This is a genomic window from Ruegeria sp. BG9, from assembly GCF_056538305.1.
The window spans coordinates 391,468-720,792 of record NZ_JBQFSY010000001.1 but is presented as its reverse complement, the minus strand read 5'-3'; the positions used below and the strand labels follow the sequence as shown (position 1 = coordinate 720,792).

The window sequence follows — 329,325 nt, the reverse complement described above, 5'->3', positions numbered from 1 at the left end:
GCTCGATCTCGTCGCGCTGACGGCCCAGCTCGGACGTGATCGAGCCAAATAGCTCAGGATCACGGTCCGACAAAGACTGGGTGAAAAAACCTGTGTCACGGAGATTGGCGTTCATGATAGCTCCACATGTCTGGGGTATTGCTTGCGGATTTCCTATCGGAAACCCTGCCGAGGCAACAGCTTTAAAGCGACGAATTGCGCCGCGTGGGCGTCAACTCTGGCCTATTGGGGAAAGGTATGTTTGTTTCGGAACCAAATGTGCAGCACCGGAAACCGGAAAAAATGAAAAAGAGAATCGCTTTTCTCGCAAGCGAGGCTGATGTCGCGCAATCAGCCCGCGAGGTCCTGGTTGCCAAATACGGAAACGCCGCGCCACGCGATGCGGATGTGGTGGTGGCGCTGGGTGGCGATGGGTTCATGCTGCGCACGCTCAAGAACATGCAGCACCTCGATGCGCCGGTATATGGGATGAACCGCGGAACCATCGGGTTCTTGATGAATACCTATTCTGATACCGACCTCTTAGAACGTCTCGATGACGCCGAGGTGGAGGTCATCAATCCTCTGGCCATGCGCGCCATGGATCAATCCGGGAAACTGCATGAGGCGCTGGCGATCAACGAGGTGTCTTTGCTGCGTGCAGGTCCGCAAGCGGCGCGTCTGAAGATCAGCGTCGATGGCCGCGAAAGGATGGGAGAGCTTGTCTGTGACGGCGCGCTTCTGTCTACGCCTGCGGGATCGACAGCGTATAACTATTCGGCCCATGGTCCGATTTTGCCGATCGGGGCGGATGTGTTGGCCCTGACCGCGATTGCTGCATTTCGACCCCGTCGGTGGCGCGGGGCCCTGCTGCCTAAAACCGCAACAGTTCGCATAGACGTGCTGGATGCCGACAAACGCCCGGTGATGGCCGATGCCGATTCTATTTCCTTTCCTGACATTGATTGGGTCGAAATCTGCTCGGAATCCGAAATCACCCATCGCATTCTTTTCGACCCCGGACATGGCCTTGAAGAGCGCCTGATTTCTGAACAATTCACTTAGAATTTCCTCAGTTTTGAAAAAAATTTTTTCCTTGTGTGAACAAGTTCACATGCCGGTGAGCGTGCAATAGGTAATGTGATCTTGCCTGGAGAACACGCTTAGGTGGGAGTGAGTGGCCACCAAACAGCGTTTTCGACATACTTGCGCATTTTTTGCGCTGGCGAGGGTGGGTGGTGCCACGCTCGTTATCTGAAATCCAGGCATATTTAAGCAAGCGGACCCCGGGCACAAAAACCCGGGGTCGATTTTTTTTGGGGGGGGTCAGTCGGAGCGGGTCATCCGCTCCCAAAGAGGTTTGCACATCTGCCCGACCCGCGCCTCGATCGCCGCCGCCGCATCGACTGCCAGATCTTCACGCCAACGACGCGCTGCGATCTGAACATTGATGGGCTGTAGGCCGTTGGGCAATTCTGCCAGTCTTGACGGAACGCAGGCGGCAGGCAGGCCAAGGAAGTTCATCGCATAGGAATAGACCGCGCAGCCCAGAACCTCATGCACGCCCTCAGCCCCTTCGGTGTCTCGGTCCGGCTTGAAAAAGGGTTGAGGCAGGAACGGCGACAGGACGAGGGGGTAGTCTTCAAGGAAGAGGGACCATTCACGGGCATAGTGGCTGCGTTTGGCGAGCATGCGCAGCAGTTCAGTCTCGACGATAGGCGGGAATTCCTGAAAATAAACCTCGAAGATATCTTGGATGGTTTGGGAACCGACCGCTTGGATATCGGATTTCAGGAGGGTCAGAACCTCGCCCATCAAAGTGCGGTATCCGATGCGACCGCATTCGAAGACATCAGGGGGATCGACCTCGTCGACCTGATAGCCCGCATCGACCAGCGCGTCGCGCGCAGTGTCCAGCGCCTTTTCGACCTCTGGGTGAAGGGCGTATCCGAACGTGTTTTTGGTAAAGGCCACTTTGATCGGGGCGTCCGCTGCCTCACCCCGCCAGGGCAAAGGGACATGAAACGGGTCGCGCGGGTCTGGGGCGATCAGGCTGGGCATCGACAGGGACAGGTCGGCTGCGGATCGCGTGATCAGGCCCTGAACGGACATGGATTGGGCGAGTATTCCGCGCTCGGCCGTTTGGCTGGGGTTCCAGGCGGGGACGCGACCAAGGCCGGGTTTGACTGTCACCGCCCCGTTGGCGGCAGCCGGAAACCTGAGGCTTCCGCCAATGTCGTTTCCATGCGCCAAAGCGCCAATCCCGGCCATGACGGCCGCCCCGGCACCGCCCGACGACCCTCCGGCTGAGATATGACGCCCCCAAGGGTTATGCGTGCGCCCATAAAGCGGATTATCGGTGTCGGCGCGGAAGGAAAACTCGGGCGTGTTGGTCCGGCCAATAACGATTGCCCCGGCATTCTGAAGGTTTGATACAACAGGCGCGTCATCAGGGGCGATAACATCTTTCAGCGCCACGACCCCGTTTGTCGTCGCGTGGCCCTTTTGATCGACATTGATCTTGATGGTTATCGGCACCCCGTGCAGCGGTCCGGTCGGTGCCCCTGCTGCCCGTGCTTGATCCAAGGCGCGCGCGCGTTGCAAGGCCTGCTGGCTCAGATCCTCGACCACAGCATTCAGATCGGGATTGACGGCATTCATGCGAGAGATGGAGGATGCAACGGCGTCCTCGGCACTCAGGTCACCGTTGCGGGTCAGGGTGGTCAGCTCAGTGGCGCTGAGTTGCCAGATTTTGCTTTGAGTCATGGGCCCTCACTGTCTTAGAAAGACAGTAAGGGGCCTATTTCAGGTTGCAAGAGGGGGGCCGCGCTACTGAGCGTAGCCAATTGTCTGCAACGCGTCCTTGATCTCGTCCAAGATGGCGGGATCGTCGATGGTCGCGGGCATCTTGTACTCTTTGCCATCGGCAATCGAAACCATGGTGCCCCGCAGGATCTTGCCCGAGCGGGTCTTGGGCAGGCGGTCCACCACCACGGCCAGTTTAAATGCAGCCACAGGGCCGATTTTGTCTCGGACCATCTTGACGACTTCGTTCGAAACCTCGGCATGGTCGCGGTCGGCACCGGTATTCAGGCACAGGAAACCCACCGGCATCTGGCCTTTCAACTGGTCGGAAACGCCGATCACGGCACATTCGGCGACGTCAGGATGGGCGGCCAAGACCTCCTCCATCCCGCCGGTCGACAGTCGGTGGCCCGCAACGTTGATCACGTCATCGGTGCGCGCCATGATATAGAGGTAACCATCCTCGTCGATCATGCCCGCATCGCCGGTTTCATAATAGCCGGGGAAATGGTTCAGGTACGAGCTTTTGAACCGCTCTTCTGCGTTCCACAGCGTTGGCAAAGTGCCCGGAGGCAGCGGCAGCTTGACCGCAATCGCGCCCAGCTCACCCGGTTTCAGCGGATGGCCGCCTTCGTCGAGGATCTGAACGTCATAACCCGGCATCGGCTTGGCCGGAGACCCCAGCTTGACCGGAAGTTCCTCGATTCCCAGCGGGTTGCCTGCAATGGCCCAACCGGTCTCGGTCTGCCACCAGTGGTCGATGATCGGAACGTTCAGCGCATTCTGCGCCCAGGTGATCGTATCGGGGTCGGCGCGTTCACCTGCGAGATACATGGCGCGCAGACCGGACAGGTCGTATTTCCCAATCAGCTCACCCTTGGGGTCTTCACGCTTGACGGCACGGATCGCGGTGGGGGCGGTGAAGAAACTGCGCACGTTGTGTTCGGAGATCACCCTCCAGAAGGTGCCCGCGTCGGGTGTGCCAACGGGTTTGCCCTCGAACACGATGGTGGTGTTGCCGTGGATCAGCGGGGCGTAGCAGATGTAGGAGTGCCCAACGACCCAACCCACATCCGATGCGGCCCAGAACACATCACCCGGATCGACATTGTAGATATTCTTCATCGACCAGTGCAGCGCCACCAGATGCCCGGCGGTCGGACGCACAACGCCTTTAGGCGCTCCCGTGGTGCCCGAGGTGTAAAGGATATAGGCTGGATCATTGCCCGCGACCGGCACGCATTCGGCAGGTTCGACGCCGTATTGGAAGCCATGCCAGTTGTAGTCGCGCCCTTCGATCAGTTGTGCCACTTCCTGTTCGCGCTGGAAGATGACGCAGAACTCGGGCTTGTGGCTGGCTAGGTCGATGGCGCCGTCCAGCAGAGGTTTATAGTGAACCACGCGACCAGGCTCCAACCCGCAGGAGGCGGCGATGATGGCCTTGGGTTTGGCATCGTCGATCCGCACAGCCAGTTCGTTGCTGGCAAAGCCGCCGAACACCACCGAATGCACCGCGCCCAGACGGGCACAGGCCAGCATCGCTTCGAGCGCTTCGGGGATCATCGGCATGTAGATGATGACACGGTCGCCTTTTTCAACGCCTTTGGCGCGCAGCGCACCAGCCAGCGTTGCTACTCGGTTCCGCAACTCGACATACGAGATTTCGCGCTTGGTATGGGTGATCGGGCTGTCATAAATTACGGCTGTCTGTTCTCCGCGCCCGTTTTCCACGTGGCGGTCGACTGCATTCCAGCAGGTATTGACCTGCGCGTCGCTGAACCATTCGTACAGAGGGGCGTTGTCGGCAAACAGGGCTTTGCTGGGGGCCGAGACCCAATCAATGCCTTTGGCGGCATCCATCCAGAACGCCTCGGGGTCGTTTTTCCAGCCATCGTAAACGTCTTGATATGCCATCAGGCCCTCCTCCCAAAATCACTGCAATTGTTGTTAGGCAGCGATAGGGCAGTGGGCAAGCGGCGCGAGTGACGGCGCGTCAGTTTATCGCAAAATATTTGCAGGATGGCCAAAAAAAGCCTGCAAATTTTTGCAAACCTCAAGATTTTATGGAATTTAGCAGGTTGAAAATATGATTTTGCAAACCTGCAAATTTATGAGTGCAAAGGGTATTGGTTGAGTCGGACAGCCAGACACCCACAGGATGTCTGGCGTTGATCCACCCGCTCTAGCCGTAGTGGGTTACGGGCGTGCCCGCGATTGCTGCCATGTTCAGCAGCCCCCTTGAGGTGATCGAAGGTGTCACGATATGTGCCTTGTTGCCCATGCCCATCAGGATCGGGCCTACTTCGATTCCGTCGGCTTTCATCTTCAAAACGTTGCGCACGCCGCTTGCGGCATCTGCATGCGCGAAGATCAGGACATTCGCGGCACCTTCAAGGCGTGAGGCGGGGAAAATACGTTCGCGCAGTTCTGGGTTGAGGGCCGTGTCCAGGTTCATCTCGCCTTCATAGGTGAAGTCGCGTGGTTCGCTGTCCAGAATGGCAATTGCCTCACGCAGTCGCTTGCCCGAGCCTTCGGCCTGGTTGCCGAATTGCGACTGCGAGCAAAAGGCAATCTTCGGCTCAAGCCCGAAACGCCGCACGTGGCGGGCTGCGCCCAGGGTGATTTCAGCAAGTTCTGCGGGATTTGGCAATTGCCTTACATGAGTGTCGGCAATGAATAGAGGGCCGTCTTCGAGAATCATCAACGACAATGCCCCGTGTGGGCGCAGGTCAGGGGTACCCAGAACCTGTTCGACGTAATTCAAATGCCAGCGGTATTCGCCGAACGTGCCGCAGATCATGCTGTCGGCTTCGCCGCGGTGAACCATGATTGCGCCAATCGCTGTGGAATTTGTGCGCATTATCGCTTTGGCCAGATCGGGTGTGACGCCACGGCGCTGCATGATCTGGTGGTACGAGTTCCAATAGTCGTAGTAGCGCGGATCGTTTTCCGGGTTCACGATCTGCAGATCCTTGCCGGGACGGACGACCAGGCCGAGACGCTCACAGCGGGCCTCGATCACTTCGGGGCGGCCAATCAGGATCGGAGTTTCGGTCGTTTCCTCAAGGATGGCTTGCGCGGCGCGCAATACGCGTTCGTCTTCGCCCTCGGCGAAGACAATCCGGCGGCTTGAGGCTGCGGCGGCCTCGAACACGGGACGCATCAACAGGGCGGACTTGAAGACGGTCTGGTTCAGCTTTTCCTTATAGGCCTCAAGGTCGTCGATCGGACGTTTGGCAACGCCGCTGTCCATTGCGGCCTTCGCAACCGCGGACGACACGATCCCCACGAGGCGCGGATCAAAGGGTTTAGGGATCAGGTAGTCCGGGCCAAACGTCAGTTGCTCACCCTTGTAGGCAGCGGCGGCCTCGGCGCTTGTGGTGGCGCGGGCCAATTCGGCAATGCCTTCGACGCAGGCAATCTGCATCTCGTCATTGATCTCGGTTGCGCCGACATCCAATGCGCCCCGGAAGATGAATGGAAAACATAGAACGTTATTGACTTGATTGGGAAAATCGCTGCGTCCGGTCGCGATTATCGCATCAGGCGCGACCTCACGCGCGGCTTCGGGCAGGATTTCGGGCGTCGGGTTGGCCAGAGCGAAGATGATCGGGCGGTCGGCCATTTTCTCGACCATCTCGGGCGTCAGAACATTTGGACCGCTTAGGCCCAGGAACAGATCGGCCCCACCAATCACGTCGTCCAAGGTGCGTAGGTCGGATTTCTGGGCGAACTGATCTTTGTGCGGATTCATATCCTCGGCGCGACCCTCATAGACCAGCCCGTGAATATCGCACAGCCAGATATTCTCGCGCTTGACGCCAAGTTTGACCAGCATGTTGAGGCAGGCGATCCCGGCCGCTCCGCCACCGGTCGAGACGATTTTAATGTCCTCGAACTTCTTGCCAGCGACGTGCAGCGCATTGCGGGCCGCGGCCCCGACAACAATGGCGGTTCCGTGCTGGTCGTCGTGAAAAACGGGGATGTTCATGCGCTCGCGACATAGCTTTTCGACGATGAAGCAATCGGGGGCTTTGATGTCTTCAAGGTTGATAGCGCCAAAGGTCGGCTCTAGCGCGCAGACGACATCGGCCAGTTTTTCAGGGTCGGGCTGGTCGACCTCGATGTCGAAGCAGTCGATCCCGGCGAATTTCTTGAACAGGACGGCCTTGCCCTCCATCACCGGTTTCGAAGCGAGGGCACCGATATTGCCCAGGCCCAGCACAGCCGTCCCGTTCGACACCACAGCCACAAGATTGCCGCGCGCCGTATAGTGTTCCGCATTCGAGGGGTCGGCCTTGATCTCAAGACTGGCCTCGGCCACGCCGGGCGAATAGGCGCGGGCCAGATCCCGACCGTTTGCCATCGGTTTAGTGGCCTTGATTTCAAGCTTTCCAGGCTTGGGATGGGCGTGATAGTCAAGCGCGGCCTGCCGCAAGCTGGGTGTGTCAGACATCGGCGGTAAAGCTCCCCTGCAAAATTTGATTTAGCCTTAAACTATTTTTTTCGACTTGGCTATGCCGCGTCTGACGCTTGGCAGAACCCGACCGTTTCCTTGATTAATTGTCGCAAAATTTTTACAAACCGCAAACTCCTGCGAATTGTTCTGAGACACCAAAATGCCCAACGATCTCAAAATGACACCTTCCGAGGTGTTTCCACCATCCCGTTTCCGCTTTGGGGTGGACCGGTTCTGGTTCTGGGCTGCGCTCGGCGTTGCGGCTCTGATCCTCGGGTGTATTGCCTTGTTCCCGTTGCAGGCTGAGGTATTCAACCAAGAAGGCGGATTGATCGAGACGATCTCGGCGGCTGGCTTGTTTACGGCTGGGGTAGTGGCCTTGGTCAAATATCGAGGGCTAGCGCGGCTTTACATCGGCGTGGGGTGCCTGCTTCTGGCGGAGCGTGAGCTTGAGGCGGATATTTACGCCGAAGGCTCTGTGCCATTCGGGGTGCTAAGCGGCTTGGACGGTCTGCTGGACATGACGCTGGTGCGTGTCGCCCTGGCGGTCGTCGTGCTGGGGGGTGTGCTTTGGCACGGCATTCCCAACGCGTGGCGGGCGGTCAGAGTTCAGGCGCCGTTCCTTGCGATCTTTGTGCTTGCCGGGGTGGCCGCAGTTGTGGCGCAGGGGCTCGAAGAAATCTCGGGCCTGTATGAGACCACGATGTCCTCGGTTATGAAGACGCGGCTATTTGTTCTGGAAGAAACGCTCGAGATGTATTTTTCGATTGGCATTCTGGCGTCGGTTCTGATCGGATGGCCGAAAGAACCGACTGACGAGAGCTTGCATGACCCAGACAGCGCACGCGGCGAACACCCGCGCTGAAATCCGTTTGCCGACGCAGGAGCTGCGCGACGATATTCCATTCTACACCAAGGTGTTGGGGATGCAGATGGATATGATCTATCCTGCTGACGATCCTCGAACTGCCGTGTTTTCCGGCCATGGCCTAAGGGTGCGGATCGAGAAGGACGCGCCCGAAACCCCCGGCACCTTGCGCATTCTGACCGAAAACCCCGAGGCGTTTGCCAACGGCGACCGGGTTCTGGTCGCTCCGAACGGCACACGTATCGAAATCGAGGACCTCGACCCCCCGCTAGTGATGCCCGAAACGGTGCATTCCTTTGTCGTGCGCAGGCTCAAGGATCAGGCGCCGTGGATCATCGGGCGGGCCGGGATGCATTATCGCGATCTGGTGCCGGATCGTTTGGGCGGGTCGATCATTGCCAGCCATATCCGCATTCCCGATGGTGGCCCCGTGCCGGATATGGTGCATTTCCATAAGGTCGGGTTCCAGCTGATCTTCTGTATCCATGGCTGGGTCGATGTCGTTTACGAAGATCAGGGCGACAAATTGCGTCTGACCGCCGGGGATTGCTTTATCCAACCGCCGGAAATCCGCCACCGCGTGCTTGAGGCCTCGGACAATGTGCAGGTGATCGAGATCGGCGTGCCAGCCGAACATGTCACCGAAATAGATCACGAGATGGAACTGCCGACGCCGCATCTGCGCCCCGACCGGGAATGGCAGGGGCAACGCTTTGTTTGCAACCAGGCGAAAGATGCGGATTGGGTGCCGTTCCGACTGCCGGGTTATATCTGCCGCGACACCACAATTGCTGAGAACACTAAGGGCGTTGCCGGTGTTCAGGTCGTCCGGCGCGGGCAGGGCGAGCCGGTCTGGGCCAGCCACGACACTGACATCCATTTCACCTTCGTCACGAACGGAGAAGTCACTCTGGAGGGCGAAGGCCGTGACCCCTATCAACTGGAGCAGGGGGATGCCTTTGTGATACCACCGGGGATGCGCACACGCTTGTCGCAGCCCTCTGACGATGTTGAACTGCTCGAGGTGACGTTGCCGGGGGTGTTCAAGACGGTTCTGGAATAAATGCGCGGTGGGGCTTCTATTCGCCCCTTGTTTTCCGGTAGGGTCTAAATTTCTGACCAACTGATCAAAAATGGGGAATCGCCATGTCGCTTAAAGATGCCGCCTTGAAGGTCCGCGAAAACGCCCATGCGCCTTATTCGAACTTCAAGGTAGGCGCGGCGATCCTCTCGGGATCGGGTACGCTCTATGTGGGATGCAACGTGGAGAACGTGGCCTATCCCGAAGGCACCTGTGCCGAGGCGGGCGCAATTGCCGCCATGGTCGCTTCGGGCGAGACCGAGCTGGCTGAGGTCTATGTCGTTGCTCAAAGCCCGCAACCAGTGCCGCCTTGTGGTGGCTGCCGTCAGAAACTGGCCGAGTTTGGCGCGTGGGATGTAAAGGTCACCTTGGCGACAACCGACGGCGCCGAGTTGGAAACCACGATCGGACAGCTTTTGCCCGGCGCATTTGACGCCTCGCATATGCAGGACAGCTGACCGCATGGATGCCCGTTCGATCATCGCCAAACTTCGCCGCAGCGAAGTACCCACCGGGCCAGAGCTTGCGTGGTTTGCCCAAGGTCTGGCCGATGGCAGCGTCAGTGACGCGCAGGCTGGGGCCTTTGCGATGGCCGTCTGCATGGGCGGGCTGGGTGCGCAGGGTCGTGCCGACCTGACCGTCGCGATGCGAGACAGTGGTGACGTGTTGCGCTGGGATCTGGATGGCCCGGTGATCGATAAACACTCTACGGGCGGTGTTGGCGATTGCGTCAGCCTGATCTTGGCTCCGGCTCTGGCTGAATGTGGGGCCTATGTGCCCATGATCTCGGGCCGTGGGCTGGGCCATACAGGAGGGACGCTGGACAAGCTTGAGGCGATTCCGGGCGTCACTACGCAGATCGGGCAAGAGCGTCTGGCGCAGGTATTGCGCGACACAGGGGCCGCTATTGTCGGCGCGACGGGGCAGATCGCGCCTGCGGACAAGCGTCTCTATGCGGTGCGGGATGTGACGGCGACGGTGGAAAGCCTCGATCTGATCACGGCCTCGATCCTGTCCAAGAAACTGGCGGCAAGTCCTGATGCGCTGGTGCTGGATGTTAAAACCGGCAGCGGTGCGTTCATGAAAACCATTGAAGACGCGCACGAGCTAGCTCAGGCGCTGACCGCAACTGCTAACGCTGCCGGCTGCCGAACCTCGGCCGTTATTACCGATATGAACCAACCACTCGCCTCGGCGTTGGGCAACGCGTTGGAGGTGGCAGAGGTCATGAAGGTCCTGACCGAAGGGGGAGCGTCTACTCTGGCCGAAATTTCTGCAGAATTGGGCGGTGTACTGCTGGCGGATGCGGGTATATCTGAAACGATGGATCAGGGCCGCGCCAAAATTGCGGAGATTATCCGGGATGGCCGCGCCGCAGAACGGTTTGGTCGGATGATGGCCGCCGTTGGAGGCCCAGTGCAATTTGTTGATACGTGGTCAAGGTTCCTGCCCGAAGCCAGCGTGATCACCGAGGTGGCAGCCTCGCGTGACGGATACGTCACGGCCATTGACGGCGAAGCTTTGGGGCTGGCAGTGGTGGCTCTTGGCGGTGGACGTCAGGTGGAAAGCGATGTGATCGACCCGGCGGTGGGTCTGTCAAACATGGTACGGCTGGGCGAGCGGATCACCAAAGGCGCGCCATTGGCCGCTGTTCACGCGGCGCGTGAGGACGCGGCGGCTCAGGCGACCCAGAGCGTATTGGCGGCGATCACGATCGGAGATACTCCGGTTGCCGTGCCCGATCTGGTGCATGAGAGGATCACGGCATGAGCCGCGCCTTTCTCGTCGTGATGGACTCGGTCGGTATCGGCGGAGCACCTGATGCAGGCGCGTTCTTCAACGGGGATGTGCCTGACACCGGGGCCAACACACTGGCCCATATCGCGCAAGCCTGTGCCGAGGGGCGGGCTGAGGACGGGCGCAGCGGCTTGCTTGCGCTGCCCCATCTGGATGCGCTGGGTTTGGGTGCTGCGACGCGTCTGGCCTCGGGCGACGCAACGCCGGGGCTGGCGGCTCAACCGACTGGCCTGTGGGGATGCGCGCGCGAGCTGTCGCCTGGCAAGGATACGCCCTCGGGCCACTGGGAATTGGCGGGGTTGCCGGTGCCGTGGGACTGGCACTATTTTCCCGACACACAGCCCGCATTTCCTCCCGATCTGAGTCGAGCAGCAGCGCAAGCTGCGGGGACCGAGGGTATTCTGGGCAATTGCCACGCATCTGGAACAGCCATCATTGCCGAGCTGGGGGCCGAGCATATGCGCACCGGCTGGCCGATCTGCTACACGTCCGCCGACAGCGTGTTCCAGATCGCCGCGCATGAGGAGCGCTTTGGCCTCGATAACCTGCTTGCGATGTGCCGAACACTCGCGCCCCGTTTGCATGAGATGAAGGTGGGCCGTGTCATCGCGCGCCCCTTCGTCGGCTCATCTGACACGGGGTTCACCCGCACAACGAACCGCAAGGACTTTGCCATCTTGCCGCCCGCGCCGGTGCTGACGAACTGGGTTCAGGACGCAGGCCGCCGCGTGCATGCCGTTGGCAAAATCGGAGACATCTTTTCGATGCAGGGCATCGACACGCTGCGCAAAGGCTCCGATGTCGAATTGATGGTGCACCTGTCCGACCTGGTGGATCAGGCCGAGGATGGCAGTCTAAGTTTTGCCAATTTCGTCGAGTTCGACAGCCTCTACGGTCATCGTCGCGATATCAGCGGCTATGCTCGTGCGCTGGAGTGGTTTGACCGGGAAATCGGAGCCATCCTACCCAAGTTGCGTCCGGATGACATGTTGGTATTGACCGCGGACCACGGCAATGACCCCAGTTGGATCGGCACCGACCACACACGTGAACAGGTGCCGGTCTTGGTGGCCGGGCAAGGCTTAGGCCAGCTCGGTCAAATCCATTTCGCCGATGTCGCTGCCAGCGTTGCCCATCACCTGAACGTACCGGCGCAAGGGCCGGGAAAGAGCTTTTTATGAGTGTCGCGGACCTTCCGAAGATCGAATTGCACCTACACCATGAGGGTGCCGCGCCGCCCGCATTTATCCGGCAACTGGCGCATGAAAAACGCATCGATCTGAGCGGCATCTTCAAGCCCGATGGCAGCTACGACTTCCGCGACTTCGCCCATTTCCTCAGCGTCTATGAGGCCGCGTGTGAGGTCCTCAAATCGCCCGAGGATTTCCGCCGTCTGACCCTGGCGATCCTTGAGGAAAGCGCAGCCAATGGGGTGGTGTATTCAGAGACCTTCCTTAGCCCCGATTTTTGCGGCGGTGGCGATCTGCACGCGTGGCGCGACTATCTGAACGCCATTCAGGACGCCGCCGATGAGGCCGAGCGCAAGTTCGACATCACTCTGCGCGGCGTGGTCACCTGTGTCCGCCATTTCGGCCCGGATCAGGCCAAGATCAGCGCCCGCTGCGCTGCGGAAACCGCAGGCGATTGGATCACCGGTTTCGGTATGGGCGGCAATGAATCCATCGGCACTCAGGGCGACTTCAAATGGGCCTTCGATTGCGCCCGCGAGGCCGGCTTGCGCCTGACCACCCATGCAGGTGAGTTTGGCGGTCCAGAAAGCGTGCGCGACGCGGTTCGTGACTTGGGTGTTGAGCGTCTTGGCCACGGCGTTCGCGCCATTGAAGACCCTGATCTGGTGCATGAACTGATCGACCGGGATGTCACGCTTGAGGTCTGTCCGGGATCAAACGTGGTTCTGGGGCTCTATCCCGATTTCGCCGCGCATCCGATTGCGCGGTTGCGCGACGCCGGGGCGAAAGTCACCGTTTCAACGGATGACCCGCCATTTTTCCATACCACAATGCGGCGTGAATATGAGATGTTGCAGGCAGCCTTTGATTGGGGCGCCGAAGACTTCGCAGCCCTAAATGAAACGGCCCTGAAGGCCGCCTTTTGCGATGAAGACACCCGCGCGCGGGTCAAGAAAAGACTGGAGAACATATGAGCGAACACCTGACCGTCGTTGACCACCCGCTGGTGCAGCACAAACTGACGCTCATGCGGGACAAGGGGACCTCGACCGCCGAATTCCGTCAGTTGCTGCGAGAAATCACGCTGTTGCTGGCCTATGAGGTGACCCGCGAGCTTAAGCTGACCACCCGCCATATCGAAACTCCTATGGAGGAGATGGACGCGCCCATTCTCGCCGGTAAGAAACTGGCGCTGGTCTCGATCCTGCGCGCCGGGAACGGGATGCTGGACGGGGTGCTGGAGCTGATCCCGTCGGCCCGTGTCGGGTTTGTGGGGCTGTACCGCGACGAAGAAACGCTGAAGCCGGTTCAGTATTACTTCAAAGCGCCAGAGGGCCTGAAAGACCGGCTGGTTATCGCCGTGGATCCGATGCTGGCCACCGGCAACAGCTCGGCTGCAGCCATTGATCTGCTGAAAGAAGCGGGCGCGACCGAGATCCTGTTCCTCTGCCTGCTGGCGGCACCAGAAGGGGTTGCCCGCATGAAAGAGGCCCACCCGGACGTGCATATCGTCACTGCCGCGCTGGATCGCGAGCTGAACTCGAAAGGTTACATCATGCCCGGTCTCGGCGATGCCGGCGACCGTATGTTTGGCACCAAATAAGCCTGATCACTCGCTGCAGATGTTTTGAAGCTGGACCCAATCGCGGTCCGGCAACACCTGTTCCAACGTGCGCCCGGCCATTGGGTCGGCCTCGATCAGGCCAAGAACCGTTTCCCCTGTCACATCCCGCGCATAGGCATATGGGGTCGAGGGCAGGGCGGCCTGTGCAAAAACCGCCAGCAGTGCCTCATCTGTCAGAGAAGGACGGGGTTCAGACAGGACTTGCTCGGTATAGCTGTCGACGATCTCGGGCGTCAGGCCCCCGGTCGTCAGCAGGCGAAAGGCCGAGGAGGCGCCGGTTCTGTCCAGAACATCATCCAACGGGTCTTGAGCATCGATACGGGCGCGCTCGGCGATGACATAGCCGGCGGCCACAGCTGGGTCTTCATGATCCTCGACCAAGGCCCGGTTCAACAAGACCGTCCCGCCCGGCAGGCTGAGGCTGTCCTGCACCCCGGCGGGCAGGATGATGATCTGCCGTACGCCCGTGCGCTTGGCCAGCCGGTCCAAAGAGGCCTGCGCATCGCGTGAGGCACAAGCGCGCCCCGAGACCCGCTCGATTCGTTTCAGAATCTCATCGCCGATGTCCTGCCGTTTGACCTCGGGCACGACCGAGACCACGTGGTTTTGCAGTGCCCCGGGCAACCAAAGCAGCAACACCGCCAGCACAGCGGCGACGACGCCTGCGACGCTGAACCAGCGCAACCGACCGGGATGCGGGCGCGAGCGGTCGATGGCGCGCTGCAGTCGGTCGATGGCCTCAAGCATGGTCTTTTCGCTTTCGGCCAGCTCCAGCGTTTCGTCCGGGTCGCCGTCAGGGTTGAAAATCGCGGGGAAACTGCCCGGATTTTGACGCTCCAATGCGGCCAGAGACCAGTGCGTCAGCGCCCGGTCATTGAAATCCGAGATCGTCAGGGTCGCCTTACCGATTGAGACCACAACCTCGCGCCGCTGTTCATCGGGCGAGGAGCGCCACAGACCGGTGGCTTCGATCCGCTGGTACTGTTTCAGGGCCGTCATCTGGATTGGGCTGCTCGTGTTTTTCTTATGCCAAAGCATAGCATGTGGAAATCGCGGGGCGCAAACCTGTTGCGCAGGCTTTCAGAAATATGCTGGATGGCACAAGCGCTGTTGCGCGCATCTAACCCGAGGCAGGACATGCAGCCAGGCAAAGAAACGCTCCCTTTTTTGGCCTCGGTGCTGATGGTCTCGGCAATGGCCATTCTTGGCGTGATCGATAACGTGGTGATCCTGCTGGCTGAAACCATAGGGCTGTGGCAGTTCCATCTCAGCCGTGCTGTTTTGATGTTGCCTCTCATCATCGGGCTGTCCCTGCTGGGTTTGGGAAGTCTGCGGCCAAATCGGCTGCGGTTTGTCTTGCTGCGTAGTGTTCTGATCGCGACGGGCATGTTGTTCTATTTCGCCTCGCTGGCGTTGATGCCGATTGCGCAGGCCTTGGCGGGTTTGTTCACCTCACCGATGTTCGTGCTGTTGATATCGGCGCTGGGGCTGAAACAAGTCATCGGACCATGGCGCATCGGCGCGGTTCTACTGGGGTTCGTGGGCATCCTGTGCGTGTTGCAACCCAACCCGACTGAGTTCGACTTCAGGACCTTTCTGCCTGTTGTCGGAGGATTCTTCTACGCGCTCAGCGTGATTGTCACGCGGACCTATTGCTCGGATGAAAGCACGGTCGCCCTTCTGGCAAACAACATGCTTGTTCTGGGTGTTGCAGGGGCCATCGGCTTGATCGTATTCACAGCCTTTCCCGCATCTGGCCCCGACGGTCCCGAAGGTTTTGTGACCCGTGGTCTGGTCTTCGATATGCGCGCCGCCTTGCCATGGGTCGCGGTTCAGGCCGTCGGGTCCACGGTGGCCGTCTTCATGATGATCAAGGCCTATCAGGTCGGAGAGCCTTCATTCGTTGCCGTGTTCGAATATTCGATCATGATCTTCGGGCCACTGTTCGCCTGGGTCGCCCTTGGACAGACGATCGGAGTGACGCAGATCTTTGGCATCGGTCTGATCGCAACAGCGGGCGCGGTTTTGGGCTGGAGAGCCAGGCGCGCGGCCCCCGAGCAGGAGGTCGCATGATCATTTCTCGCGGCCGCCGCTACGTGTTCGTGCACATGCCCAAGACGGGGGGAACCTCACTGGCCTTGGCGCTGGAGCAGCGGGCCATGAAGGATGACATCCTGTTAGGAGACACGCCCAAGGCCTTGAAACGGCGGCGGCGCGCCAAGGAACTGACCGCGCGGGGGAGGCTGCACAAACACGCGACGCTTGCGGATATCGACGGGGTGTTGCCAGAGGGCGAACTTGAGGCAATGTTTGCTTTCACGTTGGTCCGCAACCCATGGGATCGCATGGTCAGCTATTACCACTGGCTGCGATCTCAGAGCTTTGCGCATGAGGCCGTCACCCTGTCGCAGCAATTGGAGTTCGAGTCTTTTGTCCTGCACCCAACCATTCGTCGTTCGTTTCAGGACCATCCGGCGCGGCGCTACATGACCCGCGCGGATGGAAGCGAACAGTGCCAACTGTTCATACGGTTGGAACAGTTCGAACAGGACGCGCTGCCTCTGTTTCGCCATCTGGAGTTTGAGGTGGAATTGCCCCATATCAACCCCTCGAACCGGCAGGCAGACTATCGGGCGTACTATTCCGACAAGTCCGCCCAATCAGTGGCAGAAGCCTGCGCAGAAGACATCGAGAGATTCGGCTACTTTTTTGACGTTACGTCCGGCTCATAGTTTCCGATTGGTCGATAAACCCATTTTTGGAGGGCCTTCTGTTGCGGGAAACCCTTCTTTTTAACCCAAATTGGGCGTAAATACGGCCAAACTAAGACGGAAAGCCGCTGCGACTGCTATCTCTTGAGATGTGAGTATTTGTGCCAAAAGGGGGTTCGGCACGTGTTGGAAGTAGTGAGTTTTTCGGATGTTTCCGAGTATCAGGACGATGCGGATCTGCCAGTAGCGCTGGACGCAGTGTCATCGCGCAGAGGAGGGTTCCTGCACGGAACCAAAATCGCGACCACCAGTGGATGGAAGCTGATCGAACGTATCGCCGCTGGCGATCTGGTTCGAACGCTGGATCACGGTTTCAAAGAGGTTCGCAGGGTCTCAACCAGTTGGGTCAATATCCCGGCAGGTGAGAGGCGGTCGGCCCATCTACCGATCTTTGTGCCTGCGCGGGCGGCTTATAATGGGCGGGCGGTCTGGTTGATGCCGGAACAGGGTGTCGCGCTGGATCGCGGCAAACTGGACCTGACGGATCAAGGTGTATCGGTGGTGCCTGCGCGGCTTCTGGACGGGGCCTGTCGGTTGTCCTCGCAGTCGCCGGGATCGTCCTTCGAGGTCACGACACTGTTCTTCGATCAGGACGAGGTGATCTATATCGAGGGTGGCTTGCAAGCCTATTGCCCTTCTGGGCGCTTCAGCCGCACGTCTGGTCAGGCAAAAGAGTATGCGGTGGCTGACGAAGACGCTGCGACTGCGTTGGTCGGTGCGCTTGCTGCAAGTGGTGAGATTTCCGCACTTGCAAACCCTTTGGGCGCTTTGCCTGCTCCGATCCCGACGGATCCGATTTTCCCGATCCGCCCCGCGGCGGGTATTCGCAGGCCCGGACGGCCGGGTCGACCAAGTGCGCCGGTTCTGTTTCTCCGGCCTGAATGGCAAACCGCTCCGGCTGTTCAGTAAGGAAGACGCAGGCGCAAGGGGAGTTGCGCCTGCGTCGTTGTTTTAAGCGGCTTTGGCGTCCGGGTTGAACCGGCCGTAGAAGCTCTGACCTTTTTCAGCCATTTCACGCAGCAGGGGCGGGCAGGCGAAACGCTCGCCATAGGCCTCGGCCAGTTGATCGCAACGTTCGGCTGCGTAGGGCGTGCCGATGATGTCCAACCAGCTGAGCGGACCACCGGACCAAGGCGCAAAGCCCCAACCCAAAATCGCGCCCACGTCACCTTCTCGGATGTCTTCCAGAACACCTTCTTCCAGCGCACGGACGGCTTCCAGAACCTGTGCGAACATCAGACGTTCCTGCACTTCGATCAGTTCAGGTTGCTCGGCGACCAGCGGGTACTTGTCCTGCAGACCCTTCCAATATTCGACGCGCTTGCCCTTTTCGTCATAGTCGAAGAAACCAGCATTGGCCTTGCGACCCAGACGGCCCTGTTCCTCCATCCAAAAGATCAGATCGTCCGAGGGGCTTTCGGGATAGGCATTGCCCATCGCCGCCTTGGTCGCCCGTGCAATCTTGGCACCCAGATCAATCGAGGTTTCATCGGTCAGCTGGATCGGTCCCACCGGGAAGCCCAGCTGACGCGCCGCGTTGTCGATCAGGATCGGGCTGACGCCCTCGGTGATCATGCGCGCGCCTTCGTTGATGTAAGGGATGATGCAGCGGTTGGCGTAGAAGAAGCGCGCATCGTTGACCACGATTGGCGTCTTCCGGATCTGGCGCACATAGTCCAGAGCCTTGGCGACGGCGCGATCACCAGTTTCCTTGCCTTTGATGATCTCGACCAGGAACATCTTCTCAACGGGTGAGAAGAAGTGGATGCCAATGAACTGCTCGGGCCGGACGGAGGCTTTTGCCAGATCGGTGATCGGAAGGGTCGAGGTGTTCGAGGCAAAGATGCAATCCTCGGGGATGATCGCCTCGACCTTCTTGGTCATCTCGGCCTTGACGCCGGGGTCTTCGAACACGGCCTCGATGATCAGATCGCAGCCTTTCAGATGCTCCAGATCAGGGGTGGCTGTGATGCGGGCCAGCAGGGCCTCTTTTTTCTCAACCGTGGCTTTGCCGCGCTTGATGCCCTTGTCCATATAGCTTTCGGAATAGGCCTTGCCCTTGTCGGCGGCAGCCTGATCACGGTCGACCAGAACAACCTCCATCCCGGCCTGTGCCGAGACCAGAGCGATACCGGCACCCATCATGCCAGCGCCCAGAACACCGACCTTTTTAACGTGCTGATCGGCCACATCTTTGGGGCGGACCGCGCCTTTCTCCAAGGCTTCCTTGTTCAGGAACAGCGACCGGATCATGGCCGACGACGACGGGTTCATCAGGACGTTGGTGAACCAACGCGCCTCGATCTTCAGGGCGGTGTCGAAGTCGACCAGCGCCCCTTCATAGATCGAGCTCAGCAGAGCCTTGGCAGCCGGGAAGGCGCCTTGGGTCTTGCCGTTCACCATCGCGTTGGCACCAACGAAAGTCATGAAGCCAGCAGGGTGGTAGGGCGCACCGCCGGGCATTTTGTAGCCTTTCGCGTCCCAAGGCTTGACCAGATCGGCGTCCTTGGCGTTCAGAACCCATTCCTTGGCTGCTGCGACCGGATCGTCCGAAACATCGTCGACCAGCTGAGCGCCCTTGGCTTTCTTCGGATCCATCATCTTGCCTTCCAGCAGGACCGGAGCGGCCGCCATCGCACCAACCATACGGCTATAGCGCATGGTGCCACCACCACCGGGGAAGATGCCCAGCAGGATCTCAGGCAGGCCAATCTTGGCCTTGGCGTTCGAGGTCATGACGCGGTGATGGCAGGCCAGAGCGATCTCGGTCCCGATGCCAGCGCAGGTGCCGTTGATGGCACAGGCGATCGGCTTGCCGCCCTTCTTGGTCTTGGGGTCCATGCCCGCCAGTTCCATCTTGCGCAGGATGTGGTGGCCGCCCATGACGAAGTCGAACAGCGCTTGCGCCGGTTCATCACCGGCCTCCTGACGGATGGTGGCGAGGGTATTCAGGTCCATGCCGCCCGCGAAAGAGCCTTCTTTGCCCGAGGTGATAACGATCCCTTTGATCTCATCATCGCTCAGGGCCTGATCGATCAGCTGGCTGACCTCCTGAAAGGCCTCGCGGGTCAGAACGTTCATGGATTTGCCCTGGGCATCCCAGGTCACAAAGGCGACGCCGTCTGCGTCTTTGGTCAGAGTGAAATCAGTCATTGTCATCTCCAATCTGGTCAGCCGTCAGCGGGCTGCCGTCTTTTCGGGTGAAAGAGAATCCGTTCTCATCATCCTTCACCATCATGTCTATGTCGCTGTAGTAGCCGGTCTCGGTCGGGGTCCGAGTGCCCACCACCAAAAAGGTCGCGGGCGCATCGGTCTTGTTCACAAGGTGATGGCCGTTGGCCTCACCTGCAGGCCACGCGGCGCAGTCACCGGGCAGCATCTCATGCTCACCATCGTCGTCGATCAGCACGCATTTGCCGCTGAGCATGACGGCAAACTCGTCCTGCTCCATGTGGTAGTGGCGCAGCGAGGACAGAGCCTGCGGTTCAAGCCGTACGATGTTGACCCCGAACTGGGTCAGTCCGCCTGCATCTCCGACGCCTTGGTTGAAACGGCCAACGACCGCTTCTGCGAGTTTGCCGGGATAAGACGAGCCACCCTTGAACGGGATCTGAGAAAGATCCAGCTTGGGCATCAGACCCGCTCGATAATGGTTGCCGCACCCATGCCGGACGCAATGCAGAGCGTGGCGAGACCGGTCTCCTTGTCCTGACGCTCCAGCTCATCCAGCAGCGTGCCGATGATCATCGCACCGGTAGCACCCAGCGGGTGACCCATTGCGATCGAGCCGCCATTGACGTTTACCAGCGCAGGATCGACGTCGAACGCCTGCTGGAAGCGCAGCACGACCGAGGCGAAGGCTTCGTTCACTTCGAACAGATCCAGATCGCTGATTTTCATGCCGTTGTCGGCAAGGATCTTCTCGGTCACCGGAACCGGGCCGGTCAGCATGATGGTCGGGTCGGTGCCGATCTTCGCGGTTGCCTTGATGCGGGCGCGGGGTTTCAGGCCGTATTTCTCACCGAATTCCTTGTTGCCGATCAGAACAGCGGCTGAGCCGTCAACGATGCCCGAGCTGTTGCCCGCGTGGTGGATGTGGTTGATCCGCTCCAGATGCGGGTATTTCAGCATCGCGACTTTGTCGAAGCCGGGCATCTGCTCACCCATCATCTGGAACGACGGGTTCAACGCGCCAAGGCTCTGCATGTCGGTACCGGGGCGCATGTATTCATCGCGGTCCAGAATGGTCAGGCCGTTCTGGTCCTTGATGGTGATGACCGATTTCTCGAACCGGTTGTCTTCCCAAGCCTCTGCCGCGCGTTTCTGAGATTCTACGGCCAGTGCGTCGGCGTCGTCGCGGCTGAACCCATACTCAGTCGCGATGATGTCGGCCGAGATACCCTGCGGTACGAAATAGGTGTCCATTGCCAGCGTCGGGTCTACGGCAATCGCAGCACCGTCGCTGCCCATGGCCACGCGGCCCATCATCTCAACACCGCCCGCGATATAGGCCTCGCCTGCGCCGCCTTTGACTTGGTTCGCAGCCAGGTTCACGGCTTCCATGCCCGAGGCGCAGAAGCGGTTAATCGCAAGACCGGGGATCGACTGGTCGAGGTCAGAGGCCAGAACCGCCGAGCGCGCAAGACAGCCGCCTTGCTCCATCACCTGCGTAACGTTGCCCCAGATCACATCCTCAACGGCGTGGCCTTCGAGGTTGTTGCGTTCTTTGATCGCGTTCAAGGTCAAGGCGGACAGGCGCACCGAGGTTACCTCGTGCAGGCTGCCATCCTTACGGCCCTTGCCGCGCGGAGTGCGCAGGGCGTCATAAATGTAAGCTTCGGTCATGGGTCTTCTCCTTAAGCTCGATCCGACGGGTTGCCGGGCATCAGGTCATAGGGGTGTTTCCAGCCGGGCTGCTCGGACAGGCGAGTTAGCCAGGCGTCGATGTTGGGCCAGTCGGCACGGTCAAACCCGAATGGTTCGGGATAGTAGAGGTAGCCGCAGCAGCTAAGATCAGCGTTGGTCACGCCATCCCCAACAATCCAGTCGCGGCCATTAAGGTGGTTGTTCAGAACATCGTATGCCGCTTTCAGACGGCCTTGGTTGAAGGCAATCACATCGGCATTGCGGTGTTCCTCGGCCAGGAAGTTCATCAGGAAGCGCGTCATGCCGGCCATAGAGCTGAGTTTGTGGTTATCCCACAGCACCCAGCGAAGGATCTCGTAATTCTCTTCCCGCGTCTTGCCGCCGAACTTGCCGGATTTTTCGGTTACATAAGCCTGAATCGCACCAGATTGGGAGGTTTTGAAATCACCGTCGATCAGGAAAGGCGCTTCGCCCATTACGTTGACGTCCGAGCGGAACTCGGGGCTGCGGGTGACACCTTTGAAGAAATCGACAAAAACCGGCTCCCACTCGAGGCCGGACATTTCCAGCGCCAGAGCGGCTTTGTATGAATTTCCGCTTTCACCGAAGCAGTGCAGTTTTATGGTCATGCGGTCGCCCCTCCCGTGGCTTTTTTTTGCATCGTCCGCCCAAGCTTTTCGGCCTTGGTGCCTAGCGCTTGCGTGCCTCCAACTCGGAATTGAATAGACGCAACCGATGGGTCAGGTTGTCTTCGTCGATGACGCTGTTGAAGTTCTCGAACAGAAAAGACAGCGCTTCGCCTTCATCCAACCCGGCCTCGCGGGCGAAGCCGCGGAGTTTGCGATAGCCGTCCTCGGTCATGGCGACCGGGAAACGGCGGGTCAGGCGAAAGCGTTTGGGCATTCTGTCTCCTCCGAATAGTAGGGCCCGAGTTGTGATGCCCGAGCCCAGACTTTGATCAGAAGTTCGCTGCGTCCAGAACCATCACCGTGTCGGCGCCGGTCTGAATGCGGGAAAGATGCATCGCTGTCGCGGGCAGGCGGCGGGCCATGTAGAACCGACCGGTATTGATCTTGGTCTCGTAGAACTCTTTGTCCGAGGCCCCACCGTCCAGCGCGTCTTGAGCGGCCTTCGCCATCTGTGCCCACATCAGGCCCAGGCAGACGTGACCGAACATGTGCATGAAGTCATAAGACCCGGACAGAGCGTTGTTGGGGTTCTTCATGCCTTCTTGCATAAAGTACATGCCAGCGGCCTGCAGATCCTTGGATGCGGCTTTCAGCGGTTCGATGAAGGCTTTGTCATAGGCTTCGTTCTGGCCCGCGTTTTCCTTACAGAAGGTTTTGACCATTTCGAAGAACGCCATGACGTGCTTGCCGCCATCCTGCGCCAACTTGCGGCCGACAAGATCAAGCGCCTGAACGCCGTTCGCGCCTTCGTAGATCATGGCGATACGGGCATCGCGGGTGTATTGCGACATACCCCATTCTTCAATGTAGCCATGGCCGCCATAGACCTGCTGAGCCTGAACGGTCATGTCGTAACCTTCGTCCGTCAGGAAGCCCTTGATGACCGGTGTCAGCAGCGAGATCAGCCCATCGGCGTCCTTGTCACCCGAGCGGTGCGCCTTGTCGATCATAGTTGCGCCCCACAGGATGAATGCACGCGCGCCCTCGGTGAAGCTTTTCTGATCCATCAGGTTGCGGCGGATGTCGGGGTGAACGATCAGCGGATCGGCGGGGCCGTCCGGGTTCTTCACACCTGTAACGTCGCGGCCCTGCAAGCGGTCTTTGGCGTATTCAACAGCGTTCTGATACGCAGCTTCGGCCTGCGACAGGCCTTGCATGCCCACACCCAGACGCGCTTCGTTCATCATGGTGAACATGGCGCGCATGCCTTTGTGTTCGTCGCCCAGCAGCCAACCGGTGGCCTCGTCATAGTTCATGACGCAGGTCGAGTTGCCGTGGATGCCCATCTTTTCTTCGATCTTGCCGACCGAAACACCGTTACGCTCACCCACAGATCCGTCTTCGTTCACGATGAACTTGGGCACGATGAACAGCGAAACGCCCTTGATGCCCTCGGGGCCGTCGGGGATTTTGGCCAAAACCAGGTGGATGATGTTGTCGGCCATGTCGTGATCACCGGCGGAGATAAAGATCTTCTGGCCCGAGATTTTATAGCTGCCGTCGCCCTGAGGTTCTGCTTTGGTGCGCATCAGACCCAGATCGGTACCGCAATGCGGCTCGGTCAGGTTCATGGTGCCGGTCCATTCGCAACTGATCATGTTCGGCAGGTATTTGTTCTTCTGCTCGTCTGAGCCGTGCGCCAGAATGGCCGAGGCTGCACCGTGGGTCAGGCCCTGATACATCGTGAACGCCTGGTTCGCGCCAGAGAACATCTCTCCCACGGCCGTTCCAATCACGTAAGGCATGTTCTGGCCGCCATACTCTTGCGGCATGTCGAGGCCAGTCCAGCCGCCTTCTTTCATCTGCTCGAAGGCATCTTTGAAGCCTGTGGGTGTGTACACGATACCGTTTTCCAAACGGCACCCTTCAGTGTCGCCGACAACATTCAACGGGTGAAGAACATTGGTGGCGACCTTGCCAGCTTCTTCCAGAACGGCGCCGGTGAACTCGGCCTCTAGTTCGTTGTAACCCGGAATGTCAGATTCCGAGATTTTCAGGACATCATGCAGGATGAACTGAGTGTCTTTTGTTGGCGCGTTGTAGACGGGCATGTGAAGCTCCCTTAATTCATATGTCCGGGTGACTGGCTGACGAGGTTACTCGGCGGCCTTCTTTTCGGTCTTCATCGAGGCGATGACTTTCTCGCCCCAGCGCAACTGCTCTTTCAGATCATCGATGGCCTGTGTCAGCTCTTCACGGCGCGATTCCATATCGGCCAGACGTTCGCACGCGATTTCATAGGTACGCGACATCTGGGTCACCTGCTGGTCGCCCACGTGATACAGGTCCAGAAGCTGGCGAATTTCCTCAAGGCTGAAACCAAACCGCTTTCCGCGCAGGATCAGCTTCAGCCGCGCGCGGTCGCGTTTGGTGAACAGACGCTTCTGACCCTCGCGGATCGGAAACAGAAGTTCCTTCGCCTCGTAGAACCGCAAGGTGCGGGGCGTGACATCATAGGTCTCGCACATTTCACGGATGGTCATCAGATCTTCGGTCATTCGTCATACTCTCGTCACTGGCGTCGTCCGAATAGAGTTGCGCAGTTGCTGGACGCTTTACAACATGTAGGTGACGTTTACGTAATCCAGACGCTGCGTCATTTCTAAGTTGACGTAACTTCCAGTCGCGTAATGACGGGTTTTGCGAAATTTTCTTTCCCTAGGGGCAAGGGAAATTCGTCCTCAGACTGGTCCTAGGACGCGATTCCAAGGTGTATTGCTTGTTCTCACCAGAACCCTGAAGGGCCGGGGTGTTCTACTTGATGGACTTAGCCGTTTGGTCCCGAAGCTGTTTGAGGGCATCCATCGCCTCGTCAAGCTGCGCGCGCTGCTGGCGCAGCTCTTCCATCTGACGATCGGCCATTTCCACAAAAGTTGCCATCTGCGCTTCGTTGCCTTGATCTTCGTAGATCAACAGCCATTGGCGAATCTCTTCCAAAGGAAACCCGAATTTCCGGCCGCGCATGATCAGGGTCATGCGGGCGCATTCTCTGGGGCCATAGTACCGGGATCGCCCTTCACGATCGGGCTGCAAGAGCTCGATATATTCGTAGTAGCGCAGAGTGCGCGGAGTCACGTCGAACTCGGCACACATCTCTTTGAATGACAAACGGTTGTCGGACATTCGGGGTCTCCTCGGCAGCAACCTAGGACGTCATGCGAACAAGCGCAACAGGTGGGCTTGCCCTTTGATCGGATGGCGGCTCATAAAGGGGCAAGACAACAGGATATCACCATGGTCGACAAAGCAAAGCTAGCCCGCCAGTTTATCGAAGCCATTCCGCATGCGCGTGCGATGGGCCTTCATCTTAGCCAGATCGGGGAAGGTGAAGCCGAGATAACAATGCCTTACAACGAAGATCTGATCGGAGATCCGCGCACGGGCGTGATCCACGGTGGCGCGATTTCGACCATCCTGGATACCTGCTGCGGGGCCGCAGTCATGAGCCACCCGTCTTCACCGGGCGGAACAGCGACGATTGATTTGCGCATCGACTATATGCGCGCCGCCACGCCAGGGCAGAGCATCACCGCGCGGGCCAATTGCTATCACATCACCCGAAATGTGGCCTTCGTGCGGGCAACGGCGATGGATGACGATCTTGACCTGCCAGTGGCGACCGCCTCGGGGTCGTTCACGGTTGAGGGGAAGTAATATGGCCCGTTCCCGTCCCGAACCCATGCAAGTGGTCAAACAACGGCGCGACGCCGCCTTGCGCGCTTTGGTCGATGGCGTGCCCTATATCCGGTTTCTCAATATCAGCTTCGACCGGCGCGGGGATGAGCTGACCGGCGTGCTGAACTTTGACGAGAAACTGATCGGCAACCCGTTTCTTCCAGCACTTCATGGTGGCGTTACCGCGGCGTTTCTTGAGGTCACTGCCGTCATAACGCTGAGTTGGGAGCACATGTTCTCGGACATCGAAAGCGGCGAAATTGATGCCGAGGCCATTGTTACGGATGAATCGATCCGCTTTCCCAAAACCATCGACTTTACGGTCGACTACCTGCGCTCGGGCCTGCCGCGCGACGCCTATGCGCGCGCCTTTGTGAACCGGGCCGGACGGCGATATGCCTCGGTTCGGGTTGAAGCGTGGCAGGACAATCATGCCAAGCTATTTGCGCAGGCGACAGGGCATTTCCTGATGCCGCAACAGCCCCGCGACAAGGGCTGAGAATGCAGGATGCCTCGGCACCCATAACTCACAAACGGGTGCTGAAGATCGCGGTTCCCATTGTGTTGTCGAATGCGACTGTACCGATCCTTGGCGCGGTGGACACCGGCGTTGTCGGGCAGATGGGGGCGGCTGCTCCGATTGGCGCGGTGGGCATGGGCGCGGTGATCTTGTCCGCAATCTACTGGATTTTCGGCTTTCTTCGCATGGGCACAACGGGCCTTGCTGCGCAGGCACGCGGGGCCGGAGAGAGCGCCGAGATGCGCGCCTTGCTCATTCGCGGGTTGATGCTCGGGGGGGCTGCAGGCATTGTGTTTATCCTTGCCCAGGTCGCGATCTTCAGTGGCGCGTTCTGGTTATCCCCGGCCAGCCCCGAGGTTGAAACACTCGCTCGCTCGTACTTAGAGATTCGGATCTGGGGCGCACCCGCGACCATTGCCCTATATGCGATCACAGGCTGGCTAATCGCGGTCGAGCGGACACGGGGCGTGTTCCTGCTACAGATCTGGATGAACGGTCTGAACATCGTACTGGACCTGTGGTTCGTTCTGGGGTTGGGCTGGGGCGTCGAAGGCGTGGCGATTGCAACCCTGATCGCGGAGTGGACCGGTTTGGCACTGGGTCTGTGGCTGTGCCGGGACGGGTTTGCCGGGCAAATCTGGCGCGACTGGCCGCGCATTTTCGATGCCACGCGGCTGCGCCGAATGGTGCAGGTGAACGGAGATATCATGATCCGGTCGGTTCTGCTGACTGGCTCGTTCACCACCTTCCTTTTCGTCGGGTCCGATTTGGGAGACGTCAATCTGGCGGCCAATCAAGTGCTGCTTCAGTTCCTTGAAATCACCGCTTTTGCGCTAGACGGATTCGCCTTTTCCGCCGAGGCGCTGGTCGGAGGCGCGGTTGGTGCACGTGACCGATACCAAGTGCGGCGCGCCTCGCTCATGGCGTCTCAGTGGGGTGTCGGTGGCGCGGTGCTTCTCAGCGCCGTTTTCTTCTTTGTAGGTCCCTCGCTGATTGATCTGATGTCCACCTCTCCCGAAGTACGCGAGGCGGGACGCACGTTCCTGTTCTGGGCGGCTTTGGCCCCGATCATCGGTGTCGCAAGCTGGATGTTTGACGGTATCTATATCGGGGCCACATGGACCCGCGACATGCGCAATGCGATGTTGCAATCGGTGGCGATCTATGTGGTCGCTTTGTTCATTCTGGTGCCCGCGTTCGGCAACCATGGCCTGTGGGCCGCGCTGATGGTTCTGAACCTTGCGCGCGGCGTGACGATGGGCTGGCGCTATCCGAAGCTTGAAGCTCAGGTGGCTTAGAGCAGGGCGAGTAGATTTTCAGGCGGGCGGCCAATTGCTGCTTTACCGCCCGAGATGGCCAGAGGACGTTCGATCAGGATCGGGTTGTCCGCCATGGCTTGGATCAGCTCCGCATCCGGCGCGTCCTTTGACAGGCCCAGCTCCTTGAACCGTTTCTCGCCCGTGCGCATCATCTTGATGGCTGGCAGGTCCAGCAGAGATTGCGCAACGCGCAATTCGTCGACCGAGGGAGCGTTCTCAAGGTATTTCCGAACCTCGATCTCTGCACCGCGCTCCTCTAGCAAAGCCAATCCCATGCGGGATTTTGAACAACGCGGGTTGTGCCAATATTCGATCACAGCCAATCCTCTCGCTTGCTGCCCACAGCCTGAGCCACGGTGTCAAACCCATCGCGGGCCAAAAGGTCATCCAGACCCTGCGCAATATCGGCGGCCAAGGACAGGCCGCCATAGACCATCGCGGTGTAAAACTGCACTGCCGACGCGCCTGCGCAGATTTTGGCGTAGGCTTGTTCCGCTGAGCTGACACCGCCCACACCGATCAGAGGGATTTTGCCATCGGTCAGCTTACTCAATCGGGCCAGAACGCGGGTAGACTTCTCAAACAGAGGGGCACCGGACAGGCCGCCTTTTTCGTCCTTGTGCGGGCTGCGCAGCCCATCGCGCGACAGGGTCGTGTTGGTGGCGATGACCGCATCCACGCCCGTTTCCGAGGCCACTTCGGCGATGTCCTGCAATTCATCCTCGGTCAGGTCAGGCGCGATTTTCAGGAAAATGGGCAGAGGGCGCGGCAGTGCATCGCGCGTCTCGATCACACCACTCAACAAAGCGCCAAGGGCCGCCTTGCCCTGAAGATCGCGCAGTTTTTCGGTGTTTGGGGAGGAGACATTGACCGTCGCGAAATCTAGATGCGCGGCGCAATGGGCCAGCACTTTGGCAAAGTCGCCGGGCCTGTCATCGCTATCCTTGTTGGCACCGAGGTTCAGGCCGATCACCGCATCCTTAGGACGGTTGGCCAACCGTTCGGCCATCACTTCCATACCTTCATTGTTGAAGCCAAAGCGGTTGATGGCGGCTTTGTCCTCGGTCAGGCGGAACAGGCGGGGTTTCGGGTTGCCGGGTTGCGGGCGCGGGGTCACCGCTCCGACCTCGATGAACCCAAACCCTGCGCGGGAAAGAGGGGCCAGAACCTCTCCGTTCTTGTCGAACCCGGCGGCGAGGCCTACGGGGTTGGGCAGGCGCAGCCCTGCGAGTTCGGTCTGTAGACGCGATGACGTCACCGGTCCGGGCGTTGGGGCCAGGCCGGCCTGCAAGGCCTTGATCGACAGACCATGGGCCGCTTCAGGGTCCATACGGTGCAGGGCGGCGAGGCCCAGTTTCTCGGTCAGTTTCATCCGAAAGACGCGCCTCCTTGCGCGGTGCCGCAGCGGATCAGGCGGGAGGTTGCGACAGCGGCCTGACGGTGAACCACCGCAGACCGGTAAACCGGGTCTGTTACCATTTCAAGAAACGCATGGGCTGTAGGATATCGGGCGATGAACACTTCATCCCAAACCTCGTCCTGCGGTCCGATCAATGTGGTCTGAAACGCCCCACGCCACAGGATTGACGCACCGATTCTGGCGATGATTGGGGCGGTTTCAGTCCCGTAGTGGCGATAGGCTTCGGCGCCTGTCAAACCCTGATCCGCCAAGGCGTGGCCCACCGGATAGTTGGCCTTGGCGCGAAACCTGATAAAGTCTAGCATCTCGATAGGTTGATCCCGATCCAATGCCTTGAAGGCTTCGAACTGTTCACGATCGGGATCAATATAGGCGGTCATACCATCTCGCTCGGGAATTGGTGAGTTTGGCCATCGAAGGGCAGGGGGCGGGACCAAACCACATCGCTGAGCCGGATTTGGCGGTAGAGATGTGGAAACAAGGCCCCACCGCGCGAAACTTCCCATTTCAAGTCGTCGCCCATGGCGTCAACGTCGCAGCCAAGCAGTGTCAGACCTTCAACCCCAGCAAAGTGTTTGGCCGCGGTTTCCGCCGCCTGTTCGGCTGTCGAAAAATGGACGAACCCGTCAGCGATATCAATTGGCGCGCCATCAGTTGCGCCATTTGCCTGCAACGCGGCCCATTCCTCGGCCCGGAATATCTTGTAGATCAGCATGAGGGTCTGATGCCCCGCATAGCCCGTGGAATCAAGCCGGATTTCCCCCTTTGACTCTTCCGCCGCATCAGCGCACGATCCCGAAAAACAATGACAGGGAGTTTCAACATGGTAAGCCGCCTTTTGACGTCGGTCGCGATCCTCGGCCTGAGTGCAGGCATCGCTGCTGCCGACTACAAGCTGACCATTCTGCACACCAACGACATTCACAGCCGGATCGAGTCGATCAACAAATACGATTCCACTTGCGATGCTGAAGATGAAGCCGAAGGGAAGTGTTTTGGCGGTGTGGCGCGTCTGAAAACAGCCGTTGACGCCAAGCGCGCCGAACTGGCGGATGAGAATGTACTTTTGCTGGATGCGGGCGATCCGTTTCAGGGCTCGTTGTTCTATACGACCTACAAAGGTGCCGCCGAGGCCGAGTTCATGGAAGCGATCGGTTATGACGTGATGGCCGTCGGCAACCACGAATTCGATGACGGCCCCGAAGGTCTCGCGGCCTTTATCGATGCGGTCAGCTTTCCCGTGATCTCGGGCAATCTGGACCTGTCGTCTTCGGCTGAGCTGAAGGACAAGGTGCAAAACCACGTAGTGCTTGCGGTGGGTGGCCAGAAGATCGGCATCATCTCGGCCCTCGCCACGGATACGGTGGACACGTCCAGCCCGGGTAAGGACGTCGTTTTTCAGGACGAGGTCGAAAGCCTGAAGGCCGATGTGGCCGCTTTGGAAGCCGAAGGTGTGGACATCATCATCGCGCTGAACCACGTCGGTCTGGCTCAGGATATTAAGATCGCCGAACAGGTGCCCGGCCTTGATCTGGTTGTCGGTGGACACTCGCACACTCTGCTGTCCAACACGGATGAGGACGCGGCTGGCGCTTACCCGGTGATGGTGGGCGATGTTCCGGTGGTTCAGGCCTACGCCTATTCGAAATACCTCGGCGAGATCACCCTGACCTTTGATGATGACGGCAATCTGATTTCGGCAGAAGGTGAGCCGATTCTGTTGGATGCCTCCGTCACACCGGACGAGGGCATCGCGGCCCGTGTCGCAGAAATGGGCGCCCCGATTGAAGAGATGAAGGGCCGCGTTGTCGCCAGTTCAGCTGCTACAATTGAAGGCTCGCGTGATGTCTGCCGTGTGCAGGAGTGCGAGATGGGCAATCTGGTTGCAGATGCCATGCTGGCCCGCGTTGCGGATCAGGGCGCTCAGATCGCGATTGCGAATGCGGGTGGTCTGCGTGCCTCGATCGACGAAGGCGAGGTCACCATGGGCGAAGTGCTGACGGTCCTGCCGTTCCAGAACACCCTGTCGACCTTTGAGATCACCGGGCAGGGCGTGATCGACGCGCTGGAAAATGGCGTGAGCCAGGTTGAAGAGGTCAAAGGCCGGTTCCCGCAGGTGGCAGGCCTGACCTTTACATGGGACCCCTCAGCCGCCCCGAATGAAGGGCGCATCACCGAGGTGATGGTCGCCGATGGTGACGGTTTTGTTCCGATTGATCCCTCGGCCATGTATCTGGTGGTGACCAATAACTACGTGCGCAATGGCGGTGACGGCTACAGCGTCTTCGAAGGCGACGACAAGAATGCCTATGATTTCGGCCCGGATCTGGCGGATGTGACGGCGGAATACCTGGCCGAAAACGCGCCGTACCAGCCTTATCTGGATGGTCGCATCAAGCAGAAGTAAGACCTGAAAAGCCGTGCCCGTTTGGGTGCGGCTTTTTCTTTTGGCTGAAATCGCATCCCGCGATGATCCGGGATTGGACAACGGACTGATGTGCGGACGGTTTGCAATCACTTTGCCCAATGACGCGATGGCGCAGCTGTTTGCCGCGCGCCCTGCCAATGCCTTGCCCGACGTGCCCAACTATAACGTTTGCCCGACCAATCAGGTGCACGTCGTTCGTGCAGGAGATGCTGGCCGTCGCTTGGATGCGCTGCGCTGGGGCTTTCTGCCCCATTGGTACAAGGCCGAAAATGCAGGCCCCTTGTTGATCAACGCACGAGCCGAGACACTGGCTGAAAAACCCGCTTTTCGCGACGCCTGCCGATCGCGGCGCTGCCTGATCGTGGCAACAGGGTTCTATGAATGGACCAAGACCCAGCAGGGCACGCGCCTGCCGTGGTACATCCACCGCAAGGACGGTGCGCCCATCGCCTTTGCGGGAGTTTGGCAGGATTGGGGGCCGGAAGAGGCACGGCAATCCACCTGTGCCATCGTGACGACCCAGGCGAACCAGAACCTGTCGACCATTCACCATCGGATGCCATTAATCTTAGAATCCGACGATTGGCCGCTTTGGTTGGGAGAAGCAGGCAAAGGTGCCGCGCGTTTGATGCAACCCGGCGCTGAAGATGTGCTGGAGTTTCATCGTGTCGACCCCGCCGTTAACTCCAATCGGGCGTCTGGCCCGGACCTGATTGAAGTCATCGAGGACTAGCTGCAGATGCGTTCCATTTACTTGCGACTAAGAGATGTGCGCTTGGTATGGCACTGAAATTCACAGAATTACCGCAGCTCTACGCGCACGGGTTCGATACAGTTATCGACGTCCGCAGCCCGGCAGAGTTCGCCGAAGACCACCTGCCGGGGGCGATCAATCTGCCGGTTCTGGACAATGAAGAGCGCGCGCGGGTCGGCACGATTTACAAACAGAAAAGCCCTTTTCTGGCGCGAAAGCTAGGGGCGGCGCTGGTGTTTCGCAATGCAGCGAACCATATCGAACATCGCCTCAGCCATCATGAGGGGAACTGGCGGCCCTTGGTTTATTGCTGGCGCGGCGGGCAACGCTCGGGCTCGTTTACATGGACGTTGCAGCAGATTGGCTGGCAGGCGGATGTCGTCGATGGAGGTTATCGGACCTATCGCCGGCTAGTGAAGGCCTACCTGTACGACCAGCCGCTGCCCTTCCAACTGATCGCGCTGGATGGCTACACTGGCACCGCCAAGACTGAGTTGTTGCACCATCTGGATCAACGCGGCGTGCAAGTGGTTGATTTGGAGAGGCTAGCCAACCATCGCGGCTCGCTGCTTGGCGAAAGGCCAGGTGGGCAGCCCAGTCAGAAAGCCTTCGAATCTGCTCTGTCTGCCACCTTTTGCGCCCTAGACCCATCTCGCCCTGTGGTGGTCGAGGCGGAGTCGTCGAAAATAGGCGATCGTATCCTGCCGCCCAGCGTCTGGACAGCGATGTGCGCCGCGCCTCGTATTCATATCGACGCGCCTTTGTCCGCCCGGTCGGCTTACCTGACCCAGGCCTATGACGATATCCTGTCGGATACCGAGCGTCTTCGGGATCGTTTGTCTCCACTGCGATCTCATCGCGGGCATGAGGTCGTGGACGGGTGGTTGAGCCTCATCTCGTCGGGCGACAAACAGGCTTTGACGCGTGCGTTGATGGAGCAGCACTATGATCCGGCCTACGCCAAATCCCAGCGTCAACACCCGGCCAAGACTTTGGTGCGGATCAATATCGCACAGTTGGATGACAATGGCTTGAGGGGTGCGGCGGATCGCATCAAAAATACGCTGGATCAGCTTTGAAGCTTTAACCCCGGAGTGCCGGTCAAATGCCCGATCCGCGCGGCCGGGTAACCCGTCGCTCGCAGATCCTCTAGCAATTTGTCGGCGATCTCGGGTGCTACCGCAGCCAGCAGTCCGCCCGCTGTTTGTGGGTCGAACAACAGCGCCGCTTTGCCGTCCATGGGCAGCTCGGGCGCGATAGAACGGTTATCTGCAAAAAGGGTCGATTGGATGCCGGCGTCGCTCAGCTCGATGGCTCCGGGCATCACGGGGACGGCCTCAAGATCAAGCACCGCTCCGCAATCTGAAGCCTCGCACAACCCGTTCAAGTGCCCGGCCAAGCCGAACCCTGTGACGTCGGTCATCGCGTGGGCCTCTGCCAGAATGCGCGACGCTGCGCCTTGCGGTTGGGTCATCATCTCATAGGCTTGCGCGACCGTTGCGCCCTCGGCCCGTCCGGCCATTTCTGCAGCCATCATAACGCCACTGCCGATGGGTTTGGTCAGGATAAGCACATCGCCGGGCCTGCCGCCCGCCAGAGTGATTGGGTCTTTCGCGCATAGTCCGGTCACCGTGAAGCCAATCGTCATCTCATCGCCCATTGAGCTGTGGCCGCCGACGATCTCGGCTCCGGCGTCTCGCATGACGTCGCTGGCGGTTTGCATGATCTCGGAAAGCGTCCGTTCTTGCAGGTCAGAGGACATGCGCGGCAGGATGAGAGTGGCCGTTGCAGCCTGCGGCGCGGCCCCCATCACCCAAATGTCCCCCAACGCATGAACCGCAGCGATACGGGTCATCAGGACAGGGTCATCGGTGACACTGCGCAGATGGTCTGTGGTCAATACCTGCCGCGCATTCCCGGTTGTCAGCAGCGCCGCGTCGTCTCCGGGCAGCGCAGTCACGTCTTGACGCGATGGCTCAGGCAGCGCGGACAGCGCGCCGCGCAGCGCGCCGCGACCGAGTTTCGCCCCGCAGCCGCCGCACATGGGTTTCTCACCAAGCGCTTCGGTCATACCGGCGGCGTGGGCACGCGGGAGGGCCGGGGTTGCCATGGCCGGGAGATTGCGGAACTTGTTCATGAAGTTTTGGTCGATATGGTCCTTCCAACGCCACATTAGAGCGCCGCTGAAGGACGTGCCAAGGCGTTCGGCCAACGCGGACTTGCCGCCTAATGAGATAAGCTTCAGGTAATCCTTCTGCGGGGCATAGCGCTGCATGGTCCCGGTCCCCAGCGCAGCGCGCAGATTGTTGAAAAGCACTGGCGCCTCGCGCACCGCGTAGACGCCCGCCTTAGGGCGCGGATTCTCGGTCAGGTGGGCGCAGTCTCCGGCGGCAAAGATGGCGGGGTCGCTGGATTGCAGCTGGCCGTTAACGCGGATGAAACCCTCGTGCAGGTCCAGCCCGGTGTGCTGGATCCAGCCATAGGGTCTCGCCCCTGCAGCGCCGGTCACAAACTCGGCAGGGATCTGGCGGCCATCGACTAGTGCAACATGATCTGCAGCGATCTCTTTGATCGAAACTCCTTCGAGCACGTCGATGCCAAGACCGGCCATAGCCTTGCGGATCGTCGCCGCGGCCTTGGGGCTGGTTGCTGTCAGGGCCGAGGAATCGTCGATCAGCGTGATCCGCGCGGGTCTGCCTTTGGTTTTCAGCGCATGGGCCATGGCCATCGCCAGCTCGACCCCAGCGACGCCTCCGCCTATCACGGCCACCGAGGCTGGGCCGGTGCTGTCCAGATATGCAGACCAACGCGCGGCAAAGACGCCCAAGGGTTTGGCCGGAACGGCATGGTCTGCAAAACCTGGCAGGGCGGGCATGTCCGAGGTGATCCCGACGTTGACCGAGGCGACATCGAATGCCACCGGAGGCCGTCCCGGCACATGCACATGGCGCTGGTCGGTGTCGATCTCATCAACCGCGCCCAGAATGACCCGCGCGCCCGCGAAACGGGCCAGACGGACCAAATCAATGTCCAGATCAGAGCGGGAGTAGTGACCGGCGACAAAGCCGGGCAGCATCCCAGAATAGGGCGCAGTCGGGCCGGGGTTGATCACCGTTACGCGCGCGCCGGGCAGAGGGTTCATGCCCCATTTGCGCAGCAACAAAGCGTGGGTGTGACCTCCGCCAATCAAAACCAGATCACGGGTCAGGGGCAGCGGAGGGTTATGCATCAGGCTCAGTTCGTGCTGTGATCAGGGACGTCTTCAACCTGCTCGACCGCGTGAGTGGCCCAAAGCTCATCCTCACCTGCATCCGGCAGATCCTGCGGCTTTTCATGACGATGAATGTGCCATTTGGCAATGAACAGGGCCGTGATCGGGGCCGTCAGGAACAAAAACAGCGTGATCAGCAGCTCATGCATCGATAGCTTGCCCTCAAGCAACACGGAATGTGCAATCGAGGCCAGCAGCACGCCGCCTACACCCAGCGTTGTCGCTTTGGTCGGCGCGTGCAGGCGCGACATCGGGTCTTTCAGTTTGATCATCCCAAACGATCCAACGAAGCCGAAGATACCCGACATGATCAGGAAGGCGGCAATCAGCAATTCGACGAGAAATGTCATGTCGCCCTCACTCGATAATGTTGCCGCGCAGCATGAAGCGCGCATAGGCCACTGTTGAAACAAAACCCAGCATGGCGATGATCATGGCAGCCTCGAAGAAGATCTCGGTGCCTTGATCCAGCCCGTACAGGATCATCAGCGCGATGGTGTTGATCACCATCGTGTCCAGCGCCAGAACGCGGGTGCCGACACCATCGGCGGTGATGATCCGCCACAGGCACATCATGATTGCGGCTCCGAAGCAGGCGAAGGCGAAGTAGATCGCATAATCAATCATTCGAAAATCTCCTTCAGGCGGCGTTCGTAGCGCTGTTTGATCTGATCGCGCACGGCCTCGGGGTCAGGTGCATCGAGGCAATGGACCAGAAGGTTGTGCCCTTGCGCCGACAGATCACAGCTGACCGTTCCGGGCGTCATGGTGATTGTCCCGGCCAGTACGGTGATTGCCTCGGGTGTGCGCAGTTCAAGCGGGACGCAGATCCAGTTTGGTTGGCGAGCGTCGTCGCGTTTGAACAGGATGATCCGGGCGACGGTGATATTTGCGATAACGATGTCCCAGAGCACCACCAGGATGTATTCCGCTACCATGGGCCAGTTGCGCAGTTTGGGGCGATCTGGCCAATAGGGTTGGGTGATGAAGGGAATGATGATCCCGAGAATCAAACCAAAAACGAGCGAGTTTAACGACCCGTTATTGGCAAGGAGAACCCAGACCAGAGTCAGCAGAAAGCTCAGGTGAGGGTGTGGGAATATGCGGTGTAGCAGCTTGATCATTCTGCCTCTCCCAATACGGCCGAGATGTAGTCTTCGGGTGTGAACAGTTGCTCGGCGGTTTTGCTGGTGTATTCGAGCGCGGGGCCTGCAAACAAGGTCAGCAGGATCAGACCGCCGACCAGACCGAAGACCGCTGTAAATGCCAGTCCTGGGTGCGGTTCAGGAGCGGGTTGAGGCTCGGCGTCTTCCTCTTCGGGCTTAGGGTTATGGTCCGCGTCGTGGCTTTTCCAAAAGATCAACGTGCCGGCCCGTGCCAGACCAACGATAGTGACAAAGGATCCGATCAGGATGACCGCCCAGACCGAGGTCGCGTCAGGTGCATCCCGGGCCGCATCCAGAACCAGCAGCTTGCCGATAAAGCCGGACAGCGGAGGCATCCCGGCCATGGCAATCGCACCGACGAAGAACAGCGCTGAGATCAATCCAGTCTGCGCCATTGGCTTCGTGGGCGCGATGGCGCCTCCTCGGCGTTCCATCACCAGATCGGCGACAAGGAACAACAGGGCCGTCGCAAGCGTCGAGTGGAACACGTAGTACAGCGCGGCTGCACTGGCATCCGGCGTGAACAGCGAAATGGCAATCAGCAGCGTACCCATCGAGGCGATAGCACAAAAGGCGACCATTCGCGCGATATGTTGCGAGCCGAGGATGCCGATGGCCCCGACGGCAAGGGTAACCAGCGCAGCAGGTTGCAGCCAATTGCCGACCAGACCTTGCGTCGCTTCAACTTCGGGTCCGAAGGCCAGAGTGTACATCCGGATGATCGAATACGCCCCAACCTTGGTCATGATCGCGAACAAGGCCGCCACGGGTAGGGGAGCGTTGGCGTAGCTGGCCGGTAGCCAGAAATGCAACGGCAGAACGGCGGCCTTGATACAGAACACCAACAACAGCAACACGGCGCCAACCCGCAGCAGCGCGGTATCCTCAGGCGGTATCTCGGCAACGCGCAGAGCGATATCGGCCATGTTGAGAGTGCCAGTCACACCATAGAGTGTACCCAGGGCAAACAGAAACAGGGTCGACCCCAGAAGGTTATAGGCCACGTATTGCACGCCGGCCTTCAGCCTGACCGCACCGCCACCATGGGTCATCAGACCGTAGGAAGCGATCAGCAGGACCTCGAAGAACACGAACAGGTTGAAGGCGTCTCCGGTCAGGAAGGCCCCGCACACGCCCATAAGCTGGAAATGGAACAGGGCGTGGAAATGCTTGCCTCGTTCGTCCCAGCCCGAGCCGATGGCGTAGAGCACAATGGGCAGGGCCAGCAGGGCAGTTAGCAGAACCATCATAGCTGACAGCCGGTCCAGCACCATGACAATCCCGAAGGGGGCGGGCCAGTTGCCCAGTTCATAGACCTGAATGTCGCCTCCCGCCGCCTGCGCGGTGATGGTCAGGGCAATGCCCAGCAGGGCAACAACCCCCGCGACCGAGAAAATGCGCTGCAGGTCGAGGTGATAGCGCAGGACCATGATGATGAATGGGGCCAGGATCGCAGGAAGAACGATCGGCGCAACGATCCAATGGTTCATGCGTCTTCTCCCGGCGCGTCCACGCTGTCATGCGGGCTCATATCGATATGGTCGTCCTTCGAGGACAGATAGGCCGAGAGCGAGATCATCACGATCACCGCCGTCATCCCAAACGAGATCACGATGGCCGTCAGCACCAGCGCCTGCGGCAGCGGATCGGTATAAGGGACGTCTTCGTATTTGTTCAGAACGGCAGGCGAATTCAGCGCCAGACGTCCGGTTGCGAACAGGAATACGTTCACCGCATAGGTGATCAGCGACAGGCCAAGAATGACCGGGAATGTTCGGCGACGCAGGATCAGGAAAATCCCGGCGGCGGTCAGAATACCTACGGCAGAGGCAACGAGCGCTTCCATCAGGCCTGCTCCTTCTCTTGTTCTTCTTCCGGCGGAGCGTCCCGCAGCGGGTTGATATCCATCGGGAACTCCTGTGCCATGCCCGGCTGCCATGCAAAGCGGGACAGGCTATCCAGCGCCAGCATCACCGCGCCCAGAACCGCGAGGAAGACACCGGTGTCGAACAACATTGCGGTGGCCCATTCGAACTCTTCCAGCGGTGGCCAGTTGATGTAGCCGAAGTCGCTGGTGAGGAAGGGGCGTTCATTGAACCAGGCGCCGAGACCGGTAGCGGCGGCGATCAGCACACCCCAGCCGATGGTGCCGTGATAGTAGAACCTTTGCCGTTCGATCGCCCAGGTGTAGCCGCTGGCCATGTACTGCATCAGATAGGCGATGGCGACGATCAGGCCGGCGATAAAGCCGCCTCCGGGCTGGTTGTGGCCACGGAAGAAGATGTAGGCACCCACCATCAGGGCAATTGGCATCATCACGCGGGTCACGACCACCATCATCAACGGATGGGAGTCGCCCGATTGCGGCCAATGCGGCTTGCGATTCAGCAGGTAGCCCCGGACATTGCTGCTCAGGACCGCTTCGGTCAGGGCAAAGATGATCAGCGCCGCGATGCCCAGAACGATGATCTCGCCAAAGGTATCAAAGCCCCTGAAATCCACGAGGATGACGTTCACCACGTTGGTGCCGCCGCCGCCCTTGTACGAGTTGGCGAGGTGGAACTCGGAAATGGTCGGAAAGGCGAAATCGCGCAGCATAATCGCATAGACCAGCGCCCCGGTTCCAAGCCCGGCCACGACCGAGATCGCGGCATCCCGCCAACGCCGCGCGGCGGTACTGTCCCATGGGGTCTCGGTCGGCAGGAAATTCAGCGACAGCAGCAACAGGATCATCGTCACCACCTCGACTGAGATCTGCGTCAGTGCCAGATCCGGAGCCGAGAGGTAGTTGAACGCAACCGAAACGATCAGCCCGACAACACCAATCAGAACCAGCGACAACAGGCGGTTACGGTGGAACCACATGATGCCCAGCGTTGCGCCCACCAGACAGATCCAGCCAACGATCGGTATGATCTGCGCAGGCAGCGGCACGCGGGTTTCAACTCCGATCGTCCCGGTGGAATAGGCGTAGTAGCCAAGGCCGACGGTAAAGGCGACAAAGATGATCGCATACCGGCTGAGGACACCATTGTGCAGCTCATCTGTGATCCATTGGCTGAGCCGCGTAAACGCATTGATAATGGCCTCAAAGATCACTTTGGCCTCAGGCCGGGGCAGGGTGTTCCAAAGCTGCTGCGCGCGTTTGTGTTGCGACATCAGGAACAGACCGCCCAACGTCGCGACAACGGACATATACAGCGCAGGGGTAAAGCCGTGCCACAGTTTCAGCGAATAATAGGGCAGCTTCTCGCCACCGATCACGGCGCTGGATACGACGGCCACCAGCGGGCCGACGATGGCCGCTGAATAAAGGCCGATCAGCACGACCAGAACGACCATGAAGGCGGGTGCCAGCCAAAGCCCGACCGGAGGGTCATGCGGATGGGCCGGGTAATCCTCGCGCTTTGGTCCAAGGAAGACATGGCTGACAAAGCGGAAGGAGTAGGCCGCCGAGAACAGCGCTGCCAGCAGGGCCAGACCCGGCACCAGATAGTGAGAGTTCAGCCATGTGGTGTGGACGGTCTCCTCCAGCATCATCTCTTTTGACAAAAAACCGTTCAGCGGAGGCAGACCAGCCATGGACAAAGCTGCGATGGTGCCGATGGTGAAGGTGATCGGCATCAGACGACGCAAGCCGCCCAGCCGTTTGACATCGCGCGTTCCGGTTTCGTGATCCACGATCCCGGCGGTCATGAACAGCGCGGCTTTGAACGTCGCGTGGTTGATGATGTGGAACACCGCGGCCACGGCTGCAAACTTGGTGCCAAAGCCCAGCAGCATGGTGATCAGGCCCAGATGTGACACGGTTGAGAACGCCAGCAGCGCCTTCAGATCGTCCTTGAACAGCGCGATCACCGCGCCCAGCAGCATGGTCACCAAACCGGTTGTTGCGACGATATAGAACCACGCCTCCGTCCCCGCCAGAACCGGCCACATCCGCGCCATCAAGAACAACCCGGCCTTCACCATGGTGGCCGAGTGCAGATAGGCGGAAACCGGCGTCGGGGCAGCCATCGCGTGAGGCAGCCAGAAATGGAATGGGAACTGTGCTGATTTGGTAAAACAGCCCAACAGGATCAGGATCAGCGCGGGCAGATAGTAGGGCGAGGCCTGGATCAGCTCTTTGTTCTGCAAAATCACGCTGAGGTCATAGGACCCGACGATATTCCCCAAAATCAGCATCCCGGCAATCATCGCCAAGCCACCGCCTCCGGTAACGGCCAGTGCCATGCGGGCGCCTTGTCGGCCTTCGGGTAGGTGTTTCCAATAGCCGATCAGCAGGAATGAACTGAGTGAGGTCAGCTCCCAGAAAATGAGCAAAAGCAGGATGTTATCGGACAGAACAATCCCAACCATAGCGCCCTGGAACAGCAGCAGATAAGTGTAGAACTGCCCCATCGGGTCTTCGCGCGACAGGTAGAACCGCGCATACAGGATGATCAGCAGGCCGATGCCGAGGATCAGCAGGGCAAACAGAAAACCAAGCCCGTCCAGCATGAAATTCGCGTTCAGCCCCAGCCCCGGTATCCAGTCAAACCGCGCTGTCACGACATCGCCGCGCATCACGCTGGGGATATGGATCAGCAACCCCATCAAGGCGAGGAAAGTGGTCAACCCTGCGGCCGAGGCGGCTGCATTTCGTCCCGCCCGTATCAGGAGGGCTGGGAAAACAGCTCCGAGGAAGGGAAGGGCCGCGATGAGGAATAGGGACAAGTGCGATACTCCGGTCTGGGCGGTCAATATGACAGATTTTGTAGGATAATTTAATGATTGTCCAAAAATTGCAAGGTTTTGACAGATGTTAAAAGGTGTATATCGAACCTATCTTTCTGCGTGATAATGACGCGAACTTGATCCTGCTGCCGGAATTCCCCGGGGCGCGATTGCAACCCTTGTGATAGAACCAAGCCATGAGTGCAGGAGAACGCCATATGGCAGACGGGAAAAGCCGAACGCGACGGTGGGTTTTGATGGGCGGGGCAGGCGCAATTGCCGCAGGATTTGCCATTCGTGAGTACAGCCTGATCCCGCAGGATTACTCGGGTGGCCAGCTGGAGGTAACGCAGGCGCATAAGAAGGCCGTCGCTGGGGACGTGTTGCTGGTGGATATCCGCACACCTCGGGAATGGAGGGCCACAGGCGTCGGACAGGGGGCGCAGCCTCTGGACATGCGGCGCGAGGATTTTATTCCGGCCCTTGTGCAAATGGCTGGCGGTGACAAGTCCGCCCCTGTGGCTCTGATCTGCGCGCGTGGGGTCCGTTCGGCACGGTTGAGCAATCAACTGACCGCAGCCGGGTTTACCAATATCATTGACGTGCCTGAGGGTATGTTGGGCTCGGCCGCCGGACCAGGATGGGTGCGGGCCGGTCTGCCGGTTGAGACCTTTGTCGAGGGAGCGTGATGAAATACAAATACTGGCTATCTTTCTGTCTGGCCGCAGCGGCGCAACCAACCTTGGCCGATTGTGGCCCGGATGAAGGTACCTGCGAGATCGCCTCGGGTGCGTATCACATCGAGCTGCCCGAAGCCGAAAACCCGCCACTGGTCGTGTTTCTGCATGGCTACGGAGGCAGCGGCTCAGGAACGATGAACAATCGCAGCATGGTCGAGCCTCTGCTGGCGCGCGGCTATGCGGTGATGGCGCCGGAGGGGTTGGAGCGGCCGGACCGAGGCGGCATTCAAAGCTGGAACTTCTATCCCGGCTTTGGCGAGCGTGACGAAACGGCCTTTCTCAGCGAAGCGGTGGATGACGCCGCTGAGCGGTTTGGCATTGACGGTGAACGCGTTGTTCTAGGAGGGTTTTCCGCCGGCGGCTTCATGGTGAATTACCTCGCCTGCGACGCGCCCGAGACCTTCTCGGCCTATGTCCCCGTCTCGGGTGGCTTCTGGCGTCCGCATCCCGAATCCTGCGCCGGACCGATCCGCATGTTTCACACCCATGGCTGGATCGACAATGTCGTTCCGCTCGAGGGGCGTTTGCTGGGCGGTGGCCGTTTCCATCAAGGCGATATCTTTGCCGGTCTTGAGATCTGGCGCGAGGCTAATGGCTGTGTTGATACCAAGCCCAGCGGGTTCTCGACCACGGGCCAGTTCATGCGGCGCAACTGGATGGGATGTGCCGAGGGCAGCGCGCTGGAATTCGCGCTGTTCCCCGGCGGTCATACGGTGCCCACCGGGTGGGCGGATATGATCCTGGATTGGTACGAAGGATTGCCCGGCGGTTGATTATTCCGCCGGGGTCATGCTGCCCTTGCCCTCGATCAGGCGCTTCAACTCATTCCGATGACGACGGGCCGAACGGGTGATGGCGGGCTCAGCAAAATCCTCACGCATGCCGACCATACGGCGGGCGGTACCAGCCGACACACCGCTGAGCGCCGACAGCGGGATCGCCAACGCAAGGCTGATCGCAATTGGGGCCAGCCAGACCGAGACCAGCCCGGCCAGAATACCAACGCTAAGTGCTATGCCACTGACGGTTTCCAGCGCGTGGCACAGGACCAGCGTACGCAAGGAATAGCTACCTCCGTCACGCGCCTGCGGAGACCAGCCTTTCTGGATGCCCAATGCGGTGCGGAACACGGCGATCATCTGCTGCACCATCAGAATTGGTGCGTAGAGGATCGACAGGATGACCTCGAAAAGGAACGAGGTGAAGAACCGCCGCCAGCCGCCGAAATCGGAATAGCGCACACCGCTGAGGGGTAGGGCGGCAACGCCCAGAACCTTGGGGGCCAGCAGCATCGCATACATGACGAGAATGATCAGCACATGGCGCGTCTCAGACATCTCCGGCCATTGTGGGAACAGGGGGTTGTCGGGGCTGAAATAATGCAGGACCGAGGCGTCCTCACCCTGACCAATCAACGCCCACATCAGCAACAGCGCAAACCACAGAGGCGACATCAAATAGCCGACCGCCCCGTGGAACATGTGAAACCGCGAGACGGACCGAAACCCGCGCGAGCCCAGCAGTTTCAGATGTTGCAGGTTCCCCTGACACCAGCGGCGGTCCCGCATGGCGTGGTCGATAAGGGTGGGGGGCGTTTCCTCGTATGAACCCCGAATGCGCGGCAGAAACCGCACGGCCCACCCGGCACGGCGCAGCAGACCGGCCTCGACAAAGTCGTGGCTCATGATCAGCTTTTCCTGCCCGTTGAAGGCGCGAAGCTTGGGCAGCCCGGCACAGGTAGCAAAAGCCTTGGTGCGGATTATGGCGTTGTGGCCCCAATAGTTGCCCTCTTGCCCACACCAGCGGGCCAGACCTTCGGCAAAGGCGATGCCGTAGACGCCATTGGCGAATTGCTGCATCCGGGCAAAGACGGACTGTGCGCCAATGAGTTGCGGGTAGCTTTGAATCAAGCCTGCGCTGGGATCACGCGCCAAAGAATCAGTCAGCCGAGCAATCGCGCGGCCCGTCATCAGGCTGTCGGCATCCAGCACCAGCATAGCGTCCCAATCCGCACCCCAGCGGCTGACCCAATCGGCGATATTGCCAACTTTCCGGTCAGTATTCTGTTCGCGACGGCGGTAGTAGAGCTTCAGGTCGGGGGCCAGCGTGGTGCGCAAAGCCTCAATACTGGCTTGTTCTTGCGCGGCAATGTCCGGGTCGCGGGTGTCCGAGAGGATGAACATCGCGTATTCATGCTGCCCGCCCCGGGCGCGCAGTTCTTCCAGCATGGTGCGGGCATTGCCCAGCACGAACCACGGCACCTCATTGTAGGTCGGCATCAGCAGGGCAACGCGCAGTGGTTGCGCGCGGTCTTGTCGGATCGGGCGCTCCTGCCGGGACAGCGAGATCATGCCCAGCAGCACGGTGCAGACCGTGAACGAGATCCAGAAGAAGTTGAACGAGATCAACGTTAGAAGGATGGCTTCGACAAGGTTGATACCTTCGGATCCGAACCAGTCGCTCATGACCCATAGCAATCCCAGCGTTGCCGCCATTGCGGGCGAAAACGCTAGCGCGCGCCAGAACCCGGCTGAGGGGCGGGTACCCGCTGGGACCTGTGCATCACGGAAACCGCTGCGGAAATCCTGCGCGGGCATCGCCAGCGGTGCCTCGGGTGGCATGATATGCAGGTCGCGGCTCATGCGGTCCAACGGTAAAGCCAGACTTCGGAGGCGGGTTGCTTGCCGACCAGCAATTGCGCGCGCAGCTCGACATGGTCGCGGTCACCCGGCTGGAACGAGAACGCCAGACGCACACCGCCGGTATCGGGGTTGCGCTGCAACACACCGTCCGAGGTTTCCGCATGAGGCGAATTCGCGAAAATGCTGACTGCCTCCAGATCGTCGAACAGAGGGCTGGGCTCAAAGTCGATCACGGCCAGACGGCCTTCGCCAAAGGTGTTCTCACCCATCGCCGTGTTGATGACCCGTGGCATCGGCGTGCGCTGAGGTTCCTCGCCCCAGACAAGGCGATAGCTCAGGTCAACCTGGCTACCGGCGGCATAGGGCTCGGCGGGGCGCCAGTAGGCGACGATATTGTCGTAGATCTCCTGATCGGCGGGTATCTCGACCAGCGTCACCGTGCCCTTGCCCCAATCGGAGCCGGGCTCGACCCACAGGCTGGGACGCTTATGATAGTTCGCCTCAAGATCCGCGTAGTCCGAGAATTCGCGCTTGCGCTGCATCAGGCCAAAACCCTGAGGGTTCATGTCCACGAAAGACGAGATTTGCAAACGGGTTGGGTTCGCCAGCGGACGCCAGATCACCTCACCTGCGCCGTTGCGGATCAGCAGCCCGTCGCTGTCATGCACAGCGGGGCGGAAATCGTCGAACCGGCTGTGATTGGTCTGATCGAACAGGAACATCGAGGTGCCGGGCGCGATACCCACATGCGGCAGTTCTTCGCGGGGGAAGAGGGTGGCCTCAATATCCATGATGCAATCGGCGCCAGCGGTGACGTTAAAGCGGTATGCACCGGTCACGCTAGGGCTGTCCATCAGGGCGTGAACAACCATATTGCGCTGACCGGGTTCGGGACGTTCCAGCCAGAAGCGGATGAATTCGGGGAATTCCTCGCCATCCGGGTCGCCGGTTTTCAGGGCTAGGCCGCGGGCAGACAGGCCGTAGACTTCGTGCAGACCAATGGCGCGGAAATAGCTGGCCCCCTGCCAAACGCAGAATTCATCGGTCTTGCCGGTGCGGTGCATTTCCGTGCGCAGGCGCAGGCCCGAGAACCCAAGCGTTTCGTCGATTGGAAGGGTCGGGACCTCTTCGGCCTTGTCGAACATCTCAAGGTCGAAAGCGACCGGCTTGGCCATCCCGTTCTCGACAGTCGAGACCTTGACTGTGCGCGGGAAATACAGGCCGGGGGTGAAGAAATCGACGTTGAAGGGGGTCTCGGTCTCGTACCAAAGGGCGCGGTCCAGCCGGAACCGGATCGAGCGGTATTGCGTGTAGGTTAGGTCTTGCCATTCCTGCGGCACCATCTCGCGCTCGGCAAAGGGGCGGCTGGCCAGTTCTCGGGCCAGTTCGACCACGTCGTTGCGGTCGAACGGAACCTCTGACCCCGAGGCAAAGGTGGCCGGCGCCAGAAACAGCGCAGAGGTTGAGGCCAGAAATGCGCGGCGAGTCAGATTCATTTCTTTGATTTCCATGGCTGAGATTTGAACCAGGCGGCCAGATAGGCCACCCCGATGATCATGGCAAAGCCAATCATGTTGGCGACAAAGACACTGGCAACATCCCGCTCGGTCTGATCCAGCGCGACCCCGATCAGGCGCGCTGCGGCCATCGAGAAGACAAAGACCGCCAGCGATTGCTGCCCGACTTTGGTGATCAGTTTCAGAACCACCTGCCAGATGCGCGCGCCCAGAGAGTGCCCGGTGGCGATCAGACGGTGACCATGCTCACCTGCAACGACCCAGCCCAGATAGGCCAGCGACAGGAAGTGGATGTAGCGGAACAGGCCGAACTCGGTCTTGCCGCGCAGTTCTTTGGTCACAGGCCAAAGTTCGCGGATTTGTTCGGCCAGGCCGGGGGCCGCGGATTTAACCCACAGGAAAACCTTCCACGACCCAAAGGGCGCGGACAGAACCAGAAAGGCAATGGCCGCCCAGATCAGCGTTTTTGATACCGGAGGAGCTGGAATCCAGCCGCGCATAAAGGCGAACCCGGTGAAAAACAGCAGCTGCCAACCGAATGGGTTGAAGAACCATTGGCGGTCCGACCACGGCTCAGCCGGAAGGGCCAGCACTCCGGTCTGAGCGACAAGCCAGATCGCGACCGACACAGCCGCCATCAGCCAAAAGCTGACCCGGTAAAGGGCCATGTAGAGCGGCATCATCGCCAGAACGACCAGATACATCGGCAGGATGTCGAAGTAGTTGGGCACATAGGTCAGAGTGAAAATTCCGACCATTTGCGGCAGCGGGTCATTGAAGAAATGCTGCAGGTTCAGGGACGAGACATAGCTTTTGTCAAACAGGCCGGAATTGTCCAGAGCGGCCATGCTCATGGCGACAAAGAAGAACAGACAGATATGCGCCCAGTAGACCTGCCAGATGCGGAACGCCACGCGGGCCGTCCCCATCCACCAGCCTTTGCGCAGGAAGGCGCCGCCAAAGGCGATGGCCGAGGCCATGCCCGAGCAGAACACAAAGATCTCGGTCGCGTCCGAAAACCCGAAACGGGCCGGGATCCATTTGGCCCAAGGATCGTTCGGGATATGGGCGATCAGAATGATGAACATCGCGATGCCGCGATAGAAATCCAGTCGCGGATCGCGCACACGGGCAGTGGGCGCTGCGGCCGAGGCCGCAACAGGCGCAAAATCAGAAGCGGGCGAAACAGTCGCCATACGTTTTCTGTCCTTCTTGGTCTTTTTGTTATTCAGCCGGAACGCTTTGTGCGTCGCCGTTGTCGCGGGCCGCGCTGATCAGGGCGCGGCGCGCGAGTGCGTAATTGTCCTCGCCTCCGGCGCGTTTGGCGCGGCGGTCATCCAGAATACGCTCGACCGCATCCAGGCGCCCGGCGCGCAGGCCGGAATCAATTGTGATGCGCTCGAATACATCACGTTGGGCGTGACTGCCACCGGCCAACTGCATGCCCGAGCGGGCGGTCGACAGGAAATCAAACGCCGCGCCGTACAGACCATCACCAAAGGCCTCAAGCCCTTTTGCAGCAGCAATGCCAGGGTCAGACATGCGGATCGGTGTGTCGCCTTGATTGCGCTGCGCGTCTTTCTGGATGCGCTGCAGCATCTTGCCCGTCGCGTCCGAGCGGTTGTCGCCGGTCAGAGCCAGCAGATAATGCAGGTCGGCGAAAATCAGGCAGCCATCTTCGGTCCGGGCGGCGCTGAGATCGGCCAGCTCCTCCCAGCGGTCGCCGACATCAATGCCTTCAAGCTCCATCCGGGACAGCAGCGAGGTTGCGTTCGAGATATCGCGATAATCGTCCGTCTTGTCCTTGCGGATATGCTGATCATAGAGGTCAATGACCTGATCGACCTGACCCAGATCCAGATGCATCAGCGCCTTGTGCCACCAAACGTGATAGCGGAAGTTGTTGCAATGGGCCCAGGCGTCCTCACGCCCCGCCAGCCAATCCAGGCCAAGCTGAGCATTGCCCGTCATCTCGTGAACATGTGCGACCGCGTGCAGACCCCAGGCATCGTCGGACACCATCCACAGTGCCTGACGACCGGCAATCTCGGCCTTTTGGTAGGATCCGGTCTCTTCCAACGCGAAGGAATGACAGCCCAGTAGATAGCCACGGCCCGCATGATCCGGCTCATAGGCAGGCATGACGCGTTCGATCGAACGCCGCATGCCCTCTGCATCGCCAAGCACAAACCGGGTCGCATGGCTGAGCTTCATCGCCAGCGAATCCGTCGGATGGGCGCGCAGCACCTCTTCGAATTTCTGCACGGCTTGCGAGGGCAGGTCCGCCAGATAGAGGGACAGGGCCTCAACAAATAGCTGCTCTCGCTTCGAGATGGGCTGGCGTTTCATCGCTTCATTGGCGGCGCTCAGCGCGTCGACGGCTACGGGTAGCATCTCGCGCCGGCCCAGAAGAACCATGAACAGGCCCTTGACCGCGTGGCCCAAAGCGAAGTCGGGCTCGAGCTCCAATACCTTGCCCAAATGCTGGGGGGTAATCGCCGCATGCGCCATGAACCCAAGCAGAACACCGTCCCATGCCTCGACGGCCGCCGGGTGGGTCAGAGTGTTCATCTGTCCAAAAACGTCTTGTTTCATACTTGGGTCCAATCTGGTTGCGGTATTTGACACTGTTCGATTTACCAGAGTCTGCGACGGCCTCGTAACAGTATCGACCCTGCTCTCGAATTGGTGAAATCGCGTGTGTGAAAAAAGTGAAAAAAACCGCCGATTCAAGGGCATGTTTCAGCAAGTTGCTGCCGAAACATGCAAGTGTTTCAATCTTCGAACGGGTTTTCAGCGCTTAAAATATCATCAGTATCGGCCCCGAAGACCGGTGGCGCATGCCGATATGTTACAGGCGTGAGCGACAGGTTGAGCGGATTGCCGATCAAATTCACCTCTCCCGGTTGGGCCTGCATGGCGATCTTCATCTGCCGCGCGGCGACCTGATCGGTGTCAAACACCTGATCCACCGTTTGCACCGGGCCGACGGGTACCTTGCGGGCCTCAAGCTCGGAAATCACGGTCGTCGTCGGGTGCTGTTTCATCGCCGGGCGCAGGATCGCGTTCAGTACGTCACGGTGCTCCAGCCGGGCTGGGTTGGTGGCAAAGCGGTCGTCGTCGGCAAGATCGGCGTGTCCGATGAACACGCAGAACCTGCGGAACTGGCTGTCATTTCCAACAGCCAAAATTACGTGTCCATCTGCCGTCTCATACACCTCGTACGGGACAATATTCGGATGTCCGTTGCCGCGCCGCTGAGGCACCTGGCCCGAGGTCAGGTAGTTTGTGCCTTCATTGATCAACCATGAGATCTGTGCATCCACCAATGCAAGGTCGATCTGTTGCCCTTCACCGGTCAGGTCGCGGTGGCGCAGCGCCGCCAGAATGCCAACGGTTGCGTACATGCCGCACATCACATCGGCGATGCCAACGCCCACTTTCATCGGCGCGCCTTCGGGGTCGCCGGTCAGGGACATGATCCCACCATACCCTTGCGCCATCAGGTCATAGCCGGGCTTGCTGGAGTTGGGGCCCGTCTGCCCGTAGCCGGAAATCGAGCAATAGACGAGGCCGGGAAGATCCTGCGACAAGCTGTTGTAATCCAGCCCGTATTTCGCCAGCCCGCCGGGTTTGAAATTCTCGATCAGGATATCAGCATGCGAGGCCAGCCGCTTGATCTCGGCTTGTCCTTCGGGTGTTGCAATGTCGATGGCAACAGATTTCTTATTCCTGTTGGCCGACATGAAATACGCGCTCAGGTCGGAACGGTTGCCCGCTTCATCCTCAACATACGGAGGGCCCCATTGCCGCGTATCATCCCCACCGGTCGAGGGGTTTTCGATCTTGATAACACTTGCGCCCAGATCGCCCAGAAGTTGGGTGCAGGTCGGTCCGGCCAGAATGCGCGACAGGTCCAGAACCTTTACGCCTTTCAGCGGCCCATTAGATTCGGCCATCATATCCTCCACGCTTGATCTCGGCAGCGATGACGGTGAAGCGGTCGGCTTTGACCGCCTCATCAAGTGCTGCACGCAGTTCTGCGCGGTTGCGGACCGTGTGTCCATAGCCTCCGAACGCGCGGCCCAGGGCGGCGAAGTCATGGCGGTCAAAATCGACCCCGTTGTTACCCATCTGCCGTTGGCGTTGTTTCAACTCGATCAGGGCGAGGGAGGCGTCGACAAAGACGAGAAAGATCGGGTTGCCGCCCATTTCGGCGGCAGTCGAAAGCTCTCCGGCGACCATCAGGAATCCGGCATCACCCGAAAAGCTGATCACCGGACGGTTCGGTTCCGCCAGTTTCAGCCCGATTGCCATCGGAACAGCGCAGCCCATGGTGCAAAGCGCCGAGGACTGGATCAGCCCGCGCGGTTCCGAACACTCCCACATCTGGCTGAGGAGAATGCGGTGCGCGCCGCTATCTGCTGTTGCCAGAGTATTCGCGGGCAGGGCGGCGCGGGTCTCGGCGATCACACCAGCTGGGCCCCAATCGTCATCCTGTGGGAAGGCTTCTGCCAATGCGGCTTTGACCTTCGCGGGTTCTCCGCCTGGCCAAGTGGCGCGGGCGGGGTTGCCTTTGGCGATGGCTTCGAGGGTCTCGCCGGTATCGGCAACAAGGTTCAGCCCGGCCTGATGCATGTAGTGATCATTGACCACGGCCGAGATATCGATCACGCGCGTTTCTTCGGGGTCCCAGATCTCACGCCAGCCGGGGCGCATTTCGATCGGGTCATAGCCCAGGCAGAGAACCAGATCGGCCTGTTCCACCAGCGGGACAAGGTGTTTGTCGGCCAGAGGGGACAAACCGGCACCGCCGAGACACAAGGGATGATCTTCGGGCACCACGCCCTTCGCCTTGTAGGTGGTGACGAAGGGGATGCTGAAATGCTCCAGAAACGCCTGAACCACGCTGCGTGAATCGTCGTAAAGGACATCCAGCCCGATGATCGCAATCGGACGCTCGGCTTCAGCCACCCAGCGACGGGCCTTGGACAGGCAATCGCCTTCGGGCGCCACGGCGGCAACCTTGGCCAGACGGCGGCGTTTCGTCGATGAGACGCGGGTATCCGCGACCGAGATCGGCACGTCGATATGCACTGGGCCGGGGCGGGGTTGATTGGCAAGCGACACCGCTTTGTCGGCGATGATATCTGCGCCCTCGGAGGTCAGGGTAAAGGTCCCTTTGGTGATCGAGCGATAAACTTGGCTGTGGTCCATGACCTGATGCGTGTAGGTCAGCGCCTCATCAGCGTCGACACAGCCGGTCAGCACGACCATGGGCACCCGGTCTTGCAGCGCGTTGGCAACCACGTTGATCCCGTTCATCGCGCCGGGACCAAGGGTTGCAACTAGTATCGCGGGCGCGCCGTCGCGGTGATGGACGGCTTCGGCCATGAAACCGGCTGCGTTCTCGTGTTTGGTCAGATGAAAGGTTATGCCGGCCCGTTCGAGGGCGTCCACCAGCGTCAGAACCTCGCCGCCTGGCATACCGAACGCATGGCGGCACCCTGCCTCATACAATCGTTGAGCCAGTAGATCCGCCGCGCGGGGAGAGAGGTCCTGCATCAGTCATGCTCCGAGAAAAAGATATGTGACAGCAAATGTCTGACACACTGGCAAGAGGCAAGCGGGTTCACATCAGTGTGACTATTTGACGGCTGTTTCCGCAATTGATTGAAACTTTTGGTCCAGTTCTGCGGCAATATCGGACAGGGCCTGCCCACCTTGATCCGCGTAAGGCTCAAACACAAAGCTGGGGGTTTTGTATGACAAACTCGCAGTGCCGTCGTCATTTTCGGTGACATACAGGCGAATCGGCGCCTCGATCATCGCTGCGGTCGAGGTTTCGAGTACCCGCACCGCATAGTCGTTGTTGAATACGCCGATCACGCGATTGCCCGGAATGGTGATCCCTCGGGCCGCCGCCGCTTTGGTCGGCCCGGCTTGAGTGACAACGATCAGCCCGTGTTCCTTGACGGCGGCCTTGGTGTCAGCCACCAGCGCGTCATAGGATTTCCCTGTGTCATGAACGGCCCATCCCGGCAGGGCCTGATCCGCAAGGGCAGGCGAGGCTAGCAAGTAGAACGCAGCGCAGATTGCTCTCATCACAGGGTCTCCGTGTTGTTGGTGCCCAACTAGAGCAGGTTTCGCCTGCCTGTGCATTCACATTTGCGTATGCGTCTTCAGAGTGACCGCTTTTGCAGCAGGTAGATATCCATGATCCAACCATGATCGGCTCGGGCCTGCGCGCGGGTGGTCAAGATGGTTTCGGCTACCTCATCTAGTGGGCCGTGGATCAGGATCTCTTCCTTCATGCCGACATAGGCGCCCCACCAGATATCGAACGCCTTCATATCCAGCGCTTGGAATGAACACTCGCCGTCTAGCATCACGGCCACCTTGGTGGCGTCCGAGGGCCAGCCTTCATCGCGGATGCGGCGGCCAGTGGTAACAACATAAGGCGCGCCGATATCGTTGATGGGAATGGTATGGGCTGCTGTCAGCGCTTGTAGCGCGGTAATCCCCGGAATCACGCGTTTGCGCGGTTGCGGGTCCAGCCGAGAGGCAATCCGAAGCGAGCTGTCATAAAGCGAGGGATCCCCCCAGATCAATAGGGCGATCTTTGAGGCCTCAGGATGTTCCGCCATCGCTTCTTGCCAGCGCAGTGCAATAGCATCGTGCCACTCGTCGACGCCTTGCAGATATCCGTCGTCCGAGCGGCGCTTGGGGATATCGAAATACGCGATCTGCGGAGGCATCTCAGTGACCTTGGCGATGATCTCCTCCCGCAGTCCGGCCAGATCGGCTTTGTTCTCACCCTTGCGCGGGATCAGGATCAGATCCGCCTCGCGGATTGCCTGCGCGCCTTGCAGGGTTACGTGATCGGGATTTCCGGTGCCAATTCCGACCAGGGACAGCTCATACATCCTCGAACTCCGCCAAGGGCCCATAGAGGATAAGGGCAGGGGCCGTTCCGATCTCGGATTTCAGCGTGTCGGCCAGCGCGCCAATGGTCGAGCGGTGCAGCTTCTGATCCGGTGTGGAAACGGATTCCGCCATCAGTGCAGGCGTATCCAGTGGCAGGCCGTTGGAGTGCAGGGCCTCGACCAGCAGCGGAAAGGTCCGTTTGCCCATGAACACAACGGTGGTCGCCGCAGCGTCCGCCAAAGCGGTCAGGTTCAGATCGGGGGGCAGTTGCCCGCTGACATCGTGGCCGGTGACAAACTGTACACGCCGGGCCGTCAGCCTGCGGGTCAGCGGAATACCGGCAGCGGCTGCGGCTGCGATGGCCGAGGGGATGCCGGGGATGATCTCATAGTCGATCCCGGCTGTACGCAGGGCGACGATCTCTTCCTCAAGCCGTCCGAACATGCCGCCATCACCGGATTTCAACCGCACGATACGTTGTCCGGTCTGCGCGTATTCCACGAGCAGGCGGCTGACATGATCCTGTTTCGGCGAGGGCCGCCCGGCCCGTTTGCCGACGCCCACAAGATCCGCATCCGGTTGCGCGTGGCTCAGAATGGGCCCGCTGCTCAGATCGTCGAACAGAACGGCGTCGGCCTTCTGCATCCGGTCCACAGCCTTCAGGGTCAGCAATTCCGGGTCTCCCGGACCGGACCCGATGAATGACACAAACCCACTCATGCCGAGGCCTCGGCGATGAGGTGAAAGAACGTACCGGTGACATTGCCACGGCGTGATCCGGTCTGCGGGCCTTCATCTCCTTCGGCATCGAACACGCGCGCCAGCGGTGCATCAGGCTGTTCGATGATCGAGGAATAGTGGAACTCATGCCCGCGCAGCGATGCGCCTTGCGCAAACCCCGGCATCGGAGACAGCAGTTCGGCCCGGCGATACCCCAGGTTGAACTTGCGCTTCTGGTACGAGGTCTGCAGCCCCAGCAATCCAGCCATCTGGTGCGGCACGCCCTCTTTGTCGATCAGAACCTCACCAAGGGCCATATAGCCACCGCATTCCCCATGCACCGGCTTGGTTTCCGCGTGTTTCCGCAAACCGGTCAGGAACGTGCCCGCGGCAGCCAAAGTGCCCGCGTGCAGCTCCGGATACCCGCCCGGCAACCAAACCAGATCGGCATCATCGGCAGGGGCTTCATTGGCTAATGGAGAAAACGGCAGGATCTCGGCCCCCGTCGCGCGCCATCCCTCCAAAAGATGCGGATAGGTGAACGAAAACGCCGCATCCCGGGCCAATGCGATTCGTTGCGCCGGAGGCCGCGGCAGCGCGGCTGACGATGGCCCTTTGGGGCCTGAGGAAGCCGCCAGTTTGATCGCCTCAAGGTCCACATGTTCCCGCAGGAAGGAAGCATATCCGACAATGGCGCTTTCCAGATCAGGATGCTCAACCGCTTGGATCAGCCCTAGGTGACGTTCCGGCAGAGTCAGGTCTCCGCGACGGGGCAATACGCCCAGAACCGGCAGGCCTGCACGTTCCATTCCCAGCCGCGTCAAACGCTCATGCCGAGGGCTGGCGCAGCGGTTCAGGATAACTCCGGCGAAAGGCAGGTCGGGGTTGTACATCTTGAACCCAAGCGCGGTCGCCGCCGCCGATTGGGCCTGACCGCCCACGTCCAACACCAGCACAACAGGCCAGCCCATCCGCTGTGCTGTCTCGGCGCTGGACCCATGCCCCAGCTCTCCGGGTTTGGCGACGCCGTCAAACAAGCCCATCGAGCCTTCGGCCACCACGATATCCGCCCCTTCGGCCTGATCCGAGATCGCGCCAAGCAGCCCGTCGCCCATCGCCCAACTGTCGAGGTTGAACGACGCCCGCCCCGCAGCCGCGCGGTGGAAGGCCGGGTCAATATAGTCGGGGCCGCTCTTGAACGGCTGTACTGTGAGGCCATCCTCGGCCAGCGCCCGCAACAGGCCCAGCATCACGGTGGTTTTGCCGGTCCCCGAAGAGGGGGCCGATATCAGAATGCCCGGAGGGTTAGTCATCGAGTCATTCATCCTCGGGGCTCCAGCTAGACCATGGGCTGTCCGCACTTTGCGGGCGATAGCGACGGTCATAGTCTTTTGAGTACAGGCAGCTTTCGTCGAACCCTTCACCTGCCAACGCAGGCCCGACAATGATCAGCGCGGTGCGCGAAATACTTTCATCCAGTGCGTCTTCGAGGGTGGCCAATGTCGCGCGGATGATCCGCTCATCCGGCCAACTGGCTCGATAGACGACCGCTACTGGGCAGTCCGCGCCATAGGCAGGGCTCAGATCGGCAATCACCTTGTCCAAGTTGCCGATCGACAGATGAATGGCCAATGTCGCACCAGTGCGGGCAAAGTTTTCCAACGTTTCGCCTTCGGGCATCGAGGACGCACGGCCCGGGGTCCGCGTCAGGATCACAGATTGCGCCAGGCCGGGCAAGGTCAGCTCGGTGCCCAAAGACGCCGCAGCCGCAGCGAATGAAGGCACGCCCGGGGTAACGCTGACGGGGATGCCCATATCTTTAAGTCGGCGGATTTGTTCACCCATTGCCGACCAGACCGACAGATCGCCCGAATGCAGGCGTGCTACATCCTGGCCGGCCTTATGCGCCGCATCGATCTCGGCCATGATCTGATCCAGATCCATGGGCGCGGTGTTGATGATCTTAGCGCCTTCGGGGCAGTGGCTCAGAATTTCTTCGGGCACCAGAGATCCCGCATAGAGGCAAACGGGGCAGGAGGCGATGATATCGCGCCCACGCAGTGTGAGCAGATCGGCAGCGCCCGGTCCGGCGCCAATGAAATGAACGGTCATGAGTGTCCTCCGATGGCAATGGCGCATGTCGCCAGCCCGTCGTCCGAGATATGTCTGGGTGAAAGAAGCCGCGCGCCATTCCCGGCGGCGACCAATGCGGATGCTTCGGCCACGCTACCAGTGCCATAGGTGGCGCGGCTGCGGTTCGAGCATGTCAGGGTGCGCTGCCCGGCCAGATCGGCTGCGGCAACGAAATGCAAGGGCAGGGCAAGGCCTTCTGCGAAACTGGCCAGAGCCAGGTGGCCCTCTTTGTCGGCAACGGTTGCCAAGGCTTGAACGTCATGATCAGCGGCAGCGGCGTCATAGGCCGCGCGCAGGCTGTCCACTGTTGCGCTTGATGAAAAGCCAAGGCCTGCGACGATCATAGCGTCACACTCCATTGCACGACCGGATAGGCCGATTTCCATCCGCGCCGAGAGCCGAGCGGTGCCGAGTGCGCAAGTTCAATCCGCAAAAGATCTCCGCCCAATTCTTCGTGCCAGCGGGCCAGCAGCGCTTCGCTTTCCAAAGTAACGGCGTTGGCGACCAAGCGGGCGCCTGATGGAAGGGCATCGCGCAGCCACGCCAAGAGATCGGCGCTGAGACCGCCTCCAATGAACACAACATCGGGCAGAGGCAGACCTGACAGCGCATCCGGCGCCGTACCGTGAACGACATTCAACCGATCTTGCCCCAACGCATCGGCATTGCGCCGGATGCGTTCGGCGCGATCTACGCGGGGTTCGATGGTTGTGGCCGTCAAGGTCGGATCACACATCAGCCATTCAATGCTGATCGAGCCCGTGCCGCCACCGATATCCCACAGATGCTCACCGCGTTGCGGGGCCAACGCCGACAGGGTCAGCGCACGGATCGGGCGTTTGGTAATCTGGCCGTCGGTCTCGAAAATCTCGTCGGGTTTACCCGAGGCCTTGGGGAAAACGCGCCCTTCGCCCGCAACCTCCAGCCCGACGCAGACCGGGTGATCGAACGTGCCCAGAAGCGCTTCGGTCAACGAGACCGAGCGCGCGCGTTCACGCGGGCCGCCCAATGCCTCCATCACGTGCAACTGGGTATCGGCGAACCCGGTCTCAGTCAGATAGGTCGCAAGCTCTGCAACGGCGGCACCATTGCGCAACAGGATGATCGCCCTTAGCCTCGGAGACAGGTGCGGTCGCAAACGCGTCAGAGGAGCGGCGTGAAGGCCAAAGGTCTGGGTACCCTCCAACGGCCACCCCAAACGCGCGGCGGCCAGCGAAAAGGTGGATTGGCCAGGTCGGGCGGTCCACTCGGCGGCTTCGAAATTGCGTGCAATCATCGAACCCGCGCCGAACCAGAACGGATCGCCCGAGGCCAGAACCACCGTCGCACGACCCCGAAGCCCGGTCAGGATCGGCAGACCGTCTGAGAAAGGCACAGGCCATTCGATCCGCTCAGCCCCTGTTTCGGGCACCAGTGACAGGTGCCGAGGCGGGCCCATGATGACCTCGGCCCGATCCAGCACTTGACGGTTTGCGGGCGACAGGCCATCAAGCCCATCTTCACCCAGGCCCAGAACGGTTAGCCACGGAGTATCAGACATGACCAACCCCCTGATCCCCAATGTGCTTATTCTGGGCGGCACGACCGAGGCGAACGCTTTGGCCAAAGCCGTTTCCGAACAGGGGCTTGCGGCGATATACTCCTACGCGGGACGAGTCGAGAATCCGCGCCCGCAACCCTCGCCGGTTCGGGTCGGCGGGTTTGGCGGCGTGCAGGGTCTGGTTGCTTATATCCGCGACAACGGGATCAGCCATGTGATTGACGCGACTCATCCATTCGCCTCGCAAATGAGCCGAAACGCGATTGAGGCCTGCCGTGCAGCGCAAACGCCAATGGCCGCGCTGACGCGACCCGCTTGGCGCGTGCAGCCCGGTGATGACTGGCGACACGTTCCCGATATCCCCGCCGCAGTTGATGCGTTGAACGTCGAGGCGCAGCGCGTGTTCCTTGCAGTTGGTCGGGTGCATCTTGAGGAGTTCTCTGCCCAGCCCCAGCATCACTATCTGCTGCGTCTGGTCGATGCGCCCGAAGAGCTGCCCTTGCTGAATGCCGACGTGGTTGTCGCCCGCGGCCCGTTTGCCGAGGCTGACGACCGCGCGCTGATGCAAAGGCACGGGACGCAGTTGGTTGTGTCCAAGAACGCAGGCGGCACGGGCGCGCGGGCCAAGCTGGACGCGGCGCGGGCGCTGGGCCTGCCAGTACTGATGATCGACCGTCCGGTCCTGCCGGAGCGGACCGAGCTGTCGACGATTGCACAGGTTCTGGACTGGCTGGCTCATTCTGGGGTGAACCTCGGGGTGTAGACGATCGGCGCGCCGTCGCGTTCGATCACGCGGGTGCGCGATGATCCGACAATGACCACCGTCTGCATATCCGCCATCTCGGGCGTGGCCTCGGCCAGCGTGGAGATCCGGATCGCTTCGTCCTCGCGCGACACGGCGCGCGCGAACAGGATCAGGCGCTCAGGTTCACATTCATCGCGCAGGATTTCCAGCGTTTTTACAAACCCTTCTGGCCGCGACTTCGAGCGCGGATTGTAAAAGGCCATGGAGAAGTCCGCCTGCGCCGCCAGACGCAGCCGCTTTTCGATCAGGGACCAGGGCTTTAGATTATCGCTAAGGTTGATGGCGCAGAAATCATGCCCCATGGGCGCGCCAGCACGGGCAGACGCGGCCAGCATCGCAGTGATACCCGGCAGCACATCAATCTGAAGGTTGCGCCATTCTTCAGGGCCGTTCTCCAGCGCCTCGAACACTGCAGCGGCCATCGCAAAGACACCCGGGTCACCCGAGGACACAACGACCACGCGCTTCCCCTCGGTAGCCATCTGCAGCGCGTGTTGCGAACGATCGATCTCAACCCGGTTGTCACTGGCATGCAGAGTCAGGCCGGGGCGTTCGGCCACGCGCGCGACATAGGGGATGTAGCCCACCACATCGGTCGCCTCGGCCAGCGCAGCGGAGACTTCAGGCGTGACCAGGTCTTCATTGCCCGGCCCGAGGCCTGCGATCTTGACCCAGCCGCTCATGGCCGTCGCCCTTGACCGTGCACCAGGATGATCGAGAAATAGGGGGTAATCCCCTCGCAATTTTCGGACAATTTGCAGACGCGTTGGTTCGGCATTTGCGCGTATTCTACGATCCACGCGCGGTCATACATTCCGGCGGTCTTGAGCGCGCGCTTCACCTTGTCGATATTGCGTCCAATCTTCATCACGACCAGCGCGTCAGTCTTCGCCATGCGTTCGGCCAGAACCTCTTCGGGTAGGGTGGCGGCAAGAACGGTCAGGATGTCGTCGCCCCATGTGATCGGATCGCCGGTTGCTGTCCAAGCGCCGGACATGCCGGTAATGGCCGGTACGACCTCGACGGGGGCGATGTCGCGCAAGCGGGTATAGAGATGCATGAACGAGCCGTAGAAAAACGGGTCGCCCTCGCAGAGAACAACGACGTCTTCGCCCTTCTCAGCAAGGGTTTTCAGATGCTGCGCGCAGTCCTCGTAGAACGCCGCCAACAACTCATTGTAGCGCGGATCGTTCAGAGGGATCTCGGTTGTGACGGGGTATTCCATCGGGAACTCCACCGCGCCTTCCGGGATCATACCGTTGACGATCTGTCGGGCCTGACCACTGCGGCCCGGCTTTCGGAAAAACGCCACGTGGCGGGCATTGCGCAGCAGGCGGTCGGCCCGCACGCTCATCAGGTCGGGGTCACCGGGGCCGAGGCCAACGCCATATATCTTGCCGGCGCTCATTCGGCGCGGCTCGCGATGGCGTTGATGGCGGCGACGGTGATGGCGCTGCCGCCCAGACGGCCTTTGACGATGCAGGACGGCACCGGCTGCGCCTCCCATAGGGCGTCCTTGGATTCGACCGCGCCGACAAAGCCCACGGGGCAACCTATGACGGCGGCGGGGCGCGGGCAGTCAGGGTCTTCCAGCATGTTCAGCAGGTGAAACAGAGCCGTCGGCGCATTGCCGATAGCGACCACAGCGCCCTCAAGATGCGGGCGCCACAGCTCAAGCGCCGCCGCAGAGCGGGTGTTGCTCATCTCTGCAGCCAGAGGGCGCACGCGCTCGTCATGCAGGGTGCAGATCACCTCATTCTCGGCGGGCAGGCGGAACCGGGTCACGCCTTCGCTGACCATACGTGCGTCACACAGGATCGGTGCGCCGTTTTCCAGCGCGGTACGCGCGGAGGATACAAAACCGGGTGAGAAATGGACGAACTCTTCCAGCCCGACCATGCCAGCGGCGTGAATCATCCGAACGGCGACCTGCTCTTCATCGGCCTCGAACCGGGCCAGATCGGCCTCGGACCGGATGGTTGCAAAGCTTTCCTTGTAGATCGCCGCGCCGTCGGTTTCGTAAGTGTATGGCATCAGGTGAAGTCCATCGTCATCAGTGTTTCGGGGTTCAGCCCGCGCAGGATTGGCTCATCCCCCGCACGGCCCTGTTTGACAAGATCAAATCGTCCGTTCTGGCCGACTAAAGTCACATCCGCGGGGCCCATCCGAGCGCACCCTTTGGAACACCCAGAGACATGAAGGGTGCCGGGTACAAGTGGGGCCAATTCGCGCGCGATATCGCGGGTTTCCGCTTGCGCCTGCGGGCATAACGGAGCACCGGGGCAGGCGTCGGTGGTCGTCAGCGGGTCGGTGCCGTCCGTGACAAAACCCGGTGCAGGTATCGCCGCCCCGCCTTCCAGCAGGATCAGTCGCCAAGGGGTGACACGCAGGGCAGAGGCACCGCTGTTGCGGATCAGCGCGTGGAGCTCATTTGCGGGCAATTGCCCAAAGGCTGCACCGTAGAGGCTGCCCAGATCGCAAGCCCTCGGTTGCAACGACGCGCCAATTTGTCCGGGGTCGCGGCCCTGCCATTCCGCAGGCAGACCAAAAGCCGCCACGGCCCGGGCCATGCGGCGGGTGTCTGGTGTGAAGACCTCGGCAAACCATGTGGTCAGAGCAATCAGGTGACTAATAGCCTCTGCCTCCGAGACGACACGTCCTGTCTGAGCCCCATCTGCGCGCAGGATCAGCCCATCGGCGGAACGCTCCACCCGGATATCGGCCGAGTCCGCCGCCAGCAGGCGCTCTGGTCCCGTGTCGATGGCAAAGCCGAACTTGGCCGGTAGCGCGGGCAGCTCACTCAGACGGTCGATCAATTCCTGAGTCAGCCGCGCGGTCAAATCGCCCGGCAGGTAAAGCGGTGAGACCAGAATGTTGCGCCGGACCTCAATGCCCGGCTCCACATCCAGCAGTCCAAGCGCGGACAGTTCGGACAGCAATGCCTGGTGTTCACTTTCCTGCACGCCGCGCAACTGCAGGTTCGCACGGTTGGTCAGGTCGATTGTGCCGTTGCCGAATTGCTGGGCCAGTTCACACAAGCCAAGCGCTTGTGGCGCGGTCAGCCGAGCCAGCCGAGGGCGCACGCGCACCACCAGCCCATCCCCAGACATCATCGGTCGGTGGGCGCCGGGGCACCAACCTTGGACGACTGGTTTTGGGGTGGGCGCGCTCATCCCAGCCCCTCCAGATCCGCCCGGATCGAGTTGCGCCGCGTATTCCACAAACCGGCATCCAGCAAGGCGCGGAACCGGTCCTGCATGGCCTGATGGGCCTGCGGATTGGCCTGCTGCAGGAAGGCATCCACATCTTCATCGCCCAGTGTGGCATCGTGGTAGAGGTCGAACAGATGCGGCGCAACGGTGCCCGACAGATGCGCAAACGAGGCCATGTGATCCAACGTCGCCGCGATCTCGGCCGCGCCCCGGAAGCCATGCCGTTGCATCCCGGCGATCCAGTCCGGATTGGCAGCGCGGGCGTGGACGACGCGGCTGATCTCTTCCGGCAAGGTGCGGGCGCGAGGTTTTTCGGGATTGGTATTGTCCAGATGATACAGCTGCGCGGTCCCACCCGTGGCCTTCTTGGCGGCGGCAAAACCGGCCTCGTGCGTGGCGTAGTCATTGGCCAAAAGCAGGTCTGTCTCGGTCAGGTCCTGCAGGTGAACAAAACTGTCGGCATGCGCCACGCGTTGGGTGATGCCCGCCTTGTCCTGAACGATATTCTCACCCTCCAGCGCAAAAGAGCTGGCCTCAAGCCATGCCTCACCCGCCTGTGCGCGCGCCTCGTCGGTGTACACTTCGGACAGTTGGGTCATGTTAACGCCATAGCTTCCGGGAGCGGGGCCGAACACGCGGGCCGACGGTGCCTGACCGGCATAGGGGTTCCAGTCGGTCGCCTCATCCCGCGCGGTCAACGCGCGGATGGCCTGACCGTAAAGCGCCGAGAGGGTTGGGAAGACGTCCCGGAACAGGCCCGACACACGCAGCGTCACGTCCAAGCGCGGGCGGCTGAGATCGGTGATCGGCAGCACCTCGATCCCCGAGACTCGTTCCGAGCCTTTGTCCCAGACCGGTTTCACGCCCAGCAGGTGCAACGCCATGGCGAATTCCTCGCCTGCCGTGCGCATCGTGGCCGAGCCCCACAGGTCTACTATTAGCCCCTTGGGATAGTCGCCTTCTTCCTGAAGGTGACGGCGGACCAGTTCCTCGGCCAGTTTGACGCCTTGGGCGTAGGCCGCCCGCGTGGGAACCGAGCGGGGGTCGGTGGTATAGAGGTTCCGCCCGGTCGGCAGAACATCCGAGCGACCGCGATAGGGGGAACCGGACGGCCCGGCCTCGATCCGTTTCCCGGCCAGCGCGTCGATCAGAGCGTTGCGTTCCGCATGGGCCGAAGGCGCGGGGTCGAAAGTACCGGGAACCTCAGGCGCACGGCCATAGATATGCAGCCCGTCGCCGAACTGGCTTTCTTTGATATCGCAGACAAAGCGGTCGATGCGGGTAATCGCCTCGGCGGTGCAGGTGGCCTGATCGAGACCCAGATCGCTTTCCAACCCGATGGCTTGTGCCTCGTCGCGGATATTTTCTTGCAGGCGGTCACGGCGTTTGGGATCAAGCCCGTCTGCGTTCGAGAACTCATCAAGCAGAGACTCCAGACGTACCATACGATCTGGGGTGCCGCTTTCCTTCATAGGGGGCGGGATATGGCCCAGCGTCACGGCCCCGATCCGACGCTTGGCTTGCGCGGCCTCGCCTGGGTCGTTGACGATGAAGGGGTAGATCACTGGCAAGTCGCGGATCAGCGCCTCGGGCCAGCAATTCGCCGACAGAGCAACGGACTTGCCCGGAAGCCATTCCAGAGTGCCATGCGCGCCGATATGGATCAAAGCGTCTGCGCCCAGCCCCTTGCGCAGCCACAGATAGAAGGCGACGTAGCTGTGACGCGGGGTGCGAGACAGGTCGTGATAGTCGTCATTGCGCAGCTCGGGTGTGCCGCGTTCGGGCTGTAGAGCAACGAGCGCGTTGCCTCGGCGCAGGGCGGTGAAGTGGAACGCGCCTTCAGTAAAAACCGGGTCGTCTTCGGGCTTGCCCCAAACGGTTTGGAGATCGGCCCGCAGTTGCTCAGGCAGGTCAGCTAGGGCTGCCTGATAATTTTCCAAAGACCATGAAATGCGCGCGTCCAGCAGGGTTTTCGCAATCGGCTCAGCCGGTGCGGTGCTGTAGCCCTCGGCCTGAAGATCGGCCAGCATCGCCTCGGCCGAGGCCAGCGCGTCGAGGCCCACCGCATGCGCCATTTGCCAGTCCTTGCCGGGATAGGTCGACAGCACCAGCGCGGGCACTTGATCTACCTTGGGCTTGTCATGCAGATTCAACCAGCCGGCGACGCGGTCGATAATCGCTTCGATCCGCTCTTGCTCAGCCCGGTGGGCAAAGCGGGAATATTCCAGATGCGGATCGCGCTTGCCAGGCTCCTTGAACGAGGCAATGCCCGCCGAAATACGCCCGTCCACTTCGGGCAGCACCACATGCATGGCGAGATCGGCGGGGGAGAGGCCGCGTTCCGCCTCGGCCCAAGCCTTGCGGCGGGACGTGGCGAGGGCCATCTGAAATACCGGCACGCCCGCCGCGTCCAAAGGGGATGTACCCGACGAGCCTTTGCCTGAGAAGGAGGTGGCGTTGATGATCGCCGAAGGCTTCAGAGCGACGATGTTGTCACGCAGCCATTCAGCGGCGGCAGGTGCTTTGAGCGAGGGCGCGAATAGGCCCACCGCCTCGAACCCGCGACCCCGTAAGCTGCGGATCACGGCGGCAACAGGGGCGGTATCTGCCGAGGTTAGATAGGCGCGATAGAACGTGACGACGATACGTTTTGCGTCGTCCGAAAAGGCAGTTTCAACCGGAATCACGCCGCGATCAGGACACCACGCGCCAGATTCGGGCAGGGTTTTAGCCCCCATAACCGGGCCGGCATAGAGCCCCGCCGCCAATGCCATCTGCGCCAAGGCGGCCTGCGCTGCGACTTCACCGCCGGTGTCGCAGAGATGTGCCAGACGCCGCAGGGTCGAGACGGGCAGGGTGGAATACTCATCCAGCCGCGTATCCTCACGCCCGTCGGCGGGCAGGACGGCCAGCGCGATCCCCTTGGCCTGCGCAAGTGACAGAACTTGCTGCAGCCCGTAGGCCCAGTAAGGCACGCCGCCAATCAGACGGATCAGAATGCCCTTGGCGCCCTCCAGCGTCTGTTCCACATAGGTGTCGACTGACAAAGGGTGCTTCAACGCCGTCAGGTTCGCCAACCGCATCGTGGGCATACGCCCATCCGGCCCGCCACCGCGATGCCAGCCCGCCGCGAAAGCGCCAAGGTCGCTGTCCGAGAAGGACAGCACCACCAAATCCGCCGGGCTCTGGCCCAGATCGGTTGGGGTTTCTGTTTCTTCTAACCCGTGGCTTTCGCGGAAGACGACGTGCATTGGTCTTACTCAGCGGCCTCGGTGACACCAGCGAGGATATCGCGGATTTCTGCTTCTCTGATGTCGTCATGTTCGGCGATCACCACCATACGCGAGCGGCGGTCTTCACCGGGCTCCCACGGACGGTCATACTGGTGACGCACACGAGCACCCACGGCCTGAACCAGCAGGCGCATAGGCTTGCCTTGAACGGCGGCGTAGCCTTTGACGCGCAGGATGTTCAGCTCAGTCGCCAGACGTGCGATCTTGGCGACCAGTTCGGCAGGGTCGGACTGTTCCGGCAGATCAACGATGATACTTTCGAAATCGTCATGCTCGTGATCGTGGTGACCGTCGTGATGCGATGGACGGGCGTCCATGTCATCTTCAGCAGCCGCTTCCAGACCAAGAACAACGCGGACGTCCACGGCGCCTTCGGCCACTTCGACAACGGGTAGCGGGCGAGGGGCCTCGGCGGCGATGATCTTTTTCGCTTCGGCCACGCCTTCGGGACCGGCCAGATCAGGCTTGGTCAGCAGGATGATGTCGGCGCAGGAAATCTGATCCTCGAACACCTCGGACAAGGGCGTTTCATGGTCGATCGAGTCATCGGCCAGGCGCTGAGCGTCCACGGCTTCGACATTCGGCGCAAAGCGACCAGCGGCGACAGCCTCGGCATCGGCCAGCGCGATCACGCCATCGACGGTGATTTTCGATCGGATATCGGGCCAGTCGAACGCCTTCAGCAGCGGCTTAGGCAGGGCGAGGCCGGAAGTTTCGATCAGTATGTGATCAGGGCGCGGCTCCAGCGCCATCAGGGCTTCGATAGTCGGGATGAAGTCGTCGGCCACGGTGCAGCAGATACAACCGTTCGCCAGTTCCATGATGTTTTCCGCCGGGCAATCGGGGATGGCGCAGGATTTCAGGATGTCGCCATCGACGCCAACATCTCCAAATTCGTTGACCACAACGGCCAGACGCTTGCCCTGCGGGTTCTGCATCAGGTGTTTAACCAGAGTCGTCTTGCCCGAGCCCAAGAAGCCAGTGATCACGGTGACGGGGAGTTTTTCCAAGTTGCTCATTTCAGGGCTCCAATCGGGGGAATGCGGGCTGCGCAGTTTTTGCGGAAATGTTCAGGGCGCTCACGCCATTTGACCAAGCCGTCCTCGGTCGCGAGGTACTTGGTGGCGCCGTCAACGATCACGTCGACATGGTCGGTTTCGTTCAGGTGCTCATAGACGAAGGTCCAGCGATCCGGGCCGCCGCGCAGCACGATGGAACAGCCCTCGTTGCAGTTCGACAAGCATTCCACGGCTTTAAGGGTAATCCCTTCCGGCAGCTCCGCCTGTTCAAGCGCCTTGTGCAACAGGGTGCCGGGGCGTTTCGCGTCGTCTTCAACGGGCAGCCCGCGACGACAGGTGGTGCAAACCAGCAATTCGACCGGAGCGGTCTCGGTCATGTCTCTCATCCCCCCAAATCCTCATCGTGGGGGACGGGGTTTCATGCGGGTCCCTTGACCCGACACCGGAACACCCCGTCCGGTTTCATCTTCGGGCGCTGGCAGGTCTCCCGGCTTGCGGATGTCAGAGGCGTCCTCTGTCGGATGTCCCGCCTTCCCGGCTTTGCGCCAGTGGCTTGGGCACCCTCTCCGGTCACGGTCGCGGGGGCGGCTGCGTTTGGCGGAAAACCCGTTGACGCATTCCCTTTTCATCTGTTCTCACAGACACCAACATGAGGCTCATGCGGCACGCACCCGCAGCTTGTCAAGCGCGATGCAGCTCAGACCGCTGCGGCACGTTGAAAAGCGACCTGCCAGCGTCGCTAGGCGGCATGAACAGGGCGCTGATGCATGGTCGCATGGCCTCAAATCGCAAACGGAGGCGAAATCCATGAAAGTAGGTTTTATCGGGCTTGGGAATGTGGGCGGCAAGCTGTCAGGGTCATTGCTGCGCAATGGAATCGACCTGACGGTTCATGACCTGAGTTCCGATCTGGTTGAGGGTTTTGTCGCGCAGGGGGCCAAAGCGGCTAAAAACCCGGCCCAGATGATGCGCGATTGCGATGCCGTGATAACCTGCCTGCCGTCGCCAGCGGCCTCGGACGCGGTGATGCAAGAGATGTTGCCAGAGGTTGGTCCAGGTAAGATTTGGATGGAGATGTCCACCACCGACGAGGCTGAGGTCAAGCGATTGGGGGCATTGGTTCTGGAGCGCGGAGGGGCCGCAGTCGATTGCCCTGTTTCGGGTGGCTGTCACCGCGCGGCGACGGGCAATATCTCGATCTTCGCTGGCTGCGATCGCGATACGTTCGAGCGTATTTTGCCTTTCCTGACCACCATGGGGCGGCGCGTTCTGCACACCGGAGAGCTCGGCTCGGCCTCGGTTCTGAAGGTACTGACCAATTATCTAGCCACGGCCAACCTAATCACTTGTGCTGAAGCGTTGGTCACCGCCAAGGCCGCCGGGATGGATTTGAACACCACCTATGAGGCCATCAAAATCTCGTCGGGGACATCGTTCGTGCACGAAACCGAAAGCCAGGTGATCCTGAACGGTTCGCGCGATATTTCGTTTACGATGGATTTGGTGAAAAAGGATATCGGCCTGTTTCAGGACGTCGCCGACCGCGCCGGTGTTCCGCTGGAAATCAATCCGGTGATGATCAAGATATTTGAGGATGGCATCGCCCGGTTTGGCGAGCGTGAGCTGTCGCCAAACATCATCAAACGCCTTGAAGAGGCCACGGGTTTGGACATCCGCGCACCGGGTTTTCCTACGGAAATGCAAGACGATGAGCCGGAAGAACCAGGGTACGAGGTTGTGCCTCAGGGGCGTTCCTCCTGAAACTGATTTCCGGAGGCGGTATTTAGAGGAAGGGGATGTGGAGGCGAGTACCGGAATCGAACCGGTGTACACGGATTTGCAATCCGCTGCGTCACCACTCCGCCAACTCGCCTTTTCAAGTAAAATCAAATACTTGCCGTGGTGTGGTGGGCGTTTTAACAGCTTTCATCGGGGGCGTCCAGAGGATTGGCGCCGATTTTGGGCAGCAAATCAATATTTGTGGGCGGCCGGTTTAAACGGATCGTGAACAAGGCTTGCGGCATCTGGGCCGTTGTCGAGACAGGTCGAGTGTGGCACAAGCCAATTATCCAAGGGATTGAAAAGAGAGATCAGATGTCAGATTTCGCAGCCCGGCGCCGCACCATGGTTGATACGCAGGTACGACCCTCGGATGTGACCAAGTTTCCAATCATTGACGCGATGCTGTCCGTTCCGCGTGAAAGCTTTGTACCGACCGCACAGCGCGAAGCGGCCTATGTCGAAGGGTTGATCGATCTGGGCAACAGCCGCTGCATTCTTGAGCCGCGCACTCTAGCCAAGATGTTGGATGCGCTGAATATCTCGAATGACGAAATCGTCCTCGATATCGCGTCGGCCTACGGGTATTCGACCGCCATCGCCGCTCGAATGGCGCAGCTGGTGGTGGGTGTCGAATCCGACGAACATCTTGCGTCCGAGGCGCAAAGTGTGTTGACCGAAGAAAACGTCGACAATGCCGTCATTCATGTCGGACCTCTGGAGGACGGGGCGGCAGAGCATGGCCCTTATGACGTGATTATGATACAAGGCGGTGTCGAACAGGTGCCCGACGCGGTGCTGGACCAATTGAAGGATCAGGGCCGGATCGCCTGTCTGTTTGTGGATGGACAACTGGGTACAGTTCGCATCGGTCACAAGGCCGGTGGTGTGGTCAGTTGGCGGGATGCCTTCAACGCCAGTGCGCTGGTTTTGGACGGTTTTTCCCAAGAGTGTGCATTTTCGCTATAGTCCGCTGACTGTTGTTTCCACCACCTTGATTAGTTGAACATAAAGACGCAAACTGCCGGAGAGGCAGCGTAATTTCGATTTGAGAGGATTTGGTATGCGTGGAAAGACAGCGGGAAAGCTGGTCAAAGCGCTTGCAGTGACTGCGGCCATTGCCCTGAGTAATGTTCCCGGACGGGCCGTCTGGGCTGACAATCTGACAGATGCGTTCATCGGAGCGTATAACACCAGCGGTCTGCTGGAACAGAACCGAGCCCTGTTGCGGGCAGCGGACGAAGACGTGGCAATTGCGCTTTCCGCGCTGCGCCCGATCATCAACTGGACGGTTCAGGTCAGTCAGGATTACACGAGAACAAGAACTGACTCCGTCAGAACAAGCACCGACCCGTCGCGATTCTTCTCGGGCTTGACGCTCAGCCAGCTTTTGTATGATGGCGGGGCATCGGTGCTGGGCAAGCAGTCCGCACAGGAAACGGTTCTGTCGACGCGCCAGTCGCTGATCGATATCGAGCAGCAAGTTCTTTTCCGGGCCGCAACCGCGTATCTGAGCGTCCTGCTGCAAGAAGAAACGGTCCAGATTCGGCAAAACAACGTCGATCTGTCGAGCGAGGAACTTCGGGCCTCGAACGACCGCTTCGAAGTGGGTGAAGTCACGCGGACTGACGTGGCTCTTTCTGAGGCGCAGCTGGCCAGTTCGCGCGCGGATCTTGCGGATGCCAGAGGGGATCTCAGCACCGCTCAGGCCGAGTATGTTAATGCGGTCGGCAAGTTGCCGGGGCGTACGGCTGGGCAGCCGGGGCTTCCGAACCTCCCACGCTCGCAATCCGAGGCAATCAGCCTCGCGCAACGCAATCACCCGGCGATTCTATCGGCTCAGCACCAGGTGCGGGCGCTGGATTTGATCGTGCAGCAACAACGCGCCAACCTAGGGCCCAATGTCAGCCTGAACGCGGATGCGGGTGTGACGCAGCGATATGACAATGATGATTACATCAACGACGCGACTGTTTCGCTGAACTTCAACCAGCCGATCTATGCGGGTGGTCGTCTTGCGGCCAACGTGCGTCGCGCGATGGCAACCCGGGACTCTTCGCGGGCCAATCTGCTGAATGTGCAGAAGAACATCACTCAGGGCGTGACAGACGCCTTTGTGCGGTTTCAGACGGCCACGGCCAGCCTGACGGCCTCGACCGAGCGGGTTCGCGCCTCGCAAGTGGCCTTTGACGGGATTCGCGAAGAGGCAACGCTGGGCGCGCGGACCACGCTGGACGTGCTGACCGCTCAGCAGGATCTTCTGGATGCGCAATTGGCCGAGGTCGCCTCGCGCACCGAACGGTCTTTGGCAGCATACCAGCTGCTGCAGGCGCAAGGTCTTCTAACGGCTGAACGTCTGGGGCTTGCGGTGCAGATTTATGACCCGACGCTGTATTACAACCTGGTCAAAAAGGCTCCGGCGCAGGTCAGCAAGCAAAGCAAGGATCTAGATCGCGTTCTCAAAGCGTTGCGGCGGGACTGATCTATACTACTGGTTGTGACGCCCGACGTGTTTGGCTACACTTGGTCTCAAGAATAGAGCGGTAGAGAACAATGTCGGATAGCGTCATGACCTCAGGTATCGAGGATGTACTGTCGTCGGTAAAACGACTGGTGAGCGAAGACGGTCGCAAAGTGTCGGATGACGATACTGCGACCGCTCCACGCAAGCCGGGCAGATTGGTCTTGACGGACGCGCTGCGCGTTGGTGACGCGCCAAAATCCGAACCCCTGAAACTGGAACCCAAATACAGTCCCGAGGATTCGGCCAAGCCGATGCTCCTGCGGGCCTGTGATATTGTTCAGCCGGGCGACGCAGCCAATCACGATGGTGCTGAGGAGGTCGGCGACGAGACCCCGTCGGAAAACCTGTCCGGTAGTCTGAGTGCTAAGATCGAAGCCCTTGAGGCCGCCATCGCGCGAACCGAGGACCAATGGGAGCCGGACGGAGACAGCGACGACGCCTATTCCGGCACGCCCTCGAAGGCGCTGCATTGGATACCTGCGCCCACCTTTGAAGACGAGGATGCCGAGGATGTGGATGCGCCCTCAGGCGAGGCGGATGCTGCGACAGAAGAACCGGCGACATTCGTTCGGCATGGGGACACTCCTAAAGCAGACCCAGTGGAAGACGACGCGCTTGGGGAAACGATCGAGGACGAGATCGGGTTGTCTGCGTCCGAGGAGGAGGCCTTGCGTGAGATGATCGCCGAAGTTGTCCGGTCCGAGCTTCAGGGCGCGTTGGGGGAACGTATCACCCGCAATGTCCGCAAGATGGTCCGGCGCGAGATTCACCGTGCGCTGACTGCCAAAGAGCTGGAATAGAAGCTCAGGCCCGTTGCGGCGTCTGAGCAAGCTCCAGCAGCAGATCCAGATCCATATGCTGTTCAAGATGGTCTGCCAGATCATCCAGCGCCTGTTCGACTCCGTCTTCATAGGCGTTCTCGGATGTGACACCCAAACGCGATAGGTATTGCGCGCGGAAGGCATCGGATGAGAAAATCCCATGCAGATAGCTGCCCAGAATGCGCCCATTGGCACTGGCTGCTCCTTCAGGGCGTCCTTGCACCTCAAGCCAGGCACGGGCGCAATCGGGCCCTTCGGTCCGGCCCATGTGGATTTCGTAACCGCTGACGGGTTCGCGATTGGGTAGGGCGCAAGCCTCGGTCAGGGTCACGTGTTTCTTACCGGCCATGACCGTGTCAACGTCCAGCAGCCCAAGGCCCTCAACCGTGCCGGGGCGGCCATCCACGCCTTCGGGGTCTGAAATCGTCTTTCCCAGCATCTGATACCCACCGCAAAGGCCGAGCACGTGACCACCACGGCGCACATGCGCGAATAGGTCGATATCCCAGCCCTGCTTCCGGAAATAGGCTAGATCACCGATGGTCGATTTGCTGCCGGGCAATAGCACCAGATCGGCATCGCCGGGCAGGGGGCGGCCTGCAGGAATGATCTCGACACTGACGCCGGGCTCAGCCGACAGAGGGTCCAGATCGTCGAAATTGGCCATGCGCTCCAGCTGAGGCACCACAACCTTGCACGCCCCGCCGGTATGAGAGCGGATGTCCATCATATCTTCGGCGGGTAGTTTCCAGGCGTCGTGGAACCAGGGCACAACACCCAGGCAAGGCCAGCCGGTCCGCGCGGCGATATCAACGCGCCCTTCATCAAACAGAGATACATCGCCTTTGAAGCGGTTGACGGCAAAGCCACGGATCATCGCCAGATCGCCCTCGTCCAGCACGGCCTGAGTGCCCACGATTTGCGCAATCACACCGCCCCGGTGGATATCGCCAACCAGCACTACTGGAACCCCGGCGGCGCAGGCGAAACCCATATTGGCGATATCACCTTTGCGCAGGTTGGTCTCAGCCGGGCTACCCGCGCCCTCGATCAGGACCAGATCAGCGTCGCCGCACAGCCGGTCAAAGCTTTCGAGCGCGGCCCCCAGCAGTTTGGATTTGTCCTTGCGATAGTCGCCCGCCTTCATGGTTCCGGCACGCTGCCCCTGCACGATGATCTGCGCGCCGGTGTCCGTTTCGGGCTTGAGCAGGACCGGGTTCATATCCGTATGGGTCGGGCGTTTGGCTGCGCGCGCTTGCAAGGCCTGTGCGCGTCCGATTTCACCTCCGTTTTCTGTCACAGCCGCGTTGTTCGACATGTTCTGCGGCTTGAACGGGGCGACCCTCAGACCGCGCCGCGTGAACGCTCGCGCCAACCCGGCAACCAGAACCGATTTGCCGACATTGCTGCCGGTGCCTTGAATCATGATGGCGCGAACCATTGGCGTCTCCTATATGTTGGGGGCAAATGACCTGATTTGACACCAAAGGGAAAGCCCCAGATGAACACGCCTGCGCATCTTTTGATCGGCGCAGCCGCCTTTGCGCGGCCTGCACGCGGGCGCATCCTTTGGGCGGCTGTGCTGGGGTCGCTGTTGCCGGACCTGTCGCTGTACCTGATGGCGGGGGTGTCTTTGCATATTCTCAACATCCCGCCACATGTGGTGTTCGACGAACTGTATTTTTCACCGCAATGGCAGACGGTTTTCGCCATCGATAACTCGTTCATCCTGTGGGGGCTGGCACTGGCGCTGGGGCTTTGGCGGGGGTGGCAAGTCCTAACGGTCGCGGCATCGGCAGGGCTATTGCATATAATGATGGATTTCGGGCTGCATGCGGGGGACGGGCGCCCTCACTTCTGGCCGCTGAGCGATTGGGTCTTTCACAGCCCGGTCAGCTATTGGGACACGTCGCATCACTCGATTTGGGTTATGCCGGTGTCAATCGCGCTATGCGTCGGCTCTTATGTTGTGCTTTGGAGCAGGGGGCTTTCGTTGTCCGCAAAGCTCTTCTTCGCGCTGCTGCTGGCGGCCGAGATCTGGGTCGCACGGCAATGGGTTCTGTTCTTCTAGGCAGAGCCAAAGAAAAACGCGCCCCAAAGTCTGGAGGCGCGTTTTTTCGTAGTGAAATCGCCTTGGGTCAGGCGGCTTCGGCTTGTTGAGCGGCGTTGCGACGCTCGCTTTCTTCGCGTGACAGGGCGACGGAAGTCCGCACACCACGGCCAACGAAGTCCATCAGTCCGCTAACAACCCGCTCGTTCGGGTCAATACCCGCGCAGGACAGCACCTCGCGACCATCGCGCGAGCGGGCCCAGCGGGCGATTTGTTCGGGGCCATTGCCGTATTTCTTGTCATCGGCGATGGCATCATCCAGTGCGGCCAGCACAACAGCCGCGAAAAGTTTACGCGCACGATTGCCTTGCTCATTGTTAAAGGCAGTGCCGTCAACGAAATCTCTCATCTCGTCTTCCTTGTTGTTCTTGCTCTTGCATTTTCGGCGTGACGGTCCTTATGACCTATTAGCTCCGATTCGGATACAGCTAAAATGCATAGTTGCGTTGCGTCATTTGCATGGCTTGCTGCATGTGCAGCACTAGGTGTCGTTGTCTTGTCAGGGATGGTCCTGCCAGATATAGGGACGACAACTGACGCATCAACCGTTTGTGAAGGAATTATGTCATGCCCAAGATCAATGGGAACGAAATTCGCCCCGGCAACGTGCTTGAGCATAATGACGGGCTGTGGGCGGCTGTAAAAGTAGATCACGTAAAGCCCGGTAAAGGTGGTGCTTTTGCGCAGGTCGAACTGCGCAACCTGCGCAACGGGTCAAAACTGAACGAACGGTTCCGGTCGGCGGACAAGGTCGAGCGTGTTCGGCTGGAGCAGAAAGATCAGCAGTTCCTGTACGAATCTGATGGCATGCTGGTGTTCATGGATGCAGAGACCTATGAGCAGATCGAACTGCCTGCCGACCTGCTGGGCGAGCGTCGCCCGTTTCTGCAGGACGGCATGACCATCGTGGTCGAGTTCTACGAATCCGAGGCGCTGAACGCCTCGCTGCCACAAAAGGTCACCTGCCAGATCGTTGAGACCGAACCGGTGGTCAAAGGTCAGACGGCTGCGAACTCGTTCAAACCGGCGGTTCTGGACAATGGCGTGAAGGTCATGGTGCCTCCGTTCATCGGTCAGGACGAGATGATCGTGGTGAACACCGAAACCATGGAATATTCCGAGCGCGCCTGATAGCCGCACATTTGTACTCCGAATAGGCCGCGCCAGCCTGCCGCTGCGCGGTCTATTCATGCGCGGTGGCGATAGCGTGTCGGATCAGGGCCAAACAGCTCTAGCATCAACTCATACTTGATCCGGTTGGCGCTGACTTGCCGGTAAAAGGCGATCAAGAAGGCCGTGGGTCCCTGAATGCGGCCCAGGCCACTGGTGGCGGCCACAACGGTCCCCACATCGGTTTTTCCTTCAAGCACCAGCCAGCCGCCTAGCATCAAAATGCCGACCGTTCCCGCGCCGTTGATCACGCTCAGCAGGAATTTGGCTGAGAGCTTCCACAGGAACATTCGTTTGCGGGTTTCATAGATGTCGTCGAACAGGGCATTGATATCCTGCTCGACCGCGTCAAGATCCTCGGTCGTCAGTTGATCTGTCGCACTGCGCAGGATGCGGACACGTTCAGCCACGAAGACATTCACTTTGCGCTGCGAGACCAGAACGATGATGATCTGCGGCACGATCATCGAAAAGGCGATCAGGCCCAGCCCCGGCTGCGTGGATGAGATATAGCCGATGACACTGATCAACGTGCCGATCTGGACCACCGGGTCCGAGAATGCGCCGCCTGCGAATTTGCCCAGCTCCTCCGCCTCGGCCGAGATTGCCGTGGTCATGGTGCCCTTGCGCACGCTCTCGCCGGTTTCGTTGATGTCTGAGGACCGCCAAAGCAGGCGTTGACGGATCAAGCGGATCATGTCCTCGCCCAAAGTACCCGCGCGGTAGCCCAGAACCCATTTCAACGCGAGGCTCAGCAAGATCACCCCCATCATGCCAAGCCCCAGATAGACCAGGCGTTCCGCCCCAACATCGAGCGAGGTCAGATGGTTGACGATTGCGCGTTGAAACTCCAGCGGAACAGCGGCCAGAGCGGCCAAGGCCACCGAGAGTAGGATCAGTAGGATCTGACGCCCGGCGCTTGCGCGCCAGATTGCGGAATAAAGTCTGAGCATGCGGGTATCCGGTTCATTCGAATAGCCGCACTGTGGCAGGGCAGGGACCGGGGTTCAAAGGGTCAGCGCCCAGACCGCTTTGGCCACGTGCCGATTGGGCAACAAGTATCAGTCGATCAGACGGACCGTAGCCGCGTCGGCCTGCATGTCACCGGTTGCCCTATCAAAGCGCAGATAGGCGATGGCGTGGCCGCCCGATTGTGTGAACAGGGTGCCCACCGGCTTGCCATTGGCCTCAATTGCGCTGCCTACAGGGGCTGCCCCGTCGATGGCGACGCGACACAGTCCTTTGCGCAGCTCGGTCTTGTGTTTCATGCGCGCGGTCACTTCCTGACCAACATAGCAGCCCTTTTTGAAGTCGACGCCTCGCAGCGGCTCAAATCGGGATTCGAGGATATAGCTGTCCGGATGCAATTCGATTCCGGTTTCAGGGATGCAATGGAGCACGCGGATTGCGTCCCAATCGGTACCATCATCGCTTTCGGTTGACGCGACATAGTCTCGCCAGCCCAAGTCAGGATGACGCGGGTCAGGTAATGCGCCTTCTGGCGTAGGCCCCGTTCCGCGATGCAGATTCAGGTCCGAGACCTCGATCGCCACGTCCGCCCGCAGCTTGTACATGCTCAACCGTTTGATCAGGCCATCCGCCAACGACTCAGCCACGTCCAGCAACACGGCGTCGCCGTCGCGTTTTAGGAAGAAATCGGCCAGATATTTGCCCTGCGGCGTCAATAGGGCGGAATAGACCAGCCCTGCATCCAGCCCGCTGATGTCATTGGTGATCAGGTCCTGCAAAAAGCTCTCAGTATCCGAGCCGGTCAGGCGCAGTATGCGACGGGTTGCCATGGCGTGGTCCTTATCATCTGCCTCGGCCCCGAGATATAGGGAGTTTTGCGGTCAAGACCAGTGGGTTTCGGCGCCTTGCAACGCCCGAACTAGCTGTCTGTCTGCGGATTTCTTGGGCTGTCAGGCGCTGTTTCGGCCACCTCCTGCGGCGCGTCAGGATGCAACGTTGTCCGCAGCTCGACAATGGATTTCCCCAATCGGAAGGGAGCGGCAAAGCTGACAAGACACAGCGCCACGATCTGCAAAACAAGAATGTGGGCGTTGGCCTGCAGATACTCCCATTCATCTTTCAGCTTGCTGACCTGCTCGATCAGTTCATCATAGCTTTGGGCGAGGATCAGATAGTCTCCGGCAATTGCGGGGACCTTGCGGCGCATATTGTCGATGGCGGTTTGGGTTTCGTCATCCAGCGAGGTGAATACCAGAAACTGTTCAATATCGAAGGCATCGGCTTTGGCAGCCATCTCCTCCATCTCATCCTTCTCTTGTCGTCCGAACAGGAAGTGCAAACCCTGCAGGGGGGCGACCTCATTCGTTACGGCGATGAACAAGGGCAGGTCGGTATTGCTGGCGGTTGAGGCCGACAGAAACTCGACCTTTTCGCACAAGACGCCGGTGTCGGGGTCATAGGCCGGGTCGCAAAACCGCAACCGGAACCGCGCCGCATCGCGGTCAAAGGCCGAGGACGCCGCGTATGCCACATCTATCTGCCGATCCAGCCGCGAGCTGTCGGATGTATAAAGCCCTGCCAGGACGGCCACCAAGGCACCGATCCCCCCGAGGACGACCCAAACCAGATCGGCCAGCTTCCACGCCCTGTGCCCGGCCGGTTTGCGAAACAGAAAGCCCGTTCCAACCGATCCGATCAGGAAGAACATGATCAGCAGAGGCAATTGGTTTTCGGTCACAAATGTCATGAGGCAAGTTTAAGTGGTCCGCCCTCTCACGCAACAGCGATCACGCGCAGTTGTTTCGTCTTTCAGGATGATCATACTGGGCGGAAATAGGTGGGAGGTTTTGATGACGAAGCATATTGTCCTGATCCACGGCGCGTTTGCCGGCCCTTGGTGCATGGAGGACTACGCCGGTTTCTTCCGTGACCGCGGTTGGTCGGTCCACACCCCAGCGCTGCGGTATCACGATGCCGACCCTAAGGCTGAGCCAGACCCGGGCCTGACCGATACCAGCATCATGGACTATGCGGATGATATAGCTGCGTTGGTTGAAGGGCTCGACAGCAAACCCGTGCTACTGGGCCATGCCGTTGCGGGGGTCGTGGCGCAACAGGTCGCCGCGCGCGGCCTGGCCAGCGCCATTGTTCTGATTAACCCTAACGCGGCCTGGGGCACTCTGCCCGAGACCGACGACGAACGCGCCGTTCCACGTGCGTTGATGGAGGGTGGGGCCTTCTGGAAGCAGCCGATGCGGGTTGATTTCGATCTCATGGCCCCGTTCGCGCTGAATAAGCTGCCCGAGGCGCAACAACACGCGGTCTTCGATCGGCTCGGCCCGGAAAGCGGGCGCGTGATGTTCGAGATGTTCTTCTGGATGTTCGACGACCACCACGCGATGAAAGTGGAAATCAACAAGGTCGAATGCCCCGTGCTGATCGTTTCCGGCACTGAGGACCGAGCCGTGAACCCCAATACCTGTCGCGCCTTGGCGGACCTCTACGGAGACCGCGCCACCTTCTTGCCCGTCGCAAACCACGCACATTTTCTGTTCATGGAACCGGGGTGGGAGGGACCAGCCGCGCGGATCGCGGACTGGCTGGACCAGAAGCTGGGGTAGGCGCTGGAGGCTTGGCTCCATCAAACCTTGGTGGGCTCCAACTATGTGGGTCGGTCTGACTTTGGCGCCCGTCTAGGTCTCCTGAATGCGCGGACCTGAGGGTGATGTACCCGTCGGCCTCACTGCATGTCGGACTGCAATTCGCGGAAGTACTGGATTGTCGCGCCCAACCCTTCCTGGAGCTGCACTTTGGGTTCCCAATCCAGCAGCTTACGCGCCTGCGAGATGTCAGGTTGACGTTGCTTGGGATCGTCCTGCAGCAGGTCCTTGAAGATGATCTGTGTGTCCGACCCCACCTGCGCACGGACTTCAGTGGCCAGCTCATTCATCGAGAACTCGTTGGGGTTTCCAAGATTTACGGGGCCAGTGACGTCCTTGTCCGTGTTCATCAGGCGCAAGAAACCTTCGATCAGATCGTCGACATAGCAAAACGACCGCGTTTGTGTGCCATCTCCAAACACCGTGATTGGCGCACCGGTCAACGCTTGCATGACAAAATTCGACACGACGCGTCCGTCAGCGGGGTGCATCCTGGGCCCATAGGTATTGAAGATCCGGGCTACTTTGATCTCAAGACCCATCTGGCGATGGTAGTCGAAAAACAATGTTTCGGCACAGCGCTTACCTTCGTCATAGCAAGACCGTGGGCCGATCGGGTTGACATTGCCCCAGTAGTCTTCGGTTTGGGGATGGACCGAGGGGTCTCCGTACACTTCGGACGTGGAGGATTGAAAGACTTTGCACTTTAGTCGTTTCGCCAGTCCCAGCATGTTGATAGCGCCATGTGCGCTGGTCTTCGTCGTCTGCACCGGATCGTGCTGGTAGTGAACGGGCGAGGCCAGGCAGGCCAGATTTTAGATTTCGTCCACTTGGACAAAGAGAGTAATTGTCACGTCGCGGCGCAAAAACTCGAAACGCGGATTGCCGTGCCTATGATCAATGCCGCGTTTGTGCCGGCAAACAGGTTATCGAAGCACGGTGCCTCATGCCCCTGATCCAAAAGCCGGCGGTAAGGAAGCGATCCCAGAGGACCCGCGCCCGCCCGTTACCAGAACACGTTTTCTACTGTCATGTATGCGTGCTCAGATCGGATGGGTCCAAGTCATAGTGGGTCCAAGCACGCCGCCAAGTTGCCCAGCCCCAGACAACCCAGAGGGTCAGAAAAAATAGCTGGCCTTCTAGCGCAGGCCATTGCTCAAAATATTGAAGGCGGCTGTTGAGGTCATAAGTGTGTCTTCTCGGCAGCGTTCCAGCATTTCGGCGGCAAAGTCGTAGACGTCAGGGTCAACCGGAATGTTATCTTCCCGAACGACCCTTCGGGATCGTGTACAAAAAACCATGTGATGGCGCCTGAAATGACGCGCCTGCAGCCGATATTCTATTCTCGAAACAGGTTCTGCACCTTTCAGGGCCAATCTCCTTCGTTCAGAATGGAGCGTGTTTTGTTGCAGATTGGGACCTCACTGTCAGACCGACGTCCATCGGCTGCAATGTAAAGTCGTGCCGGTTTGTCTCAAACACGGTCCTATTTTGTCTGTGTTCTTGAAGATCAGAATGAGAATCGGGGGCATTGATAGGTGTTTGCGTTCGTTGCTATGCGCTCGGGTTCGATCCTTACTTTCATACACAGTTCAAACCGGTCTTTCCAAGGCACTTTGGGGTGTATCAAATACGACTTGTAGACCCCGCACCTGTCTCAAGCAATCGATCCTACATGAGGCATGTCACACAGGTGTCCTTAAGCGAGTATTCCGATCGTGCGAGCAGGGCAGGCTCTCTGCGCCGCCGCAACAGAGAAAAATGAAGGGCGGTGTGGGGCAGGAATACCGCGAGCAAATATGTCGCCAATAACGGGACTCTGTGCTGCGAAAACCCGTTTAGTTGTTGGTCGAAAATGTGCTCTGTGGTCTCCACTTAAGCGTGCCGTCACTGTCTCGATGACAACGCAGCAGGCGCTCTTGTACGGTCGTGATCGTGTTGGTGACGGTGTTGTCGCCGACCATCAGAACGAAAGCGTCCTCGGAATAGGCCAAGCCTTCGTAATAGCAGAACCGGATCTCGGCCCCGTCCGGCATAGGTGATGCAAGGCTAAGCGTTTGCTGCGCGCTAGTCGTTGAGGCCAGCAGGGTTAGCGCCAGCCAGAGGGTGAATGCTTTCATATCGTCCTCCCTTATTGGAAATCAGTTGGTCAAATGGGTCGTGGACGCTCGGAACCTCAGATGTCGTTCTTGGATAACGGACTGCATGTAAGTGTGAACGAGATCAACGGGTTAGGCAAGCGGATTGCGCGCGCCAGCAGAAATGTAGCTTTTCAAGTGCGGGAGCGGCCTAGCAGCGCGAGTGACTTTGGACCCGCACGCCATTCTATCAGATCGCCGAGAATCTCGCCGAAATTCACCGGTGGCGAAAGCGGCGCTCGGTCAATAGTTCTTGATCAGCCCTTCAATCTGCATCAAATCATAAAGGCATAATCTACGAGCAGCTCTACCGCGCTGTCGCAACAAGGGAAGTCAGCATGAAAACAGGCGCAAAGGGTGATACCTACTACGGCAAAACCGCCCGGAACTACGAAAAACGCCGGACCAAGCAAGAATGGTGGGGCGTTGAGCAGCGTGAAATGGCCAGCCTGCTTGATTTACTTCCGGACGGTTTGCGCGTGCTGGATGTGCCCTTTGGCACGGGTCGCTTTGTTCCCTACTACCTGAAAAAGAGCTTCACCGTTCAGGGCCTCGATGCCTCCCACGAGATGCTGGCGACAGCCAAGGACATTCTGGGTGACGATTTCGCCAAATGCACGACCTCAACCGGCACTGCAATGTCGCTGGAGTTCGATGACGGCGCCTTTGACCTCGTCGTCAGCACTCGTTTCATTCGGGACATCATTGTAGCAAGTGACGCGAAAAAAGCGCTAGAAGAGTTTGCGCGGGTGACCCGGAAATATGCGATCATCCAACTGGGCGAAAACACGCGCGATCAAAGTGATCCAGTGGACCCAAATGTGGTGCTTGGCAGCCGGTTATCAGCTGCGGATAACGCCGAAATGTTGGCCTCTGTTGGCTTGAAGGTCGTCGACAAACGTCTGGTGAAAAGCGACGAGAATGAAAACTCTCACATCTATCACTTGCTGTGTGAAAAAGCCGCCTGATGATCGTTGAGATGGTAGGTCTTCCTGGCTCTGGGAAGACAACTCTGGCAAAGGCGGTGCGCGAGGCGGGTAAGCGTGAAGGGGTGGAAATCCTGCTGCCTTATGGCTCGGAGCTCGAGACGCAGCTGATCCCACGTTCACCGCGCTATGTGAAGCGCCACGGCCATCGCAGGCTTTTGTACAGCAGCATCCTGTTTGCCAATGACAACCCTGAGCTGATCGCCTTTTGCAGGCAGATGCGGCCTGAGGGGGCCGAAGCGGATGAGTTCCTGTTTTCCCTCAACGGTGCGCTCTACCAGAACGCTAGGGACATGGGCGAGGGCGTGTGCCTGTTTGACGAAAGCTTCCTTCAGCGTGGGGTGAACCTGTTGATGGACCAATCCCGGCTTGAGACCTACCTGCCGCTTGTCCCTATGCCGGATTTGGTCGTGCTTCTGCATGTCGAGGCGCAAGTCGCCTTTGACCGCTGCATCGTCCGCCGCGGCAGCGGTGATGGCATCCGTGAAAAAGTGACCTCCAAATTCGGGGATGCAGACCAATTCGAGCATCGCGCGGCGTTGAACCAGTTCAGCGTTGATGCGGTCGAAGAGAGAGGGGCCGAGGTCCTGCAACTGGACGGCACAGAGGCCGTTGACCATCTGGCGCAAACCGTTGTTGAGGCGTGTTTGGCGAAATCAAACAGTTGATCCGATTGGATTTGATGTCAGCAGACACCAGTTTTAGGCTGCTTTTCTTATTGCTGCACGCTATTCGACCAAGGCTTGATACATAGCATCAAGAACACGCCCGACTCACCCCTCAAAGCGGGCGCGACAAGTGTCGCTCTGTTGAATAGGTGTTTCCACCCACCTGGAGTCACCCAAACGATAGGCGCGAGTACCGTGCCTTCGTCGGCGATTGAGTGGATTTTAGTTAGTTGAGTTTAGTTGGGGTGCTGACACCCACTCCAGAAACTCTGAAGTTTTGGTCAAAGCTTAAAATCAACCGGTATTCGAATATCAATTCATAGCGAGGCAGCGAAGAGAGCCAAGATGGACTAACTTCTCTATGCTGCTCGATCGTCCAGCGGGCGGTTACTTGGTAAATCGGCTGAGTGTCAAAGCGCGGTTGGAAATTCTGGGACCATTGCCTATTCAAGCCACTAAATCGAAACTTTTGATACTGTAGCCATGTCAAGGTGCGGTGAGCGCTCCCTAGACTACTTGCAACACGAAAAACGCAAACCTCTGCACCTGATCCCGTTCCCACCCGCTCCCAATCCAATTCAAGTAAGTTTGGCTCTTCTTTTTCGCGCTCACTTTTTTCCAAACAACTTACAACGTCTGGATAGCGCCACAGAGCTAGTCTGTATCTCATCCATTGTGGATGTAGGTTATCTACAACTTTTCCCAAAAAAAGGAAGGGATCGGTTTCTTGATTGGCTAAGTGATCATATTCAATAGTGCAGCTATCGTCGGTGCGGCAACTTTCCCAGAAACCGAGGGGGTTTTCTTCTGCAAGAACAATAAAACAGCTACAAACCCACACGAGTGACGATGCAACGGCCAAGACCTGAGTACACTTATCTAACATTGACCTTACCGAAACATAGCAAAGAGTATTTGGAAGCTCTGCTACCAACTTAAAAGTCCCAAAAATTGAAGCTAGTCAGAAATACCCTGCCAGCGGTAAGTGCTATCTATCTTGTTAAAAACGCGGGTAATTGTTCAACGAACAATCACGCCCGTTGGTCAAACATCCAACTCCTCCACAAACCGCGCATTCTCCTGAATATACTGGAACCGCAGTTCGGGTTTCTTGCCCATCAGACGCTCGACCAGATCGCCGGTCTCGCCGGGTTCGTCCTCGTCGATGGTGACGCGGATCAGTTTGCGGGATGCCGGGTCCATCGTGGTCTCTTTCAGGTCCTTGGCATCCATTTCACCCAGCCCCTTGAAGCGTGAGACGTCGATCTTGCCTTTGCCGCCCAGACCTTTCTCCAGCCATTCGTCACGCTCGGCCTCGTCCAGACAGTAGACGCGTTTCGCGCCTTGGGTCAGACGGTAAAGGGGCGGGCAGGCGAGATACAGGTGACCCGCGTCGATCATGGGGCGCATCTGGGTGAAGAAGAACGTCATCAACAGCGAGGCGATATGCGCCCCGTCCACATCCGCGTCGGTCATGATGATGATCTTGTCATAGCGCAGGTCGTCGACGTTGAACTTGGTTCCAAGACCCACACCTAACGCTTGGGTCAGGTCGTTGATCTCGGCATTCGTGCCCAGTTTCGAACTGGCCGCGCCCAGCACGTTCAGGATCTTACCACGCAGGGGCAAAAGGGCCTGCGTTTTGCGGTCTCGGCCCATTTTGGCCGATCCGCCCGCCGAGTCGCCCTCGACGATGAATAACTCGGTGCCGTCGCGTGTTGAACTTGAGCAGTCCACCAGCTTGCCGGGGAGACGAAGTTTCTTAGTGGCGGATTTGCGTTGTGTTTCCTTCTCGGCCCGTCGGCGCAGGCGTTCCTCAGCCCTCAGGATGAGGAAGTCCAAGATCGCGCCGGCGGATTTCGTGTCAGCCGCCAGCCAGTTGTCGAAATGGTCGCGGACGGAGTTTTCTACCAGCCGCTGTGCTTCGACCGTGGCAAGGCGGTCTTTGGTCTGGCCGACGAATTCGGGCTCGCTGATAAAGCACGACACCAGCGCGCAGCCGCCGGTGATCAGGTCATCGCGGGTGATCTGACCGGCCTTCTTGTTGTTGATCAGTTCCCCGTAGGCCTTGATTCCCTTAAGAACCGCCGCCCAGAAACCGGCGACATGGGTGCCGCCTTCGGGCGTGGGGACGGTGTTACAGTAGGACTGGATGAACCCGTCGCGCGAGGGCGTCCAATTGATCGCCCATTCGACCTTGCCCGGCGTTCCGAATTTCTCGTTGAAGTCCACGGTGCCCGCGAAGGGCTGCTCGGCATAGGTGGAGGAGCCGTTCATCGTCTCCTTCAGATAGTCCGACAGGCCGCCGGGGAAGTGGAACGTGGCCTCGGTTGGTGTTTCACCGTCATCAATGGCAGATTTCCAGCGGATTTCGACGCCCGAGAACAGGTAGGCCTTGGAGCGGATGGATTTGAACAGCCGCGCCGGTTTGAACTTATGGTGACCGAAGATCTCAGCATCCGCGTGGAAGGTTACGGTCGTACCGCGCCGGTTCGGCGCCGCGCCGACCTTTTCGACTGGACCCAGGGGGATCCCGCGCGAGAATCGCTGCTCGAACAGCGTTTTGTCCCGCGCTACCTGTACGACCATCGAATCCGACAGCGCGTTCACGACCGACGCACCCACACCGTGCAGACCGCCAGAGGTCTGATAAGCCTTGCCCGAGAATTTGCCGCCCGCGTGCAGGGTACATAGGATGACCTCAAGCGCGGATTTGTCGGGGAATTTGGGGTGCGGGTCGATAGGAATACCGCGCCCGTTGTCGCGCACCGTCAGGGCGTAGTCTGCGTGCAGCTCGACCTCGATCCGGTTGGCGTGACCAGCGACCGCCTCGTCCATCGAGTTGTCGAGGATCTCGGCGACCATATGGTGCAAAGCGCGCTCATCCGTGCCGCCGATATACATACCGGGGCGTTTTCGGACCGGCTCCAACCCTTCAAGCACCTCGATCGAGGAGGCGTCGTAGGTGGCGGTCGCGCTGGGCGTCAACAGATCGTCGGGCATCGGTGCTGCTCTTGTTTTTGAGTTTCCCCCATTATGGCAGGTGATGTGGGTCGGGGGAAGAGGGACCCGAGGTCTTGTGGGTGGATTGCCCAAATGTCGGCGATTGACATCCTACAAAGACAGCCAAAGCGCCCCATCCCTGTACCCGCCACGCACGGAGTATTCCGGTTGCAAAACCGCGCCAAACTCCTCGGCCCAGTCGCGGAAGCGGTCGTTTGATACGACGATTGCTCCATAGTCTTTAGCAACTTGCAGCACCAAGGGGTCAGCGGGCGTGCCGCTTGGGGCCACCATGACGCGATCATCGGGCAGGTTTAGCAGATCGGCAAGGGCGTTGTGGTGCAGGTAGCGGCCCTTGATCTTGTAGCCCACGTTAGCGTCGAAGACTACGCCGGGCGTTAGACCGGCGCCGGTCAGTTTCTCGACTACTTCTCGCACCGTTTCTATGCGAGGCTCGCCATTCTTCCAATGCATGACATTCGATCCATCGACAACAGCCCAGCTGCGAGGCTTGCGTTTAAGCCATCGTGCCAGGATCAAAAGCGCACTGGCTATGGCGCAAGGGGCAGCTAGCAAAAGCCAATCGGTAGAAATCAGAGAAAGGACGGCAAAGGCAGTAGCGGCGGAGGATAGAAGAAAAGTAAAAATGAGAATACGCACAGTGGCCTCTGGAAATGAATCGCGTCTAAGGTGAGGAATCTGGACGGAGTTCAATCCTTTTGGCATCTGTTTTCAATACCGATTGATTGTTCGCCTCAAATGTAGCCAAGCTGTGTGTGACCTAAAACGTTCAAGGAAAAAGGGGCCTCGTTTCAATGAGCTGGATCAAGACCGTGCCATTTCAGGAAGCGACCGGTAAGCTAAAAAAGTTGTATGATCGGGTAACTGGGCCCGACAATAACGTGGACAACATCATGATGGCGCATTCCTTGCGTCCGCATTCGATGGAAGGCCACATGACGCTGTACAAGAATGTGCTGCACCATTCGGCCAACACGATCCCCAAATGGTTTCTAGAGACGCTGGGCGTTTGGGTCAGTGCGTTGAACACCTGTTCCTATTGCGTAGAGCATCACTTCAACGGTCTGCAACGGCTACTGGCCGATCCGCCAAGGGGTGATGCGATCCGCGCGGCGATTAAGGCGGGCGATCCGGAGGTCGCGCCTTTGAACGCGGCGCAGATCGCAGCTATGCACTATGCGCGCAAGTTGACCGAAGCACCTGGCGACATGGTCGAGGCGGATGTCACAGCCCTGCGCGACGCTGGGTGGGACGACGGAGAAATCCTCGAGATCAATCAGGTCTGCGCCTATTTCAACTATGCCAACCGGACGGTCTTGGGGCTTGGCTGTTCGACCAAGGGGGACGTTCTGGGGCTGTCGCCTAGCAACTCGGACAATCCCGATGATTGGGGGCATCGCTAGGCTGCTCGTCTCGGAAACACTGGTTTTTTCGTCGAAATTCGTTCCAATTTGATCCCAATCAACGCGGGATCTTGCGCTTTCTGCTACCTCGTTCTCAAGACAAGAACAACGAGAGGACAGCTGAATGGAAACGACCGCCCAGAAGAAACCCGAAGCCGTTAACATCAAGGTAGTGCCCACACCTTCACCCGAACCGGTCGTGCCCAGCGCCGAGAAGATTCGACATGCGTTCGAAAGCGGGAAGTACCCCTATGGCCGTAAGATGGCGCGCAAGGACTACGAGGCGCAGAAGGCCAAGTTGCAGGCCGAATTGCTGAAGGTTCAGCATTGGGCTCAGGATACGGGTCAGCGGTTCGTGTTGTTGTTCGAGGGTCGCGACGCTGCGGGCAAGGGCGGTACTATCAAGCGCTTCATGGAACACCTCAACCCGCGTCAGGCACGTGTTGTTGCGCTGAACAAGCCAACGTGGGAGGAGAAAGGCCAGTGGTACTACCAGCGCTACATTCAGGAGCTGCCCACCGTTGGCGAAATGGTGTTCTACGACCGCTCCTGGTACAACCGTGCCGGCGTTGAGCGGGTGATGGGCTTTTGCGATCCCAACGAATATCTGGAATTCATGCGTCAAACCCCGGATTTGGAACGGATGCTGGTACGCTCGGGCATCAATCTCTACAAATACTGGTTCTCGGTCACGCAGGAAGAGCAACAGCGCCGCTTCAAGAGCCGCGAGACCGATCCGCTGAAACAGTGGAAGCTGTCGCCCATCGACAAGGCCAGCTTGGACAAGTGGGACGACTACACTGAGGCGAAAGAGGCGATGTTCTTCTACACCGACACCGCCGATGCGCCGTGGACCGTGGTCAAGTCCAACGACAAGAAACGCGCGCGCCTAAACTGCATGCGCCATTTCCTGTCGACCCTGGATTATCCGGACAAAGATATGTCAGTAGTTGAGCAGCCTGATCCGCTGATCGTCGGTCAGGCGCATCATGTGATTCACCGCTCGGATCATATTCTGGGAACAGCGCTGCACCCGGACGCCAAATCCAACTAAAACGCAAAGTGGAAAGAAGCCGTTGAGTGCCAATTTTCAACGGCTTCTTTCTTTCGGCGGGCATCCATCCAAAGTCTCACACTGAGTTTTTCTTTTCTGCCTTGATTTTGGGCAGGGCGCGGGCCTATGGCTGGCGAGATGACGAAAGTGATGACATATCCCGCCCATTTCCGGGCGATTGCTGTGCTTGGCTTGCCGCTGGTTGGCGGGCATTTGGCGCAGTTCGCAATCGGCCTGACCGATACGGTGATGCTCGGCTGGTACGGGGTTGAGGCCCTGGCCGCAGTGACGCTGGCGAGCAGCTACTACTTTGTGTTGTTTCTGTTTGGGGCCGGATTTGGCTGGGCCGTTATGCCAATGGTTGCGACGGCCGCGGCGGAAGAGGACGAGACTAGCATCCGACGCTCGACTCGCATGGGTTTGTGGCTGTCACTGCTCTACGCCGCGTTGATGATGCCGCTGCTGTGGTGGTCCTATCCAATCCTGATTGCCCTGAAACAGGAGCCGCAGGTGGCGCAGACCGCCTCGGAATATCTTCGCGTTGCAGGATGGGGGCTGTTTCCTGCGCTGCTGGTGATGGTGCTGAAGTCCTATCTGGCCGCGTTGGAGCGTACTCAAATCGTGCTTTGGATCACCGTGATGGCCGCGGTCGTGAATGGCGTCACCAATTATGCCCTGATCTTCGGCAATTGGGGGGCGCCCGAGCTTGGGGTCATGGGGGCAGCAATTGCGTCCGTGGTGACTCAGATCGTGTCTCTGGTTGCAGTTATCATCTATGCGGTTCGGGTTCTGCCAGAGCACAGTCTGTTTCGACGCTTCTGGCGCCCGGATTGGGATATGTTTGGTCGGGTTCTGCGGCTGGGCGTTCCGATTGGCCTGACCACACTGGCTGAAGTCACATTGTTCGCAACCTCGGCGATCATGATGGGGTGGCTGGGGCAGGTGCCGCTGGCGGCGCATGGGATTGCCCTCAACCTCGCTTCGGCGACTTTCATGGTGCATCTGGGCCTGTCCAACGCGGCGACCATTCGCGCGGGCAATGCGCTGGGCCGCCGCGACCGCGCTCATCTCGAGCGTGGCGCGATTGCGGTTACCGGCATGTCTCTGGTCGTGTCTGTCCTGACGATCATACTCTTCCTGACCTGTGCCGAGCCTCTGATCTCATTGTTTATGGAGGCCGACAACGCGCAGCGCGGCGAGATTTTGGCGATTGGCACGGGCCTTCTGGCCATGGCGGCCCTATTTCAGCTGGTCGATGGCGCGCAGGTAATCGCGCTGGGCCTGCTGCGCGGTTTGCAGGATGCACAAGTGCCGATGATCATGGCAGCCCTCAGCTATTGGGCGATCGGAATCCCGGCCTCTTATTACTTCGGCTTTGTGCAGGGCATGGACGGAATCGGCGTCTGGATGGGCCTTGTGCTTGGGCTGGCCTTTGCAGCCGTCCTGCTGATGGCACGGTTCTGGATGCGATCTGTCCGCGAGGTGGGCGTACCGGCCGAGTAGCCCTCAGCCGCTTTTTAGCCGGTCCGCTTTCTTACGCACCAGAACTGAGCGCAGATCGTGCATCGCCATCAACAGCCGGTCGGTCACTTCTTCAAGCTGTTCTTCCGAGGCTTTGGACTGCGCCCATTGCGTGGTCAGGTTCAGGTAGTCGACGGCCCGGTGAATATCGTCGATATCACGCTGGGCCAGCAGGGCCTTGCGCGCATCCATCCATCGGGCGATCTCGGCCTTATCGGCCTCGGTCAGGCTGCGTTGGCCATGCGGCTTGACCTCTCCGTTGCGGATGTTGATGACCGCGATCTGATCCATCTCGATCCGCTGCTGCCGATTCTCGGTGTCGATCCTGAAAACCACGGCCCCGTTTTCTCGGACGCGGAAATAATACTCTGGCAGCTCTGCGGTCATGCGTGGCTCCGGCTTAGGTCAACGAGGCACAGAAACGCTGGATACGCGTGCAGGCTTCGGTCAATGCCTCGTCCGAGGTTGCGTAGCTGACCCGGAAGTTAGGCGACAGGCCAAAGGCTGCACCAAAGACGACGGCAACGTCGTGTTCTTCCAGCAGAGCGGTGGCAAACGCCTCATCCGAGTCGATCACCGTGCCTTGCGGTGTGGTCTTGCCAATCAGCCCCGCGATTGAGGGGTAGACGTAAAACGCGCCCTCGGGCGTCGGGCAGGTGATTCCGTCGATGGCGTTCAACATGCCGACGACCAGATCGCGACGCCGTTTGAACGTCTCATTGTTGGGGACCAGAAAGTCCTGCGTGCCGTTCAACGCCTCTACCGCCGCCCATTGACTGACCGAGCAAGGGTTCGACGTGGACTGGGACTGGATCTTGCGCATGGCGGCAATGATCTCTACCGGACCGGCGGCATAGCCGATCCGCCAGCCGGTCATCGCATAGGCTTTGGAGACGCCGTTGCAGGTCAGCGTGCGATCAAAGAGGCCGGGCTCAACTTCGGCCGGGGTGCAGAACTCAAACCCGTCATAGGCGAGGTGTTCATACATATCGTCCGACATGATCCAGACATGCGGGTGGCGCATCAGAACGTCGGTTAATGCTTTCAATTCATCCCGGCTGTAGCCCGCGCCTGTGGGATTCGACGGCGAGTTGAAGATGAACCATTTGGTCTTGGGCGTGATCGCGGCTTCAAGCTGTTCGGCCGTCAGCTTGAAGCTGTTTTCCAACGTGGTCTCGACCACAACAGGCGTTCCGCCGGCCAGCAGGACCATATCGGGATAGCTCACCCAGTAAGGCGCGGGGATCAGAACCTCATCGCCTTCGTTCATCGTCGCCATCAACGCGTTGTAGAGCGTCTGCTTACCGCCCGTTCCGACCGAGATCTGCGCGGGTGTGTAGTCCAACCCGTGATCTCGTTTCATCTTGGCACAAGCCGCCTGTTTCAACTCGGCAATGCCATCGGGTGCTGTATATTTCGTCTTGCCCGCAGCAATGGCCGCAACGGCTGCATCCTTAATGTTCTGCGGCGTATCGAAATCCGGCTCACCTGCGCTGAGGGCGATGATATCGCGCCCGGCGGCTTTCAACTCGGCCGCTTTCGCTGTCATCGCGACGGTCGGAGAGGGTTTTACGCGTGACAATGTCGCAGACAGGAAACTCATGAGCGGCCTCGGTTTGTATGTTCAACCTGTCTGTCATAGGGTGCGCCCGATTGACGATCAAGCTGTATGACACACCAGAATTGGAGACCCCGATGAACGACGAAACCGACTGGTACGGACCGGATGCTGCAACGTTCGGAGACAGACTGGCCGGGGCGCGCGAAGCGGCGGGGATGACACAAGCACAATTGGCGCGTCGTCTGGGTGTCAAGAAGGCAACGATCGCGGCCTGGGAAAACGACCTGTCCGAACCGCGCGCCAATCGCTTGTCGATGATGGCGGGCATGATCAACGTCTCGATCATGTGGCTGTTGACCGGTGAAGGCGAAGGCATGGAGGCCCCCGTAGAAGAGGGCGAAGCCAGTCTGGAACTGGCAGGCGCGGTTGCCGAATTGCGTGCCATTCGTGGCGAGATGCGGGCCAGCGCCGAGCGGGCCGCCCGTTTGGAAAAGAAACTGCGTTTGATGCTGGAGCAGGACAAGAATGACTGAAACACGCGAGGTCCGGATCAAACGCCTGCAGATGCGTTCCATGCGGCGGGGGATCAAAGAGATGGATCTGATCCTGTCGGCTTATGCAGAACGCAACCTGAACACGATGGATGCGGCCGGGCTGGACTTGTATGACGCGCTTCTGAAGGAAAACGATCAGGACCTGTATCAATGGGTCACTGGGCAGATGAATACGCCTGATCCTTTTGCTGAACTGATCTCGGATATCGCGCAAACATTTCAAAAATAACGAAAATCAGACTTAACCGATTTTTCGGAAATTCAGGTCATCGTGTCTGCAACGACACGGCTGAATCGGAGGGTCGGATGAGTATGGAAATGCAGGTCTCTGCGTCGGGGGCCAAAGGTTTCATGACCAGCTATCTTGAGGCGCTCGCGCTGGTCGAGCGTCTGCATCGTCTGTTGCTGGATGTCATCAAGGATGAGTTCGAACGGGTGGGCGTGCTGGAAATCAACGCGGTTCAGGCGCTTTTGCTGTTTAACATCGGCGACCATGAGGTGACCGCAGGCGAGTTGAAAAGCCGCGGCTACTATCAGGGCAGCAATGTAAGCTACAACCTCAAGAAGCTTGTCGAGATGGGGTATATGCACCACCAACGCTGCGAGATTGACCGTCGCTCGGTCCGGGTCCGTCTGACACCTCAAGGCCGCGAGATTCGTGATATCGTGTCCGAGTTGTTCCTGCGCCATGCCGAAGGGTTGCAGAACCGCGGCGTTCTGGGGGCGGAAGGGATCGAGGATATCACCACTTCGCTGCGTCGGGTCGAACGCTACTGGACGGACCAGATTCGTTATATCTACTGATCAGAGGCTTGGGATAGGATGATCCCCTGCAGCTCTCGGATCAGTTTGCGGGTCATGGCGTCCTCATAGGCCTCAAAACCCAGTGCGACCTCGACAAACGCATCAGCGCCAAAGATGACCCAAGCGTTGTAATAGGCTGACAGCTCTCCAATCTGGACATCCCGTTGGTCGCCGTAGTTGGAGTCGTCGACACCGATCACCAAACCGTTGATGGTGATGTCGGTATCCTGCAATAGCGCTTTGGCGGCACGTGGATGGAGGCCGAGATTGTGTTTCCCATCTCCGGACAAATCCAGAGTGCGCTTCCAACACTCCGGTTGTTGGTTCAAAAGGTCCGCGCCAAACAGCATCGCATCGCCAACGGCTGTGCCTTGCGGGGCGGCGCTGCGGGTCACGTCTCCCAGTCTCGCCGCGATCCTGCCTAGATCAGATTCGGTGCGGATTTCGGTCCATTTTACAAGCACGCGCTGATGGTCGGGTTCGCTCCATTCGAACACCGCAAGGCGAACGGGAAATGCGGGATTTGCCAATATGATCTTGCGGATTTCAGGGCGCCGCAGTGCAGCGGCCAAACCGTCGATCTGCAACCTGTACTCGTGAACGTCGACAGAGCCAGACACATCCAGCCCAAGCGCCAGAGCTTGACGGCATTGCGCCGAAACGGATCCTGCTAAAAGGCAAACAACAAGCGCGAGCAACCGTGTCATCTATGGCCTGTTTCTTGCAGAGATCCCAATTGCAGGCCGCTCAATTCTCGTTCCAGCTTGCGGCGCATGGCACGCTCAAAGTCTTCAAACCCCTGTGCGATTTCAAGAAAAGCACCCGGTCCGTGCAGGACGTTTTCCTGGAAGAATGGAACCAGAAACAACTCACCCTCGAAATCGGCGGCATTAATCACCAACCCGTTCACCGTGACGGCGTCGAAGGGAAAATGCTTGTAGGCGATTTTGGGGCCATAACCATCATTGTTCGCCCCGTCTCCGGACAGATCAATGGTTTGAAACAGGCAATCCGGACCATCCTTTAGCATGGTGGCCCCGTATGCCAGCGCGTGCCCCATGGCGGTGGCAGACCCAGAATCTGACCGCTCGGACTGGCTGATCCGGGTTGCCGCGGCCAGCAGGTCGCCTTCGTTTTCGATCAACTTCCAGGGCAAGACAACGTGCTGGGTGGATCGGCCGCTCCATTCATAAACTGCCAGCGCAACAGGAGCGGGAGACGAGAAAAAAGCGGCCTGAACCTCGGGCGCGAGCATCGCGGCGGCAAGGCCCTGACGTTGCAGCGCATCCTCGGCCTGATCTACGGAGACCGAGATATCCAGCGCCAGCAAAAGGGCCAACCGGCAGTCTTCGGCCTGCGCGGGGCTGGCCAACGCGGCCAACCCCAGTGCTGTCAGAGTGCGGATCACCAGTGCCCGGTACTCTCCATGCTGCTCCATGGCTCGGCGGGCTCCAGTGCGTCACCGTTCTGCAGCAGCTCGACCGAGATGTTGTCGGGCGAGCGAATGAACGCCATCCGCCCGTCGCGAGGCGGGCGGTTGATCACGACGCCATTGTCCTGCAGGTGCTGGCAGGTCTCGTAGATGTTGTCGACGCCATAGGCGAGATGACCGAAATGGCGGCTGTCACTCGGCAGCGCATCGTCACCGTCCCAGTTATAGGTGAGCTCGAGCGGGCGATCCTCCTGCCCGGGAGGGGCCATGAAGATCAGCGTGAACCGGCCTTGTTCACTTTCGTGGCGGCGCGTTTCCTTCAGGCCCAGCAGCTCGTAGAACGCCATTGATTTCTCAAGATCCTTCACGCGGACCATGGTGTGCAAATATCTCAGCCCCATCTTGGCCTTCCTCCTTTTCTTCGCTTGGTGCGCAGCTTAGCGCGGTTGCGCGAGGTGTCGAGAGGGGCCGGGAACATGATTTCGAACTTCGCGGCGCTTACGGCAGATATCGCGGTTCCAGTGGTGGAGTTGACGATATATAGTGGGCATCGACTCATTCTTGGAAAGGATAATTTCATGCCTCTGTCTGCCGACCAACTGGCCGAGATCGAAGCGCAGCGCGCGCAATCGCATCCAACTCGCCGCGTTGTTGCACCAGGCATGGAAGACCATCTGTACACGGCTCATCAGGTGTTGGACCACGGTTTTGTCCGGGTCATCGACTATATGGGCGACGATGCAGCCATTTGTCAGGCGGCGCGCGTGTCCTACGGCAAGGGCACCAAATCCGTGCAAAATGATGAGGGCCTGATCCGCTATCTGATGCGTCACTGGCATTCGACCCCGTTTGAGATGTGCGAGATCAAGCTGCACGTAAAACTGCCGGTTTTCGTCGCGCGCCAGTGGATTCGCCACCGGACCGCCAATGTGAACGAATACTCGGCGCGCTACTCAATCCTTGACCGTGAGTTCTATATTCCTGCCCCCGACAACGTGGCCGCGCAGTCCGAGGTCAACAATCAAGGACGCGGGTCCGCCTTGGAAGGGGAAGAGGCCGCGCGCGTGCTGGAAATCCTAAAGGCCGACAGCGCCCGCTGTTATGACAATTATGAGGCGATGATCAATCAGGACGGGCAACAAGGTTTGGCGCGCGAACTGGCGCGGATGAACCTGCCTGCAAACATCTATACGCAGTGGTATTGGAAGGTGGACCTGCACAATCTGTTCCACTTCCTGCGTCTGCGCGCTGACCCGCATGCCCAATACGAGATCCGGGTTTATGCCGATATGATGTGCAAGATCGTCGCCGATTGGGTGCCGTTCGCCTACAGAGCGTTCGAGGACTACCGATTAGGTGCCGTTAACCTCTCGGCCCAAATGGTCGACAGCCTGCGCCGGATGTTGGCAGGTGAGACAGTGACACAGGAAAACTCGGGCATGACGGCGCGGGAATGGCGTGAGTTCGAGGACGTAATCCGCAAGGATTGAGGCTCAGAAGCATATCTTTTGTATATACGTTTTGTCATGAAGCTGTTACATTGGCTTCATGACTTATCTGTTTCGCCTGATCCCATTGTGTCTTGTGCTGGCGTCACCGACGCAGGCCAAATCGCCCATAGCCGAAATCCTGTGTGAAGCGACCCCTCGGCTGCAAGAGAAACTGACCCACCAATTCGGCGCCGAGCGCGTCGCGACCGGCATTCGCGGGCCCGAACAGATCATGGAGGTCTGGAGCAGCGACCGCGGCGACTGGACCATGGTCGTTACCTACGCGACAGGAACGTCCTGCATCGTGGCAATGGGCGAGGACTGGCATGCCCGCACCAACGAAAAATCGACACGTGGGTAACGCCGATTGCTAGGGAACATTTGGCTGACGGCCTGAAATTGGCCGTCAGCCTTGATTGGAAACACCCCACATCTGGCGGGGTGGAGGTTACAACGGCTTCAAATCAGCTGCCATCTGGCGGCCGTCACGCCCGTCCTGCAACTCGTACGAGACTTTCTGATTGTCTGCGAGTCCGGTGAGGCCGGATCGTTCTACGGCCGAGATATGAACAAACACATCTTTGCCCCCCTCATCAGGGGCAATAAACCCATAGCCTTTGGTAGTGTTAAACCATTTCACGGTGCCGGTTGGCATGTCCCGTGTCTCCTTCTACTTGCGCATTGTCCCACAAATTGGTGGGGGCTTTGGTCGACTAAATGGCGTATCGGGCTGATTTCTGGGTCAGATACAGTCCTAAACGCACGTTTCGTCTTTTTCAACATTGCACGGTGAAGTAAAAAATCAAGAATTACCGCTGGGAACCAACCAGTTTGCATAAAAAAGTTACAAATGCAGGAGCAGCCCAAAAATGCGCCTTTATGGTTTGAAAAACTGCGATACGTGCCGTAAGGCGCTGAAATCGCTGCCAGAAGCGGCCCTTGTGGATGTCAGGGCGGACGGAGTTCCGGCCGAGACCCTTTCGCAAGCTTTTGCCACGTTCGGCGAGGCTTTGCTCAATACACGGTCAACAACCTGGCGTGGATTGGACGATACCGAGCGCGCGCGGCCACCGTTGGAGTTGCTGGCCGATCACCCGACGCTGATGAAACGCCCTCTGATCGAAAAGGACGGAGAGTTGTTTCTGGGCTGGACCGCTGAAACGCGGGCCTCTCTTGGTGTTGCGTAGCCGCGTACCTATCTGCTGATACGAACTGTAAAGGAAGATACATGCGAAACGCTGCCATGATTTTGGGCGTCATCGCCGGTTTGATCGGTATGATTGTCGGGTTTTTCGGATATGGCTATGTCGAAGCCATCAAGCATTTTGGCGATATCGAAGGGATTGCCGAGCAGGTGGATAACCCTGACCTGATACAAGCGGCCTCGATCCTTGCGCCTTTATTGGCAATTGCGGGCGGGGCCATGGCCCATGCGCGGGCGTTGATTGCTGGGATCTTACTCTTGGCCTCGGCTGCAGGGATGTACTACGCGTTTGGCTTCGGCGTTTTCACCATGTTCCCAATCGCTTTTGCCGCAGTGGCCGGGGTGCTCGGGCTCGCCGCGGGAAAACCGGACGAACCCAAGGCTCATTTCTGATTTATTTCAGGCGCAGGATGCGGTCCAGAGACAGCGGGCCTGCGCCATTGATGACCATCACCAGGAACAGGAAGGTCCACATGGTGCGCTGATCGACCAGATCGGGCGCCGCATTGAACAGGCTACCGAGTTTCACGCCATGGCCGGTCACGTCGACAATAGTTTGCACCCAGACAAACCCGATCATTGCGACCGCCGCCAGACGCGTGAACAGACCAACCAGCAGCAGCGCGGGCAGGACGAACTCGGCCACGGTGCCAAGGAAGATCACGATCCGCTGGAAGAACGTCATTTGCGTGACGTCCCAAAGCACGGCTTCGGCGGCTTTCGGAAAAATCTGTCCAAAGGCACCACTGGATGGCGAGAAGATCGACCCATCAATCTTCAGCATCGCCGAATTCCAGTAGTAGACGAGCAATACAGCGATAAACACGAGCCGGGCGAGGGTTGGCGTCAGCCAACCGGACGCATGGTCCACCTTTCCCAAAACGGAGTTGTGGATTGAGATGAGCGCAGTCATGACTCCAGCCTTTCGATAGTCACAGAGGTTATTGCACCGCCTTGCAAAAGCAGTGCCAGAGTGGTTCCAAGATCAAAGTCGGGCGTGTCAGCAGCGGTTTTTTCGAACGCGCTGCCGATGGTGTCGCCCGCTTGCATATGTGCGATCCAGTCTGCGCCGCCTTTTGGCAATAGATGCGGGGCGGGATCATATTCGGGGCGGGTGACCAGAACGTCCTCGGCCTGAGCCACCGGTTTTGGGGCGTCCGCTTCCGAATTGTAGCGCCAGATCGCGTGGATCGGCCAATCCGACCGGATCACCCGCATCGCCGGGGCAAAACTCAGCCGCGCGCGCATCACGTCTTCGGGGGGAACGGCCAGCGCATCGGCGGGCGCAGGTGTGCTGTCTGCCGCGTGGTAGGAGTGGCGCAGGGCAAGTTCCAGCCGCGCCATGTCGGCAAGGTAACCCAGATGGGACAGTTGAGGCATTCCGGCGACAAAGGCGGGAAACGCCTCACCATAGAACATCATCAACGGGGATGTGGGCGGGTGCTGGCGCAGGAAAATGCCCGAAAGGCCGTCCATGTTCTGCGATCCCAGCAGTTTGGTGATCACGGGAAAGGCCTGCTGCATGGCCTCGGTCAGTGAGACAGCGACATTATTGCGATAGACGCTGAACCGCCGACCGGCGGGTTGGTTTTCAGAATCCAGCAAACCCTCCGGGACCGGGGTAGTGGCGTCCAGAAGCGCGGCGCGGAACTGGGTTTGCGACACGCTCATGCCGGAATCCGCTCCAGAGCCGCCTGGGCGCGCACGGCCTCGTCCCGCAGGACCGGCCAGTCAGGAACATCCGTGTCCCACTCGACCAAGAGAGGCTTCGGCCCCGACCGATCCAGAACATAGTCCAAAAGCGCCCAGACCGGATCAACGACCTCGCGCCCGTGGCTGTCGATCAGCAGAGGTTTACCGTGGTCGTCTTCGTCTTCATCGTGACCGCCGAGGTGAATCTCACCAACCTTTTCAAGCGGGTAGGCATCGATATAGCCCTGGGGCGAGAAGTCCAGATTGGTGGCCGAGACAAAGACGTTATTCACGTCCAGCAACAGCCCGCATCCGGTTCGGTTCGAAACTTCGCGCAGGAAGTCAGGCTCGGACCAGTTGCTTTCCTCAAACGCCAGATAGCTCGAGGGGTTTTCGAGCAGCATTTGCCGTCCAACCACCTCTTGTACCTGGTCGATATGATCGCAGATGCGGGTCAAAGTGGCATCGGTATAGGGCAGGGGCAGAAGGTCGTTCAGGAAGTGGCTGTCATGAGTCGACCAGGCCAAATGCTCGGAGAAGCTGGCCGGGTTCAGCCAGCCGACCAGATGTTTCAATCGCGCCAGATGGTCGGCATCCAGCGGGCCTTCGCCGCCGATCGACAGGCCAACGCCATGGACTGAGATTGGGAATTGTTCTGACAGATGGCGCAGTTGCGCCAGCGGACGACCGCCGTCTCCCATGTAATTCTCGGCATGGATTTCCAGCCATGCGACGGGCTGTGCGTTTTCAAGGATCTGTGCAAAGTGCTGCGGTTTATACCCAACACCCGGCGCTGCGGGCAGTCGGTTCGACCTGAGTGCGTCGTCCAGCATGAGGCAGTTCCCTATGATCACGTGAAAAGGGGCGGGCGAATTGGCCCGCCCCTTGGATCTCGTATGGCAGATATTATGCCGGCAGGTCGCGGTTCAGCTCTTCCAGCGAACCTTTGCGCGGGGTGCCGTCTGCCTGTGCGGGCAGTTCGATATTGGCGCAGGTGCCTGCATCAACCAGAGTCCAGGCGTTGCCCTGATAGTCAACGGTCGAGGTGCCCGCGCATGTGGTGCCGGGACCCGCGGCGCAATCGTTCTGACCGGCCAGCGAAACGCCATAGCATTTCTCTTTCGCTTGTGCGGAGGCGGTGGTTGCTGCACCCGAAACGGCGGCTGCGACTGCTGTTGCGATAACCAGGGATTTGGCTGTGTTCGACATCTCGGTAATCCTTTTGATGACTGCGTATGTCTGCTTGTGACAATGACAAAGGTAACGACTAGTGAGCCACAGTTAAATTCACGAGGCCGTGTCTCACAAGCGCGTCAGGCATTGTCATGCCCTCTTGCAGGTTAACAAATTGTTTTTGAATTGAAAAATGGAAAATGTTTCAATCCGGCCCCGATTTCAGGGCCGGATGAGGGGTCAGAAACTGACTTATGTTACAGCAGGTCCGGAGGAGTGGCTGCCTTGGACAGCTCATTTGTTACAGTCTCAAGAGATTGAACCTGCGTTTGTTTTTCGCCCAGTCGGCGGACACTTACAGTGCGCTCATCCACCTCGCGGTGACCCACGGCCAGAATGACCGGAACCTTGCCGACCGAGTGCTCGCGGACCTTGTAGTTGATCTTTTCGTTGCGGATATCCGCCTCGGCCCGGACACCAGCGGAGCGGAGCGTTTCAACAACCTCGGCCACATAGTAATCTGCATCGGACGTGATCGAGGCCACAACGACCTGCCGCGGCGCCAGCCAGAACGGCAACTTGCCCGCGTGTTCTTCGATCAGAATGCCGATGAACCGTTCGAACGACCCAAGGCAGGCCCTGTGCAGCATGTAGGGGCGATGCTTGGACCCGTCAGCGCCGATGAAATTCGCATCCAGACGCTCGGGCAGGTTAGGGTCGACCTGAAGCGTGCCGCATTGCCAATTCCGGCCGATGGCATCTGTCAAAGTGAACTCCAGCTTCGGACCGTAGAATGCGCCCTCGCCTTCCAAGACCTCGTACTCATACCCAGCGGCCTTGCAGGCATCGCCCAAAGCTTTCTCGACGAAATCCCAGCTTTCATCGCTGCCGATCCGCTTTTCCGGGCGGGTGGACAGTTTGATGGTCCAGTCGTGGAAGCCAAGGTCGGCGTAGACCTTCGACAGGAAAGCAATGAACTTTGCGGTCTCGGATTCGATCTGATCCTCGGCGCAGAAGATGTGACCGTCGTCCTGAGTAAAGCCGCGCACCCGCATGATCCCGTGCAGCGCGCCCGAGGGCTCATACCGCGCGCAGGAGCCGAACTCTGCCATGCGCAGCGGCAGATCACGATAGGATTTCAGGCCCTGATTGAACACCTGCACGTGGCAAGGGCAGTTCATTGGCTTCAGCGCGTTGATCGCCTTTTCGCGGGCATGCTCTTCGTCGACTTCGACGATGAACATGTTCTCCTGGTACTTGTCCCAGTGACCCGAGGCTTCCCAAAGTTTGCGGTCGACGACCTGTGGGGTGTTGACCTCGACATAGCCGTCACGGTCCTGCATCCGGCGCATGTAGTCCTGCAGGGTGGTGTAGATTTTCCAGCCGTTGGGATGCCAGAACACCTGACCCGGAGCCTCTTCCTGCATGTGATACAGGTTCATCTCGCGGCCCAGCTTGCGGTGGTCGCGCTTGGCGGCCTCCTCCAGCATGTTCAGGTGCGCTTTGAGCTTTTCCTTGCCCGTGAACGCTACGCCATAGATGCGCTGCAACATCGCGCGGTCGCTGTCGCCACGCCAATAGGCGCCCGCAATGCTCATCAGCTTGAAGGCGTCGCCCGGCAGTTGACCGGTGTGCTGCAGGTGCGGGCCGCGGCACAGATCCTGCCAGTGGCCGTGCCAGTACATGCGCAGTGGCTCATCACCCGGAATGGCTTCGATCAGCTCGACCTTATAGGGCTCATTGTTGGCCTTGTAGAATTCGATCGCGCGGTCACGATCCCAGACCTCGGTGGTGACGGGGTCGCGCTTGTTGATGATCTCTTTCATCTTTTTCTCGATGAGGCCGAGATCTTCGGGCGTGAATGGCTCTTCGCGGTCAAAGTCATAGTACCAGCCGTTTTCGACAACGGGGCCGATGGTGACTTTGGTCGCGGGCCAGATTTCCTGCACGGCGCGGGCCATGACATGCGCCAGATCGTGGCGGATCAGCTCATTGGCCTGATCTTCATCCTTCATGGTGTGGATGGCGATTTGGGCATCTGCTTCGATGGGCCATTGCAAATCCCAATGCTTGCCGTCGACCGTGGCCGATATCGCCCTTTTCGCCAGCGAAGTTGAGATGTCGGCAGCCACCTGCGCAGGCGTTATGCCTGCGTCATAGGAACGTGCATTGCCATCGGGAAAAGTGAGAGAGACGGATTTTGAATCCAGGGCCATATCGGCTCTCCTCGTCGGTTCGGCGCCCACTGAACGCCCGGTTGCGGGTTATTTGCGTCTGGCTGCTTTGGCAGGTGGTTGTACTTGTGTCAAGTGGCTGGAGCGAGGGGCCAGCCCCTCGCGCTCCCCGAGGTATTTTTAGCCAGATGAAGGAGGATCACGGAATTGCACTTGGGCGGGGGGCGTGCATGATGTCAGGAAAGCAAAGAGGGCTTCATGGCAGCAACAGATTTTTTGGAAACGGCGCAGGGGCGGCGGTTGGCGTATCACAAGAGCGAAGGGGCCGGTCCGACCATTGTTTTTCTGGGCGGTTTGAAATCGGATATGGAGGGCACCAAGGCCGTTCATCTTGAGGCTTGGTCGAAGGCACGGGGGCAGGCGTTCTTGCGGTTTGACTATTCCGGGCATGGAGAAAGCTCTGAGGCGTTCACAGACGGCTGCATTGGAGATTGGCACGAAGACACGCTGGCAGCGGTGGGTGCCTTGACCGAGGGGCCTTTGGTGGTCGTTGGGTCCTCGATGGGCGGTTGGCAGGCGCTGCTGCTGGCAAAGGCGTTGCCGGAGCGAATTGTTGGCATGGTGACCATCGCGGCAGCCCCGGATTTTACCGAGGACGGCTATTGGGCGTCCTTCTCAGATGCGCAGAAGGCAGCGCTGGAGGAGGTTGGGCATGTGGAATTGCCCTCGGACTATATGGAGCCTTACATCATCACAAAGCGTATGATCGAGGATGGTCGGCAGCGTCTGGTTCTGCGGGACGCGTTGGATCTGCCGTTTCCCGTTCGTTTTTTGCAGGGGACGGCTGATACGGCGGTGTCGACTGAAACAGCCGTACGCCTATTGGAGCATGCGACCGGACCGGATATGCGATTGTTGCTGGTCAAGGATGCGGATCATCGGTTCTCGGACGGGCCGTGCCTTGGCTTGATCGAGAAAGCCGTTCTCGACGTTTTGGGGGATGGGTGATGCGCTGGTTCGGATGGGTGCTGGGGCGAATTATACTGGCGCTGATTATAGTCGGGGGCCTGATTTATTGGTTCGGGCCGCGGGAAGAAGTGAACTTGGATCCCGAATTCGACCCCCGCAAGTTTGGCGAAGGTGTTCAGGTCTATTTTGAAAGCACGGAGTCCGCGTTTGACGATATCGTTCCCGGTGTCGAAAAACGTGTGATCTGGCAGGACGGATTCAAAGAGCAGCGGACACCCTATTCGGTGCTATATGTCCATGGTTTCTCGGCCAGTTCTGAAGAGATCCGCCCCGTGCCAGATAGGGTCGCTGATGCTCTGGGGGCCAATCTGGTATATACGCGCTTGCAAGGACATGGGCGCAGTGGGGCCGCGATGGGCGACGCGACTGCCTCGGGCTGGATGCAGGACATGGCCGAAGGGCTGGCGGCGGCCAAGGCCGTTGGGGAAAAGGTCGTAGTCATTTCGACATCGACCGGGGGCACGCTGGCAGCGGCGGCCGCTTTGAACCCGGACCTCAGCGAGGATGTCGCGGCAATGGTGTTTGTGTCGCCGAATTTCGGAGTGAATGCGACAGGGGCGTTCATACCCGGTCTGCCTTGGGCTCGGGATTGGTTGCCACTGCTGATGGGGCCGGAACGAGGTGTATCCGGGCCAGATCCAGAAAAGAACAAGTACTGGACTTCGGTTTACCCGTGGGAGGCCGTGGTGCCGATGACAGTTCTGGTCGAAACGGTCTACGGTCTTGATTTCTCACAAGCTTTGGTGCCAGCGCTGTTCTGGTTCTCGGATGATGATCAGGTCGTGCGCCCGGACAAGACCCATAAGGTGGCCGAGGCCTGGGGTGCGCCAGCAACGGTTGAGCTTGTCACGATGGGGCCTGAAGATGATCCGATGTCGCATGTGATTGCCGGCCGCCTGATGTCTCCGGACCAGACAGAGCCGACAGTGAATGGGGTATTGGCGTGGTTGAAAACGCAGGGGATCGAATGACGCCTCGTTCAAGGGCATAGCGATGCGCAAGCCGGGCAGTATGTGGAGCCTTGAGACGCTGGGTCGTGTGCGTCTGTCCCGGCATTTCTTCATGCGCGATTTCCTGTACTCCGAGATCGGGAATTTCCACCAAAAGCAGAACCTGCCTGAGAACCCGGATCTGGCCATCGAAACCGGAAGCGCCTTTTGCCAAACCTTGCTAGACCCGCTGGAGGAGACCTTTGGCCGGGTCGCAGTGCGCTCGGGCTATCGGTCACCGTCCTTGAATGCCTTTGGCAACGAAAACCGGCTGAACTGCGCGCGCAATGACAATCCGTTGGAGTGCCATGTCTGGGACTGGGGGCAGGGTGAGGCGCGAGTCGCTGGCGCGTCTGTCGTGATCCCCTGGTTTGCGGATCGCTACGCGCAGGGGCGGGACTGGCGCGATCTGGCGTGGTGGATGCATGATCATCTTGACTACTCCGAGATCTGGTTTTTCCCGAAACTCTGCGCGTTCAATCTGGTTTGGCGCCCCAGGCCTCAGCGTCGGATCGACAGTTACATCGCGCCCAAAGGCTGCCTTTTGCGACCGGGTGCCGAGCCAGCCGAAACCCTTGCTGCCCGTCAGAAACGCTATGCTGATTTCCCGCAGTTCCGTGGAATCGCCTATCCTTAAAGATTCACTTGCTGGGCTGATCCAAACCTTCCATCCTGATGAGAAGGAACGACTCGGATAACCGAGCAGAAGGAGGCCCCACGTGATTGAGCCGCTGGTGTTGTTGCCGGGTTTGATGTGCGATGCTCGGCTGTTTCATCCCCAAATTGATGCGTTTTCGCGCCGCCGCGCCGTGGTCGTCTCGGCGATCAGCCGGGGGGAACGGATCGAAGAGATCGCTTCGGATCTTCTGGATCAGCTGCCTCATCGGTTCGCGCTGGCTGGGCATGGGCTGGGCGGCGTGGTGGCGTTGGACCTTATTCGCCGCGCCCCGGATCGGGTGTCGCGCCTGTGCCTGATCTCGACCGATGCGCAGGCCGACACACCGCAGATCGCGGCCGCACGGGAGGATCTGATCATCGGCGCGCAGGCCGGTCGGCTTGAAGAGGTGATGCGGCAGGTTGTGGGGTCGGACACTCTGGCGCCGGGAACGCAGCGCATCCCTGTGTTGAATGACCTACTGGCGATGGCGCTGGATTTAGGCCCGGAGGTGTTTGTGACCCAGATGCGTGCGCTACAGAGGCGCGCGGATCAGCAGGGCACGCTGCGCCGGATCAAAGCGCCCAGCCTGATCCTGTGTGGAAAGCATGACCGGCTGACGCCCGAGCGCAAGCATGCCTTTATGGCGGACATGATCCCAAATGCGGTGATGCACACAATTGATGCGGCCGGATATCTGCCAACTCTGGAAGCGCCCGAGCAGGTGATCGACCTGATGCAGGCGTGGCTGGATGAACCCTTGCGCATGGCCTAGGGGTAAAGCGCTGCGCGTTCCTCTTTGCTGATCACCGTCGGTGTCACGACGGGTTCAAAACTCTCAGGATCAAAGAACGGCGTGTTTTTCCACCCACCGGATAGTCTTGATTTGATCACGCGACGCAGCAACCCAATTGCCGCCGGAGACAGATTTTCGTGCTTTTGCTTGCCATTGGGCCGAGGCACGAACCCACGAGTCGCAATCGGGCCAAGCCGCGCGTGATCGGCGATACGCAAAGCGATGAACCCCGCAAAAGGAAATCTGGCGGTGCGTGGCGTGGTTGCCAAGGGTGCATTGCAGCATTTGGCATACCATCGCAGCATGCCCTTCGGGCTCAGAGACATCGCCGCCAAATGTTCGGCGCCGCTGTCAATCGTGACCTCGTCGGGGGCGATTTGAAACACCTCAACCGGTCCGGGGGCCGGGTCGGGTTGGCCGAAGTAAAGCTGGGCCGCACGGCAGTCGCGGCAAAAACACTCGGCATGGGTCCCCAGACGCGCACCATCGGATGTGATGCGGCCTGTCAGTGTCCCGCAGGCGCACGAAAAGGTGAGGTCAGTCTCTGACGCCAAAGCCCTTACGCGACTTTGTTGCTGTTGGCCGCCCGACGACGAGGTTTGCGGCTGTTCTCGTTCATGAAGTCGATGACCAGCGGGCGGATATTGTCGCGCCAGCTGCGGCCAGCGAAGATGCCGTAGTGCCCCGCACCGGGTTCCACATGACTGGCTTTCTTGCTGTCAGGCAGGCCGGTACACAGATCAAGCGCGGCGATACACTGCCCAGGCGCTGAAATGTCGTCATTCGCGCCTTCCACGGTTTTCACAGCCACGTCGGTGATCTTGCCCATATCCACCTTGTGCCCGGCGACGACAAATTCGTTCCGCCCAATCTCGCGGTTTTTGAAAATGCGTTCGACCGTGGAGAGGTAAAACTCGGCCGGCATATCCATGACAGCGAGATATTCATCGTAGAAGCGGTTGTGGGCGTCATGGTCCGAAGCTTCCCCCCGCATCACGCGCTGTATCTGATCCGTGAAGGCTGTGGAGTGGCGTTCGGCATTCATCGACATGAACGAAGCCAGCTGCAACAGGCCGGGATAAACCATCCGACCCACGCCTTTGTATTTGAAACCAACGCGCTGGATCATGGTCTCTTCCAACTGGCCCATCGTCACGCGACGGCCAAAGTCGGTCACGTCGGTCGGGGTGGCATCGGGATCGACCGGGCCACCAATCAGTGTCAGGGTGCTGGGCTGGGCCTTTGGTTCGACCTCGGCCAGATAGGCGGTCGCGGCCAGTGTCAGCGGTGCGGGCTGGCACACGGCGACCACATGGGTGTCCGGGCCAAGCTCTTTCATAAAATCGACAAGGTAGAGGGTGTAATCCTCGACATCGAACTTGCCAGCGGACACGGGGATATCGCGCGCGTTATGCCAATCGGTGATGTAAACTTCGCAATTGACCAGCAGGCTTTTGACGGTCGAACGCAGCAATGTCGCGTAGTGACCGGACATTGGAGCCACCAAAAGCACCTTGCGAGGTTGCGTTTCGCGCCCGTTTACCTTGAAATGGAGAAGGTCCCCAAAGGGACGCTCCAGAACCGAGGTGACTTCGACCAGATGATCTTTGCCATCTTCACACGTGAAAGTCCGGATGCCCCAATCGGGTTTCGCGACCATGCGTTGAAAGGTGCGCTCGGTCACTTCACCCCAAGCGGCCATCCAACTGAACGCCGGGTTGGGAACCATCGAAAACAGCGGGTAGGAGGCCATCGCATTTGCCGTCGAACCAAGCCATTGGTTCGTATTGCGCATGGTTTCCATCAGATCGTAGGTCATCATGTAGCGCATCGAAGGATCCTCCGGAGTATCAACCTAAGAGTTCGGACCATTCGTCGCTTTGTCGACCAACGTCCGCGACGTTATTCTGCATAGCAGCGAGAGTAGGGGTGAATTGTTAAAATGACAACAAGTGAAGACAATACGGGCCAAGTTACCGAAGAACATATTGAACGCATTAAAGAAAATATGGAGAAGGTTGAGGCTCTCTCCAAGCGCCTGATCGAAGTCATGGCTTCGAAGAAGTCTCATGTCCCCGCGTTGGACGGCCCGAATCAAGAGCTTTATGCACGTGCGGCAACGGCCTATTGGGCCGACGCATTGCAGAATCCCGCCAAACTGCTGCAACAGCAGATCGAATATTGGGGCAAGTCCGTTCTGAACTTTGCCGAGGCGCAGCAGGCACTGACCACAGGCGCAGTGGATGAAGACAAACCCAAATCCAAGGACAAACGCTTTTCCAACCCGCTTTGGGACACCAACCCCTATTTTCGCTTGATCCGCCAGCAGTACCAGACCAATGCCGAAGCGATCGCACAAGCAGTGTCAGCAGTTGAGGACCTTGAAGAGAAGGACAAGCAGCGCCTTCAGTATTTCTCGCAGCAGATCATCGACCTGATGGCTCCCACCAATTTTCTAGCAACCAACCCTGATGCCTTGGAGAAAGCTGTCGAAACCGAGGGGCAATCCCTGATCCAAGGGCTTGAGAACCTCGTCTCGGACCTAGAGGCCAATGATGGTGAGCTTGTGGTCAAGCTTGCCGATGACAGTGCATTCGAGGTTGGGGTCAATATCGCGACCAGCCCTGGCGATGTCGTGTATCGCAACCGTATGATGGAGCTGATCCAATACAAACCGGCAACCGAGACGGTGCATGAAACCCCCATCGTCCTGTTCCCGCCGTGGATCAACAAATTCTACATTCTCGACCTCAAAACCCAGAACAGCCTGATCAAATGGGTGACCGAGCAGGGATACACGCTGTTTGTCGTCAGCTGGATAAATCCCGATTCCACCTACGCCGATGTGGGGATGGAGGACTATATTCAGGACGGGTTCCTGACTGCGATCGAGACGGTCAAGAAGATCTGCAAAGTAAAACAGGTCAACGCCGTCGGGTATTGCATTGCGGGCACCACGCTCAGCCTGACGCTGTCATTGCTGAAACAGCGCGGGGACAAGTCGGTCAAATCGGCGACCTTCTTTACGGCTCTGACCGATTTTGGCGATCAGGGAGAATTCACGCCGTTTTTGCAAAACGACTTTGTGGATGGGATCGAGGATCAGGTCGCCAAGGATGGCCTTCTGCGCGCATGGATTCTTGGGCGCACCATGTCATTCCTGCGTTCGCGCGACCTGATCTACACGCCAGCGATCCGCAGCTATATGATGGGAGAGACCCCTCCAGCTTTTGACCTGCTGTATTGGAACGGCGACGGCTCGAACCTGCCGGGCAAGATGGCGGTGCAGTATCTGCGCGGCCTGTGCCAGCACAACGAATTCGTGGGCGACGGCTTCGCGATGCTGGGCCACAAGCTGCATGTCAGAGATGTGGACGTCCCCCTGATGGCTATCACCTGCGAGACGGACCATATCGCCCGCTGGAAAGACTGCTATCGCGGTGTTCAGCAGATGGGGTCCAAGTCCAAGACTTTTGTTGTGTCAGAGTCCGGTCACATTGCAGGGATCGTGAACCCGCCCAGCAAGAAGAAATACGGACACTACACCAACCCTGATCTGAAGTTGGATGCAGAGGCCTGGTTGAAAGACGCTGACTTTCACGAAGGATCATGGTGGCCGATGTGGGGCGCTTGGCTGAAGAAACGGTCTGGCAAGCAGGTTCCGGCGCGCGAAACGGGTGATTCGGAGCATCCGAGCCTGTGTCCGGCGCCTGGCAGCTATGTTTTGCTCAAGGCAAATCGCTGATTTCAAAATGAAACTTGATTTTTTCTGCATTGCAGCAAGAAAAAACTTGAAATGCTGCGATGCAGAAATCATATTGTCCTCAAGCCGATGGAAACCGGGGTGGGCCCGGTTCGGTGAAAAGGATTAGGACAATGGCAAAGACCCAAGACTTCACCGCGATCATGAAAGACGTCATGGGCGCGTTTCCGGTAGACACCACCGCAATGGAAGGTGCCTTCAAATCGACCGCAGCGTTGAACGAAAAGCTGTCGGGCGTTGCTCTGGACGCGGCTGAGAAATCGGCTGAAATCTCGAACAAATGGACCAAGGACACCCTGGCCAAGCTGACCGAGATGTCGAAAGCAAAGGCCGAGCCTGCTGACTACGCAAAAGCCGCAACCGACTTCGCAAGCGCGTCGGCTGAAGTTGCTGCTGAAAACCTGGCTGCATTCGCGGAAATCGCGAAAAAAGTTCAGTCGGAAACCGTTGAGCTGCTGATGGCCGCTGGCAAAGACGCTGCTGAAGAAGCAACCGCAGCTGTCAAGAAAGCGACTTCTGAGGTGACGACTGCCGCTAAGAAAGCCGCAGCTGCCAAGTAAGAACGTCCGCGACGGGCGTCTTATCCTCCCTATAGGTGCCATCGCGTTGGGCAGGTCGATTGACCTGCCCTTTCTTTTTGTGCTGCAGTCGCATAACCTCTGCTGCAACGCATCATCCTTGGGGAGGGTACAAGGTGTCGGACAAAGAAAAACCGCTGTTGATCAAGCGCTATGCCAGCCGCCGGCTGTATAACACCGAGACCAGCGATTACGTGACGCTCGAAGATATTGCGGGGTTCATCCGCGACGGGCGCGAAGTTCAGATCATTGATCTGAAGACGGGCGATGACCTGACCCGCCAGTACCTTTTGCAAATCATTGCCGAACACGAAAGCCGGGGCGAGAACGTCCTGCCGGTCAATGTTCTGAACGATCTGGTGCGCAGCTATATGGTGCCGGGCGGGGGTATGATGCCGCAATTCCTGCAAAGCTCATTCGACATGCTGCGCGAAAGCCAAAGCAAGATGATGGAGAACATGAACGCCATGAACCCGATGTCTCAGATGCCGGGGTTTGAGGCGATGCAGGCGCAGCAACAGGCGTTCCTCAAGGCGATGACGGGCGGGTTGTCCGGCAACTGGTCTGGCCCTGACAAAGAGGACGAGTCCGAGCCGAAAGAGGATCTGGACGACATTAAAAAGCAATTGGCCGAGTTGCAGCGGAAGCTTTCGAAACTGAACTAGGGCGCAGGCGATGCGCTGGCTGGTCCTGTGTGTCGCTATTTTGTGGTCGCAAGCCGTTTGGGCCGAGGGGCAGTTCTCTGAAAACTGGTCCGCAGTCTGTCGGCTGGGGACCGATACATCTGCGGGGTGTCAGGATATTCGGGCGCGTGAGATTCTCGATGCGTCCGAGGCCCCTTGGCGCGCGATTGGTCGCGTGAACTATGCAGGGCGGGACCAACGATCTCATTGTACGGGCGTTCTGATCTCGGAAAACCATGTACTGACGGCGGCACATTGTCTCTACAATCGATCACGCAAACGCTGGATACCACCCGAGAGTATTCGATTTGCTGCCGGGTACCAGCGGGGAGAGGCGGTCTCGGTTGCGCGAGCCGATGACTATATCTTGCCTGCAGGTCAGGATGTATCATCCGGATTTTCCGATCAACCCGAATTGGACTGGGCCATTCTGGTGCTGGACGCTCCGATTGGGGCCGAGGTCGGTTTCGTGAAACCGGCAGATCAAGAGGTCGAGGCAGGCTTCGTCGCGGGCTATCCGGGGCTGAGGCCTCATGTCTTGAGCCGGACAGAGACTTGCCCAATGCGCATATATGCAGGCCAAATGCTGCGTGGAATTTGCCCGGTGATGATGGGGGATTCCGGTGCGCCACTGTTGATGAAGACCTCGGACGGGCTGCGGGTGGCTGGTGTCCTGTCCCGCATCGCAGCGGCCCCCGAAGGGATCGACGCGTTGTTCGTCTCAGTGCTAGGCGTTCAGGTGCCGTAAGCAGGAACCGGGCCAATCACCTCACCGACCGAGGCCAGCAGGATGTCGGCGATCACGTCCAGTTCCTCGCGCGTCAGGCGTACGGGCAGGCGCACGTCACAGGCTGTCATCAGCATGGCACGGGTTTGCGGCAGTTCGAATTGCTCAGGCAGGAACTGCCAGTTCCAGAAGGCGCGGGCATTGTCTTCGCTCATGCCAAAGACCTGAACTTTGACGCCACGCGCCTCGGATGCGGCGGCAAAGGCGCGGATTTCACCCTCATCCATGCCGACCAGATTGAACTGAATCGAATCCGGTGCACGACGTTCGGGCGCAAGCGGGGCGGGGACGTCGATATAGTCCGACCTGTTCAGCCGTTCCGCTACATAGTCGTGGTTTGCCAGCCCATCGCGCACGCGGCGCGCCAGTTCTGGGATCTGAGGGCGGATCACTGCGGCGCTGAGATTGCTCATCCGCAAATTATAAAGCGGGAGTTTGTTCTGCCAGCGCGCAAAGGCCTGCTCCAACTCGGGCGAGTTGTCGCCATGCGGGGTTTTGTGCTTCTTCCAGTTATGCTCGTAGGCGCCTGACATGATCACGGTGCGCGCCACCAGATCGGCGTCGTCGGTGATCAGAATGCCACCTTCGCCCGCGTTGATCATCTTGTAGGACTGGAACGAGAAGCAGCCAATTTTGCCGATGGTGCCAATGTTGCGCCCATGCCAGGTGGTGCCCAGCGAATGGGCGGCATCTTCGATCACCGGGATATCGCGCGCGTCGCACAGTGCCATGATTGCATCCATATCCGAAGTATGACCGCGCATATGGCTAATGATGACCGCTTGTACATCGTCCAGCTTGGCCTCGAAATCAGCCATGCCGATGCGGTAGTTCGGACCAACTTCGCACAGAACCGGAACGCAATCTGCATGCACGACCGACGATGGCACGGCAGCGAAGGTAAAGCCGGGGATCAGAACCCGTGCGTCCCGCGGCAAGCCCAGTGCCTTCAGCGACAGAAACAGAGCAGCCGAGCAGGACGAAACGGCCAAAGCGTATTTCGTGCCCAGCAGGGCGGCGAACTCGGATTCCAGCAAAGAGACCGGCGCGTCCTGCGGCGCGGTGTAGCGAAACAGGTCGCCTGACTGCATCAGGGCGTCGATTGCGTCTCGTGCGGCGGCGGGGATGGGTTCGGCGTCATGAACGTTGGGTGGCAGCGTCATATTTGGTTTTCCCGAATTCTAACTTTCACTTTATTAAATCAAGCATCCCGCCCGTGCCAAGCCCCCAATCGCAAGATCGGCAAAATTTCACCAAATTGTCGTATGGAAACGGGGGCTAGATCCCCAGCCGATCCCGCATCGCGTACCATGTCATCGCCAGCACCAGCAGAGGGCTGCGCAGGGCCGGACCACCGGGAAAGGGCAGGGCCGGGACGCGGGCCATGGTATCGAACCCTTCGGCCTGTCCTTGAATGGCCAATGCCATCAGCTGACCGGCATGTGTTGCCGTGCCGACGCCATGGCCGGAATAGCCCGAGGCGGACAGGATATTCGGCGCGACACGCGTTAGATAAGGCATCCGACGCATTGTAATCGCCAGAGTGCCGCCCCACGCGTAGTCGAGTTTGATCTCCCGCAGATGCGGAAAGATCTCGGTCATTGGTTTGCGCACGGTAGCGGAGATATCCGAAGGGAACCGGTAGCCATAGCTTTCGCCTCCGCCAAACAGCAGGCGTCCGTCAGCGCTGAGGCGGAAGTAGTTCACCACGAATTTTGTATCTGCAACGGCGACATCCTGCGTCAGCACGCGCGCGGCCTCAGCCCCAAGCGGTTCTGTCGCGGCGATGAAGTTGTTGATCGGCATCACCCGCGCCGCGACCTGCCGATTCAGCGTCCCAAGGTATCCGTTGCAGGCCAGAATGACGTGTTGGGCGCGGAGCTTCCCGCCTTCGATTAGAACCGTGGCCGGGTCGCCTTGTTCGATCCCTGTCACCTCGGTGCCTTCGAAAATACGCACGCCCGCGGCCTCAGCAGCACGGGCCAGACCGAGCGCATAGTTCAACGGGTGCAGATGCGCCGCCCCCATATCCAGATACCCACCCTTGTAAGCGGGTGAAGGGCAGAGGGCGTGGCCCGCCTCTTCATCCAGCAGCTCGATCTGATCGTAGCCGTAACGGTCCGACAAATGCGCGGCATGAGCGTGCAGCACGCTCCGCTCGGACGCTGAGAGACCCAGGTTAGCGATGCCGGGCTTCAGGTCGCAGTCAATTTTGTGCTTTTCAATCAGCGATTTGACCAAGGATTTCGCATCCTCGGCCAGTTCCCAAAGTTTGGTAGCGTCGTCCTGCCCAACGAGCCGCTCCAGATCCTCCTGGTCCATGCGCTGGGCGCTGCCCAACTGGCCGCCATTGCGGCCTGATGCGCCAAACCCAACACGGTGCGCCTCAAGCAGGACAACGTCCATCCCGGCCTCGGCCAGATGCAGCGCAGCCGACAAACCCGTATAACCGCCGCCGACGATGCACACATTGGCGCGCGTTTCGCCTTTGAACTCAGTGAATCGCGCGAGCGGATTTGCTGTCGCGGCATACCAGCTTGCCGGATACTCGGCTTTGCTATCGTTGGAATAGAGAAGGTTCATCTCTGGCGTCCCCAAAAGGCTCAGACGTTCAGCAAGAGATGTTCCCGCTCCCACGGAGAGATCACCTGCAGGAACTCTTCATACTCAGCCCGTTTCACGATGCCATAGACGCGGGCGAACTCGGGGCCCAGGATCTCATGCAGTTCCGTGGCTCCGTCAAACAGGTCCAGAGCATTCCCCATCACTTGCGGGATATCCCCTTCGCCCTCATAAGCGTCACCATAGAACTGGCGGCGCGGACGTTCCTGTTGGACCAGACCCAGATAGCCACAGGCCAGTGACAGCGCGATCCCGAGATACGGGTTGCAATCCATCCCAGCGATACGGTTTTCCACGCGTCGCGCCTCAGGGCCGGACAGCGGCACCCGGATGCCTGTCGTGCGGTTGTCCCGCGCCCATTCCAGATTGATCGGCGCGGCATGGTCTTTCACATAGCGACGGTACGAGTTCACATACGGCGCCATCACGGCAAGACCGGCGGGCAGGTGGGTCTGCAGGCCTGCGATGAAGTGGTAAAACGCGTCCGTCTCACCGCCTTGCGGACCGGAGAAGATGTTCTGGCCGGTCTCTATGTCGATGATCGAATGGTGGATATGCATCGCCGATCCCGGCTCATCCTCGATCGGTTTCGCCATGAAGGTCGCAAAGCAATTGTGACGCAGCGCGGCCTCGCGGATCAGGCGTTTGAAGTAGAAAACCTCGTCCGCCAGCTTCACTGGATTGCCGTGGCGCAGGTTGATCTCAAGCTGGCCTGCGCCGCCTTCCTGAGTGATCCCGTCGATCTCAAACCCCTGATGTTCGGCGAAGTCATAGATGTCGTCGATCACCGGGCCGAATTCGTCCACGGCCGTCATGGAATAGGCCTGACGCGCGGCGGCAGGACGGCCCGAGCGGCCCATCATCGGCTCAATCGACTGCGCCGGGTCAACGTTGCGGGCGACCAGAAAGAACTCCATCTCCGGGGCGACCACCGGCTTCCAGCCCTTGTCGTGATAGAGCTGCACAACACGCTTCAGCACGTTGCGCGGGCTGTAGGGGATCGGGTTGTCGTCGCGGTCATAGGCGTCGTGGATCACCTGCAGCGTCCAGTCGCCAGTCCAAGGCGCCGCCGATGTGGTCGAGAAATCCGGTTTCAGGATCATGTCGCGTTCAATGAATCCGTCCTCACCCGCGGCTTCACCCCAGCCGCCCGTGATCGTCTGGTAGAAGATACTGTCAGGCAGGTGGAAATAGGATTGCCGCGCGAATTTCGATGCGGGAACGGCCTTGCCGCGGGCAATGCCCGGCAGGTCCGAGATGATGCACTCGACCTCATCCAGCCGATGTCCGGCGATATAGTCTTGTGCGGCCTGCGGTGCTGCGTCTGTCCAATCGGCCATCAGGCCCTCGCTTTCTTCAGAAAATCCGCCATGATCTGCGCGATCCGGGCATTGTGATCCGGTGCTGTTTGTCTGTTCGCTGCGGCTTGCATGAGGTCATCAGGCACTAACCCTTTGCCCCGCGTGCGCATCAGGCCCGAGACGAAATCGTTGGTAAATTCAGGGTGGGCTTGCACGGTCCAGATCTGGTCACCATAGCGCAGCATGGCGTTTTGGCAGAAGTCGTTGCCGCCGATCACCTCGGCCCCGTCCGGCACGGCCACGACCTGATCCTGATGCCAGGCGTTCAGCCAGACGCTATCGCCATCGAAGTCATATTCGGTCCGCCCAACCGACCAACCACCTTGGTATTTTTCGACCTTGCCGCCCAGCGCCTGCGCGATGATCTGATGGCCAAAGCACACGCCCACCAGCGGCTTACCGCTTTGGTGAATCTGGTGGATCAGATCCTCAAGCGGGGGAATCCATGGTAGATTCTCATAGGCCCCGTAGCGAGAGCCTGTGATCAGCCAGCCATCCGCGTCTTCTGCGCTGTCGGGGAAGATCCCGTCAACGACTGCGAAGGTTCTGAATTCAAACCCATGTCCGTCCAGCAACGCCGGAAACAAAGAGTCATAGTCCCCGAAGTCCTGCATGAGCGCATCAGGGGTGTGGCCAGTTTGTAGAATGCCGATTTTCATAAGTCACCGAATTTGATCAAATTCAGAAATACCCGAGAGCGGGCCTTCGGGCAAGGGGGTCACACGGCCTCGAGATAGCTTAGCCAGTGTTCGTCCTCGGGGCGGTCCGCAAAACGTGCGATTTCCTGCCGTTTGGTCATCGACAGATTGCGGATCAATTCCGATGGGAAAAGCCGGGCAATGATCGGGTCGCTCTCGAACAGGGCGATGGCGGCGGACCAATCGCCAGCCAGCTGAGGCAGGCCGTCAATTTCATAAGCATTGCCCGAGATCGGGGCGGGGGGCACCATGCCGTCCTCGATACCGACCAGCGCCGCGCCAAGAACGGCACTCAGCATCAGGTAAGGGTTGATGTCGCCACCAGCCACGCGGTGCTCGATACGTCGGGCCACCGGGGCACCACCCGGAATACGGATGGCAGCGGTTCTGTTCTCATAGGCCCAGCTTGCACCGGTGGGCGCATGCGCGCTGGGCACTAGCCGTGCGTATGAATTCCCATGAGGGGCAAAGATCAGAGTGCTGGCGGGCATGGCAGCAAGGCACCCGGCCACGGCCGAGCGCAGCAGGTCGGTGCCCTTGGGCCCTCCATCGTCGAAGATGTTCCGCTCATCTTGATCCAGGACCGAGAAATGCACATGCATCCCGTTTCCCGCGTCCTCGACATATGGTTTCGACATGAAGGTCGCAGCGAAGCCGTGTTTACGGGCCAAACCGCGTGTCAAAGCCTTGAAAAGCCAAGTATCATCAGCGCAGCGCATGGCGTCCTGATGATTGAGGTTGATCTCGAATTGACCGATACCGCTTTCAGAAATTGCGGTTTGCGCGGGGATGCCCATTGCAGCGCACCCGTCATAGAGGTCGGTGAAGAACGCCTCGAACGCGTCCATTTCGGCGACGGACAGAACCGCCTCGTCCGTGAGGCGGCGACCGGTGATCGGGTTGAGCGGCGCCAAGGGTTGGGGGCCGGACGCGTCGATAAGGGTGAATTCCAACTCGGTCGCCGCAACGACTGACCAGCCGCGCTGCGCGTAGCGCGACAGCACGGAGGCAAGCGCATGGCGCGGGTCACCTTCAAAGGGAACGCCGTCATCGTTATAGAGGCTCATGGGAACCAGGGCGGTCGATGTTTCAAGCCATGGCACTGGCACAGGCCCGCGCTCGGTCGGGAGCAGGATGCCATCGGCGTCACCGGTTTCGAACACGAGGGGGCTTCCGTCGATATCCGCGCCCCATAGATCGACGTTCAGGGCCGAGAATGGCATGCGCACAGCACCCTTGCTCAGCTTGTCGGCATAGGAAGGCGGGACACGTTTGCCACGCATCTGACCGTTCAGGTCGCAGGCGGCAACGCGGAAATTGTGCAAGGCGATCAGTTCCATTGGGGCGGTAGCTCCTCTCGGTTATCCGAGATGTAGCGAAGCCAAACGGCCTTGTCACGAAATTTGATCAAATTTTAGAGGTGGAAAAAGGCGTCGGCACAAATTGCGCCGACGCCACGTGTTTTAGGATCAGACGAAGGTTACGCCGTTTTCCGCCATGGGCAGGGTCGTGACCTTCACGCCCGAGAGCGCGCGGATGGCATTCGCCAGGGCCGGGGCGGACGGAGGTGTGCCCGGCTCGCCGACGCCCGTGGGCGCTTCGGCTGACGGGACGATATGAACGTCAATCGCCTGGATATCACCGATCCGCAGAGGCTCGTAATCCGGGAAGTTGAACTGGTCCACTGCACCGCTGGTCAGCGTGATCTGGTCCCGCATGACGTGACCGATGCCATAGCCGACACCGCCTTCGATCTGCGCTTTGACCACATCGGGGTTCACCGCAATGCCGCAATCCACGGCGCAAGTGACTTTTTCGATGCGAACACCGCTATCCAGATCGCCAGAAACCTCGACCACCTCAGCCACGTAAGAGCCAAAGGACTTGTGAACCGCGATCCCCTGCGCGCGCCCGGCCGGAGCGTTGCCCCATCCGGCCTTCTCAATCGCCAGCTTCAGAACTCCAGCCTTGCGGGCCTGATCGGCGTTGCTGTCATCACTCAGATGCGCCAGGCGGAACTCGACCGGGTCGCGACCGGCGGCCTCGGCGGCCAGGTCCATCATGGCCTCCATCGCATAGCCCGTGTGGGTGTGCCCGACCGAACGCCACCACAATACAGTCGTCGCTTTCGGTGTGTCCGTCAGACCCACGGCCATACCGGGGATGGCGTAGGGACTGTCAGAAACCCCTTCGACCGAGCTGTGGTCGATGCCGTCATGCACCAGAACGGCTTCAAACGGCGTACCTTTGATAACCGATTGACCAGCGATCTGATGGTGCCATCCGACGATGTTTCCTTCACCGTCCAGACCGACGCGCACTTTGTGACCAAAGGCAGGTCGGTAGTAACCGCTGCGAATGTCATCTTCACGTGTCCAGACCAGTTTGACTGGGCGAGAGCGGTCGGTGACCACGAAGGCCAGTGCGGCTTCGACCTGATAATCCGCATCAGGTGTTGCGCGGCGGCCAAAGGACCCGCCGGCCAGCATCGTATTGATATGGATCTTTTCGGCCGGAAGCTCGAAGATCTGCTGGTAGGCCATGTGAGGGCCAGTTGGCATCTGCGCGCCATCATGCAGGACAATGTCGCCCTCTGCAGTCTGTTCGATGGTGCAGTTCAGCGGCTCCATCGGCGCATGGGCCAGAAGCGGGAAGTAGAAGGTCCGCTCAACCACCGTGTCGGCGCCGTCGATGGCGGCAGAGACGGCTGTAAAATCAGCCTTGTTGACGTTGTAGGTCGGCTCGGCATCGAGCGCGTCCATGATCTCGGCCTTGATCTGATCCGAGTCGCGGGTTTCAGCGCCCGACATATCCCATTCGACCTCAAGCGCATCACGCGCCTGAATCGCGGCCCAGGTATTTTCCGCGTAGACGGCGACACCCGCTTGATTGGGCAGAACCGCAGCACTGATGTAGCCTTTGACCTCTTCCGAGGCGCTATCGTCAAACCCTAGCGCAATTCCGCCTTTGGATTCGGGGCGTTTGATCATGGCGATCATCTGGTTGGGCAGGTGAACGTCCATGGCATACATGGCCTGACCATTACCCTTGATCGCCGAATCCTTACGCCGAACGGCTTCATTGCCGATCAGGCGGAACTCGGACGGGTCCTTCAGGCGCGGCTCGGCCGGAGCGTCCAGCTGAGCAGCTGCGGCCACGAATTCGGCAATCGGAGCGGACGTGTCGCCGGATTTGACAATGCCTTCTTCGATTGTGATGCCCGATGCATCGACACCCCAGCTTTGGGCGGCGGCGTTGATCAGCATCTCGCGTGCGGCAGCACCGGCCTGACGGTATTGCAGCCACGAATTCGCCATAGCGGTCGACCCGCCTGTGCCTTGGAAGGGGCCGAATAGAAGGTTGTTGTAGACGTTGGGATCAGAGGGCGCGAATTCATATTCGATCTGGTCCATTGTCAGGCCGATTTCTTCAGCGATCAGCGTGGGCAGACCGGTCGCAGGGCCCTGACCCTTCTCAAAATGTTTGACGATGGCGGTTACGGTGCCATCCGCATCAATTTTCACGAAGGGGTTGAACTGAGCGGTCTCGGATGAAGCCGCCGCGAGTGCGCCATCCGGACGCGCGCCAACCAGTAGGACGGCACCAGCAGCAGCTGCGCCTTTCAGAAATCCACGGCGAGAGGTGTTGATGGTCATGGATCAGGCCTCCAGAATTTCAGATGCGCGCTGGATGCCGGCGCGGATACGTTGATAGGTGGCACAGCGGCAGGCGTTGCCGTACATGTACGCGTCGATTTCCTCTGCGCTGGGCTTGGGGTTCTCAGCTAGCAGGCCAACGGCCGACATCACCTGACCCGACTGGCAGTAGCCGCACTGAACCACATCCAGCTCGACCCAGGCCTGTTGGACAGCTGCGCCGATCTTGTCCTCACCGACGGCTTCGATTGTGGTGATCTCGGCGTCTTCGACGTCTTCTATATAAGTCTGGCACGAGCGGACAGGCTCGCCATTCAGATGCACGGTGCAGGCGCCGCAAGACGCGACACCGCAGCCGAATTTGGTTCCGGTGAGCTTCAGCTCATCCCGGATCACCCAGAGCAGGGGCGTGCCGGGTTCGGCGTCGACAGTATGCGTCTCGCCGTTCAGTTTCAGATTGATGGCCATGAGGGGATACTCCGTGTTGGCTTGCTACCTGAGTCGGTAAACTGGCGGGTTTACATGTGGCACAGAAAGTCGCGCCTGTAAACTCCCGCGTTTACCTAGTGTTTGACCCGATGCTGTCAATGGGTCTATAGCAATGATATGAATGAGATCAGCGCGCCCAATGCGTCCAAATATGCACAGATCATCGAAGCTGCTGTGGCCGAATTCCAGGAAAAGGGGTTCGCGGCGGCCAGCATGGATCGTATTTCACGTCAGGCCGAGGTGTCCAAGCGGACGCTCTATAAGTATTTCGAAAGCAAGGAAAATCTGTTCCGATCAATCGTGGCGGAACTGTCCAGCCGCTTTGCGGAAGTGTTGGAGATCAGGTACGAAAAAGGGCGCGATGTTCGCGAGCAACTGACTGAGCTGGCCTGGGCCGAGGGGCGAATTCTGATGCTGCCGGATGTGATGGCCATGTCCCGCATGGTGATCAGCGAAATCCTGCGCAACCCGACCTTGGCCGAGCAAGCGCAGGGCAAGCTGGACAAGACGGCCTCATTCATCGACATGCTGCGCGAGGCCGCTGCGGACGGGCAATTGAAGATCGACGACCCCGAACAGGCCGGTCGTGAATTCATCGGCCTGATCAAGGCGCGGGCGTTCTGGCCGCTGTTGTTCTCGGGCACGGTTCTCAGCCATCAGGAAATGGCGGATACGATCAACAACAGCGTCGAGATGATGATGCGCAGATACGGCCCGGATACCGCGCAGCGTTCAGCGCCATAGGGCGGACAAACCCGCCCCTACATGCCGTTGCGCGGGATCACGTGATTCCATTCCGTTTTGAAGAACAGCGTGTCTCCGTCCCAGCATTCGACCGTGGCGTTCAGCACGAAATCGGTTACCGTGGCCGTCTGCTGAGACCAGGTCTTGATACGTGCATCCCAATCGCCACGCTCAAACCGGGTTTCCTGCCGCATGGTCGCGATCGCGGATAGGGGATCATCGGGCAGAATGGAGTAGATCCGCTCGGACGTATCGGAAACCTCGGTCCCTGTTTCGAGCACCTTCTTTGATGACGGTCCCATGACGCCGCCACCAATGAAGACGCGCTCCGTCAGTCTGCCGGTGTGGGTGTCCCGTGTCAGCGTCGTCTCGGATCCGCCCTGACCTCTGGTCGAGGTCTCGGGTACCGAACCCGGGGTCGGAACCGGAAGGTCTCGAGGCACCGGCGCATCCGGCGCATTGGTGCGAACGGGCAACGACAAGGCCGAGGAGCCGGGCACGACAGTCGCGGTAACAGGCGTCGGAGCGGGCCACAAGATGGGCCAATAGGCGGTCGCAAGCTGCACCATGATCCGGTGACCGACAGGAACGTTGTAGCCGATGGCGTGCAATTGGATCGAGATCTCCATCTCTTCTCCGGGCACGACCGTGGTTGGTTCTGTGTCACTGTCACGGTGCATCAGGTTGAAGAACCCGCGCGAGATCAGGGTCTGCGCGCCGTCGGGGGCCTCATCAATCAGCAGGGCTGCGATAAAGGCCTGAGGCTGGTCGACACTGACCCGCAGCGCGATTTCAGGTTGGCCCAGAATGTCCAGCGATGCCTCCAGCGTGTCACTGCGGAACACCATCGCCCCAGCGGCGTCGATCCGACAATCCAAAGGCAAATCGCCCGGAATACCGAAAGAACACATAACCCCACCGGCCGAGCCGAATGTCTGCGGCGAGGTGATCTGCATCGGCGCGCCTGTTTGCGCCTGAGCGTCCAGCGACCCCGCGTTCAGCCAATAGGTCTCGTTCGAGACATTGGGTGAGGGCCAACTGGGCTCCTCGACCCAGCGCCCGGGGCGGTGTGTTTGCGTTCCAGCGGGGCGCGCGCTGTCCATCAAATACAGGTGCAGCGGCGGGTCGTCCGCGATCCCGGTGTCGATCCCCTTCAGCCAATAGTCCCAGAATCGCAGGACCTCGGCGATGAAATCGACCTGAGGGGTGGGCTTACCCTCATGCGGGTAGAGATGCGACCACGGGCCCATCATCACCTTGACTGGCACATTCAGGTGTTCCGAAATACGGAACGGCGTGTCGCGATACAGATCTGCCCAGCCGCCGAAATAGTAGACGGGCACGTTGATGGCGTCATAGTCCTCGCAGATCGAGCCGCGCCGCCACATCTCGTCATGAGTCTGGTGTTCCAGCCACATGGCAGGCCAGAACCCCATCGCCTCAAGCCGTTCACGCCAGAGGATGCGCCACTTGTCCTCGCCCACGATTTCAGGGTCGGGCGGGAAGGCGTTCAGCAATTGCATGATCGAGCCCCACCAGAAATTGTCGCCAGCCAGCACGCCTCCGTAGAAATGGATGTCTTCGCGCCAGCGGTCGTCGCAACCCATCACCGGCGCGATGGCTTTCAGCGCAGGGGGGCGTTTGGCTGCAACCTGAAATGAGTTGTAGGCCCCCCAACTTTTGCCAAACATGCCGACATTGCCGTCGCACCACGGCTGGTCTGCCAGCCACGCGATGACATCAACGCCGTCCTGCGTTTCCTGGTGCGAGTATTCATCCTCGGCCAGCCCACCGCTATCGCCGTTGCCGCGAATATCCACCCGAATTGAGGCATAGCCAGCCTCGGCAAAGCGCGGATGCATGGTTTCATCGCGCAGGCGCGTACGATCTCGGCGACGATAGGGGATGTATTCCAACAGGCAGGGCACCGGAGTCTCGCGCGCATTGGGTGGCAACCAGAGACGCGCGGCCAATTGCGTGCCATCGGGCATCGGAATCCAGACGGTTTCGATCACCTCTACGCTATTCATGGCCGGGTCCTTCCTGTTGTTTTGGCTTGTGTTTCTCTCAAGCACCTGTGTCGCGTCGCCGCGTTTGGTCGTATGAAACGCACAACCCGTTCAGCGCGCAAGCGAATAGGAGGCTTCGGGCCGCAAAATGTGACTCAAGTTTGCCGTCCCGCTGTGATAGCCACACGCAGGCACAGACCGGGATTTGTCAGTTGACAGAGAAAAACGTGAAAAACTTGGACCGAGCAGCGCGTTTAAGCGTGGCACCCATGATGGATTGGACCGACCGCCATTGCCGGTTTCTGCATCGGCTTCTGAGTGAGCACGCGCTGCTTTACACCGAGATGGTCACTGCGCCCGCGTTGGTGCGTGGTGGGGCGCTGCATCTGTTGGACTATAGCCCGCAGGAACATCTCGTTGCATTGCAGCTTGGCGGCTCGGACCCAGAGGAACTGGCGCAGGCCGCGCGGCTTGGGGCCGAAGCTGGGTACGATGAGATCAACCTGAATTGCGGCTGCCCCTCGGATCGGGTGCAATCGGGCACGTTTGGGGCTGTGTTGATGAAAGACCCCGCGCGTGTCGCCGACTGCGTGGCCGCCATGCGTGCGGCCGTCTCGGTCGATGTGACCGTCAAATGCCGGATTGGCGTGGATGATCAGGAACCGCGCGACGTGCTGCCGGACTTTCTGGACAAGATACAGCAGGCCGGGTGCCGACGGGTGACGATCCACGCGCGCAAGGCGTGGCTACAGGGGCTCAGCCCGAAAGAGAACCGCGATATCCCTCCGCTCGACTATGACCTCGTTCATCAGATGAAGGCTGATTTCGCGGATCTTCACATTTCGATCAATGGCGGCATCACCTCGTTGGACGAGGCGCAGACGCATCTGGAGGCCGGGCTGGACGGGGTGATGATTGGACGGGCGGCCTATCATCAGCCTTCTGACATCCTCTCCGAAGCGGATATGCGAATTTACCAGAGCGGCAACGCTCGGGACCCGATCGAAGTGGCCCGGCAAATGGTGCCCTATATCGAGCAGCACCTTGTCAACGGAGGGCGTTTGCACCAGATCACGCGGCATATGCTTGGCCTCTTTGCCGGTCGCCCCGGCGCACGGGCTTGGCGGCGCGCGCTGTCAGAAGGGGCGGTGCGGGATGGGGCAGGGCCCGAAGTGATGCTGAAGGCGCTCGATCACGTGGCGCCTCTGGCCGAGGTTTGAACGAATGAAGCCCGGTCTCTGACCGGTTTGGGGGGAAGATGCCCGAGACGATGTTGCTGGCCCAGATGCTGGGCCTTTTGCTTGTAATTGGCGCACTTGCGGGCGTTTTGGCAGGGCTGCTCGGCGTTGGCGGAGGCATCGTGCTTGTGCCCGCGTTTTTCTATGCGTTCCAAACGCTTGGATATGGTGGGCCGCAGTTGATGCAGCTATGTCTGGCGACCTCGCTGGCGACGATAATCGTAACCTCGATCCGGTCGGTGCTGGCCCATAACAAGAAAGGCGCAGTCGATTGGCAGATCCTGCGAGGCTGGGGGCCCGGCATCGTCGTAGGGGCGGTTGTTGGCGTGCTGGTCGCCTCGGCCCTGCGGACTGAAGCCTTGCAGGCGCTGTTCGGCGTTCTGGGCATGGTGATTGGTGCGTATCTGGGTTTTGGCCGTTCGGAGTGGCGCTTGGGGGATGCGATGCCCAAGGGGATCAAGCGCGCGGTTCTTTCCCCATCCGTAGGCTTCCTGTCGGTACTTATGGGAATCGGTGGTGGCAGTTTCGGCGTCCCCCTCATGAGCCTCTACAACACGCCCATCCACCGGGCCGTGGCAACGGCTGCAGGGTTCGGAGTGACCATCGCCGTGCCGTCGGTGCTGGGCTTTCTGTTTCTGGAGATCGCCCCTGAACACAGGCCTCCGCTGACGATCGGGGCCGTGAACCTTGTGGCCTTCGGGATAGTAGTCGCGATGACGATGATCACCGCCCCGTGGGGCGTCAAACTCGCTCATGCGATGGACCCGAAGCCGCTCAAGAGGGTCTTTGCACTATTCCTGACACTGGTCGCTTTGAACATGCTGCGGAAGGCGTTGGGATGGTAGAGGATTTCTGGGCGAAGGGGTGGGCCAAATTCCCGTTCGACCCCGCCCTAGCAGAATGGGTTGGGCAGGTTCTGCCCGCCGCTCAGCGGTCCGCGACGGCACCTGAACATGCCGAGTGGCTGGATTGTGAGGGCACTTGGTTCATTGGCGTCGATGCCTTGCCCAATGATGAATTTGGGCAGGTTGGGTCGTCAAAACCGCTGTCCGGGATGGCCATGGATTTCATCTCCGCGCATCTGGGCGCATTGCCGCTGCATCTCGGGCAGGTGTCGATCATCTATCCGGGCTATCCTCGCCCTCGGAAGGGTGAAAGCGAGGCCGCCGGGCGCTACAGGCGCAATCGCGACGCGGCCCATGTGGACGGGTTACGACCTATGGGGCCGGAGCGTCGTCGTCGCGTGGATGAACCGCATGCGTGGATTTTGGGCATTCCCCTGTCGGAAGCCAGCCCCGATGCCTCGCCCATGGTGTTGTGGGAAGGTAGTCATATCCCATTGGGCGAGGCCTTTAGAGCGGCTTTTGCGGATCAGTCCCAGACCGATCTGAGCAAGGTCGACATCACCGACATCTATCAAGCGACCCGCCGCGAGGTGTTCGAGACCTGCCCAAGGATCGAATTGCCTGCCAAACCTGGCGAGGCCTATCTGCTGCACCGCCATTGCCTTCACGGAGTCGCGCCATGGCCAGATGGGGCGACCGCCGGGCCGGATGGACGGATGATTGCCTATTTCCGCCCCGAATGCGCCAACGGCGTCGCGGAATGGATTGAAACACGCTGATGTCTCGTGAGGGAAACGGTTCCCCCGAATTACCCCAGCGGACCACGCCCACATCTGCCCGTTTCACAACTTGTGGGCTTCAAAACCCGACCTGTCACGAAAAATGACGTAGGGTCACTTTGCGATAAGTTTATTGATTGCTGAGTCAATGAATATACAACGGAAGGCGTTTTCTTCGTCGTTCCGGCTGAAAACTCTTTAGCCAGACCGTGCCGCTGCGGGTCGCCACTCACTCACGGAACCGGCTTTCGCCTCGCATTTTTCGAGGCGTGCGTCCGGCCCGCAGCAGGCACACTTAATTGATTGGTTCTTAATGTCTTTCAAAAGCTTTCTACGACGCTTTTCCAAGCTGCAAGATCACGCGCAACCCGTGACTGTCGATACCAAGATGGAACGGCCTGCAAAACATCCAAGAACCAGCCGGTCCGAATACTCAGACCTGTTCAAGGATGAACTCGCGACCCGACAACAGGGCAGGTGTGACAAATCAAAGGATGAAACCAGCCCGGTGGACTGAGCGGTCAGCTTTTCAGGCGGGCCGAACGCCCGCCGCGCCGTTTGGCAAGGCGTGGTTTGCGGGCGGGCAGAGCCTCCATGATTTCGGCGCGTTCGCTGCTGTCCATGCGGGACCAACGCGCGATCTCATCAAGGGTGCGGTAACAGCCGGTGCAAATCTGTTCTGTCGGGTGGACAACACAGATTCGTACACAGGGGCTTTCGACCTCATCGCGCTGCCAAACCATGTTCGTCATTCGTGGTCTCCGACCCGTTACAAAAAGCGCAGCCTGTCCAGCGCTCCCTGCAAGATATACCCTGCTGCAACGTGATCAATAACCTGTCCGCGACGTTTTCGTGTCGTATCCGCCTCTAAAAGTGCCTTTTCTGCCGCAACTGTGCTCAGACGCTCGTCCCAAAAGCCGATGGGGCAGTCGGTCAGACGGGTTAAGTTGCGGGCAAAGGCACGGGTAGATTGGCAACGGGGGCCTTCGGAACCGTCCATGTTTTTTGGTAGCCCGAGGATGACGCCGCCTATCTCGCGATCCTTGATCAACTCAAGCAAGCGCGCGGAATCGACGGTGAATTTCTTGCGGCGCACGGTCTCCAGAGGGCTGGCCACCCCGCGCATCCGGTCCGAGACCGCCACGCCGATGGTCTTTTCACCCAGATCCAGCCCCATAAGCGCCGTCATCGGCGACAGGGAAGCGGCGAAACCCTCAAAATCGTCGTGGATCATTGGGCAATACCGGCTTGCAGGGCGGCTGCGTCGATCATCTCAAGCGCCTCGGGGTTGTCGGCAAAGAGGATCTCGGCTTCGTCGCGAATATCTATTGCACGCTGGGCCTGACCCAAAACGCCAAGCGCCGCGATCAGGCGCGCCCAGTCCTGAGGAGGACCGCCCTCAGTCGCCAGGCGATCAGACAGACGGTCAACCATGCCTTGGATCATCTCTTGCCGTTCTTCCGGGGTTATCTCGGCTGCGGCGGCGACATCGTCCTGACTTGGGCCGGGCTGCCCCAATGAGCTGGGGTCTGGGCCGTTGAAAACCCCCGCGCGAAAGGCAAGCTCATCCAATTGGGCGCGAATGGCATCACCCCAAGGAGCGCCCGCTGGCGCATCCCGCGCGGTGTCGACCCAGACACGATAGGCGAGGTCTGGACGCCCGGTCTGGGCCAGCATTTGCCCCCAGTAGTAGCGCGCCGGGCCGTGTCGGGGATCACGTTCAAGCGCGGCGGCCAGAACTTGCTCAGCCTCGGGCGAGATGTAGCCGCCTGCTGCAAGGATCATCTTTTCGGCCAGATCCGAGTAGTCATCGGCTGTTGCAGCCTGACCCGAAAGCTCTATGACGCGTTGCTGCGCGGCATAAGCGGCCTTGAAGTTGCCCGCATTGGCTTCGTGCTGTGTCAGCAGGATATGCCCTTGCAGGTCATTCGGCCGGGCCGCCACGGTGTCGCGCAGTTGCTGGAGCAGCGTTGCGTAGCTTTCTTCCAGTTGTCGCGGCTGCGGCGGGGTGGCAAGGGCTTCGGCCGCTTCTTGCGCTGGGCGGTTTGTCCGGACCTCCTCGGCCAGTGCCAGCCGTGCTGTCAGGGGTTGATCGGGCAAGCCGACAGCACCGGTTCGGTAATACACCGCCAGCGCGCCGCCGATCACGATCAGCATTACGATCGCGATGGTGACGACGGAAACCCCACGCGACGGGCCTGAGGTTGCCCGGTCGCCCTGCATCTGGGCGTCTGCTGCCAGAATGCGGCGTGAGATCTCGGTGCGGACCCTTTCGGCATCGGCTTCGCCAATGACACCACGGGCCAGATCACGGTCCACACCGGCCAGTTGTTCGCGGTAGACGCGCAGATCGTAGGCTGCGGTTGGCTCGTCCGCGCGGCGGCCGCGCAAAAGCGTGTAGCCGAGGAACCCTGCGACCAGCAGCGCGATCAGACATGAAATGACCCAGAACGTCATGCTCTCTCCTGAAATTCTGCCCTGACTTAGACCTGCGGGCCGCCTAAAAAAAGGGACAAATGGCCGCGAATGTGCCACATGTCGCAATAGTGCTATATTGCGGCGTTGACCGGCGTGGATATACCCGGTCGACGCGGCATACCTGCGCCAATCACCGAACCGGATGGATTCGCTTATGAAACACTATTCAGCCTTTGCTGTCGCGCGCGAAGCGTTGCGCTATCACACCGGATGGGAGCGCGCATGGCGCTCGCCCGAGCCAAAGAAAAAATACGACGTCATCATCGTCGGTGCCGGGGGGCATGGTCTGGCGACCGCCTACTACCTTGGTAAAAACTACGGCATCCAGAACGTCGCCATCATCGAAAAAGGATGGCTGGGCGGCGGGAACACGGGCCGGAACACGACCATCATCCGGTCGAACTACCTGCAGGATCCTTCAGCGGCGCTCTATGAAAAGGCGCGGGGCCTCTATGAGGACCTGAGTCAGGACCTGAACTATAACATCATGTTCAGCCCGCGCGGCGTGATCATGCTGGCGCAGACCCAGCACGAAATTCGCGGCTACCAGCGCACGGCGCATGCCAACGCGCTGCAGGGCGTGAAGACCGAGTGGATCGGACCCGAACGCGTGAAAGAGCTGGTGCCGATCATCAATCTGGACGGTCCGCGCTATCCGGTTCTGGGTGGCCTTTGGCAGGAACGCGGCGGCACTGCGCGTCACGATGCAGTGGCTTGGGGCTATGCACGCGCCTGTTCGGCCATGGGCATGGACATCATTCAGAAATGCGAAGTCACCGGCGTACGCTCGGACAATGGTCGCGTTGTTGGCGTTGATACAACCAAGGGCGCGATCGACTGCGACAAGCTGGGGATCGTGGTTGCGGGCCATTCCGGACAGCTGGCCGAGATGGCAGGCTTCCGCTTGCCGCTGGAAGCCGTTGCGCTGCAGGCCCTGGTGTCCGAGCCGATCAAGCCCTGCATGGACGTGGTCGTGATGGCCAACACTGTTCACGGCTACATGTCGCAGTCCGACAAGGGCGAGATGGTGATCGGCGGCGGTACCGACGGGTTCAACAACTTCACCCAGCGTGGCAGCTTCCATCACATCGAGGAAACCGTCCGCGCACTGGTCGAGACCTTCCCAATGATCTCGCGCCTGAAAATGCTGCGTCAGTGGGGCGGGATTGTGGATATGACCGGCGACCGGTCTCCGATCCTGTCGAAAACGCCGCTTCAGGGCTGTTTCATCAACGCAGGTTGGGGAACCGGTGGCTTCAAGGCCATTCCGGGCTCGGGCTGGGGTATGGCACAGCTGATGGCGACAGGTCATTCACCACTGACCGAGGCCTTCTCGATGGACCGCTTCAAAGAGGGTCGCTTCATCGACGAAAGCGTCGCCGCCGGGGTGGCGCACTGATGGTTAAACCGGAAACATGCTTTCGGTTGGGGTTAACGATCATGCCCGTTGTCACCCATTACACCGTTTCGGATTGCCTCCGCTCGGTCGTACCCGCTGCCGGGCGAATGCGGCGTATGAGTTTGTTCCAATGGCTTTTTGTGAGTTTGTCTTCTCAAAAAAAGCCAGCAGCCTGCGACGAAAACAAAGATCGCAATGGTGAGCGTAAGAATTGGTCCAATATCCATACTGAGCACTTGGGCCTGTGGTTGCAAAATTTCAAGCGAGGAGTGGCACGATGCTGATCCTGAATTGCCCCTATTGCGGCGTCGATGCCGAAGAAACTGAACTGGCCGCTGGCGGCGAAGCGCATCTGAAGCGCTTTGGTCCAGGCTCGTCGGATGATGAATTCCACGACTACCTGTTCATGCGTGAGAACCCAAAAGGCGTTCATTTCGAACGTTGGCGCCACGCAAATGGTTGTGGCAAGTGGTTCCACGCGGCGCGCTGCACCAACACGCTTGAGGTGTTCGGCACATATCCGGCCCAGACCACCGAGCCACCGCAAGAGATCAAGGACGCGATCACAGCCAAGCGTCCCGGCTGGACGTGGAGAGAGTTTAAATGATCCGCCCAGCCATCCGTAATTCCGCCTGCGAAAGGTCCGCAACATGAGCACCCGTCTCGCAAATCAAGGCCGGCTGATTGACCGGTCGAAACAGGTTACTTTTACCTTCAACGGCACCTCGATGCAGGGCTACGAAGGCGATACCCTTGCATCCGCCCTGTTGGCCAACGACCAGATGATGATGGGCCGGTCGTTCAAGTATCACCGTCCGCGTGGCGTCGTTGCCAGTGGCGCGGAAGAGCCGAACGCTCTGGTCGGTTTGGGCGAAGGCAACCGGTTTGAACCGAACCAGCGCGCCACCACGACCGAGTTGTTCAACGGTCTGACGTCTGTGTCGCAGAACCACTGGCCGAACCTCGAGTTCGACATCGGGTCGATCAACACCCATCTGTCGCGCTTCCTGCCGGCGGGCTTCTACTACAAGATGTTCATCCACCCGAAACCGTTCTGGAAACACGTCTACGAGCCTTTCATCCGTCAGTCCGCTGGTCTGGGCAAAGCGCCCGACAAGGACAACCGTGACGCAGACACCTACGAGCATTTCTACCACTTCACCGATGTACTGGTGATCGGTGGTGGTGTTGCCGGTCTGCAGGCGGCCAAAACGGCAGCTCAATCCGGTGCCAGGGTCATGCTGATCGAGCAGACTGCGCATTGGGGTGGTCGTGCTCCGGTTGATGGCGGCACGATCGACGGTGAGCCTGTGGATAAGTTCGTGGAACAATTAGTTTCTGAACTCGAAACAATGGACAACGTCATCCTGCGCAATCGCTGCATGGGGGCAGGGGTTTATGACCACGGTTACGTACTCGGCTACGAACGCCTGACGGACCACACTCCCGGCGTGCAAGGCCCCCGTCATCGCCTGTGGCGCATCCGTACCAAACAGGTCGTGACAGCAACCGGCGCGATTGAGCGTCCGCTGTCTTTCGCGGGTAACGATGTTCCGGGCGTGATGTTGGCCTCGGCTATGCGGGATTATGTGGTGAACTGGGGCGTGACCCCCGGCGACCGCGTGATCGTTGCGACCAACAACGACGACGCCTATCGCACTGCAATTGCCCTCAAGAAAGCCGGTGTGGATGTTCTACGCGTGGTCGATGCGCGCGCAAGCGCCGGACCTCTGGCGGAAGAGGCGCGCCAACTGGGCATCCGTGTCGATCCCGGCAAGGCCATCGCCAAGGTCAAGGGCGGCAAGCGCGTCAAAAAAGTTGCGCTGTGCAACCAGGAAGGCATCGGTGGTGCGCGGGAAGAGGTCGAATGCGATGCAGTCGCCATGTCGGGCGGCTGGTCTCCGGTTGTTCACATGTGGTCGCATTGCGGCGGCAAGCTGATCTGGGATGAGGCGAACGCCCATTTCCGTCCTGACCCTGAACGTCCTCCGCTGGGTGCAGACGGTGAAGGCTTCGTGATCGCCGCGGGTTCGTCCAACGGTCCGCTGGCTCTCGGTGACGTTCTGACCGACGCGGACGCTGCAGGTAAAACAGCGGCGAAGGCGGCCGGCTACAAGGCAAAACGCACCAAGGCTCCTACAGGCGAAACGACGACCGAGGCTCCGATGGCGGCTGTTTGGCTGATGCCTGCGAATGCGGACATCCAGCTGCGCATGAAATCGTGGTTGGACTTCCAGAACGACGTGAAGGTCTCGGACGTTCAGCTGGCTGCACTCGAAGGTTATGAAAGCGTCGAACACACCAAGCGTTACACCACGCTGGGTATGGCGACCGATCAGGGTAAGTTGAGCAATATCAACGGCTTGGCGATCCTTGCTGATGCGCTGGATTCCGAGATTCCGAAGGTCGGTACCACGACGTTCCGCCCGCCCTATACGCCTATCTCGCTGGCGTCGATTGGTGGTGAAGCACGTGGTGAGGTGTTCCAACCGATCCGCCAGACCCCGATGCACAACTGGCACGACCAGAATGGCGCAGACTGGGAGCCGGTCGGCCATTGGCGCCGGACCTATGCCTATGTCCGTCCTGGTGAGTCCGTGCATGACGCGGTGAATCGTGAGGTGAAGAACACCCGTGAGAACCTTGGCCTGCTGGACGCCTCGACACTGGGTAAACTGATCGTCAAAGGCCCCGATGCGGGCAAGTTCCTGGACATGATGTACACCAACATGATGTCCACGCTGAAGGTTGGCAAATGTCGCTATGGCCTGATGTGTTCAGAGAACGGCTTCCTGATCGACGACGGTGTTGTTGCCCGCATCGACGAGGACACATGGCTATGCCACACCACCACCGGGGGTGCCGAGCGCATCCATGGTCACATGGAAGAATGGCTACAAACCGAATGGTGGGACTGGAAAGTCTATGTCGCGAACGTGACCGAGCAATACGCCCAGGTCGCCGTGGTTGGCCCCAACGCCCGCAAGGTACTGGAGAAGCTGAATGCTCAAGCCGGTGGCGGCATGGACGTTTCGAAGGAGGCGCTGCCCTTCATGGAATGGCGTGACGGTAAGATTGGCGCGTTCGACGCGCGGGCCTACCGCATCTCGTTCTCGGGTGAGCTGTCCTATGAGATCGCGGTCCCTGCAAGCCAGGGCCAGGCGTTCTGGGACGCTCTGATTGACGCGGGCAAAGAGTTCGGCGTGATGCCTTACGGCACCGAATGCCTGCACATCCTGCGGGCCGAGAAGGGCTTCATCATGATCGGCGACGAGACCGACGGCACCGTGATCCCGCAGGATCTGGGGCTGCACTGGGCGCTGTCCAAGAAGAAAGAGGATTACCTCGGGAAACGCGCCCATTCGCGGACCCATATGGCCGATCCAGAGCGTTGGAAACTGGTCGGTCTGGAGACTGTGGATGGATCGGTTCTGCCGGACGGTGCCTATGCGGTGGGCGAGGGCGTCAATGCCAACGGTCAGCGCAACATGATCGGGCGTGTGACATCGACCTATTACTCGTCCAATCTGGACAAAGGCATCGCCATGGGTCTGATAAAGCATGGTCCTGACCGCATGGGCGAGATTGTCGAGTTCCCGGGAACCGATGGCAAAACCTACAAAGCCAAGATCGTCGATCCGATCTTCTACGACAAGGACGGGGAGAAGCAGAATGTCTGAACCCATCAGCGCACTGAACCACGCCAGCTATGACGGCATCGCGAAGGTGGCCGAGGTCGGCCTGCAGGGCATGATCACCCTGCGCGGCGATCTGTCCGACAAGGTGCTGGCCAAGGCGGTCAAGGATGCAACCGGGCAGAAAATGCCCGGCCAGCGCGAGGCTCTGGTCGATGGCGATACCGGCGTGTGCTGGATGTCCACCGACGAGCTGCTGGTGCTTGTGCCCTATGCCGAGGTCGAGGCAAAACTGGCCGAGATGACCAACGCACTTGGCGGTACGCATGCGCTGGCCGTCAATGTCTCGGACGCCCGTGCGGTGTTCACAGTCTCGGGCAGCAACGCGCGCGAAGTTCTGGGCAAGGTTGCTCCGGTCGATCTGTCGCCTGCGGCTTTCCAACCCGGCCAAATTCGCCGTTCGCGTCTGGCTCAGGTGGCTGGTGCCTTCTGGATGGACGACGCCGAGACCCTGCGCATTGTCTGCTTCCGTTCGGCGGCTGACTATGTTTTCAAACTGCTCAAGGTTGCGGCGCAGCCGGGCAGTGAGGTCGAGGTTTACTAAAGACCCGACGACTGATGTAAAAAAAGGCTCCGGTATAGGCCGGAGCCTTTTGCGTTCTGACTTTGCAATTACCAGCTAAGAGTGATCGGAGGCCCGAACGGCGCCCACTTCAATCATGCAAAAGGATCGTTTGATAGTGATTGAGCGCCGTGGGTTCCAATAGCGCCTGCACCGTCACCGGCTGCCTGTTTTCGTCGCACAGATGGCTATAGAAGCGAAGGCTGTCCAGCAGGCCTTCCATACGGGAACGTCGGTCTGCCTCTTCCAGAAGCGGCGCATGCAAGGACAGAAACAGGGCGGGGCGTTTCTGTTTCAGCCAGTCCAGAAGCGTAGGCAGCACAAAGAACTCGGCCCCTTCGATATCCATTTTCACCAGCGAGACCCGGCTTAAATCCTGGACAGCCTGGAACTGCTCCCATGCGATTGTCAAAGCATCCGTTCCATGCGCCGCGTCATGTAAAAGTGAACTGGTGGAATCGCCTGGCTCTCCTCGGGTTGAGGCCATGCGGGCCACTCCGAACTGATCTGACAACGCCACTCCGAAGGCCGAGACATTGTGGATATCGTTCAGGTCCAGGTTCCAGGCCAGATGGCGAAACGCGGTCGGATCGGGCTCAAAGCAAAACACATGGCGGGCTTTGCGCGCTCCATAGAGGACTGTCGGCCCTATCCATGCGCCAATATCCAGATAGTCGTCTTCCGGGGACAGGAACTGATCGAGAACGGCGAAGGTCTCAGGCTCCCAATCTCCAGCCGAGGCTTTGCGCCAGAATTTCGAATGGTAGGGATCCAGCCGGAACGCCTGACCATTGAGGTTCCCTGCATAGTATCCGCGGGCGCGGAAAAACATCTTGCGCGCCTGTGTCAGCATCGCGGACCTCCGGGTTTTATTGTCTCGCCCCTTGACCTGCGGCGGTTGCCAAAGCATTTAACCCTTGGGAACCGCAACTTTTATTTTACAGGGGGCCGACATGGCTTTTGAACTTCCTGATCTTCCTTATGCACATGACGCGCTGGCAGCCAAGGGCATGTCCGCCGAAACGCTGGAATATCACCACGACCTGCACCACAAAGCCTATGTCGACAACGGCAACAAGCTGATCGCCGGCACCGAGTGGGACGGCAAGTCGCTGGAAGAGATCATCGTAGGTACCTACGACGCAAACGCCGTCGCGCAGAACGGTATCTTCAACAACATCAGCCAGCTGTGGAACCACAACCAGTTCTGGGAAATGATGGGACCCGGCGAAAGCGCGATGCCTGGAGAGCTTGAAAAAGCTCTGACCGAAAGCTTCGGCTCGGTTGACGAGTTCAAGTCGCAGTTCAGCGCGGCTGGCGCGGGTCAGTTCGGCTCGGGCTGGGCATGGCTGGTCAAAAACGCTGACGGCTCGCTGGCCGTGACCAAAACCGAAAACGGCGTGAACCCGCTGTGCTTTGGTCAGACGGCTCTGCTGGGTTGCGACGTGTGGGAGCATTCCTACTACATCGACTTCCGCAACAAGCGTCCGGCTTACCTGTCGAACTTCCTCGATAACCTGGTGAACTGGGAAAACGTCGCATCGCGCATGTGATCTGAGTGTCCCTTTCGGGAACAGGGGCCTGCTGGCGGAGACGCTGGCAGGCCCTTTTCATTGGTATAGTTTTCATGCCGCGCGGATGGTCAATCCGCACAGCAAACCTTGCGAGACCGCCTCAACCGTGACAGTCCTGCTGTAACCAACTGGCAAACCGCCATTTTGACGATTGGACCTCAAGCTTGCGTGGAAACCATCTCCTCGATCACGCGATTCTTCTGGCGGGCGTTGCCTTGATGTGCGGGCCGGTCTGCCTGCTGCTTTGGCAGTTGCTCACGGCCCTTGATCTGCCCGAGCTTTGGGCCTTGGTTCAGCGGGTCTGGCGTGGTGGCCTCAGCAGCGCTGGGATTGGGGCAGGGGCGATGATGTGGAATTCGCTGGTACTGGCCCTTGGCGTTGCCATCTTGAAAAGCGTGATGTCGATGATGGCCGCCTATGCGCTGGTGTTCTTTCGATTGCCCTGCAGCGGGTTGATCTACGGCGTGATCCTGATCGCGATGTTCTTTCCGATCGAGACCCGGATCTTGCCGACCTTCGCCGTTGCCAGTGATCTTGGGCTACTCAATTCCTACGCGGGGATGATCCTGCCGATCACGGCCAGTGGGCTGGGCGTGCTGGTGTTCCGCCAATACATGCGCCAGATCCCTACTGAGGTGATGGAGGCTGCCCAGATGGATGGCGCCGGACCGCTGCGTGTGCTGGTTGATATCGTTATCCCTCTGTCTTTGCCGATGATCGCGGCTGTGTTTGCGATCCTGTTTGTGCTGGGGTGGAACCAGTATGTCTGGCCGATCATGATCACCACCACCAGTCAGGACCATGACACCTTAGTGCGCGGCATGGCCTATTCGGGCTTTGGCGGCACGGCAGGCATGGTTCTGGCGCTTTTGGCGCTGCTGCCACCAGCTATTGTCGTGATCGGGCTGCAACGATGGCTGATGCGGGGTCTGACCGCAGGCATCCACTAGGTCCGCGATCTGCTCAAACATGAAGCGCAGGTGAAAACTTGCCGATACGTCAAGTTTCGGTGTGAGACGGGATTGTACCCGGTCCGCCAGTGCTTAAGTAAATACAGCGGAGGGAGAGAACCGCACCCATTTGGAAGCACAAGCAAACACCGCGCCAGAACGCTCTGGCCGCGAAGCAAAGAACTTGTGGCCAATTCATGAGGGATAGCCATGAAAACCACTACGGGAGAGCATAATGGCTGCACTTGAACAGGGAACCTGGGTTGTTATCGCGGATGGGGAAAAGGCGCTGTTTGTCGAGAACATCACCGATGCCGAAGACCCCAATCTGGTTGTTGTTTCGGTTGAGGAGCAAGAGGCGCAAGACCGCCCTACTGATCGGGCTGGGCGACGGTCTGATCCGGGGCCGAACCAGAAATCGGCGGTTGAGGAGCCGGACTGGAAATCCCATGCGAAATCGCTGTTCGTGCAGGACCTTGCCAATCTTTTGAACCGCAAAGGGCTGAAAGGCAAATTCCAAAGGCTTGTTCTAGTGGCCAGCCCCCATGTCCTGGGCCTGCTGCGTCGCAGGCTACATAGCGAGGTGCTGGCCAAAGTCGTGGCCGAGGTGGATAAAACCCTGACCAACCACCCGCTTCACAAGGTCGAACAGGTGCTGAAACAGCGCCTTCGCCCTGCGCCACGTCTGGCTTGAATGAAAACGGGCGGCCGCGGCCGCCCACATTTTTGCCTACCGCAAAGCGGCGATGACCGCGTCGGCATCCTCGACCCAAGTCACGAAACTTGAAAGAGATTGATCGGCAAATCCCTGTTCGATCACCTGTTCCAGCAGGTCGCGGAGCTTATCCCAGTAGCCCCCCACATTCACCACCAAAATCGGCTTATCATGCAGGCCCAACTGCCGCCATGTCAGCGCCTCGAACAGCTCGTCCAGTGATCCCGGCCCTCCGGGCAGCACCACGACGGCATCCGCATTCATGATCATGACTTTCTTGCGCTCGTGCATCGTCTCAGTGATCACGTAATGCGTCAGGTCGCTTTTGCCGACTTCACGCTGGACCAGATGCACCGGGATAACGCCGAAGGTTTCGCCCCCAGCAGATTGCGTGGCGCGCGCAACTTCCCCCATCAGACCCACATCTCCGGCCCCGTAAACCAACCGCCAGCCTTCCTGCGCCAGCGCGGCTCCCAACTTCTTGGCGGCGTCAGAATAGGCGGGATTGGTGCCATTGCGTGACCCGCAATACACACAGACGGATTTCTGGGACATGACAGGTGCGCTCCGGGCTTGTTTCAGACGTTTTGACCCCTGATAGCGAGATTGATAGGTTGGCTCAACTGTCCGCCGGAACACGAGTCACTCACATCAGTTTCGCGGCGGAATGAAAGGGAAAGAATGAACGGCACATCGGGAAGCGGAAGCTCGGGCAGCTTCATCTGGGGGCTGCTTGTCGGCCTTGTGGCAATTCTTGCGGCCGGTGGTCTGTATTTGTCGGGTGTGTTTTCAAGCAGCCCCGAACCCGTACAGGAACAGGTTGAGGTTGCAGAGGAAACTCCTGCGCCGGAGGTTGCACCCGAAGAAGAGGCCTCGCAGGAGCCCGCACCCGAGCCAGAGGTGGCTATCGCCGAAGCCGAAGTTGAGGCTGAGGAACCCGCGGCCGAAGACCCCGAAGCGCAGCCCGAAGAGGTAACGGTTGACGCCGCACCCACGACACCTCCGGCTTTGGACCAGATATTCGTGTCGCCAGACGGCAGCGCGTTGCTGTCAGGCGAAGCCGAGCCGGGCAGCGACGTTGACGTGGTGCTGAACGGCGAGGTTGTACATCAGTTTTCGGTCGATGCGACGGGCCAGTTCGCCGAATTTGTTGCGGTCCCGTTCAGTGATGATCCACGCGGCCTTGTTCTGCAGTCGACCGATGGGGATGAAACTGTCCGATCCGACGACTATCTGATCGCAGCCCTGCCAGAACCCGCCCTCGAGGAGACAGCGCCAACGGTTGAGGAAACGCCATCGGAACCGGAAGTTGCTGAAGATCCTGAGCCTGAGGCGGAAGATACGACTGTGGCAAATGATGAGCCCGAGCAGTCGACGGAAACCGCAGACGCCGGTACGGAAACCGCAGACGCGGGTACGGAAGCCGAGGACGCCGGTACGGAAACTGCAGACGCGGGCACAGAAGCCGAGGACACCGTTACAGAAACTGCAGATGCCGGTGCCGAAACCCAGAACACCGGTGCGGATACAGAAGAGACCGTCGTTGAGGCTCAGTCAGCCCCAGAAGAAGCAATGGAAACCCCTGCTGAAAACCAACAGGTTGCCATCCTGCGTTCAGGCGAGGATGGGGTTGAGCTTGTTCAATCCCCGTCTGAAGAGAACGCCGCGCCTCAGCAGGTTGAGCTGGACACAATCGGCTATTCAGACACTGGAGATGTGCAACTGACAGGCCGTCTCAACGAAGGGTCGGCTGTACGGATTTATCTGAACAACCGTCTGGTGGCAGATGTGACCCCGCAAGAGAATGGCAATTGGAGGGGCGACCTCGAGGGAATCGACCCCGGCGTTTACACCCTGCGAGTGGACGAGGTGCATTCCGACGGCACAGTCCTCAGCCGCGTTGAAACGCCTTTCAAACGTGAACCCGTCGAGGTGCTGCAGGCGGCCGAGGCTCAGACTTCGGAGCAACCGCAGGAAACCCCTGCACCGATCCGGTCGGTCACGGTTCAGGCGGGCGACACCCTGTGGGCCATCTCGCGTGAGAGGTTCGGAGACGGCGTGCTATATGTCCGCCTGTTCGACGCTAACCGCGAGCTGATCCGTGACCCGGACCTGATTTTCCCGGGGCAGGTGTTCACCATTCCTGAATAAGCCCAGGCTCTGGCCTTTCTCGGGCCGGGGCCCATATTGCACTTCACACTAGGCAGGTAATGCGACGTATGCCCCCCATGACATCGGACGAATTGGCCGGAATTGACGAGCGCCGCTCTGGCTGGCGGACGATCCGCAAGGTTGCGCCCTATATGTGGCCTGATGATGAACCATGGGTGAAGCGACGCGTTGTGATTGCCATGGCGATGCTGGTTTTGGCTAAGCTGATCGCCGTCTATACGCCGATCCTTTACAAGGGCGCAGTGGACGGTCTGGCGGGCGAGGGCGTGCCTCCTTTGGCCCTTGGCGCGGTGGGGCTGACGGTGGCCTATGGTATCGCCCGGATGATGACTGTGGGCTTTCAGCAATTGCGCGATGCAGCCTTTGCCCCCGTTGGCCAACGGGCCTTGCGTGCGCTCGCGTTGGAGACCTTTCAGCACATCCACCAACTGTCCATGCGCTATCACGTTGGACGCCGGACAGGCGGCCTCAGCCGGATCATCGAGCGTGGGGTAAAAGGGGTCGAGTTCCTTTTGCGGTTCCTGCTGTTCTCGATCGGGCCGCTTATCCTGGAGCTGCTGCTGGTCGCCATCATCCTGATGTGGCTGTTCGATGTCTGGTATCTGGTCGTCGTGGCCGTCACTATTGCGCTTTACATCTGGTTTACTTTTGCCGTCACCGAATGGCGCGTGAAGCTGCGCCGCGAGATGAATGATCAGGATACCGAGGCGAACCAGCGCGCCATCGACAGCCTGCTGAATTTTGAAACCGTCAAGTATTTCAATGCCGAACAGCGTGAAGCGAACCGGTATGACGTGTCGATGAAGGCCTATGCCGGGGCGGCCTTGAAGACCGCCTATTCGCTGGCCTTCCTGAATTTTGGGCAGTCCTTCCTGATCACCTGTGGCCTGATCGGAGTGATGGTCTTGGCCGCGATTGGGGTTCAGAACGGCACGCTCACGGTTGGCGATTTCGTCATGGTGAATGCCTACATGATCCAGATCACCGTGCCTTTGAACTTTCTGGGCACGGTGTATCGCGAGATCCGGCAGGCGCTTGTCGATATGGGCCAGATGTTCGACCTGTTGGAACAACCTGCGGAGGTGAAAGACAAGCCCGACGCCCCGGACCTGAAGGTCAATGGTGGCGAGGTGACCCTCCATGATGTGCGCTTTGGCTATGACCCGGAGCGGGAGATCCTTAAAGGAGTGTCGCTGTCGGTGCCTGCGGGGCAGACCGTAGCCATTGTGGGCGCGACGGGGTCCGGGAAATCCACCATCGGGCGCTTGTTGTTCCGGTTCTACGATGTGACCGGAGGTGCGTTGAAGATTGATGGTCAGGACGTGCGGGATGTGCGTCAGACCAGCCTGCACGCGGCCATCGGCGTCGTGCCGCAGGATACGGTGCTGTTCAACGACACCATCCGCTACAACATTGCCTATGGCCGCGACGGCGCAACGCAAGCCGATGTGGAAGAGGCCGCGCGTGCGGCACAAATCCACGATTTCATCGCTTCTCTGCCCGAAGGCTATGACACCAAGGTGGGTGAGCGTGGGCTCAAGCTGTCAGGCGGAGAAAAGCAGCGTGTCGGCATCGCGCGGACGCTGCTCAAGAACCCGCCTATCCTACTGCTGGACGAGGCGACTTCGGCCCTCGACACCGATACTGAGCAGGAGATCAAGGATGCTCTGGCCCGAGCTGGCGAAGGGCGGACCGTGATCACCATCGCGCACCGTCTGAGCACGATTGCCGAGGCCGACCAGATTGTGGTTCTGGAAAGCGGTGAGATCATCGAGCAGGGCACTCATGATGCGCTATTGGCGCGCGAAGGTCGTTATGCTCAATTGTGGAGCCGCCAGCAGGCCGACACACAGGCTGCCTGAGATTTTCTGTTTGACGCGACTCGTCCGCTGGTTGAAACCCCAACTAGCGCAGTATCGCGTCAGGTTTGGCTTTGTCATCGAACAAGAAAGAGCAAAGAATGAAGAAAATTGTCACATCCATGACACTCGGTTTGACACTCGCGGCATCTGCCGCATCAGCCGAAGATCTGGAATTTCTGCTGGTCAATGAAACCAGCGCGGATCTGGTCGAATTCAATGTCTCCCCGGCGTCATCCGGCAGTTGGGAGGGTAACCTTTTGCAGGGGGGATACCTCGCACCAGACTATGAGATCGATGTGTTGATCGCGGATGGGCTTGTGACCTGCGTCTACGACATTCGCGGCGTGTTCGATGACGGCAGCGCGGTTGAGGACTTCGACCTCGACCTGTGTGACTTGGGCGAATACGCGTTCTCGGAATAGATAAACGTTTGAAAAAACGAAAAATGGCGGGCCATCGGCTCGCCATTTTTTTTGTTTATTCAGCTGCTTTTAGCGGTGACCCGGGCGGGATGGTCGGGTGATCCTCTTCCGTCCCTGTAGCCTGCTCGGGCCGAGGCGCAGGCTGTTCGTCCCAGACGATCTCGGTCGCTTGAGCGGCCCGAGCGCTTTGGCCGATAGCCATGTCCTTCGCGATCTGGCTGGACCGGCCTGCTGTGACCCTCGCCAGAAGTTTGCCCAGCCAGATGGCATAGGTTGTCACCCAGACCCGCAGGGCCAGCATCGATGGCGTCACGATCAGGGTCAGCACGGTGGCGATGCCGAGGCCAAAGACCACAGCGGTTGCCAGCTGTTTCCACCACAGTGCTGTGGGGCTGTCGATCGTGTAGCCACCATTGATGAAGTCCAGCGACAGGCCAAACATCATCGGCGTCAGACCGGCCATAGTGGTCAGCGTTGTCAGCAGAACGGGGCGAATCCGAGCCTCAGCCGTACGCACGATCGCGTCGATCCGCGGCATGTAGCGGCTGTACTCCTGATAGGTGTCAATGAGAACGATATTGTTGTTCACAACAATCCCTGCCAGAGCGACGATCCCCGTACCGGTCATGATGATCGAGAAGGGTTGCTCCATCACCAGCATCCCGATCAGAACGCCGGTCGTCGACAGTACTACCGCCAGCAAAACCAGAACCGAGTTGTAAAAGCTGTTGAATTGCGCCAGCAGGATCACGAACATCAGCCCTAGGGCCGCCAGAAACGCGCTGGACAGAAAGGCCTGGCTTTCGGCCTGTTCTTCCTGATCACCGGTCCATTCCCATGTGATCGAAGGGTCGAACGGGTTAGTGTTCAGCCATTCGGTCAGAACGGCGATACGTTCGTTGGGATTGATCGGCGCGATGCTGGCCTCGCCATTCTCAATGGCGGTCCGCAGCTCTTCAGTTGTCTCAGCCCCGGTCAATTGCACCAGATCGTACTGCTTGCCATTGGGCGCAGTGATCGCGGCTGAGGAGGGCTCAGCCTCATCCGCAACCGCGCGCAGAACGGCCAAACGTTTTTCACCACCGTCTGGTCCAGCGACTACTGCTTTGCTGAGGCCAGTTTCGACATCGGCTTTGACGTCATAATAGCGTTCCTGATCAACACGGTTGATTTCAGCAAGTTTGGCGACCGGCTGACGGGTGACGAAGTTGGAAAGAGGCACGAGGCCGTCCGCCGTGCGCACCTTCAACGTGTCCAGCGTTGACAGGACGCGATCTTCTTCGGGTAGGCGGACGCGGATCTCGATCTCTTCATCCGTGGTGTCGGGGCGCATCTCGCCCAGAAGAATACCGCGCGTGACCAGCTGCACCATGGCCCCAACAGTGGCCACATCGGCGCCAAATCGGCCTGCTTTGGCGACGTCAACGTCGATCTGCCAGTCGATGCCGGGCAGGGGCAGAGTGTCTTCTATCTTGATCAGGCCGGGGGTCGTGTCGAAAACCTCTCGGGCGGCGACAGTAGCAGCAGTCAGCGGCTCCCACCCGTCGCCCTTGATCCGCAGATGCACGGGCTTGGCCGAGGCGGGGCCTTGTTCCAGCGCCAGAATCTCAACCTCGAAACCGGGCAGCTCGGCCAGTTGGGTGTTGAGTTCTTCCAGAACATAGTCGCCATCATATTCGGGGGCGATGAAGTGCCGGTCGAACAGCCCGCCCAAAATGGGCTCCGAGACGTTGGGGCGGTCTTCCCATGGGATAATTTCGAACTGGACGCGTCCAACCGTGTCTGCCGGGTCTTGCGCGCCGCCATTGTTCTGCGTCAGGCCACCTTCGCCCGCAAACGAAAACACGTTGATCACCGCCGGGTGTGCGGCAATTACCTGTTCGGCGGCCAGCACCATCGCGTCTTTTTCCATCAACGAAAGGTTGCCCCGCGCGCGAACGTAAGCCGTGGCCTGTTCCGGTTCGCTTTCGACGAAGAACTCGACGCCTCGGTTGTTTTCGCCGAACACCGAGATCACCGTCATCACAGCAATGATAACGGCAGCGATCGAGACAATCGGCATCACCGGATTGCCCACGAGGAATTTGATGACATAGCCGAAGGGCGTGTGTTCCTTTGCCGTGTGAACCTTGGTGTCGGGTTTGCGCTCGATCCGGGCCGCGCCTAGCGTGACCGATCCGGCGAAAGCTCCGAGGATCATCAGAACGGCCCCAAGGAGCGAACCACCGCCCTCGACCAGATAGGAGGGGTTCAGCACCTGCATCGCGCCGAGGAAGACCAGATAGAAGGACGGTGGCACCAGTACGGCGCGCAGCCACCACGGCGTACGACCGCGCAACCAGTCAGAGGCACGGTCGAAGATGCGGCTCAAACGGCCCGAGACACCGCCCATAACCGGCAGGTAGATCAGCGCCACGATCAGCGAGGCCGAGAGAACAAAAATCAGCGTGACCGGAAGCATGCCCATGAACTCACCCGGAATACCGGGCCAGAACAGCATCGGCAGGAAGGCGCAGAGGGTCGTGGCCGTGGACGAGACAATGGGCCAGAACATGCGCTGCGCCGCCTCGACATAGGCATGCATCGGGCCGACGCCCTCTTTGATGCGCTTGTCGGCATACTCGACCACAACGATCGCGCCATCCACCAGCATACCGACGGCAAGGATCAGACCGAACATCACGATGTTCGAAATGCTGACCCCCATGACCGCAAGAAACGCAAAGCACAGTAGGAACGAGGTCGGAATCGCAAAACCCACCAACAGCGCTGCCCGCGACCCAAGCGAGGCAAGGACGACGATCATCACCAGTGCGATCGCCGTCAGGACCGAGCCCTCCAACTGGCTGACCATGGATCCAACGATCCGGCTTTGGTCGTTCGAGGTGCCCACGTCCACCGCAGCCTGCAATTCGGCGGGCCACTTGGTTTGCGCTTCGGCGATAGTCGCTTTGACCTGCTCGACCGTGTCGATCAGGTTGAAGCCTTTGCGCTTGACAACCTGCAAAGCGACGGTCGGCACGTTGTCGAACCGGGCCGTGCCTTCGCGGTCCTCAAACGTGTAGTTGATTTCGGCCAATTCACCCAGAGTGACGACCCGGTCGCCGTTGACCTTGATGGGCAAGCCATACACGTCCTGCGCGGTTTTGAAGGACGAGGGGATTTTGACCGAAAAGGCCCCTTGCGCGCTGTCCACTTCGCCCGCCGCAATCAACTGGTTGTTGTTTTGCACAACCGTAATCAGCTCATTGGCAGTGACGTTGTACGCCTCAAGGCGCAGAGGGTCGATGATGACCTCAAGCAGCTCATCCCGGTTGCCAGCGATTCCGGCCTCAAGCACGGAATCAAGCGCTTCGATGTCGTCCTGCAGGTCCTTGGCGATACGCGCCATGGTTCGTTCGGGCACCGCGCCGGTCAGGTTCACGATGACGATGGGGAATTCGGAGAAGTTTAGCTCGCTCAGCGAGTATTGCTCGGCGCCGTCCGGGAACTCGGCCTGTGCGCTGTTCATCGCGTCGCGGACATCGGCAGTGATCGCGGTTTTGTCCCAGCCGAATTCGAACTCAAGAAACAGGCCTGCATAGCCCTCGGCGGCGGTGGCGGTCATCTCTTTGAGGCCGTCCAAATCTGCCAGCTCGGTCTCCATCGGTTTGACCAGCAGGTTTTCGGAATCCTCGGCCGAGATTCCGGGGAAGACGACCGATACGAACAGGGCAGGGACTTCGATATCCGGCTCGCCCTCTTTCGGCAGATTGACATAGGCGAACCCGCCGATGACCAGCGAAATTAGGATGAAGGCCAGAACCATGCGGGCCCGATCGGCGGCCCAGCTGACGATACCCGTCATTGCGTGACCTCCTGATAGGTCGGGTTCACGGTGACGCCTTTGACAACGAACTCCTGCCCCACCACGATGATGTCCGTAGTTTCAGGCAGACCGTCGATCCAGACGCCCTCTGCCGTATCGCGCAACACGCGAACCGGCATGAAATCGACCACATCCCCCGCGCCGACGGTGCGCACGCCTAGCTGCCCTTCATTGCTAAGGGTCAGGGCCGATTGCGGCAGCAGATGCGCCTTGGCCCCTTCAGCCGAGATACGGATTGTCGCCGTCTGGCCATCGCGAATGGTCAGATCTTCATTCGGTACGGTGATCTCGACCTCAAAGGTGCGGGTTGTCTCATCTGCCGAGCGGCTGAGGAAGGTCACGCGGCCTTCGACCTGACGACCGGTGACCAACTGAGCCGAAGCCAGCGCCCCGACCTGAACGCGGTTAACTTCGGTCTCGGGCACGAATCCAACAAGCTTGATCGGGTCCAGCTGGATGATCGTGGCGCAGAGCGTCCCAGGCTGCATTAAGCTGCCCAATTCGGCGGTGTCGCTTTCCAGCAGGCCTTGAAACGGGGCCTCAATCGTCAGCCGATCCATTTCACGTTGGGCGGCTTCAACCTCGGCCGCAGCGGATTCGATTCCAGCGCGGGTTGCTTCCAGCCCGGCTTCAGCCGATTTGATGCCTGCCTCGGCGCTGCTCATCGCGGCCTCGGAGGAGACGCGGCGGGTTTCCGAACCAAAGCCCGTCTCGGACAGTTTGCGGGCCGCTTTCAGGTTGATATCGGCCTCGGCCACCAAAGCATGTGCTTCTTCCAGACGCGCCTCAGCCTCGGGGATGCGGCTTTCGGCCTCAAGCTTGCCTGCCTTCGCTTCAGCTAGGCTGGCGGGGCGGGTGCCGGGATCAAGCTCACACAGCAGATCGCCCGCCTCAACAAAAGCACCGCGGCGCATAGGTTCTGAGATTACGGTCGAGGTCGTCTCGGCCAGCACTTCGACCTGACGGTTGGCTTTTGTTTGGCCGCGCAGCAGGACGGCGCTGTCAATCTCGCGCGCGACCGAGCGCAGGGCGACCACGCGCACAGCATTTTCATTGGCCAGCGAAACCACCGCCTCTTCGGTCTCTGATGGCATGCTTTCCTCTACGTCACCTTTGCCTGCAAAGGCGAACAGCGCGTCACGCTCAAAAACAAGGAAATACAGCGCGACAATCACCAAGGCGGCATTGATGAATGAAATCAGACGCATAAAGCTGGTCTCCTTAAAAAAATTCGCCGGCTTAGACCGGGGTAGTATAGTGAAAGATGGGCGTAGGCTTGTGTATTTTCTACGCTAAACTGATTAGTTCGGTTTATTTTTTTTCGCAAGGGCGCATGCAGTCAGCGGAATTGTGCAAAATCCGGCCCTTGGCTTGGCCGTGGTGCCGGGGTATGACATGGCCCACCAAGACAGGAACCACAGCCCGGGGGCAGGTATGAGCGATACCGACAGTTTCATTGATGAGGTCACAGAAGAGGTGCGCCGCGACCGGCTGTATCTGCTTTTGCGGCGTTGGGGCTGGGTCGGTGTTGTTGCCGTCGTGCTGATCGTCGGTGGAGCCGCCTTCAACGAATTCCGCAAGGCGCGGGACACGTCGCAGGCTCAGAAGTTGGGCGATGACATTCTGGCCGCGCTGGCGGAAAACGATACTGCCGCGCGTGTCGCTGGCCTAGAGCAGGTGGACGTACTGACGCCGGGTGGTGAGGCTGTGCGCAACATGCTTCTGTCCGCCTCACAGCTCGATGCTGATTCCCGGCAGGACGCGGTCGACAGTCTGAATGCTGTGGCCGTTCAGGGCGATCTGCCCGAGATTTACCGCGCCATTGCCAGCTTCAAGGCACTGCTGCTTCAATCCGACACAATGCCCGCTGCAGATCGTCGGCAACAGTTCGAGGCTTTGGCCGCCCCCGGCGCCCCGCTGCGCCTTCTGGCCCAAGAGCAACTGGCCCTGATCGACATCGCCGAGGGTGATACAGATGCCGCGTTGGAGCGGTTGCAGGCGCTGCGTCAGGACGCAGAGGTCAGCGTGGATCTGCAACAACGCGCGGCGCAATTGATTGTTGCACTGGGCGCTGAGCCCGAGCCATTGGTCGCTCAGCAGGGCTGATCGGGCGGAACACAGGTTAATGACAGGCGAGTTCGGATTAAAATGGTAACAAGACTTTTCTCTCGCGTGGGACTGCCGATTGCGGCACTGGCCCTGACCGCTCTGGCCGCTTGTGAAGAACCCGAACAGATCTTGCCCGGCGAGCGTGAGGATATCCGACCCGCCTCAGACCTTGAAACGGTCGCCAAAAGCGGCTCGCAACCGATTAGCCTGCCATCGCAGAGTGCAAATGCAAGCTGGCCCCAAAGCCCTGGCACGCCAGCCTTCCGGACGTCCAATGCTTCGCTGCGTGCGACACCCCAACGTATTTGGTCGGCCTCAATTGGGGATGGCGATTCCCGCAAACAACGAATTACGGCAGACCCGGTTGTTGCGGGGGGGCTGGTCTATACGCTTGACGCAGGGGCGACGGCTTCGGCGGTGACACCGCAGGGACAGGTCGCGTGGAGCACCAATCTGATCCCAGCAACCGACGGAGACGCGGATGCCACGGGCGGTGGCATGGCCTATTCCGGGGGCGTTCTCTATGTCTCCTCGGGTTTTGGCCGTCTGACGGCGTTGGATGCAAAGACCGGAGCAATCCGGTGGCAGAAACGCCTGAATGCAACCGGCAGCGGCGCGCCTTTGGTGAGTAACGGACTGCTGTATCTCGTCGCTGGGGATGAAACCGGTTGGACCGTTGACACCAAGGATGGCCGCATCCAATGGCAGATTGAGGGTACCCCTAGCGTCGGCAACGTTCTGGGCGCACCTGCGCCGGTCGTGACCTCGGATCTGGCTGTCTTTGCCTTTGGTTCGGGCGATATCGCCGCGACATTCAAGCGGGGCGGGATCAGCCGATGGAATGCCTCGGTGGCCGGTGGCCGCCGCGGACGCGCCACAGCTCGGATTGTCGATGTGACTGGTAGCCCGATGGTGGTGGGCGACACCATCTTCATCGGTAACCACTCTGGCCGTACCGTTGCGTTTGACGCGGGAACAGGTGAGCGCCGCTGGACTGCAGATGAAGGCGCGGTCGATACTGTCTGGCCCGCAGGCAACAGTATTTTCCTGATCAGCGATCGCAGCCAGTTGGTCCGCTTGAACAGCGCCGATGGTTCGGTGATCTGGGCGCAGGACCTACCGGGCTTTGTCAAAGACAAACCAAACCGTCGCGGTCCGATCGTGGCCCACTATGGCCCGATCCTGGCCGGAGGGCGCATTGTGATCGCCTCGAATGACGGGTTCCTGCGGTTCTTCAACCCGGTGAACGGGGCGCTTGTGCATCAGGTCGAAGTCCCCGGAGGCGCGACCACCGCGCCCGTAGTCGCCGGACAAACACTGTATGTCGTGTCGACCAAAGGTGATCTACACGCTTTCCGTTGACCAAAAGATGCGCTAAACGGCGCGTCTGAGTCTTGAAAGTTGAGTATCATGTCGCTGACCCTCGCCATCGTGGGCCGCCCGAACGTGGGCAAATCCACACTGTTCAACCGCCTTGTGGGCAAACGTTTGGCCTTGGTCGACGACCAGCCCGGCGTGACGCGCGACCTGCGCGAGGGTGAAGGGCGGCTTGGCGATCTGCGGTTCACCGTGATCGACACCGCGGGTCTTGAGGACGCTACCGACGACAGCCTTCAGGGTCGCATGCGCCGCCTGACTGAGCGCGCGGTGGATATGGCCGATGTCTGCCTGTTCATGATCGACGCGCGTACCGGCCTCACTCCGACCGATGAGATGTTTGCCGAGATTCTGCGCAAACGCTCCAAACACGTAATTTTGGCTGCCAACAAAGCCGAAGGGTCGGCTGCTGATGCTGGTGTTCTGGAGGCCTATAACCTCGGCCTCGGCGAACCTGTCCGCTTGTCGGGCGAGCATGGCGAGGGGATGACCGACCTTTACGCTCAGCTGATGCCACTGGCAGATGCGGCTGAGGAAGAGGCCGAAGACGACGCTCCCGTGGTCGAGATTGAGCTGGATGAGGATGGAGAGGGCGAAACCCCTCTGATCACCGCAGCCAAACCGTTGCAGGTAGCCGTCGTAGGTCGACCGAATGCAGGTAAATCCACCCTGATCAATAAAATCATGGGTGAAGACCGCCTTCTGACCGGCCCCGAGGCCGGGATTACCCGTGACGCGATCAGTCTTCGGGTCGATTGGGCCGATCCGGATGGCGAAAGCACTCCGATGCGGATTTTCGACACTGCCGGCATGCGCAAAAAGGCCAAGGTCCAAGAGAAGCTGGAGAAGCTCTCAGTCTCGGACGGTCTGCGCGCGGTGAAATTCGCCGAAGTGGTTGTCGTCCTACTGGATGCGGCCATTCCGTTCGAGCAACAAGACCTGCGCATCGCCGATCTGGCCGAGCGGGAAGGCCGTGCGGTCGTCGTAGCCGTCAACAAATGGGACGTTGAGGAAAACAAGCAGGAGAAGCTGCGCGAACTCAAAGAGTCCTTCGACCGGCTGCTGCCGCAACTGCGGGGCGCGCCGCTGATCACCGTGTCGGCCAAAACGGGTAGGGGGCTGGAGCGTTTGCGCGCCGCCATTCTGCGTGCGCATGACATCTGGAACCGCCGAGTGCCCACCGCCGCGCTGAACCGCTGGCTAACCGCCATGCTTGAGCAGCACCCGCCGCCAGCCCCGCAAGGCCGCCGCATCAAGCTGCGCTATATGACCCAGGCAAAAACACGGCCGCCGGGCTTTGTCGTGATGTGCTCGCATCCCGACAAGATGCCGGCCAGCTATACCCGCTACCTGGTCAACGGTCTGCGTGAGGATTTTGACATGCCCGGTACGCCGATCCGTCTTACGCTGCGCGGGCAAGGTGACAAGAACCCTTATAAAGGGCGGCGCAAGAAAAACGCCGGTGCCTTAGCCAAACACCTCAAGGGACGCGCGTAACTGCGCCAATTTCCAGCATTTTCAGCGCAAGGGCGTGACAGCGCCCTTTCTGCACGCTAGCATTCAGGAGCGTGCATTTGTTTCCTGTGCGCGGCTCGTCTTGCGGCGGGTCTGAATTCCTTTTGCTTCTCATTTAACCGGGCCATCGTGGGAGAGGGCTTGATGAATCTCAGAGACTACACGCGGCAATACGCGGTTCAGGACAACAGGCTTGCAGCCCTGAGCTATTTCGGAACCTTCGCCGTCTATTTTGCCTCGCTGGCCCTGGCGATCGTGAACGTGGACCATTGGTATGTCATGGTTCCAGCTGGGATTGTTTTTGCGTTTTCCGCTGTGCGACTTTACGTGCTGCAACATGACTGCGGCCATCATTCCCTGTTCGAAACGCGCCAGCAGAATGAATGGGCAGGGCACGGCCTGTCGCCTTTCACCTTTGCCCCTTTTGAGGTGATGAAGCAGAACCACAATCTGCACCATGCGGGGATCGGCAACCTTGAGCATCGGGAGACCGGTGAAATCCACACAATGACCCTGCGGGAATGGAACGAGGCGGACTGGCTCAAACGTCTTGTCTATCGCCTGTACCGCAACCCGTTCATTCTCGTGCCTGTGGGCGCTCTGTTCACCTATTTCATACGCTACCGTTGGCCCAAAAACACTGTACGGTTTGGCGTGAAGGGCGTTGCTCTGCACAACCTCTCGATCGCCGTTTTTCTCGGGCTGCTCTACCTGATCGCCGGGACGACCGGTATTCTGGTCTGGCTAGTGTTTTCCTTGCTGGGTGGGATGCTGGGCGTATTCCTCGTCTACCTGCAGCACAATTTCGAGGACACATATTGGGATCGTCGACCGGATCTGGATCCGCAGATCGCGGCGCTTCAAGGCTCGTCAGCGCTGGATTTCGGTTGGTGGTTCGACAACGCGGTGGCCTGTATCACCTTGCACGATATTCACCATTTCAACGCCCGTATCCCGTCCTATCGGTTGCGTGAGTGTCACTATAACCTGCCGCCCGAATATACCCCGCGTCGGATCAAGTTTCCCGAAGCGGTGGCCGCTTTGAACCTGAAACTATGGGACGAAGACGCCAAGCGGCTGGTGCCTTTTCCAAAAAAAGGGCAGACTGCTGACTTGGCCCATGGATCGTCATAGGCGCAGCTCTGCTTGAAGAACGTATATCCTGTGTATATACAGGGGGCCAGGGAGACAGAGAAAGGACCCAGAATGACCGCATTGACCGAGATAAAAGGCGTTGGCGATACGCTCGCCAAAGGTTTGGCCGATAACGGTTTCAAGACCGCCGAAGCCGTTGCGAAAGCGAAACCGAACGATCTGGTCAAGGTCCCCCGCGTCGGTGCGGCGCGCGCAGCGGTCCTGATTGCCGCTGCAAAAGAGGCGACCGCTGCGAAACCGGCCGCTGCGAAACCAGCCCCGCGTCGCGCAGCCGCCCGGAAACCTGCTGCCCGCAAGCCCGCTACGCGTAAACCGGCGGCCCGACGCCCCGCTGCGCGCAAGACAGTTGTCGCCGCTGCTGCGGAGAAGCGCGCCGCCGAAGCCGCGCGCAAAGCGGCCGAGGAAAAAGCCGCTGCAGAAGCCGCAGAGGCGAAGGCCAAGAAGAAAGCCAAGGCAAAAGCCAAGGCTGAGAAAGCTGCGAAAAAGCGGGCCGAGATGGAGGCTGCGTTCTCCAAGGCCAAGGACAAGGTGAAGGCCAAGTCCAAAAAGGGGAAGAAATCCAAGAAGGACGACAAGTCCAAAAAGGCCGACAAGAAGAAAGACGCTGGCAAAAAGGATGCCAAGAAGTCGGACAAAAAATCTGACAAGAAGAAGGATAAGAAAAAGGCGAAGAAGTAGCTCTTCCTCGCCCTTTCAAGTGTTTTTAACCGGCGCCGCGCAACGCGGATGCCGGTTTTTTATGCCAGTGTACCGTCCAGCTGCAGCGTCAGCTTGCCACCCAGATAGGGGGCAAGGACGTCGGGCAGGCTGACGGTACCGTCTGCGTTCTGACCATTTTCCAGCACGGCGATCAGGCAGCGACCCACCGCAAGGCCAGAGCCGTTCAGCGTGTGGACATATTCTGGCTTGCCGCCACCTTCGGGCCGGAAACGCGCATTCATGCGGCGGGCCTGAAAATCACCGCAGGTTGAGACCGAGCTGATCTCGCGATAGGTGTCCTGACCGGGAAGCCATGCCTCGATGTCAAAGGTACGGCGGGCACCAAAGCCCATGTCTCCGGTACACAAGATCACGGTGCGGTAGGGCACGCCCAGTTTTTCCAGAATGCCCTCGGCGCAGCGCACCATGCGTTTTTGTTCGTCATCCGAGGTCCCGGGATGGGTGATCGAGACCATTTCGACCTTTTCGAACTGGTGCTGACGCAGCATTCCGCGGGTGTCTTTGCCCGCCGAACCGGCCTCGGACCGGAAGCAGAGCGAATGCGCGGTATAACGGCGGGGCAGGTAGCTTTCCTCGATCAGCGTGTCATTGACGATGTTGGTCAGCGAAACCTCGGAGGTCGGGATCAACCACCAGCCTTCGCGGGTCTGATAGCTGTCCTCGCCGAATTTCGGCAGCTGGCCGGTGCCCTGCATCATCTCGGACAGAACCAGAACCGGGCCGTTGACCTCGGTCAGACCGTTTTCGTTGATATGCGTGTCCAGCATGAACTGGGCCAGTGCACGGTGGATACGCGCAACGCCGCCAGACAACAACACAAAGCGCGAGCCAGAGAGTTTCGCAGCGGTTTCGAAATCCATACCGTTTTGAACGGCCTCAATCTCAAAATGCTCTTTTGGGGCAAAGTCCATTTCGCGCGGGGTACCCCAACGGCTCACCTCGACATTGTCGTTCTCGTCGGCGCCCTCTGGCACATCGTCGGCGGGTAGGTTGGCAATACGGATCAGTTGGTCTGTCAGCAGAGCGTCCAGATCCTTGGCCTCGGTCTGCATCCGGGCGATTTCGGCCTTCTTTTCAGCTACTAGCGCGCGCAGGCGTTCAAATTCGGCCTCATCACCGCGGGCTTTGGCTGCGCCGACCTCTTTGCTGGCCTTGTTCTGTTCGGCCTGCGCCGTTTCAGCAGCCAAAATCTTGGCGCGGCGGCTTTCGTCCAGCCGCAGCAGGTCTGACGACACCGGCGCGTCCCCACGGCGCGCAAGAGCGGCGTCGAAAGCGGCTGGATTTTCGCGAATGGCGCGGATGTCGTGCATAGTTCAGATCCTTGAATGCAGTGAATCACTGCGACTGCTTATGCACCATATATCGCGGAGGGTGTAGCGCTGGTTAACCAAACTGCGCCTAACTGTCCGGCTCCTCATCGTGATGAGCCAGATGGCCGTCCCATTCCCCGGGCGGGATCTTTGGTTCGGGCGGATCAGCGATGTATGAGGGGGTCATGATCTGCACGTTATTCTCGTTGAATACGGCCACAATGTTGCGATGCAGGTCTGACCGGATCTTGGGAATGATGCTGCCCCGCGTAGTGTATCCGTTGATCTGATAGTTGATCGCGTAGTCGGCCAGCGCGGTCCACAGGACAAAGGGTTCGGGCTTGGACTTGATCCCCTTGGTGCGATTGGCGGCCTCGATCAGCATTGCCTCGATCTTTTCGGGTGGCTCTTCATAGCCGATGCCAACGGTTGTGTGCAGCAACAGCCCGCTGCCATCTGTTTTCTTCGAAAAATTCACCACGTCCGAATTCATCAACTGCGCGTTGGGGATTGAGATCAGCTCGTTCTTGATGGATTTCAGATGGGTCTCCATCAGCTTGATCTGCACCACGTCGCCGATGTGGTCTCCGATCTGAATCCGGTCCCCGATCGAGGTCGAGCGGCGATAGATCACGAATAGCCCGGCCAGCATGTTCGACACGACCGAGTTCGCGCCCAATGACAGCATCGCACCGACCAGAATGGTCAGGCCTTGAAACGCCGCCGAATCCGAGCCTGGAATGTAGGGCACGGCAAAGACCAGTGCGATCAGGATCACGACAACTCGGGCGATGTTGAAGGTGGGGTTAACCCAATGCTTCTCAAAATCCCCCATATCGAACGATCCGGCTTCGACTGCGTCGAAGAAGACCCGCATGCCCTTGATAATATACATAGTTACCCATGCGATCAGGCCAAGCATGATCATGTTCGGGATATAGCTGAGGATGCCTTGGAAGATCAGAAGGACGGGCTCGGTTAGATAGGTCAGCAGCAATTGCGCGAAATACCGGGTTTCGGCAAAGGCCAGTAGGACAAAAGACAGGTAGTAGTAGAAACCCAGGAAGAAAATCACCAAAAGGACGAAATTAAGCCCGTAGCGCACCAAGGCTGCAATGGCCTCTGCTTGAACGCTCTTGGCCGTGGCGGTTTCCACGTCCTTCAGGTAGCGCTTCACGAATCTCAGTGTCCGCCGCCGGATTCTGCGGTGCAGCCAAAAGATCACAACCACAAAGACAACAAAGCCCAAGGTCCAAGCTGCGGCTTCGATAGCGCCTGAAACCCGCGCCTGTTCAGTTCGGTTCAAACGGTAGGCCTCAATAGCCTGTTTGATTGCATTGCCGTGCAGAACACTGACAACGCTGAGTTCCATCTGGTCCAATTCTGCATCGGCTTCGGTGACGATCGAAACCCGTTCACCATCAACCAGAACCCAGGTGCCGAACTCGGTTTCCTCAAAGCTGATAGTCACCTCGGACGCGTCCGACGCTTCGGCGATTTCTATGATCTTGTCTTGAACTTCTTCGGCACGCTCGCGGGCGGGTAGTGCGCTTGAGCCTCGAACCTGAAACAGAACGTCCCCGTCTATTATAACTGGGGCCATAAAAGTTTCCGATTCTGCAGCTTCTGGCGCAGGCGCATCGGTCGGTGACTCTTGTGCCTGGACAGGTTGGCTAAGCCAAAGGGCTGCCGCCATTGCAGTGAGAAAATAACGTAGCAAATGGAAGGGTTTGAATTGCCGTGCCATGTGTCCCCCTTGTTTGGAACTATACCCGGTTTAAACAGTGTTCCTAGGACATATCTGCAACGTTTTGACGGTTCTTATGGTGGCAGGTGTGCGTTCAGGTGGGTCACGCTGCCGCCATTGCTTGCAAACACGCATATCAGCGCATAGGTTCCCGCCAAATTTGCGGAACGGTGCCGCAGGTCAAAGAAAAAGGAATATCCCATGGAAGGTGGCGCAATCGCCCAGTTTCTCCCGCTGATCCTGATCTTCGCGATCATGTATTTCCTGCTGATCCGTCCGCAGCAAAAGAAGATGAAAGAACACCAGGCCATGGTCGAAGCCGTGCGCCGTGGCGATCAGGTCGTCACACAGGGTGGTCTGATCGGCAAGGTGTCGAAGGTCAAGGAAGGCGACAACGAGATCGAGGTCGAGATCGCCGAGGGCGTTAAGGTTCGTGTGGTCAAATCGACCATCGCTCAGGTTCTGAATAAGACCGAACCTGCGAAGTAACTTCGCCTTACAATTCCTTGAAAAGGCAGGGTTATGCTGCAAATTGATACCTGGAAGCGGGTTCTGATCTGGCTGGTCTGTGTGACCGGCCTGCTCTTGGCTCTGCCGAATGCGTTCTACACGCGGGTCGAACAATCCAACGACGCTAAAGCTGCGATAGAGCTTGGCGCGGATACGCCCGAAAATCAGGCCGAGGCGGCGCAGTGGCCGAACTGGCTGCCGTCCTCCTTGGTCAATCTTGGCCTCGATCTGCGGGGCGGTGCGCATCTGTTGGCCGAGGTCAAGGTCGAGGATGTCTACGAATCCCGCATGGAAGCGATGTGGCCCGAAATCCGCGACGCCCTGCGGGATGAGCGTTCCACCGTTGGCACGATCCGCCGTCAGGACTCGAACCCCGATCAGATTCGCGTCCGCATCAGCCAGCCCGAGGGGATGTCTCGTGCATTGGAAACCGTTCGCGGCCTGGCCCGTCAGGTTCAGACGCTGACAGGTGTCGGTGCGACCGATATCGAAGCCTTTGCCGATGGCGACACAATCGTTGTGCAGCTCTCCGAAGCGGAGAAGCTGGCCTCGGACGATCGCACCGTGCGTCAATCGCTTGAGATCGTGCGCCGCCGGATCGATGAGGTCGGTACGCGTGAACCCACCATTCAACGTCAAGGTGCAGACCGCATCCTGATTCAGGTTCCCGGAATCGGAAGTGCAGGCGAGCTGAAAGAGATCATCGGCACCACGGCGCAACTGACCTTCAACCCCGTTGTTGGTCGTGGCACGGACCCGGATGCCGCTGTAGGTATCGGTGAAGAAGTGGTGCCGTCGATTGACGAAACCGGTGTATACTACACGCTTGAATCCTCTCCGGTTGTGACCGGGGAAGAACTGGTGGATGCCCAGCCTTCGTTCGATCAGAACGGCCGTCCCGCGGTCAGCTTCCGCTTCAACACGTCGGGCGCGCGGAAATTCGGTGACTATACGCTGGAAAACATCGGCGCGCCGTTCGCGATCGTGCTGGATGATGAGGTGATCTCGGCCCCTGTGATCCAAAGCCACATTCCCGGCGGCTCAGGCATTATCACCGGTAATTTCACGGTTGAGGAGAGCACCAACCTTGCCATCTTGCTACGGGCAGGGGCTTTGCCTGCTGAGCTGGAGTTCCTGGAAGAACGCACCATCGGCCCCGAATTGGGTCAGGACAGCATCGACGCCGGTAAAGTCGCCACTATGGTAGCCTTTGCCGCGGTGCTGGTGTTCATGGCGCTCAGCTACGGTTTGTTTGGCCTCTTCGCCAACATTGCCTTGATCATCAACGTTGGCCTCTTGTTCGGCCTGCTGTCGCTGATCGGCGCGACGCTGACCCTGCCGGGCATTGCGGGTATCGTTCTGACCGTCGGTATGGCCGTGGACGCCAACGTGCTGATTTTCGAACGTATCCGAGAGGAACTGAAATCCGCCAAAGGCCCTGCACGTGCGATTGAGTTGGGCTATGAAAAGGCCTTGTCGGCCATCGCGGATGCCAACGTGACCACTTTCATAACGGCGGTGATCCTGTTTGCCATGGGCAGCGGACCTGTGCGTGGGTTCGCCATCACTCTGGGCCTGGGTATCCTGACCTCGGTCTTCACCGCGATCTTCGTGACGCGCCTGATGGTCGTCATGTGGTTCGAACGCCGCCGTCCGAAAACGATCGAGGTTTGATCATGAGACTGAAACTCGTACCCCAAAGCACCTCGTTCGATTTCTTCAGCCGCTGGAAGCTCTGGCTGGGCATCTCGGCCCTGATGATGGTTGTGGCCTTTGCCTCATTCATGTTGCAGGGTTTGAATTTCGGCATCGACTTCCGGGGCGGCACAACGATCCGTACCGAAAGCACCCAGCCGATTGACGTGGGTGTCTATCGCGACGCAATTGCACCTCTCGAACTGGGCGACGTCTCAATCACTGAGATTTTTGACCCGACCTTCGGACCGGAAGACAACGTTGCAATGATCCGCATTCAGGCACAGGCAGATGCAGAAGCTGTCGAAGCCTCGACCATCACAGCTGTTGAGGGCGCGTTGCAGGCCGTGATCCCCGATATCCAATTCGTATCGGTGGAGTCGGTTGGCCCCAAAGTCTCGGGCGAGTTGATCCAGACAGCCGTGATCGCCATCGTTTTGGCCATCGGAGCGGTGCTCGTCTATATCTGGCTGCGGTTCGAATGGCAGTTCGCTCTTGGCGCGGTCGCGGCACTTGTGCATGACGTGATCCTGACCATCGGCATCTTCTCCGAGCTTCAAATCCGCTTCGATCTGGCCATCATCGCGGCGCTTCTGACCATCGTGGGTTACTCACTGAACGACACCGTGGTCGTGTTCGACCGCGTGCGCGAAAATCTGCGGAAGTACAAGAAGAAAGACCTCAAAGAGGTGCTCAATATTTCGATCAACGAAACCCTCAGCCGGACGGTGATGACCTCGGTCACAACCCTGCTGGCGCTGATATCGCTCTATGTGCTGGGCGGCGATGTGATCCGGGGCTTTGTCTTCGCGATGATCTGGGGTGTGATCGTGGGGACCTATTCGTCGGTCTTCGTTGCCTCGACCATCTTGCTGTGGCTGGGCGTCAAGCGTGATTGGTCCAAGCCTTCCAACAACGCGGGCAACCAGTTTGCCAACGTAGATGCCTGAGCTCTTCGGCCAGTCCCCACAGGGTCTGGCCGTAGTTTTATTTGCAGCCTTTCTTGGGGGCGTCGTTCGCGGCTTCTCGGGGTTTGGCACCGCTTTGGTTTTCCTGCCCATCGCGACCCCTTATCTCGGCCCGTTCGGAGCGCTGATCGGCCTGACGATCATGGATATCTTCGGACCCCTGCCAAATCTGCGCCGGGCATGGAGTGCCGTGAACAAGGGCGATCTGACACGCCTCCTGCTCGGCTGCGCACTGGTCCTGCCGCTTGGGCTATGGGTGTTGACGCAGGTCGCGCCTGAGGTTTTCCGCTATGCAGTCAGCGGTCTGGCCCTTGCGATGCTGGCCATTCTGATCCTCGGCCTGCGCTATCACGGTCATGTCAGCCGCGTGATGGTCACGGGCATCGGCGGAGCCGCCGGGTTTCTTGGCGGTGTCGCCGGGCTCCCTGGTCCGGCCGTCATCCTGTTCTACATGTCGCGCCCACTACCGGTGGACGTCATTCGCGCGACGATCCTGCTGTTTCTGTTCGGGTTCGATTTCCTGCTACTCGGCTACCTGACCGGTATGGCGCAGGTCACCCTTGCCGCTGCTGGGCTGGGTCTTCTTCTGGCGCTACCCAACTTGCTGGGCAATTGGCTGGGCGGGTGGCTTTTCCGACCAGACCGAGAACGCTTGTATCGCGCGGCCGCCTATCTGGCGATTGCGCTGGCGGCCTTGTCCGGCCTGCCGCTTTGGGGGTAAACACGGCGCATGCGATTGAATGAGATCAACTACACCAATGCTGAACCCGTCGACGGGTACGGCCCCGGTTTTTTCCGGATCGGAGGGCGCGTGCATCAAGGCGCAGTGCTGACTGGCCCGACGGGAACGCAGGCGTGGGGCGGATACTCAGACGCCGGCCCACTTCGCGAACTGTCCGAGGTGGTCGACGTTCTGTTCATCGGAACCGGAGCAGAGCTGGTCAACATCCCGCCCGAGCTGCGCCAAACTCTCGAATCCGCCGGGATCGGCGTCGAGATCATGAACTCACCCGCCGCCTGCCGTACCTACAACGTCCTGCTATCCGAAGGTCGCCGCATCGCGCTCGCTCTTATCCCCGTCTGACGGGATCCCTTTCATCTGGCCAAAAATATCTCGGGGAGCGCGAGGGGCTGGCCCCTCGCATCCGAACACATCCAAGCGCACTGCCCTAGCTCCCTGCGTCAAATCCAACCTTTTGCCTGCGTCCCCAATCGGATAAGCGAGTCTCATGACTCTAACCGTTTTCGATCTGACCATCACCCGTGGTGGCGTGCCCGTGCTCAAGGGGGTGAGCTTCAAACTCACCCCCGGTCAGGCGCTCATTTTGCGTGGGCCGAACGGAATAGGAAAAACAACGCTGCTCCGCACTCTGGCAGGGCTACAGCCTGCTTTGGCGGGAAAGATCGAAGGTGCCGAGGACCAGATCGCCTACGCCTCGCATTCCGATGGTTTGAAGCCAACCCTGACGGTTGTCGAAAATCTTGCCTTCTGGGCGTCCGTCTTTGGGACCCATGACATCCAGCCAGCACTAGACGCCTTTGCGCTGAATGACCTGTCCGACCGCCATGCGGGCAACTTGTCGGCCGGGCAAAAGCGCAGGCTGGGCCTTGCACGGATGCTGGTCACGGGGCGGCCGATCTGGATGCTGGACGAACCAACCGTCTCACTCGACAAAAACGCCGTTCAGATGTTCGCTGACGCTGTGCGCGGGCATTTGGGGCAGGGTGGCTCGGCCCTGATTGCAACCCATATCGACCTCGGCCTCGACGGAGAGGTTCTGGACGTCGGTCCCTACAAGGCCAAACCGCAACCCATCGATGACTTTGATGGAGGTTTCCTGTGATTGCCCTGTTGCTGCGGGACCTGAAGCTGGCCTTCCGCGCAGGCGGAGGCTTTGGTCTCGGTCTGGCCTTCTTCTTGATCGTCACGGTTCTGGTGCCCTTTGCGGTCGGCCCGCAATCGTCGCTACTCTCGACCATCGCGCCGGGAATTCTATGGTTGGGCGCTTTGCTTGCCTGCCTGTTATCTCTCGACCGTCTTCTGGCCCTGGATTGGGAGGATGGCTCTCTGGACCTTTTGGCGACCGCGCCTCTCCCGCTAGAGGCTGTGGTCTCGATCAAAGCATTGGCGCATTGGATCACGACCGGTTTGCCTTTGGTTCTGGCAGCACCGTTTCTGGGCGTCTTGCTGAACCTTCCCGCGCCAGGGTTCTTCTGGCTGGTGATCTCGCTCCTGCTCGGGACGCCTGCCATGAGCGTCATCGGCACCTTCGGCGCAGCCCTGACTGTCGGTTTGAAGCGCGGTGGCCTGCTGTTGTCGCTTCTGGTTCTACCGCTCTACGTCCCAACCCTGATCTTCGGCGCAGAAGTCGCCCGCCGAGGTGCCGCCGGGATGGAGACCCAAACCCCACTTTTGATGCTGGCGGGGATCACGATGGCCACGATCGCTCTGCTTCCATTCGCCAGCGCAGCGGTCCTGCGCATCAATCTGCGGTGAAGCGCCACAACTTTGAGCAAGGTCAATTGAGAATGAACCCGAGTCAGACTAAATAACGGCCATGTCTATCGCAGCCAAAGCCAACGCCCTCTGGGAATATGCCAACCCGCGCAAGTTTCTTGCCACCAGCGAGCGTGTCTTGCCCTTTTTCTGGATCACCTCCGCGGTTTGCATCGTGGTAGGGCTGGTCTGGGGCTTCTTCTTCACGCCCGATGACTTCCGGCAGGGATCGACGGTTAAGATCATCTACTTGCACGTCCCATCGGCCCTTATGGCGATCAATTGCTGGCTGATGATGCTGGTAACGTCGTTGATCTGGCTGGTCCGCCGCCATCACGTCAGCGCTCTGGCCGCGCGTGCCGCCGCACCTGTGGGCATCGTGATGACCTTGATCGCACTTGCGACTGGTGCGATTTGGGGCCAGCCGATGTGGGGCACATGGTGGGCCTGGGATCCACGCCTGACCTCGTTCCTGATCCTGTTCCTATTTTATCTCGGCTACGTCGCCCTGTGGGAAGCGATCGAGGACCCGGACACCGCCGCAGACCTGACTTCGGTCCTGTGTCTTGTGGGGTCGGTCTTCGCGATTCTCAGCCGTTATGCGGTAAACTTCTGGAACCAGGGGCTGCACCAGGGCGCCTCGGTCATGCGGGCCGGAGCGGTCACGGGAACGGACACCGAAGAGAAGGTTAGCAACGTGTTCTTCTATCCATTGCTGGTCTGCATCATTGGCTTCGTTCTGCTGTTCATCGCATTGGTTCTGTATCGCACCGGCACCGAAATCCGCGCGCGTCGGGTCAAAGCGCTGCTGGCACGGGAAAGGGTGGGCGCATGATGCCTGATCTTGGAAAATACGCGGACGCTGTCTTGTCGTCCTACGCTGCTTCGATCCTGCTGCTCGTGGCGCTGGTCGTCTTTAGCGTGATCCGGGGACGCAAAGTGCGGGCCGAGATGGAGAAAATCGAACAAAGGATGTCGCGCAATGGCTAAGATTTCGCCTTTGATGGTCGCCCCGCCTTTGATTTTTGGTGCTTTTGCCGTTCTGGCCGGGATCGGTATGTTCCGAGACGACCCCAACGCTCTTCCATCTGCCCGCGAAGGGCAACCCGCCCCTCCGGTCGTCCTGACCGAGTTTCCGGGCAAAACGCCTTTCGACGACGCGACCCTGCGGGACGGGCAGGTCAAGCTGGTCAACTACTGGGCCAGCTGGTGTGCCCCCTGTCGCGCAGAGCATCCAAACCTTGAGGCGCTGTCGAACGAAGGCATCCCGGTCTACGGCGTCAACTACAAAGACAAGTTGGACAATGCGCAAAGCTTTCTGACTGAATTGGGCGATCCCTATACCGGCATCGGTCGCGACGAGCAGGGCCGCATGGCTTTGGATTGGGGGCTTTACGGCGTTCCCGAAACCTATGTGATCGACGGGGAAGGCACCGTGGTCCTGCGTTTCGCCGGTCCGATCACCCAACGTGTGATCGAAAGCACGATCCGCCCGGCGCTTGAAAAAGCGGCTGGCGGTTAGAGCCTGTAGCCACCGGTTACAGCCAAGGTCTCACCCGTGATGAACGCGGCGTCGTCTGACGCCAAGAACCTTACGGCCTTCGCGATATCCTCGGGCCTCCCGATCCGCCCTATGGCCGTGTTCTCGACGAACAAAGCGGTCAAGTCTTCGGTGCGTGGGTCTTCGGGGATGTTAATCGCCCCCGGTGCCACAGCATTAACCCGGATACCCTGAGGCCCAAGTTCCTTTGCCATCCCGCGTGTCCACAGGTTGAGGGCCGCCTTGCTTGCCCCATAAATCACCGCGTCTTTCGGTGGCAAAACGGCGTTCATCGAGGAAATGCTGACAATCGCCGAGTCCGGTTTCAAATGAGGTAGAGCAGCCGCCAACAAAGCAGCGGGGACCAGCAGATTTAAATCCAAAATGGAGCGATGGTCTTCCCGGTCAAAATCCTCTTTCGGAGTGGATCTGACCAAACCCGAATTGTTCACGATCACGTCCAGCCGCCCGAAACGTTCGACAACGTCGCGTATAACCCCTTCAGGCTGTCCGTCCTGCGTCAGATCGGACCGTATCGGTTGCAAACTTTCCCCTTCCAACTTCGGATCGGGTTCGGTGGACAGCCATGTGAAAGCAACACGATGATCGCGCCGTAGGTCTTCCACGATGGCGCGCCCGATCCCCCGCGCGCCGCCGGTTACCAAAGCCACTTTCTCCATACCAACCTCCTGCGCACGGTTGATAGTCCACTCAGGACACAATCAACTTCTTCTGTTCAAAAATACCTCGGAGCGCGAGGCAGAGCCTCGCATAAAAAAAGGACGCCGGTCGGCGTCCTTTTCAGTCTGTGGATCAACACCACGTCAACCCGCCTTCGCGAGATTTCGCAGCACATAGTGCAGAACACCGCCGTTCTCGATGTATTCGATCTCAGGGGCTGTATCTATGCGGCATTTCAGGGTGATGGTCTTCTCGGTGCCATCCCCGTAGGTAATGTCGCAAGACACCTCCTGCAGTGGCTCAATCGTGTCCAGACCGTGGATCGAGACCGTCTCATCACCCTTCAGCCCAAGTGTTTTGCGCGTGTCTCCACCGGTGAATTCAAACGGAATCACGCCCATGCCCACGAGGTTTGAACGGTGGATGCGCTCAAAACTCTCTGCAATCACGGCTTTGATACCCAGCAGAGCGGTCCCCTTCGCGGCCCAATCGCGGGACGAGCCCGCGCCATATTGCTCACCTCCGAAAACGACCAGAGGGGTGCCATTCGCCTGATACGCCATCGACGCGTCGTAGATCGAGGTCTGCGCGCCATCCGGCCCCTTGGTGTAGCCACCTTCGACCCCGTCCAACATCTCGTTCTTGATGCGGATATTGGCGAAGGTGCCGCGCATCATGACCTCATGGTTGCCCCGGCGCGAGCCGTAGGAGTTGAACTCACGCGGCTGCACCTGACGTTCCATCAGGTACTGACCGGCGGGCGAGGTCGTGGCAAACGATCCAGCGGGTGAGATATGGTCGGTCGTGACCATATCGCCGAGGATCGCCAGCACCTTGGCCCCCTCGATGTTCGAGATCGTGCCCGGCTCAGCCCCCATGCCCTGAAAATAGGGCGGGTTCTGGATATAGGTCGAGGTCGGCGGCCAGTCATAGGTTTCCTGCTGCGGAACCTCGACCTCACGCCATTTCTCATCCCCTTTGAAAACGTCGGCATATTTCGACTGGAACGCCTCGCGGGTGACGGTTGCTTCGACCAACTCCGCGATTTCGCTCTGGCTGGGCCAGATGTCCTTCATAAAGACGTCATTGCCGTCCCGATCCTGACCGATGGGTTCGGAGGTCAGGTCAATATCCATGGTGCCTGCCAGCGCATAGACAACGACCAGAGGCGGCGAGGCCAGATAGTTGGCGCGCACATCCGGCGAGATCCGCCCTTCGAAGTTACGGTTGCCCGAGAGAACCGAGGTGGCGACAAGATCGCCTTCGGAAATAGCTTCGCTGATTTCTCGCTGGATCGGACCCGAGTTACCGATACAGGTGGTGCAGCCATAGCCCACAAGGTTGAACCCGATCTTGTCCAGATCGTCTTGCAGACCCGCCGCCTCAAGATAGGCGGAAACCACCTGCGATCCCGGCGCAAGCGAGGTCTTCACCCATGGCTTTCGGTCCAGACCCAGCGCGGCGGCCTTGCGGGCTACAAGACCCGCTCCGATCATCACATAGGGGTTCGAGGTGTTGGTGCAGGAGGTGATCGAGGCGATCACGACCTTGCCTGATTCCATACCGTAGTTCTCGCCTTTGACTTCGACCTGCTTGCCCATCGGGCGTTTGAAGGTCTTCTCCATCTCGTTCAGGAACGCAGCCTTCGCTTCCGTCAGCGCCACATAGTCCTGCGGACGTTTCGGCCCCGAGATCGCAGGCACAATGGTGCCCATATCTAGTGACAGGGTGTCGGTATAGATCGGCGCGTAGTTCTCATCACGCCACAGCCCGTTTTCCTTGGCATAGGCTTCGACCAGCGCAAGTCGCTCTTCGTCGCGCCCGGTATTGCGCATGTAGCGCAGGGTTTCGCCGTCGATTGGGAAGAAGCCGCAGGTTGCGCCATATTCGGGGGCCATGTTGGCGATCGTGGCACGGTCGGCCAGCGGAAGGCGATCCAGACCATCGCCGTAGAATTCGACGAATTTTCCAACCACGCCCTTTTCACGCAGCATCTCGACGACTTTCAGCACAAGGTCAGTGCCGGTAGTGCCCTCGACCATCGCGCCGGTCAGTTCAAAGCCCACGACCTCGGGGATCAACATCGAGATCGGCTGGCCGAGCATCGCTGCCTCTGCCTCAATCCCGCCGACGCCCCATCCCAGAACGGCCATGCCGTTGACCATAGTGGTGTGGCTGTCGGTGCCCACGAGGGTGTCGGGATAGGCGACCTCTTCGCCATTCTGATCAGTATCCGTCCAGACGGTTTGGGCCAAATATTCAAGGTTCACCTGATGGCAGATGCCGGTGCCAGGCGGTACGACGCGGAAATTGTTGAACGCGTTCTGACCCCATTTCAGGAATTGGTAGCGTTCCATATTGCGTTCGTATTCGCGGTCCACATTCATCTGGAACGCACGCGGGTTGCCGAACTCGTCAATCATGACCGAGTGGTCGATGACCAGATCCACCGGGTTTAGCGGATTGATTTTTTGCGCATCTCCGCCCAAAGCTTTGATCCCATCGCGCATGGCAGCCAGATCAACCACGGCAGGCACACCGGTGAAATCCTGCATCAGCACGCGGGCAGGGCGATAGGCGATCTCGCGCGGGTTCTTGCCTCCGTTCTCACCCCATTCCGCAAAGGCCTTGATGTCGTCGACAGAGACAGAGAATCCGTCATCCTCAAACCGCAGCATGTTTTCCAGCACCACTTTCAGCGCGGCGGGCAGCTTGGAGAAATCCCCCAGACCGGCCTCTTGGGCGGCGGGGATGGAGTAGTAGGAAATGGTTTTGCCATTCACGCTCAGGCTGCGGCGTGTTTTGGCGGTATCCTGTCCGGTTTTGATAGGCATCCTGTGGCCTCCCTCTCAAATAACTTGGAAAATGGGATTCGCTGCGGTTTATCTTGATCACGTTTGTCCGGGGTTCAAGCGTCAGTTAGTGACAAATCGAAAGTGTATACTGTGGTATGCAAATTCAAGGGCAGGAGGTCGCCTCGTCTCAAGAAACCTTGATTGGAGCTTGAAGAGCAAAACGTTTATCCGTTTTGCATAATTTTCAAGCCGAGGGAACTCATGTTCAAATCCGCCCTAGCAGCCACCATTCTATCCGCCTGTGCCGCCTTTTCAGTATCGGCGCAAGAGGATCCGGTTGTGATCGAGCTGTTCACCTCGCAAGGGTGTTCGTCCTGCCCGCCGGCGGATCGGCTTTTGCACGAGCTAATCAAGCGCGATGACGTGATCGGGCTGGCGCTGCATGTGGACTACTGGGACTACATCGGCTGGAAGGACGAATACGCCATTGCGGATCATACGTCGCGGCAACGGGCCTATGCCCGCAATGGTGGCCGGTCGATGATCTACACACCTCAGATGGTGATCAACGGGCAGCACGACGTGGTTGGCGCGAAGGCGCAGGAATTGGATCGGCTGATCAAGGCACATCTCATCGCTGCGCCGACCGCCGAAGTCGAAGCCGAACGTTCGGGGCAAGAGGTGACGGTGCGCGTAACGCCGATCGACTTGCCAGCTGGGGATACCTACGACGTGCGGATCGTTCAGTACACGCCGCTGCGCCATGCCTCTATCCGGCGTGGAGAGCTCGCGGGCCATGACCTCGATTATGCCAATGTGGTGGAAAGCTGGCAGATGGCCGGGCGCTGGGACGGCGTCAATGAGCAGGCGTTTGCAGCACAGTTGGATTCGGACCTGCCAGCGGTTGTTCTGGTGCAGCGGGCAGGTCACGGGCCAATTATTGCGGCCGCACATGTGAAGTGATCAGGGCATATCCTCGGGCTGAACACCCAGCCCGTTCCATGCCTTCCAGCGGCGGTGAATCCAGAACCATTGACCCATATGCTGGCGCACCATTTGTTCCAGATCGTCGTTGATAAGCTGCGTCATGGTTCTGGGGTCGGAATGTGGCACCGGGTCGTGTAACACAATCTCGAAATCCAGACCATTAGGTTGGCGTACTGCATAGCAGGGGATCATGACCGCATTGAACTTCATCGCAAGTTCGGCATTCAGCAGGGATGTGACGGCGGGTTTGCCAAAGAACATTAACTCCTCCCCGCCATGAACGTGCAGGTCCGAGACGATTGCGATCATTTCACCGCCTTTGAGGGAGCGCACCATCTCAACCATCCCACGCCGGCCTTGTTCGAACATGGGTGAGCCGGTTTTGTAGAAGGCTTTGACATAGGCCTCGTTGAAATACGGGTTGGCCATGCGACGGAATAGGCAACCTATTGGGCGCCCGCTGCGGGCCTGCAGCGCGATTCGCGCTGCCAAGTAGTGCCCAAAATGCGCTGCGATGATCATGACCGGTCGCCCCTCGGCGGCAGCGGCATCAAAAGCAGCCACACCGGGGCCTGATGTCTTGGCGTTGCGTTGGCGCGCCGTGAACCCTTCGGGCGAGAAGTGTTCCATCATGGCCCGGCCTGCATTGTCCGAGACCTCAGCCGAGATACGGTTAATGTCACGATCTGAAAGCTCAGGGCAGGTGAGTTTCAGGTTGCCTCGGACCCGTTTTCGGAACCCCACCAGCGGGGCCAATCCGCGCACCAAAGTCCCCATTGCCGCGATGCGGGTTCCATAGGGCAGCAACCGCATGCCACCGATTACGCCTTTCAGGAACAGACTGGCGACATAGTATTTCCCAAGCTCAAACCGGCTGAGCTCTGACTTTTCGACAGGCATGGAGGTGTCTCACGGCGTGTTGCGTTTTGCTGGGCCAGACATACAGGCCCGGCCCGGCAAGCTCAAGCACTCTGCCGGTTGAGGTCAGTCTTCGTCTTCTTCCGGCTCGACCAATGTCAGCGTGCCATCGTCTACCAAGGCGCGAATTGCGCCTACGATCTCGGTCATGGCCTCTTCGGCCTCGGACTGTTTGACGCGCCCGCGTTCAGCCATTTCGTCGCGCAGATTGTCGGCCATACGGGAAGAGATGCTGGACAGGATGAACTCGACTGACGCCTTGTCTTTATCGGCAGCGGCCCCCGCCAACGCGGTGACAAGGCTGGCTTGTTCGACCCCGCGCAGAATGGCGGGCACATCGCGCGCGGCGATACGGGCCGGGATATGCGCGAAAGTGAAGATGGATTGACGCACGATATCCGCGAATTCGGCATCTTCTTCGTTCAGGGCCGTCAGCAGCCCATTGCGGGTCGAGGCCGCCGATTGGTTCAGGATCGCCCCTACGCGCGCACCGGGGCCATCGGAAAACGCCTGCGACGGGCGTTGATCCAGTTGAGCAGCCAGCGACCAGCCGATCCGTTCCACCGCTTCAGGGGTCACATTGGCCGTTTTGGAGATAGCATAGGTGATGCGTCGCGCAATGGGGCCGGGCAGGTGCCCCAGCAATTGCGCGGCTTTGGCCGTGTCGAGCTTGGACAGCATCACGGCGGCCACCTCAGTGCTTTCTGCCTGCGCCATCTGGGCCAGATCCTCGGCCGAAATTTCTCGCAGTCTTTGCCACGGATCACCAATCTGACGCACGCCGGCGATCTTGCGCAATCTCGCTGCGGTGGCGGGGGCAATCTTGCCGTTTACCGCATCCAGCGCACCGGCGAGGCCATGGGGGAAGGACAGGCCCACGCTATCCAGCGCGTCGCCAAACTCCTGCGCCACTGCATCCAGCGTCACACGGTCTACAAGACCCATCTGACCCAGTTGATGCGTGAGTGTTTCCTGCAATTCGTCGGGCAGTTCCTCTAGTGGAATGTCCGCTCCTTCATTCAGCAACAGACGCACCACGATAGCGGCCTTTTGGCGATTGCTAAGTGTGCGTGGGACGACGCGGGGCGCTTCGCCCGCCTGACCTGCGCCCGAGTGCTGAGCCCCCGGTGCCACCTGAACCAAAGTATTCATGTCCTGCATCTGCCTGCGGTGCCATAGTTGCGTTCCACAGGCAGGTTAGCGGGAATCAGGTAAAGAAAGGTTGAACCTCAGTAGTTATAGGTCAGCCCGGTCTTGATGGCCTCGCGCAGAGACGCCTCTGCCCAGGTGCCTTCGCCGCCACGGGCCTTGATTTCGCGCCATTGGGCAATGGCTAGATCGGTTTTCCCTTCGGCCACAAAGCCCTGAGCCATATAGCTGCGCGCCAGAAGGTTATCGGGGTTTGTGGCGATGGCTTGCTCGTAGTAGGCATTCGCCAGCTCAATGTTGCCCATCTTGCGGTGCGTGAAGCCCCAGTAGGTCAGAACGCGGTCATCGCTTTGATCGCTCATGACGCGCAGGATGTTCTGGGCGTTTTCCAACTGACCATCATAGGCCAGCTCACGAACGGCCTCATAGAGGTCCTCATCGGTGAAATTCGTAGCACTTGGTTTGACGCAGCGCCCGCGGTCTTCGCTCCAGACCCGACCGAACAGGCATTTCTTGGTCGTGTTGGTGGGCTTGGGGGGATTGGCACCGCCGCCACCGGCCGCGTGGGCTACTATGGGGGAAAAGGCGAAAGAGGTCAGTGCAATCGCGGATGCAAGAAGAATGCGCATAGTTTTAACTCCGTGGTCAGGTCTGCTCATTGAAATCATAGTGTGATCTTCAAAAAAGCTAACACCGGAGCTTTTCGATTTATTCACAAAGCAGACAGAATTTTTGTTCACGAAGTGCGTGATGATGCGAAAAGCGCCCGGTCGATGAGGGGCCGAGCGCTTTTCTGGGATGGTTTATTCGCCGAAGACACGCTCGAAAATCGTGTCGACATGCTTGGTGTGGTAGCCCAGATCGAATTTCTCTTCGATCTCTTCCACGCTGAGGGCAGCGGTCACCTCGGCATCGCCCAGAAGTTCGGTTTTGAAGTCCTTGCCTTCTTCCCAAACCTTCATCGCGTTACGCTGCACCAGACGGTAGGCATCTTCGCGGCTGACACCGGCTTGGGTAAGGGCCAGCAGCACGCGCTGGCTCATGACCAAACCACGGAATTTGTTCATGTTGGCCAGCATGTTTTCCGGGTAAACGACCAGCTTGTCGACCACGCTGGTCAGACGCGACAGCGCGAAGTCTAGCGTCACGGTGGTATCAGGGCCAATATTCCGCTCGACCGACGAGTGCGAGATGTCACGCTCATGCCACAGGGCCACGTTCTCCATCGCGGGCACGACGGCCATCCGGACCAGACGGGCCAGACCGGTCAGGTTTTCAGTCAGAACCGGGTTGCGCTTGTGCGGCATCGCCGAGGAGCCCTTTTGGCCTTTCGAGAAGAACTCTTCGGCTTCAAGAACCTCGGTCCGCTGCATGTGGCGGATTTCGATGGCGATGTTCTCGATGCTGCTGGCGATGACGCCCAGAGTGGCAAAGAAGGCCGCGTGGCGGTCGCGTGGGATGACCTGAGTGCTGATCGGTTCGGGCACCAGGCCCAACTGGTCGCAGACATGCTCTTCAACGCGGGGGTCGATATTGGCGAAGGTGCCGACCGCGCCGCTGATCGCGCCGGTGGCGATTTCTGCGCGCGCGTCACGCATACGAGACAGGTTGCGATCCATCTCGGCGTAGAAGCGGGCAAAGGTCAGGCCCATCGTTGTGGGCTCGGCGTGGATGCCGTGGCTGCGGCCGATGCGAACCGTGTCTTTGTGTTCGATGGCGCGGCGTTTCAGAGCGGCCAGCAACCCTTCGAGGTCTGCGATCAGAATATCGGCGGCGCGGGTCAGCTGCACGTTGAAGCACGTGTCCAGAACGTCTGAGCTGGTCATGCCCTGATGCACAAAGCGGGCTTCTTCGCTGCCCACATGCTCGGCCAGGTGAGTCAGGAAGGCGATGACGTCGTGCTTGGTGACGGCCTCGATTTCATCAATGCGGGCCACGTCGAATTCCACGTCCTTAGCTTTCCACACCGCGTCGGCGTTTTCACGCGGGATCACGCCCAGATCAGCCATGGCTTCGCAGGCATGCGCCTCGATCTCGTACCAGATGCGGAACTTGGTTTCGGGCGACCAGATGGCAACCATCTCGGGGCGGGAATAACGAGGAATCATTGGCAGCAGGACCTTATTGTGATTTGGCAGAGAGCGTTGCGGCGGGGTTTAACGCCGCAGGCGTATGGGAACAAGGCATGAGTGCCCGATTGCGGCGATCTGGCCGGGATATTGAAAATGACGACTGCACCGACAACATTGTCCGATTTCGAAGGGCGCTGGCGCCTGACGCGCACGATCCACGATGCGCGGGCCGGGCAGGTCGTGCAGGCAGAGGGAGAGGCCCAGCTGCTGCGATCCGAGGACGGGCTGATCTACACCGAAGAGGTGACGCTCAGCATCCCCGGCCAGCCTCCGATGAAAGGAACCCGCAAGTATTTATGGCGCGACGGTGGACATCGCGTGTTGATCCATTTCGACGACGGGCGGTTTTTCCATGCCTTGACGCTGGGCGAGCAAAACGCGTCGGACCACCATGATTGTGCGCCTGACAGTTACGATGCGGTCTATGATTTCCACGACTGGCCCCGCTGGTCGGTGCAATGGACGGTGAATGGGCCGCGAAAATCCTACGAAATGACCACAGACTATGCTGCGATAGCGTAATCATGTTGCAGTTTGAGCGCTGACAAGGCATTGCTGGTGCAGAAATCTTGGTCCGAATTGGGAGAAGTTAAGATGAATGTAAACGTTCTGGCCAATGCGTTTGGCCCGCGTGAAGGGACGGCGCTGCTTGTAAAGCAGGTTGTACTGGTCGCTCTGGGCATCGTGGCCCTGGCGGTTGCCGCGAAAATCAAAGTGCCGATGTGGCCTGTTCCGATCACCATGGGCACCTTTGCCGTTCTGACCATCGGCACCGCCTATGGCGCACGTCTGGGTCTGATCACCATGCTGGGCTACCTGCTGGTCGGCGCGCTGGGCTTTGACGTGTTCGCAGGTTCCACGGCCGAGAAATTCGGTCTGACCTACATGATGGGCGGCACCGGCGGCTATCTGGTCGGCTACCTGATGGCGACCGTTTTGCTGGGCGCTCTGGCCGCCCGCGGCTGGGACCGCTCGATTGCCAAACTGGCACTGGCGCTGTTGCTGGCCAACGTTCTGATCTACGTACCGGGCCTGCTGTGGCTGGGTCAGCTCTACGGTTGGGACAAGCCGATCCTGGAATGGGGCCTGACACCGTTCCTGCTGGGCGACGCCATCAAGCTGGGTCTGGCGGCCCTGCTGATCCCCGCCGTTTGGAAACTGGTCGGAGACGCGCGCAGCTAAGCGCCTGAGCCTGCTGAAATCCTAGCCCGCGCCCCGAGATCCGAGGCGCGGGTTTTTCTTTTCTAGGCAAGGCGGTGCTGGACAAGACCAGCCGCGACGGGCCAATCTGCGTTCAGTGAAATAATTAGGCAATTGAGATATGCGTATTCGTTTAAAGACGGCTCTGGCGGCCTGCGCGGCCCTTTGGGTCGGGGCGGCTGTGCCAGCTGCCGCAGATACCCCGGTGACTTATACCGACGCCGGGCGTGCGCTCTTCAGCTTTGCGGTGCCGGATTTCTGGGTGCTGCGCACAGGCGGTCCACGCGACATTGAAGACACCGAGCTGGGCGACCCCCGCGCTGTGGCGCGTGTGATGGGGTTCAAGCCGGTCACGGATGACACGGTCTGGATGGGCTTTGTCTCGCCGGCCGGAGTGACCAGTATTCAGGATGGGCTGCGTTATCTGGATGATATCGACAAGTTTCTGGTGAATGATCCTACGGTGACCAGCACCAGCGACACTCGGATTGCAGGGCTACCCGCCAAGGTGATCCGGGGCACAGGCACGCGAAATGGAGGCGTGAGTTTCACCGCCACCATCATTGATCTGCCCCGTGGGCGCGTTGCGATCGCCGTTACGATCCTGCGGAATGGGGCCGATCCTGCCTATGTGGATGATCTGAACGCCGTGTTCGCGTCGTTCCGGTCGTTGCAATAGGAGGCTCAGATGACACGTAAACTGATGAAGCGATCCGTTGTTGTGTTGGGTCTGGGGATTTCAAGCCTGACGTTGGCGGCCTGTGATGGCGTCAGCGTCGGGGTAGGGGTCGGATATGGGTATGATCCCTTCTACGACTCGATGCTGTGGAACGACTACTACCACGACGTGGATGTGGATATCGATATCGACCGTCCGGACAGGCCGGATCGACCGCCGGTCAACAGACCTCCGGCACGTCCGACGCCGCCGATCGCAAAGCCTCCGGCGCGGCCACGGCCTCCGGTTGCGCGACCGCCAGCAGCGCGGCCTCCGATCCATCGGCCCGCGCCTCGCAGGGGCTGAGAAACGCAACGCTCAGGGGAGGAGTTCGGTCGTGATATGCGCCGAACCCTCCAACGTGCGATGCACCGGGCATTTGTCGGCGATTTCCAAAAGGCGGTCGCGCTGGGCCTGATCCAGTGGCCCTTCAAGCCGAATCTTGCGGCGGAACAGATCGACTTTGGCGTCCCCGTTCAGCCCTGCATCCTGCGCGTGGACCTTATTGTGACACACATCGACCGAAACACTGGTCAGCGGCCACTTCTTGCGCCGAGCATACATGCGGATCGTCATTGACGTGCAAGCCCCAAGCCCCGACGAGACAAAGCCGTAGGGCGACATACCGCGATCCGTGCCGCCGTATGATACGGGCTCATCCGCGACGACGTGATGGCGCGGTCCGGCTTGGATATCCTGCAGGAAGCCATTGGGATCGGCCTCGGTCACTCGGACAACACCTTCGGGCGCGCCTGGTGGCGGGGCAGGTGGGCGGAGTTCGATATAGCGCGAAACCCATGCTGAAATGACGTCAGCGGCATATTCGGCGTCTTTGGCCCGCGTGATCAGGTGATCGGCATCGTCGAGTGTCACGAAGCTCTTGGGGTGTTTGGCGGCCAAAAAGAGCGTGCTGGCGTTGTCGATGCTTACCGTTTCATCCCGCGGCGCGTGCAGGATCAAAAGCGCGGCCTTGAGGTCGGCAACCGAGGGGGTCAGCGCAGCCTCCGAAATATCATCGACAAAGGCCTTGCCGATGCGGAAGGGGCGACCGCCCAGAGAAACCTCGGCGCTGCCTTCTTGTTCGATCTCGGGCAGAGCCTGTTCGAAATGGTGCGAGACGTGTCCCGGATCGGCTGGTGCCCCAAGCGTTACCACCGCCTTGACCGAAGGAATGCCCGCCCGCGCGCGTAGAACCGCAGCGCCCCCCAGCGAATGCCCGATCAGCAATGCAGGGGCCATGTCTCGGTCCACAAGGTAGTGCGCGGCCGCGATCAGGTCTTCGACATTCGAGGTGAAGGTTGTATTTGCGAACTCGCCCTCGGAATGGCCCAGCCCTGTGAAATCAAAACGCAAAACGGCAATGCCCATTGCCGCCAAACGGGCCGAGATCCGACGCGCGGCAGGAATGTCCTTTGAGCAGGTGAAGCAATGCGCAAACAGAGCGGTCGCCAGGACGGGTCCTTCCGGCAGGTCGAGTCGCGCGGCCAGACGGCCGCCGTCGTGACCGGCAAAAGTGATGCGTTCGGTGGGCATGGCAGTTCCTTGGATTTCGGTATGGGATCAATAGTGTGCAGTTGTGCCGGATGTCTCAACCCCATTGTAGGAAGCGTCACGGGAAGGTGAGCAAAAACCAGTGAATATTTCGGTATTCACAAAATGTGATGATACACACATCAAATATTCGTTTTAATAATTGATCTCTTCCCCCCATCTTGCAGCCGTCACACCAAGCAAGACAAGGAGACCGAGATGACACATACGGCATGCACGCCGCGCCAGCCTAACCTCCGCGCTGATCTGCTGATCCTCATCGCGCTCAGCGCTGTATTGGGCTTTTCACTGGGCCAGAATTGGGAAAGGGCGACCCCGACCAGTGTCGAAGCCGCCCTTCCATCCGAGGATTGGCACGGGAATGTCCGGCGCTCGACCTGGCCGGACTGAGTGCTTACTCCAGCCCCATCAAGCGGGCGTCAAACGGGTATCTGGTCAGGTTCTCATAGCCGTCTTCGGTGATCAGAACCTGATCCTCCAGCTTGATCGAAAAGTCCCCACCGACCTCACCAACAGCGGCCTCGACGCACAGGACCATGCCGGGTTCGAGCGGGTAGTCATAAGCGCCCTCGACCGCTTTGTCCGGGTACGCGACCAGAGGCCATTCATCGCACAAGCCGACTCCATGCATCAGGCAGCCGTATTTCTGGGCCTGGAACTTGTCATCCAGCTTGTGTGCTTTGGCGGTAAGCTCAGGGATCATGACGCCGGGTTTCAGCATTTCCATGTTGGTCATGATATGCTCATGCGCGTGCTGCATGGCATAGACCATGTCCGGGCGCGGCTTCTGGTCACCGATCCACCATGTGCGAGAGATATCGATGCAGATCCCGTAGGATCCGACCAGATCGGTATCAAAGGCGATGATCTCGTTCTGTTGCGTGATACGCGGGCCGCACTCCTGGAACCACGGATTGGTGCGCTGACCCGAAGCCAGCAGGCGGGTTTCAATCCACTCGCCACCGCGACGGATGTTCTCGGCGTGCAAAACCGCCCAGATGTCATCTTCCGAGGTCTTGCCATCTCCAACATTGGCGCGGGCGAATTTCTCCATTTCGGCCACGGCGGTTTCGCAGGCGTGGCTGGCGCAGCGCATGGCCAGAATCTCATCCGGGCCTTTGATGGCGCGGGTCTTCTCGGTTAGCTCTTCGCCTTCCATTACCGCGAAACCCTGCGCCTCAAGTGCGCGCAGACCGTGCAGCATAATCTTGTCTACGGCCAGACGCTTGTTGCCGCCGCTATGTTCCTCGATCAGGATCCGCACCTCGTTCGAGAACACATCGGCTGCGACATCCACCTTGTCGCCTCGGTCGAAATAGAACAGGTCCGCTCCCGAGCGCTGCTCGCGCACAAGCGGGTTGAATTCGGACAGGAAGGGTGAGTTCTTGTAGTCCCAGATCACCATATACCCGTCAGCGCAAAGCAAAACGGCCCGGAATGGGTTGTGGGTGTTCCACAGCTGCATGTTCGTACTGTCGGTTGCATAGCGGATATTGAGCGGGTCAAAAATCAGCAACCCGCCATATCCACGATCCACAATGGCTTGGGTCAGACGCTTCCAGCGATGCTCACGCATACGCTCCAGGTTGGGCAGGGCCAGCCCGGTCGCGGCCCATTCCTCAAAGGCAAGCTGGGTGGGCCCGATTTCGATTCGGTCATTGTCATTCGGCGTACCATCGCCGAGCGTTGCGCCTCGGGTCGGGTCAATTTTACGCGTGTCGCGGTAATGCTGGTTCATGACTGGCCTCTGCTGGTTCACCCGAGAGGTATCAAACTTCGGTCTGGGGTGTCCCAGAAGAATACGACGGATTCTTGGTCGCTTTTTTGCCGACAGTCGGTCAGGCCAATGATAAGCGGATGGCATGGTTGCCATTTTACAGTCCAGTATCCCATACGATCCTAGCCAAACCCGTGCCTTGCCAGGCATTCAGCCCACCGATATGTCGGAATGGTTGCACCAGGACGATGCATTCGCTGCGCAGATGGCGCACCGTGCCGCCCTGTTGAAAAACCGGCGGGACGATGTTCTGACCCTGTCCCCCGAGGCGGAGCCAGCCGCGCAGGAGTTGATGCAGCTTGTTCTACGTCAAACCTACCCAGAGGCGACTGACTGCGCATTGCGCCCGGATGGCGTGCGTGTGCCGATTGATTTTGCAAACCCGTTGGATACGCTGTGCAATCTGGTGCAAGAGGATTTCTGCATCCTCCAGAAACACGGGGATGAGCATGTTCTGACCGGTGCGATCCTGTGCTTTCCGGCCAGTTGGCTCTTGCGTGAAAAGTTCATGCGGCCGTTGGTTGGAATTCATGTGCCCGTGGACAGCTATGATGACAATATCGCTCGTCGCGTGCAGCGTCTGTTTGACGGGATACAACCGGGGCGACCACTCTGGCGGTTCAATGCCCTATGGTACGACGACCCCGAGCTGCACCAGCCCCGTAGCGCCAGCGATCGGCGTGAAATCCGCGATCATGGTCGCGCCCCATATTTGCGTAGCGAACGTCAGACCCTTCTGCGCTTGCCGGAAACGCGCGCAGTGGTGTTTTCGATCCATACCTATGTTTTGGCAGCAAACCAGATGCCAGAAATGGAAAACCCCGCCTGATGGCGGGGCCTCCAAGGAGGGTCTTCGGTAGTTGGGTTACATGCCAAGCACGGTGGCGACATCGGCAAATGCATTGCTGGTGTTCAGCGCTACGATCGCAATGGTAAAGACCAGAACTTGCGTGTTCAGGCGGAAATCCTCACCTCGGATCAGGTTGACCGCAGCCATCGACACAGCAATCGGAGCGGACATGCTGGCGACGACACCCGTCAGGCACCAGCTGCTCAGACGCAGGGCGTCGCTGGGGCGGTCGGACGTGTCCTCTTGCGGATCAGGCGTTGCCTGCGCCACCGGGTCATCTTCAGTGCGAAAGGCGATGCTAAGCAATTGCTCATCGGTCAGTTGGATGGGGCGGGGGGCAGGTTTGGCAATCTCGGACTCTTCAGGTTCCGGATAGTTCAACCCTGCAAACTGTCCGCTGACCGACTGAAAGATCTGTTTGCGATTTCTGGGTTTGGTCGGTGCGAGCGTGTCAAAGGCGCTCATGAACTGCTCGACTGTCAGAACCGTATGAGGCGACAGCCATTCCACCCGCTGGGATGAGCAGATGTCGACCATGCGATACAGGATAACCACCAACATCAACTCCGAGATTTCGGAATCATCCAGCAAAGGGGACACTGGGGAGATATTGATAACCAAACGGTTGCGAGGACGCGACGCAGACGGCCTAACCAAGGTCTTCAGGCCGGCGGCACGATCCAGGCGCTCATGCCGGTCGTCGGGCTGCAGCTCCTCGGTCTCGAGCGTCAAACGAACGAGATACTGGCTGCAGACGATGCTGGCCTCTGTGTTGCTTAGCAGGGCCTTGCGCTCAACGAGGTGGCCGTAGTCTTCTAAGGTCGCAGCGACAATTGTTCCGAAACGCTCGACCGCGCCGTCGGTGTCGCCTGCAAACTGCAAGCCGCCATGATAGCTGTGCTTTTTGGTCACTGCGCATTCCTTTGCCGCAAGTCGTCTCGGGCATCATTCTAAAGCGCGATGTGGGGCAGAATTTGACGAAATTACAAAAAAATCGAAATTCAGATGGATTGACTACGCTTTGGAAACCAAGCGATTGAGGCTTTTTCCGTGCAACTATGGCGATATTGTGGCTGAACTGTGAGGGGCGCGCGGCGGGATCGCGGCCGGGCTATCCATCGATTCGGGCAGCCATTATCGCGATAGATTGCTGGTAGACCGAGGCGGCGTTCCACTGTTGGATAACCTTGAAATTTGGCTGCCCCGGCTGGTAGCCGCGACCGGGTTTCCAGCCTTTCTTGCGCAGGAAATTGGCGGTTGAGGCCAGCGCATCCGTCATGTTGTAGAAGTCCACACGCCGGTCCCCAGTGGCATCGACACCGTAGGTCAGCGCGTTGCCGGGCAGAAACTGGGTGTGGCCCAACTCGCCATGTTTTGCCCCCTTTGTCGCCATGGTGATACTACCCTGATCAACCAGCTTCAGTGCCCCAATTGCATGGGGAATAAAGAACTCGGATCGGCGACAATCATAGGCCAGAGTGGTTATTGCTGACACAACCTGACTGTCGCCCATAAAACCCCCAAAGCCGGTTTCCATACCGTGGATGGCGATCAGAACCCCGGCGGGAACTCCATATTGACGTTCCAACGCGGCGTAGAACTCCGGGTTTCTGGCCTTCCGTTTGCGTCCCTGCGCAACAATGGTGTCGGCCCCGCGCACACGCATGAATTTATCCAGCGAGTATTTGAAGCTTTTCTGGTTTCGATCCGCGGCAATGGTTCCGGTCGCATATTGCGTCTGTGCAAGGGCTTGCAGACCCTTCTTCTTCACCCCGGATTTCTTGGCCTGCTTGGCGAAATCGGCTTTCCAGGCCTCGAACCCGGCACTGGTGTTCCCACAGGGGGCCGCGAGACCAAGCGTCGGTGCAGACAGGGCGAGCGTCAGGGTTAGAATGCGCAACATCAGGTCAATTCCCTCATACAATCTGCATCAAGGCTAAACGCCAGTTCCTGCTTCGCAAAGGGTTTAATACAGGTCCAACTCGCCTGCTTGCTTGAGGTCTTCGAACCATTCATCGGGGGTTTTATCGATCTTGGCGTGTTTGACCATCATCGCGTTCATATTCGGCAGGTCTGAGGAGTCAGGCCAGTTCTCCGGCTGCCAGAGGTTGGAGCGGATGACGCATTTGGGGCAGTGGGCAAAGGCGGTTTCGACATGGACCAGCAGCGCCAGCTTGGGCGCTTTGCCTTTGATAGCCATGGTCCCCAAAAGCGTTTCATCGGCACAGATACGCGCCATACCGCGAAGGCGCAGCGTCTCCATCTTGCCGGGGACGAAGAAGATCACACTGACGCGTGGGTCCTTCAGAACGTTGTGAAAAGTGTCGACGCGTTTGTTGCCGGGTCGGTCTGGAATGGCGAGCATCTGGTCCGAGATGACATGCACGAACCCTTCGGGGTCGCCACGCGGAGAGATATCGAGATACCCGTCCGGGTTGGCTGATGCTATCAGGCAGAATGTGGACCTGTCGATGAAGTCCCGGCACATCTGATCCAGAGCCGACAGTTCCTTTGCGATGATCTGAGGCAATGGCGCGCCGGTGATGCGTTCCAGCTGTTCCGCCGAGGTCACATATTCGGTGAATTGCGCGAACGGGTCATCGGGTGACATGCGCTCTCTCCCAACCTGTTTTGACTGTCAGTTTGAAAGATCACGCCAAACGAAACAAGGGCGCCCGAATGGACGCCCTTGGAATGGTAGGTCTGCAACCGGCTTAGCAGCTGTAGTACATGCCGTATTCTACCGGGTGCGGTGTGTGCTCGTAGGTTTCGACCTCTTCCATCTTCAGTGCGATGTAGCCGTCGATCTGGTCTTTGGTGAACACGTCGCCCTGCAGCAGGAAGTCGTGATCGGATGCCAGAGCTTCCAGAGCCTCACGCAGCGAGCCGCAAACGGTCGGGATGTCGGCCAGTTCTTCAGCAGGCAGATCGTACAGGTTCTTGTCCATGGCTTCGCCCGGATCGATCTTGTTCTTGATGCCGTCCAGACCAGCCATCAGCAGTGCGGCAAACGCCAAGTAAGGGTTCGCAGCTGGATCCGGGAAGCGAGCCTCAACGCGCTTAGCTTTCGGGCTCTCGGTCCACGGAATACGGACACAACCCGAACGGTTACGGGCCGAGTAGGCGCGCAGAACAGGTGCTTCGAAGCCCGGGATCAGACGCTTGTAGCTGTTGGTCGACGGGTTGGTGAAGGCGTTCAGAGTTTTCGCGTGCTTCAGAACACCGCCGATGAAGTAAAGCGCTTCGTCCGACAGGTCGGCGTATTTGTCGCCAGCGAACAGGGGCTTGCCGTCTTTCCAGATCGACATGTTCACGTGCATACCGGTGCCGTTGTCACCTGCGATCGGCTTCGGCATGAAGGTGGCCGATTTGCCATAGGCGTGCGCAACGTTGTGGATGACGTATTTATACTTCTGCAGCTCGTCGGCTTGCTTGGTCAGGCTGTCAAAGATCAGGCCCAGCTCGTGCTGACAGGACGCAACCTCGTGGTGGTGCTTGTCCACTTTCATGCCCAGACGCTTCATGGTCGACAACATTTCCGAACGCAGGTCTTGTGCTTCGTCAACCGGGTTCACGGGGAAGTAGCCGCCCTTTACGCCCGGACGATGGCCCATGTTACCCATCTCGTACTCGGTGTCGGTGTTCCACGACGCGTCGGTTGCATCAACTTCGTAGGATACCTTGTTGATACTGTTCGAGAAACGGACGTCGTCGAACAGGAAGAATTCGGCTTCTGGGCCCATGTATGCTACATCACCGATGCCCGAGGATTTCAGGTAAGCTTCAGCTTTCTGAGCGGTGCCGCGCGGGTCACGCTCATAGGCTTCGCCGGTGTCGGGCTCAACAATCGAGCAGTGCAAGCAGATGGTCTTTTCCGCATAGAACGGGTCGACATAGGCGCTTTCGGTGTCGGGCATCAGTTTCATGTCCGACGCTTCGATCGACTTCCAGCCCGCAATGGACGAACCGTCGAACATGAAGCCTTCTTCCAGGAAGTCTTCATCTACCTGGTCGGCCATGATGGTCACGTGCTGAAGCTTGCCGCGCGGGTCGGTGAACCGGATGTCGACGTACTCTGCGCCTTCTTCCTTGATCAGCTGAAGAACTGCGTCCTTGCTCATTCTCTTGATTCCTCTGAGTTGAAGATGGGTGTGTTAAAGGGCTTCCGAACCGGTCTCGCCGGTACGGATGCGAATGGCTTGCTCGACAGGCGAGACAAAGATCTTGCCGTCACCGATCTTGTCGGTTTTTGCGGCCGAGACGATGGCTTCGATCGCGGCGTCAACCTGATCGTCGTCCAATACGACCTCAACTTTTACTTTGGGCAGAAAGTCGACGACATATTCCGCGCCGCGATACAGCTCGGTGTGACCCTTCTGGCGGCCAAAGCCTTTGACTTCGATCACGCTGAGACCTTGGACACCAACGTCCTGCAGTGCCTCTTTCACTTCGTCCAGTTTGAACGGCTTGATGATCGCTTCGATCTTTTTCATTCCGGCTCACCTTGCATGGTTGTCTGAGGTGCAGTGATCACGTCTAAAGGGATGCAGCAATCCGATTGCGCGCTTCGGCGTGATCTGGTGCATTGAAAAAAGGCGCATGGTCAAATTTTGATCGGTTTGCACAAAAAGTAATCGAAATTGAATCGCGTGAGGATTTGAGATGGTTGATTTGCTGACGGCTGCGCAGATGGGTGCGCTGGAACGGGCGGCCATCGACTCGGGCGAGGTGACCGGGCTGGAGCTGATGGAGCGCGCGGGTCAGGGCGTTGTGGACGCGATCTTCAAGGAATGGCCAGAGCTGAGGGATCGAGGGGCCAGCCCCTCGAGCTCCCCGGGATATTTTAGGCCAGATGAAGGGGATCCCTTGCGAGCCATGGTGCTGTGCGGGCCTGGGAACAATGGGGGCGACGGGTTTGTGGTCGCGCGGCTGCTTCGACAACGGGGGTGGGCGGTTGAGGTGGTCTTGTTTGGCGACCCGTCAAAACTGCCTGAGGACGCGCGGACGAACTATGAGCGGTGGGGTGGACCAACACGCGCGGCGGCGGATTTGGGGGGCGAGGATTTGCACCACCCGGATGTGTCGATTGATGCGCTGTTTGGGACAGGGTTGGCGCGGCCAATCGACGATGCTGCGCTTCGGGAACGCCTTTGGTCGCATGATGATGCAGCAGATGCCTGGGCTTTGCGGCGACAGGGGCGCGGTACAGAAATCGTGCCGCCGCGGACGGTTGCGATTGATCTGCCCTCGGGGCTTTGTTCAGACTCAGGAATGGTTTTGGGGGGTGCGTTTCCGGCACATGGCCGGCGCTGTGCCCGCTCGGCCCTGACGGTCACGTTTCATTCGCGCAAACTTGGGCATGTGCTGGAGGATGGGGCGTCCTATTGCGGGAAGCTGGTCGTCAAGGATATCGGGCTTAAGGGTGAGCCGAGAGCGCCCGAGGTGGTGACGGCGGTTCAGCAGCCGTCTGGCGAGGAGTTAGGGAAGGGAGCGCCAGGCCACAAATACGCGCATGGGCATGCTTTGATTCTGACGGGTGGGTTTGGAAAAACCGGAGCCGCGCGACTTTCGGGACGGGGGGCGTTACGGATTGGGGCAGGTTTGGTGACACTGGGTGTGCCGCCCTCAGCGCAGGTGGAGGTGGCCTCTCAGATCACGGCCCTTATGATGAAGCGGGTCGAAGTGGGCGACGACCTGCGCGACATTCTAAAGGATCATCGACTTAACGCTTTGTGTCTTGGCCCTGGACTGGGCGTTGAGCGGGCGGTGGATCTAGTACCTGTTGCCCTCGCGGCGAAGCGCGCGACGGTGTTGGACGCGGACTCGCTGACGGCATTTGCCGAAGACCCCTCGGCCTTGTTCGCTCAGCTGCGTGAGGCGTGTGTTCTGACGCCTCACGGCGGCGAGTTTGCGCGGCTGTTTCCTGATATTGCCGAGAAGCTCTCGGCCCGATCGACCCGAGGTCCTGCCTTTTCTAAGGTGGATGCAACGCGTGAGGCTGCAAGGCGTGCGGGCTGTGTGGTGCTGTTCAAAGGGCCAGATACAGTGATCGCCGCCCCGGACGGGCGGTGTTCGGTTCATTCGGCGCAGTATGAGCGCGCGGCCCCTTGGCTGGCGACAGCTGGGTCCGGGGATGTGTTAGCCGGTTTCATCACCGGATTATTGGCTCGGGGGTTCGACGCGATGGGCGCGGCGGAGACGGCGGCGTGGCTTCATGTGGAATGCGCGCGCCAGTTCGGTCCCGGATTAATCGCTGAAGATCTGCCTGAGGTCTTGCCTGATGTTTTTAAGTGTATGAATATGTAAGTGCGTCTTGCGGGATCGGGATGCGAAAATCACATCTGATCGCGCGTTCGTTACAGGAATTTCCCTGTGCGCATAGCGGCTATTTGCTGCGCTCATGAGAAGCCGTCAGATTTTTCTTGAGGGCAGCCCGTTCTTTTTGCGGGAAGGCAGTTAGATGATTGAATTAAAACAACTTATCTTGATTGCGCCAAGGTATTCTGTTGCAGATTCGTCACCTTCTTTCGGTGTAAGGCGCGCCCCATTGGAACGGCTCGGTGTGGTGAGCATGTGAGCAAGACCTAATAACAAACCCTTTCAAGGTGAGTGACATGACCCTTAACCTGAAAACCTCGTCTGTTGCGGCGCTTTTGGCGGCGACCACGGCCATTCCAGCAGCGGCTGAGCTGAAATACGAAAACAATAGCGGCGGATATGTAGAGCTCTATGGGCAGTTCAACCCCGCGCTGATCTCAGTTGACGACGGACAAGACACCGAGACACGTTTGCTGGACAACGACCTGTCCAACAGCCGTGTTGGCTTGCGCCTTATGCAGCCCTACGGCGACAACGAGTTTACGTTTCGGCTCGAAACCGGACTAGGACTGCCAAACTCGAGCGAATGGAACCAGCTGGGTACGGATTTCAGCGGCTGGACGCGGGAAGACATCCGTCACGTGGATTTTGCGCTGAAGGGCGGCTACGGCAAGTTCTCAGCGGGGCAGGGCAGCATGGCTTCGGACGGGGCGGCTGAGACGGACCTGTCTTATGTTGGAACGGCCCTCTATTCCTTCACCAACGATGAAAACTCGGGCTTCTTCTATCGCGGAACCGATGGGGTACTCAGCGACATTACGGTCGGTGACTCCAGCAGCAACTTTGACGGTGGCCGCCGGACGCGCGTGAGGTACGATACGCCTGACTTCAACGGGTTCAGTGCAGCTGTCGCCTATGGTGAAAACGCGCTCTCCAGCAGTGACGATGACACGTATTACGACTTTGCGATCGCGTATAACAACACCTTTGCCGGTGGCGTCGAGTTTGCTGCCAGCGTGGCCTATGCAGTGCGAGACTTCGACAATGTATCGGGAGAGCGCAAGGATACCATAGGATCTGCATCGGTTCTGCTGCCCAGCGGGTTCAGCTTCACAGCTGCTGCAGGGTCGCGGGACGACACCGCAAGTGGCGCATCGGATCCAAGCTTCTGGTACGCAAAAATTGCCTACGAGGGCGACTGGGTGGCCTGGGGTAAAACCGGTGTGGGCATCGACTACTACGATGGGTCAGACTTCAACAATGATGGGTCGGACACCAAAGCATGGGGTATCGCTGTTGTGCAGCGGATCGACTCGATCAACACGGATGCCTACCTGAAATACCGCAACCACGATTTCGAAGATGGGACGTCGTTCGACAAGAACGAAGCCTGGGTCTTGGGCGCGCGCTGGCAGTTCTGATCAGCGATAGATGTTTCACAAAACGCTCCGGTTCCAGCTGGGGCGTTTTTTTTGCTGTTGAAGATGGTAAAACCGGGGTGATCCGGGCATTGCCCCCTTGCACGTGGGCGGCTGGGCAAATAGAAGGCGTCAAATTTGCCCGGCGCGCCGTTTTGCGCGCCCCGAATCCTATGGGGACTACCATAATGCAGGTTACCGAGACGCTGAACGAAGGTCTGAAACGCGGCTACAACATCGTTGTGACCGCAGCCGAGCTGGACGACAAGGTCAACGAGAAACTGACCGAAGCGCAGCCCGAGGTCGAAATGAAGGGTTTCCGCAAAGGCAAGGTGCCGATGGCGCTGCTGAAAAAGCAGTTCGGCCAGCGTCTGCTGGGCGAAGCCATGCAGGAAACCATCGACGGTGCGATGAACAAGCACTTCGAAGACAGCGGCGACCGCCCTGCGCTGCAGCCTGAAGTCAAGATGACCAACGAGGACTGGAAAGAAGGCGACGATGTCGAGGTCGCAATGTCCTATGAGGCGCTGCCTGAAATCCCCGAGGTCGACCTGAAATCGGTTGAGCTGGAAAAGCTGGTCGTCAAAGCGGACGACGCAGCCGTTGAAGAAGCGCTGAACAACTTGGCCGAAACCGCGCAGGACTTCAAAGCGCGCCGCAAGGGTTCGAAAGCCAAAGACGGCGACCAGATCGTGTTCGACTTTGTCGGCAAGGTTGATGGCGAAGAATTCGAAGGTGGCTCGGCCGAAGACTACCCGCTGGTTTTGGGCTCCAACAGCTTCATCCCTGGTTTCGAAGAGCAACTGGTTGGTGTGAAAGCCGAGGAAGAAAAAGACGTCAACGTTACCTTCCCCGAGGAATACGGTGCCGAGCATCTGGCCGGTAAAGACGCTGTCTTCACCTGTACCATCAAAGAAGTGAAAGAGCCGGTTGCAGCCGAGATCAACGACGAGCTGGCAACCAAATTCGGTGCCGAGGATCTGGAAGCTTTGAAGGGCCAGATCTCCGAGCGTCTGGAAGCCGAATATGCCGGTGCCGCACGCGCTGTCATGAAGCGTGGTCTGCTCGACGCGCTGGACACCAAAGTGTCGTTCGATCTGCCTCCGTCGCTGGTTGAAGCCGAAGCCAAGCAAATCGCACACCAGCTGTTCCACGAGGAAAACCCGGATGTGGAAGGTCACGACCACGGCGAGATCGAGCCTTCGGATGAGCACAACAAACTGGCCGAACGCCGCGTGCGTCTGGGCCTGCTGCTGGCAGAGCTGGGTCAGAAGGCCGAGGTAGAAGTTACCGATGCTGAGATGACTCAGGCGATCATGAACCAGGCGCGTCAGTACCCGGGGCAAGAGCGTCAGTTCTTTGAGTTCGTTCAGCAGAACGCACAGATGCAGCAGCAGCTGCGCGCGCCGATCTTCGAAGACAAGGTCGTCGACTACGTGTTCGAACTGGCTCAGGTATCTGACAAAGAAGTCAGCAAGGACGACCTGCAAAAAGCCGTTGAGGCATTGGAAGAGGAATAATCCTCTTCCCCCCTTTCGGGGCGCCAAAAAAGAAGCGGAGCCGCCTGATCAGGGCGACTCCGCTAGGGTGGCTTTGTACTATGAGGTGAGGGGGTCAGGCCTCATGAGCAAAAGCACGGGGGGTATGTAGCAGAGCAGTCTTCTGCTCTGGCGTGAAGGTGTTGGAGAGCGTCTCGATGAGCCTCAGAACATCTTGCCGTTCGGCCTCATTCCGCGCTGCGTTCATCTGCTCCACAAAGTACTTCTCAAGCTCTGCGAGCGGCTTGTGGTCGCGATTTGCAGGGTTCTGTTCAACCTGCTTCTTTCTGTTGAACAGCTCGAGCGCCTTGTCTTCTTCCAGGAAAACGTCGGTTTTGATGCCTGCAAAGTCCCGAATGGCGTCGATGCGCTCATCGGTGCAATCCAGAAGGGCGGCGAGGGCCGAGACTTTGCCCATCGGTACGGTTTTACCCACATAGTCGTACGGCGCACAGTTCGACCGTTTCAGCACCCGATCCATGATCGGATCAATCACGGTGATGATGTCCTGAATACCAGCGTTCTTCGCATATTCCAGCGAGCCGATCATCAGTTCACAGGTTGCGTAAGAGACCGAGTTCTTGTCTTTGCCGCGGTTCAGGCGTTGGGTGTCGACGCAGAAGCGGGTGGATTCCCACATTGTCGCGCTGCGGATCGGAGGTTCGCCGTCAAGGATGGCCGAGAATACGTCCGACAACATGTGCGGTCCGGTGGTCTGCAGGGCACGCACGGCTGCGACGACATTCCCCCCGTCGTCGAGTCCGATTACGTATGCAGGATCAAGATGATCGAAGTCATCGATTTCTTTGCCGTCTTCGATTTTGACGTCCCAGCCCAAGCGCTCGCCGAATACGCGCGCGCGCAGTTCAAACATTTCGTCAAGGACGTCGCTGAATTGGTGTCTGTTCAGCCCATCTACTACGATGATCATGGTTTCCCCCTTCGAGTGGTTGTTCGGTAAACCGATCGTTACTCGTTTGAAGGGAGATTTCTATTGGGGGTTTCCCGTATTTTGACCGAATTGTGTGATTTTTGTGTTTATCCCGGGGTGATAAGCCCGATCGCGATCGCCCGCCCAACGGCCTGAGGCGTCGTCAAAGCGCTCAGTTTTTCGCGGCTGGAGCGCAGATGAACCTCAACCGTGCGGTGCGAGATCGACAGTATGTCGCCGATATCCTGCTGAGATTTCCCTGCCGCGACCCATTGCAGTATCTCGGCCTCGCGGGTCGAGAGGTTCGGGTGATAAAGCGCACCTGTCAGCTCATCCGAGGTCACCACGTTGTCATGGATATGCACGGCCATGGACTGCAGATCGCTGATCACATGGGTATACAGCTTGCGCCATTCTTCTTTGGAACAATCCCGCGTTGCGCTCAGGAACCCGATATCCCCGTAAGGGCCGCGAACCGGTATCGTAACACCTTGATTAGAAAGGCCAAAATCATGTGCATCGCGGAATACGCGTTGGAAGTCGGGGCTGCGTTCCAAGCGGCTCCAATCAACGGGGGCGATGCTGCGTTTTGCCATGTGAAGTGTCGGGTCAATCATGACCAGACCCTGTTTCTGGTAATGCTCGTTCCAAGCATCATCATAGGTAACGAAGCCAGCAACTTTGCCCGCAGCGGGGTTCATCCCAGCGTAGGCGGCGTGATCCATATCGTGTTTTTCGCACACCTGCTTCAGAAACTCGGTGTACCGAGTTTCTGAGTCCGGCAGAGTGCTCAGATCAACGATCTCCATCTTTCGCCTACGACCTGCGGCTTATCTTGAAATCCGGTGGTGTGGCCGGACTTGCAATTTACCTAGAGTGGAACCCAACTTACCTCACGGCAATCAGGACATCACATAATTCAAAACATGACAAGTCAATGCAGGAAATGTCTAAGCTTTTGGCGTGTTGTTTCAAGCTATAGAGCATTTTTGTCACTATTTTGCCCAAACTGCTAACAGCGCACAGGGCCTAGGGCGCGGGTCGTAGCCCTGTTTCTACGAGCATTCCGCGCGCCTTTGCTTCGGGGTAAAACCCTTTGGCGTAAAGGAAAATCGCGCGTTGTTGATCTCCGTCCGCCAGCATCCAAGCACCTTTCAGGTACTTGCCTGCGTATTCAAGATTTGTGTCTGCGTCCAGCAAACCTTGGGCATTTCCCTTGTATCCCATCGAACGTGCGGTAGCGGGCAGGATTTGCAAAAGCCCGTAATACGGCCGGTTTACAGCCCATGGCCGGTGCGTGCTTTCACGGATCGCAAGTTTGTGGACCAGCTCTCTGGGGAGTTCGTAGTGATCGGCCCATTTGTTGATCGAGACCCTCAGCTCGGGCGTTTCGTTGGGGTAGAGCGGCGGATCGAAGGGATCGGGGTCACCGCGTGAAACCTCGGCTCCGCTGCACGCGGCGAGGGCAGACAGGGCAAGGAAAGCGATGATGCTGCGACGAGAGAATAGGGCCATCAAACTACTCCGAACTTCAGGCGGCGATCATATGGATCACGGGTCTTGTCGCAACCTTAGCTTTAAAATTTGGCTGAATTTTGCTGGTTCCGATACGAAAAAAGGGCCGCGCGAGTGGCGCAGCCCTTCAATCTTGTTGCGTCAGCCAGATCAGGCTTTGGCTTCGTCTTCGTCCGCCGGAGCGGCCTCGGGCGCCAGATCTTCGTCTTCCGACGCGGCCGAGCCGATGTCGTCAAACAGTTCGGCGATTTCGAATTCAGCAGCAGCTTCTTCTTCAGCAGCCAGTTCCTGAATCGATTTGCCCGATGCCTGCAGTTCGGCTTCTTCTTCCGAACGAGCAACGTTCATCTTGATCTCGACTTCAACCTCGGGGTGGAGGCGAACTGCAACCGCGTGCAGGCCCAGTTCTTTGATCGGAGCGACCAGAACGACTTGCTTTTTGTCGACGGTGAAGCCCGCTTCGGTCGCTGCGTCTGCGGCGTCACGCGGAGTGACCGAGCCGTACAGGGCGCCAGCATCCGATGCCGAGCGAATCACGATGAACTGCTGACCGTCCAGCTTTTCAGCCAGGGCTTCAGCTTCTTTCTTGGTTTCCAGGTTGCGAGCCTCAAGCTGCGCTTTCTGGGCTTCGAACGACGCGATGTTGGCGTTCGATGCGCTCAGGGCTTTGCCTTGGGGCAGCAGGAAATTGCGGGCGTAGCCGGGCTTGACGTCAACGACGTCGCCCATCTGACCCAGTTTCGCAACGCGTTCCAGAAGGATAACTTGCATGTCAGTCTCTCCTTACTTCACAGCGTAGGGCAGCAGGGCGAGGAAGCGGGCGCGCTTGATAGCACGGGCCAGTTCACGCTGCTTTTTCGCCGAAACGGCGGTGATGCGCGAAGGTACGATCTTGCCGCGCTCAGAGATGTAGCGCTGCAGCAGACGGGTGTCTTTGTAGTCGATTTTCGGCGCGTTCTCACCCGAGAACGGGCAGACCTTGCGGCGGCGGAAAAATGGTTTTGCGGCCATGGTTTATGTCCTTTCGTCAGGCGTTGATCAGCGGCGCTCGCGGCGGCCTTCGCGCTCATCGCGCTTCTGCATCTGGACCGAGGGGCCCTCGGCATGCTCGTCGACCTTGATGGTCAGAACGCGCATAACGTCATCATGCAGGCGCATCAGGCGTTCCATTTCCTGAACCGCACCCGAAGGGGCATCGGTTTTCAGGAAGGCGTAGTGGCCTTTGCGGTTCTTGTTGATCTTGTAAGCCATCGTCTTGACGCCCCAGTACTCGCTTTCGACGACGTTGCCGCCGTTGTCAGCCAGAACGGTGCCGAAGTGTTCGACAAGGCTTTCTGCCTGCGCGTTGGACAGATCCTGACGCGCGATCATTACATGCTCATACAGTGGCATGTGCACTCCTGTTTATATCAAGGCGCATTTCAAAGGCGGGGCCATCTGGTCCTTCGCGACCCTGCCACGAGAGGCTGCGCGATTCATATCTCCTGCGAAGGATGGCCCCGTATACACGTTTGAGCGGGCGGGGCAAGCCCTGCCACATATGCCTCTGTGAAGTCGCCCAATTTCCACCGCTGCGCCCAATTCCTGACGCTTTTCGCCCCGAAGTTGATAAGCAACCCGGAAATAACCGGATAGCACAGACTTACGACGGTAACCTTAATAAGGGTATGGATGTTATGACCGCGATTCAGACAAATACGCTCGACAATAAAGCGACGGGTACGAGCTTTGAGCATTCCGTTCCGGTCATGATCACGTTCAAAGCGAACTGGCAAGCACGGCTGGTTCTGGCGCGCGCCGTCGGAGCCTTCCTGATCGTTTCCGCCTTTTCGATGTGGCTGATGCCCGGTTCGATGTTGGGAGCCGAGGTTTGGCCGATCAAAATGGTGGCCTCGATGGTGTTTTTGATCGTTGGCGTGAGCCTGTTGACGATCGAAGTGATGGACAGCCGCCCAGATGCCTATTTTGATCCGATCCGCCGCGAGGTACGCGTGCTGCAGAAGAATGAAAACGGACGCCCTCAGACCGTTCTGCGTCGCAGCTATGACAGCCTGGGTGGTGCAAAGTTCGAGGATGACGAGGTGCAGTTGTTCGATGTTGACGGCAGCCTGCTGATGAAACTGCCACTGCAATCGGCGGATGTCAGCCGAGCGCTGAAAGGGCAACTCAGCCAAAGTGTAACAATTTTCGCCTGAGATTTATTCTGTTCAACCAAGCACAGAAATTGTGAATCAAAAAGACTTGTGTGCTGCCGTTTGGCAGCACATTTTTGTTTCCGAGCAAACGCACTATGTTTGCGTATAGTCCACAAACCCGGAGACAGTCATGAAATCCACCCTCCTTGCTGCCGCGCTTGCCCTTACGGCAACCACTGCTTTCGCCAGCGCCGAAAAATACGTTCTGGACTCTAGCCATAGCCAGGTGCTTTTCAGCTACGATCACCTTGGTTTCTCGACCACTTACGGCATGTTCTCGGGCTTTGAAGGCGAGATCATGTTCGATCAGGAAGACCCCGCCGCGTCGAGCGTTTCGGTCTCCATGCCGGTTTTGGAGATGTTCACAGGCTGGAAGCCGCGTGAAGATCACTTCATGACCGAGGATTTCTTTGGCGCCGCCGAAGGGGACCTTATCACGTTCACCTCGACCTCGATCGAAGTGACAGGCGAAAACACCGCAAACATCACCGGTGACCTGACCATGAACGGCGTTACTAAATCGGTCGTTCTGGATGCCAAGTTGAACAAGGCTGACAACCACCCGATGGCAAACAAGCCTTGGGCCGGCTTCGACGCAACAACGACACTGGTGCGCAGCGAGTTCGACTTGGGTCAGTTCGCGCCCTTCGTCAGCGATGAAGTTCAGGTACAGATCTCTGTCGAGGCTCAGAAAGCCGAGTAAATCTGCGCTGATCCCTTGGATCACAACCGCCGGGGGCCAAAACCCCCGGCGGTTTCTTTTTATTCTGAACGTTTCGCCGTCAGGTCAACGGAGACCGTAACGTTGAAGCCCAGCGAGTCCTCGGTCGGTTGGGATGTGCCGACATCGAACGCCATGCGGTTCAGCTCCAATGTGCCGGACATGGTTGCGGTGTCGTCCTCGAGCTGCAGGGAGAAGGGCAGTATGACGTCCACCGATTTGTCTCTGATGGTCAGGGGGCCTCGGGCCTCGTAGCCTGTATCTGTTTTGAACAGGTCGGCTTTGAACTGGGCCGTTGGGAATTGCGCGCTGTCGAAGAAATCAGCGCCCATGGCTTGGTCCGTGACTGTCCCGAGGCTGAGCGACGCGATGGCGATGGTCACATCCACCGATCCCGCAGGGCCCGGTTGGGCGGGTTCTTCAAACGCGATTGCCGCCGTCCATTCGTTGAAACTGCCGGTGACGGGGTTGCCCAACTGCGAGATAGTGATCGACAGGGTGCCTTCCTCCACGTTCCAGTCGGATTGCACATCGCCAAGCTCGGCCGCATCCACGGCGCCTTTTGCGTGATCCTCGAACACTCCGATGGACCAGCCACCGACCAGAACGGCGCCCCAAATGGCCAGGGCTGCAAATGCAGGTACGGGTGAGTGGTGTTGCGTTGGAGGCTCGGGCGCGTCAGCTCGTCCCGGCAGCATCCGTCGCAGGGTGCTGTCCTTGTCCACGACGTGATGTTTCAGCGCACCCGCGATGTGCAGCGCCAGCGACCCGGCAAGAACCCAGATGAACAGCCAATGCAGGTTTGCCGTCACCTCGGACAAATAGAGGGATTTGGGCACGAAGGGCAGGTTTTGGCCGAAGGGCCACCAAATGGGTGCAAAGCCTTCGGTCGCGGCGTGGTGTATCCAGCCGGTCAAGGGCACCAGAACAAGCGAAGCGTAGAGCATCCAGTGAACGGTCTCAGCGGCGAAAGCCTCGGGCTTGTTGTCGGCATTCAGCAGGCCGGGCTTGGTTTGAGACAGCGCCCAAAGGATACGCGCCAGCGCCACGAAGAACACGGTGACCCCGATCGTTTTATGCAGGGAAAACAGCGTTGCGGCCCGTGCGATATCGGATTCGCTGGTCGGGATGTTCGGGTCATAAATGGCATGCGCCAAATCATTGGCAAACCAGCCCAAGGGCAGGGCGGTCAGGATCAGCAGGGCGGTCAACCAGTGGAAAGTCTTGGTCACGCTGCCATAGGTGGAAAAGGTATTGGTCGAGGGCATCTCTTGCACGCTCCGGATTCGATTGTCTGACTTGAACCTAAAGCCAGACGGATTCGGCACAAGCCCGACCCGCGCACAGATATGGTGCCCGAATGCAGACCGCAGGCCCTACTTGTGCCGCGTCCTCACACGGTTTACACCCCGCCGCAACCTAACGTCATCCAAGAGGTTGCAATGACACGCGCGTTCGTTTTCCCAGGGCAGGGTGCCCAGACCATCGGCATGGGCAAGGCTCTGGCCGAGGCATACCCGGCAGCTCAGGCCATCTTTGACGAGGTGGACGACGCGCTTGGCGAGAAGCTGAGCCAGCTGATCTGGGAAGGCGATATTGCCGATCTGACCCTCACGCAGAACGCGCAACCGGCGCTGATGGCGACCTCGATGGCGGCGATGCGCGCGTTGGAGGCCGAGGGCGTCTCGGTCACCGATGCTGCCTTTGTGGCCGGGCATTCATTGGGTGAGTATTCCGCGCTGGCTGCGGCAGGGGCGTTGACGGTAGCTGATACCGCTCGCCTGTTGCGGACCCGTGGGCAAGCCATGCAAAGCGCCGTGCCGGTGGGAGTGGGCGCGATGGCGGCCATCCTTGGGCTGGACCTTGAGGCCGTGCGCGAAGTTGCCGAAGAGGCCGCGCAGGGTGAGGTTTGCCAGGCGGCCAATGACAACGACCCGACTCAGGTTGTGGTGTCCGGCGCAAAAGCTGCCGTGGAACGCGCGGCTGAGATTGCCAAAGAAAAGGGCGCAAAGCGTGCGGTTATGCTGCCAGTCAGCGCTCCGTTCCATTGCGCGCTGATGCAACCCGCTGCGGATGTGATGGCCGAGGCACTGGCCGCCGTTGAGATCAAGGCACCTGCCGTTCCTCTGATCGCCAATGTGCGGGCCGAGGCGGTCACAGACCCCGATTTGATCCGCCAATTGCTGGTCGAGCAGGTCACAGGATCGGTCCGCTGGCGGGAAAGCGTGCAATACATGGCGGCGCAGGGTGTCACCGAGACATGGGAAATTGGCGCAGGTAAGGCTCTGTCGGGTATGATCCGCAAAATTGACCGGGCAATTGCAGGCAAGGCCGTTGGTACGCCCGAGGATGTTCAAAAGGCCGTTCAGGCCGAATCGTAAGCATAGAACGCGGCCTTCGGGGCGCCTCACGAGGGAAATAGAATGTTTGATTTGACAGGTAAGAACGCGCTGATCACTGGTGCTTCGGGTGGTATCGGAGGCGATATCGCACGGGCTCTGCACGGCGCGGGTGCCTCGGTCGGTCTGTCCGGCACGCGGGTTGAACCGCTGCAGAAACTGGCCGACGAACTGGGCGAACGCGCCCACGTGCTGCCGTGCAACCTGAGCGACTCCGAAGCCGTCGAGGCCCTGCCGAAACAGGCAGCCGAGGCGATGGGCTCGGTCGATATCCTGGTCAACAACGCGGGTATCACACGTGACAACTTGTTCATGCGCATGTCCGACGAGGAATGGCAGAGCGTGATTGACGTCAACATGACCTCGACCATGAAGCTGTGCAAAGGCGTTATCCGGGGCATGATGAAGGCGCGCTGGGGCCGGATCGTGAATGTTTCGTCCGTTGTGGCTGCGATCGGCAATCCGGGGCAGGCGAACTATGCGGCCTCAAAGGCGGGGATGATCGGGTTCTCGAAAGCGTTGGCGCATGAGGTCGCAACGCGTGGGATTACGGTGAACGCAGTGGCCCCTGGCTTTATCACGACGGCGATGACGGAAAAGCTGACGGACGAGCAGAAAAAAGGTTTGTTGCTGAAAGTTCCAGCCGGTCGCATGGGTGATCCTGAGGAAATCGCGGCCGCTGTTCTGTACCTGTCCAGCCCCGAGGCCGGATACGTGACCGGAACAACCTTGCATGTGAACGGCGGCATGGCCATGTTGTGACCGCAACCAAGGCGGTGCGAAAGCGTTTGCCTTGCGCGTCGACTATGCTATAGGCGGCGCATCTATGCTGGGGCCGGTCGTTTTGGTCGGCCCTCGACTTTCCCGGACAGCCGGGAGCCAAACCGCCCGGAACGGGCAAAACAAGTCCATCCCGAGCGGGCAAGGGCAGAACCGGGCGGACCGCCCTGAAGATAGAATGAGGAATAGACATGAGCGACGTCGCAGATCGCGTGAAGAAGATCGTTGTTGAACACCTAGGTGTTGAAGAAGACAAAGTAGCGGAAAACGCTTCGTTCATCGACGACCTGGGCGCAGACAGCCTGGACACCGTTGAACTGGTCATGGCCTTCGAAGAAGAGTTCGGCATCGAGATTCCCGATGACGCAGCCGAGACCATCCAGACCTTTGGCGACGCCGTCAAATTCATCAGCGAAGCGTCCTAAGCGTATCGTACTGATAGAAAAGCGGCGCTTCCGGGCAACGGAGGCGCCGCTTTTTTGTGCCTGCGTTAAATTCAGGGTTGCACGAGGCGATTTCGATTCGCACTGTTTCCACTGAGGCACAATTCAAGGTGGGCAGGACATGATAAGATCCACCCCGATGATAAACACGGCGCGTCTGACACTCTGTGCGATGCGCCCCGAGGATTTTGAACGGTTCGCCGAGATCTGGCGAGACCCGTGTGTAACGCGCCATATCGGTGGCACCCCGCGGTCGCGCGGTGAGGCCTGGGACTCGTTTCTACGCAATGCAGGGCATTGGCAGATGGCCGGGTTCGGGCAATGGGGTGTGCTGCAGCAATCGAATCGCAAGCTGATCGGTCAGGCCGGTTTTTTCTACGGAAACCGTGCAATGGGCGAGGATTTCGACACTTATCCCGAAGCCGGTTGGGTTCTGGCCCCTGAAGCACAGGGGCTGGGTCTGGGATATGAGGCCGCGCAGGCCGCGCATGATTGGTTCGACCGGATCATGCCGGGCCGATTGGTGGCGATGGTGAACGCAGCCAACGCTTCGTCGCAGAAGCTGGCGAAAAAGCTGGGCTATGTCGTGATGCGGGAGGCCGAGTATAACGGCACCCCTGTCCATCTACTTCGTCGCAACGGTCCTCCGGCGCGGGCGTAATACCGCCAACACACAGCAATGCCGCAAACAGCGCAAACAATGCCGATCCTGGTCGCAGCAGGTTCTTATGTGAGCGTGTATGTTACTATGAGACTTTAGGGCGCTTGGGCGGAGGAGAAAGCTCATGAGAATCTACCCCACAATGGAACTTCAGAACGGTCGCTGTGTCACCTTGGACAAAGGGCGTCTGGAGGATGCGATGATCTGGCATGTGAACCCGGTCGAAACCGCGCGGGGTTGGGCAGAGGCCGGGGCCGAGTGGATGCATCTTACAGACTTCGATGCTGTAGAGGGCCGTGATACCAACTCGGAACTGGTGGAAGAGATCATTCGGTCGGCCGAGATCCCCGTGCAATTGGCTGGGGGTATGCGCACCCGTGAGCAGGTCGAATACTGGATCGACAAGGGCGCGGGCCGCGTTGTGATCGGGACGCTTGCGGCGCGGGACCCCCATCTGGTGAAGGAACTGGCGAAACTCTACCCGGATCAGATCGTTCTTGCAGTCGATGTCTGGCAGGGGTTTGTCATGACCGACGGTTGGCGCAGCCAAAGTGCGTTCACTCCCGAGGCGTTTATTGATGCCTTCGACGGCACGCCTTTCGCAGCCATCGTTGTGACCGACATTGACAGCGACATGGAAGATGTCGAGGCGCAACTGGGCCTGATCTCCGGCCTGGCGCAGCATTCTCGGACACCGGTCATTGCCAGCGGCGTGGTGCGTACTGCGGACGATATCTCTCGTCTGTCCTACATCCCGAACATTGCGGGCGCGATTGTCGGCAGAGCTTTGTTCCGGAAAACAGTCGATCTTTCCGACGCTCTGGGCGTAGCAGCTGGCGCGCATGAGCCAGTAGCGCAGTTCCAGTAACGGAACCGAAAATGAAACTCTCTCGCCCTGCGATGTCAGCAGGGCGAGGGGGATTGGCAGGCGCAGGATCGCCCAAAATCAAGCTGAAACCGCAAGATGCAGAGGGGAATGGAGCGTGGCCCTTGCCCCCGCACCCCGGGCCGGGGTATGAGCGGTTCGCATAACAGTAAGCAGGCAAGAGGCACTTCATGCGCAGAGTCGTCGTAACCGGTCTGGGGTTGGTCACTCCTTTGGCCAGCGGAGTCGAGGAAACCTGGTCGCGTCTGCTGGACGGAGAGTCCGGCGCAGGGCCAATCACACATTTCGATGCCGAGGCAAGCGGGGTCACCACGACCTATGCCTGCGAGGTGCCGCGTGGGGACGGAACAAACGGAACGTTCAACCCCGATGACTGGATGGCTCCGAAAGAACAGCGCAAGATCGAAGACTTCATCCTGTACTCGATCGCCGCAGCGGAGATGGCGTGCAAGGATGCGGGCTGGACCCCTGAGGGTGAGGAAGATCGCCTGCGCACTGGCGTTTTGATCGGCTCGGGCATTGGTGGGCTGGGCTCGATTGCGGATACGGCCAATCTGATCCGTGACAAGGGTCCGCGCCGCGTGTCGCCCTTCTTTATTCCCGGCGCACTGATCAACCTGGCGTCCGGTCAGGTGTCGATCCGGTTTGGGTTCAAGGGACCGAACCACTCGGTCGTGACTGCGTGTTCGACTGGTGCCCATGCGATTGGGGACGCCAGCCGCATCATCCGCGCAGGCGACGCCGATGTCATGGTGGCCGGTGGCGGTGAGGGCTGCATCTGCGAGATCGGCATCGCGGGTTTCAACGCCTGTAAGGCGTTGTCGACTAAGTATGCAGACGATCCGAAGAAAGCCAGCCGCCCCTACGACGTTGACCGCGATGGTTTTGTCATGGGTGAAGGCGCAGGCATCGTCATTCTGGAAGAATACGAACACGCCAAAGCACGTGGCGCGAAGATCTATGCCGAGGTTCTGGGCTACGGAATGTCGGGCGACGCGTATCACATCACCGCACCGTCGGAAGATGGCGACGGGGCTGAGCGTTCGATGAAAGCCGCTCTGCGCAGCGCTGGGCTGGAGCCGAAAGATCTGGATTACATCAACGCGCATGGCACCTCGACCATGGCGGATACAATCGAATTGGGTGCTGTTGAGCGTCTGTTGGGTGACCATGCAGCGAATGCCACCATGACTTCGACCAAGTCTGCCACCGGCCACTTGCTGGGGGCTGCGGGCGCGATTGAGGCGATCTTTTCGATCCTTGCGATCCGCGATCAGGTGGCTCCTCCAACTATCAACCTCGACAATCCGGCGGTTGAAACGCCGATTGATCTGGCTCCGAACGAAAAACGAGAGCGAGAGATCAACGTGGCCCTGTCGAACTCGTTCGGGTTCGGCGGCACCAATGCCAGCGTGATCTTCGGAAAGGCCAGTTAAATGTGGCGGGCCATTGCATCGAACGCGCTGACCATCCTGGTGGTCGGCCTGTTTCTGGTGGGCGGTCTGATCCTTTGGGGCCAGACCCAGTATCAGTCAGAAGGCCCGCTGAAAACCGCGATCTGCCTGCGGGTGGAAAGCGGTTCGAACATGACGCGGGTCAGCCGCGAGCTTGAGGATCAGGGCGCGATCACCAACGCCACGATCTTTCGCATGGCCGCCGACTACACCGACCGGGCGCAGCAGTTGAAAGCAGGCAGCTTTTTGGTGCGTGAAGGCGCGTCGATGGAGCAGATCATCTACGAGATCACCAGCAGTGGCGCGAGCACCTGCGGCTCGGAGATCGAATATCGCATCGGCGTGACCCGCGCCCAGACACGCGTGCGCGAATTAAACCCAGCCACGCTGGAATTCGACGAAATCGCCGAGTTTGACATGGCCGAGGAAGAAACCCCGGCGGCCTATCAGGAGAAGCGCCAAGAGGCAGACACACGCTATCGTGTTTCACTCGCAGAAGGCGTGACCTCATGGCAGGTGGTTGAGGCATTGAAGAGTTTTGAAGCGCTGAGCGGTGAGATTTCCGAAATCCCCGCAGAAGGCTCGCTGGCGCCAGACAGCTACGATGTCGCTGCCGGTCAGGACCGTAACGACATCCTGAAAGCGATGCAGGACAAACAACAGCTTCGGGTCAATGCTGCCTGGGAAAACCGCCAAGAGGGTTTGCCGCTGGAAAGCCCTGAGGAAATGCTGATCCTTGCCTCGATCATCGAAAAAGAAACGGGCGTTCCCGGAGAGCGGGGCCAGGTCGCCAGCGTCTTTGTGAACCGTCTGAATCAAGGCATGCGCCTGCAGACCGACCCGACGGTTATCTACGGCGTTACCAAAGGCCAGGGCACCTTGGGACGTGGCCTACGGCGCAGCGAGCTGAACCGGCCAACACCTTGGAATACCTATCAGATCGACGGGCTTCCACCGACGCCGATCGCGAACCCGGGTCTGGCGAGCCTCGAAGCCGCGGTTGCGCCCGACAACACGAACTATGTGTTCTTTGTTGCGGATGGCACTGGAGGTCATGCCTTTGCCGAGACGTTGCAGGAACATAACCGCAATGTCGCGAAATGGCGCGAGATTGAGGCCGAACGAAACTCGGGCAACTAAGTTAAAACGAAAAACAGCGCCGCTTTCGGCGCTGTTTTTTTGATCAGGCTGCGGGTTTGCGACGGGGGCGCCGGCGCTTGTTTTGCCCGGGCTTCGCACCTCCGTTCGCCGGTCTCGGCTTGAAACGCCGGTTGTTCTGGCGGCGCCCGCCACGTTCCGCCTCAACAGGTTCGGGCTGTGTGCCGCTGGCAACCGGGATGTCGATCTTCATCAGTCTTTGGATTTGACGCAGCAGATCGACCTCTTCCGCCGAGCAGAACGCAATCGCCTCGCCTTCGCGACCGGCGCGGGCCGTACGGCCAATGCGGTGGACATAGTTGTCGGGCACCTCGGGCAGGTCGTAGTTGATCACATAGGCCACACCGGGAATGTCGATCCCACGCGCGGCTACGTCGGTCGCGACTAGCACGTTGATCTCTCCGGCGCGGAAGGCCTTAATGGCGCGGTCACGCTGTCCCTGGCTTTTGTTGCCGTGGATCGAGGCGGCGTTGTAGCCATCGGCGACAAGCCCCTTCATCAGCTTTTCAGCCCCGTGTTTGGTGCGCGAGAAGACAAGGGTCAGTGCGCCGGTGTCCTGCGACAGAATCTCACGCAGTTTGCCGGGCTTCTCGGGTTTGGTCACGAAGTGAACTGATTGCGTGATCTTGTCTGCCGCTTTACCCGGAGGCGAGACCTGCACCCGCTGGGGATTGGTCAGATAGGCGCGGCTGATCTCCTCCATCTGTTTTGGCATTGTGGCCGAGAACAGCATGGTCTGACGCGGTGTGCCCAAGGCAGGCGCGATTTTGCGCAAAGCGTGGATGAAGCCCAGATCCAGCATCTGGTCGGCTTCGTCCAAAACAAGGTGGCGAACCGACCCTAGGTCGACGGCCTTTCGCTCCATCAGGTCGATCAGACGCCCAGGTGTGGCCACCAGAATGTCTGTGCCGCGGCCCAGAAAGGCGATCTGTTTGTTGATGGACTGGCCACCCACAACTGTTGCCACGCGCAGTTTGGTCTTGCCGGTCAGAACCCGCAGGCTGTCGGCAATCTGGTTCACAAGCTCGCGCGTGGGCGCAAGGATCAATGCCTTGGCCGTTTTAGGTGCAGGTTTGCCGGGTTGGTTCAGCAGGTGATCAATCAAAGGCAGGCCAAAGGCCAGCGTTTTGCCGGTACCGGTCTGCGCCAGCCCCAAAATGTCATGCCCGTTCAGAGCCAGCGGGATCGCTTGGTTCTGGATCGGAGTGGGCTGTGAGAAATTTGCACTTTTCAGCGCATCGTTGAGCGCTGGTGCAAGGCCCAGCATATCGAAGTCGAACAATATTTATCCTTTGCCGCCCGCAGCATTCACCAACGGGCAAGTCGTGATGGGCCGCATTCGCGACCGGTAGGGTCAAGCGGGACCTCGGGACAGGCAGGCGGATCCTGCTCTATCTGGTCGTCGCGTTAAGAACCCTGCGTGATGGGGAACTGGAGAAATCTGTGGCGCTGTGGGGCAGATGGTGCCCGCCGAGGCTCACGCGTCAGCGCTGGTCAGAGGCACATGATGCGTGGCGAATGAAATGTCAAGGCTTGTGAGTGATGGTCCCTTGGTCGCGCGAAAACCCTGATCCGACTTACCGGATCAGGGCATGGTAGGTTTAGGTGCGAAGATCCCCCGCATGGGCGATGCTATCGCGATTGGCTTCAACGAATTTCAGCATATGCCCCATCGAATACGTTCCGTCGTCATCTGCGCCAAGTTCTTTCCACGGCTTAAAGTCGTGGGTCGAGCAGACCAGGCTTTCCGGGTCAAGATACAGAAGCCTCAGCAGCACCGCTGCGACGATTGTGCCGCCCACCGGCCCAAGTCGACCTCCATGACCTTCAGCCTCTTGCAGACAGTAGTACCACAGCGGTGTTTTGGTGACGCCGTGGTCTGATAGCTCAGGCGGAGCGGCAAGTTCGGGCACATGCATCTTACGCGCCATTTGTTGACCTGAGGCAAGTTCCAACGTGAGGCGGTCGCGCAGCAAGTTGCGCAAGGGAAGCTTGCGGTTCTGATCTTCGGTCATTGTCGCGCCGCCGATATCGGCTGTACCGCTGATGAATGGGAGCGCGAAAATGGATTGCGCCATTTTGCGCCCAATAGGTCGCGCACGCGTGCCTGCAGTTTGACCGGGATAGTCGAACAGTTTCTCGAAGTGAATGTTCAGGTCTGACGGTCGGAAGGAGAACTCGGGCCGTCCTAGCTTGAACAGGTCGAAATCCAGATTGCCATGATTGAGCTGGTATTTGGACTGCACTGTAGCGTGCCCGAAGCGGTAAGCAGCGCCGGAGAACTCTATCGGCATAACAGGAGAGTCATCTTTGAAAGGCTTCGGAAGTGTCCCACCTTCGAGATGATCGCGCACATGTTTCAGAATGTCGGCGTCGACGAACGCCTGAAGCAAATCATGGGCCACGAGATACTGATAGTGCAGCCGACAAATTCGCCGCGCAACCTGGAAAGGCTCCTCGCTTTTCTTGAAGGTATGCATGGCTGCCGCTGAAATGCCGGACAAGGCTTTGCGTGCCATGCCATTGTCTGCCTCCAACGCTGTCATGACGATGTTGTGCAAGCAAATGAAAGCGCCCTGCAATTGCGAAACGATCTGGTTTTCGTCGTTACGAGGGTCGCCAATCAGCGCCGTGCCTTGCTTGGTTCGGGCAAGGTCGAGATGATTGTCAGCGTTTCCAAAAAGAAGGAAGCCGTGATGGTCCGGGTGATAGAGGTGCGGCGATGCTTCGGGGCCATCGCCGTAGACGCAATCGAGGTCCAGTGTCGGGGTGCGGATATTACGAATGGTAGCTGGATCAATAACTGTCCCAATGGCCGAGGTCGCGTCCAGCGTTACATCGTGGTCGACGAATTGACCGAAGAAGGTCATACCGGCGGCGACGTCATGCCCCTGTGGGTCATTGGCATCTTTCATAGAGTCAACCGCTGCATCAAACGCGGCGAGGACATCGGCGGTATCAAAAGGCTCACCGCCTGGGGCGATACCTGAGAGAGGGTTGCGATGCCCGATTCGTCCAAACGTATCCGGCAGCGGCGGGCGTGGGGTATCCGCGCATTCTTTTACCAGCGTTTCATATCGGCTAAGCCCATGGGGTTGGCGTGACATAACTACTCCAAAAAATAAACAACTTCGTTCTAGGTTGAATCATGCTCACAAAATGATGAGCATAATGGTCAAAATAGCACAAATGAGGCCCAATTTCCTTCTTTTTCTCAAAAAAGGAAACGTAATTGGGAAATAAGTCTGTGTTTAATTTGCATATGCGAGCTGTATTGGTGGGGTTTTTCTGTCGATAGGGTGGTTCGCGCAGGAGGGCGCTCGCAAAAGGTTGTGAAAAATTTAATTTAAAGAACGGCTTAGGCGTTGCAGTCCGTTGCTGCCTAACTTGACACTACGCACTTAGTCTCGTATAAGTTGTGCCATGCTAGAAGAAGTGGGTAACGGTCCCGGGGCAACCCGGTGGCCGTTTTTTCGTTTCTCTCGTGCGGAGAAAACTCACGCATGAGGTCACAGGCAAACATGACTTTGATTACCCCGGAAGAGCGGATTTCCCAAACGGCTGACTTGTTGCAGTCGCTCGAGAGGTCCATTCGCGATCTGCGCCATGCAGCGGAAGAACTGCGCCACAAGATCGGAGCCGGGGAGGATGCAGACCTTGCCGGAACAGGCAAGCAACTCGGCCAGATAGAGGGGCTGATCCGCAGTTGCCAGAAAGTGGAGACAAGCTTTGTCGAACAACATCACAGACAAGCCGGAATTGCCCAAGGGGGCTATGCGCTCGACCTTGATCGGGCACGATCTGAGATCGGGTGCAGGCTGGCTCGCCTCCGCGCCTGCTGCGGTGCAGGACAGATTTCTGAGTGAGATCGGGGAGGGGGGGCTGTGTGCCCTCCCTTTCCTTTTCGAGTTCTGGGCGCTGCCGCATCAGTTGCCGCCTGAAGGGGATTGGCGGTCCTGGGTGATCATGGGCGGGCGCGGGGCTGGCAAGACGCGGGCGGGGTCCGAATGGGTGCGGTCGATGGTCGAAGGGCCCAAGCCTTTGGACAAGGGCGCTGCGTCTCGTGTGGCTCTGGTGGGTGAGACCTTTGATCAGGTGCGTGATGTGATGATTTTTGGCGATAGCGGTATTTTGCAATGTTCGCCGTCCGATCGACGGCCCTTGTGGAAAGCCTCGGAACGCAAGCTGATCTGGCCCAACAGGGCCGAGGCGCAGGCGTTTTCAGCGCATGATCCCGAGGGGTTGCGCGGCCCTCAGTTCGATGCGGCCTGGGTGGATGAGTTGGCCAAATGGAAGAAGGCCGGTGAGACCTGGGATATGCTGCAATTTGCTTTGCGTTTGGGGGATCAGCCTCGGGTTTGCGTGACGACCACGCCGCGCAATGTGAAGGTTCTGAAAGAGTTGCTGGCGTCTCCTTCCACCGTTCAAACCCACGCGCCAACCGAGGCGAACCGGGCCAATCTGGCTGCGTCCTTCCTCGAGGAGGTGCGCGCACGCTACGCAGGCACACGGCTGGGGCGGCAGGAGTTAGATGGGGTGCTGCTGTCGGATGCCGAGGGGGCGTTTTGGACTGGCTCGATGCTGGAGACGGCGCGTTGCGCGCATCTGCCCGAACTGGACCGGGTGGTCGTAGCACTGGATCCCGCAGTGACGGCGGGCTCAGATGCGGATGCTTGCGGGATCGTGGTCGCGGGCGCTCAGTTGCAAGGATCGCCCGAGGACTGGCGCGCCTATGTGCTGGCCGACCGGACGGTGCAGGGCGTCGGCCCGGCGGGCTGGGCGCAGGCGGCGATTGACGCGATGGATGAATTTGGGGCCGAGCGGTTGGTGGCTGAGGTCAATCAGGGCGGGCAACTGGTGGAGGAAGTCGTGCGGCAGGTGGACGCTCTGGTCCCGTTCCGCGCGGTACGGGCTTCACGCGGCAAGGTCGCGCGGGCCGAGCCTGTAGCGGCGTTGTACGAGCAGGGGCGAGTGGCCCATGTGGCTGGTTTGGACGCGCTCGAGGAGCAGATGTGCCAGATGACCGCGCGCGGGTTCGACGGGCAGGGCTCGCCCGACCGGGTCGACGCTTTGGTATGGGCGCTGCATGAGTTGATTGTGGGGCCTGCGGGAACATATCAGCGGCCAAGGGTGCGGAGTTTGTGAGCTCCAAGAGTTGTGCTTGCCATCAATCACATTTTGCATAGCGGACTGATCGCTTGTTGGAAGCACTTAGGTTCAGGACATCGGCTTCCCTTGGCTCCAACTATCCTCATATTCACCGAGCAATCGGGACAACGCCAACAGCGAAGAAAACAGCCTTGCATAGACATCCGGTGACATCATTGTTTTGTAGTCATCAAGCACCTGCACGAGATTGACTACACTTGACGCAAACGCCTCGTAGACGTGTTTGTCAGCAGCGGTAGGTTCGTTTGTCCAGATATCGTGCGCATCGTAGTAGATGGGCGGGACAGGGTCATTTTCATTCATCGTGTGGCCTCTTGCATTCGAAGCGCACGTGGGGGGCAAATGAGACGCAAACAACATCTCTGGCATGAATTCAAAAGACTTTGGCTGCGACCGAAAAGGAATTTGGTTCAAACTTCAACGAGCGGCTAACTCTTAAAGTTGGCCATGTTGGACTCAGGCAAGGTTCGCCCGACCTAGTCGACGCGCCGGACAGGGCGCTGCACGAGTTGATGGTTGGGCCCGTGGGGGCGTATCGGCGGCCTCGGGCGCGAGGCCTTCAGTTATTGCTCACCAGTTTTCTCGAATTTGGCAAACGCTTCCGCGTAGTCGGGGTGCCAGCGAGAGAGTGGAGGGCGGTTTTCGGTAATGTCTTGAATAGCCCATTGTGCTCGACGTCGGTCGCGTGTCTCGTCGACATCGTTGTCCGGGCAAAGGATATAAAAATCACCATTGGCCATTCGACTGAACAAGTGATCAACTGTTTGTTCACTAGTCCAAGCCGCGGGCGGTTTTTCCGGGAGGAAAGACGCAATCATACCAGTGTATGTAAAACCTGGCACAAACAAGTGAACAGAAATTGGCGCTCCGGCTTCACGCAACTCATGAGCCAATTGTTCGCTGAGCACTTTGACCGCGGCCTTGGTGACATTATAGCCCGGGTTGCCCGGTGGTGTTGTAATACCCTGTTTTGAGCCGGTATTTATGACTACAGCAGGGCGGTTAGCTTCGATCATGCGAGGCATAAAGGCCTGCACGCCTCGCAGAACGCCGAAAAAGTTTACTTGCAAAAGCCGCTGCCAGTTTTCCATTTCCGACCAAGCGGTTGTCGGCAGACTAATCCCCGCGTTGTTCATCAAAGCAGCAATTGGACCGATCTCAAATGCGAGATCGGCAAGTCTGTTTACCTCTTCATTTGATGTCACATCAGTCGGTATGCCTTCAACAGGCGCGTTAGCGGACGCCAATTGGCGTGCTTCTTGAACCGTTGCGTCAAGTTGTGCGCCGGGTAGGTCTGCTAGAACGACACCCAGACCCGCCTGCGCAAACCGTAGTGCCGCAGCACGCCCGACCCCACTTGCCGCCCCGGTAACAACCGCAACGCCACCATGTTTCACTGCGTCGTTGAACATTTTGCTTTCCTTCCCGATCCATAAAGCTGCGCAAATTTGAAATGGTCATCCAAAAGTAACAAAGGTTGCCTCAATAGAGTATCAGGCTCGTCACCAATTCTGTCTACTACTCAGGCCACAGATGATTTTGGGTGCTTGTGTTGCTCTCCCTCCGCGCGCTGCATTCCCAAGCTTTAAACTTCTTTCCGCAATAACTCCTTTCAACAAGCCGGACACAACGGCGGCAGAAAGGAGCACAGATGGTATTCGATTTCTTGCGTCGTGGAGCGCCCGAGGCGAAGGCGAGCGCGGCTGGCCCCGTCGTGGCTTGGCAGACGGGCGGGCGCGTGGCGTGGAGCCCTCGGGACGCAGTGTCGCTGACGCGGACAGGGTTTTCGGGGAACCCGGTGGGGTTCCGCTCGGTCAAGCTGATTGCCGAGGCGGCGGCGGCGTTGCCTTTGGTGCTGCAGGATCAGGCGCAGCGCTATGATGCGCATCCGATCCTGTCCCTCATGCGCCGTCCGAATGCGGCGCAGGGGCGAGCGGAGTTGATGGAGGCTTTGTTCGGACAGTTACTGCTGTCGGGAAACGCCTATGTTGAGGCCGTTCAGACAGACGAGAGCTTGCCGGTTGAACTGCATGTTTTGCGCTCGGACCGGATGAGCGTGGTGCCGGGTGCGGATGGGTGGCCCAAGGCTTATGATTATAAGGCGGGCGGCAAGACACACCGGTTTCCGGCGGATGCGATCTGTCACATCAAGTCCTTCCACCCCCAGGACGACCATTACGGGTTCTCGCCGATGCAGGCGGCGGCGATGGCGATTGATGTGCATAATAGCGCGTCTCGCTGGTCGAAATCTCTGCTGGACAATGCGGCGCGGCCTTCGGGGGCGCTGGTGTGGAAGGGCGATGGCCATGGGGTGATGGCCGAGGATCAGTTCCGGCGTTTGTCCGATGAGATCGAGCAGAACTATCGCGGGGCACACAATGCGGGCCGCCCGATGGTTCTGGAAGGCGGGTTGGATTGGAAGCCGATGGGCTTTTCACCGTCCGATATGGAGTTTCAAAAGACCAAGGAAGCCGCCGCCCGCGAGATCGCGCTGGCCTTCGGTGTCCCGCCGATGCTGCTGGGAATCCAGGGAGACGCGACTTATTCGAACTATCAGGAGGCTAACCGGGCGTTTTATCGCCTGACCGTGCTGCCCCTGGTGACGCGGGTGGCGGCGGCGGTGTCGGAGTGGCTGGTTGGCTTTACCGGCGAATATCTGATGCTGAAACCCGATCTGGATCAGGTGCCCGCGCTGTCGGCGGAACGCGATGCGCAATGGGCGCGGGTCAACGGGGCCGATTTCCTGAGCGATGCCGAAAAGCGGGCCTTGCTGGGCCTGCCGGAGCGCGCGGATGTCTGACGGGTATCCTCCGTTCGAATGCGCGCCGGGCCTGCGTCTGGCCGCGCATGAACGGGTGGCCGAGATCCAGCATGCGCATCTGTGCAGGCGGTTGGATCAGATCGAAGAGATGATGGAGCGGTTGGAGCGCCGGTTGTGGCTGACGGTCTATGGTGTGGTCGCGGTGATCCTGGCGCAGGCGTTTCAATCCATCTTGGTGGTAACGCCATGAGTTCAGTAAGTTACATGGAGAAGTTCATGGATTTAGAGCATAAATTCGCCCGGTTCGGAGACGGGTTGTCCGTCACCGATGACGCCGTGATCGAAGGCTATGCCAGCCTGTTCGGACAGGTCGATCAGGGCAGCGATGTGGTGCAGCGCGGGGCGTATCGCGGCTCGCTCGACGGGCTGGCAAAGGCTGGGCAGCGGGTCAAGATGCTATGGCAGCACGATCCGGCGCAGCCCATCGGTGTCTGGGACGAGGTCCGCGAGGACGACCGTGGCCTTTGGGTCAAAGGGCGTCTGCTGGAGGCCACGCAAAAGGGCCGTGAGGCGGCGGAACTGATCCGAGCGGGCGCGATGGATGGTCTCTCGATTGGTTACCGCACCAAGCGGGCCGTGAAGAATGACAAGGGCCAGCGGGTCCTGACGGAACTGGAGCTTTGGGAAGTGTCCTTGGTGACGTTCCCGATGCTGCCCAGTGCGCGGGTGGCGGCAAAGGGCGTGGAGCCTGAGGCCGAGAACACCTGGCGCAGTATTGCCGAGGTGTTCGACGACGCCCGGCAGGAGCTGGCGCGGACCTAGCGCGCCTCAATCCCACCCAAAAAGGAAGTGCTGATGAGCAAGACCGAAACCCCGGCCTTGACCGGAGAGGGTGCGCCCCTGGTTCAGGAGGTGAAGCAGGCGATGGCTGGCTTCGTGAATGAATTCAAGGGCCTCAAGGCTGAAGTTAAAACCCAACTGCAACAGACAGAAGAGCGACTGACCATGCTGGATCGTAAATCAACCATCGCGGCGCGCCCGCATCTTGCGGCCTCGATCGAGGACGGCGCACCACATCAGAAGGCTTTCGACGCCTATGTGCGTTCGGGCGAGGATGATGGACTGCGCGGGCTCGAGATGGAGTCGAAATCTCTGTCGAGCGCGGTGAACAGCGATGGCGGCTATCTGGTTGATCCGCAGACTGCAGAGACGATCAAATCGGTCCTGAATTCGACCGCGTCGATCCGGTCGATTGCCTCGGTGGTGAATGTCGAAGCGAATTCGTTCGATGTGCTGATCGACCACACCGATGTAGGCGCGGGCTGGGCGGATGAGAATTCGGCCGCTGCGGAAACCGGAACCCCGGCGATTGACCGCATCTCGATCCCGCTGCACGAGCTGAGCGCGTTGCCCAAAGCCTCGCAGCGTTTGCTGGATGACAGCGCGTTCGATGTCGAGAGCTGGCTGGCTGGTCGTATTGCCGACAAGTTCGCCCGCGCCGAGGCCGCGGCGTTCATCAATGGCGATGGTGTCGACAAGCCGAAGGGTATTCTGACCCATGGCACCATGGCGGATGACAGCTGGGCTTGGGGTCGTCTGGGCTATGTGCCCACCGGCATTGATGGTGGCGTCGATGCGGATGCGATTGTCGATGTGGTTTATGCGCTGGGTGCGCAGTACCGGGTCAACGGTACTTTCGTGATGAACTCGAAGACCGCTGGTCTGATCCGCAAACTGAAGGACAGCGATGGCCGCTTCCTGTGGTCCGACGGTCTGGCGGCGGGTGAGCCTGCGCGTCTGATGGGCTATCCGGTGCTGATCGCCGAAGATATGCCGGATGCGGCGACCGACAGCTTCTCGATTGCCTTCGGTGATTTCCAAGCGGGCTACACTATTGCCGAGCGTCCCGATCTGCGCGTCCTGCGCGATCCGTTCAGCGCCAAGCCTCACGTCCTGTTCTACGCGACCAAGCGCGTCGGCGGCGACGTAAGCGACTTTGCTGCGATCAAGTTGGTGAAATTCGGCACCGCCTAAGCGGGCTGAATCCGGGGGGCGCAAGCCCGTCGGGCGGCGGGCGCGGGCCGGGGTGAGATCCCCCGCGTTGTCTAGCTGCTCCCCTCCGTCCGAGCAACGTGGGGCGGCGCGTGCCCGTCATTTTCCAAGGATGCGGCCCCTGAGGGGTCCGAGATTGCGGAGTGAATGGATGATGTTGATCGAAGAAACCGCCATCGCGGATGCGGCGCTGCCGGTGGATCAGTTCAAGGCGCATCTGCGGCTGGGCACGGGGTTCGCCGAGGGTGATACGCAGGATGAGGTTCTGACCGGTTTTCTGCGTGCAGCGATTGCAGCGATCGAGGCGCGCACCGGCAAGGTGCTGATCGAGCGCGAGTTTTCGTGGAGCCTGAACGGCTGGCGCGATCCGGAAAGCGAAACTCTGCCGGTGGCCCCGGTGGTTTCAGTTGGTGCTGTGACGCTGACGGATGCGCTGGGCGCTGAAACCGTGGCAGACAGCGCGACGTACCGGTTGGAGCGGGATGCGCAGCGCCCTCGGGTGCGGGCGGCGGGGTCTTGTTTGCCGAGGATCCAGACCGGCGGATCGGTAAAGATCGCCTTCACAGCTGGCATGGCCGCAGATTGGGGCGGATTGCCCGCCGATCTGGGACAGGCGGTGCTGCTGTTGGCGGCGCATTACTACGAATATCGCGACGAAACAGCCTTGGGCGCTGGGTGCATGCCCTTCGGTGTGACCAGCCTGATTCAACGCTATCGCACGGTGCGCTTCGGCGCTGGGGTGATGCAATGAACGCGCCGCGACTGAACCGCAAACTGGAGCTGGAAGCGCCGGTTCGCACCGCTGACGGCGCTGGGGGCTATACGGAAACCTGGGCCACTTTGGGCTCGCTCTGGGCCAAAGTGACGGCGCGCAGCGGGGCGGAGCGGGCGGTTGGTGGGGCTTCGGTCTCGCGCGTTGGCTACCGGATCGTTGTGCGTGGCGCGCCTGAGGGGTCGAGCATGCGGCCTGCTCCGGACCAGCGGTTCCGAGAAGGTGCCCGACGGTTCGTGATCCGCGCGGTGGCCGAGCGGGACCCGCGCGGCCAGTACCTGACCTGTTTTGCAGATGAAGAGGTGGCGGCATGAGCTATGGCGTTTCAGCCGCTTTGCAGGCGGCGGTGTTTCAACAGCTATCGGGCGATGCGCAGGTCAGCACGCTGTCGGGCGGGGCGATCTATGACGCGGTGCCTGCGGGGACCATGCCGCAGACTTACGTGACTTTAGGCCCGGAAGAGGTGCGAGAGGCCTCTGACCGCGCGAATGCAGGGGCTGTGCATCGCTTCACGGTCTCGGTGGTGTCCGAGGCAGCAGGTTTTGGCGCGGCCAAAACGCTGGCCGGCGCGGTTTGCGACGCGCTGGAAGGCGCGGCGCTGAGTTTGGACCGGGGCCATCTGGTGGGGCTGTGGTTCGAACGGGCCAGCGCCCGACGCACGGGAACGGGCGGCGCGATCCGCCAGATCGATCTGAGATTCCGCGCCCGCGTGGAAGACGACTAAGCAATCAACGGAGAGAGCACATGGCTGCCCAGAACGGAAAAGACCTGTTGGTCAAAGTGGATATGAACGGCACGGGCCTGTTCGAAACCATCGCGGGCCTGCGCGCCACGCGGATCAGTTTCAACGCGGAAAGCGTCGATGTCACCAGCCTGGAAAGCCAGGGCGGGTGGCGCGAGCTATTGTCAGGAGCGGGGGTCAAGTCGGCCTCGATCTCAGGCTCGGGCGTGTTTAAGGATGAAGGCACGGATGAACGGGCGCGTCAGTTGTTTTTTGACGGCGAGACGCCCGGTTTTCAGGTGATCATCCCCGATTTCGGCATTGTCGAAGGGCCGTTTCAGGTCAGCAGCATCGAATATGCGGGCTCGCATAACGGTGAGGCGACCTATGAGATGAGCATGGCAAGCGCCGGTGCGCTGAGCTTCACGGCGCTCTGATGGCCAATCCGTGGACGGGCGAGGTGGCTTTGACCATCGATGGGGAGCAGCGGGTGCTCAAGCTGACATTGGGTGCCTTGGCGGAATTGGAACAGGAACTGGGGGCCGGATCTCTGGTCGAATTGGTGCAGCGGTTCGAAGGCGGTGCGTATTCCAGCCGCGACGTGCTGGCGCTGTTGGTCGCCGGTTTGCGCGGCGGCGGCGCGCCGGTCACACGCGATGACCTGCTGCATGCCGAAATCGCAGGTGGGCCGATGGCGGGTGCCAAAGCGGCGGCCGAATTGCTGGCCCGCGCCTTCATGGTGCCGGAGCAGTGAGCGGGTTCGACTGGCCCGCGCTGATGCGGGCCGGGATCCTCCGCCTGCGTCTGACGCCGGATCAGTTCTGGCGTCTGACCCCGGCCGAGTTGCGGCTGATGTTGGGGCAGGGCGCGGGGATGCCTGCGATGAACCGGAAGGGCCTCGACGCTTTGCTGGCGGCCTATCCGGACAAGGAACAAGGAGAGCGTGATGACGGATCGTGAAGGTTTTGACGACCTGCAGGAACGGGGCGAGTCGCTGGGCGACGCGCTGGGTGACGCGGCGAGGATGGCGGCGGCGTTTGATGGTCACTTGCAGCGGGTCAGGGCCGCCTTTGAAGAGACCGGTAAGGATGTGGCGACGCTGGAGCGTGGTATGTCCGGCGGGTTGCGCAAGGCGTTTGACGGCGTGGTGTTGGACGGGATGAACCTGTCTGACGCGCTGGATGTGTTGAAGAACTCGATGATCCGCACGGCCTATTCGGCGGCGATCAAGCCCGTGACGGATCATTTCGGGGGGATGCTGGCCAATGGGGTTGGCCGTCTGGTGCAGGGCATTCTGCCCTTTGCGGATGGTGGCAGCTTCAGCCAGGGCCGGGTGATGCCTTTTGCCAATGGCGGCGTGGTCAGTAGCCCGACGATGTTTCCGATGCGGGGCGGCACTGGGCTGATGGGTGAGGCTGGGCCCGAGGCGATCATGCCTCTGGCGCGCGGCGCGGACGGCAAGCTGGGCGTTCGGACACAGGGCGGCGGGCGTGCTGTGAATGTGGTGATGAATATCTCCACGCCCGATGTGCAGGGGTTCCGCCGGTCGCAAGGCCAGATCGCGGCGCAGATGAGCCGCGCCTTGGGCCGTGGCAGTCGCAACAGATAAGGGGAGCAGAAGATGAATTTCCACGAGGTGAGATTTCCCGCCAGTCTGAGTTTCGGCTCGGTCGGCGGTCCGGAACGGCGAACGGATATCGTAACACTGGCCAACGGGTTCGAGGAACGCAACACGCCCTGGGCGCATTCGCGCAGGCGCTATGATGCCGGGCTGGGGATGCGCTCGCTGGATGACATCGAAACGATGATCTCATTCTTCGAGGCACGTCAGGGCCAGATGTACGGGTTCCGCTGGAAGGATTGGTCGGACTACAAGTCGGGATCAGCTACGGCTGACGTCGATCACGGCGATCAGGTCATCGCGCGTGGCGACGGAGAGTGTACCGAGTTTCAACTGGTGAAAACCTATAGCTCGGGCGGGGTCAGCTATGTGCGACCGATCACCAAGCCCGTCCTCGGTACGGTGCGTTTGGGTCTGGATCAGGATGCCATGCGCGAAGGCGTCGACTATGAGGTTGATCTGGCCCGTGGGGTGGTCTCATTCGTGGCCCCTCCGCCCGAACAGGTCGAGATCACGGCGGGGTTCGAGTTTGACGTGCCGGTGCGGTTCGACACCGACAAGATTCAGACCAGCGTGGCCAGCTTTCAGGCCGGGGATGTGCCGAATGTTCCCGTGGTCGAGGTGCGCGTCTGATGAGCGGGGATACACAGGCACTTCAGGCCCATCTGCAAAGCGGTCTGACCACTGTGTGCCGCTGCTGGGCGATCACCCGCAAGGATGGTCAGGTCTTTGGATTCACCGATCATGACATGGAGCTGCGGTTCGACGCGCTGACCTTTCGCGCCAGCACCGGCCTGACCGCAGCCGCCATCGAGCAGGCCACCGGGCTGTCAATTGACAATTCCGAGGCGATGGGCGCGCTGTCCGATGCCTCGGTCCGAGAGGATGATATCGAGGCCGGTCGTTTCGACGGGGCCGAGGTGCGCGCCTGGCTGGTCAATTGGGCCGCGCCAGAGCAGCGTGTGCTGCAGTTTCGCGGCTCGATTGGTGAGTTGCGCCGGGCAGGTGGAGCCTTTCACGCAGAGCTGCGCGGGCTGACCGATCTGCTAAACCGCCCTCTGGGACGGATCTATCAAAAGCCCTGCACAGCCGTCTTGGGGGATTCCGCGTGCCGATTTGCCGTAGGCCAGCCCGGCTATCAGGTCGAGGCTGAAGTCTCCGGTTTTGACGGAGGCACGTCGCTTCGGCTGCTCGGTGGGGCCTCCTCTGATGAAGCCTGGTTCGAACGGGGACGTTTGGATGTGACCTCGGGCACAGCAAATGGGCTATGGGGGTCGATCAAGCAGGACCGTCGGACGGAAGACGGGCGCGAGATCACCCTGTGGGCCAGCATCGGGGGTGGATTGGCCGTTGGAGACCGGGTGCGCCTGACCGCTGGCTGCGACAAGCGGATGGAGACCTGCCGGTTGAAATTCAACAATTTTCTGAACTTTCAGGGCTTTCCGGATCTTCCGGGCGAAGACTGGGTGATGGCTGTGCCCAAGAAAGGCAACGCGAATACAGGCGGTAGCAGACGATGACGAAACGCAAGCAAAAGATCGTGGACTCCGCGCGCGCGTGGCTGGGCACGCCTTATGTGCATCAGGCTTCGGTTCGCGGGGCGGGGACGGATTGTCTGGGCCTGCTGCGCGGTGTCTGGCGCGAGGTGATTGGGCACGAACCCGAGGCGGTTCCCGTCTACAGCATGGACTGGTCCGAACCGCAGGGTGAAGAACGCATGTGGGCAGCTGCGCGCAGGCACCTGAGCGAAAAGCCCTCAGCCGAAATGGCCGCCGGAGATGTGCTGCTGTTCCGGATGCGGGATAGCGGTGTCGCAAAGCATCTGGGCATTGTCAGCAGCATCGGCGAGGTGCCGCGTTTCATCCATGCCTATTCCGGACATGGCGTTGTCGAAAACGCCCTGAGCGACCCCTGGCGCCGCCGGGTGGTCGCCTGTTTTGAATTCCCGTTGGAGGGTCGCTGATGGCTACTATTCTTCTTTCCGCAGCAGGGGCTGCGCTGGGCGGCTCGATCGGCGGCACGGTGGCCGGTCTGTCCACCGCCATCGTCGGCCGGGCAGTTGGGGCCACGCTGGGCCGCGTGATTGACCAACGCATGATGAGCCAATCGGTCATGGGCAGCGGCAGCGAAGTGGTCGAGACCGGCCGCATGGACCGATTCCGTCTGACCGAAACAGCCGAGGGCGCCCCCGTGGCCACGGTCTTTGGCCGTATGCGCGTGGGTGGTCAGGTGATCTGGGCCTCGGACTTTCTGGAGACCCGAACCACAAGTACGCAATCCTCAGGCGGAGGCGGCAAGGGCTCACCGAAACCGCCCAAAGTGACGACAACGACCTACAGCTATTCGATCTCTCTGGCGATTGCGGTCGGTGCGGGCGAGATCGCCGATGTCACGCGCGTCTGGGCCGACGGTGAGGAGCAAGAGCGCGCGAGCCTGAATATCCGTGTGTATTACGGGACGCAGGATCAACTCCCCGATCCCCTGATCGAGGCCGTCGAGGGCACCGGCAATGTCCCGGCCTTTCGCGGTACGGCCTATGTGGTGATCGAGGATTTCCAGCTGGCGTCCTTTGGCAACCGGGTGCCTCAGTTCTCGTTCGAAGTGGTGCGCCCCACACAGCCCGAAATGCCGGATCACGTGTCCGCGCTGGGCCAGATCGTCAAGGGCGTGGCCCTGATGCCGGGCACTGGCGAATATGCACTGGCCAGCACTCAGGTGAACTATTCCCAAGGACGCGGACGCAGTTGGGCGGCCAATGTCAACTCGGCCTCGGGCGAGCCGGATCTGGTCACCTCGACAAAAGCGCTTTCACGAGAGCTACCGGGCTGTAAAGCGGCATCTCTGATCGTGTCGTGGTTCGGGAATGATTTGCGCTGTAGCGATTGTCAGATCACGCCCAAGGTGGTGCGCGATGACATAGATGGTGTGAACATGCCCTGGGTCGTGTCGGGCCTGCGGCGCAATACGGCCGAGGGGGTCCAGCATCAGGATGACCGGCCTGTTTATGGTGGCACTCCGGCGGATGGCGCGGTTGTGCAGGCGATCCAACATCTGAAGGACAGCGGCAAGGATGTGATGTTCTACCCGTTCATCCTGATGGACCAATTGCAGCAGAACGGTTTGCCCGATCCATGGTCGGACGGAGAGCAGCCGCATTTGCCCTGGCGCGGACGGATCACGCTGGACGTGGCTCCGGGGCGCGACGGGTCGCCGGACCAGACAGCCGCCGCCGACGCGCAGGTGGCCGCGTTTTTCGGGGCGGCTCAGGTCAGCGATTTTGGCATCAACGCGGGGCAGGTGACTTATTCCGGCCCGCAGGAATGGGGGCTGCGTCGCTTTATCCTGCACTACGCCACGCTCTGCCAGATTGCAGGCGGCGTAAGTTCCTTCTGCATCAGTTCCGAAATGCGGGGCCTGACGCAAATTCGCGGACAAAACGGCTTTCCCGCCGTCGAGCAGCTGCGCCAACTGGCTGCGGATGTGCGCCAAATTCTGGGCCCGGAGACCAAGATCGGTTACGCAGCGGATTGGAGCGAATACTTCGGCTATCAGCCCTCGGGGACAGGAGACAGGTTCTTTCACCTCGATCCCCTTTGGGCGGATGACAATATCGATTTTGTCGGGATCGATAACTACATGCCTCTATCAGATTGGCGCGATGGCGAAGACCATCAGGATGCCGATGCCGGGTCGATCTACAATCTGGAATACCTGCGCGCCAATGTCGAAGGTGGCGAAGGTTATGACTGGTACTACGCCTCGCCAGAAGAAGCCGAGGCGCAGATTCGGACTCCGATCGAAGACAGCACCCATGATGAGCCGTGGATCTGGCGCTACAAGGACCTGCGCAACTGGTGGTCGAACTGGCATCACGAACGGATTGGCGGCGTGCGCCAGAACGATCCGACCGATTGGCTGCCGGGGTCTAAGCCGATCTGGTTCACCGAACTGGGTTGCGCAGCAGTGGACAAAAGTACCAACCAGCCGAACAAGTTTCTCGATCCCAAATCCTCTGAATCGAGGCTGCCGCCGCATTCCAACGGCCTCAGGGATGACTTCATCCAAGTGCAGTATCTGACGGCAACGCTGGGCTACTGGTCCGAGCCGCAGAACAACCCGGTGTCCGAGATCTATGACGGCCTGATGCTGGACCTCTCCAACGCCTATGTCTGGGCGTGGGACGCGCGGCCCTATCCCACCTTTCCAAACCTGCGAAGCCAATGGGACGACGGCGAAAACTACGCCCGAGGGCATTGGCTGAACGGTCGATCCGGTGCGCGCACGCTGGCCTCGGTTGTGACCGAGATCTGCCATGGGGCAGGGGTCACGGATATTGATGTCTCGCAGCTCTATGGTGTGGTCCGAGGCTACGCAGTCGAGGATGTCTCGGACGCGCGTTCGGCATTGCAGCCGTTGATGCTGCGTTATGGGTTTGACGCAATTGAACGGGACGGTGTCCTGCGGTTTCAGACACGTGACGGCTTTGGTGCTGTGACGCTGGACCTGGAACATCTGGCTGTCAGCTCCGATCTCGATGGTACCGTGGAATACCGTCGTGAGGCCGAGGCCGAGATGACCGGACGTGTCCGTCTGCGCTTTGTTCAATCGGATGCCGATCACGATCTGGTGGCGGAAGAGGCCGTGCTGCCCGACGCGCAGACCCATGCGGTTGCGGTCAATGAGATGCCCCTGTCCATGACCCGTGCCGAGGGTCGCCAGACCGCCGAACGCTGGCTCAGCGAGGCGCGTGTGTCCCGCGACACCGCCCGGTTTGCCTTGCCCCCGTCCATGCTGCATCTGGGGGCTGGAGACGTGGTTCGCCTGTCTGAACAGGAGGGCAGTGCGCTCTATCGTATCGACCGGTTGGAAAAAGCGGATCTGCAACTGGCCGAGGCGGTGCGAATCGAACGCGGTGTCTACACGGCCAATGGGTTGCAGGATGACCCGGTTGCGATCCGGCCCTTCGTCGCCCCTGTGCCGGTGGTGCCGGTGTTCATGGACCTGCCGCTGTTGACGGGGACAGAGGCCCCGCACGCGCCGTATCTCGCCGTCTCGGCCGATCCATGGCCTGGCAGCGTCGCCGTTCACGCTTCGGCCAGGGATGAGGATTATGCGCTGCGTGATGTCATATCGGACCAGGCGGTGATGGGCTTTACGGAAACGCCGCTGCATCGCGCCTCAGCCGGGATCTGGGATGAGGGCGCGCCTCTGCGGGTCAAGCTGATTGACGGCATTCTGGAATCCCGTCCGCGGACATCCTTGCTGAACGGGGCCAATTTGGCGGCCATCGGTGACGGAACACCGGGCAATTGGGAGGTGTTCCAGTTCTCTGACGCCGCCCTGCAAGAGCCGGGCGTCTATGCCTTGTCCGGACGTCTACGCGGCCAGCTGGGAACGGACGCCCTGATGCCAGACGTCTGGCCCGAGGGGTCAACTTTTGTCCTGCTGGATGAACGCGTTGCGCAAACCAGCCTGTTGCCGAGCGAACGGCGTGTGGCCCGACACTTTCGGATCGGTCCGGCCTCGCGCGGGTATGACGACCCATCCTACGAGTATCTGGTCGAGGCTTTCGACGGGAACGGCTTGCGCCCCTATGCGCCGGTGCATGTGTCTGTGCAGACCAAGTCGGATGAGGATGCGTTTGATTGGATCAGGCGAACGCGGATCGAAGGGGACGACTGGGCGGGGCTGGACGTCCCACTGGGTGAGGAAAGCGAATCCTACCTCATCCGTGTGCGGGCAAATGGGGCTTTGATCCGCGAAGAGATCGTGCCTGAACCGCGCTGGGCCTATACCGCAGCCGTGAAGTCCGCTGATGGCCTGACAGGTGGATATGCGGTCGAGATCGCGCAAATCTCGGCCACATATGGTGCTGGTCCGGCCGCGCGCATTCAGGTCGCGTAAGACCTTTGCGCCCCGTCCTCCACGGAGATGTCAGTGCTGCGGCACGCGCCTTGTTGGCCGTGCCGCAGCGCAGCCGCCGATCGCTTTGTATCAAGATGGTGGCCGAGGCCGAACTGGCCGACCGCCATGTCCAGCGCACCGGGCGGCTGCACCCGGCCTATGGCAACGGATCCCTAATGACAGCCGCCCGCACGCGGGTACTGGCGGATGAACCGAGCTTTGATGATCCGAACTATTGCCAGTGTTTTGAGATGGTTTTGCGCCAGCTGATACGATTTCAGACCCGGCGGGCGTTGGGCTGACTTCTTAAAGCACCGAGAGGCGCAAGCCCCCTCTTAGAACACATTCATTTTGGTTAAGTTACAGATCACGGGTTTGCGTTTGGCGTTTTTACCACTAAATGGCATGCTAGGCGCAGCAAAGGATCAAAGCCATGTTTGAAAAGCGCAGCCACGTGACCCCCGTCGACCCGGTCTGGAACCGGATCACGACCGAGGCCCATACCGCCGTTGAGCAAGAGCCGCTGATGGGCGGGCTGGTGCATGCCTGTATTCTGCATCACCGCAGCCTTGAGCGGGCATTGTCGTACCGAGTGGCGGCCAAGCTGTGTTCGAACGAGATGTCGATGATGGTCCTGCGTGAGATCGTGGACGAGGCCTATGCCGACGACCCTAGCTTGATTGAGGCTGCGCGCGCGGACCTGATGGCCGTGTACGAACGCGACCCGGCCTGCCACCGACTACTGCAGCCGATCCTCTATTTTAAAGGCTATCAGGCGATGCAGGCCTATCGTGTGGCCCACTGGTTGTGGCGCAAGGGACGGCATGATTTGGCCTATTTCTTCCAGATGCGGTCGTCTGAGATTTTCGGCATCGACATTCACCCCGCCGCCAGGATCGGCAAAGGGATCATGATCGACCACGCCCATTCCATCGTGATTGGTGAGACTGCTGTGGTTGGTGACAATGTCTCGATGCTGCATTCTGTGACTTTGGGCGGAACCGGCAAGGAAGAAGAGCAGCGCCACCCAAAGATCGGTGATGGAGTTCTGATTGGTGCCGGGGCCAAGGTTCTTGGCAACATTGAGGTCGGCCACTGCAGCCGGATCGCCGCCGGATCGGTGGTGCTACAAGAGGTTCCCGCTTGCAAGACAGTTGCCGGCATCCCGGCCAAAATCGTGGGCGAGGCGGGGTGCGATCAGCCCTCGATCTCGATGGACCACATGCTGGGCAAGGACCAGTAAAAATCAGTTTGAGCGGTTGTTCTTTCTGTTCAACCGCTCCTGCCGTCTTCGTTCCCTGCGTTCCTTACGCTTGTCGATGCGTTGCTGGCGCTCAGCCTTTTGCTGGGCGATGACGGCTGGATCACTGGATTTGAACCTGGAGTTTTCGCCCGGATAGCTGTTGGGTTTTGCGAATGCCATGTCTGCCGCAGTTGCGGACGCGGCAACGACAAGCAATATCTTGGTCAAATCAAAAAAGCGCATGGACCACCTTTGGCTTTCAAAACCGTCTGTTTTTAAGGTGGGAGAGCGCGATTGCTGAGGCAACCTTTGGAGTGATCACGCGTGCTCACAGCGTGGCCGCGATCGTGAGAGCACCCGCCGAGGTCGGACCCCGGCGGGTAGAGTTCTATCAGGCCAGCATGACCATCGGATTCTCCAGGTTTTCGACGATGGCTTGCAGCAGCTGAGCCCCAAGCGCGCCGTCGATGACCCGGTGATCCACAGACATCGTGACGGACATCACGGTGGCGACCGTCAGCTCCCCGTCTTCGCCGACAACGGGCTTTTTCAGGCCTGTGCCGACCGCAAGAATGCCTGCATGCGGCGGGTTCACGATGGCGTCGAAATTGTCGATCCCGAACATGCCGAGGTTCGAGACCGCGAATGTGCCGCCCTGGTACTCATGCGGGGCCAGCTTGCGTTCGCGGGCGCGACCGGCAAGGTCCTTCATCTCGGTCGACAGGGCAGACAGAGACTTGGTGTCGGCATCCTGCAGGACCGGAGTGAACAGACCGCCTTCGATCGCAACCGCAACTGCCACGTCCGAAGGTTTCAGCTGCAGCACCCGGTCGCCCGCCCAAACGGCGTTGCATTCGGGGACCTGCTGCAGCGCGTTGGCGACGGCTTTGATGATGAAGTCATTGACGCTCAGCTTCACGCCACGAGCCTCTAGCTGCTTGTTCAACTGGCTGCGGAACTTGAGAAGCGCGTCCAGTTTGATATCGCGGCGCAGGTAGAAATGTGGGATGGTCTGCTTGGCCTCGGACAGGCGCGCGGCGATGGTCTTGCGCATGCCGTCGAGCTTGATTTCCTCGTAGTCGCGACCCTCGTACATCTTGGCCACGGCATCTGCCGATGGGCCAGCCGGTGCCGCCGCTGCGGGCGTGGCTGCTGCGGCAGGGGCCGGGGCTGCTGCTGGCGCTGCAGTTGCGCTTTCCACATCGGCTTTGACGATGCGACCATGTGGGCCGGAGCCGGTGATCTGTGCCAGATCAAGGCCCTTTTGCGCCGCGATGCGACGGGCCAGCGGTGAGGCGAAGATGCGACCACCGTCGGCTTTGGCCGGTGCTGCCGGAGCAGGGGCGGGCGCCTCGGATGCCGCTGGCGCGGCGACCTCGTTGCTCGCGGCGGCGGCAGGTGCAGCCGCTGGGGCCGCGGCCGGTGCGGCGCCGATGTCATCGACGCTTTCGCCATCTTCCAGCAGGACTGCGATGGCAGTGTTGACCTTGACCCCTTCGGAGCCTTCCGGGATCAGGATCTTGCCGATGGTGCCTTCGTCAACGGCCTCGAACTCCATTGTGGCTTTGTCGGTTTCGATCTCGGCCAGCAGGTCGCCGGAGGAGACGGTGTCGCCCTCTTTGACCAGCCATTTGGCAAGGGTGCCTTCCTCCATGGTCGGAGACAGGGCGGGCATTAGGATTTCGGTGGGCATTTCAGCGCTCCTCAATCAGAGTAATTTGGTCAAAGGGCGCCTTGGGGCGCCCAGTGCCGCGTGCGAGCGTCGCAATCGCAGCCTCGATTTTTTCTTTGTTCTCCGCCATCCAGACATAAGCGGTCTGGTGCGATGGGCGCGCGCCTATCAACCGCATATCCGCCGCCAATCGCTCGGGCACAAGCGCCCGTACGATGCGGTTGTCGATGTCAATCTCGACACGGTAGCATTCGGTTGCTGGATCGCGGCCCCTGATCTCCATTACCGGTAGGTCACCTGTTTGACGGCAGCGATCACCTCATCCGTGGTGATCAGGGCCAGCTTTTCGAGGTTCGCGGCATAGGGCATCGGAACATCCTTGCCGGTGCAGTTGATGACCGGCGCGTCGAGATAGTCGAACGCCTCTTGCATCACGACCGAGCTGATGTAGCTGCCGACCGAGCCTTGGGGCCAGCCTTCTTCGACTGTCACGAGACGGTTGGTCTTCATCACCGAGTTGATGATCGCGCCCGTGTCCATCGGGCGGATGGTGCGCAGGTCGATGACCTCCGCGCTGATGCCCTCTTCGGCCAGTTTATCGGCGGCTTCGAGGGCATATTGCATGCCGATGCCGAAGCTGACGATGGTCACATCCGAGCCTTCGCGCCAAATGCGGGCCTTGCCCAGAGGAATGGACAGGTCATCCACTTGCGGCACGTCGAATGTGCGTCCGTAGAGGATTTCGTTTTCCAGGAAGATCACCGGGTTGGGGTCGCGGATCGCCGATTTCAGCAAGCCTTTTGCGTCGGCGGCCGAGTATGGCATCACGACTTTCAAACCAGGGATCTGCATGTACCATGCGGCGTAATCCTGAGAGTGCTGCGCGGCCACGCGGGCGGCGGCACCGTTGGGGCCACGGAACACGATGGGGCAGCCCATCTGACCGCCGGACATATAGAGCGTTTTGGCGGCGGAGTTGATGATCTGGTCGATCGCCTGCATGGCGAAATTGAAGGTCATGAACTCGACGATGGGTTTCAAGCCACCGAAGGCTGAACCAACCGCTATACCAGCAAAGCCATGCTCGGTGATAGGGGTGTCGATCACGCGTTTGGGGCCAAACTCGTCCAGCAAACCTTGGCTGATTTTGTAGGCGCCCTGATACTCGGCGACTTCTTCGCCCATCAGATAGACGTCTTCGTCGCCGCGCATCTCTTCGGCCATCGCGTCGCGGAGGGCTTCGCGGACGGTCTCGGTTTTCATTTCCGCGTCGGCCGGCCAATCGGGCGACAGGTCCACAACCGGAGCGGCCGGGGCGGCAGCTGCCGGAGCGGGGGCCTCAACCGCCGCAGGGGCGGCCTCGGTCACCGCTGCGGCTGCGGGGGCAGCCGCGGGTAGGGCGGAGGCATCTTCGCCTTCTTCAACAAGGATCGCGATGGGGGTGTTGACTTTGACCCCCTCGGTGCCCTCGCTGATCAGGATTTTGCCGACGATACCTTCGTCAACGGCCTCGAACTCCATCGTGGCCTTGTCGGTTTCGATCTCGGCCATGATGTCGCCGGAAGATACGGTGTCGCCTTCCTTGACCAGCCATTTGGCCAGCGTGCCCTCTTCCATTGTGGGCGAAAGGGCGGGCATGAGAATTTCGGTTGCCATGTCTTATTCGTCCTCTCAGGCGTAAATATCTGTCCAGAGCTCATCCACCGACGGCTCAGGGCTTTCTTTCGAGAATTCGGCGGCCTGGTTGACGACATCTTTGATCTCTTTGTCGATCGCCTTGAGGTCATCCTCGGTCGCGTGTTTGCCAGTCAGCAGCAGCTCGCGCACATGTTCGATCGGGTCGCTTTGCTCGCGGACCTTCTGAACTTCTTCGCGGGTGCGGTACTTGGCCGGGTCAGACATCGAGTGACCACGGTAGCGGTAGGTTTTGACCTCAAGGATGTAGGGGCCTTTGCCTGCGCGGCAGTGGGCGACGGCTTTCTCGCCTGCGGCTTTGACGGCCAGAACATCCATGCCGTTGACCATTTCGCCTGGGATCCCGAAGGCCTGACCACGGTGATAGATATCCGCCGAAGAGGTCGAGCGTGCCTGAGCGGTGCCCATCGCATATTGGTTGTTTTCGATCACGAAGACGACCGGCAGATCCCAGAGGGCGGCCATGTTGAATGTCTCATAGACCTGACCTTGGTTGGCCGCGCCGTCACCAAAATAGGTGAAGGTCACCCCACCGTTTTCCTTATACTTGTCTGCAAAGGCCAGACCCGCGCCCAGCGGGACCTGAGCGCCAACGATACCGTGGCCGCCGTAGAAATGCTTCTCTTTCGAAAACATGTGCATCGAGCCGCCTTTGCCCTTGGACAGGCCGCCCTCACGCCCGGTCAGCTCGGCCATCACGCCGCCCGGATCCATGCCGCAGGCCAGCATGTGGCCGTGGTCGCGATAAGATGTGATGCGTTTGTCGCCTTCTTTTGCTGCAGCCTCAAGGCCGACAACAACCGCTTCCTGTCCGATGTAGAGGTGGCAGAAACCACCAATCAGACCCATACCGTAAAGTTGCCCCGCCTTTTCTTCGAATCGACGGATCAACAGCATTTCGCGGTAGTAGGTTTTCAGCTCTTCCGCAGAAACGTTTGGTTTCTTTGTGGTTTTTCGCGCAGCCATTGTGGCGATCTCCCCCTTTCGGACAGATAGTTTAGCGTTAAACTATCTTTTAGAGCATTTCTTGCGATCTGGCGAGCGTAAATATGACGCAGCGTAGCTTTGCGCAATTCATGCAGTGGGAGAAGGGGTTAGCGGATGACGATTTCATCCGCGCGGATCATGCCCAGTACGGATCGGGCCTGTTGATCCAGTAGGTCGAGATCAAGGTAATTGTCCGAAAGCCTGCGGGTAAGGTTTTCCATCTCGGCAATCTCAGCTTTGAGCGCCGCGAGGTCGCGTGACAGGGCGTCCCGTTCCGCCGAAATCTCAACCCGTCGAAACAGGCCATAGTCTCCTTGAACGGCGGCAAAGGTGAAATATACACCCAGCATAAAAGCCACCGAAAAGAAAAAAACTGCACCCAAACCGGGCCGATGGGAACGGGACACTCTGTTGACCGCCGTATGAAGTCTGCCTCAATAACGGGCCCTTTGTTGGCCTCTGATTGCACTATGTCACAGGTGATTCGGGATGTGAATCCCCTGATTCGCAAAAATTGCGCGGTTGAGTCTGATTGTCTAGCGGCCCGGATTTGAGCGCCGCGATGATCATTGCTCCAACGCTGCGACGCCGGGCAGGGTCTTGCCTTCCATCCATTCCAGGAAGGCTCCGCCTGCAGTCGAGATATACGAGAAGTCCTTGGCCGCGCCAGAAGCATTCAGGGCAGCAACGGTATCCCCGCCACCTGCGACCGAGATCAACTGACCCGCGCGTGTCAGCGCAGCGGCTTTTAGGGCGGCGGCGTTGGTGGCGGCGTCAAACGGCTCCAACTCGAACGCGCCGAGCGGGCCGTTCCAGATTAGGGTCTGGCTTTTGCCGAAGATCTCGGTGATGGCGGCGACACTTTCGGGGCCTGCGTCCAGGATCATGCTGCCTGCGGGGCACTGATCAGCGGGCAACACCTGATGCGGCGCGTTTGCTTCGAATTTCTCGGCGACCACCACATCAACAGGCAGCACGATGGTGCAGCCGGACGTTTCGGCCTTGGCCAGAATCTCTGCGGCAGTGTCTTTCATCGCGGTTTCTGCCAGCGATTTGCCGACATCAACGCCCTTGGCGACAAGGAACGTGTTTGCCATGCCGCCGCCGATGACCAGATAGTCGACCTTGTCGATCAGGTTGCCCAACAGCTCCAGCTTGGTCGACACTTTCGCGCCACCCACAACGGCTGTCACAGGGCGTTTAGGTGCGCCCAGAGCGCCCTCCAGCGCTTCAAGCTCGGCCTGCATCAGGCGACCAGCGCAGGCGGGCAGCAAACGGGCCAGCGCCTCGGTCGAGCTGTGGGCGCGGTGCGCGGCCGAGAACGCGTCATTGCAGTAGATATCGCCCAGACGCGCCATGCCAGCGGCCAGATCGGGATCGTTCTTGGTTTCTGCTGCGTGAAAGCGGGTGTTTTCCAGCAGCAGAACCTCACCGGGCTGCAGGGCGTCGGCGGCCAGTTCAGCCTCAGTTCCCACGCAATCGGCGGCGAACAGGACCTTCGCGCCAAAAGCAGTCTCCAGGGTCGGGACAAGTTGGTTCAGCGACAGGCTTTCACGTCGCTCACCGCCGGGACGGCCGAAATGGGCCAGCAGGATGGGTTTGCCGCCAGATGCCAGGATGTGCTGCACCGTGGGAACAATACGCTGAATACGGGTGGCGTCGGTCACAACATCGTCAACGACCGGCACGTTGATATCCACGCGCACCAGCACGCGTTTGCCGTTCAGGTCCATATCGTCCAGTGTTTTCCAGCCCATCGCGCAATCCTCGTGTTTTGATACCCTTTGGGCGGTTCTTTTCCTGCATTTTGCCCTCAGGTCAATGCGTCACTTGGCATTCAGGCGCTTGGCGCATAGGTATTTGCGCAAGACAAACGACAGGAGGGCCAGATGGCCGAGATCAAGGATCCCGAAAACACAATCATCATCGAGCTGAAAGACGGCAATGTCGTCATCGAGCTGCTGCCTGACGTGGCGCCTCTGCACAGCGCCCGGATGAAGGAACTGGCCCGTGGGGGCGAGTATGACAACGTGGCCTTCCACCGTGTGATTGACGGCTTCATGGCCCAGACCGGCGACGTCCAGCACGGCGACATGGAAGACGGATTCAACATCCGCATGGCGGGCACAGGCGGGTCGTCTCTGCCGAACGTTCCGGCGGAATTCTCGAAACTGCCGCATGACCGTGGAACTCTGGGCGCTGCGCGCTCGCAGAACCCGGATTCGGCTAACTCGCAGTTTTTCATCAACTTCAAAGATAACCACTTCCTGAACGGTCAGTACACGGTCTATGGCCGCGTGATCGACGGGATGGAGCATGTAGACGCTATTGTACGGGGCGAGCCGCCTGCGAGCCCGGACCGCATGATCAGCGTCAAGGTAGCGGCAGATGCATAAGCTTGCCGCCGCTTTTGTCCTGTTGGCCAGCCCCGCGCTGGCCACCGGGCTGCAGATCGAGGTTGAGGGTGAGGCCAATGGCACCATCACCGTTGACCTGTTTGAAGATGTCGCACCCAAGCACGTGGAACAGATCACCGCGCTCGCCAACGCAGGTGAGTATGACGGCGTCGTCTTCCACCGCGTGATCGAAGGGTTCATGGCCCAGACCGGAGACGTTCAGTTTGGCAACCAGACCAAGGGCAGCTTCAACGCTGCCAATGCAGGTCGTGGTGGCTCGGACCGTCCTGACCTGCCTGCCGAGTTCTCGGACATCACCTTTGATCGCGGTGTGGTCGGCATGGCGCGGTCTCAGAACCCCAACAGCGCGAACTCGCAATTCTTCATCATGTTCGAGCCGGGACCGTTTCTGGATGGCCAGTACACCGTTGTCGGTCAGGTCACGGACGGGATGGACGTAGTTGATGCGATCAAACGCGGTGCGGGTCAGAACGGCGCCGTTGTCGGCCAGCCTGACGCGATGAAAAAGGTTACTGTGACCGAGTAACGAAAAAAACCCCGGCGCAAGTCATGCGCCGGGGTTTTCTTTTGGGCTAGGGACTGAGATCAGTCGTCGCCCATTGCTTTCCAGATCAACGCACCGATTGCCCCCCCGATCAGCGGGGCAACCCAGAACAGCCAGAGCTGTGCAAGGGCAGGGCCATCGGCAAACAGGGCCACGCCTGTGGACCGTGCCGGGTTGACCGACGTGTTGGTAACAGGGATTGAGATCAGGTGGATCAGGGTCAGCGCCAAACCGATGGCAATCGGTGCAAAGCCCGCAGGTGCTCCGCTGGAGGTGGCCCCCAGAATGATCACGATGAAGAACGCGGTCAGCACGATCTCGATCACCAGGGCTGACATCATGGAATACCCTTCGGGCGATGCTTCACCGTACCCGTTCGAGGCAAATCCACCGACACCTTCAAAACCGGGCGCGCCGCTGACAATCACATATAGCACCACCGCTGCCGCAATTGCACCCAGCACTTGAGCGACCCAATAAGGCAGTAGGTCTTTGGCGGGGAAGCGCCCTCCGATCATCAGGCCGAGGCTTACCGCGGGGTTGAAATGCCCGCCCGAGATATGGCCCACCGTATAGGCCATGGTCAAAACGGTCAGGCCGAAGGCGAAGGATACACCAAGCCATCCAATGCCGACATCAGCGACCCCTGCAGCCAGAACTGCGCTGCCGCAGCCGCCCAGAACCAGCCAGAACGTGCCGAAGAATTCGGCCATGAGTTTTGATGACATGAATAGTCCTCCGTTAATCAATGAGGACCAGAGTAATTCAAAAACCGTGATTTGTGAAACTTGTGTTTGGGGGAATTTTCACGGCCTGCGCGTCAGTTAGGCACGCCACCCCATGTCGCGGGATCGAGATTGAACAGCGCGGCAAGCTGTTCATAGACATGAGGTGCCGCCTTTTGTAGGGCGTGAGGGCGCTCAAAAAACACCTCGACCGAGACGGCAAAAAACTCCTCATGGCCTTCGGCGCCGTAAGGGTCGATGACGGTGCGTTGCCCGGCCTCTACTGCCAAGACATGGTCGGAATAGGCCGTTAGGAAGACCTTTTCCCACTCGGCATAGCTCTGTCCTTTTGCAAGAACCGGAACCCCGTTGGTACCGCCCGAGAGGTCGTCTATCTGGTGCGCAAACTCGTGGAACACCACGTTGTGCCCGTCATGGTCATTCATCGCGCCCTGTTTGCTATGCGCCCATGACAGGATCACTGGCCCACGGTCCCAGCTTTCGCCGGTTCGGATGATCTCTTTCTCGGTAATCACATAGCCGCTGCGTCTTTGCTGCCGAGACTTGAAGGCGTTGGGGTATATCAGGACGGTCGTCAGATTGTCGTACCAAGTGTCGGTGTTCACCACGAGCAGGCAGGCTTGCGCGGCGATGGACAATTGCATCTCATCGGTGACTTCCAGCCCGTCGCAGCCGTAAAAGCTCACCTGCTCGAGAAACAAGTTGATCTTGCCATCCAATTTCTCACGTAGGTCGGATGGGACGCGTTGGAGGATGGGGACCTGCGCTGCAATGATGCGCCGGTCGTCTTCGCTCAATGGTTCGGCCAGAAGCGCAGCGCGCGCCTTTTTCTTGGACCAGGACCAATACAGAAACGCGCCTGCGACGGCAGCGACAAGAGCGAAAAACATCCACATGGGCATAGTTTAGCCGTATCAGTTCAAGCTTGGAACTGGATTCAGAGGAATGCCTGCAGTTGAATCGAAAACGCCGTAGGATGACCTGCGGCGTTTCGAAAATCCGGGTTGGATTTGCTTTACTGTTTGACTTCCGCAGCCGGGTTGGCACCCGGTTTTGCGCCGCGGCCAGGGTTCAGGGGGTCGTCCTGACGCTGAACCGAACCTTCGAAATGCGCGCCGCTTTCGATGGCGATTGTCTTGTGGATGATGTCGCCTTCGACCCGTGCTGTCGAGGTCAGTCGGACTTTCAGGCCACGCACGCGACCCACGATGCGGCCGTTGACCACGACGTCGTCTGCAGTGACTTCGCCTTTGATGGTCGCGGTTTCGCCGATGGTCAGCAAATGCGCGCGGATATCGCCTTCGACAGTGCCTTCAACCTGAATGTCACCGGTTGTCTTGATGTTGCCGGTGATATGCAGGTCCGAAGACAGGACCGATGCGGGCGGCTTGGGCTTGGGCGCCGTGCTGGCCTTGGGTTCGGAAGGGGCAGGGGCCGCCGGAGTCGCCGGAGCAGCAGGTTTTGCCGCCTCAGAATCCTTGGATGCGGGCTCGTTGATTTTGCTCTTAGAAAACATTTCTCGCAGCCTTGATGTAAGTCATTGGGTTTACAGGTTTTCCGTTCACGCGCACCTCATAGTGCAAATGCGTGCCGGTGGACCGTCCGGTGCTACCCATATCAGCAATATGATCCCCGCGCGAGACCCTTTGGCCGACCTTGACGTTGATCTTGGTGTTATGAGCGTAAAGTGTCTCAATCCCGAAGGCGTGTTTGATCCTCACAAGGCGTCCAAAGCCGGATTGCCAACCGGCATGGGTGACCACGCCATCTGCGGTTGCAAAGATATCGGTGCCCTGGGGCCCTGCAAAATCGACGCCGTTATGCATCCGACGTCCGCCCGTTTTGGGGTCGCGGCGAGAGCCGTAGCCGCTGGTAAACCGCACAGCGGAATGAACCGGGTTCGCAAAGGGCGCTTTTTCGGCCGCCAGACGATACAGGTTCAACTGATCCATTTGTTGTAGAAGCTGGTTTGCGCGCACCTCGTCGGCGGAGATGTCACTCTCCTCGCCGCGGGTGCTCAGGGATAAAGGGGTCAGCGGACCGCCCATACCGCTATATCCGCGTCGCACCTCTTCGATGATGCGGTCTGTGGGCATACCCGCCTGGCGGAACATCTTGTCCAGAGGCTCGACCGAGATCACCATTGCCTCTTCCAACTGGCGGAAAATCTCGTCACTGCGTTCCTGCATCAGCCGGATTTCCAGCTCCAGGTCATCGCGCTGGTCCAGAGCATCACGCGCGTCGGCTGCGATCTGATCCCGCTCTTCCGCGGTGCGAGCCAGCGCGTCGGTCATGAATTCCATCTGCGCCGGGGCCGATGCTGCCACGACATAGGCGTCCGTTGTATCCGCATCCTGTTGCAGTTTCGCCAGTTCGCCACGGGCCTCTTCGCGTTGCTTCATCGTTGCGCGCAGCGTGGTCTGGATCACCTCAATCCCAGTTTCCAACTCGCGCCGACGGTTTTCCGAGGCCAAAAGCTCGGACTGCATCGCCGAGACCTGCGCCAGAGCAGCGTTGAACCGGTCTTGCGCGGCCAAGGCTTCCTGCGCGCGGGCGTCACGCTCGGCGGACAGGATGTTGAGACGTTCTTGATAGGTGGCCTGATCTCGTTTGGCTTGTTCGCGGAAGTTGCCAGATCCGATGCTGTCCATCAGCAGAATCGCAGTGGCGACGGCGGTCCAGCCAACCATGACGGCCACACCGGCCACCGCAGCGATCTGCGTTTCCGAGCTGAGACGGATGTACCGCGTGTCTTTGTCAGATTTCAGAAAAACCCGGCGTTCCGGGAAGTGCCGTTCGAGCAGCGAGTGAAATTTAATTGCCAGACGTGTTCTCACGCGTCTTACCTCTCATCCCCAAGATCGGGACCGGTCGTGGTGCAATAGCCGTCCCTTGGACGGGATGCTTAATAGGGTCTCAGCATTCGGGCAAGTTTGTTGACCAATTTGTCGTCGAAGCTGCAGATTTCCCCCTACGGATCGGCGAAAACCTGCCGAAATTAACCTTTAGCCTCAGTCTGAGACCTGACCCCGCGCGGGCATATCCTCGGTTAGCGGCCAGTAGAAGTCCGGCGGCAATCCTGCCTCGGCGCGCTTCTCTTCGTTAAAGGGCGGTTTCAAGGCACCGTGGAAATAGCGCCGAACCAATTGGTGGAAGACGTCCTTGGGGTCGGCGTTTTCGCGTCCGCATAGAAAATGGAACCACTTGGAGCCATAGGCGACGTGGCCGACCTCTTCTGCATAGATCACCTCGAGCGCGGCAATGGCCTGTTCGGCCTTTGCCTTGCGAAAGATATCGATCATGCCGGGTGTGACGTCCAGCCCGCGTGCCTCTAGCACCATGGGAACCACAGCAAGGCGGCCCATCAAATCCTCGGCGGTGTCTTCGGCGGCGCGCCACATGCCCGCATGGGCGGGCAGGGCGCCGTAAAAGCTGCCCATCTGTTCAAGACAATCACAGACCATCTCGAAATGGCGCGATTCTTCTTCTGCGCATTTGACCCAGTCATCATAAAAACCGATCGGCATGGGCACGTGACCGAAGCGGGCAATGATGTCCCAATGCAGATCCACGGCATTCAGTTCAATATGTGCAACAGCGTGCAGGAGCGCGATCCGTCCGGCCTCGGACCCCGGTTTGCGCTTTGGCACTTCGCGCGGTGAGAGCAGCTCGGGCTTATCAGGGCGTGCAGGGGTCAAAGGCGGGGTGGCGGTGCCGATTTCAATCGCGTCACCTTCGCCCTTGCGCGACGCGAACCAAGCGGCGACATGGCGTTTGGACAGGGCGGTTTTCTCCCGCCCGTCCGCTGTTGTCAGAACTTCGGTTGCCATCTGGGTCAGTGTTTGGGGCACTGGTACGCTCCGCCTTGTCGTGTCGAGGCCGGGGATAGACCGGATGGTGCGCGGGGTCGAGGGGGGCTACATCGCCTTTACGGCCTCAAGCACCGCATCCACGTGGCCCGGCACTTTGACCTTGCGCCAGACCTGCGCGATGCGGCCCTCGGCGTCGATCAGGAAGGTCGAGCGTTCGATGCCCATGGATTTGCGGCCATACATGTTCTTCTCGACCCAGACGCCGTAGTCCTCGCAGACGGTCGAGTTTTCATCCGAAAGCAAAGGCGTAGTCAGGTCGTGTTTGGCGACGAACTTGTCATGTTTGGCCACGCTATCGCGCGAGATGCCAAAGACCTGAGCGCCAGCGTCGGCAAAGGCCTGAAGCTGTTCCGAAAAACCGATGGATTCCTTGGTGCAGCCCGGCGTATCATCGCGGGGATAAAAGAATAAAACGACGGCATTGCCGCGCAGATCCGCGAGGGATACCTCACCGCCGCCGTCTCGAGGAAGGGTGAAGTCAGGGGCCATGTCTGAAACGTCGGGCATTGGAAACTCCGCTAAAGGTTTTTAAACGCTGCTCGATATCATAGGGCAACGCGGACGGGTTGAAAGGCGTGGAACGCAAATTGGTGCAGCAGGATCAGGACAATAGCGAAGCGGTCGGCCAGCCGAAACGTCGCCGCTCGCGCCGTCGGACGGCGGGCATCTGGACGTTGCGCGGCGTTGTTTTGCTGGTCGTTCTGGCTGTGGTCACGGGGTTCATGGTGTTGGGCCAGCGCATGCACGCCCCGGCCTGGCTTCGCAGTCACGTTGAGACGCGGTTGGAGGAAAATCTGGGCGGCCTCCAGATCCGCTTTGGCGATGTCAGCTTTATCATTCACGAAGGCTGGCGGCCCCGTTTGCGTCTGACGGATGTGTCCATTAGTGATCAGGCCGGACAACAGATCGCCCAAGTGTCGGATATGCGGGCCAGTCTGGCGATGCGGCCCTTGCTGCGCGGTCATGTGCGGCCCAAGCGGATCATACTCAGCGGGGCGCAGATCGCCCTGACCCGAGGTGAGGATGGCGCGCTGACCCTGACAGTGGGCACCGGCAGCGCTCCCGTGCAAAGCGCATCTAACCTGGCCGAATTGATCGAGGCCGGGGATGAGGTGTTCCTTTCTCCGGTCCTGTCTGCGCTGACCTCGGTGCAGTTGGATGCGATCACGCTGGACTATCGCGATCTGCGGTTGGGGAGGTCCTGGATACTAGACGGCGGCCATATTCAGCTGACCCGCAATGACGATGACATGCGGCTGGCGACCGGGTTCTCGGTCTTGTCCGGGCGCGATTTTGTCAGCCAGATCGAGGCCAACTATACCAGCATCCTGGGAACGCCCGAGGCGCGTTTTGGCGTCACGATCACCGACCTTCCGGCCGAGGATATCTACGGCCAAAGCCCGGCGTTGGCGTGGTTGCAGGTTCTGAAAACGCCGATCTCGGGCGCGGTGCGGGGCAGTGTGGATGGTTCAGGGGCTTTCGGCCCTGTTTTCGCGACGCTCAATCTGGGGGCCGGGGCGGTGCAGCCGAATCCAGAGACACGTGCCATCCCGTTCGACTCCGCGCGCACCTACTTCACCTATGATCCCAACCGGCAGGAGCTGGACTTCAACGAGGTCTCGATCGATTCCGCCTGGGGATCGGTGCAGGCCGCGGGCAAAGCCTATCTGCAAGGGGTGGAAAACGGGACGCTCGACAGTCTGGATGGGCAGTGGAGCCTGACGGGGATCAACGTCAACCCGGCCAACCTGTTCCCCGAGCCGCTGAACCTGAAAAGGGCGGATCTGGACGTTCAGATGAAATTTGCCCCGTTCCGGCTGCGCGTAGGTCAGATGACGATCGAGGATGGCGGCCATCGCGTGCGGGCCTCGGGTCTGCTGGTCGGTTTGGCGGATGGCTGGTCGGCAGATCTGGACGCGCATCTTAACCAGATGGACTCTGAAGAAGTCCTAAATTATTGGCCCGAGCGTCTTGCGCCAAAGCCGCGCGAATGGGTGACTAAGAACCTCTCCAAAGGCGCCTTGTCGGATATGGATTTCGCGCTGCGTCTGCGGCCCGACAACAAACCCGACATCTATCTGGATTTCGGGTTCGAGGATGCCACCATCCGTTTTGCCAAGACCCTGCCTCCGGTCGAAGGCGCGCAGGGGCAGGCCAGTCTGATTGACGACCGCTTTACCGCAACCGCGCAGCGGGGTGTGGTGATGGCCGATCAAGGCGGGGCCGTGGATGCATCGGGAACGTCCTTCATCATTCCCGATACCGAAATAAAAAAAAATACGCCGGGTATTGCACGGATAAGTGCGACGGGGGGTGTCACTGCCGCGCTATCCCTACTGGATCGCCCGCCCCTCAGCCTGCTCAGCAAGGCAGGACTGCCGGTCGATATGGCCGAAGGAAACGTGGCGCTCAAGGGCACGTTGTCCTTGCCGCTGATCAAGGGCCTCAAGTTTCAGGACACGCAATTTCACTTTGCAGGCACCCTCGGCGACCTGCGGAGCGACCGTCTGGTGCCGGGATTTTCCGTCAGCGCACCGATTCTGGAGTTGTCCGGAGATCAAACCGGCGTGCAGATCGCAGGGCAGGGCCTGTTCGGCGATGTGCCCGTGCAGGCCAAATGGCAACAGCCGATTGATGGCGAGACGGCGCAGCGCAGCACCGTGACGGGGCAAATCGAACTGTCCCAGCGTCTGATGGCGGAATTAAAGGCCGGATTGCCGCAAAGCTTCCTAAGCGGGTCTGGCACGGCTGATTTTACGCTCGGTATCGGTGCAGGCGCACCGCCGCAACTATCAGCCTCATCCGATCTGGTGGGCGTCACGCTGGCCATTCCCGAGCTGGGATGGCGCAAACCCGCGTCGACCAGCGGCACGCTGACTGCTGATGCAACGCTGGGCGATGGGCTGAAGGTTGATGCATTGAACCTGCAGGCGGCGGGGTTGCGGACCGCGGCGTCGATCACCTTCCGGCAGGGAGAGTTTGACCGTGTTTCCTTCAGTTCCTTCGATCTGGGCAACTGGCTGGCTGTTCCGGCCGAGCTGATCGGGCGGGGCAACGCCGCACCCGACATTCGCGTTCTTGGCGGGGTGCTGAACCTGGGCCGCGCCACATTTGGCGGGTCCGAGGGTGGCGGCAGCGGGTCGGGCGCTGGCCCAAATCTCGACGTAACGCTTGACCGCCTCCAAGTCACTGAGGGCGTGGCGCTGACCGGCTTCAAGGGCACGTTTCAAACGACCGGAGGGGTCAACGGTACCTTCAACGCCCGTGTCAACGGTGGGGCTGCCATGCAAGGCCGCCTCACCCCGCGGGGCGCGCGGAGCGCGGTAGAGCTGACCTCAAACGATGCCGGCGCCGTCTTGCGCTCGGCGGGTTTGCTGACACAAGCAAGGGGCGGAACGTTGGACGTGCAGTTGGAACCGGTCGCAGCCGCAGGCAGCTATGATGTGATCCTTAGTATCGTCAGCACCCGTATTCAGGATGCGCCTGCGATGGCTGCGCTGCTGAACGCAATCAGTCTGGTCGGGTTGCTGGATGAGATGGCTGGCCAGGGCATTTTCTTCTCGTCCATCGACAGCCGGATGCGGATCACCCCGACCGTGGTAAAGATTCTCAGCGGCAGTGCGGTCGGCCCGTCCATGGGCCTGTCTTTTGATGGAACGGTGAATACGGTGGCCGGGACGCTGAACCTGCGGGGTGCCATTTCCCCGATCTACCTTCTAAATGCGGTCGGCAGCGTCTTTACCAAAAAGGGCGAGGGGGTCATCGGGTTCAACTATTCTCTTACGGGGCCATTGGCGGACCCGAAGGTCTCGGTGAACCCGCTATCGGGCCTTGCGCCGCTGTTCCTGCGCAACCTTCTGCGTCCCCCGGCCCCTACGGTTTCAGATGGGCCGAATGCCCAACCGCGCAAACCTGACGAACCCAAGCGTACTTACGGCGCCCCGAAAAGCGATCGCTAGGGGATATGGCCGAATCTCTTGCGGCCTTGTATGGCGCGGCCATGAGACTCAGCGATTTTGATTTCCACCTGCCCGAAGACCTGATTGCCACCCGGCCCGCCAACCCGCGCTCGTCCGCGCGTTTGCTGGTGGCCGAGCGAGAGGCGATCTCGGACAGCCATGTGTTCGATCTGCCCAACTGGCTGCGCCCCGGCGATCGGCTTGTGTTGAACGATACGCGCGTGATCCCGGCGAGGCTCAGCGGGCGGCGGCACCGCGACAGCGCGCAGGGGCTGGTTTCCGCTGCGATCGAGGCGACGTTGCTGGAGCCTCAGGCGAATGGATCCTGGACCGCGCTGATCAAGCCGTTGAAAAAGGTCAAGCCGGGCGAAGAGATCGTATTCTCGGACGATCTCAGTGCGACGCTGGACCGGGTAGAGGACGGGCAGGCCTATCTGCAGTTCAACCTCAGTGGTGAGGATTTTGACGCCGCCCTTGAACAGGCCGGTGCAATGCCCTTGCCACCCTACATCGCCGCCAAACGTCCAGCGGACGAGCAGGACAAGACGGATTACCAAACCATCTGGGCGCGCAACTCGGGCGCTGTGGCCGCACCAACCGCGTCGCTGCATTTCGATGATGCGTTGATGGCTGCGCTGGCAGAGCGTGGGGTGGAATTCAGCCACGTGACCCTGCATGTGGGCGCGGGAACCTTTCTGCCGGTCAAGGTGGAGGACGTGACAACCCACAAGATGCATGCCGAGTGGGGCCGGGTCAGCCAGCAGGCTGCTGATGAGATCCGCGCCACCAAGGCGGCAGGGGGCCGGGTGATCCCGGTCGGTACCACCGCACTGCGCCTGATCGAAAGCGCCGCGCGCAGTGGGCAGATCGCGCCTTGGGAAGGGGAAACCGACATCTTCATCTATCCGGGCTTTCAGTTCCACGTGACGGACGCACTGATGACCAATTTCCACCTGCCCAAGTCGACCCTGCTGATGCTGGTTTCGGCTCTGATGGGGCAGGAGCGTATGCGGTCCGTCTATGCCCATGCGATTGAACAGAAATATCGCTTCTTCTCATATGGGGATTCATCCCTTCTGATCCCCTGAAACCCTCTGCCGCGACACTGTCAGACAGGGAATGTCGTAGACAGGCGCGATCTGCATTTGTTTTGATCACATAACGACTCGCAATTCAGCTTGGCACATCCCGGAGGCCCAAATGATTCAGGTTCTGTCCACCGCTTGGGCGCTTCTTCTCGGCATGGGTCTGCTGATGGTCGGCAACGGCCTGCAAGGCACGATTCTGGGTGTTCGCGGTGAAATCGAAGGTTTCTCGACCCTCGAGATGTCCTTTGTGATGTCGGCCTATTTCATGGGGTTTCTAGGCGGATCGCGCCTCGCGCCCGAGATGATCCGTAGGGTCGGCCATGTGCGTGTCTTCGCAGCCCTGGCCTCGTTCATTTCCGCGGTCATGATCATGTATCCGATGCTGACCGACCCGATCGCGTGGTTCCTGGGGCGTGCCGTGATCGGCTTCTGTTTCTCGGGCGTGTACGTGACCGCTGAAAGCTGGCTCAACAACGCGGCCAGTAATGAGAACCGGGGGCAGGCACTGTCGCTCTATATGATTGTGCAGATGCTGGGGATCATTTCGGCTCAGGGATTGGTCTTGCTGGGCGATCCCGCAGGGTATGAGACGTTTGTGATCGCGTCGATCCTCGTTTCCGTCTCGTTCGCGCCGATCCTTTTGTCGATTTCTCCGACCCCTGCATTCGACACCACCAAACCCATGACCCTGCGCGAGCTGATGGGCAAATCCCCCTTGGGCTGTGTCGGTATGTTTCTGTTGGGCGGGGTGTTCTCGGCGCAGTTCGGCATGGCGGCAGTCTATGGCGCGCGTGCTGGGCTGAGCCTGATCGAGATTTCGACCTTCGTGGCCGCCTTCTACATCGGCGCTATCGTGCTGCAATACCCGCTGGGATGGTTCTCGGATCGGATGGATCGGCGTTTTCTGATCCTGCTGGCGGCAGCCATGGGGGGGGCCAGTGCCGTAGCTGGCATGCTATTCGGGGTGAATTTCCCGATCCTTCTGGTTACCGCTTTCTTTATTGGTGGTATGTCAAACCCGCTCTATTCCCTGCTAATCGCCCATACGAACGATTTTCTGGATCGTGAGGACATGGCCGCTGCATCTGGTGGTTTGCTTTTCATCAACGGTTTGGGCGCGATTGCTGGCCCGCTGATTACAGGTTGGTTGATGGGGGACGGGATCTTTGGACCTCCTGGCTTTTTCCTGTTCATCGCGGCGTTGCTGTTCGCGATGGCCGGCTACGCAATGTATCGCATGACGCAGCGCGCGGCGATCCCAGTCGACGAAACCGGCACCATGTCGCCTCTGTACCCGTCCGCATCCCCCGTTGCGCTTGAGGTGGCCCAGGAAGTGGCCATCGAAGCCGCCGAGGCCGAGGAGGACGCACAAGATGTTTCCGCTAACGCCTAAATATGTCCGAAATGTAGTAATATTTTACTGTTACAAATCTGTAAAACAGCCTTAAATGACCTTACGTCCCTGGGGAGGACAACACACGGAGTTAAGGGCAATGGTTGGTCCTGAAGACGTATTGAGTTTTTGGTTGGATGAGGTCGGCCCCAAGGGGTGGTACATGCAGGACGACGCGCTGGATCAGCAGATCCGCGACCGTTTCCTGACCACTTGGGAAGCCGCGGCAGAGGGCAAGTTTTCGCTCTGGCTGACATATCCTAGCGGGTCGCTGGCCTATATCATCCTAACAGACCAATTCCCGCGTAACATGTTCCGGGGTGAGGCACGGGCCTTTTCGTCGGATCGGGCGGCTCTGGCCGCAGCGAAATGTGCGGTGGACAAGGGCTGGGATATGAAAATCGACGAACCCGCGCGGCAGTTCTTTTATCTGCCGATGATGCATTCCGAGAACCTGTGTGATCAGGAACGCTGTGTGCGTCTGATTTGCCAGAACCTCAGCAGCGAAGATTCCAGCAACCTGCTGCACGCGCGCGCGCATCGTGAGGTAATCCGAAAATTCGGACGCTTCCCCTATCGGAATGAGGCCCTGTCACGTACCCCAACCGTGCATGAGACCGCCTATGTCGACATGGGCGGCTATGGCGCCACTGTGCGCGAGTTGCAAGCAGCCGGTTAACTTTCGGGCCCGCATCCGCGGATAGCAATGATCCGGTCGGCTACCACGTCGGCCGAGGTCTCAATTGCATGGTCAATTAATTGGTCAGGTGATTCCGCCAACTCTGCAAACCGGGTCTGAACGGTCTGCAGCTTGGTTTCTATCGTTTCCAGCTTGTCCAGCGTATTGGACATTCGCAGAGAAACGACGGTGTTGCTCACCAGACCGTCCTCTTGAATGCGGGCCAAATCACTGCGCAGTCCGGAAAGCTGCTCGCGAATACCCTGCGCCTCGTCCCGCAACGGGGTGACAACTTGCAGTTTTTCCGACAGGCCCGAGGTGACATCCTCGACGGTCGAGGCCAGTTTCCACCCTAAAAACAGGCAAAGCGCGACAAGGATCAGCGTTGCATTCAGAAGTGCAAGGAGAAGGTCTTTGAGGGTCTTGGCCATGATAAGTCTTTCGAATGCTTTGTGAATATAAGACGGGCGGAGGCCCTGGCTGTTCTTTTCTAGCCTTTGAAAAAGCTTGGGTATAGGCTGAAAACTGCACGTATCGACCATAACATACCGACGTCGCTTTTGTCGCGGTATGTCTATATTGATGCGCTGTGAAAAATAGTTTAATGCTAAACTAAATTTCAAACCGACCTGGGCCGAGAGGGACACATGGCTGAAAAATCTTTTGATCTGATCGTAATCGGTGCTGGTCCGGGCGGCTATGTGGCCGCAATCCGCGCGGCGCAGTTGGGCCTCAAGACCGTCGTGGTCGAGCGTGAGCATCTGGGCGGCATCTGCCTGAATTGGGGCTGCATCCCAACCAAGGCAATGCTGCGCTCTTCGGAAGTCTTCCACCTGATGGAGCGCGCGAAGGACTTTGGTCTGACGGCGGATAAGTTCGGTTACGATCTGGACGCGGTGGTCAAACGCTCACGTGGCGTTGCCGGCCAGTTGTCGGGTGGGATCGGCCACTTGCTGAAGAAGAACAAAGTCAGTGTCGTGATGGGCGAGGCGACGATTACCGCAAAAGGCAAAGTCTCAGTCAAAACCGAGAAGGGCACTGAAGAGCTGTCCGCCAACAACATCGTCCTCGCCACCGGCGCACGTGCGCGTGAGCTTCCAGGGCTGGAAGCGGATGGCGATCTGGTCTGGACCTATAAACACGCGCTGCAGCCGCCACGGATGCCGAAGAAACTGCTCGTCATCGGTTCGGGCGCCATCGGGATCGAATTCGCCAGCTTCTACAACACGCTGGGCGCGGATACGACCGTGGTTGAAGTGATGGACCGCGTCCTTCCGGTTGAAGATGCTGAGATCAGCGCCTTCGCGAAGAAAGCTTTCACCAAGCAGGGCATGACCATCATGGAAAAGGCGATGGTCAAGCAGCTTGATCGCGGTAAGGGCAAGGTCACTGCGCATATTGAGGCCAAAGGCAAGGTGGAGAAGCACGAGTTCGACACTGTGATCTCAGCCGTTGGCATTGTAGGTAATGTCGAGAATTTGGGGCTGGAAGCACTGGGCGTGAAAATCGACCGTACGCATGTTGTGACGGATGAGTTCTGCCGCACAAGCGTTGACGGTCTCTATGCAATTGGCGATATCGCCGGCGCGCCCTGGTTGGCTCACAAAGCCAGCCACGAAGGCGTCATGGTGGCCGACCTGATCGCAGGCAAACACGCGCATCCGGTCAAACCCGAAAGCATTGCAGGTTGCACCTATTGTCATCCACAGGTGGCCTCGGTTGGCTATACCGAAGCCAAAGCCAAAGAGCTTGGTTACGACATCAAGGTGGGCCGCTTCCCGTTCATAGGGAACGGTAAGGCGATTGCGCTTGGAGAGCCTGAGGGCATGATCAAGACGATCTTCGACGCCAAGACCGGTGAGCTGCTGGGCGCGCATATGATCGGCGCGGAAGTGACCGAGATGATTCAGGGCTACGTTGTAGGTCGTCAGTTGGAGACGACGGAAGAAGACCTGATGAACACCGTCTTCCCGCATCCGACACTGTCAGAAATGATGCATGAAAGTGTTCTGGATGCGTATGATCGCGTGATCCATATGTAAGGGGTTGGGGGGCTCTGCCCCCGCCGCGGCAAGCCGCGACTCCCCCGGGATATTTACAGCCAGATGAAGCATGGGATCCGTCCTTCATCTGGCCGAAAATACCTCGAAGCGCGAGGCAGAGCCTCGCAAAAGTCTCCTATGAATTCAAAGCATCCAGAATGCGGGCCCAAGAGCGAATGCCCTTGTGGAAGCTTTTGACATCGTATTTCTCGTTCGGAGAGTGGATGGCATCGTCGTCATTGGCGTAACCCACCAGCATCGAATCCAAGCCCAGAACGGTGTCGAAGTAACCAACGACCGGGATTGAGCCGCCCATTCCGGTGAACACAGCCTCGCGGCCCCATTCGTCAGATAGCGCAGCGCGGGCTGCTTCGAACTCAGGGCGATCCAGATTCATGACCGAGGCTGGGGACCCTTCGAGGTCATTGTCCCAGACAACTTTGGCATCCGGGGACAGGTGCTCCTCTACATGTTTACGAATCTTGTCGCGCAAGGCGTCGGGGTCCATGTCACCGACAAGGCGGCAGGTGATTTTGCAGTGAGCTTCCGATGGGATCACAGTTTTTGATCCGGCACCGTTATAGCCTCCCCAAAGACCGTTGACCTCAAGGGTGGGGCGTGCCCATTGCTGTTCCAGCGTGGAATAGCCTTTCTCGCCATGCGGTTGGCTATATCCCACCGAGTTCAAGTATTCGGCTTCGTGGAAGCCGCAGTTCTCCCACTGGCGCAGCTGATCTGCCGGGACCTCGTGAACGCCTTCATAGAAACCTTCAACAGCGACGCGCCCGGTCTCGTCGTCATAGAAGGAAGCCACGATCTTGGACAATTCGCGCAGCGGGTTCAGACCGGGGCCGCCGTAGTGGCCGGAATGCAGGTCGATGCGGGGGCCGACGATGGTGAACTCATCTTTCAGCATGCCGCGCAGTTGCGACGCGATAGAAGGCACTCCGCGTGACACCATCGAGGTGTCGCAAACCAGGGCCAGATCGGCCTGCAATTCGTCTTTGTTCGCTTCTAGGAACGGCACCAGCGAGGGCGAGCCTGATTCCTCTTCACCTTCGAAGAAAAAGGTGATGCGGCAGGGCAGGGTGCCGTGGACGTCTTTCCAGGCGCGGCAGGCTTCGACAAAGGTCATCAGCTGGCCCTTGTCGTCGGACGATCCACGGCCGCGGATGACGGGTCCGTTTTCGGTCTCCTCGATGGCGGGGTCGAACGGATCGCGGTTCCACAGGTTCAGAGGGTCGACGGGTTGCACATCATAATGCCCGTAGAACAGCACATGCGGGACTTCGCTGCCCTCACCCACATGACCCACGACCATAGGGTGACCGGGTGTTTCGCGTTTTTCTGCTGCAATACCAATGCTCTGCAGGTCCGAGACTAGCCATTCGGCGGCCTTGTCGACCTCCGCTTTGTAGGCGGGATCGGTTGAGATCGATTGGATGCGCAACAGCTCCATCAGGCGGTCGATCGAGGTTTGCAGATCAGAGTCGATCCGGCTCAGCACGGCGTCTAGCGACATAACAGGGCTCCTGCTTGAGAATGATTTGCGCGAACCCTATCAGTGTTGGCGCTGCCGTCCAGAGCAGAGTGCGCAGTACCGCCCCGTAGTGAACGGCCGAAGTTAAGCTTCTGTACCTGCGTCGTTTCCCCGCGTCTTTTAGACGTAAGTTTACTTGCTGCGCGGCTATGAAGCTTATATTTGATGCAAATCAAAGTTGGGTTCTAACGGGCGGCTTTAATAAGGTAGAACGTGCGAACACAAAGCTGCTTCAGGGGCGATGTCCTGTAAGGTAGCGGAATACAGGCTTTGGGTGAGGGGTTTGCCCGAGGCGATCAAGGAGGGTCCGTTGGACTATACTGCTCAGCTCGATTCAGCGATTGCCAGGCTGCATGACGAAGGACGTTACCGGACCTTTATCGATATCGAACGCCTCAACGGGCACTTCCCGCATGCTGTTCGGACCCGTCCCGATGGAACACAGCAGAACATTACCGTGTGGTGCGGCAATGACTATCTTGGCATGGGCCAGCACCCGGTTGTCCTGAACGCAATGCACGAAGCCGTCGATGCGGCCGGCGCCGGTTCGGGCGGGACGCGCAACATCTCGGGCACGACTGTATATCACAAGCGTCTTGAGGCTGAGCTGGCCGATCTGCACGGCAAAGAGTCCGCCCTGCTGTTCACCAGCGCTTACATCGCCAATGACGCGACGCTTTCGACCTTGCCGAAACTGTTCCCCGGTCTGATCATCTATTCGGACGCGCTGAACCATGCCTCGATGATCGAAGGCGTGCGGCGTAATGGCGGCGCCAAGCGAATCTTCCGCCACAACGATGTCGCGCACCTGCGTGAGCTGCTTGAAGCAGACGACCCTAAAGCCCCCAAGCTTATCGCCTTTGAGTCGGTCTACTCCATGGATGGTGACTTCGGCCCAATCGAAGAGATTTGCGATCTGGCGGATGAATTCGGTGCGCTTACTTATATTGACGAGGTCCACGCGGTTGGAATGTACGGCCCGCGCGGTGGTGGTGTGACGGAACGTGATCGCCTGGCGCATCGCATCGACATCATCAATGGCACTCTGGCCAAAGCCTATGGTGTGATGGGGGGCTATATCGCCGCCAGCGAAAAGATGTGTGACGCCGTGCGTTCCTACGCTCCGGGGTTCATCTTTACCACCTCTCTGCCGCCGGCTGTTGCGGCTGGTGCGGCGGCCTCGGTCGCGCATCTGAAAGTGACGCCGGAACTGCGTGAGCAGCATCAGACCCAGGCAAAGATTCTGAAGCTGCGCCTGAAAGGCTTGGGCCTGCCGCTGATCGACCATGGCAGCCATATCGTGCCTGTTATCGTCGGAAACCCGGTCCATACCAAAATCCTGAGTGATCGCTTGCTGGACGATCACGGTATCTATGTGCAACCGATCAATTTCCCTACCGTTCCACGTGGTACAGAGCGCCTGCGCTTCACCCCATCTCCGGTCCATGGACCCGGTGAGATGAACCGTCTGGTTCAGGCGATGGACGAACTTTGGTCACATTGTGCGCTAAATCGCGCCGAACTTGCCGGTTAACCTCACGCTAAAGTGTGCAACGTGTTTGCCGCGTGTTAAGCTTACGCTAACAAAATAAATGGACGAATCGTTATGGGGACGATTCGCCATTAGCGTGAAACACGCGACAGGCAAAATGGGGCGGCAGGAATGATTGGGCGCAGATCACAGCGCGATTCCGAAGAAGGTGTGGAAGTCAGACCAAAGGGGTTTGACGACTACGAAGTACGGCTTGGTGATCAGATGCGCGGCGAGCGCGCCACCATGGGCAAATCCCTTCTGGATGTTCAGCGCGAGCTTCGGATCAAAGCCAACTACATCGCTGCCATTGAAAACGCCGATCCTGATGCGTTCGATACACCCGGCTTCATCGCCGGGTATGTGCGTTCTTACGCCCGTTATCTGGGCATGAACCCGGATGAAACCTTTGCCGCCTTCTGCAAGGAAAGCGGCTTTGAGGTCGCGCATGGCATGTCCGCCGAGGCATCGGTCGTGCGCAAACCGACCGGAGATCTTCCGGCCCGTGGCCCGATGGGGCGGGATCCTTTTGTGTCTCCGAACACGCCATATATCCCCGGCAAAGAATCCTTCGTCAGTCAGGTTGAACCGCGCGCTATTGGCTCGTCCCTAGTCTTGCTGGCCGTCATCGGCGGCATTGGCTATGGCGGCTGGGCCGTGCTGAACAAGATCCAGCAGGTGCAGGTCAGCCCGGTTGAGCAAGCCCCCGTGGTTCTGTCGGATCTCGACCCCCTTGATGCGGCGCGTAGCACTGAGACCGCTTCGACCGAAGCGCTGGATCGCCTCTATCGCCCGCAAGCGCTGGATGTTCCGGTGATGGTCGCGCGGGATGCTCCGATTTCCACGCTTGACCCACGGACCGTCGGCACGTTCCTTCCGCCGGAACTGCCCGAGGTTCAGGTGGCCGAATTGCACACGGTTGAACGCCCGGCCTTGCCGCAGGTGGTCGAGCAGCTGGATACGACGTTGAAAATTGTCGCCGTGAACCCAGCATGGATGCGCGTCACGGCCGCCGATGGCAGCGTGATCTTCGAAGGTACGCTGGGCACGGTTGAACAGGGCAGCGTGTTCGAAGTGCCACTGACCGAAGAACCTCCGCTGTTGCGGGCAGGGGCGTCGGGTTCTGTGTTCTTTTCAATGAATGGCGAACATTTCGGACCGGTTGGTGCGCCGGGCACTGTCGCGAAGGGCGTCGTCCTGTCCAAGGACGCAGTGGCTGAGACTTATGCCGTCGCCGATCTCGAGGCCGAGCAAAACAGCGCCCTCAAGCAATTGGTGGCCGAGCTTCAGACGCAAGCAGCGGACGAGCCTGCCGAATAGTCTTGCCATTGCTCAACTGCGGTTGCCGAACTATCTATGAGGCAACCTAGGCAGATGCGGACCTCTCTTCATGTCGCTCAACCACGTACGTCCCTGGCGCGATATTTACCGCCGCAAATCCCGCCAGATCATGGTCGGCAACGTGCCGGTCGGAGGCGATGCTCCGATTGCTGTTCAAACCATGACCAACACCCTAACCACTGATGTGGCGGCAACAGTCGCGCAGGTTCAGGCGGCGGTTGAGGCTGGCGCCGATATCGTGCGGGTTTCCGTCCCGGATGAAGACTCAGCCAAGGCACTGAAAGAGATCGTGCGCGAAAGCCCGGTTCCCATCGTGGCTGACATTCACTTTCACTACCGCCGAGGCATCGAGGCGGCCGAGGCCGGCGCGGCTTGCCTGCGGATCAACCCGGGCAATATCGGCAACGAACAGCGCGTGAAAGAGGTCATCAAGGCCGCAAGAGACCACAATTGTTCGATCCGGATCGGGGTAAATGCGGGCTCGTTAGAGCGGCACCTACTTGAGAAATACGGCGAGCCCTGTCCCGAGGCGATGGTCGAGAGCGGGTTGGAACATATCCGCATTCTGCAGGACAATGATTTCCACGAATTCAAGATCAGCGTGAAGGCCAGCGACGTCTTCCTATCGGCGGCGGCCTACCAAGGCATTGCCGAGGCCACCGATGCCCCCATTCACCTTGGCATCACCGAGGCCGGAGGGCTGGTCAGCGGCACCATCAAATCGGCTATCGGGCTGGGCAACCTGCTGTGGATGGGGATCGGAGATACGATCCGCGTCAGCTTGTCCGCCGACCCGGTCGAAGAGGTCAAGGTTGGTTTTGAAATCCTGAAATCCCTGGGCCTACGCCATCGCGGCGTCAACATCATCTCATGCCCGTCCTGCGCGCGTCAGGGATTCGACGTGATCAAAACCGTCGAGGCGCTGGAGCACCGCCTGGAACACATCAAAACGCCGATGTCCCTGTCGATCATCGGTTGCGTCGTCAACGGACCGGGCGAGGCATTGATGACCGATGTCGGTTTCACCGGCGGCGGAGCAGGGTCGGGCATGGTCTATCTGGCGGGTAAAGCCAGCCATAAGATGTCGAACGATCAGATGATCGATCATATCGTGGAAGAGGTCGAGAAAAAGGCCTCTGAACTGGATGCGGCGGAGTAGCGTCAGCAGAATACAAACGTGACGCGCTGAGTTCGCTTGGGCCGCTCTGCGGACAAAGCAAATGATACAGAGCTTTACCCCGGAAAACCTGACAATGCGGGCAAACGCCTTGAGCTAAGCGATTTACATTCTTGCAATTTCGCCTCTTGCCTGCTCCTCACCAACGATTGCGACGCTTGCGCGTCCAGCGGGCCAGCCCCAAAGGGTTTCACCCTTAATGAACACGGTTTGCCCTGCAGCCACGTTTGTGTTGATTTGAGAAGTGCCTGATACGGAAGGCGCCGTGGCCACGATTGTGTATTGCCCAGGGGATACGTTCTGCGTGATCACCGATCCGTTCGCTAGGTTTCCAACAGAATTCCCGTTCAATGTGAGTGGCAGCCTGAGCGCACTACCTGCCGCACTACTCGGTCGGAAAAAGACGATCAGACCTTGACCCGCTTGCGGTTGCGGAATGGTTCGTCCGGGCGCGCCTGCGGCAGTATTCGTGGACGGCGGTGTAGTTCCGCAAGCCGAGACTAGCAAAACCGAGGCAAGCGTCGTTAGTACGTTTCTGCGTAGCATTGTGTTCCCCTTCACACGCCCAATTTGACAAACTGTTCAGCATTACGAAGCTGTTGAGACTATTAATTCACAAGTCTGTTCGAAACGTCCAGCGAAATGCATCTTTAATTTTGAATGTATGAAGGCTTAGGTAAAAATGCTCCAGCTGCCGAAGCAGATGTACTGTCGGACACGAACGGGACACACCGTTCTGACGCCAAAATGACGTTTTTTCTGCTTTGGGCTCAAAGCCGACTTTTGCGGCAGTAATGCTTTGAGATCTTTTGTGTTTCCCGAAACATCGCGCCCGTGCGTATGGGGCGGCAGGGCCGCCCCAAAGACTTACCCTTGTTCAGCTCGCACGCCGTCTGCGATCTGCTGCATCTGATCCGCTGGTAGGAAGCCGCGCAGCATTTCGGTGCCTAGAACGAAAGAGGGCGTGCCGGTGATCTGCATGCGTTGTGCCAGCTCTCGGGTGCGGGTGATCTCTTCGGTGACCTGGTTGCTGTCCATCGCTGCGATGATGGCGTCACTGTCCAGACCAAGCCCGTCCGAGATGCGGCGCAGGGTCACTTCGCTGGGTTCTCCGCTGAATTCCATCAGGGCGTCGTGGACCTGTTTATAGGCGTCATCCCCGGCGACATGTTTGGTTGCCACGGCGAAGCGCGAGGACAGAACCGAGGCATCGCCCAGGATCGGGAACTCTTTGATCACAAGACGGATATTGCCGTCCTCGGCCAAAAGGCTGGCCACCTCGGGCACGGCACGGCGGCAATAGCCGCAGCGGTAGTCCATGAACTCGACCAGGGTGATGTCGCCATCCGGATTGCCGCCCACCCAGCTATAGCCGTCATTGAACAGCTCATCCGCGTTCGAGGCGACCAGATCGCGATCTGCCTGTTCCTGAGTCGCAGCGTTGCGCTCCTCTAGGATTGTGATCGCTTCGATGATCACTTCGGGATTTTCCAGCAGATACTCGCGCACCTGCGCTCCGAACTCGGCCTTTTCGGCGTCGCTGAGCGCGTTGAGGTCTAGCGCCTGCGCCGAAGTCGATATCAGGGAAAGCCCCAAAAGGGCGGGGGCTGCATGTTTCAGGATCATTTGCGTTTCCTTTTCGCTTTCTCTGCGCGTTTCGAGGCAATCAACACATCTTGTGCCCTTTGCCAACCCGGTGAGCCTTCGGGAAGTTGCCCGATGGCCCGTCTTGCGTGTATGCCTGCATCGGCCAGTCGGCCCTGCAAGGCGTATCGTTCTGCGGTGACGGTCGAGGCCATCCCGTTATTGCCCACTTTGGAATAAGCCACTCCCAAATCTCGCATCAGCCGCGCGTTGCGGTAGTCGCGGGCGCGGGCTTTCTCAAGCGCTTCTAACGCCGTGTCGGTCTGGCCTTGTAGCAGCAGCGCTCGTCCGTATCCGGCAAGGATCAGCGCGTCGTGCGGCGCCATTTCAACCGCTTGGGCATATGAATTAACAGCCTCGGATAATTGCCTGTTTTCCAGAAGGATTTGCCCTTTCAGTTCATAGTAGAAGGGATCTTCGGGTCGAATTTTCAAGGCTTCATCTATCGCTGCGCGCGCACGGGCCAGATCGCGATTCTGGTGATGGGCCGACGCCTCGCGCATCATTCTGATGTCGTAAGCCGTTTCCTCTTTCGCGCGGCGCATTGTCCAACTCGGAGAGCGCAGAAAGGCCGAGAGCTTGCCCTTCACCCGTGCAAACCAATAGTCGGCGGTTTCATTGGGTTGGGTCTGATCGCCGAACTCGTCCAGAAACGCCTCAGCCGCGCGCAAGCGGTCCCGGCTGGTGGGGTGCGAGCGCATATAGGGGTCTTGATTGGCCGTGCTCAGCAACTCCTGACCTGCGAATTTGCGGTGGATCGCGACCATCCCCTTGGGTGAGATTCCGGCCCACCGCAGATAGCTGGCCGCGCTGCGATCGGCTGAGGCTTCCTCGGCCCGTGTGTGCCCCAAAAAGCCGCGAATGGCCGCGCCTTGCGTCCCGGCTGCAATCCCGGCAGCGGCTTCCCCTCCGCCCGCCGCGGCTGCGATCAGAGCAAGCGCCGTGCCAAGGCTCGCCTTACGCTGTGCGTCTTGTAGGTTTTGGTGACGGCGGGCCAGATGACCGTTGGCGATATGGGCGGCCTCGTGGGCGATGACGGCTTGCAGCATTTCGGGGCTGTCGACCGACAGGATCAGGCCGTAGTTCAGGTAGATCGCGTTGTAGTCGATCACGAAGGCGTTGAAGGTGTTGTCGTTGACTACAAGAATACGCACCTGATTGGTGCTTAGCCCGGCTGCGCGCAGCACCGGAAAGGCCAGTTCGCGCAGGCCGAACTCGATATCGGGGTCGCGGATCAGGCTTTGGGCGTGGCTCTGCGCTGCCGCCGTCAGCCAGAGGACAGCCGCAAGTATCAGGGCCGGGATTGACGCCAGCCGGGATACGCGTTCAAAAGCCATGGCTGCAACATGGGAGATGGGCATGAGAAACTCAACCCGGTCCGGGGTCGATCCGTTTATTGTGATGGACGTGATGGAGGCCGCGCGCAAAGCCGAAGAGGCCGGACGCCACATCATTCATATGGAGGTCGGCCAGCCCGGAACCGGCGCCCCGAAAGGAGCGACCGAAGCCCTCGCCAAGGCAATGGAGCAAGGCCCGTTAGGTTATACCGTCGCGCTTGGGCTGCCCGCTCTGCGCCAGCGGATCGCGCAGATGTATGGCGAGTGGTACAATGTCGATCTGAACCCCGAACGGGTGGTGGTGACACCGGGGTCTTCCGGCGGGTTTTTGCTGGCCTTTACCGCGCTGTTCGACAGCGGGGATCGCGTGGGGATCGGCGCGCCGGGCTATCCGTCCTACCGTCAGATCCTCAAGGCGCTTGGGCTGGTGCCCGTCGACCTGCCGACCTTGCCCGAGAATCGGCTGCAACCGGTGCCTTCGGATTTTGCCGGGCTTGATCTTCAGGGCCTGATGGTCGCGTCCCCCGCCAATCCGACCGGCACTATGTTGGATCACGCGTCGATGGGCGCGTTGATCGACGCCGCGCAGCGGCAGGGTGCCTCGTTCATCAGTGATGAGATCTACCACGGGCTGGAATATGAGGCCAAAGCCGTCACTGCGCTGGAGCTGACGGATGAGTGCTATGTGATCAACTCGTTCTCGAAGTATTTCTCGATGACCGGTTGGCGGGTCGGTTGGATGGTCGTGCCCGAGGATCAGGTTCGCGTGGTTGAACGGATTGCCCAGAACATGTTTATCTGCGCGCCCCATGCCAGCCAGGTGGCCGCCCTGGCCGCGATGGATTGCGACGAGGAGCTGCAGGCCAATCTCGACGTCTACCGCCGCAACCGCGAGCTGATGCTCGTAGGGCTGCCAAAAGCCGGTTTCACGAATATCGCGCCACCTGACGGGGCATTCTACGTCTATGCCGATGTCTCTGACCTGACAGATGACAGCCGCGCCTTTGCAGCCGAGATTCTGGAAAAGGCCGGTGTCGCCGTCACGCCAGGTTTGGACTTCGATCCTGAGCGCGGACATACGACCCTGCGATTCTCCTACGCAAGGGCCACTGCCGATATTCAGGACGGGTTAGAGCGTCTGCGCAGCTTCATGGCCGAACGCGGCGCGTTGCAGCCGGTGTAAAGCGTTCACAAGAGGGGGCGGATGCGCTAGGGTCACGCTCAAACGATCTCGGGAAAACTTGAGGCCATGAGCAGGATTTTCTATTGCATCGCGCTGATCTGGGCGCTGTCCGGTGCCGCATTGGCGCAGGACTACATTGCGCTGGCGCGCGTGCAGCCGGACCAAAGCCGCATCATTGATTCCGGGCGCACGGCGGTTCAGGTCGATCTTGGCGTCAGTCAGGGTGTGCCTTACCGTATCTTCACGCTGCGCGATCCCTACCGCATGGTTCTTGATTTTCAGGAGGTCGACTGGACCGGCCTCAACGCCGAAGAATTTCTGCAAACCGACCGGATCAGCGGCGTACAGTTCGGGGCCTATGTCCCCGGCTGGTCCCGCATGGTGCTGGAGCTTGGCGCACCGATGGCGGTGGACACGGCCGAGCTGAAGATAGATCAGACCACGGGCGCGGCGCTGTTGATCCTTCAATTGGTCGGTACCGATTTTGACACGTTCAACGCGTCCGCGGGCGTGCCGCAGAACCACGGCTGGGATCTTCCCGAACCCGCCGTCACCACGTCCGAGGTCGCGCGCAATGTGGCGCAGGTCATGCGGGTGATGCTGGACCCCGGCCATGGCGGTATCGATCCGGGCGCCGAGTTTGGCGGCATTGACGAGAAAACCATGATGCTGACCTTCGCGCGCGAACTACGTGAATTACTATTAAGGTCAGGTGGTTACGAGGTGGTGCTGACGCGGGTCGAGGATCAGTTCGTCTCACTAGAGCGTCGTATCGCTCTGGCACACAGGGCGGGTGCAGATGTGTTTATCTCGCTGCATGCCGATTCCCTCTCTGACGGGCAGGCCCACGGCGCGGCGGTCTATACCTTGTCAGAGGATGCCTCGGACGTGGCCAGCGTCAAACTGGCCGAGCGCCACGATCGGGGCGATCTTTTGTCTGGGGTCGATCTGAACGGGGCAGATGATCAGGTCACCGATGTGCTGCTGGATATGGCGCGGCAGGAGACCAAACCCCGCACAACATCGCTTGCAGGCGCGATTGCCAATGGGATGGCGCAACAGGGCGGGCCGATGAATCGCAAACCGCTGCGCACCGCATCGTTTTCGGTGCTTAAGGCGGCAGACATACCGTCCGTTCTGGTCGAACTTGGGTTTCTTTCCAGCCCCAGAGATTTGAAAAACATCAAAAATCCCGACTGGCGCGCCAAAATGGCGCTGGGGATTTATCAGGGGCTCGAGGACTGGCGGCAGCAAGATGTGATCAGGCGGTCCCTGATTGGACAGTGACCTGACGACGCAAAACGGCTAGAATGCGCTTGTGGTTTTGACCCTCGGGCTTGGCATCCCTATATAGGCGGCAGCGCGAAAAAAAGGCAGTGACGTGATCCGGTTCATTCTATCGATTTTCGGGGCAGTTTTCAGCCTCGTGACTTTGGGTATCTTCATGGTTGCGCTGGTTATCGGCGCGGTCTTTTGGATGTATGGTCGCGACCTGCCCAGCCACGAGTCGCTTGCACAGTACAAGCCTCCCACGATCAGCCGGATCTATTCCGGCGAAGGTCAGCTGATTGACGAATTTGCCCAGGAACGCCGTCTGTTCACCCCGTCCGAGGAAATCCCCGATCTGGTGAAACAGGCCTTCATCTCGGCGGAAGACAAGAATTTCTATACCCACCAGGGCTATGACCCGCGCGGCATCATCGCCGCGGGTGTCGAGGCAGTGCGCACCAAGGGTGAAACCGTACGTGGTGCCTCGACCATCACGCAGCAGGTGATGAAGAACTTCCTGCTGTCAGGCGACCGTCGGGCCGAGCGCAAGATCAAGGAAATCATCCTTGCCACCCGGCTTGAGGACACGCTCGACAAGGAACAGATCCTAGAGCTTTACATGAACGAGATCTTTCTGGGTCAGAACTCATATGGTGTGACCGCTGCGGCGCAGACTTATTTCAACAAGACCCTGCAGGAACTGGCCCCGCATGAGGCCGCGATGCTGGCCGCGATGCCCAAGGCACCGTCGGACTATCACCCGGTCCGTCAAAAGGAACGCCTGCTGGCCCGCCGCAACTATGTTCTGCGCGAGATGAACCAGAACGGCTACATTGATCAGGCGACTTATGAGACCGAGGTCGAGATGCCTCTGCGTTCGGTTCAGAACGGGGATTTCGAAAGCTTCCGCACTGCCTTGCCGCCGCGCGATTACTTCACCGATGAAATCCGCCGTCAGCTGAGCGAAGACTTTGGCGAGGGTGAGTTCTTTACGGGCGGCTTCACCGTACGAGCCTCGGTCGACGAAGAAATGCAAGTAGAGGCCGCGCGTGCGCTGCGCGAGGCATTACAGAAATACGACCTGTCACGTGGCAGATGGCGTGGCACGGGCGAGGTGATCGCCGAAGAACAGCTGGCGGATGAGGGTCAATGGCGCGATGCGCTGGCGCAGATGGAGATCCCCCGTGACGTCGTTTTGCCGACCCAATGGTACCCGGCTGTTGTGCTGGATGTGGCCGAGCAACAATTGACCGTCGGTATTGAGGATGGCCCCGCCGACGGTACCATCCCACGCTCTGACATCAAATGGATGCAGGGCAACTTCTTCGATAATTTCAAACGCGGCGATGTGATCCTAGTCATGGCCGGGGAAGAGGGCCAATGGTCCGCCCGTCAGGTGCCCGAAGTGCAGGGCGGCTTTGTCGCGATGGATGTGAACTCGGGCCGCGTTCTGGCGATGCAGGGCGGGTTCTCGTATCAGGATACCGTGTTCAACCGCGCCACGCAGGCGCAGCGTCAGCCGGGCTCCTCGTTCAAGCCGTTCGTTTACGCGGCCGCGCTCGACAGTGGCTACAGCCCTGCGACGATCGTTGTTGACGCTCCGATTGAGGTGAATACCCCTCAGGGCCTGTGGCGCCCCAAGAACTCGTCGAACAAATTCTACGGACCGACCCCGTTGCGCACCGGGATCGAACAGTCTCGGAACCTAATGACCATCCGTCTGGCGCAAGAGGTCACGATGCCCGTCGTCGCGGGCTATGCGGAACGGTTTGGGGTGTATGACCGAATGGGTGCGTTTCTAGCCAACTCGCTCGGGTCCGAAGAAACCACGCTGTATAAAATGGTTGCGGCCTACGCGATGTTCGCAAATGGCGGTGAGCGGGTCGAACCTACTCTGGTCGATCGGATTCAGGACCGCTTTGGCAAGACAATCTATCGCCATGACGATCGCCAGTGCCTCGATTGCAACTCGACCTGGTTGGAGCCAAACGAGTCGCCGACCATCGAGACCAACCGCTCGCAGGTCATGGATGCGATTACCGCCTATCAGCTGACCTCGATGATGAAGGGTGTTGTGGATCGTGGGACAGCGTCGCGCTATGTCAACCTGCCGGTGCCGACGGCGGGCAAGACCGGAACGACCAACGAATCCAAGGATGCTTGGTTCATCGGCTTCACCTCGAACATCGTGGCCGGTTGCTATATCGGTTATGACCGTCCGCGTCCGATGGGCCGGGGGGCTTATGGTGGCACCATGTGCGGGCCGGTCTTCCAGAGCTTCATGGAAAAAGCCGTTGAGAAATACGGCGGTGGTCCGTTCGAGGTGCCCGAGGGCGGTCACTTCATCAAGATCGACCGTTTCAGCGGCGCGCGCCTGCCTGATGACGCATCCGGAGAATATGTCGTGGCCGAGTTCTTCCGTGATGGTGTGGATGGGTTTATCGACCGCGTTTATGACGGCGGCTTTGCCATCGGATCGGACCTTCCGCTGTTCGAAGAAGCGCAACGCGCAGGCGTTCAAGTCCAAACCTCGACCGGTAGCACCGTCACTGTTGGCCCCAAAGCTTCGCAAGGGGATTTGAGTACCGGCGGCCTTTACTGATCGCTTTGCAAAATCTCTGACGGCCAGACGTGCAATCCCGTCTGGCCCGTCTTGTGGTGGCCTTCTGCTCTTGCTATCACGCAGTCCTGTTTGACCAAGTTGGGGCAAGACCATGCGCGCCGAAACCCAGAATATCGTGGCGGAAATCGAAAAGTCGCTAGAGCTGCTGGCGCAGCGTATGGACTATGAAACCGCGCCCCATCGGCTTGAGGAATTCAATGCGCGGGTCGAGGATCCGAACCTGTGGGACAGCCCCGAGAACGCGCAGAAACTGATGCGCGAACGGCAGATGCTGGTCGATGCGATTGAGACTTACGAGTCCATCAAAACCGATCTCAGCGACAATATCGAGCTGATCGAGCTGGGCGAGATGGAAGAGGATGAAGAGGTTGTTCAGGACGCCGAAGCCTCGATCAAGTCTCTGAAGGACAAAGCCGCGAAGAAAGAGCTGGAGGCACTGCTGGACGGCGAGGCTGACAGCAACGATACCTTCCTCGAGATCAACTCGGGCGCCGGCGGGACCGAGAGCTGTGACTGGGCCTCGATGCTGGCGCGGATGTATGTGCGTTGGGCGGAGAAGAAGGGCTATACGGTCGAGCTGCAATCCGAGACCGCGGGCGAGGAAGCCGGGATCAAGTCGGCGGCCTACAAGATTTCCGGTCACAATGCCTATGGTTGGCTGAAATCGGAAAGCGGCGTGCATCGTCTGGTACGAATCTCGCCTTATGACTCGGCGGCCAAGCGGCATACCTCGTTCAGCTCGGTCTGGGTTTACCCCGTGGTCGATGACAATATCGAGATTGAGGTGAACCCGGCCGATATTCGGATTGATACCTATCGGTCCTCGGGTGCAGGTGGTCAGCACGTGAACACCACGGACTCGGCAGTGCGGATCACGCATATCCCGACCGGGATCGTTGTGACCTCATCCGAAAAGTCGCAGCACCAGAACCGCGATATCGCCATGAAGGCGCTGAAATCACGCCTTTACCAGCAAGAGCTGGATCGTCGGAACGCCGATATCAACGCGGCGCATGAGGCAAAGGGGGATGCGGGCTGGGGCAACCAGATCCGGTCTTACGTCTTGCAGCCTTATCAGATGGTGAAGGATCTGCGGACCAATCATGAGACTTCGGATACCAAAGGTGTTTTGGACGGAGATCTGGATGGGTTCATGGCGGCGACGCTGGCATTGAACGTGGCGGGCAAAAGTCGGTCCGAGGCGCAGGGCGACTAAGTCTGGGCAGGGGGCGCTGCCCCCGCCGCGGCAAGCCGCGACTCCCCCGAGATATTTTTGGCCAGATGAAGGGGATCCGGGTGGTGCTTGGCCATTCGGGAAAAGATGTATTTAAACAATGGGTTTTATTGGTCGGGGTGCGCGGCTAGGCTGGATTTGAACCAAACAGATCGAGGTGATTGAAACCCGGATGGATATCACTCAGCTTTCCGCAAAGGCGCTGGTCGATCAGCTGTCATCTGGTGCTGTTTCATCGGTCGAGGTGATGGCTGCGACGCTGGAGCGTATTGGGGCCGTAAATGGAGCGGTCAATGCGATTGTGGCCCTGCGCGACGCGGATGATCTGATGGCCGAGGCGGTGGCACTGGATGCGGGCACCAATCGGGGGCCACTGTATGGGTTGCCGATTGCAGTGAAGGATCTGGTCAATGTCGCTGGGATAGTGTCGTCGCAGGGATCGCCGCTGTTTTGCGATTTTGTGCCCGAACAGGACGATCTGATTGCAGCGCGGATGCGCGCGGCGGGGGCAATCTTGATTGGTAAGACCAACACGCCCGAGTTCGGACTTGGCTCGCACACGTTCAACCCGGTCTATGGCGCGACCCGGAATCCCTATGACGGCGCGCGTACATGTGGCGGGTCGTCTGGTGGCGCGGCGGTTGCTTTGGCGACCGGGATGGTCGCGTTGGCCGACGGCTCTGACATGATGGGAAGTCTGCGCAACCCGGCCGCGTGGAACAACGTCTACGGATTTCGCCCTAGTTGGGGGCGGGTGCCGTCGGAGCCTATTGGGGACGTGTTTCTGCATCAGTTATCGACCCTGGGGCCGATGGCGCGAAGCCCTGAGGATCTGGGGCTGTTGCTCGACGTGATCTCGGGCGCTGATCCCCGGTCACCTTTGGTTGCGGACGCCGGGCACGTGAGTCCCGTTCAAGCCGCTGATCTGCGCGGGGCGCGGATTGGTTGGTTGGGAAATTGGGGCGGCGCATTTCCGTTTGAGGACGGCATTATGGACCTTTGCCGCGATGCCCTAGGTGTTTTCGAAGAACAAGGCGCAATGGTCGAAGATGTGTCTCCGCCCTTCGATGCCGAAAAGATGTGGGACAGTTGGGTTACCCTGCGGTCCTGGGCGGTGGCAGCGGGACTGCAGCCGTTGCGGGGCAATTCAGAGGCCTTGAAGGACAGCGCACAGTGGGAGTTAGAGCGGGGCTTGGCGTTATCCGCGATGCAGGTGCATGAGGCCAGCGTTACCCGGTCGGAGTGGTTCCGGCGGGCGGCTGAGCTGTTTCAGAACTATGATGCTTTGGTTTTGCCGGCCGCACAGGTCTGGCCGTTCGATGTCGAGCCGCCGTATCCGCGTAAGATTATGGGGCAGGCGATGGATACCTATCATCGCTGGATGCAGGTGACGGTGCCGGTCAGCCTGATTGGTTTGCCCTGTCTGGCTGCGCCTGCCGGGTTCGGAGCGGAAGGCCTGCCAATGGGCTTTCAGCTATTTGGGCCCAAGGGGTCGGATGCGCGGCTACTGTCCATGGGTGCCGTGTATCACGACGCAACGACATGGCCGCAGAAAAGACCCGCGATGAGATAGGGCCAGACGGGGAGGAGAAACAGATGGAAAGACCTTTCGGAGCGCCTCAGATGCGCCCTGTTGACAGTGGGATGCTGAAACAGGCGATGCGGCGGGCGTGGGTTGACCTCCGCAGGGCGCCGCTGTTCGGCTTGATATTTGCGGGGTTTTATGTGCTGGCGGGCTGGGCGATCGCCTGGGTGACCCTTCGGACGGGAACAAGCTATTGGCTGGTCCTCGCCGCGATCGGGTTCCCTCTGATCGGACCGTTTGCGGCGGTCGGGCTTTATGAGGTCTCACGTCGCTTGGAGGCGGGGGAGGAGCTTGATTTCAAGGCGATATTCGGAGTCGTTTTACAACAGAGCCGCCGCCAGTTGCCCTCAATCTCCGCGATCATCGTGGTGATGTTTCTGTTCTGGTTCTTTCTGGGTCATATGATCTTTGCCCTGTTCATGGGGCTGTCGACGCTGACGAACGTGTCTTCGTCGCTCGAGGTATATCTGACGTCGAACGGGTTGATGATGCTGGCCGTAGGGTCGGCCGTCGGGGCGGTCTTTGCCACCATCCTCTACATGATCACCGTGCTGTCCATCCCGATGCTGCTGGACCGCGAGCTGGATTTCGTGACGGCAATGATCGAGAGCTTCTCTTACGTGAAGGCCAACTTTCCGGTCATGATCGGGTGGGGCATTTTCATCGCCGTGCTGACGTTTGTCGCGATGGTGCCGTGGTTCCTGGGATTGCTGCTGGTGCTGCCGCTTTTAGGTCACGCAAGCTGGCACCTGTATCGCCTGATCTGCGAGGATGACCCGAGCTAGCGCTAGTCGGGCCTGTGGGCCTTTATCAGCTTGCGCGCGGCGCCGAGCGCATCTGTTGCATCCTGCCCCAGCCGGGTCAGGGTCACGGGGCGCGCGTCGTCTTTGTCCGGGCGCGTGTAGCTTGTACCTTGCCAGAGGGTCTCTTTCTTGCTGACCACATAGACCCGGCTGTTTTGGCCGTTACGACCGGAAATCAGCATGTAGACATAATCGCCGGAACAGCTCGCTATACCGCGCACCTCTCGTGCCATGGATGGGCTGCCGGGCATCACGCTGCGCGGTGTGAAGCCACGGATCAACGTGCATTGTGGCAGCCGTTTGGCGTGCAAAACAATGGACGTCCGGGTGTCCGTCGCCGCATAAAACCCCGGCGGAAAGGTGCAGTCGTGGGTGGCCTGAGCGCCCGAGCCGAGGAATTGCGTCAGAGTGGCGTTCACATGATGCGTATTGGCATCCGGGATGTCGTCAAGCGGGGTCAGAACGATACGGGCATCCACATCAAAGAAGCGGCATATCCGGTCCAGAACATCCGCGCGCGGAAAGCTCTCGCCCGCAAGATACCTGTTGAACTGCGTTCGGTTGATGCCTAGTTCGCGGCACAATGCAGAAATCGAAGGGTAGTTTCGCGCCAAGCGTCTGAGGTTCGCGCCGAACATGGCGCGAAGTTCGTCCGGGCTGCGCGTATCCTCTGGCATCGGTTCCCCCTGCATCGGCGGTTTCAGTCGTGAAAACAGCGGTGCAGATCGGCAGACCGGATGTGTGACCGAAATCGTAAAGATGACCCCAAAGCAACGTTTCCCCACGCCGCGTTGCACCAGAGATGCTAATCCGACGTTGGGTAAAGGCAATAGGTATTTGTCTACTGGGGGTGACCTTTACAGTTTATTTGCAGGCTTTTTTGCGCGAAGTATCAAATAGACATTTGCCGAAAAAAGCGAAGGGTCCCGGCGATGCCCTGCCGGGACCTTGCAGTTGTCAGTCGCCGCGCAAAAGGGCAGCAACGCCAGTTCTGGCGATTTCGACGAGCCCCAACGGGCGCATGAGGTCAGCAAAAGCATCGATCTTGTCGGGAGCGCCCGTGATCTCAAATATGAACGAGTTCAACGTGCTGTCGACCACATTGGCGCGGAAGATATCGGCCAGACGCAGCGCCTCGACCCGCTTGTCGCCTTCGCCAACGACCTTGATGATCGCCAGTTCCCGCTCGACCGAGGGGCCTTCGACAGTCAGGTCATGGACCTCGTGAACCGGCACGATACGGCCCAGCTGTGTTTTGATCTGTTCGATCACCTGCGGGGTGCCGGTGGTCACGATGGTGATGCGGCTAAGGTGCCCAGTGTGGTCGACCTCGGCCACGGTCAGGCTTTCGATGTTGTAGCCACGGCCCGAGAACAGGCCGATCACGCGGGCTAGAACGCCCGGCTCGTTCTCAACCAGAACCGCAATCGTATGGCGCTCCTGCACGTCCGAAAAGGTCGGGCGTAGGTTATAGGCCGAATGGCGGGTAGAGCCTTTTTTGATATGTAGGGCAGACATTTACGTCCCTTTCATCATCTTGCGAAAACCGGGCGTCGGGCGCCCGGTCAATTCCGACGAATGTTGCTAAACCAGAACCGAACCTTTGGAGTCGATCACGCCCTGCGTTTCGGCCTCGCCCAGCAGCATCTCGTTATGGGCTTTGCCCGACGGGATCATGGGGAAGCAGTTCTCGTGCTTTTCAACAAGGCAATCAAAGATTACCGGACCGTCGTAGTTGATCATCTCCATGATCGCGTCGTCCAGATCGGCTGGGTTTGAGCACAGGATGCCCTTGGCCCCGAAGGCCTCGGCGAGCTTGACGAAATCGGGCAGGGCCTCGGACCACGAATGCGAGTACCGCTCACCATGCAGCAGCTCCTGCCACTGGCGGACCATGCCGAGGCGTTCGTTGTTCAGAATGAACTGTTTCACCGGCAGACGGTACTGAACGGCGGTGCCCATTTCCTGCATGTTCATCAGCCACGAGGCCTCGCCCGCCACGTTAATCACCAGCGCATCCGGATGGGCCATCTGCACACCGATTGAGGCCGGAGTGCCATAACCCATCGTGCCCAGACCGCCTGAGGTCATCCAGCGGTTGGGGTCCTCGAACCCAAGGTACTGCGCGGCCCACATCTGGTGTTGACCAACCTCGGTCGTGATATAGCGGTCGTGGTTTTTCGTCAGCTCTTCAAGGCGTTGCAGCGCGTATTGCGGTTTGATCGTCTTCTCGCTGTTGGTGTAGGCGAGGCAGTTGACCTTGCGCCAGTCGGCAATCTGCTCCTGCCACTTGGCGACGGAGGCCGCATCGGTCTTACGTCCGCGCGATTTCCAGACCTTCAGGATATCTTCCAGCACATGGGCGACGTCGCCGACGATCGGGATGTCGACGCGGATCACCTTATTGATCGACGAAGGATCGATGTCGATATGCGCTTTCTTTGAGTTCGGCGAGAACGCGTCGATCCGCCCGGTGATCCGGTCGTCGAACCGCGCGCCGATGTTGATCATCAGGTCGCAATCATGCATCGCCAGGTTGGCCTCGTAGAGACCATGCATACCCAGCATGCCCAACCAGTTCTCACCTGACGCCGGATAAGCGCCAAGGCCCATCAGGGTCGAAGTGATCGGGAAACCAGTGGCATCCACCAGTTCACGCAGCAATTGGCTGGCCGCGGGGCCCGAGTTGATAACGCCGCCTCCGGTGTAGAAAACGGGTTTTTTGGCGGTTTCTATCGCGGCGACCAGTTCGGTGATTTCTTCCAGATCGCCCTTCAGAACAGGCTGATAGCGAGAGGTCGAGGTCTTGGGGCCGGTATAGTCACCCGATGCAAACTGCACGTCCTTGGGAATGTCGATCAGCACCGGACCCGGACGACCCGAAGTGGCAACGTGGAACGCCTCGTGCATGGTTTCCGCCAGAGAATCCGTGTCCTTCACCAGCCAGTTATGCTTGGTGCAGGGGCGGGTGATGCCGACGGTGTCGGCCTCTTGGAACGCGTCCGAGCCGATCATGAAGGTCGGGACCTGACCGGTCAGAACAACAATCGGGATCGAGTCGAGCAGCGCATCCGTCAAACCGGTGACCGCGTTGGTCGCGCCGGGGCCGGATGTCACCAGCGCAACGCCGGGTTTGCCAGTCGACCGGGCATAGCCTTCGGCCGCGTGGACCGCGCCTTGCTCATGCCGCACCAGGACGTGACGAATGTCGTTTTGCAGAAAGATCTCGTCATAGATCGGTAGGACGGCGCCACCGGGGTATCCGAATACTGTGTCCACGCCCTGATCCTTGAGGGCCTGAACCACCATCTTTGCGCCGGTCATCTCACGTGTCATCTGCTTTGCTCCGTTCGCGACATGTGTCTTGCGTTTGCCAAAAAAAAGCCCCCGAGGTTTTCGGAGGCGCATGGGTTCGATTGTGGTTTTCCGTTACCGGCCCATACGCATGTTTCCTACGATTACGACTAGCGTGTTCATCGCCAGAGGCTCCTTATCAGCTTGCAGGGGACATTATGTTCGGCACGACGGAGCGTCAACAGGCAATCGTATGAATTTCATGACCGGATTGATGAATTTTGCGACATTTTGTTGCGCAAAATGCCTCATGTCGGGAATTTCCGGTAAAACAGAAGGGGTCGCGTGGTGTTTTGACGGATTTCCGACTTGTCTAAATCCGCCAACACGATGTCTGAAATGAACCAGAAGCGCGCCAGGTGCTGCGGCAGGCTACTTTGTATGAGGGGCAAATAGGGAGGTCGGCCTTGCTGCAGGAACTCGTGGATTTGGGGCGCTATCCGATTGATCGTCCGGACTCGACCGCGTACCGCCAGTTGATCGGTGATTTGCGCCGGGAACTTGAGTATGACGGTTGCGCGGTTCTGCCGGGCTTTGTGCATGAGGGCGGGTTGGAGCAGTTGCTGGTAGAGGCAGATACCGTCGCGCCCAAGGCTCATCGGTCCTTCAACCGTACGAATGTTTATTTCACCAAAGATGACCCCAGCTATGGGATCGGGCATCCGGTGCGTCGGTTCTATGACCGGTCGAATGCATTTGTACCTGCGGACAATTTCCCCGGATCAGGGCCTTTGCGGCGCATCTACGAGTTTGACGGTTTTCTGCCCTTCATTCGCGATGCGCTGGATGAGCCTGAGGATCGGTTCTTTCGCTATGATGATCCGTTGGCGGATGTCATCATCAATGTCGTGGAAGAGGGGCAGGGGTTTCCCTGGCATTTCGACACCAACAACTACACCGTGACTCTGGCCATTCAGAATGCCGAAACAGGTGGTGCGTTTGAATATGCCCCGGATCTGCGCAGTTCAGAAGATGAGAATTTTTCAGCGGTAAGGGCTGTTCTGGATGGCAATATGCAGGCCGTTCGCCGGATCGACTTGCAGCCCGGTGATCTGCAAATTTTTAAGGGTCGCTATGCCCTGCACCGAGTTGCGCCGGTTGAAGGCGCGCGCACGCGCTACGTTGGCATCTTCTCGTTTGTGGACACCGAAGGCATGTGTGGCGGGGTTGAGAGGACGCGGCAGCTCTATGGCCGGGTTCTGCCGCATCACTACGCACGTGAGGGTCGCCGGGCTGATGAATTGTTGGACTGAGTTGCCGACACAGGTAGATTAGGGCCCATTCAGGGAGGGCTTTGGCATGGCGCGTATATTGCAACTCACTCCATTTGTTTTGTGTTCGTCGTTGCAGAACCAGATTGATTTCTATTGTGAGCGCTTGGGATTCAGCTGCGGGTTTCAGCAGGACAACTATGCGTTTCTGTCACGCGGGCCGGTGGCTATTCGGCTGCTGGAATGCCCGCCGCGAGAGGATGGCAAGCTGCTGGGGGAAGAGCAGTCTTTTTACATAGATGTCGAGGGAGTTGATGCGCTGTATGACAGCCTCAAACCGGGGTTGGAGGATTTGCCCGAAGGACGTGTGCGCCCTCCGTTTGATCAGCCGTATCAGCAGCGCGAATTTCACGTCATTGACGAGGATGGGACGTTGATCTTTTTCGGTGAGGATATCAGGCCGCGCGGGTAACCCTCCCGCCCATCGTCAACGCGCCTGCGGCGCGCCTCCTCTGGTTGGGCCGGGCAGCGTGTGCCGCGCTGCGGGTGGCTCAGAAGCCGACGCCGGTGCCCTGTAAAACACCATGTTCCAGCGCATAGCGCGTCAGGCCTGCTGTTGAGGAGATGCCCAGTTTGCGTTTGATGTTTTTGCGGTGGGTCTCGACCGTCCGGACCGAGATATCGAGTGCCAGGGCGACTTCCTTATTGGATTTGCCCTGCGCCAGTTCCAGAAGGATGGTCTGTTCGCGCCCGGTAAGGGCTTCGCGGGCGCTGTCGCCTTTGGGCTTCAAGGACCCGCTGGCGCCGGTGCATAGATATTGCTCGCCCTTCATCACCGCATCAATCGCCTGTTTGATCTCATCCGTGGGGACGTCTTTCAGCACATAGCCTTTGGCGCCGTGGCTGAGCGCGGTTGAGATGTATTCGGGGCTGTCATGCATTGAGAGGATCAGGATGCGGGTTTCGGGCAGGCGTTCGAGGATCAGTTCGGTCGCGCTCAGGCCGCCGAGGCCGGGCATGTTCAGGTCCATCAGGATCACGTCAGGGGTCAACTCGGCCGCATGATCAACCGCGGCCTGACCGCTGCCCAGAGTGCCGACGACCTCGATCTCTTCATAGCTTTCGAGGATCGACTGGATACCCTCGGCTACCATGGGGTGATCGTCGACGATGAGGACTCGGATGGTCATGTCCCGGCCTTTCGGTTCGGTGTTGCGTCTTCCTGCGGCGGCAGCAGGTGGCTGAGGGGCAGGCTGACTTCGATCACCGTACCCCCGTGCGGGCCGCGTGATGACAGAATACGCAGCGTGCCGTCAAGCTGTTCGATCCGTTCCTGCATGTTCCGCAACCCGATGCCGGTGCCGCTCTGATCTGGTTCAGAGCGCAGCCCGCGCCCGTCATCGGTGATCCGCATGGTCGCGCCTTTTTTGTGCCCGCGCAGGTCGATTGTAACATGCGAGGCGTCTGCGTGGCGCTCAATATTGGTCAAAGCTTCTTGAGCGATGCGGTAGAGTGCGATCTTGCTGTCCTGATCCAGCCGGTTGCGGAAGACGACGGTCGAAAACTCGGTTTCGATCCCTGTGCGTTCGCGGAAGTCATCGGTCAGCGCCTTGAGGGCGGGGCCGAGGCCCAGATCATCTAGAACACCAGGTCGCAAGTCGCGGCTGATGCGGCGCACTTCGGTGATTGCCGTGCCAAGGTGATCAATGCCCTTGTCCAATGGGGCCTGCGCGCCGGCGTCGTCGCCACGCGACAAGCGCCTTCGCGCATTGTCCAGCGCATAGCGGACACCGACAAGAATCTGGCTGATCCCGTCATGCAGCTCGCGCGCGACGCGGCCGCGTTCTTCTTCTTGGGCGTCGAAGACCCGCTGGGTTAGCTCTTTCAGCTTGGCATCTGCAAGCCGACGCTCGCGTATGTTCAGCAACATGCCCGAGGCAAAAACGATCAGAACCGAGGCGACAACGATGGCGCCGATATACATGAAGGTGCGTTGGACCCGGTCCTCGACCTCGGCGCGGGCATTGGCGACGGTGGCCAATATGTCGTCGATGAAGACACCGGTGCCCACGGCCCAACGCCAATCCTGCAGGCCCACAACATAGGCGATCATCTGCGCCTCTTCCCCGGTCGAGGGCTTTTCCCACATGAAACTGTGCCAGCCTGCACCTTGGCGTGCGAGACGGATGAACTCATCCACGACCGGAGTACCGTCGCTGTCGGTCAGACCGTCCCAATTGCGGTTGATGAACTGGGTCTGGCGGGGGCTGACCAAGTTCGTGCCGTCATAGTCATAGACAAAGAAGAACCCGTCCTGCCCGTAGATCATCGCCGACAGAATCTGAGTTACCAGCGTTTTGGCGACGTCATCGTCAGGTTCAGCGCGCCCGTAGATATAGGCAAACCCGTTGCGCGCCTGTGTGACGTAGTTCTTCAGTTCTTCCTTCTTGGCCTCGATCAGGCGTAGCTCCAGCGCCTGTATTTCGCGCTCGGATGTCGCTCGGGCCTGATAGGCGACCAGAAAGGCAATGGCCGCGACGGCAACGACCAGAGGGATGGCCGCAACCAAAGACAGTTTCTGCGCATAGGTCAGCGAAACCAGATGTCGGAGTCTTTGCATGGTCGAATCGATACGCAAGCGGCGGCGAAAATGCAAAAAGATTGAGCGTTTCTGGGGGTAAATGCCCTCGGGAACGTGGGATGGCTGGCTTTTTTGCCGATTTTATCTGCGAAAAACGGGCAGAAATTCGGGTTTCTACGCAGTAGTAGGTATTCCCTTTCATATCCCTGCCTCTAGGCTCCGATCCATTGAAAGCGACAGGCCCGGACACCTCCGGGTGATGACTTATGAAGGGGAGGAACACTCATATGGATCGTCGTTCATTTCTGAAGAAATCTGCTCTGGGCGGCTCGGCTGCTGCGGCTACCGCACTGGCGGCACCGGCTTATGCGCAGGGTCAGCGGACCCTGACCATGGTGACCTCGTGGGGTCGTGGTCTGGCCGGGGTGTTCGACAGCGCACAGCGCTGCGCCGACAGCATCAACGCGATGTCCGACGGCAGCCTGAATGTTGAAATCAAAGCAGCAGGCGAGCTGGTTGGCGCGTTCGAAGTGTTCGACGCCGTTTCTTCCGGTCAGGCCGACATGTACCACGCTGCTGACTACTACTTTGTGGGGCAGCACCCAGGCTATGCCTTCTTCACCGCTGTTCCGTTCGGCATGACCGCGCAGGAACTGGTGAACTGGTACTACCACGACGGCGGTATGGAGCTGCATGACGAGCTGGGCTCGATCTTCGGCCTGAAGTCCTTCCTGGCGGGTAACACCGGCGCGCAGGCAGGCGGCTGGTACTCGAAAGAGATCAACGGCCCCGAGGATTTCCAGGGTCTGAAGTTCCGTATGCCAGGTCTGGGTGGCCAGGCGCTGGGCAAACTGGGCGCATCGGTTCAGAACATTCCGGGTTCGGAAGTGTATCAGGCGCTGTCCTCTGGCGCGATTGACGGCACCGAGTGGATCGGCCCCTGGGCGGACGAAAAAGCGGGCTTCCAGGAAATCACCAAGACCTACTACACCGCGGGCTTCCACGAGCCGGGCGCAGGTCTGTCGCTGGCGACCAACCGCGACGTGTTCGACGAACTGACACCGGCCCAGCAGAAGATCATCGAGATCGCAGCGGCCGAAGCGCACCAGTGGAACCTGGCGCAATTCCTGGCGAACAACGGTGCAGCCCTGCAGCGTCTGCAGTCGGGTGGCGTGAAGGTCATGGAATTCCCAGACAGCGTTTGGGATGCGTTCGGTCAGGCTTCGCAAGAGGTTCTGGACGAGAACATGGGCGACGAGCTGTTCAAGAAGATCCACGACAGCGCAATGGCGTCGATGGCATCGTCCTCGGGCTGGCTGAACCTGTCGTCGGGTGCCTACACCGCTCAGCGCGACCGCGTTCGCGGCTAATCCCAAGTGAACTGACCAAACGGTTTCCCCGCAATCGCGGGGGAGCCTTTCTTGTTGCATATGCGCGGACCCATCATGCCGCTATAATTTGCAGTGCAACTGACGTGACCCGGGGACAACATGCAGGACGATAACGGTATCTCGTTTTTCGGCGCCCTGTGGAATGGACTGATCTGGTTCATTCAGAACATTGCCGAAGCCTTCTATAATTTCGGATATGCGATCACGCATCCGCAGCTGTGGCTGGATTGGTCCGACAAAGAATCCATCATGCGCTTTGTCTACTACGGAGGCTCGGTCGAGTTCTTCTTCGTGGTTTTCACGCTGTTTCTGGTGCTGACAGCCATCGGCCTCTACTACCGAAACGTGATGTGGGGCATGGTGCGCGGGCTCGAGGCATTCGCCAACACAACCGGGCGGTTCTTTGCCTGGGCGGGTTTGCTGATGGTGATCCAGCAGATCGTTATCGTGTTCATGCAGCGTGTCTTTGCCCGGCCTGATATGTCCTTTGGTCTGGGTATTCCCTTCAATCAGGACATCAGCTGGTTTGCCGAAGAACTGAAGCTTTATAACGCGATGGTCGTCTGCCTGTGCTGCACTTACACCTTCGTGCAGGGCGGGCATGTGCGGGTTGACCTGATCTATGCCGGTATTAGCCACCGTGCCAAGCGCGTCGTTGATATGTGTGGCGCCGTTCTGTTCATGATGCCAATGGCCGTGCTGACCTGGATGTATGGCTGGTATTTCATGTGGCGGCACCTGATCGTGCCAAAACCCTCGGCCAGTGACACGCTGGACAGGCTGGTGGCCAAGTCGCGCGCCCTGCGCTGGAACGTGGAAACCATCGGCTTCAGCCCGAACGGTTTCAACGCGTATTTCCTGTTCAAAATCCTGCTCGTGATCTTTGCGGGCATGGTGTTCTTGCACGCGGTTGCCTTCCTATGGCGGTCGTATCTGGAATACGTGGAAGGGCCGGAAAGCGCCGGAAAATACCTCGACAAGGATAGCCTTGGTGAGGGTGAAGAAGCCTACGAAGGCGCACATTAAGGACGGAGACCAAGACAATGCTATTCGGACTTGATGGCGTCGAGATAGGCCTCATTATCGTATTCTTTTGCCTTTTCGGAGGCATTCTCTCAGGCTTCCCGGTGGCCTTTGCCATCGGTGGGGCGGGTGTGATCTCCTTCGGGATCATCGCCGCGCTGGACAGCGCTGGATTGCTGATCCATCAGGCGATTGACACTGGCTCACAAGCCTATCGAGACCTGGTGAATTCCGGGGTCAAACCCGATACGGTCTCGGTCTTCCGATACCCGGACTTACCAAGGATAGGCGAGCCGGTTTTCCCCTCGGGTTGGGAAACCGCGCTGGACCGGAACGTTTCCTTCATCGTCAACCGCATGAACGAACGGGTTCTGGCCGGTCAGTCGATTGAAACCCTTCTGGCCGTGTTGATGTTCGTTCTGATGGGCATCACGCTGGAGCGTTCCAAGATCGCCAATGACCTGCTGACAACGATGGCGCGTGTCTTTGGACCGCTGCCCGGTGGTCTGGCCGTGTCGATTGTTGTCGTGGGTGCGTTTCTGGCCGCCTCGACCGGGATTGTTGGTGCGACCGTGGTGACCATGGGCCTTTTGGCGCTGCCGACGATGTTGCGAAACAACTACTCGCCCGAGTTGGCGACAGGTGTGATCGCGGCCTCGGGGACACTTGGGCAAATCATCCCACCCTCGATCGTGATTGTTCTTCTGGGTACGCTGGCGGGTGACCTTTATTCGACGGCACAGGAAGAGCGTGCGGTCGAGGCGGGCTGTACCGATGCGCTGACCTTTTTGGGGGAACCTGCGGTGGTCTCGGTTGGAACCTTGTTCCAAGCGGCTTTGTTGCCGGGGATCATGCTGGCGTTGCTCTACGCGCTCTATGCCTTTGGCTATGCGCTGCTGAATCCGGACAAGGCTCCGGCCGTTGAGCTGTCGGGTGGCTCTGGTGAGACGATCACCCGCTCTGAGGGTCTGACCTGGCTGCTGGGTGCGCCGGTTGCGATCATCGTCGGTGCGGTGCTTCTGGGCAGCGCGGGTGTGATCGGCAGCCAGAACATCTCGGTCTCGGCCTTCTCGGATGTGGGGCAGGGTGCGTCTTTGCGCACGAATGTCTCGGCTGAGTGTCAGGCCTCGATGATCGAGCTGCATGGCCAATCCGCCTGGGATCAGGCCGTGGCCGAGCAAGAGGCAATCGACGCCGCCGGTGGTGTTGCCAGCGCCGAGCGCCTGAGCGAGGAGGAACTCGCTGCAGCCCGTGACGCCAAGATCGCCAATGCGGCTCCGATCGGAACGGGCGTTTCGATTGTGGTGGTGCTGCTGGCGCTGACCTTGGTTCTGGGTCGTGGCATCGCGCCTTCGCGCTCGCCGCAACCTCTGATCGTTGGGGCGATTGGCCTGTTGTTGATGCTGTTGGTGGATATTCTCTTCATCCAGCCGACGACCTCATCCGGGGCGACATTCGTTTTGCTGGCAATCCCCTTCGCCATCGCGATCTACGGCTGTAAAGAGGCCGCCGCCCGCTGTGCCACCAACGATCTGATCCGAGTAGTGTTCCCGCCGCTGGTTCTGATCATCGCGGTGCTGGGTTCGATCCTTGGCGGTGTCACTAATCCGACACCCGCTGCGGCACTGGGTGCCGGTGGTGCGATCATGCTGGCTGCTTACCGTAAGCTGCAGGATCAGGGCCGGTCCGGTAGTGTGATCATCTGGTCGACCTTTGCAGTCATCATCTGTTTGCTGATGGGTGTGAATTTCGATCTGCGTATCAATCAGGGCAATGTCCCGGTTGAGACCTGGGTCGCCTTCATTCTGGCTTATGCGACGTATCTCTACGCGCTGTTCGGTCTGCTGTTCGGCTGCTGGGTCCTTTTCTCCAGCGGGGTTCTGACGCCCGTGGTGCGCGAGACGGCGAAGGTGACCTCGATGGTGTTTACCATCCTGATCGGGTCGCAGTTGCTGAACCTTGTTGTGATCTCCTTCGGGGGTGAGCATTACATCCAGCAGTTCCTGCGCAGCTTCGACAACGAGTTCACGGTCTTCCTGATCGTGATGCTGGTGCTGTTCATTCTGGGCTTTGTGCTGGACTTCCTCGAGATCATCTACATCGTGATCCCGATTGTTGGGCCGGTGATCTATGGCGGGTCGTTCGATCCGAAATGGGTGACTATCATGGTGGCGGTGAACCTGCAGACCTCGTTCCTAACGCCACCCTTCGGGTTCGCCTTGTTCTACCTGCGTGGGGTCGCACCAAAAGAGGTGACGACAGGCCATATCTATCGCGGTGTCGTACCGTTCGTGATCATTCAGGTCGTCGGTATTGCGATCCTATGGTTCTTCCCGACCATTGTGACCATCGTGCCGGATCTGATCCCGAACTGATCACTGAGTTTAGTCCAAATGAAAAAGGGGGCCTGGAAGGCCCCCTTTTTGCTTTCTTGGTTGAGTTTTTATGCGAAGCGCTTTCGCGGACTTTAAAAGAGTTATCTTCGGCCGGATGAACGGGATCAGGCGAATTGGATAAGGTCCCAACGATTGCCGAAAGGGTCCTGCCATACCGCGACTGTGCCGTAGGGTTCGACACGGGGCTTTTCTTCGAAATGGACACCCTTTGCGTGCATCGCTGCGTGATCGCGTTGGAAGTCATCGGTTTCCAAAAAGAACCCAACACGACCTCCGGTTTGGTTGCCGATAGCGGCCTCTTGTTCGGCCCCGTCGGCTTTGGCGAGCAATAGAGAGGCCTCGCCCGAACCCGGCGGCGTGACGAGGACCCAGCGTTTCCCGCCTCCCAAATCAATGTCTTTGGAAAGGATGAAGTCCAGCGTTGCAGTGTAGAAATTGATCGCAGCATCGTAATCAGGCACCACAAGGGTGACAGCGTGCAGGCTCTGTTTCATGAAAGGATCAGCCTTTGGTGGGGTGGCGGTCAGGCAGTTGGATGTTTGCCACTTGCTCAGCTATCGGGGCCGAGGCGAGAGGGTGGTGCGAGGCATCTGCGAAAGCCTCGGGGTTGGAGATTTTCTCCCAGCGCCCCTGAACATAGGCCTCCAGCCCTGAAAACTTGGCTTTGTAGCCCATTTTCGGACTGCCGGGGACCCAATAGCCCAGGTAGATATAGGGCAGGCCGGCCTCACGCGCGATCTCGATATGGTCAAGGATCATGTAGGTGCCCAAGGAATTCTGCGGCTGGTATGGATCGTAGAAGGAATAAACCATGCTGAGGCCGTCATCCAGAACATCGGTCAGGCTGACGGCGATCAGGTTTCCGGTTTCAGGGTCGGCATACTCCACGACACGGCTGCGGATCGGAGTTTCCTCGATCATCGCGGCGAATTCGAAAACGTCCATATCGGCCATGCCGCCATCGGCGTGGCGGGTATCGAGGTAGCGACGGAACAGCTCGTACTGATCATCGGTGGCCCAGGGCGAGGTTGCGCGGCGCTCTAGGTATCCATTGCGTTTGGCGGCGCGCTTCTGGCTTTTGGTCGGGCGGAAGGCCGAGACGTCGATCCGGGCGGAGAGGCACGCAGCGCAATCAGTGCAGGATGGGCGATAGAGGACGTTCTGCGACCGGCGAAACCCTTGTTGGGACAGTGAATTGTTCAACTGATCCGCGCCTGCGCCTTGCAGAGCGGTAAAGAGTTTGCGCTCCATCCTGCCCTCAAGGTAAGGGCAGGGCTGGGGGGCCGTCACATAGAATTGTGGCGCAATTGGCAGCGTGTGTCGCATGAAGGTCCCATGTAGCCTCGGACCGGATGATAGCAACGGATTTTCAAGCCGCCAAGTGATTCAAGTGTGTTGCGTTCAGGCCCGCTGGTTGATCATGACTGTGCCAAGGAAGGCATCCGTCAGACCCTGGCAGCGTGCGCTGGTCAGCATCATGATGACAGACACGACCTGAACCACGAAAAACGCCATGCTGAGGAAGTATCCGGCCGTGTGGGCCACTGCTTTGCCCATATCCATACGTTCACCGAACGCGTCGCGCAGCTCGATCCCCATGAACCGCATGCCAAGCGTGGCAGACCCGTTCGAGATCGTGATGACCCGATATACAAAACTGATCACGGCGTAGATCAGCGGCAGGAAGAACAGACCTACACCGATGGTCAGGAAGACGGGGACTATGCACAGAAGTGAGATAAAGGCGATGTCGAACAACCATGCGACAAAGCGCTTGGTTGCGACGGATTGGTAGAACTCGGGTTGAGTATCGGGATCGGGCAGGTGGTTCATGGTCTGGTTTCCGAAAGGGTAGGTCGTGTTACCCTGTCCCGAATGGTCGGGACAGGGCAAGTCAATTCAGGCCGGTTCGCCTTTGGCGTCGTCTTCGTGGTTTTCACGGGCGCGTTCATCCATGAACTGGTCGAACTCGGCTTTGTCCTTGGCTTCGCGTAGGCGGCGCAAGAAGTCTTCGAAATCCTGCTGTTCACGCTCCAGACGGGCCAAGGTGTCGGCCTTGTAGGCGTCGAAGGCGCTGTTGCCTGATGGCTTCATTGCACTCATGTGAGTGTGCCAGGATTTGCGGCGGCTGCAGGACTTGCTGAACATGCGTTTGCTCCAGATCATATAGGCCAGAAGGGCGAGGCCCAAGGGCCAGAAGAAGATGAACCCAAGAACCATGGCGGCGATCCAGGCGCCTTTGCCTTTGTCGTCCATCCAAGCCTCGGCACGATAGAGCCACCCCGGATTTGCGGGTGCGGCGGGTTCGGACAATGCGGTCATGTGGTCTCTCCTGGGGTTGATGTAAATTCCTTTCACATGATCTAGATGGGGAGCGCTTGCGGGGTTGCAAGGGGTCGATGTGAAAAAGATTTACATTTTCGGATTGGTTGACGACACAGGTCTCGGGCAGCAGGGTGCGGACATGATGAATGAGAACACAAATGGGCCAACGCTTGCAGAGATCTTGGAGCTGGAAAAACAGGTATGGTCTGCTTTGGTGACAGGCGATGCCCACGCTGACAGGGCGCTTCTGAGCGCTGATTTCCTGGGTGTCTACCCCTCGGGCTTTGCCAATCGGGACGACCATGTCGGGCAGTTCGCTGAAGCTCCGACAATGGCGGAGTTCAAGTTGAGCGAAGAGCGCTTGCGGATTTTGACCCCGGATATCGTATTGCTGTCCTATCGGGCTGACTATGTGCGACCAGGCGCGGAGGAGTGGGAGGCGATGCTCATATCTTCCCTTTGGGAGCGTCGGGCAGGCGCTTGGATCAACAGTTTCAGTCAGGACACTCCGGTCGAACAGGAATAATGCGTTTGCCGCATTGACCTTGCCGCCCAGCGGTGCGCACGGTCCGGGTATGACTGAGAGTTTGACCATCAACCGTCTGCCGCGCGCGTTCGACCAATCCTTGGGCGACGAAACCCGCGCTTTGCTTGCCGACCTGACGACTGAGCAAGGCGATCTGATCGCCGGAACCGCCGGGTCCAGCCCGTATCTGAAGGGGCTGATCGAGCAAGAGAAAGTGTGGCTGCCGCAGGCCATGCACCAGCCAGACAACGCCTTGGCAGAGGTGATGGAGGCCGCGCGTACCCTCGCGCCTGATCAGCTCAAGCCGGGGTTAAGGCTGGCCAAGCGGCGGATGGCTGTTCTGACCGCTTTGGCGGATATCGCGGGTGCTTGGCCATTGGAAAAGGTAACGGCAGCGCTGACTGATTTTGGCGCACTGGCGGCGGATGTGGCTGCAAAGGCCGAGATTGCTGCCTTGATCCGCCGCAAGAAGCTGCCTGGAAAGACCGAGGATGATGTCGAAACCGCTGCCGGGATGGTCATTCTCGCGATGGGCAAGATGGGCGCGCATGAGCTGAACTACAGCTCGGACATCGACCTGATCGTTCTGTTTGATGAAACGCGCTTTGACCCGGATGATTTCTACGAAGCCCGTCACGGAATGGTGCGAGCCACGCGCAATTTCTGCGCCACGCTCAGCGACAAAACCGCCGACGGGTATGTATTCCGTACCGATCTGCGCCTGCGACCGGACCCCGCAGTGACCCCGGTCTGCATGGCGACGGAGGCGGCAGAGCGCTACTATGAAAGCCTCGGCCGCACATGGGAGCGGGCCGCCTATATCAAAGCGCGCGCCTGCGCGGGGGATCTTGCGGCCGGAGAGCGGTTTCTGGACACCCTGAAACCCTTTGTCTGGCGCAGGCATCTGGACTTTGCCGCCATTCAGGACGCCCATGACATGCGCCTGCGTATCCGCGAGAACAAAGGAACGGGCGGCAGCCTCTCCATCCCCGGTCATGACATGAAACTGGGGCAGGGCGGCATCCGAGAGATCGAGTTTTTCACCCAGACCCGGCAGTTGATTGCAGGGGGGCGCGACCCCGATCTGCGCGTGCGCGGCACGGTGCCTGGGCTGGCGGCTCTGGCGCAGAAGGGCTGGGTGCCGGAAGAGGTTGCGGAAAAGCTGACCGATCACTATCGCGCGCATCGCGAGGTCGAACATCGCATTCAGATGATCCATGACGCTCAGACCCACAAGGTCCCTCAATCTGAAGACGGGATCGAACGGGTCGCCTGTCTGATGGGTCTCAGTAGTAGCGATCTGACCAAGGACCTGATGCGCCGCCTGACCGAAGTGCATGAGCTGACCGAAGGCTTCTTTGCACCGGGCGCAGGGCCTACGCCGACGCCCGCGCCTGAGGTGACGTTCGACCAAAATATCCTCGCCCGCTGGGCCACATATCCGGCCCTGAGGTCTCAGCGCGGGCGACGTATCTTCGACCGGTTGAAGCCCGAGCTCCTCTCGCGCCTTGCCAAATCCGCGCAACCCGATGAGGCCCTGTTGGCGCTGGATGGGTTTCTGGCGGGCCTGCCAGCGGGTGTTCAGCTGTTCTCGCTCTTTGAGGCTAACCCACATCTGATCGACCTGTTGATCGACATCGTCGGCACCTCGCATGCGCTGGCGTCTCATCTGTCGCGCAACGCCTCGGTGTTTGACGCGGTGATCGGAGGCAGTTTCTTCAGCGATTGGCCCGGTTTGGAGGTTTTGCAGGCCGAGTTGGTGGAAGCACTGGCGCAGGAAACCGACTACGAAACGCAACTCGATCTGGCGCGGCGCTGGTGCAAGGAATGGCATTTCCGCATTGGCGTTCACCACCTGCGCGGCCTGATCGACGGGGCGCGGGCCGGCCGGCAATATGCCGAGCTGGCGCAAGCCGTGATCGCCGCGATCCTACCCTATGTGACAGACGTCTTCGCACGCAAACACGGCCCGGCACCGGGGCGCGGAGCGGCCATTCTGGGCATGGGGTCGCTGGGGGCATGGCGGATCAACTCGCAATCTGATCTGGATATGATCGTGATCTACGATCCGCTCGATCAAGACATGTCTGACGGTCCACGTCCGCTCGCCACGCGCACTTATTACGCACGGTTCACGCAGGCGCTGATCACAGCGCTGTCGGCTCCGATGTCTCAGGGGCGGCTCTATGAAGTCGACATGCGCTTGCGCCCCTCGGGCAATCAGGGGCCGGTGGCCACCAGTTGGGCCAGCTTCACGCACTACCAGCAGGAAGAGGCCTGGGTGTGGGAACATCTCGCCCTGACCCGCGCGCATGTCGTCGCCGGAGACGCGGGCTTGGCTCAGGACATCGAAACCTTCCGCACCGAGCTGTTGTCGCGCCCTTGGGAAGCAGACAAAGTTCTGCGCGAAGTGGCCGAAATGCGGACACGTCTGGCGGCGGCCAAGGCCCCGGCGGGCGTTTGGGATGCCAAGAACGGCCCGGGCCGGATGATGGATATCGAGTTGATGGCCGAGACCGGAGCGCTGATGGCAGGCCTCGCAAACCGGGATGTGATGTCTGGCCTCGACGGGGCGGTCGCTGCCGGTTTGTTGGATGTCGCGCAGGCACAAACATTGAAGGACAGCTACGATCTATGCTGGTCGGTACAATGCGCGGCGCGGCTGCTTTCGGGCAAGGTGATTGAGGCGGACAAAATCGGCGAGGGCGGAGCGGCCTTCCTGTGCCGTGCCACCGGGTTCGAACAGGTCGAAGCGCTGCAATCCGCATTGCAGGACAGCTATTCCACCGCCGCCGAAATCATCGGCAGCGTAATCAAAGAGGATGAAGATGGCGCGCAGCACTGATCCAAACGACCCCAAGGGCCTGATCCGCGAGGCGTATAACATCGAAGGCATCACCATGCCCGAATGCCGCAGCATCTTTCTGGACTGGGCGCTCAGCCTGCCCGATGGCGTGGACCAGAAACAGGCTCTGGCCGATCTGCACGCTTCCTATTCCGCTCAGGAGGCCGATCACCCTATGACGCAGGTGATGACCGAAGGGCTGCAGGCCGCACAAGCGCCCAAGCGGCGCGGCGGCTGGCGCTCTCGCCCCCGCTAGGGGGTTTTCCTTCGGGCTGTTCGCGACTATGAGGCGGTCATGACCCAAGCCGCTGACCGCCCCCGTATCCGCCTGAAACCCAAAGCCAATGCGCGCGGGCTGCGCCATGGGTTCCCATGGGTCTATGCCAATGACATCGTCACCGACCGGCGCACGCGCAAAATCCCCGCCGGGGCGCTGGCCGTTCTTGAGGATGACAAACGCGCGCCGATCGCTCTGGTCGCGGTCAACCCGGAGTCGAAAATCATGTGTCGCGTTCTAGATCGCGATATTGAGGCCGATCTGAACGCGGACTGGTTCGAGACCGGCCTGCGCCGCGCGCTTGAAATGCGCGAATGCCTGTTTGACGCGCCATACTACCGTCTGATCCACGCCGAGGCCGATGGTTTTCCCGGTGTGATCATTGACCGTTTTGGCGATGCCTGCGCAATCCAGCCCAACGCCGCCTGGGCCGAGGCGCATCTGGAGGTGCTAACCGACGCGCTGGTCAAGGTGACCGGCGTGAAAACCGTTCTGAAAAACGCCTCGGGCCGGACCCGCGGGTTGGAGGGGTTGGACGACGTCAACCAAACCCTGCGCGGAACGGCTCCTGACGCGCCTCTGCGCGTTCCCATGAACGGCGCGACCTACATGGCCGACCTGACAGGCGGCCAGAAAACCGGTCTGTTCTACGACCAGCGCCCTAACCACGCTTTTGCGGCGCGTTTGATGCATCCCAAAGCTCAGGTGCTGGATGTGTTCAGCCATGTGGGCGGCTTCGGCCTTGCCATGCTGGCTGGAGGGGCGGAACAGGCGCTATCTGTCGATGGCTCTGCCGCCGCGTTGGATCTTGCCACAAAAGGGGCCGAAGCAAGCGGATGTGCTGACCGGTTCCAGACCCGCCAAGGCGACGCTTTCGATGTGCTGACACAACTGGGTGAAGAGGGCGCACAGTTCGACGTCGTCATCTGCGACCCGCCCGCCTTTGCGCCTTCGAAACAAGCCCTCGACGCCGGCCTGCGCGCCTATGAACGCATCGCTCGCCTCGCCGCCCCACTTGTGAAACAAGGCGGCTATTTGGGCCTCTGCTCCTGCTCTCATGCCGCAGATCTGGGCCGCTTCCGCGATGCCTCATCTCGCGGGATCGGACGGGCCGGACGGCAGGCGCAATTGATCCACACAGGCTTTGCCGGACCCGATCATCCACAATTGCCGCAATTGGCTGAAAGCGGTTACCTCAAAGCCGTATTCTACCGGCTGTGAAGGCGGTTCTGGATACCTGCGTCATCTACCCCACGGTGATGCGTGAGATGCTGCTGGGCGCGGCAAAACTGGGCCATTTCACCCCCATCTGGTCCGCGCGCATCCTCGAAGAATGGGCCCGCGCCGCCCGTAAACTCGGCCCCGAAGGCGAAGCACAGGCCCGCGCCGAGATCGCACTAGCCCAAGCGCACTGGCCCAAAGCCGAACGCAAGGTAGCAATGGGTATCGAACAACGTCTCTGGCTGCCCGACAAGGCCGATATCCACGTTCTGGCCACGGCCATCGAGGCCTCGGCGGATGTCATCGTCACCGTCAACGCCAAGGACTTCCCCAGAAACATCCTGTCCGAAGAGGGCCTTGAGCGCCGTGACCCAGACAATCTGCTCCACAGCTTCTGGCAAACCGACCCTACGGGCATGACGAACGCGGCCAAGGCGGTCCTGTCCGAAGCCAACCGCCTATCGGGCGATCAATGGACCCTACGCGCGCTCATGAAAAAAGCCCGCCTGCCGCGCCTGGGCAAAGCCCTGACCACCTAAACGGGATCCCCCTTCATCTGGCTAAAAATATCCCGGAGAGCGCGAGAGGCTGGCCTCTCGCTGTACACCCTCAGCCACGCGCCCAACGCTGCTCCAAAGCCTCCAACGCCGCAATCCGCTCATCCGTCTTTGGATGGCTCATCAGCCACGCAGGCACAATTCCGGCACGCTGCTGCGTCAGGTCTTCCAACTTGTGGAACAGAGATTTCTGCGGCGCGATCCCAATCCCGGCCTTGGTCAGCAAGGCGGCGGCATATTCGTCGGCCTCATACTCATCCTGCCGAGACAAACGCGACGCCAACAGGGAGGTCAGCGCATTCGCAATCATGGCCCCGATGAAGGGAATGAACCGGTTCAACACCATGATCAACGCGGTCCGCATTGCGTTCTGGCCTGAGAAATCAATCATCCTCCGCTTCGCATGCCCCAAGGCCACATGACCCAACTCATGGGCAATCACGCTCGCCATCTCCTCGGCCGAGACCTCACCGTTGCGAAACTTGCGATAAAACCCGCGTGTGATGAATATCCGCCCGTCCGGAGCCGCCAAGCCGTTCACCGGGTCAATCTCGTAGATATAGACCGGCACCCGCGCGATCTCTAACGCGGCGGCCAGCCGGTCCGTCATCCGTTTGAGGGCAGGGTCAGCCAGTTCGGTCGACTTCTGATCCAACTCGCGATGGGTGCGCCAGATGGAAATCCGGTACATCACAAGGCCATAGGCAATCGCCAGAAGGATCGGAGTTAAGCGAAGCATGACATAGATATGGGCGGCTCACCCAGTCTAGGCAAGCCGCAATTGCAATTAAGTCCTAGGTCAAAACATGCCCCGAATGCTGAACCTACCTACCCGGCAGAGGAAGCTGCAAGTTCGAATGGAATTCAGAGAGAGACTGTTTCGTTAACGTGGTACCTTTTGAAGCCTCGAAAAAGGCATGTTCTGCCTCTTTCTCAGCGACCAATGCATCCACTCTCAAATCCCTGACATCTGCGCGCAAGTCGTCACGCGCCTCTTCATAGGTTTCCGCGTCACGCAGTTCATCCTCAAGCGCGTTCAGGTTATCCTCGTAGTTGGGGTCTGAGGGATCAAGCGCGGCAATATCGTCCGCAATGTCGTCGCTGCTACGGCCGTCATAGCTTTCATTCAGGTCCCGTAGCTCGCGCCGCGCGTCATAGAGATCTCCGCGCAGGTCATAGTAGGTTTCCGCAGCGGCCTGATAGGTCGCGATCTTGCCGACATTGCTGTTGGGAGACGCGTTGCGAAACGCCGGAGCCGCCGCTTTCGATGCGTTCAGGTTGCGCAGCTTGTCCGAGCCATAGGGGTCGGTAATCGCAGCCACAAGCGGATCGCGGTAGTAGCGATACCGATCCTTCTTTTGATGCGAATAGGTGTCATATACATCTCGCCGATCATCCCACTGTTCGTACGTCGCATCGTCTTTGGTGTATCTGTAGCGATCAGGATCGTAGGGCACGGGCTGGATTGTTACTCCATCCTTGTAGCGATGCCGCGGCTGCGGAAGATCCAGGTAGCCGTGGAACTGAGACAAAGTGCCTTTGGTCACTGTCCTGCCTTTGGACGCGTCGAAGAAGGCGGTTTCTGCGTCTTGCAGGGCGTCGCGCGTTTCGTGGCGCAAATCCCTTACATCTGCGCGCAGGTCGTCACGTGCCTCTTCATAGGTTTCGGCGTCACGCAGTTCATCCTCAAGCGCGTTCAGGTCGTCTTGGTAGTTGGGGTCTGAAGGATCAAGCGCGGCAATGTCGTCCGCAATGTCGTCGCTGCTGCGGCCGTCATAGCTTTCGTTCAGTTCCCGCAGCTCGCGCCGCGCGTCATAGAGATCCCCGCGCAGGTCGTAGTAGGCTTCCGCAGCGGCCTGATAGGTCGCGATCTTGCCGACATTGCTGTTGGGAGACGCGTTGCGAAACGCCGGAGCCGCCGCTTTTGATGCGTTCAAATTGCGCAACTTGTCCGAGCCATACGGGTCGGTAATCGCAGCCACAAGCGGATCGCGATATCTACGCTTGTCCAGGTTTTGTTCGTCGTATCGCTTGGTGCGATAGTCCGAGCGGGCAACCGGTCGCGGGGAGTATTCGACCGGAGCAATGGACGCTTTGCGGTAGGCCTTATTTACGCGTTTTCCGCTGGCCTTGGGTTGCACGCGTGAGCGTTTGCCGAACAGCTGTTCCACGTCGCGTTTGAACTCGCGCCCAACGTTCGCCAGTGTTGTTTTCTGAACTTTGCCGCTTCGTGACTTGTTGTTGGAAGGTTTTTGGGACTTCGCTTTCTGCTTGTTGCCAGTTCCGAATATGTTGCGAGAGCGTTGAGTTGTGGATTTGGCTTTTTGCTTTTTGCCATTTCCAATTAGGTTGCCAGAGCGTTGGGTTTTGGACTTCGCTTTCTGCTTGTTGCTACTTCCGAATAGGTTTCGAGAACTCTGGGTTTTGGATTTGGCTTTTCCATGATCCTTACCGGCACTTTTTGCACCGTTGCTTTTACCAGATTTTCCCTTTTCGCCGCTCTTGCCTCCGTCTTTTCCTCCCTTGCCGGAATTCCCCTTGCCACCTCCGTTACCCCTTCCGTTCCCTTTGCCGTTGCCTTTGTCGTTTTTTGCGTAAGCCGCATCCGGCGCAAAGGCAAAAGTCGCAACGGCACCGGACGCCAGCACCAATGCAGAAATGGTCAAAAAAGATGTCAGGTAGTTGCGAAGTTTAGATTTGGTCATCTCAGCCCCCCAGCATCGATCCGTTTGGTTTATACCACGAATCTCAAAAATGCGGGGAATATTGCTTCGATTGTTTCCTCTGAAGCTATTTCGAGGGCAAAATCTAAGACTTTGTCTTGTTTTTGGCAGCGTTGATCTACTTCAACGCGCAGCGACGTCTAGCGAGTCAACTCTCGCATGCCCTGTTCCAACCCGGCCAGCGTCATTGGCACCATGCGGTTTTCGAAAATCTCTTGAATCATGCCGATGGAGTGGGTGTAGCCCCAGTATTTCTCGGGCACCGGGTTGATCCACAGGTTTGACGTCCACTGCTCGCGCGCGCGCTGTAGCCAGACTTGGCCTGCTTCTTGGTTCCAGTGCTCGTTGGCGCCGCCGGGGTAGGCGATCTCGTAGGGACTCATCGAGGCGTCTCCGACGAAGATGCATTTGTAGTCGCCGCCATAGGTGCGCAGCACCTCGTGGGTTGGGATCTGTTGGTCCCAACGGCGGCGATTGTCGCGCCAGACGCCTTCATAGAGGCAATTGTGGAAGTAGTAGTATTCCAGATGCTTGAACTCGGTGCGCGCGGCCGAGAACAGCTCTTCAACCACCTTGATATGCGGGTCCATGGAACCACCGACATCCAGAAACAGCAGGACCTTGACCGCGTTATGCCGCTCGGGGCGGGTTTTGACGTCGAGATAGCCATGTTCGGCAGTGGCGCGGATGGTGCCGTCCAGGTCCAGCTCCTCTGCCGCGCCCTCGCGGGCCCAGCGGCGCAGACGCTTCAAGGCGACCTTGATGTTGCGCGTTCCCAGTTCAACAGTGTCGTCTAAGTTCTTGAATTCGCGCTTGTCCCAGACTTTCACCGCGCGCTGGTGACGGCTTTCCTTCTGGCCGATCCGCACGCCTTCGGGGTTGTAGCCATAGGCCCCGAACGGAGAGGTCCCTGCCGTGCCGATCCACTTGTTCCCCCCCTGGTGACGGCCTTGCTGCTCTTTCAGGCGTTCGCGCAAAGTGTCCATCAGTTTGTCAAAGCCGCCAAGGGCTTCGATCTCGGCCTTTTCCTCGTCTGATAGGTGTTTTTCTGCCATCTTGGCCAGCCAGTCCGCGGGGATGTCTACCGCCTCCAGCACCTGATCGAAACTGATCTCACCCAGCCCCTCAAAACTGGCAGCAAAAGCGCGGTCGAACTTGTCGATATTGCGCTCATCCTTCACCATCGAGACACGGGCGAGGTAGTAGAACGCCTCGACATCATAGGTTGCCAGGCCCTTTTTCATCCCCTCCAGAAAGGTCAGATATTCCCGAAGAGAGACCGGAATGCCTGCTTTTCTGAGGTTTTCGAAAAAGGGCAGGAACATGGGCTACACCAAGAACCGCACAAGGATCAGAGACAGGATCAGGCCCAAAAGCGCAAAGGCTATGCCGTAACCGGCCGCGTATTGCGCCATGTCGGCCCGGTTGCCGTTGCGCTTGCGCGCGGCCATTACGCCCAGGATCGCACCCAAAACAGCCATTCCAACTACTACGAGCATTCGTCTGTCATCCGCCTGTATTCTTTCTCGACGTTCCAGCGTCGCCCTCTGCCAGAGACCGGGCCACCAGATCCGAGCCAAACCCGTATCGCGCCCATCCGATACTGTCCAGCCTGACCGCACGTGCCTGCTGCTCCTGTCCGGCTTGTTTCAGAGCCTCGGATTTCAAAAGCAGCAACGTCGCCAGAAGTGATGCATTCTCGGCCCGTGTTATCACGTCAATTGCGGAGTTCAGATCGGGCAGGATTTCGGGTCCTCTGTCCTGCGCCAGTGCAAAAGAGGCGGTTTGGGCCGTGACATGCGCGCGGTGAACCTCGGTTCCGGGGGTGGCGTTCAGGAATTGCAGGGCGATCTGGTAGTTCTGCAAGGCGGCGGCTGGGTCGCGAAACTGGATCATGCGGCCCATCAGGTAGTGCGGATAGGCGCGGCGGTGGTCGGTCCAGCCCTGTCGCCGTCCGATCTCGGCCGCGCGCTTTGCGGCGCGCAGCTGTCGGGGGGATCCGGGACCTGGACCAAGGGCTTTATTGATCGCGTCGACCCATTCGCGCGGAGTTTCGGTCAACGGCTGCACCGGCAGCCGGTCGCCGCGCGGGTTGAGGCGGCTGAGCAGGCCGGGGATCACGGTCTCGACCTGTTCGCGGGTCATACCCGAGCGCAGTTCAGGAGAATAGGCCGCCCGCAGGATCAGCATGTCGAACCCGGTCAGAACGGTGTGGATATTGTCATCGTTGAACACGGAATCGGGCAGATGATACAGGTCGTTAAGCGGCCCCAGCGCCTGCGCCAGTTCCTCATGCAAGCAATCGCGGATTTCCTGCGGGCTGACATCTGCAGGGATGAAAATGCCCAGACGCTCACGCCGTTGCAACTCGGTCCAGCTGCTTTTTGGCTTGCGGCGGTCGCGGCGGTATTCCTCTAGGCTCGACGAATTGGGGACCACGAAGCAGGCAGCATTGGGAAGGATGCGTTGGATGTCGCGCTGGGTGACGGCCTCAATGGTGATGTTGGCCTGACCTTCGGGAATTTGCCGGATGTCGATCCTGCCCTCGCGCCGAATGCGGTTCAACAGGCTGTTCAGGTCGCGCTGCATACTGGCCGTGGGTGCGCCGGTCAGGCGCACGGTGATGGGTGTTTCGAACCGAGTGAAAACCGGTAGTTCCACACCGCTTTCCAGCGCAAAATGCAGGTCCAGGAAATCGGCGGCAATGTTCGTATTGGACCGCGCAGGGGGCGTTGGCCGCGACGCCGAGAACGACTTGGTGGGGGGCAGGGATTGCTCAACAACCTTGACGTTGTCCGGCAGTTCGATCCGTTCGACCGTGGTACAGGCTGACACCGCCAACACTGCAACGAAGGCGACAAACCGCTTCATGCGCGGTTGTACTTTATGAAGGGCGTTTGGGTGCCAATCCGATCATAGAGCTGGCGTGCGGTGTGATTGAACTCCTGCGTGAGCCAATAGACTGATGGAGCACCCTGACGATCGGCCTCATCATAGACTGCCTGTATCAAGGCGCGCCCGACTCCGGTTCCACGCGCCTCAGGGCGGGCGAACAGGTCCTGCAGATAGCAGACATTCTCCACCTTCCAGCCATGACGGTGAAACAGGAAATGCGTCAATCCGACCAGCTTGCCGTCCTGTTCGGCAACAAAGCCCGAGAAATCCTGCGGGTCATCGCCCAGCAGACGTTCGAATGTCGTCTCGTAGATCTTGTCGGGCAGGGTGGTTTCGTAGAACGCAAGATAATCACGCCACATCTCGGCCCATTGGGCCTTGTCCTCGGCGGTCAGTGGGCGGATTTTTAGGTCTTTGGCCAAGCGATGCGTCCTGCTTATTTGGTTTCTGGGATGCTGACACCCGGACCGCCAAGAAGCAAGCCGCGCTCACATCCTGTTCAACGTCGACTGCGTGCCATGAAGGCCAATCGCTCAAACAAATGCACGTCCTGTTCATTTTTCAGCAGCGCGCCGTGCAGTTTGGGCAGCGCATTGGCCCCGTCGCGTTTGAGGTCTTCGGCGCTCAGATCCTCGGCCAGTAGCAGTTTCAGCCAGTCCAGAACCTCGGAGGTTGAGGGTTTCTTCTTCAAGCCTTGCGTGTCGCGAATTTCGTAGAATTGCGTGAGCGCGGTGGTCAGCAGCGCGTCCTTGATACCAGGATGATGGACTTCGACAATGCGGCGCATCGTGGCCTCATCCGGGAAGCGGATATAGTGAAAGAAGCAGCGGCGCAGGAAAGCGTCGGGCAGCTCTTTTTCGTTGTTCGAAGTGATGATCACGATCGGGCGGTTCTTGGCCTTGATCGTCTCGCCTGTCTCGTAGACATGGAACTCCATCTTGTCGAGTTCCTGCAGCAGATCATTGGGAAACTCGATATCGGCCTTGTCGATTTCATCAATCAGCAGCACGACCTTTTCGTCGGCCTCAAACGCCTGCCAGAGCTTGCCCTTGCGGATGTAGTTCGAGACGTCATGCACACGCTCTTCGCCCAGCTGGCTGTCCCGCAACCGGCTGACGGCGTCGTATTCGTAAAGGCCCTGCTGCGCGCGCGTGGTGGATTTCACATTCCACTCGATCATGCGCAGACCCAACGCGCCGGCGACTTGTTTTGCCAATTCGGTCTTGCCAGTGCCGGGCTCCCCTTTGACCAGCAAGGGGCGCTCCAGCGTAACGGCGGCGTTCACGGCGATGGTCAGATCATCGGTGGCGACATATTCGGCTGTGCCTTGAAAACGTGCGGTCATCAGGTCCTCTTGCTGTTTCCGGCGAAACTGTGGTGTCCGGGTTACAGAGCGATGGGGAATTTGACAAGCCGGGTCGCTGCGTCGGTGATTCAAATTTACCAGCGAGTCCAACCGCTTTTGCATGATTCGCAGGCAGGTGTCTTTCTCGAGGGTTGAACAATGCCCTGAAATTGCCTGTCGATTTTCACAGAAAAACAAGGATTTGTTGTTTTAAGTCTCATATTTAGATGAAGGCTTGCGACGGGGCGTCCGTTCTACGTTTGTGTAGTGACATTCCAGTGCCCGTCGGCTAAACGCTGCGCAGAAGGGAGAGCCAAATGTCTGGTGAAGCAACCGTGACCGACGTTACAGGCCATACCGAGGGAGCAAATATGAAGCAGGAAGTTTTTCTGCCGGAGGACTACCGTCCGGCCGAAGATGAGCCTTTCATGAATGATCTGCAGCTTGAGTATTTTCGCCGCAAGCTGCTGGACTGGAAGACAGAACTACTCGCAGGCAGCCGCGACACGATCGAAGGGCTGCAGGACAACACCCGCAACATTCCGGACGTCGCCGACCGCGCCAGCGAGGAAACCGACCGCGCGCTTGAACTGCGCACTCGGGATCGTCAGCGCAAACTGGTGGCGAAGATCGACTCGGCCCTGCGCCGGATCGACGAAGGCGAATACGGGTATTGCGAAAAAACAGGCGACCCGATCTCGCTTAAGCGTCTGGATGCGCGCCCGATCGCGACAATGACGCTCGAGGCACAGGAACGGCATGAGCGTCGCGAAAAGGTCCACCGCGACGATTGATCGTCCTGAAAAAGTGAATAATTCAAACGCCGGGGCCTGTTGCTCCGGCGTTTTTGCGTTAAGGCAAGGCCATGAAGATCAACGGTCTGAAGTTTTGTGTGGTTGGCGGCGGCATTGGCGGTCTTGCGTCGGCGTTGGCCCTGCGCCAGCGCGGGGCGCAGGTGACCGTGTTAGAGCAGGCCCCAGCGCTGATCGAGGTCGGAGCAGGCCTTCAAATCAGCGCCAACGGAATGTCCGTTCTGCGCGCCTTGGGGGTTGCGGGGGATCAGCCTGAAGTCGCGCAACTTTCTTACGGAACTATTCTGCGCGACTATCGCAAGGGCCGGGTGATCAGTCGTATTCCAGCCCCGGCGGCGGGCCCGACATTCTACTATCACCGCGCCGATTTACTGGAGGTGCTGCGAAAGGCTTCCGAGGATGCAGGTGTCGACATACGCCTTGGCGCGCGAGTGCAGACGGTTCGCAAACATCCGTCCGAGGCCGAGATTGTACTGGATGATGGACTGCACCTTCGCGCCGAATGTGTCATTGCAGCAGATGGCGGACGCAGCGCCCTTCGTCCGATCCTGAATGGCCCGGAGGCTCCTGCCTTTACCCACCAGATCGCCTGGCGCGCCACGGTGCCTTGGGAGAACCGTCTTGAGAGACCGCAAGCCTCACTGACAATGGGGCCGAGGCGGCACGTCGTCACCTATCCGCTACGCGACCAACGCCTGATGAACGTCGTCGCAATTGAAGAACGCTCGGACTGGCAGCAGGAAGGCTGGCGCGTTAAGGGCGATCCCGACGACTTGCGCGCGCGGTTTGCCGATTTTGGCGGGCCGGTGAGGGATATTCTGACAAAGGTCGAAGAAACGCATCTGTGGGCGCTGTTCCTGCGCCCGGTGGCCGAGAGATGGCAGAACGGTCGCTTGGCCCTGTTGGGCGATGCGGCACATCCGACGTTGCCCTTCATGGCGCAAGGGGCCTGTCTGGCTCTTGAGGATGCCTGGGTTCTGGCACGCTCTTTCGACAGCCAATCGGGTGTGAGACAGGCTCTCGCAGCCTACGAAGCCGCGCGCCAGCGTCGCGCGCAACATGTGGTCGCTGCGGCATCTGCTAACGCGCGCAACTTCCATCTGCGGGGTCCTATGCGTCTGGCCGCGCAAGCGGTTCTGGCAGTAATAGGTCCGCGCCTGACGCGGAAATATGACTGGATCTACAACTACGACCCGACCGTCTGATCTCAGATGTCCAGATCGACCCAAACCGGCACGTGGTCCGAGGGTTTTTCGTGCCCGCGCACCTCTTTGTCGATTTGACAGTCTTGCATCAGATCCGCGGCCTGAGGGGTCAGTAGAAAATGGTCGATGCGAATGCCGTCATCCTTGTTCCATGCTCCGGCCTGATAGTCCCAGAAGGAATAGTGGCCCGCACCTTGCACGCGGGCACGGAACGCTTCGGTGAACCCAAGGTTCAGGATCATGCGGAACGCAGCCCGGCTTTCGGGGCGGAACAAGGCGTCCTCGCGCCATGCATCGGGGCGTTTTGCATCTTCTGCTTGGGGAATGATGTTGTAGTCGCCCGCCATTAACGCAGGCTCTTCGTTAGCCAACAGGGCACGGGCGCGATCGTACAGACGCTCCATCCACGCCAGTTTGTAGTCGTATTTTGGCCCGGGCGTTGGGTTTCCGTTCGGTAGATAAAGGCCACAGACCCGCAGCGCCTGCTTGCCGACAACAGTTGCTTCGATCCAACGCGCTTGTTCATCTTCATCGTCACCGGGCAAACCGCGCGTCACATCCTCCAAAGGTAGCTTCGAGAGGATTGCGACTCCGTTGAAGCTCTTCTGACCATGTGTTTCGACATTGTACCCGCGTTCTTCGAAGATTTCTCGGGGGAAGTTCTCGTCGACGGACTTGATTTCCTGCAATAGAACCACGTCCGGCTGGGCTTCATCCAACCAACGCGGCAAGGCTTCGGCCCGCGCTTTTATGCCATTGATGTTGAACGTGGCGATTTTCATGCGCGATCCTCCAAAGCTGTTGGCAACCTATCGCCCAGAATGATCCCATCGGCAAGGTGGTGGATGGGGTTGCGAGGCTCTGCCTCGCGCTCCGAGGTATTCTTGGCCAGATGAAGAAACGGATCCTTAACCAATTTTGTTGTTGCAATGAGATGCGGTACATGCGGAGGCGCCGACGACCGCGCCAGGTGAATCTCTCCGGCGTTCAGGTCGGAGAGTGGATCCCTGCTTCATCTGGCTGAAAATACCTTGGGGGTGTGGGGGCAATCCCCCACGTGGTTTACATGGAAAACGACGTGCCGCATCCGCAGGAGGACGTCGCGTTGGGGTTTTCGATCACGAACCGCGCGCCGATAAGTTCCTGGGTAAAATCAATGACTGCATTTTCCAGAAAGGGCAGGGAGATCGAGTCGACAATCACCTTTTGGCCTTTGCCTTCCAGCACAAGGTCGTCCTCTTTTGGTTCGTCCAACGCGATTTCGTATTGAAAACCGGAACATCCGCCGCCTTCAACGGCGACACGCAAGGCCTGCCCCTGATTGGCGGCACCGATTTCAGCAAGGCGCTCAAACGCTCGTTCTGTGACTGTCGGAGGCAGATTCATGCCGGACTCCAAAGGTTTATTTCCCAACCAACGTACAATATATGAAACCTATCGACAGGCGACAAGGACCAGACTTTTGGATAGAGCGGGTTTTGCCTCGGATCCAAGCCGCGCACGGGGGCGGTTGGTGCCTGAGGAGGAAAGCAGTTTCCGTTCATGCTTTCAGCGTGATCGGGATCGCATCATTCATGCCAGCGCGTTCCGGCGACTTAAACACAAGACGCAGGTTTTTGTGGAACATGAGGGCGATAGCTACCGCACCCGCCTGACGCATTCGATCGAGGTCGCTCAGGTCGCGCGCACAATTGCTGGGGCTTTGAACCTGAACCCAGAGTTGACGGAGGCCATCGCGCTTGCGCATGACTTGGGTCACACGCCTTTTGGTCATACGGGTGAGGATGCGCTGCATGCGTTGATGGTGCCCTATGGTGGTTTTGACCACAACGCGCAGGCCATCCGCATCGTCACCAAGCTGGAGCGCCACTATGCCGAATTCGACGGTTGCAATCTGACGTGGGAATGTCTTGAGGGGATTGCAAAGCATAACGGACCGGTGACCGGAGAGCTGCCTTGGGCTCTGGCTGAATGCAATGGCGGTTTCGATTTGGAACTGCATACTCATGCCAGTGCCGAGGCGCAGGTGGCGGCCCTATCCGACGATATTGCCTACAACAACCACGATCTTCTGGATGGGCTTCGGGCCGACCTGTTCTCTGACGATGAAATCCAGCAACTCCCGATTGTTGTAGAGTGTTATGCGGCGGTTGATCGGGCCTATCCCGAGCTTGATCCGTATCGTCGCCGGCATGAGGCGTTGCGGCGGGTCTTTGGTGTTATGGTCTCGGACGTGATTGATACATCGCGAGAGCTTATTGTCAGATCGGGGGCGCAGTCGGTTGAGGATATCAGGCACTATGGCGCTCCGGTCATTCAGTTTTCTGACGGGCTTTGGGCGCAACTCAAGGAGATACGCGCTTTCCTGTTCGCGCGGATGTATCGCGCCCCCAGTGTGATGGAGGTTCGGGAAAAAGTGGCTCGTGTGGTTGAAGACCTGTTCCCGATCTATCTGAATGATCCCAAGCAGATGCCGAACCGCTGGCACGATGATATCGAAGCGGCGCAGGATGAAACCGCGCTGGCGCGGATCGTTTCAGATTACATTGCGGGCATGACCGATCGGTTTGCGCTGCAGGATCACAAGCGCCTGACAGGCAAGTAGCTATTCGATCCCTATATAGGCCAGCGCCCAAACCTGTTGACCGGCCTGTTCCGCCGCCAGATCAGCGTCGTCGTTTGGAGGGAAGACGATCATGGTGGGACCGTAACCGCCGATGCCCATTGGGCTGCCGTCTGCATGGGTCGCGACGATCGGGTTGTGGGCCTCGATACTGCTCCAGGGAATTTCGGCCTGATAGCCGTCCAGCGCCATGGGTTTGGCGGTTTTCCCTTCGGCTCCGGCCATGGTCATCACCGCCGACAGAAGAGGGCCAGAGAACGTGATCTCGCGTTTGTTGCCTTCGGGGCCGTAGGGGATCGTGATTTCGGTCTGATCAAGCGCATCCAGCATCGCGGTGTCGAAACCGGCGGCTCCACTATGAGTGACCTCCAGATACCCAAGCAGACCGCCGTCATTCTCGCCGCGCGCTGGCAGGTTGGTCTCAGAGACGGCGCCGCCCAATGTCAGCAGAACGTGCCCCTTGGGCGTGGGCATCTCGGCCCATACGGGCGTCGCTAGGGCAAGGACAAGGGGCAGGACTAGGCGCATGGGTCGTCTCCGGTTTTGCAATCCTGCACAAATTAGCTGTGTTCGTGGACAATCCAAGCCCAAACCGATGCCTTCCATTGACCTTGACGCCTTGCGTGGTAAACCGCCGGGCAAGCAAAAGGACATCCGAAATGAACCTGTTTTCCGAGATCCGCGGTCTTGTACTGGACGCGTTGGCGCAGATGCAGTCCGAAGGCGCTCTGCCCGAAGGGTTGAGCTTTGACAACGTGGCGGTCGAGCCGCCGCGCGATGCCGCGCATGGCGATATGGCGACCAATGCGGCGATGGTGCTGGCAAAGCTCGCGAAGATGAAGCCGCGCGACATTGCGGACGCTTTGGCGGTCAAGCTGGCCGCCGATGACCGGATCACAAGCGCCGAGGTTGCGGGGCCGGGGTTTCTAAATCTGCGTCTGGCCGCGACGGTCTGGCAGGGTGTTCTTGCGCGCGTGTTGGAGATGGGCGCGGATTATGGCCGCTCGACTATGGGGCAGGGGCAGAAGGTCAACGTGGAATATGTCTCGGCCAATCCGACCGGGCCGCTGCATGTGGGCCATACGCGGGGCGCGGTGTTCGGGGACGCTCTGGCGAGTTTGCTGGCCTATTCCGGCCATGACGTGACTCGTGAGTACTACATCAACGACGGTGGCGCGCAGGTGGATGTGTTGGCGCGCTCGGCTTACGAACGCTATCGCGAGGCCAATGGTCTGAGCCCCGAGATTGCTGAAGGTCTCTATCCTGGCGACTACCTGATCCCGATCGGCGAGGCGCTGAAAGAGAAATACGGCGACAGCCTGATCGACAAGCCCGAGAGCGAATGGCTGGAAGACCTGCGCAACTTCGCCACCGACGCGATGATGGACCTGATCCGCGCGGACCTGAAGGCACTGGGCGTCGAGATGGACGTGTTCTTCTCGGAAAAATCCCTCTATGGCACGGGCCGGATTGAAGCCGCGCTGCAGTCGCTGACGGACAAGGGCCTGATCTATGAGGGCGTGCTGGAGCCGCCCAAAGGCAAAAAGCCCGAGGATTGGGAGCCGCGCGAGCAGACTCTGTTCAAATCGACAGAACATGGCGATGACGTCGACCGCCCGGTTAAGAAATCGGATGGTGCCTGGACCTATTTCGCCCCGGATATTGCCTATCACTACGACAAGGTGAGCCGTGGTTTTGACGCTCTGATCGACGTGTTTGGCGCGGATCACGGTGGCTATGTCAAACGAATGAAGGCCGCTGTTTCGGCTCTGTCCGACGGCAAGGTGCCGCTGGATATTAAGCTGACCCAGCTGGTGAAGCTGTGGAAGAATGGCGAGCCGTTCAAGATGTCCAAGCGGGCCGGGAACTTTGTCACCCTGCGCGATGTGGTCGATCAGGTTGGGCCGGATGTGACCCGTTTCGTGATGCTAACCCGCAAGAACGACGCGCCTCTGGATTTTGATTTCGACAAGGTGCTGGAGCAGAGCCGTGAGAACCCCGTGTTCTACGTGCAATATGCCCATGCCCGCGTCATGAGCGTGCTGCGCCGCGCCGCTGAGGCCGAAATTGCCGCCGACGATGCGACCCTTGTGGGCGCGGATCTGGGCAAGATTGACCATACCTCAGAGCTGGCTGTGGCCAAGAAACTGGCTGAATGGCCACGACTTGTGGAAATTGCCGCGCGCACTAACGAACCGCACCGCGTTGCGTTCTATCTGTATGAATTGGCAGGGGATTTTCATGCTCTGTGGAACAAGGGCAATGAAGAAACTCAACTGCGCTTCATCCAGGATGGCGATGTTGCCACAAGCCAGTCGAAAATCGCATTGGCCCGTGCCGTTTCTGTTGTGATTTCAGCAGGCTTGGGTATTCTTGGCGTTACTCCGGCGCAGGAGATGCGGTAACCAATACCGCCCGAACCGCCGGTCTGAGGCAGACAAGAAATGACCCGCGCGCCTTAATTTCAGGTGCAATCGGGCGGTGAGGCGGACATGACGAGTTACGATTACTCGGGGCATCAAAGCCCCGGGCAGATGCATTACCCGAATCAATCCTATGCCGATGATGGGTATGACTACCCTGACGAGATGGCCGACCATGCCGCGCCGCGCAGCGGTTTTGGCGTTGGCAAGGCGATGAACGTGCTGGGGGCGGTTGCCTCTCTGGCGCTGGTCGCCGGGATCGGAATCTGGAGCTACAAGCTGGTGATGCGCGATGTCAGCGGTGTGCCTGTTGTCCGCGCCGCCGAAGGTCCGATGCGCATTCAACCCGAAAACCCGGGCGGACGCCCCGCAGATCATCAGGGTCTGGCCGTGAATGCCGTTGCTGCCGAAGGCTCGGCAGCCGCCCCTGCGGATCGTCTGATCCTAGCCCCGCGTCCGGTCTCGCTGACGGATGAGGACCTGCCCGCTGGGGAACTGAAGCCGACCAAAGCTGTTCATGTCGTCGAAGCGCCGATTTCGAACGAAGAGGCCGCGGCGCTGCGGCAGAACGCAGTGGACGCACTGGTCGCCGAGCTCGCGGGCGAGGCGGCTCGTGCCAATGATCAGCAAACCGAGGATGGCGTGCAGCTAGCGTCACTGGTGACGCCCGAGGAAGAGCCTGCGATTGACCCTGCGGATTTCGCCGCAGCTCTGCCAGACCCGACCATTGCCGAGCTTCCGGGTGTGCGCCGCTCGTTGCGCCCGCAAACCCGCCCGGCCCGCCGTGCGGTGGTCACCGATACGTCTGAGGCAGCGATCAACGCGGCCGTCAAATCCGCCGTTGGGTTGGATGTAGACCCTGACACACTGAGCAAAGGCACTCGTCTGGCGCAGCTTGGCGCTTTTGAGAGCGCGGATGTCGCCAAATCCGAATGGGCGCGTCTAAACGGTCAGTTCGGTGAGTATATGGACGGAAAACAGCGTGTTATCCAGAAAACCTCAAGCGGTGGCCGCACCTTCTACCGGTTGCGCGTGCTTGGTTTTGATGACCTGAGCGACTCGCGCCAGTTCTGTGCGGCGTTGGTAGCGCAAGGGGCGGACTGTATCCCGGTGGCCGTCAGGTGACGTTTGGGGCCGCGATTTCTGACGCAGAAGCGCTGCGGTTGACCGATGACGAAAGGGCCTTGTTCCGTGATATGAACCCGTTTGGGTTCATCCTGTTCGCGCGCAACATCGAAAGTGCCGATCAGGTCCGGGCCCTGTGCGATGACTTTCGCGAGGCCGTTGGGCGGAATTGTCCCATAACGATTGATCAGGAGGGAGGCCGTGTTCAACGTCTGCGCGCCCCTCTGGCGCGCGAATGGATGCCGCCGCTCGATCATGCTGAACGGGCCGGAGAGCATGCGGAACGCGCCATGTACCTGCGCTATCGCCTGATTGCGCATGAGCTATTTGAGCTGGGGATCGACAGCAACTGCGCCCCGATGGTGGATGTCGCGCGCCCGGAAACCCACGCCTTTCTACGCAACCGTTGCTACGGCAGTGATGCAAAAAGCATCGCTCAACTGGGGCGGGCCGTTGCGCAGGGGCATCTGGATGGGGGCGTTTTGCCCGTCGTCAAGCACATGCCCGGTCACGGTCGGGCCACGCTGGACACACATTTCGACCTGCCGCGCGTCGACCTGCCGCTCGAAGAGCTGACGCAGACCGATTTCGCCCCGTTCAAGGCTCTGAACGACCTGCCAATGGCGATGACCGCTCATCTGGTGTTCGAACAGATCGATCCGACACCGGCCACGATCTCGGCCCCGATGATGAAGGTCATCCGCGAGGTGATTGGCTTTGACGGGTTAGTCATGACCGATGACATCACCATGAAGGCGCTCAGCGGGTCGGTGCCCGAACGTGCGGCACGGGCCTTGCAGGCGGGCTGTGATGTTGTTTTGCACTGCAACGGCAGCTTTGACGAACGTCGTGATGTGCTTGAAGCCGCAGGCCAGATGACCGAGGCGGCGCAGGCCCGCGCAGATCGGGCCTTGGCCATGCGCAAAAAGCCCGCCGAACTTGACATCGAGGCCACTGAGGCTGAACTATCTGCCCTAATGGGCGGGCAGGTATATGAACGATAGTCTTTTCAGCGAAGATCCGGTTTCGGTCGCCGACCGGCTGGCAGCCGAAGCGCTGATCGTTGACGTTGACGGTTTTGAGGGCCCGTTAGATGTGCTCCTGACCCTGTCACGGACGCAAAAGGTCGACCTGCGCAAGATTTCGGTCCTGGCACTGGCGCAGCAATATCTGGCTTTTGTCGAAAAGGCGCGCGCGCTGCGGATCGAACTGGCCGCAGACTACCTGGTGATGGCCGCTTGGCTGGCCTTTCTCAAATCCCGCCTCCTGCTGCCGCCTGACCCGGATGATGAGGGGCCCTCGGGTGAGGAACTTGCAGCCCACTTGGCGTTTCAGCTCGAACGCCTGCAGGCCATGCGTGATGCCGCCGCCCGGCTCATGGCGCGGGACCAGCTGGGGCGCGATTTCTTCAAGCGCGGGCAGGCCGAAGACGTCACTCGCATTCGCACAGTGACCTATTCCGCCACGCTGTTGGACTTGATGCAGGGCTATGCGCGTATCCGCACCCGCGATGAATTCCGCCCCTTTGTGATGGACCGCGACTCGGTGTTCACGATGGAGCAGGCGCTGGAACGTATGCGCCCTCTGATCGGGTTTGCCGGTGCCTGGACCGATATGGAGACCTATTTGCCCGACGGATGGGACGGTGATCCGGTGCGGCGACGCTCGGCTACGGCGGCGACTTTCGCGGCCTCGCTGGAGCTGGTGAAAGAAGGACATATGGAGATCAAGCAAAGCGATACCTTTGCCCCGATCCATCTGCGCAAGAGGACCGAGACCCGTGACTGACGCCCCCGAAGAAACCGGCACCCTGTTCGAAGCGCCCCCGCTGGCCGAGCAGGAGCGGATGGTCGAAGCGGTGTTGTTTGCCAGCGCCGCACCGGTGACGATTGCCGATCTTGAGGCGCGGATGCCGCATGGCAGTAATGCCGCGCAAGCGGTTGAATTGCTTCAGAAACGCTATGAGGGGCGAGGCGTGCGCGTGGTCAAGGTAGGTGAGGCCTGGGCAATCCGAACCGCGCCTGATCTGGGCTTTCTGATGCAGAAAGAAACGGTCGAGACCCGCAAGCTAAGCCGCGCGGCGATCGAAACGCTGGCCATCGTGGCCTATCACCAGCCCTGCACGCGGGCCGAGATCGAAGAGATACGCGGTGTCTCTGTCTCGCGCGGGACAATCGACCAACTGCTCGAGATGGAGTGGATCCGTCTGGGCCGCCGCCGCATGACGCCGGGCCGCCCGGTGACCTTTGTCGTCACACCCGAGTTTCTGGATCATTTCGGGTTGGAAAACGCTCGCGATCTACCGGGCCTCAAGGAATTGCGCGCCGCTGGCTTGTTGGAAAATCGCCCGCCGCCGGGTGCTATCCCACTGGGCGAGGGGCGCGAAGACGAAGTTGACGAAGATCAGACCGAACTCTTCGAGGAAGAGTGATCAGATAGCCCTTTTGCCGCCGTATAGATACCCTATCTCTAGGCGCAGGAAACGGAGTTGAGCAATGAATGCAAATCGGATCATCGACATGATCGTCCGCCAGGTCACGCGCCGTCTTGTCAACAAGGGGATCGACAAGGGATTTGATATGGCCAGCCGTATGGGCGGTTCGTCGGATGCGGACAGTAGCCAACCAAAAGGGAAACCGGGGCCGGCCCAGTCGCAGAGTATCAAACAGGCCAAGCAGATGACCCGTCAGATGCGGCGGTTCATGCGGTTTTAGGTAGCCGCCTTGAAGTGTTTGGACAGTTTCAGTCCCTGTCCTTGATAGTTCGAGGCAATGCCCGCGCCATATAGCTGTGTGGGCATTTCGGACATCTTCTCATAGACCAAGCGCCCTACGACCTGACCGTGTTCTAGCACGAACGGGGCTTCGTGGCAGCGAACCTCAAGCACACCGCGCGATCCGGCACCACCTGCGGCCGCGTGGCCAAAGCCGGGGTCAAAAAAGCCCGCATAGTGAACACGGAACTCACCGACCATGGCCAGATAGGGGGCCATTTCTGCCGCGTACATGGGTGGGATATGCACCGCCTCCCGGCTGACCAGGATATAGAACGCGCCGGGATCGAGAATGATGCAGCCATCGCTCGTGCGCACCTCTTCCCAATAATCCTGCGGATCGTATGCGCCGATCCGGTCCAGATCAATCACGCCGGTATGCGGCTTTGCGCGATAGCCAACCAGATCGGTGTCAGGCAATTGCAGGTCAACCGAAAAGCCCAGACCGTCCTGAATAACTGCAGGCCCATCGACCAGCGGGGATTCGGTGTGCAGGGCGGTCAATTCCGCGTCGGTCAGAACGGCCTGACCCTGACGGAAGCGAATCTGGTTCAGCCGCATGCCGGGCCGTACAAGAACCGAGAAGGAGCGCGGGCAGATTTCAGCGTAAAGCGGGCCGGTGTAGCCTGCGGGCATCCGGTCGAACTCGGTGCCGCCATCGGTGATTGTTCGCGTCAGCAGGTCCAGCCGCCCGGTTGAGCTTTTGGCATTCGCCACCGCGCTGGTCTCAACGGGCAGGGCGAGCGATTCCATCAACGGCACGAGATAGACGCAGCCTTTCTCGAGCACGGCTCCGTCGGTGATATCGATCCGGTGCATCTCAAACTCGGCCAAACGGTCGGCGACCGATCGCCCTTCGCCCGCAAGAAATGAAGCGCGGACGCGGTAAGCCACTGTTCCCAAACGAAGATCAAGGCTGGCGGGTTGCACCTGTGCCGGGATCACGTCCGGGCTGGCACTGATCTCACCGCGTGTGATCATCGCTTCGATCTGCTGGTTTGGGCATACACCTGTCATTTCGATCCCCCCTGATGCCAGAGCGGGATCTGGCCTGTCTGCCATAAACGTCGGTGTGATTTGGTCGGGCTAGCAGGACTCGAACCTGCGACCTTCCGTCCCCCAGACGGACGCGCTACCAGGCTGCGCCATAGCCCGACGTTGGAGTGTTCATAACGGTTTTCCCGGCAGGGGCAAGAGGAAAACATTGCCTTTTTTCTATCCTGCCGCCCGTGTTTCCACCCGGTTCAACCATGCGCGCAAATCCTTGGCCAAGGGCGCGATACGGCTGAGTAGTTCATCGTCGAATTCGGACCGATTCCATGCCAGTGAAGCGATGCCTCCAACCAAAGGCGCGGCATCCAGATCGGCTGGTTCGGCGCTTTCCTCTGGTGCCTCAGCCTCTCGCGGTGCGTCGAGGTCCATCGGGATTTGTTCGGTCTGAGGTGCAGGTTTGGCGGAAAAGGGAACAACGGTGCTGTCCGTTTCCTCGACTGCAGGCTCATCCAGAGACGGCGAGAGCGCTGCGACATGGGCGACACCCTGTTCGCGCAAAATCCGCTGTACGCCCTTGATGGTGATCCCATCCTCGTGCAGCAGCTTTTTGATACCGCCCAGCAGACGCATGTCATTAGGGCGATAGTACCGGCGCCCTCCGGCCCGTTTCACGGGTTTGACCTGGGTAAACCGGCTTTCCCAAAAGCGCAGGACATGGGCCTGTACTCCGAGCCAATCCGCAACTTCACTTATGGTGCGAAATGCGTCGGGGGATTTGCTCATGTCCGCGAGTTCCTAGGATTACTTGCGATTCCCGGCGGCGACGCGATCCTTCATCAGGTGCGACGGACGGAAAGTCAGCACGCGGCGGGGTTGAATGGGAACCTCTTCGCCGGTCTTGGGGTTGCGACCGATACGAGCGGTTTTGTCCCGAACGCTGAACGTGCCGAATGAGGAAATCTTAACCTGTTCACCGCGAACCAGCGCGTCGGACATGTGGTTCAGAACGCTTTCCACCAGCTGCGCGCTTTCGTTGCGTGATAGGCCAACTTCACGAAAGACGGCTTCGCTTAGATCCATTCGGGTCAGTGTTTTGTCGCTCATACCTTTTCCCCTGTTGCTGTCAAAGCATAGGGCGGGGGCAAATTCACTGTCAATATCAATGAATTGCAGGTGGGGACGTAAGCTGAATTGCGCCGGTTACCAGCGCAGAACAACAGCGCCCCAAGCCAGCCCGCCGCCGATGGCTTCGGTCACGATCAGATCGCCTTGCTTGATTTGCCCACGCTGTTTGCCAACCGACAGGGCCAGAGGGATCGACGCGGCCGAGGTGTTGCCGTGATCCTGTACGGTGACCACGACATTCTCCATCGGCAAGCCCATCTTCTTGGCCGTGCCCTGAATGATGCGGATATTGGCTTGATGCGGCACAATCCAATCCACGTCCGAGGCCGTCAGCCCGGCGCGATCGAGTGCGGTGTTAGCGGTTTTGGCAAGCTTTTCAACGGCATGACGGAAGACCTGGTTGCCTTGCATCCGCAAGTGACCGGTCGATTGCGTTGACACGCCACCATCCACATAGAGCAGGTCCTGATACCGCCCGTCCGAGTTTAGATCGGTTGCCAAAACGCCCCGGTCGTCCGACGTGCCGGTGCTGTCTTGTTCCTCAAGGATCAGGGCACCTGCGCCGTCGCCGAACAACACGCAGGTCGAGCGATCGGTCCAGTCCATGATTCGGGAAAACGTTTCGGCCCCGATCACCAGAACGCGTTTAGCCTGACCCGAGAGGATCAGCGCGTTCGCATTGCTCAGCGCGAAAACGAATCCGGCGCAGACGGCCTGCACATCAAAGGCAAAGCCGCGCGTCATGCCAAGGCGGGCCTGAACCATCGTCGCTGCAGACGGAAAGGTCAGATCAGCGGTTGAGGTCGCAAGGACGATGGCGTCAATGTCGTCGGCTTCCAGCCCCGCATCTGCAAGGGCGGCTTGTGCGGCATTGGTCGCCAGATCTGAGGTGGTTTCACCTTCGGCAGCAAAGTGGCGGCGTTCGATCCCCGACCGGGTTCGGATCCATTCATCCGTCGTATCCAAAGTCTGTTCAAACTCGGAATTCGGGACAACACGTTCGGGCAAATAATGTCCGACACCTACAACGACTGAACGGCCTGCCATGTTTGAGGTACTGCCTTCTTTGTTATTTTTCCGCCTGCGGCGCGGCATGCGCGGCATCTTGTGCAAGCTGGGCCGTTGATGCAACCCGTGCTGCCAATTTTTCGGCAAAACCTGATTGGGCCAGCGTGAAGGCCAGCTTGACTGCGGCTGACACTCCGGTCGCGTCCGCGCCGCCGTGGGATTTCACCACAGTTCCGTTCAGCCCCAGGAAAACGCCTCCGTTCACCCGACGCGGATCGATGCGTTTTTTCAGGCGATTCAGCGAGGTGATCGCCAACACCGACGCAAGCCGCGAGAGGGGTGTGTATTTGAATGCTTCGCGCAGAAGATCGCCGATCAGGCTGGCCGTGCCTTCGCCGGTTTTGATCGCGACATTGCCGGTAAACCCATCGGTCACAATGACATCTGCCTTGTCGCCGGGAATATCGCTGCCTTCGACAAAGCCCACGAAATCAAAATTCGCGGATTCGGCGAAGTCAGTAATCATGGCATGCGCTTCTTTCAGCTCTGCCCGACCTTTGTGTTCCTCGGTTCCGACATTCAGAAGCCCGATCCGAGGGCGTTGCAGCGCCATGCCGTTGCGGGCGTAGGAGGCGCCCATCAGCGCATATTGCAGCAGATCCTTGGCGTCGGCGCGCACATCGGCGCCTACATCCAACATCACGTTGAACCCCTGAGGGTTGCGTGAGGGCCACAGAATCGCAATCGCCGGGCGGCTAACTCCAGGCAGTTTGCGCAGACGCATCATCGACAGCGCCATCAGGGCGCCGGTGTTGCCACAGGAAACCGCGCCATGGGCATCACCCTGACGTACGGCCTCAAGCGTGGACCACATCGAGGTTTGCTTGCCGTTGCGCACAACCTGGCTGGGCTTGTCCTCCATCGTGACGACGTCTGGACAATCACGAAAATCGACGCGCCCATCAAGGACGCGCCGTTTCGCTACGAGCTTGCGCAGCTTGTCTTCTGGACCGTGCAGCAGAAACCCGATATCGGGGTTCTTCTTCGCCGATTGCGCCAGACCTGCAACAACAGCTACGGGACCATCGTCCCCCCCCATGGCATCAACGGAAATGATGATCCGTCCGGCGTGCGTGGGTTGTTCCGTCATGCGAAGGCTTGCGCTCGATCAGGCTTAGGCTGCGTCTTCGTCCAGGTCGATTTCGTCGGCCTGAGCGACGACTTCACGGTCGTCATAGTGGCCGCAGGATGCGCAAACGTGGTGCGGGCGCTTCAGCTCGCCGCAGTTCGGGCATTCGTTCGGGTTTGCAGCAACCAGAGCGTCGTGTGCGCGGCGGTTGTTGCGACGCGACTTGGAAACTTTGTTCTGTTGGACGGCCATGGTCTCAACCTTTGTCTACTGAGGGTCAGCAGAATCGCCGCCGACCGGGTTTCATATTTCGTTTATCGTGGTTTGACGCGCGTTTAGGGTACATGCCCCACGTTGTCCAACCCTAAATCCGATGAGCGCGCGAAAATACTGCGATTCTCGACATGTTCAAGCGATTTTTCTGACCGCTTGCTATGACAGGAAATCTCTGCCCTGTCACTCGTCTTTTTTCAGCGCATCGCGCAAACCTGCCAGTCCGGCGAAGGGTTTGGCATCTTCGTCCGTCATCGCCTGTTTACCCGGCTCTGTATAGTCGGCCTGCTCCAGTTCCGCACCCTCTTTGCGTGGATAGAGGGGGAGGGCCAGTGACAGCGCCTCGATCATCACCTGGGCCGGGTCAATTTCGGCGCCCAGGGCCTCGGTTTCGTCACCTTCGGGGATTTCGAACTCTTCATCCTCGGGGTCTGCCCATTCGGCCAGAAAGGTACGAGTGACGGGGACGTCGATACGTGTGGTCACCGGTTCCAGTGTCACGACGCAGGGTTGTACGACTGTTGCGCCCAGTTTGGCGGTGAGGACCCAGTCCCTCTTTCCTTCGGCTTCAACTCTGCCGACAAAGCTGAGCTTGCGCAGACCCAGCAGGTCAAGCTCAGCTTTGATGTCGTCCAGTTCCGTCGCGTTTGGGCGCAATTCGAATGATGTTGGCGTGTTTTGGGGCAGGTCGGCCACCCGCAGAGATGTCGTGTTGCTCATTCGTGACCCTTTCCTGTGTTGAACCGGGGCATCGGTTTCTGTAAGCGGATAGGGGCCGTTACGGATCAAGGCAAGAGGGTGTATATGGTGATGGGTGTGAACAAGGTGAAACGAGCAGCGAAATCGCTCGTCTTTATTACCTGTCTGGCTGCGATTGCGGCCTGTACGCCAACCTTCAAGAATCACGGCTATATTCCGCCGGCCGAAGATCTGGCCGAGATCAAAGTGGGCGTCGATACCCGCGACACCGTGGCCGAAGCCATCGGCGCGCCCGGTATTTCCGGCGTTGTGCAAGATTCGGGCTATTACTACGTCGCCTCTCGCGTGCGCTTCTATGGCCCCAAACGGCCCGAGGTCGTCTCGCGCGAATTAGTTGCCATCAGCTTTGACCAGCGCGGCGTTGTCCGCAATATCGAAAGGTTCGGTCTGGAAGACGGAGTCGTCGTGACCCTTGAACGGCGCGTGACGGAATCCAGTATCCAGAACAACGGCTTCCTGCGTCAGCTGCTTGGTAACATCGGCAACTTCAACCCAGCTAACATTCCGGGCGCCACCAACTAAGTCACAGGACTGTCGTGTCGTCTTCACAAGGCGGTCACATCTGCCGTGATAGCAGAGCCTTAAGGTTGAAATCCGGTCGGCAAGGGCGGAGGATGCGGTCATGGCTGTGTTGTTGAGCAAAGGGCGCTTTCGGGCGCGTCTGGCGCAGAGTGACGAAGATCTGGCGGCGGCGCAGGCGCTCCGAACGCGGGCGTTTGGCACCGGCGCATTGGATGCTGACGCGTTCGATCCGGTTTGCACCCATGTTCTGGTCGAAGACCTGCAGGACGAGGGCGCTCTGGTCTGTTGTTTCCGTATGCTGACCATGGATAGCGGGGCTGAGATCGGGCGCAGCTACTCGGCGCAGTTTTACGATCTATCCAGCCTCAACGGGTTCTCGGGCCGTATGGTCGAGATGGGGCGGTTTTGTATCCACCCCGACCGGACAGACCCGGACATCCTACGTGTCGCGTGGGGCGCGATGACGGCCTATGTGGACCGGAACAGGATCGAGATGCTATTTGGATGTTCCTCATTCGCAGGGACCGAGACGGTCGAGTATCTGGACGCGTTTGCGATGCTCAAGCACCGTCATCTGGCCCCGAAACGATGGTTGCCGCGGGTGAAGGCTCCGGATGTGTTTCGGTTTGCGTCCAAGCTGCGGCGCAGGCCGGACGTCAAAAAGGCGATGCTGCGAATGCCGCCATTGCTGCGCACCTATCTGATGATGGGCGGCTGGGTCAGCGATCATGCGGTGGTGGATCGGCATATGAACACGTTGCACGTGTTCACCGGGTTAGAGATAGGGGCGATTCCTCCAGCCCGCAAACGGTTGTTGCGGGCAGTGGCCGGGTGAATTGAGTATTTTTGAAAAGGTGAAGCCGGGGCGTTGACGCATCAGGCTGGCCGGTTTAGCTGGCGGGCATGGCGAGAATTCCTTTGTTGCAGATGTCCGGCATTTCCCTGACCTTCGGGGGTGATCCGGTGTTTTCCGGTTTGGATCTGGTGGTCCAGCCGGGTGATCGCGTTGCGCTTGTGGGGCGCAACGGCTCGGGCAAATCCACCCTGATGAAGGTGATGGCGGGGCTGGTTGAGGCCGATCAGGGCGAGATCGTTGTGCCTCCCGGAAAGTCCGTTGGGTATATGGAGCAGGACCCAGGGATGGAGGGGTTCCCGACGCTGGGCGACTATGCCTCAAGCGGGTTGGAGCCGGGCGAGCTGTACAAGGTCGAACGCGCCGGTGAGGGGCTGAAATTCGATCCGTCACGCCCTGTTGAGACCGCCTCGGGCGGGGAACGGCGGCGGGCGGCCTTGGCCAAACTGATGGCCGAAGCGCCGGACCTGATGTTGCTGGACGAGCCGACCAACCATCTGGACATCGAAGCCATCGCTTGGCTGGAGCGCGAATTGGGCGCGACGCGGGCCGCCTATGTGCTGATCTCGCACGACCGCGCGTTCCTGCGGACATTGACCCGTGCAACCTTGTGGATTGATCGCGGAATGGTGCGGCGGCAGGAGCAGGGGTTTGAGGCATTCGAGACTTGGCGCGACAAGGTTTGGGAAGAGGAAGATCAGCAGCGGCACAAATTGAACCGTCTGATCCAGTCCGAGGCGAAATGGGCGGTCGAAGGGATCAGCGCGCGACGTAAGCGCAACCAAGGGCGGGTGCGCGCGTTGCAGGCCTTGAGGGCCGAGAAGGCGGCGCAGATCAAACGTCAGGGCTCGGCGGCGATGTCACTCGAAGCGGGCCCGAAGTCCGGTCGAAAGGTGATCGAGGCCAAGGCCTTGTCCAAAGCCTATGGCGACAAGCAGATCGTGCGCAGCTTTGATCTATTGGCGCAGCGCGGTGATCGGGTTGCCTTTGTTGGGCCGAACGGGGTGGGCAAAACCACTCTGTTGAAGATGCTGCTGGGGCAGGAAACTCCGGATGAAGGCACCGTGACCCTGGGCACCAATCTGGAGATCGCGGTGTTTGACCAGACCCGCGCGCAGTTGGACCCTGAAATGAGCCTCTGGGACAGCCTGACCGGCGACCCAGAGATGCGCGTGTCGGGCAAGGCCGATCAGGTCATGGTTGGCGGGCAGCCCAAGCATGTTGTGGGTTACCTCAAAGAGTTCCTGTTCGATGAACGCCAGGCAAGAGCGGCTGTTAAGTCCCTTTCCGGCGGGGAAAAAGCGCGTTTGCTGCTGGCGAAGTTAATGGCGAAACCGTCGAATCTACTGGTGCTGGACGAACCGACCAACGATCTGGATGTGGAAACTCTGGACCTGCTGCAAGAGCTGTTGGACGACTATGACGGCACGGTTCTGCTGGTCAGCCACGACCGGGACTTTCTGGACCGTGTGGCCACCACAACCATCGCGATGGAGGGCAATGGCCGTGCTACCGTTTATGCGGGCGGGTGGTCGGACTATATCGCTCAGCGGGGTGATCTTGCCCCTAAGAAAGAAGAGAAAACAAAAGCTTCCAAGCCAAAGGTGAAGCAAGAGGCCAAGCCGAAACTAGGCCTGTCCTTCTCGGAAAAGCACCGGTTAGAGAAGCTCCCGGCCGAGATTGCGCGGCTGGAGGCCGAGATTGCCAAACTGGAAGAGCTGATGGCGGACCCGGATTTGTTCACGCGTGAGCCGGTCAAGTTCCAAAAAGCCACCGAGGCGTTGGTCGAACGGCAGGAAAAACTGTCGGCCTCCGAGGAAGAGTGGCTGATGCTTGAGGAAAAGGCCGAAGGCGGGTAGCAAAAGACCCGAAACTCAGTTTCCTCAGGTTTTCAAGGTCGTCTTATGCGCTTCCCCGGATCGGGCGTGCTGGGTTGCCAACGACCGTTTCATCGGGTGCGACAGATTTGGTCACGACACTGCCCGCGCCTACAATGGCCCGGTCGCCGATTGAGACACCAGGCAGGATTATAGCGCCGCCGCCAATCCAAACATTCTCTCCAATCGTGACCGGATGCGCGACTTCAAGACCGTCTGCGCGCAGGGCGGGGTCCTTGGCGTGTTCTGCGCAGTAGATCTGGACGTTAGGGCCCAGCATTGTGTCGCTGCCGATCCTGACAGGCGCGGTATCCAATATGGTACAGCCCGCGTTAAAATAGACACGATCGCCCAGAGAGAGGTTGAATCCATAGGCGCAATGAAACGGGGCTTCGATGAAGCACATATGCCCGATTTCGGCGAAAAGCGCACGCAGCTCAGGCGCGATCGGGCCGCGATCATCGGGCTGGCATGAGTTGTGGGCGTAAACGGCGCGACGGGCGGTCTGGCGCAAGTCTTCCAGTTCCGGATCGAGGCAGGTGTACCACGCACCCGCCGCCATTTTCTGCCGTTCGCTCATGTCCTTAGGGTTAGCGCATCCTTAGGGCGCCGTCGATGCGGATGACCTCTCCGTTCAGATATCCCATCTCGACGATGAAGGCGGCGAGGCGTCCGTATTCCTTCGGGTCCCCCAAGCGGGGTGGGTTCGGGACGTCGGCGGCCAATTGGGCTTGCACCTCTTCCGGCAGACCGGCCAGCATGGGCGTCATGAAGATTCCGGGCGCGATGGTCATCACCCGGATACCGGTTGAGGCCAGATCGCGTGCCATAGGTAGGGTCATACCAACCACGCCGCCTTTTGAAGCCGCGTAGGCTGCCTGACCTTTTTGCCCGTCGAATGCCGCGATTGAAGCGGTGTTGATGATGACTCCACGGGCCCCGTCTGCGTCCGGCTCATTCAGGGCCATTTGGGCTGCGGCAAGACGGGCGACATTGAAACTGCCCACCAGATTGATGTCGATTGTGCGCTGGAATGCGTCCAGAGGATGCGGGCCGTCGCGCCCAACGGTTTTGATACCATCCGCAATACCGGCGCAATTCACGGCAGCGGTGATCTTGCCCATTTTATCCGTGGCCAGCCCGACCGCTGCTGCGACCGAGGCTTCTTGGGTTACATCGGTCTCATTGAAATGCCCTCCGATCTCGGCGGCGACCTTCGCGCCTCGGTCGGCATCGCGATCCAGCAGCGTGACCTGAGCGCCTTGCGAGGCAAAGTACCGGGCGGTGGCTTCGCCCAAACCGGACGCGCCGCCGGTGATGATGGCTGCGGTGTCGGACAGGTTCATGATGGGCCTCCTCGCGGGTTAATGAACATATGTTCAATAAACAGTTTAGCCGCGTCCTGTCTATAGGTTTGGCTTTGGACCCCGCGTTGGGTTCTGAAGAAATCCTCAGAAACCTTTCAGATCGGCTTCACGGAAGATCGCCAACTCGTGAATGAACAACCTGACGCGGTCGGGTGTTTTTTCGTCAGGAGGTGCTGAAATGTTAAAGAGTACAAAGCAAAAACTTGGCGCGCTTGCGATTGCGCCGTTTGTCGGGGTGTTCATGGTCGGAAGCGCAGCAGCCGCGCCGGAAACCTGCAACTGGAAAACAGCGCGTGATCTCGCCAATGCCGGAGACTACGCAGGTTTGTGCGATTGCGCGCAGGTTACGCCCAGCTTTCTGGAGCGTCTGCAGAGGCGGGCCGATTTCGAAACCACTCTAAGCGTTACAGGTGCGCAATGCCCGGGATTGGCAACTTTGCTGACCGATTTGCCCACGGCAAGTGTGCAGGCCGCTTCGAACCAAGGCGAGGACAGGTCTTCTAGTGGTCCGGGCAACGGCGACGGAGTAGGTCCGGCAGGTGACGGTGGTCCAGGCGGCGATGACGGCCCCGGTGATGGGGGCGATGGACCCGGAGATGGCGGCGGCGATGGACCGGGTAACGGCGGCGATGGCCCCGGCAACGGTGGCGGCGGTGACGGCCCCGGTAACGGTGGCAATGGCGGCAACAACGGCGGTCCCGGCAACGGCAATGGAAATGGTGGAAACCCCGGAAACGGTGGCGGCAACAACGGTGGTTCAGGGCCGGGCACCGGTAACGGTGGTGGTAATAATGGTCAGGGCGGCGGCTCCGGAAACGGCGGCGGAGGCAACGGAAATGGTGGAAACAGCGGAGGCGGCAAAGGCGGTGATGGCAAAGGCGGCGGTACAGGCGGCGACGGCAAAGGCGGCGGCAAGAACGGCGGAGGAAAGGGCAAGAAATAGCCCATGGCGACGCAGTCCCTGAACTTTTTGTAGGTCGCCACATCCGGCGACCTACACCAGCGTGTCAAACCCCGGATACAGCCAGCGCTAACTTGGCAATTTACAGCGCCAGCGGGTAGGTCATCGGTTGAGCGCCAGTCGCTTTGGGCATCTTCTTTGCCGCCGATGCCGGTAATTTCGACTTTGCGATCCGCTCGCCTGGTTTGCCGTCTTTGAAAAAACTGTCGACCCGCCAGCTTGCTTTCAGGGTTCTCGGCAGTTTGCTCAACACTCGCGAGGTTTCCTTTGACGCACTGCTCCACCAGGGTTTCATGCCGCCGCTGCACTTCGCATGAAACCGGACGCGGACCCGATAACCCGAGGCTTTCTCTTCTTTTTTGAAGTCCTGCAAGCTCTTGATCAGCTTGGATTCAAAGGCACTGTAGTAGGTCGAGTTCGAGCTGGCCGACATGGGCGTTAGATTGTCATTAGTGCCGGGCCCGCCAAGTTTTTCGCTCAGGATGTGGCCTTTGATGTATGTCTGTGCCTGCAGTTCCGAGTAATCGGACAGCATCTGAATTTCTGTCAGCGCCAGAAGCTCCAAAATCTTGTCGACCGAATTTGCCTTGGCAAGCTTTTGGAGCGTCGACTTACTGGACAGAGCCTTTTGCACCGCAGCCAGATCAATCAGGTCCTTTACATCCCAGCGCGAGTTGAACCGCTCGACAATCGCGCAATGGCCGGTAGCCGGAGAGCTTCCCTTTTGCTTCAAGCTGTCGGTTGTCAGGATGCAGGTGACTTCATCCGCGCCGGTCGAGAATTTTTCGCCCTCAAAGACAACGTCGGCGCGGCGGGAAGATGTGAATTTGTTCGCAACTACCATGTTCAAATCATACTAAAACGCTTCAATAGTCAGCAGTTTAGCATAGATTTCGGCATCAACGAAATAAGGCGCTCCGGGCGCAGGTGTTTGCGCCCGGAAACGAGAAAGATCAGCCCAGCTGAACCAGAGCGTGGCGTTTCTTGCCTGCGCTCAGTTTGATCGGAGAGGACAACGCGCCTGCGTCAATCATCAGGCCTGCATCCGTCAACGGCGCGTCGTCCAGCTTGGCGCCGTTTTCCGATATCAGGCGCTTGGCCTCTTTCCCGGACTTGGCCAGACCGGATTTCACGATCAACTGCACGATCGACATGCCATCGCCCAGCTCATCCGCGCTGAGCGTGAGGGTCGGAAGGTCTCCGCCAACTCCGCCTTTTTCGAACACCTCGCGCGCGGTGGCCTCGGCTGTGGTAGCGGCTTCGGCACCATGCAGAAGGGTCGTGACCTCATTGGCGAGGCGGATTTTGGCTTCGTTGATCTCGGACCCCTGCAACGCGCCCATGCGGTCGCACTCATCGACTGAAAGCTCGGTGAAGATCTTCAGGAAGCGGCCTACATCGACGTCAGTCGTGTTGCGCCAGAACTGCCAGAACTCATAGGGCGAAAGCATATCGCCGTTCAACCAGATCGCGCCGCCCTGCGATTTGCCCATCTTGCGGCCGTCGCTGGTGGTCAGCAGAGGCGTCGTCAGGCCGTAGATTTCCTGATCCAAGACGCGGCGGGTCAGGTCGATACCGTTGACGATATTGCCCCACTGATCCGAGCCACCCATTTGCAGAACGCAGCCATAGCGGCGGTTCAGCTCAAGGAAGTCGTAGGCCTGCAGGATCATGTAGTTGAATTCGAGGAAGCTCAGCGATTGCTCGCGGTCCAGCCGGGATTTCACGGACTCGAAGGACAGCATTCGGTTGACCGAGAAATGCCGCCCGATATCGCGCAGGAAATCGAGGTAGTTCAGGCTGTCCAGCCATTCGGCATTGTTCAGCATCAGTGCGCCGGTCTCGCTGTCATCGTAGGACAGGTATTTCGAGAATACCTGCTTCATGCCTGCGATATTGGCGTCGATCTGTTCAGGGCCCAGCAGGGGGCGTTCGTCCGAGCGGAATGAGGGGTCGCCCACCTTGGTGGTGCCTCCGCCCATCAGGGTGATCGGCTTGTGGCCGGTCTTTTGCAGCCAACGCAGCACCATGATGTTCATCAGGTGACCCACATGTAGCGACTGTGCGGTGGCGTCATAGCCGATATAAGCCGTCTGCACCCCGTCGATCAGCGCGTCGTCAAGGCCTTGATAATCGGTGCAGTCGGCGAGAAAGCCGCGCTCGATCATCGTGGCGATGAAATCCGATTTGGGGTGGTAGGTCATATCGTGCCCTCGGGGTTACTGTTGCGGGGCACTGTATAGGCGGCAGCGTGGGGAAGGGGAAGGTGCCTTTTGCGTTGAAAAACACCCCGGGCCAGCGTCGCATACAGGGCGCTCGGAGCAGAATTCTTTGCAGCTTTGGCGCAAGGCGCTTGCCTTGTCTGCCATAGGCGGGGCAGGTTGGCGCTGTTGCACGCTCTGATTGTTCAGAAGGCAGGTGCAACGTCTGATACAGGCAGGAGGCAGCCGTGCGGCAGTCCAACAAAATACAAGGGCCGATCCGTGCGCTTGGGGCGATGTCCGGAACGTCGATGGATGGCGTGGATGCAGCCGTGGTCGAAACCGATGGTCACCGGATCTTTAGCTTTGGTGAAACCGGCTATCGCGCCTATTCCGAGGCTGAACGCGCGGTGATCCGCGCCGCCTTGGGGCAATGGCAAGGCGCGGATGTTGAGGTCGCGGGCGAGTTGGTGACGGTGGCCCATGCTGAGGCCCTGTCTGAATTCGAAGAGGTGGATTTGATCGGCTTTCACGGCCAGACCCTTGCGCATGAGCCGCGTGGGCGCGGCACCTTGCAAGTGGGCGATGGCGTCGGGCTGGCGCAGGCGCTGGGTTTGCCGGTTGTCTGGGACTTCCGCAGTGACGATGTGGCTTTAGGCGGCGAGGGCGCGCCTCTGGCCCCGTTCTTCCATTTCGCTTGTGCCAAATGGATCGATGCGCGGGAGCCGCTGTGTTTCCTGAACCTCGGCGGTGTCGGCAACCTGACCTATGTAGACCCGTCCTTTGATGGCCCTGAGGCACCGGGGGCGTTGCTGGCGTTTGACACCGGTCCGGCAAATGCGCCTGTGGATGATCTGATGCAAGCTCGCCTGGGCCTACCGATGGATCGCGATGGCGCAGTAGCCCGCGGCGGCTCCGTGGAAACCGGTGCGCTGGAGCTGTTTTTGGCCGAGCCATTCTTTGCGCGCATGCCGCCCAAATCCTTGGACCGAAACGACTTTGCCGAGATGGTGCGTCTGGTGCAGGAGTTGTGCGACGCAGATGCGGTTGCCACTCTGACCGCGATGTGCGCGGCGGGTGTGGCGCAGGGTATGCAGCATTGCCCGAAACCTCCGGCGCGCGTGTTGGTGACCGGCGGCGGGCGGCACAACCCCGTTCTGATGGAGATGCTGCGCGTCTCGTTGGATTGCCCGATTGAGCCGGTCGAGGCCGTGGGGCTGGACGGCGATATGCTGGAAGCGCAGGCCTTCGCCTATCTGGCGGTCCGCGTGGCGCGAGGTTTGCCGACCTCATGCCCTGGAACGACGGGGGTGCAGGCCCTGGTGGGCGGTGGCATTGTCAGCCGTGTCTCGGTGGACCAGGCCAGCTAAGCTGGAAACTCGGACCAAGTGGTTCAAAAGCGGACACAAATGTGCAACGCTTGTGTAAACTTGTTTCAACAAAGGTCTTGTTTCATGGCGACGAAAGCGGAACTGGAAGCCGAACTTGAGGCGTTGCGGGCTCGTAACGCGAAGTTGGAGGAGAGCGCTGAGGCGGGCGCCGAAGAAAAGACCTCGACCAAAACGAGCGATGAGATTCGGCGATTACTGAAAGAGCATGGCGTTGATCTATCCGGGGCCGAGGCCATGGGTGAGGAGGTCGTTGCCGAGTTTGGTCGATTGCAGAAGGATTATCCGATTACAGTTCTGCTGATTGCGTTCTCGCTTGGGTATGTGGTCGGTCGGGCCAGCAGATAGAGGGGGTGAGATGAGCAGACTTAGCAGAAATCTTGTAACGATCTATCGCACGGAGCGCCTGATCGCGCGTCGTCGTCTTGCGGTCATGCAGCAACAGACGATCCTGATGGTGCTGGCAGGTATCGCGGCACTGGCCGGTTTGGTTGCCCTGAATGTTGCCATCTTTTTTGCGTTGGACGCGTTGATGTCTTCCGCCGGTGCAGCAGGGGTGCTGGCGGCGGGGAACCTAGTTTTGGCGGCGCTACTGGTTCTGTTTGCGCGGCGGACCAGTGTCGAGGATGAAATCGCCCCGGCGGTGGAAGTGCGCGACATGGCAATCGCGGACGTTGAAGGCGAGATGGAGGAGATGGCCACTGAGGCGCGTGAGGTGGTTCAGGCGGTCAAGAGCATTGGCGCAAATCCGCTGGGATCTTTGCCGGCGTTGCTGGTGCCCTTGTTGACCGCGCTTTTGAAGAACCGGGCCGAGAAATAGGTGGGTGCGGGGTTGGGGGCTCTCCCACGCCGCGCTTTGCGCGACTCCCCCCGAGGTATTTTTAGCCAGATGAAGTTTGGATCCGCAATTGCTATCGGTTGCGAGGGATGTCGAAACCGGGGACGGCGAGGTCGAAACCTTCGAATTCGAAACCGGGAGAGACGGTGCAGCTGACCAGAGTATAGTCTCCGGTCGTTCGGGCGGCTTGCCAGTGGTTTTCAGGAACAATCAGTTGCGGTGCGCCTTGGGACAGGTTGGGGGTGAGAAGGTGATCGGTGGCGGGGCCTTGGTCGGTTTCACTGATCGATAGCACCAGAGGCGCGCCTGCATGGTAAAGCCAGATCTCGGTCGCATCGACGCGGTGCCAGTGGCTGGATTCCTCGGCCTCTAGCAGGAAATAGATGCAAGTGCCCGTGGCACGGCCTTCGTTTTGCGCGCGCCATGTCTCGCGGTACCAGCCGCCTTCGGGGTGTTTTTGCAGGTTCAGGTGGTCGATGATCTCTTGCGCGGTCATGTTTGGCCTTTTGGGTTTTTGCGCGATTATGCATGGGTTCGCGCGATCCGCTATGGCAATCATCGCCTAAGGTCATATGTTTGCGCCATGACCCTTAAGATCCCCTTTGATAACTCCTACGCCCGTTTGCCGGATGCCTTTTACACGCGGCAGTCTCCGGTCCCTGTGAAAGAGCCTCAGTTGATTGCGTTCAACGAGGGGTTGGCGCGGATTTTGCGCATCTCCCACGGAGATGTCACGGAGATGGCGCAAGCCTTTGCGGGCAATACGGTGCCCGACGGGGCAGAGCCTTTGGCGCAGCTTTATTCGGGGCACCAGTTCGGGACTTATAATCCTCAGCTTGGCGACGGTCGTGCGGTTTTGCTGGGAGAGACTGTGGGCGAAGACGGGATACGCCGCGACATTCAGCTGAAGGGCTCGGGCCGGACACCTTATTCGCGGCAAGGCGATGGGCGGGCATGGCTGGGGCCGGTTTTGCGGGAATACGTGGTCTCAGAAGCGATGCATGCGCTGGGCATTCCGACCACACGGGCTCTGGCGGCCGTTGAAACGGGGGAAGCCGTTTATCGCGAAGGGCCGATGCCTGGGGCGGTTCTGACCCGTGTGGCGCAGAGCCATTTGCGCGTTGGAACATTTCAGGTCTTTGCTGGGCGCAGGCAGGTCGATAGCCTCAAGCAACTGACCGACTACGCCATCCAGCGCCACTACCCCGAGGCTGAAGGGCCAATGGGTCTTTTGCGGGCCGTTCGCGATGCGCAGGCAAAGCTGATCGCGGCGTGGATGAGCGTTGGGTTCATTCACGGGGTGATGAATACGGACAATTCCTCGATCGCGGGGGAGACCATCGACTATGGTCCTTGCGCCTTCATGGACAGCTACCATCCGAATACGGTCTACAGCTCAATCGACCGGATGGGGCGCTATGCCTATTCCAACCAGCCCGAAATTGCAGTGTGGAATCTGGCGCAACTGGCGACGGCCTTGATCCAGCAATACGATGATCCTCAGGACAGTGTCGAAGAGGCGACCGAGATCGTACACGCCATGCCCGATTTGCTCCAGCAGGAGTGGTTGCGCCGCTTCCGTGCCAAGCTGGGTTTGACGCGCGCAGAGGAGGGGGATCTTGGGCTGATCACCGACCTGTTGAAGCGTATGGCGGAGGAGCATGCGGATTTCACCAATACGTTCAGGGCGCTGGGCGGTGAGCGCGCGCGGGACCAATTCACGAACCCTGAGGCGTTTGATAGCTGGGCTGAGGGTTGGCAGGCCCGCATGTCACGCGAGGCGGACCCGCACGGGGTGATGTCAGCGACAAACCCGGCCTTCATCCCGCGCAACCACCGTGTTGAGCAGATGATCGAAGCTGCGGTGACGGGGGACTATGCCCCGTTCCATCGTTTGAACGATGTGTTGTCACGCCCCTTTGTGGATCAGCCCGAGAATCCCGACCTAACACGGCCCCCCAGTGCAAATGAGGTAGTTCACGCCACGTTTTGCGGAACCTGATTGCGGCCCAGCAGCTCGAATTGCAGGCAGGTCTCGGACATGTCGATGGGCAGGGTCGGTGAGATCAGGCCACTATCGGCCAGCATGACCGATTCCCGTTTCAGTTGGATTTCGCGTCCGGATTCTGATTTCACGTAGGTCCCCGAGGTGCTGCGGTCTGTCAGGATCAGCTTACCCGCTTTCATGGCAAGGACCGCATGCAGGCGCGAGATCCAGGGCTGCGGTAGCACCACATCGCAGTCAGGCGCGCGGCCAATCTTGAACTCTCCGTTTCCGAGACAGCGCCAGACGCGGTCCTCGTGGCGCAGGATCAGGGTCAGGCCTTCGCGGGGCTGCCAGTTCTCCTCGGTGCGGCCGAAATTCTGCGGCAGCCTGGTCTGCATGATCGAGTCAGACTCGGGGTGGATTAGCGAATAGGCTGTCTGAGCCTCGGTAAGCCCCTTGAGGCTAAGCTGGCCCAGCGGTGTAAGCGTGGTTCGTAGTTCGGCGGGCAGCAAGACAGCGATCCCTTGGCTGAAACAAGCCTCGCCCGGATTGGCTGCGGTTGCAAAACGGGCGGTCACGTTGACGGCCTCGCCATAGATGCCGCGCTTGCCGATCACGATGGGGCCGCAATGTACGCCGACGTGGACGGATAGCGGCGTATGGGTTGAAGGCTCGATCAGCTTCAGGGCTGCATTGTAGGCCGAGCTTGGGTTCTCGAAATAGCTGAGAACATCGTCGCCCTTTTGCCCGACCGGAATGCCGCCAAACTCCTGCAGGACCGAGCGTAGCCGGTCGATCTCAAGTTGGATCAGGCGCTGGGCTTCGTCATCGCCCACCGCCTTGTAGAGCGGCGTACTGCCCACGATATCGGCAATGATCATCGTGGCGAATGTGGATTCAACGTCCAAGGGCGAGTTTCCTTTTTGCGGCAGTTTAACCCCGCTTGATTTCGTGTAAACTTATTTAATGTAATACTCATAAACCTTTGAGGGAACGCGCTGAGAATTGCAACAGCGCGCCCATTCCAAAGGTCCCAAATCGGTGCCGTTGACTCTGAAAAGCGATATGAAAATACCCTCGGTTCTGCGGCTTGCCAGCTACAATATCCAGAAATGTGTCGGCCTTGATCTCCGGCGTCAGCCACAGCGCATCCTTCAGGTTCTCGAGGGAATGCGGGCCGATATCGTGGTGTTGCAGGAGGCTGACAAACGCTTGCCGCCACGGCCTGCCGCGCTGCCTCAGTTCATGTTGGATGAGGCCGGATGGCAGATCGTCGATCTGGGCGGGGCGGGCAGTTTGGGATGGCACGGAAATGCAGTGATCTGGAGGGGTGATGCGATCTCGGTCCGCGAGACAGGGCATCACGAATTGCCGGGGTTCGAGCCGCGCGGCGCGGTACGGGTTGAGTTCGATACCCCCATTGGGCCGCTTAGGGTGATGGGCATGCATCTTGGGTTGCTGTCCGCCTCGCGTCGACGGCAGATCACTCACATCCGCCAGTTCGGTGCGGATCTGGAGGATATGCCCACGGTCTGGGCCGGGGATTTCAACGAATGGTCGCGCTCACCTGTGTTGGACAACCTCGTGCCCGAGATGCGGTTTTTGCCTCCAATCCCCAGCTTTCCCGCTGCCCAGCCCTTGGGCGCTTTGGACCGAATTGCCCTTGGGCAGGGGGTCGAGGTGCATGCGCATGGCGTGCACGAGGATCGCCCGGCCCATATCGCCTCGGACCATTTGCCGATCTGGGCCGATCTGCGCCTTGAACGATGATCTGCAGGGGGATGTCGAATTCTTGTGGCGCGGCGCGTGCGGACATACTAAGACAGACACCCGAATAGTTTCTGAGGGGCATCATGCCGGATACGATCATTTCGCGTTGTGAAGCCAAGGGCCTTCGCATGACCGGCCAGCGGCGCACCATTGCGCAGGTTCTCGAGGAGAGCGCGGACCACCCGGATGTCGAAGAACTCTATGCCCGTGCCTCGGCTTTGGATTCGGGTATCTCGATCGCAACGGTCTACCGCACGGTGAAACTGTTCGAAGAGGCTGGCATTCTAGAGCGTCTGGAGTTTGGCGATGGTCGCGCCCGATATGAAGATGCCGAGAGGGATCACCATGATCACCTGATCGACATGCAATCGGGGGAAGTGATCGAATTCGTCGACCCCGAGATCGAAGCGCTGCAGGAAAAGATCGCGGAAAAACTGGGCTACCGTCTCAAAGGACATCGGCTGGAGCTGTATGGCGTTCCCATCAAGCCTGAGTGATCCATCACCAAACGCGATGGGTGGCAACAAGACAATTCATCGCCCGCGATGTGATAGGTCTTGATTTAGCGCAGTACATACGGTTTTGCTGAAGCGAGAAGGCGGCAATTGGTGCCGCCCATTTCTTTACGGACAGACCCATGAACAACGTCAACGGCATTTTGCTGGTCATTGCGTCTATGGCGGCTTTCACGCTTGAGGATGTGTTCATCAAGCAACTGACGTCATCCATCATGCCGGGCCAGATTCTGGTCATGCTGGGGCTGGTCTGTTCTGTCGTATTTCTGGTTATGGCCATCGCGACCCGCAAACGGATTTTTGTGCCCGAGGCGTGGCAGCTTTTGCCGATGATCCGCGCTATGTTCGAAGCCGTCGCTGCGGTGGCCTTTGTGACGGCGCTGGCCCGTGTGGACCTTTCGACCGTTGCGGCCGTGTTTCAGGCAATGCCTCTAGCGGTCACCATGGGGGCAGCGCTGTTTCTGGGTGAACAGGTCGGTTGGCGACGCTGGAGCGCGATTGGCATTGGCTTTATCGGCGTACTGATGATCATCCGACCCGGGCTTGAAGGGTTCCGCCCGGAATCCCTTTATGTGGTGGCTGCGGTCATCGGCGTGGCGGCGCGCGATCTGATAACACGGCGGCTGGACAGCAAAGTCTCGTCAGCGGTGGTGTCCTTGCAGGCCTATCTGGCCTTGGCCGTGGGCGGTGCAGCCTTGATGATCATGAGCGGCCATCCACTGGAAGCCATGCAAAGCGCTGAGGTCTGGCCTTTTGCCGGAGCGGCCTTTTTCGGTGTTCTGGGCTACTATGCGATCGTGATCGCGATGCGCGTCGGCGAAGCCTCAGCCGTTACGCCGTTTCGCTACACGCGGCTTCTGTTTTCGATCCTTGCGGGTGTCCTGGTCTTCGGCGAACGTCCAGACCTGATGACACTGGCCGGGGCGTCCCTGATCATCGGCTCGGGCCTGTATACTTTTCTGCGCGAACGCAAATTGGCGCGCGAAATGGCCTTGGCCGCGGCGTAACCGTGTTGGCGCAAACATGACGCTGTTAGCCCTAAAGGGCCGGGAATATACGTGTTAGCGATAACGGAAATGGTTTACTTTTAGTTCCGTGCTGCTATGACGCGTGCAACGGAATGCAGCCACAGGGACCGCCCTCATGAGTACCATCATCGACATTCACGCACGCGAAATCCTGGACAGCCGGGGCAACCCGACGGTCGAGGTCGACGTGATTCTGGAAGACGGCACAATGGGCCGCGCGGCTGTGCCCTCGGGTGCTTCCACCGGCGCCTACGAGGCGGTCGAAAAGCGCGACGGTGACATGTCGCGCTACATGGGCAAGGGCGTGCTCGAGGCCGTTGCCGCCGTCAACGGCGAGATCGCCGAGGAGCTGGTAGGCTTTGACGCCACCGAACAGGTCGCCATCGACCAGGCGATGATCGAACTGGACGGGACCGAGAACAAGGGTCGTTTGGGCGCAAACGCTATTCTGGGTGTTTCGCTTGCGACGGCCAAGGCGGCGGCGGATTTCACCACGCAACCCTTATATCGCTATGTCGGTGGTACCTCGGCCCGCGTCCTGCCGGTTCCGATGATGAACATCATCAACGGGGGCGAGCACGCCGACAACCCGATCGACATTCAGGAATTCATGATCATGCCGACCTCGGCCGCGAATATCCGCGAGGCGGTCCGCATGGGCTCCGAGGTGTTCCACACGCTTAAGCGTGAGTTGTCGGCTGCCGGTCTGGCCACCGGAGTGGGGGACGAAGGAGGCTTTGCCCCCAACATCGCGTCGACGCGCGAGGCATTGGATTTCATCCTGCAGGCGGTCGAAAAAGCGGGCTACAAGCCGGGTGAGGAAATTCACCTCGCGCTGGATTGCGCCGCGACCGAATACTTCAAGGACGGCAAATATGTGCTGGCGGGTGAGAATATCTCGCTGACCTCAGAGGAAAACGCCGAGTATCTGGCGACCTTGGTCAAAGACTATCCGATCATCTCGATCGAAGACGGCATGTCCGAAGACGACTGGGATGGCTGGAAAGCACTGACCGACGCGATCGGTGACAAGGTTCAGCTGGTCGGCGACGACCTTTTCGTTACCAACCCGGAACGTCTGGCCGAAGGGATCGAGCGCGGCTGCGCTAACTCGATGCTGGTCAAGGTGAACCAGATCGGCTCGCTGACCGAGACCCTACGCGCCGTCGATATGGCCCACCGCGCGCGCTATACCAACGTGATGTCGCACCGCTCGGGCGAGACCGAAGATGCCACCATCGCCGACCTAGCCGTGGCGACCAATTGCGGACAGATCAAAACCGGATCGCTGGCGCGTTCGGACCGGTTGGCCAAGTATAACCAACTGATCCGTATTGAAGAATCTCTGGGTGAAATTGCGGAATACGCGGGAGCATCGATCCTGAAACGGTGATTTCAAACCCTGTTCTGAGCACTGCTGGAGGCCCTCTTTCCCCGGAAAGAGGGCCTTTTTGATAGCAAAAGGACGGCTGCGACTGTTAATTCCTCTCGCTAGGAGAATTCGCCTTATTTGCAAGTATTTAGCGGGTTAACGGATGTTATGTGTGAACTTAATCACACAGCGCTCACGGTTTCGTGTTCTATACTGAAGTCATTACAGAAAGGAGCACACCATGACTGGTTCGAAATTCCTTCTCGTAGCGACAGTTCTCAGCACTGTATTTCTGGCGGCCTGTGCAGGGCCCGGGACCTATCCGATCACAGGGCAAAAGGTCTCCTCCGACGATCCGGTGCAGGAGATGTACTATAACCCGAATGTGGTTTTCCGGGGCGAGTCGCGCTAGAGCGCTTTGCTCATCAGCATATAGCGCTCGCGTGGTTTGAAGCCGGTGCGCAGATAAAGCTTCTGCGTTGCCTCATGCGTGCGGTCGACTTCAAGGTGCAGGGCGGTCAATCCGGCCTCAGCCAGGGCCTTGGGCAGTTCCAGCAAAACTTCGGTCGCGATGCCCCGTCCACGAACGGCGGGGCGGATGTAGATTTCGTCCACGAACCCATCCATGCCGCCGAATTCAACCGACCAGCCGAAGGTCAGGATGATATAGCCCAAAGGCGCGCGACCCGGGCCAATCAGGTAGATGCAGCCATGGGGGATGCCCTCAAGCAGAGGCATCAGCGCCTCGCGCCGTTGATCGGCGTCCTGTGCGATCCCCTGTTCGGCGTGGAACGCAGAGACAAGCCCCATCAGGCGATCCAGATCTTCAGGGTGAGCCAGTCTTAAAGCGGCGGTCATAGGCGGGCCAGCCTTTCCGTGAGAAGGGTGAAGAAACCTTGGGCGTCTACGTCACCCATGAACATAGCATTCGGTTTTCGGTCTGTTACACTCCACCAGTCAGCGACTGTCATTCCCAGCGTCAATTCTGACTTGGTTTCGATCTCAACATTAATGTGGCGACCCGAGAACAGTTCTGGCTGAATCAAATAGGCGGTAACGCAGGGATCGTGCAATGGTGCGCCTTCCGAGCCGTACTTTTCCTTGTCAAAGCGCTCGAAGAAATCGGTCATTTCAGCAACTGCATGACCGACCTTACTATCCAGCGATCTGAATGCGTCATTGCGATGCGATGTAACTAAAGCGTCATGGGTCACATCAAGAGGCATGACGACAATATTAGCGCCAGATTTAAACACGATTTCAGCAGCTTCCGGGTCGACATAAATGTTGAACTCCGCGGCTGGCGTGATGTTCCCGACCTCGAAATAGGCACCGCCCATCAGCACGATTTCCTGCACCCGGTCGACGATATCCGGGGCCTTCTGGAAGGCGGTCGCGATGTTCGTCAGCGGCCCCAGCGGGCAGAGCGTGACTGTCCCGGGTTCCTGCGTGCGCAGGGTTTCGATGATGAAATCAACCGCGTGGCCCTCGGTCAAAGGCATCTGTGGATCCGGTAGAACGGGACCGTCCAGCCCGGTTTTGCCGTGCACATGTTCAGCCGTGATAAGAGGGCGTTTAAGCGGCCGGTCGCATCCGGCATAGACCGGCACCTCGGTATGGCCAGCCAACTCACAGACAATACGCGCGTTCTTGGCGGTCAGTTCAAGCGGCACATTCCCGGCGACGGCAGTAATGCCCAGCACCTCGATCTCTTCGGGGCTGGCGAGCGCTAAAAGAATGGCGACGGCGTCGTCCTGGCCGGGGTCGGTGTCGATGATGATCTTGCGGGGCATTGGAGTCTCCGGGGGGCGTGAAGGTCGGACAGTCGCAAGTGTCTCGCGACTTGTCCACCTGATTCAGGCTCCAACTGGCGGGAGTTTGCCATTGGCGCGATGTTCCTCGGTCTTCACCTCATCCCATAGCGCGTCCATTTCGGCCAGATCGCTTTGCGCAGGGGTTTTGCCCCGCGCGGCCAGACGAGCCTCGACCTGCTCAAAGCGACGCGTAAACTTGGCGTTAGTGCGGCGCAGGGCAGCCTCGGGCTCGATCCCCAGATGGCGCCCGAGATTGACCATCACGAACAGCAGATCGCCGAATTCATCTTCGAGCGCGTCGGCGTCCTTGGCGTTGCGGGCCTCTTCCAACTCGGCGGCTTCCTCGGTGATCTTGGCGAGGACATGGCTGGCATCAGGCCAGTCAAAGCCCACACGCGCGGCTCGTTTCTGCAGCTTGTGCGCCCGCAGCAGGGCGGGCAGGTTGGCGGCCACACCGTCCAGCGCACCTTTCTGTTCTTTGCCCGCGCGTTCGGCAGCCTTGATGGCTTCCCAATCCTTGGTTTGCTGGTCGGCGGACTTGTCACGAGATTCGTCGCCGAACACATGCGGGTGCCGGCTTACCATCTTGTCAGACATGGTGCGGACCACGTCCTGAAAGGTGAAATGCCCCGCTTCCTCAGCCATTTGCGCGTGGAATACGGATTGGAAGAGAAGGTCGCCAAGTTCTCCCTTTAGCTCATCATAGGCCTGCCGTTCGATGGCGTCGGCGACCTCATAGGCTTCCTCGATTGTATAGGGGGCGATGGTGGCGAAATCCTGTTCGATGTCCCACGGACACCCGCTTTGCGGGTCGCGCAAACGGCGCATGATTTCCAGCAGGCGCTCGATACCCGCATCGCTGTCATGGATCAGAGGATTTTCAGCCATTGCGAACCCTTTCGTTCCGGTGTCAGATGCATCCATTCCGCAGTCCCGATCAGGAGTCCACCCCAGATGCCCGTCGTCAACCGAATTGCCGATTTTGCCGCCGACATGGCCAAGTGGCGCCAGCACTTGCACACGATCCCTGAACTGGAGTTCGAATGCTACGAGACAGCCGCTTTCGTGGCCGAGCGTCTGCGCGAGTTCGGGGTGGATGAGCTGCACGAAGGCATCGCCAAAACCGGGATGGTGGCGATCATCAACGGACAGGGTGAGGGCCCAACCATCGGGTTGCGGGCCGATATGGACGCATTGCCGATCCCCGAAGAGACGGGCGTCGAATACGCCTCGAAGAACCCCGGTAAAATGCATGCCTGCGGGCATGACGGGCACACCACGATGCTTTTAGGGGCTGCGCGCTATCTGGCCGAGACGCGGAATTTCGCGGGCCGTGTGGCGCTGATCTTTCAACCGGCCGAAGAAGAAGGCGGCGGCGCGGATGTTATGGTGCAGGAAGGCATCATGGACCGGTTCGATATCTCTCAGGTCTATGGCATTCACAATGATCCGGGAAACCCCGAGGGCGCCTTCTACACGACCGCCGGGCCTCTGATGGCCGCTGTGGATACGTTCGAGATCCACGTGCAAGGGCAGGGCGGCCACGGAGCGTTGCCGCACCAGACAAAGGATCCAGTGATGGCAGCCTGCGGGATTGCGCAGGCGATCCAGACGATTGTCAGCCGGAACCATTATGCCGTGCAGGATCTGGTGATCTCCGTCACGCAGATTCACGCCGGGACGGTGAACAATGTAATCCCGGATACCGCCTATCTTAACGGCACTGTTCGCACGTTTGACCCTACGGTTCAGAAGATGGTGATGGAGAGGATGGAGCAGATCGTGGCGGGGCAGGCGGCCTCATACGGGGTTGAGGCGACGCTGGACTATCAGATCGGTTATCCGGCGACGATCAATGACGCCGAGAAAACGGCCTTTGCCGCGGATGTGGCGCGCGAGGTCTCAGGTGAGGACCGCGTTGTCGACAATATGGGCCGCGACATGGGGGCCGAGGATTTCTCATACATGTTGCAGGCGCGTCCGGGGGCGTATCTGTTTCTGGGTCAGGGTGAGGGCGCCGGGCTGCACCACCCAAAATACAACTTCAACGATGATATCGCACCGGTCGGGGCCTCGTTCTTTGCCCGGATCGTGGAAAAGGCGCAGCCGCTGGGCTGAGGGGACAAGACATGGCACTGGAAGACGCAAAGCATCAGGTCGATGAGGCCTTTACCAACCCCGACCTCAAGGGTCTGTCCTATGAGAACACGTTCGGCGGCGCGACCTCGTTCCTACGGCGGCTTTACACCAAGGACCTGAAGGGCGTGGATATCGCCGTCACCGGCGTGCCCTTTGATCAGGCGGTGACGAACCGCCCCGGCACAAGGCTGGGCCCCCGCGCGATCCGCGAGGCGAGTGCGCTGCAATCGCCCGACGCCCCCTATGGTTGGCCCTTTGACGCGCTGAGCGAGCTGGCGATCGTCGACTATGGCGATATGGCCTATGACTACGCCAATATCCCGGCCTTTCCGGACACGCTGACCGATCATATCCGCACGATTCTGGCGGCTGACGTGGCCTCGGTCACCTTGGGCGGAGATCACTATATCAGCTTTCCGATCCTGAAAGCTTATGCCGAGAAATACGGCCCGATATCCTTGCTGCAGTTCGATGCGCATACGGATACCTGGGCGGACGATGACATGTCCCGCGTCGATCACGGGACCATGTTTTACAAGGCCGTGAAATCGGGGATCGTGGACCCGAAACGCTCGGTTCAGGTTGGTATCCGTACCAGCAACGAGGACACGCTGGGCGTCAACATTATCGACGCGCGTGAAGTTTACGAATCCGGCCCCGCTGCCGTGGCGCAGAAGATCAAATCCATACTCGGCGACCGCCCCGTCTATCTGAGCTTCGATATCGACGGCCTGGATCCCGCCTTTGCGCCAGGGACCGGGACGCCAGTTTGGGGCGGTTTGTCCTCGATTCAGGCGCAAATCATTCTGCGCGACATCGCCGGGATCAACATCAAAGGCGGGGATGTGGTCGAGGTCTCTCCGCCCTATGACACCTCCGGGGCGACTGCCATTGCGGGCGCTCATGTGGCCACGCAGATCATCTGTCTGCTGGGGTGGAACCTGCTGATGGCCGAGAAAAAGTAAACAGGGATCAAAGCGCGTTAACCAATGCTTAGCCAAGTTTCCGGTATGTGCTGAGAAACGTGATCTGATGGGATGGGAACCAACCGCACATGACTGAATTTAATCAACCGATCAGCGGCAATGATCTGGCGCGGTTCTCCGGGCCGAACACGTTCATGCGGCTGCCGCAGGCGACCTCGCTGGCGGCGCTGGATGTGGCGCTGTTGGGGATACCGATGGATATCGGCACCTCGTGGCGGTCGGGAACGCGGTTTGGGCCCAAGCAAATCCGCAGCGAAAGCGCGATGATCCGGCCCTACAACATGGCTACATCGGCAGCCCCGTTCGATACGTTGCAGATTGCCGATATCGGCGATCTGGCGATCAATACGTTTTCGCTGTCGGAAAGCCTCAAGATCATCAAAGACAGCTATGACGGTATCCTTGCGCAGAATGTGATCCCGGTGGCGATGGGCGGTGATCACTCCATCACCCTGCCAATCCTGCGTGCGATTGCGGCGAAACACGGGCCGGTCGCCCTGGTGCATGTGGATGCCCATGCGGACGTAAACGACGAGATGTTTGGCGAACGTGAGACCCATGGCACCGTCTTCCGCCGCGCCTATGAGGAAAAGCTTATCGTCCCCGACAAGACCTTTCAGATCGGCATTCGGGGTTCGGGCTATGCCTCGACCGACTTTACCGAGGCGCAGGGCTGGGGCTTCCAGCAATTCCCCGCGTGGGAGTTGTGGCAGCAGAACCTCACGCAGATCGGCTCGCAAATCCGCAAGACGGTCGGCGATCACCCGGTCTATATCACCTATGACATCGACAGTCTGGATCCGGCCTACGCCCCCGGCACCGGCACGCCCGAGATCGGAGGGCTGACAACCCCACAAGCGCTGCAATTGATCCACGCGCTGCAAGGGGTGAATGTGGTGGGCTGCGATCTGGTCGAGGTCTCTCCGCCCTACGACCCGTCGGGGAACACGGCCCTTACGGCCGCCAATCTTCTGTTCGAAATTCTTTGCATCCTGCCCGGTGTGACGTCACGGTAGCTGACCGGGTTCGCCTTGAAACGGCACCTGTTCCGCATAGGGTTCAGGAAAAGGACAGAGACGGAATGAAACGCATGCTGATTTTGGGTGTTGTTGGTGTGGTGATCGCATTGGGAGCCTACATCCGGCTTGCGCCCTCCGATCCGGCGGACTGGCACATTGCCCCTCGGGCCGAGACCAACCAGGATCTGCAAGGTGGTGTACTGCGCGTGGTCGAAACAGGGCCAGAGGGGCTTGCGAGGCTGGATGCCATTGCTCGCAACGCGCCGCGCACAATCGTTTTGGCTGGATCGGTGAGTGAGGGGCAGATCACCTATATCACCCGCACCAAGATCATCGGCTTTCCCGACTACACCACGGTCCAGCAGGACGGAGACGTGCTGCGTATCCATGGCCGCTTGCGTTTTGGCCGCAAGGATTTCGGGGTGAACAAGGCCCGTGTTGATGGGTGGCTGGCACAGATGTAGGCAGCGTTTAGGACGCGGATGTCTTGAGGGTCTGATCCAGATCGGGCCAGTCCAAATCTGACGACAAACACCCTTCCTGCACCTCACGCCACATTGGCACGTTCAACGACATCTGGCATTGCGCGGTGAAAATCCGGCCATCAACTTGCAGGCAGATCATTTGCCCTAACTCGATCCGCGAGCCTGACTTGTCGGTGCAATAGCAATCGCGAACCTTGCCATCTGGCCCAACATAGTCGGCCATGGCAGGCAGTGCGAACAGCGATAAAATGAAAACCAACCCCTTCATGCCGGGAACCTTAGCACAAGGCTGGCCCTTGACCAAAGCCCCAGATTAAGAGACACCCGCCGGATGATCCCCGAAGAACGCCTTGAGCAGATAACCCAGCGATTCCAATACCTCGAAGCCGCCATGGCCGATGGCGCCTCGGGCGGGGATATTGCGACCCTGGCAAAAGAGTATTCCGACCTCAAACCGGTGGTCGATCAAATCCTGTCCTGGCGTCAGCTGGTCTCGGATTTGGCTGAGGCCGAGGCGATGCTGGCGGACCCGGATATGAAGGAACTTGCTGAAGAGGAAATCCCCCAGCTTCAGTCCCGTATCCCCGAGGCCGAACATGCGCTGCAACTGGCGCTGCTGCCCAAGGACGCAGCGGATGCGCGACCGGCCATGCTGGAAATCCGTCCCGGCACCGGCGGGGATGAAGCGGCGTTGTTCGCTGGGGACCTGCTGCGCATGTACCAACGCTATGCCGAAGCACGGGGATGGCGGTTCGATATCATCGAAGAACAGGCCTCGGACCTTGGCGGCATCAAAGAGGTCGTCGCCCATATCAAAGGCGACAACGTGTTTGCGCGGATGAAATACGAATCCGGCGTGCATCGGGTGCAACGCGTGCCCGAAACCGAAAGCGGCGGACGGATTCACACCTCGGCTGCAACGGTCGCGGTTCTGCCCGAGGCTGAGGATGTTGACATCCAAATTGACGCCAATGACATTCGCATTGATACGATGCGGTCGTCCGGCGCCGGAGGGCAGCATGTGAACACTACCGACTCGGCCGTGCGGATTACCCACTTGCCGACCGGTCTTGTGGTGACCAGCTCCGAGAAGTCGCAACACCGCAACCGCGAGATCGCGATGCAGGTGCTGAAAACACGCCTCTATGATCTGGAACGTCAGCGGATCGACAGCGAACGCTCGGCGGATCGGGCCAGTCAGGTGGGCTCGGGCGATCGGTCTGAGCGGATACGGACCTACAACTTCCCGCAAGGCCGGATGACTGATCACCGCATCAACCTGACGCTCTACAAACTGGATCAGGTTATGCAGGGCGATCTGGATGAGGTGATCGATGCCCTGACTGCGGATGATCAGGCCCGGTTACTGGCCGAGATGGCGCAATGATAGCGGCCCTGACCGCCGCCAAGGCGATGGCTGCCGCAACAGCCCGCCTGCGCGCTGCTGGTGTCGATGACCCGGCCCGCGACGCGCGTGTCCTGTTGGCGCATGCGGCCCGAATTGAGGCTAGCCGCGTCACTCTGATCGCGCCCGAGGAATTGTCGCCTGACATCGCCGAACGCTATGAGCAACTGGTGTCGCTTCGCGCGATCCGGGTGCCTGTGTCGCATCTGCTGGGAGAACGGGAGTTCTACGGTCGCAATTTCCGCGTCAGCCGCGATGTGCTGGACCCGCGCCCGGAAACCGAAACGCTGATCGAAGCCGCGCTGAGCGAACCGTTTGACCATGTTTTGGACCTTGGGGTTGGCTCGGGCTGCATCCTGGTGACGCTGCTGGCCGAACGCGCCAGTGCTACGGGCCTGGGTGCAGATCTGAGCGAAGCGGCCTGTTTACAGGCCAGCGCCAACGCGGTTCAGCATAACGTACAGGACCGGGCCGAGATTTTGCGCTCGGATTGGTTCGAGCGGATTGAAGGGCAGTTTGATCTCATCGTCTCGAACCCGCCCTATATCGCGCTGTCAGAAATGCAGGACCTGTCGCCCGAAGTGCGCGAGCATGAACCTCGCATGGCTTTGACCGATGAAGGGGACGGGCTGGACGCCTATCGCAGGATCGCGGCGGGTGCACCTGATTTCTTGATGGCAGGCGGGCGCTTGCTGGTAGAAATCGGGCCGACACAGGCCAAGGACGTGTCGGCTTTGTTCGATGCCGCTGGCTTGTCGGATATCCGCGTCATCCCCGATCTGGACGGGCGAGACCGTGTTGTTTTGGGCAGAATCCCGGGTTGAACGCAGCGTTAGAGGCCGAAAAGCGCCGGTCTTTGTAAAAAAGCTGCGAAATATCCCAGAAACCTCTTGTCTGAGGCGGCAGGACATGTTTACTCAGGAATGGTCGGAGAGGTTGACGCTGCTTCAGCGCGCCCCTGACGCCAAGCCCAAAAAAGCCGATGACACGTTACGGGACAGGCCTCTGAGCAGCGTAAGGTACGGGTTGATCGGCAGCGAATTGATAAGGCTGACGTAAAGTAAGATGAGATCTTCCAAATCCCGCTCGCGGGCCAAAAATAACCGCAATCGTCCTTCTGGCGGCAACGTCGTCAACCGGGTGTTCGACAGCTCGGGCCCCGAGGGCAAGGTGCGTGGCACGCCGCAGCAGATCATTGACAAATACAACCAGCTTGCGCGCGACGCACAGCTGTCCAACGACCGTGTCGCGGCTGAGAACTTTCAGCAACACGCCGAACACTATCTGCGGATGCTGAGCGAAGCACAGCGCGAGATTGAAGCGCGCCGCGAAGAGCAGGAGCGCCAGAACCGCGAACGTCAGGCCGAACGCGATCGTGAACGCGCCGAGCGTCAGGAGCGTGAAGCCGCCCGTCAGGCCGACCCGGCCGAGGCGCCGCAGCCTGATGTGATGGATTTCAGCGCGCCCGAGCCTGCGCCGGAAAGCGGGTTGGTCGAAACCCCTGAGAGCAAAGACAAAGGTACTCAGGCCCCTGAGAAGAAGGAAAAGCCCGCGCGCAAACCGCGTGCGCCGCGCAAGCCCAAAGCTGCACCCGCGGCTGAGGACGCGCCAAAAACCGACGGGGACGCGCCCGAAGCGGCCGAGTAAGCCCTGCACGGATAAAAAGAAAGCCCCGGTTTTATCCGGGGCTTTTTTGTTGCGCCTAGATCGCTTTGCGTTTGATTGGAATCGAAATACGCTGCCTCTCCCTGCGGTCGTACGCGCATTTCGGTGGCTTTGCCTCAGCTAAAACGCAAAACGCTTTAGGTTTTTTTGACTTCGCGCGCGAGGGCACAAAAGGCCTCAAGCGGGACCTGTTCGGCCCGCTCGGTAGGCTTTATGCCGGCTGCGATCAGGCGGTCCTCGATATCAGGCGCCACACCTTTCAATGAGGCACGCAGCATTTTGCGGCGTTGATTGAATGCCGCGGCAACGACGCGGGAAAGGGTGCTGGCATCGGCTGGATAGCGCGGCTCCGGCAGGGCGGTCAGGTGAACCACCGCGCTGGAGACTTTGGGCGGCGGGGTGAACGCACCGGGGGGCAGAGACATGGCGATACGTGCTTCGGCGCGCCATTGAGCCAGAATCGCAAGGCGACCATAGGCTTTGCTTCCGGGTTGAGCGACGATGCGTTCGGCCACTTCGCGCTGAAACATGAGCGTCAGGCTTTGCCAGAAGGGCGGCCATTCCGGCGGGGTCAGCCAACGCACCAGCAGCTCGGTGCCGACATTGTAGGGTAGATTGGCCGCGACGCGGATGGGCGGGGTCAGGTGTTCCAGCGGGTTAATTTCCAGCGCGTCGCCGTTGATCACCTCCAACTGGCCGGGATAGGCGGCGGCGATGTCATTTAGGGCGGCGATGCAGCGGGTGTCTTTTTCCACCGCCACGACCTTGCGCGCGCCCTCAGAGAGCAACCCACGGGTCAGCCCTCCGGGGCCGGGGCCGATTTCCAGAACGTCACAAGTGCTGAGGTCTCCGGCCTGGCGCGCGATCTTGGCGGTCAGGTTCAGGTCGAGCAGAAAGTTCTGGCCCAGCGATTTGCGGGCGGATAGCTGGTGGGTCGCGATGACCTCACGCAGGGGGGGGAGGGTGTCGATAGCGCTCATGATCCGGTTACCGTGACGCGTTTGGGGTGGTCAGCGCCAGTAATTTTTTGCCTCCGGCGTGGATATTTCCAGCCAGGTGAAGGATCAAGCGCTTTGTGCCATCTTCTGCGCGAGTTTCAGCGCTTCGATCAGGCTGGTTGGGTTGGCGATGCTTTGCCCTGCGATATCCAATGCGGTGCCGTGATCGGGTGAGGTGCGGATGAAGGGCAGGCCGAGGGTAACATTCACGCCCCGGTCGAAATCCAGCGTTTTGATCGGGATCAGGGCTTGATCGTGATACATCGCGATGGCCGCGTCATAACGGCTGCGCGCGGCTGCGTGGAACATCGTGTCGGCGGGGTGAGGGCCGGTCACGCTGTAGCCCTCGGGCTGTAGGTTCGCCAGCATCGGGTCGATCCAGTCCAGTTCTTCGGTTCCCATTTTGCCGCCTTCGCCCGCATGGGGGTTCAAGCCTGCCACGGCGATGCGCGGGGCCTCAATGCCGAATTGGGAGCGTAGGCCGGTAGCGGTGATCTCGATCGTGTCGTGCAGCAGGGCCGGGGTCAGTTCTTGCGGGACACGGGAGAGGGGGATGTGAATGGTCGCGGGCACGACGCGCAGTTGATCGCTGGCCAGCATCATCACCACCCGTTCACGGCCCGCTAGCGCTGCCAGAAATTCGGTATGGCCGGGGTAAGAAAAACCTGCTCCGTCGATGAGCGCCTTTTTGTGGATCGGGGCCGTACACAGGGCCGACGCCGCGCCGGATTGCACAAGGGAAACGCCCTGTTCGATGGCATCAATGACCGATGGCGCATTGGCCGAGTCGGGTTGGCCGGGCGTGTTGGGGGCTGGGAAGTTCAGCTGCAAAACCGGTAGCGCGGTTTGGGAAACCGAGATGGCCTCGACCGGATCGCTGATCAGCTGGGCCTGTGTGTCTGATGGCAGGTGCGCGACGTCGCCGATGTAGAAAAAGGGGCAGGTGTCGCGCAATTCCACCCATGCTTTGGCGGCGATCTCGGGTCCTATTCCCGCCGGATCGCCGCAGCTGAGCGCGATGGGCGCGCTCATTGCTCGATGATGCTGGCGTCGGCGCGCAATTGTTCCAGCAGGCTGTCCGCAAAGGCTTGAAGGCGTTGTTGCGTCAGCGCATTCGCGACATCCGCGCGAGAGGTATTTTCGCCCAGATTGCGGGTGCGGTTGCACAGCATCAGGAACATCAGCGTTTGGCCGTTGTTGCGTGTCAGCGTGGTCGAGACGTCGTTCGGGTCCAGCTTGGCCAGCTCGACCGCAACGTCGCGCGGGATCTCTGAGGGAGCGGCGTCGACACGCTCCAGCACTTCGGCCGGTTGCTCCTGCGCGATGCCGTATAGGTCATCACAGGTGTCGATCTCTTCGCGAAGTTTCGCGGCGGCGGCCAGTGTTTCGGCGCTACGGCCGCCGGCCATGTAATAGATGGCGTAGTCGATTGTGGAGTAAGAGGGCGTGCCGGTTGCAACCTCACGCAGGCCGCGCATCTGGAACAGAGCGATGGCGTTGGGTAGGGCGATCGGGCTGGTGATCTCACCATTCTTCAAGCCAAGAACCACGGGCTGCAGTGCTGGAGGTAGACCGGACAGGTTCAGCCAGTCGAGCCGGCCGCCATTGCTGCGGGTTTCTGCAGCCGAGTATTGCGCAGCCGCAGCCGAAAACGCATCAAACCCTTCGAGATTGGCGATTTCTTCAGCGAGAAGCTCGGTCTGGGCGAGGGTCTGCTGGTTTACAGGAATGATGATTTCAGACAACAAGACCTGAAGTCCGCCACCGCCGCCCTGACCCAGAGCGCGGTTGATCTCTTCCTCGGAGGGGTTGGCCTGAGACAGAAAACGCGCGCTGATATAGTTGCGCCATGTTAGCTGATCGGCGACGAAATCGCGGACCGTTTCCGGATCGACGCCTTCGTTGGCCAGCAATTGCAGGAACTGCTCGGTGCTGAGGCGCCCGCGGGCCGCGAATTCATCGACACCCGCCTGAATCGCCTCGGGCGGGACCTCGATCCCGGCTTCGCGCACGGCTTGTT

Annotated in this window: 334 protein-coding genes, 2 tRNA genes and 1 riboswitch (1 of these 337 only partly in view); of the genes, 169 read left to right on the top strand and 167 right to left on the bottom strand. The window is 59.4% G+C overall.

The genetic code is table 11. The annotated features are described in order from the left end of the window. The first annotated feature begins 237 nt into the window (after positions 1–237). Positions 238–1,044: an NAD kinase gene (locus tag ACR0I8_RS03630; protein WP_170465611.1), complete on the top strand. Its 807-nt coding sequence runs from the start codon at positions 238–240 to the stop codon at positions 1,042–1,044. A 261-nt stretch (positions 1,045–1,305) separates the two neighbouring features. Here ACR0I8_RS03630 and ACR0I8_RS03625 read toward each other — a convergent pair whose 3' ends face one another. The 3 genes from ACR0I8_RS03625 to ACR0I8_RS03615 form a co-directional block, all read right to left on the bottom strand. Further along, positions 1,306–2,745 (bottom strand): amidase family protein, encoded by a 1,440-nt coding sequence (locus tag ACR0I8_RS03625; RefSeq protein WP_170688972.1) that lies wholly within the window; start codon positions 2,743–2,745, stop codon positions 1,306–1,308. A 63-nt stretch (positions 2,746–2,808) separates the two neighbouring features. Further along, the gene (prpE, locus tag ACR0I8_RS03620) at positions 2,809–4,698 is read right to left on the bottom strand and encodes a propionate-CoA ligase PrpE (protein ID WP_170688971.1); all 1,890 of its coding nucleotides are present in this window, start codon (positions 4,696–4,698) and stop codon (positions 2,809–2,811) included. A gap of 268 nt (positions 4,699–4,966) precedes the next feature. Continuing rightward, positions 4,967–7,240, bottom strand: coding sequence for an NADP-dependent malic enzyme (locus ACR0I8_RS03615; protein WP_170688970.1), 2,274 nt, complete (start codon positions 7,238–7,240; stop codon positions 4,967–4,969). Positions 7,241–7,403: 163 nt separating this feature from the next. On the opposite strand from ACR0I8_RS03615, the gene ACR0I8_RS03610 reads away from it, so the two are divergent. The 7 genes from ACR0I8_RS03610 (at position 7,404) to upp (ending at position 13,782) form a co-directional block, all read left to right on the top strand. Then, positions 7,404–8,108 carry a hypothetical protein gene (locus ACR0I8_RS03610; protein ID WP_170688969.1) on the top strand — a complete coding sequence of 235 codons (705 nt, stop codon included), beginning with the start codon at positions 7,404–7,406 and terminating at the stop codon, positions 8,106–8,108. Continuing rightward, positions 8,071–9,174, top strand: coding sequence for a cupin domain-containing protein (locus ACR0I8_RS03605; protein WP_170688968.1), 1,104 nt, complete (start codon positions 8,071–8,073; stop codon positions 9,172–9,174). The genes ACR0I8_RS03610 and ACR0I8_RS03605 overlap by 38 nt, the downstream gene beginning before the upstream one ends. Positions 9,175–9,257: 83 nt before the next feature. Next, the gene (locus ACR0I8_RS03600) at positions 9,258–9,650 is read left to right on the top strand and encodes a cytidine deaminase (protein ID WP_170374276.1); all 393 of its coding nucleotides are present in this window, start codon (positions 9,258–9,260) and stop codon (positions 9,648–9,650) included. A 4-nt stretch (positions 9,651–9,654) separates the two neighbouring features. After that, positions 9,655–10,962, top strand: coding sequence for a thymidine phosphorylase (locus tag ACR0I8_RS03595; RefSeq protein WP_170688967.1), 1,308 nt, complete (start codon positions 9,655–9,657; stop codon positions 10,960–10,962). Beyond that, positions 10,959–12,170, top strand: a complete 1,212-nt coding sequence (locus ACR0I8_RS03590; protein WP_170688966.1) for a phosphopentomutase — start codon at positions 10,959–10,961, stop codon at positions 12,168–12,170. The genes ACR0I8_RS03595 and ACR0I8_RS03590 overlap by 4 nt, the downstream gene beginning before the upstream one ends. After that, complete coding sequence (locus ACR0I8_RS03585; RefSeq protein ID WP_170374270.1) at positions 12,167–13,153, top strand: adenosine deaminase; 987 nt, start codon at positions 12,167–12,169, stop codon at positions 13,151–13,153. Before ACR0I8_RS03590 ends, ACR0I8_RS03585 begins: the two co-directional genes overlap by 4 nt. Continuing rightward, positions 13,150–13,782, top strand: coding sequence for a uracil phosphoribosyltransferase (upp, locus tag ACR0I8_RS03580; protein WP_170374268.1), 633 nt, complete (start codon positions 13,150–13,152; stop codon positions 13,780–13,782). The genes ACR0I8_RS03585 and upp overlap by 4 nt, the downstream gene beginning before the upstream one ends. A gap of 6 nt (positions 13,783–13,788) precedes the next feature. On the opposite strand, the gene ACR0I8_RS03575 is transcribed toward upp, so the two are convergent. Next, on the bottom strand, positions 13,789–14,802 hold the full coding sequence (locus tag ACR0I8_RS03575) for a hypothetical protein (protein ID WP_170374266.1): 1,014 nt from the start codon (positions 14,800–14,802) through the stop codon (positions 13,789–13,791). 138 nt (positions 14,803–14,940) lie between these two features. Between ACR0I8_RS03575 and ACR0I8_RS03570 the strand changes: the two genes are divergently transcribed. The 3 genes from ACR0I8_RS03570 (at position 14,941) to ACR0I8_RS03560 (ending at position 17,483) form a co-directional block, all read left to right on the top strand. After that, entirely contained in the window at positions 14,941–15,876 is a 936-nt protein-coding gene (locus ACR0I8_RS03570) for a DMT family transporter (protein WP_170688965.1), read from the top strand. Next, on the top strand, positions 15,873–16,535 hold the full coding sequence (locus ACR0I8_RS03565; RefSeq protein WP_170688964.1) for a sulfotransferase family 2 domain-containing protein: 663 nt from the start codon (positions 15,873–15,875) through the stop codon (positions 16,533–16,535). The genes ACR0I8_RS03570 and ACR0I8_RS03565 overlap by 4 nt, the downstream gene beginning before the upstream one ends. Before the next feature lie 162 nt (positions 16,536–16,697). Then, the gene (locus ACR0I8_RS03560; RefSeq protein ID WP_480702744.1) at positions 16,698–17,483 is read left to right on the top strand and encodes a Hint domain-containing protein; all 786 of its coding nucleotides are present in this window, start codon (positions 16,698–16,700) and stop codon (positions 17,481–17,483) included. 42 nt (positions 17,484–17,525) lie between these two features. On the opposite strand, the gene ACR0I8_RS03555 is transcribed toward ACR0I8_RS03560, so the two are convergent. The 8 genes from ACR0I8_RS03555 to ACR0I8_RS03520 form a co-directional block, all read right to left on the bottom strand. Then, positions 17,526–19,727 carry a 3-hydroxyacyl-CoA dehydrogenase NAD-binding domain-containing protein gene (locus tag ACR0I8_RS03555; protein ID WP_170688963.1) on the bottom strand — a complete coding sequence of 734 codons (2,202 nt, stop codon included), beginning with the start codon at positions 19,725–19,727 and terminating at the stop codon, positions 17,526–17,528. Beyond that, positions 19,720–20,208, bottom strand: a complete 489-nt coding sequence (locus tag ACR0I8_RS03550; RefSeq protein ID WP_170688962.1) for a cupin domain-containing protein — start codon at positions 20,206–20,208, stop codon at positions 19,720–19,722. Before ACR0I8_RS03550 ends, ACR0I8_RS03555 begins: the two co-directional genes overlap by 8 nt. Beyond that, complete coding sequence (locus tag ACR0I8_RS03545; RefSeq protein WP_170465656.1) at positions 20,208–21,419, bottom strand: acetyl-CoA C-acetyltransferase; 1,212 nt, start codon at positions 21,417–21,419, stop codon at positions 20,208–20,210. The genes ACR0I8_RS03550 and ACR0I8_RS03545 overlap by 1 nt, the downstream gene beginning before the upstream one ends. Positions 21,420–21,430: 11 nt before the next feature. Further along, positions 21,431–22,069: a glutathione S-transferase family protein gene (locus ACR0I8_RS03540; protein WP_170374253.1), complete on the bottom strand. Its 639-nt coding sequence runs from the start codon at positions 22,067–22,069 to the stop codon at positions 21,431–21,433. A gap of 61 nt (positions 22,070–22,130) precedes the next feature. Continuing rightward, on the bottom strand, positions 22,131–22,343 hold the full coding sequence (locus ACR0I8_RS03535) for a hypothetical protein (protein ID WP_170374251.1): 213 nt from the start codon (positions 22,341–22,343) through the stop codon (positions 22,131–22,133). A 55-nt stretch (positions 22,344–22,398) separates the two neighbouring features. Next, positions 22,399–24,180: an acyl-CoA dehydrogenase C-terminal domain-containing protein gene (locus ACR0I8_RS03530; protein ID WP_170688961.1), complete on the bottom strand. Its 1,782-nt coding sequence runs from the start codon at positions 24,178–24,180 to the stop codon at positions 22,399–22,401. 45 nt (positions 24,181–24,225) lie between these two features. Next, complete coding sequence (locus ACR0I8_RS03525) at positions 24,226–24,627, bottom strand: MerR family transcriptional regulator (RefSeq protein WP_170465668.1); 402 nt, start codon at positions 24,625–24,627, stop codon at positions 24,226–24,228. A 256-nt stretch (positions 24,628–24,883) separates the two neighbouring features. Continuing rightward, entirely contained in the window at positions 24,884–25,252 is a 369-nt protein-coding gene (locus tag ACR0I8_RS03520) for a MerR family transcriptional regulator (protein ID WP_170374244.1), read from the bottom strand. Between the two features lie 111 nt (positions 25,253–25,363). On the opposite strand from ACR0I8_RS03520, the gene ACR0I8_RS03515 reads away from it, so the two are divergent. From ACR0I8_RS03515 to ACR0I8_RS03505, 3 genes are read left to right on the top strand one after another with little or no spacing between them, the layout of a single operon-like run. After that, positions 25,364–25,783 carry a PaaI family thioesterase gene (locus ACR0I8_RS03515; RefSeq protein ID WP_170465671.1) on the top strand — a complete coding sequence of 140 codons (420 nt, stop codon included), beginning with the start codon at positions 25,364–25,366 and terminating at the stop codon, positions 25,781–25,783. A gap of 1 nt (position 25,784) precedes the next feature. Then, positions 25,785–26,303 (top strand): PaaI family thioesterase, encoded by a 519-nt coding sequence (locus ACR0I8_RS03510; protein ID WP_170374239.1) that lies wholly within the window; start codon positions 25,785–25,787, stop codon positions 26,301–26,303. A gap of 2 nt (positions 26,304–26,305) precedes the next feature. After that, positions 26,306–27,622 carry an MATE family efflux transporter gene (locus ACR0I8_RS03505; RefSeq protein WP_170688960.1) on the top strand — a complete coding sequence of 439 codons (1,317 nt, stop codon included), beginning with the start codon at positions 26,306–26,308 and terminating at the stop codon, positions 27,620–27,622. Here ACR0I8_RS03505 and arsC read toward each other — a convergent pair. From arsC to ACR0I8_RS03485, 4 genes are read right to left on the bottom strand one after another with little or no spacing between them, the layout of a single operon-like run. Then, a complete protein-coding gene (gene arsC / locus ACR0I8_RS03500) occupies positions 27,619–27,960 on the bottom strand; it encodes an arsenate reductase (glutaredoxin) (protein WP_170688997.1) in 342 nt (113 codons plus the stop codon). The genes ACR0I8_RS03505 and arsC overlap by 4 nt on opposite strands. Beyond that, a complete protein-coding gene (locus ACR0I8_RS03495) occupies positions 27,957–29,015 on the bottom strand; it encodes a quinone-dependent dihydroorotate dehydrogenase (protein WP_170688959.1) in 1,059 nt (352 codons plus the stop codon). Before ACR0I8_RS03495 ends, arsC begins: the two co-directional genes overlap by 4 nt. Continuing rightward, the gene (locus ACR0I8_RS03490; protein ID WP_170688958.1) at positions 29,012–29,443 is read right to left on the bottom strand and encodes a DUF1330 domain-containing protein; all 432 of its coding nucleotides are present in this window, start codon (positions 29,441–29,443) and stop codon (positions 29,012–29,014) included. The genes ACR0I8_RS03495 and ACR0I8_RS03490 overlap by 4 nt, the downstream gene beginning before the upstream one ends. Then, the gene (locus tag ACR0I8_RS03485; protein WP_170688957.1) at positions 29,440–29,778 is read right to left on the bottom strand and encodes a DUF952 domain-containing protein; all 339 of its coding nucleotides are present in this window, start codon (positions 29,776–29,778) and stop codon (positions 29,440–29,442) included. The genes ACR0I8_RS03490 and ACR0I8_RS03485 overlap by 4 nt, the downstream gene beginning before the upstream one ends. 108 nt (positions 29,779–29,886) lie before the next feature. Here ACR0I8_RS03485 and ACR0I8_RS03480 point away from each other — a divergent pair, with 108 nt between their 5' ends. The 3 genes from ACR0I8_RS03480 to mnmH all read left to right on the top strand — a co-directional run bounded on the left by ACR0I8_RS03480 (position 29,887) and on the right by mnmH (position 33,324). After that, on the top strand, positions 29,887–31,470 hold the full coding sequence (locus tag ACR0I8_RS03480; RefSeq protein WP_170688956.1) for a bifunctional metallophosphatase/5'-nucleotidase: 1,584 nt from the start codon (positions 29,887–29,889) through the stop codon (positions 31,468–31,470). A gap of 88 nt (positions 31,471–31,558) precedes the next feature. Then, complete coding sequence (locus tag ACR0I8_RS03475; protein ID WP_170688996.1) at positions 31,559–32,224, top strand: SOS response-associated peptidase; 666 nt, start codon at positions 31,559–31,561, stop codon at positions 32,222–32,224. Positions 32,225–32,271: 47 nt separating this feature from the next. Then, the gene (mnmH, locus tag ACR0I8_RS03470) at positions 32,272–33,324 is read left to right on the top strand and encodes a tRNA 2-selenouridine(34) synthase MnmH (protein WP_170688955.1); all 1,053 of its coding nucleotides are present in this window, start codon (positions 32,272–32,274) and stop codon (positions 33,322–33,324) included. Here mnmH and selD read toward each other — a convergent pair. Genes selD through ACR0I8_RS03435 form a run of 7 tightly spaced genes read right to left on the bottom strand, consistent with a single transcriptional unit; the run spans position 33,315 to position 41,398 of the window. Continuing rightward, complete coding sequence (gene selD / locus ACR0I8_RS03465) at positions 33,315–35,474, bottom strand: selenide, water dikinase SelD (RefSeq protein WP_170688954.1); 2,160 nt, start codon at positions 35,472–35,474, stop codon at positions 33,315–33,317. The two genes, mnmH and selD, sit on opposite strands and share 10 nt — an antisense overlap. A 5-nt stretch (positions 35,475–35,479) precedes the next feature. After that, positions 35,480–35,866: a Na+/H+ antiporter subunit G gene (locus tag ACR0I8_RS03460; RefSeq protein WP_170374220.1), complete on the bottom strand. Its 387-nt coding sequence runs from the start codon at positions 35,864–35,866 to the stop codon at positions 35,480–35,482. Between the two features lie 7 nt (positions 35,867–35,873). After that, a complete protein-coding gene (locus tag ACR0I8_RS03455; RefSeq protein ID WP_152457439.1) occupies positions 35,874–36,143 on the bottom strand; it encodes a K+/H+ antiporter subunit F in 270 nt (89 codons plus the stop codon). Further along, positions 36,140–36,637 (bottom strand): Na+/H+ antiporter subunit E, encoded by a 498-nt coding sequence (locus ACR0I8_RS03450; protein ID WP_170467657.1) that lies wholly within the window; start codon positions 36,635–36,637, stop codon positions 36,140–36,142. Before ACR0I8_RS03450 ends, ACR0I8_RS03455 begins: the two co-directional genes overlap by 4 nt. Next, a complete protein-coding gene (locus ACR0I8_RS03445) occupies positions 36,637–38,172 on the bottom strand; it encodes a monovalent cation/H+ antiporter subunit D (protein WP_170688953.1) in 1,536 nt (511 codons plus the stop codon). The genes ACR0I8_RS03450 and ACR0I8_RS03445 overlap by 1 nt, the downstream gene beginning before the upstream one ends. After that, positions 38,169–38,528 (bottom strand): Na+/H+ antiporter subunit C, encoded by a 360-nt coding sequence (locus ACR0I8_RS03440; RefSeq protein WP_170374216.1) that lies wholly within the window; start codon positions 38,526–38,528, stop codon positions 38,169–38,171. The genes ACR0I8_RS03445 and ACR0I8_RS03440 overlap by 4 nt, the downstream gene beginning before the upstream one ends. After that, entirely contained in the window at positions 38,528–41,398 is a 2,871-nt protein-coding gene (locus ACR0I8_RS03435; protein ID WP_170688952.1) for a monovalent cation/H+ antiporter subunit A, read from the bottom strand. The genes ACR0I8_RS03440 and ACR0I8_RS03435 overlap by 1 nt, the downstream gene beginning before the upstream one ends. 218 nt (positions 41,399–41,616) lie before the next feature. Between ACR0I8_RS03435 and ACR0I8_RS03430 the strand changes: the two genes are divergently transcribed. Together ACR0I8_RS03430 and ACR0I8_RS03425 are read left to right on the top strand one after the other, a co-directional pair. Further along, positions 41,617–42,087: a rhodanese-like domain-containing protein gene (locus ACR0I8_RS03430; protein ID WP_170688951.1), complete on the top strand. Its 471-nt coding sequence runs from the start codon at positions 41,617–41,619 to the stop codon at positions 42,085–42,087. Next, a complete protein-coding gene (locus ACR0I8_RS03425) occupies positions 42,087–42,911 on the top strand; it encodes an alpha/beta fold hydrolase (RefSeq protein WP_170688950.1) in 825 nt (274 codons plus the stop codon). The genes ACR0I8_RS03430 and ACR0I8_RS03425 overlap by 1 nt, the downstream gene beginning before the upstream one ends. On the opposite strand, the gene mdoH is transcribed toward ACR0I8_RS03425, so the two are convergent. The 13 genes from mdoH to cbiE form a co-directional block, all read right to left on the bottom strand. After that, a complete protein-coding gene (mdoH, locus tag ACR0I8_RS03420) occupies positions 42,912–44,780 on the bottom strand; it encodes a glucans biosynthesis glucosyltransferase MdoH (RefSeq protein ID WP_170688949.1) in 1,869 nt (622 codons plus the stop codon). Next, a complete protein-coding gene (locus ACR0I8_RS03415) occupies positions 44,777–46,276 on the bottom strand; it encodes a glucan biosynthesis protein G (RefSeq protein WP_170688948.1) in 1,500 nt (499 codons plus the stop codon). Before ACR0I8_RS03415 ends, mdoH begins: the two co-directional genes overlap by 4 nt. Continuing rightward, positions 46,273–47,493 carry an OpgC domain-containing protein gene (locus tag ACR0I8_RS03410; protein WP_170688947.1) on the bottom strand — a complete coding sequence of 407 codons (1,221 nt, stop codon included), beginning with the start codon at positions 47,491–47,493 and terminating at the stop codon, positions 46,273–46,275. Before ACR0I8_RS03410 ends, ACR0I8_RS03415 begins: the two co-directional genes overlap by 4 nt. A 28-nt stretch (positions 47,494–47,521) precedes the next feature. Continuing rightward, positions 47,522–48,892: a tetratricopeptide repeat protein gene (locus ACR0I8_RS03405; protein ID WP_170688946.1), complete on the bottom strand. Its 1,371-nt coding sequence runs from the start codon at positions 48,890–48,892 to the stop codon at positions 47,522–47,524. A gap of 179 nt (positions 48,893–49,071) precedes the next feature. Beyond that, positions 49,072–50,256, bottom strand: a complete 1,185-nt coding sequence (locus tag ACR0I8_RS03400) for a CoA transferase (RefSeq protein WP_170688945.1) — start codon at positions 50,254–50,256, stop codon at positions 49,072–49,074. Beyond that, positions 50,243–51,862 (bottom strand): thiamine pyrophosphate-binding protein, encoded by a 1,620-nt coding sequence (locus ACR0I8_RS03395; protein WP_170688944.1) that lies wholly within the window; start codon positions 51,860–51,862, stop codon positions 50,243–50,245. Before ACR0I8_RS03395 ends, ACR0I8_RS03400 begins: the two co-directional genes overlap by 14 nt. 81 nt (positions 51,863–51,943) lie before the next feature. Continuing rightward, positions 51,944–52,402, bottom strand: coding sequence for a DUF302 domain-containing protein (locus ACR0I8_RS03390; RefSeq protein ID WP_170688943.1), 459 nt, complete (start codon positions 52,400–52,402; stop codon positions 51,944–51,946). 77 nt (positions 52,403–52,479) lie between these two features. Further along, the gene (gene cobF / locus ACR0I8_RS03385; protein WP_170676623.1) at positions 52,480–53,223 is read right to left on the bottom strand and encodes a precorrin-6A synthase (deacetylating); all 744 of its coding nucleotides are present in this window, start codon (positions 53,221–53,223) and stop codon (positions 52,480–52,482) included. Continuing rightward, complete coding sequence (gene cobA / locus ACR0I8_RS03380) at positions 53,216–53,944, bottom strand: uroporphyrinogen-III C-methyltransferase (RefSeq protein ID WP_170688942.1); 729 nt, start codon at positions 53,942–53,944, stop codon at positions 53,216–53,218. The genes cobF and cobA overlap by 8 nt, the downstream gene beginning before the upstream one ends. Next, positions 53,941–55,269, bottom strand: a complete 1,329-nt coding sequence (locus tag ACR0I8_RS03375; RefSeq protein WP_480702736.1) for a cobyrinic acid a,c-diamide synthase CobB — start codon at positions 55,267–55,269, stop codon at positions 53,941–53,943. The genes cobA and ACR0I8_RS03375 overlap by 4 nt, the downstream gene beginning before the upstream one ends. Further along, a complete protein-coding gene (gene cobM / locus ACR0I8_RS03370) occupies positions 55,262–56,056 on the bottom strand; it encodes a precorrin-4 C(11)-methyltransferase (protein WP_170688941.1) in 795 nt (264 codons plus the stop codon). Before cobM ends, ACR0I8_RS03375 begins: the two co-directional genes overlap by 8 nt. Continuing rightward, positions 56,053–56,421 (bottom strand): cobalamin biosynthesis protein, encoded by a 369-nt coding sequence (locus ACR0I8_RS03365; protein ID WP_170688940.1) that lies wholly within the window; start codon positions 56,419–56,421, stop codon positions 56,053–56,055. The genes cobM and ACR0I8_RS03365 overlap by 4 nt, the downstream gene beginning before the upstream one ends. Beyond that, positions 56,418–57,617, bottom strand: coding sequence for a precorrin-6y C5,15-methyltransferase (decarboxylating) subunit CbiE (gene cbiE, locus ACR0I8_RS03360; protein WP_170688939.1), 1,200 nt, complete (start codon positions 57,615–57,617; stop codon positions 56,418–56,420). Before cbiE ends, ACR0I8_RS03365 begins: the two co-directional genes overlap by 4 nt. On the opposite strand from cbiE, the gene ACR0I8_RS03355 reads away from it, so the two are divergent. Beyond that, positions 57,616–58,380 carry a cobalt-precorrin-6A reductase gene (locus ACR0I8_RS03355; RefSeq protein ID WP_170688938.1) on the top strand — a complete coding sequence of 255 codons (765 nt, stop codon included), beginning with the start codon at positions 57,616–57,618 and terminating at the stop codon, positions 58,378–58,380. The genes cbiE and ACR0I8_RS03355 overlap by 2 nt on opposite strands. Here the strand turns inward: ACR0I8_RS03355 and cobJ are convergent. From cobJ to ACR0I8_RS03320, 7 genes are read right to left on the bottom strand one after another with little or no spacing between them, the layout of a single operon-like run. Further along, the gene (cobJ, locus tag ACR0I8_RS03350; protein WP_170688937.1) at positions 58,353–59,105 is read right to left on the bottom strand and encodes a precorrin-3B C(17)-methyltransferase; all 753 of its coding nucleotides are present in this window, start codon (positions 59,103–59,105) and stop codon (positions 58,353–58,355) included. The two genes, ACR0I8_RS03355 and cobJ, sit on opposite strands and share 28 nt — an antisense overlap. After that, entirely contained in the window at positions 59,102–59,830 is a 729-nt protein-coding gene (locus ACR0I8_RS03345; RefSeq protein WP_170688936.1) for a precorrin-2 C(20)-methyltransferase, read from the bottom strand. Before ACR0I8_RS03345 ends, cobJ begins: the two co-directional genes overlap by 4 nt. Beyond that, positions 59,827–60,456 carry a precorrin-8X methylmutase gene (locus ACR0I8_RS03340; RefSeq protein ID WP_170374179.1) on the bottom strand — a complete coding sequence of 210 codons (630 nt, stop codon included), beginning with the start codon at positions 60,454–60,456 and terminating at the stop codon, positions 59,827–59,829. Before ACR0I8_RS03340 ends, ACR0I8_RS03345 begins: the two co-directional genes overlap by 4 nt. Continuing rightward, the gene (gene cobG / locus ACR0I8_RS03335; RefSeq protein ID WP_170688935.1) at positions 60,456–61,595 is read right to left on the bottom strand and encodes a precorrin-3B synthase; all 1,140 of its coding nucleotides are present in this window, start codon (positions 61,593–61,595) and stop codon (positions 60,456–60,458) included. Before cobG ends, ACR0I8_RS03340 begins: the two co-directional genes overlap by 1 nt. Next, complete coding sequence (gene cobN, locus ACR0I8_RS03330) at positions 61,592–64,885, bottom strand: cobaltochelatase subunit CobN (RefSeq protein ID WP_170688934.1); 3,294 nt, start codon at positions 64,883–64,885, stop codon at positions 61,592–61,594. The genes cobG and cobN overlap by 4 nt, the downstream gene beginning before the upstream one ends. Before the next feature lie 5 nt (positions 64,886–64,890). Beyond that, positions 64,891–65,946, bottom strand: a complete 1,056-nt coding sequence (cobW, locus tag ACR0I8_RS03325) for a cobalamin biosynthesis protein CobW (RefSeq protein WP_170688933.1) — start codon at positions 65,944–65,946, stop codon at positions 64,891–64,893. Beyond that, entirely contained in the window at positions 65,943–66,323 is a 381-nt protein-coding gene (locus ACR0I8_RS03320) for a DUF1636 domain-containing protein (RefSeq protein ID WP_170465764.1), read from the bottom strand. Before ACR0I8_RS03320 ends, cobW begins: the two co-directional genes overlap by 4 nt. A gap of 83 nt (positions 66,324–66,406) precedes the next feature. Then, a riboswitch (cobalamin riboswitch) is annotated at positions 66,407–66,610 on the bottom strand. A gap of 26 nt (positions 66,611–66,636) precedes the next feature. Between ACR0I8_RS03320 and ACR0I8_RS03315 the strand changes: the two genes are divergently transcribed. Continuing rightward, positions 66,637–67,707 (top strand): NAD(P)-dependent oxidoreductase, encoded by a 1,071-nt coding sequence (locus tag ACR0I8_RS03315; protein WP_480702732.1) that lies wholly within the window; start codon positions 66,637–66,639, stop codon positions 67,705–67,707. Positions 67,708–67,745: 38 nt separating this feature from the next. On the opposite strand, the gene ACR0I8_RS03310 is transcribed toward ACR0I8_RS03315, so the two are convergent. Beyond that, positions 67,746–67,819 (bottom strand) — tRNA-Cys (locus ACR0I8_RS03310). Positions 67,820–68,040: 221 nt separating this feature from the next. On the opposite strand from ACR0I8_RS03310, the gene ACR0I8_RS03305 reads away from it, so the two are divergent. The 3 genes from ACR0I8_RS03305 (at position 68,041) to ACR0I8_RS03295 (ending at position 71,049) form a co-directional block, all read left to right on the top strand. Then, a complete protein-coding gene (locus ACR0I8_RS03305) occupies positions 68,041–68,694 on the top strand; it encodes a protein-L-isoaspartate O-methyltransferase family protein (RefSeq protein WP_170688932.1) in 654 nt (217 codons plus the stop codon). A 94-nt stretch (positions 68,695–68,788) separates the two neighbouring features. After that, a complete protein-coding gene (locus ACR0I8_RS03300; RefSeq protein WP_170688931.1) occupies positions 68,789–70,207 on the top strand; it encodes a TolC family outer membrane protein in 1,419 nt (472 codons plus the stop codon). An 86-nt stretch (positions 70,208–70,293) separates the two neighbouring features. Continuing rightward, complete coding sequence (locus ACR0I8_RS03295; RefSeq protein ID WP_480702730.1) at positions 70,294–71,049, top strand: hypothetical protein; 756 nt, start codon at positions 70,294–70,296, stop codon at positions 71,047–71,049. A 4-nt stretch (positions 71,050–71,053) separates the two neighbouring features. Here the strand turns inward: ACR0I8_RS03295 and ACR0I8_RS03290 are convergent, their stop codons facing one another. Then, a complete protein-coding gene (locus ACR0I8_RS03290; RefSeq protein WP_480702728.1) occupies positions 71,054–72,511 on the bottom strand; it encodes a cobyric acid synthase in 1,458 nt (485 codons plus the stop codon). Positions 72,512–72,571: 60 nt separating this feature from the next. Between ACR0I8_RS03290 and ACR0I8_RS03285 the strand changes: the two genes are divergently transcribed. Then, entirely contained in the window at positions 72,572–73,141 is a 570-nt protein-coding gene (locus ACR0I8_RS03285) for a cobalamin biosynthesis protein CobQ (RefSeq protein WP_170688928.1), read from the top strand. Between the two features lie 67 nt (positions 73,142–73,208). Here ACR0I8_RS03285 and ACR0I8_RS03280 read toward each other — a convergent pair whose 3' ends face one another. Next, on the bottom strand, positions 73,209–73,529 hold the full coding sequence (locus tag ACR0I8_RS03280) for a DUF6280 family protein (protein WP_108785849.1): 321 nt from the start codon (positions 73,527–73,529) through the stop codon (positions 73,209–73,211). Positions 73,530–73,747: 218 nt separating this feature from the next. Here ACR0I8_RS03280 and efp point away from each other — a divergent pair, with 218 nt between their 5' ends. Then, positions 73,748–74,311: an elongation factor P gene (gene efp, locus ACR0I8_RS03275; protein ID WP_170374158.1), complete on the top strand. Its 564-nt coding sequence runs from the start codon at positions 73,748–73,750 to the stop codon at positions 74,309–74,311. Between the two features lie 56 nt (positions 74,312–74,367). On the opposite strand, the gene ACR0I8_RS03270 is transcribed toward efp, so the two are convergent. The 3 genes from ACR0I8_RS03270 to ACR0I8_RS03260 form a co-directional block, all read right to left on the bottom strand. Further along, positions 74,368–75,303: an ABC transporter transmembrane domain-containing protein gene (locus tag ACR0I8_RS03270; protein ID WP_170688927.1), complete on the bottom strand. Its 936-nt coding sequence runs from the start codon at positions 75,301–75,303 to the stop codon at positions 74,368–74,370. A 108-nt stretch (positions 75,304–75,411) separates the two neighbouring features. Further along, the gene (gene ygfZ / locus ACR0I8_RS03265) at positions 75,412–76,149 is read right to left on the bottom strand and encodes a CAF17-like 4Fe-4S cluster assembly/insertion protein YgfZ (RefSeq protein ID WP_170374154.1); all 738 of its coding nucleotides are present in this window, start codon (positions 76,147–76,149) and stop codon (positions 75,412–75,414) included. An 89-nt stretch (positions 76,150–76,238) separates the two neighbouring features. Next, positions 76,239–77,066, bottom strand: coding sequence for a hypothetical protein (locus tag ACR0I8_RS03260; protein ID WP_480702725.1), 828 nt, complete (start codon positions 77,064–77,066; stop codon positions 76,239–76,241). Positions 77,067–77,169: 103 nt separating this feature from the next. Between ACR0I8_RS03260 and ACR0I8_RS03255 the strand changes: the two genes are divergently transcribed. Next, positions 77,170–77,940 carry an alpha/beta fold hydrolase gene (locus tag ACR0I8_RS03255; RefSeq protein ID WP_170688926.1) on the top strand — a complete coding sequence of 257 codons (771 nt, stop codon included), beginning with the start codon at positions 77,170–77,172 and terminating at the stop codon, positions 77,938–77,940. Positions 77,941–78,059: 119 nt separating this feature from the next. Here the strand turns inward: ACR0I8_RS03255 and ACR0I8_RS03250 are convergent, their stop codons facing one another. After that, positions 78,060–78,782 carry a GDP-mannose 4,6-dehydratase gene (locus tag ACR0I8_RS03250; RefSeq protein WP_480702751.1) on the bottom strand — a complete coding sequence of 241 codons (723 nt, stop codon included), beginning with the start codon at positions 78,780–78,782 and terminating at the stop codon, positions 78,060–78,062. Between the two features lie 1,035 nt (positions 78,783–79,817). Further along, positions 79,818–80,099, bottom strand: a complete 282-nt coding sequence (locus ACR0I8_RS03245; protein WP_170374150.1) for a DUF1496 domain-containing protein — start codon at positions 80,097–80,099, stop codon at positions 79,818–79,820. A 356-nt stretch (positions 80,100–80,455) separates the two neighbouring features. On the opposite strand from ACR0I8_RS03245, the gene ACR0I8_RS03240 reads away from it, so the two are divergent. Together ACR0I8_RS03240 and ACR0I8_RS03235 are read left to right on the top strand one after the other, a co-directional pair. Then, positions 80,456–81,085: a class I SAM-dependent methyltransferase gene (locus ACR0I8_RS03240; RefSeq protein ID WP_170374148.1), complete on the top strand. Its 630-nt coding sequence runs from the start codon at positions 80,456–80,458 to the stop codon at positions 81,083–81,085. After that, positions 81,085–81,771, top strand: a complete 687-nt coding sequence (locus ACR0I8_RS03235) for a nucleoside/nucleotide kinase family protein (protein ID WP_170374146.1) — start codon at positions 81,085–81,087, stop codon at positions 81,769–81,771. The genes ACR0I8_RS03240 and ACR0I8_RS03235 overlap by 1 nt, the downstream gene beginning before the upstream one ends. 226 nt (positions 81,772–81,997) lie before the next feature. Here ACR0I8_RS03235 and ACR0I8_RS03230 read toward each other — a convergent pair whose 3' ends face one another. From ACR0I8_RS03230 to ACR0I8_RS03220, 3 genes are all read right to left on the bottom strand, one after another. Next, complete coding sequence (locus tag ACR0I8_RS03230; RefSeq protein ID WP_170688925.1) at positions 81,998–82,705, bottom strand: hypothetical protein; 708 nt, start codon at positions 82,703–82,705, stop codon at positions 81,998–82,000. Between the two features lie 110 nt (positions 82,706–82,815). Next, entirely contained in the window at positions 82,816–84,774 is a 1,959-nt protein-coding gene (gene parE, locus ACR0I8_RS03225) for a DNA topoisomerase IV subunit B (protein WP_170676583.1), read from the bottom strand. A 111-nt stretch (positions 84,775–84,885) separates the two neighbouring features. Then, positions 84,886–85,500, bottom strand: coding sequence for an NYN domain-containing protein (locus tag ACR0I8_RS03220; RefSeq protein ID WP_170688924.1), 615 nt, complete (start codon positions 85,498–85,500; stop codon positions 84,886–84,888). 89 nt (positions 85,501–85,589) lie between these two features. Between ACR0I8_RS03220 and ACR0I8_RS03215 the strand changes: the two genes are divergently transcribed. The 3 genes from ACR0I8_RS03215 (at position 85,590) to ACR0I8_RS03205 (ending at position 88,755) form a co-directional block, all read left to right on the top strand. Then, positions 85,590–86,198, top strand: a complete 609-nt coding sequence (locus ACR0I8_RS03215) for a peroxidase-related enzyme (RefSeq protein ID WP_170688923.1) — start codon at positions 85,590–85,592, stop codon at positions 86,196–86,198. Positions 86,199–86,322: 124 nt separating this feature from the next. Beyond that, positions 86,323–87,252, top strand: coding sequence for a polyphosphate kinase 2 (ppk2, locus tag ACR0I8_RS03210; RefSeq protein ID WP_170688922.1), 930 nt, complete (start codon positions 86,323–86,325; stop codon positions 87,250–87,252). Positions 87,253–87,402: 150 nt separating this feature from the next. Further along, on the top strand, positions 87,403–88,755 hold the full coding sequence (locus tag ACR0I8_RS03205; protein ID WP_480702722.1) for an MATE family efflux transporter: 1,353 nt from the start codon (positions 87,403–87,405) through the stop codon (positions 88,753–88,755). A gap of 3 nt (positions 88,756–88,758) precedes the next feature. Here ACR0I8_RS03205 and ACR0I8_RS03200 read toward each other — a convergent pair whose 3' ends face one another. Both ACR0I8_RS03200 and ACR0I8_RS03195 read right to left on the bottom strand, forming a co-directional pair. Further along, a complete protein-coding gene (locus ACR0I8_RS03200; RefSeq protein WP_170639499.1) occupies positions 88,759–89,160 on the bottom strand; it encodes a hypothetical protein in 402 nt (133 codons plus the stop codon). Between the two features lie 13 nt (positions 89,161–89,173). Beyond that, entirely contained in the window at positions 89,174–90,376 is a 1,203-nt protein-coding gene (locus ACR0I8_RS03195) for a pyridoxal phosphate-dependent aminotransferase (protein WP_170688921.1), read from the bottom strand. Between the two features lie 92 nt (positions 90,377–90,468). Between ACR0I8_RS03195 and ACR0I8_RS03190 the strand changes: the two genes are divergently transcribed. The 3 genes from ACR0I8_RS03190 (at position 90,469) to ACR0I8_RS03180 (ending at position 91,692) form a co-directional block, all read left to right on the top strand. Next, complete coding sequence (locus ACR0I8_RS03190) at positions 90,469–90,867, top strand: helix-turn-helix transcriptional regulator (protein ID WP_170374367.1); 399 nt, start codon at positions 90,469–90,471, stop codon at positions 90,865–90,867. Then, complete coding sequence (locus ACR0I8_RS03185; RefSeq protein ID WP_170374134.1) at positions 90,860–91,117, top strand: succinate dehydrogenase assembly factor 2; 258 nt, start codon at positions 90,860–90,862, stop codon at positions 91,115–91,117. Before ACR0I8_RS03190 ends, ACR0I8_RS03185 begins: the two co-directional genes overlap by 8 nt. A 77-nt stretch (positions 91,118–91,194) precedes the next feature. Further along, positions 91,195–91,692 carry a MarR family winged helix-turn-helix transcriptional regulator gene (locus ACR0I8_RS03180; protein ID WP_170374133.1) on the top strand — a complete coding sequence of 166 codons (498 nt, stop codon included), beginning with the start codon at positions 91,195–91,197 and terminating at the stop codon, positions 91,690–91,692. Here ACR0I8_RS03180 and ACR0I8_RS03175 read toward each other — a convergent pair. Genes ACR0I8_RS03175 through ACR0I8_RS03165 form a run of 3 tightly spaced genes read right to left on the bottom strand, consistent with a single transcriptional unit; the run spans position 91,686 to position 93,525 of the window. After that, positions 91,686–92,399 carry a DUF1194 domain-containing protein gene (locus ACR0I8_RS03175; RefSeq protein WP_170374132.1) on the bottom strand — a complete coding sequence of 238 codons (714 nt, stop codon included), beginning with the start codon at positions 92,397–92,399 and terminating at the stop codon, positions 91,686–91,688. The two genes, ACR0I8_RS03180 and ACR0I8_RS03175, sit on opposite strands and share 7 nt — an antisense overlap. After that, positions 92,396–93,130, bottom strand: a complete 735-nt coding sequence (locus tag ACR0I8_RS03170) for a DUF1194 domain-containing protein (protein WP_170688920.1) — start codon at positions 93,128–93,130, stop codon at positions 92,396–92,398. Before ACR0I8_RS03170 ends, ACR0I8_RS03175 begins: the two co-directional genes overlap by 4 nt. Beyond that, positions 93,097–93,525: a VOC family protein gene (locus tag ACR0I8_RS03165; RefSeq protein WP_170374130.1), complete on the bottom strand. Its 429-nt coding sequence runs from the start codon at positions 93,523–93,525 to the stop codon at positions 93,097–93,099. The genes ACR0I8_RS03170 and ACR0I8_RS03165 overlap by 34 nt, the downstream gene beginning before the upstream one ends. 177 nt (positions 93,526–93,702) lie before the next feature. Between ACR0I8_RS03165 and thyX the strand changes: the two genes are divergently transcribed. Next, positions 93,703–94,614: an FAD-dependent thymidylate synthase gene (thyX, locus tag ACR0I8_RS03160; protein WP_170688919.1), complete on the top strand. Its 912-nt coding sequence runs from the start codon at positions 93,703–93,705 to the stop codon at positions 94,612–94,614. Positions 94,615–94,672: 58 nt separating this feature from the next. Continuing rightward, entirely contained in the window at positions 94,673–94,975 is a 303-nt protein-coding gene (locus ACR0I8_RS03155) for a hypothetical protein (protein WP_170374128.1), read from the top strand. A gap of 87 nt (positions 94,976–95,062) precedes the next feature. Here the strand turns inward: ACR0I8_RS03155 and ACR0I8_RS03150 are convergent, their stop codons facing one another. Continuing rightward, positions 95,063–95,269: a cold-shock protein gene (locus ACR0I8_RS03150; protein WP_008758035.1), complete on the bottom strand. Its 207-nt coding sequence runs from the start codon at positions 95,267–95,269 to the stop codon at positions 95,063–95,065. A 214-nt stretch (positions 95,270–95,483) separates the two neighbouring features. Here ACR0I8_RS03150 and ACR0I8_RS03145 point away from each other — a divergent pair, with 214 nt between their 5' ends. Continuing rightward, positions 95,484–95,801 carry an ArsC/Spx/MgsR family protein gene (locus ACR0I8_RS03145; protein ID WP_170552844.1) on the top strand — a complete coding sequence of 106 codons (318 nt, stop codon included), beginning with the start codon at positions 95,484–95,486 and terminating at the stop codon, positions 95,799–95,801. A 41-nt stretch (positions 95,802–95,842) separates the two neighbouring features. Beyond that, on the top strand, positions 95,843–96,211 hold the full coding sequence (locus ACR0I8_RS03140; RefSeq protein ID WP_170459066.1) for a hypothetical protein: 369 nt from the start codon (positions 95,843–95,845) through the stop codon (positions 96,209–96,211). A gap of 1 nt (position 96,212) precedes the next feature. On the opposite strand, the gene ACR0I8_RS03135 is transcribed toward ACR0I8_RS03140, so the two are convergent. The 5 genes from ACR0I8_RS03135 to thrS form a co-directional block, all read right to left on the bottom strand. Continuing rightward, positions 96,213–96,731: a DoxX family protein gene (locus tag ACR0I8_RS03135; protein WP_170459064.1), complete on the bottom strand. Its 519-nt coding sequence runs from the start codon at positions 96,729–96,731 to the stop codon at positions 96,213–96,215. Next, on the bottom strand, positions 96,728–97,489 hold the full coding sequence (locus tag ACR0I8_RS03130; RefSeq protein ID WP_170688918.1) for an HvfC/BufC N-terminal domain-containing protein: 762 nt from the start codon (positions 97,487–97,489) through the stop codon (positions 96,728–96,730). The genes ACR0I8_RS03135 and ACR0I8_RS03130 overlap by 4 nt, the downstream gene beginning before the upstream one ends. Then, positions 97,486–98,343: an MNIO family bufferin maturase gene (gene bufB, locus ACR0I8_RS03125; protein WP_170688917.1), complete on the bottom strand. Its 858-nt coding sequence runs from the start codon at positions 98,341–98,343 to the stop codon at positions 97,486–97,488. The genes ACR0I8_RS03130 and bufB overlap by 4 nt, the downstream gene beginning before the upstream one ends. Positions 98,344–98,416: 73 nt before the next feature. Continuing rightward, a complete protein-coding gene (locus ACR0I8_RS03120; RefSeq protein ID WP_170688916.1) occupies positions 98,417–98,719 on the bottom strand; it encodes a BufA1 family periplasmic bufferin-type metallophore in 303 nt (100 codons plus the stop codon). A 221-nt stretch (positions 98,720–98,940) separates the two neighbouring features. Further along, the gene (gene thrS / locus ACR0I8_RS03115) at positions 98,941–100,899 is read right to left on the bottom strand and encodes a threonine--tRNA ligase (protein ID WP_170688915.1); all 1,959 of its coding nucleotides are present in this window, start codon (positions 100,897–100,899) and stop codon (positions 98,941–98,943) included. A gap of 216 nt (positions 100,900–101,115) precedes the next feature. On the opposite strand from thrS, the gene ACR0I8_RS03110 reads away from it, so the two are divergent. The 4 genes from ACR0I8_RS03110 to ACR0I8_RS03095 all read left to right on the top strand — a co-directional run bounded on the left by ACR0I8_RS03110 (position 101,116) and on the right by ACR0I8_RS03095 (position 104,305). Continuing rightward, positions 101,116–101,865: an alpha/beta fold hydrolase gene (locus tag ACR0I8_RS03110; RefSeq protein ID WP_170374120.1), complete on the top strand. Its 750-nt coding sequence runs from the start codon at positions 101,116–101,118 to the stop codon at positions 101,863–101,865. Continuing rightward, on the top strand, positions 101,865–102,857 hold the full coding sequence (locus tag ACR0I8_RS03105) for an alpha/beta fold hydrolase (protein WP_170688914.1): 993 nt from the start codon (positions 101,865–101,867) through the stop codon (positions 102,855–102,857). Before ACR0I8_RS03110 ends, ACR0I8_RS03105 begins: the two co-directional genes overlap by 1 nt. 40 nt (positions 102,858–102,897) lie before the next feature. Further along, the gene (locus tag ACR0I8_RS03100) at positions 102,898–103,512 is read left to right on the top strand and encodes a hypothetical protein (protein ID WP_170688993.1); all 615 of its coding nucleotides are present in this window, start codon (positions 102,898–102,900) and stop codon (positions 103,510–103,512) included. A gap of 82 nt (positions 103,513–103,594) precedes the next feature. Next, positions 103,595–104,305, top strand: coding sequence for an alpha/beta fold hydrolase (locus tag ACR0I8_RS03095; protein WP_170688913.1), 711 nt, complete (start codon positions 103,595–103,597; stop codon positions 104,303–104,305). On the opposite strand, the gene ACR0I8_RS03090 is transcribed toward ACR0I8_RS03095, so the two are convergent. Continuing rightward, positions 104,302–104,880 carry a DUF6151 family protein gene (locus tag ACR0I8_RS03090; RefSeq protein ID WP_170688912.1) on the bottom strand — a complete coding sequence of 193 codons (579 nt, stop codon included), beginning with the start codon at positions 104,878–104,880 and terminating at the stop codon, positions 104,302–104,304. The genes ACR0I8_RS03095 and ACR0I8_RS03090 overlap by 4 nt on opposite strands. A 5-nt stretch (positions 104,881–104,885) precedes the next feature. Further along, positions 104,886–106,157: a polyhydroxyalkanoate depolymerase gene (gene phaZ / locus ACR0I8_RS03085; protein ID WP_170374116.1), complete on the bottom strand. Its 1,272-nt coding sequence runs from the start codon at positions 106,155–106,157 to the stop codon at positions 104,886–104,888. Positions 106,158–106,268: 111 nt separating this feature from the next. Between phaZ and ACR0I8_RS03080 the strand changes: the two genes are divergently transcribed. From ACR0I8_RS03080 to ACR0I8_RS03065, 4 genes are all read left to right on the top strand, one after another. Then, positions 106,269–108,071: a class I poly(R)-hydroxyalkanoic acid synthase gene (locus ACR0I8_RS03080; protein WP_170688911.1), complete on the top strand. Its 1,803-nt coding sequence runs from the start codon at positions 106,269–106,271 to the stop codon at positions 108,069–108,071. Between the two features lie 131 nt (positions 108,072–108,202). Next, positions 108,203–108,649, top strand: coding sequence for a phasin family protein (locus tag ACR0I8_RS03075; protein WP_170374114.1), 447 nt, complete (start codon positions 108,203–108,205; stop codon positions 108,647–108,649). A gap of 134 nt (positions 108,650–108,783) precedes the next feature. Continuing rightward, on the top strand, positions 108,784–109,332 hold the full coding sequence (phaR, locus tag ACR0I8_RS03070) for a polyhydroxyalkanoate synthesis repressor PhaR (protein ID WP_170374113.1): 549 nt from the start codon (positions 108,784–108,786) through the stop codon (positions 109,330–109,332). Between the two features lie 10 nt (positions 109,333–109,342). After that, positions 109,343–110,098 (top strand): trypsin-like serine protease, encoded by a 756-nt coding sequence (locus tag ACR0I8_RS03065; protein ID WP_170688910.1) that lies wholly within the window; start codon positions 109,343–109,345, stop codon positions 110,096–110,098. Here ACR0I8_RS03065 and ACR0I8_RS03060 read toward each other — a convergent pair. The 7 genes from ACR0I8_RS03060 to ACR0I8_RS03030 all read right to left on the bottom strand — a co-directional run bounded on the left by ACR0I8_RS03060 (position 110,086) and on the right by ACR0I8_RS03030 (position 118,942). Further along, a complete protein-coding gene (locus ACR0I8_RS03060; RefSeq protein ID WP_170688909.1) occupies positions 110,086–111,300 on the bottom strand; it encodes an aminotransferase class I/II-fold pyridoxal phosphate-dependent enzyme in 1,215 nt (404 codons plus the stop codon). The genes ACR0I8_RS03065 and ACR0I8_RS03060 overlap by 13 nt on opposite strands. A gap of 115 nt (positions 111,301–111,415) precedes the next feature. Continuing rightward, complete coding sequence (locus ACR0I8_RS03055) at positions 111,416–112,720, bottom strand: NAD(P)/FAD-dependent oxidoreductase (protein WP_170688908.1); 1,305 nt, start codon at positions 112,718–112,720, stop codon at positions 111,416–111,418. A 20-nt stretch (positions 112,721–112,740) separates the two neighbouring features. After that, on the bottom strand, positions 112,741–114,099 hold the full coding sequence (locus ACR0I8_RS03050; RefSeq protein WP_170374109.1) for a glutamine synthetase family protein: 1,359 nt from the start codon (positions 114,097–114,099) through the stop codon (positions 112,741–112,743). Beyond that, positions 114,099–114,779 carry a type 1 glutamine amidotransferase gene (locus ACR0I8_RS03045; RefSeq protein ID WP_170688907.1) on the bottom strand — a complete coding sequence of 227 codons (681 nt, stop codon included), beginning with the start codon at positions 114,777–114,779 and terminating at the stop codon, positions 114,099–114,101. Before ACR0I8_RS03045 ends, ACR0I8_RS03050 begins: the two co-directional genes overlap by 1 nt. A 59-nt stretch (positions 114,780–114,838) precedes the next feature. Continuing rightward, positions 114,839–116,158, bottom strand: a complete 1,320-nt coding sequence (locus tag ACR0I8_RS03040) for a glutamine synthetase family protein (protein ID WP_170688906.1) — start codon at positions 116,156–116,158, stop codon at positions 114,839–114,841. A 129-nt stretch (positions 116,159–116,287) separates the two neighbouring features. Next, on the bottom strand, positions 116,288–118,474 hold the full coding sequence (locus ACR0I8_RS03035; protein WP_170688905.1) for a xanthine dehydrogenase family protein molybdopterin-binding subunit: 2,187 nt from the start codon (positions 118,472–118,474) through the stop codon (positions 116,288–116,290). Between the two features lie 3 nt (positions 118,475–118,477). Further along, positions 118,478–118,942 carry a (2Fe-2S)-binding protein gene (locus ACR0I8_RS03030; RefSeq protein ID WP_170374105.1) on the bottom strand — a complete coding sequence of 155 codons (465 nt, stop codon included), beginning with the start codon at positions 118,940–118,942 and terminating at the stop codon, positions 118,478–118,480. Positions 118,943–119,080: 138 nt separating this feature from the next. Between ACR0I8_RS03030 and ACR0I8_RS03025 the strand changes: the two genes are divergently transcribed. After that, complete coding sequence (locus ACR0I8_RS03025) at positions 119,081–119,707, top strand: TetR/AcrR family transcriptional regulator (protein ID WP_170688904.1); 627 nt, start codon at positions 119,081–119,083, stop codon at positions 119,705–119,707. 17 nt (positions 119,708–119,724) lie between these two features. On the opposite strand, the gene ACR0I8_RS03020 is transcribed toward ACR0I8_RS03025, so the two are convergent. Further along, positions 119,725–121,737, bottom strand: a complete 2,013-nt coding sequence (locus ACR0I8_RS03020; RefSeq protein ID WP_170688903.1) for a CocE/NonD family hydrolase — start codon at positions 121,735–121,737, stop codon at positions 119,725–119,727. 206 nt (positions 121,738–121,943) lie between these two features. Here ACR0I8_RS03020 and dusA point away from each other — a divergent pair, with 206 nt between their 5' ends. The 3 genes from dusA to ACR0I8_RS03005 are packed head-to-tail and all read left to right on the top strand — an operon-like array spanning position 121,944 to position 124,578. Then, the gene (dusA, locus tag ACR0I8_RS03015) at positions 121,944–122,936 is read left to right on the top strand and encodes a tRNA dihydrouridine(20/20a) synthase DusA (protein WP_480702713.1); all 993 of its coding nucleotides are present in this window, start codon (positions 121,944–121,946) and stop codon (positions 122,934–122,936) included. A gap of 38 nt (positions 122,937–122,974) precedes the next feature. Next, on the top strand, positions 122,975–123,799 hold the full coding sequence (locus ACR0I8_RS03010; protein WP_170688901.1) for a sulfite exporter TauE/SafE family protein: 825 nt from the start codon (positions 122,975–122,977) through the stop codon (positions 123,797–123,799). Next, entirely contained in the window at positions 123,793–124,578 is a 786-nt protein-coding gene (locus ACR0I8_RS03005) for a hypothetical protein (protein WP_170688900.1), read from the top strand. Before ACR0I8_RS03010 ends, ACR0I8_RS03005 begins: the two co-directional genes overlap by 7 nt. 521 nt (positions 124,579–125,099) lie before the next feature. Here the strand turns inward: ACR0I8_RS03005 and ACR0I8_RS03000 are convergent. Genes ACR0I8_RS03000 through ccmI form a run of 3 tightly spaced genes read right to left on the bottom strand, consistent with a single transcriptional unit; the run spans position 125,100 to position 127,035 of the window. Beyond that, positions 125,100–125,330 (bottom strand): DUF1289 domain-containing protein, encoded by a 231-nt coding sequence (locus tag ACR0I8_RS03000; protein WP_170374099.1) that lies wholly within the window; start codon positions 125,328–125,330, stop codon positions 125,100–125,102. 17 nt (positions 125,331–125,347) lie between these two features. Continuing rightward, a complete protein-coding gene (gene ruvX, locus ACR0I8_RS02995) occupies positions 125,348–125,812 on the bottom strand; it encodes a Holliday junction resolvase RuvX (protein WP_170374098.1) in 465 nt (154 codons plus the stop codon). Further along, positions 125,809–127,035: a c-type cytochrome biogenesis protein CcmI gene (gene ccmI, locus ACR0I8_RS02990; protein WP_170688899.1), complete on the bottom strand. Its 1,227-nt coding sequence runs from the start codon at positions 127,033–127,035 to the stop codon at positions 125,809–125,811. Before ccmI ends, ruvX begins: the two co-directional genes overlap by 4 nt. 175 nt (positions 127,036–127,210) lie before the next feature. Here ccmI and ACR0I8_RS02985 point away from each other — a divergent pair, with 175 nt between their 5' ends. The 4 genes from ACR0I8_RS02985 to ACR0I8_RS02970 all read left to right on the top strand — a co-directional run bounded on the left by ACR0I8_RS02985 (position 127,211) and on the right by ACR0I8_RS02970 (position 132,694). Further along, complete coding sequence (locus ACR0I8_RS02985; RefSeq protein WP_170374096.1) at positions 127,211–128,455, top strand: sarcosine oxidase subunit beta family protein; 1,245 nt, start codon at positions 127,211–127,213, stop codon at positions 128,453–128,455. Between the two features lie 277 nt (positions 128,456–128,732). Continuing rightward, complete coding sequence (locus ACR0I8_RS02980; protein ID WP_170374095.1) at positions 128,733–129,062, top strand: sarcosine oxidase subunit delta; 330 nt, start codon at positions 128,733–128,735, stop codon at positions 129,060–129,062. A 43-nt stretch (positions 129,063–129,105) separates the two neighbouring features. Next, positions 129,106–132,135 carry a sarcosine oxidase subunit alpha family protein gene (locus ACR0I8_RS02975; protein ID WP_170688898.1) on the top strand — a complete coding sequence of 1,010 codons (3,030 nt, stop codon included), beginning with the start codon at positions 129,106–129,108 and terminating at the stop codon, positions 132,133–132,135. Then, a complete protein-coding gene (locus ACR0I8_RS02970; protein ID WP_170688897.1) occupies positions 132,128–132,694 on the top strand; it encodes a sarcosine oxidase subunit gamma family protein in 567 nt (188 codons plus the stop codon). The genes ACR0I8_RS02975 and ACR0I8_RS02970 overlap by 8 nt, the downstream gene beginning before the upstream one ends. Before the next feature lie 109 nt (positions 132,695–132,803). On the opposite strand, the gene ACR0I8_RS02965 is transcribed toward ACR0I8_RS02970, so the two are convergent. After that, entirely contained in the window at positions 132,804–133,565 is a 762-nt protein-coding gene (locus tag ACR0I8_RS02965) for an FkbM family methyltransferase (RefSeq protein ID WP_170688896.1), read from the bottom strand. Positions 133,566–133,665: 100 nt separating this feature from the next. Here ACR0I8_RS02965 and ACR0I8_RS02960 point away from each other — a divergent pair, with 100 nt between their 5' ends. The 3 genes from ACR0I8_RS02960 (at position 133,666) to ACR0I8_RS02950 (ending at position 135,930) form a co-directional block, all read left to right on the top strand. Next, positions 133,666–134,265 carry a superoxide dismutase gene (locus ACR0I8_RS02960; protein WP_170374091.1) on the top strand — a complete coding sequence of 200 codons (600 nt, stop codon included), beginning with the start codon at positions 133,666–133,668 and terminating at the stop codon, positions 134,263–134,265. 185 nt (positions 134,266–134,450) lie between these two features. After that, positions 134,451–135,236, top strand: coding sequence for an ABC transporter permease subunit (locus ACR0I8_RS02955; protein ID WP_480702710.1), 786 nt, complete (start codon positions 134,451–134,453; stop codon positions 135,234–135,236). A gap of 235 nt (positions 135,237–135,471) precedes the next feature. Further along, on the top strand, positions 135,472–135,930 hold the full coding sequence (locus ACR0I8_RS02950) for a baeRF12 domain-containing protein (protein ID WP_170639532.1): 459 nt from the start codon (positions 135,472–135,474) through the stop codon (positions 135,928–135,930). Between the two features lie 36 nt (positions 135,931–135,966). On the opposite strand, the gene ACR0I8_RS02945 is transcribed toward ACR0I8_RS02950, so the two are convergent. After that, complete coding sequence (locus tag ACR0I8_RS02945) at positions 135,967–136,506, bottom strand: TIGR00730 family Rossman fold protein (protein ID WP_170688895.1); 540 nt, start codon at positions 136,504–136,506, stop codon at positions 135,967–135,969. Positions 136,507–136,632: 126 nt separating this feature from the next. Between ACR0I8_RS02945 and ACR0I8_RS02940 the strand changes: the two genes are divergently transcribed. From ACR0I8_RS02940 to ACR0I8_RS02930, 3 genes are all read left to right on the top strand, one after another. After that, the gene (locus ACR0I8_RS02940) at positions 136,633–138,102 is read left to right on the top strand and encodes a LysM peptidoglycan-binding domain-containing protein (RefSeq protein WP_170688894.1); all 1,470 of its coding nucleotides are present in this window, start codon (positions 136,633–136,635) and stop codon (positions 138,100–138,102) included. Between the two features lie 77 nt (positions 138,103–138,179). After that, on the top strand, positions 138,180–139,985 hold the full coding sequence (locus ACR0I8_RS02935) for an ABCB family ABC transporter ATP-binding protein/permease (RefSeq protein WP_170688991.1): 1,806 nt from the start codon (positions 138,180–138,182) through the stop codon (positions 139,983–139,985). Positions 139,986–140,083: 98 nt separating this feature from the next. Continuing rightward, the gene (locus ACR0I8_RS02930; RefSeq protein ID WP_170374086.1) at positions 140,084–140,407 is read left to right on the top strand and encodes a hypothetical protein; all 324 of its coding nucleotides are present in this window, start codon (positions 140,084–140,086) and stop codon (positions 140,405–140,407) included. Between the two features lie 55 nt (positions 140,408–140,462). On the opposite strand, the gene ACR0I8_RS02925 is transcribed toward ACR0I8_RS02930, so the two are convergent. Together ACR0I8_RS02925 and ACR0I8_RS02920 are read right to left on the bottom strand one after the other, a co-directional pair. Further along, complete coding sequence (locus ACR0I8_RS02925; protein ID WP_170688893.1) at positions 140,463–144,254, bottom strand: efflux RND transporter permease subunit; 3,792 nt, start codon at positions 144,252–144,254, stop codon at positions 140,463–140,465. After that, on the bottom strand, positions 144,251–145,483 hold the full coding sequence (locus ACR0I8_RS02920) for an efflux RND transporter periplasmic adaptor subunit (protein ID WP_170688892.1): 1,233 nt from the start codon (positions 145,481–145,483) through the stop codon (positions 144,251–144,253). Before ACR0I8_RS02920 ends, ACR0I8_RS02925 begins: the two co-directional genes overlap by 4 nt. Before the next feature lie 226 nt (positions 145,484–145,709). Between ACR0I8_RS02920 and ACR0I8_RS02915 the strand changes: the two genes are divergently transcribed. From ACR0I8_RS02915 to ACR0I8_RS02895, 5 genes are all read left to right on the top strand, one after another. Then, the gene (locus ACR0I8_RS02915; RefSeq protein ID WP_170374083.1) at positions 145,710–146,381 is read left to right on the top strand and encodes a hypothetical protein; all 672 of its coding nucleotides are present in this window, start codon (positions 145,710–145,712) and stop codon (positions 146,379–146,381) included. 42 nt (positions 146,382–146,423) lie between these two features. Then, positions 146,424–147,746, top strand: a complete 1,323-nt coding sequence (locus ACR0I8_RS02910; RefSeq protein WP_170374082.1) for a PQQ-like beta-propeller repeat protein — start codon at positions 146,424–146,426, stop codon at positions 147,744–147,746. Positions 147,747–147,794: 48 nt separating this feature from the next. After that, positions 147,795–149,258, top strand: coding sequence for a ribosome biogenesis GTPase Der (gene der, locus ACR0I8_RS02905; protein ID WP_170688891.1), 1,464 nt, complete (start codon positions 147,795–147,797; stop codon positions 149,256–149,258). Between the two features lie 162 nt (positions 149,259–149,420). After that, entirely contained in the window at positions 149,421–150,410 is a 990-nt protein-coding gene (locus ACR0I8_RS02900; RefSeq protein ID WP_170688890.1) for a fatty acid desaturase, read from the top strand. A gap of 72 nt (positions 150,411–150,482) precedes the next feature. Continuing rightward, positions 150,483–151,109, top strand: coding sequence for a helix-hairpin-helix domain-containing protein (locus ACR0I8_RS02895; protein WP_170688889.1), 627 nt, complete (start codon positions 150,483–150,485; stop codon positions 151,107–151,109). A 59-nt stretch (positions 151,110–151,168) separates the two neighbouring features. Here the strand turns inward: ACR0I8_RS02895 and serS are convergent, their stop codons facing one another. Further along, the gene (gene serS, locus ACR0I8_RS02890) at positions 151,169–152,461 is read right to left on the bottom strand and encodes a serine--tRNA ligase (protein WP_170688888.1); all 1,293 of its coding nucleotides are present in this window, start codon (positions 152,459–152,461) and stop codon (positions 151,169–151,171) included. Positions 152,462–152,549: 88 nt separating this feature from the next. After that, positions 152,550–154,064, bottom strand: coding sequence for a mechanosensitive ion channel family protein (locus ACR0I8_RS02885; protein WP_480702705.1), 1,515 nt, complete (start codon positions 154,062–154,064; stop codon positions 152,550–152,552). Between the two features lie 345 nt (positions 154,065–154,409). Here ACR0I8_RS02885 and yajC point away from each other — a divergent pair, with 345 nt between their 5' ends. The 10 genes from yajC (at position 154,410) to ACR0I8_RS02835 (ending at position 161,400) form a co-directional block, all read left to right on the top strand. Then, entirely contained in the window at positions 154,410–154,697 is a 288-nt protein-coding gene (gene yajC, locus ACR0I8_RS02880) for a preprotein translocase subunit YajC (protein WP_155151194.1), read from the top strand. 33 nt (positions 154,698–154,730) lie between these two features. Further along, positions 154,731–156,392 carry a protein translocase subunit SecD gene (gene secD / locus ACR0I8_RS02875; RefSeq protein WP_170688886.1) on the top strand — a complete coding sequence of 554 codons (1,662 nt, stop codon included), beginning with the start codon at positions 154,731–154,733 and terminating at the stop codon, positions 156,390–156,392. A gap of 2 nt (positions 156,393–156,394) precedes the next feature. Then, a complete protein-coding gene (gene secF / locus ACR0I8_RS02870; RefSeq protein WP_170374075.1) occupies positions 156,395–157,363 on the top strand; it encodes a protein translocase subunit SecF in 969 nt (322 codons plus the stop codon). After that, on the top strand, positions 157,356–158,102 hold the full coding sequence (locus ACR0I8_RS02865; RefSeq protein ID WP_170688885.1) for a TSUP family transporter: 747 nt from the start codon (positions 157,356–157,358) through the stop codon (positions 158,100–158,102). Before secF ends, ACR0I8_RS02865 begins: the two co-directional genes overlap by 8 nt. A 9-nt stretch (positions 158,103–158,111) precedes the next feature. Continuing rightward, entirely contained in the window at positions 158,112–158,465 is a 354-nt protein-coding gene (locus ACR0I8_RS02860) for an Mth938-like domain-containing protein (protein WP_170688884.1), read from the top strand. 145 nt (positions 158,466–158,610) lie between these two features. After that, positions 158,611–159,225 carry a heme ABC exporter ATP-binding protein CcmA gene (gene ccmA, locus ACR0I8_RS02855; RefSeq protein WP_170688883.1) on the top strand — a complete coding sequence of 205 codons (615 nt, stop codon included), beginning with the start codon at positions 158,611–158,613 and terminating at the stop codon, positions 159,223–159,225. Then, positions 159,222–159,878, top strand: a complete 657-nt coding sequence (gene ccmB, locus ACR0I8_RS02850) for a heme exporter protein CcmB (protein WP_170639549.1) — start codon at positions 159,222–159,224, stop codon at positions 159,876–159,878. Before ccmA ends, ccmB begins: the two co-directional genes overlap by 4 nt. 61 nt (positions 159,879–159,939) lie before the next feature. Further along, on the top strand, positions 159,940–160,713 hold the full coding sequence (locus ACR0I8_RS02845; protein ID WP_170688882.1) for a heme ABC transporter permease: 774 nt from the start codon (positions 159,940–159,942) through the stop codon (positions 160,711–160,713). After that, positions 160,710–160,868: a heme exporter protein CcmD gene (gene ccmD, locus ACR0I8_RS02840; RefSeq protein ID WP_170374069.1), complete on the top strand. Its 159-nt coding sequence runs from the start codon at positions 160,710–160,712 to the stop codon at positions 160,866–160,868. Before ACR0I8_RS02845 ends, ccmD begins: the two co-directional genes overlap by 4 nt. Further along, positions 160,861–161,400: a DsbE family thiol:disulfide interchange protein gene (locus ACR0I8_RS02835; protein WP_170374068.1), complete on the top strand. Its 540-nt coding sequence runs from the start codon at positions 160,861–160,863 to the stop codon at positions 161,398–161,400. Before ccmD ends, ACR0I8_RS02835 begins: the two co-directional genes overlap by 8 nt. Here the strand turns inward: ACR0I8_RS02835 and ACR0I8_RS02830 are convergent. Both ACR0I8_RS02830 and acnA read right to left on the bottom strand, forming a co-directional pair. Then, complete coding sequence (locus ACR0I8_RS02830) at positions 161,397–162,098, bottom strand: SDR family oxidoreductase (protein WP_170688881.1); 702 nt, start codon at positions 162,096–162,098, stop codon at positions 161,397–161,399. The two genes, ACR0I8_RS02835 and ACR0I8_RS02830, sit on opposite strands and share 4 nt — an antisense overlap. A 144-nt stretch (positions 162,099–162,242) precedes the next feature. Then, positions 162,243–164,933 carry an aconitate hydratase AcnA gene (gene acnA / locus ACR0I8_RS02825; RefSeq protein WP_170688880.1) on the bottom strand — a complete coding sequence of 897 codons (2,691 nt, stop codon included), beginning with the start codon at positions 164,931–164,933 and terminating at the stop codon, positions 162,243–162,245. 222 nt (positions 164,934–165,155) lie between these two features. Here acnA and ACR0I8_RS02820 point away from each other — a divergent pair, with 222 nt between their 5' ends. Then, a complete protein-coding gene (locus ACR0I8_RS02820) occupies positions 165,156–165,857 on the top strand; it encodes a DUF1223 domain-containing protein (protein ID WP_170688879.1) in 702 nt (233 codons plus the stop codon). Here ACR0I8_RS02820 and ACR0I8_RS02815 read toward each other — a convergent pair whose 3' ends face one another. The 4 genes from ACR0I8_RS02815 to purB all read right to left on the bottom strand — a co-directional run bounded on the left by ACR0I8_RS02815 (position 165,858) and on the right by purB (position 170,056). Continuing rightward, the gene (locus tag ACR0I8_RS02815) at positions 165,858–166,781 is read right to left on the bottom strand and encodes a lysophospholipid acyltransferase family protein (protein WP_170688878.1); all 924 of its coding nucleotides are present in this window, start codon (positions 166,779–166,781) and stop codon (positions 165,858–165,860) included. A gap of 84 nt (positions 166,782–166,865) precedes the next feature. Continuing rightward, the gene (locus tag ACR0I8_RS02810; protein WP_480523266.1) at positions 166,866–167,951 is read right to left on the bottom strand and encodes a flagellar motor switch protein FliG; all 1,086 of its coding nucleotides are present in this window, start codon (positions 167,949–167,951) and stop codon (positions 166,866–166,868) included. 77 nt (positions 167,952–168,028) lie between these two features. Then, positions 168,029–168,577, bottom strand: a complete 549-nt coding sequence (locus ACR0I8_RS02805) for a tetratricopeptide repeat protein (RefSeq protein ID WP_170688876.1) — start codon at positions 168,575–168,577, stop codon at positions 168,029–168,031. 174 nt (positions 168,578–168,751) lie between these two features. Further along, complete coding sequence (gene purB, locus ACR0I8_RS02800; RefSeq protein WP_170458892.1) at positions 168,752–170,056, bottom strand: adenylosuccinate lyase; 1,305 nt, start codon at positions 170,054–170,056, stop codon at positions 168,752–168,754. A 117-nt stretch (positions 170,057–170,173) separates the two neighbouring features. Here purB and ACR0I8_RS02795 point away from each other — a divergent pair, with 117 nt between their 5' ends. From ACR0I8_RS02795 to ACR0I8_RS02780, 4 genes are all read left to right on the top strand, one after another. Next, the gene (locus ACR0I8_RS02795) at positions 170,174–170,602 is read left to right on the top strand and encodes a DUF6314 family protein (protein ID WP_170688875.1); all 429 of its coding nucleotides are present in this window, start codon (positions 170,174–170,176) and stop codon (positions 170,600–170,602) included. 72 nt (positions 170,603–170,674) lie between these two features. Then, positions 170,675–171,262 carry a biotin transporter BioY gene (locus ACR0I8_RS02790; protein WP_170374059.1) on the top strand — a complete coding sequence of 196 codons (588 nt, stop codon included), beginning with the start codon at positions 170,675–170,677 and terminating at the stop codon, positions 171,260–171,262. 139 nt (positions 171,263–171,401) lie between these two features. Further along, entirely contained in the window at positions 171,402–171,959 is a 558-nt protein-coding gene (locus tag ACR0I8_RS02785; protein ID WP_170688874.1) for a hypothetical protein, read from the top strand. Between the two features lie 9 nt (positions 171,960–171,968). Further along, entirely contained in the window at positions 171,969–172,304 is a 336-nt protein-coding gene (locus ACR0I8_RS02780) for a hypothetical protein (RefSeq protein ID WP_170688873.1), read from the top strand. Between the two features lie 12 nt (positions 172,305–172,316). Here ACR0I8_RS02780 and ACR0I8_RS02775 read toward each other — a convergent pair whose 3' ends face one another. Then, on the bottom strand, positions 172,317–173,531 hold the full coding sequence (locus tag ACR0I8_RS02775; RefSeq protein ID WP_170688872.1) for a bifunctional alpha/beta hydrolase/OsmC family protein: 1,215 nt from the start codon (positions 173,529–173,531) through the stop codon (positions 172,317–172,319). A 216-nt stretch (positions 173,532–173,747) separates the two neighbouring features. On the opposite strand from ACR0I8_RS02775, the gene ACR0I8_RS02770 reads away from it, so the two are divergent. Then, on the top strand, positions 173,748–173,939 hold the full coding sequence (locus tag ACR0I8_RS02770; RefSeq protein ID WP_170688871.1) for a hypothetical protein: 192 nt from the start codon (positions 173,748–173,750) through the stop codon (positions 173,937–173,939). Positions 173,940–173,943: 4 nt separating this feature from the next. Here the strand turns inward: ACR0I8_RS02770 and dddP are convergent, their stop codons facing one another. Continuing rightward, positions 173,944–175,287 (bottom strand): dimethylsulfonioproprionate lyase DddP, encoded by a 1,344-nt coding sequence (dddP, locus tag ACR0I8_RS02765; RefSeq protein ID WP_170688870.1) that lies wholly within the window; start codon positions 175,285–175,287, stop codon positions 173,944–173,946. A gap of 124 nt (positions 175,288–175,411) precedes the next feature. On the opposite strand from dddP, the gene ACR0I8_RS02760 reads away from it, so the two are divergent. After that, positions 175,412–176,155: a heme-dependent oxidative N-demethylase family protein gene (locus ACR0I8_RS02760; protein ID WP_170688869.1), complete on the top strand. Its 744-nt coding sequence runs from the start codon at positions 175,412–175,414 to the stop codon at positions 176,153–176,155. Positions 176,156–176,191: 36 nt separating this feature from the next. Here the strand turns inward: ACR0I8_RS02760 and ACR0I8_RS02755 are convergent, their stop codons facing one another. The 5 genes from ACR0I8_RS02755 to ACR0I8_RS02735 form a co-directional block, all read right to left on the bottom strand. Further along, positions 176,192–177,088 (bottom strand): hypothetical protein, encoded by an 897-nt coding sequence (locus ACR0I8_RS02755; protein WP_170688868.1) that lies wholly within the window; start codon positions 177,086–177,088, stop codon positions 176,192–176,194. A 199-nt stretch (positions 177,089–177,287) separates the two neighbouring features. Beyond that, complete coding sequence (locus ACR0I8_RS02750; RefSeq protein WP_170553052.1) at positions 177,288–178,079, bottom strand: lytic murein transglycosylase; 792 nt, start codon at positions 178,077–178,079, stop codon at positions 177,288–177,290. A gap of 63 nt (positions 178,080–178,142) precedes the next feature. Beyond that, positions 178,143–178,787 (bottom strand): MSMEG_1061 family FMN-dependent PPOX-type flavoprotein, encoded by a 645-nt coding sequence (locus ACR0I8_RS02745; protein WP_170688867.1) that lies wholly within the window; start codon positions 178,785–178,787, stop codon positions 178,143–178,145. 103 nt (positions 178,788–178,890) lie between these two features. Then, complete coding sequence (gene glnA / locus ACR0I8_RS02740; RefSeq protein WP_170374049.1) at positions 178,891–180,297, bottom strand: type I glutamate--ammonia ligase; 1,407 nt, start codon at positions 180,295–180,297, stop codon at positions 178,891–178,893. 33 nt (positions 180,298–180,330) lie between these two features. Beyond that, the gene (locus ACR0I8_RS02735) at positions 180,331–180,669 is read right to left on the bottom strand and encodes a P-II family nitrogen regulator (RefSeq protein ID WP_170325301.1); all 339 of its coding nucleotides are present in this window, start codon (positions 180,667–180,669) and stop codon (positions 180,331–180,333) included. A gap of 169 nt (positions 180,670–180,838) precedes the next feature. Here ACR0I8_RS02735 and ACR0I8_RS02730 point away from each other — a divergent pair, with 169 nt between their 5' ends. The 3 genes from ACR0I8_RS02730 (at position 180,839) to tig (ending at position 185,432) form a co-directional block, all read left to right on the top strand. Further along, a complete protein-coding gene (locus ACR0I8_RS02730) occupies positions 180,839–182,482 on the top strand; it encodes an NAD(P)H-hydrate dehydratase (protein WP_480702700.1) in 1,644 nt (547 codons plus the stop codon). Between the two features lie 308 nt (positions 182,483–182,790). Beyond that, positions 182,791–183,915: a porin gene (locus ACR0I8_RS02725; protein WP_170553061.1), complete on the top strand. Its 1,125-nt coding sequence runs from the start codon at positions 182,791–182,793 to the stop codon at positions 183,913–183,915. 185 nt (positions 183,916–184,100) lie between these two features. Then, the gene (tig, locus tag ACR0I8_RS02720; protein ID WP_170660300.1) at positions 184,101–185,432 is read left to right on the top strand and encodes a trigger factor; all 1,332 of its coding nucleotides are present in this window, start codon (positions 184,101–184,103) and stop codon (positions 185,430–185,432) included. 94 nt (positions 185,433–185,526) lie between these two features. On the opposite strand, the gene ACR0I8_RS02715 is transcribed toward tig, so the two are convergent. The 6 genes from ACR0I8_RS02715 to rpsF all read right to left on the bottom strand — a co-directional run bounded on the left by ACR0I8_RS02715 (position 185,527) and on the right by rpsF (position 189,288). Further along, positions 185,527–186,381, bottom strand: coding sequence for an acyl-homoserine-lactone synthase (locus ACR0I8_RS02715; protein ID WP_170688865.1), 855 nt, complete (start codon positions 186,379–186,381; stop codon positions 185,527–185,529). A gap of 107 nt (positions 186,382–186,488) precedes the next feature. Further along, the gene (locus ACR0I8_RS02710; protein ID WP_170374044.1) at positions 186,489–187,190 is read right to left on the bottom strand and encodes an autoinducer binding domain-containing protein; all 702 of its coding nucleotides are present in this window, start codon (positions 187,188–187,190) and stop codon (positions 186,489–186,491) included. 220 nt (positions 187,191–187,410) lie between these two features. Further along, a complete protein-coding gene (locus ACR0I8_RS02705) occupies positions 187,411–187,896 on the bottom strand; it encodes a lytic transglycosylase domain-containing protein (protein ID WP_170688864.1) in 486 nt (161 codons plus the stop codon). A gap of 150 nt (positions 187,897–188,046) precedes the next feature. Continuing rightward, complete coding sequence (gene rplI, locus ACR0I8_RS02700; protein WP_170640804.1) at positions 188,047–188,667, bottom strand: 50S ribosomal protein L9; 621 nt, start codon at positions 188,665–188,667, stop codon at positions 188,047–188,049. 12 nt (positions 188,668–188,679) lie between these two features. Further along, positions 188,680–188,907 carry a 30S ribosomal protein S18 gene (gene rpsR / locus ACR0I8_RS02695; RefSeq protein WP_005608650.1) on the bottom strand — a complete coding sequence of 76 codons (228 nt, stop codon included), beginning with the start codon at positions 188,905–188,907 and terminating at the stop codon, positions 188,680–188,682. A gap of 27 nt (positions 188,908–188,934) precedes the next feature. Next, entirely contained in the window at positions 188,935–189,288 is a 354-nt protein-coding gene (rpsF, locus tag ACR0I8_RS02690; RefSeq protein ID WP_068332653.1) for a 30S ribosomal protein S6, read from the bottom strand. 284 nt (positions 189,289–189,572) lie between these two features. Between rpsF and ACR0I8_RS02685 the strand changes: the two genes are divergently transcribed. Both ACR0I8_RS02685 and ACR0I8_RS02680 read left to right on the top strand, forming a co-directional pair. Next, positions 189,573–190,091 carry a hypothetical protein gene (locus ACR0I8_RS02685; RefSeq protein WP_170553073.1) on the top strand — a complete coding sequence of 173 codons (519 nt, stop codon included), beginning with the start codon at positions 189,573–189,575 and terminating at the stop codon, positions 190,089–190,091. 130 nt (positions 190,092–190,221) lie between these two features. Continuing rightward, the gene (locus ACR0I8_RS02680; RefSeq protein ID WP_170374040.1) at positions 190,222–190,794 is read left to right on the top strand and encodes a YceI family protein; all 573 of its coding nucleotides are present in this window, start codon (positions 190,222–190,224) and stop codon (positions 190,792–190,794) included. Positions 190,795–190,853: 59 nt separating this feature from the next. Here the strand turns inward: ACR0I8_RS02680 and ACR0I8_RS02675 are convergent, their stop codons facing one another. Next, positions 190,854–192,080 carry a cytochrome b/b6 domain-containing protein gene (locus ACR0I8_RS02675; RefSeq protein ID WP_170688863.1) on the bottom strand — a complete coding sequence of 409 codons (1,227 nt, stop codon included), beginning with the start codon at positions 192,078–192,080 and terminating at the stop codon, positions 190,854–190,856. A gap of 174 nt (positions 192,081–192,254) precedes the next feature. On the opposite strand from ACR0I8_RS02675, the gene fabD reads away from it, so the two are divergent. The 7 genes from fabD to mltG all read left to right on the top strand — a co-directional run bounded on the left by fabD (position 192,255) and on the right by mltG (position 198,575). After that, on the top strand, positions 192,255–193,193 hold the full coding sequence (gene fabD, locus ACR0I8_RS02670; RefSeq protein WP_170688862.1) for an ACP S-malonyltransferase: 939 nt from the start codon (positions 192,255–192,257) through the stop codon (positions 193,191–193,193). 42 nt (positions 193,194–193,235) lie between these two features. Continuing rightward, positions 193,236–193,973: a 3-oxoacyl-[acyl-carrier-protein] reductase gene (fabG, locus tag ACR0I8_RS02665; protein WP_170374037.1), complete on the top strand. Its 738-nt coding sequence runs from the start codon at positions 193,236–193,238 to the stop codon at positions 193,971–193,973. A 209-nt stretch (positions 193,974–194,182) separates the two neighbouring features. Beyond that, positions 194,183–194,416 (top strand): acyl carrier protein, encoded by a 234-nt coding sequence (locus ACR0I8_RS02660; protein WP_008756330.1) that lies wholly within the window; start codon positions 194,183–194,185, stop codon positions 194,414–194,416. A 139-nt stretch (positions 194,417–194,555) separates the two neighbouring features. After that, a complete protein-coding gene (locus ACR0I8_RS02655; protein ID WP_170374036.1) occupies positions 194,556–195,095 on the top strand; it encodes a GNAT family N-acetyltransferase in 540 nt (179 codons plus the stop codon). Between the two features lie 124 nt (positions 195,096–195,219). Further along, a complete protein-coding gene (locus ACR0I8_RS02650) occupies positions 195,220–195,963 on the top strand; it encodes a 1-(5-phosphoribosyl)-5-[(5-phosphoribosylamino)methylideneamino]imidazole-4-carboxamide isomerase (RefSeq protein ID WP_170374035.1) in 744 nt (247 codons plus the stop codon). Between the two features lie 188 nt (positions 195,964–196,151). Next, positions 196,152–197,417, top strand: coding sequence for a beta-ketoacyl-ACP synthase II (fabF, locus tag ACR0I8_RS02645; protein WP_170688861.1), 1,266 nt, complete (start codon positions 196,152–196,154; stop codon positions 197,415–197,417). Continuing rightward, on the top strand, positions 197,418–198,575 hold the full coding sequence (mltG, locus tag ACR0I8_RS02640) for an endolytic transglycosylase MltG (RefSeq protein WP_170688860.1): 1,158 nt from the start codon (positions 197,418–197,420) through the stop codon (positions 198,573–198,575). A 43-nt stretch (positions 198,576–198,618) separates the two neighbouring features. Here mltG and ACR0I8_RS02635 read toward each other — a convergent pair whose 3' ends face one another. The 3 genes from ACR0I8_RS02635 to ACR0I8_RS02625 form a co-directional block, all read right to left on the bottom strand. After that, positions 198,619–199,875 carry a DEAD/DEAH box helicase gene (locus tag ACR0I8_RS02635; RefSeq protein ID WP_170374032.1) on the bottom strand — a complete coding sequence of 419 codons (1,257 nt, stop codon included), beginning with the start codon at positions 199,873–199,875 and terminating at the stop codon, positions 198,619–198,621. Positions 199,876–200,194: 319 nt separating this feature from the next. After that, complete coding sequence (locus ACR0I8_RS02630; RefSeq protein ID WP_170688859.1) at positions 200,195–201,700, bottom strand: peroxidase family protein; 1,506 nt, start codon at positions 201,698–201,700, stop codon at positions 200,195–200,197. Positions 201,701–202,102: 402 nt separating this feature from the next. After that, positions 202,103–202,336: a hypothetical protein gene (locus ACR0I8_RS02625; RefSeq protein ID WP_170374030.1), complete on the bottom strand. Its 234-nt coding sequence runs from the start codon at positions 202,334–202,336 to the stop codon at positions 202,103–202,105. Between the two features lie 31 nt (positions 202,337–202,367). Here ACR0I8_RS02625 and ACR0I8_RS02620 point away from each other — a divergent pair, with 31 nt between their 5' ends. After that, positions 202,368–203,738 (top strand): terminase large subunit domain-containing protein, encoded by a 1,371-nt coding sequence (locus ACR0I8_RS02620; RefSeq protein WP_170374361.1) that lies wholly within the window; start codon positions 202,368–202,370, stop codon positions 203,736–203,738. A gap of 72 nt (positions 203,739–203,810) precedes the next feature. On the opposite strand, the gene ACR0I8_RS02615 is transcribed toward ACR0I8_RS02620, so the two are convergent. Both ACR0I8_RS02615 and ACR0I8_RS02610 read right to left on the bottom strand, forming a co-directional pair. Further along, positions 203,811–204,065: a hypothetical protein gene (locus tag ACR0I8_RS02615; RefSeq protein ID WP_170374029.1), complete on the bottom strand. Its 255-nt coding sequence runs from the start codon at positions 204,063–204,065 to the stop codon at positions 203,811–203,813. A gap of 260 nt (positions 204,066–204,325) precedes the next feature. Beyond that, positions 204,326–205,174, bottom strand: coding sequence for an SDR family NAD(P)-dependent oxidoreductase (locus ACR0I8_RS02610; RefSeq protein ID WP_170688858.1), 849 nt, complete (start codon positions 205,172–205,174; stop codon positions 204,326–204,328). Between the two features lie 239 nt (positions 205,175–205,413). On the opposite strand from ACR0I8_RS02610, the gene ACR0I8_RS02605 reads away from it, so the two are divergent. From ACR0I8_RS02605 to cysE, 17 genes are all read left to right on the top strand, one after another. Next, positions 205,414–206,562 carry a phage portal protein gene (locus ACR0I8_RS02605; protein WP_170688857.1) on the top strand — a complete coding sequence of 383 codons (1,149 nt, stop codon included), beginning with the start codon at positions 205,414–205,416 and terminating at the stop codon, positions 206,560–206,562. Then, positions 206,555–206,773, top strand: coding sequence for a GTA head formation protein, RCAP_rcc01685 family (locus ACR0I8_RS02600; protein WP_170458832.1), 219 nt, complete (start codon positions 206,555–206,557; stop codon positions 206,771–206,773). Before ACR0I8_RS02605 ends, ACR0I8_RS02600 begins: the two co-directional genes overlap by 8 nt. Positions 206,774–206,787: 14 nt before the next feature. After that, a complete protein-coding gene (locus ACR0I8_RS02595; protein WP_170374359.1) occupies positions 206,788–207,345 on the top strand; it encodes an HK97 family phage prohead protease in 558 nt (185 codons plus the stop codon). 33 nt (positions 207,346–207,378) lie between these two features. Continuing rightward, the gene (locus ACR0I8_RS02590) at positions 207,379–208,557 is read left to right on the top strand and encodes a phage major capsid protein (protein ID WP_170374025.1); all 1,179 of its coding nucleotides are present in this window, start codon (positions 207,379–207,381) and stop codon (positions 208,555–208,557) included. A gap of 169 nt (positions 208,558–208,726) precedes the next feature. Beyond that, positions 208,727–209,326: a head-tail connector protein gene (locus ACR0I8_RS02585; RefSeq protein WP_170688856.1), complete on the top strand. Its 600-nt coding sequence runs from the start codon at positions 208,727–208,729 to the stop codon at positions 209,324–209,326. Next, the gene (locus tag ACR0I8_RS02580) at positions 209,323–209,661 is read left to right on the top strand and encodes a phage head closure protein (RefSeq protein ID WP_170688855.1); all 339 of its coding nucleotides are present in this window, start codon (positions 209,323–209,325) and stop codon (positions 209,659–209,661) included. Before ACR0I8_RS02585 ends, ACR0I8_RS02580 begins: the two co-directional genes overlap by 4 nt. Then, entirely contained in the window at positions 209,658–210,071 is a 414-nt protein-coding gene (locus ACR0I8_RS02575; protein WP_170458824.1) for a DUF3168 domain-containing protein, read from the top strand. The genes ACR0I8_RS02580 and ACR0I8_RS02575 overlap by 4 nt, the downstream gene beginning before the upstream one ends. Positions 210,072–210,091: 20 nt before the next feature. Then, positions 210,092–210,505, top strand: coding sequence for a phage major tail protein, TP901-1 family (locus tag ACR0I8_RS02570; protein WP_170374021.1), 414 nt, complete (start codon positions 210,092–210,094; stop codon positions 210,503–210,505). Continuing rightward, a complete protein-coding gene (locus ACR0I8_RS02565; protein WP_170688854.1) occupies positions 210,505–210,822 on the top strand; it encodes a gene transfer agent family protein in 318 nt (105 codons plus the stop codon). Before ACR0I8_RS02570 ends, ACR0I8_RS02565 begins: the two co-directional genes overlap by 1 nt. Beyond that, positions 210,819–211,028, top strand: coding sequence for a rcc01693 family protein (locus tag ACR0I8_RS02560; RefSeq protein WP_170688853.1), 210 nt, complete (start codon positions 210,819–210,821; stop codon positions 211,026–211,028). Before ACR0I8_RS02565 ends, ACR0I8_RS02560 begins: the two co-directional genes overlap by 4 nt. Continuing rightward, the gene (locus ACR0I8_RS02555) at positions 211,015–211,677 is read left to right on the top strand and encodes a phage tail tape measure protein (protein WP_170688852.1); all 663 of its coding nucleotides are present in this window, start codon (positions 211,015–211,017) and stop codon (positions 211,675–211,677) included. Before ACR0I8_RS02560 ends, ACR0I8_RS02555 begins: the two co-directional genes overlap by 14 nt. A gap of 12 nt (positions 211,678–211,689) precedes the next feature. Then, positions 211,690–212,322 (top strand): DUF2460 domain-containing protein, encoded by a 633-nt coding sequence (locus ACR0I8_RS02550; RefSeq protein WP_170688851.1) that lies wholly within the window; start codon positions 211,690–211,692, stop codon positions 212,320–212,322. Next, on the top strand, positions 212,322–213,209 hold the full coding sequence (locus ACR0I8_RS02545; RefSeq protein WP_170688850.1) for a baseplate hub domain-containing protein: 888 nt from the start codon (positions 212,322–212,324) through the stop codon (positions 213,207–213,209). Before ACR0I8_RS02550 ends, ACR0I8_RS02545 begins: the two co-directional genes overlap by 1 nt. Beyond that, the gene (locus ACR0I8_RS02540; RefSeq protein ID WP_170688849.1) at positions 213,206–213,652 is read left to right on the top strand and encodes an NlpC/P60 family protein; all 447 of its coding nucleotides are present in this window, start codon (positions 213,206–213,208) and stop codon (positions 213,650–213,652) included. The genes ACR0I8_RS02545 and ACR0I8_RS02540 overlap by 4 nt, the downstream gene beginning before the upstream one ends. Next, entirely contained in the window at positions 213,652–217,593 is a 3,942-nt protein-coding gene (locus tag ACR0I8_RS02535) for a baseplate multidomain protein megatron (protein ID WP_170688848.1), read from the top strand. The genes ACR0I8_RS02540 and ACR0I8_RS02535 overlap by 1 nt, the downstream gene beginning before the upstream one ends. A 5-nt stretch (positions 217,594–217,598) precedes the next feature. Continuing rightward, positions 217,599–217,895, top strand: a complete 297-nt coding sequence (locus tag ACR0I8_RS02530) for a DUF7742 family protein (protein ID WP_170374013.1) — start codon at positions 217,599–217,601, stop codon at positions 217,893–217,895. A gap of 131 nt (positions 217,896–218,026) precedes the next feature. Beyond that, positions 218,027–218,836 carry a serine O-acetyltransferase gene (cysE, locus tag ACR0I8_RS02525; protein WP_170374012.1) on the top strand — a complete coding sequence of 270 codons (810 nt, stop codon included), beginning with the start codon at positions 218,027–218,029 and terminating at the stop codon, positions 218,834–218,836. A gap of 3 nt (positions 218,837–218,839) precedes the next feature. Here cysE and ACR0I8_RS02520 read toward each other — a convergent pair whose 3' ends face one another. The 7 genes from ACR0I8_RS02520 to ACR0I8_RS02490 form a co-directional block, all read right to left on the bottom strand. Then, a complete protein-coding gene (locus tag ACR0I8_RS02520) occupies positions 218,840–219,079 on the bottom strand; it encodes a hypothetical protein (RefSeq protein ID WP_170374011.1) in 240 nt (79 codons plus the stop codon). Between the two features lie 148 nt (positions 219,080–219,227). Further along, positions 219,228–220,529 carry a pyruvate dehydrogenase complex dihydrolipoamide acetyltransferase gene (locus ACR0I8_RS02515; RefSeq protein WP_170688847.1) on the bottom strand — a complete coding sequence of 434 codons (1,302 nt, stop codon included), beginning with the start codon at positions 220,527–220,529 and terminating at the stop codon, positions 219,228–219,230. 1 nt (position 220,530) lies between these two features. Then, positions 220,531–220,791, bottom strand: a complete 261-nt coding sequence (locus ACR0I8_RS02510) for a hypothetical protein (protein ID WP_170374009.1) — start codon at positions 220,789–220,791, stop codon at positions 220,531–220,533. Beyond that, a complete protein-coding gene (locus tag ACR0I8_RS02505; RefSeq protein ID WP_170640758.1) occupies positions 220,791–222,164 on the bottom strand; it encodes a pyruvate dehydrogenase complex E1 component subunit beta in 1,374 nt (457 codons plus the stop codon). Before ACR0I8_RS02505 ends, ACR0I8_RS02510 begins: the two co-directional genes overlap by 1 nt. Positions 222,165–222,179: 15 nt before the next feature. Then, complete coding sequence (pdhA, locus tag ACR0I8_RS02500; RefSeq protein ID WP_170688846.1) at positions 222,180–223,169, bottom strand: pyruvate dehydrogenase (acetyl-transferring) E1 component subunit alpha; 990 nt, start codon at positions 223,167–223,169, stop codon at positions 222,180–222,182. A gap of 128 nt (positions 223,170–223,297) precedes the next feature. Beyond that, positions 223,298–223,597 carry an FtsB family cell division protein gene (locus ACR0I8_RS02495; RefSeq protein WP_170458795.1) on the bottom strand — a complete coding sequence of 100 codons (300 nt, stop codon included), beginning with the start codon at positions 223,595–223,597 and terminating at the stop codon, positions 223,298–223,300. A gap of 159 nt (positions 223,598–223,756) precedes the next feature. Beyond that, positions 223,757–224,947 carry a phosphoglycerate kinase gene (locus ACR0I8_RS02490; protein ID WP_170688845.1) on the bottom strand — a complete coding sequence of 397 codons (1,191 nt, stop codon included), beginning with the start codon at positions 224,945–224,947 and terminating at the stop codon, positions 223,757–223,759. A 132-nt stretch (positions 224,948–225,079) separates the two neighbouring features. Here ACR0I8_RS02490 and ACR0I8_RS02485 point away from each other — a divergent pair, with 132 nt between their 5' ends. Together ACR0I8_RS02485 and ACR0I8_RS02480 are read left to right on the top strand one after the other, a co-directional pair. After that, positions 225,080–225,586 carry a peptidylprolyl isomerase gene (locus ACR0I8_RS02485; protein WP_170374004.1) on the top strand — a complete coding sequence of 169 codons (507 nt, stop codon included), beginning with the start codon at positions 225,080–225,082 and terminating at the stop codon, positions 225,584–225,586. Beyond that, entirely contained in the window at positions 225,579–226,133 is a 555-nt protein-coding gene (locus ACR0I8_RS02480) for a peptidylprolyl isomerase (protein WP_170374003.1), read from the top strand. Before ACR0I8_RS02485 ends, ACR0I8_RS02480 begins: the two co-directional genes overlap by 8 nt. A 59-nt stretch (positions 226,134–226,192) precedes the next feature. Here the strand turns inward: ACR0I8_RS02480 and aqpZ are convergent, their stop codons facing one another. The 6 genes from aqpZ to ACR0I8_RS02450 all read right to left on the bottom strand — a co-directional run bounded on the left by aqpZ (position 226,193) and on the right by ACR0I8_RS02450 (position 231,276). Beyond that, on the bottom strand, positions 226,193–226,879 hold the full coding sequence (aqpZ, locus tag ACR0I8_RS02475) for an aquaporin Z (protein WP_170458789.1): 687 nt from the start codon (positions 226,877–226,879) through the stop codon (positions 226,193–226,195). Positions 226,880–226,971: 92 nt separating this feature from the next. Next, positions 226,972–227,787 carry a M90 family metallopeptidase gene (locus ACR0I8_RS02470; protein ID WP_480702694.1) on the bottom strand — a complete coding sequence of 272 codons (816 nt, stop codon included), beginning with the start codon at positions 227,785–227,787 and terminating at the stop codon, positions 226,972–226,974. Between the two features lie 125 nt (positions 227,788–227,912). Continuing rightward, positions 227,913–228,413 (bottom strand): bactofilin family protein, encoded by a 501-nt coding sequence (locus ACR0I8_RS02465; protein WP_170374000.1) that lies wholly within the window; start codon positions 228,411–228,413, stop codon positions 227,913–227,915. Next, the gene (locus ACR0I8_RS02460; protein ID WP_170688844.1) at positions 228,403–229,734 is read right to left on the bottom strand and encodes a DUF5930 domain-containing protein; all 1,332 of its coding nucleotides are present in this window, start codon (positions 229,732–229,734) and stop codon (positions 228,403–228,405) included. The genes ACR0I8_RS02465 and ACR0I8_RS02460 overlap by 11 nt, the downstream gene beginning before the upstream one ends. 174 nt (positions 229,735–229,908) lie before the next feature. After that, complete coding sequence (locus tag ACR0I8_RS02455; protein WP_170688989.1) at positions 229,909–230,727, bottom strand: ferritin-like domain-containing protein; 819 nt, start codon at positions 230,725–230,727, stop codon at positions 229,909–229,911. Positions 230,728–230,814: 87 nt separating this feature from the next. Further along, a complete protein-coding gene (locus ACR0I8_RS02450) occupies positions 230,815–231,276 on the bottom strand; it encodes a peroxiredoxin family protein (protein ID WP_170688843.1) in 462 nt (153 codons plus the stop codon). A 68-nt stretch (positions 231,277–231,344) separates the two neighbouring features. On the opposite strand from ACR0I8_RS02450, the gene ACR0I8_RS02445 reads away from it, so the two are divergent. The 4 genes from ACR0I8_RS02445 (at position 231,345) to ACR0I8_RS02430 (ending at position 237,888) form a co-directional block, all read left to right on the top strand. Further along, positions 231,345–234,728: a YhdP family protein gene (locus ACR0I8_RS02445; RefSeq protein WP_480702692.1), complete on the top strand. Its 3,384-nt coding sequence runs from the start codon at positions 231,345–231,347 to the stop codon at positions 234,726–234,728. A 41-nt stretch (positions 234,729–234,769) separates the two neighbouring features. Further along, the gene (gene queA / locus ACR0I8_RS02440; protein ID WP_170688988.1) at positions 234,770–235,816 is read left to right on the top strand and encodes a tRNA preQ1(34) S-adenosylmethionine ribosyltransferase-isomerase QueA; all 1,047 of its coding nucleotides are present in this window, start codon (positions 234,770–234,772) and stop codon (positions 235,814–235,816) included. 112 nt (positions 235,817–235,928) lie between these two features. Next, on the top strand, positions 235,929–237,209 hold the full coding sequence (locus ACR0I8_RS02435) for an MFS transporter (protein ID WP_170688841.1): 1,281 nt from the start codon (positions 235,929–235,931) through the stop codon (positions 237,207–237,209). 100 nt (positions 237,210–237,309) lie between these two features. Next, positions 237,310–237,888, top strand: coding sequence for a DUF924 family protein (locus ACR0I8_RS02430; RefSeq protein ID WP_170373995.1), 579 nt, complete (start codon positions 237,310–237,312; stop codon positions 237,886–237,888). Here ACR0I8_RS02430 and ACR0I8_RS02425 read toward each other — a convergent pair. After that, positions 237,885–238,319, bottom strand: coding sequence for a hypothetical protein (locus ACR0I8_RS02425; protein WP_170688840.1), 435 nt, complete (start codon positions 238,317–238,319; stop codon positions 237,885–237,887). The genes ACR0I8_RS02430 and ACR0I8_RS02425 overlap by 4 nt on opposite strands. A 216-nt stretch (positions 238,320–238,535) precedes the next feature. Here ACR0I8_RS02425 and lpdA point away from each other — a divergent pair, with 216 nt between their 5' ends. Next, the gene (lpdA, locus tag ACR0I8_RS02420) at positions 238,536–239,930 is read left to right on the top strand and encodes a dihydrolipoyl dehydrogenase (protein ID WP_170688839.1); all 1,395 of its coding nucleotides are present in this window, start codon (positions 238,536–238,538) and stop codon (positions 239,928–239,930) included. Positions 239,931–240,066: 136 nt separating this feature from the next. On the opposite strand, the gene ACR0I8_RS02415 is transcribed toward lpdA, so the two are convergent. Then, positions 240,067–241,452 carry a dipeptidase gene (locus ACR0I8_RS02415; RefSeq protein WP_170688838.1) on the bottom strand — a complete coding sequence of 462 codons (1,386 nt, stop codon included), beginning with the start codon at positions 241,450–241,452 and terminating at the stop codon, positions 240,067–240,069. 328 nt (positions 241,453–241,780) lie between these two features. On the opposite strand from ACR0I8_RS02415, the gene hemA reads away from it, so the two are divergent. The 3 genes from hemA to ispG all read left to right on the top strand — a co-directional run bounded on the left by hemA (position 241,781) and on the right by ispG (position 245,501). Beyond that, on the top strand, positions 241,781–243,004 hold the full coding sequence (gene hemA, locus ACR0I8_RS02410) for a 5-aminolevulinate synthase (protein WP_170688837.1): 1,224 nt from the start codon (positions 241,781–241,783) through the stop codon (positions 243,002–243,004). A gap of 129 nt (positions 243,005–243,133) precedes the next feature. Further along, positions 243,134–244,321 carry a helix-turn-helix domain-containing protein gene (locus ACR0I8_RS02405; protein ID WP_170688836.1) on the top strand — a complete coding sequence of 396 codons (1,188 nt, stop codon included), beginning with the start codon at positions 243,134–243,136 and terminating at the stop codon, positions 244,319–244,321. A gap of 70 nt (positions 244,322–244,391) precedes the next feature. Beyond that, complete coding sequence (gene ispG / locus ACR0I8_RS02400) at positions 244,392–245,501, top strand: flavodoxin-dependent (E)-4-hydroxy-3-methylbut-2-enyl-diphosphate synthase (RefSeq protein WP_170373989.1); 1,110 nt, start codon at positions 244,392–244,394, stop codon at positions 245,499–245,501. A gap of 123 nt (positions 245,502–245,624) precedes the next feature. On the opposite strand, the gene ACR0I8_RS02395 is transcribed toward ispG, so the two are convergent. The 3 genes from ACR0I8_RS02395 to ACR0I8_RS02385 form a co-directional block, all read right to left on the bottom strand. Next, positions 245,625–246,065, bottom strand: coding sequence for a DUF2846 domain-containing protein (locus ACR0I8_RS02395; protein ID WP_170666560.1), 441 nt, complete (start codon positions 246,063–246,065; stop codon positions 245,625–245,627). 321 nt (positions 246,066–246,386) lie between these two features. Next, positions 246,387–247,145, bottom strand: coding sequence for a DsbA family protein (locus ACR0I8_RS02390; RefSeq protein ID WP_170373987.1), 759 nt, complete (start codon positions 247,143–247,145; stop codon positions 246,387–246,389). Then, on the bottom strand, positions 247,142–248,524 hold the full coding sequence (locus ACR0I8_RS02385) for a M48 family metalloprotease (RefSeq protein WP_170688835.1): 1,383 nt from the start codon (positions 248,522–248,524) through the stop codon (positions 247,142–247,144). The genes ACR0I8_RS02390 and ACR0I8_RS02385 overlap by 4 nt, the downstream gene beginning before the upstream one ends. Between ACR0I8_RS02385 and ACR0I8_RS02380 the strand changes: the two genes are divergently transcribed. From ACR0I8_RS02380 to ACR0I8_RS02355, 6 genes are all read left to right on the top strand, one after another. Continuing rightward, positions 248,523–249,683, top strand: coding sequence for an aminotransferase class I/II-fold pyridoxal phosphate-dependent enzyme (locus ACR0I8_RS02380; RefSeq protein ID WP_170373985.1), 1,161 nt, complete (start codon positions 248,523–248,525; stop codon positions 249,681–249,683). The genes ACR0I8_RS02385 and ACR0I8_RS02380 overlap by 2 nt on opposite strands. Before the next feature lie 66 nt (positions 249,684–249,749). Beyond that, positions 249,750–250,970 (top strand): N-acetylmuramoyl-L-alanine amidase, encoded by a 1,221-nt coding sequence (locus ACR0I8_RS02375; protein ID WP_170688834.1) that lies wholly within the window; start codon positions 249,750–249,752, stop codon positions 250,968–250,970. 94 nt (positions 250,971–251,064) lie between these two features. After that, a complete protein-coding gene (locus tag ACR0I8_RS02370) occupies positions 251,065–253,554 on the top strand; it encodes a PBP1A family penicillin-binding protein (RefSeq protein WP_170688833.1) in 2,490 nt (829 codons plus the stop codon). Between the two features lie 112 nt (positions 253,555–253,666). Next, positions 253,667–254,791 carry a peptide chain release factor 2 gene (gene prfB / locus ACR0I8_RS02365; RefSeq protein ID WP_170373982.1) on the top strand — a complete coding sequence of 375 codons (1,125 nt, stop codon included), beginning with the start codon at positions 253,667–253,669 and terminating at the stop codon, positions 254,789–254,791. A 190-nt stretch (positions 254,792–254,981) separates the two neighbouring features. Further along, complete coding sequence (locus ACR0I8_RS02360) at positions 254,982–256,382, top strand: amidase (RefSeq protein WP_170688832.1); 1,401 nt, start codon at positions 254,982–254,984, stop codon at positions 256,380–256,382. Between the two features lie 23 nt (positions 256,383–256,405). Continuing rightward, the gene (locus tag ACR0I8_RS02355; RefSeq protein ID WP_170688831.1) at positions 256,406–257,179 is read left to right on the top strand and encodes a DUF2189 domain-containing protein; all 774 of its coding nucleotides are present in this window, start codon (positions 256,406–256,408) and stop codon (positions 257,177–257,179) included. 2 nt (positions 257,180–257,181) lie between these two features. Here the strand turns inward: ACR0I8_RS02355 and ACR0I8_RS02350 are convergent, their stop codons facing one another. The 3 genes from ACR0I8_RS02350 to ACR0I8_RS02340 all read right to left on the bottom strand — a co-directional run bounded on the left by ACR0I8_RS02350 (position 257,182) and on the right by ACR0I8_RS02340 (position 260,533). Further along, the gene (locus ACR0I8_RS02350; RefSeq protein WP_170688830.1) at positions 257,182–257,874 is read right to left on the bottom strand and encodes a helix-turn-helix domain-containing protein; all 693 of its coding nucleotides are present in this window, start codon (positions 257,872–257,874) and stop codon (positions 257,182–257,184) included. A gap of 280 nt (positions 257,875–258,154) precedes the next feature. After that, on the bottom strand, positions 258,155–258,715 hold the full coding sequence (gene ilvN / locus ACR0I8_RS02345; RefSeq protein ID WP_170373979.1) for an acetolactate synthase small subunit: 561 nt from the start codon (positions 258,713–258,715) through the stop codon (positions 258,155–258,157). Between the two features lie 66 nt (positions 258,716–258,781). Continuing rightward, entirely contained in the window at positions 258,782–260,533 is a 1,752-nt protein-coding gene (locus ACR0I8_RS02340) for an acetolactate synthase 3 large subunit (protein ID WP_170688829.1), read from the bottom strand. A gap of 425 nt (positions 260,534–260,958) precedes the next feature. Here ACR0I8_RS02340 and ACR0I8_RS02335 point away from each other — a divergent pair, with 425 nt between their 5' ends. After that, on the top strand, positions 260,959–261,804 hold the full coding sequence (locus ACR0I8_RS02335) for a HalD/BesD family halogenase (RefSeq protein ID WP_170688828.1): 846 nt from the start codon (positions 260,959–260,961) through the stop codon (positions 261,802–261,804). A gap of 46 nt (positions 261,805–261,850) precedes the next feature. Next, the gene (locus tag ACR0I8_RS02330) at positions 261,851–262,234 is read left to right on the top strand and encodes a bleomycin resistance protein (protein WP_170688827.1); all 384 of its coding nucleotides are present in this window, start codon (positions 261,851–261,853) and stop codon (positions 262,232–262,234) included. A 79-nt stretch (positions 262,235–262,313) separates the two neighbouring features. Here ACR0I8_RS02330 and ACR0I8_RS02325 read toward each other — a convergent pair whose 3' ends face one another. Both ACR0I8_RS02325 and ACR0I8_RS02320 read right to left on the bottom strand, forming a co-directional pair. Next, positions 262,314–262,952, bottom strand: coding sequence for a response regulator transcription factor (locus ACR0I8_RS02325; protein ID WP_170688826.1), 639 nt, complete (start codon positions 262,950–262,952; stop codon positions 262,314–262,316). After that, positions 262,949–264,382, bottom strand: coding sequence for a cache domain-containing protein (locus ACR0I8_RS02320; RefSeq protein ID WP_170466340.1), 1,434 nt, complete (start codon positions 264,380–264,382; stop codon positions 262,949–262,951). The genes ACR0I8_RS02325 and ACR0I8_RS02320 overlap by 4 nt, the downstream gene beginning before the upstream one ends. A 248-nt stretch (positions 264,383–264,630) precedes the next feature. Between ACR0I8_RS02320 and ACR0I8_RS02315 the strand changes: the two genes are divergently transcribed. From ACR0I8_RS02315 to ACR0I8_RS02305, 3 genes are all read left to right on the top strand, one after another. Next, the gene (locus ACR0I8_RS02315; protein WP_170373973.1) at positions 264,631–265,713 is read left to right on the top strand and encodes a TRAP transporter substrate-binding protein; all 1,083 of its coding nucleotides are present in this window, start codon (positions 264,631–264,633) and stop codon (positions 265,711–265,713) included. A 120-nt stretch (positions 265,714–265,833) separates the two neighbouring features. Further along, the gene (locus ACR0I8_RS02310; protein WP_170466343.1) at positions 265,834–266,760 is read left to right on the top strand and encodes a TRAP transporter small permease subunit; all 927 of its coding nucleotides are present in this window, start codon (positions 265,834–265,836) and stop codon (positions 266,758–266,760) included. A gap of 17 nt (positions 266,761–266,777) precedes the next feature. Then, complete coding sequence (locus tag ACR0I8_RS02305) at positions 266,778–269,132, top strand: TRAP transporter large permease subunit (RefSeq protein WP_170688825.1); 2,355 nt, start codon at positions 266,778–266,780, stop codon at positions 269,130–269,132. A 125-nt stretch (positions 269,133–269,257) separates the two neighbouring features. Here ACR0I8_RS02305 and ACR0I8_RS02300 read toward each other — a convergent pair whose 3' ends face one another. The 4 genes from ACR0I8_RS02300 to ACR0I8_RS02285 form a co-directional block, all read right to left on the bottom strand. Next, a complete protein-coding gene (locus ACR0I8_RS02300; protein ID WP_170688824.1) occupies positions 269,258–269,647 on the bottom strand; it encodes a VOC family protein in 390 nt (129 codons plus the stop codon). Positions 269,648–269,654: 7 nt separating this feature from the next. After that, a complete protein-coding gene (locus tag ACR0I8_RS02295) occupies positions 269,655–270,479 on the bottom strand; it encodes an arginyltransferase (protein ID WP_170688823.1) in 825 nt (274 codons plus the stop codon). A gap of 75 nt (positions 270,480–270,554) precedes the next feature. Further along, positions 270,555–270,986: an RDD family protein gene (locus tag ACR0I8_RS02290; RefSeq protein WP_170688822.1), complete on the bottom strand. Its 432-nt coding sequence runs from the start codon at positions 270,984–270,986 to the stop codon at positions 270,555–270,557. Positions 270,987–271,052: 66 nt separating this feature from the next. After that, positions 271,053–271,475: a DUF2852 domain-containing protein gene (locus tag ACR0I8_RS02285; protein WP_170688821.1), complete on the bottom strand. Its 423-nt coding sequence runs from the start codon at positions 271,473–271,475 to the stop codon at positions 271,053–271,055. Between the two features lie 79 nt (positions 271,476–271,554). On the opposite strand from ACR0I8_RS02285, the gene ACR0I8_RS02280 reads away from it, so the two are divergent. From ACR0I8_RS02280 to ACR0I8_RS02260, 5 genes are read left to right on the top strand one after another with little or no spacing between them, the layout of a single operon-like run. After that, on the top strand, positions 271,555–272,004 hold the full coding sequence (locus ACR0I8_RS02280) for a DUF4440 domain-containing protein (protein ID WP_480702688.1): 450 nt from the start codon (positions 271,555–271,557) through the stop codon (positions 272,002–272,004). Positions 272,005–272,053: 49 nt separating this feature from the next. Continuing rightward, entirely contained in the window at positions 272,054–274,849 is a 2,796-nt protein-coding gene (locus ACR0I8_RS02275; RefSeq protein WP_170688820.1) for a [protein-PII] uridylyltransferase family protein, read from the top strand. Further along, positions 274,833–275,105, top strand: a complete 273-nt coding sequence (locus tag ACR0I8_RS02270) for a hypothetical protein (protein WP_170688819.1) — start codon at positions 274,833–274,835, stop codon at positions 275,103–275,105. Before ACR0I8_RS02275 ends, ACR0I8_RS02270 begins: the two co-directional genes overlap by 17 nt. A 39-nt stretch (positions 275,106–275,144) precedes the next feature. Next, positions 275,145–276,347: an RSP_2647 family RNA methyltransferase gene (locus tag ACR0I8_RS02265; RefSeq protein ID WP_170688818.1), complete on the top strand. Its 1,203-nt coding sequence runs from the start codon at positions 275,145–275,147 to the stop codon at positions 276,345–276,347. Further along, positions 276,344–276,886 (top strand): RSP_2648 family PIN domain-containing protein, encoded by a 543-nt coding sequence (locus ACR0I8_RS02260; RefSeq protein ID WP_170373963.1) that lies wholly within the window; start codon positions 276,344–276,346, stop codon positions 276,884–276,886. The genes ACR0I8_RS02265 and ACR0I8_RS02260 overlap by 4 nt, the downstream gene beginning before the upstream one ends. A gap of 70 nt (positions 276,887–276,956) precedes the next feature. On the opposite strand, the gene ACR0I8_RS02255 is transcribed toward ACR0I8_RS02260, so the two are convergent. Continuing rightward, positions 276,957–277,643: a M48 family metallopeptidase gene (locus tag ACR0I8_RS02255; RefSeq protein WP_170688817.1), complete on the bottom strand. Its 687-nt coding sequence runs from the start codon at positions 277,641–277,643 to the stop codon at positions 276,957–276,959. 85 nt (positions 277,644–277,728) lie between these two features. Further along, positions 277,729–279,075, bottom strand: a complete 1,347-nt coding sequence (locus ACR0I8_RS02250) for a hypothetical protein (RefSeq protein WP_480702686.1) — start codon at positions 279,073–279,075, stop codon at positions 277,729–277,731. A gap of 270 nt (positions 279,076–279,345) precedes the next feature. Between ACR0I8_RS02250 and ACR0I8_RS02245 the strand changes: the two genes are divergently transcribed. Then, a complete protein-coding gene (locus ACR0I8_RS02245) occupies positions 279,346–279,744 on the top strand; it encodes a hypothetical protein (RefSeq protein ID WP_170688815.1) in 399 nt (132 codons plus the stop codon). A gap of 23 nt (positions 279,745–279,767) precedes the next feature. On the opposite strand, the gene ACR0I8_RS02240 is transcribed toward ACR0I8_RS02245, so the two are convergent. The 5 genes from ACR0I8_RS02240 to ACR0I8_RS02220 are packed head-to-tail and all read right to left on the bottom strand — an operon-like array spanning position 279,768 to position 283,867. Next, positions 279,768–280,952 (bottom strand): vWA domain-containing protein, encoded by a 1,185-nt coding sequence (locus tag ACR0I8_RS02240; RefSeq protein ID WP_170688814.1) that lies wholly within the window; start codon positions 280,950–280,952, stop codon positions 279,768–279,770. A gap of 3 nt (positions 280,953–280,955) precedes the next feature. Then, a complete protein-coding gene (locus ACR0I8_RS02235) occupies positions 280,956–281,126 on the bottom strand; it encodes a hypothetical protein (protein ID WP_170373958.1) in 171 nt (56 codons plus the stop codon). Positions 281,127–281,133: 7 nt separating this feature from the next. After that, positions 281,134–282,498 (bottom strand): DUF2927 domain-containing protein, encoded by a 1,365-nt coding sequence (locus ACR0I8_RS02230; RefSeq protein ID WP_170688813.1) that lies wholly within the window; start codon positions 282,496–282,498, stop codon positions 281,134–281,136. Beyond that, positions 282,495–282,962 carry a GNAT family N-acetyltransferase gene (locus ACR0I8_RS02225; RefSeq protein ID WP_170688986.1) on the bottom strand — a complete coding sequence of 156 codons (468 nt, stop codon included), beginning with the start codon at positions 282,960–282,962 and terminating at the stop codon, positions 282,495–282,497. The genes ACR0I8_RS02230 and ACR0I8_RS02225 overlap by 4 nt, the downstream gene beginning before the upstream one ends. A gap of 59 nt (positions 282,963–283,021) precedes the next feature. Continuing rightward, positions 283,022–283,867, bottom strand: a complete 846-nt coding sequence (locus tag ACR0I8_RS02220) for an AAA family ATPase (protein WP_170466382.1) — start codon at positions 283,865–283,867, stop codon at positions 283,022–283,024. Positions 283,868–284,238: 371 nt separating this feature from the next. On the opposite strand from ACR0I8_RS02220, the gene dksA reads away from it, so the two are divergent. Both dksA and ACR0I8_RS02210 read left to right on the top strand, forming a co-directional pair. After that, complete coding sequence (gene dksA, locus ACR0I8_RS02215; protein ID WP_170374347.1) at positions 284,239–284,661, top strand: RNA polymerase-binding protein DksA; 423 nt, start codon at positions 284,239–284,241, stop codon at positions 284,659–284,661. 71 nt (positions 284,662–284,732) lie between these two features. Beyond that, positions 284,733–285,884 carry an FAD-dependent monooxygenase gene (locus ACR0I8_RS02210; protein WP_170688812.1) on the top strand — a complete coding sequence of 384 codons (1,152 nt, stop codon included), beginning with the start codon at positions 284,733–284,735 and terminating at the stop codon, positions 285,882–285,884. Between the two features lie 2 nt (positions 285,885–285,886). Here the strand turns inward: ACR0I8_RS02210 and xth are convergent, their stop codons facing one another. Both xth and ACR0I8_RS02200 read right to left on the bottom strand, forming a co-directional pair. Continuing rightward, positions 285,887–286,666, bottom strand: a complete 780-nt coding sequence (gene xth, locus ACR0I8_RS02205; protein WP_170688811.1) for an exodeoxyribonuclease III — start codon at positions 286,664–286,666, stop codon at positions 285,887–285,889. Positions 286,667–286,946: 280 nt separating this feature from the next. Further along, positions 286,947–287,270 (bottom strand): HesB/IscA family protein, encoded by a 324-nt coding sequence (locus ACR0I8_RS02200; protein ID WP_170373953.1) that lies wholly within the window; start codon positions 287,268–287,270, stop codon positions 286,947–286,949. A gap of 76 nt (positions 287,271–287,346) precedes the next feature. Between ACR0I8_RS02200 and ACR0I8_RS02195 the strand changes: the two genes are divergently transcribed. Further along, entirely contained in the window at positions 287,347–288,489 is a 1,143-nt protein-coding gene (locus tag ACR0I8_RS02195; RefSeq protein WP_170688810.1) for a deoxyguanosinetriphosphate triphosphohydrolase, read from the top strand. On the opposite strand, the gene ACR0I8_RS02190 is transcribed toward ACR0I8_RS02195, so the two are convergent. Beyond that, positions 288,490–289,035 (bottom strand): molybdopterin-binding protein, encoded by a 546-nt coding sequence (locus tag ACR0I8_RS02190; RefSeq protein ID WP_170373951.1) that lies wholly within the window; start codon positions 289,033–289,035, stop codon positions 288,490–288,492. A 131-nt stretch (positions 289,036–289,166) separates the two neighbouring features. Here ACR0I8_RS02190 and argS point away from each other — a divergent pair, with 131 nt between their 5' ends. The 6 genes from argS (at position 289,167) to ACR0I8_RS02160 (ending at position 294,769) form a co-directional block, all read left to right on the top strand. Beyond that, complete coding sequence (gene argS, locus ACR0I8_RS02185) at positions 289,167–290,912, top strand: arginine--tRNA ligase (RefSeq protein WP_170373950.1); 1,746 nt, start codon at positions 289,167–289,169, stop codon at positions 290,910–290,912. A gap of 87 nt (positions 290,913–290,999) precedes the next feature. After that, positions 291,000–292,055 carry an SPOR domain-containing protein gene (locus ACR0I8_RS02180; RefSeq protein WP_170373949.1) on the top strand — a complete coding sequence of 352 codons (1,056 nt, stop codon included), beginning with the start codon at positions 291,000–291,002 and terminating at the stop codon, positions 292,053–292,055. After that, positions 292,052–293,059, top strand: a complete 1,008-nt coding sequence (gene nagZ / locus ACR0I8_RS02175) for a beta-N-acetylhexosaminidase (RefSeq protein WP_170688809.1) — start codon at positions 292,052–292,054, stop codon at positions 293,057–293,059. Before ACR0I8_RS02180 ends, nagZ begins: the two co-directional genes overlap by 4 nt. Beyond that, positions 293,049–293,843, top strand: a complete 795-nt coding sequence (locus ACR0I8_RS02170; RefSeq protein WP_170688808.1) for a segregation and condensation protein A — start codon at positions 293,049–293,051, stop codon at positions 293,841–293,843. The genes nagZ and ACR0I8_RS02170 overlap by 11 nt, the downstream gene beginning before the upstream one ends. After that, positions 293,836–294,486 carry an SMC-Scp complex subunit ScpB gene (gene scpB / locus ACR0I8_RS02165; RefSeq protein ID WP_170688807.1) on the top strand — a complete coding sequence of 217 codons (651 nt, stop codon included), beginning with the start codon at positions 293,836–293,838 and terminating at the stop codon, positions 294,484–294,486. Before ACR0I8_RS02170 ends, scpB begins: the two co-directional genes overlap by 8 nt. A 64-nt stretch (positions 294,487–294,550) precedes the next feature. Then, the gene (locus ACR0I8_RS02160; RefSeq protein ID WP_170483409.1) at positions 294,551–294,769 is read left to right on the top strand and encodes a hypothetical protein; all 219 of its coding nucleotides are present in this window, start codon (positions 294,551–294,553) and stop codon (positions 294,767–294,769) included. Here the strand turns inward: ACR0I8_RS02160 and ACR0I8_RS02155 are convergent. The 8 genes from ACR0I8_RS02155 to ACR0I8_RS02120 form a co-directional block, all read right to left on the bottom strand. Further along, complete coding sequence (locus ACR0I8_RS02155; RefSeq protein ID WP_170688806.1) at positions 294,766–295,845, bottom strand: 2'-deoxycytidine 5'-triphosphate deaminase; 1,080 nt, start codon at positions 295,843–295,845, stop codon at positions 294,766–294,768. The two genes, ACR0I8_RS02160 and ACR0I8_RS02155, sit on opposite strands and share 4 nt — an antisense overlap. 61 nt (positions 295,846–295,906) lie before the next feature. Further along, positions 295,907–295,983, bottom strand: a tRNA-Pro gene (locus ACR0I8_RS02150). Positions 295,984–296,043: 60 nt separating this feature from the next. Further along, positions 296,044–296,604 carry a MerR family transcriptional regulator gene (locus tag ACR0I8_RS02145; protein WP_170548163.1) on the bottom strand — a complete coding sequence of 187 codons (561 nt, stop codon included), beginning with the start codon at positions 296,602–296,604 and terminating at the stop codon, positions 296,044–296,046. Positions 296,605–296,622: 18 nt separating this feature from the next. After that, positions 296,623–296,925 carry an integration host factor subunit alpha gene (ihfA, locus tag ACR0I8_RS02140; protein WP_037316145.1) on the bottom strand — a complete coding sequence of 101 codons (303 nt, stop codon included), beginning with the start codon at positions 296,923–296,925 and terminating at the stop codon, positions 296,623–296,625. Positions 296,926–297,021: 96 nt separating this feature from the next. Further along, positions 297,022–297,993, bottom strand: a complete 972-nt coding sequence (locus ACR0I8_RS02135) for a beta-ketoacyl-ACP synthase III (protein ID WP_170688805.1) — start codon at positions 297,991–297,993, stop codon at positions 297,022–297,024. A gap of 22 nt (positions 297,994–298,015) precedes the next feature. Then, positions 298,016–299,104 (bottom strand): phosphate acyltransferase PlsX, encoded by a 1,089-nt coding sequence (gene plsX / locus ACR0I8_RS02130; RefSeq protein WP_170548168.1) that lies wholly within the window; start codon positions 299,102–299,104, stop codon positions 298,016–298,018. A gap of 24 nt (positions 299,105–299,128) precedes the next feature. Beyond that, positions 299,129–299,335, bottom strand: coding sequence for a 50S ribosomal protein L32 (gene rpmF, locus ACR0I8_RS02125; RefSeq protein ID WP_008756996.1), 207 nt, complete (start codon positions 299,333–299,335; stop codon positions 299,129–299,131). Between the two features lie 204 nt (positions 299,336–299,539). After that, positions 299,540–300,076 (bottom strand): DUF177 domain-containing protein, encoded by a 537-nt coding sequence (locus tag ACR0I8_RS02120; RefSeq protein WP_170688804.1) that lies wholly within the window; start codon positions 300,074–300,076, stop codon positions 299,540–299,542. Positions 300,077–300,160: 84 nt separating this feature from the next. On the opposite strand from ACR0I8_RS02120, the gene ACR0I8_RS02115 reads away from it, so the two are divergent. The 3 genes from ACR0I8_RS02115 (at position 300,161) to ACR0I8_RS02105 (ending at position 303,349) form a co-directional block, all read left to right on the top strand. After that, positions 300,161–300,637: an outer membrane protein assembly factor BamE domain-containing protein gene (locus ACR0I8_RS02115; RefSeq protein WP_170374345.1), complete on the top strand. Its 477-nt coding sequence runs from the start codon at positions 300,161–300,163 to the stop codon at positions 300,635–300,637. Between the two features lie 100 nt (positions 300,638–300,737). Next, positions 300,738–301,472: a GNAT family N-acyltransferase gene (locus ACR0I8_RS02110; RefSeq protein ID WP_170688803.1), complete on the top strand. Its 735-nt coding sequence runs from the start codon at positions 300,738–300,740 to the stop codon at positions 301,470–301,472. Between the two features lie 68 nt (positions 301,473–301,540). Continuing rightward, a complete protein-coding gene (locus ACR0I8_RS02105; RefSeq protein ID WP_480702683.1) occupies positions 301,541–303,349 on the top strand; it encodes an ABC-F family ATP-binding cassette domain-containing protein in 1,809 nt (602 codons plus the stop codon). Between the two features lie 43 nt (positions 303,350–303,392). On the opposite strand, the gene ACR0I8_RS02100 is transcribed toward ACR0I8_RS02105, so the two are convergent. Both ACR0I8_RS02100 and ACR0I8_RS02095 read right to left on the bottom strand, forming a co-directional pair. Beyond that, positions 303,393–303,947, bottom strand: a complete 555-nt coding sequence (locus ACR0I8_RS02100; RefSeq protein ID WP_170373938.1) for a sugar O-acetyltransferase — start codon at positions 303,945–303,947, stop codon at positions 303,393–303,395. A 10-nt stretch (positions 303,948–303,957) separates the two neighbouring features. Then, entirely contained in the window at positions 303,958–304,713 is a 756-nt protein-coding gene (locus ACR0I8_RS02095) for a 3-hydroxyacyl-CoA dehydrogenase (RefSeq protein ID WP_170688802.1), read from the bottom strand. A 199-nt stretch (positions 304,714–304,912) separates the two neighbouring features. Here ACR0I8_RS02095 and ACR0I8_RS02090 point away from each other — a divergent pair, with 199 nt between their 5' ends. Further along, positions 304,913–305,677, top strand: a complete 765-nt coding sequence (locus ACR0I8_RS02090) for a hypothetical protein (protein ID WP_170688801.1) — start codon at positions 304,913–304,915, stop codon at positions 305,675–305,677. 100 nt (positions 305,678–305,777) lie between these two features. Here ACR0I8_RS02090 and ACR0I8_RS02085 read toward each other — a convergent pair whose 3' ends face one another. Together ACR0I8_RS02085 and tyrS are read right to left on the bottom strand one after the other, a co-directional pair. Next, entirely contained in the window at positions 305,778–306,539 is a 762-nt protein-coding gene (locus tag ACR0I8_RS02085; RefSeq protein WP_170688800.1) for a DNA/RNA non-specific endonuclease, read from the bottom strand. A 109-nt stretch (positions 306,540–306,648) separates the two neighbouring features. Continuing rightward, entirely contained in the window at positions 306,649–307,899 is a 1,251-nt protein-coding gene (gene tyrS, locus ACR0I8_RS02080) for a tyrosine--tRNA ligase (RefSeq protein WP_170688799.1), read from the bottom strand. Positions 307,900–308,144: 245 nt separating this feature from the next. Here tyrS and ACR0I8_RS02075 point away from each other — a divergent pair, with 245 nt between their 5' ends. From ACR0I8_RS02075 to ACR0I8_RS02065, 3 genes are all read left to right on the top strand, one after another. After that, on the top strand, positions 308,145–309,266 hold the full coding sequence (locus ACR0I8_RS02075) for an anhydro-N-acetylmuramic acid kinase (RefSeq protein ID WP_480702681.1): 1,122 nt from the start codon (positions 308,145–308,147) through the stop codon (positions 309,264–309,266). An 84-nt stretch (positions 309,267–309,350) separates the two neighbouring features. Next, the gene (locus ACR0I8_RS02070) at positions 309,351–309,632 is read left to right on the top strand and encodes a hypothetical protein (RefSeq protein ID WP_170373933.1); all 282 of its coding nucleotides are present in this window, start codon (positions 309,351–309,353) and stop codon (positions 309,630–309,632) included. 10 nt (positions 309,633–309,642) lie between these two features. Continuing rightward, positions 309,643–310,104 carry a hypothetical protein gene (locus ACR0I8_RS02065; RefSeq protein ID WP_170688798.1) on the top strand — a complete coding sequence of 154 codons (462 nt, stop codon included), beginning with the start codon at positions 309,643–309,645 and terminating at the stop codon, positions 310,102–310,104. Between the two features lie 91 nt (positions 310,105–310,195). On the opposite strand, the gene ACR0I8_RS02060 is transcribed toward ACR0I8_RS02065, so the two are convergent. Further along, positions 310,196–310,618 carry a cupin domain-containing protein gene (locus ACR0I8_RS02060; protein ID WP_170373931.1) on the bottom strand — a complete coding sequence of 141 codons (423 nt, stop codon included), beginning with the start codon at positions 310,616–310,618 and terminating at the stop codon, positions 310,196–310,198. A gap of 87 nt (positions 310,619–310,705) precedes the next feature. On the opposite strand from ACR0I8_RS02060, the gene ACR0I8_RS02055 reads away from it, so the two are divergent. Next, positions 310,706–312,124, top strand: a complete 1,419-nt coding sequence (locus ACR0I8_RS02055; protein WP_170688797.1) for a protein adenylyltransferase SelO — start codon at positions 310,706–310,708, stop codon at positions 312,122–312,124. On the opposite strand, the gene ACR0I8_RS02050 is transcribed toward ACR0I8_RS02055, so the two are convergent. Next, positions 312,100–313,017: an adenylate/guanylate cyclase domain-containing protein gene (locus ACR0I8_RS02050; RefSeq protein ID WP_170373929.1), complete on the bottom strand. Its 918-nt coding sequence runs from the start codon at positions 313,015–313,017 to the stop codon at positions 312,100–312,102. The two genes, ACR0I8_RS02055 and ACR0I8_RS02050, sit on opposite strands and share 25 nt — an antisense overlap. A 157-nt stretch (positions 313,018–313,174) precedes the next feature. On the opposite strand from ACR0I8_RS02050, the gene ACR0I8_RS02045 reads away from it, so the two are divergent. The 5 genes from ACR0I8_RS02045 (at position 313,175) to ACR0I8_RS02025 (ending at position 317,206) form a co-directional block, all read left to right on the top strand. After that, positions 313,175–313,879, top strand: a complete 705-nt coding sequence (locus tag ACR0I8_RS02045) for an endonuclease/exonuclease/phosphatase family protein (protein WP_170374339.1) — start codon at positions 313,175–313,177, stop codon at positions 313,877–313,879. A gap of 83 nt (positions 313,880–313,962) precedes the next feature. Next, positions 313,963–314,376: a Fur family transcriptional regulator gene (locus tag ACR0I8_RS02040; protein ID WP_170373928.1), complete on the top strand. Its 414-nt coding sequence runs from the start codon at positions 313,963–313,965 to the stop codon at positions 314,374–314,376. Positions 314,377–314,516: 140 nt separating this feature from the next. Continuing rightward, complete coding sequence (locus ACR0I8_RS02035) at positions 314,517–315,401, top strand: DMT family transporter (protein ID WP_170688796.1); 885 nt, start codon at positions 314,517–314,519, stop codon at positions 315,399–315,401. A gap of 136 nt (positions 315,402–315,537) precedes the next feature. Then, entirely contained in the window at positions 315,538–316,815 is a 1,278-nt protein-coding gene (gene eno / locus ACR0I8_RS02030) for a phosphopyruvate hydratase (protein ID WP_170688795.1), read from the top strand. A gap of 220 nt (positions 316,816–317,035) precedes the next feature. Then, positions 317,036–317,206, top strand: coding sequence for a hypothetical protein (locus tag ACR0I8_RS02025; RefSeq protein ID WP_170466505.1), 171 nt, complete (start codon positions 317,036–317,038; stop codon positions 317,204–317,206). Here ACR0I8_RS02025 and ACR0I8_RS02020 read toward each other — a convergent pair. The 3 genes from ACR0I8_RS02020 to mazG form a co-directional block, all read right to left on the bottom strand. Continuing rightward, positions 317,203–317,652, bottom strand: coding sequence for a GNAT family N-acetyltransferase (locus tag ACR0I8_RS02020; protein ID WP_170688794.1), 450 nt, complete (start codon positions 317,650–317,652; stop codon positions 317,203–317,205). The genes ACR0I8_RS02025 and ACR0I8_RS02020 overlap by 4 nt on opposite strands. After that, the gene (locus ACR0I8_RS02015; protein WP_170688793.1) at positions 317,649–318,587 is read right to left on the bottom strand and encodes a nucleoside hydrolase; all 939 of its coding nucleotides are present in this window, start codon (positions 318,585–318,587) and stop codon (positions 317,649–317,651) included. The genes ACR0I8_RS02020 and ACR0I8_RS02015 overlap by 4 nt, the downstream gene beginning before the upstream one ends. Before the next feature lie 63 nt (positions 318,588–318,650). Continuing rightward, on the bottom strand, positions 318,651–319,496 hold the full coding sequence (mazG, locus tag ACR0I8_RS02010; RefSeq protein WP_170688983.1) for a nucleoside triphosphate pyrophosphohydrolase: 846 nt from the start codon (positions 319,494–319,496) through the stop codon (positions 318,651–318,653). Positions 319,497–319,562: 66 nt separating this feature from the next. On the opposite strand from mazG, the gene ACR0I8_RS02005 reads away from it, so the two are divergent. The 4 genes from ACR0I8_RS02005 (at position 319,563) to ACR0I8_RS01990 (ending at position 323,216) form a co-directional block, all read left to right on the top strand. After that, positions 319,563–320,726, top strand: coding sequence for a M20 aminoacylase family protein (locus ACR0I8_RS02005; protein ID WP_170688792.1), 1,164 nt, complete (start codon positions 319,563–319,565; stop codon positions 320,724–320,726). An 11-nt stretch (positions 320,727–320,737) separates the two neighbouring features. Next, the gene (speB, locus tag ACR0I8_RS02000; RefSeq protein WP_170373920.1) at positions 320,738–321,712 is read left to right on the top strand and encodes an agmatinase; all 975 of its coding nucleotides are present in this window, start codon (positions 320,738–320,740) and stop codon (positions 321,710–321,712) included. An 89-nt stretch (positions 321,713–321,801) separates the two neighbouring features. Further along, complete coding sequence (gene speB / locus ACR0I8_RS01995) at positions 321,802–322,749, top strand: agmatinase (RefSeq protein ID WP_170688791.1); 948 nt, start codon at positions 321,802–321,804, stop codon at positions 322,747–322,749. 65 nt (positions 322,750–322,814) lie between these two features. Next, entirely contained in the window at positions 322,815–323,216 is a 402-nt protein-coding gene (locus ACR0I8_RS01990; protein WP_170688790.1) for a DUF1499 domain-containing protein, read from the top strand. 7 nt (positions 323,217–323,223) lie between these two features. On the opposite strand, the gene ACR0I8_RS01985 is transcribed toward ACR0I8_RS01990, so the two are convergent. Continuing rightward, positions 323,224–323,505, bottom strand: coding sequence for a hypothetical protein (locus ACR0I8_RS01985; protein ID WP_170373917.1), 282 nt, complete (start codon positions 323,503–323,505; stop codon positions 323,224–323,226). A gap of 63 nt (positions 323,506–323,568) precedes the next feature. On the opposite strand from ACR0I8_RS01985, the gene prfA reads away from it, so the two are divergent. The 3 genes from prfA (at position 323,569) to ACR0I8_RS01970 (ending at position 326,289) form a co-directional block, all read left to right on the top strand. Then, positions 323,569–324,624: a peptide chain release factor 1 gene (gene prfA / locus ACR0I8_RS01980; RefSeq protein ID WP_170688789.1), complete on the top strand. Its 1,056-nt coding sequence runs from the start codon at positions 323,569–323,571 to the stop codon at positions 324,622–324,624. Next, on the top strand, positions 324,621–325,466 hold the full coding sequence (gene prmC / locus ACR0I8_RS01975; RefSeq protein WP_170638534.1) for a peptide chain release factor N(5)-glutamine methyltransferase: 846 nt from the start codon (positions 324,621–324,623) through the stop codon (positions 325,464–325,466). The genes prfA and prmC overlap by 4 nt, the downstream gene beginning before the upstream one ends. Before the next feature lie 241 nt (positions 325,467–325,707). Beyond that, complete coding sequence (locus ACR0I8_RS01970) at positions 325,708–326,289, top strand: DUF4167 domain-containing protein (RefSeq protein WP_170373914.1); 582 nt, start codon at positions 325,708–325,710, stop codon at positions 326,287–326,289. Between the two features lie 155 nt (positions 326,290–326,444). Here ACR0I8_RS01970 and rsmA read toward each other — a convergent pair whose 3' ends face one another. The 3 genes from rsmA to ACR0I8_RS01955 form a co-directional block, all read right to left on the bottom strand. Next, complete coding sequence (gene rsmA, locus ACR0I8_RS01965) at positions 326,445–327,287, bottom strand: 16S rRNA (adenine(1518)-N(6)/adenine(1519)-N(6))-dimethyltransferase RsmA (protein WP_170373913.1); 843 nt, start codon at positions 327,285–327,287, stop codon at positions 326,445–326,447. 84 nt (positions 327,288–327,371) lie between these two features. Then, positions 327,372–328,337 carry a 4-hydroxythreonine-4-phosphate dehydrogenase PdxA gene (pdxA, locus tag ACR0I8_RS01960; RefSeq protein WP_170688788.1) on the bottom strand — a complete coding sequence of 322 codons (966 nt, stop codon included), beginning with the start codon at positions 328,335–328,337 and terminating at the stop codon, positions 327,372–327,374. Continuing rightward, a protein-coding gene (locus tag ACR0I8_RS01955) for a peptidylprolyl isomerase (RefSeq protein ID WP_170688787.1) crosses the window boundary here: on the bottom strand, positions 328,334–329,325 show its 3' portion. The gene runs 262 nt beyond the window's last position; 992 of the gene's 1,254 nt are visible here — the last part of the coding sequence; the start codon falls outside the window, past its right edge; it ends in the stop codon at positions 328,334–328,336. The genes pdxA and ACR0I8_RS01955 overlap by 4 nt, the downstream gene beginning before the upstream one ends.

What these genes read in the sequence shown, in the direction of transcription:
- ACR0I8_RS03630 (WP_170465611.1), top strand. Translation starts at nt 238, where the DNA reads ATGTTTGTTTCGGAACCAAATGTGCAGCACCGGAAACCGGAAAAAATG.
- ACR0I8_RS03625 (WP_170688972.1), bottom strand. Translation starts at nt 2,745, where the DNA reads ATGACTCAAAGCAAAATCTGGCAACTCAGCGCCACTGAGCTGACCACC.
- prpE (WP_170688971.1), bottom strand. Translation starts at nt 4,698, where the DNA reads ATGGCATATCAAGACGTTTACGATGGCTGGAAAAACGACCCCGAGGCG.
- ACR0I8_RS03615 (WP_170688970.1), bottom strand. Translation starts at nt 7,240, where the DNA reads ATGTCTGACACACCCAGCTTGCGGCAGGCCGCGCTTGACTATCACGCC.
- ACR0I8_RS03610 (WP_170688969.1), top strand. Translation starts at nt 7,404, where the DNA reads ATGCCCAACGATCTCAAAATGACACCTTCCGAGGTGTTTCCACCATCC.
- ACR0I8_RS03605 (WP_170688968.1), top strand. Translation starts at nt 8,071, where the DNA reads ATGACCCAGACAGCGCACGCGGCGAACACCCGCGCTGAAATCCGTTTG.
- ACR0I8_RS03600 (WP_170374276.1), top strand. Translation starts at nt 9,258, where the DNA reads ATGTCGCTTAAAGATGCCGCCTTGAAGGTCCGCGAAAACGCCCATGCG.
- ACR0I8_RS03595 (WP_170688967.1), top strand. Translation starts at nt 9,655, where the DNA reads ATGGATGCCCGTTCGATCATCGCCAAACTTCGCCGCAGCGAAGTACCC.
- ACR0I8_RS03590 (WP_170688966.1), top strand. Translation starts at nt 10,959, where the DNA reads ATGAGCCGCGCCTTTCTCGTCGTGATGGACTCGGTCGGTATCGGCGGA.
- ACR0I8_RS03585 (WP_170374270.1), top strand. Translation starts at nt 12,167, where the DNA reads ATGAGTGTCGCGGACCTTCCGAAGATCGAATTGCACCTACACCATGAG.
- upp (WP_170374268.1), top strand. Translation starts at nt 13,150, where the DNA reads ATGAGCGAACACCTGACCGTCGTTGACCACCCGCTGGTGCAGCACAAA.
- ACR0I8_RS03575 (WP_170374266.1), bottom strand. Translation starts at nt 14,802, where the DNA reads ATGACGGCCCTGAAACAGTACCAGCGGATCGAAGCCACCGGTCTGTGG.
- ACR0I8_RS03570 (WP_170688965.1), top strand. Translation starts at nt 14,941, where the DNA reads ATGCAGCCAGGCAAAGAAACGCTCCCTTTTTTGGCCTCGGTGCTGATG.
- ACR0I8_RS03565 (WP_170688964.1), top strand. Translation starts at nt 15,873, where the DNA reads ATGATCATTTCTCGCGGCCGCCGCTACGTGTTCGTGCACATGCCCAAG.
- ACR0I8_RS03555 (WP_170688963.1), bottom strand. Translation starts at nt 19,727, where the DNA reads ATGACTGATTTCACTCTGACCAAAGACGCAGACGGCGTCGCCTTTGTG.
- ACR0I8_RS03550 (WP_170688962.1), bottom strand. Translation starts at nt 20,208, where the DNA reads ATGCCCAAGCTGGATCTTTCTCAGATCCCGTTCAAGGGTGGCTCGTCT.
- ACR0I8_RS03545 (WP_170465656.1), bottom strand. Translation starts at nt 21,419, where the DNA reads ATGACCGAAGCTTACATTTATGACGCCCTGCGCACTCCGCGCGGCAAG.
- ACR0I8_RS03540 (WP_170374253.1), bottom strand. Translation starts at nt 22,069, where the DNA reads ATGACCATAAAACTGCACTGCTTCGGTGAAAGCGGAAATTCATACAAA.
- ACR0I8_RS03535 (WP_170374251.1), bottom strand. Translation starts at nt 22,343, where the DNA reads ATGCCCAAACGCTTTCGCCTGACCCGCCGTTTCCCGGTCGCCATGACC.
- ACR0I8_RS03530 (WP_170688961.1), bottom strand. Translation starts at nt 24,180, where the DNA reads ATGCCCGTCTACAACGCGCCAACAAAAGACACTCAGTTCATCCTGCAT.
- ACR0I8_RS03525 (WP_170465668.1), bottom strand. Translation starts at nt 24,627, where the DNA reads ATGACCGAAGATCTGATGACCATCCGTGAAATGTGCGAGACCTATGAT.
- ACR0I8_RS03520 (WP_170374244.1), bottom strand. Translation starts at nt 25,252, where the DNA reads ATGTCCGACAACCGTTTGTCATTCAAAGAGATGTGTGCCGAGTTCGAC.
- ACR0I8_RS03515 (WP_170465671.1), top strand. Translation starts at nt 25,364, where the DNA reads ATGGTCGACAAAGCAAAGCTAGCCCGCCAGTTTATCGAAGCCATTCCG.
- ACR0I8_RS03510 (WP_170374239.1), top strand. Translation starts at nt 25,785, where the DNA reads ATGGCCCGTTCCCGTCCCGAACCCATGCAAGTGGTCAAACAACGGCGC.
- ACR0I8_RS03505 (WP_170688960.1), top strand. Translation starts at nt 26,306, where the DNA reads ATGCAGGATGCCTCGGCACCCATAACTCACAAACGGGTGCTGAAGATC.
- ACR0I8_RS03495 (WP_170688959.1), bottom strand. Translation starts at nt 29,015, where the DNA reads ATGAAACTGACCGAGAAACTGGGCCTCGCCGCCCTGCACCGTATGGAC.
- ACR0I8_RS03490 (WP_170688958.1), bottom strand. Translation starts at nt 29,443, where the DNA reads ATGACCGCCTATATTGATCCCGATCGTGAACAGTTCGAAGCCTTCAAG.
- ACR0I8_RS03485 (WP_170688957.1), bottom strand. Translation starts at nt 29,778, where the DNA reads ATGCTGATCTACAAGATATTCCGGGCCGAGGAATGGGCCGCGTTGCAG.
- ACR0I8_RS03480 (WP_170688956.1), top strand. Translation starts at nt 29,887, where the DNA reads ATGGTAAGCCGCCTTTTGACGTCGGTCGCGATCCTCGGCCTGAGTGCA.
- ACR0I8_RS03475 (WP_170688996.1), top strand. Translation starts at nt 31,559, where the DNA reads ATGTGCGGACGGTTTGCAATCACTTTGCCCAATGACGCGATGGCGCAG.
- mnmH (WP_170688955.1), top strand. Translation starts at nt 32,272, where the DNA reads ATGGCACTGAAATTCACAGAATTACCGCAGCTCTACGCGCACGGGTTC.
- selD (WP_170688954.1), bottom strand. Translation starts at nt 35,474, where the DNA reads ATGCATAACCCTCCGCTGCCCCTGACCCGTGATCTGGTTTTGATTGGC.
- ACR0I8_RS03460 (WP_170374220.1), bottom strand. Translation starts at nt 35,866, where the DNA reads ATGACATTTCTCGTCGAATTGCTGATTGCCGCCTTCCTGATCATGTCG.
- ACR0I8_RS03455 (WP_152457439.1), bottom strand. Translation starts at nt 36,143, where the DNA reads ATGATTGATTATGCGATCTACTTCGCCTTCGCCTGCTTCGGAGCCGCA.
- ACR0I8_RS03445 (WP_170688953.1), bottom strand. Translation starts at nt 38,172, where the DNA reads ATGAACCATTGGATCGTTGCGCCGATCGTTCTTCCTGCGATCCTGGCC.
- ACR0I8_RS03440 (WP_170374216.1), bottom strand. Translation starts at nt 38,528, where the DNA reads ATGGAAGCGCTCGTTGCCTCTGCCGTAGGTATTCTGACCGCCGCCGGG.
- ACR0I8_RS03430 (WP_170688951.1), top strand. Translation starts at nt 41,617, where the DNA reads ATGGCAGACGGGAAAAGCCGAACGCGACGGTGGGTTTTGATGGGCGGG.
- ACR0I8_RS03425 (WP_170688950.1), top strand. Translation starts at nt 42,087, where the DNA reads ATGAAATACAAATACTGGCTATCTTTCTGTCTGGCCGCAGCGGCGCAA.
- mdoH (WP_170688949.1), bottom strand. Translation starts at nt 44,780, where the DNA reads ATGAGCCGCGACCTGCATATCATGCCACCCGAGGCACCGCTGGCGATG.
- ACR0I8_RS03415 (WP_170688948.1), bottom strand. Translation starts at nt 46,276, where the DNA reads ATGAATCTGACTCGCCGCGCATTTCTGGCCTCAACCTCTGCGCTGTTT.
- ACR0I8_RS03410 (WP_170688947.1), bottom strand. Translation starts at nt 47,493, where the DNA reads ATGGCGACTGTTTCGCCCGCTTCTGATTTTGCGCCTGTTGCGGCCTCG.
- ACR0I8_RS03405 (WP_170688946.1), bottom strand. Translation starts at nt 48,892, where the DNA reads ATGAAACAAGACGTTTTTGGACAGATGAACACTCTGACCCACCCGGCG.
- ACR0I8_RS03400 (WP_170688945.1), bottom strand. Translation starts at nt 50,256, where the DNA reads ATGGCCGAATCTAATGGGCCGCTGAAAGGCGTAAAGGTTCTGGACCTG.
- ACR0I8_RS03395 (WP_170688944.1), bottom strand. Translation starts at nt 51,862, where the DNA reads ATGCAGGACCTCTCTCCCCGCGCGGCGGATCTACTGGCTCAACGATTG.
- ACR0I8_RS03390 (WP_170688943.1), bottom strand. Translation starts at nt 52,402, where the DNA reads ATGAGAGCAATCTGCGCTGCGTTCTACTTGCTAGCCTCGCCTGCCCTT.
- cobF (WP_170676623.1), bottom strand. Translation starts at nt 53,223, where the DNA reads ATGTATGAGCTGTCCCTGGTCGGAATTGGCACCGGAAATCCCGATCAC.
- cobA (WP_170688942.1), bottom strand. Translation starts at nt 53,944, where the DNA reads ATGAGTGGGTTTGTGTCATTCATCGGGTCCGGTCCGGGAGACCCGGAA.
- ACR0I8_RS03375 (WP_480702736.1), bottom strand. Translation starts at nt 55,269, where the DNA reads ATGAATGACTCGATGACTAACCCTCCGGGCATTCTGATATCGGCCCCC.
- cobM (WP_170688941.1), bottom strand. Translation starts at nt 56,056, where the DNA reads ATGACCGTTCATTTCATTGGCGCCGGACCGGGCGCTGCCGATCTGCTC.
- ACR0I8_RS03365 (WP_170688940.1), bottom strand. Translation starts at nt 56,421, where the DNA reads ATGATCGTCGCAGGCCTTGGCTTTTCATCAAGCGCAACAGTGGACAGC.
- ACR0I8_RS03355 (WP_170688938.1), top strand. Translation starts at nt 57,616, where the DNA reads ATGACCAACCCCCTGATCCCCAATGTGCTTATTCTGGGCGGCACGACC.
- cbiE (WP_170688939.1), bottom strand. Translation starts at nt 57,617, where the DNA reads ATGTCTGATACTCCGTGGCTAACCGTTCTGGGCCTGGGTGAAGATGGG.
- cobJ (WP_170688937.1), bottom strand. Translation starts at nt 59,105, where the DNA reads ATGAGCGGCTGGGTCAAGATCGCAGGCCTCGGGCCGGGCAATGAAGAC.
- ACR0I8_RS03345 (WP_170688936.1), bottom strand. Translation starts at nt 59,830, where the DNA reads ATGAGCGCCGGCAAGATATATGGCGTTGGCCTCGGCCCCGGTGACCCC.
- ACR0I8_RS03340 (WP_170374179.1), bottom strand. Translation starts at nt 60,456, where the DNA reads ATGCCATACACTTACGAAACCGACGGCGCGGCGATCTACAAGGAAAGC.
- cobG (WP_170688935.1), bottom strand. Translation starts at nt 61,595, where the DNA reads ATGAGCGCGCCCACCCCAAAACCAGTCGTCCAAGGTTGGTGCCCCGGC.
- cobN (WP_170688934.1), bottom strand. Translation starts at nt 64,885, where the DNA reads ATGCACGTCGTCTTCCGCGAAAGCCACGGGTTAGAAGAAACAGAAACC.
- cobW (WP_170688933.1), bottom strand. Translation starts at nt 65,946, where the DNA reads ATGAGCAACTTGGAAAAACTCCCCGTCACCGTGATCACTGGCTTCTTG.
- ACR0I8_RS03320 (WP_170465764.1), bottom strand. Translation starts at nt 66,323, where the DNA reads ATGACCGAGACCGCTCCGGTCGAATTGCTGGTTTGCACCACCTGTCGT.
- ACR0I8_RS03315 (WP_480702732.1), top strand. Translation starts at nt 66,637, where the DNA reads ATGCAGCTCAGACCGCTGCGGCACGTTGAAAAGCGACCTGCCAGCGTC.
- ACR0I8_RS03305 (WP_170688932.1), top strand. Translation starts at nt 68,041, where the DNA reads ATGTCAGATTTCGCAGCCCGGCGCCGCACCATGGTTGATACGCAGGTA.
- ACR0I8_RS03300 (WP_170688931.1), top strand. Translation starts at nt 68,789, where the DNA reads ATGCGTGGAAAGACAGCGGGAAAGCTGGTCAAAGCGCTTGCAGTGACT.
- ACR0I8_RS03295 (WP_480702730.1), top strand. Translation starts at nt 70,294, where the DNA reads ATGACCTCAGGTATCGAGGATGTACTGTCGTCGGTAAAACGACTGGTG.
- ACR0I8_RS03290 (WP_480702728.1), bottom strand. Translation starts at nt 72,511, where the DNA reads ATGGTTCGCGCCATCATGATTCAAGGCACCGGCAGCAATGTCGGCAAA.
- ACR0I8_RS03285 (WP_170688928.1), top strand. Translation starts at nt 72,572, where the DNA reads ATGAACACGCCTGCGCATCTTTTGATCGGCGCAGCCGCCTTTGCGCGG.
- ACR0I8_RS03280 (WP_108785849.1), bottom strand. Translation starts at nt 73,529, where the DNA reads ATGAGAGATTTCGTTGACGGCACTGCCTTTAACAATGAGCAAGGCAAT.
- efp (WP_170374158.1), top strand. Translation starts at nt 73,748, where the DNA reads ATGCCCAAGATCAATGGGAACGAAATTCGCCCCGGCAACGTGCTTGAG.
- ACR0I8_RS03270 (WP_170688927.1), bottom strand. Translation starts at nt 75,303, where the DNA reads ATGCTCAGACTTTATTCCGCAATCTGGCGCGCAAGCGCCGGGCGTCAG.
- ygfZ (WP_170374154.1), bottom strand. Translation starts at nt 76,149, where the DNA reads ATGGCAACCCGTCGCATACTGCGCCTGACCGGCTCGGATACTGAGAGC.
- ACR0I8_RS03260 (WP_480702725.1), bottom strand. Translation starts at nt 77,066, where the DNA reads ATGACATTTGTGACCGAAAACCAATTGCCTCTGCTGATCATGTTCTTC.
- ACR0I8_RS03255 (WP_170688926.1), top strand. Translation starts at nt 77,170, where the DNA reads ATGACGAAGCATATTGTCCTGATCCACGGCGCGTTTGCCGGCCCTTGG.
- ACR0I8_RS03245 (WP_170374150.1), bottom strand. Translation starts at nt 80,099, where the DNA reads ATGAAAGCATTCACCCTCTGGCTGGCGCTAACCCTGCTGGCCTCAACG.
- ACR0I8_RS03240 (WP_170374148.1), top strand. Translation starts at nt 80,456, where the DNA reads ATGAAAACAGGCGCAAAGGGTGATACCTACTACGGCAAAACCGCCCGG.
- ACR0I8_RS03235 (WP_170374146.1), top strand. Translation starts at nt 81,085, where the DNA reads ATGATCGTTGAGATGGTAGGTCTTCCTGGCTCTGGGAAGACAACTCTG.
- parE (WP_170676583.1), bottom strand. Translation starts at nt 84,774, where the DNA reads ATGCCCGACGATCTGTTGACGCCCAGCGCGACCGCCACCTACGACGCC.
- ACR0I8_RS03220 (WP_170688924.1), bottom strand. Translation starts at nt 85,500, where the DNA reads ATGCCAAAAGGATTGAACTCCGTCCAGATTCCTCACCTTAGACGCGAT.
- ACR0I8_RS03215 (WP_170688923.1), top strand. Translation starts at nt 85,590, where the DNA reads ATGAGCTGGATCAAGACCGTGCCATTTCAGGAAGCGACCGGTAAGCTA.
- ppk2 (WP_170688922.1), top strand. Translation starts at nt 86,323, where the DNA reads ATGGAAACGACCGCCCAGAAGAAACCCGAAGCCGTTAACATCAAGGTA.
- ACR0I8_RS03205 (WP_480702722.1), top strand. Translation starts at nt 87,403, where the DNA reads ATGACATATCCCGCCCATTTCCGGGCGATTGCTGTGCTTGGCTTGCCG.
- ACR0I8_RS03200 (WP_170639499.1), bottom strand. Translation starts at nt 89,160, where the DNA reads ATGACCGCAGAGCTGCCAGAGTATTATTTCCGCGTCCGAGAAAACGGG.
- ACR0I8_RS03195 (WP_170688921.1), bottom strand. Translation starts at nt 90,376, where the DNA reads ATGAGTTTCCTGTCTGCGACATTGTCACGCGTAAAACCCTCTCCGACC.
- ACR0I8_RS03190 (WP_170374367.1), top strand. Translation starts at nt 90,469, where the DNA reads ATGAACGACGAAACCGACTGGTACGGACCGGATGCTGCAACGTTCGGA.
- ACR0I8_RS03185 (WP_170374134.1), top strand. Translation starts at nt 90,860, where the DNA reads ATGACTGAAACACGCGAGGTCCGGATCAAACGCCTGCAGATGCGTTCC.
- ACR0I8_RS03180 (WP_170374133.1), top strand. Translation starts at nt 91,195, where the DNA reads ATGAGTATGGAAATGCAGGTCTCTGCGTCGGGGGCCAAAGGTTTCATG.
- ACR0I8_RS03175 (WP_170374132.1), bottom strand. Translation starts at nt 92,399, where the DNA reads ATGACACGGTTGCTCGCGCTTGTTGTTTGCCTTTTAGCAGGATCCGTT.
- ACR0I8_RS03170 (WP_170688920.1), bottom strand. Translation starts at nt 93,130, where the DNA reads ATGGAGCAGCATGGAGAGTACCGGGCACTGGTGATCCGCACTCTGACA.
- ACR0I8_RS03165 (WP_170374130.1), bottom strand. Translation starts at nt 93,525, where the DNA reads ATGGGGCTGAGATATTTGCACACCATGGTCCGCGTGAAGGATCTTGAG.
- thyX (WP_170688919.1), top strand. Translation starts at nt 93,703, where the DNA reads ATGCCTCTGTCTGCCGACCAACTGGCCGAGATCGAAGCGCAGCGCGCG.
- ACR0I8_RS03155 (WP_170374128.1), top strand. Translation starts at nt 94,673, where the DNA reads ATGACTTATCTGTTTCGCCTGATCCCATTGTGTCTTGTGCTGGCGTCA.
- ACR0I8_RS03150 (WP_008758035.1), bottom strand. Translation starts at nt 95,269, where the DNA reads ATGCCAACCGGCACCGTGAAATGGTTTAACACTACCAAAGGCTATGGG.
- ACR0I8_RS03145 (WP_170552844.1), top strand. Translation starts at nt 95,484, where the DNA reads ATGCGCCTTTATGGTTTGAAAAACTGCGATACGTGCCGTAAGGCGCTG.
- ACR0I8_RS03140 (WP_170459066.1), top strand. Translation starts at nt 95,843, where the DNA reads ATGCGAAACGCTGCCATGATTTTGGGCGTCATCGCCGGTTTGATCGGT.
- ACR0I8_RS03135 (WP_170459064.1), bottom strand. Translation starts at nt 96,731, where the DNA reads ATGACTGCGCTCATCTCAATCCACAACTCCGTTTTGGGAAAGGTGGAC.
- ACR0I8_RS03130 (WP_170688918.1), bottom strand. Translation starts at nt 97,489, where the DNA reads ATGAGCGTGTCGCAAACCCAGTTCCGCGCCGCGCTTCTGGACGCCACT.
- bufB (WP_170688917.1), bottom strand. Translation starts at nt 98,343, where the DNA reads ATGCTGGACGACGCACTCAGGTCGAACCGACTGCCCGCAGCGCCGGGT.
- ACR0I8_RS03120 (WP_170688916.1), bottom strand. Translation starts at nt 98,719, where the DNA reads ATGTCGAACACAGCCAAATCCCTGGTTATCGCAACAGCAGTCGCAGCC.
- thrS (WP_170688915.1), bottom strand. Translation starts at nt 100,899, where the DNA reads ATGGCCCTGGATTCAAAATCCGTCTCTCTCACTTTTCCCGATGGCAAT.
- ACR0I8_RS03110 (WP_170374120.1), top strand. Translation starts at nt 101,116, where the DNA reads ATGGCAGCAACAGATTTTTTGGAAACGGCGCAGGGGCGGCGGTTGGCG.
- ACR0I8_RS03105 (WP_170688914.1), top strand. Translation starts at nt 101,865, where the DNA reads ATGCGCTGGTTCGGATGGGTGCTGGGGCGAATTATACTGGCGCTGATT.
- ACR0I8_RS03100 (WP_170688993.1), top strand. Translation starts at nt 102,898, where the DNA reads ATGTGGAGCCTTGAGACGCTGGGTCGTGTGCGTCTGTCCCGGCATTTC.
- phaZ (WP_170374116.1), bottom strand. Translation starts at nt 106,157, where the DNA reads ATGCGCTACATGATGACCTACGATCTGATGGAAACCATGCGCAATACG.
- ACR0I8_RS03080 (WP_170688911.1), top strand. Translation starts at nt 106,269, where the DNA reads ATGACAACAAGTGAAGACAATACGGGCCAAGTTACCGAAGAACATATT.
- ACR0I8_RS03075 (WP_170374114.1), top strand. Translation starts at nt 108,203, where the DNA reads ATGGCAAAGACCCAAGACTTCACCGCGATCATGAAAGACGTCATGGGC.
- ACR0I8_RS03065 (WP_170688910.1), top strand. Translation starts at nt 109,343, where the DNA reads ATGCGCTGGCTGGTCCTGTGTGTCGCTATTTTGTGGTCGCAAGCCGTT.
- ACR0I8_RS03060 (WP_170688909.1), bottom strand. Translation starts at nt 111,300, where the DNA reads ATGACGCTGCCACCCAACGTTCATGACGCCGAACCCATCCCCGCCGCC.
- ACR0I8_RS03055 (WP_170688908.1), bottom strand. Translation starts at nt 112,720, where the DNA reads ATGAACCTTCTCTATTCCAACGATAGCAAAGCCGAGTATCCGGCAAGC.
- ACR0I8_RS03050 (WP_170374109.1), bottom strand. Translation starts at nt 114,099, where the DNA reads ATGGCCGATTGGACAGACGCAGCACCGCAGGCCGCACAAGACTATATC.
- ACR0I8_RS03045 (WP_170688907.1), bottom strand. Translation starts at nt 114,779, where the DNA reads ATGAAAATCGGCATTCTACAAACTGGCCACACCCCTGATGCGCTCATG.
- ACR0I8_RS03040 (WP_170688906.1), bottom strand. Translation starts at nt 116,158, where the DNA reads ATGGAACTGATCGCCTTGCACAATTTCCGCGTTGCCGCCTGCGACCTG.
- ACR0I8_RS03035 (WP_170688905.1), bottom strand. Translation starts at nt 118,474, where the DNA reads ATGACCATCAACACCTCTCGCCGTGGATTTCTGAAAGGCGCAGCTGCT.
- ACR0I8_RS03030 (WP_170374105.1), bottom strand. Translation starts at nt 118,942, where the DNA reads ATGGCCATCAATCTGAAACTGAACGGCGAGACGCATACTGTCGACGCC.
- ACR0I8_RS03025 (WP_170688904.1), top strand. Translation starts at nt 119,081, where the DNA reads ATGAATGAGATCAGCGCGCCCAATGCGTCCAAATATGCACAGATCATC.
- ACR0I8_RS03020 (WP_170688903.1), bottom strand. Translation starts at nt 121,737, where the DNA reads ATGAATAGCGTAGAGGTGATCGAAACCGTCTGGATTCCGATGCCCGAT.
- ACR0I8_RS03010 (WP_170688901.1), top strand. Translation starts at nt 122,975, where the DNA reads ATGCCCGAGACGATGTTGCTGGCCCAGATGCTGGGCCTTTTGCTTGTA.
- ACR0I8_RS03005 (WP_170688900.1), top strand. Translation starts at nt 123,793, where the DNA reads ATGGTAGAGGATTTCTGGGCGAAGGGGTGGGCCAAATTCCCGTTCGAC.
- ACR0I8_RS03000 (WP_170374099.1), bottom strand. Translation starts at nt 125,330, where the DNA reads ATGACGAACATGGTTTGGCAGCGCGATGAGGTCGAAAGCCCCTGTGTA.
- ruvX (WP_170374098.1), bottom strand. Translation starts at nt 125,812, where the DNA reads ATGATCCACGACGATTTTGAGGGTTTCGCCGCTTCCCTGTCGCCGATG.
- ccmI (WP_170688899.1), bottom strand. Translation starts at nt 127,035, where the DNA reads ATGACGTTCTGGGTCATTTCATGTCTGATCGCGCTGCTGGTCGCAGGG.
- ACR0I8_RS02985 (WP_170374096.1), top strand. Translation starts at nt 127,211, where the DNA reads ATGAAACACTATTCAGCCTTTGCTGTCGCGCGCGAAGCGTTGCGCTAT.
- ACR0I8_RS02980 (WP_170374095.1), top strand. Translation starts at nt 128,733, where the DNA reads ATGCTGATCCTGAATTGCCCCTATTGCGGCGTCGATGCCGAAGAAACT.
- ACR0I8_RS02975 (WP_170688898.1), top strand. Translation starts at nt 129,106, where the DNA reads ATGAGCACCCGTCTCGCAAATCAAGGCCGGCTGATTGACCGGTCGAAA.
- ACR0I8_RS02970 (WP_170688897.1), top strand. Translation starts at nt 132,128, where the DNA reads ATGTCTGAACCCATCAGCGCACTGAACCACGCCAGCTATGACGGCATC.
- ACR0I8_RS02965 (WP_170688896.1), bottom strand. Translation starts at nt 133,565, where the DNA reads ATGCTGACACAGGCGCGCAAGATGTTTTTCCGCGCCCGCGGATACTAT.
- ACR0I8_RS02960 (WP_170374091.1), top strand. Translation starts at nt 133,666, where the DNA reads ATGGCTTTTGAACTTCCTGATCTTCCTTATGCACATGACGCGCTGGCA.
- ACR0I8_RS02950 (WP_170639532.1), top strand. Translation starts at nt 135,472, where the DNA reads ATGGCTGCACTTGAACAGGGAACCTGGGTTGTTATCGCGGATGGGGAA.
- ACR0I8_RS02945 (WP_170688895.1), bottom strand. Translation starts at nt 136,506, where the DNA reads ATGTCCCAGAAATCCGTCTGTGTGTATTGCGGGTCACGCAATGGCACC.
- ACR0I8_RS02940 (WP_170688894.1), top strand. Translation starts at nt 136,633, where the DNA reads ATGAACGGCACATCGGGAAGCGGAAGCTCGGGCAGCTTCATCTGGGGG.
- ACR0I8_RS02935 (WP_170688991.1), top strand. Translation starts at nt 138,180, where the DNA reads ATGACATCGGACGAATTGGCCGGAATTGACGAGCGCCGCTCTGGCTGG.
- ACR0I8_RS02930 (WP_170374086.1), top strand. Translation starts at nt 140,084, where the DNA reads ATGAAGAAAATTGTCACATCCATGACACTCGGTTTGACACTCGCGGCA.
- ACR0I8_RS02925 (WP_170688893.1), bottom strand. Translation starts at nt 144,254, where the DNA reads ATGACGGGTATCGTCAGCTGGGCCGCCGATCGGGCCCGCATGGTTCTG.
- ACR0I8_RS02920 (WP_170688892.1), bottom strand. Translation starts at nt 145,483, where the DNA reads ATGCGTCTGATTTCATTCATCAATGCCGCCTTGGTGATTGTCGCGCTG.
- ACR0I8_RS02915 (WP_170374083.1), top strand. Translation starts at nt 145,710, where the DNA reads ATGAGCGATACCGACAGTTTCATTGATGAGGTCACAGAAGAGGTGCGC.
- ACR0I8_RS02910 (WP_170374082.1), top strand. Translation starts at nt 146,424, where the DNA reads ATGGTAACAAGACTTTTCTCTCGCGTGGGACTGCCGATTGCGGCACTG.
- der (WP_170688891.1), top strand. Translation starts at nt 147,795, where the DNA reads ATGTCGCTGACCCTCGCCATCGTGGGCCGCCCGAACGTGGGCAAATCC.
- ACR0I8_RS02900 (WP_170688890.1), top strand. Translation starts at nt 149,421, where the DNA reads ATGAATCTCAGAGACTACACGCGGCAATACGCGGTTCAGGACAACAGG.
- ACR0I8_RS02895 (WP_170688889.1), top strand. Translation starts at nt 150,483, where the DNA reads ATGACCGCATTGACCGAGATAAAAGGCGTTGGCGATACGCTCGCCAAA.
- serS (WP_170688888.1), bottom strand. Translation starts at nt 152,461, where the DNA reads ATGCACGACATCCGCGCCATTCGCGAAAATCCAGCCGCTTTCGACGCC.
- ACR0I8_RS02885 (WP_480702705.1), bottom strand. Translation starts at nt 154,064, where the DNA reads ATGGCCCCAGTTATAATAGACGGGGACGTTCTGTTTCAGGTTCGAGGC.
- yajC (WP_155151194.1), top strand. Translation starts at nt 154,410, where the DNA reads ATGGAAGGTGGCGCAATCGCCCAGTTTCTCCCGCTGATCCTGATCTTC.
- secD (WP_170688886.1), top strand. Translation starts at nt 154,731, where the DNA reads ATGCTGCAAATTGATACCTGGAAGCGGGTTCTGATCTGGCTGGTCTGT.
- secF (WP_170374075.1), top strand. Translation starts at nt 156,395, where the DNA reads ATGAGACTGAAACTCGTACCCCAAAGCACCTCGTTCGATTTCTTCAGC.
- ACR0I8_RS02865 (WP_170688885.1), top strand. Translation starts at nt 157,356, where the DNA reads ATGCCTGAGCTCTTCGGCCAGTCCCCACAGGGTCTGGCCGTAGTTTTA.
- ACR0I8_RS02860 (WP_170688884.1), top strand. Translation starts at nt 158,112, where the DNA reads ATGCGATTGAATGAGATCAACTACACCAATGCTGAACCCGTCGACGGG.
- ccmA (WP_170688883.1), top strand. Translation starts at nt 158,611, where the DNA reads ATGACTCTAACCGTTTTCGATCTGACCATCACCCGTGGTGGCGTGCCC.
- ACR0I8_RS02845 (WP_170688882.1), top strand. Translation starts at nt 159,940, where the DNA reads ATGTCTATCGCAGCCAAAGCCAACGCCCTCTGGGAATATGCCAACCCG.
- ccmD (WP_170374069.1), top strand. Translation starts at nt 160,710, where the DNA reads ATGATGCCTGATCTTGGAAAATACGCGGACGCTGTCTTGTCGTCCTAC.
- ACR0I8_RS02835 (WP_170374068.1), top strand. Translation starts at nt 160,861, where the DNA reads ATGGCTAAGATTTCGCCTTTGATGGTCGCCCCGCCTTTGATTTTTGGT.
- ACR0I8_RS02830 (WP_170688881.1), bottom strand. Translation starts at nt 162,098, where the DNA reads ATGGAGAAAGTGGCTTTGGTAACCGGCGGCGCGCGGGGGATCGGGCGC.
- acnA (WP_170688880.1), bottom strand. Translation starts at nt 164,933, where the DNA reads ATGCCTATCAAAACCGGACAGGATACCGCCAAAACACGCCGCAGCCTG.
- ACR0I8_RS02820 (WP_170688879.1), top strand. Translation starts at nt 165,156, where the DNA reads ATGTTCAAATCCGCCCTAGCAGCCACCATTCTATCCGCCTGTGCCGCC.
- ACR0I8_RS02815 (WP_170688878.1), bottom strand. Translation starts at nt 166,781, where the DNA reads ATGCCTGTCGAAAAGTCAGAGCTCAGCCGGTTTGAGCTTGGGAAATAC.
- ACR0I8_RS02810 (WP_480523266.1), bottom strand. Translation starts at nt 167,951, where the DNA reads ATGAATACTTTGGTTCAGGTGGCACCGGGGGCTCAGCACTCGGGCGCA.
- ACR0I8_RS02805 (WP_170688876.1), bottom strand. Translation starts at nt 168,577, where the DNA reads ATGCGCATTCTTCTTGCATCCGCGATTGCACTGACCTCTTTCGCCTTT.
- purB (WP_170458892.1), bottom strand. Translation starts at nt 170,056, where the DNA reads ATGATTCCTCGTTATTCCCGCCCCGAGATGGTTGCCATCTGGTCGCCC.
- ACR0I8_RS02795 (WP_170688875.1), top strand. Translation starts at nt 170,174, where the DNA reads ATGACGACTGCACCGACAACATTGTCCGATTTCGAAGGGCGCTGGCGC.
- ACR0I8_RS02790 (WP_170374059.1), top strand. Translation starts at nt 170,675, where the DNA reads ATGAATGTAAACGTTCTGGCCAATGCGTTTGGCCCGCGTGAAGGGACG.
- ACR0I8_RS02785 (WP_170688874.1), top strand. Translation starts at nt 171,402, where the DNA reads ATGCGTATTCGTTTAAAGACGGCTCTGGCGGCCTGCGCGGCCCTTTGG.
- ACR0I8_RS02780 (WP_170688873.1), top strand. Translation starts at nt 171,969, where the DNA reads ATGACACGTAAACTGATGAAGCGATCCGTTGTTGTGTTGGGTCTGGGG.
- ACR0I8_RS02775 (WP_170688872.1), bottom strand. Translation starts at nt 173,531, where the DNA reads ATGCCCACCGAACGCATCACTTTTGCCGGTCACGACGGCGGCCGTCTG.
- ACR0I8_RS02770 (WP_170688871.1), top strand. Translation starts at nt 173,748, where the DNA reads ATGACACATACGGCATGCACGCCGCGCCAGCCTAACCTCCGCGCTGAT.
- dddP (WP_170688870.1), bottom strand. Translation starts at nt 175,287, where the DNA reads ATGAACCAGCATTACCGCGACACGCGTAAAATTGACCCGACCCGAGGC.
- ACR0I8_RS02760 (WP_170688869.1), top strand. Translation starts at nt 175,412, where the DNA reads ATGGTTGCCATTTTACAGTCCAGTATCCCATACGATCCTAGCCAAACC.
- ACR0I8_RS02750 (WP_170553052.1), bottom strand. Translation starts at nt 178,079, where the DNA reads ATGTTGCGCATTCTAACCCTGACGCTCGCCCTGTCTGCACCGACGCTT.
- ACR0I8_RS02745 (WP_170688867.1), bottom strand. Translation starts at nt 178,787, where the DNA reads ATGTCACCCGATGACCCGTTCGCGCAATTCACCGAATATGTGACCTCG.
- glnA (WP_170374049.1), bottom strand. Translation starts at nt 180,297, where the DNA reads ATGAGCAAGGACGCAGTTCTTCAGCTGATCAAGGAAGAAGGCGCAGAG.
- ACR0I8_RS02735 (WP_170325301.1), bottom strand. Translation starts at nt 180,669, where the DNA reads ATGAAAAAGATCGAAGCGATCATCAAGCCGTTCAAACTGGACGAAGTG.
- ACR0I8_RS02730 (WP_480702700.1), top strand. Translation starts at nt 180,839, where the DNA reads ATGGTTGATTTGCTGACGGCTGCGCAGATGGGTGCGCTGGAACGGGCG.
- ACR0I8_RS02725 (WP_170553061.1), top strand. Translation starts at nt 182,791, where the DNA reads ATGACCCTTAACCTGAAAACCTCGTCTGTTGCGGCGCTTTTGGCGGCG.
- tig (WP_170660300.1), top strand. Translation starts at nt 184,101, where the DNA reads ATGCAGGTTACCGAGACGCTGAACGAAGGTCTGAAACGCGGCTACAAC.
- ACR0I8_RS02715 (WP_170688865.1), bottom strand. Translation starts at nt 186,381, where the DNA reads ATGATCATCGTAGTAGATGGGCTGAACAGACACCAATTCAGCGACGTC.
- ACR0I8_RS02710 (WP_170374044.1), bottom strand. Translation starts at nt 187,190, where the DNA reads ATGGAGATCGTTGATCTGAGCACTCTGCCGGACTCAGAAACTCGGTAC.
- ACR0I8_RS02705 (WP_170688864.1), bottom strand. Translation starts at nt 187,896, where the DNA reads ATGGCCCTATTCTCTCGTCGCAGCATCATCGCTTTCCTTGCCCTGTCT.
- rplI (WP_170640804.1), bottom strand. Translation starts at nt 188,667, where the DNA reads ATGCAAGTTATCCTTCTGGAACGCGTTGCGAAACTGGGTCAGATGGGC.
- rpsR (WP_005608650.1), bottom strand. Translation starts at nt 188,907, where the DNA reads ATGGCCGCAAAACCATTTTTCCGCCGCCGCAAGGTCTGCCCGTTCTCG.
- rpsF (WP_068332653.1), bottom strand. Translation starts at nt 189,288, where the DNA reads ATGCCACTGTATGAGCATGTAATGATCGCGCGTCAGGATCTGTCCAAC.
- ACR0I8_RS02685 (WP_170553073.1), top strand. Translation starts at nt 189,573, where the DNA reads ATGACCGCGATTCAGACAAATACGCTCGACAATAAAGCGACGGGTACG.
- ACR0I8_RS02680 (WP_170374040.1), top strand. Translation starts at nt 190,222, where the DNA reads ATGAAATCCACCCTCCTTGCTGCCGCGCTTGCCCTTACGGCAACCACT.
- ACR0I8_RS02675 (WP_170688863.1), bottom strand. Translation starts at nt 192,080, where the DNA reads ATGCCCTCGACCAATACCTTTTCCACCTATGGCAGCGTGACCAAGACT.
- fabD (WP_170688862.1), top strand. Translation starts at nt 192,255, where the DNA reads ATGACACGCGCGTTCGTTTTCCCAGGGCAGGGTGCCCAGACCATCGGC.
- fabG (WP_170374037.1), top strand. Translation starts at nt 193,236, where the DNA reads ATGTTTGATTTGACAGGTAAGAACGCGCTGATCACTGGTGCTTCGGGT.
- ACR0I8_RS02660 (WP_008756330.1), top strand. Translation starts at nt 194,183, where the DNA reads ATGAGCGACGTCGCAGATCGCGTGAAGAAGATCGTTGTTGAACACCTA.
- ACR0I8_RS02655 (WP_170374036.1), top strand. Translation starts at nt 194,556, where the DNA reads ATGATAAGATCCACCCCGATGATAAACACGGCGCGTCTGACACTCTGT.
- ACR0I8_RS02650 (WP_170374035.1), top strand. Translation starts at nt 195,220, where the DNA reads ATGAGAATCTACCCCACAATGGAACTTCAGAACGGTCGCTGTGTCACC.
- fabF (WP_170688861.1), top strand. Translation starts at nt 196,152, where the DNA reads ATGCGCAGAGTCGTCGTAACCGGTCTGGGGTTGGTCACTCCTTTGGCC.
- mltG (WP_170688860.1), top strand. Translation starts at nt 197,418, where the DNA reads ATGTGGCGGGCCATTGCATCGAACGCGCTGACCATCCTGGTGGTCGGC.
- ACR0I8_RS02630 (WP_170688859.1), bottom strand. Translation starts at nt 201,700, where the DNA reads ATGTCACGCCAACCCCATGGGCTTAGCCGATATGAAACGCTGGTAAAA.
- ACR0I8_RS02625 (WP_170374030.1), bottom strand. Translation starts at nt 202,336, where the DNA reads ATGTTGTTCGACAAAGCTTGTCTCCACTTTCTGGCAACTGCGGATCAG.
- ACR0I8_RS02620 (WP_170374361.1), top strand. Translation starts at nt 202,368, where the DNA reads ATGCGCTCGACCTTGATCGGGCACGATCTGAGATCGGGTGCAGGCTGG.
- ACR0I8_RS02615 (WP_170374029.1), bottom strand. Translation starts at nt 204,065, where the DNA reads ATGAATGAAAATGACCCTGTCCCGCCCATCTACTACGATGCGCACGAT.
- ACR0I8_RS02610 (WP_170688858.1), bottom strand. Translation starts at nt 205,174, where the DNA reads ATGTTCAACGACGCAGTGAAACATGGTGGCGTTGCGGTTGTTACCGGG.
- ACR0I8_RS02605 (WP_170688857.1), top strand. Translation starts at nt 205,414, where the DNA reads ATGGTATTCGATTTCTTGCGTCGTGGAGCGCCCGAGGCGAAGGCGAGC.
- ACR0I8_RS02600 (WP_170458832.1), top strand. Translation starts at nt 206,555, where the DNA reads ATGTCTGACGGGTATCCTCCGTTCGAATGCGCGCCGGGCCTGCGTCTG.
- ACR0I8_RS02595 (WP_170374359.1), top strand. Translation starts at nt 206,788, where the DNA reads ATGGAGAAGTTCATGGATTTAGAGCATAAATTCGCCCGGTTCGGAGAC.
- ACR0I8_RS02590 (WP_170374025.1), top strand. Translation starts at nt 207,379, where the DNA reads ATGAGCAAGACCGAAACCCCGGCCTTGACCGGAGAGGGTGCGCCCCTG.
- ACR0I8_RS02585 (WP_170688856.1), top strand. Translation starts at nt 208,727, where the DNA reads ATGATGTTGATCGAAGAAACCGCCATCGCGGATGCGGCGCTGCCGGTG.
- ACR0I8_RS02580 (WP_170688855.1), top strand. Translation starts at nt 209,323, where the DNA reads ATGAACGCGCCGCGACTGAACCGCAAACTGGAGCTGGAAGCGCCGGTT.
- ACR0I8_RS02575 (WP_170458824.1), top strand. Translation starts at nt 209,658, where the DNA reads ATGAGCTATGGCGTTTCAGCCGCTTTGCAGGCGGCGGTGTTTCAACAG.
- ACR0I8_RS02570 (WP_170374021.1), top strand. Translation starts at nt 210,092, where the DNA reads ATGGCTGCCCAGAACGGAAAAGACCTGTTGGTCAAAGTGGATATGAAC.
- ACR0I8_RS02565 (WP_170688854.1), top strand. Translation starts at nt 210,505, where the DNA reads ATGGCCAATCCGTGGACGGGCGAGGTGGCTTTGACCATCGATGGGGAG.
- ACR0I8_RS02555 (WP_170688852.1), top strand. Translation starts at nt 211,015, where the DNA reads ATGACGGATCGTGAAGGTTTTGACGACCTGCAGGAACGGGGCGAGTCG.
- ACR0I8_RS02550 (WP_170688851.1), top strand. Translation starts at nt 211,690, where the DNA reads ATGAATTTCCACGAGGTGAGATTTCCCGCCAGTCTGAGTTTCGGCTCG.
- ACR0I8_RS02545 (WP_170688850.1), top strand. Translation starts at nt 212,322, where the DNA reads ATGAGCGGGGATACACAGGCACTTCAGGCCCATCTGCAAAGCGGTCTG.
- ACR0I8_RS02540 (WP_170688849.1), top strand. Translation starts at nt 213,206, where the DNA reads ATGACGAAACGCAAGCAAAAGATCGTGGACTCCGCGCGCGCGTGGCTG.
- ACR0I8_RS02535 (WP_170688848.1), top strand. Translation starts at nt 213,652, where the DNA reads ATGGCTACTATTCTTCTTTCCGCAGCAGGGGCTGCGCTGGGCGGCTCG.
- cysE (WP_170374012.1), top strand. Translation starts at nt 218,027, where the DNA reads ATGTTTGAAAAGCGCAGCCACGTGACCCCCGTCGACCCGGTCTGGAAC.
- ACR0I8_RS02520 (WP_170374011.1), bottom strand. Translation starts at nt 219,079, where the DNA reads ATGCGCTTTTTTGATTTGACCAAGATATTGCTTGTCGTTGCCGCGTCC.
- ACR0I8_RS02515 (WP_170688847.1), bottom strand. Translation starts at nt 220,529, where the DNA reads ATGCCCACCGAAATCCTAATGCCCGCCCTGTCTCCGACCATGGAGGAA.
- ACR0I8_RS02510 (WP_170374009.1), bottom strand. Translation starts at nt 220,791, where the DNA reads ATGGAGATCAGGGGCCGCGATCCAGCAACCGAATGCTACCGTGTCGAG.
- ACR0I8_RS02505 (WP_170640758.1), bottom strand. Translation starts at nt 222,164, where the DNA reads ATGGCAACCGAAATTCTCATGCCCGCCCTTTCGCCCACAATGGAAGAG.
- pdhA (WP_170688846.1), bottom strand. Translation starts at nt 223,169, where the DNA reads ATGGCTGCGCGAAAAACCACAAAGAAACCAAACGTTTCTGCGGAAGAG.
- ACR0I8_RS02490 (WP_170688845.1), bottom strand. Translation starts at nt 224,947, where the DNA reads ATGGGCTGGAAAACACTGGACGATATGGACCTGAACGGCAAACGCGTG.
- ACR0I8_RS02485 (WP_170374004.1), top strand. Translation starts at nt 225,080, where the DNA reads ATGGCCGAGATCAAGGATCCCGAAAACACAATCATCATCGAGCTGAAA.
- ACR0I8_RS02480 (WP_170374003.1), top strand. Translation starts at nt 225,579, where the DNA reads ATGCATAAGCTTGCCGCCGCTTTTGTCCTGTTGGCCAGCCCCGCGCTG.
- aqpZ (WP_170458789.1), bottom strand. Translation starts at nt 226,879, where the DNA reads ATGTCATCAAAACTCATGGCCGAATTCTTCGGCACGTTCTGGCTGGTT.
- ACR0I8_RS02470 (WP_480702694.1), bottom strand. Translation starts at nt 227,787, where the DNA reads ATGTTTTTCGCTCTTGTCGCTGCCGTCGCAGGCGCGTTTCTGTATTGG.
- ACR0I8_RS02465 (WP_170374000.1), bottom strand. Translation starts at nt 228,413, where the DNA reads ATGTTTTCTAAGAGCAAAATCAACGAGCCCGCATCCAAGGATTCTGAG.
- ACR0I8_RS02455 (WP_170688989.1), bottom strand. Translation starts at nt 230,727, where the DNA reads ATGGCAACCGAAGTTCTGACAACAGCGGACGGGCGGGAGAAAACCGCC.
- ACR0I8_RS02450 (WP_170688843.1), bottom strand. Translation starts at nt 231,276, where the DNA reads ATGCCCGACGTTTCAGACATGGCCCCTGACTTCACCCTTCCTCGAGAC.
- queA (WP_170688988.1), top strand. Translation starts at nt 234,770, where the DNA reads ATGAGACTCAGCGATTTTGATTTCCACCTGCCCGAAGACCTGATTGCC.
- ACR0I8_RS02435 (WP_170688841.1), top strand. Translation starts at nt 235,929, where the DNA reads ATGATTCAGGTTCTGTCCACCGCTTGGGCGCTTCTTCTCGGCATGGGT.
- ACR0I8_RS02430 (WP_170373995.1), top strand. Translation starts at nt 237,310, where the DNA reads ATGGTTGGTCCTGAAGACGTATTGAGTTTTTGGTTGGATGAGGTCGGC.
- ACR0I8_RS02425 (WP_170688840.1), bottom strand. Translation starts at nt 238,319, where the DNA reads ATGGCCAAGACCCTCAAAGACCTTCTCCTTGCACTTCTGAATGCAACG.
- lpdA (WP_170688839.1), top strand. Translation starts at nt 238,536, where the DNA reads ATGGCTGAAAAATCTTTTGATCTGATCGTAATCGGTGCTGGTCCGGGC.
- ACR0I8_RS02415 (WP_170688838.1), bottom strand. Translation starts at nt 241,452, where the DNA reads ATGTCGCTAGACGCCGTGCTGAGCCGGATCGACTCTGATCTGCAAACC.
- ACR0I8_RS02405 (WP_170688836.1), top strand. Translation starts at nt 243,134, where the DNA reads ATGATTGGGCGCAGATCACAGCGCGATTCCGAAGAAGGTGTGGAAGTC.
- ispG (WP_170373989.1), top strand. Translation starts at nt 244,392, where the DNA reads ATGTCGCTCAACCACGTACGTCCCTGGCGCGATATTTACCGCCGCAAA.
- ACR0I8_RS02395 (WP_170666560.1), bottom strand. Translation starts at nt 246,065, where the DNA reads ATGCTACGCAGAAACGTACTAACGACGCTTGCCTCGGTTTTGCTAGTC.
- ACR0I8_RS02390 (WP_170373987.1), bottom strand. Translation starts at nt 247,145, where the DNA reads ATGATCCTGAAACATGCAGCCCCCGCCCTTTTGGGGCTTTCCCTGATA.
- ACR0I8_RS02380 (WP_170373985.1), top strand. Translation starts at nt 248,523, where the DNA reads ATGAGAAACTCAACCCGGTCCGGGGTCGATCCGTTTATTGTGATGGAC.
- ACR0I8_RS02385 (WP_170688835.1), bottom strand. Translation starts at nt 248,524, where the DNA reads ATGCCCATCTCCCATGTTGCAGCCATGGCTTTTGAACGCGTATCCCGG.
- ACR0I8_RS02375 (WP_170688834.1), top strand. Translation starts at nt 249,750, where the DNA reads ATGAGCAGGATTTTCTATTGCATCGCGCTGATCTGGGCGCTGTCCGGT.
- prfB (WP_170373982.1), top strand. Translation starts at nt 253,667, where the DNA reads ATGCGCGCCGAAACCCAGAATATCGTGGCGGAAATCGAAAAGTCGCTA.
- ACR0I8_RS02360 (WP_170688832.1), top strand. Translation starts at nt 254,982, where the DNA reads ATGGATATCACTCAGCTTTCCGCAAAGGCGCTGGTCGATCAGCTGTCA.
- ACR0I8_RS02355 (WP_170688831.1), top strand. Translation starts at nt 256,406, where the DNA reads ATGGAAAGACCTTTCGGAGCGCCTCAGATGCGCCCTGTTGACAGTGGG.
- ACR0I8_RS02350 (WP_170688830.1), bottom strand. Translation starts at nt 257,874, where the DNA reads ATGCCAGAGGATACGCGCAGCCCGGACGAACTTCGCGCCATGTTCGGC.
- ilvN (WP_170373979.1), bottom strand. Translation starts at nt 258,715, where the DNA reads ATGTCTGCCCTACATATCAAAAAAGGCTCTACCCGCCATTCGGCCTAT.
- ACR0I8_RS02340 (WP_170688829.1), bottom strand. Translation starts at nt 260,533, where the DNA reads ATGACACGTGAGATGACCGGCGCAAAGATGGTGGTTCAGGCCCTCAAG.
- ACR0I8_RS02330 (WP_170688827.1), top strand. Translation starts at nt 261,851, where the DNA reads ATGGCGCGTATATTGCAACTCACTCCATTTGTTTTGTGTTCGTCGTTG.
- ACR0I8_RS02325 (WP_170688826.1), bottom strand. Translation starts at nt 262,952, where the DNA reads ATGACCATCCGAGTCCTCATCGTCGACGATCACCCCATGGTAGCCGAG.
- ACR0I8_RS02320 (WP_170466340.1), bottom strand. Translation starts at nt 264,382, where the DNA reads ATGCAAAGACTCCGACATCTGGTTTCGCTGACCTATGCGCAGAAACTG.
- ACR0I8_RS02315 (WP_170373973.1), top strand. Translation starts at nt 264,631, where the DNA reads ATGGATCGTCGTTCATTTCTGAAGAAATCTGCTCTGGGCGGCTCGGCT.
- ACR0I8_RS02310 (WP_170466343.1), top strand. Translation starts at nt 265,834, where the DNA reads ATGCAGGACGATAACGGTATCTCGTTTTTCGGCGCCCTGTGGAATGGA.
- ACR0I8_RS02305 (WP_170688825.1), top strand. Translation starts at nt 266,778, where the DNA reads ATGCTATTCGGACTTGATGGCGTCGAGATAGGCCTCATTATCGTATTC.
- ACR0I8_RS02300 (WP_170688824.1), bottom strand. Translation starts at nt 269,647, where the DNA reads ATGAAACAGAGCCTGCACGCTGTCACCCTTGTGGTGCCTGATTACGAT.
- ACR0I8_RS02295 (WP_170688823.1), bottom strand. Translation starts at nt 270,479, where the DNA reads ATGCGACACACGCTGCCAATTGCGCCACAATTCTATGTGACGGCCCCC.
- ACR0I8_RS02290 (WP_170688822.1), bottom strand. Translation starts at nt 270,986, where the DNA reads ATGAACCACCTGCCCGATCCCGATACTCAACCCGAGTTCTACCAATCC.
- ACR0I8_RS02285 (WP_170688821.1), bottom strand. Translation starts at nt 271,475, where the DNA reads ATGACCGCATTGTCCGAACCCGCCGCACCCGCAAATCCGGGGTGGCTC.
- ACR0I8_RS02275 (WP_170688820.1), top strand. Translation starts at nt 272,054, where the DNA reads ATGACTGAGAGTTTGACCATCAACCGTCTGCCGCGCGCGTTCGACCAA.
- ACR0I8_RS02270 (WP_170688819.1), top strand. Translation starts at nt 274,833, where the DNA reads ATGGCGCGCAGCACTGATCCAAACGACCCCAAGGGCCTGATCCGCGAG.
- ACR0I8_RS02265 (WP_170688818.1), top strand. Translation starts at nt 275,145, where the DNA reads ATGACCCAAGCCGCTGACCGCCCCCGTATCCGCCTGAAACCCAAAGCC.
- ACR0I8_RS02255 (WP_170688817.1), bottom strand. Translation starts at nt 277,643, where the DNA reads ATGCTTCGCTTAACTCCGATCCTTCTGGCGATTGCCTATGGCCTTGTG.
- ACR0I8_RS02245 (WP_170688815.1), top strand. Translation starts at nt 279,346, where the DNA reads ATGATCCTTACCGGCACTTTTTGCACCGTTGCTTTTACCAGATTTTCC.
- ACR0I8_RS02240 (WP_170688814.1), bottom strand. Translation starts at nt 280,952, where the DNA reads ATGTTCCTGCCCTTTTTCGAAAACCTCAGAAAAGCAGGCATTCCGGTC.
- ACR0I8_RS02235 (WP_170373958.1), bottom strand. Translation starts at nt 281,126, where the DNA reads ATGCTCGTAGTAGTTGGAATGGCTGTTTTGGGTGCGATCCTGGGCGTA.
- ACR0I8_RS02230 (WP_170688813.1), bottom strand. Translation starts at nt 282,498, where the DNA reads ATGAAGCGGTTTGTCGCCTTCGTTGCAGTGTTGGCGGTGTCAGCCTGT.
- ACR0I8_RS02220 (WP_170466382.1), bottom strand. Translation starts at nt 283,867, where the DNA reads ATGACCGCACGTTTTCAAGGCACAGCCGAATATGTCGCCACCGATGAT.
- dksA (WP_170374347.1), top strand. Translation starts at nt 284,239, where the DNA reads ATGAAGCAGGAAGTTTTTCTGCCGGAGGACTACCGTCCGGCCGAAGAT.
- ACR0I8_RS02210 (WP_170688812.1), top strand. Translation starts at nt 284,733, where the DNA reads ATGAAGATCAACGGTCTGAAGTTTTGTGTGGTTGGCGGCGGCATTGGC.
- xth (WP_170688811.1), bottom strand. Translation starts at nt 286,666, where the DNA reads ATGAAAATCGCCACGTTCAACATCAATGGCATAAAAGCGCGGGCCGAA.
- ACR0I8_RS02200 (WP_170373953.1), bottom strand. Translation starts at nt 287,270, where the DNA reads ATGAATCTGCCTCCGACAGTCACAGAACGAGCGTTTGAGCGCCTTGCT.
- ACR0I8_RS02190 (WP_170373951.1), bottom strand. Translation starts at nt 289,035, where the DNA reads ATGCGCCTAGTCCTGCCCCTTGTCCTTGCCCTAGCGACGCCCGTATGG.
- argS (WP_170373950.1), top strand. Translation starts at nt 289,167, where the DNA reads ATGAACCTGTTTTCCGAGATCCGCGGTCTTGTACTGGACGCGTTGGCG.
- ACR0I8_RS02180 (WP_170373949.1), top strand. Translation starts at nt 291,000, where the DNA reads ATGACGAGTTACGATTACTCGGGGCATCAAAGCCCCGGGCAGATGCAT.
- ACR0I8_RS02170 (WP_170688808.1), top strand. Translation starts at nt 293,049, where the DNA reads ATGAACGATAGTCTTTTCAGCGAAGATCCGGTTTCGGTCGCCGACCGG.
- ACR0I8_RS02160 (WP_170483409.1), top strand. Translation starts at nt 294,551, where the DNA reads ATGAATGCAAATCGGATCATCGACATGATCGTCCGCCAGGTCACGCGC.
- ACR0I8_RS02155 (WP_170688806.1), bottom strand. Translation starts at nt 295,845, where the DNA reads ATGACAGGTGTATGCCCAAACCAGCAGATCGAAGCGATGATCACACGC.
- ACR0I8_RS02145 (WP_170548163.1), bottom strand. Translation starts at nt 296,604, where the DNA reads ATGAGCAAATCCCCCGACGCATTTCGCACCATAAGTGAAGTTGCGGAT.
- ihfA (WP_037316145.1), bottom strand. Translation starts at nt 296,925, where the DNA reads ATGAGCGACAAAACACTGACCCGAATGGATCTAAGCGAAGCCGTCTTT.
- ACR0I8_RS02135 (WP_170688805.1), bottom strand. Translation starts at nt 297,993, where the DNA reads ATGGCAGGCCGTTCAGTCGTTGTAGGTGTCGGACATTATTTGCCCGAA.
- plsX (WP_170548168.1), bottom strand. Translation starts at nt 299,104, where the DNA reads ATGACGGAACAACCCACGCACGCCGGACGGATCATCATTTCCGTTGAT.
- rpmF (WP_008756996.1), bottom strand. Translation starts at nt 299,335, where the DNA reads ATGGCCGTCCAACAGAACAAAGTTTCCAAGTCGCGTCGCAACAACCGC.
- ACR0I8_RS02120 (WP_170688804.1), bottom strand. Translation starts at nt 300,076, where the DNA reads ATGAGCAACACGACATCTCTGCGGGTGGCCGACCTGCCCCAAAACACG.
- ACR0I8_RS02115 (WP_170374345.1), top strand. Translation starts at nt 300,161, where the DNA reads ATGGTGATGGGTGTGAACAAGGTGAAACGAGCAGCGAAATCGCTCGTC.
- ACR0I8_RS02110 (WP_170688803.1), top strand. Translation starts at nt 300,738, where the DNA reads ATGGCTGTGTTGTTGAGCAAAGGGCGCTTTCGGGCGCGTCTGGCGCAG.
- ACR0I8_RS02105 (WP_480702683.1), top strand. Translation starts at nt 301,541, where the DNA reads ATGGCGAGAATTCCTTTGTTGCAGATGTCCGGCATTTCCCTGACCTTC.
- ACR0I8_RS02100 (WP_170373938.1), bottom strand. Translation starts at nt 303,947, where the DNA reads ATGAGCGAACGGCAGAAAATGGCGGCGGGTGCGTGGTACACCTGCCTC.
- ACR0I8_RS02095 (WP_170688802.1), bottom strand. Translation starts at nt 304,713, where the DNA reads ATGAACCTGTCCGACACCGCAGCCATCATCACCGGCGGCGCGTCCGGT.
- ACR0I8_RS02090 (WP_170688801.1), top strand. Translation starts at nt 304,913, where the DNA reads ATGTTAAAGAGTACAAAGCAAAAACTTGGCGCGCTTGCGATTGCGCCG.
- ACR0I8_RS02085 (WP_170688800.1), bottom strand. Translation starts at nt 306,539, where the DNA reads ATGGTAGTTGCGAACAAATTCACATCTTCCCGCCGCGCCGACGTTGTC.
- tyrS (WP_170688799.1), bottom strand. Translation starts at nt 307,899, where the DNA reads ATGACCTACCACCCCAAATCGGATTTCATCGCCACGATGATCGAGCGC.
- ACR0I8_RS02070 (WP_170373933.1), top strand. Translation starts at nt 309,351, where the DNA reads ATGGCGACGAAAGCGGAACTGGAAGCCGAACTTGAGGCGTTGCGGGCT.
- ACR0I8_RS02065 (WP_170688798.1), top strand. Translation starts at nt 309,643, where the DNA reads ATGAGCAGACTTAGCAGAAATCTTGTAACGATCTATCGCACGGAGCGC.
- ACR0I8_RS02060 (WP_170373931.1), bottom strand. Translation starts at nt 310,618, where the DNA reads ATGACCGCGCAAGAGATCATCGACCACCTGAACCTGCAAAAACACCCC.
- ACR0I8_RS02055 (WP_170688797.1), top strand. Translation starts at nt 310,706, where the DNA reads ATGACCCTTAAGATCCCCTTTGATAACTCCTACGCCCGTTTGCCGGAT.
- ACR0I8_RS02045 (WP_170374339.1), top strand. Translation starts at nt 313,175, where the DNA reads ATGAAAATACCCTCGGTTCTGCGGCTTGCCAGCTACAATATCCAGAAA.
- ACR0I8_RS02040 (WP_170373928.1), top strand. Translation starts at nt 313,963, where the DNA reads ATGCCGGATACGATCATTTCGCGTTGTGAAGCCAAGGGCCTTCGCATG.
- ACR0I8_RS02035 (WP_170688796.1), top strand. Translation starts at nt 314,517, where the DNA reads ATGAACAACGTCAACGGCATTTTGCTGGTCATTGCGTCTATGGCGGCT.
- eno (WP_170688795.1), top strand. Translation starts at nt 315,538, where the DNA reads ATGAGTACCATCATCGACATTCACGCACGCGAAATCCTGGACAGCCGG.
- ACR0I8_RS02025 (WP_170466505.1), top strand. Translation starts at nt 317,036, where the DNA reads ATGACTGGTTCGAAATTCCTTCTCGTAGCGACAGTTCTCAGCACTGTA.
- ACR0I8_RS02020 (WP_170688794.1), bottom strand. Translation starts at nt 317,652, where the DNA reads ATGACCGCCGCTTTAAGACTGGCTCACCCTGAAGATCTGGATCGCCTG.
- ACR0I8_RS02015 (WP_170688793.1), bottom strand. Translation starts at nt 318,587, where the DNA reads ATGCCCCGCAAGATCATCATCGACACCGACCCCGGCCAGGACGACGCC.
- mazG (WP_170688983.1), bottom strand. Translation starts at nt 319,496, where the DNA reads ATGGCTGAAAATCCTCTGATCCATGACAGCGATGCGGGTATCGAGCGC.
- ACR0I8_RS02005 (WP_170688792.1), top strand. Translation starts at nt 319,563, where the DNA reads ATGCCCGTCGTCAACCGAATTGCCGATTTTGCCGCCGACATGGCCAAG.
- speB (WP_170373920.1), top strand. Translation starts at nt 320,738, where the DNA reads ATGGCACTGGAAGACGCAAAGCATCAGGTCGATGAGGCCTTTACCAAC.
- speB (WP_170688791.1), top strand. Translation starts at nt 321,802, where the DNA reads ATGACTGAATTTAATCAACCGATCAGCGGCAATGATCTGGCGCGGTTC.
- ACR0I8_RS01990 (WP_170688790.1), top strand. Translation starts at nt 322,815, where the DNA reads ATGAAACGCATGCTGATTTTGGGTGTTGTTGGTGTGGTGATCGCATTG.
- ACR0I8_RS01985 (WP_170373917.1), bottom strand. Translation starts at nt 323,505, where the DNA reads ATGAAGGGGTTGGTTTTCATTTTATCGCTGTTCGCACTGCCTGCCATG.
- prfA (WP_170688789.1), top strand. Translation starts at nt 323,569, where the DNA reads ATGATCCCCGAAGAACGCCTTGAGCAGATAACCCAGCGATTCCAATAC.
- prmC (WP_170638534.1), top strand. Translation starts at nt 324,621, where the DNA reads ATGATAGCGGCCCTGACCGCCGCCAAGGCGATGGCTGCCGCAACAGCC.
- ACR0I8_RS01970 (WP_170373914.1), top strand. Translation starts at nt 325,708, where the DNA reads ATGAGATCTTCCAAATCCCGCTCGCGGGCCAAAAATAACCGCAATCGT.
- rsmA (WP_170373913.1), bottom strand. Translation starts at nt 327,287, where the DNA reads ATGAGCGCTATCGACACCCTCCCCCCCCTGCGTGAGGTCATCGCGACC.
- pdxA (WP_170688788.1), bottom strand. Translation starts at nt 328,337, where the DNA reads ATGAGCGCGCCCATCGCGCTCAGCTGCGGCGATCCGGCGGGAATAGGA.